This is a genomic window from Cellulosimicrobium sp. 72-3 (genome assembly GCF_013127315.1).
In the GTDB taxonomy this organism is placed as follows: domain Bacteria; phylum Actinomycetota; class Actinomycetes; order Actinomycetales; family Cellulomonadaceae; genus Cellulosimicrobium; species Cellulosimicrobium funkei.
This window is the reverse complement of record NZ_CP053419.1, coordinates 1,662,446-2,123,818: the sequence shown is the minus strand read 5'-3', so window position 1 is coordinate 2,123,818 and position 461,373 is coordinate 1,662,446. Positions and strand designations below refer to the sequence as shown.

Sequence of the window (461,373 nt, the reverse complement as noted above, 5' to 3'; positions counted from 1 at the left end):
CGACGACGCTACGTCACCCACCGGCCCGGACGCGGCGGGCGGCACGACCGCCGGCACCGGTACCAGCACCGGCGCCGCGTCCCGCTACCCGCGCCCCACCGTCACGCTCGACGAGGCCGAGTGGGTGTGGCGCCTGCTGGCGACGGAGGCGATGGTCGAGGCCGCGAAGCCGGAGACCGTGCGCCTCGCGGTGATCGCCGGCCTCACGCGCGCCACGGGCGCGCGCTACGGCGACCTGCTGCGCTGCACCGTCGACGCGATCGACCTCGGCCCGGCGACGGAGCGCGCGGGGGAGGGGAGGGTCGTGCTCACGCACGGCAAGCACCGCACGGTGCGCGAGCACGTGCTGAGCGCGAGCGTCGTCGTCGTGCTGCGTCGCTGGATGGCGGTGCGGGAGGTGCTCGCGGCGGACCTCGAGGGGTCGGTGCCGCGCGCGCTGCTGCTCACGGTCCACCACACGCACGACAACGGCGTCACGGTGTCCAGCGGCCTGCCCATCACGAAGCAGGGCCTCGTGCTGTCGTGGCGGCGGTTCGTGCACCGCACGAACGCGCGCTACGGGGCCGTGCGGGCGCCGCTCCCGACGCGCTTCGAGCAGGTCCGGCGGGCGTGGGTCGAGGCGTCAGCCCCGGCGGGGAGCGGGATCGTCGCCGGGCCCGGTCTCGGCGACGACGCCGGGCGGGACGCCCTCCTCGCCGCCGAGCTCCTGGAACAGCGTGAGGTGGAGGCCGGCGGGGGCGTCGAGGCGTGAGTTGAGCGACCCCCAGGGCGTGCGCGTCGGCGGGGCGACGAGCGACGCCCCGGCGGCGACGGCCCGGTCGGTCGCGCCCCCGGCGTCGTCCACCTCGAGCGCGACCCGGAGGTGCCCCGCGACGCGACGCCCGACCTCCAGGTCGTCGATCGCCCGCACGTGCCCGGGGGAGGCGATCTCGAGCGTCGCGCGCCCGACGTCGAGGATCGCCACCCGGTCGTCCTCGCCGTCCGCGTAGGCGATCTGCTGGGGGAGGCCCAGGACGTCGCGGTAGAACGCGAGGGCGGCGTCGTAGTCCTCCGCCTCGACGACGAGCCGGAGCTGGCGGACGGGCGGCGGTGCGGCGTGCGGATCGGTCATGCCGCGACCTTACGCTCCTCTCAAAATAAATAGTGTGCCAAGCGCATCAACACCACCAGCACCCCGAGCGAACAGCTCACCAACCAGCCCCGAAAAGCGAGGACCCCGCCACGACTCGCGTGGCGGGGCCCGGTCGCCGTCGGGACGACGGCGGTGGAGAGGGAGCGGGGTCAGGGCTGACCGGCCGCCGCCTCCTCGGCCTTGCGCGCGGCGCCGGCCTCGGTGCGCGCACCCTCGGTGGAGAGGTCGCCGCCCGTCGACTCGAGGTGCGCGCGGACGAACCAGTGGAAGAGCTCGAGGTCGTGCAGGTGCCCGATGAGCAGGTCGTTGGTGACGTCGTCGAGCTCCTCGGTCGCGGCCGCTGCCTCGCGGTGGTCCGTGATGACGCCGACGTACACCTCGTCGAGGGCGCCGAGGTGCGCGATCGTCGAGGCGCGACCCAGGGAGTAGTCCTCCCAGGTGCGGGCGGCGACGAGCGCGCCGGGCGTGCCCTGCGGGGAGACGCCGAGGGTCGCGATGCGCTCGGCGGTCGCGTCGACCATCGCGCGGACGGCGTCGACCTGGGGGTCGATCATCTCGTGGACCGCGATGAAGTGCGGGCCGACGACGTTCCAGTGGATGTGCTTGAGCGTGAGCTGCAGGTCGTTGAGCGCGTGCAGCCGCTCCTGGAGGATCCCGGCGACCTGGGCCCCTTCCTCAGGGGTGAGCGACGGGACCGTGTACTTCGGCAGGTCGGAACGAGCAGCCATGGGTTGCCTCCTCGGGGTCGGTGACGCGCGCCGGGACGGCGGCGGGACGACGGCGCGGGTGCCGTCTGCGTCCATCGTGGTGCCGGGGCGCGGTCCTCGCAGGACGAGTGCTCAGTCCCGCGGCCGCACGAGCAGGACGACGCCGAGCACGGCGAGGCCACCGAGCGCCGCCGCGACCGCGGACGAGACGTCGGCCAGCGCGACCGACCGCACGGCGAGCGCGACGACGAGCAGCGCGGCCTGGAGCACGACGACGCGGCGCAGGTCGGGTGCGAGGGCGCGCAGCTCGGCGCGCGCTCCGGGCGGCACGTGATCGCTCCACCATGCGGCGCGGAGCACGAGGTGCCCGAGCGGGAGGAGGGCGAGGACGGCGGGGTCGAAGGGCGCGGTGCCGTCCACGAGGAGCACGACGCCGCCGACGAGGACGAGGAGGTGGGGCACGGGCGGGGCAGGGAGGTACGCGGTGACGATGCCGAGGCCGACGGCGACGCCCCACACGAAGGACGGGGCGAGCCCGGTCGTCTGGAGGGCGGCGGCCCCGAACCCGGTCGCGAGGAGGAGCAGGGCGGCGCGCGCCGTCCACGCGGGGAATGTGGGGCCCGTCTCGACGACGAGCCGGGGCGGCGGCCCGGCGGTGACGGTCTCGCGGCGTGCGGGCATCCTCATGGCCGACCGCCCGGGGTCGCGCCCGCGGGGTGCCGGTCGAGGCGTCGTGCGGCGAGCTCGAGCGCGCCGCGGGCGCCGTCGGCGTCGGGGGTGCCGTCGTACCAGCGGACGACGGTGACGCCCCGGCGGCGCAGCTCGTGGATGCGGGCCTCGCGCTCGTGGTGGGTGATGCGCCAGGCGACGGCGACGTGCTCGTCGACGTCGGCGACGCTGACGGGCGGGAGGACGTCGACGACGACGACCACGTGGCCCGTGTCGTGCCACTGGTGGGCGAGGCGGGGCGCCTCGTCGTCGAGGAGGGTGGAGAAGAGGTAGACGGCGGCGCCGGCCGGGACCTGGGGCGGTCGGTGGCGCGCGGTGGGGTCGCCGACGGGCCGGGCCAGGGCGAGCCCGTGGAGGATGCGGCGCAGGTGGCGCCGTCCGCCGCCGGGGCGGACGGGCCGGGCGAGGCGACCGAGGTCGTCCAGGGCGACGCGGTCGCCGTCGGCGAGGACGGCGTGCGCGACGGACGCGGCGGCGTGCCGCGCCAGGTCGAGGGACGTGGGCTCGTCGGGGCGCTGCTCGCCGACACCGTTCCAGGTGGCGAGGTCGGGGGCGACGTCGTCCCGGGAGTCGACGACGAGGACGACGGTGGCCTCGGCGGTGCCGTAGGTGCGGCGGACGTGCAGGGTGTCGAGGTCGGGTGCGCGACGGGCCGTGGCGCGCCAGTCGATGCGGCGCAGACGGTCACCGGGGCGGTACGCGTCGACGTCGCGGAGCTCGGTGCCGTCTCCGGGCCGGCGGGAGGTGCGGGGACCGGAGAGCCCGCGCAGGCGGGAGGACAGGGGCGTGCGGCCGAGCGGCGTGGCGCGGGGCAGCACGAGGCGCCGCGGCCCGGCGGCGACGTGCGGAGGCTGCTCCTCGACGCCGTCGGGCCCGTAGGCGGCGAGGTCGACGCGCAGGGTGTCGGTCGGGCCGGTGCGGACCGACGGGGCGTGCCAGGCGAGGTCGCGCGAGCCACGCGTGACGTCGACGAGGCGTTCGGTGACGAGGCCGCCGGGGGCGACGCCGCGCAGGCGCAGCAGCTCGACGCCCGGAGGGACGTGAGCGTGCGTGCGCGCGGTGACGGTGCCGGGAGCAGCGGCGGGGTCGAGGGCGACGCGGAGCGTGACGGGCCGTCGCGGCCGGTGGGTCCAGACCCAGACCGCGGCGAGGAGGGGCGCGACGCCGAGGAGCGCCACGTCGGGTCGGCGCACGAGGACGCCGAGCGCGAGGAGCGTGGTGCCGAGGAGGACGCCGGCCCCGAGGTGGACGGTGGTGCGCCACGGCGGCGGCGCGTCGGGGTCCGGCGTCCCGGGGCCGGTCATGCGGCCCGGCCGACGGTGGCGGGTCCGGGGACGGTGCGCAGGAGGTCGTCGACGAGCGCCTCGGGGCGCAGGTCGGCGGCCCAGGCACCGGGCGTGAGGGTGAGGCGGTGCGCGAGGACGGGGACGGCGACGCGCTTGACGTCCTCGGGGAGCACGACGTCGCGCCCGTCGAGCACGGCGACGCCGCGCGCGAGGAGCGCGAGGTTCTGGGAGCCGCGGGGCGACGCGCCGACCTCGAGGTCGCGGTGGGTGCGGGTCGCGGCGGCGAGGTCGACGCAGTAGGCGAGGACGTCGGGGTGGACGTCGACCTGCTCGACGGCGGCCTGCATGGCGAGGACGGTGTCGCGGTCGACGACCTGGCGCACGACGGGGTCGTCGTGCCGGCGTGCGATGCGGCGGGCGAGGACCTCGCGCTCCTCGTCGCGGCCCGGGTACCCGACGGACAGCCGGACCATGAAGCGGTCGAGCTGGGCCTCCGGGAGCGGGTAGGTGCCCTCGTGCTCGACGGGGTTCGACGTCGCGACGACGTGGAAGGGCCGGGGCAGCGGGTAGGTGGTGCCCTCGACGGTGACCTGGCGCTCGGCCATGGACTCGAGCAGCGCGGACTGGGTCTTGGGCGCGGTGCGGTTGATCTCGTCGGCGAGCAGGAGCCCGGTGAACACGGGCCCGGGCCGGAACTCGAAGGTCCGGGTCCCGGGGTCGTACACGGAGGAGCCGGTGACGTCCGAGGGCAGCAGGTCGGGCGTGCACTGCAGGCGCGTGAAGTCGAGACCGAGGGCGCGCGCGAGGCTGCGTGCGGCGAGGGTCTTGCCGAGCCCCGGCACGTCCTCGAACAGGACGTGGCCCCCGGCGAGGACGGCCGCGAGCGCCAGGGTGAGGGGTTCGCGGGCTCCGACGACGGCGGTGGCGACCTCGTGGAGGACGGCGTGGCCGTGCGCGGCGACGGTGGGGACGTCGAGGGTCGCGGGCGGCGTGGTGTCGCGGTGGGGGGTCATCGGGGTGTCCCTTCGTCGGGGCGGTCCGGGGTGGTGGGGAGGCGGTCGAGGGCGGTGAGCCAGGCGCGCAGCTCGGCGGGGGTGGGGAGGCGTCCGGTGGTGGTGAGGTCGTGGGTGGTGCGGGCGACGCGGGGCCGAGGAGGCGGGCGATGTCGGGTGCTGCCGTGGGGTCGTGGAGGGGTCCGGTGCCGTGGCGGTGGAGGGTCTGGTCGGTGAGGTGGCGCATGCGGCGTGCTGCGGAGGGGGTGACGCGTCCGTCGCGTCCGAGGACGGACCAGCCGAGGTCGGAGACGTCGCGTCGGTTGCCGTCGCGTCGGAGGGTGGGGAGGTGGGGCCAGACGGTGTCGCCGGCATAACCGGTGCGGTGTCGGAGCAGGGTGGCGGCGATGCCGAGGGCGGTGAGGGTGAGGGTGTGGGCGGGGGAGGCGCCGAGGGTGGTGAGGAGGATGCCGAGCCCGACGACGGTGGCGGCGGTGCGCAGGGTGGTCCGGTCGGTGGGGCGGAGGCGGGCCTAGCGGGCGCGGGGGTTCACGGTCGTGCTCGGTGGTCGGTGCGGGCGGCGGTGTCGGGTGGGGCGCCGAGGTCGGTCGCGATCCGGGTGAGGGCGTGGCGGGCGGCGTCGAGGTCGGTGGTGCCGAGGGGGTTCTCGCCGAAGCGTGCGCGGTGGTAGAGGCGGCGCAGGGTGGCGACGGCGTGGGGGTCGGCGGGTGTGCTGGCGAGGACGGCGGTGGTGAACTCGGTGGGGGTCTGGGCGGGGTCGCGTCGGGTGCCGGCGCGGGCGGCGGCGTGCTCGAGGGCGACCCAGGCGGCGACGACGGCGTCGTGGGGGTCGGCGTCGGGGGTGCTCAGGTGGGCGCGGACGCGGTCGACGGCGTCGCGGAGCTCGGGGACGACCTGGTCCTGCGCGAGGTGTGCGGTGTCGCCGGGTGGGGCGAGGAGGAGGTCGCGGTGGCGTCGTCGGACGAGGAGCCGTGGGAGGTGGCGGCGTGCGAGGACGACGAGGACCACGAGGACGACGGCGCCGAGGAACCACAGGAGGTAGGTGTCGAAGGACATGCCGGTCGCGTCGACGGGGATCTCGATCCGTTGCGGTGCGGCGGCGGCTTCCTGGGGCACGTTCTCGGGCGGCGGGCCGGTGGGGTCGCGGGCGAGGCTGCTGAGCCAGGCGGGTGCGTCCCAGCTCCAGGGGGCGCTGGTCGCGGCAGCGAGGACGGCCGCGAGCGCCAGGGCGGTGACGGCGGTGAAGCGGGCCGGGCCGGCGGTGGTCGTGGTCCCCCTGCGTGGTGGTCATGCGGGTCTGAGGGACTCGGCGTGGGCGCCGGCGACGGCGGCGGTGAGGAAGGCGGCGGGGTCGGTGTCGAGTCCGCGGCCCATGGTGGACAGGCGGACGGGGGCGTCGTGCAGGGCGTGGAGGAGGTCGGGTCCGGCGGGGACGTGGACGGTGTGGTGGCGGCCGGTGGGGGCGGCGAGCGCGTGGGCCTGGTGGGTGATGCGGGCGGTGAGGTCGGGGCCCCAGCCGGGGAGGTTCTCGATGTCGGGGGTGGGGACGGGCAGGGGGAGGTCGCTGGGGGCGAGGGCGACGCGGCCGTAGGCGGTGAGGGAGTGGTGGGAGATGCCGAGGTGGCGGTCGCGGGGGTCGGCGCCGGAGACGCGCAGGGAGGCGACGGGTCGGCCGCGGAGGGTGGCGACGGCGTTGAGGGCTTCTCCGGCGGCGACGCCGGAGAAGCCCCAGCGGGTGCCGGTGCCGAGGTTGCCGGGTCCTTGGGCGACGACGACGAGGTCGGCGCCGGTGACGTGGTGGGCGGCGAGGAGGCCGGTGTGGACGGTGACGGCTTCGAGGTCGCCGCCGAAGGCTTGGCCGACGGTGATGCAGGTGTCGATCCAGCCGGTGTCGCGCAGGGTGGCGATGGTGCGGGAGAACGCGGCGGGCAGGGCGCCGCCGTCGGTCATGACGTAGGCGATGCGGGGGGTGGGGCGGCCTGCGAGCGCCGCGGCGTGGCGGGCGCCGGCGACGACGGCGGGCAGGGCGGAGTGGAGGTCGGCGACGACGACGGGGGTGTGGGCGAGGTCGTCGGCGTCGCGCAGGGTGTCGTGGTGGGGGGACTCCTGCTCGTCGACGCCGAGGACGAGGGCTTGCAGGGGGGTGTAGCGGGCCTTGACGAGGTGGCCGGGGCCGGGGGTGGGGTCGGGCGGGAGGGGGGTGGCGGGCTGGGCGGGGCCGACGACGAGGGCGTAGCCGCCGGTGCCGAGGCCGCGGGCGAGGGCGGAGACGTTGAGGAGGACGTGGTCGCCGGGGTGGGGGGTGCCGACGAGCTGGGTGTAGGCGAGGGCGCGCACGGTGGCGTGGGGGTCGTCGGGCCGTCCGGGCAGGGGTATGTGGAGCTTGACGTCGAGCTCTTGGGCTCCGGTCCAGGCCTTCGCGTGCGACACCACGGTCGCGGTCCGCCACGTGATCACGCGGCACACCCTATCGACCGACTAGCGTGGTGCCGATGTCCGAGCCCACTGCTGCCTCCGCGCCCTCCGTCGCGTCGTCGTCGGGGGGTTCGTCGACGAACCCTGCGGCGCGTCTGCTGAACCTGGTGATCGCGTTGGTGAACACGAACGCGTCGATGACGAAGCAGCAGATCCGGTCGAGCGTGGCGGGGTACGGGGACGCCCCCTCGCCCGACGCGTTCGAACGGATGTTCGAGCGGGACAAGGACACGTTGCGCGACCTCGGTATCCCGATCGTCACGGTGGACGCGGGCGGGCACGCGGACGAGGTGGGGTACCGGATCGACCAGGACGCGTACGCGCTGCCGGCGGTGGACCTCACGCCGGCGGAGCTCGGGGTGCTGGCGCTGGCGGCGCAGTTCTGGCAGGACAAGACGCTGCGGACGGACATCTCCCGGGCGTTGACGAAGCTGCGGGCGGCCGGCGCGGGGGAGACCGCGATGGACGTCGTGGCAGGTCTGGCGCCGCGGGTGCGGGCGGTGGGGGACGCGTACGCGACGCTCATGGACGCGATCTCGGCGCGGCGCGTGGTGTCGTTCACGTACCGGGCGGCGAGCACGGGCGAGGTGCGGCCGCGCCGGGTGCAGCCGTGGCGCATCGCAGCGCGGCGCGGCGGCTGGTACCTGGTGGGCCTGGACCTGGACCGGGGCGCGCCGCGGTCCTACCGGTTGAGCCGGGTGGAGGGGCGGGTGCGGGCGTCGGGGCCGCGGGACGCGTTCGAGGTGCCGGCGCACGTGGACGTGGACGCGGCGCTGGGCACGCGCGACGCGGGCGGGCTGGCGCGCCTCGCGGTGGTGCCCGAGCGCGCGGGGGCGCTGCGGGCGCGCGGCACGGTCGTGGGCTCGGTGCCGGACGCGCGCGCGGGCGACGGCGCGGGCCGCGACGTGATCGAGGTGGCGTACGACGTGCGGTACGCGATGGCGGACGAGGTCGTGGGGTACGGGGACGCGGTGCTGGTGCTGGGCCCGCCGGACCTGCGCGAGGCGGTCGTGCGGCGGCTGCGCGACGCGGCGGCGTTGGCGACGGGCCCGGCCGACGGCGCCGGACAGGCGGAGGTGGAGCGTGGCTGAGCGCGCGGACGACCGGCTGGTGCGCCTGCTGGGCATCGTGGCGTACCTCGACGGGGCGGGCCCGGTGCCGGTGGGCGAGCTCGCGCGGCACTTCGGCGTCAGCGAGCGCCAGGTCCTGGACGACGTCGACGCCCTGTGGGTGTCGGGCACGCCCGGGTACTGGCCCGACGACCTCATCGACTTCGACGCGGACTCGATCGAGCGCGGCGTCGTGCGCCTCACCGAGGCCCGCGGCATGACCCGTCCGCTGCGCCTCGGCACGCGCGAGGCGGTCGCGCTCATCGCGGCCCTGCGCGCGATGCGCGAGACGGCGGCGGTGCAGGCCGACCCGGAGCGTGCGGGCGTCGTGGAGTCGGTGCTGCGCAAGCTGACCGACGCGACCGGGGAGGCCGCGGCGGCGCTCGACGTGCAGCTCGCACCCGAGGGCGACCCGCGCGTGGTCGCGGCCATCACGAGCGCGCTCGTCGCGGGCCACCGGCTGCGCATCCGGTACGTCACCGCCGCGGACGAGGAGTCCGAGCGCGAGGTCGACCCCGTGTCCCTGCACACCCAGGACGAGCACGCCTACCTGCTCGCGTGGTGCCACCGGGCCCGCGGGCGGCGCACGTTCCGCGTCGACCGCATCCTGGCCGCGACCGAGCTCGACCAGCCCGTCGAGGGGCACGACGTCGACCCCGACGTGGACTTCACGCCCACCGGGGACGCGCCCCTCGCGACCATCACGTTCGCCAGCCCCGCGCGCGCCGTGGCCGAGCAGGTCCCCGTGGAGTCGGTGCGCAACCTGCCGGGCGGCGCGTTCGAGGTGCGGCTGCGCGTCACCAACCCGGTGTGGCTGCGCCAGCTCCTCACCGAGCGCGCCCGCCACGTCCTGGCCGTCGAGCCGGCCGCCGTCGCGCAGGACGTGCGCGAGGCCGCGAGCGCCGCCCTGGCCGCGTACGCCCACCTGCCCGGCGACGCCCCGGGTGAGGCACCGCACGAGGGGAGCGGGCGCTCGGGCGAGCGGCCCGCTGGCTAGGGTGGGCGGCATGTGGTTCTGGGTGTGGACGGTGCTCGTGGTGGGCACCCTGGTGGGCGCGTTCTTCCTCGCGCGGCGCCTGTGGCGCTCCGTCAAGGGCCTGGGGCGCGAGCTGTCGCGCGCGTCGCAGGTCGCGGCGGACCTCGGTGCGCGGGCGGACGAGCTGGCGCGCGCCCAGCAGGAGGCGCAGCCCTCCACCGCGCCGACGCTGTTCGACGACCCGGTCGAGCTGCGCGCCCGGGTGGACGTGCTGCGCGCGGACCGCGAGGAGCGGCGCGTGCTGCGGCGCCGCCGCGACGAGCAGGTGTGGTCGCGCTGGCGGCGGTTCAACGCCTGACGGGCACCCGTCGCGACCGTGCGCGGCGCTCGGGCGACGCCTCGGGGCGCAAGGACCGTGACCTATGATGGCGCGAAGAGCAACGTCGCCCCTGGCCGCCCACGAGTAGGTAGTAGGTTCCCGCCGTGAACATCCTTCGTCACCCCGCGACGATCGTCGTCCTCATCCTCCTGGTCCTGCTGCTCTTCGGGTCGAAGCGGCTCCCCGACATGGCGCGCTCCGTCGGCCAGTCGCTGAAGATCTTCAAGAAGGAGGTCAAGGACCTGCGCGAGGACGACGACACGACGACGACCACGACGCCGTCGGGCACCACCGCGACGACGAGCACCGGCACCACCACCGGCGCGACGGGCACGGGTGCGACGAGCGTGACGGGGGGCACGGCGTCGTCCACGCAGGAAGACACCCCCAAGGCGTAGTCGGTGTCCCGCACTCCCCGCGACCCCGAGGGGCGCATGCCCCTGCGCGAGCATCTCGTCGAGATCCGCAAGCGCCTCTTCCTCGCCGCGATCGGCATCGTCCTCGGCGCCGTCGTCGGGTGGATCGTGTACGAGCCGGTGCTGCAGGCCCTGCAGCAGCCGCTCGTCGACGCCGCCGAGCGCCGTAACGTCCTGACGGGCCTGAACTTCGAGGGCGTCGCCACGGCCATCGACATGAAGGTCAAGGTCTCCCTGTTCCTCGGCGTCCTGCTGTCGAGCCCGTGGTGGCTGTACCAGCTCTTCGCGTTCATCACGCCCGGCCTGACGTCCAAGGAGAAGCGGTACGCGTTCGGGTTCATCGGCGCCGCCGTCCCGCTGTTCCTCGCCGGCGTCGCGCTCGCGTGGGTCATGCTGCCGCGCGCGGTCGCGCTCCTCAACGAGTTCGTGCCCGACGGCAGCGCGAACCTCATCAACGCCCAGATGTACCTCGGGTTCGTCATGCGCCTCATGCTCGCGTTCGGCATCGCGTTCCTCGTGCCCGTGATCATGGTCGCGCTCAACACGATGGGCGTGGTGCGCGCCGCGACGTGGCTCGCCGGGTGGCGCTGGGCCGTGCTCATCTCGTTCCTGTTCGCCGCGATCATGACGCCCACGCCCGACGTGCTCACCATGTTCTGCGTCGCGCTGCCCATCTGCGCCCTGTACTTCCTCGCCTACGGGATCTCCGTCCTGCACGACCGGCGCGTCGACCAGCGCGACGCCGCACGGCTCGCCCTGTGAGCACCCCGCCCCGACCGCGCCCCACCGGGCGCGGGGGCCGCGCGTGAGCACGGTCGCGCTCGTCGTCAACCCGACGGCCGGGCGCGGGCGGGGCCGCACCGCAGGCGCACGCACCGCCGAGGCGCTCACCGCGGCCGGGCACGACGTCCTCGACCTCAGCGCCCCCAGCCTGCCCCTCGCCCAGGAGTCCGCCGACGCCGCCGTCCGCGGCACCGGCGCGACACCGGGCGTGGACGCGCTCGTCGTCGTCGGCGGCGACGGCATGGTGCACCTCGGCGTCAACGCCACCGCGGGCACCGGCGTGCCGCTCGGCATCGTCGCCGTGGGGACCGGCAACGACTTCGCGCACGCCCTCGACCTGCCCACCGGCCGCCCCGACCGCTGCGTCGACGCCCTCCTGGGCGCGCTCGGGCCCGCCGCGAGCGCCGGGGCGCGCGTGCGCGTGGTCGACGCCGCCCGGGTCGCGGGCGAGCACGTGCCCGCCGCGCGCTGGTACGCGGGCGTGCTGTCCGCCGGGATCGACGCCGCGGTGAACGCGCACGCCAACGCCGCGACCTGGCCGCGCGGACGGTCCCGGTACGCGCGCTCCGCCCTGACGGAGATCACCCGCTACCGGCCCTACGGGTACCGCGTCACGGTGCGCGGCGTGCCCGCGGGCGACGACGTGCCGGACGTCCTCGCCGGGGCGCCCCTGCTGCCCGCGCCCGACGCCGCGCAGCACCCCGACGCGGCCGGCGGCCCGGACGGGCGGGCGTTCGTGTGGGAGTCGCCGGGCGCGCTCGTCGCCGTCGCGAACAGCCCCCGCTTCGGCGGCGGGGTCCGCGTCGCGCCCGACGCCGCGCCCGACGACGGCCTGCTGGACGTCGTCGTCGCGGGCCCGCTCGGGCGGTGGGGCGCCGCGCGCGTCTTCCCCGGCATGTACGCGGGGCGCCACCTCGCCCACCGCGCGGTCGGGACCGTGCGCGCGACGTCGGTCACGGTGGAGCCGACCGCCGCGGGCGCCGCACCGCCGCACGCGTTCGCCGACGGGGAGCACCTCGGGCCGCTGCCGCTGCGCGTCGACGTCGTCCCCGGGGCGCTGCGCGTGCTCGACGCCGCCGCCCCTACCCGCTGAGCAGGGGGCTCCCGACCGGCGAGGTGGGCGGCGGACCGTAGGCTGACGGCATGACGGCCGACGAATCGCCCGCCGCCCGCTACGCCGCGTCCCGGGCCCGCCAGGCGGCGTCCCGCACGCGGCTCGCGGACTTCCGGCAGGTGCTCGACTTCCCCCTCGACGACTTCCAGGTGCGCGCGTGCGAGGCGCTCGAGGAGGGCCGCGGCGTGCTCGTCGCCGCGCCCACGGGCGCCGGGAAGACGGTCGTGGGCGAGTTCGCGGTCCACCTCGCCCTCGCGAGCGGGCGCAAGGCGTTCTACACCACCCCCATCAAGGCGCTGTCCAACCAGAAGTACGCCGACCTCGTGCGCCGCCACGGCGCCGACTCCGTGGGCCTGCTCACCGGTGACACGACGATCAACGGGGAGGCGCCCGTCGTCGTCATGACGACCGAGGTGCTGCGCAACATGCTCTACGCGGGGTCACGCACCCTGGACGGGCTCGCGTACGTCGTCATGGACGAGGTGCACTACCTCGCCGACCGGTTCCGCGGGCCCGTGTGGGAAGAGGTGATCATCCACCTGCCCGACGACGTGCAGCTCGTGTCCCTGTCCGCGACCGTGTCCAACGCGGAGGAGTTCGGCGACTGGCTGGAGATGGTGCGCGGCGACACGACCGTCGTCGTCAGCGAGCGCCGGCCCGTGCCGCTGTGGCAGCACGTCCTCGTCGCGTCCGCGAACCCCGCGGCCGGGGTCGCGCACGCGGGCGGCGGGCGCGCGCCCGGCGCGGACCTGCTCGACCTGTACGCCGGGACGGTGGACCCCACCGACCCGGGCGTGAACCCGCCCATCAACCCCGACCTGCTCGCCGCGTTCCGCACCGCGCCCCGCACCGGCGGCCCCGGGACGGGCGGACGGCGCGGGTCTGGCGACCGCGGGTACCGGGGCCGCGGCGGGCGCCGCCCGGGACCGGACCGGTCCGTCGTCGGGCGGCGCACCCCCGCCCGGTTCGCCGTCGTGGACGCGCTCGACGCGGACGGGCTGCTGCCCGCGATCTACTTCATCTTCTCCCGCGCCGGGTGCGAGGGCGCCGTGCAGCAGTGCCTCACCGCAGGCCTGCGTCTGACGTCGCCCGCGGAGGAGGCCGAGATCCGGCGCGTCGCGGAGGAACGCACCGCGACCATCCCCACCGAGGACCTGGAGGTCCTCGGGTACTGGACGTGGACGGAGTCCCTCGCGCGCGGCATCGCGGCCCACCACGCGGGCCTGCTGCCCGTGTTCAAGGAGACGGTCGAGGAGATGTTCAGCCGCGGCCTCATCAAGGTCGTGTTCGCCACCGAGACGCTCGCGCTCGGCATCAACATGCCCGCCCGGTCCGTCGCGCTGGAGAAGCTCGTCAAGTGGGACGGCACCGCGCACGTCGACGTCACCCCGGGGGAGTACACCCAGCTCACCGGGCGCGCCGGGCGGCGCGGCATCGACGTCGAGGGGCACGCCGTCGTCGTCGACCACGCCGGCCTGGACCCGGTGCACCTCGCGGGCCTGGCGTCCAAGCGCCTGTACCCGCTGCGCTCGAGCTTCCGGCCCACGTACAACATGGCGGTCAACCTCGTCGCGCAGGTCGGGCGCGACCGGGCGCGCGAGGTCCTGGAGACGTCGTTCGCGCAGTTCCAGGCCGACCGGGGCGTCGTCGGCCTGGCCAAGCAGGCGCAGGCGCACGCCGAGGCCCTCGACGGGTACGCGCAGGCGATGACGTGCGACCGCGGCGACTTCGCCGAGTACGCGGCGCTGCGGCGGCGCATCACCGCGCGCGAGGGCGACCTGTCGCGCGCCGCGAGCCGGTCGCGCCGCGCCGAGGTCGTCGCCGCGTTCGAGCGGCTGCGGCCCGGGGACGTCGTCGAGGTGCCGTCCGGGCGGCGCGCGGGCTACGTCGTCGTGCTCGACCCGGGGGAGGGCGCCGGGTTCGTCGGGCCGCGCCCCACCGTCCTCACGCAGGACCGCCAGGTGAAGAAGCTCACCGTCGCCGACGCGCCCGGCGGGATCCGCACCGTCGCGCGCGTGCGCATCCCCAAGACGTTCAACGCGCGCGTGCCCGCCCAGCGGCGCGACCTCGCCTCCACCCTGCGCAACGCGCTCGGCGCGCTCGACGAGCCGGGCACGCGCCCCGGCCGCACCACCCGTGCCCGGTCCGGCGCGGCCGACGACGCCCAGCTCGCGCGCCTGCGCGCCCAGCTGCGCGCCCACCCGTGCCACGACTGCCCCGACCGGGAGGACCACGCCCGCTGGGCGGAGCGGTGGGCGCGGCTGAAGAAGGAGCACGACCAGCTCGTACGACGCGTCGAGGGCCGCACCGGCTCCATCGCGCGCGTCTTCGACCGCATCTGCGACGTCCTCGTCACGCTCGGCTACCTCGCGCCCGCCGAGCCCGCGCAGGACCCGGCCGCACCGCTCGAGGACGCCCTCGACGAGGAAGAGGCCGAGACCCCTGGCGGCCCGCCCACCGGTCGCGCCGCCCGCGAGGCCGCGCGCACCGGGCTGCAGGTCACGCCCGACGGGCAGTGGCTGCGGCGCCTCTACGCCGAGAACGACCTGCTCCTGGCCGAGTGCCTGCGCCGCGGCGTGTGGGAGGACCTCGACGCCCCCGCCCTGGCCGCCGTCGTGTCCACGTGCGTGTACGCCGGGCGCCGCGAGGACCACGGCGAGCCCGACGTCCCCGGCGGCCCCCACGGCAGGCTGGCGCGCGCGCTCGAGGCCACCACGCGCGTGTGGTCCGAGGTCGACGACCTCGAGGACGAGCACGACATCGACGCGACCGGGCCGCTCGACGAGGGCCTCGTCACCGCCGTGCACCGCTGGGCCGTCGGGCGCAGCCTCGACGCCGTGCTGCGCGGCTCCGAGATCGCGGCCGGCGACTTCGTGCGCTGGTGCAAGCAGGTCATCGACGTCCTCGACCAGGTCGCGGGCGCCGCACCCACCCCCGAGGTGCGCCGCACCGCACGCCAGGCGATCGACCGCCTGCGCCGCGGCGTCGTCGCCTACTCCAGCGTCTGAGCGCACCCCGCCCCGGCGGCGCCCCCGTCCGCCAGCCTCGCGAGGCCGGCTCGGAGGGCCGGCGCAGGGACCGGCCGGCGTGACGTGCACGACACGCGCCCGGACCTGCACCGACGCCGCCACCGGGCGGTGAAGCACGGCGGGTTGTGGCGGTATCGTGAAGGACTGTGGCCTCAACCCTGTACCGCGGCGGCGTGATCCACTCCCCGGCCGACCCGTTCGCGGAAGCGCTCCTCGTCGACGACGGCGTCATCGCCTGGATCGGCGCCGACGACACGGCCGACGGGCTCGCCGCCCGCGCCGACCGCGTCATCGACCTCGACGGGGCGCTCGTCGCCCCCGGGTTCGTCGACGCCCACGTCCACCTGTTCGAGGTCGGGCTCGCCCTGGCCGGCGTCGACCTGTCCGCGAGCGCCGGCGTGACGTCGCTCGCGGCCGCGCTCGACGCCGTCGCGAAGGCGGCGGCCGGCGCGCACGCGGACGACGTCGTGCTCGCCTTCGGGTGGGACGAGCGGTCCTGGCCCGAGGGGCGGCCCCCGACGCGCGAGGAGCTCGACGCCGCGGCGGGCGGCCGCGCGGTGTACGCGGCGCGGGTCGACGTGCACTCCGCGGTGGTGTCCACGACGCTCGCGCGCCGCTGCGCGCTCGAGACGCGGCCCGGGTGGGACGAGTCGGGCTGGGTCGCGGGGGAGGCGCACCACGTCGCGCGCGACGTCGCCCGGGCGGTGTCCCCGGCGCGGCGCACGGACCTGTACCGCACGGCGCTGCGGGCCGCGGCCGAGCAGGGCGTGGTGTCGGTGCACGAGATGAGCGCCCCGCACATCGACACGCGCGCCGGGCTGCGGGAGATCCTCGCCCTCACGGCGGACGCGTCGTCGGGCCTGCCGCACGTCGTGGGGTACCGGGGCGAGCTGTGCGCCACGGCCGACGACGCCCGCGCGCTCCTCGCGGACGTGCCCGGCCTCGCGGGCATCGCGGGCGACCTCAACGTCGACGGGTCGATCGGGTCCCGCACGGCGGCGATGCGGCTGCCCTACCAGGACGGGCCGGACCGCGGCGACCGCGGGAACCTGTACCTCACGGCGGAGCAGATCGCGGCCCACCTGTCCGCGGTCGCGGCGGCCGGCACGCAGGGCGGGTTCCACGTCATCGGGGACCGTGCGATGGACGAGCTCGTCCTCGGGCTCGGCCTCGCGGCCGAGGCGCACGGGCAGGGCGCGGTGCGCGCGGCGCGGCACCGGGTCGAGCACGCGCTGTTCGTCGACGCGACCGCGCTCGCCACGCTCCTGCTGTACGGGGTGAGCCTGAGCATCCAGCCCGCGTTCGACGCCGCGTGGGGCGGCCCGGACGGCATGTACGCGGCGCGCGTGGGGGCGATGCGGGCGCAGGGCCTGAGCCCCTTCGCGGACCTCGCGGGTGCGGGCGTGCCGCTCGCGTTCGGGTCGGACGCGCCGGTGACGCGGATCGACCCGTGGGCGGGCGTGCTCGCCGCGATGTCGCACGTCGACCCGGACCAGCAGATCTCGGCCCGTGCCGCGTTCCGTGCGCACACGCGCGGCGGGTGGCGCATCGCCGGGCTCGACCACACCGGCGCCGGGCAGCTGCGCGTGGGGGCGCCCGCGCACCTCGCGGTGTGGCGCGGGGAGCACCTCGTGGTGCAGGGCGCGCTGGGCCGCACGACGTCGTCGTGGAGCACGGACGCGCGCGCGGGGCAGCCGCTGCTGCCCGAGCTCGGGCCGGACGTGCCGCGACCGCGGTGCCTGCAGACCGTGCGGGCCGGAGTGCCCCTGTTCGACACCTTCGTCTGATCGCTCCCGCTTGACAGGGCGGTGAGCCGGAGTAGTTTCGACAGGGTGTTCCGGCCCCCGTGGCCGCAGGGGGATCAGCCACCGACGACGACCCCTCGGCGTGCCGCGCCGGGTACCTGGCCGGGCTCGCGCGCTCAGTAGAAAACGTGCTCCGCCGGTGGCGGCGTCGTACGGGCCGAAGGGCGCGCGAGCCCGCACACACTCCTTTCCCGCCCCCGCCGACCCTCCGCGGACGGCGGCGGCCCGCCAGGTCTTCGTGCAGGTCCGTGGCGTAGGGTGCACCCGTGCACGCCCCCGAGCCCCCGGCCGCTCCCGCCGGGCGATCCCGCCCCGCAGGCACGGCCGCCCGTGCGCCCGAGACCGGCACGCCTCACGACCGGCAGCCCGACGCTGGGCCGGACGCCGGACCGAACGCACGGCCCGACGGCCGATCCGAGCGCGAGGTCCCCGCGGGTTCGTCGCCCGCCGTCCCGTCGCGGCCCCTGACGCTCCTGCTCGCCCTGGCGGGCGGCCTGCTCACCGACACCGCGTTCCCCGACCGCGGGTGGTGGCCGCTCGCGTTCGTCGGCGTGGCCGCCCTGTTCTGGGCGCTGCGCCGCGACGGCGCGCGCTGGGGCTTCCTCGTGGGCCTGGTGTGGGGCTTGGCGTTCTTCCTGCCGCACCTGTGGTGGGCGAACTACGCGACCGAGACCGTGCCGTGGCTCGCGCTGTCCGTCATGGAGGCGTGCTTCGTCGGGCTGCTCGGTGCCGCGTGGGTCTGGGCGCGCCGCTGGTCGTGGCTCGCGGGGCACCCCGGGCGGCAGGCCGTCGCGTTCGCGGTGCTGTTCGTCGGGGCCGAGCAGGCGCGCACCGAGGTGCCGTTCGGCGGGTTCCCCTGGGGCCGGCTCGCGTTCTCCCAGGCGGACTCCCCGCTGGGTCGCGCGGCGTGGCTCGGGGGAGAGGTCCTCGTGTCGCTGCTCGTCGCGCTCGCCGGGGCGCTGCTCGCGGTCGCGGTGCTCGCCGTGGTGCGCCGCCGCGCCGTCGTGACCGGCGCCGTCGTCCCCGTGGCCGTCGGGGCCGCGCTCGTGGTCGCACCGCTGCTCGTGCCGCTCGACGCGCGCGCCGAGGCGGGCACGCTCGCCGTCGGGGCCGTGCAGGGCAACGTGGGCGAGCCCGGCCTCGGGTCGTTCGCGAACCGGGCCGAGGTGCTGAACAACCACCTGCAGGGCACGCTCGCGCTCCTCGACGACGTGGAGCCGGGCGACCTCGACGTCGTGCTGTGGCCCGAGAACGGGTCCGATCTCGACCCGCAGACCACGCCCGAGGTGGCGCGCGCCATCGACGACGTCGCGCAGGAGGTCGGCGCGCCGATCCTCGTCGGCGCGCAGGAGTACCCCGAGACCGGCGGGCGGTACAACGTGTCGCTCCTGTGGGAGCCGGGCACCGGTGTCGTCGACCGCTACGCCAAGCAGCACCCGGCGCCGTTCGGCGAGTACATCCCGCTGCGCTCCCTGCTGCGCGTGTTCTCCGACCAGGTCGACCGCGTGAGCATCGACATGATCGCGGGCACCGAGACCGGCGTCGTCGACCTCGACGCGCCCCGCCTGGGGCGCACGGTGCCGCTCGGCGTCGTCATCTGCTTCGAGGTCGCCTACGACGGCCTCGTGAACGACGCGGTCGACGCGGGCGCCGAGCTGCTCGTCGTGCCGACCAACAACGCCTCGTTCGGGTACACCGCCGAGTCGACGCAGCAGCTCGCGATGTCGCGGCTGCGCGCCGTGTCGACGGGCCGCGCGACCGTGCAGGTCTCGACCGTCGGCGTGAGCGGCGTCATCGCCCCCGACGGCACGCTCCTGCAGAGCACGGGCCTGTTCACCGCCGACCAGATGGTCGCCGACCTGCCGCTGCGCACCAGCCTCACGCCCGCCGTGCGGGCCGGGGACTGGCCGGGCCGCTTCGTCGAGCTCCTCGCCCTCGGCCTCCTCGCCGCGGGCGTCGTCAGCGCCGTCCGCGAGCGCCGCACCCGGACCGCCGCGGCGCCGGCCGGGGACGAGGCGCCGTGAGCGGGCGCGCGGGGGAGGGCGTCCCGGGCGGGCGCGTGCTCGTCGTCGTGCCCACGTACGACGAGGCGCTGACACTGCCGGGCACGCTCGCGCGCCTGCGCGCCGCGGTCCCGGACGCGGACGTGCTCGTCGTGGACGACGCGAGCCCGGACGGGACGGGTGACCTCGCCGACGCCGCGGCCGCCGTCGACCCGGGCGTGCACGTGCTGCACCGGGCCGGGAAGGAGGGCCTGGGCGCCGCGTACGTCGCGGGGTTCGGGTGGGGCCTGGACGCCGGGTACGACGTGCTCGTGGAGATGGACGCCGACGGCTCCCACCAGCCGGAGCAGCTGCCGTCCCTGCTCGCCGCCCTCGGCCCCGCCACGGCGGACGGCGCGCACGACGGCGCGGACCTCGTCATCGGGTCACGCTGGGTCCCGGGCGGGCGCGTGGAGAACTGGCCGCGGCACCGCGAGGTGCTCTCACGAGCGGGCAACGCGTACGTGCGCCTCGCGCTGGGGCTGCACCTGGGCGACGCGACGGCGGGCTACCGCGCCTACCGCGCGTCCGCGCTGCGCGCCGTCGACCTCGCGAGCGTGGAGTCGCACGGGTACTGCTTCCAGGTCGACATGGCGTGGCGGGTCGTGCGGACCGGTGGCCGCGCGACGGAGGTGCCGATCACATTCGTCGAGCGCACGGCGGGGCGGTCGAAGATGAGCCGCGCGATCGTCACCGAGGCGCTGTGGAAGGTCACGGTCTGGGGTGCCCGACGGCGCGCGGCCCAGCTCGCGAGCCTCGCGCGGTCGGTCGCGGGGCGGCGCGGCACGCGCTGAGGCGTCCCCGCGGTGCTGGCCGCGACGCAGAGAGGCCCGGACCCCCGCGCGGGGGTCCGGGCCTCTCGTGCCGGGTGCGGCGAGGCGTCAGGCGCTGCGGCGCAGCTTGCCGGCGCGCAGCAGGCCGAGGCGCTCGTCGAGGAGCTCCTCGAGCTCGGAGATGGTGCGGCGCTCGAGCAGCATGTCCCAGTGGGTGCGGGCGGGCTTGCCGGCCTTGGGCTCGGGGCGCTCCGCGTCGCGCAGCAGCGCCTCGGCGCCGCAGCGGCACTCCCACACCGGGGGGACCTCGGCGTCGGTCGAGAACGGCAGGATGATGGTGTGCCCGTTGGGGCAGTCGTAGTGCGCCTGGAAGCGGGGGGCGAAGTCGACGCCCTCGTCCGACTCCATGCTCTTCGCACCGATGCTCATCCCGCGCAGCGAACGGTCGGCCATGGTGTCCTCCTGAGGGGTCTTCGGGGGTGGGTGGGCGCGCCCGGTGGGGGTGCGGGCAGCGGCCCGGTCTACGAGAGGCAACGCCTCACGTGCGGTCGGTGTTCCGACACGCCGTGAAGGTCCGGTGAACGTCGCGGGGCCTCACGACCTGGTGGCCCCCGCGGTGCGTCGTGCCGGCCCGCCTCGGCGCGCCGTCCCAGGCTCCCGGGTTTCGATGCCCCGCGCAACTCCGCGGCCCCCGCCCGGCCCCGGACGTGTGCACGCTCACACCTCGCGGCCCGGGGTGCGGGAACAAACCCGGGGGGAGCCCGGTTGAGCGGCATGTACATGCAAACGCATCGACCTAGGACTCAGCGGGAGCACACCATGCAGTTCGGCATCTTCACCGTCGGCGACGTCACGACGGACCCCACGACGGGCCGGACCCCCGACGACACCGAGCGCGTGCGGTCCATGCTGACGATCGCGAAGCACGCGGACGAGGCGGGGCTGGACGTCTTCGCCACGGGGGAGCACCACAACCCGCCGTTCGTCCCGTCCTCGCCGACGACCATGCTCGGCTACCTGACGGGCGTGACGAAGAACATCGTCCTGTCGACCTCGACCACGCTCATCACGACGAACGACCCGGTGCGCCTCGCGGAGGAGTACGCGATGCTCCAGGTCATCTCGGACGGCCGCATGGACCTCATGATGGGCCGCGGCAACACCGGCCCGGTGTACCCGTGGTTCGGGCAGGACATCCGGCAGGGCATCCCGCTCGCGATCGAGAACTACGCGCTGCTGCGCCGGCTGTGGACCGAGGACGTCGTGGACTGGGAGGGCAAGTTCCGCACCCCGCTGCAGGGCTTCACCTCGACGCCGCGGCCGCTGGACGGCGTCCCGCCGTTCGTGTGGCACGGGTCGATCCGCAGCCCCGAGATCGCCGAGCAGGCCGCCTACTACGGCGACGGGTTCTTCCACAACAACATCTTCTGGCCCATGAGCCACACCAAGCAGATGGTGCAGTTCTACCGTCAGCGGTGGGAGCACCACGGCCACGGACCCGCGGACACCGCGATCGTCGGGCTCGGCGGTCAGGTGTTCATGCGCAAGGACTCCCAGAAGGCGTGGGACGAGTTCCGCCCCTACTTCGACAACGCGCCCGTCTACGGGCACGGGCCCTCCATGGAGGACTTCACGCGCGAGACGCCGCTCACCGTCGGCTCGCCGCAGCAGGTCATCGACCGGTACGCCGCGATGCGCGACCACGTGGGCGACTACCAGCGCCAGCTGTTCCTCGTCGACCACGCGGGCCTGCCGCTCAAGACCGTGCTCGAGCAGATCGACCTCCTCGCGGGCGAGGTCGTGCCCGTGCTGCGCAAGGAGATGGAGGCCGTCCGCCCCGCGCACGTGCCGGCGAACCCGCCGAGCCACGCCGAGCGCGTCGCGGCCGCCCGCGCCGCCGGGACCGAGGGCGCCGCGCACGTCGGCGGCACCGAGGACCTCTGGACCGGGCGCACCGCCGAGGACGACACCCGCACCGCCACCGCCGGTGCCGCGTTCGGCCTGTGACACCGGCGACACCCGCGCCGTGACCACCCGCCCGACGGCGTACGGTCGAGGAGTGCCCCGCACCCGCGACCGGCCGCCGTCGGGCACGGCAGCACCCGGCCCGCGACGGGCCGCACCCCGCACCGCACGTCAGCACCTCAGGAGCACCGCATGACCGCCAGCACCCCCGCCCCGGACCGCCGCCTCGTCGTGGTGTCCGCCGGGCTGTCCAAGCCGTCCTCCACGCGCCTGCTCGCCGACCGGCTCGGCGAGGCCACGCTGCGCGAGCTGCAGGGCCTCGGCGTGAGCGCCGAGATCGAGACCGTCGAGCTGCGCGACCACGCGCACGCCGTCGTCGACGCCATGCTCACCGGCTTCCCGACCGGCGACCTCGCGGGCGTGCTCGAGCGCCTCACCGCCGCCGACGGGATCGTCGTGACCACCCCGCTGTTCACCACCACGTACTCCGGGCTGCTCAAGTCGTTCGTCGACGTCCTCGACAAGGACTCGCTCACCGGCACGCCCGTCCTGCTCGGCGCGACCGGCGGCACCGCCCGCCACTCGCTCGCGCTCGAGTACTCGCTGCGCCCCCTGTTCACCTACCTGCGGGCCGACGTCGCCACGACCTCCGTGTTCGCCGCCACCGACGACTGGGCGGCCGCCGAGGGCGACTCCGGGGGCGGCCTGCCCGCCCGCATCGCCCGCGCGGGCCGCGAGCTCGCGGAGAAGGTCGCGCTGCGCAAGAACACCGGCCCGGCCGACCCGTTCGCCGGCACGCCCGACTTCACCGCCCTGCTCGGCGGCCTGTGACCCCCTGACCGCGCGCCCCGGCCACCGGTGCTCCGGCCGGGGCGCGCACCCCTGCCCGACCTGCGACGACACCCCGCCCGCACCGCGACCCGCCTTGCCCCCGGCAGGCCCGTCGCGGCAGGATCGGGGGACCGACGACGACGGGGGAGCACCATGAGCCGCAGCACCACCGAGGACCAGGCCGCACGACCCGGCGACCCGGAACCGGCCGCGCGGCCCGCCGCCCCGCAGACCCTCGCCGTCCCCGTCGTCGAAGCCCTCGCCGACCACGCGCCCCGCCCCGACCAGGACGTCGCGGCCCCGCCCCGGCGCCGACCCGTCGGCATCGTCCGGGCACCGCAGCCCGCCCCCGACGCCGCCCGCTTCACCGCCGCACCCCGGTACCCCGCCATGTTCCACGTCGCCGGAGGCCGCCTCGTGTGGGACGGCACCCGCCTGCGCCTCGTGCGCGGCGACGACACCGTCCTGCAACCCGCCGGGCGACCCGTCGTCACCGTCACCGGCGACGGCCCCACCGTCGCCGTCACCTGGCGCGACGACCAGCACCCCACCGCCCGCGCCACGCGCGCCGTCCTGCTCGAAGGCTCCTCCGCACGGTTCGCGCGCTTCGCCCGCTCCCTCGCCGCCACCCGCCCCGGCGCCATCGAGCTCGACGACCGCACCGTGCCCTCCGCCCGCGTCCCGCACCTGCGCCCCGACCACGCCGGGACCACCCGCCGACCCGGCGTGTTCACCCGTGCCCTGTGGCGCGTCGTCGGGCGCGCCACCACCGACCCGGCACCCACCGGCAGGGGAGCTGACCTCGTCACCCGGCTCGAACGCCTCGCCGCCCTCCACCGCGCCGGAGACCTCACCGACACCGAGTACGCCCGCGCCAAGCAGGCCCTGCTCGACTGAGGGGACCGACCCGACGGAGTGCGTCAGTCCCCGGCCGGGCCCCACCCGGTCACGTCGACCTCCGTCATCACCGACCGGCCGTCACGGAAGTCCCCGTACCGCGCCCACGCCAGGGTCACCCGCAGCAGCACGATGCCGTCGTCCCGCAACGACCCCGCGAACTGCGGGAACGCCGCCGCGTACGCCGCGGCGCAGCGCCGCCGGTCCGCACCCGTCGGGACGTCCGCGACGCCCTCGCACTGCACGGTCGTCCCGTCCGTCCCGCCGACCGTCACGGCGACGCGCGGGTCCCGGGCCACGTTCGCCACCTTGCGCGACGACGCGCGCGCGTCGAACACCAGCTCACCCGCCTCCGTCGCCGCCACCGCGAGGAACGCCGCCTGCGGGCCGCCGTCGTCGCCGAGGGACGCCACGACCCCCCACCCCTGGGAACGGACGAAGCCGACGAACGCCGCACGATCCATGCCGCCACCGTAGCGCCCGGTGCCGCCCGAGCAGACACCGAGGACACCGAAGACTCCACGACACGAAATCGCTGGACCGCCGGGCACAGCGCCTGACACCGTCGCACGATGACGGACTCCCGCACCGACCACGCCGGCACCGACCAGGAACGCCTCTGGGACGCCGACGCCGCCGCGCGGTACGACACCCCCGGCGAGGGCATGTTCGCCCCCGACACCCTCGACCCCGCCGTCGACCGGCTCGCGGCGCTCGCGGGCCGGGGGAGCGCGGTCGAGCTCGCGGTCGGCACGGGCCGGGTCGCGATCCCGCTCGCCGCGCGCGGCGTGCCCGTGACCGGCATCGAGATCTCCCGGCACATGGTCGCCCGGCTGCGCGAGAAGGCCGACGAGAGGACCCTCCCCGTCGTCGTCGGCGACATGGCCACCGCGAGGGTGCCGGGGGAGCACACGCTCGTCTACCTCGTCTACAACACGATCTCCAACCTGCTCACCCAGGACGCCCAGGTCGAGTGCTTCCGCAACGCCGCACGTCATCTCGTCCCAGGAGGTCGGTTCGTCGTCGAGCTCTGGGTCCCCGAGCTGCGCGCCCTGCCGCCGGGGCGCACCGCGACCGTCTGGCGCGCCGAGCCAGGCCACCTCGGCGTCGACACCTACGACGTCCTGCACCAGCGCGTCGTGTCCCACCACGTCCGGTTCGACGACGACGGCCACGCCACCGTGGGCCGCACACCCCACCGGTACGTCTGGCCCCCCGAGCTCGACCTCATGGCCCGCCTCGCCGGCCTCGAGCTCGAGACCCGCCACGCCGGATGGGCGGGGGAGCCGTTCACTGCAGAGTCGCCCTCCCACGTGTCCGTGTACCGGCGCCCACCCCGACCAGCCCCCGCGACGTGATATCCATCCTCGATGGACCTGTCCCGCCGCCGGACCCGACCCGTCCTCCTCGTCGGCGCCGCGCTCCTCGTCCTCACCGCCTGCTCCGGGCCCGTGACACCCCAGGACCTCGTCACCCGCCTCGCCGACCCAGCCACCCCCGACGACGACCTCGCCGACACGATGACGCCCGACGAGATGGACCCCGGCACCGCACGACGCCTCGGCGAGCTCGACGGCGCCACCTTCTACGCCGGGTCGGGCACCCGCGACGGGCAGGACGTCGTCTGCCTCATCACCCTCGTCCACGGCGACACCCCGGGCGACGACGCCGGAGCCTCCACCTGCGGCCTCGTCACCGACCTCGACGACGGCCACCTCCGCGTGGAGTACGGAGACGCCCAGACCCTCGTCACCGCCACCCTCGTCCCCGACGGGCTCCCCACCGACCCCGACCTCACCCGGCTCACCCCCAACCTCGCCGCCCAGGTGACACGCACCACCTGACCCCACGCACCACAGCAGGAACGCCCGCGCTCACCCCGCCAGCGACGCCTCGACCACAGCCAGGTCCCGCACCGCGAACCGGTGGTGCTCCCACTCCTCCTCCAGGATCACGTGCACGCACGACAACGTCGTCTCCGGATACTCCGGCGACCACGGGTTGCGACGCACCACCCGCAACGACTCCGGCGTCACCCCCGCCAGGAACTCCCGCACCATCGCCACCCGGCCCGCCCGCGCCTCCAGCACCTCCCCGAACGACGGAGTCCCCACAGCGAACAGCGACAGGTCCAACCCGTCCTCCGCCGCCTGCGGGCCCGGCTGCCCCAGAGGATGGAACGGCTGCTCCACCCCCAGCACCGCACGCCCCAGCCACGCGTCCGTCGCCAGCACCAGGTGCCGCACCGTCTGCGCGAACGACCACTCACCGCCCACCGACACGTCCACGGCGCTCGCGGGCAACGCCGCCACCCGCTCAAGCGTCGCCGCCCACGTGGACTCCAGCGCCGCCCACGCCACCCGCAGACCCTCCGGATCCGCCGCCCGCCGCAGCTCCCGGCCCGGGAACCGCCGGTCCAGCTCCGCCTCCACGAACCCCCGCACGTCCACCCCGTTCACCAGCACCGGAGCATCGCCGTCCGACAACCAGGGCGCATCGACGTCCAGACCCTCCACCTGCGCACCCCGCACCACGACCCCGGACAGGTCCGGCTCCACGAACCGCGCACCCCGCAGATCCACACCCTCGAACGTCGCACCGCGCAGATCGTCAGAACGGGTGAACCGGACCATGAGCGCCTCCTCGAGAACGGCCCGCCCGACAGGACACGCCAGACCCGGGGGAGAGGACCCGTCGCGCCGACGACACGGCACGAGGGTCCCAGCCCGGGTGAGAGGCGCCAGCACCTCCCGGACGGACGACGAACGGGGACGTTCGCACCGTACGCCGCCCGGCCCTCGCCCCACTAGAGCACCCCCAGCCGCCAGCCCCGCGCGCTCCCAGGGCTGGTGCCCCGACACCGGGCCGGGGGAGCATCGCACCATGCCGATCCTGCCCACCGACCGAGACCCTCGCCTCGTCACCATCCGACGCGGAGGCACCCTCACCGACGAGCACCACCACCAGATCGCCCGGTGGGCCGTCGACTGCGCCGAGCACGTCCTGCCGATCTTCGAACGCGCACGACCCGACGACACCCGACCCCGGGACGCCCTCGACGTCGCCCGCGCCTGGATCCGCGGCGACGTCCCCATGAAGACCGCCCACACCACCGCCTTCGTCGCCAACGCCGCCGGCCGCGACCAGGCCGCACCCGTCAAGTACGCGGCGCTCGCGGCCGGTCAGGCCGTCGCCGTGGCGCACGTCGCCGCTCACGGGCTGGGCGCGGCGGCGTACGCGATCCGCGCGGCTGCCGCGGACGCCGCAGCACGGGGGGAGGACGCCGAGGCGGCGCGCCTCGCGGAACGGGACCGGCAGCGCGGGCGCATCCCGGCCGAGCTGCGCGAGCTCGTGCTCGACGACCAGCGGCGTCGCAGCGCGATCTGCTGGCACGTGTTCGACGACTGACCCCGGGCCCGGCTCGGACGGGGCGACCAGAAGGGCGCGGGACACGAGCGCCCGAGCACCTCAGCCCAGGAGGTCCTCGTACGCGACGAGGGGGATTCGGCCGTCCGCCGCGGCGGCGACCTGCTCGTCACCGGCCACGAGGACGTCGGCCTGGAGCGTCGCGACCGCGACGTACTCGGCGACCGCCGTGTCGTCGGCGTGGAGCTCGCGCGCGATGCGGAACGCCGTCGCGCGCGAGACCCGATCGCCGAGCAGACGGATCCGCAGCGAGGCGAGACCTTCGAGACGCTCGCGCGCTGTCTTCTCGTCGAGGGCGCCGCGCCGCACCTCCTGGTACAGCATCGACAGCGCGTGGCTGCGCAGGACGGACGGCCCGACGAGCGGGCGGCGCGCACCGAGGGTCACGTCGTCGAGCACGAGACGCAGCGCGGTGACCGCGTCGATCGCGCAGCGGGTGGACGGTTCCAGGCCGACGGATCCCATGCGGCCAGTACACACCCGAAGACCCGCGCGGGCAGTACGACGCGACAGGGTTCCATGCACCAGTCGACATGCTGGCAGACAGGCCTCGGGACGAACAGGCCGCGGTCGGCGGGGGAGAGGTCGCTGGGGGTCTCTGAGCGGAGGTGGAGGAGAGACCCGGGCGACGGAGGGGCGTGTCGTCGTGCAGCGCTCCACCAGGCAGCACGCGCGTCCTGGAAAGCAGGTCGACGTGCTGCTCGGAGGAGCAGGCCCGAACTCCGTGACTGGTTCCAGATCGGTCGCGGAGTCACCGGTGGACGGTACGTTCAGGCGCATGGACGGCGGCGGCAGCAGTGGGCGGCGAGTTCTCGGCAGTGCCTTGGAGTCGCAGCGCCTGTTCAACGAGGCAGCCATGGAACTGCTCGGCGAACTGGAATCTCGGGAGATCACGGTCGCGACCATCGACGACGTCCTCGTCGACAAGGAGAACGTCGAGGCGCTAGCGCCGTTGCTCCTCGCGCACATCTTTTCTGCTCGATATCCGCCACTCGTCCAGGTGCTGATCGACAAGGTTGCCGTGCCGCAGGCTGCGAACCATGCCGTTCCACAGTTCGCCTTCTTCATTCGCAGTGTTCCTGCCGACTACCGTGATCCCGTCGAGGCCGAGATGGTGCAGGAGGACGGCCCGACGTGGCAGGAGCGAATCCGCGATGATGTCGGCTCGGCTCTAGGTCGGCTGGTCACACCGAACTGGACCGACGTGTTCCTCGACCTCGCGGGCGACCACGAACTCGGAGGCTCTCGGTTCGAGATCATCCGCAACCTGTCAAAGCTGCGTGACGAAGGAGTGCCTGAGGTTCTGCTGAAGCTGCTCGGAGACCGGAGCGTCGGTGTTTTCGCTGCGGAAGCTCTTGGCGAGATGCGGTGCCGCCAGGCAAGGTCAGCGCTCAGCAAGTTGGCACTCACAGGGGACTGGGCCTCGCGGCGTGCGGCGGCGTCAGCGTTGTGGAGAATCTCGGTCCAGGGGCGTGGTGCTCGAGATCAACCTCCGAGGAATCGGGTCTGACCTCGTGGTGTCGAACTCCTGATGGCCGCAGCCGGGTACGGCGCGTCAGGCAAGGTCCAGGTTCACCACGTCCGTAGCCAGAAGCCGGCGTCAGCGTTGCGCGAGATCCCGGTCCAGGGAGATGGCGCTCGAGATCGACCTCCAAGGGATCCTGCGACGAGATGGCAGAGTCGCACGGCAACGGCAGACCCAGGACACCGGGGATGCGTTGTGCTGGGTGGCCGGGATGTGGATCGCGTCCACGCGCGGACTCCTACGGATACACCTCGTTGCGAGGCGCGCCGATAATGTATATTATGTCATTTCGCCGGAACGAAGCGCCCTCCAGCGCATCACGAGGCGCCCTGGTGGACTCCCCTTCGACATGAGCACGACGACGTACGCACCGCAGCGTCTCGCCCCCGCCAGCCGCGGCGCCGATCCCCGAGCGACTGACCGCGCGGCGCGATCCCTGCGGCGTGCGTCACGGACCGGCATCGACACGACGATCGCACCAGCGTCCTCGGGTTCCGTCTCGGCGGCTTTCGGCTCGGCGACGTCGGTGTTCGCGGCCCCCGCGCCGGACGCCCGTCGGTCTGGACGCGTCCTGACGACGTGCGCGACGCTCGTCTGGCTGCCGGCGCTCGTGCTCACCGTCCTGGTGTTCCTCCTGGTCGGCGCCATCGGCGGCCTCGCGGCGGCCGGCATGTGGACCTGGCGCACGGTGTCCCCCGTGCAGGCCCGGCCCACGGACCATGCCGACGAGCGAGCCGACCGACCGTTGTCCGCGAGCTCGCCGCGACCCGTCGTAGCGCCCCGCAGCCGACGGGTGGTTCGGGACCGCACCATCGGCTACGATGCATAGAATCGGACATAAGGCCCAAACCATTGTGTTCAGGTCAACACCATGGTGACGCACGAGTGCCCGCGGTGACCGCGCATCAGGTCGTCCGCCGCTTCTCGGGTCGCTCTCCCGCTGTCGGGTGCGCCGGGAGCCATCGGTCCCCGCTCCAGGCGAGGCTCCCCGTGCGCCGCGGTGCACACCCTCCACCACGACGCTCCCCTCGCCACCGCCGTCCTCCCGGAGTGTGTGCCACCCTGTCCCGGTGCCCGACGCTCCCCGACCACTCCTCCCTCCCCCGCTGCCCGACCTCGTCGGTGTGCGCGAGCGCACCGTGCACGTCGTGACCCACCCGGAGGCGACGCACCACGTCGACGGACTCGTCGGCGGCCAGCACGACTCCGACCTCACCCCCGCCGGGCTGCGGCAGGCGCACCTCGTCGCGGCGGCGCTGCGGGCACGTGTCCCGGCCGGTGCGAGCACGGACGTCGTCACGTCCGACCTCCTGCGCACGCGCCGCACCGCGACCGCGGTCGCCGACGCGCTCGGCGCGGCGGCGCGCCTCGACCCGCGGCTGCGCGAGGCGTCCTACGGCGAGGCCGGCGGTCGCCCCCAGACGTGGCTCGACGCACGGTTCGTCCCGCCGCCCGCGACGGGCGACCGCCTGCGGCACGACGTCGGTGTCGCCGGCGCCGAGACCCGCCTCGACGTCGCGCTGCGCGTGTACGCGGCGACGACGGACCTCCTGCGGCGGGACGTGGACCACCAGGTCGTCGTGACGCACGGCTTCGCCGCCACGTTCGTCGTCGCGGCCTGGATCGGCATGCCCGTCGACGCCGCGGGGCACGTCGCGTTCCCGGTGCCCTCGGGCAGCATCACGACGCTGCGCGAGGACGGCTACTTCCACAACCGCGCCGTCGTCGCCCTGGGCGACGTCGCGCACCTCGCCGCGGGCACGAGCACGCGAGGCTGACGACGACGAGCGCGTCGGTGCAGGTCAGCGCTGTGGGTGGCGCGTCCTAGGCTGACGGCGACCCGTCCCCCAGGAGGCCCGCATCATGGTCGCCCCGCCCCGCCTCGAGCGGATCACCGTCGCCGAGGCAGCCGACCGCTACCTCGCGTCCGTCGCCGCGCAGACCCTGCGCGGCATCCTGTCCCCCACGACGCGCCGCAGCTACGAGCGGGACGTCGCGGAGTTCGCGCGCCTCGCGGGACCCGCCCGCATCCTGGACGACGTCACGGGCGAGGACGTCGACGACGTGCTCCTGCGCTACCAGACCACGCCCGACGGCCGGTACGCCGACGCGTCGCGCAAGCCCGGCAGCACGGGCCGCTCGGCAGCGACGGTGAACCGGTTCCGGCAGTCGGTGACGCGCTTCTTCGGGCACGCCACGCGCGAGGGCTGGGTGCAGGCCGACCCGATGCAGTGGGCCGCTCCCCCGGCCCGCCTGCGCGACGGTCTGCGCGTCGCCCGCACCGCGCTGTCCGCGGGCTCGGCGGCGTCGCTGCTCGAGGTGTCCGCCGCCCGCGCACCCGGGGAGCCCGCCGTCTCGCGCCGCGACCAGGACCTCCAGCTCCGTGACCGCCTCGTCGTCGCGCTCCTCCTCGTCCTTGGCCCGCGCGTGTCCGAGCTCGAGCGGGCGAACCTCGACGACTTCTCCCGCGAACCGGACCAGACGCGGTGGCGCATCCAGGGCAAGGGCGGCCGCGTCCGCACCGTCACGCTCTCTCCCCCGCTCGCAGACGCGCTCGAGGAGTACCTCGCGCGCCTGCGCCCGACGCTCCTCGCCCGCCGGCCCGACGACCCGGACGCCCAGCGCGCCCTCCTGCTGTCGTGGCGAGGCCGCCGGATCGACGCCCAGGCCGTGCGCGGGCTGCTGCGGCGCTGCGTCGAACGCATGCCCGCGCAGTACCGTCGCGAGGCGACGCCGCACGCGCTGCGCCACACGACCGCGACACTCCTCGCCGCGGAGGGCTGGGACGTCAAGGTCGTCGCGGAGCTCCTCGGGCACGCGTCCATCGCGACCACCGGCGTCTACCTCGACCGCATCGAGGGCGAGCTCGCGGCCGCGATCCGGGCCCACCCGCTCTCCGCGGCGCTCGAACCCAGCGAGGCCTGACCAGCCCACCACGCGGGGGGTGACCTGAAGGGCGCTGACACCCGGCCCGGCGGAGCGTAGCGTCGCAGGCATGGCCCCGCTCCACCGGGTGGAGCTCGTCCCCGACGACGAGCCCGCGCCGGGCGGGCGCGGCACACCCGCGGAGGGGGCACCCGGGCGCGCGGCCCCTGCCCGACGACGCACCCTCCTCGCGCGCGTCGGGGCGCCTCTGCTAGCGCTCGCGGTCGCGCTCGGCGCGGTCGCCTCGTGGCGCTCGTCGACGGCGGAGCAGGCCCGCCTCGCCCGTCCCGGCGCCGTCCGCTCGCTCGCCGTGGCCCCGACCCCCGCCTGGTCCGCGGACGCCGCCACCCCGCGCGTCGCCGTCGTCGACGACGTGGTCGTCACGGTCACCGCCGCCGGGGTCGAGGGGCGCGACGCCGCCTCGGGCGCCCGGCGCTGGCTCGCTCTCGACGCCACCGCCACGTGCGGACCGGCCGCCGACGAGTCGGCAGGCCCGGTGACCGACGTGCTCGTGTGCCTCACGGGACCCGCGCTCGCCCCGGTCGCGCACGTCGTCGGCCCGGACGGCCCGGTCACCGGACCGGTGCCGCTGGGCGACACGCTCGGCCGCGCGGTCCCCGCGCCCGACGGGACCGTGCTGCGGTGGGCCCGCACCGGTGGGGTCGTGCACCTCGCGCTCCAGGACGCCCGCACGGCTCGCGTGCGCTGGCGGCACGACGTCCCGCCCGACGACGCGGAACGCACCCCGATGTGCCGGCCCCAGGTCGCCGGGCAGGCCGCCGCCACCGTCGAGGACGGCCTGCTCGTCCTGCGGGGATGTCGCGTCAGCGCCGTCCTCACCGCTGGGGGTACCCGCCTCGACGCGCCAGGCCCGGCCGTCACGACCGACGTCGTCCCGTTGCCCGACGGGACGTTCCTGCGCACCCGCGTGCTGCCGCCGGGGCGGGAGGCGACGACCGAGCGCGTCGCCCCGGACGCGGCGGTGCTCGCCGCCGTCGACGGTCGGCTCCTGCGGCAGCTCGTCGGCCCCGAGGACGACGCGGCCCCGTGGCTGGTCGCCACCGCCGACGGCGTGCGCGCCCTCGCGGCCGCGGACGGCACCGGCGACGGGCTGCGCGAGCGGTGGCGCCTCGCACAGCCCGTCGCCCAGGTCGTCGCGCTCGCCGCCGACCGCGCTGTCGTCGTCACCGGTGAGCGCGTCGTCGCCCTGGACGCGCGCTCGGGCGAGCCCGTGTGGTCGTGGCCGCGCAGCTCCCCCGCCGGTCGCCCTGCCGCGCCGGGCGTCGTCACGGCGCCCGGGAGCACCACCACGACGGCGGACGACGGCCCGGGCACCACGGGCGTCCGGGTCGATCTCACCCGGGGCGTCGCGGCCGCGTTCACCGACGGCGCCACGCTCGCCCTGGTCGTCTCCGACGGCTCGTCGCGGCGCTCGCGGACGGTCGCCCTCTCCCTCGAGGACGGGGACGTGCGCTGGGACGTCGTCGGCGACGGCGACCCGTCGGGGTTCACCGCCCTGGCGGGGCACGTGGGGCACGTGGACGCAGGGTCGTCGCGCGTCGTCGTGCTGGAGCGACGTCCGCGCGGTCGGAGGCGTCCGCGTGCGAGAGGGCGCCGAGGGCGAGAACCTGTCGGGAGACCGGCGCAGCCGTCCGGGCCGCCGGACCGAGGTGAAGGAGGCCGTCGTGCCGAAGCGTGACCCGGGTCCGAGCGTGAAGGACCCCGACCTGTACGAGAAGCTGCGGGACGAGGGCGACTCGAAGGAGAAGGCGGCCCGCATCGCGAACGCCGCGGCGGGCTCGTCGCGCACGAGCGTGGGCCGTAAGGGCGGCAAGGCCGGCGACTACGAGGACTGGACCGTCGAGAAGCTGCGCAAGCGCGCCGCGGAGATCGGCATCGAGGGGCGGTCCTCCATGCGCAAGGCGGAGCTGGTCCGCGCGCTGCGCTCGCACTGAGGACGCACCGAGGACAGCCCAGGGACGCACCGCGGACAGCCCAGGGACGCACCGAGGACAGCCCGGGGACGCGCCGGGGACGGCCCGTGCGGGATCTCACCCGCGGCGCGACCGTCTTCCGGTCGCGCCCGGGGTGCCGCCCGCTACGGTGAGTGCGTGCACCTGTCCGCCGACTCCGCCCTGCGCACCGCCCGCCGTCTGCTCTCCCGTGCGCTCGTGGTCGCCGTCGCGGCGCCCGTGACGGTCGCGGGCGTGCTCGTCACCGCGGACGCGATCCGCAAGCGCCGCAACGCCACCGAGGCGTCGTTCCCGCGCTCGGCCCCCGCCGACGTCGAGGTCGCGGGCACCACGACGACCGTCTTCACGTACGGCGAGGACGTGTACCGGGAGATGCTCGGCGCGATCCGCGGTGCGCGGCGCCGCATCCTGCTCGAGACGTACATCTGGAAGGCCGACGCGCTCGGTGAGGAGTTCAAGCAGGCGCTCGTCGAGGCGAGCGAGCGCGGCGTCGAGGTGTTCGTCGTGTACGACGGCTTCGCGAACCTCGTCGTCCCGCAGGCGTTCTTCGACCTGCCCGAGCCGATCCACGTCATCCGGTACCCGGTGTTCCGCCCGGGCGTGCTCATGCTCAACGTGCGCAAGTCCGGCCGCGACCACCGCAAGATCCTCGTCGTCGACGACGAGATCGCCTTCGTGGGCGGGTACAACATCGGCGCCCTGTACGCGACGCAGTGGCGCGACACGCACGTGCGCCTCGTGGGGCCGAGCGCGTGGGAGCTGCGCAACGCGTTCGTCGACTTCTGGAACGCGAACCGCGCGTCGGACCAGCCGCTGCTCGCCGACCCGGGGTCGGTGCACTGGGAGCCGCGGCTGCGCGCGGCCCGCAACGCGCCGGCGCACCTCGTGTTCCCGATCCGCGGGATCTACCTCGACGCGATCGACCGCGCGAGCTCGCACGTCTACATCACGCAGGCGTACTTCATCCCCGACCGGGAGATCCTTGCCGCGCTGCTCGCGGCCGCGGCGCGCGGCGTCGACGTGCGGGTCCTCGTGCCCGAGCGCTCGAACCACGTGCTCGCGGACTGGCTGTCGCGCGGCCTGTACACGGCGCTGCTCAAGGGCGGGGTCCGCATCCACCTGTACCGCAACGCCATGGTGCACGCGAAGACCGCGACCATCGACGGCGCGTGGACCACGATCGGCACGGCGAACATCGACCGGCTGTCCCTCACGGGGAACTACGAGGTGAACCTCGAGATCACGGACCCGGGGGTGGCCGAGCAGATGGAGAAGGTCTTCGAGGTCGACCTGTCGAACTCGCGCGAGCTGACCCTCGACGAGTGGGACTCGCGCTCGGTGGCGGCGAAGCTCAGCGAGATCGTCCTCACTCCCCTGCGCCCGCTGCTCTAGCAGCGCCACCGTCGTCGCCGTCCTTCGGGCGACGACGACGGCGGGCGGGGTCCGCGGCTCAGCGGGCCGGGTCGGAGCGCAGCACGTCGGCCGCCTCCTCCTCCGGCCGCGGCGGCACGGTCTCGTCGGTCTCGAGCAGCGCAACCTCCTCGAACTCAGGATGCTCGTCGCGCAGCTCGCGCGCGACGGCGTCCGCCGCGCCGTCCAGGGCGCCCGCGGCGACGTCGATCGACTCCCCGGTCGTCAACGGCCGGTACTCGTACGTGCCGCCGGTGCGCTGCTCGCCCAGGAGCCGGTTCACGAGGCCGTGCCCGACGTCCGACAGCAGCGCGTCGTGCACCGGCACCACGACCCGCGGGTCGAGGGCGCGCACGAAGTCGATCGTCTCGGCGAGCTTGAGCCACGGCGCCGAGACGGGCGCGAGCAGCACGTCGAGCCGCCGTCCGCCCAGCACGCCCGCGTCCGGGGCGTCGAACGAGTCGCCCGGGTGCAGGAGCGTCGCCCCGTCCCCGCGCACGAGGTACGTGACGTTCGCGATCCGCGGGACGTCCGGGTGGATCACCGCGTGCCGGCCGCCGCCCACCACGACCTCCAGGCCGCCGAGGTCCAGGCCGTCCCCCGGCGCGACGACGTGCACGCGCGACGCCGCGCCGTCGGGCAGCGCGGGACGCACCGCGGCGGCCACCTCCTCGGGCGCCCACACCGTGAGCTCCAGCCGGGCCGCGAGGGCGTCGCCGAGGGCGCCGGTGTCCACGTGGTCGGGGTGCTGGTGGGTGAGGAGCACCGTGCCGGCGTCCGCCAGCGCGGCCGCGGCGTCGCTGAACGTGCCCGGGTCGATGGCGACGACCTGACCGCCGTGGCGCACCGTGACGCACGCGTGCCCGTGGAACGTGACCTGCATGGAACCTCCTCGAGTCGTCCTTGCCCGCCCCGCCCGTGCGGGGCCCGGCCCCTCAGCCCACCACGAGGACGAGGTCGCCGCCCTCCAGCTGCTGCACCGCGCCGATCGCGACCCGCTGGACCGTGCCCGCGACGGGCGTCGTGATCGCCGCCTCCATCTTCATCGCCTCGACGGTCGCGACCGTCTGCCCCGCCTCGACGACGTCGCCCACGACGACGACCGGCGTCACCGCACCCGCGAACGGCGCCGCGACCTGGCCCGGCTGGGTCGGGTCCGCCTTCTCCGCGGTGCGCGCGTCCACGTCCACCGCGCGGTCGCGCACCTGGATCGGGCGCAGCTGGCCGTTGAGGGTGAACATCACCGTGCGCATCCCGCGCTCGTCGGGCGTGCCGATCGCCTCGAGGCCCACGAGCAGGCGCACGCCCTTGCCGAGCGCGACCGCGACCTCCTGGCCCGGCTCCAGCCCGTACAGGTACGTGGGGGTGTCGAGCACCGACACGTCCCCGTACGCCTGGCGCACCTGCTCGAACTCCTTCGTCGGCCCCGCGAAGAGCAGGTGGTTGAGCCGACGACGGCGCACCTCGCCCTCCTGCGCGAGCTCCGCCTCGTCCTCGGCCGAGAGCGGCGTGACCCCCGCGCGCGCCGCACGGCCGGCGAGCGCGCGCGACCGGAACGGCTCCGGCCAGCCACCGGGCGGGTCGCCCAGCTCGCCGCCCAGGAACCCGACCACGGAGTCCGGGATGTCGAACGACTGCGGGTCCGCCGCGAACTCCGCCGGGTCCGCGCCCGCCGCCACGAGGTGCAGCGCGAGGTCGCCCACGACCTTCGACGACGGCGTCACCTTCACCAGCCGCCCCAGGATCCGGTCCGCGGCCGCGTACATCGCCTCGATCTGCTCGAACCGGTCCCCCAGACCCAGCGCGATCGCCTGCTGACGCAGGTTCGACAGCTGACCGCCCGGGATCTCGTGCTCGTACACGCGCCCCGTCGGCCCGGGCAGACCCGACTCGAACGGCGCGTACACGCGGCGCACCGCCTCCCAGTACGGCTCGAGGTCCGCGACCGCCGGCAGCGACAGCCCGGTGTCGCGCTCGGTGTGCTCCAGCGCGGCGACCAGCGCCGACAGCGGCGGCTGGCTCGTCGTCCCCGCCATCGCGGCGCTCGCGGCGTCGACCGCGTCGACGCCCGCCGCGGCGGCGGCGAGCAGCGTGGCCATCTGACCGCCGGACGTGTCGTGGGTGTGCAGGTGCACCGGCAGGTCGAACCGTTCGCGCAGCGCGGTCACGAGCCGGCTCGCGGCGGCGGGGCGCAGCAGCCCGGCCATGTCCTTGATCGCGAGGACGTGCGCACCGGCGTCGACGATGCGGTCCGCGAGGCGCAGGTAGTAGTCGAGCGTGTACAGGTCCTCGGCCGGGTCGAGCAGGTTGCCCGTGTAGCACAGCGCGACCTCCGCGACCGTCGTGCCGGTCGCGCGCACGGCCTCGATCGCCGGACGCATCTGGTCGACGTCGTTGAGCGCGTCGAAGATGCGGAACACGTCGATGCCCGTCGCCGCGGCCTCCTCGACGAACGCCTCCGTGACGCGCGTCGGGTACGGCGTGTACCCAACCGTGTTGCGCCCGCGCAGGAGCATCTGGATCGCGAGGTTCGGCATCGCGGCACGCAGGGTCGCGAGCCGCTCCCACGGGTCCTCCCCGAGGAAGCGCAGCGCGACGTCGTACGTCGCCCCGCCCCACGCCTCGACCGACCACAGCTGCGGCGTCGCCCGCGCCACGTACGGAGCGACGGCCGCCAGGTCGTGCGTGCGCACGCGCGTCGCGAGCAGCGACTGGTGCGCGTCGCGGAACGTCGTGTCCGTGACGCGCAGCAGCTGCTCGCCCCGCAGCGCCCGCGCGAACCCCTCCGGGCCGAGCTCGAGGAGCTGCTGGCGCGACCCGGGCGGGGGCTCGACCGTCAGGTCGAACGGCGGCAGCTTCGCCGCCGGGTCGCTCGTGACCCGCGGCTCCCCGTGCGGCCGGTTGACGGTGGTGTCCCCCACGTACGCGAGCAGGCGCGTGCCCCGGTCCGCGCTCTCGCGCGCGGCGAGCAGCTCGGGCCGCTCGTCGATGAACGACGTCGCCACGTTGCCCGCGACGAACTCCGGGTCGGCGAGGACCGCCTGCAGGAACGGGATGTTCGTCCGGATGCCGCGGATGCGGAACTCCGCCAGCGCGCGACGCGCGCGCCGCACCGCCGTCGGGAAGTCCCGCCCCCGGCACGTGAGCTTCACCAGCATCGAGTCGAAGTGGCCCGACACGACCGACCCCGCCGTCGCCGTCGCCCCGTCGAGCCGGACGCCCGCCCCGCCCGGGGACCGGTAGGCGATGATCCGGCCCGTGTCGGGACGGAACCCGTTCGCCGGGTCCTCCGTCGTGATCCGGGTCTGCAGGGCCGCGCCGTTGACGCGCACGTCCTCCTGCCGGATGCCCAGGTCCCCCAGCGTCTCGCCCGCCGCGATCCGCATCTGCGCGGACACCAGGTCGACGTCCGTGACCTCCTCGGTCACCGTGTGCTCCACCTGGATGCGCGGGTTCATCTCGATGAACACGTGCTGCCCCGCACGCTCGCCCACCGTGTCGACGAGGAACTCGACCGTGCCCGCGTTCTGGTACCCGATGTGCCGCGCGAACCGCACCGCGTCCGCGCACAGCGCGTCCCGGACCGCCGGGTCGAGGTTCGGCGCCGGCGCGATCTCGATGACCTTCTGGTGACGACGCTGCAACGAGCAGTCCCGCTCGTACAGGTGCACGACGTTCCCCGCGCCGTCCGCCAGGATCTGCACCTCGATGTGCCGCGGCCGCAGCACCGCCTGCTCCAGGAACACCGTCGGGTCGCCGAACGCGCCGTCCGCCTCGCGCATCGCCGCCGCCAGCGCCTCGGGCAGGTCCTCGCGCACGTCGACGCGCCGCATCCCGCGACCGCCACCACCCGCGACCGCCTTGACGAACACCGGGAACCCGATCTCGTCCGCGGCCGCGACGAGCTCGTCGACGTCCGCCGACGGCTCGCTCGACGCGAGCACCGGCAGGCCCGCCTCGCGCGCCGCCTTGAGCGCCCGCACCTTGTTGCCCGCGAGCTCGAGCACCTCCGGCGGCGGCCCGACGAACGTCAGCCCCGCCTCCGCGCACGCCCGCGCCAGGTCGGGGTTCTCCGAGAGGAACCCGTACCCCGGGTAGACGGCGTCCGCGCCCGCCTCCCGGGCCACGCGCACGATCTCCTCGATGTCCAGGTACGCCCGCACCGGGTGACCGGGCTCCCCGATGAGGTACGCCTCGTCCGCCTTGAGCCGGTGCTCGGAGTTGCGGTCCTCCTGCGGGAACACCGCGACGGTGCGGGCCCCCAGCTCGTAGGCGGCGCGGAACGCCCTGACGGCGATCTCCGCGCGGTTGGCGACCAGGACCTTCGAGAACACCGGCACTCCATCCGTCGAGCGTGGCGGCGTCGTCGGGCCGGGGAGGGCGCCACGCACCGCGTACCGGGCGATCCTCCCACGGCGTCGCCGGACGGGTCACCGCACCCGCTGTGACGAGGTCCACACGCCTCGCGGGGGTGCCCCGGCGCTCGCGGACGGTCCGCCCGCGGTCGGGCCGGGCGAGGGGTCAGCCCGCGGTGCGGGCCTGACGGCGCTGGGCGAGCTCGTCCTGCGGGCTCGTCGCGGTGCCGTCCTCGTCCTCGAGGGACTCGGTCGGCAGCTCGGCGAGCGTGCCCTCGACCTCGCGCCACACGCGCCCGACGGCGATCCCGAACACGCCCTGGCCGCCCTGGACGAGGTCCACGACCTCGTCGGGCGAGGTGCACTCGTAGACGCTCGCGCCGTCGCTCATGAGGGTGATCTGCGCCAGGTCGTCCACGCCGCGCTCGCGCAGGTGCTCGACGGCCGTGCGGATCTGCTGGAGCGACACCCCGGTGTCGAGCAGGCGCTTGACGACCTTGAGCACGAGGATGTCGCGGAAGCTGTACAGACGGTGCGAGCCCGACCCGGACGCCGGGCGGACGGTGGGCTCGACCAGACCGGTGCGGGCCCAGTAGTCGAGCTGGCGGTACGTGATGCCTGCCGCGCGGCACGCCGTCGGGCCGCGGTAGCCGGTCGTGGTGTCCTGCTCGGTGATGTCCTCCCCGAAGAGGAGGCCCTGCGCGCCCTGCGGAACTGCCGCGCCGACACCGACGCTCGCCTCACCGCTGCTGTTCACTGTCGCCTCCTGGGGTGATGTCACGACCAAACTATGGGCGCCGTCGGGGGCCGTCAACGACCGACGCCTCGGGCGTGCGGGCGTGTCGCGCCCGCCACGTCGTCGCGTCGACCGCTGAACCCTCGACCTGAGGTCGAAGGTCTGTCTTGTCCGGTGTGTCCTGAAGCCTCGACCGCGACCCGAGGGTCGGGGTCGCCACGCACCGGGACCGCTCCTACTCGTCCACCGAGAAGTCCTCGGGCTGGACGTGGTCGAGGAAGTCGCGGAACTTCTCGACCTCCTCCTGCTGCGCGACGTCGACGACCTCGACGCCCGCCGTCGCCACGACCTCCGCGGAGCACAGCACCGGGCTCCCGGTGCGCACCGCGACGGCGATCGCGTCCGACGCGCGCGAGTCGAGCCGCACGCCGTTGCTGAGCACGAGCTCGGCGAAGAAGATGCCGCCGTCGAGGGCGACGATCTCCGCCCGCTCGAGCCGCACGCCCACCGCGTCGAGCAGGTCCCGCAGCAGGTCGTGCGTCATGGGCCGCGGCGTGGGCAGCCCTGCCTGCGCCATGGCGATCGCGCTCGCCTCCCGCGGGCCGATGACGATCGGCACCACGAGCTCGGACGCGTCGTCGAGCAGCAGCACTACGATCTCCTGGTCGCGCTGCTGCTGACGGACCCCCAGCACCTCCACCGGGACCATCGGGACGTCGTCGCTCACTCCACCACCGTACGACTCCGCCCGGCATCCGGCAGGGGGTGCGCACCGAGTGTGCGCGACGGGCGTCGGGCCGTCGCGCGAGGCACGGTGGGGGCCGGTGCGGGCGTCAGCGGGTGAGGTCGTCGACGCCCTGGCGCACGAACACGGTGTGCAGCTGCGCGCACAGCTCGCCGACCTCGGACGCGACGGTGCCGGCGTGGGCGCGCGCGGACGGGCTCTGCTGGCCGCGCCACGGCGAGACGACCTGCTGCACGAGGCTCACGTGGCGGTCGGCGGCGGTGCGCAGGGAGCGCAGGTGGCGGGGCTCGATGCCGTAGTCCGCGAGGCCGGCGGCGAGCACGACGACGTCGAGCGAGCGCGCGTCGAGCTGCCCGCCCGGCGCCTGGCGGAGCACGCCGGCCTCGATGAGGCCCTCGACGAGCTCGCGCTCGACCCCGGCGGCGGAGACGAGCGCGTCGACGGTGTAGCGCTGGCGGACGCCGGCCGACCCGGGCTCGCCGTCGGTGGTCGCGAGGCGGGGGGCGAGCGTCTCGGCGTCGGTCCCGGCGTCGAGCGCGGCGAGGCGGTCCTTGATGACCTTCAGCGGCAGGTAGCGGTCCCGCTGCTCGACGAGCACGAAGCGCAGGCGCTCGACGTCGGCGGGGCTGTACTGGCGGTAGCCCGACGCGGTCCGCACCGGCTCGATGAGGCCCTGCTCCTCGAGGAAGCGCAGCTTGGAGTGGCTGACGTGGGGGAACTCGGCCCGCAGCGCGCGCAGCACGTCGGAGATGCGCATGGTCGCGCGGCGCGAGATCCCCTGGGGCCACGGTTCGGGCCCGTCCGCGGGCTCCGGGGCCGTGGCGTGCGCGGCGCCGGTCGACATGTTCACGACGGGGAGGCCGCGCCGCCCGCCGACGCCGCCGCGTGCGGGCTGGCGTGGAACGTGAGCCGGTACTTGCCGATCTGGACCTCGTCGCCCGTGCCGAGCGCAACCGCGTCGATCCGGCTGCGGTTCACGTAAGTGCCGTTGAGGGACCCGACGTCACGCACGACGAAGTGCTCGCCCTCGCGCACGAACTCGGCGTGCTTGCGGGACACGGTGACGTCGTCGAGGAAGATGTCGGCGTGCTCGGAGCGCCCGGCGACGGTGCGCTCGGCGTCGAGGAGGAAGCGCGAGCCCTGGCCGGGGCCGCGCTGCATGATGAGCAGGGCCGAGTGGCGGGGCAGGGCGGCGACGGCGGCGTGCTCCTCGGGGCTCAGGCCCCCGGGCTGCACGCCCTCCTCGATCGGGGCCTCGATCCGGCCGAAGCTGACCGTCGTGTCGCTGGTCGCCCGGTTCGGCACCTCAGGACCGCCTGGGACACTCATCACGCCTCCTCGGGGCTCACGCACGTCGTGCTCGAGCTCGGAAACCGCACCGGGGGACGAGCCCCGGGGTGCGGGAAACTGGTGCTCGAAAACTACTACACCTGCAGGTCACGCGGTGCGTGCGACCCTCGGTCGTCCCAACCTACCCCGGCCCGTGGGCCTGCGGGAAGCCGGTTCACTCGTCGGCGGGGACGGGGGTCGCGTACCGGGGTGCGCGGGGCTCGACGGTCGCGGTGACCTCGGCCCGGTCCTGCTGGGTGACGGTGGTGCGCGCGCCGTCGGCGCGCAGGGAGGCCATGGCGCCGCCGGGGATCTCGAGCGCGGTCTCGAGCGTCGAGGGGTCGCCGATCGCGGTCCACCGGTACGGGGACGAGATCACCTGCCCGTCGACGACGACGCCGTCGGAGGTGTCCTCGAAGTAGCTGCTCGCGACGAGGCGGACGCCGTTGACCTCCATGGCCTCGGCGCCCGCGTTGCGCAGCTCCTCCAGCACGTTGAACAGGCCGAACGCCTTGAGCGGCTCGGCGCCCTCGACGACCTCGATCTCGACGCCCGGGCCCTCGGCGGGGAGCCGGCCCGAGAGGATGCCGAGCGTCTCGGCCTGCTGCTCGGCGAGCTCGAGCGCGGCGCGCTCGCGGCCGGAGCCGGACTGCAGCTCGTCGCGCGTGGCCTCGAGCGAGGACACCTGGTCCTCGAGCTCGCCGGAGCGCTGGGTGACGTCGTCGAGCAGGCGCACGAGGTCGCTCTGGCGCAGCGAGGACAGCTGGTCCTCCTGCGTCTGGCTCACCTGGACGACGAGCGCGAAGCCGAGGAGCGCGCACAGGACGCCGACCATGACCTGGGAGCGCGACGCGCGCGGTCGCATCGCCCGGCCGAGGCCGCGCAGCCCGCGCGGCTCGGGCTGGGTGGGGGTGCCGTGGCGCCCGACGGCGGCCGTGGCGCCGGTGACCGGGTCCGGCTCGGCGGTGGGCGAGGTCTCGGCGTCCTGCTCGCGCGCCGCGGCTGCCGGGGTGGTCGTCGCGTCCGACGTGGCGTCGGTCGTCGCGCCCGGCGTCGGGAGGTTCGGCGTGGTGGCGGCGGGACGCGCGTCGTCGAGCCGGTCGGCGCGGCCGTCGGGTGCGGGGCGCTCCCCCGCTGCTGCGGCGTCGCCCAGGGCGGTGGGGTCGCTCGACACCGGGGTGTCCGGGTCGCTGGTGCCCGGGTCGCTGGTGTCCGGGTCGCTGGTGTCCGGGTCGCTGGTGTCCGGGGCGCTCGGCGCGGGCGTGTCGGTCGGCGCGGCGCCGGTCGGGGTCGTGCGGGCCGCGGTGGTGCCGTCATCCTCGGGGTGGTCGGCGGTGACCGTGGTCTCGTCGCGGGCTGCCGGTGCGTCGCTCGGCGTCGTGGGGTCGCCGGGGACCGCTGCGGGGTCGACCGGGTCGTCGTGGGGCGTGCTCGACGGCGCACCCGGGCCCGGGTCGGTCTCGGCGGCGGTGGCCGCGTCCTCGTCGGAGTCGTCGGTGCGGGCCGGGGCGGCCTCGGCGTCGTGGGAGTCGTCGGTCCCGGGCTCGGTGCCGGGGACGGCGGGGGTGCCGACGGCGGCGTCGTCACCGTCCGCGGGCGTGGCGGGGTGCTCGGGCCGGTCGCCCGGAGCCTGGTCGCGGGGGTCGCGGCTCATGCTCACGCCTTGAAGATGTGGCGCCGGATCGCGGCGGCGTTGGAGAAGATGCGGATGCCGAGGACGACGACGACGGCGGTCGAGAGCTGGCTGCCGACCCCGAGCTGGTCGCCGAGGAACACGATGAGGGCGGCGACGACGACGTTCGACAGGAACGACACGAGGAAGACCTTGTCGTCGAACAGGCCGTCGAGCCGGGCGCGCAGGCCGCCGAACAGGGCGTCGAGGGCGGCGACGACGGCGATGGGGAGGTAGGGCTGCAGCGACACGGGCACGGTGGGTTGCAGGACGAGGCCCGCGACGATGCCCACCACCAGTCCGACGACTGCGATCATTCGACGATCTCCTGCCCTGTCTCGTGCGGTGCGGATGGGGTCCCGGACCCGTCGGTCGTACCCGGCGCGGGGCCGGTCTCCTCGGCGGGTGCGTCGGAGTCTACGGTCGTCTCCGGGGCGTGCGCGAAGAACAGCGTGGGCGCGGACCGGCCGGGCAGGTCGAGGCGGCTCTGCGTCGTCACGCCGGAGCGGATGCCGTACTGGGTGCCGAGGAGCTGGAGGAAGTCGGACGTGCCGGACCGCAGGAGCGAGGTGCGCATCGCGTCGGGGTCGCCGATCGCCTCGACGCGGTAGGGGCCGACGAGGGGCTGCAGGTCGACGAGCACGGCGTCGCCGGCGCTGCGGATCGCGGACAGGCCGGTCAGGCGCTGGTCGTTGATCGCGACGGCCTCGGCGCCGCCGGCCCACAGGGCGTTGACGACGCGCTGCAGGTCGGAGTCGTGCACGAGCGAGCTCGCGTCGGTGGCCCCGGAGGACAGGCCGCCGCCGGTGTCGTCGAGGGTGACGACGACGCCCTGGCCCTCGACGGGCTGCGTCCCGGTGAGCGCGCCCTCCTCCTGGAGGCTGTCGAGCACGTCGGCGCTCGCGCCGCTCAGGGCCGCGCCCTGGAGCTGCTCGATCTCGCCGGACAGCTCTGCGCCGCGCGCGGAGAGCTCCTCGGCGGTGGCCTGGCGTTCGAGGATCTCCTGCTCGAGGGTCTCGCGTGCGGCGATGACGCCGGGCTGGGGGGCGCGCAGCTGCACCGCGGCGGCGGTGGTGACGACGCCGAGGACGACGGCGAGGGCGACGAGCGCGACGGTGCCGGTGCGCCCGCGGTGCGGGGTCTGCCCGGCGGCGCGGCGCGCGGCCGCGGCGGCGTACCCGGGGTCGAGGGGGCGGTGCATGACCTCGTTGAGGAGGGTCATGGACGCGTCGACGGGTGCGCGGCGCGCGGCGGCGGGCTGGTCCGGTCGCGTGTCGGTCACGGCGTCTCCTTCGTCGCGGTCCCGGGCCGGTCGGTGCGGGCGGCGCGGTCGCGCAGGACGAGCGCCCGGGTCTGCAGCACGTACTGCGCGCCCGCGAGCCAGTACAGGCCCACGCCCCACCAGGTGAACGCCCACCCGGTGACGGCGGCGACGTCGCCGAGCCAGCCGGGCATCTCCGCGAGGAGCAGCAGCGGGAACGCGTACAGCAGGGCGAACGTGCCGGCCTTGCCCGCGAAGCTCACGGGCAGCGGCCCGTAGCCGTGGCGGGCGAGCAGCGGCAGCAGTCCCGCGAGCAGGACGTCGCGCGCGACGATCGCGACGACGAGCCACACGGGCACGACGTCGCGCCACGCGAGCCCGAGGAGGGTGACGAGGATGAAGAGTCGGTCGGCGGCGGGGTCGAGCATCTGCCCGAGGCGGCTCACCTGGTCCAGGCGGCGCGCGAGCACGCCGTCGAGCCAGTCCGACGCCCCGGACACGGCGAGGACGACCAGGGCCCACACGTCGTCGCCGCGCACGATGAGGACCGCGAACACGGGTACGAGGAGCAGCCGCAGGAGGCTGATGACGTTCGGGACGGTCAGGACGCGCGAGCTGACCTGCTGCCCTGCCGTCACACCCACCGCCCCGTGCTCGCGTCGCGCCGTCGCGGCGACCTGCCGCGCGCGACCATCCTACGTACCGGCCCCGGTGACCTGGGCCCTCATTTCGCGGCGCGGCGCCCCGCAGGGCCCGAAATCACCCGCTTCGCCCGGTGTCCGGGGCGGGCCGGGTGCCGGCGGGGCGGGTGCGGGTGAGGGACGTCACCGGGCCCGGCCCCGTGGCCCGCCCGCGCGCTCCGGTACGATGGGTGGACCTTTGGAGTTCGTCGCTCGTCCCGCGTGTGTCCGTGAGAGTGGCCGACCCCCCTGATCTCCCCGATCGTGGCGGTGGCCGGCCTGGTGTGTTCGGGAGTGCGACCTGCGAGAACCGACCCGGTGACCGCACGCCACTCCACACCCTGAAACGAACGGTCCTCACCCTTTCATGACTGCTGACGTCGTCGCGCCCTCGCACGCCCTCGACCACTCCACCGACGCCTCCCCCGCCGTCGCGGAGCAGACCGCTCCCGCCGGCCCCGTGTTCTCCGACCTCGGCCTGCCCGCGCCCCTCGAGCGCGCCGTCGCCGACCTCGGGTTCGTCACCCCGTCCGCGATCCAGGCCGAGGCTATCCCCGCGCTCCTCGCGGGCCGCGACATCACCGGCGTCGCGCAGACCGGCACCGGCAAGACCGCCGCGTTCGGCCTCCCGCTGCTCGCCGCGATCGACCCCACGCTGCGGCGCGTGCAGGCCGTCGTCCTCACCCCGACGCGCGAGCTCGCGATGCAGGTCGCCGACGCCGTCGAGTCGTTCGCGGCGCACCTGCCCAAGGTCGACGTCGTCGCCGTGTACGGCGGCTCGCCCTACCAGCCGCAGCAGCGGGCGCTCGCGGCCGGGGCGCAGGTCGTCGTCGGCACGCCCGGGCGCGTCATCGACCACATCGAGCGCGGCACCCTCGTGCTCGACGACGTGCGCTTCCTCGTGCTCGACGAGGCCGACGAGATGCTGCGCATGGGCTTCGCGGAGGACGTCGACACGATCTTCTCCCGCGCGCCACGCGAGCGTCAGGTCGCGCTGTTCTCCGCGACGATGCCCGCCCCGATCCGCCGCGTCGCGAACGAGCACCTCACCGACCCGGTCGAGATCGCCGTCGCCCGCCAGTCCTCCACGGTGACGAGCGTGCGCCAGACGTACGCGGTCGTGCCGTTCCGCCACAAGACCGGCTCCCTCGTGCGCGTCCTCGCCACGTCCGACGCCGAGGCCGCGATCGTGTTCACCCGCACGCGCGGCGCCGCGGAGGAGGTCGGGTCCGCGCTCGTCGAGCGCGGCATCTCGGCCGCGACCATCTCGGGCGACGTCGCGCAGAAGGAGCGCGAGCGGATCGTGGAGCGCCTGCGCTCCGGTGCGCTCGACGTCCTCGTCGCGACCGACGTCGCCGCGCGCGGCCTCGACGTGGATCGCATCGGTCTCGTCGTGAACTTCGACCTGCCGGGCGAGCCCGAGGCGTACGTGCACCGCATCGGCCGCACCGGCCGCGCGGGCCGCACCGGCGAGGCCCTGAGCTTCGTCACCCCGCACGAGCGCGGGCGCCTGCGCGCGATCGAGCGCACGACTCGCACCCCGCTGCAGGAGATCGAGATCCCCTCCCCCGCGGACGTGTCCGCGCACAAGGTGCGGGCCCTGCTCGGGCAGGTCCCCGCCCGCCAGGAGGCAGGCCGCCTGTCGATGTACGCCGACATGGTGCGCACCTTCCTCGCCGAGCACGACGTCGACCCGGTCGACCTCGCCGCGGCCATGGCGGCGCTCGCGGTCGGTGACGACGGGCCGCGTGCCCGTGAGGAGCAGGAGCGGTTCGAGGCGGAGCGGGCCGCGGCGCGCGAACAGTCGAAGGCGCGTCGCACGGAGCGTACGGGCGAGCGTCCGTCGCGCGGCGACCGTGCGTCGGGCCGGCGCGAGGGCGACGGTACGCGCGGCATCCGCCGCGACGCCGTCGGGACGCGCTACCGCCTGTCGGTGGGCCACAAGGACGGCGTGATGCCCGGCGGGATCGTGGGCGCGCTGACGAACGAGGCGGGTCTGGCCGGGTCGGACGTCGGCAAGATCGACATCTTCCCGTCGTTCTCGCTCGTGGACATCACCGCCCCGCTCGACGCGGACACGATGGACCGCATCTCGCGGGCACGGGTCGCGGGCAAGGCGCTGCGCATCCGTCTCGACGAGGGCGCGCCCGCGTCCCGGGGCCCGCGTGCCGGGCACGGCCCGTCGGGTCGTCGTGACGAGCGTCGTGACCGCTTCGACCGTGCCGACGACCGGGGCGAGCGCAAGCCGCGCCACCGCGCCGCGTTCTGACGGCTCCGCCGGCGCAGTCCTGCCGGCGCACGACGACGGCCCCCGGATCTCCTCGATCCGGGGGCCGTCGTCGTCGGTACGGGGTGACCCGTGGCGCGGGCACGGGAGCCCCGCGCCTGCGGTCCTTACTCGTGGGCCTCGCCGTGCGCCTTCACCAGGGCGGCGAGGCGACGCGCCTCCGCCTCGCCCCTCGCGCCGTCGGCCCGTTGGATGCCCATGACGGCGAGGGTGGACCCGTCCGCGAGGTCGAGACGCACCCACGCGTCGCCGGAGCCGAAGCGGACCGACACGATCTGGGGCCAGGCGAGGCGGCGCGTGTAGATGACGTTGCGCACCCGCAGGCCCTCGCGCGTCGGGACGGCGTGCACGCCGCCCAGGCGCCACAGCAGCCACGCCGCGAACAGCGCGAACGCCGCGATGGACAGCCGGTTCACCCACGACGTGCCGAGCGGCCCCGTCGCGGACAGCCCCACCACGACACACCCGCCGACGACGACCACGCCCGTCGCCCAGGCCGACACCAGGCCGAACCGGGGCCGGAACGTGCGGTACGGGTCGTCGTCGCGGTCGCCCGGCAGGCCGGGGTCGGGGAACGGGTCGGTGCTCATGCCGCCACCGTCTCACACCCGCCGACCACCCACCGGCGGCACGAGATCAGAGGCGCGAGGCGTGGATCCGGGTCACGAGGATCGCGCGCGCACCCACGTCGTACAGGGCGTCCATGACCTGGTTCGTGCGGTCGCGGCGCACCATCGCCCGCACCGCCGCCCAGTCCCGGTCGTGCAGCGGGGACACCGTGGGCGACTCCAGGCCCGGCGTGATCGCGACCGCACGGTCCACGAGCGACACCGGCACGTCGTAGTCCATGAGGACGTACTCGTGCGCCGTCAGCACCCCCTGCAGGCGACGGGACAGCACCTCCACCCCCGCCGGGACGTCCGCCTCCGCAACCTTGCGCGGCCGGATCAGCACCGCCTCCGACACCAGGATCGGGTCGCCGAACACCTCCAGGCCGGCGCCGCGCAGCGTCGTGCCCGTCGAGACCACGTCCGCGACGACGTCCGCCACCCCGAGCTGCACCGCCGACTCGACCGCACCGTCCAGGTGCACCACCGTCGCGTCCACCCCGTGCCCGCGCAGGTGCCCCTCCACGAGGACCTCGTACGACGTCGCGACCCGCAGCCCCTGCACCTGCTCCAACGACGTGATCGTCCCCGCCGGCGCCGCGTACCGGAACGTCGACCCCCCGAACCCGAGCTGCATGTGCTCCACCGCGTCCGCGCCCGAGTCCAGCAGCAGGTCCCGGCCCGTCACCCCGACGTCGACCGTGCCCGACCCCACGTACACCGCGATGTCGCGCGGGCGCAGGAAGAAGAACTCGGCGTCGTTGTCCGGGTCCGCCAGCACCAGCTCGCGCGGGTCACGACGCTGGCGGTACCCCGCCTCGCGCAGCATCTCGACGGCAGGCTCGGACAGGGACCCCTTGTTGGGGACGGCGATACGCAGCATGACAGGACCTTCGTTCAGGGGATCGGGCAGGGAGCGGGGAACAGCAGGGACGAGCGAGGGGCGAGCGGCGCTCGCGGCCGGGAGCGGGGACGCTCACCGGCGCGGCCGCTCACAGATGCTCGTACACGTCCTGCAGGCTCAGACCCTTCGCCAGCATGAGGACCTGCAGGTGGTAGAGGAGCTGGGAGATCTCCTCCGCCGTCTTCACGTCGCCCTCGTACTCGGCGGCCATCCACACCTCGGCGGCCTCCTCGACCACCTTCTTCCCGATCGCGTGCACGCCGGCGTCCAGCTCCGCGACCGTGCCGGAACCGGCAGGTCGCGTCATGGCCTTCTCGGACAGCTCCGCGAACAGGGACTCGAACGTCTTCACGGGCTCCAGGGTATCCGCCACCCGGACCCGGCCGGGGCGTGTCCGCCCAGCGGGCACGCCCCGACCGCCCCCGTCACAGGTCGCGCAGCGCCACGACCGTCGCGACCGCCGCCTCCGCGGCCTCCGCACCCTTGTCCTCGCGCGACCCCTCCAGCCCCGCCCGGTCCAGGGCCTGCTGCTCGTCGTCGCACGTCAGCACACCGAACCCCACCGGCACCCCCGTGCGCACGCTCACGTCCGTCAGGCCCGACGTCGCCGCCTGGCACACGTACTCGAAGTGCGGCGTCCCCCCACGGATCACCACCCCCAGCGCCACCACCGCGTCCGCACCGTGCTCCACCGCACGCGCCGCCGCCACCGGCAGCTCGAACGACCCCGGCACCCGCACCACGCTCACGTGCGACACGTTCGCCGCCGCCAACGCCCGCCGCGCGCCCGCCAGCAACCCGTCCATCACCTCCGTGTGCCAGCTCGCCGCGACCACCGTCACCCGCAGCCCCGACCCGTCCACGCGCACCGTCGGCGCACCCGCCCCGCTCATCCCTCGTCCTCCTTCGTCTCCTCGGCACCGGACCCGTCGCCCGGCCCTCCCAGCACGACCCCGTCCGGGACCGCCACCGTGTCCAGCAGATGACCCATCGCCACCTTCTTCGTCACCAGGTACGCCCGGTTGTGCTCCCCGTGACCCACCTCGATCCGCTCAGTCCCCACGACGTCGATGCCCGACGCCACCAGACCCGTCACCTTCGCCGGGTTGTTCGTCAGCAACCGCACCCGCGACAACCCCAGGTCCGCCAGGATCGCCGCCGCCGCCCCGTACTCCCGACGATCCACCGGCCACCCCAGCTCCAGGTTCGCCTGCACCGTGTCCAGACCCGCGTCCTGCAGCTCGTACGCCCCGATCTTCGCCAGCAGCCCGATCCCCCGACCCTCGTGCCCCCGCAGGTACACCACCGCACCCCCCTCCGCCGCGACCCGCCCCAACGCCGCCTCCAGCTGCGGACCGCAGTCGCACCGCAACGACCCGAACGCGTCCCCCGTCAAGCACTCCGAGTGCACCCGCACCACCGGCACCACCTCCGTCCCGACGGCGCTCGCGGCCTCCGCACCGGCCTCGCCCCGACCCGAGGCACCAGCAGGGGGGACCGCAGGGACCAGGGCCACGTGCTCCGCCCCCGTACGCAGGTCCCGGTACCCCACCACCCGGAACCGGCCGTGCACCGTCGGGAGCTCCGCCGACGACGTGCGGTGCACCCGCCGCACCAAAGCCTCCCGACCCGGCACCTCCGTGGCCACCGCAGGCGCAGGGTCGTGCACCCGCCGCCACGCCACCAGGTCCGCGATCGTGATCAGCACCAACCCGTCACGCTCCGCCAACGCCGCCGCGTCCCCCAGACGCATCATCGACCCGTCGTCGTGTACCAGCTCCGCGATACCCCCTACCTCACCCCTCCCCGCCAGACGCACCAGGTCCACCGCGGCCTCCGTGTGCCCCGCACGATGCAGCACACCCCCCGGCACCGCCCGCAACGGCAGCACGTGACCCGGCCGGATCAGGTCCCCCGCACCCGACCCCGGGTCCGCCAGCACCCGCAACGTCCGCGCCCGGTCCTCCGCCGAGATCCCCGTCGACACCCCCGTCGCCGCGTCCACCGTCACCGTGTACGCCGTCCGCCGCGGGTCCTGGCTGTGCGGCACCATCAACGGCAGCTCCAACGCGTCCGCCCGCACCGCCGGCATCGGCGCGCACAGGTACCCCGACGAGTGCCGGATCGTCCACGCCACCCACTCCGCCGACACCCCCTGCGCCGCGAACACCACGTCCGCCTCATTTTCCCGGTCCGGCGAGTCCGCCACCAGCACCGGACGCCCCGCCCGGATCGCCGCCAACGCCTCCTCGACCGACCCCGGCCGCACGCCCTCCGACCCCTCCGGCACCGCGGCGCTCGCGGACCCCGCGCCCGTCACGACGCGCTCCCGGGGACCACGCCGGACACCAGCAGGCGTTCGACGTACTTCGCGAGCACGTCCACCTCGAGGTTCACCCGGTCGCCCGGCACCAGGGCACCGAGGATCGTCGCCTCGAGCGTCGTCGGGATCAGCGAGACACCGAACGTCTCCTCGTCCACGTGCGTCACCGTCAACGACACCCCGCTCACCGCGATCGAACCCTTCTCCGCCACGTAGCGCGTCAGCCCCCCAGGCGCGGAGAGCACCAGGTCGTCCCACCGCTCCCCCGGCGCGCGGCTCACGAGCGTCCCGACGCCGTCCACGTGGCCCTGCACCACATGACCGCCCAGCCGCGCGTCCGCCCGGACGGCCCGCTCCAGGTTCACCGGCGACCCCGCCACGAGGTCACCCAGCGCAGTCCGACGCAACGACTCCGGCATCACGTCCGCCGTGAACGACCCGTCGCCCCCGAGGCTCGTGACCGTCAGGCACACCCCGTTCACCGCGATCGAGTCACCGAGCCCCGCGTCCGACGCCGCGAGCGGCCCCTCGACCGTGAGCACCGCGTCCTCCCCCACGCCGCCCGGGAACCCGATCCCCCGGACCCTGCCGATCTCCTCCACGATCCCCGTGAACATCAACCCACCCGTCCTTCCGTGCTCCTCCTGGACACCACCAGCGCGTCGTCCCCGACACGCCTCACCTCCACCGTGCGGAACCGGTGCGCGTCGGTGATCGTCGCCACACCCAACCCGTCCACCGCTCGCCGCCCGCTCCCCAGCAGCACCGGCGCCACGTACGCGTGCAGCTCGTCCACCGCGCCCGCGGCCAGGAACGCCGTCGCCAGCGTCGGACCGCCCTCCACCAGCACGTGCCGCACCTCGCGCTCCGCGAGCCGCTCCAGCACCTCACCGACGTCCCGCGTCAGCACGTGCACCAGCTCGCCACCCTCCCCGCGGACCCGCGCCGCCGGCGGGACACCCCGCAAACCCACGACCACGCGCAACGGCTGGTGCTCCGCCAGACGCACGGCGCTCGCGGCCTCGTGGGACGAGCCGCGGGCGGGCACCCGCGCGGTGAGCTCGGGGTCGTCGGCCAGGAGCGTGCCCGTGCCGACGGCGATCGCGTCCACCTCCGCGCGCACGCGGTGCGCGTGCTCGCGCGCCGCGGGCCCGGTGATCCACCGGCTCGTCCCGTCCTCCGCGGCGACGTAGCCGTCGAGCGTCGTGGCCGTCTTGAGCGTCACGTACGGCGTGCCGCGCCGGACGGCCGTGAGCCACACCCGCAGGAGCTCCTCGCCCTCGGCGGCGCGCAGGCCGCGCACGACGCGGACCCCCGCGGCCCGCAGCCGGTGCGCGCCGCCCGTGGCGACGGGGTTCGGATCGTCGACGGCGAGCACGACCTCCGCCACGCCCGCGGCGACGAGGGCGTCGGCGCACGGGCCGGTGCGACCGGTGTGGGCGCACGGCTCGAGCGTCACGACCGCCGTCGCGCCGGCCACGTCGACGCCGCGCGCCCGAGCGTCCGCGAGGGCCGCCGCCTCGGCGTGCGGCGTCCCCGCGCCACGGTGCCACCCCTCGGCGAGCACGGGCCGCGGGTGCGGGTCGAGCGAGTCCGGCGCCGCGCCGTCGGGCACGGGTGCGTCGGGCGGAGGGCCCAGCAGGACGCACCCGACGCGCGGGTTCGGCCCGTGTGCCGGCCCTCGGGCCGCCAGCTCGAGCGCGCGCGTCATCGCGGCGTCGACCGTCAGGGTGCGGGGGTGCTCGCCCATCGTCCTCCTCCCGGGCACGGGTGCTCCGGGGTGAGGGCGGGCGTCGGGTCGAGCCACGAGGGCTCGACGGCGTCGCTCACCACGGCGAGGCCGTCACCGTCCCGGACGAGTGCGCCGGCGGGTCGCCGGAGCACCACGCGCCGAGGCGTGGCCACGCCGCACGTGCTTCCTCCCATCCGGACTTTCACCGTCGGTCCTGGAGTTCCACCAGGTCAACCGCGCGTGGGCGCGGGTCGCGGACTGTCACCGCCGGCTCGGAATTGCACCGACCCCGGAGCACGTTCGTGCGTACTGCGTACTGCAACCGCCGATGTTACTCCGGGTACGCCCCGCGCGGGTGCGACCGGCACGGGTGCGACCGGCGGTCCGACGCGGCCTCGCCCGCCCCGTCGAGGTCGCCGCTCGCGAGCACCGCCTCCCCCTGAGCCGTCGAGCTTCGCCGCCCGACGGCTGGCTCCACCCTCTCCTCCTTGCTCGGTGGTGAGCTTCTCGCGGTCTCGTAGACGGAAGATACGCGCTTGGCACACTATTTTATGTGGAACGAAGAAAGGGCCCGAAGAGGGCCCTTTCTCGTCCTGGCGTCAGTGAGCGTGCGCCGACGCCTCCGCCAGCTCGCGCAGCGCCTGGATCTCCTCGGGCACGTTCTCCGCCCCGTAGACCGCCGACCCGGCGACGAAGACGTTCGCCCCCGCGTCCGCGGCCCGCTCGATCGTCGACCGCGACACTCCCCCGTCGACCTGGATCCACACGTCGAGACCCGACTCGCTCACGGCCTCGCGCGCCCGCCGGATCTTCGGCAGCGTCCCCTCGATGAAGGACTGCCCGCCGAAGCCCGGCTCGACCGTCATGACAAGGATCATGTCCACCTCGGTCAGCAGGTCCAGGAAGGGCTCCACCGGCGTCGCAGGGCGCAGCGCGACGCCTGCGCGGGCTCCCAGGCGGCGGAGCTCGCGAGCGAGCCGCACAGGGGCAGCAGCGGCCTCGGCGTGGAACGTGACCGACGCCGCGCCCGCCTCCGCGTAGGCCGGCGCCCAGCGGTCAGGGTCCTCGATCATGAGGTGGGCGTCGATCGGGACGGGCGACACCTGCGCCAGGCGCTCGAACACCGGCAGCCCGAGCGTGAGGTTCGGCACGAAGTGGTTGTCCATGACGTCGACGTGCGCGTAGTCCGCCGTGGCGATCGCGTTCAGGTCGCGCTCGAGGTTCGCGAAGTCGGCGGACAGGATGCTCGGTGCGATGAGGGCTGCCATGGGCCCAGCCTAGGGGCGCGTGCCGGAGCCCGGTGCTCGTACCCTCGTCGCGTGAGCGACCTCTCCTCCCCCTCCCCCGGCCCGGCCCCTGCCTCCGTTCCCGGCACGCCGCACCGCCCCGGGGACCCGCGCGCCTCCGCGCCCGCCGTGACGGTGCGCCCGGCCACGGTGCACGACCTGCCGCGGGTCGCGGAGATCGCCGCCCCGTTCGTGCGTGACACGTGCGTGACGTTCGAGGAGGAGGTCTGGGACGTCCCGGCGTGGCACCGCAAGCTCGACGACGTCGTCGCGCGCGGCCTGCCGTTCCTCGTCGCCGAGGTCGACGCCCCGGGCTCCCCGACCGGCGCCGTCGTCGCGGGCTACGCGTACGCGTCGGCCTGGCGCCCCAAGCCCGCCTACCGGCACACCGCCGAGGACACGATCTACCTCGACCCGGAGCACGCCGGGCGCGGGGTGGGCACCGCGCTGCTCGCCGCGCTCCTGGAGGCGCTGGCCGCCGCGGGGGTCCGCCAGGTCGTCTCCGTCGTCGCCGACGTCCCCGAGGCCGCCGGGTCGCTCCCGCTGCACCGCCGCTTCGGCTTCGTCGAGGCCGGCCGCCTCACCGCCGTCGGGTTCAAGCACGGCCGCTGGGTCGACACGATCCTGCTCCAGCGCACCCTCTGAGCACCCTGGTGCGCCCCGACCCACTCGGTCGAGCAGGCGGTCCTGGTGGGTGGGGGCACCCGGACCCGCCACGACCACCTGCTCGGCGGGAGAAGGGGGGCCGTTAGACGACCAGGGGTCGGCGGAGGTCGGTGGTGCGGCGCTCGACCGTGCGCCAGGCGTGACGGCTCACGCCGGGGTGGGCGTCGCGGTCGATGTCCGCGAGCGCCGCGAGGAGTCCGTCGAGGGTCTGGGCGACGGCGCGCTGGGCGCGGCGGCGGGGCAGTCCCCAGGTGGTGCCCTCGGTGACGAGGTGGTCGGCGGTGAGGCGGTCCATGTCGCGTTCGCCGGCGACGTCCATGGCGAAGACGCGGGAGGCGTGGTCGTGGTGGAGGTGCATGGCGATGTCGTAGGCGGGGGCGAGGCGGACGGTGCCGTCGGCGTGGCGCAGGACGGAGATGTTCTTGGCGTGGGCGTCGGTGTTGCCGAGAGCGAGGTTGAGGGTGGTGAGGGCGAGGAGGGGGTCGGGGCGGGTGCCGTCGTCGCGCAGGGTGCGGGCGATGGCGGCGAGGGAGGGGAAGCGGCGGCCGTGCTGGAACTTGCGTTCGGGGTCGCGGGTGTTGATGCCGAGGGCCTGGGCGGCGTCCTCCTGGTGGAGGCGTGCGGTGCCGGTGGGGTCGGTGGGGTCGGGGACGCGGTCGTAGCGGGTGACGACGATGGCGCGTTCGCCGTCGAACTCGGTGACGTGGGCGTCGACGGTGGTCAGGCCGATGCGGCGGGCGAGGTCGAGGGCGGCGGCCTCGGTGTTGACGAGGTCGGCGGTGGGTGAGTCGGAGGGGCGGGCGACCTTGAGGATGTGGGTGGTCGGTGCGGTGCCGTGGGGTCGGGCCCAGCCGTGCTCGTCGTGGAGGAGGGTGATCTTGGGTTCCATGCCGGGCAGGGAGCTGGTGAGGTGGTCGCTGCGGCCTTCTCCCCCGCTGCGTGCGACGGCGGCGCGCAGGAGTCGTGCGACGGCGGCGTCGTCGAGGCGTTCGGGGGTGCCGGGGGTGGGGAGGGGTCGTCCTTCGGGTGCGAGGAGGACGGCGCCGGCGGTGTCGTGGCCGTAGTGGACGAGGAAGGCGAGGGCGTCGTCGGGATCGATGCCGGCGTCGATGGCCATGGCGTCGCGGGTGCGGCCCTCGGGGAGGAGTCCGTCGAGCCAGGCGGCGACGCGCGCGGGGTGGGGCGGGGGTTCGTCGGGTGGGGTGATGGGGAGCAGGTGGGACAGGACGCGGGCGTCGTGCCCCCAGCGGTCGAGGGCGTCGGTGGTCCAGGTGAGGGTGACGCGGGGTGTGCCGTCGGTGGTGCGCAGGCCGGTGGGTGCGAGGGTGGCGACGGGGGTGCCGTAGAGCCAGGCGGTGAGGGTGGTCATCGGCGTTCCTGGAGTCGGAGGTCGACGTCGAGGGTGTCGAGGAGCTCGAAGAGGCGTTGGACCCAGAGGTTCTCGACGCCGTTCTCGAGCTCGGAGAGGTACTGGCGGGTGATGCCGAGCTCGTCGGCGACCTGGGCCTGGGTGAGTCCGCGGGTCCGGCGGACGCGGCTGAGGTAGGCGCCGAGGTCGCGGGGGCTGCGGGGGGTGGTCCAGGTGTCGGCCATGCTGGCTCTCCTGCCGTGGGGTGCGCTGACGTGCTGCCGTGTCGGGATTCCCTGACACGAGACGTTGTCAGGTTACTCTGACACTCCAGCGTTGTCGAGATATGACGACATCGCGACGCGTGGCGCGGCGCTCACACCGTGCGGCGCAGGAGCGTGAGGTGCATGGCGTCGGTGCCGTGGACGTGCGGCCAGAGCTGGACGTCCTGACGGTCGCCGAGCTCGACGGTGTCGCGCACCTCGGGGCGCACGACGTCGCGCACGACGGCCGGGGCGTCGAGGACCTCGACGTCGTCGCGGCGGCGCAGCACGTCGGCGACGACGACCTGGGTCTCGGCGAGGTGGGGCGAGCAGGTGACGTACCCGACCACTCCCCCGGGCCGGACGGCGTCGAGCGCGGAGTCGAGGAGCTCGCGCTGGAGCCCGGTGAGGGTCGCGAGGTCCGCCGGGGTGCGGCGCCACCGGGACTCGGGCCGGCGGCGCAGGGCCCCGAGGCCCGTGCAGGGGGCGTCGAGGAGCACGCGGTCGTACGCGCCCGGCTCGTCCTGCCCGGCGGCGCGCCCGTCACCCGTGCGCACGGCCTCCACGGCGTCCGCGGGCACGGCGGCGAGCGCCTTCTCCACGAGGCGTGCGCGGTGCGGCTGGACCTCGTTGGCGACGAGGCGCGCCCCTCGCTCGGCCGCGAGCGCCGCGAGGAGCGCGGCCTTGCCGCCGGGGCCGGCGCACAGGTCGAGCCAGCGCGCGTCGTCGCCGGTGGAGCCGGGCTGCGGTCCGGTGAGCGGTGCGGCGGCGAGCGCGAGGGCGACGAGCTGGCTGCCCTCGTCCTGGACGCCGGCGCGGCCGTCGCGCACGGCGCCGAACGCGGCGGGGTCGCCGCCGTCGAGGGTGAGCGCGGTGGGCGCCCAGCGGGCGGGGGTGACGCGGCCGTCGCCGTCGGCGAGCTCGTGGGGGTCGGCGAGGCCGGGACGCGCGACGAGCGTGACGCGGGGGGCGTCGTTGTCGGCGGCGAGGAGGGCGTCGAGCTCGTCCACGGGGCGTCCGTTGCCGGCGAGGGCGTCGCGCAGGGCGCGGGCGATCCACACGGGGTGGCTCTGGGTGGCCGCGAGCGCCGCGAGGGGGTCGGGGGCGTCGTCGGCGAGGGTCGTGAGCCAGTCGTCGAGGGGGGTGCGCGCGACGCGGCGCAGGACGGCGTTGACGAGCTGGGCGCTGCCGGCGCCGGTGCGTTCACGGGCGAGGCCGACGGTCTCGGAGACGGCGGCGTGCTGCGGGACGCGCATGGCGAGGAGCTGGTGGGTGCCGAGGCGCAGGACGTCGAGGACGGGCGGATCGAGGCGGTCGAGGGGACGGTCGAGGCAGTGCGCGAGGATCGCGTCGTAGCGGCCGCGCAGGCGCAGCGTGCCGTAGGCGAGCTCGGTCGCGAAGCCGGCGTCGCGCCCGCGGATGCCGCGCTCGCGCAGCAGGGGCGGCAGGACGAGGTTGGCGTAGGCGTCGGAGCCGTCGACCTGGCGCAGGACGTCGTACGCGACGGCCCGTGCGGGGTCGGTGCCCTTGCGGCGCTGGGAGGGTGCCGCGGAGCCGCGGTGCACCTCTCCGCGAGAGCGGGCGGCGCCGCGCTGGCGCCCCCGGGCGTCGCGGCGCTCGTCTCCCCCGCCGGCCGGCGCCGCTCCAGGATTCGAACGTGCGTTCGAGTTGTTGCCCCTACCCTGGCCGACACCGCTCGAACGCTTGTTCGACGCGGCGCTCTCCTGGCCCTGCGGTCGCCCGTTCTTGTTCGAACGCGCGTTCGAACCGCCGCGGTCGCGGCGCTCGGCGCTCATCGGGCGGCCTCCGCACCGAGGACCGCGGCGTCGTCGAGCCGGGCACCGCGCGCCCAGTCCGCGGCGGCCATGTGCTTCTTGCCCACGGGCGCCACCTCCCCCAGCTGGACGGCGTGGGTCGCGGTCCCGACGAGCACCTCCTTCTTCCCGGCGCGCACGCGCCCGGGGGCGAGGTCGACGACGTCGGGCCGCAGGGTGACCGGGCCGAGCCCCAGGCGCGCGGGCGTGCCGTCGGCGCCGGGCAGGGTCGTCCACGCCCCGGGTGCCGGGGTGCAGCCGCGCACGAGACGGTCGACCGCGAGCGCCGGGTGGTCCCAGCGGACCTCCGCGTCGGCGGTCGTGAGCTTGGCGGCGTGCGAGACGCCGTCGGCGGGCTGGGGCTGCGGGCGCAGGGTGCCGTCCTCGAGGGCGTCGAGGGTGGCGACGAGGAGGCCGGCACCGGAGACGGCGAGGCGGCCCAGGAGGTCGCCCGCGGTGTCCCGGGGGCGGATGGTCTCGGTCGTGGTGCCGAGCGTGGGGCCGGAGTCCAGCCCTTCCTCGATGAGGAACGTCGTCGCCCCGGTCACCTCGTCGCCCGCGATGATCGCGCGCTGCACGGGCGCCGCGCCGCGCCAGGCGGGCAGGACGGAGAAGTGCAGGTTGACCCACCCGTGCCGGGGCACGGCGAGCACGTCGGGGCGCAGGATCTCCCCGTACGCGACGACGGGTGCCGCGTCGACGTCGAGCGCGGCGAGGCGCGCGAGGAAGTCCTCGCCGCGGGGCCGGTCGGTGAGGACCGGGATCCCGGCCTCCTCGGCACGCACGCGGACGGGGCTGGGGGTCAGGCGCCGTCCGCGGCCCGACGGCGCGTCGGCGCGCGTGAGCACGGCGACCACCTCGTGGCGGGAGTCGAGGAGGGCGTCGAGGGACGGGACCGCGGTATCCGGGGTCCCCGCGAACAGCAGGCGCATGGGCCCGATTCTAGGTGGCCGGGCAGGGCGGCAGACCCGGGAGCGGCCCGGTGCACGGGTCATGCGCCGGCACGCACAGGCGCGCGGTCGGGCCCGGGGTCAGGTCGCCAGCGTGGCGACCGGCGGGAACGTGGGGAACGCCTCGTCGTCCACCGGGGCGAGCTCGAGGCAGCTCAGCCGGTCGTCGTCGACGAACAGCAGCAGGAGGAAGCGGTCCGTGCCCGCCTCCAGCACGACGCGCGGGCCCTGCGCGGGGACGGGACCGTCGTCGTCGCCCAGGTCGATCGTCGGGCAGGACCCGCACGCGCACGCGCCGTGCACGCGCACCGCCTCGACCTGGGCGAGCCAGCGCCGACGGTCGGCCGCGTCCCGGTCCGGCGCGACCGCCTCACCGCGGCACCCGTGGCGGAGCATCCAGACGAGCACGTCGCGCTCGAGGGCCGTGAGCGCGCGCGGCACCCCGGCACCCGTCACGACCCGGCGCCCGTCACGACCCGGCGCGCTCGGGGCCGACCGGCACGCCCAGGTCGCGCAGCGCCGCGCGCAGCCCCGCCGTGCCCTCGAACAGGTGGGTGCGCAGCCCGAGACGCGCCGCGGCGTCGACGTTGGCGGGACTGTCGTCGGTGAACAGCGTCCGGGCCGGGTCGAGACCGAACCGCTCGACCGCGAGCGCGAAGATCGCCGGGTCGGGCTTGGCCAGCCCCTCGCGCCCGGAGACCAGCACGTCCTCCATGAGGGCCGTGGCGGGAGCGGCCGGCGCGGCGTGCGCAAAGAGCTCCGCGGACCAGTTCGTCAGCCCGTACAGCCGCAGGCCCAGGTCGCGCAGCTCGCGCACGAGCACCTCGGAGCCCTCGACCGGGCCGGTGAGCGTCGCGGGGAACCGCTCGACGTACCGGTCGAGGAGGGCGACGTGGTGCGGGTGGGTCGCCGCCACGCGGTCGCGCGCGTCCTGCCACGTCGCACCCGCGTCCCGCTCGTGGTTGAGCACGCGGAAGTCCACGTCGGCGAAGAACGCGTCCACGTCCCGCCGGTCGACGCCGTCGTACGCGCCGTACGGGTCCCAGCCCACCAGGACGTTGCCGAAGTCGTACAGCACGGCGTCGATCTCGCGGGCGGCGGGTGCCGGATCCCGGTCGGGGGTCGCGTCGGCGGACGCCTCGGTGACGGGGGCGACGGTCGGGGCGGCGGGCACGGGGTGGTGCGTCACAGGGCGGTGCGTCACAGGATCTCCTTCGGGTCGAGCTCCACCCGCACGCTACCCGGCTCGCGGCGCGCGGACCGGACCGCGACGGACGCGCCGAGCTCGCGCGCCAGCCGGCGGCCGTCGCGCACCGGGACGCGCACCACCGCCCGCACGGGCGGGGCGTCCACCAGCCCGGGCGCCGCGCCGTCCGCCCCGTCGGCACCACGCCCGCGCGGCGACGCCGCCACCTCCACCGGACCCAGCACCGTCTCCGGGCCCGCGAGCGCCACCCGGCCCAGCACCGCCGCGACCGCGGGACGGTCGCCCGTCACCGCCGCGACCCGGACCGCCGGCGGCAGCGACAGCTCCACCCGCTCGTCCAGCTCGCGGTCCGCAAGGAGCGCCGGGTCCCAGCGCACGAGCGCGTTCGTCGGCGCGGGCGCGGCGTCGCCCACGAGCAGCACCTGCCCGCCCTCCGTCGCGGGCCGCACGAGCGCCGCCGCGGCGAGCCAGCGCGCGAGCGCGTCCTGCGCGACGTCCAGCCCGACGTGCGCCGTGCTCACCGCCGCGTCCAGCAGCAGCGCCGCCGCGTACCCGCCCTCGGCGACCGGCTCGGCGCCCGGCGTCGCGACCACGAGCGCGGGGCGCGCGGACACCGCCCCCAGCACCCCGCCCGCCGCCGCGGCACCCGACACCTGCACCGGGACCCCCGCGAACGCACGGCCCAGCTCCTCCGCGGTGCGCTGGGAGCCCACGCGCACCGACCGCAGCCCCGTCCAGTGGCACTCCGCGCACGACCACCCGCCCGCGAGCGCCCCGCACCACGCGCACTGCGGCGTCGCCTGCGGGCCGGACAGCGCGAGCGGCCCGTGGCACACCGTGCAGCGCGCGGGCGTGCGGCACCGGGCGCACGCCACCACGGGCACGTACCCCGACCGCGGCACCTGCACCAGCACCGGCCCCTGCTCCAGCGCCGCACGCGCCGCGCGCCACGCGGCCGTCGGGATGCGCGCCGCGGCGCCCGGTCCCTCCGCCGCCAGCTCGACCGAGGTCAGCGCCCGCACGCGCGGCGCCCGGGCCCGCACGACGTCGCGCGGCGCCGCGAGCTCGTGCGCCCAGCCCCGCACGACGAGCGCGTGCGCCGCGACCGTGCGCCCGTGCGACCCCAGCAGGAACGCCGCGCCCTCCTGGTCGCTGCGCAGCGCGAGCACCTCGCGCGCGTGCGGGTACGGGGCGCGCGGCTCCGCGAGGGTGTCCTCGCCGTCGTTCCAGCAGACCACCAGCCCGAGGTCGACCACGGGTGCGAACGCCGCCGCACGGGTCCCCACGACGACGCGCGCGTCACCGTGCAGGACGGCGAGGAACGCGCGGTAGCGCGGCGCGGGCCCTTCGTCGGCCGTCAGTCGCACCACCTCGCCCCCGGTCGCCGCGTCCCACGCGGGCAGCCCGGCGGCCGCGAGCGCGGCGCACACCTGGTCGACGTCGCGCGCGTCCGGCACGACGACGAGCGCGCCCCGCCCGCCCGACCGGACCGCGCGCACCGCCTCGGCGACCGCCGCCGCCCAGTGCGTGACGGGCAGCGCGTCGGGCTCCTTGCGCGAGCGGCCCGCGCCGCGCCGACCCTCGGACGCCGCCTCGGGCGCCGGGGGCGCGAGCCCGGGGAGCGCGGTCCACACGGCCCGGGGCGCCCCGCCGCCCGCGACGTGCGCGAGGAACGCGGCGCCGGCCCGGTACGGGGCCCACACGGACTCCTGGTGCGGCGCCCGCGCCGGGGCGGGCAGCGACCCGGGAACGGGCTCGGCAGGCGCGGGAACGGGCTCGTCGACGGGAGGACCCGCAGGAGCCGCCTCGGCGGCGACGGCGCCCTCGCTCGAGGCGACCGGGGCGTCCCCGGCCGGGGACGATCCCGGCGCGGGCACCGCGCCGGGGGCGGACCGTGCCGCGAAGGACTGCTCGGCGCGCGCGTGCCGCGGCGGCACGGCGAGGCGCAGCACGTCCGAGAGCGTGCCCGCGTAGTGGTCGGCGACCGTGCGCGCGAGCCGGGCGACGGCGGGTGCGAGCACGGGCTCGGCCGACACGACGCGCCGCAGCGGCAGCAGGCGCCCGTCGTGGTCCGAGCGGTCGACGCGCTCCAGCACGTACCCGTCGACGTCCCGGCCCGCGAACCGCACCTTGACCCGCACCCCCGGGCGCGCGTCGTCGGACATCGTGGCGGGCACGAGGTAGTCGAAGGGGCGGTCCAGGTGCGGGGGCGCGAGGTCGAGCGCGAGGCGCGCCACCGGCAGGTGCGCGGCGATCTGGTGCGACGCCGGCGGCGCGGGCCCCCGGCGGGGCGCGGCGGGCGCGACGGTGAGCAGGGTGTCCTGCACCGCCCGCGACGTGTCCTCCGGCTCGCTCACGACGCCATCGAACCACGCGCCGCCGTCACGACCGGCGCGCTCACGACCTCGCTCACGACGATGCACCGGGCAGTGCGCCCGGCACCCGCGGTGCCGGGCCGCCCGGGTACGAGGCCGTCGCCCGCGACCGGCGCGACGACGCTCCTCACACCTGGGACTGCAGGTCCGCGACGCGGTCCGTGCGCTCCCACGTGAACTGCTCGAGCTCGCGCCCGAAGTGCCCGTAGGCCGCCGTCGGGGCGTAGATGGGACGCAGCAGGTCCAGGTCGCGGATGATCGCCGCCGGGCGCAGGTCGAACACCTCGCGGATCGCGGCCGTGATGCGCTCGACCGGGACCTTCTCCGTGCCGAACGTCTCCACGTACAGGCCGACGGGGTGCGCCTTGCCGATCGCGTACGCGACCTGCACCTCGCAGCGCCGCGCCAGACCCGCCGCGACGACGTTCTTCGCGACCCAGCGCGTCGCGTACGCGGCCGAGCGGTCCACCTTCGACGGGTCCTTGCCGGAGAACGCGCCCCCGCCGTGGCGGGCCATGCCGCCGTACGTGTCGACGATGATCTTGCGGCCCGTGAGGCCCGCGTCACCCTGCGGGCCGCCCACGACGAACGTGCCGGTGGGGTTGACGAACAGGCGCGTCGCGCGCACGTCGAGGTCGAGGCCCGCGGCGTCCAGCACGGGGGCCACGACCTGCGCCGCGACCTGCCGGTGCAGCTCGTCCTGACGGACGTCCGGGTCGTGCTGCGTCGAGAGCACCACCGTGTCGAGGCTGACCGCGCGGTCGCCGTCGTACCCGACGGTGACCTGCGTCTTGCCGTCCGGGCGCAGTCCCGGCACCGTGCCGTCCCGGCGCACCGCCGCCAGGCGCTCGGCGAGACGGTGCGCGAGCCACACCGGCAGGGGCATGAGGCTCGGCGTGTCGTCGCTCGCGTACCCGAACATCAGGCCCTGGTCGCCCGCGCCCTGCGCGTCGAGGGGGTCGTGGTCGCCCTGGTCGTCGCGCTCCTCGAGGCTCTTGTCGACGCCCTGCGCGATGTCCGGCGACTGCTGGCCGATCGACACCGAGATGCCGCACGAGTCCGCGTCGAAGCCGATCACCGACGACGTGTACCCGATCCGGCGCACGACGTCGCGCACGATCTGCGGGATCTCGACGTACGCGTCGGTCGTCACCTCGCCGGCGACGTGCACCAGGCCCGTCGTGACCATCGTCTCCACCGCCACGCGGGACGTCGGGTCCTGCGCGAGGAGCGCGTCGAGGATCGCGTCGGAGATCTGGTCGCAGACCTTGTCCGGGTGCCCCTCGGTGACGGACTCGGACGTGAAGAGACGCAGCTCAGCCATGGCGCACAGCCTACTGTCCCGAAAGGTGGGCGAGCGTATCCGGCAGGCGAGACGAGACGCGGGTCACTCGCCCGCCCCGGCCCGCTCGACCGACGGCGCCACGCGCGGCACGACGACGTCCCACACCGCGTCCGCGACCTCGCCCTTCGACCCGCTCGCCGTCGCGACGACGTCCCCCGCGCCGTCGACCACGGTCACGTCGTTCGCGTCGACCGCGAACCCGCGCCCCTCGCCCACGGCGTTGACCACGAGCAGGTCCGCGCCCTTGCGCCGCGCCTTGGCCCGGCCGTGGTCGAGCACGGACCCGTGCGCGTCACCGGTCTCCGCCGCGAAGCCGACCACCACCTGGCCGGGGCGCAGCCGGTCGCGGGCGAGCTCGGCGAGCACGTCCGGGTTCTCCACGAGCGCGATCGGCTCGGGCCCCTGGCCCGGCACCTTCTTGATCTTCGCGTCGGGCGCGTGGGCCGGGCGGAAGTCCGCGACGGCCGCCGCCATGACGACGACGTCCGCCCCGGCCGCCGCCGACCGCACCGCGTCGCGCAGCTGCGCCGTCGTCTCGACCTCCACCACGGCGTCGGGCACGCCCCCGGGCGCGCGCACGAGCGCGGCCACGTCCGGGGACAGGTTCGCGGCCACGAGCGTGACGTGCGCGCCGCGCGCCGCCGCGGCCCGCGCGAGCTCGACGCCCTGGCGCCCGCTCGACCGGTTGCCGATGAACCGCACCGGGTCGATCGGCTCGCGCGTCCCGCCCGCCGACACCACGACGCGCCGGCCCGCGAGATCCTGCGCGAGCCCGTGGTCCGGCCCGTGGCCCGGCTCCGCGCCCGCGTCGGCGGCGGTCGCGCGGGACGCGTCCTCCACGACGGCGAGCGCGACGCGCGCGATCTCGTCCGGCTCGGGCAGGCGCCCCGGCCCGGTGTCCGCCCCCGTGAGGCGGCCGGACGCCGGATCGATCACGTGCACGCCCCGCGCCCGCAGCGTCGCCACGTTCGCGGCCGTCGCCGGGTGCTCCCACATCTCCGTGTGCATCGCGGGCGCCATGACCACCGGGCAGCGCGCGGTGAGCAGCGTCGAGGTCAGCAGGTCGTCCGCGCGCCCGGCCGCCGCGCGCGCCAGCAGGTCCGCCGTGGCAGGCGCCACGACCACGAGGTCGGCACCCTGGCCCAGCGCGACGTGCGGCACGTGCTCGACGTCCTCGAACACCTGGTCCGTGGCCGGCTCGCCCGACAGCGCCTCCCACGTGGGCGCGCCCACGAAGCGCAGGGCCGACGCCGTCGGCACCACCCGCACCCGATGGCCCTGCTCCCGCAGCAGCCGCAGCAGCAGCACGGCCTTGTACGCCGCGACCCCGCCGCTCACACCGAGCACGATCCGCATGTCGTTCCTCCTGGAGGTCCGGCTCAGACCCGCCGCCGACCGCGGCGGGGAAGGGGCCCGCGCACCCGGGCGCGGACGCACGAACGCCGCGCCCTCCGGTGGAGGTGCGCGGCGTGCGGGCTCAGGCCTCGGGGGCCTCGTCGGGCTCGGCCTCGATCGTCAGCAGGCCCGCGTTGATCTCGCGCATCGCGATCGAGAGCGGCTTCTCCTGGTTGCGCGTCTCGAGCAGCGGCCCGACGTTCTCCAGGAGGCCCTCGCTGAGCTGCGAGTAGTACGCGTTGATCTGGCGCGCGCGCTTGGCCGAGTAGATGACCAGCGCGTACTTCGAGTCGACGTGCTCGAGCAGATCGTCGATGGGCGGGTCGGTGATGCCCTCGGGGGCGGCGACGGTTCCGGACACAGTTCGCTCCGTGGGTTCAAGGGTCTGCAGCGGGCGCTGCAGCTGGTCGATAGCGGCGGCGCGCACGGCGCCCCCGTCCGGGACCGGGCGGCCGCGGCACCACGTCGCAGGACGGGCCGCCGACCGGGCCTCGGGCCCACGGGGGAACGCCCGCGCACGGGCACCGCAGGACAGTCTACTCGCTGTGCCCCTCGCCGTGCCCGGACGGCACGGGGGACGACGCCGGGGACGAGCCCTCCGCCGGGACGGGACGGGGCTCGAGCCCCATGACGCGCACCAGCTCGTCCGTCGCGCGGTGCACCTCGTCGTTGACGATGACGTGGTCGAACTCCGACTCCGCCGCGAGCTCGACCCGGGCCGTCGTCAGACGGCGCTCCCGCTCCTCCGCGTCCTCCGTGCCGCGGCCGACCAGGCGACGCACGAGCTCGTCCCAGCTCGGCGGCGCCAGGAACACGAACCGGGCCTCGGGCATCGACGCGCGGACCTGGCGCGCACCCTGGAGGTCGATCTCCAGGAGCGCCGGCACGCCCGCGGCGAGCTTCTCCTCGACCGCGCGCCGGGGCGTGCCGTAGCTGTTGCGCCCGTGCACGACGGCCCACTCCAGCAGCTCACGGTCCGCGACCATGCGCGCGAACTCGTCCGGGCCGACGAACAGGTAGTGCACGCCGTCCACCTCGCCCGGCCGCGGGTCGCGCGTCGTCGCCGACACGGACAACCACACCTCCGGGTAGCGGGCCCGGATGTCGGCCGACACCGTGCCCTTCCCGACGGCGGTCGGGCCGGCCAGGACGGTCAGGCGGGCGGGGCCGGGGACGACGGGCGGCGACGCCGGCCCCGTGGTCTCCCCGGCGGGGACGGACGGCGTCGGCTCGGACGGGTGCGCGGAAATGTCAGCCAAACCTCTCGATGAGGGCCGCGGACTGGTGGGGGCCGAGGCCGCGGACACGACGTGTCTCGGCGATCCCGATCTCCTCCATGATCGCCCGAGCCTTCACCTTACCCACGCCGGGCAGGGACTCCAGCAACGAGACGACCTTGAGCTTGCCGATCATGTCGTCCGTCTGGCCGCGCTCGATGACCTCCTTCAGGGAGCCCTGGGAGTACTTGAGCCGGTTCTTCACCTCGGCGCGCACGCGTCGTGCCTCCGCGGCCTTCTCGAGCGCCGCCGCGCGCTGTTCTGGGGTCAGGGGTGGAAGTGCCACGCAAGTCACCTACTCGTCGTCAGGCGGATGGGCCCACTCAGTCGTCCCGGCGTGCCCGCAGGTGGAGCCCCGACCGGGTGGATCACCCGGGCGACCTGCGCCGACGCACGGAGCCGACCCCTCGAAAGTAGCGAGCCTCGGGCGATCGGGCAACGACTGGGCATGGCGCGTCGTCCGCGGCCGTACGCGGGACGGTCTCCGCAACGGCCCCGGCGGCGGGCCCGGAACGACGGCGGAACGAGGGCGGAACGCGGATCGGGGGCGGCTCAGGACGCCACGAGGCGCGCCACGAGCGCGTCGCGCACCGCCGTCGTCACGCCGCACGCCACGAGGTAGTCGTCGATGCTCCCGTGCTCGCGCACCGCGAGCTCCCACGCGCCCTCCAGGTACGCGGGCTCGACGGTGAGGACCGGCGCCAGCGCCTCGGGCGACAGCCCCGGTAGCGGGGGCACGAGCGCGGCGAGCCCCTCGGCCGCCGCCGCGCTCGCGAGGTACTCGGCCATGCGCTCCTCCTCCGAGACCCCCGCGACGTACTGCACGAGGGCCACGACCCAGCCCGTGCGGTCCTTGCCCGCCGAGCAGTGCACGACGCTCGCGCCGTCGGCCGCGGCGACGTCCGCCAGGACGTGGCCGACCGTCTCCCGGATGCCCGGGTCCGTGACGAACGTCGCGTACACGCCGTGCATGAGGCGCCGCGCGACCGCGGCCGGGTCGTCGGCCGCGAGCAGGCCCGCGACGAGCGCCGCCGGGTCCGCCGAGGCGCCCGCGCCCGCTCCCCCGTCGACCAGGCCCGGCGTCGGGTCCATGCCCCGGCGCAGCACGCGTACGCCGCCCGGGACGGCGTCCGCGCCGTCGCGCGCGAGCTCGTCCCCGCCGCGCAGGTCCACGACCGTCCGCACGTCCAGGTCGACGAGCGCGGCCTGGCCCGCGGGGGTGAGCCGGGACAGGCTCGCCGTGCGCAGCAGCACGCCCGTCCGCAGCGGCTCGTCGTGACCGGCCGGCACCGCCCGACCGCCCACGTCGCGCGCGTTCCACGTGCCCGGCACGTCCAGGGCACCCGGCACGGCTCCCGGCGGGGGCAGCTCCGGAGGCGTGCCGGCAGCGGTCGGGGCGGGGTCGGTCGTCTCGTCGCGGGAGGTCATGGGCGCAGTCTGGCACGCGACCGCGGGGCACGACGGCGACCGGGCCGGCACCCGCGAGGGTGCCGGCCCGGTCCCGGGAGGTGCGGGGCTCAGCCGCGCAGGGCCTGCGCCGCCTCGTCCGTGGCGGCGCGGGCCGCCGCGCGCAGCGCGTCCGCGTCCGGCCCGGCGCGCAGCACCCCGCGCGACGACGACGCGAGCACCTGGCGCCGCGCGTCGCCGAACACCGCGGCGAGCTCGGCCGCGCCCGCGCCCTGCGCGCCCACGCCGGGCGCCAGGAGCGGCCCGCGCACGGCCGCGAGGTCCGTGCCGGTGCGCGCCGCGGCGTCCGCGATCGTCGCGCCCACCACGAGCCCGACCGGCCCGAGCGCGTCGCCCGCGGCGACGACCGGGGCGTTCACCTGGGCCGCCTCGCGCGCGACGTGCGCCGCGACGGACTCCACGCCCGCCCCGGCGCCCCGGCGCGCGTGCTGCACCTCGGCGCCCTCGGGGTTCGACGTCAGGCAGAGCACGAACAGGCCGCGCCCCGTCTCCAGCGCCGCGTCCACCGCGGGCTGCAGCGATCCGAACCCCAGGTACGGCGACACGGTCAGCGCGTCCGCCGCGAGCGGCGAGCCGTCGCGCAGGTACGCGTCGGCGTACGCGGCCATGGTCGAGCCGATGTCGCCGCGCTTGGCGTCCATGATCGTCAGCGTCCCGGCGGCACGGGCCGCCGCGAGGACCTCCTCGAGCGCCGCGACGCCGCGCGACCCGTGGCGCTCGAAGAACGCCGACTGCGGCTTGACCGCGGCCACGCGGCCCCCGACCGCCTCGACGACCCGCAGGCCGAACTCGCGCAGCCCGGAGGCGTCGTCGGGCAGGCCCCAGTCCGCGAGCAGGCCCGGGTGCGGGTCGATGCCCACGCACAGCGGCCCGTGGTCCGCCGTCGCCGCCGCGAGGCGCGCGCCGAAGCCCGCGCTCACGCACCCACCCGCTCCGCGGCGGGAGCGGGCAGCTCGACGCCGTCGGTCAGGCCCTCGCCCGCCATGTGCTCTTGGAGGCTCGCGACCGCGAACGGCCCCGCGAGGACCGCCTCGATGCCCTGCACCGCGGCGGCGAGCTGGTCGACCGTCGTCGCGATCGGCTTGTCGGCCGCCGTCGTGGCCGCGCGGATCTCGTAGCCGTCGGCGCGCGCGCCCTGCCCGGACGGCGTGTTGATGACCATGTCCACCTCGCCGGCCGTGATGAGGTCGACGATCGTCGGCTCGCCGTCCGCCCCGCGGCCCGCGGAGAACTTGCGCACCACGCGCGACGCGATGCCGTTGCGGCGCAGCACGCTCGACGTGCCGTCCGTCGCGAGGATCTCGAAGCCGAGCTCCGCGAGGCGCTTGACCGGGAAGACGATCGAGCGCTTGTCGCGGTCCGCGACCGAGACGAACACGCGGCCCGACGTCGGCAGCCCGCCGAACGCGGCGGCCTGCGACTTGGCGAACGCGTGCGGGAAGTCGCGGTCGAAGCCCATGACCTCGCCCGTCGAGCGCATCTCCGGGCCGAGCACCGTGTCGACCACGACGCCGTCCGCGGTGCGGAAGCGCTTGAACGGCAGGACCGCCTCCTTGACCGCGATCGGCGCGTCGAGCGGGAGCGTGCCGCCGTCGCCCTCGGCGGGCAGCACGCCCGCGGCGCGCAGCTCCGCGATCGACTCGCCCGCCATGACGCGCGCCGCGGCCTTCGCGAGCGACGTGCCCGTCGCCTTCGAGACGAACGGCACCGTGCGCGACGCGCGGGGGTTGGCCTCCAGGACGTAGAGCACGTCGGAGACGAGCGCGTACTGCACGTTGAGCAGGCCGCGCACGCCGACGCCCTTCGCGATGGCCTCGGTCGAGCGGCGGATGCGCTCGATCTCCTGCTCCGAGAGCGACACGGGCGGCAGGACGCACGCCGAGTCGCCCGAGTGGATGCCCGCCTCCTCGATGTGCTCCATCACGCCGCCGAGGAAGAGCTCGGTGCCGTCGTAGAGCGCGTCGACGTCGATCTCCATGGCGTCGTCGAGGAACCGGTCGATGAGCAGCGGCGCGGGCAGCGTCCCGGCCGTGCGGTCCTCCGCCGCGGCCGCCACGAGGGCGCGCTCGACGTAGCCCGTGAGTTGCTCGGCCGAGTACACGATCTCCATGCCGCGCCCGCCGAGCACGTAGGACGGGCGCACGAGCACCGGGTAGCCGATGCCGGCGGCGACGTCCTTCGCCTCGTCCAGCGAGCGCGCCGTGCCGAACGCCGGGGCGGGCAGGCCCGCCTCGACGAGCACGCGGCCGAACTCGCCGCGGTCCTCCGCGGCGTCGATCGCCTCGGGGCTCGTGCCGAGGATCGGCAGGCCGGCGTCCGCGAGGCGCTGCGCGAGCGCGAGCGGCGTCTGACCGCCGAGCTGGACGATGATGCCCTTGACCGGTCCCGCGGCGAGCTCCGCCTGGTAGACCTCGAGCACGTCCTCGAACGTCAGCGGCTCGAAGTAGAGGCGGTCGGACGTGTCGTAGTCGGTCGAGACCGTCTCCGGGTTGCAGTTGACCATGACCGTCTCGTAGCGCTCGCGCAGCGTGAGGGCCGCGTGCACGCACGAGTAGTCGAACTCGATGCCCTGGCCGATGCGGTTCGGGCCCGAGCCGAGAATGATCACGGCCTCGCGCTCGCGCGGGGCGACCTCGGTCTCCAGGTCGTACGACGAGTAGTGGTACGGCGTGCGGGCGGCGAACTCGGCCGCGCACGTGTCGACCGTCTTGTAGACGGGCCGGACGCCGAGCGCGTAGCGGACCTCGCGCACGGTCGCCTCGCCCGCCGGGCCCATGCCGCGCAGGCGCGCGACCTGCGCGTCGGACAGGCCGTGCTTCTTCGCCTCGCGCAGCACGTCCTCCGTGAGCGCGGGCGCGTCGGCGACGGCCGCCGCGACCTCGTTGACCAGCTGGATCTGGTCGAGGTACCACGGGTCGATCTTCGTGGCCTCGAACACCTGCTCCACGCTCGCCCCGGCGCGCAGCGCCTGCTGGACGCCGATGATCCGGTTCTCCGTGGGGCGCGCGATGCGCACGAGCAGCTCGTCGAGCTCCGCGCCGGAGACGGGCTCGCCGTCCCAGTGGAAGACCGAGCCGCCCTTGTCGATCGAGCGCAGCGCCTTGCCGAGCGCCTCGGTGAAGTTGCGCCCGAGCGCCATCGCCTCGCCGACCGACTTCATGGTCGTCGTGAGCGTCGGGTCCGCGGCCGGGAACTTCTCGAACGCGAACCGCGGCACCTTGACGACCACGTAGTCGAGCGTCGGCTCGAACGAGGCCGGCGTGACCTGCGTGATGTCGTTGGGGATCTCGTCGAGCGTGTAGCCGACGGCGAGCTTCGCCGCGATCTTCGCGATGGGGAACCCGGTCGCCTTGGACGCGAGCGCGGACGACCGCGAGACGCGCGGGTTCATCTCGATGACGATGACGCGGCCCGTGTCCGGGTCGACGGCGAACTGGATGTTGCAGCCGCCCGTGTCGACGCCGACCTCGCGGATGACGGCGATGCCGATGTCGCGCAGCTTCTGGTACTCGCGGTCGGTGAGCGTGAGCGCGGGCGCGACCGTGATCGAGTCGCCCGTGTGCACGCCGACGGGGTCGACGTTCTCGATCGAGCACACGACCACGACGTTGTCGTTCTTGTCGCGCATGAGCTCGAGCTCGTACTCCTTCCAGCCGAGGATCGACTCCTCGAGGAGCACCTCCGTCACCGGGGAGTAGTGCAGGCCCTGGCCGACGATGCGGCGCAGCTCGTCCTCGTCGTACGCGAAGCCCGAGCCGAGGCCGCCCATCGTGAACGACGGGCGCACGACCATCGGGTAGCCGAGGTCGCCCGCGGCCGCGATCGCCTCGTCGACCGTGTGGACGATGACCGAGCGCGCGGACTCGCCGCCGCACGTCTCGACGACGTCCTTGAACTGCTGACGGTCCTCGCCCTTCTGGATCGCCGCGATGTTCGCGCCGATGAGCTCGACACCGTACTCGGCGAGGACGCCCGCCTCGTCGAGCGCGATCGCCGCGTTGAGCGCCGTCTGACCGCCGAGCGTCGGCAGCAGCGCGTCGGGGCGTTCCTTGGCGATGATCGACGTGAGGACCTCGGTCGTGATCGGCTCGACGTAGGTCGCGTCGGCGAACTCGGGGTCGGTCATGATCGTCGCCGGGTTCGAGTTCACGAGGACGACCCGCAGGCCCTCCTCCTGGAGCACGCGACACGCCTGGGTGCCGGAGTAGTCGAACTCGCACGCCTGGCCGATGACGATCGGGCCGGACCCGATGACCAGGACGCTGGAGATGTCGGTTCTGCGAGGCACGGTCAGCTCTCCTTGGTGGTCTGCTCGACGGCGTCGGAGCCCGCGCCCGCCGCGCCGGCGGCGCGACGCGACGTCATGAGCTCGACGAAGCGGTCGAAGAGGTACGCGGCGTCGTGGGGGCCGGCCGCGGCCTCGGGGTGGTACTGGACGGAGAAGGCGGGCAGGTCGAGGCACTCGAGCCCCTCGACCACCTGGTCGTTGAGCCCGACGTGGGACACGACGACGCGCCCGTAGCGGCCGCCGTCGTGCGGGGCGACGGACTCGCCGTCGAGCGGCGCGTCGACCGCGAACCCGTGGTTGTGCGCCGTGACCTCCACCTTGCCGGTGCGGCGGTCCATGACGGGCTGGTTGATGCCGCGGTGGCCGTAGGCGAGCTTGTACGTGCCGTAGCCGAGCGCGCGCCCGAGGATCTGGTTGCCGAAGCAGATGCCGAAGAACGGCGTGCCGCGGTCCAGGACGTCGCGCAGCAGCTCGACCTCGTGGGTCGCGGCGCTCGGGTCGCCCGGGCCGTTGGAGAAGAAGACGCCGTCGGGCGCGTACGCCTCGATGTCCGCGATCGTCGAGGCCGCGGGCACCACGTGCACGCGCACGCCGCGCTGGGCGAGACGCTGGGGCGTCATCGACTTGATGCCGAGGTCCACGGCGACGACGGTAGCGACGGGCTCGCCGTCCGGCGTCGTGCCCTCGAAGGGCTCGACGACGTACGCCGTGTCGGTGCTCACCTCGCGGGCGAGGTCGGCGCCGGCCATCGCGGGCGCCGCCTTCACCTCGGCCACGAGGTCCTCCACGGTGCGCGGGTAGCCGTCGCGCACGAGCGCGTCGCCGGAAAAGATGCCCGCGCGCATCACGCCGAGCTCGCGCAGGTGGCGCGTGAGGGCGCGCGTGTCGACGTCGCTGATGCCGACGACGCCCTGGGCCGCGAGCTCCTCGTCGAGGGTGCGCTGCGCGCGCCAGCTCGACGCGCGACGGGCCGCGTCGCGCACGACGTACCCGGCGACCCAGATCTTGCCGGACTCCGGGTCCTCGTCGTTGACGCCCGTGTTCCCGATGTGGGGGGCCGTCATGACGACGATCTGCCGGTGGTAGGAGGGGTCGGTGAGGGTCTCCTGGTAGCCGGTCATGCCGGTGTTGAAGACGATCTCGCCGACGGTCGTGCCGCGCGCGCCGTACGCGCGGCCGGGCTGCACGGTGCCGTCCTCGAGGACGATCAGGGCCCGGTCGGGGGCGGGTGCGCCGGTCACCGAGGTGACTGCGGTCGGTGAGCTCACTGCGTTCGCTGAGGCGGTCAAGGTGCTTCCTCGTCGTTCTCGTCGGTGCCGGGTGCCGCGCTCTCGCGCGTCGGCGCCGGGCCGTCCTGGTCGGTGGGTGCGTCGGTGGCGCTGCTCGGCGCCCCGGTTCGTCGTTCGCGGGTGCCGTCGCCGCCCGCGTCCCGGGGGCGGCCGGCGAGGTCGCGCACGGCCTCCAGGAGACGCGGGACGTCGTGGTCGTGGCGCGGCATGAGGCCGGTGTCGAGCCGCACCTCGGGGTGCGGCGGGGCCTCGAGGGCGTCGGCCGGGACCGGCTCGGCGGGGACGGACCACGTCACCACGACGATGGCTTCCTTCCCGACGAACTTCCCCGCCATGCCCGGGGTGAGCGCCACGTCCTCGACGGCCGCGGCGGGGACCCACACGTCGTCGGCGCCGCGGCGCGCGACGTGCAGGCCGGCGTCGTGCACGGTGACCTGGGCCTGCGCCCGGTCGCCGAGGCCGTGGGCGCCGACGCGCGCGAGCCAGTCGCCCGCGAGCGTGCTCGACACGTACAGCGCGTCGAGCGGGCCGAGCACGACGCCGCCGCGCGCGGCCTCCGCCGGCACGGCGGGCGGCGTCGGGACGAAGCCCGCGGAGCGGCGCACGAGCCGGCGACGGCCGACGAGCACGAGCGTCAGCAGGACGACGCCGAGCACGATCCAGATCCCGGCCGCGACGGGCTGCGGCAGGTTCACGCCCCCACCCCCCGACCGGCCGCGACCGCCTCGACGGGCGCGCCGTCGAGCACGGTGGCCCGGCCCCGCAGGAACGTCGCGACGACCGCACCGGGCAGCTCGCGGCCCTGGAAGGGCGTGTTGGTGCTCGCGGTGGCCTGCCCGGCCCCGTCGACCACGCGCCGCGCGGCCGGGTCGACGAGCGTGACGTTGGCAGGCTCGCCGACCTCGAGCGGGCGGCCCTGGGCGCGCTCCCCCGTGTCGATGCGGCCGATGCGCGCGGGCGCGCTCGACAGCACGCGAGCGACGTCGGCCCACGTCATGCGGCCCGTGTCGACCATGGTCTGCTGCACGACGCTCAGCGCCGTCTCGAGGCCCGTCATGCCGAACGCGGCCGCGGCCCACTCGCAGTCCTTGTCCTCGCGCGCGTGCGGCGCGTGGTCGGTCGCGACGATGTCGATCGTGCCGTCGGCGAGGCCCTCGCGCACCGCCTCGACGTCCGCGGCCGTGCGCAGCGGCGGGTTGACCTTGAACGTCGGGTCGTAGCCGCGCGCCAGGTCGTCCGTGAGCACGAGGTGGTGCGGCGTGACCTCGGCCGTGACGTCGATCCCGCGGCCCTTGGCCCAGCGGACGATCTCGACCGAGCCGGCGGTCGAGAGGTGGCACACGTGCAGGCGCGAGCCCACGTGCTCCGCGAGGAGCACGTCGCGCGCGATGATCGCCTCCTCGGCGACCGCGGGCCAGCCCGCCAGGCCGAGCTCCGCCGACACGACGCCCTCGTTCATCTGGGCGCCCTCGGTGAGGCGAGGCTCCTGCGCGTGCTGGGCGACGACGCCGTCGAACGCCTTGACGTACTCGAGGGCGCGGCGCATGAGGATCGGGTCGTCGACGCACTTCCCGTCGTCCGAGAACACCCGCACGCGGGCCGCGGAGTCGGCCATCGCGCCGAGCTCGGCGAGCTGCTCGCCCGCGAGCCCGACGGAGACGGCGCCCACGGGGTGCACGTCGACCCAGCCCGCGTCGCGCCCGAGACGCCACACCTGCTCGACGACGCCCGCGGTGTCCGCGACCGGGGTCGTGTTCGCCATCGCGTGCACGGCCGTGAAGCCGCCCGCCGCCGCGGCGCGGGTGCCGGACGCGATCGTCTCGGCGTCCTCGCGCCCCGGCTCGCGCAGGTGGGTGTGCAGGTCGACCAGCCCGGGCAAGGCGACGAGGCCCGTCGCGTCGACGACGACGGTGCCGTCGTCGTCCGCGGCGCGCGCGGCGCCGACCGGGGCGAGCTCGGCGACCACGCCGTCCGCGAGGACGAGGTCGACGGGGTCGCCGCCCAGCGGGCGCGCGCCGCGCAGGACGTACGTGGTGGTTGCGGCGCTGCTCACGAGGCGGAGACCCTTTCGACGGCGGGGACGGGCTGGGCGGAGGGCAGGGGCGCGGCCGACGCCGCGGCGTCGGCCTCGTCGCTGCCCGCGAGGAGGAGGTAGAGCACGGCCATGCGCACGGCGACGCCGTTCGCGACCTGCTCGACGATCACCGCGCGCGGCGAGTCCGCCGCCTGCGCGGAGATCTCGAGGCCGCGGTTCATGGGGCCGGGGTGCAGGACGACGGCGTGCTCGGCGAGGAGCCCGAGGCGCCGAGCGTCGAGCCCGTACTTGCGGCTGTACTCGAGCGGGTTCGGGAAGAAGGCCCCGCCCCCCGCGCCGGCGCCGCTCATGCGCTCGCGCTGCACGCGCAGCATCATCACGGCGTCGGGGCCGCCGTGCGCCGTGTCTCCCGCGAGGGCCGCGTCCAGGTCGTAGGAGACCTCGCACGGCCACGTCTGGACGCCGACCGGCAGGAGCGTGGGCGGCGCGACGAGCGTCACGCGGGCCCCGAGCGTGTGCAGCAGGTGGACGTTCGAGCGCGCGACCCGCGAGTGCAGCACGTCGCCGACGATCGCGACGTGGCGCCCGTCGAGGCCCGCGCCGCGCGCCGCGGCGTCGTCGGGACCGCTCGCGCCCGGCGACGTCAGGCCCGTCCCGGTGAGGTGGCGGCGCAGCGTGTACGCGTCGAGGAGCGCCTGCGTCGGGTGCTGGTGCATGCCGTCGCCCGCGTTGACCACGGCCGCGTCGAGCCAGCCCGCGTGCGCGAGCAGGTGCGGGGCGCCCGACGCCTGGTGCCGCACGACGACCGCGTCCGCACCCATCGCCTGGAGCGTCAGCGCGGTGTCCTTGAGCGACTCGCCCTTGGACACGCTCGACCCCTTGGCCGAGAAGTTGATGACGTCCGCGGACAGCCGCTTCGCGGCGGTCTCGAAGGAGATGCGCGTGCGCGTGGAGTCCTCGTAGAAGAGATTGACGACCGTGCGACCGCGCAGCGTCGGGAGCTTCTTGATCTCGCGGGACTGCGTCGCGGCCATCTGGGCGGACGTGTCGAGGATGCGGATCGCGTCGGCACGCCCGAGGTCCTGGGTCGAGAGCAGGTGCCTCATGCGCGGGCCTCCCCGTCCTCGGAGGAGCCCGGCTGCGCAGCAGCGGGCCGGATGACCACCGCGTCGGCGGACGCGTCGCCCGCCGCGGGAGCGCCGTCGATCTCGGCGAGGCGCACGCTCACGCGCTCGGACGTCGACGTGGGCAGGTTCTTGCCCACGAAGTCGGGGCGGATCGGCAGCTCCCGGTGGCCGCGGTCGACGAGCGCCGCGAGCTGCACCGCGCGCGGGCGGCCGAGGTCGCTGATCGCGTCGAGCGCGGCCCGGATCGTGCGGCCGGAGTACAGGACGTCGTCGACGAGGACCACGACCTTGCCGTCGATCCCCGACGCGGGCAGGCGCGTCGCGCCGATCGTGCGCGTCGGGTGACGGTGCAGGTCGTCGCGGTACATCGTCACGTCGAGCTCGCCGACGATCGCGTGCGGGTCGGGCGCGCCGTCTGCCTCGATCGCGGCGAGACGCTCGGCGAGCCGGGCCGCGAGCGGGACGCCGCGCGTCGGGATGCCGAGGAGGACGAGGTCGTGGGCTCCCTTGTTGCGCTCCACGATCTCGTGGGCGATGCGCGTCAGCGCGCGGGAGATGTCCGCCGCCGTGAGGACGACGGTCCCGGCGGTCGGACCCGTCTCGGGGTCGGACCCCGGCCGGGGTGCGGATGGTGTGGGCACAGCAGCGCCAGAGCTCATGTCCGGCGACCTCCTTCCCCGCCTCACAGGACGGGCCTTAAAGGATGTCTGACGGTCACCCACCCTACCGCCGGTGGTCCGGCGGCCGGGTGCGCGTCCCGCCCGGTGGGACGCGGCGTCGGTCACACCCGTGACCGACGCCGCGCGAGGCGGCGCCCGGCCGCGGCCGGGCGCCGCGGTCAGGCCGTGATCGTCGGCTTCATCTCGACGATGCGCGCGAGCAGCCCGTTGACGAACGACGGCGAGTCGTCGGTCGACAGGGAGCGCGCGAGGTCGACGGCCTCGTCGATCGCGACGACGTCCGGGACGTCGTCGTTGAAGAGGATCTCCCAGCCGCCGATGCGCAGCAGCGCCCGGTCGACGGCGGGCATGCGCTCGAGCGTCCACCCGTGGGAGTACGTCTCGAGCAGCTCGTCGATGCGCTCGCGGTGGGCGAGCACGCCCTCGACGATGTCGACCGCGTACTGCGGCAGCGCGGTCTGCGCCGTCCCGGGGTCGGCGACGCGCTCCGCGAGGAGGGTCGTCGGGTCCACGTGACGCTGCTCCGCCTCGAAGAGGACGTCGAGCGCGCGCTTGCGCGCCTTGGTGCGTGCGGCCATGTCAGTCCGTCGTCTGTCCGTCGGTGCCGGCGGTCAGTCGTTCACGCGGCCGAGGTACGACCCGTCACGCGTGTCGACCTTGACCTTGGTGCCCTGCTCGAGGAAGAGCGGGACCTGGATCTGCGCGCCCGTCTCGAGCGTCGCGGGCTTGGTGCCGCCCGTCGAGCGGTCGCCCTGCAGGCCCGGCTCGGTGTACGTGATCTCGAGGACGACCGAGGCGGGCAGCTCGATGTAGAGCGGCTGGCCGTCGTTCGACGCGATGAGCACGTTCTGGTTCTCGAGCATGTAGTCCTTGGCGTCGCCCACGATCTCGGCACCGACCGTGATCTGGTCGTACGTCGAGGTGTCCATGAACACGTAGTCCGCGCCGTCCTGGTACAGGTACTGGAAGTCACGGCGGTCGACGTTGGCGGTCTCGATCTTGAGGCCGGCGTTGAACGTCTTGTCGATCGTCTTGCCCGTCATGACGTTCTTGATCTTGGTGCGGACGAACGCGCCACCCTTGCCGGGCTTGACGTGCTGGAACTCGATCACGGTCCACAGCTGGCCGTCGAGTCGCAGCACGGTGCCGTTCTTGATGTCGTTGGTGGTCGCCACGTTCGTCTTCCTGTCGGAGGGTCAGCGGTCCCGTCGACGCGCTGCCGCGTGCCGGGACGGCACGACGGGGCCACGAGAGCGGGATGCGGAAATGGGCCTTGACGATCTTACCGGAGCGCGGCGAGGACCGCGTTCGCCACGACGCCCAGGGTCGCCGCCCAGCACATCGAGGCGAGCGTCCCGATGACGAAGCGCTCCGACGCGACGGGGTGCTCACGCAGCTCGGGGTAGCGGCCCAGGCCCTTGATCGCGACGACGAAGGCGATGCCGCCCGGCTCGCCCGCGAGGAGGCAGCCGGTGATCGCGAACCGCTCGAGGATCCCGATCCACGTCCCGCCGCGCAGGGCCTTGACGGCCTCCGTCCCGATCGGCCCCGTCGTCGGAGGGGGCGGCGGGGGCACCGGGACGGCCGCCGGGTCCGCCGGGGCACCACGCCGCGGCCGGCCGGCGCGGCCCGGGGCGGCGGAGCCGCCCGCACGCGCCGCCGCGCGCAGGACCCCCTGGGTCACGGGGCCGCCGCCGAGGACGCTCGCGGCGAGCGCGACCACCCAGACGAGCACCACGAGCACGACCGTCACCGGGTCCGTCACGCCTTCTCCTCCTGCCGATCCGCCGGCGGCCCCTCGTGGAGCTCGCCCAGCAGCCTCGCGACCACGGGCCGCGCCGCCGCCTCCTCGGGCCACAGCGCGGTGCGCAGCCGCTGGCTGACCGCCTGCTCGGACACGCCGAGCGCGCGAGCCACATCCTTCTGGGTCCCACCCACACGCGCCAGCGCGTCGACGGCCTCCCACCCGGGCGCGGTGCGCCGGTCCACGACGGCCGCGAGGAGGCGCAGGAGCGCCTCGACCTCCGCGGCGCGCGCCGCGGGCTCCCCGCGAACGGCGACGGGCGCCGTGGCCGCGCGCGACTTCGCCTGCTCGACCGCCTCGCGGGCGCGCACGAACGCCGTGCCCGACGCCTCGCGCGAGACCGCGGGCAGCGGCTCGTCGACCGGCCCGACGCCGAGGCCGACGCTCCAGCCGCCGTCGCGCAGGAGGTCGAGCACGACCTCGACGACGGCCTCCGGGTCGTCGAGGACACCCTGGACCTCGTCGCCGACCGTCCGGGCGAACGGGACGACGACGCCGCGGCCCGCCAGCATCTCGTCGAGCCGCGCGAGCACCTCGGGGACGCGGTCGGGACGACCTGTGCTCCCCCGCTGGTCGACAGTCAGTACGTACATGACATCAAGGCTAGACCCTTGTTCGTCGACCATCAAGCCCTGAGGCTTGATCAGGGCAGATCAAGCCTGGCTCGCGCGCAGGCGCGCGGCGACGGCCTCGAGCGCGAGCCGGTAGGAGTCGAACCCGAAGCCCGCGACCGTGCCGGTCGCGACCGCCCCCACGACGGAGTGGCTGCGGAACGCCTCGCGCGCCGCCGGGTTGCTGAGGTGGACCTCGACCAGCAGCAGGCCGGACGTCGTGACCTGCGCGGCGGCGTCGCGCACCGCGTAGGAGTAGTGCGTGAACGCGGCCGGGTTGAGCACGACGTGGGCCCGCGCGTCGACGGCCTCGTGCAGCCAGCCGACGAGCTCGGACTCGCCGTCGGTCTGCCGCACGTCGACGGCGAGGTCGAGCGCGCTCCCCCACGTCGTCGCCGACTCGCGGAGGTCCGCCATCGAGGCCGAGCCGTAGATCTCCGGCTCGCGCACGCCGAGCCGGCCGAGGTTGGGTCCGTTGAGGACGAGCACGCGTTCCATGGCGCCCGAGCCTAGCCGTGCCGGAGCGAGCGACGGCGACACGTCCGGGGCCGCTCCCGACGGGCGACGGATCACGGCCTCGGGCAGGCTGGCGGGGTGACCCTCAGCGCTGCCCGCCCCCGACCTCCGGCACGGCACCCGCACCTGCGCTCCGCGCCCGTCCCCGCGCCGTCCGGCGCGCGTCCGCGGACAGCAGCATGAGCGCGACGCGCTACCTCGACGCCCCGTTCGCGGCGCTCGCGCACCGCGGCTTCTCGCGCGACGGCCTGGAGAACTCGATGGCGGCGTTCGCGGCGGCCCGCGAGCTGGGGCTCCGGTACGTCGAGACGGACGCCCACGCGACGTCGGACGGCGTCGCCGTGGCGCTCCACGACGCCTCGCTGGACCGGACGACCGACGCGCGCGGCCTGGTCGCCGACCTCCCGTGGCGCACGGTGCGCACCGCCCGGATCGGCGGTCGCGAGCCGGTACCGTCGCTGGAGGATGTCCTCGGGACGTGGCCGGACCTCCGCGTGAACGTCGACGTCAAGTCGGCCGCGGCGGCCGAGCCCGTCGCGCGCGCGATCGAGCGCACGCGCGCGCACGACCGCGTGTGCGTCGCGTCGTTCGCCGCGTCGCGGCGAGAGGCGACCGTGGCGCGGCTCTCGCGCCCCGTGACCGTGTCCGGCGCGCGAGGCGCGGTCGTGGGCATGCTGCTCGCGGGGCGCGCGCGGGCGGACGCGCTCGCTCGCCTCGCGGCCCGCTCGGTCGACTGCCTCCAGGTGCCGGTGCGCGAGGGCTGGGTCCGGGTCGTGGACTCGGCGTTCGTGCGGGCCGCGCACCGGGCCGGCGTCGCGGTGCACGCCTGGACGGTCAACGACGCGCCGACGATGCACCGGCTGCTCGACCTCGGGGTCGACGGGATCGTCACCGACCGCTCGGACGTGCTGCGCGACGTGCTCCGCGGCCGGGGGCTCTGGGCCTGACCCGCCGAGGATCCGTCAGAGGGCGATCGGCCCCCGGCCCACCGGCGCGTCCGCCGCGACCTCCGCGTAGGCCGCGGCGAGGAGCGTCGGGTCCGGGCCCTCGAGGCGCGTCGGGCGGGCGACGTCGTCGAGCACGACGAAGCGCAGGAGGTCGCCGCGCGACTTCTTGTCGCGGCGCATCGCGGACAGCAGCTGCTCCCACCGGTCGCCCCGGTAGGTGAGGGGCAGCCCGAGCGAGCCGAGGATCGCGCGGTGGCGATCGACGACCGCGTCGTCCAGCTTCCCGGCGAGGCGCGAGAGCTCGGCGGCGAACACCATGCCGACGGAGACGGCCGCGCCGTGGCGCCACTGGTAGCGCTCGGTGAGCTCGACGGCGTGGCCCAGCGTGTGGCCGTAGTTGAGGATCTCGCGCAGCCCGGCCTCCTTGAGGTCCTCCCCCACGACGCGCGCCTTGACCGCGACCGAGCGCTCGACGAGCTCGGCGACGACGGCCCAGGTCTCGTCTGCCGTCGGCCGGGTGCCCCATGCGGCGAGCGCGTCGGCGTGCGCCTCGACGAGATCGAGGATGCGCTCGTCCGCGATGAACCCCGTCTTGACGACCTCCGCGAGCCCCGCGACGAAGTCCCAGCGCCCGAGCGACTCCAGGGCCGCGAGGTCGCACAGGACGCCCGCCGGCGGGTGGAACGCGCCGACGAGGTTCTTGCCCTCGGCAGTGTTGATGCCGGTCTTGCCCCCGACCGCGGCGTCGACCATCGCGAGGAGCGTCGTCGGCACGTGCACCACGCGGATGCCGCGCAGCCACGTCGCGGCGACGAAGCCGCCGAGGTCCGTCGTCGCGCCGCCGCCGACCGTGACGACCGCGTCCGTGCGCGTGAAGTCCAGCTGCCCGAGCACGCCCCACAGGAATGCGGCCACCTGAGCGGTCTTGGCCTCCTCGGCGTCCGGCACCTCCGCGACGTATGCCTCGTAGCCCGACGCCTTGAGGTCCTCGTGGACGACCTCGGCCGTCGCGGCGAGGGCCGCGGGGTGCACGACGAGCACCCGGCGTACCGAGTCGCCGAGCATCGCGGGCAGCTCGCCGAGCAGGTGGCGCCCCACGACGACGTCGTACGGCTGCTCGCCCGCGACCCGCACGCGCGTCGGCGCGGCAGCGGCCGGGTCCTGGGCGGGGGTGGTGGCGTCGGGGGTCACGCGTTCTCCTGTTCGACCGGGGTGCCGGCGGGGTCGGCCGGCGCGGGTGCGGGCGTCGTGCGCCCCGGGGTGCCGGGCACGGCGTCGCCCGCGAGGTGCCCGCGGATCTCGCGCGCGACCTGGGCGGGCGTGCGCGCGTCGGTGACGACGTGCAGCGTCGAGACGCGCTCGTAGACGGGGCGACGCGCCTCCATGAGGGCGGCCCAGCGCGCCCGCGGGTTGCCGAGCAGGAGCGGGCGCGCCTGGTTGAGGCCGACGCGCGGCGCGGCGTGCGCGAGGCTCACGTCGAGGAACACGACCGTCCCGCCCGCGGCGACGTACGCCGCGAGCGCGGTCTGCGTGTGCTCGTCGAGCACCGCGCCGCCGCCCAGGGCGAGGACGCCGTCGTGCGTCGCGAGCGCGGTCGTCACGGCCTCACGCTCCAGCTCGCGGAAGTGCGGCTCGCCGTGGTCGACGAAGATGTCCGCGACCGGCTTCCCGGCCGTGGTCTCGACGTCGACGTCCGTGTCGCGCTGCGCGAGGCCGAGCAGCTCGGCCAGGTGGCGCGCGACGGTCGACTTCCCGCTGCCGGGCGGGCCGACCAGCACGACGACCGGGCGGGTCCCCGGGGCGACGGGCGTCATCAGCGCTGCAGCTCGGGGATCGCGGCGAGGTACGCCTCGGCGTTCCGGCGGACCTCCGCGACGGAGTCGCCGCCGAACTTCTCGAGCGCCTGCTCGGCGAGCACGAGCGCGACCATCGCCTCGGCGACGACCGCCGCGGGCGGGACCGCGCACACGTCGGAGCGCTGGTGCTGGGCCTTGGCGACGTCGCCGGTGACGACGTCGACCGTCGCGAGCGCGCGCGGCACCGTCGAGATCGGCTTCATGGCGGCGCGCACGCGCACCACCTCGCCGTTCGACATGCCGCCCTCGACGCCGCCGGCGCGGTTGCTGCGACGGTGGATGCGGCCGTCGGCGCCGCGCTCGATCTCGTCGTGCGCGGCGGACCCGCGGCGGCGCGCGGTGCGGAAGCCGTCGCCGACCTCGACGCCCTTGATCGCCTGGATCCCCATGAGGACGGCGGCGAGGCGCGCGTCGAGGCGACGGTCGCTCTGCGCGTAGGTGCCCAGTCCGGAGGGGACCCCGTACGCGAGCACCTCGACGACGCCGCCGAGGGTGTCTCCCGCCTTCTGGCACTCGTCGATCTCCGCGACCATGGCCGCGGCGGCGTCCGGGTCGAAGCAGCGCACCGGGTCGGCGTCGAGCGCGGCGACGTCGTCGGGGCCGGGCACCGGCGCGTCCTCGGGGACCTCGACCGGCCCGATCGCGACGACGTGCGACACGAGCCGGACGCCGAGCGCCTGCTCGAGGAACTTCGCCGCGGCCGTGCCGAGCGCGACGCGCGTCGCCGTCTCGCGCGCCGAGGCGCGCTCGAGCACGGGGCGCGCGTCCTCGAAGCCGTACTTGCGCATGCCGACGAGGTCGGCGTGCCCCGGGCGGGGCCGGGTGAGCGGGCGGTTGCGCGCGATCTCCCGGACGTCGCCCGTCCCGGCGTCGACGAGCAGGGCCTCGGGCGGCACCGGGTCGGACGACATGACGTCGACCCACTTGGGCCACTCGGAGTTCGCGATCTCGATGGCCAGCGGCCCGCCCTGGGTCACGCCGTGGCGCAGGCCGCCGAGGACGCGCAGCTCGTCCTGCTCGAACTTCTGCCGCGAACCGCGGCCGTACCCGAGGCGGCGGCGCGCGAGCGCGGCGCGCACGTCGTCCGTCGTGAGCTCGACGCCCGCGGGCAGCCCGTCGAGGATCCCGACCAGGGCCTCACCGTGCGACTCACCCGATGTCAACCAACGCAGCATGATCGCCATCCTCCCACGTCGGCGCGCCCGTCCCGGCGGGCGCCCGCAGTACGGACCGACGGCGGTCGAGGGCTGCTGAGCTGACGCCGCGGCCCGCGCCGTGCCCGCCGACGCGGCGGTCTGTGGACGACGACGTCCCACGTCGCCGCGCGCGCTACGGTGCCTCGCATGGTCCAGCAGGGGGACGGGACGAGGCACGCCGCGGCATCGCTCCGCGGGTCGGGTGACGACGAACCGGACGAGGCACGGGAGGCCGTGGTCACCGCGGGTGCGCCGAGGTCGTGGGGACGACGCCGTCGCGCCGACCTCGCTCGCGAGCTCCGGGTCGCGGGCCGGGCGGGTGGAGCGCTCGCGCTGCTCGCGGCGCTGGCCGCGGCGTGGTGGTCGGGCCCGTCGTGGGCGACGCCCGCCCTCGTGGTCGTTGCCGCGGCCGGTGCGCTGCTCGCCGTGGTCGACGCACGCACCTATCGCCTGCCGGACGTGATCGTGCTCCCGACGGGGGTCGCGGTCGTCGTGCTGCTCGCGGTCGCGTCGCTCGCGGCGGGCGACGGGGAGCCGCTCGTCCGCGCGCTCGCCGGGGGCGCCGTGGGCTTCTGCGCCTACGCCGCGCTGCGGCTCGCGCACCCGCCCGGGCTGGGGTTCGGCGACGTGAAGCTCGCCGGCACGCTCGGCACCCCGCTCGCGTGGCTGGGGTGGGCCGAGCTCGTCGCCGGGCTCCTCCTGCCGTTCCTGCTCGGCGGGGCGTGGGCGCTCGGGCTGGTGATCTCGCGGCGCGCTCGCCGCGACACCGCGGTGGCCTTCGGCCCCTTCATGGTGCTCGGCGCGGGCGTCGCTGCCGGCTGGGGGCAGACGACGACCGGCGCGGTCCTCGGCGGCTGAGCGCCCCGGCGGGCTCAGACCGGGGCGCCGAGCGCGGAGCCGAGCGCGCGGTCCATCGTCGCCAGCGGCGCCGTCCTGCCCGTCATGAGCCGCACCTGCTCGGCCGCCTGGTGCAGGAGCATGCGCTCGCCGCCGACGACGGTGCCGCCGCCCGCGGTCCAGGCGACGGACAGCGCGGTGGGCCGGGGGTCGTAGACGACGTCGAGGAGGACCCCGCCGGGCGTCGCCCCGGCCCGGGACAGCGCGTCCGCCACCGGGTCGGCGGCACGCGACGGCAGGGTCGCAACGACGGCGTCCGTGCCGGCGAGGCGGTCGAGGAGCGCGGGCGACGCCGGGTCCAGCACCTCGAACCGCGGCTCGACGCCCATCCGGTGCGCGGCGCGCTGGAGACTGCCCGTGCGCCCGAGCGAGCGCACGAGGACGGTCGGCGCCGCGCAGCCCAGCTGCGCGAGCGCGGCGAGCGTCGAGGCGGCGGTCGCCCCGGCGCCCAGCACGACGGCGGAGCGCACCTCCCGCTCCCCCAGTCCTTCGCGCAGCGCCGCCACGAGGCCGTGCACGTCGGTGTTCGTCCCGACGAACGTCGGTCGCGTCCCGCCCGTGGGCTGCACCACGAGCGTGTTGACCGCCCCGACGACGTTCGCGAGCGGGTCGACGTGGTCCAGCAGCGGGATCACGGCGTGCTTGAGCGGCATGGTGAGGCTCAGACCCGCCCACGAGGCGTCGAGGCCGTTGACGAAGGCCGGGAGCTGCTCCTCGGTCGTGTCGATCGCCTCGTACGACCACCCGTCCAGCCCGAGCGCGTCGTACGCGGCACGGTGCAGCACCGGGGACAGCGAGTGCGCGACGGGGTGACCGAGGACGGCCGCCCGTCGCGGCGGGCGCGTCGCGCTCACCCCTCGTTCTCCTCCAACCACTGCCGGTACTCCTGCTTGAACTGCTCGAACTCCGCGTACTTGTCGGTGAACTTCGTCTCTCCGGTGTCCAGGTTCACGGTGACGTACCAGAGCCACGGACCCTCCGGCGCGTTGAGGACGGCCTCGACGCTCTCCCGGCTCGGGCTCCCGATCGGGGTCGGGGGCAGCCCCTTGTGGACGCGCGACGCGTACGGGAGGTCGGGATTCTGGAACTCCTCGGTCGTGATCTGGCCGGCCGGCTTGCCCAGCCCGTAGACGTCGATCGCGTCCATGCCGAGCGGCATGCCGTCCTCGATGCGGTTGTAGATCACTCGAGCGACCTTCTGCCGCTGCTCCGCGTTCTTGCCCTCCCACTCGACGATCGACGCCATCGTGAGCACCTCTTGGAAGCGCTCGGGCGCGACGCCGAGCTCGGCGAGCTCGCTCGTGGTCTGGCTCACCATGCCCTGGATGATCCCCGTGGCGGTGACGTCGCCCGGCTCGAGGACGTACGTCGTCGGGTAGAGCCAGCCCTCGTAGTTGCCGTTCGCCTCGGCGGGCAGCCCCGTGGCGGCGGTGTCGGCCATGGCCGCCTCGAACTCCGCGACGGAGATTCCCGTGACGGAGGACGACCGCTCGAGGATCTGCTTGACGGTGTAGCCCTCGGGGATCGTGATCTTCGTCTCGACGCGCGAGTCGTTCGCCACGAGACGCGCGACGGCGTCCTTCGCGGACATCCCGAGGAGCAGCGTGTGCGTGCCCGGCTGGATCTTGCCGGCGTTCGGGTTCTCCTCGAACGCGCTGGCGAACGCCGCGGAGCTCGCGACGACGCCCGCCTCGGTGAGCACGGCCCCCATGTCGCGGCCCGTGGACCCGGGCTCGATCACGACGTCGACGGGCTCGGTCCCCGGGCCGTCGAAGTCCTTCGCCTCGAGCGGGTTCGCGAACCCGAAGAGGTCGGAGGCGTTGTTGAGCAGGAGGTAGCCCGCTCCGCCCACCACGAGGAGCGAGACGAGCAGGACCACGAGGGCCCGGCGGCGCCGGCGCTGGCGTCGCTTCTTCGCGGCCCGGCGCGCGCGCTGCTCGGCGCGCGAGGAGCGCGCGGGCTGCTGCTCGCCCTGGACTGCGGGCCGTTCGAACAGGTCGGTCACGGTCGGTGGTCTCCTGTCGGGTCTACAGGTTCTCCGGCGCGCACCCCCGCGCCCCGCTCGGCCTCGAGAGCGGATTGCAGAATGATAACGGCGGCGGCCTGGTCGACGACGCTCCGGTGCTTGCGCCCGGCGCGTCCCGACGCGTGCAGCGCCTGGTGGGCGCTGACGGTCGTCATCCGCTCGTCGACGAGGTGCACCGGCACCGGTGCGACGACGCGAGCCACCGCACCAGCGTACGCCCGCGCGCCCTGGGCGGCGGCGCCCTCCCCGCCCGAGAGGTGCCGCGGCAGGCCCACGTACACGACCTGGGCGTTGCGCTCGTCGACCTCGGCCGCGATGCGGGCGACGTCGGCGGGGACCGCCGCGCCGCCGCGGGTGTCGCGCGCGAGGGTCTCGACGGGGGTCGCGACGAGCCCGTCGGGGTCGCTCGCAGCCAGGCCGACGCGGACGCTGCCCACGTCGACGCCGAGGCGCGCCCCCCGCGGGAGGGGGGCGCGCCCGTCGTCGGCGGGCTGCACGGGCAGGCCGGTCACGCGCCGGCCGCGGCGCCGTCGCGCACGCCCCGGAGGGCGGCGGGCAGCGCGGACACGTCCGTGCCGCCGCCCTGGGCCATGTCGTCCTTGCCGCCGCCACCGCCGCCGAGCGTCTGGGCCGCGGCCTTGGCGAGCACGCCGGCGCGCAGCCCGGCCGCGCGCGCGGAGGCGTTCGTCACGACGACGACCTGCGGGCGGCCCTTGGCGACGCCGCCGACGGCCACGACCGCAGGCTCCGCCTCGCCGAGCCGGCCGCGCACGTCGAGCGCGAGCGCGCGCAGGTCGTCCGCGGACGCGACCTCGCCGGCGTCGTGCACGACGACGCGCGTGCCGCCCACGAGCTCCGCCCCGGTGGCGAGCGTGCCGGCCGCCGCGAGGAGCTGCGCCTGCCGGAGCTGGGCGAGCTCCTTCTCGGCGTCGCGCAGGCGCGACACGAGCGTGCTCACGCGGTCGGGCAGCTCCTCGGTCCGCACGTTGAGCAGGCCCGTGAGCTGGCCCACGAGCGCGTGCTCCTTCGCCTGGAAGCCGTACGCGCCGTCCCCGACGAGCGCGTCGACGCGCCGCACGCCCGAGCCGATCGACGACTCGCCGAGCAGCGTGACGAGGCCGAGCTGGCCCGTGCGCTGCACGTGCGTGCCCGCGCAGAGCTCGCGCGACCAGTCGCCGCCGATGGAGACGACACGCACGGTGTCGCCGTACTTCTCGCCGAACAGCGCCATCGCCCCCAGGGCGCGCGCCTCGGTGATCGGCATGAGCTGGTCGGTGACCTCGAGGTTCTCCTGGAGCTGGGTGTTGACCCGCTCCTCGATCTCCGAGAGCGCGCCCGAGGGCACGGCGGACGAGCGGCGGAAGTCGAAGCGGATGCGGCTGGGCGCGTTCTCCGACCCGGCCTGCGTCGCGTCCTTGCCGAGCGACTCCTGGAGCGCCTTGTGGATCATGTGCGTCGCCGAGTGGGCGCGGCTGATCGCCTTGCGGCGGTCGCGGTCGATCGTCGCGGTTCCGGGGTCGCCGAGCGCCGCGGTGCCCTCGACCAGGCGGCCGCGGTGCACCGACAGGCCCTTGATGGGGCGCTGCACGTCGTCGACCTCGATGGTCGCGCCGCCGTCGAGCACGATCGTGCCGTGGTCGGCGAGCTGGCCACCGGCCTCCGCGTAGAACGGGGTGCGGTCGAGCACGACCTCGACGTCCGCCGGGGCCGTCGCGGCCGGGGCGGGGACGCCGTCGACCAGCAGGCCGGCGACGCGCACCGCCGCGGACGACTCGGTGTACCCGAGGAACTCCACGGGCGCCGCGAGCTCGGACGCGAGCGACTCGTACGCGGCCGTGTCGACGCCGCCGGAGCGCTTCGCGAGCGCGTCGGCGCGCGCCCGCTGGCGCTGCTCGGTCATGAGCGCGCGGAACGCCTTCTCGTCGACCTGGACGCCCTGCTCGGCGGCCATCTCGAGCGTGAGGTCGATCGGGAAGCCGTAGGTGTCGTGCAGCGCGAACGCCTGGTCGCCGCCGAGCAGCGGCGTCCCGCCCGAGCCGGCCGCGGCCTTCGCCCGCGACACGGCGGTGTCGAGGATCGTCGTGCCGGCCGTGAGCGTGCGACGGAACGCGTCCTCCTCGGTGTAGGCGACGTCGGAGATGCGCGCGAAGTCCGTCGCGACCTCCGGGTACGACGGCGCCATCGCGTCGCGGCTCACCGGGAGCAGCGCGGGCATGGCGCGGTCCTCGACGCCGAGCAGGCGCATCGCGCGCACCGAGCGGCGCAGCAGACGGCGCAGCACGTAGCCGCGGCCCTCGTTGGACGGGCGCACGCCGTCGCTCATGATCATGAGCGCCGAGCGGACGTGGTCGGCCACGACGCGCATGCGGACGTCGTCCTCGTGGTTCGCGCCGTAGCGCTTGCCCGAGAGCGCCTCGGCCGCGGTGATGACGGGGAACACCTCGTCGATCTCGTAGAGGTTGTCCTTGCCCTGGAGCAGGTAGGCGACGCGCTCCAGGCCCATGCCCGTGTCGATGTTCTTGCGCGCGAGCTCCGAGACGATCCGGAACTCCTCCTTGGACTTCACGTCGTCGATCGCGTACTGCATGAAGACGAGGTTCCAGATCTCCAGGTAGCGGTCCTCGTCGACGACGGGGCCACCCTCCTGGCCGAACTCCGGACCGCGGTCGATGTAGATCTCCGAGCACGGGCCCGCGGGGCCGGGCTGGCCCGTGGACCAGTAGTTGTCCTTCTTGCCGCGGGCCTGGATGCGCTCGTCCGGCAGGCCGGCGATGCGCTTCCAGAGCTGCCGCGCCTCGTCGTCGTCGTGGTAGACGGTGACCCACACGCTCTCGGGGTCGAAGCCGTACTTCCCCTCCTCGCGCGCGCCCGTGACGAGGTCCCAGGCGTAGGTGATCGCGCCTTCCTTGAAGTAGTCCCCGAACGAGAAGTTGCCGTTCATCTGGAAGAACGTGCCGTGACGCGTCGTCTTGCCGACCTCGTCGATGTCGAGGGTGCGCACGCACTTCTGGACGCTCGTCGCGCGGTCCCACGGCGGGGTCTGCTCCCCCGTCATGTACGGGATGAACGGGACCATGCCCGCGATGGTGAACAGCGTGGACGGGTCCGGGGAGACGAGCGACGCCGACGGCACGACGGTGTGGTCGCGGTCGGCGAAGTAGTCGAGCCAGCGCTTGCGGATCTCGGCGGTGCGCATGATGTCCTTCGGAAAGAGGTCGGTGGTCGTGCGGGGTGGTGCGGTGGGCGCCGCGGGCTCGGCGTCCTAGAAGGAGTAACCGAGCAGGTCCTCGACGTCGTCCGTGTCGTCGAAGGCGTGCCGGTCGGCGCCGGCGGGGCGCGCGTGGCGTCCGGCCGCGCGACGCGCGCGGACGGCGTCCGGGTCCTCCTGGCCCTCGGCGAGCAGCGCCGCCATGAGCTCCTGCTCGCGGGCGTCGCGCGCGAGCGCGAACTCCGTGCGGAAGTCGCGGGCGATCTCGACGACCTTCTCGCCGAGGCCGTTCACCTGCTCCGTCGCCTGGTCCACGAGCGACGCCGGCGCGTAGCGCGCGAGGACCTTCTTGCCGCGCACGACGACCACGACCGTGATCGCGACCCCGACGCCGATCCAGAAGACCCGGCGCATCAGCGCGACCCCTCGGCGCGGCTCGCGGAGCTGCCCGACGACCGTCGGCCGCCGAACGAGCGCGCGGCAGCCTGGCGCACGCCGTACGTGAACGCGGCGACCTTGACCAGCGGCGCACCGAACGTGGCGGCGTACAGGCCCGTGAGCGCGGAGACGTTCTCGCTCACCTGGGCGGCCGACGTGGTGATGGTGTCGACCTTGACGAGCTGGCTGTTCGTCGTGGCGACGGTCGTCGCGGCCTCGTCGAGGATCGGCACCGAGTGGTCGGTGACCTCCTTGATGCTCGCGCGCGCCTCGTCGAGCACGCGGCCGAGCTTGAGGAGCGGCACCGCGAGCAGGCCGACGAGCAGCACGAACGCGACGGCTGCGATGAGGCCGGCCACATCTCCCAGGGACATTCTTCCTCCAGTGCCAGTCACGGTGCCGCGGGCGCGGCACCCGCGCGCCGTGCGCGCGGGACGGTCGTCGCCGCGGGCTCCTCGCGGACGTACCCACGGCTCCGCGAAACACTACCCGCACCAGGGCGGGGACCGTCGTCGGGCGCGGCACGACGGCGCCCTTGCGGGGGCGGGCCGAGGCACCGGCCCGGACGCACGAACGCCCCGCTCGCCGACGAAGCGGTGAGCGAGGCGTCCGGGGCAGAAATCAGCGAGCGTAGTACTCGACGACGAGCTGGACCTCGCACTGCACGGGGACCTCGGCGCGCTTCGGGCGACGCGTGAGCACCGCGCTGAGCTTCTCGAGCTGGACGTCCAGGTAGCCCGGGACGGCCGGCAGCACGTCGCGGTGCGCGCCCGCGGCCGCGACCTGGAACGGCGTCGTCGCCTGGCTCTTCGGCTTGACCTGGAGGGTCTGGCCGGGCTTCACGCGGAACGACGGGCGGTCCACGATCTTGCCGTCGACGAGGATGTGGCGGTGCGTGACCGCCTGGCGCGCCTGCAGGATGGTGCGGGCGAAGCCGGCGCGGAGCACGAGGGCGTCGAGACGCATCTCGAGGTTCTCGACGAGCGCCTCACCGGTCAAGCCCTTGTCCTTGCGGGCGTCCTCGTACGCACGCGCGAGCTGCTTCTCGCGGAGCATGTACTGGGCGCGCAGACGCTGCTTCTCGCGGAGACGGACCGCGTAGTCCGACTCGGTGCGGCGGCGGGCGCGGCCGTGCTCACCCGGGGGGTACGGGCGCTTCTCGAAGTGCTTGACGGCCTTCGGGGTGAGGGCGATGCCCAGGGCGCGGCTCAGGCGGACCTGGCGGCGCGAGCGCTTGACAGACGTCACAGCGGTATCTCATTCCTGTCGTTCGGGTTCTGACGTCACACCTGGTCCCGAGAACCGGGTCCGGGTGCGGGACCAGCCGATGGACCGCGCGCTCCACCGCGAGGAGGAGCGAGGGGTCGGGGCCGAGGTCCCAGGTGGTCGCCGCGAAGGCAACCTGAGAAGTCTACCGCACGTGGGGCGCCGTGGTCCCCGCCCCCGTCAGCGCGCGGGGCCGTCCTGGTCGAGGATGTCGCGGATGCGCCCGAGGCGCTCCGTGACCTGCCGCTCGTACCCGCGGTCCGTGGGCGTGTAGTACCGCGATCCGACGAGGGAGTCCGGCAGGTACTGCTGCGCCGCGACACCGTGCGGCGCGTCGTGCGCGTACCGGTAGCCCGCGCCGTGCCCCAGCTGCTTGGCACCAGGGTAGTGCGCGTCGCGCAGGTGCGGCGGGACGGAGCCCGCCCTCCCGGCCCGCACGTCCGCGAGCGCCGCGTCGATCCCGAGGTAGGCGGCGTTCGACTTGGGGGCGGTCGCGAGGTGCACGACGGCCTCGGCGAGGACGATGCGTCCCTCGGGCATGCCGATGAGCTGGACGGCCTGGGCGGCGGCGACGGCGGTCTGTAGTGCCGAGGGGTCGGCCATGCCGACGTCCTCCGCGGCGGCGATGACGATGCGGCGGGCGATGAAGCGCGGGTCCTCCCCCGCCGCGATCATGCGGGCGAGGTAGTGCAGCGAGGCGTCGACGTCGGAGCCCCGCATCGACTTGATGAACGCGGACACGACGTCGTAGTGCTGGTCGCCGTCGCGGTCGTACCGCACGGCGGCGACGTCGACGGCGCGCTCGACCGCGTCGAGGTCGACGGGCACCGGCGGGGGGCCGGCGTCGGGCGTGCCGCTCCCCGCACCCTCGGGGAGCGCGGCGTCGTCGTCGGCCGGGACGGCCGTCGCGGGCACGGGCACCGGGGCGTCGGACAGCGCGGCGCCGGCGGCGGCCTCGAGCACGGTGAGCGCCTTGCGCGCGTCGCCGCCAGCGAGGCGTACGAGGTGGTCCTCGGCCTCGTCGGTGAGCGCGACGAGGCCGCCCAACCCTCGCTCGTCGGCGACGGCGCGCCGCACGAGGGCGCGGACGTCGTCGTCCCCGAGGGGCTGGAGCGTGAGCAGGAGCGAGCGGGAGAGCAGGGGCGAGTTCACGGAGAGGCTCGGGTTCTCCGTGGTCGCCGCGACGAGCGTGACCCAGCGGTTCTCGACGCTGGGCAGGAGCGCGTCCTGCTGGGACTTGGAGAAGCGGTGCACCTCGTCGATGAAGAGGACGGTCTCCTCGCCGCCGGTGGCGAGGCGGCGCCGGGCGTCCTCGACGACGGTGCGCACGTCCTTGACGCCCGCGGTCACGGCGGAGAGCTCGACGAAGCGGCGGCCGGAGGCGGTCGCGATGAGGTAGGCGAGCGTCGTCTTCCCGGTGCCGGGCGGGCCCCAGAGGATGACGGAGCCGGGCGCGGCGCGGCCGCCGGACGCGTCGCTCTCGCTGCCGGACCGGATGAGCCGCCGCAGGGGCGAGCCGGGCACGAGGAGGTGGGACTGGCCCGCGACCTCGTCGAGGGTGGCGGGGCGCATGCGCACGGCGAGCGGGGCCCCCGGTCCGGGTCGCGGCGTGCCCTGCGCGCCGGACGTGGCGGCACCGAAGAGGTCGCCGCCGAAGAGATCACCGGTGGACATGGCTCGAGCCTACGCACCGCCGCCCACGCGGCGGTGCCGGGTCGAGGAGGTCGGGTGAACGTCCGGCCCCGGGGCGCGGGGGATCTGACACGCGGCGCGGGCGGGTGGGATGCTGGCGCTCGTGTTCTCGAGCCTCGGTCGTCGTGTCGCCCGCCACCCGCGTCTCACCGTCGTCGTGTGGGTCCTGCTGACAGCGCTCGGCTTCGCGCTGGCGCTGTTCGGCGTCCACGGGGAGAGCGTGTTCGACCGTGTGACGACGGGCGCGCCGACGATCCCGGGCTCGGACAGCGAGCGGGCGTCGCAGGTCCTCGCGGAGAACGACGAGGGCGGGACGGAGATCACGCTCCTGGTGTCCGGCGTCGACCCGGCGGACCCGCAGGTCGTGGAGGCGATGACGGGGGTCGATGCCGACCTCGTCGCCGTCGAGGGCGTGGACACGGTCATCGACCCGTACGTGATCCCGGGCGGCGTGGAGGACCCGGCGGCGCAGTCGCTCGTCGCGCAGGACGGGCGCGGCTTCCTCTCGGTCGTGACCCTGCGCACCGACCTCGACGCCGAGCGCACCGACGCGGTCGCGGACCGCGTCGTCGAGCAGCTCGAGGCCGTGCCGGGCGTGCTCGCGGACGCCGCCCCGGAGGCGGCGGGCGACGCGACGGGCCTCGTGGGGTCGAACGGGCTCATCGTCGAGGCGATCACGAGCCAGGTGAAGGAGGACCTCACGACGGGAGAGGCCGTCGCCCTCCCCGTGGCGCTGCTCATCATGGTGCTCGTCTTCGGCGGCTTCCTCGCCGCGGCCATGCCGATGGCCGGGGCCGTCGCGTCGATCGGTGCCGGTCTCGGGGTGCTGCTGGGCCTGACGTACGTGCTCGACGTCGACGCCTCCATCGTCAACGTCGTCACCCTCCTCGGCCTGGGCCTGTCCATCGACTACGGGCTGCTCGTGGTGTCGCGGTTCCGGGAGGAGCTGCACCGGCTGATCGAGGCGGGCGACGACCCGTCGCTGCGCCGGCGGCGCGGCGACGGCGTGGTGCACGCGGCGCTCGTGCGCACCATGGAGACCGCGGGCCGCACGGTCGCGTTCTCGGCGCTGACGGTCGCGATCTCCATCGCGGGGCTCATGGTGTTCCGCCCCGACATCCTGCGCGCGGTCGGCGCGGCCGGGCTCGGCGTCGTGCTCGTGGCCGTCGCGACGGCGCTCACCCTCGTCCCGGCGCTGCTCGCGTACTCGGGCCGTCGCCTCGCCCGCCCGGGGCTGCTCGGCCGGGTCCCGGGCCTGCGCCGCGTGCTCGCCCGGACTGCGGACGTGCAGTCGGACGAGGGCGCGTTCTCCCGTCTCGCGGGGCGCGTCCAGCGGCACCCGCTGTGGGTGCTGCTCACCACGGCGGCCCTCCTCGTGGTCCTCGCGCTGCCGGTGCTCGGGCTGCAGCTGCGGAACTCCGGGATCGAGCTGCTCCCCCAGGGCTCTCCCCAGCGCGAGTTCGTGGACGAGCTCGCCGCCCAGTACCCGTCGAGCGCGGGTGCCCAGGTCGTCGCCGTCGTGGACGCGAGCGTCGAGGACGCCCAGGCGTGGGCCGACGACGTGGCGGCGCTCGACGGGGTCGAGAGCGTCGACCCGGCGGCGCCGCTGGGGTCGTACGCCGTCGTGGGCGTGCACGTCGACGCGGACGACGCCGGCGGCCCGGAGGCCGTGTCGGTCGTGCGGGAGGTCCGTGCGACGGACCCGGGCTTCGACGTGTGGGTCACCGGTCAGGCGGCGGGGCAGGTCGACTTCCTCGAGGCGCTCGGCGAGCGCGTGTGGTGGGCCGTGGGGATCGTCGTCGGCGCGACGCTCGTGCTGCTGTTCCTCATGACCGGCTCCGTCGTGGTGCCGGTGAAGGCGCTCCTGACGAACGCGCTGTCGCTCGCCGCCTCGCTCGGGGTCCTCGTGTGGGTCTTCCAGGACGGCCACCTCGAAGGGCTGCTGAACTTCTCGTCCGTGGGCGGGATCGAGACGTACGTCGTCGCGCTCGTCGTCGCGTTCGCGTTCGGTCTCGCCATGGACTACGAGGTGTTCCTGCTCGCGCGCATCAAGGAGCTGTACGACGCCGGGCTCTCCAACGACGAGGCGGTCCGCCTCGGCCTGCAGCGCTCCGGGCGGATCATCACGTCGGCGGCGGCGATCATCGTCGTCGTGTTCGCAGGCTTCGTCTTCGGCGACCTGCTCGTCATCAAGGAGGTCGGGTTCGCGCTCGCCGTCGCCGTCCTCATCGACGCGACGATCGTGCGCCTCCTGCTGGTCCCCGCGACGATGACGCTGCTCGGGCGGTACAACTGGTGGGCACCCGGGCCGCTGCGCCGGGTGCACCGCCGGCTCGCGATCACCCACTGAGACGCCCCGACCGGCGGGGACGGTTCGTGCGCGGGCACTCCCGCGGGCGGCTACGGTAGGCGGCAGACTCAGTCGCACGGGGGGAGACGGATGGCGGACAACACGCGCACCGCAGTCATCGTCGAGGACGACGCGGAGATCCGTGATCTCCTGCGGACGGTGCTCGGTCAGGCAGGCTTCATCACGGAGGCGGCCGCGACCGGCGTCGAGGGCGTGGAGCTCGTCCGGCGGACCGACCCGGTCGTGACGACCCTCGACGTGAGCCTGCCCGACATCGACGGGTTCGAGGTGTGCCGGCGCATCCGTCAGATCTCCGACACCTACATCGTGATGCTCACCGCGCGCACCGACGAGATCGACACCCTCATGGGCCTGGACGCCGGTGCCGACGACTACCAGACGAAGCCGTTCCGCCCGCGCGAGCTGCGCGCCCGGATCGAGGCCCTCCTGCGGCGCCCACGACGCGGCCTGCCGTCGGACGGCGCCGACGCCGCACGGCCCGCCCCGGCGGACCACGAGCCGACCCTCGTGGGGTCGGACGGGCTCCTGCTGGACGTCCCGCGCCGCACCGCCACGGTCGACGGCGAGGCCGTCCACCTCACGCGCAGCGAGTACGACCTCCTGGGAGCGCTCGTCGAGGCGGCGGGTCGCGTCGTCAGCCGCAACGAGCTCGTCCGCGTCCTGTGGGGCGAGGAGTACGACGCCGGCACGTACGTCACGGACGCGGACCGGCGCAGCGTGGAGGTGCACATCGCGAACCTGCGCCGCAAGCTCGGCGACGGTCCGTCGTCGCCCCGGTGGATCCGCACCGTGCGCGGCGTCGGCTACCGGTTCGACCCCACGGGCTGACCGACGGCGGGCGGCGGGTCGCCGAGCAGCAGCGCCACCTCGTCGCACGCGCTGCGCGCGGCGGCCCGCAGCGTCGCGAGCGCGCGCGCCTCGTCCGCGGTCGTGCGGTGCCCGGCGCGGTGCCGGTCGAGCACCGCGGAGGCGGCGTCGCCGACCTCCGCGGCCCCGACCATGAGCGACGTCGACCGCACCGTGAGCAGCGTGCTGCGCGCCTCCTCGTCGTCGCCCCGGGCGAGCGCGACCGCCGCCGCGTCGACCCGCGGGACGACGAGGTCCCGGTACGCGACGAAGAAGCGCCGGACCGCCTGCACGTCGCCGTCCAGGTCGTCCGTGAGCGTCGTCCATGCCTGGCGCAGGTCCTCCCTCACGTGCGGGGGCCGTGGTGGCGGCCCGGGACGCCCCGGGTCTCGTCGGGCGTGCACCGATCACGGTCGAGCCGGGCGCCGTGGGGCGCAGGCTCGACGACGTCGACCGCGTCGCGGTCGGTGAGCAGGGCGGTCATGAGTGCCTCGTTCTCGTGGTGTCCGACGGGATCGATCCTGCGCGCCCTGGCGCGAGGGACCCGCCGCGTCGGCGCAGCGAAACCTCAGGATCTGCTCAAGATCCTGAGGTCGCGGCAGCGGGATCAACAGCTTCCGGACGCGCGGAGGGCGCGCCACCCGGCGGGGTGGCGCGCCCTCGGCGTCAAGCGTGCTGGGGTCAGGCGTCCGTGCGCCCGCTCTCGCCGGCTGCGCCGCCCTCAGCACCGCCCTCGCTGCCGCCGTCGCGCGACGGGGCGGCGGGCTTCGCGTCGACGCCCGCCTCCTTGCGCTGCTCGGGCGTGATCGGGGCGGGTGCCTGCGTCAGCGGGTCGTACCCGCCGCCCGACTTGGGGAACGCGATGACGTCGCGGATGGAGTCCGACTTCGTCAGCAGCGCGACGATGCGGTCCCAGCCGAACGCGATCCCGCCGTGCGGGGGCGCACCGAACTTGAAGGCGTCGAGCAGGAAGCCGAACTTCTCCTGCGCCTCCTCGGGCCCGATCCCCATGACGTCGAAGACGCGCTCCTGCACGTCCCGACGGTGGATACGGATGGACCCGCCGCCGATCTCGTTGCCGTTGCACACGATGTCGTAGGCGTAGGCGAGCGCCTCGCCCGGGTTCTGCTCGAACGTGTCGACCCAGTCCGGCGTGGGCGACGTGAACGCGTGGTGCACGGCGGTCCAGGCGGAGTGGCCCAGATCGACGTCGTCGTCCTCGCCGGTCGGCTTGAACAGCGGCGCGTCGACTATCCAGACGAACGCCCACGCGTCGTCGTCGATCTGACCCGTCCGCTTCGCGATCTCCTGGCGCGCGGCGCCGAGCAGGGCACGCGAGTCCGACGTCTTGCCCGCGGCGAAGAACACGGCGTCCCCCGGCTGCGCGCCGGTCGCGTCGCGCAGGCCCTCGCGCTCGGCGTCGGACAGGTTCTTCGCGACGGGGCCGCCGAGCGTGCCGTCCTCGCCGAACGTCACGTACGCGAGGCCGCGAGCGCCGCGCTGCTTGGCCCACTCCTGCCACGCGTCGAACTGGCGGCGCGGCTGCGAGGCCCCGCCCGCCATGACGACGGCGCCGACGTACTCGGCCTGGAACACGCGGAACGGGGTGTCCTGGAAGTAGTCCGTGAGCTCGACGAGGGGGTTGCCGAACCGGAGGTCGGGCTTGTCGGACCCGTACAGCCGCATGGCGTCGTGGAAGGTCATGCGCGGGATGGGCGTCGGGATCGTGTACCCGATGAGCTCCCACAGCGCGACGAGGATCTTCTCGGCGAGCGCGATGACGTCGTCCTGCTCGACGAAGCTCATCTCGACGTCGAGCTGCGTGAACTCCGGCTGGCGGTCCGCACGGAAGTCCTCGTCGCGGTAGCAGCGCGCGATCTGGTAGTAGCGCTCCATGCCCGCGACCATGAGGAGCTGCTTGAAAAGCTGGGGCGACTGCGGCAGCGCGTACCAGGACCCGGGCGCGAGGCGCGCGGGCACGAGGAAGTCGCGCGCGCCCTCGGGCGTCGAGCGGGTGAGCGTCGGCGTCTCGATCTCGACGAACTCCTCGGCGTCGAGCACGCGGCGTGCGGCCTGGTTCGCCTTGGCGCGCAGGCGCAGGGCGTGCGCGGGGGCGGGCCGGCGCAGGTCGAGGTAGCGGTGCTTGAGGCGCGCCTCCTCGCCGATCGTCTCGGTGTCCGCGAGCGCCGTCGAGACCTGGAACGGCAGGGCCTCGGAGGTGTTGAGCACGACGACGTCGGTCGCGACGACCTCGATCTCGCCCGTGGGCAGGGACGGGTTCTCGTTCCCGTCGGGGCGGCGCGAGACCTCGCCCGTGACCTGGAGGACGAACTCGTTGCGCAGCGGGTGCGCGACGGCCTCGTCGCGGATGACGACCTGGGCGATGCCGGAGGCGTCGCGCAGGTCGATGAAGGCGACGCCGCCGTGATCGCGCCGACGGTCGACCCAGCCCGTGAGGGTGACGGTCTGACCGGTGTGCTCGGCCCGCAGTGAGCCGGCCGTTCGGGTGCGCAGCACGGAGGGTTCCTTCCAGGTGGGCGGTGGGGGGGTCGCGCTCCCGGAGCGGGGGCGCGTCCGCTGAAGTCTAGTGCGGGCGGGCGGGCGGCTCGACCGGATACCTCCGACCGGAGGCGGCCGACGGTCCGCTCTCGACCGGCGGGGGCGACCGGATACCGTGGCGGTGCCGCCGCGACGTCCCGTGGCGGCACCGCCGGGACCGGCGCGGCGCCTGCGGGCGCGCACGGGCCGACCGGCCGCGGCAGGGCCGTCCGGCCCGCCGCCCGCACGAAGGAGGGTGACCCGTGGCACGCACCATCGCGACGAACCGGCGCGTCGAGCGCGACGAGCTCGAGGAGTTCCTGCGCTCCCGGCACGACGGCGTCCTCGTCACCACCCGCGCCGACGGCCGCCCCCAGCTCAGCCCGGTCACGTACGGCGTCGACGACGCGGGTCGGGTCGTCGTGTCGACGTACCCGGAGCGCGCCAAGGCGGTCAACGTGCGCCGCGACCCGCGCGCGTCGCTGCTGTCCCTGGGCGAGCGGTTCTCCGACCCGTGGGTGCAGGTCGACGGCGAGGCGGAGGTGATCGACCTGCCCGAGTCGGTCGAGCCGCTCGTCGACTACTACCGCGCCGTCGGCGGCGAGCACCCGGACTGGGACGAGTACCGCGCCGCCATGGTCACCCAGGGCAAGTCGCTCGTGCGGCTGACGATCACGCGCTGGGGACCGGTGGCGACGGGCGGCTTCCCGGCGCGCCTCGCCGACGCCTGACACAGGTCAGAACAGGACCTGCTCCACTCCCCCGCCGACGACGTCGAGCCCGCCGCCGTCCACGGGCATGCCCGCGAGCGCCCCGCCGTGGCCGTCGCGCGCGTCCTGCGGCGCCGGGTCGACGGCGAGGCTGCCGGCCGGGTAGGCACCGTCCGTCGGCGGTCCTGACCGGCGGTGCCGGTCGCCGGGCTCGCCGCGGCGGAACCGGCCCTCGACGCCCGCGGGGCCGCGGTGCCCCGCGACCCCGAACCCGCGCGCCTCGAGCATCGGCCGCACCCGGTCCCACAGCCAGGACCGGTACGCCGTCGAGGCGTACGTGCCGCGGGCGTACACGCGCTCGTACCCGGGGACGAGGCGCGGGTGCTCGCGCGCGAGCCAGCCCATGTACCACTCGCGTGTGCCGGGCTTGAGGTGCAGCGGCAGCACCGTGACGCCCGTCGCGCCCGCATCCTTGACGGCGTCGAGCAGCTCGGTGAGCGCGCGGGTCGAGTCGGTGAGCCACGGCAGCACGGGAGCGACCATGACGCCGCACGGCAGACCGGCCTCCCGGACCGTGCGGACGAGGTCGAGCCGCGCGCGCGGCGAGGGCGTGCCCGGCTCGACGCTCGCCTGGAGCTCGGGGTCCAGGAGCGCGAGGGACACGCCGATCCCGACCTCGACGCGCGAGGCGGCGTCGACGAGCAGGGGCAGGTCCCGGCGCAGGAGCGTGCCCTTGGTCAGCACGGACAGCGGCGTGCCCGACCCGGCGAGCGCGTCGATGATGCCGGGCATGAGGCGGTAGCGCCCCTCGGCGCGCTGGTACGGGTCGGTGTTGGTGCCGAGCGCGACGGCCTCGCGCGCCCAGGACGGGCGGGCGAGCTCGGCCCGCAGCACGTCGTCGACGTTGACCTTGACCACGACCTCCCGGTCGAAGTCCTCCCCCGCGTCGAGGTCGAGGTACTGGTGCGTGGGGCGGGCGAAGCAGTTGTGGCTCACGACCCCCGCGGCGACGAAGTCGCGCGTGCCGGTCGTGATGTCGACCAGCTCCGTCGTCTCCCCCGGCCCGTCGAGCGCTTCCAGGGAGTCGACGCGCAGCGCCTCGCCGCCGGTGACGTCCTGGCCGTCGAGGACGGGCCGCCCCTCCGCGAGCGCCGCGGCGCCCGGCCCGACGAGTACGTCGCCGAGCGCCAGGCGGGCACGGTGCCCGGCACCGCCGACGACGTGGCGCCACCCGCGCTCGGTGAGGAACCGGTGGTCGCCGCTCGCGACGAGGCGCGTGCCGTCGGCGAGGGTCACGCGGTAGGCGCGCTTGCGGGTGGTCCAGCGGTCGAGCACGCGGGTACGCACGTAGCGCCGGTACGCGCCGTGCGGGACGGTGCCGACGATCTCGTCGCCGACACGCAGCTCGCCGATCGGCCGTTGCGCGCCGTCGGCCAGCAGCACCGGGGTGGCGGGCGCGAGGCAGTAGGAGCACGCGTGGCTGCACCCGCGGTACGGGTTGACGGTCCACCGGAACGGCATGCGCGACATCGCCGGCACCTTGGACAGCGCGCTCTTGGCCGTGACCTCGTGGAACGTGATGCCCGCGAACTCGGGCGTGCGCACGCTGCGGACGAGGCCGACCCGCTCCAGCCCGGGGAGCGCGCCGTCGTCCGCGCCGAGCACCTGTCCGTCCCACCGCATCGCGCCATTCGAACAAACGTTCGAACGCGCTGTCAAGAGCGGGTCAGCCGTCGGCGGACCACGCCTTGAGCAGCGCCAGGTTCCCGAGGGGGATGTGGTGGCCGATGCGCGGGTGGTCCAGCGCGACACCGACGACCCCGGCCGCGCCGAAGGACGCGACGTAGTCGATCGCCGCCGGCACAGGTACCCCGAGCAGCGGCACGGAGCCTGTCTCGTCGTCCGCCAGACCGAGCGCCCGGGCCGCCTCGTCCGCGCGCGCGGCGCTGCTGTAGAGGCAGATCATGGGCCCCTGGTCCGCAGCGACGGCGTACGGACGGGGCTGGTCCTCGGACCCCCGCGCGATGAAGAACCACGTGCCGAGGCGCACCGTCTGCCGCCACAGCGCGATCTGCGCCGACGTGTCGCCCGCGGGCGCGCTCCGCACGGCCTCGTCGAGGCGGTCCAGCTCTGCGACCGCGGCGGAATCGTTGTCTCGGGTCATGCGCGCTGCCTCGTCCCTCGTGGTCGGAGCCCGTCCCCGGTCCGCGCGGGCTCCTCGTCGCCGTCACCTTCTCACGGCGGCCGGGCGTCCCGGTGGGTGAGACGCCGGGATTGTCCGGCGGGCGTCCAGGCCCTAGGGTCGGGCCGAACGCCCCCGGGGAGCGCATGAGCGCTGAGAGTGCAGGCCGGACACCCGTCCCCCCTGCAGACCCGTGGAACCTGATCTGGTTCGTACCAGCGAAGGGAGCAGGGCGGACGTCACCGTCCCCTGCGCGCTCGTGCCCGCGCCCCGCGCGTGCCGTCCGCTCGGGGCGCGGTGGCGCGCCGTCGTGCACCCCTCGCCCCGGGGGCCCGACGGAGGGAACCGCATGACCGAGCCCCGCACCACGCCGCCCCGGGCGACCCCGCCCACCGCCACGCCCGACGACCGACCCGACGGCGTGGGTCCCACGCCCGCCCCCCGGGACCGCGCCGTCGCCGCTCCCCCGAGCCGTGCCCGACGCCGCGGCCTCACCCTCCACGAGACGGTCCTCGTCGCCGTGCTGGGGGTCGTGTTCGGGTTCGTCTACTGGGCGTTCGTGCAGCTCTGGGCCCCGCTCCAGCTCGCGATGGGACCGCTCGCGGACCTCGCCGCCAACGTGCTCGCCGGCGCGTGGATCGTCGTCGGCCCGCTCGCGACGTACATCGTGCGCAAGCCGGGCGTCGGCATCCTCACCGAGACGCTCGCGGCGCTCGTCGAGGTGGTCTTCCTCGCGTCGCCCGCCGGCCCGCTGCTCGTCCTCGTGGGGCTCGTCCAGGGCGTGGGTGCCGAGATCCCCTTCGCCCTCACCCGGTACCGCCGCTACGGCTGGTGGGTCTTCGTCGCGTCGGGCGTCAGCGCGGCGCTCGTCACGTACGCGTTCAACGCGGTCCGCTTCGGCTGGCTCGGGCAGGACTACGCGATGCTCCGGCTCGGCGTGCAGGTCGTCTCGTGCGTCGTGCTGTGCGGGATCGCGGCGCGCCTCCTCGGCGACGCCCTCGCCCGCACCGGCGCGCTCGACGCCTTCGCGATCGGGGCTGACCGCCGTGGCTGAGGCACCGACCGCCGCACCGGACGTCACGCCGGACGCCGTGCCCGGCGACCTGCCCGACGCCGTCGCCGCCGCCGGCCTGACCGTCACCGTGGGCCACGACGGCACGCGCGTGCTCGACGACCTCACCCTCACCGTCCCCGCGGGCACCGGGCTGCTCGTGCTCGGCCCCTCGGGCTGCGGGAAGTCCACGCTGCTGCGTGCGCTCGTCGGCGTCGTGCCCCACACGCTGCCGGGCTCCGTCGCGGGGGACCTGCGCGTGACGGGCGTCGACCCGCGCGACACGACCCCGGCGGCGCTCGCCGCGCGCGTCGGCCTCGTCCAGCAGCGGCCGGGCGACCAGCTCTGCCTCGCCCGCGTCGACGACGAGCTGCGGTTCGCGCTCGAGAACCGGGCCGCGGACCCGCGCACGATGGACGCCCGCGCCGCCACCGCGCTCGCCGCCGTCGGTGCGGACCACCTGCACGACCGGCCGACCCACGCGCTGTCGGGGGGCGAGGCGCAGCGCGTCGCCCTCGCGGCGGCGCTCGTCGCCGACCCCGAGCTCGTGGTCCTCGACGAGCCGACGGCGTTCCTCGACCCGGCCGCGGCGCACGAGGTCGGGACGCTCGTGGGCGGGCTCGTCCGGGCGCCCGGACGGGACGCGCCCGACACCCCCGGCCGGTCGGTCGTGCTCGTCGAGCACCGCCTCGACGACGTCGGGACGCTCCCGGACGCGACGCTCGTGCTCGACGACACCGGCCGCGTCGTCGCGCACGGCCCCACGACCGCCGTCCTGCGCGCGCACGCCGCCACGCTCGCCGAGCTCGGGTGCTGGCTGCCGCTCGACGTCCGGCTCCGGCAGGCAGGAGCCCCGGGCCCGCTCGGCGCGCCCGCGACCGACGACTGGCTCGTCGACCTCGCGCGCACCGCCCCCCGCACCGTCGACCCCCGTGACGCGGACCCCCGTGACGCGGACCCCCGTGACGCGGACGCCGGCCCGGCGGCGCCCGGCCCGGTCGCCTTGCGTGCCCGTCGCCTCGCGGTGCACCGCGCCGCGACAGGCCGCCGGCGGCGCGGGCGGGACGAGACGCCGGTGGTGCGCGACGTCGACCTCGACATGCGCGCGGGCGAGGTGCTCGCAGTGGTGGGGCCGAACGGCGGCGGCAAGTCGACCCTCCTGCGCGGGCTGGCGGGACTCGAACGGACCACGGGCGAGGTCACGACGGCGCCCGGCGCGCCCGTCGCGATGGTGTTCCAGGACCCGGAGCACCAGCTCCTCGCGCGCACGGTCCGCGACGAGGTCGCCTGGTCGGCCCGGCTCGCGCGGCTCGACGACGTCGACGGACGCGTCGCGCGCACCCTCGACGCGTTCGCCCTCACGCACGTCGCCGACGCGAACCCGTACCGGCTCTCCGGCGGCGAGCAGCGGCGACTGTCCCTCGCGACGGCGACGGTGCTCGACCCGCCCGTCCTCCTCGCCGACGAGCCCACGTCGGGGCTCGACCGCGCCCAGGCGGACGGCGTCGCCAACGCGCTGCGCGAGCGCGCCGACGCGGGCGGCGCGGTGGTCGTCGTCACGCACGACCTCGCGCTCGTCGCGGCCCTCGCCGACCGCGTCGCCGTCGTCGTCGGTGGCCGGCTCGTGGCGCTCGGGCCGCCCGCGACCGTGCTGGCCGACGACGCGCTGTGCCGGCGCGCCCGCCTGCGCCGTCCTCCCCTGCTCGCGTGGTGGGCCCGCACGGGCCGCCGCCACGGCGTGGACCCGGGCGCGCTCGTCCGGGCGCTCGACGCAGCCTCGGGCACCGCCGTCGCGGCCGAACCCCCAGAGACCGCGCCCGCAGCCCTCGCGGAGGTCGCCCCGTGAGCGCGCCGCACAGCACGCCCCTCGGGCGCTGGAACCCGACGGTCAAGCTGGCGACCGTCCTCGTCGTGTCGACGGGTGCGCTGCTCGTCACCGACCCGTACACCCCCGCGATCGGGTGGGTGCTCACGGTCGTGGCGCTGCTGATCGCAGGACGCGTCCCCGTGCGCACGCTCGCCCTGGCGCACGTGCCCTTCCTGGTGTTCGCGACGAGCCTGCTGGTCGTCAACGTCGCCACCCGGCCCGGCGGCGACCCGGTCGACCTGGGCCCGGTCACCGTCGGCTCCGACGGCCTGACGATCGGCGCCGGGCTCGCGGTGCGCACGCTGCTCGTCGGCGCCCTCTCGCTCACGGTCGCGGTGACGACCGACCCGGTGCGCCTCATGACGAGCCTCCACCAGCACGGGCGGCTGCCCCTGACGTGGACGTACGCGGTGCTCGCGGCCCACCGGCTGCTCGTCGAGCTGCCCGACGCCTGGCACACCATCCGCTGTGCCCAGGCCGTGCGCGACCCGCGGCGGCGCCCCGGCACGCTCCCCCGGTCCCCCCGCGCGCTCGGCAGCGCCGCGTTCGCCCTTCTCGTCGGCGCCGTGCGCCGGTCCGAGCGCCTGACCGTGGCGCTCGAGTCGCGCGGCCTGGGCTCCGGTCCGCGCACCACGGCGCGGCCCGTCCCGCTCGGCGTGCCCGACGTCGTCGCCGTGGTCGTCGTGCTGGCCGTCGCCGCGGCGGTGGTCGTCGTCGGGGTCCGCGGGGGGTGGGTCACGGGGCTGGGCGCGCTCACGGCGTGAGGCTTGCCGGACCGCGGTCACGCGGGCTCGACGACCGCGCCCTCCGCCGGGACGCCGAGGTCCACGACGCGCGACGAGCCGTCGCGGGACCGCTCGCGGAAGCCCCGGAAGACGAGCGGCAGCCCGCGGGCGGCGAGCGCGTCCGGCGCGTCCATGGCCTGCACGTGCACGTGCGGCTGCGTCGAGTTCCCCGAGCTCCCGCACCGACCCAGCTCGTCGCCCGCCGCGACGCGTCGGCCCGGCTCGACGGCCACGGACCCGGCGCGCAGGTGCGCGAGGACGACGTACGTGCCGGGCGGGTCCAGGGCGAGCACCACGTGGTTGCCCGCGAGCGCCGCGGCACCGCGGCGCGCCCGCGCCGCCTGCGTGAGCGCGTAGCCGAGCAGCGCGGTGGGCGACCGGCGGGCCTCGTGGTCGGGCTCGCCGTCGTGCACCGCGACGACGGTGCCCGCCGCCGGGGCGAGCACGGGCCGCCCGAAGGCGACGAACCGTTCGGGCGGCTCGGTGCCCAGCGCGGTGCGCCAGTCGCGCACGGCGGCGGTGCGCCGCCCTCGGACGGCGACGAAGTCGATCGCGTACGTCGTCGCGAAGAGGTCGGTGCCGTGGCTCGGCACGCGGCGCGCCGGGCTGTTGCGGACGAGCCACGTCCCCTGGAAGGGCAGGGCGAGCTCGACGGGTCGCGTCACGTCGCCCTCCCCTCCCCCGTGCGGCGGGTCAGCCGTCCGCGGGCACGACGCGCGGGAAGCGGTCCTCGGCGGGCGGCTCCCACGTCGCCGCGTCGGCGTCGACCTGCTCCCCCGAGCGGATGTCCTTCACCTGGTCGGACGAGCGCGTGCCGTCGTCCTCGACGCGCGCGGGGAACCAGACGAACGGGATGCCGCGCCGGTCGGCGTAGCGGATCTGCTTGCCGAACTTCGCGGCGGCGGGCGCGACCTCGACCGGGACCCCGCGGGCGCGCAGCGCGTGCGCGACCGCGTCGGAGGCGTCGCGCGTCTCCTCGCTCGTGACGGCCACGACGACGGCGCTCGGCACGGACCGCGTCGCGCGCACCAGGCCCGCGGACAGCAGGCGCGACACGAGCCGGGACACGCCGATCGACAGACCGACGCCGGGGTAGGTGTTCGCACCGTCGGACGCGAGCGTGTCGTAGCGCCCGCCCGAGCAGATCGAGCCGAGCTGCTCGTGGCCCACGAGCACGGTCTCGTAGACGGACCCGGTGTAGTAGTCGAGGCCGCGCGCGATCTTGAGGTCGGCGACGACGACGCCCGGGGCGCGCACGCTCGCGGCCTCGATCAGCGCGCCGAGCTCGCCCAGCCCGGTCTCCAGCAGCTCGCTCTCCACGCCGTGCTCGGCGGCGAGCGCTCGCACGCGGTCGACCACGCCGGAGTCGCTCCCGCTGATGCCCGCGAGCGCGAGGCACGCCTGCGCCTGCTCGGGCGTCGTGCCGGCCTCGGACTCGAGCAGCGCGGCGACCGTCCCGGGGCCGACCTTGTCGAGCTTGTCGATCTGGCGCAGGACGTCGTCGACCGCGTCGATGCCGAGCCCGCGGTAGAACCCCTCGGCGACCCGGCGGTTGTTCACGAGGACGCGGACCTCGGGCACGCCGATGTCGCGCAGCGCGCCGAGGGCCTCGGCCATGACGAGCGGCAGCTCGACCTCGTAGTGGTAGGGCAGCTCGCCCGCGCCGACGACGTCGACGTCGGCCTGGGTGAACTCGCGGAAGCGCCCGTCCTGGGGGCGCTCGCCGCGCCACACCTTCTGGATCTGGTAGCGCTTGAAGGGGAACGCGAGGTGCCCGGCGTTCTCGAGCACGTAGCGCGCGAACGGGACGGTGAGGTCGAAGTGCAGGCCGAGCTGCTTGTCACCCTTCGCGGCCGACCCGGCCGCGGCGTCGTCCTGCGTCTCTTCCTGGAGCCTGCGCAGGACGTAGACCTCCTTCGACGTCTCCCCCTTGCGCAGGAGCTGGTCGAGCGGCTCGACCGCGCGCGTCTCGATCCCGGCGAACCCGTGCAGCTCGAACACCCGGCGCAGGGTGTCGAGGACGTGCTGCTCGACGATCCGACCGTCGGGGAGCCATTCGGGGAAACCGGAGAGGGGTGTGGGCCTGGCCATGGGTCAGATCTTCCCAGACGCCGGGACCGACGACCGCATCGTCCGGCCCCGGCCCGTCGCTCAGCGGGCGAGGAAGGGGTTCGTCGCCAGCTCGCGCGCGACCGTCGTCGCGGGGCCGTGCCCCGGGAGCACGTCCCAGGCCGGGTCGAGGTGCGCGACGACGTCGCGCAGGGTCCGGGCCATCGTCGCGTCGTCCCCGCCCGGCAGGTCGGTGCGGCCGACGGAGCCCGCGAAGAGGACGTCGCCGCTGAGCACGAGACCCGCTCCCGGCTCGCCCACGAGGTAGAGCGTGGAGCCCTCGGTGTGCCCGGGCGCGCCCACCGCGCGCAGCGCGACGCCGCCCCAGCGCAGCTCCTGCTCGCCGCCCGCAGGCACGTCGAACGTCTCGACGCGGCTCGGCTCGCGGTAGTCCTGCGGCCCGGCGCCGGCCGCCGCGAGCGCCGCGCCGAGCGGGCCGGACACGACGGCGCCCGGCCGGCTCGCGGCGGGCCCGCCGTGCTCCAGGCTCCCGAACGGGTCCGCGAGCCGGTACGCGTCGGCCGCGTGCAGCACGACGGGCACCCCGAAGCGGTCGACGAGCGCGGCGGCGTCCCACGTGTGGTCGACGTGGCCGTGCGTCGCGAGCACCGCGCGGGGCACGAGGCCCGCGGAGCGGACGTGCGCGACGACGGCGTCCGCGACCCCCGCCCCCGCGTCGATCACGACGCAGTCGCCGCCCGGAGCGCTCACCACCGTGCAGTTCGTGCCGAAGACGGGCGCCACCACCACGTGCACGGCCGGTCCGGGCGGGATCGGGCCGTGCTCGGCCGGGGGCGTCGGCGTCGTGCCACGAGGTCGGTCCACGAGGGCGAGGGTAGCCCGCGGCACGGGCGGCGGGGCGGCTCCGGGCGGGCGCAGCGCGGGTTGCGGGCGGCGCCGTCGATACCGGACCGTGACCTGCGCGCGGCAAATCCACCCGCCACCAGGGTTCTCGGTGCCTAGACTGTCCCGTACCGACCACGGCCGCACCGGGGTCGACCGTGCGCGCCGTCGCGGCGCCGGACGAAGGAGCTGGGGTGTCGACGAAGAGTCGCGAGCGCGAGCAGGCGCGTCGTCGTGAGGAGAAGTGGGACCGTCACGTGGCCCAGCTCCGGGCGAAGCGCCAGCGCACGTGGTCGATCGTGGGCGTCGTCGTCGCGCTCGTCGTGATCGGCGTCGCCGTCTGGTGGGCGCTCGCCGCCACCCAGGATCCCGGCACCGACCCGGGCGGCGACACGGGCGCGGCGCCCTCGGGCGAGCACACCCTGCCGCCCGCGTCCGCCGCCGAGGGCCGTGACTGGACCACCACGCTCACCACGAGCGCGGGCGACCTCACGCTCACGCTCGACGGCGCGGCCGCCCCGCAGGCGGTCGCGAGCTTCGTGTCCCTCGCCGAGTCCGGGTACTTCGACGGCACGTCGTGCCACCGCCTCACGACGTCGGGCATCTACGTGCTCCAGTGCGGCGACCCGACGGGCACCGGCACGGGCGACCCGGGCTACAAGTTCGGCCCCGTCGAGAACGCCCCCACCGACGACGTCTACCCCGCGGGGACCGTCGCCATGGCCCGCCAGGGCGGGGACGCCGACTCGATGGGCTCGCAGTTCTTCCTCGTCTACGAGGACTCGACCATCCCGTCCGACGCAGCGGGTGGTTACACGGTGTTCGGCACCATCACGTCCGGCCTGGACGTCGTCCAGGCAGTCGCTGACGCGGGGACGCAGGACGGATCCGGCGACGGGTCCCCCGCCACCCCGGTCACCATCGAAGGAGTTGAGACCCAGTGAGCGATCCCGCCCAGAACCAGGCGAGCGCACCGGCACCGGAGCCCGCGGAGGCGAGCGAGACCGGACGGGTCGACGCGACAGACGTGGAGCCGACGCCCGAGACCACCGAGGCCACCGAGGCCACCGAGGCCACCGAGGCCACCGAGGCCACCGAGGCCACCGAGGCCACCGAGGCCACCGAGGCCACCGAGGCCACCGAGGCCACCGAGGCCACCGACGAGGGTCCCACCTCCGCCGCGGCCGAGGAAGTCGCTCCGGCCGAGCAGGTGGAGGCCACGCCTGCCGCCGAGGCCGAGGCGACCGACGCACCGGCAGCGGAGGCCGAGACCGCCCCCGAGGCCGAGCAGACCGAGGCCCCCGCGGCCGACGACGCTCCCGCCGCCGAGGCCGAGACCGACGCGTCCGCTGACGCGGCACCGGAGGCGCCTGCCGCCGACGCAGCTGAGGCAGCCGAGGCAGCCGACGACACTCCCGCCGCCGAGGCTCCTGCCGCCGAGACGACGGCACCCGCCGGGGCGGCGCCCCGGCCCGCCGCCCCGCGTCCCGGGCCGCGGCCCAAGCCGTCGGCGCTCCCGCACCCGCCGCGCAAGCCGGCCGCCCCGGCCGCGGGCGCTCCCGCCGCAGCGGCCGTCGTGCCGGAGGTGCCCGCCGTCCCGGCGCTGGCCGACGACTCGGCCGCCGCCAAGGCCGCCGCCGCGTTCGGTCGGGTCGACGAGGACGGCACGGTGTACGTCCGCGAGAGCGCGGGCGAGCGCTCCGTCGGGCAGTTCCCGGGCGTCGGCGCCGACGAGGCGCTCACGCTGTACGTGCGCCGCTACCTCGACCTCCAGGCGAAGGTCGCGCTGTTCGAGGCGCGGCTGACGAGCACGGACCTGTCGGTCAAGGAGATCGACCAGACGATCGCCCGGCTCACCGAGGAGACGGCGGAGCCCTCCGCGGTCGGCGACCTCGACGGGCTCCGGGCGCAGGTCGAGTCGCTGCGCGGCGCCGCTGCCGAGCGTCGCGCGCAGCTCGAGGCGGAGCGCGCCGCGGCGAAGGCCGCGGCTCTCGAGGCCCGCACGGAGATCATCGAGGCCGCCGAGAAGATCGCCGCGACCGACCCGAGCCGCATGCAGTGGCGGCCCGCGGGCGAGGAGCTGCGCGGGCTGCTGGAGCGCTGGAAGGAGGCCCAGCGCTCGGGCCCGCGCATCGACCGCGCGAGCGAGGAGGCGCTGTGGAAGCGGTTCAGCCACGCGCGCACCGCGTTCGACCGCGAGCGCCGGCACTACTTCGCCGAGCTCGAGCAGCGCAACGCCTCCGCGAAGGCCGCGAAGGAGAAGCTGGTCGCGGAGGCCGAGGCGCTGTCGTCGAGCACGGACTGGGGCCCGACGGCGGGCGCGTACCGCGACCTCATGGCGCGCTGGAAGGCCGCGGGCCGGGCGAGCCGCAAGGACGACGACGCGCTGTGGGCCCGCTTCCGCGCCGCCCAGGACACGTTCTTCCAGGCGCGCGACGCGGTGAACTCCGCGACCGACGCCGAGTACGCGGCGAACCTCGAGGTCAAGGAGGCGCTGCTCACCGAGGCGGAGGCGCTCGTGCCCGTCAAGGACCTCGCCGCGGCCAAGGCGGCGCTGCGCGACCTCCAGGAGCGCTGGGAGGAGGCCGGCCGCGTGCCGCGTGGCGACCTGCAGCGCGTCGAGGGCCGCCTGCGTGCCGTCGAGAACGCGGTCCGCGACGCCGAGCAGGCGCAGTGGACGCGGAGCAACCCCGAGACGCGCGCCCGCGCGGAGGGTGCGGCGGCGCAGCTCGAGGCCGCGATCGAGGCGCTCGAGGCCGACCTCGCCGCCGCGCAGAGCCGCGGGGACGCGCGCGCGGTCAAGGAGGCCGAGACGGCGCTCGCCGCGCGGCGCTCCTGGCTCGAGCAGGTCGTCCGCGCGGCGGAGGACTCGCGCGGCTGACGCACGTCCCGCTCGTCGCAGGGCCGGCGCTCGTCCACAGACGGGTGCCGGCCCTTCCGCGTCCCCACGGCCGTGCGGCACGGTAGGGGCGTGCCCGCAGCCACGACCGCGCCCGACCACGCCGCATCCGCCCGCGCCACGGGGCACGTCCCCGCTGCCGCGCTCGCGCACCTGCTGGCTCCGCCGGGACCGGAGGTCGGCCTGCTCGTCGTCCCGGAGGACGTCGGCGGGCCGGCGGCCTTCCAGGAGCTCGTCCGCGCGGGCGCCCTGCGTCGGCTGTGGGGCGACGTCGCCGCTCCGGCGAGCGTGCCCGTCACCCCCACGCTCCGCGCGCTCGCCGTCCGCGACCAGGTGCCGCGCGGCACGGTGCTCGCTGGCGCGGCCGCCGCGTGGGTGCTGTGCGGCTCCGCGCCGCCCCGCGTGCTCGACGTCGTCCACCCGCCCGGGCGTCACCGTCCGCCGCCGCGGCAGGGCCGGGCCGCGCGGCAGGCGCACGTGCTGCGCGACGAGACGACCCTCGTCGCGGGCGTGCTCGTCACGTCGGTGCTGCGGACCGCGCTCGACGTCGCCACCCGGTGCGAGCCGGTGCAGGCGCTGAGCACCCTGCGCCGGCTGGACGCGGTGTGCGGGCTCGACGCCCGTGCGGCGGCACGGTCGCTCGAGCTGCGCCACCGGTGGGCCGGCCGGCCGCAGGCGCGACGCACCCTCGCGCTCCTGCTCGCCGGGACCGACGACCCGGTCTAGGTTGGTCGGCATGGCCGCAGCCACGACTCCCCCCGTGGAGCTCGACGTCCGAGGAAGGACCGTGCGCGTCACGAGCCCGGACCGCGTCGTCTTCCCCGCGCGCGGGCTCACCAAGCTCGACGTCGTGCAGTACTTCCTCGACGTGGGCGACGGCATCCTCGGCGCCCTGGTCGACCGCCCGACGACGCTCGAGCGCTGGCCCAAGGGCGTGTTCGAGGGCGCGCGCATGAGCACGCGCACGGACAACACCGGCGACGCGTTCTACCAGAAGCGCATCCCGAAGGGCGCGCCCGAGTGGGTGCAGACCGCGCGCATCGCGTTCCCGAGCGGGCGCACGGCCGACGAGGTGTGCCCCACGGAGCTCGCCGTCGTCGCCTGGGCGGCCAACCTCGGCACGCTGACGTTCCACCCGTGGCCCGTGCGCGGCGGGGACGTCGAGGCGGTGGACCAGCTCCGCATCGACCTCGACCCGCAGCCGGGCACCGACTTCGACGACGCCGTGCGCGTCGCACCGCACCTGCGCGAGATCCTCGACGAGCTCGGCCTCCCCGGCTACCCCAAGACGTCGGGCGGTCGCGGCATCCACGTGTTCGTCCCGGTCGCGCCCGAGTGGGACTTCGTGGCCGCGCGCCGCGCGACGATCGCGATCGGTCGTGAGCTCGAACGCCGCCTGCCGGACCAGGTGACCACGAAGTGGTGGAAGGAGGAGCGCGGCGCCAAGATCTTCGTCGACTACAACCAGATGGCGCGCGACCGCACGATCGCGTCGGCCTACTCGATCCGTTCCAACCAGCGCGCGACGGTGTCCGCTCCCCTGCGCTGGGAGGAGCTCGGCGACGTCCACCCGGACGACTTCGACGTGCTGTCGATGCCCGCGCGCTTCGCCGCGGTGGGCGACCTCTTCGCACCCCTGCGCGCCGACCGGAAGGACCCGGGCGCGTCGCTCGAGCCCGCCCTGGAGCTGTCCCGGCGCGACGAGGCCGAGCACGGGCTCGGGGACCTCCCCTACCCGCCCGAGTACCCGAAGATGCCCGGCGAGCCCAAGCGCGTCCAGCCGAGCAAGGACCGGGACCGCGCCCGGGACTGACGTGCCGCGACCACGCGGGTGCGGGCGGCGTCAGTCGACGCCGGGCGCCCCGGGGAGGATGCCCGTGAGGTCGTAGCGCACCGGCTCCTCGAGCTGCTCGTAGGTGCACGACTCCGGGTCCCGGTCGTCGCGCCAGCGCCGGAACTGCGCGGTGTGACGGAACCGGGAGCCCTCCATGTGGTCGTAGGCGACCTCGAGCACGCGCTCCGGGCGCAGCGGCGTGAACGACAGGTCCTTGCCCGAGCTCCAGCGCGACACCGCACCCGGCATCCGCTCCCCGGCCGGGTTCTCCCACCCGGACCACGGGTGCGCGTCCGCGTCCGGCGTGCCCGGCTCGACGACGAGCGGCGCGAGCTCCTCGACCAGCGCGGCGCGCCGCGCCGTCGGGAACGACGCGGCGACGCCGACGAACTGGAGCTGGCCCGCGTCGTCGTACAGGCCGAGCAGGAGCGAGCCGAGCAGCGGCTTCGCGAAGGTCGACGTCTTGTGCAGGCGGTACCCCGCGAGCACGACGTCCGCCTCGCGACCGTGCTTGATCTTGAGCATCGCGCGCTTGTTCGGCTGGTACGTGCCGTCGAGCGGCTTGGCGACGACGCCGTCCAGGCCCGCGCCCTCGAACGTGTCGAACCACTCCCGCGCCACGGCGACGTCGCGGGTGCGAGGCGTGGCGTGCACGGCCGGGCCGTCGAGGCCCAGGGAGTCGAGGACCTCCTGCCGCCGCGCGAGCGGCGCGCGCGTGAGGTCCTCGTCCCCGAGCGCGAGCACGTCGAACACGACGAGGGCCGCGGGGGTCTGCTCCGCGAGCAGGCGCACGCGCGACGCCGCCGGGTGGATGCGCTGCTGGAGCACCTCGAACTCGAGGCGACCGTCGCGCGCGACGACGATCTCGCCGTCGACCACGCACCGGGGCGGGAGCGCGGCCCGCACCGCCTCGACGACCTCGGGGAAGTAGCGGTCCATGGGCCGCGCGTTCCTGCTGTCGAGCCGCACCTCGTCGCCGTCGCGGTACACGATCGCGCGGAAGCCGTCCCACTTCGGCTCGTACACGTACCCGCCGTCGACGGCGTCGGGCTCGGGCACGGCGGGCACGGACTTCGCGAGCATGGGCAGCACGGGGGGCATGACGGGCAGGTCCATGTGCCGATGCTGCCACCGGGCCTGCCGCCCTGCGCGGCGTGGTGCCGCCGAGCCGCCTCCCGGCCCCGGCTCAGGCGGGGAGCTGCGCCGTCTCGGCGGCCTTCGTCCCCGTGATGCGGTAGACGTCGAACACGCCGTCGACCTTGCGGACCGCGCTGAGGACCTGCGCGAGGTGCGCGGGCTCCGCCATCTCGAAGACGAAGCGGGACATCGCCACGCGGTCGTTCGAGGTCGAGACGGTCGCCGAGAGGATGTTCACGTGGTTGTCCGACAGGACGCGCGTCACGTCGGAGAGCAGGCGCGCGCGGTCGAGCGCCTCGACCTGGATCTGCACGAGGAACATGGCGTTGCTGCCCGTGGTCCACGAGACGTCGACGATCCGCTCGGGCTGGTTGCGCAGCCCGACGACGTTCGCGCAGTCCGCGCGGTGCACGCTCACGCCCTGCCCGCGCGTGACGAACCCGATGATCTCGTCGCCCGGGACCGGGGTGCAGCACTTCGCGAGCTTGACCCAGATGTCGTCGACGCCCTTGACCATGACGCCCGGGTCGCCCGTGCGCACGCGGCGCGCGGTGTTCCCAGGGCGCGCGGTCTCGGCGACGTCCTCAACCGTGCCCTCCTCGCCGCCCATCGCCTGGACGAGCTTGGAGACGACGTTCGCCGCCGACACCTGGCCCTCGCCGATCGCCGCGTACAGCGCGGTGACGTCCGCGAAGCGGAGCTCGTTGGCGAGCGCGACGAGCGACTCGTGCGACAGCAGGCGCTGGATCGGCAGGTTCTGCTTGCGCATCGCCTTGGCGATCGCGTCCTTGCCGTGCTCGACGGCCTCCTCGCGGCGCTCCTTGGAGAACCACTGCCGGATCTTGTTGCGCGCCCGCGGGCTCTTGACGAAGGCGAGCCAGTCACGGCTCGGACCCGCGTTCTCGGACTTCGAGGTGAGGACGTCGACCGAGTCGCCGTTCTCGAGCGTCGAGTCGAGCGGGACGAGCCGGCCGTTGACGCGCGCGCCCATGGTCCGGTGCCCGACCTCGGTGTGCACCGCGTAGGCGAAGTCGACCGGCGTCGAGCCCGCCGGCAGCGCCATGACGTCGCCCTTGGGCGTGAAGACGTAGACCTCCGCGCCGCCGATCTCGAAGCGCAGCGAGTCGAGGAACTCGGCCGGGTCGGCCGTCTCGCGCTGCCAGTCCACGAGCTGGCGCAGCCACCGCATGTCGTTGGCCGCGGCGTCGTCCTTCGCCGTCTTGCCGCCCGACTTCGCGGTCTCCTTGTACTTCCAGTGCGCCGCGACGCCGTACTCCGCGCGCCGGTGCATCTCGTGCGTGCGGATCTGGATCTCGACCGGCTTCCCGCCCGGCCCGATGACCGTCGTGTGCAACGACTGGTACATGTTGAACTTCGGCATCGCGATGTAGTCCTTGAACCGCCCCGGCACGGGGTTCCACCGCGCGTGCAGCGCACCGAGCGCGGCGTAGCAGTCCCGGACGCTGTCCACCAGGACGCGCGCGCCGACGAGGTCGTAGATCTCCGCGAAGTCGTGGCCGCGCACGATCATCTTCTGGTAGATCGAGTAGTAGTGCTTCGGCCGGCCGGTGACGGTCGCCTTGATCTTCGCGCTGCGCAGGTCGGCCGTGACCTGCTCGCGCACGACGGCCAGGTACTCCTCGCGCGCCGGCGCGCGCTCGGCGACGAGGTGGACGATCTCGTCGTACACCTTGGGGTACAGGGCCTGGAACGACAGGTCCTCGAGCTCCCACTTGATCGTGTTCATGCCGAGGCGGTGGGCGAGCGGCGCGTAGATCTCGAGCGTCTCGCGCGCCTTGCGACCCGCCGACGACGACGACACGTACTTCCAGGTGCGCGCGTTGTGCAGGCGGTCGGCGAGCTTGATGACGAGCACGCGGATGTCCCGTGCCATGGCGACGACCATCTTGCGCACCGTCTCGGCCTGCGCCGCGTCGCCGTACGTGACCTTGTCGAGCTTGGTCACGCCGTCGACGAGCATGGCGATCTCCTCGCCGTACTCCTCGGTGAGCTGCGCGAGCGAGTAGTCGGTGTCCTCGACCGTGTCGTGCAGCAGCGCGGCGGCGAGCGTCGACCCGTCGAACCCGAGCTCGGCGAGGATCGTCGCGACCGCGACGGGGTGCGTGATGTACGGGTCGCCGCTCTTGCGCAGCTGGCCGCGGTGGGCGCGCTCTGCGGTCTCGTACGCGCGCTCGATGACGCTCAGGTCCGTGCGCGGGTGGTTGGTGCGGACGGCCTGGAGCACCGGCTCGAGCGCCGGGCTGCCCGCGTTGGGGCGCGCGCCGAAGCGGACGAGGCGCGAGCGCACACCGCGCCCGCCCGAGCCGCCGGTGCCGGAGGTCGGGGCGCCCGCGCGCTCAGGAGCGCGCGACGTCCGGGTGTTCTCGCTCATGCGCGCCTCCTTCCGCAGGGCGGCCGCCACCGGCACGATGCCGGCGACCAGCCGAGACGACCGGAGTGGCAATCCTACGACTCGACGTGGACCAGCGTGGCCACCTCGCGGCCCGCGAGCCGCTCGCGGCCTCCCAGGCCCTCGAGCTCGAGGAGGAACGCCAGGCCCACCACGACGCCTCCCCCGCGCTCGACGAGCTCGGCGCCCGCGGCCGCCGTGCCCCCGGTCGCGAGCACGTCGTCCACCACGAGAACACGCGCACCCGGGGGCAGTGTTCCCGACCGGAGCTCGATGGTCGCGGTGCCGTACTCGAGGTCGTACGTGACGGTGTCCGTGGGCGGCGGGAGCTTGCCCGCCTTGCGCAGCGGCACGAACCCGACGCCGAGGTGCGTGGCGAGCGGCGCCCCGATGAGGAACCCCCGCGCCTCCATGCCCGCGACGAGGTCGACCCCGCCCGCGGCGCGCGCGACGTCGCCGAGCGCCTCGACCACGTGGCCGAAGGCGTCGCCGTCGGCCAGCAGGCCGGTGATGTCCCGGAAGACGATCCCCGGTCCCGGGTAGTCCGGGACGGCACGGACGAGCTCGAGCACGCGCGAGGCGCGCTCCGGGCCGAGCCCGGCGAGGTGGACGGCGCGCAGGCCGCCCGCCTCGCCGGCCGGCACGTGACCGGGTGCCGTCATCGGGGACGACGGCGGCGCGGCTGCGCCTTGTTGCCCTGGTGCGCGCCCGGCTGGAGCTGGCGGTGCCCCGCCCCGACGCCGGCCGCCGCGAGCGCGGCGTCCTCCTCGTCGCCCGCGACCTCGGCCCGCTCCGCGCGCAGCGCGAGGACCTTGGCCGTGTGCTCCTGGATGGGCTTCTCCCGCTCGCGCAGCGCGACCTCGAGCGGCGTCGCGAGGTACACCGACGAGTACGCGCCGACGGCCATGCCGACGAAGAGCGCGAGCGCGATGTCGCGCAGCGTGCCCGCGCCCAGCAGGAACGCCCCGATGAAGAGGATGCCCGCGACGGGGAGCAGCGCGACGACGGACGTGTTGATCGAGCGCACGAGCGTCTGGTTGATCGCGAGGTTGGCCCGCTCGGCGTACGTGCTGCGCGTCTGGTCGAGGACGCCCGCGGTGTTCTCGCGGACCTTGTCGAAGACCACGACCGTGTCGTAGATCGAGTACGCGAGGATCGTCAGGAGGCCGATCACCGTCGCCGGCGTGATCTCCCAGCCGATCGCCGCGTAGATGCCCACCGTGACGATGAGGTCGTGGAACAGCGCGATGACCGCGGCGAGCGCCATGCGCCAGTTCCGGAAGTAGATCGTCATGACCAGGCTCACGAGGAGCAGGAAGACGACGAGGCCGACGATCGCCTTCTGGGAGACGTCCTTGCCCCAGGTGGGGCCGATGTACGAGCTCGTCACCTCCCCCTCGGACACGTCGTACGCGCTCGCGAGCTCGACGGCGACCTGCTCGACCTGCGCGTTGCTGAGCTCCGCCGTCTGCACCCGCACGGTGCTGGAGCCCACCGAGGTGACGCGCGGCACCTCCTCGGGGGCGACCGCCGCGACGGCGTCGAGCGCCGGCTGCTGCGAGGTGTCCGAGACGCCCGAGACGGTGAACTCCGACCCGCCGCGGAACTCGATGCCGAGGTTGAGCCCGTCACCGGCGATCCGGACCCCGATGATGCCGAGGGACAGGACGACCAGGACGAGCGCCACCACGAAGTAGGCGCGCCGCTTGGCGACGATGGCGTAGGACCGGCGGCCCGTGTACAGGTCGTTGCCCCACTGGGCGAAACCGCTGGCCATCAGTGCTTCTCCTCGTTCTCGTCGCCCGCCGCGTCAGCGGCCGGGGACCCCTCGTCGCCGTCCGCGGAGGCGGCGGCCCGCCGCTCGGCGGCACGGCGCTCGGCGATGGTCATGCGCGGGCCGTCGGACCGGCCGACGCCGGCACCGACCGTCTCCCGGACGGGCGCCGTGCGCTCGCGCGCCGGGGCGTCCTGCACCGGCGCGTCCTCGACGACGTCGCCGCCGTCCGCGGGTGCCGTCGAGGTCGCCCCGACGACGCGGCCGCGACCTGCGTACCGCGTGCCGCGCACCCCGAGGCGCCGCGGGTCGAGGCCCGACGCCGGGTGGCCGTTCGCGAAGAACTTGGTCCGGGCGAGGAGCTGCATGAGCGGGTGCGTGAAGAGGAACACCACGATCAGGTCGACCAGGGTGGTCAGGCCCAGCGTGAACGCGAAGCCGCGCACGCCGCCGACCGCCAGGTAGTACAGGACCACCGCGGCGACGAAGTTCACCGCGTCCGAGGCGAGGATCGTGCGGCGGGCACGCTGCCAGCCCTTCTCCACCGCGGAGTTCAGCGTCCGGCCGTCGCGCAGCTCGTCGCGGATGCGTTCGAAGTACACGATGAACGAGTCCGCGGTGATACCGATCGCGACGATGAGCCCCGCGACGCCGGCGAGCGACAGGCGGTACCCGATCGTCCACGAGAGCACCGAGATCACGCCGAACGTCACGACGGCCGCGATGCCGAGCGACGCGACGGTGACCAGGCCGAGCACGCGGTACTGGAAGAGCGAGTAGATGACGACCAGCAGCAGGCCGATCGCGCCCGCGAGCAGACCCTTCTCGAGCTGCTCGGAGCCGAGCGTCGCGGAGATCTGCTCCTGGCTCTGCACCTCGAAGGTCAGGGGCAGCGAGCCGAAGTTGAGCTGGTTCGCCAGCGTCGCCGCGCTGTCGCGCGTGAAGCTGCCCGAGATCTCGGCCTTGCCGTCGGGGATCGCGACCTGCGAGACGGGCGCCGAGATGACGAGGCCGTCGAGGACCATCGCGAACTGGTTCTGCGGCGACGGGAGCGTCGTGAGACGCGTCGTGACGTCACGGAAGGCCTTGGTGCCCTCGGAGTCGAACTCGATGTTGACGACCCACTCGTTGGTGACGACGCCGTTCTGCCCGACGCGCAGGCCGGAGCTCGCGTTCGAGATGTCGGTGCCCTCGATCTCGACCGGCCCGAGGATGTACTTGGCCGTGCCGTCGTCGGCGCACGAGACGAACGCGCTGTCGGTCGGGCCGCTGTCGCCGCCCACGAGGTTCTCGGGGAGCGTGCAGTCGAGCGCGTCGAACTGCGCCTGCAGCTCCGGCGTGATCTGCGCGAGGTCGCTCGGGTTCTCCGGGCGGGTCGTCTCCGGCGCCGGGTCCGTCGTGGCGTCCTCCGCCGGGGCGTCCGTCGCTGCGTCGGCCGCCGGGTCCGTGCCGTCCTCGGCCGCGGGGTCCGTCGCGCCGTCGGTGGCCGCGTCCGCGGACTCCGTCGCGTCCGGGGCGTCCTCGGCCGCGGCGTCGTCGCCCGCGGCCGGGTCGGTGGACTCGTCGTCGGCAGGCGTCGCCGTCGGCATGCCCACGGAGAGCACGGGGCGGAAGCGCATCTGGGCCGAGGTGCTGACGAGGTCGATGGTCTCCTGGGACGGCTGCCCCGGGATGCCGACGACGATGTTGTTACGGCCCTGGCTCGTGATCTCGGCCTCGGAGACACCCTGCGCGTCGATGCGCTGGCGGATGACGTTGATCGCCTGGTTGATGTCCTCGGCCGTCGGCTGCGAGCCGTCGGTGGTGACGGGCTCCAGGATGATCTGCGTGCCACCCTCGAGATCGAGCGCGAGGCCCGGGGTGAGGCTCGCCCCGCCCGGGTTGTCCTCGGTCTTCGGGTCGAGCTTCGTGCCCGCGAAGAGGGACCCGAAGAGGACGACGATGAGGATTCCCAGGGTGACGAGGGTCCGTACGGGCCTCGCTCGTGTGCTGCTGGTGGCCAACTGTCCGTCTCTTCTCGTGCGTGTGCGGTGGGCCTCGCGGCCCACCGCGTCAGGCCGGTCGCGGCAGCGACCGGCATAGGGTCACTTGATGTCGGTGCCGTCGTCCCGGCGTCCGCGGTCCTTCTCCGACCGGTCGTCGGTCAGACCGGAGAGGTCGTCGGGCACGACGAGGTCGTCGACGTCGCCCTTCGTGGTGGTCCCGGCGTCGGCACCGGCGCTGCCGTACTCGGCCACGCCCTCGGACGCGTCGTCCGCCGTCGTCTCCTCGGTCTCCTCGACCGGGGGCTCGACGAGCTTGGCGATCGCGGCGCGCAGCCACCGGGACTGGTTGCCCGGCGTCGACTCGATGGTGATGACGTCGGCCTCGTCGTCGACGTCGACGACCGTGCCGAACATGCCCGAGCCCGTCATCACCTCCTGCCCGGGGGCGAGGGTCGCCCGGAAGTTCTGGGCCTCGCGCTGCTGCTTGCGGGTGCGGCTGGTCATGAGGAACATCGCACCCGCCGCGAGGGCGAGGATGAGGATGAAGCTGATATCCATGACGGAGTCTCGTGTCCTGTTCTGTGCGGGATCTGCGCGCAGTCTAGGCGTGCGCGCACGGTTCACCAACGAGCCGTCTCGCCGCGGAGTTCCGCCCGCCCGGGTCCGACCATTCTAGGACCACCCGCGGAGCGCCTGTGACCGCCGTCACGGGACGCCCTCCCGGGCCCATGACCGCCGGCGTCGCCTCAGGCGTCGAAGAGCGTGCCGCCCTCGCGCGGCGGGGTGAGCCCGAGGTGCGCCCAGGCGGCCGGGGTCGCGACGCGGCCCCGCGGCGTCCGCCCGATCAGCCCCTCGCGCACGAGGTACGGCTCGGCGACGGTCTCGACCGTCTCCGCCTCCTCGCCCACCGTCACGGCGAGCGTCGTCAGGCCGACGGGACCGCCGTTGAAGCGCGTGCACAGCGCGGTGAGCACCGCGCGGTCGAGCCGGTCGAGGCCGATCGGGTCCACCTCGTAGACCTCAAGGGCCGCGCGCGCGGCCGCGAGGTCCATGGTCCCGTCGCCGCGCACCTGCGCCCAGTCGCGCACGCGCCGCAGCAGGCGGTTCGCGATGCGGGGCGTCCCCCGCGAGCGCCCCGCGATCTCGCGGGCGGCCTGGGGGTCGAGCGCGACGCCCAGCAGACCGGCCGAGCGCGTCAGCACGCGCTCGAGCTCGTCGCCCGAGTAGAAGTCCAGGTGCCCGGTGAAGCCGAACCGGTCGCGCAGCGGCGCGGGCAGGAGCCCGGCGCGCGTCGTCGCGCCGACCGCCGTGAACGGCGGCAGCGAGAGCGGGATGGCGCTCGCCCCGGCACCCTTGCCCACGACGACGTCGACGCGGAAGTCCTCCATCGCCATGTAGAGGAGCTCCTCGGCCGGTCGCGCGAGCCGGTGGATCTCGTCGATGAACAGGACCTCGCCCTCCTCGAGCGAGGACAGCACCGCCGCGAGGTCGCCGGCGTGCTGGATCGCGGGCCCGGACGTCACGCGCAGCGACGTGCCGAGCTCCGCGGCGATGATCATGGCGAGCGTCGTCTTGCCGAGCCCGGGCGGCCCCGACAGGAGCACGTGGTCGGGTGCGCTCCCCCGCGCGAGCGCGGCCTGGAGCACGAGCGACAGCTGGTCGCGCACGACGGCCTGGCCGACGAACTCCTCCAGCCGGCGCGGGCGGAGCGCGGCCTCGGCCGCACGCTCGAGGTCGTCCGCACCCGCAGCGACGATGCGCTCCGACGAGAACGTGCCGTCCCCGCCGAGGTCGTCGAGTCCCACCTGGTCGAAGGTCGCCATCGTCAGCTCCTCGGCCCGCCGAGCACCCGCAGCGCGGCACGCAGCGCGCCCGCCACGTCGGGTGCCTCGACGACGTCGACGCCCGCCTCGGCGAGCACGGTGGACACCGCGTCGTCCGCGGCCTTGAGGTTCCAGCCGAGCCCGACGAGCGCCTCGACCACCTGGTCGCGCCGGTCCTCCGGACGCGGCGCCGACGCCGAGGCGATCGATCCCGCCTCGGTGGCGTCGGCGCCCGTGGGCGGGCCGAGCTTGTCGCCGAGCTCGAGCGCGATCCGCTGCGCGCCCTTGTTGCCGATGCCCGGGACGCGCACGAGCGCGGCGATGTCGGCACCCGCGACCGCACGACGCAGGCCGTCGGGCGTGTGCACGGCGAGCATCGCGAGCGCGAGGCGCGGACCGACGCCGCTCACGGTCTGGACGGTCTCGAAGACGGCGCGCTCGTCGTCGTCGGCGAAGCCGTAGAGCGTGAACGAGTCCTCGCGCACGACGAGGCTCGTCGCGAGGCGCGCCGTCTCCCCGACGCGCAGGCCGGCGAGCGTGGCGGGCGTGGCGTGGACGAGGTAGCCCACTCCTCCGACCTCGAGCACGGCGCGGTCGAGCTGGACGCTCGCCACGACACCGCTCAGGGACGCGATCACGCAGGCTCCTCTCCCGGTCGGCAGCACCGACCTGGTCCGATGGTCCGCCGGCCCCGAGGACCGCCGTCGGGCCGCGCGCCGAGGGGCGCGTCGAACACCCGTACGACCGCGGTCACTCTAGCAAGGGCCGCCCACCCGCCGACCGACCGACACGGACCGCCGGCACCCCCACCGGCACGACCGGCGGAACCGGCGCCGCTAGCGCGGCGCGCGCCGTCCCTTCGCCGCGTGCTCGGCGGCCGCCCAGGCGCGCTGCGCGGCGGTGAGCTCGTGCCGCTCGCCGCCCTGGAGGGCGCCCGCGGGGCGCCAGAGGTGGCAGATCGCGAGCGCGAGCGCGTCGGCCGCGTCCGCGGGCTTCGGCGGCTCCGCGAGGCCGAGGATCCCCGCGACCATGCGCTGGACCTGCTCCTTGCCGGCGCGTCCGCTCCCCGTGACCGCGGCCTTGACCTCCGACGGCGTGTGCAGCGCGACGGGGACGCCCCGCTTCGCCGCCCCGACCATCGCGATGCCCGCGGCCTGCGCGGTGCCCATGACCGTCCCGACGTTGTGCTGCGCGAACACGCGCTCGACCGCCACGACGTCGGGCACGTGCTCGTCGAACCACGCGTCCAGCCGCTCCGCGATCCGCAGCAGCCGCAGGTCCACGCTCAGCTCCGGGTCCGTCCGGATCACCCCGACCGCGACGAGCTCGGCCCGCCGCCCCCGCGCGGAGTCCACCACCCCGACACCGCACCGGGTCAGCCCAGGATCCACTCCGAGAACGCGCACCCCTCGACCCTTTCACGTGAACGGCACGGACCGGCCGTGCCACGCGGTCCGGCGACGGACCAGCCAGCGGTGGGGCCGGGAGGTCGGTGCGCGGTCGTGGCGGGCCTGGCGGGAGCGGCGCGAGGCACGAGCGCCGCGGATGGTAGACCGCGCACCGACCTCCCGGCCGCGCCGCGACCCGACCATCAGGACGCGAGCTCCGCCGGATCAGTCGTCGTTATCGAGCTCCGCCATGACCTCGTCCGACGCGTCGAAGTTGGCGTAGACGTTCTGCACGTCGTCGCTGTCCTCGAGCGCGTCGATGAGGCGCAGGATCTTGCGCGCGCCCTCGGCGTCGACCTCGACCTCCATCGACGGGTGCCAGATCGAGTCGGCGGAGTCGTACTCGATCCCCGCCTCCTGGATCGCGCTGCGCACGGCGACGAGGTCGCTCGCCTCGGACAGCACCTCGATGACGTCGCCGGAGTCGGTGACCTCCTCGGCCCCCGCCTCGAGCGCGGCGAGCATGACGTCGTCCTCGGTCACGCCCTCGGCCTTCGGCACGACGACGAGGCCCTTGCGCGCGAAGAGGTAGGACACGGAGCCCGGGTCGGCGAGGTTGCCGCCGTTGCGGCTGAACGCGAGGCGGACCTCGGAGGCCGCACGGTTCTTGTTGTCGGTGAGGCACTCGACCAGGACGGCGATGCCGTTGGGGCCGTAGCCCTCGTACATGATCGTCTGGTAGTCGACGGCGTCGGCGCCGGTGCCCGAGCCGCGCTTGACGGCGCGGTCGATGTTGTCGTTGGGGACCGACGACTTCTTCGCCTTCTGGATGGCGTCGAACAGCGTCGGGTTGCCCGCGGGGTCACCGCCGCCCGTGCGCGCCGCGACCTCGATGTTCTTGATGAGCTTCGCGAAGAGCTTGCCGCGCTTGGCGTCGATGGCCGCCTTCTTGTGCTTGGTCGTGGCCCACTTGGAGTGCCCTGACATGCGTTCCTACCCCTTCGCGATTCTGACGAACAGCTCGTGCACGCGCGCGTCCCCGGAGATCTCCGGGTGGAACGAGGTGGCGAGCAGCGATCCCTGCTGGACTGCGACGATCCTACCGGCGGCGGCCGCGGGGATGCCGGGTGCGCCGTGCTCGGGGATCCGGGCGAGCACCTCGACCCCGGGCCCGGTCTCCTCGACCCAGGGCGCCCGGATGAACACGGCGTGCACCGCGTCCCCGTCCTGGCCCGGTCTCGGTGCGCCGTCGCGCCCGTCGTCCGCCGGCGCCAGACCCGCGAACGCGAGGTCGGTCTCGAACGAGTCGACCTGGCGGCCGAACGCGTTGCGGCGGACCGTCACGTCGAGCCCGCCGATGGTGCGCTGGTCGGCGGTGCCGCCCAGGATGCGGTCGGCGAGCAGGATCATGCCGGCGCACGAGCCGTAGACGGGCAGGCCCTCGGCGATGCGCGCGCGCAGCGGCTCGTCGAGCTCGAAGATGCGCAGGAGCTTGTCGATGGTCGTCGACTCGCCGCCCGGGAGCACGAGCCCGTCGACCCCGGCGAGCTCCTCGGGGCGGCGGACGCCGACCGTGCGGGCGCCCGCGGCCTCGAGCGCGGCGCGGTGCTCGCGCACGTCGCCCTGGAGGGCCAGGACACCGATCGTGATCGTCACGAAGGGGAATGATACGTCGGCGGCCCCCGCCGCCCGTCCCGCGGCGGGCCTCCGGCCGCGCCCACGGTTGCTAGCCTCGCCGTCGTGACCTACCCGCCCTCCCCTGGCCAGCCCTATCCCGCGCCCGGTCCGGCGCCGTACCCCGGGGCGGCGCCGCGGCCCCCGCGCAGCACGCGCGGCGCCACGACGATGATCGTGGTCGGCGCCGTCGTGCTCGTGCTCGCGCTCGTGGCGGGGGTCCTCGGCGTCACGACGTTCGTCCGGGCGCTGCCGACCGGCGTGATCGACGGCGCGGGCCGGCCCGGGTCGGCGGCGCTCGCGTCGGGCGACGTGCCGGGCGAGGCGGAGCTCGAGGTCACGGGCGGCCAGCCGTACAGCATCTGGGCGGTGGGCCGCGCGGGGTCCTCGGCCGGCGCGGGCCTCGACGTCGAGGACGTGACCGTGACCTGCGCCGACGGCGACCTCACCGTGAGCGCTCCGTCGGTGTCCGGCAGCTCCGGCCTGGGCTCCTCCCAGGCGACGACGGTGGCCGAGGTGACGTCGCCGGCGTCCGGGACGTGCACGGTGACCGTCGCGCAGGGCGCAGCGCCCGCGGGCACGACGTTCGTCGTCACCGAGGGCTGGCGCTTCGGCACGTTCTTCGCGACGCTCGGCGGCACGATCGTGCTGTGGTTCGTCGCGATCGGCGGCGGGCTGCTGGGCGCGGGGCTGCTCGTCGGCGGGATCGTGTGGCGGGTGATCGCCCGCCGGGCGTAGCGCCGGTCAGTCCGCGCGCGCCGTGCCGAGGTGCCGCGTCACGCCGTCCCACCCGCGCAGCAGCGGTGCGACGAGGTCGGGCAGCCCCTCGGGGAACACCTCGATCTGGACGCCGCGCAGGTCGTCGAGCGTCCACCAGCGCATCTCGTCGACGACGTCGAGCTCGACGTCGGTCCACCCGGCGCGGCTGAGCCCGCCGTCGCGGTCCGCCCCGGTGACGCGCGCGAGGAACAGCACCTCGTCCTGGCGGCAGTGCTGCCGGTAGAAGTCGAAGATCGCGCTGCGCGTGTACACCGGGCCGACGAGCGCGCCCGGGTCGAGGCGCAGGCCCGTCTCCTCGTGGACCTCGCGCAGCGCGGCGTCGACGTCGCTCTCGCCCGGGTCCACTCCCCCGCCGATCGTGAACCACCACGAACGCTCGGGCTGGTCGACGTCGTGCCCGCGCGCCAGGAGGATGCGATCGGCGTCGTCGAGGAGCAGCACGCGCGCGCCGCGACGGAAGTACAGGCCGTCGTCCCCGAGCACCCAGTCGGGGCCCAGGGACGACGGCGCTCCGGCGGCCTCGGCCACGACGGCTCAGCCGTCCGTCGTCGGCACGACGACGGACGGCTGCGACGCGCGGCGGTCGGTCACCAGCCGCGCTCGGCCAGACGGTGCGGGACGGGGATGTCGTCGACGTTGATGCCGACCATCGCCTCGCCGAGACCGCGCGAGACCTTGGCGATCACGTCGGGGTCGTCGTAGAACGTCGTCGCCTTGACGATGGCGGCCGCGCGCTGGGCGGGGTTGCCGGACTTGAAGATGCCCGATCCCACGAACACGCCCTCGGCGCCGAGCTGCATCATCATCGCGGCGTCGGCCGGGGTCGCGATCCCGCCGGCCGTGAACATGACGACCGGGAGCTTGCCGGTCGCGGCGACCTCCTTGACGAGCTCGTACGGCGCCTGGAGCTCCTTCGCGGCGACGAACAGCTCGTCCTCGGGGAGCGACGTGAGGCGGCGGATCTCCCCGCGGATGGTGCGCATGTGCGTGGTCGCGTTGGAGACGTCGCCCGTGCCGGCCTCGCCCTTGGAGCGGATCATCGCGGCGCCCTCGGTGATGCGGCGCAGCGCCTCGCCGAGGTTGGTCGCCCCGCACACGAACGGGACGGTGAACTGCCACTTGTCGATGTGGTTGGCGTAGTCCGCGGGCGTGAGGACCTCGGACTCGTCGACGTAGTCCACGCCGAGCGACTGGAGCACCTGCGCCTCGACGAAGTGGCCGATGCGCGCCTTGGCCATCACGGGGATGGAGACGGCCTCGATGATCCCGTCGATCATGTCCGGGTCGGACATGCGCGAGACGCCGCCCTGGGCGCGGATGTCGGCGGGCACGCGCTCGAGGGCCATGACCGCGACCGCCCCGGCGTCCTCGGCGATCTTCGCCTGCTCGGGCGTGACGACGTCCATGATGACGCCGCCCTTGAGCATCTCCGCCATCCCCCGCTTGACCTTCGCGGTGCCGACCGCGCCGGCACCCTCCGTGGTCGCGGCGCCCGGGGCGCTCTCGGCAGGGACGTTCTGGTCGGCCACGTTGGTCACCGGTACCTCACACCTTCAGGTCAGGGGAACGTCGCGCGCTCGCGCGCGGACGCCGTCGAACAGGCTCGACGGCACATGCTCCCACGCGCTCCCATCCTATCGCCGGGACGTCCACGGCCTCGGCGCCCGGACCGGCCGGGAGGGGGCCGCCGAGCCCGGTACCGCACGCGAGAGCCGACCCTCAGTCGGCCGTGGCCGCGGAGGCGACCGGCCGCACGAGGACGTCCGGCGCGGCGTCGTCGAGCTCGACCGTGACGGGCATCGGCGCGTGGCCCGCCAGGTGGAACAGGCGCACCCACCACTTGCTGCGCACGCGCAGCGCCTGCGCGACGGCCTCGTTGTGGAAGCGGCGCGCGAGCTGGGCGCGGTACCACGCGGCGGACAGCGTCGCGAGCAGCTCGTCGCCCGCCGGGACCGACCGCACCTCGGCGAGGTCGTCGGCGTCCTCCAGCGCGGAGCGCAGGGTCGCGGTGAGGTCGCTCTCGGCGAGCGCGCGCGACTCCGCCATGCCGCCCAGGAGACGCCGGGGCCGGGGGCCGTCCGGCGGCACGAGGCCGGGCACCTGCTCACGGAGCCGGCGCGCGTCGGCGTCGTCGTCGAGGACGGCGTGCGCGGCCTCGGCGACGAGGACGGAGCTCGCGGGGTCGAGCTCGCCGGACGCCGCGAGGTCCACGGCGGCCGACGCGCGGCGCACGAGCTGGGCGTCCAGCGCCAGCCGCGACGCCATGACCTTGCGGTGGAGGCGGTCGAGCCGCGACGCGGCGACCCACAGCAGCCACGCGGCCAGGGCCGCGACGACGAGGACGAGGACGGCGGTCTCGGACCAGGTCACGGGCGACCCACCTCCTCCTCGCGGACGCGGCCCAGCAGCCGCCCGCCGCGACGCGAGCGCGGGTCCTCGTGCACGGGGATGACCGCCTCGGACGCCGCGAGCACCATGTCGTACACCGCGGAGACCTGGTCGGTCACCGCGGACCAGTCGAACCGCCGCACGAACTCGGCCGCGCGCGCCCGGTGCGCCGCGCGGGCGTCGGGGTCCGCGAGGACGTCGACCACCGCGCGGGCCAGCGCCGCGGGGTCGCCGACGGGGAACAGCACGCCCGCGGCGCCGTCGTCGAGCACCCGGCGGAACGCGCCGAGGTCGCTCGCGACGACGCACGCCCCGGCGCTCATCGCCTCCACGAGGACGATCCCGAAGCTCTCGCCCCCGGTCTGCGGGGCGATGTAGAGGTCCACCGACGCGAGCAGGCTCGCCTTGTCCTCGTCGCTCACGCCCCCGAGGAACTCGACGGACGACGCGTGCGCGCCGAGCGCCTCGATCGCGGCGTCCCGGCCGTCGTCGCCGCGCCCGGCGACGAGGAACCGCGCGCCGGGGAGCTGCTCGAGGATCCGCGGGATCGCGGCCGTCAGGACGGGCAGGCCCTTGCGCGGCTCGTCGAGGCGCCCGAGGAACGCGACCGTCGGCGCCTCGGGCGTGCCCTGCCAGGCCGGGCTCGGCACGGCGTCGGCGAACGTGTCGACGTACACGCCGTTGGGGATGACGACGGCGTCGCCGCCCAGGTGGTCCACCAGCGTGCGCCGCGCGTCCTCCGAGACCGCGATGCGCGCGTCGATCTTCTCCAGGCTCTGCCGCACGAGCGGGTAGGCGACCTGGAGCGCGCGCGAGCGTACGAGCGACGTGTGGAACGTCGCGACGATCGGGCCCTGCGCGATCCAGAGCGCGAGCATGCTCAGCGAGGGCGTGACGGGCTCGTGCAGGTGCAGCACGTCGAACCGTCCGGCGTCGAGCCAGCGGCGCACGCGACCCGCCGTGCGCGGGCCGAACGTGAGCCGCGCGACGGAGCCGTTGTAGCGCACCGGCACCGCGCCGCCGGCGGAGGTGAGGTAGTCCGGGACGGGCGTGTCGTCGTCGGCCGGGGCGAGCACCGAGACCTCGTGGCCCCGCGCCATGAGCGCCTCGGCGAGGTCGCGGACGTGGAACTGCACGCCGCCGGGGGCGTCGAACGAGTAGGGGCACACGATGCCCACGCGCAGGCTCATGCGGCACGCTCCGCGTCCGGGGCCGGCTCGCCCGCCGCGGCGCGCGTGCGCGCGTAGCGCTCGGGGTCGAGGTCGTCGACGAACACCTTCTGGAGCATGTGCCAGTCCTGCGGGTGCTCGCGGATCGCGACGCTCAGCGCGTCGACCCAGGACTGGGTCGCCGCGGCCACCCGCTGGGCGCGCGGGACGTCCATGGCGATCTCGACGCGCGGGAAGAAGCGGATGACCAGGCCCCAGGGCGAGCCCGCGGCCCGGCGCCGCTCCCCGCGCAGGCGCTCGTAGAAGATGCCGGCCGGCACGAGCGGCGCGCCCGTGCTCACGGCGAGCGCCGCAGGCCCGGCCGCGACCCGCGCCCGCTCGCCGAAGAGGTCGACCTCGATGCCGCGGTGGGTGAGGTCGCGGTCGGCGAGCAGCGGGATGATCTTCCCCGGCCGGCTCGCGCCGCGCACGAGGTCGCGGAAGACGTCGCCGTCGCCGAGCGCGAGGATCTCGAGCCCGAGCCCGGTGCGGAACGCGAGGAACTCCTCGAACAGCTCGTCGGGCTTCAGCCGCTCCGCGACCGTGAGCACGGGCGCGATGTGCGGGGTCGCGTACGCGCCCGCGAGGTCCCAGTTGCCCTGGTGGGACAGCGCGAGCACCGGGCTCCGGTCGCCGTCGAGGTGCTCGGCCAGGTTCTCGTACCCGACGAGCCGCACGCGCGCCTCGACCTGCTCCGGCGTCCAGGCCGGGAGCGTGAAGGCCTCCCGGTAGTACCGCATGTACGACCGCATCCCCGCGCGCGACAGCCGGCGCAGGGCGCGCGGCGAGAGCCCGGGCCGGACGCGCGCGAGGTTGCGCTCGAGCTGGCGCACTCCCCCGCCGTGCACGAGCCACGTCACGTCGGCGATCGCGTCGAACAGCCCGCGCAGCAGCGGGTCAGGCACCTTGCGCGCGTTGCGCCAGGCGAACGTGAACGCCTTGCCGGCGTCGAGGGCCATCAGCGACCGTCCTCCGTGTCGTCGGTCCGGGAGGCGCTCGCGGAGAGGGCGAGCGCCTGGCGGCGCACCGTCGCGACGCGCTGCACGACCGTCACCGCGCTCGCGAGCGCGAGCAAGCCGAGCACGACGACGAGCACGACGGGCGGCAGGCCCAGGCCGACGAGCCCGGCGGCGACGAGGGCCGCGACGAGGCGGTCGGCGCGCTCGGCGATCCCGACCTGCGCGGTCATGCCGACGCTCTCGGCTCGTGCCCGTGCGTACGGCACGACGGCGCCGAGCGCGAGGCACGCGAGCGCGACGACGGTCCCCCACGCGGCGAGGTCGGGCGTGAGCCGCGGGTCGTCGGCGCGGACGAACCACAGCGTGAGCCCGACGAACACGGCGGCGTCGGCGAGCCGGTCGAGCGTCGAGTCGAGGAACGCGCCCCAGGGGCCCGACCGGCCGGCGCGGCGCGCCATGACGCCGTCGAGCACGTCGGCGAAGGCGCAGACCATGACGACCATGACCCCGGCGAACAGGTGGCCCGTGGGGAAGAGCCACAGCGCGCCGACGACGACGCCGAGCGTCCCCGTGACGGTCACCGCGTCCGGGCTCACCCCGACGCGCAGGAGGAACGCGGCGAGCGGCGTGAACAGGCGCGTGGTGAGCGCGCGCAGGCGACCGAACATCAGGCGTCGTCCCCCTCGCCGGTCGTCGGCCAGGCGGCCGCGAGCCGCGCCCGCGTGTCGGCGAGCAGCTCCGGCACGGCCTTCGTCTGCGCGACGATCGGCAGGAAGTTCGCGTCCCCCGCCCAGCGCGGCACGACGTGCTGGTGCAGGTGCGCGGCGATGCCCGCGCCCGCGACCGCGCCCTGGTTCATACCGAGGTTGAAGCCGTCGGGCGCGGACACCGCGCGCACGACCCGCATGGCGGTCTGCGTGAGGTGCGCGACCTCGACCGTCTCGGCCTCCGTGAGGTCCGTGTAGTCGGACACGTGCCGGTACGGCACGACCATGAGGTGGCCCGGGTTGTACGGGTAGAGGTTGAGCACGACGTACGCGGTCCGGCCGCGCGCGACGATCAGTCCGTCCTCGTCCGTGCGGTCCGGCACGCGGCAGAACGGGCACTGGCCGCGCGAGTCGTCCGCGGGCTTGTCCTGCCCGCCGATGTACACCATGCGGTGCGGCGTCCAGAGCCGGTCCAGGCCGTCGTCGAACCGTGGGTGCGCGTCCGGCGTCTCGACCGTCGCACCGGTCGCGGGGTCGGGTGCGGCGCCCGGCGCGGCCTCGTCGGCCGCGCCGGGCGCCCCCGTGCGCTCGTCGCTCACGCGCCGTCAGACCTGGACGCGGTCGCGCACGGCGGAGACGATCCGCTCGACGGCCTCGGCGACGGGCACGCCGTTGTCCTGGCGGCCGTCGCGGTAGCGGAACGACACGGCGCCCGCCTCGGCGTCCTCGCCGCCCGCGATGAGGACGAACGGGACCTTGCGCGTGCTCGCGTTGCGGATCTTCTTGCCGAACCGGTCGTCGGAGTAGTCGACCTCCGCGCGGATCCCCTGTGCCCTGAGCTGCGCGACGACGTCGGCCACGTAGTCGTTGAACGGCTCCGCGACGGGGACCGCCACGACCTGGACGGGCGCGAGCCACGCGGGGAACGCGCCGGCGTAGTGCTCGACGAGGATGCCGAAGAACCGCTCGATCGAGCCGAACAGCGCGCGGTGGATCATCACGGGACGCTGGCGCGTGCCGTCGGACGCCGTGTACTCGAGCTCGAACAGCTCCGGCTCGAAGAAGTCGAGCTGGATCGTCGAGAGCTGCCACGTGCGGCCGATCGCGTCCTTCGCCTGGACCGAGATCTTGGGGCCGTAGAACGCCGCGCCGCCCGGGTCGGCGACGAGCTCGAGGCCCGACTCCGTCGCGACCTGGCGCAGGACCTCGGTCGCCTCCTCCCACGTGGCGTCGTCGCCCACCGACTTCTCGGGGTCGCGCGTCGACAGCTCGAGGTAGAAGTCGTCGAGCCCGTAGTCGCGCAGGAGGTCCAGCACGAAGGAGAGCAGCGAGCCCAGCTCGTCGCGCATCTGCTCGCGCGTGGTGTAGATGTGCGCGTCGTCCTGCGTGAAGCCGCGCGCCCGCGTGAGCCCGTGCACGACGCCCGACTTCTCGTAGCGGTACACCGTGCCGAACTCGAACAGCCGCAGCGGCAGCTCGCGGTACGACCGCCCGCGCGAGCGGTACACGAGGTTGTGCATCGGGCAGTTCATCGGCTTGAGGTAGTAGTCCTGGCCCGCCCGCTTGACGTTGCCGTCGTCGTCGAGCTCCTCGTCCAGGTGCATCGGCGGGTACATGCCGTCGGCGTACCAGTCGAGGTGGCGCGACGTCTGGAACAGGTTCGCCTTGGTGATGTGCGGCGTGCTGACGAACGAGTAGCCGGCCTCGACGTGCCGCTTGCGCGAGTACTCCTCCATCTCCATGCGGATCGTCGCGCCGTTGGGGTGGAACACGGGCAGGCCCGAGCCGATCTCCTCCGGGAAGGAGAACAGGTCGAGCTCGTTGCCGAGCCGACGGTGGTCGCGCCGCTCCGCCTCCGCGAGCCGCTCGAGGTACGCCTTGAGCTCGTCCTTCGTCGGCCACGCCGTGCCGTAGATGCGCTGGAGCTGCGGGTTCTTCTCGCTGCCGCGCCAGTAGGCCGCGGCCGAGCGCATGAGCTGGTAGCCGTTGCCGATCAGGCGCGTGCTCGGCAGGTGCGGGCCACGGCACAGGTCCTTCCAGACCACCGTCTCGCTTTCGCGCCCGGCGCCGCGCACGTTGTCGTAGATCGTCAGCTCGCCGCCGCCGACCTCGACGTTCGCGCCCTCGGTGTCGTCCGCGGTGCCGGAGCCCTTGAGCCCGATGAGCTCGAGCTTGTACGGCTCGTGCGCGAGCTCGGCGCGCGCCTCGTCCTCGGTGACCACGCGGCGGCGGAAGGTCTGGCCCTCCTTGATGATGCGCGACATCGCCTTGTCGAGCGCCTTGAGGTCCTCGGGGGTGAACGGCGTCTCGACGTCGAAGTCGTAGTAGAACCCGTCCGTGATCGGCGGGCCGATGCCCAGCTTCGCGTCCGGGTTGACCTGCTGGACGGCCTGCGCGAGCACGTGCGCGGCCGAGTGCCGCAGCACCGCGAGGCCGTCGGGCGAGTCGATCGTCACGCCCTCGACCACGTCGCCGTCCGCGACGGGCGTGTCGAGGTCCTTGAGCTCCCCGTTCACGCGGATCACGACGACGTCGCGACGCGACGCGAACAGGTCCGTGCCCGTCGTGCCCGTCGTCACCGTGGTCTCCTCCGCATCGAGGGTGATGGTGAGTGGTGACGAGACGACGTCAGACACGTCCGTGCTCCGTTCTGTGGCGGGAGGCGCGCGCGGCGCCCGGTCAGGTCCCCCGGCGCCGGGGCGTCCCCGACAGCACGAAGGGCGCCGTCGTGGACGGCGCCCCTCGATCGTACCGACCCGCAGGTCAGTCGTTGGCCTTCTTCGCCTTCTCGGCGAGGGTGTCGACGTGCCGGTCGACGGAGTCCGGGGCGACCGACTTGATCTTTCCCGCGACCTCGTCGATGCGCTCGTCGGTCATGAACTCCTTGGCCTTGTCGATGCGCTCCTCGGTCATGAACTCCTTGGCCTTGCCGAGGAGGTCGCCGAGTCCGCCCCGGTCCTTCGGTGTCTGCTCGCTCATACCGGCTCCCTCGGGGGTCGTGGTGCGCGCGTCCCGCGCCGGGCGGCGGCCGTCCCGCGCCCGCACGAAACGCTACCCGGCGGCACCACGCCGCGCGACGGGGCACGGGCAGCGGCCACGACCCGCGTGACCCGCCGGCCCGGACCGGCGCACGCACGGTCCGGGCCTGCCAGAATCGGCCCATGGACGACGACGTGGCACCCGGGGAGCGCACCGCGCGCGTCTTCCGGCACCGGCTCAACGAGCTCTTCGCGCGCGGCCGCGGCGGGCGTCCCGTGACCAACAGGGAGGCCGCCCACTGGATGACGGAGCGCGGCTACTCCATCAACGAGGCGTACCTCAGCGCCCTGCGCGGCGGGCACCGCTCGTCGCCCAGCCTGCGCGTCGTCGAGGGCATCGCCGCCTTCTTCAACGTGAGCACGGGCAGCCTCGTCGACCCCGAGGAGAGCCCCGACGACCGCCTGCGCGCCGCGCTCGCCGACGAGGGCGTGGAGCAGTTCGCGCTGCGCGCCCAGGGGCTGTCCCCCGAGAACGTCCGCGCCATCATCGAGATCGTCGACCGCGTACGGAGCCTCGAGCACCTCCCACCCGTGGCACCGCCCGGCACGCCCCACGGGCACCCTCCTGCCCCGGAGGCCGACCATGGATGACCTCCTGCGCGCCGCAGGGCTCGACCGCGCCCGCAGCATCGAGGAGGCGTGCCGCCTCGTCGCCGCGGCCCGCGGCAAGCCGCTCGAGGTCGTCGAGGGCGACCTCGGCCCCGGCGTCACCGGCCTGTGGCTCGCGTTCCCCGAGCGCGACCTCGTCCTCGTCGACGCCCGCCAGACGCTCCCCGGACCCCACCGCGACCACGTCGTCGCGCACGAGCTCGTGCACGTGCTCGACGCGATCCGCCCCGGCCCCGCTCCGGGCCCGGTCCCCACCGGGTGCCGCGACGTGCACGACGACCCCGCCGAGCAGCGCGTCGAGCGCCTCGCGAGCGAGCTGATGATCTCCATCGCGTCGCACGGGAGCTCGGCCGCACGCCTCACGTCCCTCGAGCTCTACCGATGAGCCACGTGCTCGACCTCCTCGCCACGACCCTGTTCGTCACCGCCGCCACATGGACGGCGCTGCGCGCCCGCACAGGCACCGACGCGGCTCTCCCGCTCGGCCTCGCGTTCGTCGCGGTGGCGTCAGCGCTGCGGGTCCCGGCCGTCGCCGAGCTCCTCAAGACGCACGCCCCCGGCGGCACGCACGAGGTCGCCAAGCACGTCGCGCTCGTCGCCGGGTGCCTCTTCGTCGGCGTGTGGGCGTACAGCACGACGACCGGGCACGCGCCACGGACGCGGCACGTGGCGCTCGCGGCCGGTCTCGTCGGCGGAGCGATGGTCGCGCTCGCGGTCGCGAGCGGGCCGTGGACGACCCTCGACCTCGACGCCCAGAGCTCCGGCCGGCCGCTCATGTGGGTGTACCGCGCGCTGTACTACGGCGCGTTCGTGGCGGCGACCGCGACGTTCGCCGTGTCGTGCGTCCGCACGCGCTCGCGCCGCCCCGTGCGGCTGCGGTGGGGCATGGACGTCGCGGCGGCCGGGGCGGTCGTCGCCATGGTGTGGGCCGTCCTCAGCTTCGTGGCCGCGCTGCTGCACGAGCCCGGCAGCGCCGAGCCGTACCTCGTCCTCGGCGTGCGCACCCGGTACCTCGTGCTCGCGGCGAGCGTCCTGCTGACGGTCGGGATCGTGGGCCAGCTCGCGTCGTCGGCGGCGTTCGCCCGCGAGCGCCGTCGCGATCTCGGGCACCTGCACGCCTTCGTCGCGGCGACCGTGGGCGGCGGGGGCCTCCCCGGGTCCAGCGCGGCGGTGGACGAGTACCACCGGACCATCGAGATCTTCGACGGCCTCGCCGCGCTCGCGCTGCACTCACGTCGGGACGACGTCGACCACGTGCGCGTCGTCGTCCCCGGCAGCCCGCGCGAGGTGATCCTCGCCTACCAGCTCCAGCTCGCGGCGGCGCGGCGGGCCCGGGGTGACGCCCCGAGCGTCGACCCGGACGACTGGTCCGACCTGCTCGCGGACGACGACGCGCTGCGTCGGCTGGGCCGCGCGCTGCGCGACCGGACGAGCACGGAAGGGACGGCCCGCGTCCTCGCGGGCGTCTGAGCCCGCCGGGCCCGACGCCAAGCTCCCCCTGCGCGCTTGCCCCCGCGCCGGGCCTCGGCGGGCGGGCTCAACCTACAGACAGACGCACGGGGGCGCAACGTGCCTCACAGTTGAAATCTCAACGGTCCCGAGGTGTCCATGAAGGACGACTCGGAACGCGGATTGCTCGCGACGACACCGCCGGGGCGACGACGCCCGGGGCGGCGTCCACGACGACCGGCGACCCCTCCGTGCCCCCTGCGCACGGAGGAGGAGCGACGTCCGCACGACCCCTCGAGGACCGGCAGGACGACCACCGGGACCGTCACGGCAACGCTGCGGCGGGTGTGCCCGGTGGCGCGGACCGCCTTCACCGGTCCTGCGAGCACTGTGCCCGGCAGCGGGGCACCGTGCAGGCTGGGCGCTCGTCCAGGATCTGTCGCGCGCCGCCCGCCTCCCCCGGGACGAGGGCATCCGGGGGAGCACTTTGCCCCGTTTCGTCATGGACGATCCCCCCTGCACCGGGGTGCTCGGCGGTGCGGAGCGGCGTCAGATTTCACCCGCTCGACGTGCGCCGGCTCCCGGGTGTCACGTGCGCCACGGTTCACTACCGTCTTCCCATGACGGGAGCGGAACGCACCGAGCGGAAGGCGCTGCTCACCCAGGTCCTCGGGGGGCTCGCGCTCGCGGTCCTCGCCGGGTGCGCACCCGCCCAGCAGACCTGGGCGGAGACGATGGAGCAGGTCGACGGAGTCGCGTCGGTGGAGTACGAGTTCCGCGACAACCAGCTCGTCGGGCCCGACGACCACGAGGCGATCGTCCGGCTCGAGGACGACCTCGGCGCCGAGCAGGTGCGCCGCCTCGTCGAGACGAGCTGTGCGCGCGACGCGCCCCTCACGCGCCTCACGCTCACCACCGCGGCACCGGACACCGACGAGGCCGGGTCGGTGACCCTCCAGAACGCGGCGCCGTACGACAGCGCGTGCCTCGCCGAGGAGACGGTGGCCGGGTTCGCCGCCGCGAGCACCGCGATGGGTCGTCTGCTGCCGGGGTACGACGGCGACTTCTCCTCGCCGGGGTTCACCGCGGGAGCGGCGCCCTCCCCCGACGACCCCGACCGCGCGCTCGTCGTCGTGACGACGTCCGCCGAGCGCGCCCGCCTGCTCGACGCGCTCCGCGCGCTCCACGACGAGGGCACGGCGCTGCCGCTCCGTTACGTGGGGTGGTGGGACGAGGACCGCGACCCGGGCACCTCGGCGACGAGACCTCTGGTGGCAGACCTCTCGCCCGACGCGGACATGGCGGTCCTGGCACCGTTGATCCGCGGGGCGTTCGAGCTCGGCGTGGACGACGTCGAGGTCACGGACCGCGCGATCACCGTCGCCCCGCCGCCCGGCGCCGTCCCGGACGCCGCCGCGTGGCAGCACCTGGCCGACCAGGCCGCGGGAGCCGGCGTCGGGCTGGAGGTCAGGTCGCCGAGCGAGCCGGACGCCACGACCGGCTGACTCCTGACGACCGCCGACGGCCCGGGACACGAAAGAGGCCGCCTCCGCGGGTGCGGGGACGGCCTCTGCTCGGTGGGCGATACTGGGTTCGAACCAGTGACCTCTTCGGTGTGAACGAAGCGCGCTACCACTGCGCCAATCGCCCGAGTGCGTGGTCGATACTAGCCTGAAACGGACCGGATCGAAAAACCGGCCGCCCTCACGGGTCGAGACGCTCGCGACGACGCCGCTCGAACAGGTCTCGCGCCGCCACGGAGAGCTCCCCCGCGGCCACGTCCGCGCCGTCGAGCCAGGTCACCGGCTGGACGTTGCGCACGGAGCCCGTGAGCAGCAGCGCCGACTCCCCCGCGGTCACCTCGTCGAGCACGGCGAACGGGAGCTCGCCGGGACGCGCCTCGCGCGCGGGCAGACCGTCCTCCGCGGCCCACTCGAGCAGCAGCTCGCGCGTGATGCCCGCGAGGCAGCCCGAGGACAGGGGCGGGGTGACGAGCTCGCCCCCGCGCTCGACGAAGACGTTTGCCCCGGTGCCCTCGCACAGGTCGCCGGTCGTGTTCGCGAGGAGCGCCTCGTCGCCGCCCTTGCCCACGGCGTCGGCGAGCGCCACGACGTTCTCCGCGTACGACGTCGTCTTGAGCCCGGCGACGGCGGAGCGCTCGTTCCGGGTCCAGGGCGACCGCACCGCGCGGCCGGCGGGACGGATGACCGCGGGGCCGACCGCGACGACGACGGTCTGCTCGCCAGGGGTGCGCCCGGACCCGAGCGGCCCGACGCCGGCCGTCACCGTGATGCGCAGCCGGCCCACCGGCCCGGCGCCGGCACGCGTGCGCGCGTCCGCCTCGGCGAGCACCGCCTCGACGCCGTCGAGCACGCGGCGCTCGTCCGGCGCGTCGAGGCCGAGCCCGGCGGCGGACCGCGCGAGCCGGCGCAGGTGGCGCGTGAGTGCGAAGGCCCGGCCGTCGAACACGGCGCACGTCTCGAACACGCCGTCCCCGACGGTCACGCCGTGGTCGACCGCGCTGAGCGCGACCTCGCCGGGCGCCACGAGGCGCCCGTCGGCCCAGATCACGAGGTTCTCGGTCGTGCTCGCGGACGTCGGTGTCGTGGCGGCAGGGGTGCTCATGGCTCCAGTGTGCCCGAGGCGAGGCCGACGAGGCGGCGCGCCTTGAGCTCGGTCTCCTCCCACTCGCGCGCGGGGTCGCTCCCCCAGGTGATCCCGGCGCCCGTGCCGAAGCGCAGGACGCCGTCGGACCACCAGAAGGTGCGGATCCCGACGGCGAGCACGGCCTCGTCGCCGTCGACCCAGCCGACGGCGCCGCAGTAGGGGCCGCGCGGCACGGGCTCCAGCGCGTCGATGATCCGCAGCGCGGACGACTTGGGCGCCCCGGAGACCGACGCCGGCGGGAAGGTGGCCTCGAGCAGCGCGGGCCACAGCGCGGCCGACCCCGCGAGCCCGGCGCGCAGGCGTCCTGTCACCGTGCTCACGAGGTGCACGAGACCCGGGTGCTGCTCGACCGCGAGGAGGTCCGTGACCTCGACGGTCCCCGGGTCGCACACGCGCTGGAGGTCGTTGCGCACGAGGTCGGTGATCATGACGTTCTCGGCCCGGTCCTTGGCCGTGAGCCCCGCGGGGGTGGGCGCGGTGCCCTTGATGGGTCCGGACGTCACCGCGCCGCCCGCGACGCGGAGGTACAGCTCGGGCGAGGCGCTGACGACCCACACCGGGTCGACGCCGGACCCCGCCGGCACGTGGAGGACGCCCCCGTAGGGAGCGGGGTTGCCCCGGGCGAGACGACGCGCGAGGGCCCGGGCGTCGGGCTCGCCGTCGCCCGGCCCGACGAGCGGGGCCGCCAGCACGCGGCAGACGTTCGCCTGGTAGACCTCGCCCTCCCGGACCTCGTCGCGCACGTGCGCGACGGCGGCCTCGTAGCCGGCCCGGTCCAGGGAGCTGCGCCACGCGGTCGGTTCCGGCCCGCGCCACGGGGCGGCCCGGGCTCCCGCGGGCGTCGCCCCGTCCAGGTCCGACGGGGCGAGCCGCTCGGCGAACCGCCACGCGCGCGCCCGGCCGCCGCGGGCGTGGTCGTCGAAGTCGGCGACCACGAACCACGGCCCGTCGTCGGCCAGCCGCTCCGGCTCGCGCCGGAGGTCGACGCACTCGAGCACGCCGCTCGCGGCGCGCCCGGCGAAGCGAGCGAACCCCGGCGCGGGTGTTCTCCCAGGTCCTGGCACGGGACCACGCTACCCAGGGCACGCCCTCCGCCCGGACCCCGGCCCCCGAGCACCGACCGCGGGCTCGGCGGGGCCGGTTGGACGCCGGACGCGAACGTGGACTAATGTCTGGGACGCGCCGGAACGCCGGAGGGCCGGGGGAAACGCTCCCCGAAGCTCCAGGGTCCGGCCGCGCGGATGTGGCTCAGTTGGTAGAGCATCACCTTGCCAAGGTGAGGGTCGCGGGTTCGAGTCCCGTCATCCGCTCGGAGGCCCACCCTCCTGCCGCCCTCGTGGTGGCGGAGGGCAGGTCGCGGTGGAGTGGCCGAGAGGCGAGGCAGCGGCCTGCAAAGCCGTATACGTGGGTTCGAATCCCATCTCCACCTCGCAAACAGCACCACCCCTCTGGGGCGATTGGCGCAGCGGTAGCGCGCTTCCCTGACACGGAAGAGGTCACTGGTTCGATCCCAGTATCGCCCACGAGCACGACGTGAGAGGCCGCCCCGGCACCGTCCGGAGCGGCCTCTCTCGCGCCGACCATCGCCTGGACCGGATGCACGGGTCCGGGCGGAAGTCGGCTAGTATGTGCTTCGCGCCGATCACCACGGGGCTCGTGAGAGCCCTCGACGGATCGGCCGCGCGGATGTGGCTCAGTTGGTAGAGCATCACCTTGCCAAGGTGAGGGTCGCGGGTTCGAGTCCCGTCATCCGCTCGGAGGCCCACTCTCTGGCCCGCTCCCCCGGGAGCATGAGAGGACGCGTCTCAAGGTGGAGTGGCCGAGAGGCGAGGCAGCGGCCTGCAAAGCCGTATACGTGGGTTCGAATCCCATCTCCACCTCGTATGCAGCACCCGGGCGATTGGCGCAGCGGTAGCGCGCTTCCCTGACACGGAAGAGGTCACTGGTTCGATCCCAGTATCGCCCACCACTCGAAGGCCGTCCCGGCGCCGGGGCGGCCTTCGTCGTCTACTCTCGGCGCATGCCCGACCAGCGCCCCGCCCACGACGTCCTGCCGCTCGGCGCGGCCCCGCGTCCCACGACCGCCCCCGAGCTGCTCGCACGCCTGCGGCCGGCCGTCCTCGACGCGCTGGGCCCCGAGGTCGAGGGCACGGCGGCCGTCCGGCTCGACGCCGACCTCGAGGGCGCGGACGTCGCTCGCCTCGACGTCGACCTCACGGGTGTCCGGGTCCGCGTGGGGGCGGACCGGCCCGCCTCCTCGTCCGGGCGCAGCACCTCCCCGACGGTCGACGTCGAGCACGTCCGCTCGCGCGAGGACGCGGTGGTGCGCCGGCTCCGGGTCGACGCGCACCCGCTCCTGGTCGACGACGTCCCCGTGGACGTCACGGCCGAGATCGAAGGACTGCGCTTCCGCTGGGTCGAGGGCGCCGACGGGTCGCTCGCCGTCGAGGGCGTCGAGCCCGACGACGCCGCGCCCCTCGGCGGGCACGTCCGCGTCTCGGCCCCGCGCGAGGCGGTCCTCGCCACCGCCCGGAGGATCGTCGCCACCGAGCTGCAGAACATCGGTCTCACGCTGGCCTCGCTCGACGTCGACCTCGTCGCGACGGGGCCGCGCACGGTGTCGCTCCAGGCGTTCGCCCGCGTGCGCAAGGGGCTGCTCTCGGCGAGCGTGCGCGCGACCGGCACCGCCGAGGTCGACGCACGCATGGTGCTCACCGTCCGCGACCTCGAGCTGTCGAGCCGCAACCCCGTCGTCGCGGCGCTGCTCGTGGTGGCCCGCGGCGAGCTGGCGAAGGTCGAGGGGCGCCACGTCGACCTCGCGGCCGACCTGCCACCGGGGGTGCGGGTGGCGGACGTGCGGGTCGAGGCGGGCGAGCACCTCGCGGTGACGGCCCGGCTCGCCTGACCCCGGTCTCTTGTGGCGCTCCTCACACACACGTAGCGTCGAGGCATGTGCCGGAACATCACGACCCTGCGCGGCCTCGAACCGCCCGCGACCGACGAGGAGATCGAGGCGGCCGCGCGCCAGTTCGTCCGGAAGGTCACGGGCATCCAGCGCACGAGCGCCGCGACCGAGGAGCCGTTCGAGCGCGCGGTCGACGAGGTGACCGCGATCGTCGCGCGCCTGCTCGACGAGCTGCCCGAGCGCCGCAACCCGCCGACGACGGTCCCGCCCCTGCGGCGCGAGGAGGTCCGGGCGCGCATCGCCGCCCGCGAGGCCGCCGAGCGCGAGCACGAGCGGGCGCACGCGCTCGGGATCGCGCACACCCACTGAGACGGGCCGCGACGGCGGGTGCGGCGAGGTCCCGTCGGCGTCTAGGCTCGGAACCCGTGAACGACGCACCCGCCTCGCCCCCGCCCCAGGCCGACCGGCCCGAGCCCGTGAGCGCGACCATGCGCCGCGCCAAGGCGGACGCGCGGTCGGAGCACGTGACGATCGGGCAGGTCCGCGAGGACGCCGCCGGGCGGGTCACCATCGACTGCTCGTGCGGCATGCCGCTCACCAACGGTCCCGACTGGACCGTCGACGAGCACATCCGCCTGCACCGGGCCGAGGCGCGCTACCTCGCCCTCAGCGCCGTCGCCCCCGCGGGGATGCCGCGGCTCATCGCGGTCGACGCCGACCGCCTGCCGCGCGTCGACTGAGGGGCCGGGCGCGAAGTTCCTACAGCTCGTCCGGGTCGTCCCAGGACGTGCCCGACGACGCGCCGTCGATGGGCCGGCGCTCGTTCTCCGAGAGCGACTGCGGGGCCTTCGTCGCGTCTCCCCCGGTGAGCACGTCGCCGGACCCCTCTCCCTCGTCCTCGCGGCGCGGAGACAGCCGGGCGGACGCGATGTCGGACTGGTTGAGGTCGTCGCGGTGGTGTGCGTGGGTGCTCATGGCACGGGTCTACCAGGTCCGACCCCGCGATGCACGACCGTCCGCCTCCGGGCGGGTCGGTGCGTCGCACGGGCGGGGCGACCATCAGGGCGATCGCCGCTTGGCACACTATTCCTGTCCTGGTCGCGGGGGAGACCCCGGTCGAGATCGATCGCGTCACCGAGGGGCCTCCTGCGACGACAGCGAACAGGACCCCGTGACATCCTCAGGGACATGCAGACCTGGCCAGGCCACCCCTACCCCCTCGGCGCCACGTACGACGGCACGGGGACCAACTTCGCGCTCTTCTCCGAGATCGCCGAGCGCGTCGAGCTCTGCCTCTTCGACGACGACGGGAACGAGACCCGCGTCGACGTCGAGGAGATCGACGCGCACGTCTGGCACGTCTACCTCCCGGGCAAGGGCCCCGGCACGCGCTACGGCTACCGCGTGCACGGCCCCTACGACCCCGCGAACGGCCACCGCTGCAACCCGGCGAAGCTCCTGCTCGACCCGTACGCGAAGGCGATCGAGGGGCAGATCGACGGCGACGAGTCGCTGTTCTCCTACCGCTTCGCCGACGCGGACGAGGTCGCGCAGGCCGGCGAGCCCGCCGAGGGCGAGGAGGACGACGCGCCCCCGCCCGCTCCCCCGCTCAACGACGACGACTCGGCCGGGCACACGATGATGTCGGTCGTCATCAACCCGTTCTTCGACTGGGGCCACGACCGCCCGCCGAACCGGGACTACCACGACAGCGTCATCTACGAGGCGCACGTCAAGGGCATGACGATGCTCCACCCGGACGTCCCCGACGAGCTGCGCGGCACCTACGCGGGCATGGCGCACCCGGCCGTCGTCGAGCACCTCGTGACCCTGGGCGTCACGGCGGTCGAGCTCATGCCCGTGCACCAGTTCGTCAACGACCCCACGCTCGTCGAGAAGGGGCTGTCGAACTACTGGGGCTACAACACCATCGGGTTCTTCGCGCCCCACAACGGCTACGCGGCCCACGGGACGCGCGGGCAGCAGGTCATGGAGTTCAAGACCATGGTCAAGGCGCTGCACGAGGCCGGCATCGAGGTCATCCTCGACGTGGTCTACAACCACACCGCGGAGGGCAACCACCTCGGCCCGACGCTGAGCTTCCGCGGCATCGACAACAAGGCCTACTACCGGCTCGTGGACGGCGACGAGGCGCACTACTTCGACACGACCGGCACGGGCAACTCGCTGCTCATGCGCTCGCCGCACGTGCTCCAGCTCATCATGGACTCGCTGCGGTACTGGGTGACCGAGATGCACGTGGACGGGTTCCGCTTCGACCTCGCGGCCACGCTCGCGCGCCAGTTCCACGAGGTCGACCGCCTCTCGGCGTTCTTCGACATCGTGCAGCAGGACCCGGTCATCTCCCAGGTCAAGCTCATCGCCGAGCCGTGGGACCTCGGCGACGGCGGCTACCAGGTGGGCGGCTTCCCGCCCCTGTGGACCGAGTGGAACGGGCGCTACCGCGACACGGTGCGCGACTTCTGGCGCGGCGAGCCCTCGACGCTGCCCGAGCTCGCGAGCCGCCTCACGGGCTCGTCCGACCTCTACGAGCACGGCGGGCGCAAGCCCATCGCCTCGATCAACTTCGTCACCGCGCACGACGGCTTCACGCTCAACGACCTCGTGTCCTACAACGAGAAGCACAACGAGGCGAACGGCGAGGACAACAACGACGGCGAGAGCCACAACCGGTCCTGGAACTGCGGGGCCGAGGGCCCGACGGACGACCCCGACGTGCGGTCGCTGCGCGCGCGCCAGCGCCGGAACTTCTTCGCCACGCTGCTGCTGTCGCAGGGCGTGCCCATGCTCGCGCACGGCGACGAGATCGCGCGCACCCAGCGCGGCAACAACAACGGCTACTGCCAGGACAACGAGATCACCTGGATGGACTGGGGCGGCGAGGAGGGCCTCGACGACGAGCGGGCCGCGCTCCTCGACTTCGCGCGCCGGGTCGTCTGGCTGCGCCGCGACCACCCCGTGCTGCACCGGCGGCGCTTCTTCGTGGGCCGGCAGGACGGCGCGGAGCCGGGCACGCCCGAGGGTCCGGACGACCTCCCGGACATCGAGTGGCTCGACATCACCGGCTCGCGCATGGACCAGCAGGACTGGGACCACGCCTACGCGCGCACCGTCATGGTGTTCCTCAACGGCGACGCGATCCCCGAGCAGGACCGGCGCGGCGAGCCGATCGTCGACGACTCGTTCCTGCTGCTGCTCAACGCGCACTCCGAGGACCTGGACTTCACCGTGCCGCCGGCGGCGTACGGGGAGAGCTGGGACGTCGTGCTGGACACCGACGGCACGGTCGACGTCGGCGAGGTGCTGCAGCCCGGGGAGACCGTGTCCGTGACGGGCCGCAGCGTCATCGTCCTGACCCGCCCGCCGCTGCGATGACCGCCGTCTCCCCCGTCGGCACGCCGGGCGCGCCGCCCCGCGTCCCGGTCTCGACGTACCGGCTCCAGCTCGGTCCCGACCTCACGTTCGACGACGCCGCGCGCCAGGTGCCGTACCTCGCGACCCTCGGCGTCACGCACCTCTACCTCTCGCCGGTGCTCCAGGCAGCGCCCGGGTCGACCCACGGGTACGACGTCGTCGACCACACGCGGATCAGCGACGAGCTCGGCGGGCGCGAGGGCCTCGGCCGGCTCGCGGCCGCGGCCCGCGACGCGGGCCTGGGCATGGTGCTCGACGTCGTCCCGAACCACATGGCGGTCCCCACGCCCGCGTGGCACAACCGTGCGCTGTGGTCGGTCCTGGAGGAGGGCTCCGACTCCCCGTACGCCCGGTGGTTCGACGTCGACTGGTCGGCGGGCGAGGGGGCGGTCCTCATGCCCGTCCTCGGCGCGCGCCTCGGGGACGTGCTCGCGGCGGGCGAGCTCGTGCTGGACGAGGTCGAGGTCCCGGGCACGCCCGGGCCTCGGCGCGTGCTGCGCTACTACGACCACGTGTTCCCCGTGCGCGCCGGGACGGAGGACCTGCCGCTCGCGGAGCTCGTCGAGCGCCAGCACTACCGGCTGGCCTACTGGCGCGTGGGCGACGAGGAGCTCAACTACCGCCGGTTCTTCGACGTCGGGTCGCTCGTCGCGGTCCGGGTCGAGGACGAGGAGGTCTTCGACGCGACGCACGCGCTCGTGCTCGACCTCGTCACGTCCGGGGTCGTCGACGGCCTGCGCATCGACCACCCCGACGGCCTCGCGGACCCGGCACAGTACCTCCAGCGCCTCGCCGACCGCACCGACGGCGCGTGGGTCGTCGTCGAGAAGATCCTCGCGGGCGAGGAGCAGGTGCCGCCCGACTGGGCGACGGTCGGGACGACCGGCTACGACGTCGCGTGGCGCCTGCAGCAGCTCTTCGTCGACCCGGGCGGCCGGTCGGGCTTGGACGCGGTGATGACGCGCCTCACGGGCGCGCCGCCCGGCGGCCTCGGCGCGCTCGTCGAGGAGGCGAAGCGCGAGGTCGTCGCCGGGCCGCTCTACGCGGAGGTGCACCGGCTCACGGACCTGGCGGCCGCCGTCTGCCACGACGACCCGCGCCTGCGCGACCACACGTGGCGCGGCCTGCACCAGTGCCTGCGCGAGCTGCTCGTCGCGTTCGACCGCTACCGGGCGTACGTGGTGCCGGGCACCCCGCCGCGGCACGAGGCGGTCCGGGCCGTCGAGGAGGCGGCCGAGCGCGCCCGCGCGCACCTCGACCCGCAGCGCGCGGAGACGCTCGCCGTCGTCGTGGACCTCGTGCTCGGCCGCGAGGTCGGCAGCGCGGGACGACGGCGCGAGGCGCGCCGCGACGAGCTCGTCGTGCGCTTCCAGCAGGTGTGCGGCGCCGTGACGGCGAAGGGCGTCGAGGACACGGCGTTCTACCGCTGGACCGAGCTCGTGAGCCTGTGCGAGGTCGGGGGCGAGCCGGACCGGTTCAGCCTCGGCGTGCACGACTGGCACGCGTTCGCGCAGCGGTTCGCCGCGCTCACCCCGCACGCCCTCACGGCCGGGTCGACGCACGACACCAAGCGCGGCGAGGACACGCGCGCGGCCCTCGGCGTGCTGTCCGAGGACGCGGGCGCGTGGTCGCGGCTCGTCGACGAGGTGCGCGCGGCGACCGCCCCCTACCGCGGGGTCCTCGTCGACGGTCTCGCCGAGAACCTGCTGTGGCAGACCGTGGCCGGGACCTGGCTCCCCGACGCGACCACGCCGGACGACGCGCCCGACGGCACGTCCGAGGCCGCGATCTCTCCCGACCGGCTCGTCGACTACCTGCGCAAGGCGCTGCGCGAGGCGAAGGTCGCGACCTCGTGGACGAGCCCGGACGAGGCGTACGAGGAGGCCGTGGCCGAGCTCGCCCGCCGCGCGCTCGCCGACCCCGCCGTGACCGGGGCGTTCGCCCGGTGGGCGCGCGAGCACCGCGAGGAGCTGCGCGCCGCGAGCCTCGGGATCACGCTCACGCGGCTCACGGCCCCGGGCGTCGCGGACGTCTACCAGGGCGCCGAGTCGTACGCGCCCACGCTCGTCGACCCGGACAACCGCCGCCCCGTGGACGTCGACGACCTCACCGAGCGCCTCGCCCGGCTCGACGGCGGGGCGCCCGCGCGCACGCTCGCGGACGAGAAGCTGCTCGTCACGGCGCGCGCCCTGCGCGTGCGCCGCGCCCTCGCCGCCGCGTTCGTCGGCGACGGGGCCGGGTACGCGCCCGTCGCGTCGTCGACGCCGTGCGCGCTCGCGTTCGCTCGCACGGCCCCGGCCGCCGCCCCCGTCGGGACGCCCGCGACCGCCGACGCGTCGGGTGGCAACAGTCCGGACGACGCGGCCGACGCGCACGTCGTCACGGTGGCGACCCGCCTCGCCGGGACGGTCGACCGCCTCGGCGGATGGCGCGACCACGTCGTCGCGCTCCCCGCGGGCACGGGCACGTGGGTCGACGTGCTCACCGGGCGCGAGCACCCGGCCGGGAGCGTCCGCGTCGCGGACCTGCTCGCCGACCTGCCGGTCGCGCTGCTCGTCGCGCCGGGCTCCGCCGCGAGCGCCGCGGCGACGGGCGAGGTCGCCGCCGCGACCGGCGAGGGCGCACCATGACGGCGGGCACACCGGCCCCGCCCCCGCGCGTCCCCGCACCCCAGGCCACGCCCCTGCTCGCCGTGCCGGGGCCGCGGCCCGTGGTGTGGGCGCCGACGGCGCGCAGCGTCGAGCTCCTGCTTCCGGAGCAGGGCTCGGGCTCGTTCGAGGGCGCCGAGCGCCTCCCGCTGCGCCTCGTGGGCGCGCACGTGCCGGGCTGGTGGGGGTACGACCACGAGCTGCCGTGGGGCACGGACTACGGGTACTCCGTCGACGGCGGTCCGGGCCGGCCGGACCCGCGCAGCCCGTGGCAGCCGTACGGGGTGCACGGGCCGAGCCGCACGTTCGACCCGGCGTTCGCCTGGACGGACGCCGCGTGGCCGGGCCGCGACGTGCGCGGCGAGGTGCTCTACGAGCTGCACGTCGGGACGTTCACGCCGCAGGGCACGCTCGACGCAGCGATCGACCGGCTGGACCACCTGGTCGCGCTGGGCGTCGGCGCGGTCGAGCTCCTGCCGGTCGCGGCGTTCGGCGGCGAGCGGGGCTGGGGCTACGACGGCGTGCACCTGTACGCGGTGCACGAGCCGTACGGCGGCCCGCGCGCGCTCCAGCGGTTCGTGGACGCCGCGCACGCCCGGGGGCTCGCGGTGGTGCTCGACGTCGTCTACAACCACCTCGGCCCGTCGGGGAACTACCTGCCGGAGTTCGGCCCGTACTTCACGGACGCGCACACGACCCCGTGGGGCTCGGCCGTGAACCTCGACCGCCCGGGCAGCCGGGAGGTGCGCGAGTGGGTGATCGACAACGCCGAGCGGTGGTTCGTCGAGTTCCACGTGGACGCGCTGCGGCTCGACGCGGTGCACGCCCTCGTCGACGACTCCCCCACGCACCTCCTCGCGGAGCTCGCGCGGCGCGTGGACCGCGTGGAGCAGGAGCTCGGGCGGCCCTTGACGCTCGTCGCCGAGTCGGACGAGAACGACCCGGCGACCGTGACGGGCGTGGAGCAGGGCGGGCGCGGGATGCGCGCGCAGTGGGCGGACGACGTCCACCACGCCGTGCACGCGCTGCTCACCGGGGAGCGCCAGGGCTACTACGTCGACTTCGGCTCGGTCGCGGTGCTGCGCAAGGCGCTCACGGGCGTGTTCGTGCACGACGGCACGTTCTCGACGTTCCGCGGGCGCGACTGGGGTCACCCGGTCCCCGCCGGGACCGACGGCCACGCGTTCGTCGTGAGCGCGCAGAACCACGACCAGGTGGGCAACCGCGCGCACGGCGACCGGCCGTCGGCGACGCTCGACGGCGGCGGTCTCGCGACGGCCGCGGCGCTCGTGCTCGTGTCGCCGTTCACGCCGATGCTGTTCATGGGCGAGGAGTGGGGCGCGTCCACGCCGTGGCAGTTCTTCACGGACCACGCGGAGCCGGAGCTCGCGGAGGCGGTCCGCGCGGGCCGGGCGGCCGAGTTCGCCGACCACGGGTGGGGCGGCGGCGACCCCGTGCCCGACCCGCAGGCCCGCTCGACGCGGGACGCGAGCGTCCTCGACTGGTCCGAGCGGGAGCGCGGCGAGCACGCGCGCCTGCTCGCCTGGTACCGGGACCTGGTGGCACTGCGGTCGCGGCCCGACGTGCGCTCGGGCGACCTCTCGCTCGTGCGCGTCCACGGCCCGGGCGGCCCGGACGACGACGCGTCGGGCGAGGAGCCGACGACGGGCGCCGCCCCGCACGGCGGGCCCGCGTTCGTCGTGGACCGGCGCACCGTCGCGGTCGCGGTGAACCTCGGGGACGCCCCGCGGCGCCTGCGGCTCGCGCTCGGCGGCACGCCGCGCGTGCTCGCCGCCTGGGACCCGGCGACCCGGGCGGGCCGGCACCACGTCGACCTGCCCGCGCGTTCGGTCGCCGTCCTGGCGCGCGGGTGACTACGCTCGCGCCCATGGCGACGACGACGAAGACGAAGGCCACGCACGGCGGCGGCGCGGAGGGCGCCTGGGAGGTCCCGCCGGAGCGGGCGCTGCGGGTGCCGGAGGGCTTCGACCTCGCGGCGTTCGACCGCGCGTCGACCCCGGGGTTCACGGGCGACAAGGCCGCCGGGAAGGCCCTCGTCGCGCAGCACGCGGACGAGCTGTCCGAGCTGCAGGAGCGCCTCTTCGCGGAGGGCCGCTCGGGCGGGTCGCGGTCGGTGCTCCTCGTGCTGCAGGGCATGGACACCGCGGGCAAGGGCGGGATCGTGCGGCACGTCGTCGGGCTCGTCGACCCGCAGGGCGTCGCGCACCGGTCGTTCGGGGTGCCCACGCCCGAGGAGCGGCGGCACGACTACCTGTGGCGGATCCGCCGCGCGCTGCCCGAGCCGGGGTACATCGGCGTCTTCGACCGGTCGCACTACGAGGACGTGCTCGTCGCGCGCGTCGACGCGCTCGTGCCGCCCGAGGTCTGGGAGTCGCGCTACGACGAGATCAACCGCTTCGAGGCCGAGGTCGCCGCGGCGGGGACGACGATCGTCAAGGTCGCCCTGCTCGTCTCCTACGAGGAGCAGCGCGCGCGGCTCATGGAGCGGCTCGAGCGCCCGGACAAGTTCTGGAAGTACAACCCGAACGACGTCGACTCGCGCCAGAAGTGGCCCGCGTACCAGGAGGCGTACCAGGCCGTCCTCGACCGGACGAGCACCGACGTCGCGCCGTGGCACGTGGTGCCGGCCGACCGGAAGTGGTTCGCGCGCCTCGCGGTGAGCGAGCTCCTGCTCGACGCGCTGCGCGGCCTCGACCTCGGGTGGCCCCCGGCCGACTTCGACGTCGCGGTCGAGAAGGCGCGCCTCGCCGCGACGTGACGCTCAGGCCGCGCCGCGCGCGACCGTGCGGCCGTCCTCCGCGAGCGCGCCGAGGCGCGAGAGCGCGCGGTAGTACTTCTTGCGGTACCCGCCGCGCAGCATCTCCTCGGTGAACAGGCTCCGCTCCCCCGTGTACGCGTCGGTCCCGGCGAGGAGCACGGGCACGTCGCGGTCGTAGAGGCGGTCGACGAGCACGACGAGGCGCAGCGCCGCGGACTGCTCGGTGACGGGGTGCACGCCCGTGAGCGCGACGACCTCGACGCCGTCGAGCAGCGCCCGGTACCGGCTGGGGTGGACCTGCGACAGGTGCGCGAGCAGGTCGTCGAACACGTCGAGGGTCGCGCCGGGCCGGCCGGTGACGGCCGCCCGCACGTCGGCCTCGGGCAGCGGCGCGGAGTCCGTGACGACCGCGCGGTGCCGGTAGTCCTCGCCGTCGACGCGCAGCACCTCGAACCGGGCCGCGAGCGCCTGGATCTCGCGCAGGAAGTCCTCGGCGGCGAAGCGGCCCTCGCCGAGCGCCTCGGGGAGCGTGTTCGACGTCGCGGCCAGCGCCACGCCGCGGTCCGCGAGCTCGCGCAGGAGCCGGGACATGAGGACGGTGTCGCCCGGGTCGTCGAGCTCGAACTCGTCGATGCACACGAGCTTCTTCGTGGCGAGCGCGTCCACCGTCGCCCGGAAGCCGAGCGCGCCGACGAGGTTCGTGTACTCGACGAACGTGCCGTACGCGCTGACGTCGAGGCCCACGGCGTGCGCGAGGGACGTGAGCAGGTGGGTCTTGCCGACGCCGAACCCGCCGTCCATGTACACCGCGGGCGCGGTCTGCTTCCGGGCGCCGAACAGCCCCTTGCGCGCGGGCTTCACGACGGCGGTCGCGACCTCCTCGAGCCGCGCGACGGTTCGCGCCTGGCTGGGGTAGGCGGCGTTGGCGCGGTACGTCGAGAACCGCGCGTCGGCGAAGTGCCGCGGCGGCACGAGGTCGGCGAGGAGCCGGGCGGGAGGTACCGAGGGCCGGACGTCGGCGAGGGCGCGGACGGGCCCGCCGGGGGTCGGCGAGGAGGCCGACGCGCGGGCGGTGCCGGGGAGGGCTGCCGGGGCCGAGGAACCACCGGAGGCGGGCGCAGTCACGAGGATCCAGCCTACGCCTGCGGCTAGCCTGGCCGCTGTGACCTCGACCACCACCCCGCCCGGCGGGCCGGCCGCGCCCGGCGGGCGCACCGACCTCCCCGCGCTCGACGTGCTCCTGCCCGCCGCGGAGCACCTCCCGCCCGACCCGCGCGAGGACCGGCTCGCCGCGCTCTACGCCTACGGGACGCCGGTGCGCGGGGCGAGCGTCGTGCGCGCGAACATGGTCGCGAGCGTCGACGGGGCGGCGTGGGGCCCCGACGAGCGGTCGGGGTCGATCAACGACGACGCGGACTGGCGCGTGTTCCGCGTCCTGCGGGCGCTGGCGGACGTGGTGCTCGTCGGGGCGGGCACGGCGCGCGCCGAGGGCTACACCCCGCTCGGCCGGCCGCGCGGGCTGCGGCACCTGCACGACGCCCCGCTCGAGCTCGCCGTCGTCAGCCGCAGCGGCCGCGTGCCCCCGGCGCTCGCCGGGACGGACCGCCCGCCGTTCGTGCTGACCGGCCCGGCCGGGGCCGCCACCGCCCGGGGCGACGTGCCCGCTGACCGGGTGCTCGTCGTCGGGCAGGACGCGGCGGACGACGCGCTCGACCTCGCCGCGGGGCTCGCCGCGCTCGCCGGTCGCGGCCTCACGCGCGTGCTCACCGAGGGCGGCCCGTCGCTGCTGGCGGACCTCCTCGCCGCGGACCTCGTCGACGAGCTGTGCGTGACGACCACCCCGACGCTCGTAGGACCCGGGCCGGGCCGGATCGTCGGCGGCGCCGCGGCTCCCGGGACGACGACGGCGCTCCCCCGCGGGGCACGCCTCGCCCACCTGCTGCACGCCCCCGAGGACCGGCCCGGGTCGCCCGCCGGTACGACCGCCGCGCGCTGGCTCCTCCCGCTAGGCTGACCCGCGTGACCGACACGATCCTCGTCCTGACCGAAGACACGCTCAACCCGGCCGACGTGCAGCACATCCTGTCGCTGCACGAGGACGAGCAGCTCGCCTACCGGGTGCTGGTCCCGGCGGACACCGAGCGCAACGTCATCTCGGGGATCATCGACCACCTCAGCGTGGGCGAGCTCAAGGAGGCGTGGGACGAGGTCCTGGGCCGCGAGCCCTCGCCCACGGCGGCGAAGGCGGAGGCGAGCGAGCAGCTCGAGCGCAGCGTGGCCGAGCTCCGCGCGGCGGGTCGCGAGGCGGACGGCGTCGTCGTCGACGACGACCCGCTGCCGGCGCTGCGCACGGCCGTCGCGTCCGGCGGGGCGCGCGAGATCGTCGTCGTGACCTACCCGCACGCGGTCGAGGACACGTTCCACACCGACTGGGCCTCCCGCGCGCGCGAGGAGCTGCACGTCCCCGTGCTGCACCTCTACTCGGGCACGAGCGAGCTGGGCTGATCCTCCGCGCGTCCGGCCGACGAGCGCGCCGGCCGGCCCGGCGGTCGGCGGACCCGCGGGGTCACGTCCCGCGGACGCGGTGCCCGGCGCGGCGGATCGTCGCGCGGGCGAGCTGGTCGGTCGAGTCGAGGTAGAGCGGGTCGGCGAGCAGGTCGTGGTCGACGGCGACCACGGACAGCTCCGTGCAGCCCAGCACGATCACCTGGGCCCCGCGCTCGACGAGCCGCCCCGCGACGGCGCGGAACGTCTCGATGTCGACCGGCCGCCCCGCCTTCACCTGCTCGTAGATGATCTGCGACACGAGCGCCTGGTCGGCGTCGTCGGGCACGAGCGCCTCGACCCCGTGGCGCGCGAACGCGTCCTGGTACACGCCCGACGCCGCGGTCCCCGCCGTCGCGAGCAGGCCCACCGCCCGCAGGTCGTCGACCCGCGCCCGCGCCGCGTCGACCGTCGTGTCGATGATGGACACGAACGGGACGCTGATCGCGTCGAGCACCTGCTGCGTGAAGTAGTGCGCGGTGTTGCACGGCATGACGAGGAAGTCCGCGCCGAAGCGCTCGAGCCGCTCCGCGTCACGCGCGAGCACCGGGCCCGGGTCCGCGTCCGAACGCCCGAGGATGAAGTCCGTGCGGTCGGGGATCGTCGCGTGGTTGAGCACGACGGCGTCCACGTGGTCCTGGTCGCGCTCGGCCTCCGTGAGCGCGACGAGGAGCTGCAGGAAGTAGGCCGTGGCGAGCGGCCCGACACCTCCGAGCACTCCGACGAGGGGCTGGGCGTGGTCCTGGTCCGGTCGCGACGTCACCCGTGGATCCTACGGCGCCCGCGTCCCGGGGAGCGGGCGGCGCGGACCGTAGGATGGCGGACGCCCGCCGACCCGACAGAGAAACGGACGACCCTCCGCGATGACGTACGGCAACGCCGAGTTCCTCCCCATCGTCCTGGGGACCAACCTCAACACCTACAACATCGCGAGGTCGTTGCACGAGGCGTACGGCGTCCGCACGCTGGCCCTGGGCCGCTTCCCCCTGCGCGAGACGGCGGACTCCCGCATCGTCGACGTGCGCACCTACCGCGACTTCGACGACCCCGAGCGCATCGTCGCCGTCCTGCGGGAGCTCGCCGAGGAGTTCCCGGGCCGCAAGCGCCTGCTCATCGCGAACATCGAGTTCTACACGAACGTCGTCATCGCCCACCGGGCCGAGCTCGAGCACCTCTACGTCATCCCGCTCGTCGGCGAGGACCTGGCCGCGCGCCTCATGAACAAGACGGACTTCGCGCGCACGTGCGCGGAGCTCGGCGTGCCGCACCCGGAGACGGTGATCGCCACGGCGGCCGACGTCGACGACCCCGGCTTCGGCGAGGACCTGCCTTTCCCGTACCCGCTCATCCTCAAGCCGGCCGACACCGACACCTACCCGCGCCTGCGGTTCGAGGGCAAGAAGAAGGTGTACCTCGTCCAGGACGCGGCCGAGCTGCGCGACGTCGGCCGCCGCATCTACGCCGCCGGCTACACGGACGACCTCATCGTCCAGGAGTACCTCGCGGGCGACGAGTCGGTCATGCGCGTGGTCAACACGTACTCCGACCGCCACGGCCGCCTGCGGTTCCTGTCCGCGGCCCAGATCGTGCTCGGCGAGTACGACCCGAAGCTCGTCGGGAACTACAACGCCGTCGTGACGATGAAGGACGACCGGCTCACGGAGTCCGTCCGGCACCTGCTCGACAGCCTCGGCTACGTCGGCGCCGCGAACCTGGACGTCATGTACGACCGCCGCACCGGCACGAGCAAGATCCTCGAGGTCAACCTGCGCCAGGGCGCGGCGAGCTTCTACACGATGGCCGCCGGCGGCAACCTCGCGCGCTGCTACGTCGAGGACCTCGTGTACGGGCGCGAGCTGCCCGAGCAGGTCACGTCGGACGCGCGCCTGTGGGTCAACGTGCCCTACCCCGTCGTCCGGGCGCTCGTCCCGGTGTCGCTGCGCCACCGCGTGAAGAAGGCCCGCAAGCACGGCGTGTGGCACACCCTGCGGTACGCGCCCGACCGCAGCCTGCGCCGCCGCCTGGACGTGTGGCGCGTGGACCTGCGCCACACGCTCGACTACGTGAAGTTCGCGCGCTCGCGCCCGTCGGCCTAACCCTGGCCGGGTCCGGCGCCGACCAGGTGGTCCTGGCCCGTCCGGTGTCGCGGACGCGCCGGGATCACCTGGTCGGCCGATGTGGACCGCCTGGTCGTGGGGCTCAGGCGCCCAGGGCGGACCGGACGGCCTCGACGAGGCGGCGCGCCGTCGCGACGCCGACCGTGGTCGGGAGGTTCACGACGCGCGCGACGAGGTCCTCCGTCGTCGCGAGCGCGGGGTCGCCCGGCGTGTACCCGTAGACCGCGGGGTCGTCCGGGCCCGGGAACAGCGCCGGCCGGTACCACTTCCCGACGTAGAACCCGGCGGCCGTGAGCTCGGCGACCAGACGGTCGGCGGTCGCGGCGTCGGGCGCGAAGAACGGGAACCGCACGAGCGGCGCGCGCTCCCCGATCCCGGCCGGGACCTCGACGACGCCCGACAGCCCGCGCACGTACTCCGCGACCGTGTCGGCGCGGCGCGCCTCGGTGTCGCCGCTGGACCGCAGCGCGTCGACCATGCGGTCCACCACCCACGCGGACGGGCGCTGCGGCGGGTGCGCGAGCCCGCCCCGGTTCTCCACGGGAGCGATCGCAGGCTCGTACGCCCCGACGGCCGTGAGCGCACCGCGCACCTTGCCCGCCGCCGCGCCGGGCAGGCGGTTGAGCACGCGCACCTGGGTGCGGAAGCTGCGCGCGGCGAGGTCGAGCCGCGGCCCGACGACGGGCAGCGCGTCGAGCGCCGCCACCGTCGCGGCGCGCAGCGCCGGGTCGAGCGCGGGGCTCACCCACACCGCCCCGCCGAAACGCGTGGGCAGCAGCTTCTCGACGCCGAACGAGTGGAACGAGACGTCGGCGACGGGCGTGCCGTCGGCGTCGCGCGCGAGGCGCCCCACGCAGTGCGCGCTGTCCTCGACGAGCAGCGCCCCGACGGAGCGCGCGGCGTCGCGCAGGCGCCGCGCCGCCGCCTCGTCGACGATGCCGAACGTGTTCTGCAGCACGACCGCCCGCGTGTCCGGGCCGACGGCGAGCCGGTCGGGGTCGATCGCGACCGTCGCCGGGGACACCTCGGCGTAGACCGGCCGCAGCCCGGCCACGAGCACCGGGTCGACCGCCGTCGAGCACGTGAACACCTGCGTGACCACGTCGCCCGGGCCCCGGGCCTCGGCGAGCGCGCGGAACACGACCTCCATCCCGTAGCGGGCCTTGAAGACGAGGAACCAGTCGGCCGGGTCGGTGCCCGTCCGGTCGGCGAGCATCCTCGTCGCGGTCGCGTCCTGCGGGTGGCGGCTCATCGTTCTCCGTGTCGTCCGGCGTCAGGGGTCGGGGCCGACGCAGCGGCCCGCGCGCCTAGCCTGCCACGTCGGCGGGCCGCCCGGGCCGAGCCGCTCGTCACGCGCACGGGGACCGGCCGCGCGACGGGACGTGCGGGCGACAGGACGTGCGGGCCGGGACGCGCGACGGCGGCCGCCGCGCCGGAGCGCGACGACCGCCGTCGGGACGTCGGGGAAAACGTCAGGCGTCGGACTCGGTGCGGTCGCCCGACCACTCGGTGTGGAAGACACCCGGCTTGTCGACGCGGCGGTAGGTGTGCGCGCCGAAGAAGTCGCGCTGCGCCTGGATCAGCGCGGCGGGCAGGCGCTCGGCCCGCACGCCGTCGTAGTAGGCGAGCGACGACGAGAACGCGGGCGTCGGCACGCCGTTGAGGGCGGCCTGCGCCACCACGCGACGCCACGCCGCGAGGCCGTTGCCGACCGCGCCGGTGAAGTACTCGTCGGCGAGGAGCAGCGGGAGCTGCGCGTCGCGCTCGTACGCCTCGGTGATGCGGTTGAGGAAGCGCGCGCGGATGATGCAGCCGCCGCGCCAGATGCGGGCCATCGCGCCGCGGTCGATGTCCCAGCCGTACTCGGCCGACGCGGCCGCGATCTGGTCGAAGCCCTGGGAGTACGCGACGACCTTCGACGCGTAGAGCGCGAGGCGCACGTCCTCGACGAACGCGTCGCGGTCCTGCACGTCCCACGCCGCGGCGTCGGCGGGCAGCGCGGCGCGGCCGGCCTCGCGCTGCGGGACCGAGCCGGACAGCGCGCGCGCGAACGTCGCCTCGGCGATGCCCGTGATCGGCACGCCGAGGTCGAGGCCGTTCTGCACCGTCCAGCGGCCGGTGCCCTTCTGCTCCGCCTGGTCGAGCACGACGTCGACGAACGCCTTGCCGGTCTCCGCGTCGACGTGCTGGAGCACGTCCGCGGTGATCTCGATGAGGAACGACTCGAGGTCGCCCGTGTTCCACTGCGCGAAGATCTCGCCGATCTCCTGCGCGGACGCGCCGAGCCCCTGCTTGAGCAGGTCGTACGCCTCGGCGATGAGCTGCATGTCGGCGTACTCGATGCCGTTGTGCACCATCTTGACGAAGTGGCCGGCGCCGTCGGGCCCGACGTAGGTGCAGCACGGCACGCCGTCGACCTTCGCCGAGATGTCCTCGAGGATCGGGCCGAGGCTCTGGTACGACTCGCGCGTGCCGCCCGGCATGATCGACGGGCCGTTGAGCGCGCCCTCCTCGCCGCCCGAGACGCCGGTGCCCACGAAGTGCAGGCCCAGCGCCGCGAGCGCCTTCTCCCGGCGGATCGTGTCGGGGAAGTGCGCGTTGCCGGCGTCGACGACGATGTCGCCCTCCTCCAGCAGCGGCACGAGCTCGTCGATGACCGCGTCGGTCGCCGCGCCCGCCTTGACCATGACGACGACCTTGCGCGGGCGCTCGAGCGAGGCCACGAAGTCCGCCATCGACTCCGACGGCACGAAGTCGCCCTCGGTGCCCGCCTCGGCGATCAGGGACTCGGTCTTGGCGTACGAGCGGTTGTGCACCGCGACCGTGTAGCCGTGCCGGGCGAAGTTGCGGGCCAGGTTGCGACCCATGACGGCGAGTCCGGTCACACCGATCTGTGCGCGTGCTGACATCTGCTTCCCTGCTCCTCGAGGGTCGGTCCCGGCGCACGACGGCTGCGCGCGGGAAGGCGCGGAACCGGGCCGGGCGCGGGCGCGCGGCCGGGTGCACCGGGGATGGATACGCTGCCAGCCTAGTCCTCGGGCGCCGTCGCGCCCCGGCGGTGCCACGATCCGGTCACCCGCAGGGATCGTGACGAAGTCGGGGTCACGATTCGATGACACCCGCGCGGCGTGCGTCCGACCCGCCCCTCCCGCTCGTACTGTGCCGGGGTGACCACCCCTCACGGGACCGACGCTCCCCCGGAGTTCCGTGCCGTCCTCGACGCCCTCGGCGCGCGACGGCTGCGACCCGAGGTGACGCTGCGCGAAGTCCCCGCCCCGCGCCGGATCGCGCCGTGGTCGGTCGCGCTCACGGGCGAGGTCGAGGCGGCGCGCTCCGACGACCCCGAGCTCGCGTCGGGGCGCTTCATCGTCCTCTACGACCCGGCGGGCCAGGAGGCGTGGGAGGGCCGGTTCCGCGTCGTGACGCTCGTGCGCGCGACGCTGGAGCCGGAGATGGCGGCGGAGGACGTGCTCGCCGAGGTCGCGTGGACGTGGCTCGAGGACGCCTTGCACGACACGGGCGCCGTCGTGCGCGCGGAGGGCGGCACGGTCACGCGCGTGCTGTCGCAGAGCTTCGGGGCGCTGTCCGGCAAGCACAACGACGTCGAGCTCGAGATGCGCGCGTCGTGGACGCCCGTCGCGCCGGGCCCGGGCACGGCCGACCTCGGGGACCACCTCGCGGCGTGGGCGCAGCTCCTGTGCACGGCCGCCGGGCTGCCGCCGCTGCCCGAGGGCGTGACCCCCCTCGGTGCTCGACCCCCCGCGCGACGCAATACCGTGGGCTCATGAGCTCGACCGCAGCACCCGCTCCCCCTCCGCTCGACGCCGCACCCGGGGCGGAGCGCGCCCCGACCGTCGTCACCCCGCTGACGGAGCCGTCCGACGGCGTCGGCCCCGTCGTCGACACGCCCGCCGCGTTCGCGCGCGTCGTCGAGGCGTTCGCCGCCGCGAGCGGCCCCGTGGCCGCCGACGCCGAGCGCGCGTCCGGCTACCGGTACGGCCAGCGCACCTACCTCGTGCAGGTGCGCCGCGAGGGCGCGGGCACCGCGCTCGTCGACCCGGTCGCCGTGCCGGACCTGTCGCCGCTGCGCGAGGCGGTCGGGGACGCCGAGTGGGTCCTGCACGCCGCGTCCCAGGACCTGCCGGGGCTCGCGGAGCACGGGGTCGTCCCGGCGAGCGTCTTCGACACCGAGCTCGCCGCCCGCCTGCTGGGGATGGAGCGCGTCGGCCTCGCGGCGGTGGTCGCCGAGGTGCTCGGGCTCGGCCTCGCCAAGGAGCACTCGGCGGTGGACTGGTCGACGCGGCCCCTGCCCGAGGACTGGCTGCGGTACGCGGCGCTCGACGTCGAGGTGCTCGTCCCGCTGCGCCGGGCGCTCGGGGAGCGGCTCGACGAGGCGGGCAAGTCGGACTGGGCGGCGCAGGAGTTCGAGGCCGTCCGTACCGCGGGACCGCCGGCCCCGCGGCCCGAGCCGTGGCGTCGGACGTCCGGCACGCACACGCTGCGCGACCCGCGGCGCCTGGCCGTGGTCCGCAGCCTGTGGGAGGCCCGCGACGCGACGGCCCGGGCCCGCGACATCGCCCCGGGCCGGGTCCTGCCCGACCGCGCGATCGTCGCCGCGGCGGAGGCGCTGCCGCGCACGGCCGGCCAGCTCGTGGAGCTGCCGCCGTTCGCCGGCAAGGGCACGCGCCGTCGGGCGGCGTACTGGCAGCGGGCCGTCGACGCCGCGCTCGCGCTGCCCGCGAGCGCGCTGCCGACCACGCGCGGGCCGCGCACGGACGCCCCGCCCCCGCCGCGCGCGTGGGCGGACCGCGACCCGGGCGCCGCGGCACGCCTCGACGCGGCGCGCGGCGTCGTGCAGGAGCTCGCCGAGCGGTACGCACTGCCCGTCGAGAACGTGCTCCAGCCCGACGCCCTGCGACGCCTGTGCTGGACGCCGCCGGAGCCCGCCGACGCGGCGGGGATCGCCGCGTTCCTGCGCGGCCGCGGGGCGCGCGAGTGGCAGGTGGGGCTCGTCGCGGAGCCGCTCGCGGACGCGTTCGAGCGCTCCGGCGAGCGGTAGCGGGAGGGTAGGGTCGTCCGCGTGCACGACGCGAACCTGACGATCCGGACAGTCACCGACCGAGCCTCCTGGGACGCCCGGGTGAACGAGCTCGGCGGCCACCCCCTGCAGCTGTGGGGCTGGGGCGAGGTCAAGGCCACGGGCGCCTGGACCCCGCACCGCGTGGAGGCGGTGGACGGCGACGGCCGCGTCCGCGGCCTGGCGCAGGTTCTCGTGCGGTCCCTCCCGGCGCAGTTCAAGGCGCTGTGCCACGTGCCCCGTGGGCCCGTGATCGCGCCGGCGGGAGACGGCTGGGGCGCCGGCCCGGGCGTGGGCGACGACGCGACGCGCGACGCCGTGACCCGTGCGGTCGTCGCGTGGTGCAAGACGACGGTGGGCGGCGTCGGCGTCACGATCGAGCCCGACTGGCCGGTCGGGACGCACCTCGCGCTGCCCGACGCCCGCCCCGCGGCGAACCCGATCCTCTACCCGGTGACGCTGATCCTCGACCTCACCAAGTCCGAGGACGAGCTGACGAAGGCCATGGGCAAGTCGACGCGGTACGACATCCGCAAGGCGGCGCGCACCGGCCTCGAGGTGCGGCGCGTGACGGACGAGGCCGAGGTGCGCCAGGTGCTCGACGTCTACCACGAGACCGCCGAGCGAGCGGGCTTCGCGCTGCACGACGACGAGTACTACCTCGCGATCCACCGCGAGCTCGGCGAGCACTCGGTGCTCGTCGCCGCGTTCTCCGAGGGCGCCCCGGTGTCGTTCGTGTGGTGCGTGTCGTCGGCGACGACGTCGTTCGAACTCTACGGCGGCATCAACGACGCGGGCCGCAAGCTCCGCGCGAACGCGCCGGTGAAGTGGCACGCGATCACCCTCGCGCAGCAGGCCGGTCTGGTCCGGTACGACATGAACGGTCTGCTCAACGACGGGATCAGCGAGTTCAAGCGCAGCTTCGCCCAGCACGACGACGAGCTCGTGCACAGCGTCGACGTGCCGTTCTCGATGTGGTACTCCGCGTGGAACAAGGGCCTGCCGACCGCGAAGAAGGTCGTGCGCAAGCTCCGCGGGAGCCGCTGAGGCGGACTCCCGGCCACCCCGAACCTCGAAGAGACCCGGTATCGCGCGATGCGATACCGGGTCTCTTCATGTCGTAGCATCGGTCTCGTGCTTTCCCGATACCCGCGGTAGCGTGTATCGCACGTACGACCCCCGAGCGGTGCCGCTCCGGACACCGCCGTCCCGACCATCTGCATCGGATGGAGATGCCATGACCGTGGCCAACGAGGCCCCCTCTCCCACCTCGGCACCCACCCAGGCGGCTACCCAGCGCTCGCGCCGACGCCCCGTGCGCGACGTCGTCTTCGTCGAGGGCGTCCGCAGCCCGTTCGGCAAGGCTCGCCCCGACGGGATCTACGCCGAGACCCGCGCGGACGACCTCGCCGTGAAGACGGTCCGCGAGCTGCTGCGCCGCCGCCCCGAGCTGCCCGTGGAGCGGATCGACGAGCTCGCGCTCGCCGCGACGACGCAGACCGGCGACCAGGGCCTCACCCTCGGCCGCAGCGTCGCCGTGCTGGCCGGGCTGCCCAAGTCGGTGCCCGGCTTCGCGATCGACCGCATGTGCGCGGGCGCGATGACCGCGGTCACGACCACCGCGGCGAACGTCGCCGTGGGCGCGCAGGACGTCGTCGTCGCGGGCGGCGTCGAGCACATGGGCCACCACCCCATGGGCGAGGGGTCGGACCCGAACCCGCGGTTCGTCGCCGAGCGCCTCGTCGACTCCTCCGCGCTCGTCATGGGCGCGACGGCCGAGAACCTGCACGACCGGTACCCGCACCTCACCAAGGAGCGTGCCGACGCGTACGCCGTCGCGAGCCAGGCCAAGTACGCCAAGGCCCTCGCGAACGGTGACATCTCCCCCGACCTCGTGCCGGTCGCGACCCGGTCGACCGAGCTCGGGTGGGGTCTGGCCACGGCCGACGAGCTCCCCCGCCCCGGCACCACGGTCGACTCGATCCGCGACCTCAAGACCCCGTTCCGCCCCGGCGGGAAGGTCACCGCGGGCAACGCCTCGCCGCTGACCGACGGCGCCACGGCGTGCCTGCTCGCCGCGGGCGACGTCGCCGACGAGCTCGGGCTCCCGGCGCGCATGCGCCTCGTCGCGTTCGCGTACGCGGGCGTCGACCCGGAGGTCATGGGCATCGGGCCGGTCCCCGCGACCGAGCGCGCGCTCGCGTCCGCGGGCCTGACGATCGACGACATCGGCCTGTTCGAGATCAACGAGGCGTTCGCGGTCCAGGTGCTCGCGTTCCTCGACCACTTCGGCATCGCGGACGACGACGAGCGCGTCAACCAGTACGGCGGCGCCATCGCCATGGGCCACCCGCTCGCGTCGTCGGGCGTGCGCCTCATGACGCAGCTCGCGCGCCAGTTCGAGCAGCACCCCGAGGTGCGCTACGGCCTGACGACCATGTGCGTCGGCCTCGGCATGGGCGGCACCGTCATCTGGGAGAACCCGCACCACGCCGACTACTCCGGCCACACCTTCGAGACCGCGGAGAACTGACGATGAGCGCACCGACCGACACCACGCCCACCACCTCCGCGGACGCGACGAAGGACGCCGCGCGCGGGGAGCGCGTCACGCACTCGCTCGTGCGCGACGTCGCGCTCCCCGGCGGGACGGGCACGCTCGCCCTCGTCACGCTCGACAACGGGCTCGACCACACCAAGCCGACGACGCTCGGCCCCGAGGGCCTCGCGGAGCTGCACGCGGCCCTCGAGACGCTGCGGCGCCGGGCCGCGGACGGCGAGATCGTCGCCGTCGCGATCACGGGCAAGCCGTACTTCCTCGCCGCCGGCGCGGACCTCACGCAGGCCGCGGCCGTCCAGGTGCGCGACGACGCGCTCGCCCTCGGGCGCGCCGGGCACGCCGCGTACACGCTGCTCCAGGACATGGGCGTGCCGACGTTCGCGTTCGTCAACGGCGTCGCGCTCGGCGGCGGCCTCGAGGTCGCGCTGAACTGCACGTACCGCACCGTCGCGTCCGACGCCGGTGCGCTCGCGCTGCCCGAGGTCGGCCTGGGCCTGGTCCCCGGCTGGGGCGGCGCCTACCTCGTGCCGCGCCTGCTCGGCGTCGAGAAGGCGATGGACGTCATCCTCGCCCGCCCGGCTGCGAACAAGCCGTTCAAGGCGAAGGAGGCGTACGAGATCGGGCTCGTCGACGCGCTCTTCGAGGCGCCGGACTTCCTCGAGTCCTCGCTGCGCTGGGCCGAGGCCGTGCTGCGCGGCGAGATCGTCGTCGAGCGGCGCGAGCTCGACCCGCAGCCCGTGTGGGACGCCGTCGTCGCCGGGACGCGTCAGCGCCTCGACGCCGTGGTCGCGGGCTCCCGCCCGGCCCCGTACCGCGCGCTCGACCTCGTCGCCGCCGCGCGCACCGCGTCGCGCGAGGAGGCGTTCGCCGCCGAGGACGACGCCCTCGCGGACCTCATCATGAGCGACGAGATGCGCGCGAGCGTCTACGCGTTCCAGCTCGTCTCGAAGGGCAAGCGGCCCCAGGGCGCGCCCGACGCGAAGCTCGCCCGCCCCGTCACCCGCGTCGGGATCGTGGGCGCGGGGCTCATGGCCGCGCAGATCGCGCTGCTGTTCGCGCAGCGCCTCCAGGTGCCGGTCGTCATGCGCGACCTCGACCAGGAGCGCGTCGACAAGGGCCTCGGCTACGTCCGCTCCACCGTCGAGAAGCTCGTACGCTCGGGCCGCATGTCCGCGGACACCGGCGCGCGCATCGTCGGCTCCGTGCACGGCACGACCGAGCTCGGCGACTTCGCGGGCTGCGACGTCGTGATCGAGGCAGTCACGGAGATCCTCGGGCTCAAGAAGAAGGTCTTCGCCGAGCTCGAGGGCGTCCTGTCGCCCGAGGCCGTGCTGCTGACCAACACGTCCGCGCTGTCGATCACCGAGATGGCGGCCGACCTGCAGCACCCCGAGCGCGTCGTCGGGATGCACTTCTTCAACCCCGTCGCCCAGATGCCGCTCGTCGAGATCATCCAGGCGGCGAAGACCGACGACGCGGCCCTCGCGACGGCGTTCGCCATGACGAAGAAGCTCCGCAAGACGGCCGTGCTCGTCGCCGACCGCCCCGGGTTCGTCGTCAACCGCCTGCTCATCCTGCTCATGGGCAAGATCGTCGAGGCGGTCGAGAACGGCACGTCGGTCGAGGTCGCGGACCGCGCCGTCGCACCGCTCGGCCTGCCGATGCCGCCGTTCGCGCTGTTCGACCTCGTCGGCCCGGCCGTCGGCCTGCACGTCCTCACGTCGCTGCGCGAGGACCTGGGCGACCGGTTCCCCGAGTCCCCCGGCCTGCAGCGCATCGTGGACGAGCAGATCCCCGTCGTCCTCGACGCGCCGAAGGGCCTGCCCAAGCCTGTCGACCCGGCGATCCAGCGGGTCTTCGGCACGGGTGCGGCGGGCGGCGACGGAGCACTGGACGAGGCGGGCGTCCTCGACTCCGTGCTCACGGCGCTCACGCAGGAGATCGGGCTCATGCTCGACGAGGGCGTGGTCGCGAGCCCGTCGCAGATCGACCTGTGCATGATCCTCGGCGCGGGGTGGGGCTTCCACCTGGGCGGCATCACGCCGTACCTCGACCGCACGGGCTACAGCGAGAAGGTCCTGGGCCGCCGCTTCCTGCCCGACGGCGTCGCCAACGTCCCGGCGACATCGCGCGTCTGACGAAACCCCTCCCCCTCCGCCGAGCAGGTGGTTGTGGCCCGTCCCGAGTACAGGACGGGCCACGACCGCCTGCTCGGCGGCCAGCGAGGACCGACCTGAGTCAGTCCTCTCCACCCATGTGCAGGAGCTCGAACGCCACGGCGTGCTCCACGCCCATCCGCTCGCCCGTCGGGGCGCTCATCGACGCGAGGAACGCCGCCGGGTCGAAGTCCTCCCAGCCGAGGCCGTCGAGGTAGGCGGCGTGCGCGCGCAGGGACGCCACGCCCGCGTCGAAGGTCGCGCTGACGTCCACGCCGTGCCGGGCGTCGGGCGACGCGGCGACCCACACCTGGCGCACGCCGCCCCACGGCTCGATCCCGTCCGACTCGACCTGCTCGCGGAACACCCACCGGTTCCCCGCGTCGCGCACGGCGTCCACGACGGCCCGCCCCGTCGCGACGTGGTCCGCCTGGTTGAGCATCCCGCCCGGGAACGTCTCGCGGTAGTTCCCGGTGATCACGACGTCGGGCCGGTGACGCCGGATCGCCCCCGCGATCGCGCGCCGCAGCGGCAGGCCGTACTCGAGCACGCCGTCGGGCAGCCCGAGGAACTCGACCTCGTCGACGCCGACGATCCGTGCCGACTCGACCTCCTCCGCCTCCCGCACGCGGCGCGCCTCGTCCGGGTCCATCCCGTCGATCCCCGCCTCGCCGCTCGTGACCATGCAGTACACGACCCGCTTGCCCTGCGCGGTCCACCGCGCGACGGCGGCGGCCGCGCCGAACTCCATGTCGTCCGGGTGCGCGACGACTGCGAGCGCCGTCGACCAGTCCTCTCGCAGCGGGGTGAGTGGGGGCAAGGTGTCGGTCTCGGTCATGACGCCACGCTATGCCGCGTCCCGGCGCCGAGCGCGACGACGGCGCAGGCCCGGGCCCCGTCAGCGCTCGGCGGGCGCGTCCTCGGTCGCGTGACCGAGCGCCACGGCGGGAGGGACCCCGTCGGCGGGCGCGTCCTCGACGGGCGCGTCCTCGACGGGCGCGTCCTCGACCGACGTCACGGCCGGGTCGACGAACAGCCGGGCGCGCTCGGCGTCGACCACCGCGCGCGCGAGCGACGCCTCGGACACGTCGACCGCGCCCGCGACCTCCTCGGCGAGCGCGCTGCGGCGCGCATAGGCGTCGAACAGCCGGGCCTTGGTCCCGAGAAGGCGCACGAGGTGCTCGTCGACGCTGTCGACGGTGAGCAGGCGGTGCACCTGGACGGTCTCGACCTGCCCCATGCGGTGGGCGCGCGCGACGGCCTGCGCCTCGGTCGTGGGCTTGGTCTGCGGCTCGCACAGGACCACGACGGACGCCGCCTGGAGGTTGAGACCCACTCCCCCGACGTCGATCTGGCTGACGAGCACGCGCGGGTCCTCGGCCGCGGTGAAGTCGTCGACGATCGTCTGTCGCGTGCGGGCGGGCACGGAGCCGGTGAGGGGCGGGAGCGCGAGGTCGCCGAGGGCGCGCACGACCACGTCCACGACGTCCCGGAAGTACGAGAACACCACGACCTTGCGCCCGTTCTCGGCCGCCTCGCGCGCGATCTCGACGAGCCGGCGCAGCTTCGCCGAGTCCTCGGGGTGCTCGACGGCGAACGCCGCCCGCCGCATGGCCATGAACGACCCCGCCGCGACCGCCTCCCGGTACGCGGCGCCGTCGACCGGGCCGAGCCGCTCCCACTCGTCGACCTGCACGAGCTCGGGCAGCTCCTCGAGCACGTCTTCGGCGTTGCGGCGCAGGTACGCGGGCGCGACAGCGTGCCGGAACGCGTCGGGGCCCGCGGCGCCGTGCGCGGCGTCGAGGCGTGCCGCGAGCTCGGGCTGGAGGTAGCCCAGCAGGGTGCGGAACTCCTCGACCCGGTTCTCCATGGGCGTGCCCGTGAGCAGCAGCACGTGCTCGGTCGTCCGCGCGAGGGCCGCGACGGCCACGGACCGCTTCGCGAGCGGGTTCTTCACGTAGTGCGCCTCGTCCACGACGAGCACGGCCGGCGCCGCCGCCGCGAACGCCTCGGTCCCCGCGCGCCGCAGGCCCGCGAAGGTCACGACGGCGACGCCGCCCGCAGCGCGCCACGCGGCGGCTGCCTCCTCCCGGTCCTCGCCATGGACGGCGTGCACCGGGAGGCTCGCGTGCGCGCGCAGCTCGCGCACCCAGTTCTCCAGCACGCTCGCCGGGCACACGACGAGCGCGTGGGTCGCACCGCCGGCGACCAGGTGCGCGACGACGGCGACGGCCTGCACCGTCTTGCCCAGACCCATCTCGTCGCCCAGGACGACGCGGCGCTGGGCGAGCGCGAAGCGGGCCCCGAACGCCTGGTAGCCGCGCAGCGAGACGGTCAGCAGCGACTCGTCGAGCGCCTGCGTCTGCACGCGGTCCACCAGCTCGGCGGGCAGGTGCCCGGCCGCGGCGGCGACGTCGCGGCCCGTGGGGGCGACGCCGTCGAGCAGCGCGTAGTACGCCGCGGACCGCCGCCGGAAGTCCTCCCAGACGTCGTACGGGCGCGCGGGCTCGGCGAGCAGCCCGACGACGCGCCGCGCCTCCTCGGCGAGCCCGGTGGCCCGCGCCCGCTCGGCGACCGCAGCGAGCACCGTGACCGCCGCGGACGCCCGACGCCGCCGCTCGCCCCACGCGAGCAGGCGGCGCGGCCCGCTCGCGGCGACCAGCGCGTCGGCGCGCACGCGCTCGTGCTCCGCGAGCGCGGCCCGCACCTGGTCGCCGTAGCGGGCGACGGCGGCGTCGGCCTGGTCGAGCGTGTGCAGCGCCTGGACGAGCGCGGTCGCGACCGGGTCCGTCGGCGTGAGGTCGATCCGGAAGCGCAGGCTCTCACGCACGGCGCGCGCCACCTGCTCGGCGGCGGCGAGCAGGTGCGTCGCCGTCTGCGGGCCGATCTCGGGCAGCTTCTCCAGCCCGTCGCGCCCGAGCCGCGCGACCTCGCCCACCGTCCGCACGCCCGCGTCCGCGAGCGCCCCGAGCCGTAAGCGCTCGCGCGTGACGTCGCGCAGCGACGCGACGTCGACGGTGTCGAGGCGCGCCAGGACCTTCTCCTCGCGGCTGTCGCCGAACGCGGCGCGCACCTGGTCACGCGCCGTCCCGGGCGCGGCGGAGAGGGTCGCGAGCAGCGCGGCGAGGGCGTCCGCGTCCGCGACGACCGCCCGCGCGGTGGCGACGTCGGGCAGCGCCGCGCGCGGCGCGGTCACGCGTGCCAACGAGCGAGGCACTCGGCGACGTACGTCACGTCGTGCGTCGAGCCGTCGGCGATCGACATCGTCAGCTCGTACACGTCGTCGTGGGGGGCACGCAGCGCGACACCGTTCATGCCGTAGAACACGACGACGGCGACGAGACCGAGCCGCTTGTTGCCGTCGACGAGCGCGTGGTTCTGGACGACGGAGAGCATCAGCGCGGCCGCCTTCAGGTCGAGCGACGGGTACGCCTCCTCACCGAACATCGAGGCGCGAGGACGATGCACGGCCGAGTCGAGCGCACCCCAGTCGCGGACGACCGGCTCCGCCCGGAGCAGCGCGCGCGCCGCCGCGAGCAGGTCCCCGACCTCGAGGTACTCGACCTCTCGCGACGCGACCACCTCAGGCGAGCTTGTCGAGCACGGGTCCGTACTCGCGGATCGCGTCCGCGATCAGTCGATCACGGAGGGCGTCGCGCTCCGCGCCGTACCGTCGTACGGCCTCACGGACGATCTCGTTCTGCGAGCGCCCCTCGCGCTCCGCGGCCGCCTCGAGGACTCGCTTCTCGTCCTCGGTGAACCGCACGACCATCTGGTTGCCGCTCATCCCGCACCTCCCGACGTGGTATCACCACAGTATCGCTCCCGGCCGCAGGCACGCTCCGGCGCCCTCACGACGACCTGCCGGCCTCCGCCGTCCAGCGCTCCATCCGGGACTGCGCCGCGTCGAGGAACGCCGTCTTGTCGCGCGTGTAGTCGTCGTAGTCGTCGGCGTCCGCGTGGCGCGCGGCGAGGTCGCGCTTCGTCGCCTCGTACGCCGTGGCCTCGGCGGGGACGGCGCGCAGCCAGTCGCGGAACGCGACGACGTACGCGGCGAACGGCGAGTCGAGGCGGCGGACGTGGAGGATCACGGGCGGCTCGCCCTCGTCGCCGGGGCGGGTGAGCAGGCGCTTGGCGTAGAGCTCGGGGGCGGGGTCGGCGCCCGGACGCGGGACGTCACGGTACACGCCGGGCGAGTCGGGGCGCGCCCCGCGCTCGATCGAGAACCCGAGCGGCCCGAGCGCGGCGTTGAGCTCCGCCTCGGAGGGCAGCGGCGCGACGCGCACCTGGAGGTCGATGATCGGCTTCGCCGCGAGCCCGGGGACCGCCGTCGACCCGATGTGCTCGACCACGACCGGGCTCGTGCCGTCGGGGCTCGCGAGGTCGGCGAGCGCGGCGGCGACGCGTTCCGTCCACCGCCTCCCGGCGTCGGTCCATCGGGGGTCGTGGGCGTCGACGGTCGCTGCAGGCACCCGCGCACCATACGACCCGACCCCGCCCCGGGGGGCGCGCACCCGCCGAAAGGTGAGAAGTGGCCCCGGGAACACGGCGGTCCGGGGCCACTTCTCCCGTCTCGGCGAGCGGGCGCTCGTCGGCGGGTCGGGTCAGTACGTCGTCAGGCCGTGGGCGCGGAACTGGTCGCGCACGCGCTCGGTGAGCTCGGCCGACGGCGCGGGCGTGTCGTCGAGCTCGTAGGTGCGCCCGAGCGCGTCCCACTTGTCGCGGCCCATCTGGTGGAAGGGCAGCACCTCGACGCGCGTCACCGTGCCGGGGCGGATCGCGTTGAGCGACGCCGCGTACGCGGCGACCTTCTCGACGTTGTCCGGGTCGTCGGTGAGGCCCGGGACGAGCACGAAGCGCACCCAGACCTCGGGCGCGTGGCCGGTGAGCCCGCGCTCGGCGATCCGTCGCCCGAACCGCAGGGTCGGCTCGAGGTCGCGGCTCGTGACCTTCGTGTAGGTGTCCGGGTCGCCGGACTTCACGTCGAGCAGCACGAGGTCGGTGTCGTCGAGCATCGCGTCGGTCGCGTTCGCGCCGAGGAAGCCGGACGTGTCGAGCGCGGTGTGCACGCCCATCGCCTTCGCACCGCGCAGGACGCGCGCCGCGAACGCGGGCTGCATGAGCACCTCGCCGCCCGAGAGCGTGAGCCCCCCGTGCGTGGCCCGGAAGACGGGCAGGTAGCGCCGGACGCGCCCGAGGAGCTCGTCCGCCGTGACGGGCCTGCCGTCCTTCATGGCGAACGTGTCGGGGTTGTGGCAGTACAGGCACCGCAGCGGGCACCCGTTGAGGAACACGGTGAGCCGGGTCCCCGGCCCGTCCACGGCGGTGACGAGCTCCCAGGAGTGGACCGAGCCGAGCTCGCCCGCGCGCATCGCCGCGAGCTTGTCGGCCCGGTCCACGTCCGCGACCGTCAGCCCGTCCAGGCCCGCGCCGGCCCGGCGCGCGTGGCCCACGGGCGTGCCCGACGCCGCGGGCTCGGCCGCGGAGGTCGAGACGCCCGGGACGTCGAGGCGCGTGGCGTCGTCGGGCAGGGTGCCCCCGGCGACGCCGCACCCGCGCGACGGGCGGACGGCGGGGCCGGGAAGGGTGACGGTCATGGCTGGCTCCTCAGCGCTCGTCAGAGCGCGCCGTGGAAGGTGCGCGAGAGCACGTCCAGCTGCTGCTCGCGCGTGAGGCGGACGAAGTTCACCGCGTACCCGGACACGCGGATCGTCAGCTGCGGGTAGTTCTCCGGGTGGTCCATGGCGTCCAGGAGCGTCTCGCGGTTCAGCACGTTGACGTTCATGTGGTACCCCTCGGACCCGATGTAGGCGTCCAGAAGGCCGGCGAGGTTGGTGACCTGCTCCTCCTTGGTGCGCCCGAGGCCGCTCGGCACGACCGTGTTGGTCAGCGAGATCCCGTCCTGCGCCTCGTCGTACGGCAGCTTGGCCACCGACAGCGCCGAGGCGAGCATGCCGTGCGTGTCGCGCCCGTTCATCGGGTTGGCACCCGGGGCGAACGGCTCGCCGGCGCGGCGGCCGTCAGGCGTGTTGCCCGTCGCCTTCCCGTACACGACGTTCGACGTGATCGTCAGGACCGACTGCGTGGGCACCGCGTCACGGTACGTCGGGTGCGTGCGGACCTTCGCCATGAACCGCTCGACGAGGTCGACGGCGATCGCGTCGGCCCGGTCGTCGTCGTTGCCGAACGTCGGGTACTCGCCCTCGGTGACGTAGTCGACGACGAGGCCGCGCTCGTCGCGGACGACGGAGACCTTCGCGTGCTTGATCGCCGACAGCGAGTCCGCCGCGACGGACAGGCCCGCGATGCCGCACGCCATGGTCCGCAGCACGTCCTTGTCGTGCAGCGCCATCTCGATGCGCTCGTACGCGTACTTGTCGTGCGACCAGTGGATGCAGTTGAGCGCCTCGACGTACGTCGCGGCCAGCCAGTCCATCGTCGCGTCGAACTTCGCCATGACGTCGTCGAAGTCGAGCACGTCGCCCTCGACGGGCGCCGCCACGGGCGAGACCTGCTTGCCGGAGATCTCGTCGCGGCCGCCGTTGATCGCGTAGAGCAGCGTCTTGGCGAGGTTCACGCGAGCGCCGAAGAACTGCATCTGCTTGCCGACCCGCATCGGGGACACGCAGCACGCGATCGCCGCGTCGTCGCCCCAGTGCTGGCGGATGAGCTCGTCCGACTCGTACTGCACGGCCGAGGTGTCGATCGAGACCTGCGCGCAGTAGTCCTTGAAGCCCTGCGGCAGCTCCGGGCTCCAGAAGACCGTCATGTTCGGCTCGGGGGCCGGGCCGAGGTTGTAGAGCGTCTGGAGGAACCGGAACGAGTTCTTCGTGACGAGCGGGCGCCCGTCCTCGCCCATGCCGCCGATCGTCTCGGTGACCCACGTCGGGTCGCCGGAGAACAGGGCGTCGTACTCGGGCGTGCGCAGGAACCGCACGATGCGCAGCTTGATGACGAAGTCATCGATGATCTCCTGCGCCTCGGACTCCGTGATGCGGCCGGCCTCGAGGTCGCGGTCGATGAACACGTCGAGGAACGTCGACGTGCGGCCGAGCGACATGGCGGCGCCGTTCTGCTCCTTCACGGCGGCGAGGTAGGCGAAGTAGAGCCACTGCACGGCCTCGCGGGCCGTCGTCGCCGGGCCGGAGATGTCGTAGCCGTACGAGGCCGCCATCTCCTTGAGCTCGCCCAGCGCGCGGATCTGCTCCGCGTGCTCCTCGCGCTCGCGCACGACCTTCTCGCTGAAGGGCTGCGTGTCGAGACCGAGCTTGTCGAGCTTCTTCGCGGCGATCAGCGCGTCGACGCCGTAGAGCGCGACGCGGCGGTAGTCGCCGATGATCCGGCCGCGGCCGTAGGCGTCGGGCAGGCCCGTGATGATGTGCGAGCTGCGGGCCGCGCGCACGTTCGGCGGGTAGACGTCGAACACGCCCTGGTTGTGCGTCTTGCGGTACTCGGTGAAGACCTTCCGCAGGGTCTCGTCGACCTCGTAGCCGTACGTCTCCAGCGCGCCCTCGACCATGCGCCAGCCGCCGTTCGGCATGATCGCGCGCTTGAGCGGGGCGTCGGTCTGCAGACCGACGATCACCTCGTGCGCCTTGTCGATGTAGCCCGGCGCGTGCGCCGTGATGCCGGCGGGCGTGCGGGTGTCCACGTCGTAGATCCCCATCTCCCGCTCCTCCGGGAACATGGCGGACAGCGTGCTCCAGATGCCCGTCGTGCGCTCCGTGGGGCCGGCGAGGAACGACGCGTCGCCCGTGTACGGGCGGTAGTTGCGCTGGATGAAGTCGCGCACGTCGACCGTGTCGCGCCACGGGCCGTCGGTGAAGCCCTCCCACGCAGGGACGTGCGCGGTGTCGCGCTGCGGGTCGACGGCGCCCGCCCCCGTCGCGCGGCCGCCGCTCGTCGTGCCGGTTGCCTCGGAAACGCTGGTCATCTGGACCTCCCTCGTGCCTGACGCGCGGGTCCGCGCGCCGGCCGGACCCGCCGGCCTCGCGAGGTCCCGGGTGGGGCCCTCGGCCGAGGTTCCGACGGGCTCCTTCGCCACCTCCAGGCTAGGTTCCCGGAGCCCGCGGCGGAGGCGTTCGGGACCGCCCGGGGACCTAGGTCCCGAGGCGGGCGGGACCCCGCAGGAATGGCGGGATCCCGCGGTTCCTCGCCCCCTCAAGCCCCGTGTCGAGGACGTCTTGTGATGACCTTCACAAGACCCCGGCCCCTCCCGCCGGGGACCCCGCGCCGCCGTCGTGACGCACGACACGGGCGCCCGTCACACGCTCGCCGGACGTGCCGCGCGCATCCGTGTGAGACTGCCCGGGTGAAACGCACCGTAGGGGTCGAGGAAGAGTTCCTGCTCGTCGGCGACGACGGGCAGCCCGTCGCCCGCGCGGCCGAGGCCCTCGAGGCCTCCGGCACCGACGACAAGGGCGGAGGCACCGGCTCGCTGGAGTCGGAGTTCATGGAGGAGCAGCTCGAGACGGCGACGCACCCGCGCCGCGAGATCGACGAGCTCGCGACCGAGATCCGCGAGGGCCGGCGTCGCGCCCAGGAGGCCGCGGACCGCGTCGGGGCCCGGGTCGCCGCGCTCTCGACGTCTCCCCTGCCGTTCGAGGGCACGACCGTGTCGCGCCTGCGCTACCTCGAGGCGCGCGCCGCGTTCGGCCTCACCGCGCGCGAGCAGCTCACGAGCGGCTGCCACGTGCACGTCGCCGTCGCGGACGACACCGAGGGCGTCGCGGTGCTCGACCGGATCGGGCCGTGGCTCGCGACGCTCCTCGCGCTGAGCACGAACTCGCCCTTCTGGCAGGGCCAGGACAGCGGGTACGCGAGCTTCCGGTCGCAGGTCTGGTCGCGCTGGCCCACCTCGGGCCCGACACGCGCGTTCGGCTCGCCCGAGGCGTACCGCGCGGCGGTCGACGGCCTCGTCGCGACCGGGACGATCCTCGACGAGAACATGGTCTACTTCGACGCCCGCCTGTCGTCGCGCTACCCCACGGTCGAGATCCGCGTCGCGGACGTGTGCCTCGACCCGGACACCGCGACGCTGCTCGCGGCGCTCGCCCGCGGCCTCGTCGAGACGGCGGCCCGCGAGTCCGCCGACGGCGCGCCCGCGCCCGAGCTGCGGCCCGAGATCCTGCGCACCGCGTCCTGGCGCGCCGGCCGCTCGGGCCTCGAGGAGGACCTCGTCTCGCCCCTCACCTGGCGCCCGGCCCCCGCGCACGACGTCGTGGGCCAGCTCGTCGCGCACGTGCGCGACGCGCTCGTCGACGCCGGGGACCTGGACGCGGTGACCGAGCTGCTCGGGCGCCTGTGGTCCGGGGGCAACGGCGCCGCCCGGCAGCGCGCGTGGCACGCGGCGTCCGGCGGCGACCTGCGCGCCGTCGTCGAGCAGGCGGTCGAGGTCACCCACTCCTGACCGACGCGACGGCCCGCGGCGCACCTGCGCCGCGGGCCGTCCGCGTGTCCGGAGCCGCGCACCCGGGAGCCGGGTGCGCGGCAGGGGTCGTCAGCCGCGTGCGAGCGCCGCGAGCGCGTCCAGCACGTCGCGCGCGACGTCTGCCCCGGTGAGGCGGTACGCGGACACGACCTGATCGCGCGTGGCGTGGTCGAGGAACTGCGCCGGGAGGCCGATCGGGTGCACGGGCGTGCGCACGCCCGACTCCAGCGCCCGCTGGGCCAGCAGCGCGCCGACCCCGCCGTCCGCGACGCCGTCCTCCACCGTCACGACGAGGTCGTGCTCCCCGGCGAGCTTGACGAGCGCGCTCGGCATCGGGAGCACCCACGTGGGCGACGCGACCGTGACGTCGACGCCGTGCGCGGTGAGCGACTCCCCGGCGTCGAGCGCGACGCGGGCCATCGAGCCCAGGCCGACGAGCAGGACGCGGCGCGGACCACCCGGCGCCGCCGCGGCGGGAGCGGCCTCGTCGCCCGCGCCCGCAGGCACCGCGAGCAGGTCCACGCCGTCGACGGACTCGACGGCGGGCAGGGCGTCCGAGAGCGCGCCCTTCGGGTACCGCACGACCGTCGGGGCGTCGTCGACGTCCACGGCCTCGCGCAGCGCGGTCCGCAGGGTCTCCTCGTCGCGCGGCGCGGCCAGGCGCAGGCCCGGCACGATGCGCAGCATCGCCATGTCCCACATGCCGTTGTGGCTCGCGCCGTCGTCGCCCGTGATGCCCGCGCGGTCGAGCACGAACGTCACGCCGGCCTTGTGCAGCGCGACGTCCATGAGCACCTGGTCGAACGCGCGGTTGAGGAACGTCGCGTACACCGCGACCACCGGGTGCAGCCCGGCGAACGCCATGCCGGCCGCGGACGTCGCGGCGTGCTGCTCCGCGATCCCGACGTCGAACGTGCGCTCGGGGAACGCCTGCGAGAACGGCTTGAGACCGACCGGCTCGAGCATCGCCGCGGTGATCGCGACGACGTCGGACCGCCGGCGCCCGATCTGGACGATCTCGTCGGCGAAGACGCTCGTCCAGCCGAAGCGCGAGGGCGCGACCGGGAGCCCGGTCTCCGGGTGGATCTTGCCCACGGCGTGGAAGCGGTCGGCGACGTCCTGCTCGGCCGGCGTGTAGCCGCGGCCCTTCTCGGTGAGCGCGTGCACGATCACGGGCGCGCCGTACGCCTTCGCGCGGCGCAGCGCGTGCTCCATGGCCTCGACGTCGTGGCCGTCGACCGGCCCGACGTACTTGATGCCGAGGTCCTCGAACATGCCCTGGGGCGCGACGACGTCCTTGAGGCCCTTCTTCAGGCCGTGCAGCCACTCGTACGCGAACCGCCCGGGCGCCCCGGACCGGTTGAGGGTGCGCTTGCCCCACTGCAGGAAGCTCTCGTAGCCGTGCGTGGTGCGCAGCGTCGACAGGTGGTGCGCGAGGCCGCCGATCGTGGGCGAGTACGAGCGCCCGTTGTCGTTGACGACGACCACGAGCCGGCGGTCCTGGCTCTCCGCGATGTTGTTGAGCGCCTCCCAGGCCATGCCGCCGGTGAGCGCGCCGTCGCCGATGACCGCGACGACGTGCCGGTCGGTGAGGCCGCGCACGACGTTCGCCTTCGCGATGCCGTCGCCCCACGAGAGCGCGGTGGACGCGTGCGAGTTCTCGACGACGTCGTGCTCGGACTCGGCGCGCGACGGGTACCCGGACAGCCCGCCCTGCTTGCGCAGCGCGGAGAAGTCCTGGCGCCCCGTGAGGAGCTTGTGCACGTAGGACTGGTGGCCCGTGTCGAACACGAAGGTGTCCGTGGGCGAGGAGAACACGCGGTGCATCGCGATGGTCAGCTCCACGACCCCGAGGTTCGGGCCGAGGTGGCCGCCCGTGCGGGAGACGGAGTCGACGAGGAACGCCCGGATCTCCGCGGCGAGCTCGCGCGCCTGCCCCGGGGTCAGCCGTTGCACGTCCTCGGGCGAGGTGATCGTGCCAAGCAGGCTCATGCAGATGCTCCGTTCCGTTCCCGTGCGACCAGCCCGACAACTCTAGGCCGTCCGGGCCGATGACCTGCGCCGCGGTGCGCCGGGCGACGGGACCTTCACGTCATTGACGCACACTCGCGCCGCGGACGCACGGACGCGACGTTCGTGGAATTCTCCTTCCGCAGTGCGGACAACGGCGGGATGCGACCTCGTAGGATGGAGCCATGCGCTTCCTGCCCGGACAGTCCCCCGCGACCGACCTCACCTACGGCGACGTCTTCCTCGTCCCGTCGCGCTCCGAGGTCGCGTCGCGCTTCGACGTCGACCTCTCCTCCGCCGACGGCACGGGCACGACCATCCCCGTCGTCGTCGCCAACATGACGGCCGTCGCGGGGCGCCGCATGGCGGAGACCGTGTCGCGCCGCGGCGGGATCGCGATCATCCCGCAGGACGTGCCGACCGACGTCGTGGCGGACGTCGTCGCGGACGTGAAGTCCAAGGACCCCGTCATCGAGACGCCCGTCGTCGTCGGCCCGCACGACACCGTCCACACCGCCCTCACGCTCATCGGCAAGCGCGCGCACGGCGCCGCGGTCGTCGTGGACGGCGGGCGACCGGTCGGCGTGGTCACGGAGGCCGACTGCGCCGACGTCGACCGCTTCACCCAGGTCCACCAGGTGATGACCGACCACCCCCTCGTCCTCGACGCCTCCGTGCTCGACGGCGGTCGTGCCGGGCTCGAGGCGGCCTACGAGCAGCTCCACACCGCTCGCCTCAAGGTCGCGCCCGTGACGCGCGACGGCGCGCTCGTCGGCGTCCTCACGCGCAAGGGCGCGCTGCGCTCGTCGGTCTACGCGCCCGCGCTCGACGACGCCGGGCGCCTGCGGGTCGGCGCCGCCGTCGGGATCAACGGCGACGTCGCGGCGAAGGCGAAGGAGCTCCTCGCGGCCGGGGTGGACGTGCTCGTCGTGGACACGGCGCACGGCCACCAGGCCAAGATGCTCCAGGCGCTCGACGCCGTGCGCTCGGTGGGCCCGGACGTCCCCGTCGTGGCGGGCAACGTCGTCACCGCCGACGGCGTGCGCGACCTCGTCGCGGCGGGTGCGGACATCGTCAAGGTGGGCGTGGGGCCGGGCGCCATGTGCACCACGCGCATGATGACGGCCGTCGGCCGCCCGCAGTTCTCCGCGGTGCTGGAGTGCGCCGCCGCGGCGCGCGAGCTCGGCAAGCACGTCTGGGCCGACGGCGGCGTGCGCCACCCGCGCGACGTCGCCCTCGCGCTCGCCGCGGGCGCCTCGCAGGTGATGATCGGCTCGTGGTTCGCGGGCACCTACGAGTCCCCGGGCGACCTGCACGACGACGGCACGGGCCGCCTGTACAAGGAGAGCTTCGGCATGGCGTCGGCGCGCGCCGTCGCCGCCCGCACCGCGGGCGGCTCGCCGTTCGACCGCGCCCGCAAGGCGCTGTACGAGGAGGGCATCAGCTCGAGCCGCATGTTCCTCGACCCGCAGCGGCCCGGCGTCGAGGACCTGCTCGACCAGATCACGTCCGGGCTGCGCAGCTCCGCGACCTACGCCGGGGCGTCGAGCCTCGCCGAGTTCGCGGACCGCGCCGTCGTGGGCGTGCAGTCGGCCGCGGGCTACGAGGAGGGCCGCCCGCTCCCGGTGAGCTGGTGACGACCCCGCCCGAGGCTGCGCGCGCGTCGGCGCGCGCGCAGCTCGCGACCCTCGCCCGGGACGGCGGCGCCTGGCCCGAGCCGTGGCGCCACGCCGTCGGGACGCTGCGCCCGGACGCGCGCGACGCCGCCGTGCTGCTGCTCTTCGGCGTCCTCGACGGGGTGCCCGCGGAGCACCCGGCCGCGGCCGTCCCCGCCGACCTCGACGTGCTCCTGCTCGCGCGCGCGACGACGCTCGGCCACCACCCGGGCCAGGTCGCGTTCCCGGGCGGCCGGCTCGAGCCCGACGACGACGGCCCCGTGGGCGGCGCGCTGCGCGAGGCCGAGGAGGAGACGGGCCTCGACCCGGACGGCGTCGAGGTGCTCGGCACGCTCGGTCGGCTGCCCGTGCCGGTGAGCAACCACGTCGTCACGCCCGTGCTCGGGTGGTGGGCCCGGCCCACCCCGGTCCGCGCCGTCGACGCCGCCGAGTCGGCCCACGTGTTCCGGGTCCCCGTGGCCGACCTGCTCGACCCCGGCCGGCGCCGCACGGTGACGGTCCGCCGCGACCGCCGGGTGCACAAGAGCCCCGGCTTCCTCGTGGAGGCCGACGGGCGCGAGCACCTCGTCTGGGGCTTCACCGGCGGCATCCTCGACGCGCTGTTCGACCGGCTCGGCTGGACCGAGCCGTGGGACCGGACGCGCACGCTCGACGCCCCGCTCTGACGGCCCGCCCGGCCCTCGGTGCCCGTACCCCGCGTCAGCCGGGCGCGAGCGCGCGGGCGAGCAGGTCGACCAGCGCGCGGGCCGTCGCCGACCCGCCGTGGTCCGGGTTGAACTCGACCAGCGTGACCGCGACGAGGTCCGGGTCGGAGACGACCTCGCGCACGACGCGCTCCAGCTCGGCGGGGACGAGCCCGCGCCCGAAGACGGGCACGTCGGCGGCGGGCAGCGCGAAGAAGTCGAGGACGTCCACGTCCACGTGGAGCACGAACGGCCTGCTGCCCGCGCCGTCCACGGCACGACGGGCCGCCGCCTCCGGACCTGCGGAGACCTCGGCGGCGGGGACCCGGGTCGCGGCGACGCGGCCGTCCTCGTCCTCCTCGGCGTCGGAGAAGCCGAGGAACGCGAGCCGTCGCGCGTCCAGGAGCGGTCGTCGCGCCCCCACGGCGCTCAGCTCCGGGCTCGCGCCCGGGAGGTCGAGGAGGTGGGCGACGCCCGTCGCGTCGGCGATGGGCTCCTCGGGGTGCGACGCGACCGTGAAGAGGTCCTGCCCGCCGTCGACGTAGACCAGGCCGCAGTCGTCGTGCACGTCCACGGCCGCGGCGACGACCCCGAGCGTCACGGTGCACTCGCCGCCGAGCACGAGCGGCACACGACCCGCTCGGAGCTCGCGCCCCACCGCCTCGCGGACGCGACCGACGCCCACGGCGACACGCTCGACATCGTTCAGGCGCCCAGGTACGTGGTGCGCGCGCCAGCGGGCCGGCTCGACGTCGCCCTGGTCGGTGACCACGAGCCCGCGCGCCCGGAGCGCGTCCACGAGCCCGGCCGCACGCAGCGCCGCGGGCGCCTTCTCGAGACCGGGGCCGTGGGCGGCCGCGCTCGACGGGACGCCCAGGACCGACCACGACCGCTGTGTCATGCGACCGACGCTACGCCGGACTCCCGACACCCGCGCAGGGGCTGGTGGAGAACGGCGACGGCGCGCCCGCCCCGGCCGGGGTGGACGCGCCGTCGGGACGCGCGTGCGTGTCAGGCGACGAGGGAGCGCAGCACGTACTGCAGGATGCCGCCGTTGCGGTAGTAGTCCGCCTCGCCCGGGGTGTCGATGCGCACGACGGCGTCGAACTCGACGCTCGTGCCGTCGGGCTTGGTGGCCGTGACCTTGACGGTCGACGGCGTGGTGCCGTCGTTGAGCGCGGTGATGCCCTCGATGTCGAAGGTCTCCGTGCCCGCGAGGCCGAGCGACTCGGCGCTCTCCCCCGCCGGGAACTGCAGCGGCAGGACGCCCATGCCGATCAGGTTCGAGCGGTGGATGCGCTCGAAGCTCTCCGTGATGACGGCCTTGACGCCCAGGAGCGCCGTGCCCTTGGCCGCCCAGTCGCGCGACGAGCCGGAGCCGTACTCCTTGCCGCCCAGGATGACGAGCGGGGTGCCCTGCGCGGCGTAGTCCTGCGCGGCGTCGTAGATCGTGTCCTGCGCGTCCTTCACGAAGTTGAAGGTGTAGCCGCCCTCGACGTTGTCGAGGAGCTGGTTGCGCAGGCGGATGTTCGCGAACGTGCCGCGGATCATGACCTCGTGGTTCCCGCGGCGCGAGCCGTAGGAGTTGAAGTCGCGGCGCGCGACGCCGTGCTCCGCGAGGTACTTGCCGGCCGGCGAGTCCACCTTGATGGCACCGGCGGGGCTGATGTGGTCGGTCGTCACCGAGTCGCCGAGCTTCGCGAGCACGCGCGCGCCGGAGATGTCCGTGACGGGCGACGGCTCCATGCCCATGCCGTCGAAGTACGGGGGCTTGCGCACGTAGGTCGACTCGGTGTCCCACGCGAACGTGTCGCCCTCGGGCGTCTCCAGCGCGCGCCAGCGGTCGTCACCCGTGAAGACGTCCGCGTAGTCCTTCGTGAACATGTCGCGGTCGATCGACGCGTCGATCGTCGCCTGGACCTCCTCCGGGGAGGGCCAGATGTCCTTGAGGAAGACCGGCTCGCCGTGCGGGTCGGTGCCCAGGGGCTCGCCGTCGAAGTCGAAGTCCATCGTGCCGGCCAGCGCGTAGGCGATGACGAGAGGCGGCGACGCGAGGTAGTTCATCTTCACGTCGGGGTTGATGCGGCCCTCGAAGTTGCGGTTGCCCGAGAGGACCGAGACGACCGAGAGGTCGTGCTCGTTGACCGTCGCCGAGATCTCGTCGGCGAGCGGGCCCGAGTTGCCGATGCACGTGGCGCAGCCGTAGCCGACCAGGTGGAAGCCGAGCTTCTCGAGGTACGGCCACAGGCCGGCCTTCTCGTAGTAGTTCGTCACGACCTGCGAGCCGGGCGCCATCGACGTCTTGACCCACGGCTTCGACGCGAGACCGCGGTCGACCGCCTTCTTCGCGAGCAGGGCCGCCGCGAGCATGACCGAGGGGTTCGACGTGTTGGTGCACGACGTGATCGACGCGATGACGACGTGCCCGTGGTCGAGCTCGGTCGTCGTGCCGTCCTCGAGCGTGACCGGGACGACCTTGTGCGGGCGCTTCGCGCTGTCGGCGTGGCCCGGCGCGACCGGCTGGTCGGACGGGTCGTCGTGCGCGGCGGCGGCGATCGGGTCGGACGCCGGGAACGTCTCCTCGACGGACTCGTCGAGACCCGTGAACGGCGCCGCCTCCTGGGCGTCGACATAGTCGAGGATCGCGGACGCGAACGACTCCTTCGCCTCGCCCAGCTCGATGCGGTCCTGCGGGCGCTTCGGGCCGGCGATCGACGGGACGACCGTCGAGAGGTCCAGCTCGAGGTACTCCGAGAAGACGGGCTCGACGTAGCCGTCGGCCTCGGGGTCGAGCCACAGGCCCTGCTCCTTGGCGTACGCCTCGACGAGCGCGAGCTGCTCGTCGCTGCGGCCCGTGAGGCGCAGGTAGTCGATCGTCACGCCGTCGATCGGGAAGATCGCGGCGGTCGAGCCGAACTCGGGGCTCATGTTGCCGATGGTCGCGCGGTTCGCGAGCGGCACCTGGGCCACGCCCGCGCCGTAGAACTCGACGAACTTCCCGACGACGCCGTGCTGGCGCAGCATCTGCGTGATGGTGAGCACGACGTCCGTCGCGGTCACGCCCGCCGGGATGGAGCCGTTGAGCTTGAAGCCCACGACGCGCGGGATGAGCATCGAGACGGGCTGGCCGAGCATGGCCGCCTCGGCCTCGATGCCGCCGACGCCCCAGCCGAGCACGCCGAGGCCGTTGACCATCGTCGTGTGCGAGTCGGTGCCGACGCACGTGTCCGGGTAGGCGCGGAGCACGCCGCCGACCTCACGGGTCATGACGGTGCGCGCGAGGTACTCGATGTTGACCTGGTGCACGATGCCGGTGCCCGGGGGGACGACCTTGAAGTCGTCGAAGGCCGTCTGGCCCCAGCGCAGGAACTGGTAGCGCTCGTGGTTGCGCTGGTACTCGAACTCGACGTTGCGCTCGAACGCGTCCGAGCGGCCCGCGACGTCGATCTGGACCGAGTGGTCGATGACCATCTCGGCCGGCGCCAGCGGGTTGATGCGCGACGGGTCGCCGCCGAGCTCCGCGACGGCCTCGCGCATCGTCGCGAGGTCCACGACGCACGGGACACCGGTGAAGTCCTGCATGATCACGCGCGCCGGCGTGAACTGGATCTCGGTGTCCGGCTGCGCGTCCGGGTCCCAGGACGCGAGCGCGCGCACGTGGTCCGCGGTGATGTTGGCGCCGTCCTCCGTGCGCAGGAGGTTCTCGGCGAGGATCTTCAGGCTGTACGGGAGGCGCTCGACACCCTCGACGGCGGAGAGGCGGAAGATCTCGTACGAGTTCTCACCGACCTCCAGCGTTCCCTTCGACCCGAACGTGTCGACGCTGCTCACTCGTAGCTCCTTCGTGGCGAGACGGTGGCACGGATGCCATGGTTCAGGGGGCTTCGCCCAGACTACGCCGGGCCGGTGCGCCGCTCCGGCCGCGTCCCGGAGGACGGGCGGGGCGGTGGCCAGCGGCTCGTCCACGACCCGCTGCGACCTGCACCGCGACCAGCATACCCCATATATCTTGACGTCAAGATATATGGGATCGGCGCCGGCTCAGAGGTCGCAGTCGCACAGGACGTTGAGCTCGACGACCTGCTCCCCCTCCTCGGGCCGCGCCCACGCCTCCGCCTCGGCGCGCGACGCGAAGCTCCGGCCCACGAGCCGCCCGTTCGGCATCAGGACCCCCACGCCGACGACGTCCCGGACGTCGTCCGGACCGTCGCCGGTCCCGTCCTGGCTCGCCGCCCGGACGACCGTCCGGCTCCTCGTCGCCGCCGTGCTCGTCATGCGCGCCTCACCGTCCGTGCTCGTAGGGGCCTCCCCCTCATCATGCGCCCGTGGCGGGGCGCCCGCGCCGCCACGCGGTCAGCGTGTGAGGACCGCCACCGCCTCCAGGTGGTGGGTCATGGGGAAGAGGTCGAACGCACGCAGCGAGGTGAGCCCGTAGCCGTGCTCCGCGAGGTACGACACGTCGCGCGCGAGCGCGGCCGGGTCGCACGCGACGTAGACGACGCGCGACGGCTCGCGTCCCACGACGGCCTCGACGACGGCGCGCCCGGCACCGACGCGGGGCGGGTCGAGCACGACGACGTCCGCGCCGCTCCCGTCCTGGGCGAGCACCTGCTCGACCGGCCCGTGCCGCAGCTCGACCCGGTCGAGCCCGTGCGCGTTGCGCCGGGCGTCGCGCACGGCACGCTCGTCGCCCTCGACCGCGAGCACGGTGCCCGCGTCCCCGACGGCGGCCGCGAGCGGCGACGTGAACAGCCCGGCGCCCGAGTAGAGGTCGAGCACGCGCGCGCCGTCGACGTCACCGACGCCGTCGAGCACCGCGCGCGTCAGGGCGGCGGGCGCCTCGCGGTGGACCTGCCAGAACCCGTCCGCGGCGACCCGGAACGTGTGCTCGCGGTCGCCGAGCACGACGCGCTCGGTGACGCTGCGCCGCGCGTTGGGCCGGTGGTCGAGAGACCCCCCGCGCCAGGGCTCGCCGTCGACGAGCAGGACCGGCGCGGACCCGACGGGCGCGACGAGCTCGATCCGGGTGCCCGGGCGCCACGAGCGGGTGAAGACCTTCTCGTGCGCCGCGAGGTCGGCGACGTCCTCGCTCGCGAGCGGCATCGCGTCGAGCGGGAGGACGGTGTGCGAGCGGAAGCGGTGCATGCCGGCGCGGCCGCCGCCGTCGGCCACGAGGTCCACGCGCGTGCGATAGGCGAGGCCGCCGCGCTCGTCGTCCCCCGGCAGACCCTCGACCTCTACCTGAGGGTGAAGATCGTCGAGGTCGACGTGCGCGAGGCGGCGCAGCTGCTCGGTCAAGACGTCGCGCTTCCACCGCCGCTGCGCGCCGAGCGCGACGTGCGCGAGCTCCCCGCCGCCCACGCCGCCCGGTCCCGCCTCGGGCCACGCGGACGGCACGCGGTCGGGCGAGGCCTCGAGGACCTCGACCGCGTCGGCGCGCCAGAACTTCGCCGCGTCGCCGCCCTCGGTGACACGGGCGCGCACGCGCTCGCCCGGCAAGGCGTGCCGCACGAAGACGACCCGGCCCTCGTGCCGTGCCACGCAGTGACCGCCGTGCGCCACCGGGCCGACCTCGAGCTCGACCTCGACCTCAGGTCGAGGGAGCACGCGCGGCGACTGCCGGGTCTGCCGGCCGGGTCGGCGGCCGGACCGGCGGGGCGCGCGCTCGGGACGACCCGCGCCGGGGTCGGACGGTCGGTCGGAGGGCACGACAGGACCACGCGAGGAGGACGGCATGCCCCCCAGTATCCCGGACTCTCCCGCGCGCTCCCCCCGCACTCTCCCCCGGGCTGCCGCCGGCCCCCCGCCGCGGACGCGCGAAGGCCCGGCCCCGACGTCGGGACCGGGCCTCCTCCGGGAGTCGCGCCGGCGCGATCAGTACCCCGTGAAGCGCTGGCGGAAGCCCTCGCCCTCGAGCCCGGTCTGCCCCTCCGTCGACGAGAGCTGCCACGGCACCGACGCCACCACGACGCCCGGCGTGAAGAGGAGCCGGCCCTTGAGGCGCAGCGCGCTCTGGTTGTGCAACAGCTGCTCCCACCAGTGCCCGACGACGTACTCCGGGATGTAGACGACCACGAGGTCGCGCGGGGACTCGCGGCGGACCGACCGCACGTACGACAGCACGGGGCGCGTGATCTCGCGGAACGGCGAGTCCAGCACGCGCAGCGGCACCGGGAGGTCGAGGGCCTCCCACTGCCGCATGAGGTCCTCGACGTCCTCGGCGTCGACGCCGACGGTGACGGCCTCGAGCACCGACGGCCGCGACGCCCGCGCGTACGCGAGCGCCCGCATCGTCGGGCGGTGGATCTTCGAGACGAGCACGATCGCGTGCACGCGGCTCGGCAGCGCGCGGGCGGCCGCGGCGTCGTCGCCGAGCGCGAGCTCGTCGCGCACCGTGTCGTAGTGCTTGCGGATCGACTTCATGAGCACGAAGACGATCGCCATCGCGAGGATCGCGATCCACGCGCCGTGCGTGAACTTGGTGAGGAGCACGATCACGAGCACCGTGCCCGTCATGCCGAGGCCCACGGTGTTCACGACGCGCGAGCGGCGCATGCGGGACCGCTCGCGCGGCTGGTGCTCGGTGCGCAGCGCGCGCGTCCAGTGCCGCACCATGCCCAGCTGGGACAGCGTGAAGGACACGAACACGCCCACGATGTAGAGCTGGATCAGGCGCGTCACCTCGGCGTCGAAGGCCCAGATGAGCACGATCGCCGCGACCGCGAGCGTGATGATCCCGTTCGAGAACGCGAGACGGTCGCCGCGCGTGTGGAGCTGGCGCGGGAGGTAGCCGTCCTTGGCGAGGATCGAGCCGAGCACCGGGAACCCGTTGAACGCGGTGTTCGCCGCGAGCACGAGGATGAGCCCCGTCACGGCCGACACGACGTAGAACAGGATCGGCGCGCCGCTGAACACCGTCTCCGCGAGCTGCCCGATCACCGGGTGCTGCACGTAGTCGACCGGGAGCGGCTCGCCGTTCAGCGAGAGCTGCGCGTGCGGGTCCTCCGCGTAGTGCACGCCCGTCGCCCGGGCGAGGAAGAGGATGGAGAGCATCATCGCCGCCGAGATGCCGCCCAGCAGGGCGAGCGTCGTGGCCGCGTTGCGCGACTTGGGCTTGCGGAACGCGGGCACGCCGTTGCTGATGGCCTCGACGCCCGTGAGGGCGGCGCACCCGGACGCGAACGCGCGCGCCACGAGGAACGCGCCCGCGATGCCCATGAGCCCCTGGTCGAACCCGCTCTCCGCCGTGAGCTCGAACTCCGCGCTCTCCGCCGGGCCGAGGGTGCCGGTGACGTACTGGAAGAAGCCGACGACCGCCGTCGTGCCGATCGCGAGCATGAAGAGGTAGACGGGGATCGCGAAGAAGGTGCCCGACTCCTTCACCCCGCGCAGGTTGACGAGCGTGAGCAGCACGACGAGGCCGATCGCGAACGCCGCCTCGTGGTCGCGCAGCGCGGGGATCGCGCTCGCGGCGTACTGCGCGCCCGAGGAGATCGACACCGCGACCGTGAGCACGTAGTCGACCATGAGGGCCGAGGCGACGCCGACGCCCGCCGTCGGGCCGAGGTTGACCGTCGCGACCTCGTAGTCGCCACCGCCCGACGGGTACGCCCGCACGTTCTGGCGGTACGACGCGACGACCGTGAGCAGCACGACCACGACCGCGAGGCCGACCCACGGCGAGATCATCGTCGCGCTGAGGCCCGCGAGCGCGAGCGTCAGGAGGATCTCGTCCGGGGCGTACGCGACGGACGAGAGCGCGTCGGACGCGAACACGGGCAGCGCGACGCGCTTGGGGAGCAGCGTGTGCCCCAGGTGCTCGGAACGGACAGGCCGTCCGAGCAGCAGCCGCTTCGCGGCATCAGCGATCTCCGACACGAGGCCACATGCTATGCCCGACGGCGCCCGGTCGCGCTGGTGCGCGCCCGCGGGCCCGGCGGGCGGTAGCGTTCGGTGCGTGCACTTCGTGATCATGGGCTGCGGGCGCGTCGGTGCGACGCTCGCCCAGTCCCTCGAGTCGAGCGGCCACTCGGTCGCCGTCGTCGACCAGAACCCCGACGCGTTCCGGCGCCTGCCCGCGGAGTTCACGGGCAAGAAGGTGACCGGCGTCGGCTTCGACCGCGACACGCTCGTGCAGGCCGGGATCGAGGACGCGTACGCGTTCGCCGCCGTCTCCGACGGCGACAACTCGAACATCCTGTCCGCGCGCGTCGTCCGCGAGACGTTCGGCGTCGAGAAGGTCGTCGCGCGCATCTACGACCCGCAGCGCGCCGAGATCTACCAGCGGCTCGGCATCCCGACCGTGGCGACCGTGCGCTGGACCTCCGACCAGGTGCTGCGCCGCATGCTCCCGTTCGGCGCGACCGACGAGTACCGCGACCCGTCCGGGCGCGTGCGGCTCGCCCAGGTCGACTTCCACCCCGGCTGGATCGGCCGCACCGTGCGCGCCATCGAGGACGCGACCGAGGCGCGCGTCGCGTTCGTCAGCCGCTTCGGCGACGGCGTCCTCGTCACCGACCGCACCGTCCTGCAGGAGAACGACGTGCTGCACGTGCTCATGGACGACGAGCGGGCCGCCGTCGTCGAACGCAAGCTCACCCACGCACCGAAGGTCGAGGCCGAGTGATGCGCGTCGTCATCGCCGGGGCGGGCTCCGTCGGCCGCTCGATCGCCCGCGAGCTCCTCAGCCACGACCACGAGGTCATGCTCGTCGACAAGCAGCCCGCGGCGATGCGCGTCGCGCAGGTCGCGGACGCCGACTGGCTGCTCGCCGACGCGTGCGAGCTGTCGTCGCTCGCCGAGGCGAAGGTCGACGAGTGCGACGTCATCGTCGCCGCGACGGGCGACGACAAGGTGAACCTGGTCGTGTCGCTCCTCGCCAAGACCGAGTTCGGCGTGCCGCGCACGGTCGCGCGCGTCAACAACCCGAAGAACGAGTGGATGTTCGACGAGTCGTGGGGCGTCGACGTCGCCGTGTCCACGCCGCGCATCATGACGGCGATGGTCGAGGAGGCCGTCGCCGTGGGCGACCTCGTGCGCATCTTCACGTTCCACCAGTCCGGCGCGGACATCCTCGAGGTGACGCTGCCGCCGTCGTCGCCGCTCCTCGGTCGCCGCGTGGGCGAGGTGCGCTGGCCGGCGGACACCGTGCTCGCGGCGATCGTGCGCGGCACGCGCCCCATCGCGCCGAGCGCGGACGACACGCTCGAGGTCGGGGACGAGCTCTTGCTCGTCACGGGAAACGAGGCGGACGAGGGCGCGCTCGCGCGGCTGCTCGCCGGCGAGGGCGAGGACGGCCCGACGGCGCCGGACGCGCCCGTCGAGGCTCCCGAGCTCGGCGGCGACCTGCTCTGACGGCGCGGCCCGCGCGACGGCGCGGCCCGCGCGACGGGCGGCTACGCCGTGCGCCGCGGTCCGGCGGTCGCGGGGCGGCGCACCAGGATCCACGTGAGCCACAGCACGAGGGCCCACAACGGGATCCCCATGACGAGGCGCGCGGTGCCGAGCCAGCCGACGTCGCCGTCGAGGTACAGCGGCACCTGGACGGCGAGGCGCGCCCCGAAGAGCCCGATCCACAGCCACGTCGCGGCGGTGTAGCGGCGCACGAGCGCGCGGTCCGACCGCCACGCCCGCGCCCAGCGGGCGAACGCGCCGGGCTCTCCCGCGCTCCCGGCGGCCGGCTCGGCGGGCTGCGGCGCGGGAACGTCCGCGCCCTCGCGGGGCTCGCCGTCGGTCGCGTCCGCCGTCGTGCCGCCGGACGCCGTCCCCACGCCGAAGCCGCTGCGGAAGCCCTCCACGACGAGCCCGACGAGCGGCCAGCGGACCACCACGGACACCAGGAGCGCGACGAGGTACGCGGCGTTGGTCCACAGGCCCCACGCGAAGTAGTCCTGCGCCTCCCCCGAGCGCCACGCCCACAGGACGCCGATGCCGACGCCCAGAAGGCCACCGAACGCCTGCGTCACGGGCGTGCGCTGGACGAGGCGCGCGGCGACGGCCACGAGGGCCGCCGCGACGGACGTGACGAGCGCCCAGCGCAGGTTGGTCGTGGCGACGTAGACGACGACGAACACGAGCCCGGGCGCGACGGACTCCACGAGCCCGCGCACGCCGCCGATCGCGTCGGCCACCGAGAAGTCCTCGCCCGCGAGCGCGCGCACGCCGCGGGCGCGGCCGTCCTCGGGCGCCGCGACGTCGTCGACGACCGTCTCGACCACCTCGGCGTCGTGCGCGACGGGCTCGGGCGCGCGGCCCGGGTCGGGGCGCCCGCCCACGGGGCCGCCGGTCGCGTCGCTGCTGCTCGTCATGTCGTGGCGTCCTCGGGGCTCGGGTGGGCGGCGCCGGCGGGAGGGCCGGTGCGGCCGGGTCGGGTGCGCAGGATCGTACGGCACGGCCGTCCACGACGGCCGCCGGGCTCACTCCCCCGGCTTGGCCAGCAGCTCGTAGCGCGGGTTGAAGATGGTGCGGCGGCCGTCGACGTCGCACACGAGCCCCTCGACGAGCGCGCGGCGCCCGGGCTCGATGCCTGCGATCCGGCGGCGCCCGAGCCAGACGAGGTCGACGACGCCGGACCCGTCGAAGAGCTCGACCTCGACGGTCGGCACGCCCTCGCGCGGGCGGAGCACGACGGACCGCAGGACGCCGGAGATCTTCGCGCGGCGGCGGTTCGGCAGCTCTGCCACGGCACGGCAGCCCTTCTGCCGGGCCGCCTCGGTGCGCTCCTCGTCGGCCGCGAGCTCCTCCTGGGAGGCGAGCGCGGTGCGCCAGGCGTCACGCAGGGTGGGGACCATGTCAGCGGATCTCCGTGATCTCCGGCCCACGGGTCAGCGGGTCGAACGACGGCGTCTCGGGGGCACCGGCCGGGGTCGACGCCGGGGCGGCCTCCGGGCCCTTGCCCGGCAGGTGCAGGGTGAGCAGGTCGCGCGGCGGGCGCGGGTTCTGGTCACGCACGACGACGATGTTCGCGAACACGGTCTCGAGCAGACGCGCCTCGGCCGGGTCGACCGCGGCCTTGCCGGTGAGCACGCCGCGCAGGAACCAGCGGGGGCCGTCGACGCCCACGAAGCGCGCGGGCCGCACGCCCGGGCGGCCGTCCGGCGTCTGCGCGGGGATGCGCGCGAGCAGCTCGCGCCCGAACGGGCCCGGCAGGTCGTCGACCGTGCCGCCCTGCTTGGTGACGGACGCCGCGATCTCGCCGCGGATCTCGTCCCAGATGCCCTCGGTGCGCGGCGCGGCGAACGCCTGCACCTGGAGCCCGGAGCCGCCGACCGCGCACGCCACGCCCGTGATGCGCTGGGTCTTCTTGTCGACCTCCATGCGCAGCTCCATGCCCGGCACGCCGGGGAGCCACACCGCGCCGAGGTCGAGGCGCGGGCCGCGCTCGGGCACCTGGGCGGAGTCGTACGGGCCGCGCGCGGGGGCCTCGGCGGCCGCCTCCGGGGCGGGCGCGCCGTCGCCGACCTGCTCGGACGTCGTGCCCGACGGCTCGGGCGACTCGGCCGGCTCGGACGACCTGGAGCGACGGAACAGACCCACGGACGAACTCCTTCACCTGCCCGGCACTCGGCCGGGTCTCCTCACGGGGCGCTCGCCCCGCACTGATTCCACACTAGCCCGCGCAGCGGCGGCCCGGGTGCGCCGGTCAGGGTGCGGGCGTCCAGCCGCCGCTCGACCCGAACCCGCCCTCGCCGCGGTGCGAGCCGGGCAGGCGCTCGGCCTGCACGAACCGCGCCCGCTCGACCTTCTGGACGACGAGCTGCGCGACCCGGTCGCCGCGCCGCAGGACGACGGGCTCGCGCGCGTCGGTGTTGAGCAGCGTCACCTTGATCTCGCCGCGGTACCCGGCGTCCACGGTCCCCGGCGCGTTGACGACCGTGAGGCCGTGCTTCGCCGCGAGACCCGAGCGCGGGTGCACGAACGCCGCGTAGCCGTCGGGCAGCGCGATCGACACGCCCGTCGGGACCACGGCGCGCTCCCCCGGCGCCAGCTCGACGTCGACGGTCGTCACGAGGTCCGCACCCGCGTCGCCCGGGTGGGCGTAGGCGGGCAGGGGGACGTCGTCGAGGAGCGTGATGAGGACGTCGACGTCGCCGGTCGAGGGCTGCTGGTGGTTCGGCACCCGCAGAGCCTAGTGCGCGCGGCGCGCTGCGAGCACGTCGGCCGCGGTGCGCGGGGCTGGGATGATGGACCCATGACCGACGCCGCCGACCGCAGCACCCCGTCCTCGACCCGCGGAGCCGCCGGGACGCCCGGCACCGCGGGCACGGCCTCCTACCGCGAGCGCCTCGTCCCGGGCGTCGGCGGCTGGGCCGCGGCGCTCGGCTTCGCGCTCGTCCTCGGGATCGCCCTGTGGCCGGCGAGCCACGCCGTCGCCCTCGGGGTCGGCGGCCTGGCCGCCGTCGCGGGCGTCGTCGCGCTGTGGTGGACGTCGCCCGTCGTCGAGGTCGCCGACGGCGAGCTGCGCGCGGGGCGGGCCCACGTCCCGGCGTCGCTGCTCGGCCAGGTGACGACGCTCGACGCCGACGCGATGCGCGTCCAGCTCGGCCCCCGCCTCGACGCCCGCGCCTACGTGTGCCTGCGCGCGTGGGCGCGCACCGGGGTCCACGTCGTGCTCGAGGACCCGCAGGACCCGACGCCGTACTGGCTCGTCTCGACCCGGCACCCGCAGCGCCTGGCGGACGCGGTCCGCGCCGCGCACGCCGCCTGAGCGGGGGCGCTCGCACGCGGCGCGGCTGGACCGCTGGACCGCGCGTCCGCGCCCCGCTCGGTCTACAGGCCCCGCGGACGACGACGGCCGCCACCCCGGGGAGGGGGCGGCGGCCGTCGGCCGTGGTGCGCGGAGGGTCAGGCAGCGCACTCCGAGCAGATCTGCTGGCCGTTCTTCTCGTAGGCGAGCTGGCTGCGGTGGTGCACGAGGAAACAGCTCGCGCACGTGAACTCGTCCGCCTGACGGGGAAGGACCCGGACGGAGAGCTCCTCGCCGGACAGGTCGGCACCGGGCAGCTCGAAGCCTTCGGCCGCCTCGGTCTCGTCCTCGTCAACGACGCCCGAGCTCTTGTCGGAGCGACGAGCCTGGAGCTCCTGGAGCGAGTCCTCGCTGAGCTCCTCTTCACTCTTGCGGGGGGCGTCGTAGTCTGTTGCCATCTGTGGGGTCACTCTCCGGAATATCGTCGATCGCGACTGTGCGCGTCCGGACCACCGGCGACGGCCGGTCGTGCCGGGCGGCACGGGTGCGGGGTGCGGGGGCACCCCCTGACGTGTCGTGCCCCGAGGGGGTTCGTGGCACTGCACGCTCATCAATGCGCGGCGCACCGGAATTGTTCCCGGTGGGCCCCCGGATTCTGCACCATTTCCCTGAGTGATGCACCCTGTGGCCGGGCACCCGCCCGGGTGTCGTTGGTCACGGGTGCACGGCACCCCGTCAGGAGTCGGAGTCCGCTCCCGCGTCCTCGAGGATCCGGACGAGCCGGGCGACCGCCTCGGGCGGTCCCGCGACCGTCATCTCGCGGTCCGCGGCGCGACCCCGCAGGCCCGTCACGAGCGCCCCGGCCTCGTGCGCGACGAGCGCTCCCGCGGCCATGTCCCACGGGTTGAGACCACGCTCGTAGTAGAGGTCGAGCTCGCCCGTGGCGACGAGGCACAGGTCGATCGCGGCCGAGCCGAGGCGGCGGATGTCGCGCACCTGCGGCAGCACGTCGAGCAGCACGCGGGCCTGCGCGCGGCGACGGTCGGCGTCGTACCCGAAGCCCGTGCCCACGAGGCACTGGCCGAGGTCGGTCTCGGCGTTGACGTGCACGGGACGGCCGTCGAGGGTCGCCCCCGCTCCCAGCCCCGCCGTCCACGTGCGGTCGTCGACGACGGAGTGCACCGCCCCGGCGAGCACCGTCCACTCCAGCGGGTCGGGCGGGCCGACCACCGCGGCGACCGATACCGCGTACGACGCGACGCCGTAGAGGTAGTTCACCGTGCCGTCGACCGGGTCGATGACCCAGGTGACGCCCGACGTCCCGGCCGAGGCGCCCTCCTCCTCGCCGAGGATCGCGTCGTCGGGGCGGGCGGCGGCGATGCCGCGGCGCAGCAGCGCCTCGGAGTCGGCGTCCATCCGCGTCACGACGTCGGTCGCGGTCGACTTCGTCGCGGCCACCTCGACCCGGTCGGGACGGCCGGAGCGAACCAGCTCGCCGGCCTCGCGCGCGAGGCGCTCGGCCAGGTCGCGCAGGTCGGCCACGGTGACGTCGTCGGGCTGCCGGGGGTCGTCGATGAAGAGGCGCACGGCTCACATCCTGCCCGACCCGCGGCCTGCCCGGCGACCCTCCCACGGGCCGGGCGCGGACCAGCCGAGGCGCAGCGAGACGAGACGGAAGCCGAACACGAGCGCGAGGACCGCCGCCTGCGAGAACGGCCCGAGCAGGTCCGCCTCGGCGAGCGCCGCGGTGAGCGCGGCCCCCGCGAGCGCCGGGATGGCGTAGAGCTGCTTGTCCTGGAACAGCAGCGGCACCTCGTTGGTCAGCAGGTCGCGCAGGATGCCGCCCCCCACGCCCGTGAGCACGCCCGCGAAGACCGCGGCGAGCGGGCCGACGCCGTACTCCAGGGCCTTCATGGTCCCGGACAGCACGAAGAGCGCGAGGGCGCCGGCGTCGAGCACGATGATGCTGCGCCGCAGCCGCTCGAGCCGCGGGTGCCAGAAGAACGTGACGACGCCCGCGAGGGCGGCGACGGCCACGAGCCGCCAGTCGGAGATGCCGACGGGCGGGATGGCCCCGATGAGGACGTCGCGCAGGAGCCCGCCGCCCAGTCCCGCGGCCCACGCGAGCACGAGGACGCCGACGAGGTCGAACCGCTTGCGCACCGCGGCGAGCCCGCCGGACAGCGCCGCGAAGAACACGCCGCCGAGCTCGAGGGCGTCGCCGGGCACGAGGTCGAGGATCACCCCCGCATCATCCCAGCCACGGCCCGCTGGGGCCGGGGCCGGGCCGGGGCCGGGCCGGGCCGGTGCGAATGGGCGGCACACCGCGCGTGCTGCGCCGCTCGGGGATGGGACGATGGCACCCTCGAGGGAGCGGTGGCGCGGGCGTCGCGGTCCACGGCGCACGGCGGTCCGGCACGCGGCCGGGCGCCGGACGACCGGGGCGGCACCACGAGCGGCACACGAGCGGCACACGAGCGGCACCGCGAGCGCCACCGGGCGCGGCGACACGGGAGGGTCCATGGACGAGCTGGAGCTGGTGAGACTGCACGAGGACGGGGAGCACCTCGTCCTGCGCGCGACGGGTGGCGCGCAGTTCGTGCTGCCCATCACCGAGGCGCTGCGCGCGGCCGTACGGCGCGACCGCCCGCACCTGGAGCACCTGCGCGCGGAGGGCGAGCGCAACCTCGCCCCGCGCGAGATTCAGGCCCGGCTGCGGGCCGGGGACTCCGTGGAGGCGGTCGCCGAGGCCGCGGGGCTCGGGGTCGAGCACGTGCGCCGGTTCGCCGGCCCGGTCGTCGCCGAGCAGGAGTACGTCGTCGAGCGCGTGCGCGGGCTGCGCCCGGGGCACGACGAGGACTCCCCGACGGTGGGCGAGCTCGTCGCGCAGCGGCTCGCCGCGCGCGACGTCGACGCCGCGGCGGTCGCGTGGACCGCGGCGCGCGCGCACGGCTCCCCGTGGGTCGTGACGGCGACGTTCGAGGCCGGCACCGGCGAGCGGACGGCGCGCTGGACCTACGAGCCGGCGACGCGCGCGCTGCAGGCGCTCGACGACGAGGCCCGCTGGCTCTCCGGGACGGACGCCCCGCGCGACCCGGCGCCGGGGGCCGTGGCGGTGTTCGACGTGGACGCGACCGCGCGCGGCGCCCGCGGCCTGCGGGCCGCACCGCCCGCCGACGACGGGACGGCCGAGCTGCTCGACGACCTGAGCCAGCGGCGCGGCGTGCGCCCGCGCAAGGACCCGGCGCCCGCGGGCGCCAAGGACCCGGCGCCCGCGGGCGACGCCGTCGGGCAGGAGCCGTTCGAGGGCTTCGGTCCGCTCGCCCCGGGCAACCGTGAGCAGGACGAGGACGAGGGCGGGTTCTCCGGCGGCCTGCCCGCGGGCGCGACCGTGGTGCACCTGCCGACCATCCGGCCCCCGCAGGGTCCGGTCCTCGCCGACGCGTCCGAGGACGGCCCCGACGAGCCCGGGCGCCCGCAGACCGCGCCGTCGGGGGAGGCGGGCGCGGACGACGACGCCCCGTCGGCGTCCGACGCCGACGGCGCCTCGAGCACGGTGCGGCCCTCGGCCGCGCGCGAGGCCCGCAAGGGCAAGAACCGGTCGCGCGCGAAGGTCCCGAGCTGGGACGAGATCGTGTTCGGGGCCCGCCCCGAGTGACGCGCGCGGCGCGTCAGCGCGGCAGGTCGAGCGGCAGGCCGTCCTCCGTCGCGTGCCGGCGCGCGACCGCCGTCGTCATGCGTCGCATGTGGTGGCGCCGGCAGAGCACCTCGTAGCCGATCTCCCCCGAGCCGGCCCGGACGTCCCCGACGACGACCTGGTCGCCCTCGACGACCATGCGCCCGTCCACCGTGCGCGCGTTGTGGGTGGCGCGCCGCCCGCACCAGCACAGCGACTCGACCTGGAGGACCTCGACCCGGTCCGCGAGCTCGATGAGGCGTGCGGAGCCCGGGAACAGGCGCGTGCGGAAGTCGGCCGTGATGCCGAACGCGAAGACGTCGATCTCCGTCTCGTCGACGAGGCGCGCGAGCTGCTCGACCTGCGCCGGGGAGTAGAACTGCGCCTCGTCGCACACGAGGTAGTCCACGGGCACCGGCTCGGCGGTGACGAGCGACCAGAAGTCGGTGTCGTCGTGGACCTCGCGCGCGACGACCTCGAGCCCGAGGCGCGAGGAGAGCCGGTCGGACCCGGCGCGGTCGTCGCGCGAGAAGATCAGCCCGCGCCGGCCGCGCGCGGCGTGGTTGTGGTCGAGCTGGAGCGCCAGGGTGGACTTGCCGCAGTCCATGGTCCCGGAGAAGAAGACGAGCTCTGCCATCGGCGGTCCTCCGCGAGGTCGGTCGGTGCGTCCGCGCCGGGTGGCTCCGGCGCGACGGGACGCGGTCGGGTCAGGTGGCCGCGACGAGCAGCGGCACGCGCATCTCGCGCTCGGTGAGCGAGCCGTGCACGCCCACGAGCGTGAGCGACGCGGGCGTCTGGGTGCGCGAGTCGACGACGGTCGCCCGCCCCCGCAGCGCGACCATCACGTCGCCGGCGGAAGCGACGGCCTCGGGCCGGGGGTCGGGCCCGAGGAAGCCGCGGGCCAGCACCTCGTGCCGCTCCAGCACGAGCGCGTCGTCGCCGAGGACGTCGCGCCAGCGCGCGGCGACGGCCGCCGTCTGGCCGGGCTCGGTGTACACGTGGACGGCGCGCGGCTCGCCGCCGACGAGCTCGACGCCACGGGCGAGCGCGGGGTCGGTCGCGACGTCGCGGCGCAGCGCCGGGTCGACGTCGACCATGCCGTGGTCCGCGGTGACGAGCACGAGCGTGCCGCGCGGGACCGACCGCACGAGGCGCGCGAGCTCGCGGTCGAGCGCCTCGAGCTCGTCGCCCCACTGCCACGACGCGCTGCCGTGGTGGTGGCCCGCCTTGTCCACCTCGCCCCAGTAGAGGTAGACGAGACCGGGCCGGGACAGCGCGCGGACGGCCGCGTCGACGCGCCCCGCCAGCGGCTCGGCGGCCGCGTACGTGCCGCCCCGCAGCGCGGCGACCGTCATGCCCGACCCGGCGAACCGGGCGGGGCCGGTGGACGTCACCGCGACGCCCGCCCCGGCCAGGCGCGCGAGCACCGGCTCCTCGCGCTGGAGCTCGGCGGGCGCGGGCGCGCCCTCCCACGACACCATGTTGGCGAGGCCGCGCGTCACCGGGTTGCGCTGCGTGTACCCGAGCATGCCCGTGCGGCCCGGCGCGGTGCCCGTGCCGAACGCGCCGATCGCGGCGGCGGTCGTGCTGGGGAACGTCGAGGTGAGGGGCCGCGCGTCGGGCAGGAGCGAGCGCAGGAACGGGGCGTGCCCCGCGCGCTCGGCGAGGTTGACGTGGCCGAGGCCGTCGACCAGCACGACGCACACGCGCTCGGAGCGCGGCAGGTCGAGCGCGCCGCGCGCCGTCTCGCTCGCGAGCCCCGTGGCGGTCGTCAGGCCGACGCCGAGCGCGCCCGCGGCGGCGGGCAGGACGGCCGCGAGGCCGCGCGTCCCGTACTCCGGCACGAGCAGGCCCGGAGGGAGCGCCGGGTCGAAGACCGGGGCCGGCGCTCCCGCGGGTGCCTCGCTCACCGGGCGCTGTGCCGGGTGGTCGAGCGCGACAGGGCCCGCGCGAAGTCCACCGCGGCCCGGACGGCGTCGCGGCCCTCCGCCTCGGCGCTCACGCGGACGACGACGTCGTCGGGCGTGATCTGGCCGGTGAGCCCGTGGTCGGCGTCGCACGCGGGGTCGGGGCAGCCGGCGGGCTCGAGGTCGACGCGCGAGACCGCGCCCCAGCCGAGCGCGAGCGTGACCTCGAGCGGCGCGGCGCCCGCACGGTGCTCGTGCGGCTCCGCCACGACGTGGGTGAGCGAGACGGACCGCACCTCGGACAGGGGCACCGCCTCGGTCGTGGCGGCGGCCGAGGCCGACGGGTTCTCGCTGTCCGCCGGGTGGTCGTCGACGTGCGCCGTGACGAGCCGCGTGGGCGTGAGGACGAGCACCGTGAGGTGGCGGCGCACCTCGGTCGCGTCGAACGTCGTCTCCGGGAGCACGAGGTGCGAGACGATCTCCTCCCCCGCGACCGCGAGGTCGAGGACGTCCGCGACGAGCTCCGGGTAGTAGCCGGCGCGGTGGAGCTGGGTCGTCAGGTCGGTCCAGGCGTTGGAGGTAGCAGAGGGCACCCGCGCATTGTCCCATCCGGCGCCGGGCCGGGGCCACCCGCCGTCGGGGGCCCGGGCGGGTCGCGGTCGGCCCGTCAGCCCGGCAGGGCCCGCCGGAGCGCGTCGGCCCGCTGGGCGTCGGCGAGCGTGACGCGCGCGCTGAGGACCGCGGCCCCGTGCTCCGAGACGACGACGGGGTACAGCTCGAGGCTGCGGACCTCGGGCAGGTCGTCCGCGAGCACGGACACGCGCGCCAGGACGTCCTCGAGCGCGGCGGTGGCCACCACGTGCGTGCCCATGTAGCCGAACAGGCGCGGCGCGGCCCGCACCGAGCGGACCATCGCCGCGACGTCGACGTCGGTCAGGGGCGGCACGCCGTACGCGACGTCGCCGAGGAGGTCGACGGCGTCGCCCGCGAGCCCGAACGAGACGACGGGCCCGAAGAGCTGGTCCTCGGTCGAGCGGACCACGCACGCGACCCCGGCGTCGGCCATCGCCTGGACCTCGAACGGCTCGTCCGCGGCGCCCGGCAGCACGGCCGCGAGCGCCTCGCGCATCTGCGCGAAGTCCGTGCGCAGCTCGGTCTCGTCCGCGATGTCCAGCCGCACGCCGCCGAGGTCGGCCCGGTGCCGCAGGCCTGCCGCGGTGCTCTTGAGCACCACGGGCCAGCCGACCTCGCGCGCCGCCTCGACCGCCTCGTCGGCGGTCCGCACCCGGCGCGCGGGCCAGACCCGCACGCCGTAGCACGCGAGCAGCTCCGCCGTCGTCGTCGGGTCGAGGTCGACGGCGTCCTGACCGGCGAGCGCCTCCTCGACGAGCGCGCGCGCCCGCACCGGGTCGACGCCGGCCGGGCGCACGGGCGTGCCGTGGTCGGCCTCGCGCCAGCGCGCGTAGCGCACGACCGCGCCGAGCGCGGCGACGGCGTCCTCCGGCGTCGAGTAGGCGGGGACGCGCACGGGGGCCGCCCCGCTCTGCGCCCCCGGGGCCGGGGCCGAGAGCTCGTCGGTGAGGCCGTGCAGGCCGAGCATGCTCGCCACGGTCGTGCGGCCCGTGCGGGCGGCCGCGTCCGCGACGGCGCGCGAGACGTCCGCGCGCCGGGGCCCGACGACCGGGACCTGCACCACGACGACGACGTCGCACGCGTCGGGCGCGTAGAGCGCGCCGACCGTGGCGGCGAGCTCGTCGGCGGACGCGTCCTCGGGCAGGAAGTCCGAGCGCGCGACGACGAGGCCCGCCGAGGACGACGCCTCGGCGACGAGCGCGGCGAGCGACGCGGAGCTCGCGAGGATGCCGACGCGGCGCCCGGCCGGGAGCGGCTGGTGCGCGAGCAGCTGGGCGATGTCGATCATGTGGTGCGTGTTCTCGGCCCGGATGACGCCGGACTGCCGCAGCATCTCCTCGAGCGTCCGCCGCGGCGCGCGCGTCGAGCGGACCGCGTGCCCCGGCGGCACGACGTGCCCCGAGCGCCCCGCCGTCACCACGACCACGGGCTTGACCGACGCGAGGCGGCGCGCGATGCGCGAGAACTTGCGCGGGTTGCCGATGGACTCGAGGTAGAGGCACACGACCTGCGTCGCGGCGTCGTCCTGCCAGTACTGCATGAGGTCGTTGCCCGAGACGTCCGCGCGGTGCCCGGCGGACAGGAACGACGACACGCCCAGGCCGCGCCGCGCCGTCGTCGCGAGGAGCGTCACGGCCATGGGCGCGGACTGGCTGAACAGGCCCACCACGCCGGGGGCCGGCAGGTCGTGGGCGAGGGTCGCGGCGAGCGCCGGGCGGTCGGGCGCGTCGCCCGTGCGCAGCAGCCCGTAGCTCGCAGGCCCGACGACGCGCAGGCCCGCCGTGTGCGCGACGCGCAGGAGCTCGCGCTGCAGCGCGAGCCCGTCCGGACCCGTCTCGGCGAAGCCGGCCGACAGCACGACGACGCCGCGCACCTCGAGACGCGCGAGCCGGCGGACGGCGTCGATCGCCGCGGGCGGGGGCAGCGCGACGACGGCGAGGTCGACGGGACCGGGCACGTCGGCGAGGGTCGCGGACCACCGCTCCTCCCCCGGGCCGCGCGCGGCCCCCACGACGTGGACCGTCACGTCGCTGCGCTCGAGCGCGGCGAGCGCGCGCTGCGCGAGCAGGCGGTCGAGGGCCTCGCCGTCGTGCTCCGCGCGCGCGTCGGCCGGGGCGTCGGGGCCGACGAGCACGACGCTCGTGGCGCCCAGCAGCCCCTGCATGCTCCGGGCCTCCGCGCGGTGCTCGCGGTCGGCCATGACGGCCCGGGACCGCTCCGTGGGGTCGAGGTCGACGCTGACCTGGACGAAGCCGTCGTCCATCTGCTGGCGCACGTCGTACCCCGCCTCGCGGAACACCGCGAGCATCTTGCCGTTCTGGGGCAGCACCTCGGCCGTGAAGCGGCGCACGCCGCGCTCGCGCGCCGCCGCGGCGACGTGCTCCAGCAGCACGGAGCCCAGGCCCCGGCCCTGCGCGGAGTCGGCGATGTTGAAGGCGACCTCCGCCTCGGCGGGGCCGGTGCGGTCGAATCGTGCGACCCCGATGATGTCCTCGCCGCCGTCCCCGGGGGCGCCGTCGCGCGGGCGCACCGCGACGAGCGCGACGCGGTCCACGTGGTCGACGCGCGTGAAGCGCTCGAGGTCGCGCTCGGACAGCCGTTCCATGGGCGCGAAGAACCGCAGGTAGGTGGAGCGCTCGGACTGGCCGACGTGAAAGCGCTGGAGCGCGTCGGCGTCCTCGGGGCGGATGGGCCGCACGTGCGTGGTGGTCCCGTCGCGCAGCACGACGTCGGCCTCCCACTCCACCGGGTACCGGTCCGGGTCCCGCCCCGGCGCGCCGTCGTCCACGACCCCAGGCTATGCGGTCGCGCGCGCGGTGCGCCTGCGCCACCCCGGCCCGCGCCGGGAGGACAATGGTCCCGGCAGGCAGTCCCGGCACGTGCCACGGCAGGCGCCGTGGCACGGCGTGTCGGACGCGTGGCGTACCCTCGCGTGCGGCACGCAACCGCAGCACCCCGGCCGGCCCAGCACCGGCCACGACGGCACAGACCCCGCGCCACCGCGGCGCACCGAACGGCAGGAGCCCGCAGGCCCATGGCGCGCAAGTCCTCGACCCCCTCGATCGACCCGGCCGAGGTGAACGAGAAGATCGTCGACGTCGACGTCCAGGCGGAGATGGAGACGTCGTTCCTCGAGTACGCCTACTCCGTCATCTACTCGCGCGCCCTGCCCGACGCGCGGGACGGCCTCAAGCCCGTCCAGCGCCGCATCCTCTACATGATGGCCGACATGGGGCTGCGCCCCGACCGCGCCCACGTGAAGTCGGCGCGCGTCGTCGGCGAGGTCATGGGCAAGCTGCACCCGCACGGCGACGCCGCGATCTACGACGCACTGGTGCGCCTCTCCCAGGACTTCTCGCTCCGGCTGCCGCTGGTCGACGGGCACGGCAACTTCGGAACGCTCGACGACGGCCCCGCGGCCTCCCGGTACACCGAGGCCCGTCTCGCGCCGCCGTCGCTCGCGATGACGGCGGGGCTCGACGAGGACGTCGTCGACTTCGTGCCGAACTACGACAACAAGCTCCAGCAGCCCGAGGTCCTGCCCGCCGCGATCCCCAACCTGCTGGTCAACGGCGCGTCGGGCATCGCGGTCGGCATGGCGACCAACATGGCGCCGCACAACCTCGTCGAGGTCGTCGCCGCGGCACGCCACCTCGTCGCGCACCCGGACGCCGACCTCGAGGCGCTCATGCGGTTCGTGCCCGGCCCGGACCTGCCGACGGGCGGCAAGATCGTCGGCCTCGACGGCGTCCGGGACGCCTACCGCACGGGCCGCGGGACGTTCCGCACGCGCGCGACCGCACGCGTCGAGAGCCTCACGCCGCGCCGCAAGGGCATCGTCATCACCGAGCTGCCCTACCTCGTCGGGCCGGAGAAGGTGATCGAGAAGATCGCCGAGGGCGTCAAGACGAAGAAGATCCAGGGGATCACGGCCGCGACCGACCTCACGGACCGCGAGCACGGGCTGCGCATCGTCGTCGAGGTGAAGACGGGCTTCAACCCCGAGGCGGTGCTCGAGCAGCTCTACAAGTTCACGCCGCTCGAGGACTCGTTCGGCATGAACAACGTCGCGCTCGTCGACGGCCAGCCGCGCACGCTCGGCCTGCGGGAGATGCTGTCGGTGTGGGTCGACCACCGCATCGACGTGGTGCGCCGTCGTTCCGCGTACCGGCTGCGCAAGCGCTCCGAGCGGCTGCACCTCGTGGACGGCCTGCTCGTCGCGATCGTCGACATCGACGAGGTCATCCAGGTGATCCGGTCGTCCGACGACACGGCGACCGCCCGCGGCCGCCTGCAGACGGTGTTCGACCTGTCGGAGCCGCAGGCGGAGTACATCCTCGAGCTCCAGCTGCGCCGCCTCACCAAGTTCTCGCGCATCGAGCTCGAGAAGGAGCAGGAGACGCTGCGCCGCGAGATCGAGGAGCTCCAGGAGATCCTCGGCAGCGACGCACGGCTGCGCGCCGTGGTGTCGGGCGAGATGGCGGACGTCGCCAAGACGTACGGCACCCCGCGCCGCACGATCCTGCTGGAGTCCGCGGGCGCCGCACCGACGACGACCGCGGCCGTCCCGCTCGAGGTCGCCGACACCACGTGCTGGGCGCTGTTCTCCGCGACCGGGCTGCTCGCCCGCACGAGCGACGAGACGGAGCCCGCGCGCTCGGGGCCGCGCGCCGCGCACGACGTGCTGCGCGCCGCCGTCCGCACGACCGCGCGCGGCGAGGTCGGCCTCGTCACGAGCCGGGGCCGCATGCTGCGCGTCTCGGTGCTCGACCTGCCCGCCCTCCCGCCGACGGACAACGCGCCGAGCCTGTCCGGCGGCGTCCCGCTCAGCGAGGTCGTCGCGCTCGAGCCGGGCGAGGACGCGGTGACCATCGCGTCGCTCGACCCCGACGCTCCCCCGCTCGCGCTCGGCACCGCGCAGGGCGTCGTCAAGCGCGTCACCCCGGGCGACGTCCCGGGCAACCGCGACGAGTGGGAGGTCATCGGGCTCAAGGACGGCGACACCGTCGTGGGCGCGGCGCCCGCGACGGACGCCGACGAGCTCGTGTTCGTCTCCAGCGACGCGTCCCTGCTGCACTTCGACGCGTCCGCGGTCCGGCCCCAGGGCCGCCCGGCGGGCGGCATGGCCGGCATCCGGCTCGCCGACGGCCAGCGGGTCGCGTTCTTCGGCGTCGTCCCGGCCGACGTGCGCGACCTCGGCGTCGTCGTCACCGTCGCGGGGTCGTCCGACGCGCTCCCCGGGACGCAGACCGGCGCCGGCAAGGTGACGCCCTACGAGCTCTACCCCGGCAAGGGCCGCGGGACCGGCGGCGTCCGCGCGCACCGGTTCCTCAAGGGCGAGGACGCGCTCATCCTCGCGTGGGTCGGGCAGGGCCCGGCACGGGCCACGGGGTCCGGCGGGCAGTCGGTCGACCTGCCGCCGGTCGACCAGCGCCGCGACGGGTCGGGCACGCCGCTCGCGTCGCCGGTCACCGCCGTCGGCTAGCGCGGCCGCGCCGGCACCTCCGGCCGTCCGTCGGGAGACTTCGGGACCTTCGCTCGACCTGCGAGCCCCCGGGATTGGGTCATTCTCGGAGTGTGGCAGGAAACCAGGGGGGTGCCGTCCGCACGCCGCCGGAGCCGGACGGGACCGCCGGCCCCGTCGACTACCACGCCGTCTTCTCGGTCCTCACGGCCCCCAAGGCGGTCCTCGCGCCGGACCTCACGATCCTCGACGCGAACGAGTCGCTCCTGCGGACGATCGACGCGCCCGCGAGCGCCGTCGTCGGGCGCCACTACCTCGACGTCTTCCCGGCCCAGGGACCGGACCAGGGCGCCGTCGACCGGGTCGTGCTGTCGCTCGAGCGGGTCGCGCGCACGGGGCAGATCGAGATGATCGGCCCCCACCGGTACGACCTGCGCGGGACTGCCGGCGGGTGGGTCGAACGCTGGTGGCTCACGACGAACCTCCCGGTGCTCGACGCCGCGGGCCGGGTCACGGCCGTCGTGCACCGCGCGGAGGACGTGACGTCGGTCGTGCTGGCCGGCGGGGTCGCTATCCCGGACGTGGGGCGCACCACCGGCCCCGCCGACGCCACCGCGCTCTCGGTCGTCGACCAGGCTCTGCTGCTCGGGTCGTCCGTCGACCGGTACGCGGACGTCATCACGCGCGAGCGCAGCGCGTCGCTCGCTCTCCAGGACTCCGTGCTCACGCCTCCCCCGCGCATCCCCGGTCTGACGATCGACGTGCGGTACCGCCCGGCGGTGCCGGAGGTCCACGTCGGCGGGGACTGGTACGACGCGTTCGTGCACCCCGACGGCGAGACGACGGTCGTGGTCGGCGACGTCACCGGGCACGACGTCGCCGCCGCGGCTCACATGGGGCACCTGCGCGGGGTGCTGCGCTCGGTCGCGTTCGCGACGGACGCCGGTCCTGCCGAGGCGCTCGACGCCGCCGAGCGCACCGCGGAGGGTCTCGGGCTGCAGGCGCTGTCGACCGTCGCCGTCGCGCGCGTCGGCATCCCCGGCCCGGCAGGGAGGCGCGCGGTGTGCTGGGCGAGCGCCGGGCACGTGCCGCCCGTCGTGCGTCGCGCGGACGGGACCGCCCACCTGCTCACGGCACGCCCGTCACCGATGCTCGGCGTCGGGCTCGGGGGCCCGCGCGCCGAGCACGCGATGTCACTCGGCCCGGGTGACACGCTCCTGCTCTACACCGACGGGCTCGTCGAGCGCCGGGACCGGTCCCTGCGGGACGTGCTCGACGAGCTGCCGGGCCGCGTCGAGGCGCTCGGCGACGTCGCGCCGGACCAGCTGCTCGACGCGCTCCTCGCGGAGTTCGTGCCGCTCGGCTCCCAGGACGACGTCGCTCTCGTCATGGTGCACGTCGACGGCGAGGGCACGGCCGCGGGCGCCTAGCCAGGTACTGCCAGAACCCTGCTGGAGCGGGACTCCCACGCGGCCCCGGGGCAGGTGTCGAATGGTGCGCGTACCCCACAGCGAGGAGAGCTCCATGAAGGCCACCGTCATCTACGGCGCGGGCGACGTCTGCGTCGAGACCCGTCCCGACCCGACGATCCTCGAGCCGACCGACGCGATCGTCCGCGCGGTGCGCGCGTGCGTCTGCAGCTCGGACCTGCACCCGTACCGGTCGATGGGTCGCACCGACGAGGGCGTCCCGATCGGCCACGAGCTCCTCGGCGTCGTCGAGGAGGCCGGGTCTGCCGTCACGACGGTCCGCCCCGGCGACCTCGTGATCGCGCCGTTCGCCTGGTCGGACAACACGTGCGACGTGTGCCGCGACGGGTTCCAGACCGCGTGCCCCCACGGGGGCTTCTACGGCAACCCCGGCGACGTCGGCGGCCAGCAGGCCGAGCTCGCGCGCATCCCGCTCGCGGACGGCAGCCTCGTCGCCGTGCCCGACGTCGACGAGTCGAGCCCGCTCCTGCCCTCACTGCTCACGCTCTCGGACGTGTACCTCACGGGGTACCACACCGCGCACATGGCGCGCGTGTCCCCGGGCCAGACCGTGGCGGTCGTCGGCGACGGCGCGGTCGGGCTGTCCGCCGTGCTCGCCGCACGCCAGATGGGCGCCGAGCGCATCATCCTCATGGGCCGTCACGAGGCCCGGACCGACCTGGGGCGCGAGTGGGGCGCGACCGACGTCGTCGCCGAGCGCGGCGCCGAGGGCGTGCAGCGGGTCCTCGACCTCACGGACGGCCTGGGCAGCCACGTCGTCGTGGAGGCCGTCGGGCACCTGCCCGCCTACGAGCAGTCCTACGGCGTCGTGCGCGCCGGAGGCGTGATCAGCCGCGTGGGGGTCCCGCAGTACGACGACGCCCCTGTCGGCTTCGCCTCGCTGTTCGGCCGCAACATCACGCTCACCGGCGGGCCTGCCCCCGTCCGCGCCTACCTTGAGGACGCGATCCCGCAGGTGCTGAGCGGCGCGATCGACCCCGGCCGCGTTTTCGACAAGGCCGTCGCGCTCGACGACATCGCCGACGGCTACGCCGCGATGGACCGCCGCGAGTCCCTCAAGACGATCGTCACGTTCTGACCGGCGGGACGCTCGGACCGGGCGGGCGCGGCGTGGGGGTGCCGCCCGCCCGCCCCGCGCGCCGTCGTCCCGCACTACCGTGAAGGACGTGGAGGCCATGGACAACCGTTCCGAGGTGCGGGAGTTCCTCATGAGCCGTCGAGCGCGGGTGACGCCCGAGCAGGCGGGCATCGAGACGTACGGCGGCCGTCGACGCGTCGACGGGCTGCGCCGCGACGAGGTCGCCCGTCTCGCCGGGGTGAGCGTCGACTACCACACGCGACTCGAGCGCGGGAACCTGCGGGGCGTGTCCGACGCCGTGCTCGAGTCCGTCGCGCGGGCGCTCCTCCTCGACGCGGCCGAGCGGGAGCACCTGCTCGACCTCGCGCGCACCGCCAACCCCGTCGGCGCGCGCCCGCCGCGCGGCCACGGCGACACGCCGGTGCGCCCGGAGCTGCAGTACCTGCTCGACGCGATCACCACCGCGCCGGCGTTCATCCAGAACAACCGCATGGACCTCGTCGCCGCCAACGCGCTCGGGTCCGCGATGTACGCGCCCATGATCGCGGGCTCCGCGGGACCGGCGAACTTCTCGCGCCACATCTTCCTCGACCCCGCGTCCCACGACTTCTACCCCGACTGGGACCGGGCGGCCTGGACGAACGTCACGATCCTGCGCCGCGAGGCGGGCCGCAGCCCGCACGACAAGCGGCTCCAGGCCCTCGTCGGCGAGCTGTCGACGCGCAGCGAGCGGTTCCGCGAGTTGTGGGCGTCCCACGACGTGCGGCGGCACTACGCCGGGCAGAAGACGTTCCGGCACCCCGTCGTGGGGGACCTCGAGCTGCACTACCAGACGCTCGAGCTCCACGGCGACCCCGGGCTCGGCATGACCGTGTACACCGCGACGCCGGGCTCCCCGACGGAGGAGTCGCTGCGCCTGCTCGCGTCATGGGCGGCCACCGCGGCCTCGACCACCGCGACCTTCACCGACTGAGAGGAACCCATGGACCTGGACGACCTGCTGGCCGAGCTCGACGCCGGGCGGACGATCCCTGGCGGCTCGCCGCTGCACGCCGTCATGCACCGCACGAGCCAGGAGGCGCTGCGCATCGCCGGTGAGCTCAACGGCGCATACCGCTCGCCCGAACGGGTCCGCGAGCTCCTCGCGGAGCTGACGGGCAAGCCCGTGCACGAGTCCGTGAACCTCTTCCCGCCCTTCATCGCCGACTTCGGCAAGAACATCACCCTGGGGCGTGACGTGTTCGTCAACTCCGGCTGCCGGTTCCAGGACCAGGGCGGCATCGTCGTCGGGGACGGGTGCCTCATCGGGCACAACGCCGTCCTCACGACCCTCAACCACGACCTCGACCCGGCCCGCCGCGCCGACATGCACCCGGCGCGCGTCGTCCTCGGCCGCAACGTCTGGCTCGGGGCGAACGTGACCGTCCTCCCGGGCGTGACGATCGGGGACGACGCCGTCGTGGGGGCCGGTTCCGTCGTCACCCGGGACGTGCCGCCGCGCACGGTCGTCGTCGGCTCACCCGCTCGCGTCGTCCGCTCGCTCGACGCCTGAGGCCTCAGTCGCCCTCGAACCGCAGCTCTGACCCGAGCTCCCGACGACACCGTTCGGCGAGCACGACGACCGCGCCCAGGACGACGGCGTCAGGAGGGGACGAGCGGTCCATGAGGATGTGCAGCTCGTCGAGGAGCTGTTCCATCTCGGAGCCGCTGAGCACGACGTCACCGTACGGATCGACCCGCGCGAGCATCGGCAAGCCGCTCGCCGGGAGCAGCCGGGCCAGCACGTCACCGTCGTCGGGCACCACGTCGACAGACGTCGTGGAACGACGCCGGGGACTCGTCCCCTGCTGAACGACCCTCGCGAGCGTCACGTCGACGCCCATGCGGCTCCTCCCTTCTCCGCGACGGGGACCACCGCCGCACGCTCTCGACGGAGCACACCGAGCGCGAGCAGCACCTGGCCGACGACGTAGGTGAGCATGACCCAGAAGCCGTGCCCGGGCAGGTCGTACCACGGGGCGAAGGCGTTCAGCGCGATGAGCGCGTCGGACAGGAGGAAGACCGCACCACCGACCGCGGCGAGCCGGTCGACGCCCGTCGCGACCACGGCCATCGTCACGAGGCACACGCCGTAGACGACGACGGGGACGAGCAGCGACCCGGCGTCCGGCGCGCACGCGACGACGAGGGCGAGCAACGCGAGGCCGTACGGCACGAGCGCGAGCGGGCGGCGCAGGACGGAGCCCGCGCGGTAGGGCCAGAACGCGATCGTGTACGTGATCTGGGCGCAGAGGAAGAACCCGACCATGACCAGGAAGGCGGTGTCGCCGTCGGCGAGGTCGGGCGCGGTGTCGCCGAGCCACGAGAAGCCCAGCGCGACGAGCGTGAGCCGGACGAGCCGCGAGCGCCGGCCCGGGCCGTGGGCGGCGTGGCGCCGCGTGGCGAGCCAGAGGCAGCCCGCCAGGACCGGCATGAGGAACCACTGCGACGTGTCGGCGAGGGTCTCGGCACCGAGGAGGTGGGCGGCGAGGTGGACGAGGGTGAGCAGGGCGAGCACGCCCCACGCGACGATCATGGGCGAGGAGACTCCTTCGGTCGTGCACCGGCTTCCTTGCCGGCGGTGGCCGATCCTAGCGCCTGGGACCGGGGCGAATGACCTTGTGGGGCACCCCGGTGCGCGCGAGCATGGGGTGATGACCGAGCCCGTGCGGTGGACCCGCGCAGCCGTCTACCCGGACATGTGGGTGGACCCGGACGAGGACCCGCGCAACACCGACGGCGTGAGCCCGGACGGCGAGCTCGCGACGCTGCTCGACTACACGGCGAGCTACCGGACGACGCTGCTCATGAAGTGCGAGGGACTCGACCCCGAGCAGCTCGCACGGCGCTCCGTGCCGCCGTCGACGATGTCGTTGCTCGGCCTTGTCCGCCATCTCGCGGAGGTCGAGCGGGAGTGGCGCGGGTGGGTCTCCGACGACGACGGCGAGCCGGCGCTGTACGGGGGGCACGACGCGGACTTCGACGGCGCGGTCGCCGACCAGCGCGTGGTCGACGAGGCGTACGCGAACCTGGCGCGCGAGCAGGCCGCGACCGACGCGGTGCTGGCCCGGCACCCGGACCTCGGGGAGCGGCTCGGCGCGGACCGGGTCGCGGTCCGCGAGGTCCTGGTCCACCGGATCGAGGAGTACGCCCGGCACTGCGGGCACGCCGACCTCCTGCGCGAGCGGATCGACGGCAGGACCGGACAGTAGGGCCTCAGCCGACGACGGCCCTGCCGCTCACGTCGTCGCGCCTCCCGCCGTCCCCGGTGTCGAGGTCGCGGCGTCCGCGACGAGGACGCGCCCGTCGCGCACCTCGGCCGCGAAGACCGCCAGGGGTCTGCGGTCCTTGCCCCCGGCGTCGAGCACGTCGCCGGTGTCGACGTCCCAGACCTGCTTGAGCATCGGGGTGGTCACGGTGTCGACGTCGCGCTCCGTGCCGTCGTCGAGCGTGACGCGGTGCGTGCCGACGAGGCCGCGCGACATGACGTTGGCGCCGGAGTAGGGGTCCCGCTGCTGGACAGCGCGCACGGTGCCGTCGGCGAGCCGGAAGACGGCGATCTGGGTCCCGCCCAGGAGGGCCCCGACCCCGCGCTCGGGCTCGAGGTCGTCGAGCGCGCAGATGTCGACGAACGTGCTCATCGGATGTCCTCCAGCACGGCGCGGGCGGCGACGAGCGCGACGTCGCGCGCCGCGCGGGGGTCCGGGTAGGCGACGGCGTCGGTCTCGTCGGCGGGACGGACCTGCCCGCGTTCGGGGACGAACGCGAGGTCGCCGTCGACCGCCTCCGGCGCGTTGACGAACGGCGTGAACTTGCGCAGCTTCGCCGGGTCCGCGAGCGTCGCGCTCCACTCGTCCTCGTAGTCGCGCACGTGCTCGGCCATCGCCGCCTCGAGCTCGTCGGCGATCCCGAGCGAGTCCTCGACGACGACGCGGTGCAGCTCCTCGAGCCCGCCCGCGCGCTCCGCGACCCAGGGCGCCGTGCGCTGGAGACGGTCGGCCTCCTGGACGTAGAGCATGAGGAACCGGTCGACGTAGCGGACCAGGGTCTCGTCGTCGAGGTCCTCGGCGAGGAGCTGGGCGTGGGCCGGCTGGGCTCCGCCGTTCCCGCCGACGTAGAGGTTCCACCCCTTGTGGGTCGCGATGATGCCGACGTCCTTGCCACGAGCCTCGGCGCACTCGCGCGCGCACCCGGAGACGCCGAACTTGATCTTGTGCGGCGAGCGCAGGCCGCGGTAGCGCAGCTCGAGCCGCACCGCCATGGCCGACGAGTCCTGCACGCCGAACCGGCACCACGTACGCCCGACGCACGTCTTCACGGTGCGCAGCGACTTCCCGTACGCGTGCCCGGACTCGAAACCCACGGCCGTCAGGCGCCGCCAGATCTCCGGGAGCTGGTCGAGGCGCGCGCCGAACATCGCGAGCCGCTGGCCGCCGGTGACACGCACGTAGAGCCCGAAGTCGTCGGCGACCTTCGCGAACTCCAGGAGCTGGTCCGCACGCACCTCGCCCCCGGGCATCCGCGGGATCACCGAGTAGGTGCCGTTCTTCTGCAGGTTCGCCATGACGTGGTCGTTGGTGTCCTGGAGCGCGGCCTGCTCGCCCTCGAGGACGTGCCCGCGGCGCAGCGTCGAGAGGATCGACGCGACGGTCGGGCGGCAGACCGCGCAGCCGCGGCCCGTCCCGTGCGCCGCGACGATCTCGGAGAACGTGCGCAGCCCTTCCTCCCGCACGATCCGGTACAGGGTCGCCCGGGACATCGCGAAGTGCTCGCACAGCGCGTCCGAGACGGTGACCCCTGCCCGGGACAGCTCGCCGTTCAGCAGCTTGGTGAGCGCCGGGACGCACGACCCGCACACCGTGCCCGCCGTCGTGCAGTCCTTGACCTGCCCGATCGTCCGGCAGCCGTGCTCGGTCACCGCGGCCCGGACCGTCCCCGCGTCGACGTTGTTGCACGAGCACACGACGGCCTCGTCGGGCAGCTCGGTCTCGGCCAGGCCCTCGCCGTCGGGCGCGATCACGGCCGCGGGGTCGGCGCCGAGCGGGCGGCCCAGGAGCGGACGCAGCGCCGAGTAGAGCTCGATGTCGCCGACGAACACGCCGCCCAGCAGCGTCGTCGCGTCGTCCGAGAGCACGAGCTTGCGGTACCGGCGGTGGATCGGGTCGACGAACGAGACCTCGAGCGCGCCCGCGCTCACCGCGTTGACGTCGCCGAACGACGCCGCCTCGACGCCCACGCCCTTGAGCTTGGTGCCGTCGTCGGTGCGCCGGTGCACGCGCTCGCCGCCGAGGAAGCGGTCGACGACGACGTCGGCCATGTCGTTCCCGGGCGCGACCAGGCCCGCGCACGCGCCGTCGACCGACGCGCACTCGCCGATCGCCCACACGCCCGGGTCGGAGGTCTGGCACGCCTCGCCGACGACGACGCCGCCGCGTTCGCCGATCGCCAGGCCCGCCTCGCGCGCCACCCTGTCGCGCGGACGGATGCCCACGGAGAAGACGACGACGTCGGTCGCCAGCTCGGAGCCGTCCGTGAGCTCGACCGAGCCCACGGACCCGTCGCCCGCAGGCAGGAACCGGTGCGCGCCCGCACCGGTGCGGACCGTGACGCCGAGGTCCTCGATGAGCAGGCGCAGCATCTCGCCGCCGCCCTGGTCGAGTTGGACGCTCATGAGCCGGTCGGCGAACTCCACGACCGTGGCCTCCGCGCCGAGCCGCTGGAGCGCCGCCGCCGCCTCGAGGCCTAGCACGCCACCGCCGACGACGACGCCGCGCACCGCCCGCCCCAGCGCCCGCTCGCGCAGGCGCACCCACTCGGCGAGCCGCTCGACGTCGTCCAGCGTGCGGTAGGTGAACAGTCCCGGCAGGTCCGTGCCCTCCGCGCGCGGCGTCCACGCCCACGAGCCGGTCGCGAGCACCGCGCGGTCGTAGTGGACCTGGCGCCCCGACCGTGTCGTCACGACGCTCGCCGTGCGGTCGAGCGACGCGACCGCGTCCCCGGTGACGAGCGTGACGCGCGGGTCGTCCCACACCGCGCGGTCCAGGGTGAGGGCGTCCACGTCGCGGGCGTCGAACCACTCGGACAGGTGCACGCGGTCGTACGGCTCGTGCGGCTCGTCGCCGATCACGGTGACGGACCAGGTGCCCTCGGGGTCGCGCGTGCGCAGGCCCGCGACGAGGCGGTGGGCCGTCATGCCGGCGCCGACGACGACGATCCGGTCGCCGTCCAGGGGGCCGTCGGGGGACGGGGGCTGAGAGGGGGAGGGCACGGGGAGCACTTTCGAGAGGCGGGGGCTGTGTCGAGGCCCCGACCCGGGTGCGACCGGTGCCTGCCCCGACCCTAGGCGACGCGGTCCGACCACAGCCGCCCTCGGGGACCAAGGTCCTCGGTTCCCACGGCGAAAGCCACCCGCCCGGCCATGCGTGCGGTGGCGACGGCACGACGCCGCGTCCCCTCCGGGGCGCGGCGTCGTGCCGCCGAGCGCTCGGCGGCGCGTCAGGCGTTCGCGAGCTCGCGGGCCTCGTCGGCCAGCTGGTCCTCGTAGCGACGCACGACGCGGCTCACGGTCGACCGCGACGCCGAGACCCGCTGGGCGATCTCGCGCTGGTTGAGGCCCTCGCGCGCGAGCTCGACGATGCGGCGGTCGCGCTCGGCCATCGGGTCCTCACCGAGCGTCGTCCCGGCGTCGTCCGCCGGCGTCGGCTCCACGTCCTGGGGCCGCGGGAGGTCGAAGACCTCGACGCGGCGCGTGTGCCCCGTCACGGCCGGCGGCTCGGGGGCCGACGGCGTCTCCGCCTCCTCGGGGGCGGGCTGCTCCCACGGGAGCGGCCGCGTGCGACCGAAGATCTCCTTGACTCGTGCCTCGAGGTCCGGCAGGGCCTCGAACGCGGGCTCGGCGGCGGGCGCGTCCTCCGCAGTCTCCGCGTCGGTCGCCTCGGCCGTCGCCTCGGCGGCGGGCAGGTCGCGGGTCACCTCGCGCACCGGGAGGTCGGCCGACGGCGCACCGTCCGTCGGGACCTCGTCGCGCAGCGCGGCGTCGGTCGTCACGGCGTCGGTCGTCACGACGTCGACCGGTTCGGGAGTCGGGGAAGTCTCGACCGCGCCGGTGTCGTCGTGGCGCGCGGGCTCCGGCGCGAGCAGCGCCGGGCCGCTCGCCCCGGCGGCCACGGCGGCCACGCCCATGGGCGCCTCGGCGGGCGCGGGAGCCTCGGACACCGCGGCCCCCGCCTTGCCACGCGCGGTGCCGCGCTTCGCGGAGCTCGCCCCGATGAGGTCGAGCCGGTTGCCGTGCCGCTCGGCGGCCTCCAGACGGTCGACCCAGACCTGCATGCGGCGCTCGAAGTCCTCGACGGTCAGCAGCTTGAGCGCGGCGTCCCGGGCGGCGCGCTGGCGCTCGTGCGCGGCGCGGACCTTGCGCAGGTCCGCCGGCGAGCCAGCGCTGTCGGCGCGCGCGTCGCGCCACTGCTCCAGCGCGGACACGTACCCGTGGACGCGCAGCTCACGACGGCGCTCCTCGAGCGTGTGGCCCGTGACCATGTGCCGCTCCCCCACGAGGGCGAGGTGCCACATGAGCGCGGCGACCAGCGGCGGCACGAACCGGAACACCACCATGTACGGGGTGCTCGCCGTCGGGACGGCGATCTCGTGGAGAGCGGCGAACAGGCCCGACGTCCCCGAGAGCACCCACGTGAGCGCGAGGAGCACACCGTAGGGCCGCCCCTCGAGCGCCGCGTTGCGCGCCATGAGCGCCACGGCGACGAGGCTGATCTCGAGGAAGCCCGCCAGCCCGTACGCCTCGAGCGGCGACATGTGCGCCACCTCGAGACCGAACAGGACCATGCCGCTGTACGCCAGGGCGGTGGCGATCGTCGCCGCGATGACCACCGCCACCATCGGGAGATGCCTGCCGCGGTAGCGCACCCGCCGCGCTGAGCCGCCCGCGGCGGTCTGGTCCTGCTGTGTCACGTCGTCCTCCGAAAAGTGGTGTGGGCGCACATATCCCAACACTCAGGACGATCCGCGTCAACGTACCGGAAGGGGCGAACCGTGGCCGGGCGCGAACGGCACCGCGCGACCTGCCGGGAACAGCACGACGCCGCGCCCCCGGACGGGGACGCGGCGTCGGTCGCAGCGGTGGTCTCAGACGTTGAAGCCGAGCGCGCGGAGCTGCTCCTTGCCGTCGTCGGTGATCTTCTCCGGGCCCCACGGCGGCATCCAGACCCAGTTGACGCGGAAGCCGTCCACGAGGCCTTCGAGCGCCTGCGCGGACTGGTCCTCGATGACGTCGGTCAGCGGGCACGCCGCGGACGTGAGCGTCATGTCGATGACGGCGTGGTTGTTCTGGTCGATCTGGATGCCGTAGACGAGGCCGAGGTCGACGACGTTGATGCCGAGCTCGGGGTCGATGACGTCGCGCATCGCCTCCTCGACGTCCGCGACGTTCGGCGGGCTCGGCGTGGCACCCTCGGCGGGCGCGCCGGTCTCGGTGGTCATCGGTTCTCCTCCGTCGTTCCCCGCGCGGCGAGCGCCGCGTCGGAAGCCATTGCGGTCGATGCGTCGCCCGGCGCGCTCAGGGCGCCCGAGGTGACGAGCGAGTCGCGCAGCGCGGCCCAGCCGAGCAGGGCGCACTTGATCCGTGCAGGGTAGCGCGAGACGCCCGTGAACACCGTGGCGTCACCGAGCTCGTCCTCCGCGGCGTCGTCGAGGCCCTTGCCCCGCGAGCCCATGAGCTCGCGGAACACGTCGCCGAGGTGCTCGGCCTCCGCGGCGGGGCGCCCCGTCACGAGGTCGGTGAGGACGGACAGGGACGCCTGCGAGATGCTGCAGCCCTGCCCCTCCCAGCTCACGCGGTCGATGGTGCCGTCGGCGAGCTCGACGCGGAGCGTCACCTCGTCGCCGCACGTGGGGTTCACCTGGTGCGACTGGCCGCTCGCCGCGCCGTCCGCCACCTCGACCAGGCCCCGGCCGTGCGGGGTCTTCGCGTGGTCGAGGATGACCTGCTGGTACATCTGCTCGATCGAGCTCATCGGGTCCTCTCTCAGTCCACCGAGAAGAACGCGCGGACCCCGGCCAATGCTTCCCGGAACGCGTCGACGTCCTCGCGCGTGGTGTACACCGACGCGGACGCGCGCGCGGTCGCGGCGATCCCGAAGCGGCGGTGCAGGGGCTGGGCGCAGTGGTGACCGACGCGCACGGCGATGCCCGCGTCGTCGAGCACCTGGCCGACGTCGTGCGCGTGCACGCCGTCCACGACGAACGACACGACGGCGAGCCGGTCGGCCGGCTCGCGCGGGCCGATGATGCGCACGCCGGGGATCTCCCCGATGCGCAGCAGCTCCGCGGCGAGCTCGTGCTCGTGCGCGGCGACGCCGTCCATGCCGAGCTCGTGCAGGTACTTCGCGGCGGCGCCGAACCCGACGACCTGCGCGACGGGCTGGGTGCCCGCCTCGAACCGCTGCGGCGGCGCCATGTACGACGACTCGGTCATCGTGACGACCTCGATCATCGACCCGCCGGTCGTCACGGGCGGCAGCGCCTCGAGCAGCTCGCGCCGCCCGTACAGCACGCCCACGCCCGTGGGCCCGAGCATCTTGTGCGCCGAGAACGCGGCGAAGTCGACGCCGAGCGCGGGCAGGTCCACCGGCAGGTGCGGCACGGACTGGCACGCGTCGAGCACCGTGAGCGCCCCGACCTCGCGCGCCCGGGCCACGATCGGCTCGACCGGCGTGACCGCACCCGTCACGTTCGACACGTGCGTGAAGGCTACGACGCGCGTGCGCTCGGTGATGACGGTCGCCGCGTCCTCGACGCGCACGCGACCGTCGTCGTCCGCCTCGAACCAGCGCAGGACGGCCCCGGTGCGGGCCGCGAGCTCCTGCCACGGCACGATGTTCGCGTGGTGCTCCGCCTCCGTGATGACGATCTCGTCGCCTGGCGCGAGCGCGAAGCGGCGGGCCGCCTCTCCCCCGCGACCGAGCGTCGCGTTCGAGATCCCGTACGCGACAAGGTTGATCGCGGCCGTCGCGCCCGACGTCCAGACGATCTCGCCCGGGCGCGCGCCGACGAACGCCGCGACGTCGGCCCGGGCGTCCTCGAACGCCTCGGTCGCCTCCTCGGCGAGCTGGTGCGCGCCGCGGTGCACCGCCGCGTTGCGCTCCTCGTAGAAGTCGACCTCGGTGTCGAGGACGACCTGCGGCTTCTGCGCGGTGGCCGCGGAGTCGAGGTAGACGAGCGGACGACCACCGCGCACGGTGCGCTCGAGCAGCGGGAAGTCCGCCCGCACGGCGGCGAGCTCCACGTCGGTCAGGCGCGCCGGACCGGCGTGCTGCCCTGCGGGGTGCGCGGTGGTCGTCATGGTCGTCTCCTCAGGTGGTGCGAGCGCTCAGGCCGAGGCGGCCGAGGCGGACTCGACGGCGCCACCGAGGTAGCGGTCGTAGCCCTCCTCCTCCAGACGCTCGGCGAGCTCCGGGCCGCCCTCCTCCGCGACCTTGCCGTCGACGAAGACGTGGACGAAGTCCGGCTTGATGTAGCGCAGGATGCGCGTGTAGTGCGTGATGAGCAGGACGCCCGCCTGGGTCGCCTCGTGGACGCGGTTCACGCCCTCGGAGACGATGCGCAGCGCGTCGACGTCGAGGCCCGAGTCGGTCTCGTCGAGGACGGCGAACTTCGGCTGCAGGAGCTCCATCTGGAGGATCTCGTGGCGCTTCTTCTCACCGCCGGAGAAGCCCTCGTTGACCGAGCGCTCGGCGAAGGAGTCGTCCATGCGCAGGCGCTCCATGGCGCCCTTGACGTCCTTGACCCAGTGGCGCAGCGCGGGGGCCTCGCCGTCGATCGCGGTCTTCGCGGTGCGCAGGAAGTTGGACACGGAGACGCCGGGGACCTCGACCGGGTACTGCATGGCGAGGAACAGGCCCGCGCGGGCGCGCTCGTCGACGCTCATGGCGAGGACGTCCTCGCCGTCGAGCGTCACGGTGCCGCCGGTGACCTGGTACTTGGGGTGGCCGGCGATCGAGTAGGCGAGCGTGGACTTGCCCGAGCCGTTCGGGCCCATGATGGCGTGGACCTCGCCGCTGGCGATCGTCAGGTCGACGCCGCGCAGGATCGGCTTCGGCCCTTCCTTGGTCTCGACGCTGACGTGCAGGTCGCGGATCTCGAGAGTGGACATCAGTGGTTCTCCAAGAGGTTCTTGAGCTGGGGGCGCGCGCGGCGCGCCGGGTCAGAGGAGGTCGGGTCAGGTGGGAGCGACGACGCGGTCGACGTCGACGAGCACCTGCTCGCCGTCGACCGTCACCGGGTAGACCGGCACGGGCCGCATCGCGGGCAGCGCGGTCGGCATGCCGGTCCGCAGGTCGAACTGCGAGCCGTGCAGCCAGCACTCGACGAAGCAGCCCTCGACCTCCCCGTCGGACAGGGACACGGCCCCGTGCGAGCAGATGTCGGAGATCGCGTGCCACCCGCCGTCGCCGTCGCGCACGACCGCGACCTCGACGACGCGCCCGTCCTCGGCCGGGAGCTCGACGCGGAGCGCCTCCTCCGGGCCGAGGTCGGACGTCGTGCAGGCGGGCTGTGCGGTCACGCCGTCGCCTCGGCGGGCTCGGCGCTCCCGTCGATGATCGACATGGACTTGCTCAGCTCGCGCTCGATCGCCTCGAGCAGGCGCTCCTCGACCGACGCGACGCCGATCTCCTGGATGAGCTCGGCGAAGAAGCCGCGGACGACGAGACGGCGCGCCTCGACCTCCGGGATGCCGCGAGCCTGCAGGTAGAAGAGCTGCTCGTCGTCGAAGCGGCCGGTCGCGGACGCGTGCCCCGCGCCCTCGATCTCGCCCGTCTCGATCTCGAGGTTCGGCACCGAGTCCGCGCGCGCGCCGTCCGTGAGGACGAGGTTGCGGTTGAGCTCGTAGGTGTCGGTGCCCTCGGCCTCGGCCCGGATGAGCACGTCCCCGACCCACACGGCGTGCGCGCCCTCGCCCTGCAGCGCGCCCTTGTACGTCACGCGGGACTTGCAGCGCGGGACGGCGTGGTCGACGAACAGGCGGTGCTCCTGGTGCTGGTCCGCGTCCGCGAAGTAGAGGCCCACCATCTCGACCTCGCCGCCCTCGGCGGTGAACTCCGCGTCCGGGGTGACGCGCACGACGTCGCCGCCGAGCGTGACGACCACGTGCTTGAGGCGCGCGTCGCGCCCGATCCGCGCGCGGTGCGACGACGCGTGCACGGCGCCGTCGGCCCAGTCCTGGACGGACACGACGGTGAGGTGCGCGCCGTCCTCGACGACGATCTCGACCGTCTCGTTGAGCGTCGCGGCGCCCACGTGGTCGAGCACGACGACGGCCTCGGAGTGCCGCTCGGCGCGCACGAGGACGTGGCTCGCCGTCGGCGTGGAGCCGTGGCCCTCGATGCGGACCGAGGTGACGTCGGAGGCGACGGCCTCCTTCGGCACCGTGACGACCGTGGCCTGCTCGAAGGCGTTCCACGCCGTCACGGCCGTGCGGTCGCCGGGCTTGCCGGCGGTGCCGAGACGCTCGTCGTCGCGGCCGACGATCGTGACCTCGACCTCGGGCGCCTCGACGACCGTGACGCGCACGTCGCCGCCGCCGCTCTGCCCGACGATCTTGTCGTCGAACAGGGGCGCGAGGCGCGCCACGGGCGAGAAGCGCCACTCCTCCTCGCGCCCGGAGGGCACGGGGATGTCGGCGAGGTCGAACGACGTGAGCCGCTCGGCGCGCGAGCCCTGGGGCACGACGACGCCGTGGGAGTGCGCCCCGTCGGCCTGCGCGCGCGAGTGGTCGGTGGTCAGACCGGCCTCTTCGGGAACGGTGGTGGTGGTCATATCAGCCGACGGACCCTTCCATCTGCAGCTCGATGAGGCGGTTGAGCTCGAGCGCGTACTCCATGGGCAGCTCGCGCGCGATGGGCTCGACGAACCCGCGCACGATCATGGCCATCGCCTCGGTCTCCTCCATGCCTCGGGACATGAGGTAGAACAGCTGGTCCTCGCTCACCCGCGAGACCGTCGCCTCGTGCCCCATGGACACGTCGTCCTCGCGGACGTCGACGTACGGGTAGGTGTCGGACCGGGAGATCTGGTCGACGAGCAGCGCGTCGCACAGCACGGTCGAGGCCGAGTGCGAGGCGCCCTCGAGCACCTGGACCAGGCCGCGGTAGGACGTGCGGCCACCGCCGCGCGCGACCGACTTCGAGACGATCGACGACGACGTGTGGGGCGCCGCGTGGACCATCTTGGCCCCGGCGTCCTGGTGCTGGCCCTCGCCCGCGAACGCGATCGACAGCGTCTCGCCGCGGGCATGCTCGCCGAGCAGGTAGATCGCCGGGTACTTCATGGTGACCTTGGAGCCGATGTTGCCGTCGACCCACTCCATCGTCGCGCCCTCGGCCGCGGTCGCCCGCTTGGTCACGAGGTTGTAGACGTTGTTCGACCAGTTCTGGATCGTCGTGTAGCGCACGCGGGCGTTCTTCTTCACGACGATCTCGACGACCGCGGAGTGCAGCGAGTCCGACGAGTAGATCGGCGCGGTGCAGCCCTCGACGTAGTGCACGTACGAGCCCTCGTCCGCGATGATCAGCGTCCGCTCGAACTGGCCCATGTTCTCCGTGTTGATGCGGAAGTAGGCCTGCAGCGGGATCTCGACGTGCACGCCCGGCGGCACGTAGACGAACGACCCGCCCGACCACACGGCCGAGTTGAGCGCGGCGAACTTGTTGTCGCCCGACGGGATGACGGTGCCGAAGTACTCCTGGAAGATCTCCGGGTGCTCGCGCAGCGCGGTGTCCGTGTCGAGGAAGATGACGCCCTGGCGCTCGAGCTCCTCGTTGATCTGGTGGTAGACGACCTCGGACTCGTACTGCGCGGCGACGCCCGCGACGAGGCGCTGCTTCTCCGCCTCGGGGATGCCGAGCTTGTCGTACGTCTCCTTGATGTCCTCGGGCAGGTCGTCCCACGTGGCGGCCTGCTTCTCCGTGGACCGCACGAAGTACTTGATGTTGTCGAAGTCGATGCCGGTGAGGTCGGAGCCCCAGCTCGGCATGGGCTTCTTGCCGAACAGGCGCAGCGCCTTGAGGCGCTGGTTCAGCATCCACTCGGGCTCGTTCTTGAGCCGGGAGATGTTGCGCACGACGTCCTCGTCGAGGCCGCGCTGCGCGATCTGGCCCGCCTCGTCGGAGTCGTGCCAGCCGTACTCGTAGGCGCCGATCGAGGCGATGATCTCGTCGTCGGTCTGCTTCTCACCGGTCGGCAGGGCCGTGCCGGCGGCGTCCTGGGTGGGAGCGCTCATGGTCGTCCTTCCACTGTCCGTCGTTGCGGGCGGGGGCAGTCGGTACAGGTTCTTCGGGGGAGGTCGTGCGGGCGGGGCGGGGCGCCCCTCGGGGTCAGGTCTCGCCCGACGACGGGCGCCCCCGCGCCCGGACGTCGTGGGCCAGGGCGGCTCGCGCCACCCGCGGTGCGGGGGCCGGGACGGAGATCCCGACCGGCACGTTCGTGGTGCACGCGTGCGCGCCCGTCGCGAGGGTTGCGAGGCGCTGCACGTGCGAGCCGAGGAGCTTGGCGAAGACCTGGGCCTCCGCCTCGCACAGCTGGGGGAACTCCTCGGCGACGTGCTGCACCGGGCAGTGCCCCTGGCACAGCTGGACGGCAGAGGTGCCCGGCACGGGGCGCACGCTCGCGGCGTAGCCGTCGTCCGCCAGAGCGGCGGCGAGCTGGGCCGCGCGGCCCTCGACGTCCGGCGCGTCGAGCCGGTCCGCGTAGCGGTCGGCGAGCTCGGACAGCCGGTCCTGGGCGAAGCGCTCGACGGCGCCCGGTCCCGCGACGTCGCGCAGGTAGCGCAGCGCCTGCGCGGCGAGGTCGGCGTAGGTGCCGCTGAGCTCGCCCTGGCCGGCCGACGTCGTCACGTACCGACGCGCGGGGCGGCCGCGCATCCCGGTGGGGTGCCCGGCGTCGTGCACGGCGACGAGGTCGTCCTCCTCGAGGAGGGCGAGGTGGCGGCGCACCGCGGCGGGCGTGAGGCCCAGCGTCGCGGCGAGGTCGGCCGCGCTGACGGGGCCCGCGCTCGCGACGAGCTCGAGCACGCGCTCGCGCGTGCGCCGGTCGACGTCGGCAGCGGGCGCGCCGGAGGGGGCGACGGTACGCAGCGCGTCCGGTCGGACCGCTCCTGCTCCCATGCTCACCTCCGTGGTCGGTCGGGGGCACGCCTGCGCGCGCAGCGCCCTCGATATAGACAACATGGTTGTTCCCTAATTGTTCCGGCGCAAGCAAGGCGACCCTCAGACGGGGCCCTGACGCGGCGGATGTGGCGTACGCGACACCCCGCGCGACCTGGGCGGGCGCGGGTCGGCGGGCGCGCGCGCTCCGCCTAGAATCGGCCGGGTGCCCGCCCCCGCCGTGCTCGTGCACGACCTCGTCAAGCGCTACGACGGTCGTGCCGTCGTCGACGGCGTGTCCCTCACCGCCGAGCGCGGCGCGATCACCGCGGTGCTCGGCCCCAACGGCGCCGGCAAGACGACGACCGTCGAGTGCTGCGAGGGCCTGCGCTCTCCCGACGCCGGGCGCGTCGAGGTGCTCGGGCTGCACCCGCTGACCGACGCGCGCGACCTGCGTCCCCGCGTGGGCGTCATGCTCCAGGACGGCGGCCTGCCGACGGGCGTGCGCGCGCTGGAGATGCTGCGGCACGTCGCGTCGATGTACGCCCGGCCGCGCGACGTCGGCGAGCTCACCGAGCGCCTCGGGCTGGAGAGCTTCGCGCGCACGACCGTCCGGCGCCTGTCCGGCGGCCAGCGGCAGCGCCTCGCGCTCGCCGCGGCGATCGTCGGGCGGCCCGAGGTCGTCTTCCTCGACGAGCCGAGCGCGGGCATGGACCCGCAGAGCCGGCACGCCGTGTGGGAGCTCGTGCGCGAGCTGCGCGCCGAGGGCGTCGGGATCGTCCTCACGACGCACCTCATGGACGAGGCGGAGGACCTCGCGGACCAGGTGTACGTCGTCGACCACGGGAGGGTCATCGCGGCAGGCGCGACGCGCGAGCTCCTCGAGTCCGGGGACGACGGGGAGACGGACCGCACGGTCCGCGTCGAGGCGACGCCCGGCCTCGACCTCGGCGGCCTGCGCGACGCGCTCGCCGCGCCCGACGGCGCCCCCGGCCCCGCGTCGTGGACCGTCGCCGAGCCGCAGCCCGGCTCGTACACCCTCACCGGCCCGGCCGACCCGGCGACGCTCGTCGCGCTGACGACGTGGCTCGCCGCGCGCGGCGTCCTCGCGTCGCGCGTCACGGTGGGCCGCCGCACGCTCGAGGACGTGTTCCTCGACCTCACGGGACGGCACCTGCGATGACCGCGAACGAGACGCCGTCGGCCACCGCCGCGGCCCGAGGGCCGGCCGGGACCGAGCTCGCCGCGCCCGCGTGGCGCCGCGTCGCCGCCCAGACGGCGTTCGAGACCCGGATGATCCTGCGCAACGGCGAGCAGCTGCTCGTGACGATCATCCTGCCCGTCATGCTCCTGCTCGGCCTCGTGCTCACGTCCTTCGTCGACCTCGACACCGGCGGTGCGTCGCGCGTCGACTTCGTGACGCCGGGCGTGCTCGCGCTCGCCGTGATGTCGACGGCGTTCACGTCCCAGGCCATCGCGACCGCGTTCGACCGCCGCAACGGCGTGCTGCGCCTCATGTCGACGACCCCCCTCGGCCGGGGCGGCCTGCTCGCGGGCAAGGTGCTGGGCGTGCTCGCGGTCGAGGTCGTGCAGGTCGTCGTCATCACCGCCGTCGCGCTCGCGCTCGGCTGGCAGCCCGACGTCGCGGGGATCCCGGCCGCGCTCCTCGCCGTCCTGCTCGGCACGGCGGCGTTCACGTCGCTCGCGATGCTGCTCGCCGGCACGCTGCGCGCCGAGGGCGTGCTCGCGGTCGCGAACCTCGTGCTCGTGCTCCTCACGGTCGGCGGCGGCGTGCTCGTCCCGGCGGACCAGCTGCCCGGGCCGCTCGCGCACGTCGCCCTGCTGCTGCCGTCGGGCGCGCTCGGCGAGGCGATGCGCGGCGCCCTGCTCGACGGCTCCGTCCCGCCGTTCTCGGTCGTCGTGCTGCTGGGCTGGACCGCCGCGCTCGGTTGGGGCGCGGGCAAGCTCTTCCGCTGGACCTGACCCGCCCCGGGCACATCTCACACCCGCAGGATTCCGGGGCTGCCCGCGCGTCCCGATACCGTGGGACCGTGAGCACCCCGCCCCCCGCGCTCGACCCCGGCACGACCGCCCGCCCCGCCGGCGACGGCGTCGCCCGTCCGGACCGGCTCGCGCCGCTGCGCCGCTGGACCCGGCCGGTGCTCGTCGCCAACCTCGTGGCGCAGATCGGCATCATCGTCACCGGCGGCGCCGTCCGGCTGACCGGCTCGGGCCTCGGGTGCTCCACGTGGCCGCAGTGCGAGCCCGGGCAGTTCGCGGCGCGCTTCCACCCGGAGACGACGTACCACCAGTTCGTCGAGTACGGGAACCGCACGCTCACCGGGGTGCTGAGCGTCATCGCGATCGCGGCCCTCGTGCTCGTGTGGACCGACCGCTCGCGCGTCCTGTCCTACCGGCTCCTGGGCGCCGTGCCGCTCCTCGGCGTCGCCGCGCAGGCGATCATCGGCGGCGTCATCGTGCTGCTGCACCTGCACCCGGGCTGGGTGTCGCTCCACTTCGTGGTCTCGGCGGCGCTCGTGTCCGTCTCGCTGCTGCTGCTGCACCGCTCCGGGGAGGGCGACGGCCCGCCCGTCCCGACGGTCGCGCCGCGCTCGCGCGCGCTCGCGTGGGCGCTGTACGGGCTCACCGCGGTCGTCGTGGTCCTCGGCGTGATCGTCACGGGCGCGGGCCCGCACAGCGGTGACGAGGAGGTCGGGTACCGGTTCGCCGTCGACCCGGCGCTCATGAGCAAGGTCCACGCGTGGGCGGTGTGGGTCTTCGTCGCCGTCCTCGTCGCCTACCTCGTGAGCGTCCGTCGCGGGCCGCAGGAGGTGCGCCGCGCCGGGTGGATCCTCCTCGCCATCACGCTCGCCCAGGGCGCGATCGGCTACGTCCAGTACTTCACGGGCCTGCCGGTACTGCTCGTGGGCCTGCACATGCTCGGCTCGGCGCTGCTCGTCGCCGGGTCCACGCGCGTCGTCCTCACGACCCGCACGCGCGCCTGACACCGGGGTCCGGCGCGTCGACGGACGACGCGCCAGACCGGGCCCGCGCTCAGCGCCAGAGGCGCGCGACGCGGTCGGCGGCCTCCACGCCCCGGGCGTGTCCCGCGCGGGCGGCGGCCGGGCGCAGCGTCAGGTCCATCGCCCGCGGTCCCACGAGCCCCTCGGCGGACCCGTCGGGGACGAGCGTCTCGACCGCGCTGCCCTGCGCGCGCAGCTCCGCGACCTGCACGTCGAGCTGCATGCCCCACTCCCGCGGCGTGCGCGTCCTGCCGCCCAGCGGCGACAGCACGAGCACGCGGCGGCAGCCCGCCGCGAGATCGGCGTTCTCGTTGCGGCGGTACCCGCCGTCGATGAACCGGTCCGGCCCGACGCCGTACGCGAACCCGCCCGCGCAGCTCGCCGCGACCGCGTCCACCAGGTCGACCCCGCTGTGCGCGCCGAGGACGACCGGCGCGCCGGTCCGCGCGTCGACCGCGGTGAGGAGCAGCGCGCGGCGCGGCCACGACGTGCTCGGCAGGCGTGCCGCGACCGTCGCCCGCCAGCGCGCCTGCGCGGACGCGTCCGAGGCCGCCGGGAGGTCGAGCGCCGCGGCGCCGAGCCGGCGCCGCATGTCCGCAGCGTCGCGCGACGCGGCGATGAGCGCGGCCGTGCGGGCCATCTGGTCCGCCGCCTGGCGCGTGCGCTCGCGGCGGTCGTCCCGCCCGGGATCCGGTGCGCGCCGCGGCGGGGCTCCGGCGACGACGGCGGCGTAGAGCTCGGCGGGCGTCGCGCCGGCGAGCTGGGCCGCGGTGGTGGCGCCCGCCGACGTCCCCACGGTGAGGTCCGCCGTCGTGACGTCGACCCCGGCGTCGGCGAGACCGGCGACGACGCCGATCAGCCACGCGTTGCCGGTGGACCCGCCGCCCCCGAGCACGAGGGCGCGCTCGCCCGTCGTCAGGGCCGGGGTCTGGACCGGGACCGGGACCGGGACCGGGACCGGGACCGGGACCGGGACCGACGCTGCCGCCGGGCCGGGGACCGCGGCGCCTGCTGAGGAGCCCGGTGCAGACGAAGGTGTGGTGGTGCTCATGGGAGTCGCCTCTCGCGATGGTGCGGCGAGCGCTCCCGGGACGGCTACGGCCGTCGCGCGATCGTGGGCAGCGAGGGAGCGCCCGGTACGGACACAGCGTTCACGGGGCTCACCTCCTCGGCTCGGTGCACGACCGACTCGACGCTAGCACGCCCGCCTCGGCGGACCCGGGGCGGGACGGCAAGGGACCGCGGCTGTGGCCGGCCGCCGGCGTCGGGCCACGCCGGGGACGAGAAGCCCGCGGCATGGCTCACGACGCCGCCCGCGGTCGGACCGTCACGGACCGCGGACCGGCCCCCGTCGCCGTCAGCCCCCGCGGCGCTCGGGCCACGGCGCGTCGGCAGGGCGCAGGGAGGCCCAGCCGCCCGCGCGCGACGTGGCGGCCGCGAGGATCCCGACGACCGCCGACGGGTTGTGCAGCGCGCCCCCGAGGACGGCGGGCACCGCCTCGTCGAGCGGGACCCAGCGCAGCTCGATGTCGAGCTCCTCGGCCTCGCGCGCGAACCGCTCGTCGTCCGGCACGGGCGACAGGTCGCGCGCCAGGAACACGCGCAGCGCCTCGTTGGACCCGCCGGGCGTCGTGAAGTAGTCCACGAGCACGTCCCACCGGGCCGCCCGCAGGTCCGCCTCCTCGGCGAGCTCGCGGGCCGCGGCGACACGCCCGTCCTCGCCCACGACGTCGAGCAGGCCCGCGGGCACCTCCCACAGCTCGCGCCGCACCGGGTGGCGGTACTGGCGCAGCAGCAGGACACGCTCGTCCGCGTCGAGGGCGACGATCGCGACCGCACCGGGGTGGTCGAGGTACTCGCGCGTGACGCGGCCGCCGTCGCCGAGGTCGACGACGTCGGACCGCAGGTCGAACACGCGACCCTCGTGCACGACCGTCGTCTCGACGACCGGCCGGGGCGCGAGCGCGTCCACGACCGGGTGCTCGCCGGCCACTCAGTCCGCCTGGTTCTCGAGCGCGGCGCGGACGAGGCCGCTGAACAGCGGGTGCGAACGCGTGGGGCGCGACTTGAACTCCGGGTGCGCCTGCGTGCTCACGTAGTACGGGTGGACGTCCGCGGGGAGCTCGACGAACTCGACGAGCGACGAGTCGGGCGACGTCCCGCTGATGACGAGCCCCGCCTCCTCGAGCTGCTTGCGGTAGGTGTTGTTCACCTCGTAGCGGTGGCGGTGGCGCTCCGTGACGCGCTCCGCGCCGTAGGTCTTCGCGACGACCGAGCCCGGGGTGAGCGCAGCCTCGTAGGAGCCGAGGCGCATCGTGCCGCCGAGGTCGCCGTCGCCGCCGACGATCGCGAGCTGCTCCTCCATGGTCGCGATGACGGGGTGGGACGTGCCCGGGTCGAACTCGGTCGAGGACGCGTCGTCGATGCCGAGCACGTTGCGCGCGTACTCGATGACCATCGACTGCAGGCCGAGGCAGATGCCGAGGGTCGGCACCCTGTTCTCGCGCGCCCAGCGCAGCGCGCCGAGCTTGCCCTCGATGCCCCGCACGCCGAACCCGCCGGGCACGAGGACGGCGTCCACGCCGTGCAGCGCGTCGTCCGCGCCCTCGGGCGTCTGGCACTCGTCGGACGCGACCCAGCGGATCGTGACCTTGGCGTCGTTCGCGAAACCGCCGGCGCGCAGCGCCTCCGTGACGGAGAGGTAGGCGTCCGGGAGGTCGATGTACTTGCCGACGAGCGCGACCTCGACGCGGTGGGCGGGCTGGTGCACGCGCTCGAGGAGCTGGCTCCAGCCGTCCCAGTCGACGTCGTGGAACGGCAGGCCGAGGCGGCGCACGACGTAGGCGTCGAGGCCCTCCGCGTGCAGCACGCGCGGGATGTCGTAGATGCTCGGCGCGTCGATCGCGTTGACGACGGCCTCGTTGTCGACGTCGCACATGAGGGCGATCTTGCGCTTCACCGGCTCGGGCACCACGCGGTCCGCGCGCAGCACGATCGCGTCGGGCTGGATGCCGATGGACCGCAGCGCCGCGACGGAGTGCTGCGTGGGCTTCGTCTTGAGCTCGCCCGACGGGCCGATGTACGGCACGAGCGACACGTGGAGGAAGAAGACGTCGTCCCGGCCCAGCTCGTGGCGAACCTGGCGGGCCGCCTCGAGGAAGGGCTGCGACTCGATGTCGCCGACGGTGCCGCCGATCTCGGTGATGATGACGTCGACGTCCTCACCGGCCTGGGCGCGCATGCGCGTCTTGATCTCGTCGGTGATGTGCGGGATGACCTGGACCGTGTCGCCCAGGTACTCGCCGCGCCGCTCGCGCGCGATGACCTGGGAGTACACCTGGCCGGTCGTGACGTTCGCCGACGCCTCGAGGTCGACGTCGAGGAAGCGCTCGTAGTGGCCGATGTCGAGGTCCGTCTCGGCGCCGTCCTCGGTGACGAACACCTCGCCGTGCTGGAACGGGTTCATCGTCCCGGGATCGACGTTGAGGTACGGGTCGAGCTTCTGCATGGTGACGCGCAGGCCGCGCGAGCGGAGCAGACGACCGAGGCTGGACGCCGTGAGGCCCTTGCCGAGCGAGGAGGCGACGCCGCCGGTGACGAAGACGTGCGCGGTGCGGTGCTCGGTACGAGCGCCCGAGGCGTTGAGGCGGGAGGAGGGCCGGTTCAGGTGATCTGCCACGGAACTCCATCCTAACAGCGTGCCCGACGACGGCACGCGGACCCGAGGGTCGGTCCGCTCACACCGGGCGGCACGGCGAGGTCCCCCTCGCCTCGACGCGCGACCCGGCGCGCGTCCGGGCGCGCGTCACGGGCGCGTCACCTCGGCGACGTGTCGCCGGGTGCCTTCGTCGTGGGTTCGTCCCCCGCAGGCGCGTCCGTCGTGGGCCCGACGGCGTCGCCCGCCCCGGGAGCGGCCGGGTCGCCGGTGCTCGGCGTCCCGCGCCGCAGGACGCCCAGGAGGGCCGCGCGGTCGCCGACGAGCGAGACGCCGACCACGACCACGCCCGCGACCAGGGCCGCGAGGGCGCCGACGCCGACGGCGGGCAGCCAGCCCGCGTCGTCGGGCAGCAGGACGCTCGACAGCGCCGAGCCCGCGAGCGCGCCCAGCGCCACGCCGACCGCGACGACGACGAGCGTGCGCGGGACGCCGCGCGTCGCGTCCGGGCCGGCGTGGCGCCGCGTCGCGAGGAGCAGCCCCGCGCCCGCGACCGACATCCCGACCGCGGTCGCGAGGCCGAGCTGCAGGAGCACCCCGGCCTGGTCGCGGGCGCCCGTGAGGGCGGGGAGCACGTAGGCGGCCGCCGCGACGACGAGCCAGCCCGCGGCGGTCACGACGACCGCGATCCGCTGGCGGTCGATCGTGTACAGCGCGCGCGACAGGTGCAGGATCAGCGAGAACCCGACGATGCCCACCGCCATCGCGGCGACCGCTCCACCGAGCCCGTCGACCGAGCCCGTCGCGATGCGGGCGAAGACCGCCTCGACGGCCGCCGACGCGGCGATCAGGGCCGCGACGCCGAGCCCCGCCACGACGAGCAGCGTGCGCGTCGTGGTCGCGAGCAGGCGCCGGTAGGCGTCGTGCCGGGCGTGCGCGACGTGCTCCGCGAGGCGCGGGAACGTGCTCGTCGCGAGCGGGAACGCCAGCACCGCGTACGGGAGCAGGTAGACCTGCTGGGCGTACCAGTACGTCGGGAAGGTCTGCTCCGGTCCGAACCGGTAGGCGGCGCCCATGATCGCGAGCACCGAGAGCTGCTGCGCGACGAGCGCCCCCACGCCCGCGAACGCGAGGTTGCGCGCCCGGACCGCCTCGCCGCCCGGGAAGCGCAGCGTGGGCCGCAGGCGGACGCCCAGCCGGTGCACGGGGAGCACGAGGGGCAGCGCGAGGACGGCGACGCCCGCCGTCGTGCCCCAGCCGAGCCACGCGATGGCCTGGCCCGACAACGCGGCGACGTCCTTCTGGTCGCCCCCCGCCAGACCCGCGAACACGAGGAAGACGACGATGACCGCGAGGCTCGACAGGAGCGGCGAGAACGCCTGCCAGAAGAACCGCTTGTGCGCCTGGAGGATGCTCCCGAGCACGACCGCGAGCCCGTAGAGCGGCACCTGGAGGGCGAACACACGCACGAAGGTCGCCGTGACGTCGACGAGCTCGGGATGCTTCGGCAGCATGAGGAGGGACGCGATCGGCTCCGCGAGGAGCGCGAGCAGCGCCCCGAGCGGGACGAGCACGACGAGCGTCCACCCGAGCAGCGCCGAGGCGATGCGCGAGACCTCGGTGCCCGCGCGCCGGGCGATGGGCCCGGCGAGGAGCGGGACCACCGAACCGGCGAGCGCACCGCCCGCGGCGACCTCGAACAGCACGTTCGGCAGGAGGTTCGCCGCCGTGAACGCCGACCCGACGCCCTCGGTGCCGACGGCGAAGGACTGCACGAGCGACCTTGCGAACCCGACGAGGCGGCTCGCGATCGTCACGAGCGTGATCATCGCGGCGGCGCCCGCCAGGGTGCCCGTGGCGGCGCGCAGCCGCCCCGCCCCCGCGCTCACGCCGGGCGCCGGCCCCACGCGTCCACGCGCCGCAGCGCGTCGTTGCCCTCGATGACCTTCGAGAAGCTCACCTTCTCGCTCGCGAGGGTGAGCCCCACGACGCCCGCCAGAGCGAGCCAGCGCACCGGGCGAGGCGCGGTGAACGCGACCTGGGAGCCCAGCGCGGCACCGAGCGCGTTCGCGCCGCAGTCGCCGAGCATGTCGCGCTCGCCGAGGTCCCCCGGGGCCGCGGCGACGGCGGCACCCAGGACGGCCCCCGTCGTCGGCGCGGCGGCGGTGCCGAGGTACGGGAGCGACGCCGCGCCGGCGGCCTTGAGGGCGCGCCCCGGCCGCAGGTCGAGGAGGTTGAGCAGGTTCGCGGTGCCGGCCATGAGCGCGCCGTTCACGCCCACGTCCACGAGGTGCCCGAAGGCACCGCCCGTGCGTCGCGTGCCGATCGCCGCCGCGACGAGCGAGACGCCGCTGATCCCGAGGATCTTCAGCGCACCCGTCGTGACCCGACCCTGCGCGAGCGCGCCGAGGTGGCCGCGCAGACCCTTGGTGCGGCTCGTCGTGTCCTCCGCGAGGTCGTCGACGAGGCCGAACGTGCCCGCGCTCGCCGTCGCGAGGGCGACCGCCGCGCGCGTGCGGGCGTCGCCTCCCGCCGCGAGCGTGCCGGCGACGAGGCCGGCGGCCACGGCCGGACCCTCGAGCAGGCTGATCGGCTCGCCCCGGTGGTTGGTCCGGGTCCATCGCTCCGCGCCCCCGGGCGCACGCGACCCGGCCGTGCGGCGTGCCGCGGCCGTCACCGTCGCGGCGACGCCGGCGGCCGCGAGCGTGCGCAGCGCGCGCCCCACGTCAGCCCTCCCCCGCGCCGTCGCCGGCCTGCTCGACGTCGGCCCCGTCACCGGCCGGTTCGCCCGTGGTGTCGCCCGCCGCGGCGTCCTGCGCGCCGGCGGGGGACGCCGTCGTGCGCGTCACCGGCGGGAGCTCGACCGCGGGCGGGAGGACGGCCGTCGCGCTCTCCTCGAACCCGAACTGCCCCACCTGGTCCGCGAGCCGCGCGGCGAGCGCGAGCGGGACGTTGATCCGGCCCGGCTCGGCCTCGATGCCGCTGACGGTCGAGACGGTCGAGGAAAGGTCCTCGTTCGCGCGGATCGTCGAGACGATGTCGCCCGAGACCGCCGTCGGGCCGGCGACCAGCGCGGCTCCGGCGACCTCCTGCGCGGCGACGGCCACCTGGACCTCGATGTCGACCGCGTAGGTGTCGGGTGCGGGCGGCTCCTCACCCTCCGCGGCGGGGGTGGCCGGCGAGGGCGCGGAGCCCCCGAGCAGCAGGACCACGTCCGCGGGCAGCGTCTGCTCGGAGACCACGTCGACGAGCGCGAAGCGCTCGAGCAGCGCCTCGAGCTCGAGCGCCTCGGGGCTGCGCTCCTCCGTGCTCGACGGCGCCGCCCCCGTGAGCGACAGCGCGAGCGCGCGCGACAGCCGCTGCTCGGGGGTCGCGTCCTGCGGGACGTCGCCCAGCTTGTCGCCGAGACCCTCGGCCACCGTCTGCCGCGCGCTCTCCTCGTCCTGGCTCGTCCACGAGTCCGTGAGGCGCACGTGCCCGACGACGGACGCACCCGCCGTCTCGAGCTGCGCGGTCACCGCGTCGTCGCGCTCGTCGTCCGCCCCGTCCAGGTCGACGACGGCCACGCGACGGTCCTGGAGGGAGCCCGCGACGAGCTGCGGGCCCGCGGCCTCGATGTACCGTGCGTCGTCGCCGAGCGTCACGTTCGCCTGGTCGAGCTGGTCGCGCAGCTCGTTGCGCTCGGTGCGCAGCTGCTCCACCTGCCCGGTGAGCTGGTCGCCGATCGCGCCCTGGAGCGGGCCCGCGCCGAGGATGATCCCCACGGCGAGCGCCAGGAAGACCGAGATCAACGAGACGATGTGGTACCTGAAGTCGATCACTGTGCGGTGGTGTCCTTCGGTTCGAGCTGCTGCGTGCTGGCAAGGGTCAGGGTCGGCGCTGGCCGCCGGAGGGCACGGGCCGCAGGCACGTGCGCGGGCCGTCGACCACGACGGCCCGGCGGGATCAGCCGCCGCCCGAGAAGAGCGTCCCGATCCACGACCAGAGGTCGTCGAACCGGGCGCCCACGATCCCGAAGAACGTCTGGCCCGCCGCCGTCGACCACAGCGCCGCGACGACGGCGAGGAGCCCGGCGATCGACAGGAGCCAGAGCTGGAGGTTGGAGATCCGGTGCCGGTACAGGCGCGACACGCCCTTGGCGTCGACGAGCTTGCCGCCGACCCGGAGCCGGGTGAGGAACGTGCTCGCCATGCCCGCACGACCCTTGTCGAGGAACTCGACGAGCGTCGCGTGCGTGCCGACGGCGACGATGACCTCGGCGCCCTTGTCGTCGGCGAGGAGCATCGCGATGTCCTCGCTCGTGCCGGTCGCCGGGAAGACGACGGGCTCGACGCCGAGCTCCTGCACGCGCTCGAGGCCGGGCGCCTTGCCGTCGCGGTAGGCGTGCACGACGATCTCCGCGCCGCTGCTCAGCGCGCGGTCGGAGACCGAGTCCATGTCGCCGACGATCATGTCGGGCTTCCACCCCGCGTCGAGGATCGCGTCCGCGCCGCCGTCCACGCCGATGAGCACCGGGCGGTACTCGGTGATGTAGGGGCGCAGCGTCGCGAGGTCCTCGCGGTAGTGGTAGCCGCGCACGACGATGAGGACCTGACGCCCCTCGATGGACGTACGGATGTCCGGGACGCCGACGCCGTCGAGCAGGAGGTCCCGCTCGCGGCGCAGGTAGTTCATCGTGTTCTCGGCGAACGACTCGATCTCGACCGAGAGGTTGGCGCGCGCCTCCTCGAGGCTGCGCGCGACCGTCTCCTCGCTCTGCAGCACGCCCTCGGCGACGAGGTCGTCGCCCAGGTAGACCTTGCCGCCGTCGAGCCGCACCACGCGTCCCTCGGGGATCGCCATGATCGCGGGGCCGAGGTCGTCGACGAGCACGATGCCGGCCTCGACGAGGACGTCGGGGCCGAGGTTCGGGTAACGGCCCGAGACCGACTTGGCCGCGTTGAGCACGGCGGACGGCTTCGCGGCGACGAGCGCGTCGGCGGCGACCCGGTCGATGTCGACGTGGTCGATCACCGCGACGTCGCCCGGGTTGAGTCGCTTCGTGAGCGCCTTCGTGCGCGCGTCGACCTTGGCCGGGCCGAGCGTGCCGGACCCGGCCTCCGGCAGGGAGGCTTTGCGCAGAGTGAGTCTCATCGTGCCCTATCGTCCCACGACCGACGACTCCAGAAGCTCCACCGCGTGGCGGCGGGCCGCGTCGGAGTCCTCCTGGCCCGAGAGCATCCGCGCGAGCTCGCGGACGCGCTCCTCCCCCGTGACCTCGCGCACACCGGTGACCGTGACCGCGGTCGACGGGTCGCCCTCGCCCGACGCCTTCGTGACGACGAGCTGCACGTCCGCGAACGCCGCGACCTGCGCGAGGTGGGTGACGACGACGACCTGGGTGCGCCGCGCGAGCGACGCGAGCCGGCGCCCCACCTCCACGGCCGCCTTGCCCCCGACCCCGGCGTCGACCTCGTCGAACACGAACGTGGGCAGCACCTGGCCGGTGCCGTCGACGGCGGCCGTCGCGAGCGCGACCTCGATCGCGAGCATGACGCGCGACAGCTCGCCGCCCGACGCCCCCTTGCCCAGCGGGCGGGCGGGAGCGCCCGCGTGCGCGACGAGCGAGAACGTCACCGCGTCGACGCCCCACGGGCCGGGCTCCTCTGCCCGCTCGACGTCCACGACGAGGCTCGCCCCGCCCATCGCGAGCCCGCGCAGCTCGTCGGTCACGGCCGCGGCGAGCTCGGCGGCGGCCCGCTCGCGCGAGGCCGTGATCGCCGTGCCGAGCCGGTCCAGCTCCGCGTCGAGCTCGTCGCGGCGCGCCGTCGCGGCCTGGAGCCGCTCGCCGCCGTCGTCCAGGTCCAGGAGCCGCAGCCCCGCGTCGCTCGCCCAGGCGAGGACGTCGTCGACCGTCTCCCCGTAGCTGCGCGTGAGCGTCCCCAGCTCGGCGAGGCGCGCGTGCGCGGACTCGAGACCCGCCGGGTCCGCGGCTAGGTCCTCGACGTAGCCCGAGATCTCCGTGGCCACGTCGGCCAGCACGTACCCCACCTCGGCGAGCCGCTCGGCGAGGCGGGCGAGCGCGGGGTCCGTCCCGGCCACCGACTCGAGCGCGCGGCGCGCGCGGTCGACCGACACGACGGCGTTCTCCTGCGGCTCCGCGGCCTCGTCGCCCGCGACGGCGTCGTGCGCGAGCTGCGCGGCGACCCGGAGCTCCTCGACGTTCCCGAGCCGCGCGACGAGCGCGGTGAGCTCGACGTCCTCGCCCGGCTGGGGCGCGACCCGCTCGACCTCGGCGAGCCCGAGGCGCAGCAGCTCCGCCTCGCGGGCGCGCTCACCGGCGCGCGTCTCGATGTCGTCGATCTGCGCCTGCAGCGCCGACCGCTCGGCCCACGCCTCGCGGTACTGCCCGAGGAGCTCGGCGTGCTGCGGCCCGGCGAACGCGTCGAGCGCTGTGCGCTGTCTGCTCGCGGTGCGCAGCCGGAGCTGGTCCGACTGGCCGTGCACCGTGACGAGGTCGTCGGCGATCTCGGCGAGGACACCCTGCGGGACGCTGCGCCCGCCGAGGTGCGCGCGCGAGCGGCCCTCCGCGGCGACCGTGCGCAGGATGACGACCGAGCCGTCGTCGTCGACCTGCCCGCCCGCGTCGTCGACGCGCTGCGCGACCGCCGGGCGGTCCGCGACGCGCACCCGGCCCTCCACGACGGCGCTCGCCGCGCCCGGGCGCACCGTCGCCGGGTCCGCCTTGCCGCCCATGAGCAGGCCGAGGCCGGTGAGGACCATCGTCTTGCCGGCACCCGTCTCGCCCGTGATCACCGTCAGCCCGGCGCCGACCGGGACGCGCGCCGACCGGATGACCCCGAGGTTCTCGATCGCGATCTCCTCGAGCACGCTCACTCCTCCTCGTCCGTGGTGCCCCCGTCGCCCGGGAGCCTGGCCGTCTCGCCCGCGCCGCCCGGAGCGGCGGCGGCGCGCTCCGCGGTGGTGCCCGCCGTCGCGGCGACGCTCGCCGCGCGCTCGCGCCACCCGACCACCGGCAGCGAGAACTTCGACACCAGCCGGTCCGTGAACGGCGCCGTGCTCAGGCGCGCGAGGCGCAGCGGCGTGTCGGAGCGCCGCACCTCGACGCGCGAGCCGTTCGGCAGGTCGATGCGGCGGCGGCCGTCGCACGTGAGGACGCCCGACGACGCCGAGTCCGGCAGGACGTCGACCGTGATCGTCGAGCGGGGACCGACGACGAGCGGGCGCGCGAACAGCGCGTGCGCCGCGAGCGGCACGACGAGCACCGCGTCGACCTCGGGCCACATCACGGGCCCGCCGGCCGAGAACGCGTGCGCCGTCGACCCCGTCGCGGTGGCGGTGATGACGCCGTCGCACCCGAACGACGAGAGCGGGCGGCCGTCGACGCCGAGCACGACCTCGATCATGCGTTCGCGCTGCGCCTTCTCCACCGTCGCCTCGTTGAGGGCCCAGCCGACGAGCGGCTCCGGCTCTCCCGGCAGGTAGGCACGGACCTCGACGATCGTGCGCTCCTCGACCGTGTAGTCGAACGCCGCGAGGCGGCCGACCGCGGCGCGCAGGTCCTCGCGCTCGCTCTCCGCGAGGAACCCGACGTGGCCCAGGTTCACGCCCAGGAGCGGCACGCCCGTGCCGTGGGTGAGCTCCGCGGCCCGCAGGATGGTGCCGTCGCCGCCGAGCACGATGACGACCTCGGACTCCGCGACGCCCTCGCGCGCCCGCGTGCGCGCCATGTGGTCACCGAACGACTCCGCGAGGTCGTCGTCGTGCAGCGTCACCTCGAATCCGGCGCGCTCGAGCTCGCTCACCGCCTCGTGCAGCGCGACGACCGCCTCCGGGCGGCCGCCGTGGGTGACGATCAGGACGCGTCGCGTCACGCTGCTCCTCCGGTCAGGGGTCGGTCGGTGGTCTCGGTCGCACCCGGTGCGGCGTGCGGTGCCGGTGGCGGGACGGCCCCGGCGGGAGGTCGGGCGGACAGCTCGGCGGGCGGCTCGGCGGACAGCTCGACGGACGCAGCCACGGCGCGGGCGACCGCGACGACCGGGGGCGGGCCGCCGTCAGGCCCCGGCTGCCAGGCGACGGCCTGCGCCGCGGCGCCCTCGAGCGCCTCGTCCTCGAACGCCGCGCCGTCGGCCCGGCCCGGGTCGCCCGCGCGCAGCCACCAGAAGTACTCGCGGTTGCCGCTCGGACCAGGGAGCGGGCTCGGCACGACGGCGAGCGGCCGCAGGCCGACCAGCGCGGCGTGCCGCGCGACCGCGGCGACGACCTCGACGTGCAGCGCCGGGTCGCGCACGACCCCGCCGCTGCCGAGGCGCTCCCGGCCGACCTCGAACTGGGGCTTCACGAGCAGCAGGAGGTCCGTCCCGGGCCCGACGACGCCGGCCACCGCGGGCAGGACCATCGCCAGCGAGATGAACGAGAGGTCGCCGACCACGACGTCGGGCACGACCCCCACGTGCTCGGGCGACAGGTCGCGCACGTTGAGCCCCTCGTGCACGACGACGCGCGGGTCGGCGCGCAGCGCGGGCACGAGCTGGTCGTGGCCCACGTCGACCGCGACGACCTCGCGCGCGCCGCGCCGCAGCAGCACGTCGGTGAAACCCCCGGTCGACGCGCCGAGGTCGAGGCACCGCGCGCCGGCGACGACCGGGCCCCGGGGCAGCGGCCCAGCCTCCGCCGAGCCCTCGCCCGCGGCCGCGTCCAGCGCGTCGAGGACGCCCGCGAGCTTGAACGCGGCCCGGGACGCGTAGCCCGGGTCGTGGGGGTCGGGGGCCACCTCGACGACGTCCTCCGGGCCGACGCCGGTCGACGGCTTGGTCAGCACCGTCCCGGCACGCGTCACCCGGCCCGCCGCGACGAGCTCGGCCGCGTGCCGACGCGACCGCGCGAGCCCGCGCCGGACGAGCTCGCCGTCCAGCCGGGCGCCGTCCCGCTCCCCCACGCTCAGTCCTCCGCGCGGGCCAGCTCGGCGACCAGCGCGTCGTGCACGGCCTCCAGCACCCCCACGTGGTCGGTGGTCGCGAGGCCGTCCAGCTCGGCGAGACGGGCGAGCACGGGCTCGAGCGACCCCTCGGCGTCGCCGGCGCCCGGGTCGGCCGCGCGGCCCGGAGGCGGACCGGGCACGGGTCGCTGCGGACCGTCCGACATGTCCTGCCTCCTGTCTGGTCGCTCGTCGCCCGGGGTCGCCCCGGGACCGCGGACCACGCTACCGGTAGCGTCCCACGGACGACCGTGCGCGGTGCCGGAAGCGCGCCGCGCGCCGCGCGTCGCCGCCGTGGTCCGCCCCGCGTGCCGTCAGTGCGTCCCCACCGGGAGGTCGGGGACGCTCGCCGGGTCGACGGGCAGGCCCTCGTCGACCGCCGCCCAGGCGGCCGACGCCGCGGCCCGCACCGTGTCGATCGTCGCCGCGCCACGCACGTCCAGCCGGAGCACGCCGTCGTCGACGCGCGCCGCGGTGTCACCGCACGTCCACCAGCCCTCGGCGCCGCGCTCGGGCGCGGGGTGCGGCTCCAGGAGGCTGCGCAGGTCCGCGCCCAGGTAGTGCGGCCGCAGCCCGGGCTCCGCGAGGATCGCGTCCCGCGCGGTGCTCACGCCCGTGAGCACGTGCAGACCGGGGTAGCCCCCGGCACGCGCTCCGGCGAGGTCGGTGTCCAGGCGGTCGCCGACGACGAGCGGCGCCCGCGCGCCCGCCCGGTCGATCGCGAGGCCGTACATCGTGGGCGACGGCTTGCCCGCGCTGTCGGGCGTCACGCCCGTGGCGGCCCGCACCGCCCCGACGAGCGCCCCGTTGCCCGGCGCGAACCCGCGGGCCGTCGGGAGGGACAGGTCGAGGTTGCTCGCCACGTGCCACGCACCGCGCTGGACGGCGTAGGCGGCCTCGGCGAGCTGGGTCCAGCCGAGCTCGGGCGCGAACCCCTGCGCGACGGCGTCCGGCTCGTCGTCCGCGCTCGCCACGACGACGAAGCCCGCCTCGCGCACCGCCGTCAGCAGACCCGCGCCACCGACGACGAGGACGCGCGCACCCGGCTCGAGCCGGGTCCGCAGGAGGGCCGCTGCGGCCTGCGCCGCGGTCATCACCTCGTCCGGCGTGGTCGGGATGTCGAGACCGGTGAGCTGCTCCGCGACCGACTCGGGCTCGCGGGACGCGTTGTTCGTCACGAAGACGAGCCGCATCCCGCACCCCCGCGCGGCCGTGAGCCCCTCGGACGCGTGCTCGATCGGTTCGTGCCCGCGGTACGCGACCCCGTCGAGGTCGACGAGCGCGAGGTCGTAGCGGTCCGCGAGGGCGACGTCGCTCGCGAGCAGGCCCGCGCTCACCGGTCGCCCCCGTCCGTCTCGCCCTCGTCCGTCTCGCGCTCGTCCGAGCCGGACGTCGCCGGCCCGGCCTCGTCCGCGTCGGGAGCACCGCCGGGCTCGGCGGTCGTGGCGTCGGGCTCTTCCGAGCCGTCCGCGTCCTCGTCCGCCTCCTCGAGCTCCTCGCTCAGGTCGTAGACGACGACGTCCTCGTCCTCCTCGCCGAGCGCGGCCGCCAGCAGGCGCGCGTCGATGCCGGCGAGGATCTCGGCGGCCTCCTCCGTGCGGCCGGCGAGCTCCAGGACGGACGCGCGCGCCTGGAGCACGCGGGCGCCGAGCTCGCCGCCGTGGCCGACCGGCGGCACGTTGTCGAGCGCCGCGAGCGCGGCGTCGAGCTCGCCGAGATCGACGCGCGCGCCGCTCACGACGATCGCCAGCTCGGTCCGGCCGACGTCGTCCAAGGTCGCGGCCTCGTCCGACGACGCGAGGGCGAGCGCGCGCTCCGGCCGCCCCAGGCCGCGCTCGCAGTCGGCCATGATCGGCAGGTGCTCCGAGGACCCGTTGAGACGGCGCACCGTGCGCAGCTCACGCAGCGCTTCGGCGTACCGTCCGGTCCGGTAGGCGGTCAGGCCCGCGGCCTCGCGCGCCACGTCGACGCGACCCGCACGACGCACCGCGGCCTGCGCGTGCTCGTACGCGAGCTCCGGGTCGGTGTCGATGAGGCGGCCCGCCATGACGAGGTGACGCCCGACGACCTCCGCGGTGTCCTTGCTCAGCGTCCGGAGCCTGCCGCGCGCCGCGCGGTCGAGCTGGGAGATCTGCACGTCCTCGGGCAGGTCCGGGCCGGCAGGGTGCCGGGGCTCGGGACGGCGGTCGAAGCCCTCGCGGTCGCGACCCGCCCCGGCGCGCGGGGCGTGACCCCGGCGCTCACCGCCGGGACGGTCACCGCCGCGGCGATCGTCGCGCGGTCCCCCCGGTCCCCGGCGCCCGCCCGCGGAGTCGCGGTCGAAGCGACCCCGACCCTCGTCGCCACCCCGTGCCGGACGGTCCGCACCGTCACGCCACGGGCGCGACCCGCTGTCACCGTCGCGAGGACGAGAGCGGTCGTCACAGCCTGCGCCGTACTCCCGCCGGGGACCACGCGACGCGTCGCCACGCTCGCCCCAGGCACCCCGACGCTCGGAGCGGTCGCCGCTCCGGGCGTCACCGGTGCCGCGAGGCCCGTCGCGACGGTCGCGGTCCGGGCGTCCGCCGGTACCGCGGCTCGCCCCGTCCCGCGCGGGCCGGTCACCGCCCGGGCGGCCACGGTCGTCGTCGCGCCGACCGCGGTATCCGCCCTCGCCCCGGCCCCGCTGGTCCCCGGCGCCTCGGCCCGCTCCCCGGGCGGGCCCGCCACGGCGGTCGCCCTGCCGGCCACGTCCCTCACGGGGAGGATCCTGCCGGCCGTCACGGTCGCGGCGACCGCCGCGGTCGTCGCCCACGGACGGACGATCCGGCTCGGGCTCACGGGGGGTGTCGTTCACCGGGGTTCCCTCTCGTTCTGAAGTTTGCGCAGGCCATCCTCCCACGACGGGACGACGAGGCTCCTGCCGTGCCACCGGCGACCCGCTGACGATGCGGCAACCCGGCGTCCCTCAGGGCAGCGGATGCGCGGTGGCGTCCGGTCCGGTCGGCGGCTCTCGCACGCGCTCTGCACGGCGTGCTGCGGCACCAGCGAGTCGGCGTGCTGGGCGCGGAAATGCCGAAGGCCCACCCCGTGTGGGGTGGGCCTTCGGTGAAGGGTTGTCCGGCGGCGTCCTACTCTCCCACCCCGTCTCCAGGGCAGTACCATCGGCGCTGAAGGGCTTAGCTTCCGGGTTCGGTATGGGACCGGGCGTTTCCCCTTCGCTGTGACCGCCGTAACTCTGTTGAACCTCCTCGACACCGGGGCACCCCGTGTGGGGTGTGGTGTTGGTGGTTCGGGAACCGCACAGTGGACGCGTAGCAAAGTGTTTGGTGTTGAAGTTGTCGGCTGATTAGTACCGGTCAGCTGCACGGGTCTTTCGTCCCCGCTTCCACGTCCGGCCTATCGACCCAGTGTTCTGCTGGGTGCCTCTCACCCCGTAGGGTATGGAAACCTCATCTTGAAGCAGGCTTCCCGCTTAGATGCTTTCAGCGGTTATCCCTTCCGAACGTAGCCAACCAGCGGTGCTCCTGGCGGAACAACTGGCACACCAGAGGTTCGTCCGTCCCGGTCCTCTCGTACTAGGGACAGCCCTTCTCAAGTTTCCTGCGCGCGCAGCGGATAGGGACCGAACTGTCTCACGACGTTCTAAACCCAGCTCGCGTACCGCTTTAATGGGCGAACAGCCCAACCCTTGGGACCTACTCCAGCCCCAGGATGCGACGAGCCGACATCGAGGTGCCAAACCATGCCGTCGATATGGACTCTTGGGCAAGATCAGCCTGTTATCCCCGGGGTACCTTTTATCCGTTGAGCGACGGCGCTTCCACAAGCCACCGCCGGATCACTAGTTCCGACTTTCGTCCCTGCTCGACCTGTCAGTCTCACAGTCAAGCTCCCTTGTGCACTTGCACTCGACACCTGATTGCCAACCAGGCTGAGGGAACCTTTGAGCGCCTCCGTTACATTTTAGGAGGCAACCGCCCCAGTTAAACTACCCACCAGGCACTGTCCCTGGTCCGGATCACGGACCGAGGTTAGACATCCGAAGCGGCCAGAGTGGTATTTCAACGTTGACTCCACCCGCACTGGCGTACGGGCTTCACAGTCTCCCACCTATCCTACACAAGCCGCACCGAACACCAATACCAAGCTATAGTAAAGGTCCCGGGGTCTTTCCGTCCTGCTGCGCGTAACGAGCATCTTTACTCGTAGTGCAATTTCGCCGAGTTCGCGGTTGAGACAGCGGAGAAGTCGTTACGCCATTCGTGCAGGTCGGAACTTACCCGACAAGGAATTTCGCTACCTTAGGATGGTTATAGTTACCACCGCCGTTTACTGGGGCTTAAATTCTGAGCTTCACCCCGAAGGGTTGACCCGTCCTCTTAACCTTCCAGCACCGGGCAGGCGTCAGTCCGTATACATCGTCTTGCGACTTCGCACGGACCTGTGTTTTTAGTAAACAGTCGCTTCTCCCTGGTCTCTGCGGCCGTCCACGCTCCCACCGCGAGGGTGTTCACGCTTCGGGCCCCCCTTCTCCCGAAGTTACGGGGGCATTTTGCCGAGTTCCTTAACCACGATTCTCTCGATCGCCTTAGTATTCTCTACCTGACCACCTGAGTCGGTTTGGGGTACGGGCGGCTAGAACCTCGCGCCGAGGCTTTTCTTGGCAGCATAGGATCACCCAGTTCGCGCTTGTGCGCTCACCGTCAGCTCTCAACCTTCATGTCGGGCGGATTTGCCTACCCGACGGCCTACAGCCTTGGACGTGGTCTACCATCGCCACGCCGGGCTACCTTCCTGCGTCACCCCTGTTAATACGCTTACCTACTACCGGATTGGGTCCCGCGCGCCCCTGCCCGGTGACCCCGAAGGGTCGATGGGCAGGTTTGGGCGGTCAGCATCACCGGGCTCGGTATGGGCGGTTCTTCGCCGGTAGGAGAATATCAACTCCTTGTCCATCGACTACGCCTGTCGGCCTCGCCTTAGGTCCCGACTTACCCAGGGCGGATTAACCTGGCCCTGGAACCCTTGGTCATTCGGCGGACGGGTTTCTCACCCGTCTTTCGCTACTCATGCCTGCATTCTCACTCGTGTGGGCTCCACCGCTGGGTTCCCCCGCGGCTTCACCGCCCACACGACGCTCCCCTACCCACCTGCGCCTCTGGACCACGAAGGCCTGAGTTGAGCGCAGATGCCACGGCTTCGGCGGTGTACTTGAGCCCCGCTACATTGTCGGCGCGGAATCACTTGACCAGTGAGCTATTACGCACTCTTTCAAGGGTGGCTGCTTCTAAGCCAACCTCCTGGTTGTCTGTGCAACTCCACATCCTTTCCCACTTAGCACACGCTTAGGGGCCTTAGCCGGTGGTCTGGGCTGTTTCCCTCTCGACTACGGAGCTTATCCCCCGCAGTCTCACTGCCACGCTTTCACTTACCGGCATTCGGAGTTTGGCTGACGTCAGTAACCTTGTAGGGCCCATCGGCCATCCAGTAGCTCTACCTCCGGCAAGAAACACGTGACGCTGCACCTAAATGCATTTCGGGGAGAACCAGCTATCACGAAGTTTGATTGGCCTTTCACCCCTAACCACAGGTCATCCCCCAGGTTTTCAACCCTGGTGGGTTCGGTCCTCCACGCGGTCTTACCCGCGCTTCAACCTGCCCATGGCTAGATCACTTCGCTTCGGGTCTAGACCCAGCGACTATGGGCGCCCTGTTCGGACTCGCTTTCGCTACGGCTTCCCCACACGGGTTAACCTCGCCACTGAGCACTAACTCGCAGGCTCATTCTTCAAAAGGCACGCTGTCACCCCAGCCAAGGAGGCTCCAACGGATTGTAGGCACACGGTTTCAGGTACTATTTCACTCCCCTCCCGGGGTACTTTTCACCTTTCCCTCACGGTACTGGTCCGCTATCGGTCACTAGGTAGTATTTAGGCTTAGCAAGTGGTCTTGCCAGATTCACACGAGATTTCTCGGGCCCCGTGCTACTTGGGATCCCCTTCGGGAGGCCGCACCATTTCGTCTACCGGACTCGCACCGTCTGTGGTCCGCCTTTCAATGCGGTTCGACTATGACACGGCTTTCTTACTCCCCGGTGGACTGTCAGATCCACCAGAAGGGTCCCACAACCCCGAACACGCAACGCCTGACAGCTTGAACACGCGCCCGGTTTGGCCTCATCCGCTTTCGCTCGCCACTACTCACGGAATATCTCTTCCTGTCGGTACTGAGATGTTTCACTTCCCGACGTTCCCTCCACACACCCTATATATTCAGGTGCGGGTCACACGACATGACTCGTGCGGGGTTCCCCCATTCGGAAACCCTCGGATCACAGCTCGTTTGCCAGCTCCCCGAGGCTTATCGCAGGCTACCACGTCCTTCTTCGGCTCCTAGTGCCAAGGCATCCACCCTGTGCCCTTAAAAACTTCAACAAAAACAACAAAACTGCAGAGAACCAAGAACCACACCCCCAAAAGGGTGCGTCTTGATCTTTACAAAGATGCTCGCGTCCACTGTGCAGTTCTCAAACAACCAACGACCCCGACCCCACCAGACCCGCCTACCCCAGCCACACCCTCATACAGGAGCGCAGACGAAGCGGTTCGTGGTCCAAGGACCGGCCCGTACCAGGCACCCCACCAACCGGTGGCCGGTGACCTGAGGACCCAACAGTGTGCTCGACAAGCCCCCCAGTCCCACCCGCGATGTTCCACCACCACCCACACGCACCCCGAGAGGATCGTGCGAGCCGGCAGGTACTGACACCAGCAAGACCAAGAAGACTCTTTCGTCAATGTTCCACCCATGAGCAACCACCCACCACACGGACGGCGATGGCGTGGCACCTGAACCACCCACCCACCAGCAAACACCAGCGGACGAGGGTTGGTAGCTCCTTAGAAAGGAGGTGATCCAGCCGCACCTTCCGGTACGGCTACCTTGTTACGACTTAGTCCCAATCGCCAGTCCCACCTTCGACCACTCCCCCCGCGAACGGTTGGGCCATGGGCTTCGGGTGTTACCGACTTTCGTGACTTGACGGGCGGTGTGTACAAGGCCCGGGAACGTATTCACCGCAGCGTTGCTGATCTGCGATTACTAGCGACTCCGACTTCATGGGGTCGAGTTGCAGACCCCAATCCGAACTGAGACCGGCTTTTTGGGATTCGCTCCACCTTACGGTATCGCAGCCCTTTGTACCGGCCATTGTAGCATGCGTGAAGCCCAAGACATAAGGGGCATGATGATTTGACGTCATCCCCACCTTCCTCCGAGTTGACCCCGGCAGTCTCCCATGAGTCCCCGGCATAACCCGCTGGCAACATGGGACGAGGGTTGCGCTCGTTGCGGGACTTAACCCAACATCTCACGACACGAGCTGACGACAACCATGCACCACCTGTGCACGAGTGTCCAAAGAGACCACCATCTCTGGTGGCTTCTCGTGCATGTCAAGCCTTGGTAAGGTTCTTCGCGTTGCATCGAATTAATCCGCATGCTCCGCCGCTTGTGCGGGCCCCCGTCAATTCCTTTGAGTTTTAGCCTTGCGGCCGTACTCCCCAGGCGGGGCACTTAATGCGTTTGCTGCGGCACGGAACTCGTGGAATGAGCCCCACACCTAGTGCCCAACGTTTACGGCATGGACTACCAGGGTATCTAATCCTGTTCGCTCCCCATGCTTTCGCTCCTCAGCGTCAGTTGCGGCCCAGAGACCTGCCTTCGCCATCGGTGTTCCTCCTGATATCTGCGCATTCCACCGCTACACCAGGAATTCCAGTCTCCCCTACCGCACTCTAGTCTGCCCGTACCCGATGCAAGCTCGAGGTTGAGCCTCGAGTTTTCACACCAGACGCGACAAACCGCCTACGAGCTCTTTACGCCCAATAATTCCGGACAACGCTTGCGCCCTACGTATTACCGCGGCTGCTGGCACGTAGTTAGCCGGCGCTTCTTCTGCAGGTACCGTCACTTGCGCTTCTTCCCTGCTGAAAGAGGTTTACAACCCGAAGGCCTTCATCCCTCACGCGGCGTCGCTGCATCAGGCTTTCGCCCATTGTGCAATATTCCCCACTGCTGCCTCCCGTAGGAGTCTGGGCCGTGTCTCAGTCCCAGTGTGGCCGGTCGCCCTCTCAGGCCGGCTACCCGTCGTCGCCTTGGTAGGCCATCACCCCACCAACAAGCTGATAGGCCGCGAGCCCATCCCTGACCGAAAAACTTTCCAACCACCCCCATGCGAGGACGGCTCATATCCGGTATTAGCCCCGGTTTCCCGGGGTTATCCCGAAGTCAAGGGCAGGTTACTCACGTGTTACTCACCCGTTCGCCACTAATCCGCCCAGCAAGCTGGGCATCATCGTTCGACTTGCATGTGTTAAGCACGCCGCCAGCGTTCGTCCTGAGCCAGGATCAAACTCTCCGTAAATGAACAACGCCCACCACCAGGACAAAACCCGGCAGTGAACAATCCATACGAAGCGAACCCCAACAGGGTTCACAAAACTGGCATCAACACGAAAGATGACATCATCTTCCGAAATCAACCAAAGGAATCCCAGACACAACCAACCCAACCACCCGACGGGCAACCAGGCCAGCCATGCCACAGGGACAAAAAATTTGGCATTGACTAACAAGCACACTGTTGAGTTCTCAAACAACCGACACACACCAACTCAGCACCACCCGACCGGGCAGAACCTCGCTTGGGGCAACTTCTCTAATCTACCAGATCCTCGGTGTCCCTTCCAACTCGGCGTTCCGAGCTCGGAGGGCCGGTCGTGGAGCCAGCAGCCTCGAACATCCTCAGGGCGCGCGAAGCACCCTGTCGATCTTCGAGGGGACCGCCCGGGGGACCAGCCACCGTCTCGGATGATCGAGACCCGGTGTCCGTTCCTCCCTGCCGGGCGAACGTCGAGAACACTACACGCGCTCCGCGGGAGTGCCAAATCCGCTCCGTGCCGCCCTCGCGGGACCCGACGCAGGAGGGGCCGGCACCGCTCGACGCGGCCCGGCCCCTCCTGTCCCTCGCCCTCCGGATCAGCCGGCGACGGCGACCCCGAGGGTCTTCTTGCCCCGGCGCAGCAGCGCGAACCGTCCGTGCAGCAGGTCGTCGGCCCCGAGCGTCGTGTCCTCACCGGTGACCTTGACGTTGTTGACGTACGCGCCGCCCTCCGCGACCGCGCGGCGTGCCGCCCCCTTCGACGCGACGAGGCCCGCCGCCACCAGGAGGTCGACGACCGGGTCGCCGACCTGCGCCGTCGCGCGCGGCAGCTCGGCGACCGCCGCCTCGAGCGTGCGCTCGTCGAGGGCGTCGAGCTCGCCACGCCCGAAGAGCGCCTGGCTCGCCGCGATGACCGCGTCGGTCGCCGCCGCCCCGTGCACGAGCGTCGTCACGTCGGCGGCGAGCGTGCGCTGCGCCTCCCGTGCCCCCGGCCGCTCCCGGACCGCGGCCTCGAGCTCCGCGATCTCCTCGCGCGAGCGGAAGGTGAAGATCTTCAGGAACCGCACGACGTCGTCGTCCGCCGCGTTGAGCCAGAACTGGTAGAACGCGTACGGGCTCATCATGTCGGCGTCGAGCCAGACCGCGCCGCCCTCGGTCTTGCCGAACTTCGTGCCGTCGGCCTTCGTGATGAGCGGCGTCGTCATGACGTGCACCGACGCGCCCTCCGTCCGACGGATGAGGTCGACGCCCGAGAGCAGGTTGCCCCACTGGTCGTTCCCGCCCGTCTGCAGCGTGACCCCGTGGCGCAGGTACAGCTCGTGGAAGTCGATGCCCTGGAGGATCTGGTAGCTGAACTCCGTGAAGCTGATGCCCTCGTCCGAGCTCAGGCGGCGCGCCACCGTGTCCTTGGCGAGCATCGTGCCGAGGCGGTAGTGCTTGCCCACGTCGCGCAGGAAGTCGATCGCCGACATCTCCGAGATCCAGTCGAGGTTGTTGACGACGCGCGCCGCGTTCTCCCCCTCGAAGTCCAGGAAGCGCGAGACCTGGCCGCGCAGACGCTCGGTCCAGTCGGCGACCGTCTCCTTCGAGTTGAGCACCCGCTCCCCCGACTGGCGCGGGTCGCCGATCATGCCCGTCGCGCCGCCCACGAGCGCGATCGGCCGGTGGCCGGCGAGCTGGAGGTGGCGCAGCAGGAGGAGCTGGACCAGGTGGCCGTGGTGCAGGCTCGGCGCCGTCGGGTCGAAGCCGCAGTAATAGGTGATCGGGCCCTCGGCCAGCGCGGCGCGCAGCGCGGCCTCGTCGGTGGACTGCGCCACCAGGCCTCGCCATTGCAGCTCGTCGAGAACGTCGCTCACTTCTGCTCCTTCGTCGAGTGCCCGCCGTGCGGGCACGAGGGTGCGGCCCCGTCCGGGCCGCGGGTCCTAGTCTGCCGTGCCGGACGCCGTCGCCCGGCCACCGCCCACCTCGCGGGCGGCGCCGGACCGTGGTGCCGCGGGTCGACGGCCCCGGCTCAGCGGGAGCGCGCGCTCACGCGGCGGTAGGCGGACACCGTCGGGTCCCCGGCGAGCCAGTAGCGCCAGGGGAACAGCTCGCCGTCCCCGCCGTCGCCCGACACGCCCACGCGCGGTCCCGTGGCGATCGGCGGCCGGTGCAGCCCGTCCGTCGCCCGGTGCAGCACGAGCTCGCCGGCCGGGTCCGTCAGCTCCGCGCCGTAGTGGCGCAGGTCGAGGTCGAGCGCGACCGCGAGGCGCGCCGGGCCGCGCGCGATCTGACGGTCCGAGTCGCACCGGCCCGCGGCCACCCGGCGAGACCGGGCGAGCCCGACGCCGTCGGTCACCTCCCCGGCCCTCAGCAGGACGGCGGACGCGCGGCCCACCGGCCCGCACACGACGTTGACGCAGTGGTGCAGACCCAGGTGGCGGTAGACGTAGAGGCGGCCCGGCTCGCCGAACATGGCGCGGTTGCGCTCCGTGCGCCCGCGGAACGCGTGGGAGCCCGGGTCGCGCTCGCCGTCGTACGCCTCGACCTCGGTGATCCGCAGCGTGACGTCGCCCGCGGCGCTGCGCCGCGTGAGCAGGGCACCCAGGAGGTCGCGCGCGACCTCGTGCACGTCGCGCGCGTACCAGCCGCGCGCCGGGGCGTCCCACGGCCCGACGACGCGCGCGCCCCCGGCCCCGATCGTCCCCGTCGGCGCGTCCGCCGCAGCGTCCGTCGCAGTGCTCGTCACCATGTCTGCCGCACTGTCCGTCCAGGCCTCCGCCGGCATGCCACCACCTCCCGTCCCGGGCAATCTACGCCTCGCCGCCCACGCCCGTGCGGGGCGCGATCGGGTCCGGGCCGGGCGCCGTCCGCCCGGTGCGCACGAGCCGACCCCACCCGTCGAGGACGACGTCCGCGCGCTCGCGCGTGGCGTTGCGGCGGTAGTGCTCGCGCTCCGCGACCATCCATGCGAGCCAGTGGTCACGCTGGTCCTCGCCGTCCCGGTCGAGGCCGCGCCGGAGCCGGACGTCGTCCGGCGCCTCCACCCACACGCGCAGCGCCGCGACCTCGTCGGCCGCGCGCCGCCCCGCCCCGCAGCCCTCGACCACGAGGTACGGCGCGGCCGGGACGTCGTGCCACTCGGCGAAGCGGTCGAGGTGCCAGTCGTACCGGCGGTACCGCCCGGCCCGGCCCGCGGCGAGCGGCGTCAGCACCCACGCGTGGAGCCGTGCCCAGGCGGGCTCGAGCCCGCGCCAGCCCTCGTAGAGGTCGTCCATGTGGAGCACCTGGGCGGGCAGCGCGGCCTCGAGCTGGGCGGCGAGCGTCGTCTTGCCCGAGCCCGCGGGCCCGTCCACCACGACGAGGCGCGTGCCCGACGCCGTCCACTCCCCCGCGGCGACCGCGCCCGGGCCGGGCGGGCCGAGGCGCGGGACGGCGTCGCGCACCCGGCGGACGAGCTCGGCGAGGACGTCCGGACCGACGCTCACACCCGCACCGCCGGGCACGCCTGCCGCACCGCGAGCCGGGGCACCGTCAGTCCTGGGCCCAGAAGCGGTACTCGGCCGAGCGCTCCTTCGCGGCCTCGAGCTGCTCGGCGACCCGCACCGGGGCGGTGCCGCCCACGGCGTCGCGCGACGCGAGCGAGCCCTCCACGCTCAGCACGTCGCGCACACCCGGCGTGAGGTGCTCGGAGATCGACGCGAGGTCGTCGTCCGAGAGGTCCCACAGCTCGATGCCGCGCTCCTCGCACGCGCGCACGCACGCGCCCGCGACCTCGTGCGCGACGCGGAACGGCACGCCCTCGCGCACGAGCCACTCGGCGACGTCCGTCGCGAGCGAGAACCCCTGCGGCGCGAGCGACGCCATGCGGTCGGTGTCGAACTCGAGGGTCGCGACCATGCCGGAGAACGCGGGCAGGAGCACCTCGAGCGTGTCGACCTGGTCGAACACCGGCTCCTTGTCCTCCTGGAGGTCGCGGTTGTACGCGAGCGGCAGGCCCTTGAGCGTCGCGAGCAGGCCCGTCAGGTCGCCGATGAGGCGGCCCGCCTTGCCGCGCGCGAGCTCGGCGACGTCGGGGTTCTTCTTCTGCGGCATGATGCTCGACCCCGTGGAGTAGGAGTCGTGCAGGCGCACGAAGCCGAACTCCTTCGTCGCCCAGAGGATGACCTCCTCCGCGAGGCGCGAGAGGTCGACCCCGAGCATCGCGGCGACGAACGCGAACTCCGCGACGACGTCGCGCGACGCGGTGCCGTCGATCGAGTTCTCGACCGGGCCGTCGAACCCGAGCTCCGCAGCGACCGCGGCCGGGTCCAGGCCCAGCGACGAGCCCGCGAGCGCCCCCGACCCGTACGGCGAGCGCGCGGCGCGCACGTCCCAGTCGATGAGCCGGTCGACGTCGCGCAGCAGCGGCCACGCGTGGGCGAGCAGGTGGTGCGCGAGGAGCACCGGCTGGGCGTGCTGGAGGTGCGTGCGGCCGGGCATGGCCGCGCCCGGGTGCGCGGCGGCCTGCTCGATGAGCGCGTCGACGACGTCGAGCACGAGTCGCGCGATCGTGCGCGCCTCGTCGCGCAGGTACATGCGCGTGAGCGTCGCGATCTGGTCGTTGCGCGACCGGCCCGCGCGCAGCTTGCCGCCGAGCTCGGGCCCGGCCCGCTCGATGAGCCCGCGCTCCAGCGCGGTGTGCACGTCCTCGTCGTCGTCGGCCGCGACGAACGCGCCCGACGCGACGTCCTCGCGCAGGCGCTCGAGCGCGGCGAGCATGCCGTCGAGCTCGTCGTCGTCGAGCAGGCCGGCCGCGTGCAGGACCTTCGCGTGGGCCTTCGAGCCCGCGACGTCCTGGCCCGCGAGGCGCCAGTCGAAGTGCGTGGACTTGCTCAGCGCGGCCAGCGCGTCGGCGGGGCCGCCCGCGAACCGGCCGCCCCACAGGCTGACGCGCGCCGTCTCGGTCGGCTCGACGGCGGTGCCGTCCTGGTCGTCGTGCGTGCTCACAGCGCTCCCGTCCCGAGGTCCACACCGTTGCCGAACTTCTCGTCGCGCGCGGCGGCGAGCTTCGCGGTGAGACCGTAGATCTCGATGAATCCCTTGGCCTGCGACTGGTCGAACGAGTCGCCCTCGTCGTACGTCGCGAGGTTGAAGTCGTAGAGGCTCGCGTCCGAGCGCCGGCCCGTGACGGTCGCGCGCCCGCCGTGCAGCACGAGGCGCACGTCGCCGGACACGTAGCGCTGGGTGTCGTCGACGAACACGTCGAGCGAGCGCTTGAGCGGGCTGAACCACATGCCGTCGTAGACGAGCTCGGTCCAGCGCTGCTCGACGCCGCGCTTGAAGCGGGCCTGCTCGCGCTCGAGGGTGACGTTCTCGAGCTCCTGGTGCGCGGCGATGAGGGCGATCGCGCCCGGCGCCTCGTAGACCTCGCGCGACTTGATGCCCACCAGCCGGTCCTCGACGATGTCGATCCGCCCGACGCCCTGGGCGCCCGCGCGGCGGTTCATCTCCTGGATCGCCTGCAGCGGGGTCACCGCGACGCCGTCGAGCGCGACCGGGACGCCCTGCTCGAACGTGACGACGACCTCGTCCGCGACGGGCGGGAACGTGGGGTCGTCGGTGTAGTTGTAGACGTCCTTGGTCGGCGCGTTCCAGATGTCCTCGAGGAAGCCGGTCTCCACCGCGCGCCCCCACACGTTCTGGTCGATCGAGAACGGGTTGTGCTTCGTCGTGGCGATGGGCAGCGCGTGCTTCTCCGCGTACTCGATGGCCTTCTCGCGCGTCAGCGCGAGGTCGCGCACGGGCGCGATCGTCTTGAGCTCGGGCGCGAGGGACGTCGTCGCGACCTCGAAGCGCACCTGGTCGTTGCCCTTGCCCGTGCAGCCGTGCGCGACGGTCGTCGCGCCGAACTGGCGCGCCGCGCGCACGAGGTGCTTGACGATGACCGGGCGCGACAGCGCCGAGACGAGCGGGTACCGGTCGAGGTACAGGGCGTTCGCGCGCAGCGCGGGCATGCAGTACTCCGCCGCGAACTCGTCGCGCGCGTCGGCGACGTACGCCTCGACGGCGCCGCAGTCCAGGGCACGCTGCCGGATGACCTCGAGGTCCTCCCCACCCTGGCCGACGTCGACCGCGACGGCGACGACCTCGGCGCCCGTGGCCTCGGCGATCCAGCCGATGGCCACCGACGTGTCCAGGCCGCCCGAGTAGGCGAGCACGACGCGTTCAGTCATGACGGTCTCTTTCTGTGACGTGCGGGTGGGGTCGGGGTCCAGTCTCGCAGGGCGCTGCGGCCGCGCGGGGCGTGGTCCGACGGCGGTCAGTCCGGCGTGCCGGGGACGGTCCCGCCGTGGGGTCCGGAGAGCTCGAGGAAGCGCCGCGCGAGGTCCGCGCCGCCGTCGGGGTCGCGCGCGATGACGAGGATCGTGTCGTCGCCCGCGATGCAGCCGAGCACGTGCGGGAGCACGGAGTGGTCGATCGCCGACGCGAGGTAGTTCGCAGCACCGGGGGGCGTGCGCAGCACGACGAGGTTCGCGGACGCCTCGGCGGACACGAGCATCTCCGAGCACAGGCGCGCGAGCCGGGCCGCGAGGTACTCGGGCGACTCCGCCGTCTGCACGCTGCGGTCCCCGCCCTCCCCCGGCACCGCGTACACGAGCGCGCCCGAGGCGCCGCGCACCTTCTCCGCGCGCAGCTCGATGAGGTCGCGCGACAGCGTCGCCTGGGTCACCGACAGGCCCTCGCGCTCGAGCTCGCGCGCGAGCTCCGCCTGGGAGTGGATCTCGGTGCGGCGCACGATCTCGGCGATGCGCGCGTGGCGCGCCGTCTTCGTCGTCGCCGTGCGGGCCTCGGTCACGACCGCTCCAGGAGGAACGTGAGCAGCGCCTTCTGCGCGTGCAGCCGGTTCTCCGCCTCGTCCCACACCGCCGAGCGGGGGCCGTCGATCACCTCGGCGGTGATCTCCTTGCCCCGGTAGGCGGGCAGGCAGTGCAGCACGATCGCGTCGGGCTTGGCGTGCGCGAGGAGCTCGTCGTTCACCTGGTACGGCACGAACGGCAGGGCGCGGTCCTCGGCCTCCGCCTCGTCGCCCATGGACACCCACGTGTCGGTCGCGACGACGTCCGCCCCCGCGACGGCCTCGACGGGGTCGGCCGTGACGAGCACCGAGCCGCCGGTCTCGGCCGCGATCCGCTCGGCGTCGGCGACGAAGACCGGGTGCGGCGGGTACCCGTCCGGCGTGCCGACCCGCACGTGCAGGCCCGCGGTCGCGCCGCCGAGCAGGTAGGAGTGCGCCATGTTGTTCGCGCCGTCGCCGACGTACGCGAGCGTCTGGCCCGCGAGCGCGCCCGTCCCGCCGCGGAGCTGGGCGATCGTCAGGAGGTCCGCGAGGATCTGGCACGGGTGGAAGTCGTCGGTGAGCGCGTTGACGACCGGGACCCGGCTGATCGCCGCCATCTCCTCGATCCGGTCCTGGCCGAACGTGCGCCACACGATGGCGGACGCCTGCCGGTCGAGGACGCGCGTGACGTCCGCGACGGACTCGCGCACCCCGACCTGGGCGAGCCGGCCGTCCACGACGACCGGGAAGCCGCCGAGCTCGGCGATGCCCGTCGCGAACGAGAGCTGCGTGCGCAGCGTCGGCTTGTCGAACAGGACGGCCACGCCCTGCGGCCCGGCGAGCGGCTGGCGGAACGTGCGGTCGTCGCGGAACGCGAGGCCGATCTCGAGGACCTGACGCTGCTCGGCGGGCGTGAGGTCGTCGTCGCGCAGGAAGTGCCGGGGGGCCATCAGGAGCTCCTCGTCGTGGGGTCGGTCGTGGGGGTGGTGGGTGCGCCGGCCGGGGCGGCGGGGTCCTCGGGGACCGCGACCGCGGCGAAGAACGCGACGACGTCGCGCGCCTGGTCGGGCGTGAGGACGAGAGGCGGCGCGAGCCGGATCGCGTCGGGCGCGACGGCGTTGACGACGAAGCCCGCGTCGAGCGCCGTGCGCGCGACGTCGGCCGCGACGGGCCGCGTGAGCTGCACGGCGAGCAGGAGCCCGCGGCCGCGCACGCCCGCGACGAGCGGGTTCCCCGCACGGGCGATGCCGTCGCGCAGGAGCGCCCCGACGGCCCGCACGTTCTCGAGCAGCCCGTCGCGCTCGATCACCCCGAGCGTCGCGAGCGCCGCCGCCGCCGCCACGGGGTTGCCGCCGAACGTCGTCCCGTGCTGGCCGCGGCCGAGCAGCGTCGCCGCCCGCTCGCCGTACGCGACCACCGCGCCGACGGGGAACCCACCGCCGAGGCCCTTGGCGAGCGTGACGACGTCGGGCACGACGCCGCCGCCCACCTCCCGCTGCTGGTAGGCGAACCACGAGCCGGTGCGCCCGACGCCGGTCTGGACCTCGTCGAGGACGAGCAGCGCGCCGTGGCGCGCGGTGAGCTCGCGCGCGGCGACGAGGTAGCCCGGCGAGAGCGCGCGCACGCCGGCCTCGCCCTGCACGGGCTCGACGACGAGCGCCGCGACCTCGCCGCGGGCCGCCACGGCCGCGGGCGAGAAGGCCTCCTCGAGCGCGGCGACGTCGTCGAACGCGACGAACTCGACACCACCCGGGAGCGGCTCGAACGGCTCGCGGTACGCGGCCTTCGACGTCAGCGCGAGGGCCCCCATGGTCCGCCCGTGGAAGCCGCCCTGGAGCGCGAGGACCCGCGTGCGGCCCGTGCGGCGCGTCATCTTGAACGCCGCCTCGTTGGCCTCCGTGCCCGAGTTCGTGAAGAACACGCGCGACCCCTCGGGCGCCTCCGCGAGCGCGAGCAGGCGCTCGGCGAGCGCGATCTGCGTCGGGGTGCCGAAGAAGTTCGAGACGTGCCCGAGCGTGCCGAGCTGGGCCGAGACCGCCGCCGTGAGCGTCGGGTGGGCGTGGCCGAGCGCGTTGACCGCGATGCCCGCGAGCAGGTCGAGGTACCGCTTCCCGTCGGCGTCCCACACGTACGCGCCCTCGCCGCGCACGAGGACGCGCTGCGGCGGGCCGAACGTGTCCATGACCGCGTGGGTGTAGCGGTCGGTCCACTGCGCGACGGAGCCGTCGGCCGGGGCCGTCACGGTGGTCGTCGGTGCGGGCGCGGGCGCGCCCGTCGGGTGGTCGAGCGCGTTCACGCGGCCCCTCCGGCGGTCGTGGTGAGCGCGGGCGCCGGCGCGCCCGCGGCGTCGGGGACGACCATCGTCCCGTTGCCCTGGGTGGTGAAGACCTCGAGCAGCGTCGAGTGCGGCACGCGGCCGTCGATGACCGTCGCCGCGGGGACCCCGCCCTCGACGGCGCGCAAGCACGCCTCCATCTTGGGGACCATGCCCGCCGAGAGCGACGGCAGGAGCGCCGCGAGCTCCGAGCGCGTGATCTGCGCGACGAGCGAGCCGCGGTCCGGCCACGACGTGTACAGGCCCTCGACGTCGGTCAGGACGACGAGCTTCTTCGCGCCGAGCGCGACCGCGAGCGCCGCGGCGGCGGTGTCCGCGTTGACGTTGAGCACCTGGGTCGGGTCCTCGAGGTCGGGGGCGATGGTCGACACGACGGGGATGCGGCCGGCGTCGAGCAGGTCCTGGACCGCGGACGGGTGCACCTCGACGACGTCGCCGACGAGCCCGACGTCGACCGGCTCGCCGTCGACGGTCGCGTGCCGGCGCTGGGCCTGCAGCAGGCCGCCGTCCTCGCCCGAGAGCCCGACGGCGTACGGGCCGTGCGCGTTGATGAGGCCGACGAGCTCGCGCGAGACCTGGCCGGTGAGGACCATGCGCACGACGTCCATCGCCTCCGGCGTCGTGACGCGCAGGCCCCCGCGGAACTCGGACTCGATGCCGAGCCGGTCGAGCATCGCGGAGATCTGCGGGCCCCCGCCGTGCACGACGACCGGGCGCAGCCCGACGCGGCGCAGGAACACCATGTCCTCGGCGAACGCGGCCTTGAGCGTGTCGTCGACCATGGCGTTGCCGCCGTACTTGACGACGACGAGCGCGCCGGCGAACTCCTCGAGCCACGGCAGGGCCTCGACGAGCACCTCGGCCTTCTGCTCGGGGCGCAGGTCGGTGCGGGTGTCGAACGCGGCGTCGTCCGGGTGGGGCGTGGGCGTGGTGGGGGCGCTCATGAGGAGTACGCGCTGTTCTCGTGGACGTAGTCGTGCGTGAGGTCGTTGGTCCAGACGGTCGCGCTCGCGGAGCCGGCGTGCAGGTCGATCTCGACGCGCACCTCCCGCTCGGCGGCGAGGTCGACGAGCTCGCGGGGCTCGCCCACTCCCCCGGCCCGGCAGACCTGGACGCCGTTGACCGTCACGTCGAGCAGGAGCGCGTCGAACGGCGCGACGTCCTCGGGGACGGTCCCGACGGCGGACACGATGCGGCCCCAGTTCGGGTCGTTGCCGAAGATCGCGGCCTTGAACAGGTTGGACCGCGTCACGGCGCGCGCGACGGCGACCGCGGCGTCCTCGCTGGACGCACCCACCACCGTGACGGCGACGTCGTGGCTCGCGCCCTCCGCGTCGGCGACGAGCTGGCGCGCGAGCGACCCGCACGCCTCCGTGACGGCGTCGGTGAGCGCGTCGAGACCGACCTCGACCCCGGACGCGCCCGACGCGAGCAGGATCACGGTGTCGTTCGTCGACATGCAGCCGTCGGAGTCGACGCGGTCGAACGTCGTGCGGGTCGCGGCGCGCAGCGCGGCGTCGGCCGTCGCGGCGTCGACGACGGCGTCCGTCGTCAGCACGCACAGCATGGTCGCGAGGCCCGGCGCGAGCATGCCCGCGCCCTTCGCCATGCCGCCCACGGACCACGTCGCGGCACCGTCCGTCGCGGTGGCGTCCGTGACCTCGCGGACCACCGCCACCGTCTTCGGCACGGTGTCCGTCGTCATGATGGCGAGCGCGGCGTCGCCGCCGCCGTCGACCGCGGCGACCGGGTCCGCGAGCGCCGCCGCGGCGGCGTCGACGCCCGCGAGGAGCGTGTCCATGGGCAGCCGCACGCCGATGAGGCCCGTCGAGCAGACGAGCACGTCGCCCGCCGACGTCGCAAGCACGTCGGCGACGTGCTCCGCCGTGCGGTGCGTGTCGGCGAAGCCCTCCGGCCCGGTGCACGCGTTCGCGCCGCCCGAGTTGAGCACGACGGCCGTCGCGCGCCCGTCGCGCACGGCCTGGCGCGTCCAGGCGACCGGCGCGGCGAACACCCGGTTCGTCGTGAGGACGGCCGCGGCGACGTCGAGCGGCCCGTCGTTGACGACGAGCGCGACGTCGCGAGCGCCGGTGGACTTGAGCCCGGCGGCGACGCCGGCGGCCCGGAAGCCCTGCGGGGTGGTGACGGTCACGGGGCGACCCCCTCGGTCGTGAGGCCCGCCGTCTGCGGCAGGCCGAGCGCGATGTTCATGGACTGCACCGCGGCGCCCGCGGTGCCCTTGACGAGGTTGTCGATCGCCGTGACGGTGACGACGCGGCCCGCCGCGTGGTCGACCGCGACCTGGACGAGCGCGATGTTCGCGCCGAGGGTCATCGCCGTCGTCGGCCACTGGCCCGCAGGCAGCACGCGGACGAACGGCTCGCCGACGTACGCGTCCTCCCAGGCCTGGCGGACGCGCGCGTCGAGCGCCGCGGGGTCGAGGCGCGCGGCGTCGTCGGACAGGCGCGCCGTCACCGTGGCGAGGATGCCGCGCGACATGGGCACGAGCGTGGGCGTGAAGGAGATGCTCACGGCCGGGGCCCCCGCGGCCCGCAGGTTCTGCGCGATCTCCGGGATGTGCCGGTGCGACCCGCCGACGGCGTACGGCTGCGCCGACCCGAGCGCCTCGGACGCGAGCAGGTGCGGCTTGAGCGACTTCCCCGCGCCCGAGTACCCGTTGGCGAGCACCGCGACGAGGTCCGTGCCCTCGACGAGCCCGGCGGCGACGCCCGGCTGGATGCCGAGCGTGACGGCCGTGACGTTGCACCCGGGGACGGCCACGCGCCGCGCACCGGCGAGCCGCTCACGCTGCCGGGTCTCGGTCGCCGCGGCACCCGGCACGTTCGTCAGCAGGAGCTCCGGCAGCCCGTACGGCCACGTGCCCGCGTGCTCGGAGCCGTAGAACGCCGACCAGTCCGCGGCGGACTCGAGCCGGTGGTCCGCGCCGAGGTCGAGCACGAGCACGTCGTCGGGGAGCTGCGCCGCGATCTCGCCCGAGGCACCGTGCGGCAGCGCGAGCACGACGACGTCGTGCCCCACGAGGTGCTCGACCGCCGTCGGCAGGAGCACGCGGTCGGCCAGGGATCGCAGGTGCGGCTGGTGCTCGCCGAGGAGCGTGCCCGCGTTGCTGTGCGCCGTCACGGCGCCGATCTCCACCTCGGGGTGCCCGGCGAGCAGGCGGAGCGTCTCCCCGCCCGCGTACCCGGACGCACCCGCGACCGCGACTCTGATCGTCATATGCATCACTATACATACTTATGCAACGGTCGGACCGGAGGTCCCGCCCCACGGTACGCGGGGTCGAGCTGGTGGGGTCAACGGTCCGCGGGTCACGTCCGCGGATCGGCATCGGCCTCCAGCCCTGCGGCCGGTCCGCCGGACTCGTCCGAGCCGACATGCGGTGACGACAAGCGAGAAGCAGCCCCACGAGCGGGGCTCGGAGGGGCAACTTCTCGCTTCTCAGCGGAACGTCCGGGACCGAGGCGACGGGCCGAGCCTGACCGAACCGCCGGGCCTGACCACGGTCGTGCGGTGCGGGACAGGACGAGCGGTGGGTCGGACCGTGCGCGAAGGACGTCAAGGCGCACTCCTTCGACCTCCGCCCGGAAGACCAGGGCGACGGTGCGCCAGTCCGAGCGCACGGTCCGACCCCACCGCGGACCCGACCCTGCGGGCCGTAGATCCCTGCAGACCCGCGGAGCCGGCCCCGCGGGCCGTAGACCGATGCAGACCCGCGGACCCGACCCCGCGGGCCGTAGACCGATGCAGACCCGCGAACCCGGCCTCAGTCCGCCGCCGCGCAGACCGCACGGACGGCCGCTCCCAGGACGGACGCGTCACGACCCACGGTCCAGCGCGGGCCGCCGTCGGGGCCGCGGTGCTCGAGGTAGGTCACCGCGGTCGCGTCGCTCCCGCTGCCGACGGACTGCTGGGTGAGCGAGAGGACCTCGACCGGGCGGCCGAGGCGGGCCAGCGCGTCGACGAGGGCGTCGACCGCGCCGGTGCCCGTCCCGGACGCGGCGACGCGCTCGCCGTCGACCGTGACCTCGAGGTCGAGGCGCTCCGTCCCGTCGTCGGCGCGCCGGCTCGTCCACGCGACGGGTGCGACGGCACCCGGGCGCGCGTAGGCCGCGTCGAACAGCGTGAGGAGGACGTCGGGCGTCACCTCGGCACCGGTGGCGTCGGCGTGCTCCTGGACGCGGCGCGCGAGGTCCACCTGGAGGCCCCGGGGCAGGTCCAGGCCGTGGACCGACTGCAGCACGTACGCGACGCCGCCCTTCCCGGACTGGCTGTTCACGCGCACGAGGGCCTCGTACGACCTCCCGAGGTCCGCGGGGTCGACCGGCAGGTACGGCACGCGCCACGGCGCGGCCGCGGGGTCGAGGCCGGCCGCCGCGGCGTCGGCCCGGTGCCGCGCCATCCCCTTGCGGATCGCGTCCTGGTGCGTGCCGGAGTAGGCGGTGTGCACCAGGTCGCCCACGTACGGGTGGCGCGGGTGGACGTCGATCCGGTTGCACGCCACGACGACGTCGCGGATCGCGTCGAGGTCGGAGAAGTCGACCATCGGGTCGACGCCCTGCGCGTGCAGGTTGAGGCCCAGCGTCACGAGGTCGACGTTCCCGGTGCGCTCGCCGTTGCCGAACAGGCACCCCTCGACGCGCTGCGCGCCCGCGAGGACCGCGAGCTCGGCGCACGCGACGCCGGTGCCCCGGTCGTTGTGCGGGTGGACCGAGAGGATCACGCCCTCGCGCCGCGCGAGGTTCCGGTCCATGTACTCGATCTGGTCGGCGTAGACGTTGGGCGTCGCGACCTCGACCGTGGCGGGGAGGTTGAGGACGACGGGCCGCTCGGGCGTCGCGTCCCAGAGCGTCGTCATGCGGTCGCACACGTCGAGCACGTAGTCGGGCTCGGTGAGGTTGAACACCTCGGGCGAGAACTCGAACCGGACGCGCGGGTCGTCGCCGGCGTGGCGCAGCACCTCGGTCCCGGCGTCGGTGATCAGCCGGGCGAGCTCCTCGCGGTCGCGGCCAAGCACCACGTCGCGCCAGACGGGCGCCGTCGCGGCGTACACGTGGACGACGACCGGGTTGCGCAGCCCGCGCACCGACTCGACCGTGCGCGCGATGAGGTCGGCGCGCGCGGCGGTGAACACGACGACGGTCACGTGCTCGGGCGCGAGGTCGGTCTCGGCGAGCAGGCGCACGAAGTCGAGGTCGGTCTGCGACGCCGACGGGTAGCCCACCTCGATCTCGGTGTACCCCATCGCGACGAGCAGCTCGAAGAAGCGGCGCTTGCGCGCCGGGTCCATCGGTTCCGCGAGCGCCTGGTTGCCGTCGCGCAGGTCGACGGGGACCCACAGCGGCGCCTGGGTGAGCCGGCGGTTCGGCCAGCGGCGGTCGGGCAGGTCGGGCACGTCGACACGGGCGTGGACGTCGGCGTAGCGGGACGACGGCATGGGCGACGGGCGCTGCCGGTTCCACGACGGCGTGGTCCTGGCGGCGGGGCGGTCCGTGCGGGCGGGCGTGGCGGAGACGGTCATGGCGGTCCTTCGGCTGGAGCCCCGGGGTGGCGGGGCGCGGGACGACCGGCGCACGACGGACCCCCACGGCGGGGGGCCGGTCCGGTCAGACCCCGCCGTGGCGCCGAAGGAGGAGCGCCGTCCAGGACATGCGGGGTACGCTAGCGCCGATCAAGTCCTCAGACAACCTGAGAGGTTTCCATGACCGCGCTGCAGCGACGCCCCCTGGCCGACCAGGCCGCCGAGCTCCTGCTCGAACGCGTGCGCTCCGGTGCCTGGCCCCTCGACCACCGGCTGCCCGGGGAGCAGGCGCTCGCCGCCGAGCTCGGCGTGGGCCGATCGACCGTCCGCGAGGCGATCCGCCAGCTCGCGGGCCGCGGCGTCCTCGACAGCAGGCAGGGCTCGGGCGTGTACGTCGTCTCGACGGACACCACCGACGACTGGGACGAGGTGCTGCGCCGCGGCGAGATCGTCGACGTGCTCGAGGTGCGCGCCGCGCTGGAGGCGGAGGCCGCGGGGCTCGCCGCCGCGCGCCGCACGCCCGCGGACCTGCGCACCATGACGACGGCGCTCGCCCGCCGCGGGCAGGTCGCGGCGACGGCGTCGCCCGCCGAGTACGTGGACGCGGACCTCGCGTTCCACCGGGCGGTCGTCGACGCCGCGCACAACGCGGTGCTCGCCGAGCTCTTCGCGACCTTCGTCCCGCGCCTGCGTCGCGCGATGGTCGCCATGGTCGACCTCGACCGGACGGGCACGACGCACCGGGACGACCAGGACGCGCACGAGGCGATCCTCGACGCCGTCCGCGACCGGGACACCGGCCGCGCCGCGGCGGCGGCGCGCGAGCACCTCGCGTCCGTGCACGCGAAGGTCGCCGACCGAGGGCGACCGTGACCGCCGCGCGACCCTAGGCTGAGGCCATGCACGCGATCGTGGCCCGCGCGGCGGGCGGTCCCGAGGTCCTCGAGTACACCGAGCTGCCCGACCCGTCGCCGGGCCCGGGGCAGCTCCTCGTCCGCTCCGCGGTGGCGGGCGTGAACTTCATCGACACGTACAAGCGCTCCGGCGTGTACGCGATGGAGTACCCGCACGTCGTCGGGAGCGAGGGGGCCGGGGTCGTCGCCGAGGTGGGCGAGGGGGTCGAGGGGTTCGCCGTCGGCGACCGCGTCGTGTGGACCGAGGCGCCGGGGTCGTACGCGGAGCTCGTCGTGGTGGACGCCGGGCAGGCGCTGCACGTGCCGGACGCCGTCTCGCTCGAGGGCGCGACCGCCGTCGCGCTCCAGGGGCTCACGGCGCACTACCTGTGCACGTCGTCGTACCCCGTGCGTCCGGGCGACCGTGTGCTCGTGCACGCGGGCGCGGGCGGCGTCGGGCTGCTCCTGACCCAGATGCTCGTGGCGCGGGGCGCGCACGTGATCTCCACGGTCTCGACCCCCGAGAAGGCGGAGCTGTCCCGCGGCGCGGGCGCCGAGCACGCGATCCAGTACACGGCGTTCGCCGACCTCACCGCCGAGCTGCCGGAGGTCGTGCGCGGGCTCACGGGCGGCGAGGGCGTCGCGGCGGTGTACGACTCGGTCGGCAAGGACACGTTCGACGCGTCGCTCGCGTCGCTGCGCCGCCGCGGCACGCTCGTCCTCTACGGCGGCTCCTCCGGGCAGGTCCCGCCGTTCGACCCGCAGCGCCTCAACGCGGGCGGCTCGCTCTTCCTCACGCGGCCCAAGCTCGCCGACCACACGGCGACGCGCGCCGAGCTCGTCGAGCGCGCGACCGAGGTGCTCGGCGCCGTCGCGGGCGGCACGCTGCACGCGCGCGTCGGCGCGACGTTCCCGCTCGCCGACGCCGCCGACGCCCACCGCGCGCTCGAGGGACGGGCGACCACCGGCAAGGTGCTGCTCCGTCCCGCCGGGGCGGACGACGCTCACGCCACCACGACCGGGACCACGACCGGCACGACGACCGGGACCGCGTGAGCTGGGACTGGGTGCCGCCGCGCCCGGGCGAGGAGGACGGCTCCGACGGCGGCCCCTCCCCCGCGCTGCGCCGCACCGTGACGGTGCTCGCCGTGCTGCTCACCGCGGTGTTCATCGTCTACTACGTGACCGTGGCGGTGCGCCAGCAGGCCGACGCGTGCGTCGCCGACCGGCCCGCGGGCGTCGCGGTGCAGGACGTCGAGGCACGGTGGCGCTGGGTGCCGCCGGGCTACGCGTGCGAGTACGCCACCGCCGACCAGGACGTCGCCCGCGCCTGACCCGCCCGGCATCCCCCACCACCACCGACGAGGACCGATGACCGACCTGCACGACCGCCCCCTGACCCTGCTCGGCGCCTATGCCCTCGCCGGCGTCCCCGACCCGGGCGGCTGGTACGCCGCCCTCGACGAGGACGGCCTCGGCGGCCTCGAGCACCCCGTCGACCCGGACGACACGGATGCGCTCGCGACGACCGCGGCCGCGCTCCCGGCGCACTGGGCGCTGCTGCCGACGACGGTCGCCGCGACGGCCCGCCGCGCCACGGCCGACCGCTCCTACGGCCTCGCGTCCGACGACGAGGAGGGTCGGTGCGAGGCGGTCGACGGCGTCGCGCGCGTCCTCGCGGCCGTGACGCGGCTCGCCGAGGCGGAGGGTCGACGACGCGTCGTCGCGGTCGAGCTCCAGTCCGCGCCCGGTCCCGGCCGCGGGTCCGGCGCGGCGCTCGCGCGCAGCCTCACCGAGCTGGCCGCCGTCGCGCCCGCCGGGCTGCCGCTCGTGGTGGAGCACTGCGACGCGCCCCGCCCGTGGGGCGTCGCGGAGAAGGGCTTCCTCGCGCTCGACGACGAGATCGCCGCCGTCGCGCGCGCGGCCCGGGACACGGGCCACCCCCTGCACGTCGGGCTCAACTGGGGTCGGTCCGCCATCGAGGGGCGCAGCGCCGCGACGCCCGTCGAGCACGCGCGGGCGGCCGCCGGCGCGGGCCTCCTCGCGAGCGCGATGCTCTCCGGTGCCGCCGGCCGGCCCGGCCGGTGGGGCGCGCCGTGGGCGGACGCGCACGTGCCGCCCCACGGCCCGGACCCCGCGCTCCCCGGCCCGGACGAGTCGATGCTCGGCCCGGCCGAGGTGCGCGAGTTCCTCGCCGCGGCGGGGCCCGTCCCGCTCGTCGGCGCCAAGGTGACCACGCGGCCCGCGGACGCCCCGCCCGCGCAGCGCCTCGCCGTCGCGCGCGCGACGCTCGCCGTGCTCCGCGACGCGCTGGCCGATCTCGACACCGACCGCGGAGTCGGCCGCAGGGCCGACCACGCACCGAGCCGCCCCACGGCCTGAGCGCGTCCCGCGGGCCGGGGCCAGGCACGTCGCAGCAGCCCGGGCTCGGCCGGTCGGCCCAGGCTCAGCCCCGCCGCACGGGCGCCGAGCGGTGCAGGTGGTCCACGGGCCCCCGGCCCGTCCCCACCCGCAGCGCGGCGCCGGCACGCAGCGCGCCCGTGAGCCACTCCTTCGCCTCGCGCGCGGACTCCTCCCAGCTCGCGCGCTGCGGCCGCAGCGCCGCGAGCGCCGCCGAGAGCGAGCACCCCGTGCCGTGGGTGTGGGGCGTGTCGACGCGCTCGGCGTCGAACGTCGTGACGGTGACCGCCCCCGGCGCGCGGCCCGTCGTCGGCCCGGGCGCGGGGACGACGAGCGCGTCGGGCGACGTGCGTCCGGTGAGGTGACCGCCCTTGAGCAGCACGACGGCGTCGCTCGCGGTCGCGTACGACGTCGCCTGGTGCAGGGCGTCGTCCCACGTCGTCGCGGGCTCCTGCCCGCCGAGGACGGCGAGCTCGGGCAGGTTCGGCGTGACGACGTCGGCGCGCGCCGCGAGGTCGCGCACGGCCTGCTCGGCACCCGCGTCGAGCAGGCGGTGGCCGGACGTCGCGACCATCACCGGGTCCAGGACGACCCAGGGCCGCGGAGCACCCGTGGCGGCGCGCGCCGCGGCGAGGTCGTCGAGCCACTCCCCGACGGCGCGGGCGTTCGCCTCGTCCGCGACCATGCCGATCTTCACGGCATCGACGTCGACGTCGTCGGACACGGCGTCGAGCTGCGCGCGCAGGAACGCCGGCCCGGGGACGTGCACCGACCGCACGCCGTGGGTGTTCTGCGCGACGAGCGCCGTGGTGACGGCCATGCCGTAGGCGCCGTGCGCGCAGAACGCCTTGAGGTCGGCCTGGATCCCGGCGCCGCCGGTCGGGTCGGTCCCCGCGACGGAGAGCACGCGGGGGCGGGACGGTGCCGGGTCGGGCCCACGGCCCGGGTCGGGTCGGTGATCACGGTCCGCGGGGGCGGGGACCGGGTCGGAGGTGTGCCGAGGCAGGGCGAGCGTCATCGCGCGGACATCCCTTCGCTGGTACGAGCCAGATCAGGTTCGACGGGTCTCATCTCAGCCCCGGTGCGGGGCACCCCGTGTCGCGGGCCATGCTACGCGGCGACCCGTGCGCTTTTCACCCGCCCCGACGCGTGAGACGACGCGCGTGCGCGCGTCTTTCCGGGTATGACGCAGCACGTCGCCCCCGCGACCCGCCCCTTCCTGCCGGACGCGCCCGTCCCGGTCCAGGTGCCCGCCCTCTGCACGACGTTCGACCGCGACGGCCGGCGGGTCGTGCTCACGGGCGTCGTCACGCACGACGCAGGCGGGCTCGTGGCGTTCGAGTACGAGCACCCCGAGCGGGGCCTGTGGCACGTGTGGGTCGACCGGGACACGTGCGTCCCGCTGTGACCCGGTGCCCGGACGCACGGACGCCGCCCGACCGGGGGGTCGGGCGGCGTCGGCCGTGCGGGGTGCGTGCGCTCAGCGGGCGGGGAGCTCTCCCGGCATCGGGTCGTCGGCGCCCCAGCGCGTGACGCGCAGCCGACGGCCGTCCGGCCCGGGCAGCGCGACGCCCGCGCGGGCGGCCTCCTGGGCGGCCGCGCGGAGCGACCCGGGCGAGTCGTGCGTCACGCGCACGAACGCCCCCGAGAACGCGTCGAGCTCGCCGCGGGCGATCGCGACGACCATCTCGACCGTGCGCTCGACGGGCGTCCACTCCGTGCGACCCTCGTGCATGACCATGGACGCCGTCATGTCGGTCTGCACGACGCCCGGCGACACCTCGAAGGTCCGCAGCCCGAGCGCGTGGCCCGAGCGGTGGAGGTTCGCCCCGAGGCGCAGCAGCGCCGTCTTGCTCGCGTTGTACGCGCTCGCGCCCTCCATGTCGTGAGAGCCCGCGCCGCTGTTGAGGTCGACGACGCGGCCGCCGCCGCGCGCGAGCATCCCGGGGACGACCGCGCGCGCGAGCAGGAACGGCCCGCGCACGTTGGTCTCCAGGACGGCCCACCACTCGTCGGGGTCCGCCTCCCAGAGCGGCACCTCGGCGTCGACCCGGCCCGCGTTGTTGACGAGCAGGTCCACGCTCCCGAGCGCGGCCTCGACCTCGCGGACGGCCGCGGCCACCGCCGCCGCGTCGGTCACGTCCGCCGTGACGACGACGGCCCGGCCCGCGCCGGCGAGCGCGGCGATCTCGTCGGCCACCCCGGCGAGCCGGCCCGCGTCGCGCGCGAGGAGCGCGACGTCGAGACCGGCCGCGGCGAGCCCGACGGCGACCGCGCGGCCGATGCCGCGCGACGCCCCGGTGACGAGCGCGGTGCGCGCGGGCACCACGTCCGGCGTCGTGCCCTCCCCCGGTGCGTCGCTCATGCGCGCAGCTCCGCCCCGACGCGCTCGCGCGCGGCGGCCACGGCGCCCTGCCGGACCCGCGCGACGTCGTCGGCGGTGAGGGTGCGGTCCGCGGCGCGCAGCCGCAGCGAGAACGCGAGCGACTTGCGCCCGGCGCCCACCTGCTCGCCCGTGAAGACGTCGAACAGCACGACCTCCTCGGCGAGCTCGCCGGCGCCCTCGACGACCGCGGCGCGCAGCGCCTCGGCCGGCACGTCGGCGGCGACGACGAACGCGAGGTCCTCCTTCGCCGCCGGGAACCCGGAGACCGGGGTCGCCTGGACGGGCTCGTCGGACGCACCTGCGACGAGCGCCGACAGGTCGAGCTCGAACGCTACGGAGCGGGCGGGCAGGCCGACGTTCTCGAGCACCTTGGGGTGCAGCTCGCCCGCGTGCCCGACGACCGTCCCGTCGGCGAGCTCGAGGCGCGCGCAGCGCCCGGGGTGGAACGGGGCCCGCGCGGTGTCGGCGACCACGCGCACGGCGTCGTCCCCCCGCAGGCCGGCGCGGTCCGCGACCAGGCGCGCCGCGTCGAGCGCGTCCGTCCAGTCCGCCGGCCGGCCGGGGCCCCACCAGCCCGCCCGCTCGCGACGACCGACCAGGACGCCCGCGACGTGGCGCGGCTGCGCCGGGAGCGCGGCCTCGATCGCGGCGAGGTCGTCGTCGGAGGGACGCACCCCGCCGGGCAGCGACGGCGCGGCCGGGGCGCCCGGGCGCGGGTGCGTCACGAGCCCGACCTCGAACACGGCGACGTCCCCGAGCCCGCGGCCCACGTTGCGGCGCGTGGTCTCCAGGAGCGTGCTCAGCACGTCCGTGCGCATCAGGGGACGGTCGTCGGCCAGCGGGTTGAGCAGGCGCAGCGCCCGGCGGCGCTCGTCGTCCGCGGGGATCCGCAGCGCGTCGAGCTCGCCCTCGCCGACGAACGGGTAGCTCAGCGTCTCGACGAAGCCGTGCTCGGCGAGCGCGCGAGCGACCGAGCGGCGCACGCGCTGCTCGCGCGTGAGCCCGCGGCCGCCGGGCGCCGCGGGGAGCACCGACGGGATCTCGTCGTACCCGACGAGGCGCGCGACCTCCTCGACCAGCTCGGCCGGCTCGGTGAGGTCGGGGCGCCACGACGGCGGGGTCACGACGACGACGCCCGTCGCGGCGGCGTCGTCCGCGTCGACCGTGCACCCGATCGCCCCGAGCGTCCCGACGACCTGCTCGAGCGTGTACGGCACGCCGACGAGACGCTCGGCCTCGCCGACGGGCAGGTGGATCGGCGTGGGCGCGGTCACGCGGTCGAGGTCGCTGACGGCCGGGTCGGCGGTCCCGCCGCCGAGCTCGACGAGCAGGTCGACGACGCGCTGCGCCGCGACCGCGGGCAGCAGCGGGTCCACCCCGCGCTCGAACCGCTTCGCGGCCTCGCTCGACAGCTTGTGGCGGCGCGACGTGCGCGCGACCGTCACGGGGTCGAAGTGGGCGGCCTCGACGAGCACCGCCGTCGTCTCCGGCCCGACCTCCGAGGAGGCACCGCCCATGACGCCGGCGAGACCCAGCACGCGCGCGCCGCGCGCACCGTCGGGGCTGTCGGTGATGAGCAGGTCCTCCGGGTCGAGCGCGCGGTCCACGTCGTCGAGCGTCGTGAGCCGCTCGCCCGGAGCGGCGCGCCGCACCACGACGGGGGCCGCGACCTTCTCGAGGTCGTACGCGTGCAGCGGCTGCCCGAGGTCGAGCATGACGTAGTTCGTCACGTCGACCGCGAGCGAGATGGGCCGCATGCCCGACGCCGTGAGGCGGCGCTGCATCCACGCCGGCGTCTGCGCCGCGGGGTCGAGCCCGCGCACGACGCGCGTGACGAACCGGTCGCACCCGACGACGCCGTGGACCGGCGCCGCGTCGTCGACCTCGACGGGGAAGCCGTCGGGCGTCGCCGCGGGCGGGGGCGTGGGCAGGGAGCCGGGCAGGCCCGGGTCCGTGAAGCGCGCGCCCGTCGAGTGCGAGAACTCGCGCGCGACGCCGCGGTAGGAGAACGCGTACCCGCGGTCGGGCGTCACGTTGATCTCGAGCACCTCGTCGCCGAGCCCGAGCAGCGCGACCGCGTCCTGCCCCGGGGTGAGGTCCTCGGCCGCGTACCCGAGCCGCGGCAGCACGATGATGCCGTCGTGGTCCTCGCCGAGGCCGAGCTCGCGCTGCGAGCAGATCATGCCGTCGGACACGTGCCCGTACGTCTTGCGGCTCGCGATGGGGAACGGACCGGGCAGGACGGAGCCCGGCAGCGCGACGACGACGAGGTCGCCCGGCGCGAAGTTGTGCGCGCCGCACACGATGCCGCGCGCACCACCCGCCGGCATGTCGGCCGGCTCGACGCCCTTGATCTCGGCGGCGTTGTGCTCCGGCCCGACGTCGACCAGGCACCAGTTGATCGTCTTGCCGTTCTTCTGCGGCTCGGGCGTCATCTCGAGGACGCGCCCGACGACGAGGGGACCCGTCACGGCCGCGCCGTGGATCGCCTCCTCCTCCAGGCCGACGCGGACGAGGTCGGCGGCGAGCCGCTCGGCGGTGAGCCCCGCGGGCAGCTCGACGTGGTCGCCCAGCCAGTCGATGGCGACGTACGGCATCAGATCTCCGTTCCGAACTGGGCGGAGAAGCGCACGTCGCCCTCCACCATGTCGTGCATGTCCGCGATCCCGTGGCGCAGCATGAGCGTGCGCTCGATGCCCATGCCGAACGCGAAGCCCGAGTACTCGTCGGGGTCGACCCCGACGGACCGCAGCACGTTCGGGTTGACCATGCCGCAGCCGCCCCACTCGATCCAGCCCGGCCCGCCCTTCTTCTGGGGGAACCACAGGTCCATCTCGGCGCTCGGCTCGGTGAACGGGAAGTACGCGGGCCGCAGGCGCGTGCGCGCGTCCGGGCCGAACATCGCGCGCGCGAACGCGTCGAGCGTGCCGAGCAGGTGCGCCATGGTCAGGCCCTTGTCGATCGCCAGGCCCTCGACCTGGTGGAAGACGGGCGTGTGCGTCGCGTCGAGCGCGTCCGTGCGGAACGTCTTGCCCGGGCACGCCACGTACAGCGGCACGCCGCGCTCGAGCAGCGAGCGGGCCTGGACCGGCGACGTGTGGGTGCGCAGCACGAGGTTCGACGGCTCCGCGCCGTCCTCGCCGTCGGGGCCGGCGACGTAGAACGTGTCCTGCATCTGGCGCGCGGGGTGGTCCACGCCGAAGTTCAGGGCGTCGAAGTTGAACCACTCCGCCTCGACCTCGGGGCCCTCCGCGATCTCCCAGCCCATACCGACGAAGAAGTCCGCGACGCGCTCCTGCAGCGTCTCGAGCGGGTGCCGCGCGCCCGCGGGGACGCGGTCCACGGGCAGCGTGACGTCCACGGCCTCCTCGACGAGGACGCGCTCGTCGCGCTCGGCCTCGAGCTCGGCCTGGCGCGCGGCGAGGGCCTGGTTGAGCCGGCCGCGCAGCGGGCCGAGGAGCTTGCCCGCGGTCTTCTTGTCCGCGGGGGCGAGCGAACCGATCTGGCGGTTCGCGAGCGCGAGCGGGCTGCGGTCGCCCGCGTGCTCGGTGCGCACGCGCTTGAGCGCGTCGAGGTCGCCGGCCGCGGCGACGGCGGCGAGCGCGGCGTCGAGCGCGCGCTGCAGCGCGTCGGCGTCGAGCGGGGAGGGTCCGGTGGTGGTGTCCGGTCCGCCGTCGCCCGCGTGGGGGGTGACGACGTCGGCGTCAGGGCTGGACATGCGTGCCTTCCTGGCGAGGGCGGGACTGCGGGGAGCGGACGACGGCCGGCGTCGACCCGCGGCACGCGCCGCTCGGGGCGGGGCGTGCGGGGCGCGCACGTGCGCGCGTCGCCGTCATTCTAGGGCGCCCGTCCGGGCCAGGACCCGTCCCGCCACGAGGCGGGCGGGGAGCACGCGTCAGTCGCGCGGGCCCGTGACGGGCCCGGGAAATCGACGACCACCGCTCAGGCTCATGCGGCCCATCCTCGCACAGGCGTCTCCGGGCGCGGCCGGAGGGTGGTCCCGCTCAGCGCGCGGCGGGCCCGAGCGGCAGGGTCCGCAGCGTCCGGTGCACCGGGTGCCCCGAGGCGTCGCCGAGGTCGGACTCGACGAGGTGCAGCGCGTCGGTCGTCCACCCCGGGCCGGCGTACACGGCGAGGGCCGCGGCGGGCGCGGCGAGCGGGTCGCCCGCGGTGCGGTCGGGACGGGTCGCGCCGCGACCGCGCGCCCGGCGGTTCGCCTGGCGCGCCCCGGCCGCGGCCCGCGCGACCGTGAGGTGCGCGCGCTGCCGGGGACGGCGGTCCACCCGCACGCCCGCGTCGCCCGCCGCCTCGGCGACCGCGGCGCTCAGCGCCCGCAGGGCGTCGGCACCGTCCCCGCCGACGCCCACCCACAGGACGCGGCGGTCGAACACGCCCGCGCCCCGGAGCCGGAGGTCGAGCGGCGCGGCGTCGTGCGCGACCGGCTCGAGCGCCGCCGCGAGGTCGGGGACGGCCCCCTCGGGCACGTCGCCGAAGAACGACACCGTGAGGTGCCACAGCTCGGGGGACGTCCAGCGGACGAGCGGTGCGCCGTCGGGCCGGCGCGCCTCCTGGGCGTGCGCGTCCGCGAGGGCGAGCGCGAGGTGGTCGAGCGCCGTGGCGCTCGGGTAGAGCGCGGCGAACAGCCTCACGCGCCGCCCTCCGGGTCGGCGCCCGGGCCTCGGGCGGGCCGGTGCGCGCGGCTGGAGGCGTAGAGGCAGACCGTCGCCGCCGTCGCGAGGTTCAGGGACTCGGCCCGGCCGCGGATCGGCACGCGCACGACGGCGTCGGCCAGCGCGCGGTCCTCCGGGGGCAGCCCCCACGCCTCGTTCCCGAAGACCCATGCGGTCGGCGCGGCGAGGTCGACCGGGCGCTCCGTACCGGCGCCCGCGGCGCCGGCCACGTCGAGCAGGTCGTCGAGGTCGAGGTCCCCCGCGCCGTCGGCGGCGAGGACCGCGAGCCCCGCGCCGCGCAGCGCGGCGACGGCCTCGGCCAGGCTCACGCCCGTGACGACCGGGAGGTGGAAGAGCGACCCGGCCGTCGAGCGCACGACCTTCGGGTTGTGCACGTCGACGCTCTCGCCGGCGAGCACGACGGCGTCGGCCCCGGCGGCGTCCGCCGCGCGGACCACGGTCCCCGCGTTGCCCGGGTCCCGGACCGTCGCGAGCACCGCGACGAGCGCCGGGCGGTCGCGCCGCGCGAGCGTCGCGACGACGTCCTCCAGCCGCGGCGCGTCCGCACGCACGACGGCGAGCACGCCCTGCGCGTCGGCGCTCATCGCCGCCAGCACCTCGGGCGTCGCGCCGTGCACGTGCAGCCCGGCCGCGCGCGCGTCGGCGACGATCTCCGGGTGCCGCTCCGCCGCAGCGGGCGTGACGTAGACGTCACGGACCTGGTCGGGGGCGTGCCGGACCGCCTCGCGGACGCCCTGCGGGCCCTCCACGAGGAGCTGTCCGTGCCGTGAACGCGCCGGACGCCCGGCCAGCGCACGGACCGCCTTGACCCGGTCGCTGCGAGGATTCGTCAGCGTGGGGTCGAGCGGGCCGGGCGCCGGACGGGCGTCCGTGGCCGACGGGCGGCCGGGCGAGGCGCTGGTCAGGCTGCGGCCTTGGGCGCGTTGACGTCCTCGGGGAGCGCGTCCTTCGCGACCTGGACGAGCGCGTTGAACGCCGCCACGTCGTTGACCGCGAGCTCCGCGAGCAGGCGACGGTCGACCTCGACACCCGCGGCCTTGAGGCCCTGGATGAGGCGGTTGTACGTCAGGCCCTGGGCGCGCGACGCAGCGTTGATGCGCTGGATCCACAGCTTGCGGAAGTCGCCCTTGCGCGCCTTGCGGTCACGGTAGGAGTAGACGAGGGAGTGGGTGACCTGCTCCTTCGCCTTGCGGTAGAGGCGCGAGCGCTGGCCGCGGTAGCCGCTGGCGCGCTCGAGGGTCGTACGGCGCTTCTTCTGGGCGTTGACCGCCCGCTTCACGCGTGCCACGTGATGCTCCTTGCAGTTCGGGGCTCAGGGGTGAGCCGGTCGGTGGCGGGTCCCGCCACCTGCCGGGTCACTTGCCGAGCAGCTTCTTGATGGACTTGACGTCGGCGGGGGAGACCACCTGGTCGGCAGCGAGGCGGCGCTTGCGCTTGGTCGCCTTGTGCTCGAGGTAGTGACGGGCGTTGGTCTGCTCGCGCATGACCTTCCCGGAACCCGTGATGCGGAAGCGCTTCTTGGCACCCGAGTGCGTCTTGTTCTTCGGCATGACTGCCGTCTCTCCTTGTGTCCGGTCAGCCACCTCGCGGTGGCCGACGTGTTCGGGTCCGGGCCGGTGGGCCCGGACCCCGAGCAGGGTCCGTCCGTGGTGCCGGTGTCAGCCGGCCTTGCCGCGCGGCGTCGGCTTGGGTGCCGGCTTGGGCGCGGGGCGCGGGGCGCCCGGCTTCGGCGCGGCGGGCCGGGGTGCTGCGGGCTTCGCGCCGTCCGACGACGCGGGCGAGGCCGCGGGCGTCGGGCGCGGCGCCGCCGGCTTCGAGTCCGCGGCCGGTCGAGCCGCCGGACGCGGGGCAGGCGCCGAGCGCGGAGCCGGAGCCGACCGCGGGGCCGGAGCCGACCGCGGGGCCGGAGCGGAGCGCGGGGCCGGAGCGGCCTGCGCCGGAGCCTCGGCCGGGGCGGGCTCCTCGGCCGGGGCGGCAGCCTCGACCGCGTCCGTGGTCTCCGTCGCCTCGACCGCGTCGGTGGCCTCGACGGTCTGCGTCTCGACCGCCTCGGTCTCGTCCGCGTCGTCGCCCGAGCGCGCCGCGGCGCGCTGGGCGGACTTGGTGAGACGCGGCTCGGCCTCCTGCGCGCGCTTGCGCTGCTCGCTCTTGGCGTCGGCCTTCTTCTTCACCGGACCGAGCACCATGGTCATGTTGCGCCCGTCCTGCTTCGGCATGGACTCCACGAAGCCGAGCTCCGCGACGTCGTCCGCGAGGCGCTGGAGCAGGCGGACACCCATCTCGGGGCGCGACTGCTCACGGCCGCGGAACATGATCATGACCTTGACCTTGTCGCCCGCCGCGAGGAAGCGCTCGACGTGGCCCTTCTTGGTGCCGTAGTCGTGCGGGTCGATCTTCAGGCGGAAACGGATCTCCTTGAGGACCGTGTTCGCCTGGTTGCGCCGCGCCTCACGCGCCTTCATGTCGGACTCGTACTTGAACTTGCCGAAGTCCATGAGCTTGGCGACGGGGGGCCGGGCGTCCGGGGCGACCTCGACGAGGTCGAGGTCCGCGTCCTGGGCAAGGCTCAGGGCAACCTCGGTGCGGACGACGCCGACCTGCTCCCCGCCGGGACCGATGAGTCGGACCTCGGGGACGCGGATCCGATCGTTGATGCGAGGCTCGCTGATGTGATGCTCCTAGGAAGTCGTCGGTAGACCGCCCGGACACGAAGAAGGCCTCCGTCCCTGGCGCAGGGCGGAGGCCATCAGGTCGGGACGTCACGCGAACGCGACGACCACGGCGGAACGGTCCCCGAGGGGCTCGCTCCGGACCAGGACCCGGCCTCTGTCGCGACGTGAGTCGGCGGTCGAAGCCCGGGTGGGATGTCATCCACTTGCGCACCCGCACGTCTTCCGCACCACCCGGAACCGGGAGGTGCGGACACGAACGGGTCGGTCAGTTGTCAAGGATAGCAGAGCGGGCGTGCAGGGCGAGCCGACCGCACGCGCAGACATCTGATCCGATCCATCAATGGAACTCTTCCAGAATAGGGGGGTACAGTGGGAGCCATGACCACAGGAGCGACGTCGACCGCAGGCACCGGCCTCGAGGACGGGCCCCGCCGCGCACGCCACGAGAGCGAGCTGCGCGACCACGGCCTGCGCGTCACCGCCGCACGCCTCGCCGTGCTCGACGCCGTCGAGGTGCAGCAGCACGCGGACGCCGACGACGTGCTGCGCGCCGCGCGCACCGCGCTGGGCTCCGTCTCGGTCCAGGCGGTCTACGACGTCCTGCACACGCTCACCGACAAGGGGCTCGTGCGCCGCATCGAGCCGGCCGGGCACCCGGCCCGCTACGAGCGCCGGCTCGGTGACAACCACCACCACGTGGTGTGCCGGGGCTGCGGCGCCGTCGCCGACGTGGACTGCACCGTGGGCCACGCCCCGTGCCTCACCCCCAGCAGCACCGCGGGGTTCCGGATCGACACCGCCGAGGTGACGTTCTGGGGACTCTGCCCGGACTGCGCCGACTGACCCCGCACCACCCGCTCCGGGGCCTCGTGCACCCGGAGCGCGTCCGTTTCCTCACGGATGCACTGTTTGAGAACGCCAGACGAGCCGTACCCGCGGCTCACGGAAGGAGACCCATGACCGCCCCCTTCACCACGACGAACGCCGGCGCGCCCGTCGCCTCGGACGCCCACTCGCAGTCCGTCGGCGCCGACGGCCCGATCGTCCTGCACGACCACTACCTCGTCGAGAAGCTCGCCCAGTTCAACCGCGAGCGCGTCCCGGAGCGCGTCGTGCACGCCAAGGGCGGCGGTGCGTTCGGCACGTTCACCGTGACCCAGGACGTCAGCGCGTACACCCGCGCGGCGCTGTTCCAGCCCGGCACGACGACCGAGATGCTCGCGCGCTTCTCCTCCGTCGCCGGCGAGCAGGGCTCGCCCGACACCTGGCGCGACCCTCGCGGCTTCGCGCTGAAGTTCTACACGACCGAGGGCAACTACGACCTCGTCGGCAACAACACGCCCGTGTTCTTCCTGCGCGACGGCATCAAGTTCCCCGACTTCATCCGGTCGCAGAAGCGCCTGCCCGGCTCGAACCTGCGCGACAACGACATGCAGTGGGACTTCTGGTCCCTCTCCCCCGAGTCGGCGCACCAGGTGACCTGGCTGATGGGTGACCGCGGCCTCCCGTCGAGCTGGCGCCACATGGACGGGTTCGGCTCGCACACCTACCAGTGGATCAACGCGGCGGGCGAGCGGTTCTGGGTCAAGTACCACTTCAAGACCCAGCAGGGCATCAAGAACCTCACGGCGGACGAGGCCTCGCAGCTCGCCGGGTCGGACTCTGACCACCACATCCGCGACCTGTACGAGCACATCGAGGGGGGCGACTTCCCGCGCTGGACGCTCTCGGTCCAGGTCATGCCGTACGAGGACGCCAAGACCTACCGGTTCAACCCGTTCGACCTCACGAAGGTGTGGCCGCACGCCGACTACCCGCTGATCGAGGTGGGCGTCATGGAGCTGAACCGCAACCCGGAGAACTACTTCGCGCAGATCGAGCAGGCGACGTTCGCGCCGAGCAACTTCGTCCCGGGCATCGCGACGAGCCCGGACAAGATGCTCCTCGCGCGCATCTTCTCCTACGCCGACGCCCACCGGTACCGCGTGGGCACGAACCACGCCCAGCTCCCGGTGAACGCGCCCCACGCGGCCGCCGAGGCCGGTCACTCGTACGCGAAGGACGGGTCGATGCGCTACTCGTTCTCGTCGGCGACCACGCCGGTGTACGCGCCGAACAGCCAGGGCGGCGCACACGCCGACCCGGCCCGCGCCGCGGAGTCCGCCGGCTGGGAGGCCGACGGCGAGCTGACGCGCAGCGCCGCGACGCTGCACCCGGAGGACGACGACTTCGGCCAGGCGGGCACGCTCTACCGCGAGGTCTTCGACGACGCCGCCCGCGCGCGCTTCCTCGAGACGATCACGGGCCACGTCGGCGCCGTGCGCAGCGAGGACATCCGCGAGCGCGCCGTGCAGTACTGGACGTACGTCGACGCGAACCTCGGTCGCGACCTGCGCGCGGCCCTCGCCGCCGCGGACGCCCCGCTCGAGGGTGGCCAGCCCGGGACGGCCGCGGAGCCGGTCCGCGTCTGACCCGTCGTGGTCGCCCTGCGGGGCGGTCGCACCCGTCGGCCGTCGCCCCTCGCCCCCCGCCCCCCGCGGGGGGGGCGCCCCCCAACTTCGTCCCCGGCCCGGGGCGCGTCGGCCGTCCTTCCCGCGCACCGGGCCACCGCTCCCCCCGCCGGATGGAAAGATGGTCGCCATGAGTATCGAGAACGCCGCCGTGCCCGACCCCACTACCGACGCGGTGCGCGACATCGCCGACGTGGCCGCCGTGGAGGTCATCACGTCCGCGGCCGTCCACCTCATGAGCGCCGCCGCCGTCAAGTGCGGGCTCGCGGAGGACGCGCAGGAGCAGGGCCACCTCGACCTGGACGAGGCGCGCAAGCTCATCAACGCGCTCGCCGCGCTCGTCACGGCGAGCGCCCCCGACATCGGCAACCAGCACGCCCGCTCGCTCCGCGACGGGCTGCGCTCGCTCCAGCTGGCCTTCCGCGAGGCGTCGGTCTACCCGGACGCCCCGGGCGAGGGGCCGGGCGAGAAGTACACGGGCGCCGTGAGTTGAGCACGCCCCCGGTCCCGCCCCCGCACGGCGGTCCCGTGGGCCCACCGCAGCCGCCCGAGAGCGTGCCGCGGGGCACCCCGGCCGACGCGGTCCCGACGGCCCGACCGGGCGCCGTCGGGCCGCCGTCGTTCGCGCCGGCGACGGCCGGCCCCGGGGGTGCCGCACCCGGCGCGGCGTCCGCCACGGCCACCGCGCCGGGCGACGGCGCACCGGCGAGCGACGACGCCGCGGCGGCCCGGCCTCGACGGCGTCGCGGGGCCGCGGTCGCGATCGTCGTGCTCGCGCTGGCCCTCGCCGCGGCGCTGGGCGTCGGCGCGTACCTCTGGCTCACCACGACGCGCTGGCAGGAGACGAGCGCCGGGTGGGAGGCGCAGGCGCGCGGGCTCGGGCAGGACGTCGCGCAGCTGCGCACCGAGCTCGACGGCGCGAACGCGGAGCTCGAGTCCGCGCGCACCCAGCTCACCGCCGCCCAGGACCGCATCAGCGACCTCGCCAACGAGAAGGCCCAGCTGGGCGACGAGAACGAGGCGTCCCAGCAGTACCTGGACTACCAGAGCCGGGTCTCGGACGCAGCGGGCAAGGTCGCGGCCGCGCTCGGGCAGTGCACGACGGCGCAGACGCAGCTCATCGGGTACCTCAACAACCGGGACGCCTACGACCCCGCCGACATCGACCGGTTCGCCGACCAGGTCGGGGTGCTCTGCCAGGAGGCCACCGACGCGAACGCCCAGCTCCAGCAGGAGCTCGCCGGATGACGGGCCGCCCGTCCCGGCGCGCGGCGGTGCGCGTCCTCGGCTCGCTGCTCGGGCTGTCGCTCGCGGGCGGCTCGCTCGGCGCGTGCGGCGTCCTGCCGGAGCTTCCCGAGCCGGTGCCGGGCTCGGTCGTGCCGTCGCTCGTGGCGCCCGACGACCCGGCCGGCTCGGAGAACCTCTCCCCCGACGGGTTCGACGCCGTCCAGCGCATGGCCGTGCGCATCCGCAACGTCCGGTGCGACGGCCTGTCCACCGGCTCGGGGTTCGCCGTCGACTCCCGGACCCTCATCACCAACAAGCACGTGGTCGACTCGTCGCGCTCGCTCCAGCTCCTCACCTACGACGGGCGCGACATCGCCGCCCAGACGGCGAGCGTGGCCGGTCTGGCGGACCTCGCGATCGTCCGGACCGCGGAGGACCTCCCGTCCGCCCCGACCCTGGCCGCCGCCGACCCGGCGCCCGGCGACGCGGTGACGGTCGTCGGGTACCCCGAGGGCGGGCGGCTCACCGTGACGCAGGGGTCGGTCATCGGCACGACGACGGACCCGCTGCACGAGAACCTCGGCGAGGTGCTCGTCACCGACGCCCCCGTCGAGCCCGGCAGCTCCGGGTCCGCCGCGCTCAACGAGGCGGGCGAGGTGATCGGCGTGGTCTACGCGAAGACGTCGACGGAGAAGTCGCTCCTCGTGCCCGTGAGCACCCTCCAGACGATGCTCGGCGACGAGTCCGCGTTCACGGGCCTCCCGGAGTGCGACGCCTGACCCGTCCCGGCGTCCGCGCACCGACGGCCTCGACGGCGAGGCGGTGCGCGCGGTTCCCGCGCGCACCGGGGGCCCCAGGTCTACCCTTCGTGCCATGAGCACACACGCGAGCTCGGACACGCCCCCCGTCGACCCGGCGCACATCACCCACGCGGCACGCGACACGCTCACCGTGCGTCGCGTCTTCGGGGAGTCGTACGAGCGGGACGGCACGCTCGTCATCCCCGTCGCGACGGTCTGGGGCGGCACGGGCTCGGGCTGGGGGTCCGGCACCGGCGAGCTCTCCGGCAAGGGAGCCGCGGACTGGCGGCGTCGCGTCGGTGCGGCGGCACGCGGGGCGGACGCCGGTCCCGGCGACGGCACCGCGGACGGTGGCTCGTCGTCCGACCCGGGCTCCGGCAACGCCGGGGGCGAGGCGGGCGGCGAGGGCTCGGGCGGTGGCGGCGGGTTCGGGGTGCGCGTCGTCGCGAAGGGCGTCTACGTCGTCGACGACGCGGGCGTGCGCTGGCAGCCCGCCCTCGACCTCAACCGCGTGATCCTGGGCGGCCAGGCCCTGGGCGCGGTCGTGGCGTTCTCGGCCGCGCTCGCGTGGGGCCTCAGCCGCCTGCGCCGGCGCTGAGCCCGGGCAGCGCTGCCCGCCGATCCGTTTCGGCCGGCGCGTCCGCGCGGGCGGTCCGGGTCGGAGGGCCGCCTCAGTCGGCCCGGCCGACGCGGAGCTCGAGCCCGTCGACGCGCTCGGACACCACCGCGTCCGTCGCGAGCGCGGCGTTGACCTGCCCGAGCACGGCGTCGAGACCGGCGCGGTCGAGGCCGGCGTCGATGCGCAGGACCACCGCGACCTCGGCCCGGCGGCCCGGCTCGGCCCAGACGCGCGCGACGTGCGGCACGCCCGCGAGCGACCCCTGCACGGCGGCGAGCACCTCCGGCACGACGACTCCGTCGACGACCGCGGGCGACCAGTCCTTGCCCTGCGCGAGCGCCCACACGGCCGGGCGCGGCACGAGCGCCGTGACCGGTCCAGCCGGGTCGAGCACGAGCAGCGACCAGTCCTCGCTCACGGCGGACAGCGCCGCGCGGCGCGCGTCCACCGGCACCGGCCGCGCGCTCGCGCGCCACGCCGCCATCGCCGCGACGGACGTGAACACGGGCAGCGCGCGGCGCCCGTCCGGCGCCTCGATGGCGACGACCCCGGCCGACGCCTCCTTGTCGACCGTGTGCCCGTGCTCGCCCTCGCCCGCGCTCTCGAGCTCGGCGAGGATCGGCACGAGCACGCGCGTCTCGCCGAGGCGCGCGACGACGTCGGACAGCGAGGCCGAGCCCGCGGCGTAGGCGTCGAGGAGCGCGGCGAGCGCGGGGTCGGCCGATCCGTCGTCGCCCGCGAAGCCGGAGGACGGCGGGAGCGCCTTGCCCGGGCCCGCGGGCTCGTGGTCGCTCGTCACGGCCGACCCGCGACGTCGAGCGCCTGCGGTAGCGTGAACGCGCCCGCGTAGAGGGCCTTGCCCACGATCGCGCCCTCGACGCCGGCCGGCACGAGCGAGCGCAGCGCCTCGAGGTCCTCGAGGCTGGAGATGCCGCCGGACGCGACGACAGGCGCGTCGGTGCGCGCCGCGACGTCGCGCAGCAGGTCGAGGTTCGGGCCGCGCAGCGTCCCGTCCTTGGTCACGTCGGTGACGACGTACCGCGCGCACCCGGCCGCCTCCAGGCGGTCGAGGACCTCCCAGAGGTCGCCGCCCTCCTGCGTCCACCCGCGCGCGGCGAGCGTGGTGCCGCGCACGTCGAGCCCGACCGCGATCGCGTCGCCGTGCTCCGCGATGACCTTCGCCGTCCACTCGGGGTTCTCGAGCGCCGCGGTGCCGAGGTTGACGCGGCGCGCGCCGGTGGCGAGCGCGCGCTCGAGCGACGCGTCGTCCCGGATGCCCCCGGACAGCTCGACCTGCACGTCGAGGCGCGCGACGACGTCGGCGAGCAGCTCCGCGTTGGAGCCGCGGCCGAACGCGGCGTCGAGGTCGACGAGGTGGATCCACTCCGCGCCGCCGGACTGCCAGTCGAGCGCGGCGGCGAGCGGGTCGCCGTACGAGGTCTCGGAGCCCGCCTCGCCCTGGACGAGGCGGACGGCCTGGCCGTCGGCGACGTCGACGGCGGGGAGCAGCACGAGGCGGTCGGTCACGAGGGTCTCCATCGGTGTAGGCGGTGGCGCGTCGCTCGCGCCGGGTGGTGCGCGCCGGGCGTGTGCCGCGTGCGCAGACGGTCAGAGCGAGCGGACCCAGTTCTCCAGCAGGGTCGCGCCGGCGTCGCCCGACTTCTCGGGGTGGAACTGCGTCGCGGACAGCGGGCCGTTCTCGACGGCCGCGACGAAGCGGCCACCGTGCTCGGACCACGTGACGAGCGGTCGGCGGACGGGCGAGTCCGCCGGGAGGTCCTGGCCGGTCGTGAACGACCGGGCCGCGTAGGAGTGCACGAAGTAGAAGCGCTCGCGCTCGACCCCGCGGAACAGCACGCTGCCCTCGGGCACGTCGACCGTGTCCCAGCCCATGTGCGGCACGACGTCGGCCTCCAGACGGTCGACGAGGCCCGCCCACTCCCCCAGACCGTCGGTGAGCGTCCCGTGCTCGTCGCCCTGCTCGAACATGACCTGCATGCCCACGCAGATCCCGAGGACGGGCCGCCCGCCGGCGAGCCGCCGACCGACGATCTCGTCGCCCCGCACGCCGCGCAGACCGGTCATGACCGCGGCGAACGCGCCGACGCCCGGGACGACGAGCCCGTCCGCGTCCTGCGCGCGCGCCCGGTCCGCCGTCAGCTCGACGTCCGCGCCGACGCGCTCGAGCGCGCGCACGGCCGAGCGGACGTTGCCGAACCCGTAGTCGAGCACGACGACGGACGGGCGGCGGGCGGTAGACGCCGCCGCGGTGGGCTCGGTCATGCGCCGTCCTTCCGTGCGCGCCGCGCCGCCGACGTGAGCAGGCGCATCGCCTTCCAGCGGGAGATCGACGAGCTCGCCACGACGCCGTCCTGGTCGGCGAGCGTCGTCGTGCCGGTGAGCAGGTCCTCGAGCGACTCGGGCGCACCGCCGAGCACGAGGCCCGGCGCGAGGGTGTCGCCCTGCACGCCGTCCGCCCAGCGCGTCATCGTGAGCTGCTCGCCGCTGCGCTCGACGAGCACGAGCGGCACGCCCTTGACGAGGGTCGTCAGGGCGGCGGCCGCGTGCGCGGGTGCGTCGCCCGCGGGCTCGCGCAGCACCGCCACGGCACCGACGTCGGTCGGCACGACGTCCGCCTCGACCTGCGCGAGCGAGCACGCCGCCGCGAGCGGCTCCGCGCCCGCGATCTGCGTGATGAGCGCCACGAGGTCGGGGACCGCCGAGGCCGTCAGCGACGAGAGGTCGTCGGGGATCTCGACGCCGTCCAGCGCGTCGTCGTCGTGCGTGCTCACAGGGCTCCCTTCGTGGACGGGACGCCCTCGACGCGCGGGTCCGGCGCGACGGCGGCGCGCAGCGCCCGGGCGAGCGCCTTGAACTGCGCCTCGACGATGTGGTGCGGGTCGCGGCCCGCGAGGACGCGCACGTGGATGCAGATGCCCGCGTGGTGGGCGATCGACTCGAGCACGTGCCGCGTGAGCGACCCCGTGAAGTGCCCGCCGATGAGGTGGTACTCCTGCCCCTCCGGCTCGCCCGAGTGCACGAGGTACGGCCGCCCGGACACGTCGACGACGGCGAGCGCGAGGGCCTCGTCCAGCGGGACCGTCGCGTCGCCGAAGCGCCCGATGCCCACCTTGTCGCCGAGCGCGACGCGCAGCGCCTCGCCGATCGTGATCGCGACGTCCTCCACCGTGTGGTGCGCGTCGATGTGGGTGTCCCCCGTCGCGACGACCTTGAGGTCGATGAGCGAGTGCTTGCCCAGCGCCGTGAGCATGTGGTCGTAGAACGGGACGGTCGTCGAGATCTCGGTCCGTCCGGTCCCGTCGAGGTCGAGCTCGACGAGCACGCTCGACTCGGACGTCGCGCGCTCGATGCGCGCGGTGCGCTTCACAGTCCTGCCACCTCCACGAGGGCCTGACGGAAGGCCCTCATCTCGTCGCCGGTGCCGATCGACACCCGCAGCCAGCCGTCGGGACCAGTCTCCCGGATGAGCACGCCCCGCTCCAACAACGCCGCCCAGACCGCGTGCCGGTCCGCGAACGTGCCGAACAGGACGAAGTTGGCGTCGGACTCCGCGACCTCGACCGGACGACCGTCCGGGTGCCGCAGCGAGCGCAGCCACGCGACGGTCTCGTCGCGGCGCTCGCGCAGCGCGGAGACCTGCGCGAGCAGCTCGCCCGAGTGCGCGAGGGCCGCGCGCGCGACCGCCTGCGTCACGGCCGACAGGTGGTACGGCAGGCGCACGACGCGCAGCGCGTCGACGAGCTCGCGCGACGCCGCGAGGTACCCGACGCGGGCGCCCGCGAGCGCGAACGCCTTGGACATCGTGCGCGTCACCGCGAGGTTCGGGTAGCGCTCGAGCAGCTCGAGCGCCGACGGCGTCCCGGCGCGCCGGAACTCGCCGTACGCCTCGTCGACGACGACGACGGCGGGCGCCTCCTGCCCGCCGGGGAGCGGGACGCGCACCGCGAGCGCCGCCTCGCACACCGCCTCGACGGTCGCGGCAGGCAGCGCCGTGCCGGTCGGGTTGTTCGGGCTCGCGAGCAGGACGACGGACGGCTGCTCGCGCGCGATCACCTCGCGGGCGTGCTCCGGGTCGAGCGTGAAGTCCTCCGCGCGGCGCCCGACGACCCAGGCCGTGTGCGTGTCGCGCGCGTACTCCGGGTACATCGAGTACGTCGGCGCGAAGGAGACGGCCGTGCGCCCCGGGCCGCCGAAGGCCTGCAGCACGTGGAGCATGATCTCGTTCGAGCCGTTCGCCGCCCAGAGCTGCTCCGCCCCCAGCACGACGCCCGCCTCCGTCCCGAGGTAGGCGGCGAGGTCGGTGCGCAGGCCGAGGAAGTCGCGGTCGGGGTAGCGGTTCAGCCCGGTGGCGGCGTCGTGCACCGCGCGCGTGATGGTCGCGACGACGGCCTCGCTCGGCGCGTGCGGGTTCTCGTTGACGTTGAGCAGGACCGGGACGTCGAGCTGCGGCGCACCGTACGGCTCGACGCCGGCGAGCTCGGGGCGCAGCGGGAGCAGGGGTCGTCCCGCGACGGAGGGTGGGGTCACCCCGACAGTCTACGAAGCGTGGGCGCGCGGCCGCCCGTGACGTCCGGCACGCGGGCACCCCGGGGCGACCTTCTGACGGCGGCCGCCCGGGACGGTCGGCGCGGTCGGCGCGCGGTCGACCGGGACGGTCGGCCTCGCCGACGAGAGGCGGAGGTCCCGACCTGGACGGACGTCGGTCGCCGGTCCGGCCGTCCGGGGCGCCGGAGCGGCGGCGCACGCGTAGCGTCGAGAGGGAAGGGAGGACCGTCGGCACGGTCCCCCGGCCCCTCTCCCCGAGAAAACGAGGTGATCTCCGTGCCCGCCATGCGTGCCGCCGTCGTCCGCTCGTTCACCGACCCGCTGGTCGTCGAGGAGCTCGACGTCCCGTCGCCCGGGCCCCACGAGGCCCTGGTCAAGGTCGACTACACCGGCGTGTGCCACACGGACCTGCACGCCGCGCACGGCGACTGGCCGGTCAAGCCCGCTCCCCCGTTCGTGCCGGGCCACGAGGGCGTCGGCACGGTCGTCGCGGTCGGTGACCAGGTCACGCGCGTGCGCGTGGGCGACACGGTCGGCAACGCCTGGCTCTGGAGCGCGTGCGGCGAGTGCGAGTACTGCGAGACGGGCTGGGAGACGCTGTGCCCGCAGCAGAAGAACGGCGGCTACTCGGTCGACGGCTCGTTCGGCCAGTACATGCTCGTCGACTCGAGGTACTGCCCGGTGATCCCGGACGGGGTCGACCTCTCCGCCGTCGGGCCGATCCTGTGCGCCGGCGTCACCGTCTACAAGGGGCTCAAGGTCACGGACACCCAGCCCGGCGAGTGGGTGCTGGTCTCGGGGATCGGCGGGCTCGGGCACATCGCGGTGCAGTACGCGGTCGCGATGGGCCGCCGCGTCGCCGCGGTGGACGTCGACGACGAGAAGCTCGCGCTCGCGCGCAAGCACGGCGCGGAGGTGACGGTGAACGCGGCGACGTCGCCCGACGCGGCGGCCGAGATCCGCGAGCAGACGGGCGGCGGCGTCCACGGCGCGCTCGTCACCGCCGTCAACGCGCACGCGTTCCCGCAGGCCGTGGGGGCGCTGCGCCGCGGTGGCACGGTCTCGCTCGTCGGCCTGCCGCCGGAGAAGTTCCCGCTCGACATCTTCACGACCGTCCTCTTCGGCCTGACCGTGCGCGGGTCGATCGTCGGCACGCGCAAGGACATGGCCGAGGCGCTCGACTTCTTCGCGCGCGGCAAGATCACCCCGACGTACACCGTGCGTCCGCTCGACGACATCAACGCGATCTTCGCCGAGATGGAGGAGGGCCGGATCGACGGGCGCGTCGTCATGGACATGCGCTCCTGACGTCGCGCCGCTGCCGCTCGCGTCGTCCCGGCCCGTGACCCCCGACCGGGTCGCGGGCCGGGGCTGTGCACGACGGCCCGAGGGTCGGCGGGTGCGCCTACGATCGTGCGGGTGAGCCCCACCGACCCGTACGCCGACCTGCCCTTCGATCCGGCCGACGAGCCGCCGCTCGACGAGCCCGCCGACCCGTTCGGCGACCCGTGGGCGGGGACGGCGCCGGAGGCACCGGCGACCGCGGCTCCCGCCGCGCGCACGGCCGGCGGCGCGGGCGCGGACGCTCGCGGCGGCGACCCCGCGCCCGACCCCGCGCCCGTTCCGGCGGCCGGCGGCGGCGAGGCCGCCAAGCGCGCCAAGCTCGCCATGCTGCGCGGCCTCCTCGACGGGCAGTCGCTGCGCGAGGACGCCGAGACCGCGCTGCGCGCCCTCGTGGGGCGCGACGACGCGAAGCTGCGCGAGGACCAGTGGCGCGCGATCGAGGCGCTCGTGGCGTTCCGCCGTCGTGCGCTCGTCGTGCAGCGCACCGGGTGGGGCAAGTCGGCCGTGTACTTCGTCGCGACCCGGCTGCTGCGCGACCGCGGCGCCGGCCCGACGGTGATCGTGTCCCCGCTCCTCGCGCTCATGCGGGACCAGATCTCGGCCGCCGCGCGCGCCGGGATCAAGGCGGTGACGATCAACTCCGCGAACGTCACCGAGTGGGACGACGTCCACCGCGCGATCGCGGACGGCGAGGTCGACGTGCTCCTGTGCTCGCCGGAGCGGCTCAACAACCCCGGCTTCCGCGACGAGGTCCTCCCCCGGCTCGCGGCGGACGCGGGCCTCGTCGTCATCGACGAGGCGCACTGCATCTCGGACTGGGGCCACGACTTCCGGCCGGACTACCGGCGCATCCGCACCCTGCTCGCCGACCTGCCGCCCGGCATCCCGGTGCTCGCGACGACCGCGACGGCGAACGAGCGCGTGACCGCCGACGTCGCGGAGCAGCTCGGTGTCACGGCGGCGCACGCCGCGGGCCGGGCCGCGGGCGATGTCGCGGGCGGGACGGCCCACGAGGACGTGCTCGTCCTGCGCGGCGGCCTCGACCGCGAGTCGCTGCACCTCGCCGTGCTGCGCCTGCCCGACCAGCCGACGCGCGTCGCGTGGCTCGTCGAGGCGCTCCAGGACGTCGACGGCTCGGGGATCGTGTACTGCCTCACCGTCTCCGCCGCCGAGCAGGTCGCGAGCCAGCTCCGCGCCGCCGGTCTCGCCGTGGCGTCGTACACGGGCCAGACGGACCCCGCCGAGCGCGAGCGGCTCGAGGAGGACCTCAAGGAGAACCGCGTCAAGGCGCTCGTCGCGACCTCCGCGCTCGGGATGGGCTTCGACAAGCCGGACCTGGCCTTCGTCGTCCACCTCGGGGCGCCGAGCTCGCCGATCGCGTACTACCAGCAGGTCGGGCGCGCGGGCCGTGGCGTGGACTCGGCCGTCGTGGTGCTCCTGCCGGGCGAGGAGGACCGCCGCATCTGGGAGTGGTTCGCGTCCACCGCGTTCCCGCCGCAGGATCAGGTGCGCGCGACCCTCGACGCCCTCGGCGCGGGCGGCACGCAGTCCGTCGCGCAGCTCGAGACGCAGGTCGACCTCAAGCGGTCACGCCTCGAGGGGATGCTCAAGGTGCTCGACGTCGACGGCGCGGTCCGGCGCGTCAAGGGCGGCTGGGAGGCCACGGGCGAGCCTTGGACGTACGACGCCGAGCGCTATGCGCGCGTCGACGCCACGCGCTCGGCCGAGCAGCAGGCGATGCTCGACTACGAGGCCACCGACGGGTGCCGCATGGCGTTCCTGCGCGCCGCGCTCGACGACCCGGAGCTCGAGGACGGGTGGCGGTGCGGCCGCTGCGACACGTGCGGCGGCGTGACGCTGCCCGCACTCCCCGACGCGGAGGCCGTCGCCGCCGCGCGCGCCGACATGGACCGCCCCGGCGTCGAGGTCGTGGCCCGTCGGCAGTGGCCGAGCGGCATGGACCGTCTGGGGCTCGACCTGCGCGGGCGCCTGGGTGCGGACGAGCTCGCCGAGACCGGGCGCGCGGTCGCGCGCCTCGACGGGCTCGGCTGGTCCGCGCCGCTGCGCGAGCTCTTCGCGGCCACGACGCCCGACGGCGACACCCCCGTCGCGCTCCGGCGCGCCGCCGCGCGCGTCCTCGACGACTGGGCGGAGCTCTACGAGTCCGCCCCGCAGCCGGACCCGGAGACCGGGGTCGATGACAACTCTCCTGACGGCACAGCCCCGGCCGAACGGTGGCTCCTCGTGGACGGCGTCGTCGCGGTCCGCTCCGCGACGCGCCCGCGGCTCACGTTCCACCTGGCGAACGGGCTCGCGAGCTATCTCGGCAAGCCGCTCATCGGCGCGGTCGGCCCGGTCCCGGGCCGCGAGGAGCCGGGCCGGCACGACGTGAACTCCGCGACGCGCCTCGCGGGCGTCGCGAGCCGCCTCCAGCTCGAACTGTCGGACGCCGCGCGCGCGGGGCTCGCCGGCCGCCGCGTGCTGCTCGTCGACGACTACACCGAGTCGGGCTGGACCCTCACGGTCGCGGCACGCCTGCTGCGCCGCGCCGGGGCGGCGGCGGTGCACCCGTTCGTGCTCGGGGTGCGCTGACGCGGACGCGCCAGACACCGGGCCGCGTCACCAGCGCAGGCGCAGCTCGGTGTACGTCGTGTCCACAAAGCCGAGCGAGCGGTAGAGCGGCTCGCCCTCCGGCGTCGCGTGCAGGGACACGGAGTCCGCGCCCGCCGTGCGGGCCCAGTCGAGCGCCGCTCCGACGCACGCGCGCCCGAACCCCCGGCCGCGGTCCGTCGGGTGCGTGCAGACGTTCGACAGGTGCGCCGTCGTGCCGCGGGGATTGCGCGCCGACGGCGCGGAGCGGTGCAGCTCGACGAGCGCGCACGCCGCGAGGCGTCCCGGTGCGTCGACGACGAACGCGACGACGTCGGGCGTCGCGAGACCTGCGGCGAACCACGCGCGTGCCCGGCCCTGCCACGTCGGGTCCTCCGCGCCGGGTTCGCCCATCGCGCGCATGAGGTGCACGCGTAACGACACGAGGTCGGCCGCGTCACGCGGGACGGCACGCCGCACCGGCACGACGGCGTCCCGCGCGGAGACCCCGTGCGGGCCGCCGTCGAGCGGTGCCTGGTCGCGCGAGGCGCCGTCGTGCGGGGCCTCGTCGTGCAGGGCCTCGTCGTGCGGGCCGCCGTCGTGCCGCCGTGCTGGGTCGTTCGGGCCGCCGTCGTGCGGCGCGCCGGACCGACCGGCGGTCACAGGAACCGCGCCCGCACCGCCTCGCCGTGCGCCGGGAGGTCCTCGTCGTTCGCCACGGCGACGATCCGGTCTGCGAGGTCCTCGAGGGCGTCGCGGTCGTACTCGACCACCTGGACGGCCTTGACGTAGCTGTGCACGCCGAGCCCGCTGGAGAAGTGCGCGCAGCCGCCCGTCGGCAGGACGTGGTTCGATCCGGCCATGTAGTCGCCGAGCGAGACCGGCGACCAGGGCCCGACGAAGATCGCCCCCGCGCTCGTGACGCGCTCGGCGAGCTCGGCCGCCCCCGCGGCCTGGATCTCCAGGTGCTCCGCGCCGTAGGCGTCCACCACCTGCAGCCCGTGCTCGAGGTCGTCGACGAGCACGATCGCGGACTGCGGGCCCGCGAGCGACTGCGCGACGCGCTGCGCGTGCTTCGTCGCGGTCACGAGGTCCGCGAGGCGCGCCTCGACCGCGGCGGCGAGCTCGACCGACGGGGTCACGAGCACCGCGGCGGCCAGCGGGTCGTGCTCCGCCTGGCTGATGAGGTCGGCCGCGACGTGCCCCGGGTCCGCGGAGGCGTCGGCGAGGACCGCGATCTCGGTGGGGCCCGCCTCCGCGTCGATGCCCACGACGCCTCGCACGAGCCGCTTGGCCGCCGCGACGAAGACGTTGCCGGGGCCCGTCACCACGTCGACCGGCTCGCACAGCACGTCGCCGTCCTGCGGCTCGCTGCCGGCCGCGCCGTACGCGAACATCGCGACCGCCTGCGCCCCGCCGACGGCGTACACCTCGTCGACGCCGAGCAGCGCGCACGCGGCGAGGATCGTCGGGTGCGGCAGGCCGCCGCTGTCCCGCTGCGGCGGTGATGCCACGGCGAGGCTCGGCACGCCCGCCTCCTGCGCCGCGACGACGTTCATCACGACGGACGACGGGTAGACGGCCAGGCCACCGGGCGCGTAGAGCCCGACGCGGCGCACGGGCACCCACCGCTGGCGGACCTGGGCGCCCGGCGCGACCTGGACCGTGAAGTCCTGCGGGCGCTGCGCCGCGTGCACGAGCCGGACCCGGCGGATCGACTCCTCGAGCCCTGCCCGGACCTGCGGGTCGAGCGCCGCGAGCGCCGCGGCGATCTCGTCGGCCGGGACCCGCAGGTGCTCCGGCCGCACGCCGTCGAAGCGCTCGGCGTACTCGCGCAGGGCCTCGGCCCCGCGCGTCCGCACCGCCTCGAGGATCGGCGCGACCCGATGCGCCGCGTCCTCCACGCCGACCTCTGCGCGCGGCAGGGCCTCGGCGAGCTCGCGTGCGGACAGGGAACGCCCTCGGAGATCGATGCGGGAGATCATGCGACGAGTCTAGGAGCCCGGGAGGTCCGCGACGAGCGCGTTTCGCCCACCGGTCGTCCTGGCGGCCGCCCTGCGCCGGCGCGTACTCGTCGGGAGTCGTGTCGTCGCGGCACGCGGCGCCGGGGAGAATGGCGTCATGAACGCCTCCGACGACGCCCGCCCGGTCGAGATCTCCGACGACGTCATCCGCCTCGGCCAGTTCCTCAAGCTCGCCGGGCTCGCCGAGTCCGGCGCGGAGGCGCGCGAGCTCGTCACCGAGGGCGAGGTGCGCGTGAACGGCGAGGTGGACACGCGCCGGGGACGCCAGCTGCACCGGGGCGACGTCGTCACGGTGGACCGGCCGCAGGGCGGGGAGAGCGCGACCGTCGCCTGAGCGGCGGGTACCACTCGTCGGGCACGGTCAGGCCATGTACGTCGAGGCCATCACCTTGTCCGGCGTGAGGCGCAGCACCACGCGCTCCGGCTTGGGCGTCAGCGGGCGGTACCGGCGGGCGTAGCGCGCGACGGCGTCCGCCACCTCCTCCGCGTCCTCGACGACCTCGATCGTCCCCTCGAGCGTGAGCCACCGCCCGCCGTCGACCTGGCACACCGCGGCGCGCGGGTGCGCCCCGTCCTGGCCGGTCCGGCGGGCGTTGCGCGCCTTTACCGACCCACGGTTCGTCGTGATCCGCACGACACCCGCGTCCGGGTCCCAGGTGAACGCCACCGGGACGACGTGCGGGCTCCCGTCCTCGCGCAGGGTCGTGAGCGTAGCCAGGTGCCGCTCGGTGACGAAGACGCGCTGCTCGGGGTTGAGTCGGATCACGCTCGCGAGTCTAGGCGCGGCCGCCCGGCACCGGCCGGAGCCGCCTCGTGCCGGTCGTCACAGGCCGCCGCCGACGAGCCGCCGCGGGTGCGCCGTCCTGCGTGCGCCGCAGCGCGGGCAGGACGGCACCGCCCGGGCGGTGGCACCGTCTGCGCGGCGGGACCGTCTGCGCGGCGGGACCGTGCGCAGTGCCGGACCGACGGCGTCGGCGTGTCAGAGCAGGCAGGACGGCCCGAGCAGCGCCTTGAGGTCGCCGAACAGCGCCGGCGACTTCTCGACCCGCAACCCGTCGCCCGCGCGCACGACCGTGGTCTTGCCGGGCTCGAGGACCTGGACGTGCACCTCGGCCGAGCCGGGGTGCGTCGCGAGGACCTCGCGCAGGCGCAGGATGATCGGCTCGACGCAGCGCGTGTGCGAGACCTTCACGGCGAGCGGCGACTCCGCGCCCACGGTGATGTCCGGGAGCGAGACCTCCATCGCCTGGAGCTGCATCGTGTCGTCACGCCGACGCACGCGCCCGCGCAGGACCACGACCTGGTCCTCGGCGAGGACGGTCGAGTACGCGAGGTACGTCTCGCCGAAGAACATGACCTCGACGGCGCCCTCGAGGTCCTCGATGGTCACCGCCGCCCACGGGTTGCCGTTCTTGCTCATCTTGCGCTGGAGCGACGTCACGAGTCCGGCGATCGTCACGGTGGAGCCGTCGGGCCGGCCCTCGTCGGCGAGGAGGTTCGCGATCCCGGTGTCCGCCGCGCGCGTCAGCACGTGCTCGAGCCCGGACAGCGGGTGGTCGGAGACGTACAGGCCGAGCATCTCGCGCTCGAACGCGAGGCGCTGCTTCTTGTCCCAGTCCGGGAGGTCGGGCACGTCGACGGAGAACGACATGCCGTCCTCGGCGTCGGCGCCCCCGAAGTCGGCGAAGAGGTCGAACTGGCCCTCCGCCTCCTTGCGCTTGACGCTGATCACCGAGTCGACGGCCTGCTCGTGCACGACGAGCAGGGCGCGCCGCGCGTGACCGAGCGAGTCGAACGCACCTGCCTTGATGAGCGACTCGATGGTGCGCTTGTTGCACACCACGGCCGGCACCTTGTCGAGGAAGTCGGTGAACGACGTGAACGCGCCCTTCTCCTCGCGCGTGCGGATGATCGCGTCGACGACGTTCGCGCCGACGTTGCGCACGCCCGTGAGACCGAAGCGGATGTCGCCGCCCACCGCGGTGAACTTCGCCGCCGAGTCGTTCACGTCCGGCGGGAGCACGGTGATGTGCATGCGCCGGCACTCGTTGAGGTAGAGGGCCAGCTTGTCCTTGTCGTCGCGCACGCTCTGCAGGAGCGCCGCCATGTACTCCGTCGGGTAGTTCGCCTTGAGGAACGCCGTCCAGTACGCCACGAGGCCGTACCCGGCGGAGTGCGCCTTGTTGAAGGCGTAGCCCGCGAACGGGACCAGCGTGTCCCAGACCGCCTGGATCGCGGCGTCGGAGTACCCGCGCTCCCGGCAGCCCGCCTGGAACGGCACGAACTCCTTGTCGAGGATCTCCTTCTTCTTCTTGCCCATCGCGCGCCGCAGCAGGTCGGCCTGTCCGAGCGAGTACCCGGCGAGGATCTGCGCGGCCCTCTGGACCTGCTCCTGGTAGACGATGAGGCCGTAGGTCTCGTCGAGGATCTCCGCGAGGGGCTGCTCGAGCTCCGGGTGGATGGGCTCGATCTTCTGCAGCCCGTTCTTGCGCAGCGCGTAGTTCGTGTGCGAGTTCATGCCCATCGGGCCCGGGCGGTACAGCGCGATGACGGCCGAGAGGTCGTCGAACTTGTCCGGCTTCATCTGGCGCAGGAGCGCGCGCATGGGGCCGCCGTCGAGCTGGAACACGCCGAGCGTGTCTCCGCGCGCGAGCAGCTCGTACGACGCCTTGTCGTCGAGCGTGAGCGACTCGATCTCGATCGGCTCCTTGCCGTTCATCTCGATGTTCTCGAGCGCGTCGTCGAGGATCGTGAGGTTCCGCAGCCCGAGGAAGTCCATCTTGATGAGGCCGAGGCCCTCGGACGTCGGGTAGTCGAACTGCGTGATGACCGCGCCGTCCTGAGGACGGCGCATGATCGGGATGATGTCGATGAGCGGGTCGCTCGACATGATGACGCCCGCCGCGTGCACGCCCCACTGCCGCTTCAGCCCCTCGATACCCCGCGCGAGCTCGACGACGCGCTGCGCCTCCGGGTCGGTGTCGTGGAGCTGGCGGAACTCCGCCGCCTCGGAGTACCGCTCGTGCTTGGGGTCGAAGATCCCCGACAGGGGGATGTCCTTGCCCATCACGGCCGGCGGCATCGCCTTGGTGAGCTTCTCCCCCATCGCGAAGGGGAAGCCGAGGAGCCGCGCCGAGTCCTTGAGCGCCTGCTTGGCCTTGATGGTGCCGTAGGTGACGATCTGGGCGACGCGGTCGTCGCCGTACTTCTCCGTGACGTACCGGATGACCTCCCCGCGCCGACGCTCGTCGAAGTCGACGTCGACGTCGGGCATCGACACACGCTCGGGGTTGAGGAACCGCTCGAAGATCAGCCCGTGCTCCAGCGGGTCGAGCTCGGTGATGCCCATGAGGTAGGAGGCCATGGAGCCCGCCGCCGAACCACGGCCCGGGCCGACGCGGATGCCCTGGTCCTTGGCCCAGTTGATGAAGTCGGCGACCACGAGGAAGTACCCCGGGAAGCCCATCTGGATGATGACCTCGGTCTCGTACTGCGCCTGCTTGCGCGCCGCGTCCGGGATGCCGTTCGGGTACCGGCGGTGCAGCCCGCGCTCCACCTCCTTGACGAACCAGCTCGTCTCGTCCTCGCCCTCGGGGACGGGGAACCGCGGCATGTAGTTCGCCTTCGTGTTGAACGACACCTCGCACTGCTCGGCGATGAGCAGCGTGTTGTCGCACGCCTCGGGGAGCTCCGCGAAGACCCGGCGCATCTCGGCCGCCGACTTCACGTAGTAGCCGGTGCCGTCGAACTTGAACCGGTCCGGGTCGTCGAGCGTCGAGCCGGAGTTGATCGCGAGCAGCGCCTCCTGGCTGGAGGCGTCCTCCTCGCGCACGTAGTGGAGGTCGTTCGTCGCGACGAGGCGCGCGCCGATGGTCTCCGCGAGGCGCAGGAGGTCCTTCGTGACCCGCGTCTCGATATCGATCCCGTGGTCCATGAGCTCGACGAAGAAGTTCTCGCGGCCGAAGATGTCCTGGAGCTCGCCCGCCGTCCGCACCGCCTCGTCCCACTGGCCGAGGCGCAGGCGCGTCTGGATCTCGCCCGACGGGCACCCGCTCGTCGCGACGAGGCCCTTGCCGTAGCGCTGGAGGAGGTCGCGGTCCATGCGCGGCCACTTGCCCATCTGCCCCTCGAGCGACGCGAGCGACGACGCCCGGAACAGGTTGTGCAGACCCTCGTTGTCCTTCGCGAGCAGCGTCATGTGCGTGTACGCACCGCGCGCCGAGACGTCGTCGGACTCCTGCCCCTGCTGCCCGAACCGCACGCGGGTCTGGTCGAACCGGCTCGTGCCCGGCGTGACGTACGCCTCGACGCCGATGATCGGCTTGATGCCCTTCGCCTGCGCCCGCGACCAGAACTCGAACGCCCCGAACACGTAGCCGTGGTCCGTCGTCGCGATGGCTTTCTGCCCCAGGCGCTCGACCTCGTCGAACAGGTCCCCGATCCGGGCCGCGCCGTCCAGCATCGAGTACTCGGTGTGGACGTGGAGGTGGACGAAGTCCTCAGTCGCGGTGGGCATGCCCCGATCTTAGGCGTGCCCCACCCACACCCTGGCGAGGTGGCGGCGGGTCGTGCGGCACGTCACGCGGACGGCCCGCGGCGCCCCGCCGAGAGGGGTCAGGCGTCGGTCGTCAGGGTCTTGGCGGCGTCGCGGTGGTCGATGCCCGCGTCGAGGTAGACGGGCCCGGACACGGCGTACCCGAGCCGCTCGTAGAAGCCGATCGCCTGGACCTGGGCGGAGAGGAGCACGCGCACGGCGCGGCGTCCGTCCGGTCCGGGGACCGCGTGCTCGGCGAGCGCGACCCCCTCCAGCGCGCGCATCACCGTGGCGCCCGCGCCGGTGCCGCGCGCGACCGCGGCGACCGCGACCCGGCCGACGTGCACCTCGCCCGGGCGCCCGGGGTCCGTGAGGAGCCGGCCCGTGCCGACGACCTCCCCGCCCCGCTCGCGGTCCCGCACGAGCACGTGCGTGGTCGTCTCCGCGGTGTCCAGGTCGTCGATCTCCTCCTCGACCGGGACGCCCTGCTCGTCGACGAACACCGCGAGCCGCAGCGCGTGCGCCGCGGCCAGCCCGGCGTCGTCGGACACGCGCTCCACGGCGAGCCGGGCGTCGCCCGGCCCCGAGGCGGCGACGGTCACGCGTACGCCCCGCGCAGCACCTCGAGCGCGTGCGCGAGGTCGTCCGGGTACTCGCTCGTCAGCTCGAGCCACTGCCCGGTCGTGGGGTGCTCGAACCCGAGGCGCATCGCGTGCAGCCACTGGCGCGTCAGGGACACGCGCGAGGCCAGCACCGGGTCGGCACCGTACGTGAGGTCGCCGACGCACGGGTGCCGCAGCGCGGAGAAGTGCACCCGGATCTGGTGCGTGCGTCCCGTCTCGAGGTGCACCTCGACGAGGGACGCGGCGGGCAGCATCTCGAGGACCTCGTAGTGCGTGACCGAGGGCTTGCCCTCCGCCGTGACGGCGAACTTCCAGTCCGCGCTGGGGTGCCGCCCGATCGGCGCGTCGATCGTCCCGGTCGTGGGCTCGGGGTGGCCCTGGACGAGCGCGTGGTAGACCTTCTCGACCGTGCGCTCCTTGAAGGCGCGCTTGAGCGCGGTGTACGCGACCTCGCTCTTCGCGACGACCATGAGCCCCGACGTCCCGGCGTCGAGGCGGTGCACGATGCCCTGACGCTCCGCGGCGCCCGACGTCGAGATCCGGTACCCCGCGGCCGCGAGGGCGCCGACGACGGTCGGGCCCGTCCAGCCCGGCGACGGGTGGGCCGCGACGCCGACGGGCTTGTCGACGACCACCAGGTCGTCGTCGTCGTGCACGATGCCCATGCCCGGCACGGGTTCCGCGACGACCTCGACGGCGGGCGCGGCGTCGGGCACGTCGACCTCGAGCCACCCGCCCGGGACGAGCCGGTCGGACTTGCCGACCTCGCGTCCGTCGAGGCGGACGGCGCCGCCCGCGGCGAGCTCGGCGGCCCGCGTCCGCGAGAGGCCGAGGAGCCGGGACAGCCCGGCGTCGACCCGCTCGCCGGCGAGGCCGTCGGGCACCGGGAGCGACCGGAGGCTCACCGCGCCCCCTCGTCGTCGGTCCGCGTGGCGGTCGGCTCGGGTGCGGGCCCGGACGTCGGCTCGATGGCGTCGTCGGCGCTCGTCCCGGGGTCCGCGTCGTCGCCGCCGTGGCGCGTCCCGTCCAGCCCGATGCCGAGCACCGACAGGACGGCGATCATCACGGCCGCGGCCACGATCGCGATGTCCGCGACGTTGCCCACGAACCAGTTCGCGTAGGCGATGAAGTCGACGACGTGCCCGCGCGCGAAGCCGGGCTCGCGGAAGAAGCGGTCGACGAGGTTGCCGAGCGCGCCGCCCAGCAGGAGGCCCAGCGCGACGGCCCACGCGCGCGAGCCGATGCGGCTCACCATGCGCACGATGACGACCACGACCGCGACCACGACGATGGTCAGGAGCCACGTCATGCCCGTCGCGATGGAGAGCGCCGCGCCCGGGTTGTAGATGAGCCGCAGGCCGAGCAGGGACCCCACGAGCGGGATCGTGTCGTCGCCCAGCGTGAGGCTCGACTCCGCCCACCACTTGGTGAGCTGGTCGAGCACGAGGACGAGGACGGCGAGGACGACGGTCCACACGACCAGGACGCGTCGCGGACCGCGCCGGACGGCTCCTGCGGAGGGGTCGGCGGGCGCCTGCGGGGAGGCGTCGGCGGGGTCGGTGGGCTCGGGGCGCGCAGAGGTGGACATCGGCGGCAAGTCTGCCACGTCGTCGCCCCGGTCGACGCGGCCCCGCGACGGCCCGGTGCTCAGCGCCGCTCGGCGCGCTGCTTGGCCTCGACGGAGAGGTTCGCGCGCGGGAACGCCTGCAGGCGCGCCTTGCCGATCGGCAGCCCGGTCTCCTCGCACGTCGCGTACGTGCCGGCCGCGATGCGGTCGAGCGCGTGCGACGTCTGCGCGAGGAGGTCGCGCACGTTGTTGACGAGCGTCAGCTCCTGCTCGCGCTCGAGGGCGCTGGACCCGGAGTCTGCCTGGTCGTCGCCGGCACCGTCACCGGAGTGCCGCAGGAGGTTCGACAGCTCCTCGTCCGCGACGGCGAGCTCCCCCTCCAGCCGCTCCTTCTCGGCCAGCAGCTCCGCGGCGAGCTCCTCGGCCTCCCGCAGGGTCCAGGGCTCCTCCCCGTCGCGCACGGGGAAGGACTTGACGTCCTTCGCGAGGTTCGGGAAACGGTCGCGCACGGCCGAACGGGCCGCGGTGGTGAGCTTGGTCATGTCGCCCCTCCAAGTTCGAGTCACGCGAGAGTAGACGCAGCGGCCGGTACGCACAACACACCACGCCGGTCCGCCGAGGCGGGAGAGAAGGCGCAGGTGCGTGGCGTACCGGCCGCTGCCGGACGGTCGACGCAGGTGCTAGATGCCGGGAGCCAGGTCGCTCGTGCGGCTCGCCCCGCCGACGTTGCTGCGCGGCGGGAGGGCGCTGCCCCGGTTGTCCAGGTCGCCCAGCAGGTTCTGCAGGTAGCTCTTGAGACGCGTGCGGTAGTCGCGCTCGAAGATCCGCAGCTCGTCGATCTTGCGCTCGAGGAGCGAACGCTCCTGCTCGAGCTGCGAGAGCGTACGGTGCGAGGTCTCCTCGGCCTCGCGCACGATGCGCGAGCCCTCCTCCTTGGCCTCCGCGATGAGGCGGTCGCCCTCCTCCTGGCCGGAGCGCACGTAGTCGTCGTGCAGCTTCTGGGCCAGCTGGAGCATGCCCGTCGCCGACTCGGGCTCCGCCGCGTTCTTCGTGACGACGGCCTGCGAGATCGGGGCGGGGCGCACGGGCTCCGGCTCCGGCTCGGGCGCCTTCGGCGTCTCGACGACGGGGGGCTGCACCGCAGCGCTGGACGCGTCGGCCCGGCTGAGCTCGGCGAGACGACGCTCCGCCGCAGCGAGCTTCGACTTGAGGTCCTCGTTCTCCTCCTGCACGGAGTTGAGGGTCCTCACCACCTCGTCCAAGAAGTCGTCGACCTCTTCGACGTCGTAGCCCTCGCGGAACTTCGTCGCCGAGAACTTCTTGTTCAGGATGTCCTCTGCAGTGAGCAGTGCCATCGGTTCACCTCATAGCGTTTGCGTGTCGGTCCGGGCGACCTCGCGATCACCAGACTCCAAAGTAGCGGACATTGCCCTCAGGGGCGGGTGCAGCCGCGCCGTCGCGCGCCGTCGGAACCGTGCCGACGGCGTGCAGCGTGCGCGGGCGTGCGGTGGGGGTCGGGGCGAACCGGACGTAGCGGCCCGGTACGGGCCGTCCGGACACCCTGGTCGGGTGACGTGCGTCTCAGAGCGAGGACACGATCTGCGCCGCGATCGTCACCGCGAAGAACAGGATGATGAACGCGAGGTCGAGGCGCACCTGACCCAGCGAGAGCGGCGGGATGAGCCGGCGCAGCGCGCGCAGGGGCGGGTCCGTCGCCGAGTAGATCACCTCGGCGAGCACCAGCAGGACCCCCCGGGGCCTCCAGTCGCGCGCGAAGAACTGCACCCAGTCGAACACGAGCCGACCGATGAGCAGCAGCAGGTAGAGCCAGAGCAGGAATCCGACGATGCCTGTGATGAGGTCCCAGATCACGGGTCAACTGTGCCAGACGCACCGCCCCCGGCCCCGCCGGGGACACGCGCTACGCCCAGGGCGGACGCGCAGGAGGGACGGGCGCGTCACCGCGCCCGTCCCTCCGTGCGTGCGGCGCGTGCTCGGCGGGTGCACCGCGCCGCGCGCACGCTCAGCTCTGGTTGTAGAAGCCCGCGCGACCGGGGGCCGGCGCGGCGGCCTGCTCCTCGCCGGTGATCTCGACGTGCTCGGGCGAGAGCAGGAACACCTTGTTGGTGACGCGCTCGATGGCCCCGTGCAGCCCGAAGATGAGGCCCGCGGAGAAGTCGACGAGGCGCTTCGCGTCCGCGTCGTCCATGTCCGAGAGGTTCATGATCACGGGGGTGCCGCCGCGGAACGCCTCGCCGATCACGCGCGCGTCGTTGTACGACCGCGGGTGCACCGTCGTGATCCGCCGCAGCTCGGCCGCCGACATGCTCGTCTGCGGCACCTCGCGCGGCCCGAGCGCGCGGTGCAGCGGCGTCACCGGTGCCTGGTAGTCGTGCGCCACGTCCGCCCCCGTCTCGTCGAGCTCGTCGACGTACTCGTCCTGCTCGTCCTCGCCGCGATCATCAGCGAGGCCCAGATACAGCATGGTCTTGCGCAGCGCTCCCGCCATGGGCCTTGCTCCGTCCTCGATCGATCCTCGGTCCACCGGCCGTCGGACCGGTGCGTTCACGCTAACCGAGGGTGCGCGGCGAGCCCCGGACGACACGCCCGGCGTGCGCAACCTCGTGCGGAGGTCGGACCGAGCCCGCTCAGGTGCCGGTGAGCGTCACGAGCCCGGCGAACCGGCCGGTCGTCGTGCCACGACGCGCCGCCCGACGGTGCGAGAAGAACCGCTCGTCCTCGATCGTGCACGCCGGGACGCGCACGACGTCCGCCACGCCCGCCGCGACGAGGTCCGCGACGACCCCGGCGGGCAGGTCGAGCGCCGGCGTCCCCCAGGACGTCGTCGACCACGTGGCCGGACGCGCGAGCGCGACGTCGTCGCGCATCCACGCGGGCACCTCGTAGCACCGCCCGCACGCGCTCGGCCCGACGGCGGCCCGCACCCGGTCGACCCGCGCACCGGCGGCGACCAGGGCGCCCAGCGCCGCGTCGACCACCCCGTGCGCGAGGCCGCGGCGCCCGGCGTGCGCGACGCCGACGACGCCCGCCTCGGCGTCCGCGAGGAGGACGGGCACGCAGTCGGCCACGAGGACGCCCAGGCCCGCGCCGCGGGACGGGGCGACGAGGGCGTCCGCCTCCCCCACCGTGTCGACGGGGTCCGCACCGCGCGGCACAGGCTCCACCGTCGCGACGCGGGTGCCGTGCACCTGCGTCGCGAAGGACGCCGGGACGCCGAGCCACGCGGCCGCGCGCGCACGGTTGGCGCGCACCCGATCGGCGTCGTCGGTCACGTTCAGCCCGAGGTTGAGCGTGTCCCACGGCGCCGGCGAGAGCCCGCCGTCGCGCGTCGTGAAGCCGGCGCGCACCCCCGGCCCGAGGTCCACCTCGAGCACGACGGGAGGGGCGGCGCCGTCGGCACCGCCCCTCCCGTCCTGCACGGCCCCGGCGCTCACGCGGCCCCGCACCGCGCCACGCGGTCGCGCACCGTCACTTGAGGAAGTCGGGCACGTCGAGCTCCTCGACCTTGCGGCGCGGGGGCTCCTCGTCGAAGATCCGCGGGGGCACGTCGACGCCCTCGTTCTGCCCGCCCGGCACGGCCTCCGCGTTGTGGTTCCCGGCGTCGCCGGAACCGACCACGGTGAACGGGGCGGGGGCGACCGGCTGCACCGGCACCGGGCCCTGACCGCCGTCGAGCGTGACGGGCACGTCGTCGGCCTCCGGCTGGATCGGCACGACCGGCCGCGGCAGCGTGTGCGCACCCGTCGTCGGTGCCGGCGGCACGGCCCGCGCGGCGGGCACGACCGGGATCGCGCTCGTCGCGGGGCGCTGGGCACCTGCCACCTGGCCGAGCGCCCGCGCGTCGCCCCGCACCTGCGGGGCACCGCCGTCGAAGCCGGCCGCGATGACGGTGACACGGACCTCGTCGCCCAGCGCGTCGTCGATCACGGCGCCGAAGATGATGTTCGCCTCGGTGTGCGCGGCCTCGTGGACCAGACGCGCCGCCTCGTTGATCTCGAACAGGCCGAGGTCGGAACCACCCTGGATGGAGAGCAGCACGCCGTGGGCGCCGTCGATGCTCGCCTCGAGGAGCGGCGACGAGATCGCCATCTCGGCGGCCTGCACCGCGCGGTCGTCGCCCCGCGCGTTGCCGATGCCCATGAGGGCGCTGCCCGCACCCTGCATGACGGACTTGACGTCCGCGAAGTCGAGGTTGATGAGACCGGGGGTCGTGATGAGGTCGGTGATGCCCTGGACACCGGAAAGCAGCACCTGGTCGGCCTGGTGGAACGCCTGCAGCGCGCTGACGTTGCGGTCCGACATCGACAGGAGGCGGTCGTTCGGGATGACGATGAGGGTGTCGACCTCGTTGCGCAGGTTCTCGATGCCCTGGTCCGCCTGGACCGAGCGGCGGCGGCCCTCGAACGTGAAGGGCCGCGTCACGACGCCGACGGTCAGCGCGCCGAGCGAGCGCGCGATGCGGGCGACGACCGGTGCGCCGCCCGTGCCGGTGCCGCCGCCCTCGCCCGCCGTGACGAAGACCATGTCCGCGCCGCGCAGCACGTCCTCGATCTCCTCGGCGTGGTCCTCGGCCGCCTTCTTGCCGACCTCCGGGTCGGCGCCGGCGCCGAGACCGCGCGTGAGCTCGCGGCCGACGTCGAGCTTGACGTCCGCGTCGGACATGAGGAGCGCCTGCGCGTCCGTGTTGATGGCGATGAACTCGACACCCTTGAGGCCGACCTCGATCATCCGGTTGACGGCGTTCACGCCCCCACCGCCGATGCCGACCACCTTGATCACTGCTAGGTAGTTCTGCGGAGTTGCCACGTCAATGCCTCTCGATCGGTCAGCCCTGAACCTTCACCCTCAAGTAGAGGGTTATAGTTATGTCAGGTCGTTCATGGGTCGACCGTAGGTGTCGACGTGCCCATCATCAACGACCGTCTCGCGCGTGTCGGGGATCGCCACGCGCGCATTCACCGCGTCACCGGGAGCCGCGGGGCCGAGACGTCGTACACGGTGACCCCCGCGTTCTCCGGGACGGCCCGAAGCGTCTGCAGGACGCGCACCTTCAGCGCCGCCTCCTCGGAGCTCCCCCACTCGACGACGACCCCGTCCCGCAGCATCATGCGGACCGCGTCTCGCGTCGGCGCCGAGACCTCCGCGACCTGCGCGTGGAGGTCCGCCGGGAGCGCGTTGAGCAGCACGAGCGCGGCGTCGAGCGCCCGCGCTCCCTGGTCGTCGAGCGGCGCGTCGATCTCCGGCAGCCCCTCGGGCACCACCGGGTCGGTACGCACGCGGACACCGTCGGCGTCGAGCAGCGCGAAGCCGTCGTCCACGGGCACCGCCACGACGGGCTCGCGCGACTCGAGGAGCACGGAGAGCCCCGAGGGCCACGCACGCCGGATCTCGACGTCGCGCACGCCGTTGAGGTCGAGCACCTGCTCGCGCAGCACGACCGTGTCGAGCCGCGGCAGCGGCACGCCGTCCGCGGCGGCGACGACGTCGCGCACCTGCTGCGGGTCGATCACCGTGCCCTCGCCGGAGACCGTGACCTCGTCGAGGTCGAGGCCGAGCACGGGCGAGAAGAACGCCACCCACGCGAGACCGGCGACGACGAGGAGCCCCGCGACCCAGCCGAGGACGCGCGTGCGCACGCGGTGGCGGCGCATCGCGTCGCGCTCGGCGAGCCGCTCGGCCATGCCGTGCGAGACGACCCCGATCGGGGCGGCCGACGCGCCGCGCGGGACCGACGTCGTCGGGCCCGCGCCCCGGCTGCCGCCACCGCGCGCGGCCGGAGGACGACCGGTGCCGGGTCGGCCGCCCGACGAGCGCACGAGCTCGGAGCCCGGCGCCGCGACGCGGCGCACCGGTCGCGTCGGCGTGTCCTCGACCGGCGCCCGGCGCGCGCCCGGGGGCGGGGCCGGCTTCGCGGAGCTCGGGGCCTGCTTTGCGGGGCCCGGGGCCGCGGACCGTCCGGCCCGCTCGCCCGCGCCCGACCGGCCCGGCCGCGGCGCGGCGGGACGAGGCTGGGGCGGCGGACGCATCAGGCCTCGCCTCCTCCGGGCGCCGGGGCACCGTCGCGACGCGCGCGGAGGCGCTCGAGGACGACGGCGCCCAGCTCCGTGACGTCGCCCGCCCCGACGGTGAGCACGAGGTCTCCCGGGCGGGCGGCGTCCGCGACGCGGTGGGCCGCCTCGACGCGGTCCTCGACCGCGTCGACGACCACGCCGGGAGCGTCGACCAGGTCGGTGATCGTGCGCGCGCTCACGGCCGGGTCCGGCTCCTCGCGCGCCGCGTAGACGCCCGTGACCACGACCTCGTCCGCTCCGGCGAGCGCCTGCGCGAACTCGCGCGCGAACGTCGCGGTGCGCGAGAACAGGTGCGGCTGGAACAGCACGAGCACCCGGCCACCGGCCGCGACGGGCCGGGCGGCGGCGAGCAGCGCGGCCACCTCGGTCGGGTGGTGCGCGTAGTCGTCGACGACGCGCACGCCGCCCGCCTCGCCGCGGGCCTCGAAACGGCGGCCGGTGCCGAGGAAGCCGTGCGCGGCCGCGACCGCCGCCGCCGGGTCGACGCCGAGCACGACCGCCGTCACGACGGCCGCGGTCGCGTTGAGCGCGTTGTGGTGCCCCGGCACGCGCAGCAGCAGCTCGAGCCCGTCGAGGCGCGCCGCACCGACCGTTCCGGTGAGCGACGCCCGCACCCCGGGTCGGCCCACCTCGTCGGTGGGGGCCACGTCCGCGACGCGCACGTCGGCGTCCGCGGACGTGCCGTACGTGACCACCGCTCCCCCGGCCCGGGCGTGGGACGACGCGAGAGCGCGCGCCCCCGCGTCGTCGGCGCACGCGACGAGCGTCCCGCCCGGGACGATCCGCGCGGCGAAGTCGACGAACGCCTGCTCGAACGCGGCACGCGACCCGTAGTGGTCGAGGTGGTCCGGCTCCACGTTGGTGACGACGGCGACGTCGGGCGCGTAGTTGAGGAACGACCCGTCCGACTCGTCGGCCTCGGCGACGAGGACGTCCGACCCGAGGTGGCCGCCCGCGACGGGGCCGTCCTCGGTGAGCACCGTGCCGCCGATCGCGAACGACGGGTCGAGGCCCGCGCCGCGCAGGACGGTCGCGATCATCGCGGACGTCGTGGTCTTGCCGTGCGCGCCCGCCACGGCGACGGACCGGCCGCGCGCCATGAGCGAGGCCAGCGCCTGCGAGCGGTGCAGCACGCGCAGCCCGGCCGCGCGCGCCGCCGCGAGCTCGGGGTTCGTCTCGCGCACCGCGCTCGACACCACGACGGTGTCCGCGCCGGCGACGTGCGCGGCGTCGTGCCCCACCCACACCCGGACGCCGTCGGAGCGCAGCGCGGCGAGCGCGTCGCCCTCGCGCGCGTCCGAGCCCTGGACGGGGACGCCGTGCGCGGCGAGGAGACGGGCGACGACGGACATGCCCGCCCCGCCGACGCCGACGAGGTGGACCGTGCCGAGCGCCTCGAGCGCGAGCGGGCCCTCGCCCGACGCCGCCGTCACGCCCGTGCCCCCGACGCACCGGCGACGGCCTCGGCGACGAGGTCCGCGACGCGGGCGGCGCCGTCGCGCACGCCCGCTCCCGCGGCGGCCGCTGCCATCGCGTCGAGCCGGCCCGGGTCACCGAGCAGCGCCGGGACCTCGCGCGCGACCCACGCCGCGTCGAGCTGTGCGTCGTCGACGAGCAGGCCGCCACCCGCCGCGACGACGGGGCCGGCGTTGAGCCGCTGCTCCCCGTTGCCGATGGGCAGCGGCACGTAGACGGCCGGGATGCCCAGCGCCGCGAGCTCGCCCACCGTGCCCGCGCCCGCGCGGCACACGACGAGGTCCGCGACCGCGAGCGCGAGCTGCATCTCGGCGAGGTACTCGCGCACGTCGTAGCGCGCGCCGGGGTGGCCCGCGACGGCACCGGCCGCCGCCTCGCGCACCGCGCCGTCCTTGCCCTTGCCCGTCAGGTGGAGGATCTGCGTGCCCGCCCCCAGGAGCGCGCCGGCGGCACCGGAGACCGCCTCGTTGAGGCTCTGCGCCCCCAGCGAGCCGCCGGTGACCACGAGCGTGCGCGCGCGGGGGTCGAGGCCGAGGCGCGCCGCGGCGTCCGCGCGCACCCCGGCGGCGTCCGCCGCCCGCGCGGCCACGAGGTCCTGGATCTCGCGGCGCAGCGGCAGCCCGGTGACGACGCCGCCCTTGAGCGGCGTGCCCTCGAACGTCACGCCGACGCGCGCGGCCCACCGGGCACCGAGGCGGTTCGCCAGGCCGGGGCGCGCGTTCTGCTCGTGGATCACGACCGGGACGTCGCGACGGCGCGCGGCGAGGTACGCGGGCGTGGAGACGTAACCCCCGAAGCCGACGACGACGCGCGCGCCGGTCTCGTCGATGACGGCGCCCGCCGCGTCCACGGCGGACTTGAGGCGTCCCGGGAGGTTGACCCACTCCGCGCTGGGGCGGCGCGGGAGCGGGACGCGCGGCACGTGCCGCAGCGGGTAGCCCCGGGCGGGGACCAGGTCGTCCTCCAGGCCGCCCGCGACCCCGAGCGCGGTCACCACCACGCCGGGCTCACGCGCCCGGAGCTCGTCCGCCACCGCGAGGAGCGGGTTCACGTGCCCCGCCGTCCCGCCGCCTGCGAGCACCACCGAACCGATCGTCGTCACGTACCTCGTCGTCCTTCCCTGCGGCAGGTGCCGCGTCCTGTCCGTCGTGCGGAGGTCTGTCGTGCGGGGCGCGGGGCGCCCCACGGGTCCGGCGTCGCGGCCGGAGCGGCAACGACGGCCGGAGAGGTCATCGCGCGGTCCGGCGCCGGGGGCGCGCCGCCCGGCCGACGACGGCGAGCGAGCGCCGCACGACGCTCCCCCGCGCGGCGAGCGCCTCGGCCGCGCCCGGTTCCGAGCGCGCGAACGAGATGAGCACGCCGAGCGCGGCCATCGTCATGATGAGCGCGGAGCCGCCCGCCGAGACGAGCGGCAGCGGGACGCCGATCACGGGCAGGAGCCCGATGACGACGCCGATGTTGATGAACGCCTGGCCGACGATCCAGCACGCGATTCCGGCCGTCGTGATCTTCACGAAGGGGTCGGGGTGGCGACGCACGATCCGGCTCGTGGCGACGCCGACGATGACGAACAGCCCCAGCACCAGGAGCGTGCCGAGCAGCCCGAGCTCCTCGCCGATCACGGCGAAGATGAAGTCGTTGTGCGCCTCCGGCAGGTACGACCACTTCTCGCGGCTCGCCCCGAGGCCGACGCCCGTGAGCCCGCCCGTGCCGAGCGCGTACAGGCCGTGCATCGACTGGTAGCACTCGCCGAGGGTGTCGGTGCACTCGCGGTACGTCGCCATGATGCGCGAGAGCCGGTCGCCGCCCGACTGGTTGAGGATGAAGACGTACCCGACGACGAACGCGGCACCGCCCGCCCCGAGGGCGAGCAGGCGCCCGTCGGCCCCCGAGACGAAGAACGCCCCCGCGATGATCGCCATGACGACGAGCGCCGTGCCGAGGTCGTGACCCGCGAGCACGAGGCCCACGACCGCGACCGCGACGGGGACCGCGGGGATCAGCACGTGCCGCCACTGACCGAGCATCCGCTGCTTGCGCCCGAGCACGACACCGAGCCACAGCGCGAGCGCGAGCTTCGCGACCTCGGCCGGCTGGAACGTGAAGAGCTTCAGGTCGATCCAGCCGGTGTTGCCGTTGACGTTCTTCGCGAGCGGCGTGAACACGAGCATCTGCAGCCCGAGCGCCACGAGGAGCGCGGGCCACGCGAGCCGCTTGTACCAGTCGACCGGCACGCGCGTGGCGACGAGCAGGACGGGCAGGCCCATGAGGGCGAACTTCGCCTGCTCGAGGAACGCCCCGAAGGGTGACTTGCCCGCGGCGATCTGCGTGACCGCCGAGCTGGAAAACACCATGACGAGACCGATGATCGCGAGCAGCGCCGTCGCGCCGACGAGCAGGTAGTAGCTCGTCACCGTGCTGTTCCACTGGCCGAGCCACGGGCGCTCGGCGGGCTCGGGCCGCGGGCGTCGCGGCTCGCGGGTCGTCGCCCGGCCCCGCGGCACCGTCCGGCTCGTGCCGGCCCGGGGGACGGTGCGCGTCGAGGGCGCGCCTCGCCCGTTCGCGGTCTGGGTCATGGGCTGCCCGGCCTACCCGTGGTCGGGGCGCAGGGCGCGCGCCGCCTCGGCGAACGCGTCGCCGCGCGCGGCGTACGAGCGGAACTGGTCCATCGACGCGCCGGCGGGCGCGAGCAGCACCGTGTCGCCGGCCTGCGCGAGGCGGCGGGCGGAGTCGACGGCGCGGGGCATCACGGTCCCAGTGTCGCCAGGATCCACGCGCACGACGGGGATATCGGGCGCGTGTCGGGCGAGCGCACCGGCGAACGGCTCCGCGTCGACGCCGATCAGCACGACGGCACGCAGCCGGTCGGCGCGCGCCGCGACGAGCTCGTCGAACGACGCCCCCTTCGCGAGGCCGCCCGCGACCCACACGACGGTCCCGGGCGCGAACGCGGCGAGGGACGCGGACGCGGCGTGCGCGTTGGTCGCCTTGGAGTCGTCGACGTAGGCGACGCCGTCGACCGAGGCGACCTGCTCGATGCGGTGCGACCCCGTGCGGAACGCGCGCAGCCCGTCGCGGACGGCGACGGCCGGGACGCCGTGCGCCCGTGCCAGGGCGGCCGCCGCGAGCGCGTTCGCCACGACGTGGGCGGGCACGACGCCGTCGGCGCCCGCGAGGTGCGACAGGTCGCCGAGCGTCGCGAGCTCGGCGGCGTGCGTGTGCCGGTCCGGAGCGTCCGCGGGCGCGTGGAACGCGCGGTCGACGAGCACGTCCTCGATGACGCCGAGCTGCCCGCGCGCCGGGGCGCCGAGCGTGAAGCCGACGGCCCGGGCCCCCTCGACGACGTCCGCCTCGCGCACGAGCGCCTCGGTGCGAGGGTCCGCGACGTTGTAGACGCACGCGACCCGGGCGTCCTCGAAGACGCGGCCCTTGTCGGCCGCGTAGGCGTCGATCCCGCCGTGCCAGTCGAGGTGGTCGGGGGCGACGTTGAGGACGGCGCCCGCCTCGGGGGACGTGGTGTGCGTGAAGTGGAGCTGGAAGCTCGACAGCTCGACCGCGAGCACCTCGAGCGTCGGGTCGAGCGCGGCCTCGACGACGGGCGTCCCGACGTTGCCGACCGCCGCCGTCCGCAGGCCCGCGGTCCGCAGGATCGTCTCGAGCATCTCGACCGTCGTCGTCTTGCCGTTCGTCCCGGTGACGGCGAGCCAGGGCGCGGGCCGCCCCGACGGGCCGGCGACGCGCAGGCGCCACGCGAGCTCGACCTCGCTCCATACCGGCACGCCGCGCTCCGCGGCGGCCACGAGCAGCGGGTGGCTCGGGCGCCAGCCCGGCGAGACGACGACGAGGTCGGTCGCCGCGAGGTCCACGTCCGCCGCGTCGTGCAGGTCGGCGTCGGCGGCGCCGTCGTCGAGCGTGACGACCGACGTCGCGCGCGGGTGGAGCGCCGCCGCGGCGGCGCGCCCGGACACCCCGAGGCCGGCGACGACGACGCGCGCACGCTCGAGCGGGACGGCGAGGTCGTGGGGGTCGCGTGCCACTAGCCGACCACCCACTCGGCGTAGAAGATCCCGATGCCCAGCGCCGCGAACAGCCCGGCGATGAGCCAGAAGCGGATCACGATCGTGACCTCGCCCCACCCGGACAGCTCGAAGTGGTGGTGCAGCGGCGCCATCTTGAACACGCGCCGCCCGGTCATCTTGAAGAACCCGATCTGGATGACGTCGGAGAGCACGATGATGACGAAGAGGCCGCCGATGATGAGCGCGAGGAACTCGGTGCGCGTGAGGATCGACAGGCCGGCGAGCGCGCCGCCGAGCGCGAGCGAGCCCGTGTCGCCCATGAAGATCTTCGCGGGGCTCGCGTTCCACCACAGGAACCCGAAGCACGCGCCGACGATCGCGGCGGCCACGATCGCGAGGTCCTGCGGGTCGCGCGTCTCGTAGCAGCTCGGCCCGGCCGACGCGAGGCGCTGGCAGGTCTGGTTGAGCTGCCAGATGCCTACGAGCACGTACGAGCCGAACACGATGAGCGAGACGCCCGTCGCGAGCCCGTCGAGACCGTCGGTGAGGTTGACCGCGTTCGACCACGCGGTGATGAGGAAGTTGGCCCAGAGCACGAAGAGGATCAGCCCGACCGTGACGCCCGCGAACGCGAGGTCGAGGTTCGTGTCGCGCAGGAAGGAGATGCGCGTCGACGCCGGCGTGCGGCCGTGCTCGTTGGGGAACTGCAGCGCGAGCACCGCGAACGCGATGCCGACCGCGCCCTGGCCGATGATCTTCGCGCGGGCCGTGAGCCCGAGGCTGCGCTGCTTGCGGATCTTCGTGAAGTCGTCGAGAAAGCCGACGATCCCGAGCCCCGTCATGAGGAACAGGACGAGCAGGGCGGAGACGCTCGGGAACCGCCCCGAGACGACGTACGACATCGCCCAGCCGAGCAGCGTCGCGCCGATGATGACGACCCCGCCCATCGTGGGCGTCCCGCGCTTGGTGAAGTGCGCCGTCGGGCCGTCCTGGCGGACGAACTGCCCGTAGTTGCGGTGCACGAGGAACCGGATGAACAGCGGCGTCCCGAAGAGCGCGACGAGCAGGGAGACGCCCGCCGCGACGATGATCGCGATCACGCGCGTTCACCTCCTGTCGCACCGGCACCTGCGGCCGCCAGCTCGTCGCCGAGCCGCCACAGCCCGGACCCGTTCGAGGCCTTCACGAGCACGACGTCCCCCTCCTGCAGCTCGTCGCGCAGCAGCGCGGACGCCGCCTCGACGTCGGGGACGAAGCGCGTCTCGTCGCCCCACGACCCCTCCTGGGTCGCGCCGTCGTGGATCCCGCCGGCGCCCTCGCCGACCACGACGAGCAGCTTGACGTTCAATCGGACCACGAGCCGGCCGATGTCGTCGTGCGCGACGCGCGAGTCCTCGCCGAGCTCCAGCATCTCGCCGAGCACGGCGACGGACCGCCGGTCGCGCCCCGCCATGACGGCGAGCGCCTTGAGCGCGGCGCGCATCGAGTCCGGGTTGGCGTTGTAGGAGTCGTCGATCACCGTGATGCCGTCGGGACGCTCGGTGACCTGCATCCGGTGCGGGCTCAGGGCGCGCGCGTCGGACAGCCGGTCCACGACGTCGGGCAGCGCGACGCCGAGGCGCAGCGCGGCCGTCGCGGCCGCGAGCGCGTTCGTCAGGTGGTGCTCGCCGACGAGGCCGAGGGTCACGCGCGCGCTCGTGCCCTCGCCGCGCGCCGCGTCGCCCGACGCGCCGGGGCGCACGCGCAGCGTGAAGGACGCCCGGCCCGTGCGGTCGATGCCCAGGTCCTCCGCGCGCACGTCCGCCGCGGGGATCGTCCCGAAGGTGACGACCTCCCCCGGCGCGACGTCGGCCATCGCCGCGACCCGCAGGTCGTCGGCGTTGAGCACGGCGACGCCGCCGGGCGCGAGGCCCGTGACGATCTCGGACTTGGCGCGCGCCACGGCCTCGATCCCGCCGAACTCGCCCAGGTGGGCGCTGCCCACGACGAGCACGACCGAGACGTCCGGGGGCGCGATGCGCGTGAGGTAGGTGAGGTGACCCACGCCGCTCGCGCCCATCTCGAGCACGAGGAAGCGCGTGGACTCGTCGGCCTCCAGCACCGTGAGCGGCAGGCCGATCTCGTTGTTGAACGACCCGCGCGGGACCACGGTGGGGCCCTCGGGGCGCAGGAGCTGGCCGAGCAGGTCCTTCGTCGTGGTCTTGCCCACGGAGCCCGTGACACCGACCACGCGCAGGTCGCCGCGCTCGCGCAGCGTCGCGAGCACGTGGCGGGCCAGCTCGCCCAGCGCGGCCTGGACGTCGTCCACGACGACGCACGGCACGTCGAGCTCGCGCGCGGCGAGGACGAGCGTCGCGCCCGCCTCGACGGCACCGGCGGCGTAGTCGTGACCGTCGACGTGCTCGCCCGGCAGCGCCACGAAGAGCGACCCCGGCGCGACCCGGCGCGAGTCGACGACGACGGGCCCCCCGACCCGGACCTCCGGGTCGGCGGACAGGCGTCCGCCGGTCGCTGCGGCCACCTGCGCCGCAGTGAGCTCGATCATGCGTGGTGCTCCTTCAGGTCGGGGGTGTCGTGGGGCGGCGTCGTCGCGGGGCGCTCCTCGAGCGCGGCCCGCGCCTCGACGCGGTCGTCCAGGGGGTGGTCGACGCCGGCGATCTCCTGCCACACCTCGTGGCCGCGGCCCGCGACGAGCACCGTGTCGTCCGGGCCCGCGGCGAGGATCGCCTCGCGGATCGCCCGGGCGCGGGGCGCGACCTCGAGCACGACGACGTCGCGCGGCTCGGGTGCGGCGGCCGCGGCCTCGCGCGCCGCGTGGGCTCCGGGCAGCACCTCCGCGCGGATCGCGGCCGGGTCCTCGCCGTGCGGGTCGTCGTCGGTCACGACCACGACGTCGGCGCCCTCGACCGCGACGCCGCCCATCGTGGGCCGCTTGCCGCGGTCCCGGTCGCCGGTCGCGCCGAACACGACGACGAGCCGGCCCGGCGTGGTGGGCCGCAGCGCGTCGAGCGCGAGGGCGAGAGCGTCCGGGTTGTGGGCGAAGTCGACGACGACGCGCGGGCGGTGGGGCGGCTCCGAGACGACCTCCATGCGGCCCGGGACCGCCGGGTCGAGCCCACCGGCCGCCGCGAGCGCCGTCTCGAGGTCGCGCGCGTCCGTGCCCGCCTCGAGCACGAGGGCCAGGGCGAGGGCGGCGTTGGCGACGTTGAAGTGCCCGGGCAGCGACGTCGTCGTGCGCACGCTGCGGCCGTCGCGGTGCCGCAGCGTGAACGCCGAGCCGCCCGCCTCCGACGGCTCGACGTCGTGCACGGTCCAGTCCGCCGCGGGCTGCTCGTCGCCTGCCGTGGTCGGGCTCACGCGCAGCGTGGCGACCGGGACGCGCGCGGCCGAGACCATGCGCTCGCCCCACGCGTCGTCGACCACGACGACGCCGCGGCGCGCGTGCTCGGGCGTGAACAGCAGCGCCTTGGCCTCGAAGTACTCCTGGAGGTCGCCGTGGAAGTCGAGGTGGTCCTGGCTGAGGTTCGTGAAGCCCACGACGTCGTAGACGAGCCCGTCGACGCGGTGGAGCGCGAGCGCGTGCGACGAGACCTCCATCGCGAGCGTGCGTACGCCGTCCTCGCGCATCGCCGCGAGCAGGGCCTGGAGGTCGGCCGCCTCCGGGGTCGTGAGGCGGCTCGGCAGCACCCGGTCGCCGGAGCGCATCTCCACGGTGCCGATGAGCCCGCCCGTCCAGCCGAGCGCGCGCAGCGCGTGGTCGACGAGGTACGTCGTCGTGGTCTTGCCGTTCGTGCCCGTCACGCCGAACGTCGTGAGGTCCTGCGCGGGGGCGCCGTACACCCAGGCCGCGACGGGGCCGAGGAGCGCGCGGGGGTCGGGGGCGACGAGCACCGGCACGTCGAGGCCGGCGTCCGCGAGCAGGTCGGCGCCCTCGGCGTCCGTGAGGACGGCACGGGCGCCGCGGCCCACGGCGGCGGGCGCGAACCGCGCCCCGTGCGCCCGGGCGCCGGGCAGCGCCACGAAGAGGTCGCCCGCGTCGGCGGTGCGGTCGTCCGACGCCACCGACCACACCTCGGCGGAGCCCGGTGCGGCGTCCGCGCCACCCGCGCGGACGTCGAGCCCGAACCGTGCTGCCAGGTCCGCCACCGACCGACGGGTGGTCGTGGCAGGGCGAAGACGGTCGATCGGGGATGTCACGTGTAGAACCTACCGTGCCGGGACGGGCCGCCCCGCAAGCCCGCGGGCCGCTGCACCCGGGCCGGGGCGCGCTTCACGGGACCTTCACCGGCGACCGGGAGAGGGGCGGTGAGGTTCACCACGTCGTCGGGAGCGGCACGTAGGGCTCGGTGCTCGGCTGGACGCCCTCGTGCTCGAGGGTGAAGCCCATGATCTCGCTGAACACCGGCGCCGCGACGACGCCGCCGAAGATCGACGAGTGCGGGTTCTTGAGGAAGACCGACACGGTGTACCGGGGGTCGTCCGCGGGCGCGACGCCGATGAACGACGCCATGATCCCGGACAGCCGCCCGTCCTCGCCCGCCGCCTCCGCGGTGCCGGTCTTGCCCGCGACGCGGTAGCCGGGGACCGAGGCGCTCGATCCGGTGCCCTCCTCCACGACGGACTCCATCATGTGCAGCACCGTGTCCGCCGTCTCCTGCGACACGACGCGCTCCGGCGCCGGGCGCTCCGCGGGCACGAGCTCGCCGCGCTCGTCCGTCGTCCCGGCGACGATGCTGGGCGTCGTGCGGACCCCGCCGTTCGCGATCGTCGAGAAGACGCTCGTCGCCTGGATGGCGTTGACCGACACGCTCTGGCCGAAGAGCACGGCGTACTCCGTGCGGCCGTCCCACGAGTCCGCCGGGTGCAGGATGCCCGCCGACTCGCCGGGCAGCCCGAGGCCGGACTTCTGACCGAAGCCGAACTTGCGCAGGTAGTCGTAGCGGACCTGCTTGGGGATCTTCTCGCCGACCTGGACCGTGCCCGTGTTCGACGACTCCGCGAGGATGCCCGCGAGCGTCAGGCGCTCGACGGGGTGGTCGTGCGAGTCCTTGAACGTCTGACCGTTCGGGGTCGTGTAGCGGTCGGGCACCTCGAACCGCGACCCGGCGTCCGCGTGGCCGCCCTCGATGGCCGCCGCCATCGTGATGACCTTGCCCGTCGACCCGGGGTCGAACACGTTCGCGACGGCACGGCTCGGGCGGGCGACGGCGTCCGTCGAGCGGTCGTTCGGGTTCACCGTGCCCGAGTCCGCGAGCGCGAGCACCTCGCCCGTGCGGACGTCCTGCACGACGGCGATCGCGTACTCCGCGCCGGTCTCGCTCACCGCCCGGTCGATCGCGTCCTGCGCCTTCCACTGCACGTCGCGCACGGTCGTGAGGCGCACGTTCAGGCCGGGCACCGCCTCGACGACGTCGCACCGTCCCGTCGGGATGAGCTGTCCGCCGAGCCCTGCCTCGCACCGGCGCGAGCCCGGCGTCCCGGCCAGGACGTCGTCGTACGACGCCTCGATGCCGCCCCCGCCCGTCTGCTCGTCGTTGACGAAGCCCACGAGGTTGCCGGCGACCGTGCCCGCCGGGTACGTGCGCTCGCTCGTCATCGTCGTGCTGACGAACGCGGACAGGCGCAGGTCGGCGATCTGGCGCTGCACCTCGGGCGTGACGTCTTTCTCCAGGACGAGGTACCGCGACGTGCCGACGAGGTCGGCCGCCAGCTCGACCGCGGACCGGTCGAGGATCGGGGCGAGCAGCTTCGCGACGCCGACCGCGCCGCCCTCCTCGAGCGGCTCGCCGTTGACGAGGTCCCCGGAACGGGGCTCGAAGCTCGCGATCGCCTGGAGGTCGGCCGCGACGGTGTACCGGTCCACCGAGGTCGCGAGCACCACGCCGTCGGCGTCCGTGATGTCGCCGCGGTGCGCGATCGTCGTCGAGCTGCGCGTGCGGTCGTTCTGGGCCTCGGCCGCGAGCGCGGGCCCGCGGAGCACCTGGACGTTGACGAGCTGCGCGATGAACACCGCGGTGATCACGCCCGCCACGACGATGAGCCAGCGCTGCCGACGCTCGGGCCGGCCCGGCTCGCGGGTCCCCCGGGCCGGACGGGACGGCGGGCGGCCGGCGCCGCGCGGCGCGCGCGACACCGGGGCGCGCCCCGACGTGCTGCGCGTGGTCGACGTGCGACCAGACGTGGTGCGCGCCGTCGAGGCACGACCGGACGTGGCGCGCGCCGAGGTGGTGCCCGTCGAGGCGGCGCGCGCGGGCGCGGGACCACCGGAGCGAGCACCCGCGGCCCGACCGGCGGACGCAGCACGGCCTCCCGAGGAGGCCCGGGAGGCCGCGGTGGCGGGACGGGGACGCGGGGTGCCCGCCGCCGGTCGTGACCGGCCGGTGCGCCCAGCGCCCGTGCCCTGCGTCACTCCCCCGCCCCCTCCTGCGCCACGCCGAGCACCGTGCCGTCGGACAGCCGGACCATCGCCGGGTCCTGCGCCTCGACCATGCCGAGCCCGCGTGCGGTCTCCGGCAGCGCCGTCTTCTGCTCGGCGACCTGCAGCTGCAGGCTCTGCGTGTCCTGGGCCACGCGGCTCACCTCCCGGCGCAGCTCCGACATCTCGTAGGAGTTGCGCGCCATCGTCGTGTTCACCAGGAGAGCACACAGGAGCGCGGCGCCGAGGATCGACATGCAGACGACGAGGAACGGGACCTTGGAGCGCGCCTGCAGCGGCGCCCGGACGAGCTCGAGACGCGAGCGCAGCGCCCGCTCGGACGCGCCGCCCGGCAGGGCGGTCAGCGACGGGCGCGGTGCGGGCGCCGGCCGGGCCGGGCGCGGGAGCGGGCGGGCGGCGGTCGACCTCTGTGCGCTCATCGTGTCGTCTCCCCCGGGTCGTGCGGTCGGTCGGTCGGTCGGTGGCCGGGCGCTGGCGAGCGGCGAGCGGCGGACGGGCGGCGGTGCGGCGGTGTCGGGCGGGTGCGCTCGGCGGCACGCAGGCGCACGGACGCGGACCGCGGGTTCGTCTCGCGCTCCCCGGCCGGCGCCTCCTCGGCCCCCCGGGTCAGCAGCCGCAGGTACGGCTCGTCCTGCTCGGGCACGACCGGCAGGCCAGCGGGCGCGCTGATCGTCGCGCCGGCGGCGAGCACGCGCTTGACGATGCGGTCCTCGAGCGAGTGGTACGACTCGACGACGATGCGCCCGCCCACGGCGAGCACGTCCACCGCGGCGGGGACCGCGCGCTCGAGGACCTCGAGCTCGCCGTTCACCTCGATGCGCAGCGCCTGGAACGTGCGCTTGGCGGGATTGCCGCCCGTCGTGCGGGTGGCCGCCGGGATCGACGCGCGGACGAGGTCGACGAGGTCCGCGCTGCGCTCCCACGGCTGCTGCTCGCGCCGGCGCACCACGGCCCGCGCGATCCGCTGGGCGAACCGCTCCTCGCCGTAGTCGCGCAGGATCCGGGTGAGCGCGCGCTCGTCGTACGTGTTGAGCACGTCCGCGGCCGTGAGACCCACGGTCGGGTCCATGCGCATGTCGAGCGGGGCGTCCTGCGCGTAGGAGAACCCGCGCTCCGTCTCGTCGATCTGGAGCGAGGAGACGCCGAGGTCCATGAGCACGCCCTGGACCGGTGCGCCGACCACGTCCGCGACGACGTCCTCGATCTCGTCGTACACGGCGTGCACGGCGCGGAAGCGGTCGCCGAACCGGGCGAGCCGGCGCGACGCGCGGTCGATCGCCTCGGGGTCGCGGTCGATGCCGACCACGCGCGCCGTCGGCACCTGCTCCAGGACGGCCTCCGTGTGGCCGCCCATGCCGAGCGTGCAGTCGACGAGCACGGAGCCCGGCTCGCCGAGCGCGGGCGCGAGCAGGTCGACGCAGCGCTGGAGGAGGACCGGGACGTGCCGCTCGGCGGCGTCGTCGGGGGTGCTCGTCACGTCCTCCTCCTCTCCGTGCTGGTCGTCGTGCTCCGGTGCTGCTGCTGGTCGTGCTGTGCTGCGGGCCCCGTACGGTCAGGTCTCCCTCCGCGTCCTTTCTGGCGCCGGGGAAGTGCGCCAGACCGGGCGGGAGGAGGCCTCACCGTGCGGAGCCGGGGGTGCTCGGCCCTAGAAGCGCAGGTCCGGGAACACCTCCTCCGCGGTGTCGGAGTACGCCGACTCCTGCTCCGCGAGGTACGTCTCCCACGCCTGCGCGTCCCAGATCTCGACGCGCGTGCCGGCGCCGATCACGGCGACGTCGCGGTCGAGCCCCGCGTACGCCCGCAGGGGCGCGGGGATCGAGACACGTCCCTGCTTGTCCGGGATCTCGTCGCTCGCCCCCGAGAGGAAGACGCGCAGGTAGTCCCGGGCCTGCTTGCTCGTCACCGGCGCCTGCCGGATCTGGTCGTACATGCGCCGGAACTCGTCCATCGGCAGCAGGAACAGACAGCGCTCCTGCCCCCGCGTCATGACGAGACCCGGTGCGAGCCGCGACCGGAACTTCGCGGGGAGGATGAGCCTCCCCTTGTCGTCCAGACGCGGCGTGAAGGTGCCCAGGAGCAGGCCGGAGGAACCGCCGAGCACGTCGTCCACGAAGCCGGACATGCACCTGGCACCTCCCCTCTTGCTCCCTTCTGCTCCACGGTACTCCACTTCCCTCCACCGCTCTCGGCGAAACTCACGGGTTTCACCCGTCTTCGCAGGATCTCCGCAGGTCAGACGGGCTGGAGCGCGGTGGAGGGGAGGACTCCCCAGGGCGCGTCGCGGCCGCGTCCGGCGGGGCCGCCGTCGGGCGGCGACCGCTTCCGGGAGCCGTCCGGCGGGTCCTGGGCGGCGGCGCCCGGTGCCCGTGGAGGGAGAGGGAGGGGCACGGGCCGGTCGGGACGGCCCGCGCCACCGGGCCGGGGTCGGCGGACCTCCCACCGTCTACTAGGCTCTTCCCACCCGCGGTCTCGCCGGTCCGCGGCCCTGCGCCACCGACGACGGAGGTCCCCGTGCTCCCCGACATCGCCCCTGTCGCGCCCTCCGACGAGCCCGGGTCAGGTCGCCTCGCCGGTCTCGACGAGCTGGTCGAGACCACCGGACGGATCCGCTCCGGCATCGAGTCCGTGGTCACCGGGCGGCCGGACCTCGTGACCGTCACCGTCGCCGTCCTCCTGGCGCAGGGTCACCTCCTCGTCGAGGACGTCCCCGGCGTCGGCAAGACGACGCTCGCCAAGGCGCTGGCCCGCACGATCGACTGCAAGGTCGGCCGCATCCAGTTCACGCCCGACCTCCTGCCGAGCGACCTCACCGGCGTCAACATCTACCGCGCCGCGAACCACGAGTTCGAGTTCCGGCCCGGCCCCGTCTTCTCCAACATCGTCATCGGCGACGAGATCAACCGCGCCTCCCCCAAGACGCAGTCGGCGCTCCTGGAGTGCATGGAGGAGGGCCAGACGACGGTCGACGGCACGACCCACATGCTCCCGAGCCCGTTCCTCGTCGTCGCGACCCAGAACCCGGTCGAGATGGAGGGCACCTACCCGCTCCCCGAGGCCCAGCGCGACCGCTTCATGGCACGGCTCACCGTGGGGTACCCCGACGTCGACGCCGAGCTGCGGATGCTCGACCGCCAGGAGACGGACAACCCGCTCGCGCACCTGCGGCCGGTGACCACCGGGGCGGACGTGCTGCGGTTCGCCGAGGTCGCGCGCTCGGTCCACGCGTCCACGGCCGTCAAGCGCTACGTGCTGGCGCTCGTCACCGGGACGCGCGAGCACCCGGGCCTGCGCCTCGGAGCCTCCCCCCGCACGACGCTCCAGCTCCTGCGCGCGGCGAAGGCCCTGGCCGCGATGGCGGGGCGCGACCACGTCCTCCCCGACGACGTGCAGTACCTCGCGGTGCCCGTGCTCGCGCACCGGCTCGTCGTCACCACCGAGGCACGGCTCTCGGGCCAGGACGCCGAGGCCGTCGTCGCGTCCCTCGTGGCGCAGACGCCGATCCCCGCGCTGGACGCGACCGAGCGACGCTGACGTGCGCGGCCCGTCGTTCCTCGCGCGGCTCCGACGCAGGACCAGGAGCCTCGCCAGCGCGCGCCCGACCCGCCGCGGCACCGTGGTCCTCGGTGCGGGCGCCGCGCTCGTGGTACTCGGCGTCACGCTCGGCCTGCCGGACCTCGTCGGGCTCGGCGCGGCGGGGCTCCTCGCCGTGGGGGCCGCGTGGTGCTGGATGGCGGCCCGGCGCATCGACCGGGGGCGCGGCGCGCTGCACGTGACGCGCCGGGTGCAGCCCAACCCCGCCGTGCGCGGCCAGCTCACGACCGCGCGCCTGACCGTCGCGGCGGCGCGCACGACGTCGTCGACGGCCTCCACGCTCGCGCGCCTGCGCATCAGCGAGCAGGCCGCGCACGAGCTGTCCGACCAGGGCTCGTTGCGCGCGCAGGTCGCGACGGTCGGCAACCACATCGCCGTGCGGTACCGCCTGCGGCCGCTGCGCCGCGGCCGGTGGCCGCTCGGCCCGCTCCTCACGACGCGGACCGACCTGTTCGGCCTCGTCAGCGCGACGCAGGAGCTCGGCGACCCGACGGCCGTGGCCGTCTGGCCGCGCACCGTCGAGCTGCCCGTGCGCGGGAGCCGCGCGTTCGGCGAGCACGAGCGCTCGGCCTCCGGCGCCCGGCTCGCGTCGAGCGACGACTCGGTCCTGCGCGACTACGTCGCCGGTGACGACCCCCGCCGCGTGCACTGGGTCAGCGCCGCGCGCCGCGGCCAGCTCATGGTGCGCTCCGACGAGAGCGCGGGCCTGCCGCCCGTGACGGTGCTCCTCGACCGCGGCCTCCTGCCCCACCCGGAGCTCGCCGCGTCGAGCCCGCGCGCGCTGGCCGACGGCGAGTGGGCCGTCGAGTGCGCGGCGTCGATCGGGGTGTCCCTGCTCCAGGCGGGGCACCCCGTCCGCCTCGTCCCCACCTCGCTCGCCGCGGTGGTCCCCGGCACCGGCTTCCGGGTCAACCGGTCCGGCGAGGGCCCGGCCGACCTGCTCGACGCCACGGTCGACCTGCACGGGCACCAGGTCGTGGCGGACGCCGACCGCTCCGTCGTCACGACCTCCGAGGCGCTGCGCCGCGACCGCCGCCCGGGCGAGATCACCGTCGCCGTGCTCGGACCGCTCGGCTCCGTGGCCCGGCACACCGTCGCCGCGATGGCCGGGGACGGCGTCCACCGCGCGCTCGTGGTGAGCACCCGGCCCTGGGCGCCCGAGCACGCCGACGCCGTCGAGACCGTCGCCGCGCTCCGCTCGACGGGGTGGCACGCCGCGCTCGTCGACCCGTCCGCGTCGCTCGAGCACGCCTGGACCCTGCTCGCGGAAGGCTCACGATGACCGCACCCCGACCGGGAACCTCAGGCTCCGCGGGCCTGCGCGTGCTCGCGACGAGCGCGCTCGTCGCCACCGCGGTCGTCGCGTCGGCGTACGCGCTGGGGAGCGTCGTCGGGCCGGGCGGCTGGACGGGCACGGTCGTGCGCGTCGTCGTCGTCCTCGCGCTCGTCACCGGCCTCAGCCGCTGGGCGCTCGAGCGGAGCCACGCGGCGCGCGGCGAGGTGCTCGCCCCGCCGGCGGCGCTCCTGCCGTCGCTCGCCGGGCTCGTCGTCGGGCTGTGGGCCCTGCTCGGGCTGTACGGCGGGCCGACGGACCGGTTCTCGCTCCTCATCGGCCTGTCCAACGTCGACCGCGTCCTGTCCCGCCTGGGCACCGCGCGCGACCTCACGCTCGCGGAGGTCGCCCCGATCGACCCCAGCCTGCCCATCGCGCTCCTGGCGGTCGGCGGCGCGGTCGTGGTGTTCGTCGTCGCCGACCTCATGGCCGGCGGGCTGCGGCTCGGCGCGGGGGTCGCGCTGCCCCTCCTCGCCCTGTGGGTGCCCGGGCTCGTCATCGTCGGCGAGGTCCCGCCGCTCGCGTTCGTCGTGACCGTCACCGCGCTCGTGCTGCTCCTCGCCGTGGACAACCCGCACCGCGCCGTCCGCCGCGGGGCGTCCGCGCGACGCCCGGAGGACCGCGCCGCCGGAGGCCTGCGTGCCGCGGGCGCGCTCGTCGTGGCCGTCGCCGTCGCGGTCACCGCACTCGGGCTCGGGTCGGCGAGCGCCTCGCTCCCCGAGGTGGCGTCGGCGTCGTGGTCGCGCCTGTTCTCCTCGACCGGCCAGACGGTCCGGCTCTCCGACGACCTGGACATGCGGCGCGACCTCGCCGAGCGGTCCGCCGAGGTCGTCCTGCGCTACCGGACCGACGGCGAGAACGTCGGTCCCCTGCGCGTCTTCACGCTCACGGGGTTCGACGGCACCAACTGGCGCCGCGGCGCCGACCGCGACGGCACCCCCATCGACGGCGGCGAGCAGGTCCTGTGGCCCGACGACCCGGGCGCCACCGGGGACCCGACGTCGCTGCGCGTCACGCTCGAGTCGCTGCGCGACACCAAGCTGCCGCTCCCGACCGAGCCGCGCGCCGTCGGCATCGACGGCGACTGGGCGTACGACGACGTGCGCGACGAGGTGCTCGGCGAGCAGCCGACGGGCGCGGGCACGTCCTACGAGGTCACGGTCTTCCCGCGGCCGCTCGACGCCGACGCGTTGCGCGGCGCCAGCGGCGCGGACCCCGACGACCCCAACTACCTCGACGTGCCCGCGACGGAGCACGAGCAGGACATCCGCGACCTCGCGACGTCCGTCGTCGACGGCGCGACGACGCGCTACGACCAGGCGCTCGCGCTGCAGACCTACTTCCGCGACATCTCGCAGTTCACGTACTCCACCGAGGTGCCGCCGGGCGCCTCGGGCGACGCCGTCTGGGACTTCCTCCAGGACCGGACGGGCTACTGCGTCCAGTTCGCGACGTCGATGACGATGATGGCCCGCACGCTCGGCATCCCCGCACGGCTGGGCGTCGGGTTCCTCCCGGGCGAGCGCGTCGACGACTCCAGCTACAAGGTCACGGGCCGCGACTCCCACGCGTGGCCCGAGCTGTACTTCCCGGGGCAGGGCTGGGTCCGGTTCGAGCCGACGCCCGCGCAGCAGACCGGCCCGACGCCGCGGTGGGCGACCCCGGTCGCCGTCACGCCCGGCGGCCCGGCGGACCCGGGGAACGTCCCGACGCCGGACGCCAGCGCGGCCGCGCCGTCGGCGCCGGTGACGCCGGCACCCACCGCCCCGGGGGCCGGCGGCACGACGGGCGGCACGCAGGAGGACTCCACCTCGTGGCCGCTGGTCGTGGGCGTGGCGCTGCTCGTCGCGGCGGCGCTCGCCGCAGGGCTGTGGTTCGTGCTGCGCCGACGCACCGAGGCGGAGAGCCTGCGGGACGCCGAGGACGCGTGGGCCGAGCTCGTGGCACGGCTCGGTGCGCTGGAGGTGCGGTGGCCGTCGTCCACGACGCCGCGCCGCGTGCCCGCCGTCGTCGTCGCGACCCTGCAGGCGCGACGCGGGGCGGATGCCGGGGACGAGGACCTGGCCGAGACGCTCACGGCCCTCGCGTCGGCGCTCGAGGCGGAGCGCTACGCCCCGCGTCCGCGCGAGACGGTCACCCCGGAGCGCCTCCAGGCACTCGTCGACGCCGCCGTCGAGGGGACCGAGAGGTCGCTCAGCGACCGTCCTGCTCGCGCCGACGGTCCCAGCGCTCTTCGAGCCGGCTGAGGAACGGCTTCCGCGACGTCCTGCTCGCTGCGGCCGGCCGGACGGTGCCGTCGGCCTCGACGGTGCCGACCGGTCCCTTGCGGGAGGCGCGCGGTGCCTGGAAGACCAGCACGACGCCGGCGAACATGAGGACGAAGCCGATGACGCCGAGCCAGGTCTGCGAGAGCGCGGCGCCCAGCACCAGCAGGAGCAGCCCTACCACGACGCCGACACCGGCCAGGACGTAGCGCAGCGCAGAGCGACGTCGAGGGGCCTGGAGCGTGTTCGCCAACCGCGGATCGTCCGAGGTGAGCGCGCGCTCCATCTGCTCCAAGACCCGCTGCTCGTACTCAGACAGAGGCATGAGCACCCCGATTCTCCACGGTGGTCGTGTGACACCCTCAGGATAGATCGACATCCGCGGGGGTGGTAGTCGAGCGGGCCCGGGCGGGCCCCATCGCGATGGATCTCACCCCGAAACGGCCGCGGACGGCGTCGACGGCCTCCTCCGCGCGCCGTCGGACGGCGTTCGTCTCCACCACGGCCTCCTCGAGCGTGGGCTGGACGACGGCCTCCGCGCGCGGCTCGAGACCTTCCGCACGCACCCCCACGAGCCGGACCGCGAGCCCTCGCAGGTCCACCCCCGCGACGAGCTCACGCGCGACGAGGTAGATCTCGCGCGCGACGTCCGTCGGGGCGCCGAGCGTGCGGGCGCGCGTGACGGTCCGGAAGTCGCTCGTGCGGACCTTCACGCTCACCGTGCGGGCGACGAGGCCCTGGTGCCGGAGCCGCCCGGCGCACCGGTCGGCGAGCTCGAGCACGCGCGCCTGCACGGCGGCGAGGTCGCGCAGGTCGTGCTCGAACGTCGTCTCCGCGCCGATGCTCCGCTCCGAGCGCTCCGGCTGGACGGGGCGCGGGTCGCGACCCCACGCGAGGTCGTGCAGGTGCGCCCCGGAGACCTTGCCGACCGCCGCCTGCAGGGACGCCACGTCGGTGTCGGCGAGCTCGGCGACCGTCCGGATGCCCCACTGCGCGAGGACGGCCTCCATGCGCTCGCCCACACCCCACAGCGCCCCGACCGGCAGGGTGCGCAGGAACGGCACCGTCGCCGCGGCGGGCACGAGCAGCATGCCGTCGGGCTTGGCGTGCGTGGACGCGAGCTTCGCGACGAACTTCGTGGTCGCGATCCCGACCGAGCACGTGATCCCGTGGTCCGCCTGGACCCGACGCCGCAGCGCGGCCGCGATCCGTGTGGGCGGCCCGAGACGGCGCCGCGCGCCGCTCACGTCGAGGAACGCCTCGTCGACGCTCACCTGCTCCACGAGCGCGGTGATCTCCCCGAGCGCGGCCATGACCGAGCGCGAGACCTCGTGGTACCGCGCGTGGTCCGGCGGCACGACGACCGCCTGCGGGCACAGCCGGCGGGCGGTCGTCATGGGCATCGCCGAGTGGACGCCGAACGCGCGCGCCTCGTAGGTGGCCGCCAGGACGACGCCCCGCTCGGCACCGCCGACGATGACCGGTCGCCCGACGAACTGGGGACGCCGCGCGAGCTCGACCGAGGCGAAGAACGCGTCCATGTCGACGTGCAGGATCGAGCAGCCGCTCTCGTCGTCCCCCCAGTCCCGGCGGACGACGGCACGAGGACCCCGGCTCATCGGGTGCTCACCGTGCCCGCGGGCCGACCGGCCGGGTCGTCACGACGCCACCGTCCGCAGCCCGGGCAGCCGGACGAAGCCGGCGTCCGGGTCGACGAGCATCGCGACCTCGTCGCGGAAGTCCTCGGCGCACGCGACGAGCTCGTCGGCGCGACGCGGGTCGACCTCGTCGAACCGCCCGGCGTCCACGGCCGCACGGACGCGCGCGCCGCTCGCGAAGTACACCGACCACGCGGCGAGCGCGGGCTCGGCGTCCGCGAGCTGCTCCCACACCGAGCGGGCGCGCCCGCGCCGCACGGGGCGCGCACGGAGCGCGACGACCGCGGCGGCTGCCCGCAGCGCGCCGAGGTGGGCGTGGACGAACCGCTCCCCCGCGTCCTGCGCGAGCGCCGCAGCGACGAGCTCCGCGTCCGCGCGGGCGAGCAGCCGCCGGACCTCGGCGGGAACCACGACCTGCGCCCTCGCGCCTGCTTCGTTCGACATCGCGCACCTCCTGCTCCACTATCGAACACCTGTTCGATCCTGTCAACGTGCCGGACGCCGACAGCCCGTACCGTGGGGCACATGGCTCGCCGTACCTCCCGACGCCCTCCAGGGTCCCCCGCACCACCCACACCGCCCCGGCGTCGGGGCCCCGCGCGCGGCGGGCCCGCGGCGTCCGACCTCCCGGACGAGCCCGTCGCGACCACGACGGGCACCGCGCGCGTCGAGCGCGACCCCGACCGCCCGTCCGCGGTCACCCTCTACGTCAACGGGGTGCCGAGCTCGTACCTCGACCTGGACGACCCCGGGATGCTCGCGTTCGAGTACATGCAGCAGATGGCCGCGGTGGTCGACGAGCTGCACCCCGGGCCCGTGCGTGCGCTGCACCTCGGGGCCGCCGGGTGCAGCCTGCCGCGCTGGGTCGAGCACACCCGGCCCGGCTCGACGCAGCTCGGGGTCGACCTCGACGCACGCCTCCTGGAGCTCGTGCGCACCTGGTTCGACCTGCCGCGCTCCCCGCGGCTGCGGCTGCGGCCCGACGACGCCCGGCACGCGGTGGAGGGGCTCGCCGACGCGTCGTTCGACGTCGTGGTCCGGGACGTCTTCCACGGCGACCGCACGCCCGACCACCTCGTGACCCTCGGCATGGCCGAGGAGGTGCGGCGCGTCCTGCGACCGGGGGGCGTCTACCTGGTCAACTGCGCGGACCGGCCGCCCCTCGCGTCGGTGCGGCGCGAGCTGACGACGCTCGCGGCCGCGTTCGGGGAGGGCACGGGCGCCGGCGCCCTGGAGGAGGGGCGCGTCGCGGCGATCGCCGAGCCCGCACAGCTCAAGGGCCGCCGGTACGGGAACGTGGTGCTCGCCGCGGTCGCGCCGGGAGGCGCCGGCCCCGGCCTGGCCGGCCCGGGCCTCGCGCGCGCCGTGCGCTCGCTGGCCGTGCCGGCGCGCGTCCTCGTGGGGGGCGAGCTGCGGACCTTCGTCGGCCCGGCGGCGCCCCTCCTGGACCCCACGCCCGCGGACCCCGGGTCCGCCGACCCCACGTTCGAGGGACCCGCTCCCGGGGACGCCACGACCGCGCGGCCGGCGACCGACGAGCACGCGCGGGCGCCGCGCGAGGGCTGACACGCCAGGAGCCGCGCCCCCGGGAGGGGACGCGGCTCCTGCGCTGCTGCTACGACCGGGCGACCCGACCGCAGGACGTCGTGGACGTCAGAGCGGGCGGACCTTCTCCGCCTGCGGGCCCTTCGGCCCCTGGGTGATCTCGAACTCGACCCGCTGCGCCTCGTCGAGCGTGCGGTACCCGTTCGACTCGATCGCCGAGTAGTGCACGAAGACGTCGGCACCGCCGCCGTCCTGCGCGATGAAGCCGTAGCCCTTCTCGGCGTTGAACCACTTCACAGAACCCTGCGCCATGCTGTTCCTCTGACCTTCTGTCCATCCGGGGACATCAGCAGGCGGACCCTTCGTCCACCCCCGTGCGCCGCAATGCCATGTCCCACGTCCTTCGCCGGCATCCCGGCCGTGTGCGGCCGGCGAGGCCCGACGTCGGACCGCCCCGCCGGGCGGACCCACGTTCCGGCCCTGTACCGGGTCGTGCGCAAGTACGTCACTGCAACGGGTCACAGTGTGGCATGGACCACGTCAGGTCCGCCATGGAGAACGGGCCCTCTCGTGCCGATTTTTCGGCACATAGTCCCCGGCTCTGCAGCGGGCGCGGTCACTCCCCCGACTGCTGCGCGAGGAAGCGCTCGAACTCCGCGCCGAGCTCGTCGGCCGTGGGGATCGGCGCCGACTCGGCGAGCAGGCTCGTGCGCCCGACCGAGCGGGCGAAGGCGTCGTACTGCTCCTCGAGCGCCCGGACCACCGCCGCGACCTCCTCGGAGTCGCGCACCTGGCGCTCGACCTCGGTCTTCGCGTCCTGGACCGCCTCCGCGAGGCCGCCCGTGGCGAGGTCGAGACCCGTCACGCGCTGGACGTGCTCGAGCGCGACGACCGCCGCGGGCGGGTACGACGCTTGGGCGAGGTAGTGCGGCACGTGCACGGTGTAGCCGACGGCGTCGTGGCCCGCGCGCCCGAGCCGCAGCTCGAGCAGCGCGGCGAGGCTCGCCGGGACCTTGACCGTCCCGAACCACGACGTGTGCTCGCCGAGCAGCTCAGGGCGCGTGGCGTGCGCCGTCACCGAGAGCGGCCGCGTGTGCGGGATGCCCATCGGGATGCCGTGGAAGCCCACGACGAGCGAGACGCCCAGGCGCTCGACGACGTCGCGCACCGCGGCGACCACGCGCTCCCACTGGACGTCCGGCTCGGCGCCGTGCAGCAGCAGGAAGCCGGTGCCCTCGGCGTCGCGCACGTGGTCGACGACGAGGTACGGCTCGTCGTAGTCGGACCAGCGGTCCGTGCTGAAGGTCATCGTGGCCCGCTTCGAGCGGTAGTCGATGAGCTGGTCGGCGTCGAACGTCACCAGGCGGGTGACCTCACCGATCTCCAGCAGGTGGTCGACGGCCACCTCTCCCGCGCTGCCCGCGTCGACGAACCCCGCGACCGCGTGCAGCAGCACCGGCCCGGAGCCCGCCTCGGGCGGCGTGGGCCACAGGCGCGCCACGGCCTGCTCGTCGAGCTCGTAGATCCCGCGAGGGTCCAGCATGCATCCTCCTCGTCACGTCCTTCGCCCGTGCGCCGCCGGTGGCGCGCTGCGGGCCTGACGAGGTAACGCGACCCGGGCCGGGGATCATTCCCGGCCGGGCGGTGGCGGCGGTCAGCGACCGGGGAGCCGCACCACGGAGACGAAGAAGTCGTCGATCTGCCGGACGACGTCGATGAAGCGGTCGAAGTCGACGGGCTTGGTCACGTAGGCGTTGGCGTGCAGCGAGTAGCTGCGCACCACGTCCTCCTCGGCCTCCGACGTCGTGAGCACGACGACGGGGATCTTGCGCAGCGCGTCGTCGGCCTTGAGCTCGGCCAGGACCTCGCGCCCGTCCATCCGGGGCAGGTTGAGGTCGAGGAGGATGAGGTCGGGCGTCGGGGCGCCCGCGTGCTCGCCCTCCTTGCGCAGGAACTGCAGCGCGCTCACGCCGTCGGACACCACCGAGAGGCGGTTGGTGACCTTGTGGTCCTCGAACGCCTCACGGGTCATGAGCACGTCGCCCGGGTCGTCCTCCACCAGGAGGACGTCGATCGGCTTGCTGCCGTGGCTCATGCGGGGCTCTCCTCGTCGTCGGGGCGCGCGGGGGCCGGAGCGTCCGGACCGGCGCCGCCGGGGTCGGAGCGAGCGTAGCCGACCTGCGCCTGCACGTAGGCGTGGGCGAGCGTGAAGCGGATGGTCGTCCCGCCCTCGCGCGGCTCGATCCAGATGCGTCCGCCGTGGTACTCGACGATGCGCTTGCACAACGCGAGGCCGATGCCCGTGCCCTCGTACACGTCCTTGGCGTGCAGGCGCTGGAAGATGACGAACACGCGGTCGGCGTACTGCGCGTCGATGCCGATCCCGTTGTCCTCGACCGACAGCTCCCAGTGGGTGTCGCGCGCGAGCACGCCCACGTGCACGGCGGGCGCCCGGTCCGGGTGGCGGAACTTCAGCGCGTTGCCGACGAGGTTCGCGAGGAGCTGGCGCAGGAGCGCCTGCTCCCCCACGACGACGGGGAGCGGGTCGTGCGTGACGCGCGCCCCGGACTCCGCGATCTTGTCGGAGAAGTCCTCGAGCACGCCCCGGAGCTCGTCCTCGAGGTCGACGTCGACGCGCTCGGTGCCCGTCCGGCCGACGCGGGAGAACCCGAGCAGGTCCTGGATGAGGCGCTGCATGCGCTTCGCGCCGTCGACCGCGAAGTCGATGTACTGGTCGGCGCGGTCGTCGAGCTCGCCCCCGTAGCGCTTCTTGAGGAGCTGCGTGAAGCTCGCGACCTTGCGCAGCGGCTCCTGGAGGTCGTGCGAGGCGACGTACGCGAACTGCTCCAGGTCGCGGTTCGAGCGCTCCAGCTCGCGCGCCTGCTCGGCGAGCAGCTCGTGCGAGCGCGCCGCGTCCTCGTGCGACGCCTTGATCTCCGCGACCTGGCTGACGAGCTCGACGCGCATGTGCTCGACGTCCTGCGCGAGGTCCGCGATCTCGGCGGGCCCGGACGTGACGACCGGCTCGTCGAGGCTCCCGGAGCTCACGCGCCGCACGCGATGCGCGAGCTCGGCCATGGGTTCGGTGACCCAGCGCTTGAGGCAGACCCACAGGATGATGCCGACCGCGAGCGCCGAGCCGACGAGGACGAGGACGCTCCCGAACAGGGCGCGGCTCCACCGGTCGAGCGCGTCGAGGCGTTCGACGCGCTCGTCGCGCAGCTCGTCGACGTACTGCGCGGTGTCGGCGCGCGCCGCCGCGAAGAGCTCGGCGCCGCGCGCCTGGTCGACGGCGCGCACGCGCCCCGGGCCCTGGGCCTCGGTGGTCGCGATGGCGGGCTCGGCCGCCTCGGAGACCCAGGCGCGCACCGAGGACTCGGCCTGGGCGAGCGTCCCGGCGAGCTCGTCGTCGAGGCCGAGACGGTCGACGAGCGCGGCGTCGGGGACGACGCCCTCGGCGTCGACGCCCACCGCGCGCGTGTAGGCCTCGAGCGCGGTCGCGTCGCCCGTGGCGACGTACGCGCGCACCGCGACCTCGGCGTCGAGCAGGCCGACGTACGCGCCGTCCGCCTCGCTCACCGCGTCGAAGAACGGCCCGGTCACGTCGGTCTGGAGGGTGAGGACGCGCGACAGCGCGATCGCGGAGGTCGCGAGCACGCCGAGGAGGATCACCCCGGCGACGACGAGCGCCCAGCCGAGGCGCCGACGCAGCGTCGGGGCGCGACGCTCGCCCGCGCGCCTGCGGTCGCCGGCGGCGCTCACCGGGCCCACTCGTCCGAGTCCGCGAGGGTGGCCGACCGCTCGCCCGGCGAGGTGCCGTCGCCGTCCCACCCGAGCACGAGGAGGGCCGCGTCGTCCGCGAGGGGGCCGCCGTGGAGGTCGCGCACGCGACGGAAGACCCGCTCGACGACGCCCTCGACGCCCTGCTCCAGCGCGCTGTCGACGGCGCGGCGCAGGCCGTCGACCCCGACGCGCTCGGGGCGGGTCCGTGCGTCGCCCGCCCCGGCTCCCGCGACGGTCGCCTCGACGAGGCCGTCGGTGTAGAGCATGAGGGCCCAGCGCTCGCCGAGCTCGACCGGCTGCGACGTCCAGCCGCCCGCGACCGGGATGCCCAGGGCGCGGCCGCGCGACGTCGGCGTGATCTCCGACGCCGTGTCGCGCAGCAGCAGCGGCGCGAGGTGGCCCGCGAGGTAGACCTCGGCGCTGCGTCGGTCCGCGGAGACGACGACCTGGCACAGCGTGACGAAGACCTCCGGGCGCGCGCGCTCGGGCACGAGCACACGCTCGAGCAGCGGCAGGATCGCCTCCGGCTGGGTCTCGCTGAGGACGATGGTGCGCCAGGCCGTGCGCAGCGTCGCGCCGAGCGCGGCCTCGTCCGGGCCGTGCCCCGCGACGTCCCCGATGACGCACAGGACCGTCCCGTCCGGGCGCTCGACCGCGTCGAAGAAGTCGCCGCCGAGCAGGCCGTTGCCGCCCGGCACGTAGCCGACCATGACGTCGAGGCGGTCGTCCTGCACGAGCGGGGTCGGCAGGAGCGCACGCTCGAGGCGCGCCGTCTCTGCCGCGCGGACCTCGCTGCGGTACAGCGCGCGCTGCTGCTCGACGGACATGCGGCGCTGGACCGCGTAGCGCACGGACCGCCCGAGCAGGTCGCCGTCGACCTCCCCCTTGACGAGGTAGTCGTCGGCGCCCGCGGCGACCGCCTGCACGCCGAGGTCGATGCCCGAGTGGCCGGTCAGGACGACGAGCGCCGGCGGCCGCGACCCCGCGCGCACGCGCTCGACGGCGGACAGGCCCACGGAGTCGGGCAGGCCCAGGTCCAGCAGCACGCAGTCGACGTCGTGGGAGACGACCATCTCGAGGGCACCGTCCAGGGTCGTCGCACGGTGCAGCTCGACCTTGAGGTTGCCGTCGGCCAGCAGCTCCTCGACGAGGATCGCGTCCCCGTCGTCGTCCTCCACGAGCAGGATCCGGAGCTCGTCCGTCGGGGCCAGCACGGCGCGCCCCGGGCGCGCCTGGTCCGGTCCGGCGGCGTCGTCGCCGCGCGCGGAGGGTCGGCCCGGGGCTCGACGCTCGCTCCCGGTCACGACGCCCGCTCCCCTCTGGTCGCCATGGGCCACGATCCTAGCCGCAGGCGCGCGTCCGGCCCGGTCACGGCGCCGGGACGCGCCGGTCGTCGGTCCCCGGGACGGTCGTCGTACGCCATAATGGACGGCCGCGCGGGCGGCGCGGCGCCGGTCGAGGAAGGGACAGCGTGGGACGCAACGACGAGCTCCGGCTCGAGCAGGAGGTCGTGGACACCCTCTACGCGCGCCTCGACGAGCTGCGGGCGGCCGCCCGGGCACGCCTCGACGAGGTCCGGCGGTCCGGCCCGTCGGGCTCGCCGCAGAACCGCAGCGAGCGCGACGCGTTCGCGACGCTGTACGAGGACCGTGTCGCGCAGCTCGACGCGGTCGAGGACCGCCTCGCGTTCGGCCGCCTCGACCTCGACGACGGCACCCTGCGCTACGTCGGGCGCATCGGCCTCACCGACGAAGAGCACTCGAGCCTCCTCACGGACTGGCGCGCGCCCGCCGCCCAGGCGTTCTACCGCGCGACGGCGGCCCACCCGGACGGCGTCGTGCGCCGTCGGCACCTCGTGACGCGCGGTCGTGCCGTGACGGGGCTCGAGGACGAGCTCCTCGACCTCGACGCCCCCGAGGCCGTGACGGGCACGACGCTCTCGGGCGAGGGCGCGCTGCTCGCCGCGATGGCCGCGGGCCGCACGGGACGCATGGGCGACATCGTCGCCACGATCCAGTCGGAGCAGGACGCGATCATCCGCTCCGAGCTCGCGGGGGCGCTCGTCGTCCAGGGCGGGCCCGGCACGGGGAAGACGGCGGTCGCGCTGCACCGCGCGGCCTACCTGCTGTACGCGCACCGGCGGCTGCTGGAGCGCTCGGGCGTGCTGCTCGTCGGCCCCAGCCTCTCCTTCCTGCGCTACATCGACCAGGTGCTGCCGTCGCTCGGCGAGACCGGCGTCGTGAGCACGACCATCGCCGACCTCCTGCCCGGCGTCGTCGCCGACGGCGAGGAGGACCCGCGCGTCGCGCGGGTCAAGGGCCGGGCGGTCATGGCCCGTGCGGTGCGCCGGGCCGTGCGCGCCCGCGAGCGCGTGCCCGCGGCCGACGTGCCGGTCCGGCTCGACGGCCACGACCTCGTCATCCGCCGCCGCGACGTGCGCGACGCCATCGCGAAGGCGCGACGCACCCACAAGCCGCACAACCTCGCGCGCGTCACGTTCGTCCGCGAGATGCTCTCGCGCCTCGTCGAGCAGTACGGGCGCCAGCTCGGCGAGCCCCTCGTCGGCGAGGACCGCGCGCTCGCGCTGGAGGACCTGCGCTCCCACCGCGACGTGCGGGTCGCGCTCAACCTGGCCTGGCTGCCGCTCACGCCCGAGCGCCTCCTCGAGGACCTGTGGACCAAGCCGCACCGGCTCGCCGAGGCCGCGCCCGAGCTCTCCGCCGAGGAGCGACGGCTCCTCGAGCGGGCGAAAGGTGCGCCGTGGACCCCCGCGGACGTGCCGCTCCTCGACGAGGCGGCGGAGCTCCTCGGCGAGGACGACCAGGCGGAGCGGGCCGAGGCCGCCGCACGCGCGGCGCAGCGCGCGCAGGACCTCGAGTACGCGCGGCAGGTGCTCGAGTCGTCCGGTGCGGGCGGCGGGATCGTCGGCGCCGACGTGCTCGCCGAGCGGTTCGCCGCGAGCGGCCCGCGCCTGACCACCGCCGAGCGCGCCGCGCAGGACCGCACGTGGACCTACGGCCACGTCGTGGTCGACGAGGCGCAGGAGCTGTCCGCCATGGCGTGGCGCATGCTCGTGCGCCGGTGCCCGACGCGGTCGTTCACGGTGGTCGGCGACGTCGCCCAGACGTCCTCGCTCGCGGGCGCCCGGTCGTGGAAGGGCATGCTCGACCCGGTCTTCCGCGACGCGTGGCGGCTCGCCGAGCTCACGGTCAACTACCGCACCCCGGCCTCCGTCGCGGACGCGGCCCGACGCGCGGCCGTCGCGGCCGGCCTCCCGGTCTCGCCGCTCACGTCCGCGCGCGACGTCGAGGACGCCCTGCGCGTGGTCGAGGTGGCACCGGGCGCGCTGGAGGCACGCGTCCGGGCCGAGGCCGAGGCCGCGCGCGCCGAGTTCGTCGCCGCGGAGTCCGGTCGCGTCGCCGTCGTCGCGGCCGCGCCCGCGGTCCCTGCGCTGCGGGCCGCGCTCGGGCTCGCCGACGCGGGCGGCGAGGACCCGGTCGTCGTGCTCGACCCGGTGCAGGTCAAGGGGCTGGAGTTCGACGCCGTCGTGCTGGTCGAGCCCGCCGACGTCGCGACCGGGCCCTCGGGCCCGTCCGACCTGTACGTCGCCATGACACGGCCGACCCAGCGCCTCGTCGTCGTGCACGCGCGCCCGCTGCCCGCCGGGGTCGCCCCCGCGCCGTCGGACGACGCACGGGGCGCCGGAGCCTGACAGCGGTGGTGTCCGGGCGCGGGTTCACCTCGTCCCGAGGGTCAAGACCCGTTTGGTCCGGACCGCGGGACGGGCGCACCATGGGGGCGTGCTACGCGCCCTCCTCCTCGAAAACCTGCACCCCCTCGCCGCCTCGAACCTCGAGGCCGCGGGCATCGACGTCACCGTCCGCACCGGGGCCCTCGACGAGTCCGAGCTGATCGAGGCGCTCGACGGCGTCCACCTGCTCGGCATCCGGTCCAAGACGAACGTCACGGCGAACGTGCTCGAGAACGCCCCCGACCTGGTGGCGCTCGGCGCGTTCTGCATCGGCACGAACCAGATCGACCTGCGCTCGGCCGCGACGCAGGGCGTCGCCGTGTTCAACGCGCCGTTCCAGAACACGCGCTCCGTCGTCGAGCTCGCGCTCGCCGAGATCATCGCGCTCACGCGCCGCCTCACCGAGCGCGACCGCGCGCTGCACGAGGGCCGCTGGGACAAGTCGGCGGAGGGTGCGCACGAGGTCCGTGGCCGCACGCTCGGCATCGTCGGCTACGGCAACATCGGCACGCAGCTCTCCGTGGTCGCCGAGAACCTCGGCATGTCGGTCGTGTTCTACGACACGGCGGAGAAGCTCGCGCTCGGCAACGCGCGCCGCATGGACACGCTCGACGAGCTGCTCGAGCAGGCCGACGTCGTCACGCTCCACGTCGACGGGCGCCAGGGCAACGCCGGGCTCTTCGGCGCCAAGCAGTTCGCCCGCATGCGCCCGGGCTCGATCTTCCTCAACCTGTCGCGCGGCTTCGTGGTGGACTACGGCGCGCTGCGCGAGGCGATCGTCGAGGGCCGTGTGGCCGGCGCCGCGGTCGACGTCTTCCCGCACGAGCCCAAGCGCAAGGGCGACGCGTTCGACTCCGAGCTGCGCGGCCTGCCGAACGTCATCCTCACGCCGCACATCGGCGGGTCGACGGAGGAGGCGCAGGAGGCGATCGGGCAGTTCGTGTCCGCCAAGCTGCGCGACTACCTCACCACCGGCTCCACGACGCTCAGCGTCAACGTGCCGAACCTCGCGCTCGAGCAGACGACGGGCATCACGCGCATCACGCACCTGCACCGCAACACCCCCGGTGTCCTCGCCGCCGTCAACGCGACCCTCGCCGAGCACGGGACGAACATCGAGGGCCAGCTCCTCGCCACCCGCGGCGAGATCGGCTACGTCGTCACCGACGTCGGCTCGCGCGTGGAGCCCGCCGTCATCGAGGCGCTGGCCGCGATGGAGCAGACGATCGCCCTGCGCATCCTCGACTGACGCAGCCCGGGAACCTTCGCCGCGCGCGGCCCGTCCGCACGCGGCGAAGGTCCTCGGCGGCCGTGACCTTCGCCGCTGAGCGCCTCTCGCGCGCCGGTGCCACGATGAGGCATGACCGGATACACGCACGACGCGCCGCAGATCCTCGACGCCGACGCGTCGTGGGACCTCGTGGAGGGGACCCACGTCGCACGCCTCGCCGTGAGCGTGCGGGGCGAGCCGGACATCTACCCCGTGACCGTGCGGGCGCACGAGCGCACGCTCGCGTTCCGCACGGTCCCCGGCACGAAGCTCGCGACGCTCGCCATCAACGAGCGGGTCGCCCTGGAGTGGGACCACGTCGACGACGACGGGGCGTGGAGCGTCGTCGCGCGCGGCACCGCTCACCGTCTGCGCACCGAGCACGAGGTGGATCCCGTCCGGGAGGGTGCGGACCCGCTCGTCCCCACCGTCGACGTCCCGACCGAGGAGTGGGTCGTGGTCGAGGCCCACGAGCTCACCGGACGACGCTTCGCGCGCGCGGAGCCCTAGTCCCCCGGACGCACGACGTCCGGCCGCCCCGCAGGGGACGACCGGACGTCGGGGGTGCTGCTCAGCCGGACTTGCGGCGGAAGGTGCGCTGGACCGGTCCGACGGTCTCCGAGCCGTGCACGGAGCCCGTGTTCGACTCGCCGTCCGCCGTGCGGTGGCGCGCGGCGTTCTTCCGGTCGAGCGCCTCCCGGAACTTCGCCTTGGCCTCCTCGGTCGGTGCGGTCTCTGCAGCGGGTCGCTGCTGGTCGGACGCCATGGCGGTCTCCTCGTCGACGGGGAACTCGGTGGGGGCACTGCGGTCGGCCCGACGCTGCGGGCACCCCGCCAGCCTCCCCCACCGGGCGGCCCGACGCCACCTCATTTGTCCGCTCGGACCGGCCGTCCCGGCCTTGCGGGCGCCGGCGCTGGGGACCGCGCCGCGAGCGCCGACGACCGCGCGGCGAACGCCGTCGGGTAGCGTCGGGACGTGTCGCCCGATCCCACGCCGCAGGCCTCCCCCGCTCCTCCCCACGCCACAGGCGGTCCCGCGCCGGCGCGTGCCGCGCTCCCGCACCGTGCGCTCGGCCGGAGCGGCCTGCGCCTGCCGGAGGTCGCGCTCGGGCTCTGGCAGAACTTCGGCGTCGCCGACCCCTTCTCGACGCAGCGCGAGATCGTGCTGCGCGCCGTCGACCGTGGCGTGACGCACCTCGACCTCGCGAACAACTACGGGCCGCCCGGCGGCGCCGCGGAGGAGTCGCTGGGCCGGCTGCTCGCGCGCGAGCTCCGGCCCGTGCGCGACGAGCTCGTCGTGACCACCAAGGCGGGCTACCGCATGGGCCCCGGCCCCTACGGCGAGGGCGGGTCCCGGAAGTACCTGCTCTCGTCCCTCGACGCGTCGCTGCGCCGGCTCGGGCTCGACCACGTCGACATCTTCTACTCGCACCGCTACGACCCCTCCACCCCGCTCGAGGAGACCATCGGTGCGCTGGCGACGGCGGTCCGGTCGGGGCGCGCCCGCTACGCCGGCATCTCGTCGTACTCGGCGCGGCGGACGCGCGAGGCCCTGCGGGTCGCGGCCGACGCCGGGGTCGAGCTCGTCGTCACCCAGGTCTCCTACTCCATGCTCAACCGGTGGATCGAGGCGCCCGACCCGCACGACGAGGCGGGGGCCACCGTGCTCGACGTCGCGGGCGACGAAGGGCTCGGCGTCGTCGCGTTCTCCCCGCTCGCCCAGGGCATGCTCACGGACCGCTACCTCCACGGGGTCCCGGACGGGTCGCGCGCAGCGCGCGGCGGGCCCCTGCGCCCGGCGTTCCTCTCGGAGGAGAACATCGACCGCGTGCGCCACCTGGACGAGCTCGCACGCGCCCACGGACGGACGCTCGCGTCCACGGCGATCCGCTGGGCGCTGCGCGACCAGCGCGTCACGTCGGTCCTGCTCGGCGCGAGCTCGACGCGCCAGCTCGACGACAACCTCGCGGCCCTCGACGCCCCCGACCTCTCCCCGGAGGAGATCGCGGCCGTCGACGCCCTCCCCGTGGACACGGGCATCAACATCTGGGCGTCGCGGTCCAGCGACCTGTAGCGCCGCGGCCGCGCGCAGCCGTGTCCGGCTGTGCGGACCGAACCTCGGACCGGAGGCGCGAGGCGCGGGACCGTCGCGTGACTGTCAGGGCTGGGGTGCAGCCTCGCGGTCGGTCGCGACGTCGTCGGTGGCCTCGGCCGCCGCACGGCCCGCCGCCGCCTCGCGCTCCTCCCGGTCGACGCGCAGCGACGTGATGGCGCTCTCGAAGTCCTCGAGCGAGTCGAACGCCTGGTAGACGCTCGCGAAGCGCAGGTAGGCGACCTCGTCGAGCTCACGCAGCGGCCCGAGGATCGCGAGACCGATCTCGTAGGCGTCGAGCTCGGCGCTCCCGCTCGCGCGGATGGTCTCCTCGACGCGCTGCGCGAGGACGGCGAGGTCGTCCTCATTCACCGGGCGCCCCTGGCAGGCCTTGCGGACGCCGTTGACGATCTTCTCGCGCGAGAAGGGCTCGGTCACGCCGGACCGCTTGACCACGGACAGGCTGGCGGTCTCGATCGTGGTGAAGCGGCGGTTGCACTCCGGGCACTGGCGTCGCCGGCGGATGGAGGCACCGTCGTCGGACGTGCGGGAGTCGACGACGCGGGAGTCCGCGTGACGGCAGAACGGGCAGTGCATGGCGGGCTCCTCCGCGGGTCGCGCCGACAGGTCGGCGCGACGAACGTATGTCGTCGCGGGCGCGCGGTGCAACACGCCGACGACGCGCCCGGCCCTGGGCAGCAGAACGGGGGCGGTCGAAGTCGACCGCCCCCGTCGGGACGCCCCCGTCCCCATCTCGCGCGCGACTCGCCTCGCGCGCGGCGACGTGCACAGGAGTCGCGGTGGTCCGCACACTCCTCGCCTCGTCCGCCCAGCCCCCCAGCCGGCGTGTGAGGTGACTAACTTAGGCGGACCTAAGGCGCCGGCGCAACCCTCGGCCGCAACCTGTCGCGCGTCGGCGCCGTGTGCTGCGTCACAGGACCTGGACCGCCGCCCGCGCGTCGCGTCACCGCTCGGCGACCGGGAGCAGGATGGTCTGGCCGGCCTGCACGCCGGACGAGGACAGGCCGTTCAGCTCCACGAGCCCGCTGACCACCTCACGGAGGTCTTCCCCCGGGGTCGCGACGCCCTGGGCGAGCTCCCACAGCGTCTCCCCCGCGCTCACGACGTGGACGCGGACCTCGACCGGCTCCCCGGGCCCGCTCGCGACGGCCAGCCCGACCCGCGCCGCGAGGACGAGCACGACGGCCACGAGGAGCACGAGGACCGCACGGCCGCGTCGCGTGAGCCGCAGCGGAGCCTCCGGGCGGGCGCCTCGCTCCGCTGCGCCGCCCCGCCCGAGCGCGGACGGCGCTGCCGTCGCCATCGCCACCGTGTCCATGTCCCCTCCGTCCCGGCCCGCGAGCCCGATCGCCTTCCCCGGTCGATCGGACCCGCGCGCCCGTCTCATCTCCACGCCGACCCGTTGCGGTCGAACACCTGTACGTAGAACATCTGTACGAAGGTCTATCACGAACGGCCGACAGAGTCGAGACATGCTCGAACAGGTGTTTGATTCGTGTCGCATCCTCCCCTAGCCTGGGGTCAGGTCGGTTCGCCGGACATGTCCGCTCGGACCCGGAGGGGCGACCGAGGTCCCGGGGCACACGCCCCGGGGAGGGGAGGCCGCAGGCCCGGCTGGCGCCGGCGGCACGCGACGGACGAGGGCGGAGCGACCATGGCGGGACGAGGCACGGACAGGGCACGGGGGCTCGCCGAGGTGCGCGAGCTGCCGGACGGGTCGGCAGGGGGTGACGGGCTCACCCCGCGCCAGCGGCTCGTGCTCGAGACCATCCGCGCGTGCGTCGAGCAGCGCGGCTACCCGCCGAGCATGCGCGAGATCGGCGAGGCCGTCGGGCTCACGAGCCCGTCCTCCGTCAAGCACCAGCTCACCACGCTCGAGCGCAAGGGGTTCCTGCGGCGCGACCCGAACCGTCCGCGCGCCATCGAGGTGGTCCAGCCCGACGACGCCCGCCGCGCCACCCCGCTCGCGCCGGCCGGGACGGCCCCCGAGCCCGCGTACGACGAGGCCCACCCCGCGCCGTCGTACGTCCCCGTCGTCGGCCGCATCGCCGCCGGTGGCCCCATCCTCGCGGAGCAGGTCGTGGAGGACGTCTTCCCGCTGCCGCGCCAGCTCGTGGGCGAGGGAGAACTCTTCCTCCTGCGCGTCCAGGGCGACTCAATGATCGACGCCGCGATCTGCGACGGCGACTGGGTCGTCGTGCGGCGCCAGCCGGTCGCGGAGAACGGCGAGATCGTGGCCGCCATGATCGACGGCGAGGCCACCGTGAAGAGCCTGCGGCGCGCCGACGGCCACGTGTGGCTCATGCCGCACAACGCCGCGTACGACCCGATCCCCGGCGACGACGCCCAGGTGCTGGGGCGCGTCGTCTCCGTCCTGCGCAGCCTCTGAACGGTCCCCGAGCGGCTCCGGGCGCCCCTCCGGGCAGGCTTGGGACACGACGAGAGCCGGGCGGTCCCTCGACCGCCCGGCTCTCGTCGTGCCGGGCCCGACGGGCCCGTGGCTCAGAGCCCGAAGCGTCGCGCGACCGCGCGCAGCGACTCCGCGGACGAGCGCAGGCCTGCGAGCTCGTCGTCCGCCAGCGGGACCTCGACGCGCTCCGTCGCGCCCCGGCGGTCGACGAGCGTCGGGAGCGACAGGCAGACGTCCTCGAGCCCGTAGATGCCGTCGAGGAGCGTCGACACGGGCAGCACCCGGTGCTCGTCGGCGAGCACCGCCTCGATGATCCGGGTGCCCGCGAGCCCGACCGCGTAGTTGGTCGCGCCCTTGCCCTCGATGATCCGGTAGGCCGACTGCACGACCTCGCGCGCGATCTCGTCGCGCACGTCGCCCGTGAGCGGTCCCCGACCGCCGATGCCCTGCCACTCGAGCAGCGGCGCGCCGCCGATCGTCGCGGAGCTCCAGAGCGGGATCTCGCTGTCGCCGTGCTCCCCCGCGATGTACGCGTGCACGTTCTGCACCGCGACACCGCAGTGCTGCGCCACGAGGAACCGCAGCCGCGAGGAGTCGAGCACGGTGCCGCTGCCGAAGAGCTGCGTCGGGGGCAGCCCCGAGAACTTGAGCGCCGCGTACGTGACGATGTCGACGGGGTTGGTCACCATGACGTAGACGGCGTCCGGGGCCACCTCCACGAGGCCCGGCAGGATAGTCCGCATGAGCCCGATCGTGCCCTCGGCGAGGTCGAGGCGCGTCTGACCCGGCTTCTGCTTGGCGCCGGCCGTGACCACGACGACGTCGGCCCCCGCGCACACCGCGACGTCGTCGGACCCCTCGACGCGCGCCATGGGCATGAACTGGATGCCGTGCTGGAGGTCGAGGACCTCGGCCTCGACCTTCGCGCGGTTGACGTCGAGGAGCGCCACCGTGCGCGCCGCGCCCCGCATGAGCGCGGCGTAGGCGAGCGTCGAGCCGACGGCACCGGCGCCGACGATCGCGAGCTTCGTCGTCCGCGCTCCCCCTCCCGGACCGCCCGCGGTCGCGTCGCCGGTGCCCTGCGGTGACGTGCTCGTCATGTCGCCTCCGTGAAGTCGCTGGAAAGGGCTCAGCCTAGGGCCGCGAGGCGGCGGAGCGCAGCGGTGGCCACGTCGCGGTCGGTCGTCTGCCAGAACCCCGGCATGGACCGCGTGAGGAACGACCCGTAGCGCGCCGTCACGAGCCGCGGGTCCAGGACCGCGACGACCCCGCGGTCGGCCGTGGACCGCACGAGCCGCCCGGCACCCTGGGCGAGCAGGAGGGCCGCGTGCGTTGCGGAGACCTGCATGAACCCGTTGCCGCCCGCGGCCTCGACGGCGCGAGCCCGCGCCGACCTCACCGGGTCGTCCGGGCGCGGGAACGGGATGCGATCGATGAGCACGAGCTGGCACGACGGCCCGGGCACGTCCACGCCCTGCCACAGCGACAGCGTGCCGAACAGGCACGTCGCCGGGTCCTCGGCGAACTCCCGCACGAGCGTCGGCAGCTGGTCGTCGCCCTGGCACAGGACCGGCACGTCCAGCCGCTCGCGCATCGCCTCCGCCGCGGCCACCGCGGCGCGCCGCGAGGAGAACAGGCCGAGGGTCCGACCGCCGGCAGCCTCGACGAGCGCCGCGATCTCGTCGAGCTGGTGCTCGGTCGACGCCTCGCGGCCGGGCGTCGGCAGGCGCTTCGCGACGTAGAGGATGCCCTGGCGCGGGTAGTCGAACGGGCTCCCGACGTCGAGCCCGCGCCAGCGCGGCGCGTCGCCGTCGCCCACGTCCGCGGCTCCGCCCGTCGCCGCGGGGCCGAGCCCGAAGGTGCGCGCGACGGCGTCGAAGCTCCCGCCGAGCGCGAGCGTCGCGGACGTGAAGACGCCGGTGCGCTCCGCCAGCAGGTGGGTGCGGATGAGGCCCGCCACACCGAGCGGGGCGGCGTGCAGGCGGCTCGCGCCGTCGCCGAAGCGGTCGCCGGACCAGCCGCCCTCCCCCGGCCGCGAGCACCACAGCACGTCGTGGCCCGTGGGGTCGGCCGCCATGCGCTCGGCGACCTCGAAGAGCTGCAGCATCGTCGACTGCGCCATCTTCAGGCCCGTGTCCGGCTGGGCCGGCTTGGTCACGCCGGTCTCGGGCTTGAGCGTGGAGAGCACCTCGCGCGCGGCGTCCCGCACCGCCGCGACGGCGGAGCGCGCGGCGTCGGGCAGGCCGTCGGGGAAGCGCTCGGCGGGCAGCGACCCGACGACCGTGCCGAACACGGCGGACGCGGCGTCGAGCGCGTCCGTCGTGACCCCGCCGTGGCGGCGGGCGAGGCGCGCCGCGCTCTCGATCGCCGGGACCGAGAGGTCCACCGTCGCGGCGGCCGTGACGCGGTCGGCGAGCTCGTGCGCCTCGTCGACGACGAGGACGTCGTGCTCGGGCAGCACCCCGGGCGACCCCATGGCCGCGATGCCGAGCATCGCGTGGTTCGTCACGACGACGTCGGCCTCGCGCGCCGCGGCGCGCGCCCGCTCGGGGAAGCACTCGGCGAGCAGCGGGCAGCGCTGGCCCAGGCACTCGAGCGCCGTGACGGAGACCTGCCGCCACGCCTTGTCGCTCACGCCGGGGACGAGGTCGTCCCGGTCGCCCGTGGGCGTCTCGTCGGCCCACTCCCGCAGGCGCACGACCTGCTCCCCGAGGGCCGCCATGCTCGTCCCGCCACGCGCGGCGGGGTGGTCGGCGGCGCCCGCCGCCTCGCCGGGGAGGTCGAAGAGCGTGGGCTCGTCCGCGGGGTAGCCGCCCGCGATCTTGTGCACGCACAGGTAGTTGTGCCAGCCCTTGAGGAGCGCGATCGACGCGGGCCGCGGGAGGCGGTCCGCAACGGCGTCGGCCACGAGCGGGAGGTCCCGCGTGATGACCTGGCGCTGGAGGGCGAGGGTCGCCGTCGAGACGACGACGCGCTCGTCGGTCGCGACCGCGTGACGCACGGCCGGCACGAGGTACCCGAGCGACTTCCCCGTCCCGGTCCCGGCCTGGACCACGAGGTGCTCGGAGCCCTCGATGGCGTCCGTGACGGCACGCGCCATGGTCCGCTGGCCGTCGCGCCGCGCGCCGCCCAGGCGCGTGACCGCGAGGTCGAGGAGCTCCTCGACGGCGGGCACGTCACCGGCCGCCTGCCCGGGCGCCTCCGTGTCCGGACGGTCGGGCACGGGAGCGGTACGGGTGGAGGGGGGCACTTGCCGATTCTACGGTCGGGCACCCACGCGGCGGGGGCCCTGTGGACCGGCCCGGGACGCACGCGACCCCGCGCAGCCGTGGCCGCGCGGGGTCGTGCGTGGGGCCGACGCCGGGTCCAGCGGGCGGGCCCGCCGCGCCGCCGGGAGGCCCGGGGGGGCGGCTCAGCTCCCGGCGGAGGCGCCCACGAGCTCCGTCGCGAGGGCCTGGGCGACACGGCCGCGCAGGAGCGTGCCCTCGGGCGTGTGCTCCTCGTGGTCGATCTCGCCCTCGGTGTGCACGCGGTGCACGAGGTCGCCCCGGTGGTACGGCACGACGACGTCGATCTCGACGTCCGGGCGCGGGAGCTCGTGCGCGATGAGCTCGCGCAGGTGCTCGATCCCCTCGCCCGTGTGCGCCGACACGACGACCGTGCGGCGCTCGCGCAGCCGGATGCGCGCGATCGTCTCCGGGTCGGCGAGGTCCGCCTTGTTGAGCACGATCACCTCGGGCACGTCCTCCACGCCCGGGATGTCGGCCAGGACGTGGCGCACCGCCGCGATCTGGCCCTCCGGGTCGGGGTGCGACGCGTCCACCACGTGCAGCAGCAGGTCGGCGTCGCCGACCTCCTCGAGCGTCGAGCGGAACGCCTCGACGAGCTGGTGCGGCAGCGCGCGCACGAACCCGACGGTGTCGGCGAGCGTGTAGACCCGGCCGTCCTCGGTGCGCGTGCGGCGCACCGTGGGGTCGAGCGTCGCGAACAGCGCGTTCTCGACGAGCACGCCCGCGCCGGTGATGGCGTTGAGCAGGCTCGACTTGCCCGCGTTCGTGTAGCCCGCGATCGCGACGGACGGCACGGCGTGCCGCTTGCGCGACGCGCGCTTCGTCTCGCGCCCCGGGGCCATCGCCTGGATCTCGCGGCGCAGCTTGGCCATGCGGTTGCGGATGCGCCGGCGGTCCAGCTCGATCTTCGTCTCACCGGGACCGCGCGACCCCATGCCCGCGCCGGCGCCGCCGACCTGGCCACCGGCCTGGCGGGACATCGACTCGCCCCAGCCGCGCAGGCGCGGGAGGAGGTACTCGAGCTGGGCGAGCTCGACCTGCGCCTTGCCCTCCCGCGACTTGGCGTGCTGGGCGAAGATGTCGAGGATCAGCGCGGTCCGGTCGATGACCTTGACCTTGACGATGTCCTCGAGCGCGCGCCGCTGGGAGGGCGCGAGCTCGCCGTCGATCACGACCGTGTCCGCGCCGCTGGCGGCGACGACGTCGGCGAGCTGCGCGGCCTTGCCGGAGCCCAGGTACGTGCCCGGGTCGGGCTTCGCGCGGCGCTGGATCACGCCGTCGAGCACCTGCGAGCCCGCGGTCTCCGCGAGGGCGGCGAGCTCGCGCAGCGAGATCTCGGCCTCCTCGGCGGACGTGGGCGCGCCGTCCTCGCGCGGGTCGGAGCCGGGGCTCCAGAGCCCGACGAGCACGACCTTCTCGAGGCGCAGCTGCCGGTACTCGACCTCGGTGACGTCCTCGAGCTCGGTCGACAGGCCGACGACACGGCGCAGCGCGCTGCGCTCCTCGAGCTCGAGCTGCTCGCCGTCGTGCTCCGTGTGGACCGTGCCGCCCTCGGCGCGTGCCGTCCCGGCCCGAGCGAGCACCCGCGCCACGACGTCGCTCGCGATGTCCCGCGTCGCGCCGGTCGGCTCGTCCTGAGCCGAGGTGGGGTTCGGAGTGTTCGCAGGGGTTGGGCTCATGTGCCGCCTTCCGTCGGTGGTGGGCGCTCGTGCGTCCGGGTGTGACAACAAGCGTGGCACGCGAAATCGTCCCGAGGCCAGTGGTTAAGCCCACGACGGGCGGCCCGGACGCGCCGCGCCGCCTCCTGACGTGGGCGCGCCCGCGTAGGATCGGCCGACGTGACCGAGGACCAGGACCCCGCCGTCGACGCCGCGCCCGACGGCGCGGCGGACCACTACTTCACCGCCCGGCCCGCGTCCGCCGCCGAGCGCCGCACGATCTCCGTGCGGCTCGCGGGCCGCGACGTCGAGGTCGAGGTCGCCTCGGGCGTCTTCTCCCCCGGCCGCCTGGACCTCGGCACGCAGGTGCTCCTGCGCACCACCCCGCCGCTCGACGACGTCCTCGCGGCCCGGCCCGACGACGGCCCCGCCCATGTCCTCGACCTCGGCTGCGGCTGGGGCCCGGTCGCCCTGACGATGGCCCTGGAGGCGCCGGAGGCGACCGTGTGGGCCGTCGACGTCAACGAGCGCGCGCTCGACCTCGTGCGCCGCAACGCGCAGCGTCTCGGGCTGGACAACGTCCAGGCCGTGCTCCCGGACGACGTGCCCGACGACGTCGCGCTCGCCGCGCTGTGGTCGAACCCGCCGATCCGGGTCGGCAAGGACGTCCTGCACGGGATGCTCCTGCACTGGCTGCCCCGGCTCGCGCCGGGCGCGAGCGCGCACCTCGTGGTGCAGCGCAACCTGGGCTCGGACTCGCTCCAGCGCTGGCTCGCCGAGGCGCTGCCCCCGCTCCTGCCGGGCGCGGTCGTCGAGCGCGCCGCGAGCGCGAAGGGGTTCCGCGTCCTCGAGGTCGTCGCGCCCCGCTGAGCCGGCGGTCAGACCGGCGCGCGGTCGCCCTCGGACGCCGCCGCGACCGGCTCGGCGGGCGGGGCGGTCACGTGGCCGTCCGCGCCCTCGTGCGCGTCCTCCTCCGGCGGGACCGGCGTCCCCGGGACGAGCGCGGCGAGGTCGATCTCCCCCGCGTGGACGAGCACCGCGGGACCGGCGAGTTCGACGCGGCCGCCCGGGAGCGCCCGCACGCGCACCGTGCCGCCCGGGACGTCGACGAGGTAGGTGTCCGGCGCGTCGGGACCGCCCCACACGCGGACCGCGAGCGCCGCCGCGCACGCGCCCGTGCCGCACGACGGCGTCTCCCCGACGCCGCGCTCGTGCACGCGCATGCGCACGTGCCCGACGACGGTGCCGTCGTCCGCGGTCGTCTCGCCGAGGGGCACCACGAGCTCGACGTTCGTCCCGTGGGACGGGTGCGGCTCGACGACGGGCGCCTCGGTGAGGTCGGCGCGCTCGAGCACGTCCTCGCGCGCGACGGCGAGGACGGTGTGGGGGTTGCCGAGGTCGACGCTGAGCGCCGGACGCGGGACCTCCCAGCCCCGCACGACGACGGTCGCGTCGTAGCCGTCCTGGAGCGCGGGGCGGCCGCCGGGGAGGAACCACGGGCCCATGTCGACGGCGAACCAGCCGTCGTCCTCCTTGCGCACGCGCTTGACGCCCGCGCGGGTGCCGACCGGGACCTCGGTGCCGCCCGCGAAGCTCACCAGCCCGAGGCGCTCGGCGAAGGCCGCGAAGACGCGGACCCCGTTGCCGCACATCTCGGCGACCGAGCCGTCGGCGTTGCGGTAGTCCATGAACCAGATGGCGTGCGGGTCCTCCGCGAGCACGTCGCGCGACTCCGGGACGAGCGCGGTCGGCACGAGGCGGATGACGCCGTCGCCCCCGACGCCGCCGCGGCGGTCGGCGAGCGCGCGCACGAGCTCGGGCGTGAGGTCGAGCTCGCCCTTCGTGTCGGCGAGGAGCACGAAGTCGTTGCGGGTCCCGTGGCCCTTGGTGAAGCGGGTGCGCGTCATGAGCCCAGACTACGGCGCACGGGCGCGCCGCTGTCCGCCTCGTCCGGCCCGACGGCGGTGCCCGGCACGGTCGCGGGGTCGTGCCCGTCCGTGCCCTGCGCGGCAGCGCGCTCGTCCGCCGCGGCGACGAGCGCGAGAGCGTCCTCGACGCGCGTCGGCGACTGCGCGTCGAGCCACCCGACGCGCGGGTCCCGGCCGAACCAGCCCATCTGCTTGCGCGCGAGGCGCCGCGTGTTCGCGGTGACGGCCTCGCGCGCGGCGTCCTGCGTGGTCTCGCCGTGGAGCGCGGCGAGCACCTCCGCGTAGCCGACGGCGCGCCGGGCCGTGCGGCCCATGCCGTGCGCCTCGACGCGGCGCACCTCGGCCACCAGGCCCTGCTCCCACATGCGCTCGACGCGGCCGGCGACCCGCGCGTCGAGCACGGCCCGGTCGCAGTCGAGGCCGATCTGCACGGTCGGGCGGACGTAGACCTGGCGCGGGAGGTTCGCCGTGAACGGCTCGCCGGTGAGCTCCATGACCTCGAGCGCCCGGACGAGCCGGCGGGTGTTGGCCGGGCCGATGCTCGCGGCGGCCGCGGGGTCGCGCCGGAGGAGCTCGTCGTGCAGCGCGCGCGGGCCCTGCTCCTCGGCGCGCGCCTCGAGCGCCGCCCGCACGGCGGGGTCCGTGCCCGGGAACCGCATGTCGTCGAGGAGGGCGCGGACGTACAGCCCGCTGCCGCCCACGACGACGGCGCGCGCCCCCCGGGCGGCGATCTCGTCGAGCACGCGGCGGGCCTCGGTCTGGTACCGGGCCACGGACGCGTCCTCGGCGGGGTCGAGCACGTCGAGGAGATGGTGGCGCACACCGCGGCGCTCGGCGACGGGGACCTTCGCGGTCCCGACGTCCATGCCGCGGTAGAGCTGGTAGGCGTCGGCGTTGACGATCTCCGCGGGCGCCCCGGGGACGGACAGGCGCTCGGCGAGGTCGAGGGCGAGGTTGGACTTCCCCGTGGCCGTCGGGCCGACGACGGCGACGACGACGCCTGGGCCTGCGGGGTCGTGCTCGGTCTTCACCCGCGCAACGGTACCGTCCGGGCGGCCGGCGGCCCGAGGCGTGTGGGCGAGGATGCGTAGGGTGTCCGGTGGTCGGTCCGCCAGCGCGCACCGACGCGTACGACCTCAGCACGACGACCTCGCACGACCTCTCAGACGACAAGGACTCGAGAACATGGGTTTCTTCACCAAGCCGGACGCCGCACCGACGAGCCAGAACGCGCCGCTGACGCGCGAGCGCGTCGAGGCGTTCCTCACGAGCCGCGAGTGGCGGTACTTCGTCGACTCGGACGGGGACCTGGGCGGCAACTGGGACGGCAAGGTGTTCTTCTTCTTCCTCATGGGTGAGAAGCAGGAGATCCTGCAGGTCCGCGGCCGGTGGAACCGGACGCTCCCGGCGTCGGCCGAGGCGCAGGTCGCGCTCGTCGCCAACGAGTTCAACCGCGACAAGATCTGGCCGAAGGTCTACGCGCGCGTCGAGGACGACCAGCTCGCGGTCTACACCGAGGTCGCGACGGACCTGGAGTTCGGCGTCGCGGACGACCAGCTCGGCCAGCTCATCGAGTGCGGCCTGTTCACGGGACTGCAGTTCTTCGACGCGCTCGACGCCCGCTTCCCCGACACGGCCGCGCAGACCGTGGCCGAGGGCGGCGCCGACGTCGACGCGCGGTGACCGGCACGCACGAGACCACCGCGGGCCGCAGCGCTCCGGACGGCGCCCCGGGCGAGGAGGCGACGACGGCCTTCCAGGTCGACCTGCGGGGCGTCGTCGACCTTCTGGCCCGGCACCTGTACTCGAGCCCGCGCGTCTACCTGCGCGAGCTGCTGCAGAACGGCGTCGACGCGATCACCGCGCGCGCCGGGCTCGAGGGACCGCAGGCGCCGGCGCGGATCCTGCTCCGTCCGCTGCCCGACGGCGGCCTGGAGGTGCACGACTCGGGCGTCGGCCTCACGCGGGACGAGGCGCAGGAGCTGCTCGCGACCATCGGGCGCAGCTCCAAGCGCGACGTCGAGCTCGGGACGGGTCGCGAGGAGTTCCTCGGTCAGTTCGGCATCGGGCTCCTGTCCGCGTTCATGGTCGCCGACGAGATCGAGCTCGTCTCGCGCTCCGCGCGCCCCACGGCGGCGGGCGACGCGCCCGTCCCTGTGCGCTGGCGCGGCCGCGCCGACGGCCGGTACGAGCTCGTCGAGCTCGCGCCGGACGACCCGGCGGCACCCGGCGAGCCCGGGAGCGTCGTCCGGCTGCACCCGCGGCGGGACACCGAGCACTGGCTCGCCCCGGAGTCGGTGGTCGCGCTCGCCCAGGACTTCGGCTCGCTCCTGCCGGTCGAGCTGCTCGCCGAGACGCGTCTCGACGGCGGCCCCGGCGAGGACCGTGACGGCGGAGCGGGCGGCGACGCCCCGCTCGCGGTGCGCCGGCTCAGCGGGGAGGACCTGCCGTGGCGCGCTGCGCACCCGACGCCCGCGGCCCGCGACGCCGCGCTCGCCGGCTACGCCGAGCGCACGCTCGGCTTCACCCCGCTCGCACGGATCGACCTCGACCTGCCGCTCGCCGGCCTGACGGGCGTCGCGTACGTGCTCCCGGCCGCGGTCGCGCCGACCACGACGTCGCGGCACCGGGTCTACCTCAAGCGGATGCTCCTGGGCAGCGCGGTCGACGACCTGCTGCCCCCGTGGGCGTTCTTCGTGCGGTGCGTCCTCGACGCGTCCGTGCTGCGCCCGACGGCGTCGCGCGAGGGGCTGTACGAGGACGAGGTGCTGCTCGCGACCCGCGACGCGCTCGGGGCGCAGGTGCGCCGGTGGCTGCTGGAGACGCTCGCGACGGACTCGGTCCTCGCGCGGCGCTTCCTCGAGACCCACCACCTCGCCGTGCGCGCGCTCGCGCTCACCGACGACGAGATGCTCGACGTCGCCGCGCGCGTGCTGCCCTTCGAGACGACGGCCGGGTCCACGACCCTGGCGGACCTCGCGACGGACCACCCCGACGGGCGCCTGCTGTACACGGCGAGCGTCGAGGAGTTCCGGCGCATCGCGCCCGTCGCGGCGGCGCAGGGGCTCGCGGTCGTCAACGGGGGCTACGTCTACGACGCCGACCTGCTCGAGCGCGTCGCGGCGCGGTTCCCGCAGTGGCGGCTGTCGCCCGTCTCGGCCGCAGACGTCGCGCACGTCCTCACGGAGGTCGAGCCGCTGCGCGAGCTCGAGGTCGCCGACGCGCTCGCGTCGCTCGACGCCGCGCTCGCCGAGCAGGACTGCGACGTCGTGCTGCGCCGGTACGAGCCGGACGCCCTCCCGGCCATGCTCCTGCACGACCGCGAGGGCGATCACGCGCGCGAGGCCGCACGCGTCGCGGAGACGGACGACCTCTGGGGCGAGATCCTCGCGGGCCTCAGCGCCCCGGCCCGCCCCCGCCGCCTGGTCCTCAACGACGCCAACGCCACGGTGCGCGACCTGCTCGCGAGCCCCGACGCGCAGGTGCGCGCCGCGGGTGCCCGCTCCCTCTACGTCACGGCGGTGCTCGCGTCCGGCAAGGCGCTCCAGCCCGTCGAGGCGACTCTCATGAACGACTCCCTGTCGCTCCTGCTCGCCCGCGCCCTCGCGGCCGGGCAGGACCCCGCCACGGAACCCGACCCCCCTGCCGACGAGGAGAACCGATGACCCGGTCCGTGGACCAGGTGAACGCCGCCCTGTACGACGTCCGCCGCATGCCCTACGGCCTCGCGCGCTCCACGGCCGCCGCGGCCGAGCTCGAGCGCGTCGAGGCCGAGGGCCCCGACGCCGCGCGCGCCTACGCGCAGTTCGTCCTCGTCGAGTCGTACGTGTGGGGCGGCGAGGTGACCAAGGCGTACCTGCCGTTCACCAAGATGCTGCGCTGGTGGGACGAGCACCCCGAGCACTTCGACGCCGAGGACACGCACTCGCTGTTCTGGTCGTTCAAGTGGATGGTCGGGCACCTTATGGAGTTCCCCGACGTCCCCGCCGCGCAGATCGAGCGCACGCTCGACGACATGGCGCGCCGGTACGCGCTCGCGGGCAACGGCACGAACGCGGTCGCCCTGGAGCGCTTCGAGTGGGCGCGCGAACGTGGCGGCGCGGACGTCGAGGACGCGTACCGCGCGTGGGTCGCGACCCCGCGCGACGACTACTCGCAGTGCGAGGCGTGCGAGCCGGGCGACCGCGCGGCGTACCTCTTCGAGACGGGCCGGCACGACGAGGGCATCCGCCTGCTCGAGGGCGTGCTCCAGGGATCGCCGTCGTGCGCCACCGAGCCCGGCGACATGCTGTCCCACCTCCAGCTCGCGTACGTGGAGGTCGGCGACGCCGAGGCGGCGGCTCGGACGCACCGCCGCGGGCTGCGCCACCTCGACACCGGGGTGACGATGACGGGCCCGAAGGGTCGTCACGTGGAGTTCCTCGCCCGGACGGGCAACGCGTCGCGCGCGCTGCGCCTGCTCGTGGAGCACCAGGCGTTCCTCACGGAGGCGGACTCGCCGGGCGACCGGCTCGGCTTCCTCACGAGCGTGAGCGTCGCGACGGGCGTCCTGCGGGCCGACCACGGCGACACCGCGCTCGCGCTGCGCGACGTGCCCGCCACGACGCTCGCCGAGCTCGACGCGTGGGTGCGCGGCGAGGCGGCCGCCCTCGCGCAGTCCTTCGACGCACGCAACGGCACGACGGCGGCGTCCGAACGGCTGCGCGCGGCGTGGGAGCGGGGCGCGCGCACACTCCCCGTCGACCTGGCGGTGCTCTCCCTGGACGCCCCGCCTGCGTCGCCACGGCCCGTCGCCGTGGCCGAGGGCGCGACGAGCGGTCCGTCGGACCTCCCCGCCGGGCTCGCGCCGGAGGAGTCCGCGGTCACCGGCGGAGCCCCGGCGGAGGGCGCCGACGAGCCCACCGACGCGCCCACCGACGCAGACGGCCTGCTCGCGCTCGCCGACGACGTCGCGGGTGACGACCCGGTCCGGGCGGCACGCCTCCTGCGTCGCGCGTCGTCGCACCTGGAGAGCTCCGGCCACCTCGACCGCGCCGGCTTCGCGCTCGCCGAGGCGGCGCAGCTCGCCGCGCTCGAGGGCGACGACGAGGGCGCCGCGCCCGCGTTCCTGCACGCGCTCGCGCTCCTGCGGGCCGGTGGCGTCGCGCCCCGGTTCGTCGGGCAGGTCGTGCGCGCCTACGCGCGGCTCGAGGCCGGGCGGGGCGACGTGACCGCCGCCCTGGCCCAGGTCGAGCGCACGCTCGACGACCTGGCCGCAGCGGGCGAGGGCACCGACGTCGCACCGGCGCCGCAGGCCGCCGAGCTCGTCGAGCGGGACGCGGCGGCCGACGCTCGCGAGCGCCGCGACCTCGACGACACGCGCGCCCGTCTGCTCGCCACCGCGGGCGAGCTCGACGCGGCGGCGACGCTCGCGGAGTCCGTCGCCGAGGAGTTCGCCCGCGCCGGGGACGTCCGCGACGCGGCGCACGCCTTCTGGCTCGCGGGGCGCTCGCGCTGCGCGGCGGGGAAGGACACGGACGCGGTGGAGCTGCTCGAGTCGGCCATGGAGGGCTTCGCGATCGTCCACGACGCGGAGTCGCGCGCGATGGTGGGCAACGAGATGGTCGCGGCGCTGCGCCGGCTCGGGCGCGACGACGAGGCGGCCGCCGTCGGGACGGGCCTCAGCGGCTGACGACGGGCCCGGCCGGGCGGGCGGCGGGCCCCGCCGGGCGGGCGGCGGCTGCGGGGGCGCGGACCTCGTACCGCCGGACCGCCGCGACAGGGTCCGGCTCGTCGGCCGGCGCGGCCTCGGCGCCCGCCGCGGCGACGAACCCGTCGAGCACGGCCTGCGGCAGGGGCGCACGCGGGTCGTGCACGACGACGAGCCGCGCCCCCTCCCGGGCGAGCCCCGCACCGAGCTCTCGGGCGGCGTCCAGGACGGTCTCCGTCGCCGCACCCGCCTCCGTGCTCGTCCCCGAGCTCGTCTCCGTACTCGTCTCCAAGCTCGTTTCCGTGATCGCACCTGCCGCCGTCCGCGTCGCCGCGCCACCGAGCTCCACGACGTCGACGGGACCGGTCCAGCCCGCACCGGCGAGCGCGAGGAGCGCCACGGAGGCGGCCGTCCCGGCGACGGGTCGGTCGAGCGGTCGCGTGGCGGCGGCCCACGCGGGGTCGATCCACCGGTCCGCGACACCCGCCGCGGCGAGCGAGGCCCGGGCGGCGCCGCGGGCGCGCGCGGCTCCCGGGGCGACCACGACCACGGCCGACGCACCCGCCTCACCGGGCGGGCCCGCCACGAGGTCGGCGAGCGCCGCGAGCGCGGCGTCGCGCACCGGCCCGAGGACCGAGGCGGCACCGGCCGCCCCCGGGACGAGCAGGGCGGTTCCGGGGAGCACGACGGCGCGGACGGTCACCGTCCCACCGTAGTGGTGCCCGCTCCACCACCCTCGCCGCGCCTCCCCGGACGGCCCGCGATGCGGCGTCCGCGGGCGCGCGCGAGTACGGTAGGGAGGTGAGGTTCTTCGGGGCGCGGGACGACGACGACCGGCGGGACGGGAATCCCGGCGGAGCGCAGGACGGGGGCCGGTCGGGCGCGGCCCGGCCGGCGGACGACCTGCAGTCGCAGGTCGAGGACCTGCTGGCACGCGAGCTGGGTCAGGTCGCGACCGACGTCCTGCGGCCTCCCACACCGCTCACGCTCTCGCGGGTCGTCGAGTGGATCACCGACAGCGGGTACAGCTACTTCGTCGACTCCGACGGCGATGTCGGCGGGCTGTGGCACGGCCGCCTGTTCTACTTCCTGCTCTTCGGCAACGACGACGAGATCCTCCAGGTGCGCGGCCAGTGGAACCGCGACCTCGCGCTCGAGCGCCTCGAGGAGATCCTCGAGTTCTGCAACGAGTGGAACGCCGACCGGATCTGGCCCAAGACCTACACGCGCGTCCGCGACAACGGGATGATCCAGGTCTTCACCGAGGTCACGGTCGACCTCGAGCACGGCGTGACGGACGACCAGCTCGACCAGCTCCTCCAGTGCGGTCTGAGCACGGGGTCGATGTTCTTCGACGCGCTCGACGAGTTCTACCCCGACCCCGCGAGGCAGGCGCCATGACGCAGGCCCGCACCAACTGGTTCACGCGCCTGTTCGGCAACCGCCGGCCCAAGGCGCCGGACTCGCTGCCCCGCGAGGAGGAACTGCCGCGCGCGCTGTCGATGGCGCGCATCGGCGACCACCTGACGCGCCGCGGCTACCACTTCCGCGTCGACGACGACGGCGACATCACAGGTACGTGGGACGGGCACCGCTTCTGGTTCCTGCTGCTCGGCGACCGGTCGGAGATCCTCCAGGTCCGCGGCCGCTGGTCGACGACGCTCCCCGTCGAGTCGCGCCTCGTCACGCTTCAGACCGTCAACGACTGGAACCGCGAGCGCATCTGGCCCAAGGTCTACGTGCGCGAGGAGGGCGGCCGGCTCGCGCTCTACGCCGAGGTCTCCGTCGACCTCGAGCACGGCGCGACCGACGACCAGCTCGCCCAGACCGTCTCGTGCGGGCTCGGCACGGCCGTGCAGCTCTTCCACGCCATCGGCGCCCAGCTCCCGCCGGGGACCCTGGACGACTGACGTCCTGGCGCCGTCGTGCGCGCCCGCCGTCGGGTCCTGGACCCCGCCGTTCAGGCGCGGAGCGTGGGGAGCCCCAGAACGACCGGGCCCGACGGCGCGCCGCCGCCGTGGCCGTGGTCGTCGTCGCCACCGCCCAGGCGGGCGCGCTCGCGCTTCGCCCACGCGTCACCCGAGCGGGTCCGGCGCACGGCGAACGTGCCGCCCGCGAGCGCCGAGTCCGCGATGAGGTGGTGCGGCGCCGAGCGGGTGACCTCGACGGTGACGACGTCGCCGGGACGCGGCAGGCGGACGTCGAGGTCGTCCGCGAGGCGCGGGTCCACGGACCCGGGCGTGCCGGTCCCCTCGGACGGGGCGTCGTCGGGCGCGCCTGCCACGACGGCCGCGGGGAGCGCGAGGTGCACGAGGCGGTTGTCGGGGGCGCGGCCCGTCACGCGGTGCGTCGCGCCGTCCTTGCGCCCTGCGCCCTCGCCGACGAGGACGTCGATCGTCCGGCCCACCTGGCGTGCGGACTCCTCGCCGGCGATCCGCTCCTGGAGCGCCTGGAGCCGCTCGAAGCGCTCCTGGACGACCTCCTTGGGGAGCTGGCCGTCCATCGTCGCGGCCGGCGTCCCGGGGCGCGGAGAGTACTGGAAGATGAACGCGGAGGAGAAGCGCGACGCCTCGACGACCCGCATCGTCTCCGCGAAGTCCTCCTCGGTCTCGCCGGGAAAGCCCACGATGATGTCGGTGGTGATCGCGGCGTCGGGCATGACGGCCCGGACGCGGTCGAGGATCCCGAGGAACCGCTCGGAGCGGTAGGAGCGGCGCATCGCGCGCAGCACCCGGTCGGAGCCCGACTGGAGCGGCATGTGGAGCTGGGGCATGACGTTCGGCGTCTCGGCCATGGCCGCGATGACGTCGTCGGTGAACGCCGCCGGGTGCGGGGACGTGAACCGCACGCGCTCGAGCCCGTCGATCGTCCCGCACGCGCGCAGGAGCTTGGCGAAGGCGCCGCGGTCGCCGAACTCGACGCCGTAGCTGTTGACGTTCTGGCCGAGCAGCGTCACCTCGATGGCACCGGCCTCGACGAGCGCGCCCACCTCGGCGAGGACCTCACCCGGACGGCGGTCGCGCTCCTTGCCGCGCAGGTGCGGCACGATGCAGAACGTGCACGTGTTGTTGCAGCCGACGCTGATGGACACCCACCCCGCGTAGACGGACTCGCGCTTCGTCGGCAGCGTGGACGGGAACACCTGCAGCGACTCGGCGATCTCGACCTGCGCCGCCTCGTTGTGCCGCGCGCGCTCGAGCAGGACGGGCAGGGCGTCGAGGTTGTGGGTGCCGAACACGACGTCGACCCAGGGGGCCTTCTCGACGATGGTGCCGCGGTCCTTCTGGGCGAGGCAGCCGCCGACGGCGATCTGCATGCCGGGTCGCGCGGCCTTCACCGAGGCGAGCTGGCCGAGGTTGCCGTACAGGCGCGTCGCGGCGTTCTCGCGCACGGCGCACGTGTTGATGACGACGACGTCGGCGCGGTTCGCGGCCTCGTCCTGCGCGCTCGCACGCGTGTAGCCCGCCTGCTCGAGCATCCCCGCCATGTGCTCGGAGTCGTGGACGTTCATCTGGCACCCGAGGGTGCGCACGACGTAGGTGCGGGGGTGCGCGTCGTCGGCCGGCGCAGCGGCGGTGGCGTGCGGTGCGGGTGCGGCCGGGACGGGGGCAGGGGCGATCGTGGACATCACCGTCCAGGGTACGGCTCCGGGTGCCGTGTTACTGAACTGTTGCCCGGTTGTTGCCGGATGAGGTGGCACCGTGCAACAGAAGGGACATAGTGTCCAGGAATGGCCGACGAAACCCCTTCGCCGTCCGACGCGCAGCGCAGCGCTCAGGACGCTCAGCCCCTCCCCGCCGAGCAGATCCTCGGTGAGCCGCTCGTCGAGCTGCGCGACGTGAACAAGCACTTCGGCGAGCTCCACGTGCTGCGCGACATCAACCTCACGGTCCGGCGCGGCGAGGTGCTCGTCGTCATCGGGCCCTCCGGCTCGGGCAAGTCGACCCTGTGCCGGGCGATCAACCGGCTCGAGACGATCGACTCGGGCGAGATCCTCGTCGACGGCGAGCCGCTCCCCCAGGAGGGCAAGGCGCTCGCGCGGCTGCGCTCCGACGTCGGCATGGTCTTCCAGTCCTTCAACCTCTTCGCGCACAAGACGATCCTCGACAACGTGACGCTCGGGCCCGTCAAGGTGCGGCGCGAGCGGAGCAAGGACGCGAAGGAGCGCGCCCTCGCCCTCCTCGACCGGGTCGGCGTGAAGAACCAGGCGCAGAAGATGCCGGCGCAGCTCTCGGGCGGCCAGCAGCAGCGCGTCGCCATCGCCCGGGCCCTCGCGATGAAGCCCAAGGTCATGCTGTTCGACGAGCCCACGTCGGCGCTCGACCCCGAGATGATCAACGAGGTCCTGGACGTCATGGTCTCCCTCGCCCGGGAGGGCATGACGATGATCGTCGTCACCCACGAGATGGGCTTCGCCCGGAAGGCCGCGAACCGCGTGGTGTTCATGGCGGACGGCCAGATCGTCGAGGAGGCGCAGCCCGAGGAGTTCTTCACCGCGCCGAAGAGCGAGCGGGCCAAGGACTTCCTCTCCAAGATCCTCACGCACTGAGGTCCCGCACCCTCACCACGCACCGACCACCACGGACCGGGCCGCCCGGCCCCCCACACCCGGCCGACCGACGAGGCACACCGTCGTCGGACGACCACCACTCACGAAGGGTAGGAACGATGCGCACACGACACGCAGGTGCTGCCGTGCTGGCCGCTCTCACCGCGCTCACGCTCGCAGCGTGCAGCAGCGGCGACGTCGGCGACGACAGCACGACCACGGACCCCGAGCAGTCCGCCGGAGGCAGCGGCGACGGCGGCGGCGAGACGGTCAAGATCGGCATCAAGTTCGACCAGCCCGGCCTGGGGTTCCAGGACGGGTCGTCGTACACGGGATTCGACGTCGACGTCGCCACCTACGTGGCGGGCGAGCTCGGCTTCTCCGAGGACCAGATCGAGTGGGTCGAGGCGCCGTCCGCCCAGCGCGAGACGATGCTGCAGACCGGGCAGGTCGACATGATCTTCGCGACGTACTCCATCACGGACACGCGCAAGGAGACCGTCGCGTTCGCCGGGCCGTACTTCGTCGCCGGTCAGGACCTGCTCGTCGCCGAGGACAACACCGACATCACCGGCCCCGAGTCGCTCGAGGGCAAGAACCTCTGCTCCGTCACGGGCTCGACGTCGGCGCAGCGCATCAAGGACGAGTACGCCGCGGGCGTGCAGCTCCTCGAGCGCCCCGGGTACGCCGAGTGCGTCACCGCGCTCACGGCGGGCCAGGTCGACGCCGTCACGACCGACGACATCATCCTCGCGGGCCTCGCGGCGCAGCCGCAGAACCAGGGCAAGGTGAAGGTGGTCGGGGCGCCGTTCTCCACCGAGCGCTACGGCGTCGGCCTGCCCCAGGACAACGAAGTCTGCGAGGACGTCAACGCCGCGATCGAGAAGATGATCGAGGACGGTTCCTGGGAGGAGTTCGTCAGCAAGAACACCGAGGGCACCGGGTACACGCCGAACGCGAGCGAGAACCCGCCGACGGTCGACCCCTGCGCCTGACCTCTCTGCCGGGGAGCGGAGCGCGGCGTGCCGCGCTCCGCTCCCCGGCCTCGTCCGGTCGGTCCACGACCACGCCCTCCCGGAGGATGACCAACCGTGGGTGACTACCTCTCCCAGTTCACCGAGCTCCTCAGCACCTACGACGTGCTCGGCGCGTTCTGGGTGAACATCCAGCTGACGTTCTGGGCTGCGATCTTCTCCCTGATCCTCGGCACGGCGCTCGCGCTCATGCGGATCTCCCCCGTCTCGAGCCTGCGGTGGGCCGGCTCGACCTACGTGAACCTCCTGCGCAACACGCCGCTGACGATCATCATGACGTTCATGGTCCTCGCGGTGTGGACCCAGCTGCAGATCAGCCTGTCCCCCGACTTCCCGACGAACTTCTTCCGGTTCGCGGTCATCGGCCTGACCGTCTACCACGCCGCCTTCGTGTGCGAGGCGATCCGCTCGGGCGTCAACACGGTGCCGATCGGCCAGGCCGAGGCGGCGCGGGCGATCGGCCTCTCCTTCGCTCCCGCCGCGCGCCTCGTCATCCTCCCGCAGGCGTTCCGCGGCGCCATCGCCCCCCTCGGCAACACCCTCATCGCGCTGCTGAAGAACTCCACCGTCGCGGCCGCCGCGAGCGTCACGACGGAGACGTCGAGCCTCATGCGCACGATGATCGAGTTCAACTCGAACTACATCTACGCGATCTTCCTCACCTTCGCGATCGGCTACGTGATCCTCGTCATCCCGATCGGCCTGCTCACCACCTCGCTCTCGACCCGATTGGCGGTCCGCCGATGAGCGCCCCGCGTCAGTCCGTCCTCTTCGACGCCCCCGGGCCCCGGGCCCGGCGCGCGATCGCCGTCGGCAACGTGATCGGCGCCGTGATCGTGATCGGGATCGCCGTGCTCGTGCTGCTGGAGCTCGGACGCAAGGGCCAGCTCTCGTGGGAGCAGTGGGGTCCCGTCTTCACCGCCAACGCGTGGGAGAACTTCTTCCTGCCGGGTCTCCAGAACACGCTGCGCGCCGCCGGGTTCGCGATCGTCGGTGCCGTGATCTTCGGGCTGGTCTTCGGCTCCGGCCGGCTCTCGCACGTGCGCGCGCTGCGCTGGGCGTGCGGTGTCGTCGTCGAGTTCTTCCGCGCCGTGCCGGTGCTCCTCATGATGATCTTCTTCTGGCTCCTGCTGGGGCTGCAGAAGGTCCCGGACGCCCCGTTCCTCGCGGTCGTGATCTCGCTCGTGCTCTACAACGGCTCGGTGATCGCCGAGCTCGTGCGGTCCGGCGTCGGCAACCTGCCGAAGGGCCAGGGAGAGGCCGGCGTGGCGATCGGCCTGACGCGCGGGCAGACCCTCCGGTCGATCCAGCTCCCGCAGGCGCTCATCGCGATGCTGCCCGCGCTCGTGTCGCAGCTCGTCGTCGTGCTCAAGGACACCGCGCTCGGGCAGATCATCACGTACCCCGAGCTGCTGCGGGCCGCGCAGATCCTCGGCACGGCCTTCGGCAACACCCTGCAGACCCTCACGGTCGCCGCGGTCATCTTCATCGTCATCAACTACGCCCTGACCGCCCTCGCCCAGTGGCTCTCACGCTTCCTCAGCGGGCGCACCGCGGGCGCCACGGCTGCGGGACCGGGCATCGGCAACCCGACGGCGGTCGCGGGCGGCCCCACGGAGGACGCCCCGGCCACCTCCACCGTGCGCTGACGCACCCGTCGCCCGCCCGTGCTCGGGCGGGCGACGGGCCGCTCTGCCGCGGGGTGGGCCGCCCGCGCTCGTCCGGGCCGGTCGAGCGGTCACTCCTCCGCGTCGAGCTCGCGCTGCACGATCTCGAAGGCCAGCCCGGGACTGTAGCCCTTGCGGGCGAGCGCGCCGACCGTCCGTCGCACGCGCACGTCGCGGTCGAGGCCGCGGGTCCTGGCGAGACGTGCCCGCGCGAGGGCGAGGGCGGCGTCCGCCTCGGAGTCGTCGTCCACCTGCTCGAGCGCGGCCGCGCCGACCTCGCCGTCGATCCCCCGCCGGCGCAGCTCGGTCGAGATCGCGCGGCGGGACAGCCCTCGCTCGGCGTGCCGCGTGCGGACGATCATCTCCGCGTACTGCGCGTCGTCGACGAGCCCGACCTCCTCGAAGCGGTCGAGGATGGGCAGCACGACGTGCTCCGGGTATCCCTTGCGCGCGAGCGACTGCGTGAGCTCCGCGCGGCTCTTCGGTGCCGCGGTGAGGATGCGCAGGACGGTCTCGCGGGCACGCTCGGCGAGATCGGCGTCGCTGATCGCGCCGCGCTCCACGAGCTCGTGCAGCGACGGGCGCGGGCGCCGCCCGGCCTTGCGGCCCGAGCGGCGCCCGTCGTCCTCCGCGGACGGGTCGACGGGCTCGGCGCCCTCGACCCCGTCCTGCTCGCCGATCAGAACGGCGACTTCTTCCCCTTGCCGGCCGCGGCGGTCGCCTTGGCCGGAGCGGCCACGGCGGCGTCGGCCGCGACGGTCACGCCGGCGGCCGGGTCGGCCGGTGCGTCGACCTTGGCCCCGACGCCGAGCTTCTCCTTGATCTTCTTCTCGAGCTCGTTCGCGAGGTCGGGGTTGTCGCGCAGGAACGAGCGCGCGTTCTCCTTGCCCTGCCCGAGCTGGTCGCCGCCGTAGGTGAACCACGACCCGGACTTGCGCACGAACCCGTGCTCCACGCCCATGTCGATGAGGCCACCCTCGCGGGAGATGCCGACCCCGTAGAGGATGTCGAACTCGGCCTGCTTGAACGGCGGCGCCATCTTGTTCTTGACGACCTTCACGCGGGTCCGGTTGCCGACAGCGTCGGTGCCCTCCTTGAGGGTCTCGATGCGGCGGATGTCGAGACGGACCGAGGCGTAGAACTTCAGCGCCTTGCCACCGGTCGTCGTCTCGGGAGAACCGAAGAACACGCCGATCTTCTCGCGGAGCTGGTTGATGAAGATGGCGGTCGTGCCGGACGCGCTGAGCGCACCGGTGATCTTGCGCAGCGCCTGCGACATGAGGCGGGCCTGGAGACCGACGTGGCTGTCGCCCATCTCGCCCTCGATCTCCGCCTTCGGCACGAGGGCCGCGACGGAGTCGATGACGATGATGTCGAGCGCGCCCGAGCGGATCAGCATGTCCGTGATCTCGAGCGCCTGCTCCCCCGTGTCCGGCTGGGAGACGAGCAGGGCGTCGGTGTCGACGCCGAGCTTCTTGGCGTACTCCGGGTCGAGGGCGTGCTCGGCGTCGATGAACGCCGCGATGCCGCCGGCGCGCTGGGCGCTGGCCACGGCGTGGAGCGCCACGGTCGTCTTTCCGGAGGACTCCGGGCCGTACACCTCGATGACGCGCCCGCGCGGCAGGCCGCCGATGCCGAGCGCGATGTCCAGCGCGATGGAGCCCGTGGGGATGACCTCGACGGGGGCACGGCCCTCTTCGCCGAGGCGCATGACGGAGCCCTTGCCGAAGCTCCGGTCGATCTGGGCGAGGGCTGCCTCGAGCGCCTTCTCGCGGTCTGCGGGTGCGGGCATGTCAGTCCACCTTCGGTTCGACGTCCATCTGTTCGTTGTGGCCCGACGTTACGGGCAGCCACCGACACGCGGTTCCGACGAGCCCCGGACCTGGGGACCGTCGTGCCGGACCGGCGTCCCGGGCCCGCCGGAGCGCGCCCTGTGCACAACTCTAGCCGAACACGTGTTCGATCACGGAACGCGCCCCGGCGTGTCCGCGGCTCGCGGGCTACCCGTCGTCGTCCGCGGACCACGACTCGCCGGGCCGCAGCACGACGACCCGCGTCCCGGGCGCCTCGCGCTGCACGGCCGCCTCGAACGCCGCGCCCGCGTGGTCCATCCAGCCGCGCGGCAGGTGCTGGCCGCCCGGCGCGTGCAGCGTCCCCCAGTGCACCGGCACCGCGACCCGCACCCCGACCTCGGCGCACACCCGCGCGGCCTGCACCGGGCCCAGGTGCCCGCCCGAGAGCCGCGGCCCCCACCCGCCGACCGGCACGAGGGCCACGTCCACCGGACCGCCCGCGAGCGCCGGGAGGTGCACCATCCCGGGGTGGTGCTGGGTGTCGCCCGCCACCCACACGCGCCGGCCGTCGGGACCGGTGGTCCGCACGAGGTGACCGTTCGCGGCGTTGGGCCGGTGCGGCATCGGCCGGTGCCCGTGCACCGCGGTGACGAGCCGCGTCTCGACCCCGGCCCCCGCCGGCCCCACGGCGTGCCACTCGTCGCCCAGCCCGACGCCGCGCAGCCCTTTGCCACGCAGCCACCGCGCGTTGGCGGGTGCCGTGAGGACCGGCACGTCGCCGAGGAGCCGCAGCGACCGCAGCTCGGCGTGGTCGTGGTGGAGGTGGGACAGCAGGACGGCGTCGCCGTCCCGCCACACCGGGGCCGGCTGCCCGCCGCGCCGGCGCAGCATCCCCGCGTGCCGGTGCAGGAGCGGGTCGGTCACGAGCCGCACCGTCGGCCCGCCGGGGGTCGCGGCGAGGTCGAGGACCGCGCTCGAGTGGCCGAGCCACGTCACGGTGACGCTCACGCGCCGCTTCCCCGGCCCGGCGCGTCCTCGGCCACCGGCCGCCGTACCCCCAGGTCGGTGAGCCACGCGACGAGCCGGCGGTGCACCGCCTCCGCCCCGACGAGCATCGGCGTGCCGTCGACGTCCTCGAGCTCGTCGTCGGGCACCGCGAGGTGCGCGGGGTGCAGCAGCACCGCCTGGTTCTGCGCCCCCCCGAGGCCGCCGTGCGACCCGACCAGACCCTCGAACGCGTGCACCATCCCGACCTCGTCGACGCTCGAGACGAGCACGAGGTCCCCGGCGTCCTCCAGCCCGGCGACGCGCACGAGGTCCGCCGCCGCACGCGACCCGAACGACGCGAGCGGGTCGGCGCCCAGGACCTCGCCCGTCAGCAGGTCGCGCGACCCGCCCCGGCCGTGCGCCCGGACCTCCCCGCGCGGGCCTCGTTCGACGACGACGCCGACCGCGGGGTTCGCGACGAGCCCCGGGAGCAGCGCGGGCCACCGGGCGCGGACCTCGTCGCCCGTGAGGCGCCGCGGTTCGCGCGGGAACCACACCATCCCGAGGTTGCCCGACCCGACGACCGCGACCTCGGGCAGCTCGGGCAGGGCGGGTGCGGCGTCGGCGCGGCGCTCGGAGCGGTCCGGGCCCACGAGCATGCGGCCCGCCTGCGCGTCCGGCTGCCCGGGCCGCAGCGCGTTGAGGGCCGTGTTGGCAGGGCCCCACGCCTCACTGTCCGGGGCCGTCGCCCGACGTCGTCCCTCACCCCGGGCGGGCGCGGCGCCGTCCCGCGCGCGGCCGTCGTCGTCCGCACGAGCGCCGTCGACAGGCGGGTCGAGCGCCATGAGGCGTCGCACCTCGTCGAGGAAGGACCGCCCGGTGACCTGCTCGAACGTCGGGCCGAGCGACTGCCCGTGGTCCGAGAGCACGACGACGTCGTAGCGCCGGGGCGCGACGGCCGCGACCTGCTCCCAGAGCCCGACGACGCGGTCCAGGCCCTCGAGCGCGCGCAGCGACTCCGGCCGCAGCGGCCCGGCGTGGTGCGCGATCTCGTCGTAGTCCACGAGGTCGACGCACACGACGGGCGCCCCGCGCACGAGCTGCTCCGCGACGAGCGTCGTGTTGAGGTCGCGGAGCACGACGTTCGTCACGGCGCGCAGCACCGGGTACCAGCCGAGGCGCGAGACGCGCGGCTCGACGCCGCGCACGGCCTGCTGCCAGCCCTGGTAGAGCTCCTTGAGCAGCTCGCCGAGCGCGACGACCACGGCGCGCACGAGGACGAACGGGCTCGCGAAGAAGTGCACGAACACCTGCCCGGGCCCCAGGCCCTCGCGCGCCCGGCTCATGACGAGCAGGCTCGTCGCCGCGTCCCCGGAGAACATCGTCGAGACGGCCACGCCGCCCCCCGCGAGCAGTCCGGCGCCGTCGCTCGTGCGCGCCTCGACCGCCGCCGCGTCGGCGGGCCGGTTCGTCACGACGAGCCTCCCCAGCGCGCGCGACCACCACCGGAAGGCGGGGACGTGCTCGGTCGACCCGTGCAGGAGCCCGACGGTCGAGGCCGGCGTCGTCGCGGGCACGCGGGCCCACCACGTCGCGAGGTGGTGGCTGCCGTCGCCCAGCCACCGCGCGAGCGTCGGGGCCAGGCCGGCCTGGAGGGCGTAGTCGAGCGTGGGGCGCGCGACGCCGTCGAGCAGGACGACGAGCAGGCCCGCCGGGCGCTCCGCCGCGGCGCCCGCGGCGGCTCCCCGGGGCACGCCCGCCTGGCGTCGCGCGCGCCGGAGCAGGTCCCCGATCACGTACTCGTTGTCGCTCGCCCCGACGACCCAGCGCCCGAGCGCCATGAGCACGGCCGCGATGACGAGGACGGCGAGGACGTCGGTCCACGTCCCGCTGCGGAACCCCGGGAGGTAGGTGAGCGCCGCCCACGCGACCGCGACCTGGGCGACCACGCCCGAGACGAGCGCGCCGACGACGCCGGCCCGGCGCGCGACCCCGCGCAGCACCGGCCGCAGCAGCGCGTCGCCCACCGCCACCGCGAGCGCCGCGAGGACGAGCGACCACGGGTTGGTCACCTCGACCCCGGGGACGACCCAGATCGCGAGCCCCAGCCCGGCCGCCGTCGAGACGAGCGACCAGGCCGCGCCGCGCACGTCGGCGGCGGTGAGGCGCAGCGTGGCGAGGCGGCCGCGGGCGGGAACGCTCATGCCGCCATCATCGCGGGGCGCGGCAGGGTGCGCCCCTCGGGCGTCCCCGGGTTCCGGGCAGGTCGGGGCCGGGCAGGTCGGGGCCGGGCAGGTCAGCGGCGCGGCGGCGCCTGGCGGTGGTCGTCGTTCCCCCAGCGCCGCGCGTCGGGCACGTCGAGCGCGTCGCACAGCGCGTGCCAGACGACGCGCGGCTCGACCCCGTCCTCGAGCGCCTGGGCGGCGGTCCGGTCGTCGAGCACGGACAGCACCTGCTCGCGCACGTAGGCGCGGCCCAGGGCCGCACCGAACACCTCGTCGACCAGCTCGGAGAACTCGCGGTAGCGCACGGACCAAGCCTTGCACGGATCCGCGGCCGCCCGGTCGCGCGCCGGGACGCGCGGGGCCGCACCGCGTCGCCCAAGGTCGCACCGAAGTCGCCCGGGGTCGCACCAGGTCGCGCCGAGGGCGCACGGGCAGGCCGCCGGGGCGCCGGCACGCTGCGGCGGGCGCGTGTGGGTGGGCAGCCCCAGAATGGGCGCGTGACCTCGGACCCGCTCGCCCGCTTCGCCGCGCCCACGCGCGCGTGGTTCTCGGGCGCGTTCGACGCGCCGACCGCCGCCCAGGCCGGTGCGTGGGAGGCCGTGTCGAGCGACCGGCACGCCCTCGTGGTCGCCCCGACGGGCTCGGGCAAGACGCTCGCCGCGTTCCTCTGGTCGCTCGACCGGATCCTCGCCGCGCCCCCGGACGAGGCCCCGGCTCGCGAGGCGCGCTGTCGCGTCCTCTACGTCTCCCCGCTCAAGGCGCTCGCCGCGGACGTCGAGCGGAACCTGCGCTCGCCGCTCGCGGGCATCCGCCAGGCCGCGGTGCGGCTCGGGCTCGACGTGCCGGACGTCGTCGTCGGCACCCGCACCGGGGACACCCCCACGAGCGAGCGCCGCCGGCTCGCGACCCACCCGCCCGACATCCTCATCACGACGCCCGAGTCGCTGTTCCTCGTGCTGACGTCGCAGGCGCGCGCGGGGCTCGTGGGCGTCGAGACGGTGATCGTCGACGAGATCCACGCGGTGGCGGGCACCAAGCGGGGCGCTCACCTGGCCGTGTCGCTCGAGCGCCTGGACGCGCTGCTCGAGGCGCACGAGCGGCCCCCGGCGCAGCGCGTCGGGCTCTCGGCCACGGTCCGCCCCGTCGAGGCGGTCGCGACCTTCCTCGGCGGGCACCGGCCCGAGGCCGAGGGCGGGCGCGAGGTCGTCGTCGTGCAGCCGCCGTCGAGCAAGCGCATCGAGGTCGACGTCGTCGTGCCCGTCCCGGACCTCTCGGACCTCGGGACGGCGGCACTCGTGCCGGACGCCGGGTCGCGGTCGGACGGCGGCCTGCCACCTCTGCCCCCCGGCGAGCGCGACCTCACGGGCCCTGCGACGTCGCGCCCGACGGGCGCGCCCGACGTCCGGCCACCGCGCCCGTCGGTCTGGCCGCACGTCGAGGAGCGGGTCGTCGACCTCGTCACCGACCACCGCTCCACGCTGGTCTTCACGAACTCGCGCCGCGGGGCGGAGCGCCTCACGGCGCGCATGAACGAGCTGTGGGCCGAGCGCCAGGGCGAGGACGTGCTCGACCCGGGCACGGTCACCGCGGCGCAGGTGCAGGCGCAGTCGGGCGCGAGCTCGGGCGTCGAGCCCGTCATCGCCCGCGCGCACCACGGGTCGATGAGCCGGGCCGAGCGCACGCGCACGGAGACCGAGCTCAAGGACGGCCGGCTGCCCGCGGTGGTCGCGACGTCGAGCCTCGAGCTCGGCATCGACATGGGCGCGGTGGACCTCGTGGTCCAGGTCGGGGCGCCGCCCTCGGTCGCGTCGGGCCTGCAGCGGATCGGGCGCGCGGGCCACCAGGTGGGGGCCGTGTCGCACGGCGTGGTGTTCCCCACGCACCGGGGCGACCTCGTGCCGTCGGCGGTCGTCGCCGAGCGCATGCGCTCCGGAGGTATCGAGGAGCTCCACGTGCTCGCCAACCCGCTCGACGTCCTCGCCCAGCAGGTCGTCGCGATGGTCGCGGTCGACGAGTGGACGGTCGCGGAGCTCGCGACGCTCGTGCGGCGCAGCGAGCCCTACGCGCACCTCGGCGACGCGTCGCTGCACGCCGTCCTCGACATGCTCGCAGGCCGCTACCCGAGCGAGGACTTCGGCGAGCTGCGCGCGCGGATCGTGTGGGACCGCGCGTCGGGCCGGCTGACCGGGCGGCCGGGCGCGCTGCGGCTCGCCGCGACGAGCGGCGGCACGATCCCCGACCGCGGGATGTACGGCGTGTTCCTCGCGACGGACGCCGGCACCGGGACCGTCGCGGGCGACCCGGACACCGCGGGCGGCCGCGCCCCGCGCGGCGGCAAGCGCGTCGGCGAGCTCGACGAGGAGATGGTCTACGAGTCGCGCGTCGGCGACACGTTCACGCTCGGTTCGAGCACGTGGCGCATCGAGGACATCACGCCCGACCGCGTGCTCGTCACGCCCGCGCCGGGCATCCCCGGGCGGCTGCCGTTCTGGAAGGGTGACTCCCCCGGCCGACCCGCCGAGCTCGGCCGTGCGCTCGGCGCGTGGGTGCGCGAGACGGACGCGCTCGCCGCCACCGACCCCGACGCGGCGGCCGACCGGCTCCGCACGGCAGGCCTCGACGCGTGGGCGAGCGACAACCTGCTGGCCTACCTGCGCGAGCAGCGCGACGCGACCGGACGCGTCCCCGACGACCGCACGGTCGTCGTCGAGCGCTTCCGCGACGAGCTCGGCGACTGGCGCGTCGTCGTGCACTCGCCGTACGGCGCGAAGGTGCACGCGCCGTGGGCGCTCGTGCTCGCCGCGCGCCTGCGCGAGCGCTACGGGGTCGACGCCGCCGCGATGCACGCCGACGACGGCATCGTCCTGCGGCTCCCGGACACCGGGGACTCGTGGCTCGAGGGAGCGACCGACGGCTCGGGCGGCCTCGGCGGGGACGCGCCCGTCGTCGGCGTCGAGGACCTGCTCCTCGACCCGGACGACGTGCTCGACGCGGTGCGCGACGAGCTCGGCGGGTCGGTGATGTTCGCGTCGCGGTTCCGCGAGGCCGCCGCCCGCGCGCTCCTGCTGCCCCGGCGTCGTCCGGACCGGCGCCAGCCGCTGTGGCAGCAGCGGCAGCGCTCGGCGCAGCTCCTGTCGGTGGCGTCGGAGTACCCGGAGTTCCCGATCGTCCTCGAGGCGGCGCGCGAGTGCCTGCAGGACGACTTCGACGTCGCGGCGCTCACCGACCTCATGCGCGACCTCGCCGCCGGGCGCGTGCGCCTCGTCGAGGTGACGACCCCGACGCCGTCGCCCTTCGCGCAGTCCCTCCTCTTCGGGTACACGGCGCAGTTCCTCTACGACGGCGACGCCCCGCTCGCGGAGCGCCGCGCCGCCGCGCTGTCGCTGGACCCCACCCTCCTCGCCGAGCTGCTGGGCGGCGACGGCGTCGCGGCCCAGCTCGCCGACCTGCTCGACCCCGCCCAGATCGAGCGGACCGAGGCCGAGCTCGGCGCGCTCGCGCCCGAGCGGCAGGCGCGCCACGCCGAGGACGTGTGGGACGTCCTGCGCCGGCTGGGCCCGCTCACCGAGGCCGAGGTCGCGGCGCGGACCCGCGAGGACGTGCGCGCCGACGTCGCGGCCTGGCTGCGCGAGCTCGAGGCCGCGCGCCGCATCATGCCCGTGCGGCTCGCGGGGGTCGCGCCCGAGCGCGCGCAGCAGTGGGCGGTCGTGGAGGACGCCGGCCGCCTGCGCGACGCGCTCGGCGTCGCGCTGCCCGTCGGCATCCCCGAGGTGTTCACCGAGCCCGTCCCCGACCCGCTCGGCGACCTCGTGCGCCGCCACGCCCGCACGCACGGCCCGTTCACCGCCGCCGACCTCGCCGCACGCCTCGGGCTTGGCGTCGCCGTCGTCGTGCAGACGCTCGAGCGGCTCGAGGCGGCCCGGCTCGTCGTGCGCGGGCGGCTGCGGCCGGAGGCGATCGGCGGCACGGGCGACGACTGGTGCGACGCCGAGGTGCTGCGCGTCCTGCGCCGGCGCTCGCTCGCCGCGCTGCGCGCCGAGGTGGAGCCCGTCCCCGCCGAGACGCTGGGCGTCTTCCTCCCGCGCTGGCAGGGGCTCGGCGCGCTGCGCGGCGTCGACGGGCTGCTGCGCGTCGTCGAGCAGCTCTCCGGCGCGGCCGTCCCCGCCTCGGCGCTCGAGACCCTCGTGCTCCCGGCGCGCGTCAGCGACTACACCCCGACGATGCTCGACGAGCTGACGACGACCGGCGAGGTCGTGTGGTGCGGGCACGCCCCGCTGCCCGGTTCCGGCGGCGGCGACGGTCTCGTCAGCCTCCACCTCGCGGAGTGGGCGCCGCTCACGCTGCCCGACCCGGGCCCGGCGCCCGAGACCGGCCTCCATGCCACGCTGCTCGACCTGCTGGAGGGCTCGGGCGGGTACTTCCTCCCGCGGCTGGCCCAGCGCGCCGGCGCGGAGACCGTCCCGACGCTCGAGGCGCTGTGGGACCTCGTGTGGTCGGGCCACGTGACGAACGACGGCCTCGGGTCGCTGCGCGCACGGCTCGGTGCCGCCGGGGGGACCCACCGCGCGCCGCGCGCCCCGGCGCGGGCCCGGCCGCTCGCGCGCGGCCGGTTCGCGGGCCTGCGGCCGCCGACGTCGCCCGAGACGGCCCTGCGCGGCGGCGCCGGTCGGTGGTCGGCGCTGCCCCCGCGCGAGCCCGACCCCACCCGCCGGGCGCACGCGCTCGCCCGCGTCCTGCTCGACCGCCACGGCGTGCTCACGCGCGCCGTCGCGCCCGCCGAGGGCGTCGCGGGGTCGTTCCGCGCGGTGTACCGCGTGCTGAGCGAGCTGGAGGCCACGGGCGCCGCGCGGCGCGGGTACTTCGTCGAGCACCTCGGCGGCTCGCAGTTCGCGCTCCCCGGCGCGGTCGACCAGCTCCGGACCGACGCGCAGGACCGTGAGCGCGCGCTCGAGGCCGACGCCGCGGCGGCCGCGACCGACCCGTTCGCCCCGCTCCCCGACGCGCGGACGTCGCGCGGCGGTCCGCGTCCCGGCGCCGTGCTGCTCGCCGCGACGGACCCGGCGAACCCCTACGGCGCGGCGCTGCCGTGGCCCACCCGCCCGACGACCGGACCCGGCGCGCCCGGCGCGCCCGGCACGGACGGCACGACCGGGGAGGGCTCGCGCGGTCACCGCCCGGGCCGCAAGGCGGGCGCCGTCGTCGTGCTGAGCGACGGCGACCTCGCGCTCTACGTCGAGCGCGGCGGGCGGTCCGTGCTGTCCTTCGTGGACGGCCCGCGGCTCGCCGAGGCGAGCGCGGCGCTGGTCCGCGCGGTGCGGGCGGGCACGCTCGGGAAGATCGTGGTGCAGCGCGTCGACGGCGTCGAGGCCCTGGCGGGTGCCGGCACGGCACGGACCCCGGCGGACGACGCGGTGCGCGCGCTGCTCGACGCCGGCTTCCGCGCGACGCCGCGCGGCCTGCGGGCGGCCTGACGTGCGGCGGTCGTCGCGCGCCCCCGGCCACGGGGGGCGGTCGCGTGCCCGAGGGTGACATCCTGCGTCTCGTGTCGGCCCGCCTCGACGAGGCGCTCAAGGACCGGGTGCTGGTCCGCTCGGACCTGCGGTGGCCGAGCGCCGCGGAGATCGACCTGGTCGGGCGGACGGTCGTCGGGAACCAGGCCTACGGGAAGCACCTGTTCACGCGGTTCGACGACGGCCGGTCCCTGCACACGCACCTGCGCATGGAGGGGTCGTGGCGGCTCGCCCGGACGGGCACGCACGACGCTCGAGGGGCGGAGCCGAACGTGCGCGTCGTCCTCGCGAACGAGTGGTGGACGGCGGTCGGGAACCGGATCGGGATGCTGCACGTGCTGCGCACCGCGGACGAGCGCGTGATCGTCGGTCCGCTCGGTCCCGACGTGCTCGGCGACGACTTCCCGGAGACCGGGCTGCCCGAGGCGGCCGCGCGGATGCGGGCCGACGACGCGGCGGGCGGGAGCGGCCCCCGGTACCGGCCGGAGCGGGCCGCAACGGGTGTGCCCGTCGCGGAGGCCCTGCTCGACCAGCACCTCGTCGCCGGCATCGGCACGATCTACACGGCCGAGTCGCTCTTCGCCGAGCACGTCTACCCGTGGACGCCCGTCCGCGACGTCGAGGACCTCGAGGGCCTCCTGCTCACGGCACGCACGCTCATGCAGCGCACGGTGCGGCACGGGTTCGACCCGCGCGCCGGCGTCGTGCGGCACGTGCACGGGCGCACACGAAAGGCGTGCCACGTGTGCGGCACGCCTGTCGCGGAAGGTACGGCGAACGAGCCCCCGTACGACCGTCCGATCTTCTGGTGTCCGACCTGCCAGGCACCGCCCGCAGCAGGATGACGGCCGGCGTCGCTGCCCCCGCTCCCGGTGCGGCCGGTGCCGGCCCGACCGTCAGCCGACGGGCTGCAGGTCCTCGCGGCGTGCCGTGCCCTCGGGATGCTGGCGACCCAGCACGGCCGTCGCGAAGTCGGCCGGGATGGTGTCGGGGATCAGCAGACCCTCGGCGACGGCGACCCGGTCGCTGACCTCGCGCAGCACCAACGACATCGGGATGTCGAGCGCCTCGCAGATCGAGCCGAGGAGCTCCGACGACGCTTCCTTCTGACCGCGCTCGACCTCGCTGAGGTAGCCCAGCGAGACCCGTGCGGCGGAGGACACCTCTCGCAGGGTGCGCCCCTGTCGCTGGCGAGCGTCTCGCAGCACGTCCCCGATCTCTCGTCGAAGAACAATCATCTGGCGACCCCCTTCCGTGTCCCGTGCGCCCCCGGGAGCCGGAGAGGCCCCCACCTGGGTGCGCGAACTGCTCGTGCCGGTCTTCCTGTTCACTGCCCCGCGTGACGGGGTCGTCCTACCGTACCCCGCCCGCGGTCCGCTCACGTCGCCGGTGCCCCGTGCGGGACGGGGCGCGGGCGCGTTGTCCGTGCGTCCCACCGGTCGGTTGACGGTCCTGTTGGCGATCACGTGCTGTGCAACGTCGCGACGTGGGGTGTTGTTCCCGCGCCGGGCCTCCCGGCCGCTCCCCCGCGGCACGTTCACGACGTCTCCACGACGCCTCCGGCCCGGTCCACGCCCGGCCGGGCGGCCGACGCTCCCGCCGACGATTTCACCCAGCACGGGGCATCGTCACGCCGTCGGTGGCCGGGGCCCGACCGTCGCGCGCGCGAGCGCCACCGCGGCGGCCACGGTGGCGGCGCGGACGGCCGTACGGTCGCCCGCCAGGTGCAGCTCTCGCACCTCCGTGCCCCCCGGTCCGCTCGCGGCGACGAAGACGGTCCCCGGGGCCCGGCCGTCCTGCGGGTCGGGGCCCGCGACGCCCGTGGTCGCGACCCCGACGTCTGCCCTCAGCACGTCGCGCACGCGCTCGGCCATCTGGCGTGCGACCTCCGGGTGCACGGCCCCGTGCGCGGCGAGCAGGCCGCAGTCGACGCCGAGGACCGACTTTTTGACGTCGGTCGCGTACGCGACGACGGCGCCCCGGAGCACGCGCGAGGCGCCGGGCACGTCGACGATCGTCGCGCTGAGCAGGCCGCCCGTGAGCGACTCGGCCGTCGCGAGGGTCCACCCGCGGGCCTCCAGAGCGCCGAGCAGCTCGACGACGTCGGGCCGCACGTCCGGGCCGGTGACCGACGAGCTCCCCGGCGGGACCGGAGCGTCGGTCACGAGACGGGCGCGCCGTCCGTGCTCGGACCCCGCTCGACGACCCGGGCTGCGCGCACCGCGTCGCGGCGCAGGCGCCAGCCCTGATACGCGTACTCCAGGCCGGTCACGACGGTGACGAGGATGGCCGCGGCGAGCACGATCCAGGCGACGACGCCGACGAACGCCGGCAGGTGCGCGAGCGGCAGCACGAAGAGCGTGATCGCGACGGTCTGCAGCACGGTCTTGAGCTTCCCGCCGCGGGACGCAGGCATGACCGCGTACTTGAGGACGGCGAACCGCAGGAGCGTGACGCCCAGCTCGCGCGCGAGCACGACGACGGGGACCCACCAGGGCAGCTCGCCGAGCGGCCACGCGAGCAGCACGAGGGCGGTGCCCACGAGCAGCTTGTCCGCGATGGGGTCGAGGAGCTTGCCCAGGTCCGTGACGAGGTCGTAGCGCCGCGCGAGGTAGCCGTCGAGGCGGTCCGACGTGGCGGCGAGGACGAAGATGCCCGTCGCGACGAGGCGCCACGTGACGGACTCCCCGCCGTCGACGAGGAGCGCCCACGCGAAGAACGGGACGAGCAGGATCCTCGCCATGGTGACGAGGTTCGCGGAGTTCCACGGCGAGGGGACGGCGTTGACCACGTCACCAGCCTAGGGGGTCGTCCGGGGTGCGCCGACCGTCGGCAGCACCACCGGCCGCTCGGGTCACCGCCAGCCCGACTCCACGTCGGCGTCGTCGTGGTACTCCGTCGCGACCGGGGGCATGTGCCCGTCGGTGCCCTCGCCGTAGTCGTGGCCGCCCCCTGCGCCCTGGGGCGCGAGGGCCGCGGCGGGCGCCTGGCCGTCGAAGACGTCCTGCGCGGGCTCGCCCCGGATGAGGGCGAGCGCCGACGGCAGCTCCTCGGGCGTCACGAGCACCTCGCGGGCCTTGGACCCCTCGGACGGCCCGACGATCTCGCGCGACTCCAGGAGGTCCATGAGGCGACCCGCCTTGGCGAACCCGACGCGCAGCTTGCGCTGGAGCATCGACGTCGAGCCGAACTGCGACGTCACGACGAGCTCGGCCGCCTGGAGCAGCAGGTCGAGGTCGTCACCGATGTCCTCGTCGATCTGCTTCTTCGTGGCCGCCTGCGTGACGTCCTCGCGATAGACGGGCTTGAGCTGGCTCTTCACGTGCTCGACGACGGCGTGCACCTCGGACTCCGAGACCCACGCGCCCTGCACGCGCATGGGCTTGGCCGCACCCATGGGCAGGAACAGGGCGTCGCCCTGGCCGATGAGCTTCTCCGCGCCGGGCTGGTCGAGCACGACGCGCGAGTCCGCGAGGGACGACGTCGCGAACGCGAGCCGCGACGGCACGTTCGCCTTGATGAGGCCCGTCACGACGTCGACCGACGGGCGTTGCGTCGCGAGCACCAGGTGGATGCCCGCCGCGCGCGCGAGCTGCGTGATGCGCTGGATCGAGGCCTCGACGTCGCGCGGGGCGACCATCATGAGGTCGGCGAGCTCGTCGACGACGACCAGCAGGTACGGGTACGTCGCGATCTTGCGCTCGGAGCCGGGCAGCGGCTTGACCTTGCCGGCGCGGACGGCGGCGTTGAAGTCGTCGATGTGCTTGAACCCGAACGCGGCGAGGTCGTCGTAGCGGGCGTCCATCTCGCGGACGACCCAGTCGAGGGCCTCCGCGGCCTTCTTCGGGTTCGTGATGATGGGCGTGATGAGGTGCGGGATGCCCTCGTAGATCGTCAGCTCGACGCGCTTGGGGTCCACGAGCACGAGCCGCACCTGCTCGGGCGTCGAGCGCATGAGGATCGACGTGATCATGGAGTTGATGAAGCTCGACTTGCCCGCGCCCGTCGCGCCCGCGACGAGGATGTGCGGCATCTTCGCGAGGTTCGCGACGACGTAGCCGCCCTCGACGTCCTTGCCCACGCCCATGACCATGGGGTGCTCGGTGCGCCGCGCGGCCGACGACCGCAGGACGTCGCCGAGCACGACCGTCTCGCGGTCCGTGTTGGGGATCTCGATGCCGATGGCCGACTTGCCGGGGATCGGCGCGAGGATGCGCACGTCGGCGCTGGCCACCGCGTACGCGATGTTGTTGGACAGCGACGTGATGCGCTCGACCTTGACCTTGGGCCCGACCTCGACCTCGTAGCGCGTGACCGTCGGGCCGCGCGTGAACCCGGTGACCTTCGCGTCGACCTCGAACTGCTCGAACGTCTGCGTGAGCGCCTCGACCACGCGGTCGTTCGCGGCTGAGCGCACCTTGTGCGGCGCGCCCTTGACGAGCGCGTCCTCGTCCGGGAGCAGGTAGACCGTGTCGCCCTCGAGCATGGGCTGCACGCCCCGGGGCATCGGGCCGGGCGGGGGCGGCGGCACGCTGCCGACGCCGTCCTCCGGGGAGGGCGCGACCGCGCCCATCGCGGCCGCCGCCGTGTCCTGCGCGGCCCCCTGCCCGACGGCGGGGACCACCTCCGTGGCGGCCGTGCCGGCGGCCGGCTCCTCCGCGCGACGCTTCTTCCCCCGGCCGCGCGGCGCGTCGTCCTCGTAGTCGAGGAACGCGGCCGTCTCGAAGGCCTCGTCGCCCGAGAAGCCGCCCTCGGGCTTCTCGATCTCGGCCGCCTCCGCCGCGCGCTGCGCCTTGGTGCGCCGCGGCTTGCGCGGTCGGCGACCCGTCGGCGGCTCGCTGCCGTCGTGGCGCGAGACGCCCTCCGCGAGCGGGAGCCCGTCGGCGTCGAGCGCGTCGTCCTCGGTGCGGTGGTTGCCGGTGAGCACGTCGTAGAGGCCACGCAGCCGGCTCGGGATGCGGTGCACGGGCGTCGCGGTGACGACGAGCAGCCCGAAGAACCCGAGGAGCAGGAAGATGGGGACGGCGAACCACGGCGTCAGCCCGGCGGTCACGGGCGTGGCCGCCAGATAGCCGACGATGCCCCCCGCGTCCTGCACCGCCGCGAAGCCGTCGCGCGGCGCGGGCAGGTCCTCCGAGATGTGCACGAGGGAGCACACGGACACGACGATGAGCGTGAGCCCGATCGCGACGCGCGAGTTCGCCTGGGCGCGCTCGGGGTGCCGCATGATGCGCACCGCGAGCCAGAGCAGCAGGACCGGGACCGCGACGCCGGCGAGACCGAACGTCCCCGCGACGACGCCGTGGACGACCTTGCCGAACGTGCCCTGGATGCCCCACCACTCGCGGGCCGCGACGACGACCGCGAGGGCGATGAGGGTGAACGCGACGCCGTCGCGCCGGTGTGCCGGGTCCAGCTCTCTTGCTCCTCTTCCGATGGTGCGCACGAGCGATCCCACGCCGTGCGCGGCGCCGAGCCAGACCCCCCGCACCGCCCGGACGGGCCACGGCGGCCCTGCCGCCGGGCGACGCGCCGGGCGGCGCGCGCTGGACGAGGAGGACCGTCCGCGACCGGTTCCGGCGCGCGACGTGCCGCGGGCCGTGGACGAACCGCCGCGCGCCGCGGTGCGGGGCGCTGGTGTGCGGTTGCTCGCGGTCCGACGTGCCTGCGGGGACGTGCGGGTCGCCATAGTGGTCCTAACCTACCTGCGAGGGACGACGGCGCCCGGGACCCCGGGGCGCGTGTCCCCCGCGGACCGGGGTTCGGGCACGTGCCCGCGACCCGGTCCCGCGAGGACGAGCGGAGGACCGATGGACGATCACGCGGGCGTGCGGCGCAGCACCGCCGACGCGACCACGGACGGCGAGCAGGCGCACGCGCGCGACCTCGTGGAGGTCCGCCCGGGGGTCTGGGTGGCGACCGCGACGATCTGGGCGACGACGTCGACGGTCGTGGTCGCGCCCGACGGCGAGGCGCTCGTCGTCGACCCCGCGGTCACGGTCGAGGAGGTCGAGGCGCTGGCCGCCGCCGTCCACGGTCGCGGCTGGCGCGTGACGGCCGGGTTCGCGACCCACCCGCACTGGGACCACGTGCTGTGGTCCCGCTCCTTGGGCGACGCCCCGCGCTACGCCACGGCCCGCGGCGCCGACGCCGTCCGGTCGCGGGGGGCGGACCTGGTCGCCGCGACCGACGCCGCAGCGCCCGGCCACGACCCGACGCTCGTCGGCGCGCTCACGCCGCTCCCCCGCGGCGCACGACGCCTGCCGTGGCCGACCGCACCGACCCCCGGTCAGGCCGAGGAGCGGCCCGGCGCGCAGGCCGACGGGAAGACCGACGTCGTCGTGGTCGAGCACGACGCCCACGCGCCGGGCCACGCGGCGCTCGTCGTGCGGGGCGTGCTGCTCGCGGGCGACATGCTCTCGGACGTGGAGGTGCCGCTCGTCGACACCGGGTCGCGCGACCCGGTGCGCACGTACCGCGGGGCGCTCGACGCGCTCGAGCTCGCGGCGCGCGACGTCGACGCGCTCGTCCCGGGCCACGGGAGCCCGGCCGTCGGCCGTGCCGCCGTCGCCGCGCGCTTCGCGGCCGACCGCGCCTACCTCGACGCGCTGGAGCACGCGGTCGTGCACACGGACGCCGTGGTGGCCGACGACCGGCTCACCGGCTACGTCGCGACGTGGCACGACGAGCAGCTCGCCGCGCTGCGCGCGCGCTGAGGCCGCCCGAGCGGTCGTGCCCGGATCGCGGAGCCGCGGTCCGACGACACGAGGCCTCCTGGACCCGCCGCGCTCCGCGCTCAGTCGTCGAGCCCGAGCTCGACCGACCGGGCGAGCGCCGCGTCGAGGGCCCGCTCGTCGGTGACGAGGCGGTGCAGGTGCCGCGCCGCGACGTGCAGGGCGTCGAGGTCGGAGCCGTAGACGCTCACCATGCCGCCCTCGGGGTCGAACCCGACGGCCCCCAGCACGTCCGGCTCGTGGTCGGTCAGCGTGGCCTGGAGCGCGCCGGAGAAGTCGTAGCCCGAGCCCTCGACGCCGTGCCGCTCGAGCGCACCCTGGTGGTGGTGCCACTCCGGCCCGCCGGGCGAGTAGATGATGCTCCACCCCTGCGCCAGCGTGACGAGACGGACGGGGTCGAGCGGGACGAAGTCCTCGGCGGTGGTCATGCCGGAACCGTAGCGAGAGCCACCCACGTCGGGCTCCCGGGGTCGGTCAGCCGAGGAACAGTCCGACGGCGAGCGTCACGACGCCCGCCGCGAGGACGACGGCCCCCGCGGGCAGCAGCGCGACGGCCCGGTTCGGCGTCTCGCGACCGGGGCCGACGGCCGACAGGAAGAAGCCGGCCGGGAGCAGGATCGCCGCGACGAGCACGCCGGTCGCCGCGAGCCAGCGCCAGGGGCCGGCGAGGCCGGTGGCCTCCGTGAGCAGCAGGCAGACGAGGCCGAGGATCACGAGCACCCCCGCGTGCGCGTGCCCGGCACGGAAGAACGACGTCTGGAACCCGGTGGCCGGGACCCGCCGCGTCACCACGCGCACGAGGAACGCCCCGCCGGACTCGATGCCGACGACGGTGAGGAGGACGATGCCGGCGGTGAGGCGGGCGGCGTCGGTGAGCTCGAGCACGGGGACCTCCAGGGGGCGGCGCGAGAGCTCGCGCACCGGTTTGCGAACACTGTTATAGAACATCGTTCGCGAACGCTCGTCAAGGCCCCTAGACTCGGCGCGTGGCACGACCCCGACTGCACGACGACGCCCTGCGCGACCGCCTCCTCGACGTGGCGTCGCGCGTCGTCTCCACGCACGGGGAGGCCGCGGTGACGGTCCGGTCGGTCGCGACCGAGGCCGGGACGAGCGCGTCGGCGGTGTACGCGCTCTTCGGCAGCCGCGACGAGCTCGTCGCCGCCGTCTCCGCGGAGGGCTTCCGGCGCTTCGCCGCACGCCTCGCGACGGTCCCCCGCACCGACGACCCCGCTGCCGACCTGGCGGCCCTCGGTCGCGCGTACCGCGACTTCGCGCTGGCCGACCCGCACTTCTACGCCGTGATGTTCGCGCGCGGCGTCCCGCCGGGACCGGGCCGGCACGAGGCGGTCGAGGAGCCCACGTTCCGCGTGCTGCGCGACGCCGCCGCGCGCCTCGTCCCCGAGGACGCGGGTGCCGCCGACGTCGCGCTCGGCCTCTGGGGGCTCGTGCACGGCCTGGTCTCGCTCGAGCTCGCGGGCCTCGTGCCCGGCGGGGACGACGCCCGGGCGGCGCGCTACGCCGCGACGCTCGCCGCCGTCGGTCCGGGGCTCGTGCGACGCGACGCCGACAGCTAGGCCGGGAGCAGCAGGCCCGTCCGCCTGCCCACGGCGAGCGGACGCGCGGTCACCGGGCGTCGACTCCCGTGGCGGCACGCTGGCCCGCGGTGATCTCGCGGACGGTGCGCACCCACAGGACGAGCGCGAGGACGACGCCCGCGGTGCCCACCGTCTCCGCGACGGGCAGCAGCGCGAAGGTCCCGGCCGCACCGGCCGAGGAGAGCGTCGTCAGCTGCGTGGCGACGTTCGTCGCGACGCTCCACAGGATCCACCCGGCCCACCACCACCCGAGGCCGCGGCGCGGGGCGACGACGGTCGCGGCGCGCACGTCGCGCACGACCTGGTACGGGAACCACAACGCGACGACCGGCACGATCCACCCGAGCCAGACCCACACCCGGCTGCGCGCGTGCCCGTGCGCGGGCGACACGGCCTCGGCGAGCACGCGGCTCTGCCACAGCCACAGGCACGTCACGATCGCCGCGGCGAGCTGGACGGGAAGGAGCAGCAGGCCCACGGCGTCGTACCCGGTGAGGACCTCGGCGCTCGGGGTGCCGGCGCGGGCGGCGCGCTCGAACTCTTCGGCCGCACCGAACGACGTGACCCAGGCCAGCACCTGCACGGCGGTGACCGCGACCGCGAGCGCGATCGTCCCCGTCGCGAGGCCCCCGGGGACGGGCGGTCGCGGGACGTAGCCGTACCCGCCGCCGTACGCGCCGTACACCGGGGCCGTCGGCTGCCCGTACGCGGGCGCGGAGAGCGGCGTCGGTCCGGTGGAGCCGAAGGGCGGGGGCGCAGCCTGCCCGTACGCGGGCACGGGCGCGGCGCCGTACGCGCCGTACTGCGGTACCGGCCGGCCGGGCGCCGAAGGCTGTCCGGGGACGGGGCCGCCGGGCTGTCCGTAGGGCGGGACCCCGGAGGGGTCGTGGTGCGTCAAAGGGTGCCTCCTGCGCTGGTCGGAGACCGGTCCGACGCCGGTCGCGGAGGCTACGCCTCGACGACGACCGGGACGATCATCGGACGACGGCGCAGGCGGTTGGAGACCCACCGGCCGATGACGCGGCGCATGACCTGCTGGAGCTGGTGCGTGTCCGTCGCGCCGCCGGCGATCGCGTCCTCGAGCGCCTTGACGACCTCGGGCTGGATGTCCTGGAACACCTTGTCGTCCTCGGCGAACCCGCGCGCGAGGATCTGCGGCCCCGCGAGGACCTTGCCCGTCGCGGAGTCGACGACGGCGAACACGGAGACGAAGCCCTCCTCGCCGAGGATGCGGCGGTCCTTGAGCTCGGCGTCCGTGATCTCGCCGACGCTCGACCCGTCGACGTACACGTACCCGCACGGCACGGCACCCACGACGGACGCGCGCCCGTCGACGAGGTCGACGACGACGCCGTCCTCGGCGAGCACGACGCGGTCGGCCGGCACGCCCGTGCGGACCGCGAGCGCCCCGTTGGCGACGAGGTGGCGGACCTCGCCGTGCACCGGCATGACGTTCTTGGGCTTGAGCACGTTGTAGCAGTAGAGGAGCTCGCCCGCGCTCGCGTGGCCGGACACGTGCACCTTGGCGTTGCCGCCGTGCACGACGCGCGCGCCGAGGCGCGTGAGGCCGTTGATGATGCGGAAGACGGCGTTCTCGTTGCCCGGAATGAGCGACGACGCGAGGATGACGGTGTCGCCGTGGCCGACCTGGACCTTGTGGTCGCCGTTCGCCATGCGCGACAGGGCGGCCATGGGCTCGCCCTGCGACCCCGTGCACATGAGCACGATCTCGTCGTCGCGCAGCGAGTCGACCTTCTTGAGGTCGATGAGCACGCCCTCGGGCACGTGGAGGTACCCGAGCTCGGACGCGATCGTCATGTTGCGGACCATCGAGCGCCCGACGAGCGCGACGCGGCGGCCGTGGTGGTGCGCGGCGTTGAGGACCTGCTGCACGCGGTGCACGTGCGACGAGAACGACGCGACGATGATGCGCTTCTCGGAGGCGGCGAAGACGTTGTCGAGCACCGGGCCGATCTCGACCTCGGGCGTGACGAACCCGGGCACCTCGGCGTTGGTCGAGTCGACCATGAACAGGTCGACGCCCTGCTCGCCCAGGCGCGCGAACGCGCGCAGGTCGGTGATGCGCCCGTCGAGCGGGAGCTGGTCCATCTTGAAGTCGCCCGTGTGCAGCACGGTCCCGGCGCCGGTCGTCACCGCGACCGCGAGCGCGTCGGGGATCGAGTGGTTCACGGCGACGAACTCGCAGCGGAACACGCCGAGCTGCTCGACCTGCCCCTCCTTGACCGCGAGGGTCACGGGCGAGATGCGGTGCTCCTTGAGCTTCGCCTCGACGAACGCGAGCGTGAGCTGCGACCCGACGAGCGGGATGTCGCGGCGCAGGCGCAGCAGGTACGGCACGGCGCCGATGTGGTCCTCGTGGCCGTGCGTGAGGACGATCGCCTCGATGTCGTCCAGCCGGTCCGCGATGTAGTCGAAGTCCGGGAGGATGAGGTCGACGCCGGGCTGGTTGTCCTCGGGGAAGAGGACGCCGCAGTCGATGACGAGCAGGCGCCCGTCGTACTCGAGGACGGCCATGTTGCGGCCGACCTCACCGAGACCGCCGAGGGCGACGATGCGCAGCCCTCCGGCGGGGAGCTCGGGAGGCAGGGAGAGTTCGGGGTGGGGATGGCTCACGGGGCCTCCTGTCGTGGCTGAGCCGAGGGTTTCGAGGGCTCCTGCCCTCGCTAGTTCGTGGGTGCGGCAGCGCCTGCCGCGGTGGTCGCGCCCGCGAGCACGCCCGCGGCGGCGAGGGCGTCGCGCACGAGCGCGACGTCGTCCTCGGTCGCCGCGACGTTCGGCAGGCGCAGGAAACGGTTGTCGGTGACGCCGAGCAGCTCGACGGCGGCCTTGGCCATGACGGCCTGGAAGCCGGCACCGTTGAGCGCGTCGATGACGGGCGTCGTGGTGAGGAAGACCTCGAGCGCGCCCGCCGGGTCGCCGGCGTCGAAGCGGCGCACGACCTCCGCGAACTGCGGCGCGACGGCGTGCGCCGACACGGAGACGATACCCGCGGCGCCGTGCGCGAGGAACGGTAGCAGCAGCCCGTCGTCGCCGCTGTAGAAGGCGAGGCCCGTCGAGGCGGCGAGCTTCGCGGCGGCGTAGACGTCGCCCGTCGCGTCCTTGGTCGCCACGACCCGCTCGTGCGCCGCGAGGCGCGCGTACGTGTCGGGGGCGATGCGCACCCCGGTGCGGCCGGGGACGTCGTACAGCATGACGGGGAGGTCGGCCGCCTCGGCGATCGCGACGACGTGGCGGTAGACGCCCTCCTGGCCGGGGCGCGAGTAGTACGGGGTGACGACGAGGAGCCCGTCCGCCCCCGCCTCGGCGGCCTGCTCGGCCATGCGCAGCGCGTGGTCGGTGTCGTTGGACCCGGCGCCCGCGAGGACCGCCGCGCGGTCGCCGACCGCCTCGACGACGGCGCGCACGAGGTCCTGCTTCTCGGGAGCGTGGGTCGTGGGCGACTCGCCCGTCGTGCCGCTCAGCACGAGGCCGTCGTTCCCGTCGTCCACCAGGCGCTTCGCGAGCCGGGCCGACGCCTCGAGGTCGACGGCGCCGTCGGGCGTCATCGGGGTGACCATGGCCGTGAGGACGGCACCGAACGGGCGCGCGGGGGTGGCGGGAAGGACCATGTGCACAAACTACCGTGCGGCGGGTCGTCGCACCGCGCCCGTCCGGCAGGGACCGGGCGGCGCCCGGGGCGCGGGCCCGACGCCCCGCACCGCTCGCCCGGGTGCGTCCCCGCGACCCCCAGGGCGATACTCGGAGCATGTCCCGCCCCGCCTCGACGTCGAACCTCTCCCCCGCGCTCGTCGCCCACGTGCCCACCGGGCTGCTCGTGGACGGCCACTGGGGTCCTGCCGAGGGCGGGCGGACCTTCGAGGTCGAGGACCCGGCGACCGAGGAGTCGCTGTTCGACGTCGCGGACGCGAGCCCGGCGGACGCGCTGCGCGCGCTCGACGCCGCGCACCGTGCGGCGCCCGCGTGGCGCGCGACGCCCCCGCGCGAGCGGGGCGAGGTGCTGCGCGCCGTCTACGACCGGGTCGTCGCGCGGGCCGACGACGTGGCCGCGCTCATCACGGCCGAGTGCGGCAAGCCGCTCGCCGAGGCGCGCGCCGAGGTGCTCTACGGCGCCGACTTCCTGCGCTGGTACGCGGAGCAGGCGGTCCGCGCCGACGGGCTCGCGCGGACCGCGCCCGCGGGCGGCAACCGCCAGCTCGTCTTCCGCCGGCCCGTGGGCCCCGCCCTGCTCGTCACGCCGTGGAACTTCCCGATCGCCATGGCGACGCGCAAGATCGGCCCGGCGCTGGCCGCCGGGTGCACGGTCGTCGTCAAGCCCGCGCGGCTCACCCCGCTCACGACCGCGCTCGTGGCCGAGGTGATCCGCTCCGAGCTCGCCGACCGCGGGCTGCCGACCGGCGTGGTCAACGTCGTCCCGTCGTCGCGCGCCGCCGACGTCACCGAGCCGCTCCTCGCCGACGAGCGCCTGCGCAAGCTGTCGTTCACCGGCTCGACGCCCGTCGGGCGCACGCTCCTCGAGAAGGCGTCCGCCCAGGTGCTGCGCACCTCGATGGAGCTCGGCGGCAACGCCCCGTTCCTCGTGTTCGCGGACGCCGACCTCGACGCGGCGGTCGAGGGCGCCGTCGTCGCGAAGCTCCGCAACGCGGGGCAGTCCTGCGTGGCGGCGAACCGCTTCCTCGTGCACGACGCCGTCGCGCGGGAGTTCTCCCAGCGCCTCGCCGCCGCGTTCGCGGAGCTGCGGGTCGGGCCGGGCGCCCAGGACGGGACGCAGGTCGGCCCGCTCATCGAGGCGAAGGCCGTCGACAAGGTCGCCGAGCTCGTCGACGCGGCCGTCGACGGCGGGGCCCAGGTGCTCACCGGCGCGGAGCGGCCCCGCTCCCCCGGGTACTTCTACTCCCCCACCGTCCTGTCGGGCGTCGACCCGGACGCGCGCGTCGTCACCGAGGAGATCTTCGGCCCGGTGGCCCCCGTCGTCGCGTTCGGCGACGACGACGAGGGCATCGCGCTCGCGAACGCGACCGAGTACGGGCTCGCCGCCTACGCGTACACGACGTCGCTCGACCGGGCCGTGCGCGTCTCCGAGGAGGTCGAGGCCGGCATGATCGGCGTCAACCGCGGCCTCGTGTCCGACGCGAGCGCCCCGTTCGGCGGGCTCAAGCAGTCCGGCCTCGGTCGCGAGGGCGGCGAGGCCGGCCTCGAGGAGTACCTGGAGACGGTCTACGTCGCCCTCTGACGTCGCCCCCTCTCTCCGCCGCCGCCGCCGAGCACGGGGTCACGGACCGGGATCCGACGATCCCGGTCGCCGTCCCCGTGCTCGACGGGCGGCTAAGCCACTCTCGCCACCGGCAGGGCGGGCGGGCCTGCTGAGCCCTCACGCGGCGTTGGTACCCTGACGCCCCGGTGACGACCGGTGACAGGTGCCCCGCGCCGGACGGTCGTCGCCGTCCGCCGTCACCGACTCCCGGAGAGCCCACGCCCGTGCCCTCGACGCCCGCGTTGACCACCAGCCCGAACGTCCCCTCGCCCAGCGCCCGCGTCACCACCGTCGGGTACATGATCTTCGCGTCGCGCTGGCTCCAGGCGCCGCTGTACTTCGGCCTCATCGTGGCCCAGGTGGTCTACGTGTGGCAGTTCCTCAAGGAGCTGTGGCTGCTCGTCGTGGGCGGCTTCACGGGCCGCGCGACGGATCACGCGACGCACGAGGTGGTCAGTTTCGGCGCCGAGGAGATCATGCTCGCGGTGCTCGGGCTCGTGGACGTCGTCATGATCTCCAACCTGCTCATCATGGTCATCGTGGGCGGCTACGAGACGTTCGTCTCGCGCATCCGGCTCGAGGGCCACCCCGACCAGCCCGAGTGGCTGAGCCACGTCAACGCGAACGTGCTCAAGACGAAGCTCGCGATGTCCATCGTCGGGATCTCGTCGATCCACCTGCTGCGCACGTTCATCGACAGCAGCCGGTACACGCCGACGCAGCTCATGTGGCAGACGCTCATCCACCTCGCGTTCGTCCTCTCGGCGCTCGCCCTCGCGCTCATCGACCGCATGTCCCTCACCGCGCACCAGCGCGCGGCGAACGCCGCCGCCGCGGGCGAGGGCCCGGCCGACCCGCACGCATGAGCCGGCCCGACGACGTCCCCCGCCCCCGCGCCGACCCCGCGCCCGAGGTGGCGCGGGCGGCCGCCGCGGACGTGCCGGACGTCGTCGGCGTGCCGGACGTCGAAGAGGTGCCGGACGCCGTCGAGCACGTGGCCGAGCAGGCCGTCGAGGACGAGGTCCGCGCCGCGGTCCGCCAGGCCGTGTCCGTGTCCGTCGCGACGGGCCTGTACGGCATCTCGTTCGGCGCGCTGTCGGTCGTCGCGGGCCTCGACGTCGCGCAGACCATGGCGCTGAGCCTGCTCATGTTCTCGGGCGGCTCGCAGTTCGCGCTCATCGGCGTGGTGGGCGCCGGGGGCGCGCCGGTCGCGGCGATCACCACGGCGGGCTTCCTGGGCGTCCGCAACGCGCTCTACGGCGCGCAGCTCGGCCCGCTGCTCGCGCTGCGCTCGTGGCACAAGGTCGTCGCGGCGCAGTTCACGATCGACGAGTCGACCGCCGTCGCGACCGCGCAACGGTCCCGGCGCGCCGTCCGGGCCGGGTTCTGGTGGACGGGCGTCGGCATCTTCGTCCTCTGGAACGCGATGACGCTCGTCGGGGCGCTCGCGGGCGACGCGCTGGGCGACCCCCGCGCGTGGGGGCTCGACGCCGCCGCGGCGGCCGCGTTCCTCGGCCTGCTGTGGCCGCGGCTCGCGACGCGCGCGATGCAGCTCACCGCGGCCGCGGCGGTGGTCGTCGCGGCGGCGCTCGTCCCGGTCGCACCGGGCGGCGTGCCGGTGCTCGCGGCGGCCGCGGTCGCCGTCGTCATCGGTCAGGTCGACGCGCGGCGCCGCCGGGCCGCCGACCGTGCGGGGACCGCGGCCGGTCCCCGCGGAGAGGAGCCCTCGTGACCTCAGCGACCGTCTGGGTCGTCGTGCTCACCGCGTCCGCGGTGTGCTTCGCCCTCAAGCTCGCCGGTCACCTCGTGCCCGAGCACTGGCTCGCCGACGAGCGCGTCGCGCGCACCGCCGCGCTCGTGACCGCCGCGCTCCTCGCGGCGCTCGTCACGGTGCAGACCGTCGGCGACGGGCAGGCCCTCGTCGTCGACGCGCGCCTGCCCGCGCTGGGCGTCGCGGCCGTCGCGCTCGCGCTGCGCACGCCGTTCATCGTCGTCGTGGTCCTCGCCGCGGTCACGGCCGCGGGCCTGCGAGCGCTCGGCTGGGGCTGAGTCCGTCCCGGCGCCCGGCCGGGTCTCGTAGGGTGAACCCGTGAGCCTCTTCCGCGAGACCGCCGACGTCTCCGTCCGCCCTGCCGTGCCCGGCGACGACGTCGCGATGACCGCGATCCAGGTCGGGGCGTGGCGCTCCTCGCACGCCGACGTGCTCGGCGACGACGTGCTCGACGCGCTCGACACCGTGCGGATGCGCGAGCAGTGGGCCGCCGCGATCTCCTCGCCGCCCGGTCCCGGCTTCGCGGTGCTCGTCGCGTGCGCGAGGGCCGACGTCGTGGGGTTCGCCGCGGTCGCGCCCGGCCAGGTCCTCGCGCTCGAGGTCGAGCCGCGCCACCAGCGCGGCGGGCATGGGTCGCGCCTGCTGGCGGCGGCGGTCGACCGGCTGCGGCGCGACGGCGCGGACGAGGTCGTCACGTGGGTCCTCGACGGCGACGCCGCGCGCGAGGCGTTCCTCGCCGGGTCCGGGCTCGGTCCCGACGGGCGCACCCGGACGCTCGCGACCGGGCTGCGGGACGTCGTCGAGCGGCGCTGGACGGCCGAGATCTGACGACCGCCGGACCTGCGTCACGCAGCCGTGACACGCCCGTGACCCGCCCGTCCGCGTGACCTGCGAGGATCGTCCGCCATGGGCATCCTCACCGACTACTTCGCCGCACCGGACGACGCACGGGCCGCGCTCGCCGCGCAGGCGGGACCGGCGTCCCCCGACCCGCTGACGACGCAGCCGGGCTTCGCGACCGTGGAGCTCCGGGGCATCGACCCGTTCGTCGTCCTCGGCACCCTGGCGAGCCTGCTCACCGACCGCCCGTACGCCGAGGTCACGGCGGACGCCCGCCACGGCTCGCTCGTCGCGACCGGAGGTGACGAGGGGCCGTGGGTGGTCTCCGTGACGGACGTGCTCGTGGGGGCGCTCGCCTCCGCGACGCCCGCCGCGCTCGACGAGGTCGCCGCGCGGTGGGCAGCGACGGAGGAGCTCGAGGGGTCGGACCCCGCGGGCCTCGCCGACGCGCTGCACCGGCTCGCGGCGCTGTGCGTCCGCGCCGACGACGCGGGGCACCGGCTCTACTGCTGGACGAGCCTGTGACGCGCGTGCCCGGGCGCCGTCAGGCCCGGCGACGCGCGCGGTAGAGCGCCGCGGCCTTGCGCAGCGCCTCCCGGGCCCGACGGCGGTCGCGCGCCGCGTCGTAGGCGAACGCGAGGTGGTACCACGCCTCCCAGCTCGTCGGGTCGGCGTCGACCGCGTCCCGGTACGGGCCGAAGGCCGCGTCGGCGGCGTCCCGGTCGATCCGGCCGCCCGGCGAGCGCGGCAGGTCGTCGACGGGCAGGCGGCCGCGGTCCGCGAGGTCGTCGGCCATGCGCTGCACGGTGCCGGCGAGCAGGAACTCGCGCCCGACGAGGCCGACCACGAGCAGCGGCAGCACGAGCACGCCGGCTCCGATCGCCATGGCCACGGGCTCGCCCGTGCGGATGAGGGCCGCGGACCGCCCCGCGACCTGCCACACGTAGAGCGCGAGCAGGAGCGTGACGAGGACCGCCCCGACGATCGCCTTCCACGGGCGCCCGGCGTGCGACCGCGCGCGCGAGCCGCCGTCCCCGGGCCCGGGGCCGTCCGGGCCGGTCGACCCGCCGGGCACGCTCACGCGAGGTCCAGCACGTTCTCGAGGCCGACGGTCAGCCCGGGCCGGCCCACGACCTCGCGCACCGCGAGCAGGACGCCCGGCATGAACGAGACCCGGTCGAACGAGTCCTGCCGGATGACGAGCTGCTCGCCCGTGTTGCCGAACAGGATCTCCTCGTGCGCGACGAGGCCGCGCAGCCGGACGGCGTGCACGCGCACGCCGTCGACGTCGGCGCCGCGCGCCTCCCAGCCCGTCTCGGTCGCGTCCGGGCCCGTCCCGAGACCGGCGTCGGCGCGCGCGGCGGCGATCGCCGCGGCGGTGTGCCGCGCGGTGCCGGACGGCGCGTCGACCTTGTCCGGGTGGTGGAGCTCGATCACCTCGGCCGACTCGAAGTACCGCGCGGCCTTGGCGGCGAACGTCATCGCGAGGACGGCGGACAGCCCGAAGTTGGGCGCGATGAGCACGCCGAGCCCCGGCGCGCCGGCCGCGGCGGCACGACCGAGGTGCGCGACGACGCGACCGCGGCTCTCCTCCGTCCAGCCCGTGGTCCCGACGACGGCGTGCACGCCCACGTCGATCAGCGCGTGGACGTTCGCCTCGGTCGCGGCCGGGACCGTGAAGTCGACGGCGACGTCCGCGCCGCCGAGCGTCGCGGCGGCGACCTCGTCGCCCGCGTCGAGGCGCGCGACGAGCTCGAGGTCCGCTGCGCCCTCGACGGCGGCGCAGACCGTCGCGCCCATGCGTCCGGCGGCGCCCAGGACGGCGACCCGCAGCGGGCGACCGGGCTCCCTGCCGGGGGCGGTCGGTGCGGGATCGGGCGCGGGGGTGCTCTGCTCGCTCACGCCCGTCACCCTATCGCCGCAGCGCGCGCCGACCGGTGCCGCGTCCGCCGCACCGAGCAGTGGGTCTGCCCACAGCACGACGGCGGCCGCTCTCCGCGAGGAGGACGGCCGCCGCGAGACGCCGTGGAGGCGGGGTCAGCCGCCGAACGGCCCGACGCGCACCACGGAGCGCGGGCGCGACGCGAGGTCGTCGGCGAGCTTCTGCACGTCGTCGGCCGTGACGGAGCGGATCGCGTCGAGCGACTCCTCGACGCTCAGGAGCTCGCCGTAGACGAGCTCGGCCTTGCCGAGCCGGCTCATGCGCGAGCCGGAGTCCTCGAGGCCGAGGACCATGCCGCCCGAGAGCTGGCCGATGCTGCGGTCGAGCTCCGCGCCGGTGATGCCGTCGGCCGCGAGGCGGTCGAGCTCGCTGTGCAGCAGCGCGGTCACCTCGTCGACCTTCGACGGCGCGCACCCGGCGTAGAGGCCGAACGTGCCGATGCCGCCGTGGCCGGACGCGAACGAGTAGGTCGAGTACGCGAGGCCGCGCCGCTCGCGGATCTCCTGGAAGAGCCGCGAGCTCATGCCGCCGCCGAGGACGGCGCTGAGCACGGAGAGCGTGAAGCGGCGGTCGTCCGTCGCGGCCAGACCGGTGCCGCCGATGACGACGTTCGCCTGCTCGACCGCGCGGTGGACCGACAGCTCGACGCTCGCGGCCCCGACGCCCGCCAGGGCGGGGTCCGCGGGGTCGCGCCGCGCGCGGGGTGCGCCCGACGCGTCGAGCGTCCAGCCGCCGTCGCGCAGCGCCGTGCCCACCTGGTCGACGAGCGTGTCGTGGTCGACGCCGCCCGCCGCCGCGACGACGAGCGTCTCGGGGCGGTAGTGCCAGCGGTAGTGCTCCCACACGGCGTCCCGGGGCACGGCGTTGATCGTGTCCGGGGTGCCGCCGATGGGCCGCCCGAGCGGGTGGCCGGCGAGGACCGCCGCGGCGAACTCCTCGTGCACGACGTCCGAGGGGTCGTCGTCGTTCATCGCGAGCTCCTCGAGGATCACGCCGCGCTCGGTCTCGAGCTCGTCGGGGTCCAGGCGCGCGGAGGTCACCATGTCGGTGATGACGTCGACCGCCATGGGGAGGTCGGCGTCGAGCACGCGCGCGTAATAGCACGTGTGCTCCTTGCCCGTCGCCGCGTTGGCCTCGCCGCCGACGGCGTCGAACGCCTCGGCGATGTCCATCGCGGAGCGGCGGGCCGTGCCCTTGAACAGCAGGTGCTCGAGGAAGTGCGTCGACCCGAAGTGGCCGTCGGTCTCGTCGCGCGAGCCGACGCCGACCCACGCGCCCACCGTCGCCGAGCGCAGGCCCGGCATCGACTCGGTGAGCACGCGGACCCCGCCGGGCAGGACGGAGCGACGGATCGTCGCGCCGTCCTGCCCGGCGGTCAACTCGGCCCCGGCGTCACCCGCCGGGACGAGCGGAAGGTCCCACGGCACGTCAGGCGTCCGCGTCCTCGGTCGCGGGAGCGTCGGCCGGAGCCTCGTCCTCGACCACGGCGTGCAGCGAGAGCTTGCCGCGCGGGTCGATCTCGCCGATCTCGACCTGGACCTTCTGGCCGATGGACAGCACGTCCTCGACGTTCTCGACGCGCTTGCCGCCCACGAGCTTGCGGATCTGGCTGATGTGCAGCAGACCGTCCTTGCCCGGGGAGAGCGAGATGAACGCGCCGAACGACGTCGTCTTGACGACGGTGCCGACGAAGCGCTCGCCGATCTCCGGGACGTGCGGGTTGGCGATCGCGTTGATCGCCGCGCGGGCGGCCTCGGCCGACGGGCCGTCGACGGCGCCGATGTACACGGTGCCGTCGTCCTCGATGGAGATGTCCGCGCCCGTCTCCTCCTGGATCTGGTTGATCATCTTGCCCTTGGGGCCGATGACCTCGCCGATCTTGTCGACCGGCACCTTCACGGAGATGACGCGCGGGGCGTTCGGGGACATCTCGTCGGGCACGTCGATGGCCTCGGCGAGCACGTCGAGGATCGTCAGGCGCGCGTCGCGCGCCTGGGTCAGCGCACCGGCGAGCACCGAGGCGGGGATGCCGTCGAGCTTGGTGTCGAGCTGGATGGCCGTGACGAACTCGCGCGTGCCGGCGACCTTGAAGTCCATGTCGCCGAACGCGTCCTCGGCACCGAGGATGTCGGTGAGCGCCGCGTAGCGGGTCTCACCGTCCACCGTGTCGGAGATGAGGCCCATCGCGATGCCCGCGACGGGGGCGCGCAGCGGCACGCCCGCGTTGAGGAGCGAGAGCGTCGAGGCGCACACGGAGCCCATGGACGTCGAGCCGTTGGAGCCGAGGGCCTCGGACACCTGGCGGATCGCGTAGGGGAACTCCTCGCGGCTCGGCAGCACCGGCACGAGCGCACGCTCGGCGAGCGCGCCGTGGCCGATCTCGCGGCGCTTCGGGCTGCCCACGCGGCCGGTCTCGCCGGTCGAGTAGGGCGGGAAGTTGTAGTTGTGCATGTAGCGCTTGCGCGTCTCCGGACCGAGCGAGTCGATCTGCTGCTCCATGCGGAGCATGTTCAGCGTGGTGACGCCCATGATCTGCGTCTCGCCACGCTCGAAGAGCGCGGAGCCGTGCACGCGCGGCAGCACCTCGACCTCGGCCGACAGGGTGCGGATGTCCGCGAGCCCACGACCGTCGATGCGCACGCCGTCGGTGAGCACGCGCTGGCGCACGAGCTTCTTCTGGAGCGCGCGGTACGCGGCGGAGAGCTCCTTCTCGCGGCCGTCGAACCCGGCCTGGAGCTTGCCCACCATCTCGTTCTTGATCTCGTCGAGACGGTTCTCGCGGTCCTGCTTGTCCGCGATGGCGAGCGCCTCGCGCAGGTCCGTCGCGACCTCGGCCTCGACCGCGGCGAACGCGTCGTCCTGGTAGTCCAGGAAGACCGGGTACTCCTTGACGGGCTTCGCGGCCTGCGCGGCGAGCGCCGACTGCGCGTCGCACAGCGCCTTGATGAACGGCTTGGCCGCCTCGATGCCCTCGGCGACGACCTCCTCGGTCGGCGCCGCCACGCCCTCGTCCTTGACGAGGCCCCAGGCGCCGTCGGTCGCCTCGGCCTCGATCATCGCGATCGCGACGTCGTCGCCGACGACGCGGCCGGCCACGACCATGTCGAAGACCGCGCGCTCCTTGTCGGAGTACTTGGGGAACGCGACCCACTGGCCGTCGACCAGCGCGATGCGGACCGCGCCGACCGGGCCGGAGAACGGCAGGCCGGAGATCTGGGTCGACGCCGAGGCGGCGTTGATCGCGAGCGTGTCGTACGCGTCGTCCGGGTGGAGCGCGAGGACCGTGATGACGACCTGGACCTCGTTGCGCAGGCCCTTGACGAAGAGCGGGCGCAGCGGGCGGTCGATGAGGCGGCACGCGAGGATCGCGTCCGTCGAGGGACGGCCCTCGCGGCGGAAGAACGAGCCGGGGATGCGGCCCGCGGCGTACATGCGCTCCTCGACGTCCACCGTCAGCGGGAAGAAGTCGAACTGCTCCTTGGGGTGCTTGCCGGCCGTCGTGGCCGACAGGAGCATGGTCTCGTCGTCGAGGTACGCGGCGACGGAGCCGGCGGCCTGACGGGCGAGGCGCCCGGTCTCGAACCGGACGGTGCGGGTGCCGAAGCGACCGTTGTCGATCGTGGCCTCGGCGAACTGGATCTCGGGACCCTCCACGGGTGCCCTCCCTTTCTCGAAGCGCCGCCCGGGTAGCCCTGTCGAGGGTTCCGGTCCGCGCCCCGGCGCGTGGCGCAGGGGCTCCGGTCGCACTCGACGCTCGGCGGTCTTCGATCGAGGTCCACGGCAATTCCCGCACCGCTCCGTCCGAGGACGGTGCCGTGGGGGTCCGTGAGCCACTACCGAGGACCGAACGAGAGGCCGGCGGCGCGGTGGGTGGTGTGCGGCTGGGTGGTGCTCAGCCGGGGTGTGACGGGTACATCACACCAGACCAGCCCGGTCCCCGCAGGGACCGGGCTGGCGGTGTCGTGTCAGCGACGCAGACCGAGGCGCTCGATGAGGCTCCGGTAGCGGTTGATGTCGACCTTCTGCAGGTAGCCGAGCAGGCGACGGCGCTGGCCGACGAGGAGGAGCAGACCACGACGGCTGTGGTGGTCGTGCTTGTGCTCCTTGAGGTGCTCGGTGAGGTCCTTGATGCGCTGCGTGAGGAGCGCGACCTGGACCTCGGGCGAACCGGTGTCGCCCTCGCTCGTCGCGTACTCGGTCATGATGCGCTGCTTCGTGGCAGTGTCGAGCGGCACGGTTCTCCTTCGGGTTCGTTGCGCGGTGCGCCGGGACGGATCTCCCGGGCTCTCTCTGTCCGCGGCCGGTCAGACGGCGCATCCACCCTACCAAACGGACGCGCCGTCGCCGGCCGCGGCCCCGCCCGCCCGGCCGGACCACGCGTCGTGTCTCAGGGGGCGCCGTCGTGCCCGGCCGTGCCGTCACCGCGGAACCGGCCCGCGGCGTCGGGCAGCACCCCGGCGAACCGGAGCAGGTCCGGCAGCGTGAGGACGAGCGACCCGTCCTCGAAATGCACGCCCTGCGCGGGCGTCCAGTGGTTGCTCGTGCGCACGTACGACGTGTCGTCCTGCCGCAGCAGGTACACGAACGTCTCCGCGAGCACGCGGCTGCCGACCTCGCCGAGGAAGCTGCCGTCGCCCTGGAGCTCGGCCTCCTTGAGGACGTAGTACCACAGCGGGGTGCCGCCGTGGTCGCCGTCCCGCAGGGCCGCGAGCGCCTGCTTCACGTCGTCGCTCGCCCGGTCCTCGAGCTGGGCCGGGGTGAGCGGGACGACCCCGAAGGCCGCCGCGACGGCCTCGCCCGTGGGCAGCGCGAGCATGTAGCCGCGCAGCAGGTTGCGCTGCGCGAGCTGCTTCTGGAGCGCGCTCGCGACGAGCTGGGCCGGCGTGTGCGCGGGCGGCTCGGGCGGCAGGTTCCCCTCCTTGACCATCGTGCCCAGGCTCGGCGCGAGGAACGTGTCGATCTTCTCGGCCGCGCGGAACGTCCGCGGGTCGCCCTTGTCGACGAACCGCGCCCACTCGATCGGCCAGTTGGACGGCAGGACGGGGGTGCCCTGCGGTCCCGGGCGCAGGCTGCCGCCGTTCCCCGTGAACTGGAAGAGCTGCGTCAGGCTCGCGTTCGCGGGCGGCGGGCCCGTGAAGTTGACGTTGAAGTCGTAGGAGTCGCGGATCATCGAGTGCCCGAACCGGAACGCCGCGACCGCGAACTCGAGCGGCATGGAGATCGGGTACCGGGGCCGGAAGAACGACGTGTCGCGCAGGAGCGTCGCGTCGAGCACGCCCGGCTTGGTGAGGGTGCGCAGGTAGTCGTTGACCACGAGCCACTGGTAGTGCCACCGCACGAGCTGGCTCGCGCGCTCGAACACGCCGCGCTCCCCGCCCGTGAGCCGGGTCCAGGGCTCGGCGTCGTCCACCCAGTCCACGACGGCGTTGTGGAACCGGATCATCGCGAGGTGGAGCTGGGCGACCACGAGGTTCTCGTCGTTGCGCCCGTCCGGGATCAGCGGCGCGCCGCCGTCGTCGCGCGGCAGGTCGCGCTGCGCGTCGTCGCCGGGCGCCACGAGCGAGAACGAGGGCCCGCCCGGGACGACGAGCGGCTCGGTGGAGATGCGGCCGAGCCGCAGCTTCGCCGAGCCCGGCACGTACGACGCCTCGCTGCGCGTCGTGCGGTACCCGCGCTCGCCCTCGAACCGCGGCCCGCTGCCGTACAGGGAGTCGAGGTTGAGCGCCGGGTGGCGCCCGTTGTGGAGCGAGCGCACCACGACCCACGGCGCGAACACCTGGAAGGGCACCGCGTCGACGTCGCCGAGCGCCTGGTCCCCGTCCCGGCCCGTCGTCGTGTCGGGGCCGTTGGTGTTGAGCGTGATGTCGTGGTCGATGAACTGGCCCCAGTACGTGTACACGGCCGGCACGTGGGAGTCGAGGCTGCGCGGCGGCTGCCCGGGCGGGGTGACGGGCCGGGCGACCATCGCCGCCCCGAGCGTCTTCAGCGCGGCGACGGTCGCGGCCGTCGCGCCGTTCCCGACCGGGAGGTGGAACCGCGGGAAGCGCTCCGCGAGCTGCGGGAACAGGTAGTCGAACGCGGTCGTGGAGTCGTACCGGTGGTGCTCGAGGTCTCGCGCCACCGCGGCCTCGGCCGCGGGCAGGAGCGGTGCGTCCGACTCCGCCGGGTCCACGTCCGCGTCGGTCGCGACCTCGTCGGGGACGACGGCCGACCCGTGCCCGACGCTGCGGACGGTCCGGCCGACCGGGGTGGACGCCTGGTCGACGGCGTCGGGTGCGACGTCGTCGACGACGGTCTCGGCGACGGGAGCCGCCGGTTGCTGCTGAGCCTCCATGGCTCTGCCCTCTCTGTCGGAGGTCTTCGTGCGGCCCGCGCGGCGGGCCGCCGGCGCCCCCGCGGGCGTGCGCGCGCGGGGACGGGTGCGACCGCCCCCGGGCCGCAGCCCGAGGCCCGCGCGGCCGCCTGGGCGCCGTGCACGACGGCGCCGCTCACCCGGAGGGAGGGCCCGGCGCCGGTGTCGTGACACGACCGGGCAGCGCCCGCAGGACGGTGCGGTGACGGTCTCGAGGACGGTCCCGACGACGCCCGCACGACGTCTCGGGCGAGGACCCCGCGGACACGCCGCGACGGCCCGGCCGGGCTCAGCCCCGCAGGAGGCCGCGGCGCCGGGCCTCGGCGACGGCGGCCGTGCGCGACGGCGCGCCGAGCTTGTCGTAGACGTGCACGAGGTGCGTCTTCACGGTCGCGCGCGAGAGGAACAGCTCGTGCGCGATCTCGTCGTTCGTGCGCCCCTCGGCGACGAGCGCGAGGACCTCGAGCTCGCGCGCCGTGAGCGCCGTGCCCGGGCTGCGCAGCCGGCCGAGCAGCCGCCGCTGCACCGCCGGGCCGAGGGCGACCTCGCCCGCCGCGGCCGCGCGCACGGCGGCGACGAGCTCGTCGGTCGGCGCGTCCTTGAGCAGGTAGCCGCGAGCGCCCGCCTCGACCGCGGCGAGGATGTCGGCGTCCGCGTCGTAGGTCGTGACGACGAGCACGGGCGGACCGTCCGTCGCGACGATCTCGCGGACCGCGTCCACGCCCCCGAGGTGGTCGGGGCCGAACTGCAGGTCGAGCAGCACGACGTCGGCCCGCAGCCCGGCGCGCAGCCGGGCGAGCAGCTCCTCGGCGGAGCCGACCTCGGCGACGACCCGCAGGTCCGGCTCGGCCTCCAGGACGGCGCGCAGGCCGGTCCGCACGACGGGGTGGTCGTCCGCGAGGACGACGTCCACGGCGGGCCCGGTCATCGCTCCTCCTCGGTGCCGGCGTCGGTCTCGGTCCGGGTCTCGGCCGTCCCGTCGGCGGGTCGGTCGGCCGCACGGTCGGCCGGGTCGTCGGTCCGGTGGTCGGCACCCGCGCCCGACCGGGTCCCGGTCGTCGCCGCGAGCGGCACCCAGGCGGCCACCGCCGTGCCCGCCCCCGGCGCGGACTCCACGGACAGCGTGCCCCCGAGGTCCGCGACCCGCGCGCGCATGGCGCCGAGGCCGAAGCCACCGGTCCGGTCCGCCGCCGGCGCGGGGACGGCGTCCGGGTCGAAGCCGCGCCCGTCGTCGACCACGTCGAGCGCGACCGCGTCGTCCCCCGGCCCGGTGCCCGCGAGGAAGCTCACGGTGACGGCGGCGCGGGTCGCACCGGCGTGCCGCTCGACGTTGGCGAGCGCGGACTGCGCCACGCGCAGCAGGGCGGCCTCGACCTCGGTCGGCAGCGGGACCGGCTCGCCGCTCACCCGCACGACGACGCGCGGCCCGCCCTCGGCGGCGCGTCCGGACGCCCGGTCCGCGACGCGGCGCAGGGCCCCGACGAGGTTCGACGACGCGAGGTCGGCCGGCGCCAGCGCGCGCACGACGCGGCGCGCCTCGGCGAGGTTGTGCCGGGCGACCTCGCGCGTCTGCTCGACGTACCCGCGCGCGGTCTCCGCGTCGCCGGCGTCGAGCGCGGTCCGGGCCGCGCGCAGGAGCAGCTCGGCGGACGAGAACCCCTGGGCGAGCGTGTCGTGGATCTCGCGCGCCAGGCGCTCGCGCTCGGCCGCCACCGCCCGCTCTCGCTCCGACGCCGCGAGCTCGTCCCGGGTGCGCACGAGCTCGTCGAGCGTGCGCTGGCGCTCCTGGGACTCCCGCACGACCGCCTCCAGCGCGAGGACGACGACGACCGCGACGGCCCCGCCGATGGCCGGCCCGAGCACGAACGGCAGCGCGACGCGCGCGGTCCACGTGGCCATGACGCCCACGACGAGCACGACGACCACCGCGACCGCGACCGGGCCCCGGCGCGGGCCGAGGACGTGCATCGCCACGAACATCAGGGGGAACGCGACCCAGACGGCGGTCGTCGTGACGAGCGACAGCCCGACCCAGAGGGCCACGAGACCGGTCACCCACGCCCCCGCGGGCCACCACGCACCGCGCGGCGCGCGCACGTCGACGGGCACGGGGACCCGACGACGGCCCACCACGTACAGCGCGAGCAGGGCCGCGCCGAGCAGCACGGCGCCCGCGCCCCGCGCCGTCGACGTGACGAGCGCGCCCGCCACCGCGAGCGCGACCAGCCCGACGAGCAGCACGTCCAGGCCGCGCCGCAGCCACCGCGTCGCGGCCGGCACGACCGGCGCGACGCGACCCGCCGCCGACGTCGCACGGTCGACCGATGCATGGCCCGACGACGCACGGCCCGACGGCGCAGCACGGCCCGCGAGCGCGGCAGGCTCGGCGGGCTCGGGTCCGGGCGGGATCACGCCGTCACCCTAGCCACGGCGCCGCGACCCGGCATCGTCCGAACGGTCGATCCCGGGCTCGTCCCTGCGGCGCCCCAGGACCGATCGGGCCGGTGATCCGGGGCGCGCGCGGACGCGGGACGGTGGACGGGACGTCGGGACGGGTCCTGCGACGCACGACCGCTCGTGCTCGCCGGAGCGCGTCCCCGCCCCCGCACTCTGTCCCACTCGCTGCCCTCGAACCCCGGAGGTCTCCCCGTGTTCCTCGCCCTGCGCGACCTGCGTCACGCGCGCGGTCGCTTCGCGCTCATGACGGTCGTCGTCGCGCTCATCACGTTCCTCGTCGCCTTCCTCGCGGCGCTCACCGCGGGCCTCGGCCGCGCGAGCACCTCCGCGGTGACCGACCTGCCGGTCGATCGCGTCGCCTTCGCGCCCCCGGCCGAGGGCGCGTCCCCCACCTTCACGGAGTCCGAGGTGACAGCGGCACAGACGGACGCCTGGGCCGCCGTCCCCGGGGTCGACGCCGCGGAGCCGCTCGGCGTCGCGACCGTGCGCGCGTCCGGCGACGCGACGGCCGCCGTCACCGCGTTCGGGGTGCGGCCCGGCTCGGGGCTCGTGCCCGGCACCGACGACGGCGGTGCCGACGTCTCTCCCGGCACCGCCGTGCTCTCCCGCGGCGCGGCCGACGCGCTCGGCGCCGACGTGGGCGACCAGGTGGACGCCGGGCCGCTCGACCTGACGGTCTCCGCCGTCGCGGACGGCGAGGCGGACTACGCGCACACGCCGGTCGTCTGGGTGGCCCTCGACGACTGGCAGGCCGTCGGCGCCCGGGGCGGCGCCTCGCCCGTCGGCACCACGTCCGACGGCACGCCTGCCGACAGCGCCTCGACCGACGACGCGGCAGCCGGGCAGGTGGCCACCGTCGTCACCCTGCGGTTCGGCGACGACCCCCCGACCGCGGACGTGCTCGCCGCCACGGACGCCCGCGTCGGCACCGTGACCGCGACGCCGCGCGAGGCGCGCTCGGCCATCTCGTCGTTCACCGCCGAGAACCTCTCCCTGACCCTCATGCAGGTCTTCCTCCTCGCGATCTCCGCGCTCGTCGTCGGTGCGTTCTTCACCGTCTGGACCATCCAGCGCGCGGGCGACGTCGCGGTGCTGCGCGCGCTCGGCGCCTCGACGCGCTACCTGCTGCGCGACGCGATCGGCCAGGCCGGCGTCGTGCTGGGCGTGGGCGTCGGCGTCGGCACGGCCCTCGCGGCCGGCGCGGGACTGCTCGCGTCCCAGGTCATGCCGGTCGTCGTCGACCTCTCGACGACCCTCGTGCCCGCCGTCGTGCTCGTCGTGCTCGGCGGCCTCGGCGCGGTCCTCGCCGTGACGCGGGTCGCGCGCGTCGACCCGCACGCGGCGCTCGCGGCCCGCTGACCTACTCCCTCTCGTCCGTACCGACCCTCAGGAGCTCCTGGTGGACCTCGTCCTCGACCGTGTCCGACTCACCTACCCCGACGGCGACGGCGTCCTCGTCGCCGTCGACGACGTCTCCCTCACCGTGCCCTCGGGCACCACGACGGCGCTGCTCGGCCCGTCCGGCGCCGGCAAGTCCAGCCTGCTCGCCGTCGCGGCGACGCTCACGCCGCCGACGTCGGGCGTCGTGCGGGTGGGGCCCGACGTCGTCAGCGCACCGCTCGACCCCGGCACCGAGCCCAGGGACGCGGCCGGACGGCGCGACCGACGGCGCGCGCGGCGTGCGGCCGACCGGGCGGCGGCGCTGCGCCGCGAGCGCATCGGGCTCGTGTTCCAGCAGCCGCAGCTCGTCGCGTCGCTCACCGTGCTCGAGCAGCTCGAGCTCATGAGCCACCTCCGGGGCCGCTCCCCCGCGTCGCGCCGCGCGCACGCCCTCGCGCTGCTCGACGCCGTCGGGGTCGCCGACCGCGCGGACCGCCGGCCCGAGCACCTCTCCGGCGGGCAGCGCCAGCGCGTCGCGATCGCCCGCGCGCTCATGAACGACCCCGAGGTGCTGCTCGTGGACGAGCCGACGTCGGCGCTCGACCACGAGCGCGGCGTGCAGGTGGTGGAGCTGGTCGTGCGGCTCGCGCGCGAGCTCGACGCGGCGACGCTGCTCGTCTCGCACGACGAGGCGACGCTCGACCCGGTCGACGCGCGGGTCCACCTCGCGGACGGCCGCCTCGTCCCGGCGCCCGCGGCGGCCTGACGACGCACGGCGCGCTCGGGCCGCCGTCGGGTCAGCGGACCGCGCGCACGTGGGTCGCGACCGCGACCGCCACGACGGCGGCCAGCGCCTGGGCCACCACGACGCCCCACCCGGGCGTACCGACGAGCAGGGCGACCCCGAGCGGGACCGCGCCGAGCACCGCGACGTCGGGCCCCTTGCGCAGCACGGCCGCGGCGCCCGTCGGCAGACCGCCCGAGGGCGTCGCGAGCAGCGGCCCGCCCCAGTCCGGCGGCTCGCGGTACGCGCTGCGCACGGCGGCGGCGCCCTGGACGACCGCAGCGAGCACCGCGACCCCGAGCCAGCGCGCGTCCCCCGTCCCGAGCGCGAGCGGGGCCGTGCCCGCGACGAGGCAGGCCGTCGCCGTGAGCGTCGGGACGACGCCGCGCGCGAGCCGCGTCCAGCGCGCGCGGAGGGGCACGAGCGCGTCGACGACCGGGGCCATCTCTGCCGTGCGCGCCCCCTCCGCGCCGAGCACCGCCGCCCCGAGGCCCGCCGCGACGAGCAGGGCGAAGAGACCGAAGCCGGAGCCCAGGCCGGGCACCTGCTGCGCGACGACCGTGAGGGCGGCGAGACCGACGAGCTGGGCGAGCGCCGACGGGCTGCGACCCAGCAGCACGAGGTCGGCCGCGACCACCGCGCCGACGGGACCGTGCACCGCGGCGAACCGGTGGGGCCGGCGGACCCGGACCCGGGCGGCGCCGGCCCGGCGCAGGGCCCGGCCCAGGTCCCGCGTGTCGAAGGACAGCACGGCGCCACCCACCTGGTCCGCGACCGCGCTCTGCGCGCGCAGCACCGTCGCGCCGAGGGACTCCAGCCCGCGCCACCACCGCAGCACGAGCAGCGCCGCGACGGCGAGCAGACCGAGCACGACGACGAGCGGCGCACCGAGCGGCGGGAGACCGGGGCGCCCGGCGACGACGAGCGCGAGACCCGCGACCGGTACGGCCGCGACCGCGACGTCGCTCGCCCGCGCGAGCAGCCCGGCGGCACGGGCCGACGGCTGGGCGAGTCCCGCGACCGCGACGAGGAGCAGGCCGAGGGCGCCGCCGGTCGCGCCGGCCCGCAGCGCGGGCACCGCGTCCAGGCCGGCCGCGACCGCGACGACGGCGCTCCCCAGCGCTCCGAGCCCGGCACCCAGCACGACGGCGCGCGCGAACGACGGCGACACGAGACCCCGCCGGTCGGCGGGCGTCGGCACCCACCACCGCACCCCGCCCCCGCCGGCGCCGACCGGGCCCAGGCGCACGGCGGTGCCTGTGAGGAACGCGAGCAGCGCCGTCGTGCCGAGCGCCTGGACGGCCCCCGGTCCTAGCACGGGCGGCCCGCCCGCCGGCGCGGCGGTCGCGAGCGTCGAGCGCAGCATCGAGGCGAGCCCGACGACCCAGCCCGTCGCCAGCGCGACGGACACCACGGCGTAGGCGACGTCGACGACGATCTCGCCCGGCCCGGCGTCGGCCCGCGCGGCCGCGGCACGGGCGGTGAGACGGCGCAGCTCGCGACCCGTCAGCAGCTCGTCCGGGTCGGAGCGCAGCGCGCTCGCTCCGTGCGGCACGGTCAGCGCACCGCCAGGAGCGCCGCGTGGACGTCGGCCGGGGCGAGCGGGACGCACCGGTCGTCGCCGACGAGCAGGCCGCGCGCGCCCGTGCGCTCGACGAGCTCGGGGTCGTGCGTGGCGAGGACCACGGCCACGCCGCTGCGCGCGTCCTCGACGAGCAGCGCCGCGAGGCGCTCCCGCATCCCCGGGTCGAGCCGCTGCTCGGGCTCGTCGAGGACGAGCAGCTCACGGGGCCGCACGAAGCCCGAGGCGAGCAGGAAGCGTCGCCGCTGGCCGGAGGAGAGCGCCGACGGGAGCGACCGACCCTGCTCCGCGATCCCGAACCGGTCGAGCAGCTCGTCCACGACGGCCCCGGCCCCCGGCACGCCGTGCCCTCGCGCGACGAGGACGAGGTGCTCGCGGACCGTGAGCGCCGGGAAGAACGCGTCGTCGTCGAGCACGCCCGCGACGCGCGCCCGGAAGTCGCGCTCGCGCTCGTCCACGTCGCGCCCGAACGCGCGCACCGCACCGCCGAGCGGCGCCTGGAGACCGAGCAGCGTGCGCAGGAGCGTCGACTTGCCGCTCCCGTTGGCGCCGATCACCACGACCAGCTCGCCCGGCACCACGGCGAGGTCGACGGGCGCGCACACCGCGACGTCCGCGTAGCCGACGCGCAGCGCGCGCGCCTCGAGCACGGGTGCCGGGGCGGCCACGGTCAGGCGCCCGGCGTCGTCGCGGCCGGCTCCCCGCCCGGGGCGGCGAGGATCTCCCGGGCGCGCGCGACGTCGTCGTGCATCTGCGCCACGAGCGGCTCGATGCCGTCGAAGCGCAGCGTCGGGCGCAGCCGCTCGACGAGCTCGAGGACCACGTCCTCGTCGTACAGGTCGAGGTCCGCGCGGTCCAGGACGTACGCCTCGACCCGGCGCTCGACGCCGTCGAACGTCGGGTTGGTGCCGATCGAGATCGCCGCCGGCAGGCGCACGTCCGCGTGGCGGGGATCGGCGCCCGCGAGCTGCGGTCGCTCGAGCCAGCCCGCGTAGACGCCGTCGGCCGGGACCATGCCGCTGATCGAGCCGAGGTTGGCCGTCGGGAAGCCGAGCTCACGCCCCCGCGCGTCGCCGTGCACGACGGTGCCGCGCACGCGGTGGGACCGGCCGAGGATGCGGGCCGCCTCGCGCACGTCGCCCGCCGCGAGCAGCGCGCGCACGCCCGTCGAGGACCAGCGCACCTGCGAGTCGCCCGGCGTCTCCTCGTCGGTGACCGGCACGCCCTGGTGCTGGCCGACGTCGTCGATCGCCACCACGTCGAAGCCGTACCGCGCGCCGAGCGCGACCATCGTCTCCATGGTGCCTGCGTTGTCGCGGCCGAAGCGGACGTCGTGCCCGACGACGACCGCGCCCGCGTGCAGGCCGTCGACGAGGTAGGTGCGCACGAACTCCTCCGGCGTCTGCCGCGCGAACTCGAGCGTGTACTCCACGAGCAGGACCGCGTCCAGGCCCGTCGCGGCGAGCAGCTCGACCCGGTCCGCGATGCCCGTGATGAGCTCGGGCGCGCTCTGGGGGCGGTGCACGGCCGACGGGTGCGGGTGGAACGTCACGGCCACGGCGCGCGCGTCGCGCTCGCGCGCCAGGTCGACGATGCGCCCGAGCACCTGGGCGTGCCCGCGGTGGACGCCGTCGAAGTTGCCGATCGTCACGACCGACGGGCCGAAACCCGGGGGAACCTGGCTCAGGTCCGTCCACAGGTGCACGCGAGAACTCCTCAGGTGAGCAGGAAGGCCGCGGGTGCCGCCCGGGGCGGCCGCCCGTGCCGACGGGGGGCGGCGGACCGGACGGGGAGGCACCGGGACCGCGCTGGACAAGACTGCCACGCCCCGGGCACGACGCCGAACCGGACGCGTCAGGCGGGAGCGAGCACGAGGACCGGCCGGGCGAGGTCCTTGCCGCCGCGGCGGGTGTCCTCCACGAGCGCCACGAGCTCGCCCGTCGGGGACATCGCCGCCGTCGTGCCGGGCGTCCCGGTCGCGTCGACCCACTGCCCGTACGACAGCGCGGTCGCCTGCTCCGGGGTCAGCTCGCGCACGGGGAACGTCGCACGGGCCGCCTGCGCGAGCGGCAGGGTCGCGAGCACGCCGTCGCGGTCCGCCTGGGCCTCGAGCTCCTCGAGCGTCGAGGCGACGTCGAGCCCGTACCCGCCCACCCGCGTGCGCCGCAGCGCCGTGAGGTGGCCGCCGACGCCGAGCGCCGACCCGAGGTCGCGCGCGAGCGCGCGCACGTACGTCCCCGACGACACGGTCACGGTGACGTCGACGTCGAGCGCGGGCGGCGCGTCGTCGGGGACGCCCTGCTCCCCCGGCGCCACGGGCCGCACCGCGAGCACGTCGAAGCGCGAGACGACGACGGGCCGCGCCGCCAGCGCGACCTCCTCGCCCGCGCGGGCCCGCGCGTACGCGCGCTGCCCGTCGACCTTGATCGCGCTCACCGTGCTCGGCACCTGGAGGATCTCGCCGGTGAGGCCGGCGATCCCCGCCTCGAGGTCGGCCCGCACGACGGCGGACGCGTCCGCCCGCGAGAGCACCTCGCCCTCCGCGTCGTCGGTCGTGGTCGCCGCACCGAGGCGGATCGTCGCGTCGTAGTCCTTGTCGGCGCCGACGACGTACGTCAGCAGCTTCGTCGCGCGCCCGACGCCGAGCACGAGCACGCCCGTGGCCATGGGGTCGAGCGTGCCCGCGTGGCCGACCTTGCGCGTGCCGGCGAGGCGTCGGCCACGGCCGACGACGTCGTGGCTCGTCCAGCCGGCGGGCTTGTCGACGACGACGAGACCGTCGGGAGCGACGGGGCGTCGCTCCCGACGGTCGGTCGCGGACGGGCGTGCGCCCACGCGGTCAGGCCCGGTCGTCGTCGGCGACGGCGTCCGCGTCCTCCGACGTGCGGTACGGGTCGGCGTCCCCGGCGAACGGCTTGCCCTCGCGCAGGGCGGCGAGCTCGGCGTCGCGCCGGCGGGCCTCCACGAGCGCGGCGTCGAGGTGCGCCGCCGTCTCGGGCACCGCGTCGAGGTGGAACTCGATCGCCGGAGTGAGGCGGATGCCGGTCTGCTTGCCGACCTCCGACCGGATGAGGCCCTTCGCGCTCTCCAGCGCGGCGGCCGTCCCGGCCCGCTCCTCGTCCGTCCCGTAGACGGTGTAGAACACCGAGGCGTTCTGCAGGTCACCGGTGACACGGACGTCCGTGACCGTGACGAACCCGAGGCGCGGGTCCTTGATCCGCGTGTCGAGCATCTGCGCGACGATCTCCTTGATGCGGTCGGCGAGCTTCCTCGCCCGGGGGTGGTCGACCATGTCTTCTTCCTTTCGTGCCGAGCCTTCCGGCGACGGTCCCGACGACCGTACGTCGAACGGCGCCCACCGGCCGGGTGGGTGACCGCGGTGGGGTGCTGACTGACGACTGCGGGTGATGACGACCGCGGGGTGACGAACGCCCGGGGGCGGCCACGATGACCGTGACCGCCCCCGGGCGTGACGAGCGTCAGGAGCGCGGCTTCTCGCGCATCTCGAACGTCTCGATGGTGTCGCCGACCTGGAGGTCGTTGAACGAGCCCAGACCGATACCGCACTCGAAGCCCTCGCGGACCTCGGTGGCGTCGTCCTTGAACCGCTTGAGCGACTCGACCGTGAGGTTGTCCCCCACGACCTTGCCGTCGCGCAGGACGCGCGCCTTGGCGTTGCGGCGGATCTCGCCCGACCGGACGATCGAGCCGGCGATGTTGCCGAACTTGGAGGAGCGGAAGATCTCGCGGATCTCCGCCGTGCCCAGCTGGGCCTCCTCGTACTCCGGCTTGAGCATGCCCTTGAGCGCGGCCTCCACGTCCTCGATCGCCTGGTAGATGATCGAGTAGAAGCGGACGTCGACGCCCTCGCGCTCGGCCAGGTCCTCGACGCGCTCGCCGTACTTCACGTTGAAGCCGATGATGATCGCGTTGTCGACCGTCGCGAGGTTGACGTCGTTCTGCGTGATCGCACCGACACCGCGGTGGATGACGCGCAGCTCGACCTCGTCGCCCACGTCGATCTTGAGCAGCGCGTCCTCGAGGGCCTCGACGGCACCGGACACGTCGCCCTTGAGGACGAGGTTGAGGGTCTCGACCTTGCCCTGCTGGAGAGCCTGCGTGAAGTCCTCGAGGCTGATGCGCTTGCGGCGCTTGGCCAGGAGGGCGGCGCGCTCGGCAGCCTCGCGCTTCTCGGCGATCTGGCGGGCCGTGCGCTCGTCGGGCGCCACGAGGAACGTGTCGCCCGCGCTCGGCACGGACGCGAGACCCAGCACGAGGACCGGACGGGCGGGGCCCGCCTCGGTCACGGCGTTGCCGTGCTCGTCGAACATCGCCCGGACACGGCCGTGGGCCGTGCCGGCGACGATCGCGTCACCGACGTGCAGCGTGCCGGACTGGACGAGGACGGTCGCGACGGCGCCGCGGCCCTTGTCCAGGTTCGCCTCGATGGCGACGCCGCGCGCGTCCTTGTCGGGGTTCGCACGCAGGTCGAGCGAGGCGTCGGCCGTGAGCAGGACGGCCTCGAGGAGGTCGTCGATGCCCATGTTCTGCTTCGCGGACACGTCGACGAACATCGTGTCGCCGCCGTACTCCTCGGCCACCAGGTTGTACTCGGTGAGCTGCTGGCGGATCTTGGCCGGGTTCGCCGACTCCTTGTCCACCTTGTTCACCGCGACCACGATCGGCACGTTCGCCGCCTGGGCGTGGTTGAGCGCCTCGATGGTCTGCGGCATCACGCCGTCGTCCGCGGCCACGACGAGGATCGCGATGTCCGTCACCTGGGCACCACGGGCACGCATGGCGGTGAACGCCTCGTGACCCGGGGTGTCGATGAAGGTGATGGCGCGGTCGACGCCCTCGTGCTCGTGGCGCACCTGGTACGCACCGATGTGCTGGGTGATGCCGCCGGCCTCGCCCGCGACGACGTCCGTCTGGCGGATGGCGTCGAGGAGCTTGGTCTTTCCGTGGTCGACGTGACCCATGACGGTGACGACCGGCGGGCGGGCGGCGAGCTCGTCGTCGCCCTCGGCCTCGAGCTCCGCGTCCAGGTCGATGTCGAACGACCCGAGCAGCTCGCGGTCCTCCTCCTCGGCCGAGACCATCTCGATGACGTAGCCGAGCTCGGACGCGAGGGCACCGAACGTGTCCTCGTCGAGCGACTGCGTCGCCGTGGCCATCTCACCGAGGTGGAACAGCACGGTCACGAGGCTCGCGGGGTTCGCGTCGATCTTGTCGGCGAAGTCGTTGAGCGACGAGCCGTGACGCAGCCGCACGACGGTCGAGCCGTTCCCGCGGGGAACCTGCACGCCGCCGAGCGACGGCGCCTGCATCTGCTCGAACTCCTGGCGCTTCGCGCGCTTCGACTTCCGCCCACGGACCGGACGACCGCCGGCGCGCCCGAAGGCGCCCTGCGTCGAGCCACGACCGGCGCCACCGCGGCCACCGCCACCGGGACGGCCGGCGAAGCCGCCGCCACCGCCGGGAGCGCCGCCACCACCGGGACGACCGCCGAAGCCGCCGCCACGACCGCCGCCACCGCCACCGGGACGACCACCGGGAGCAGGACGCTCACCGGGACGGCCGATCGAGGTGCGGCCGGGCATCATGCCCGGGTTGGGGCGCGGGCCGCCGGGACGCGGCGCCGGACGCGGGCCGCCCGGGCGAGGACCGCCCGAGCGCTCGCCGGATGCCGCCGCCGCACCCTCGGTGCGCTCGGGGCGCGACCCGGGCCGGGGCATGCCCTGGCTCGGGGCGAACGGGTTGTTGCCCGGGCGCGGGGCGCCCGGACGCGGGCCACCCTGCCGGGGCATGCCCTGGCTGGTCGCGAACGGGTTGTTCCCCGGACGCGGTGCGCCGGGACGTCCGCCCGAGCCACCGGGGCGCGGGGCGGGCGCGTTCGTGCCGCCGCCCGGCTTGGGCGAGGCGGTGGGCTTCTGCGCGGGCGCGGGCGTCGGACGCTGCGCCGCGGGAGCCTGAGGTGCCGGAGCCTTCGGGGCCGGCGCCGCGGGCGCGGCGGGTGCCGGAGCCTTCGGGGCCGGCGCGGCCGGCTCGGCGGGGGCCGCGGCCTGCGGGGCCTGCGGAGCCGGCGCGGCCGGCTCGGCCTTGACCTCCGGCTTCGGGGCCGGCTTCGGCGCGGCCGGACGCGCGGCGGGTGCCGCGGGCTTGCTCGCGCCGCCACCCCCGGCGGGGAAGGCGTCGCGCAGCTTGCGGACCACCGGTGGCTCGATGGTCGAGGATGCCGAGCGGACGAACTCACCGAGCTCCGTCAGCTTGGTCATGATGGTCTTGCTTTCCACCCCGAGCTCCTTCGCGAGCTCGTAGACGCGGACCTTTGCCACAACTCTCCTGTCTCGGCCCGCCCCGGACAGGGAGGACCGTCGTTAGTGCTGGGTGCTCATCGCTGGGTACTCATCGGGTGCCCATCGGCTTCTAACCCGCTTCCTTGTCGACGTGTCGTGCTGGCGGCCCCGTACGGACGGGGCCGTGACGCATGGCTCAGAGGTGCTCTCCCGGACGGGCCTCGATCACGGCGCGGACCGCGGCGAGGTCGAGGGGCCCGGCGACATGCAGGGCCCGCGGGACGGCCCGCCGGCGTTCCGCCGTCTCGAGGCACCGGGTCGACGCGTGGAGCCACGCACCGCGACCCGGCAGCGACCGCCCGGCGTCCACCACGAGCCGTGGCTCGTCGGTGCCCGCGCCGGACCGGTCGAGGACCAGACGGAGAAGAGCTGACCGCAGGTCGCGCTGCCTGCACCCGACGCACGTGCGGACCGGACCCGATCCCGTCGGAACGGGAAGGGTCGTGGAGTCCGGGGGCATGGTCGAGGTGCGGGCTCGCGGCCCGGTCGATGACAGTCTACCGCGCCGGTCCGTCATCCGTGACCGTCCCACGCTCCGCGGCTACCGGTCGGCAGCGCGAGGACCTGCGGGAGCGGCACCGTCCGACCCCTCGGCCGGGGCGCCGCCCTCGTCCGAGCGGATGTCGATGCGCCACCCCGTGAGCTTCGCGGCCAGGCGGGCGTTCTGCCCCTCCTTGCCGATCGCGAGGGAGAGCTGGAAGTCCGGGACGACGACGCGCGCGGCGCGCGCCACCTCGTCGACCACCGTGACCGACGACACACGCGCCGGGGACAGCGCGTTGGCCACGAACTGGGCCGGGTCGTCGCTGTGGTCGACGATGTCGATCTTCTCGCCGTGGAGCTCCGCCATGACCGCGCGCACGCGCGAGCCCATGGGCCCGATGCACGCGCCCTTGGCTCCGAGCCCCGGGACGCGCGAGCGGACGGCGACCTTGGTGCGGTGCCCCGCCTCGCGCGCGATGGCGGTGATCTCCACCGAGCCGTCGGCGACCTCGGGGACCTCGAGCTCGAAGAGCTTGCGGACGAGGTTCGGGTGCGTGCGGCTCAACGTGATCTGCGCGCCCTTCATTCCCCGGGCGACCTCGAGCACGTAGGCGCGCAGGCGCTCGCCGTGCACGTACTCCTCCGTGGGGACCTGCTCGTGCGGCGGGAGCACGGCCTCCGTGCCGCCCACGTCCACGAGCACGACGCGCGGGTCGCGGCCCTGCTGGATGACGCCCGCGAGGACCTCGCCCTCCTTCCCGCGGAACGTGCCGAGGATCTGGTCGTCCTCCGCGTCGCGCAGGCGCTGGACGATGACCTGGCGTGCGGTCGAGGTCGCGATGCGCCCGAAGTCGGCGGGCGTGTGGTCGAACTCGGGACCGTACTCGACGGGGCCGCGCGGGGCGTCCTCGTCGTCGGTCGCGGGGGCCGGCAGCTCCTCGCGCGCCCACACCGTCACGTGGCCCGTCTTGCGGTCGAGCTCGACGCGCGCACGGGTGTACGCGTCGGGGGTGCGGTGGTACGCCGAGAGCAGGGCCTGCTCGATCGCCGCGACGAGCACGTCGAGGCTGATGTCCCGCTCGCGCTCCAGCAGGCGCAGCGCGCTCATGTCCACGTCCATCGTCAGGCCTCCTCGTCGTGGTCGGTCGTCTCGTCGGCGGAGCCGTCGAGCTCGGGCAGGTCCGCCTCGAGGGCGCGCTTGAGCTCGACCTGCACCTCGCCGCGCACGACGTCGGCGAGCGGCACCACGCGCTCGGTCACCGCGCCGCGCGCGCCGGGGACGTCGAGGACCAGCTCGGTCTCGACCGCCGAACCGGAGCGCAGCCGGCCCTCGAGCGTGCCGCCGTCGGTCAGGACGAGCCGCACGAGACGGCCGCGGGCGCGCCGGAAGTGGCGCGGCTCGGTGAGCGGACGGTCCGTGCCCGGCGTCGAGACCTCGAGCGTGTACGCGCCGTGGAGCGGGTCCACCGTGTCCAGCGCCGCGGAGATCGGGCGCGTGGCCTCGGCCACCGCGTCCAGGTCGAGGCTGCCCTCGACGTCGTCGGGGAGGTCCAGCACGACGCGCACCACCGAACGGGCACCCGCGCGCGACACCGTGACGTCCTCGAGGTGGAGCCCGGCGTCGCGGACCGCGGGCTCGACCGCCTCGCGGACGCTCTCCCGGAGCGCGTGCGCCGCCGCGTCGCCTCCGGACCCTCTGCCGGACTGACCGCCCGCCTGCCCTGCCATGACTCAGCTCCTGTCCGTGTCCCACGCCGGGTACGCCAGACGACCGGTGTGTTGTTGTCTCGGGTGCTCCGACCCCCGCTCGCGGGACGTCGGAACGGGGACCAGCCTAACGACTCGCGGGCCCCGGACGTGACATCATCGCCCCCGATGACTCCCCACGCGACCGCGGCCGACGCCGCCCCCCGAGCCCGGCGGACCCGTCCCGCGGCCCGTGCCGGCCGTCTGCTCGCGGTCGTCACGGTGCTCGCGACGGGCGTCCTGGCGGCCGGGTGCGGCGTCCGGCTGGACACGCCGCCGCCCACGGAGCCCTCCCCCGACACGGTCGAGGTGCTCCGCTCCGGGGCCGTCGACGACGCGCTCACGGTCGCCGCGCTGGTGGCGGACGTCACGCCCCGCGTGACCGACCCGGCCGCGCTCGCGGTGCTCGGCGAGGCCGCCGCGTTCGCCGAGGAGCACGTCGACGCGCTCGGCGGGGTCTACGACTCCGGCCTCGAGGACCCCACGGAGCCCGAGGACGACGTCGCGGGCGAGGCCGGAACCGACGCCCCGGGGACCGGTACCGCCGCCCCGGGCGCGGACGGGACGACGTCCGACCCCGGGACCACGGGGACGAGCACGGACGCGGCGGGCACGCCCGCCCCCGGCACCGCGACGACGGACGACGTCGTCACCGCGCTCGTGGGCGCGGCCGAGCGGACGGGCGCCGCGGCGGACGCCTCGCCGGACGCCCGGCTCGCGCGGCTCCTCGCGTCGGTCGCCGCCTCGGAGCACGTCTCGGCGCAGCGGCTCGCCGCGGCCACGGGCTCGACGGCCGCGGCAGGCCTCGCCGATCCGCTGCCCGTCGACGAGGCGCCCGGCGGGGTCGGCGCCGCGGACCTCGCGACGCTCGTCGAGGCGGAGGACGCGGCCGGGTACGGCTACGAGGTGCGCGCCGCGCAGTCGGAGGGCGACGTGCGCACCGCCGCGGTCGCGCGCGCCGCCCAGCACCGCGCCCGCGCGCAGGGCTGGGCCCTCGCCGCGGGCACCGACGGGACGCCGCAGGACCCGCGTCGCGTCGCCTACGCGCTGCCCGACGGCACGGACGCGGCCGCGCTCGCGCGCCAGGTCGAGTCGGGGCTCGCGCAGACGTACGCGAGCCTCGTCGCCGCGGCGGCGCCGACGTCCCGGGCCGAGGCCGTCGCGCTCCTCGCGGACGCGTGGGCGAGCGCCGTCGCGTGGGGCGAGGCGCCCGTCGCGTTCCCGGGCCTGCCGGAGCAGACGGCAGGCTGAACGCGCCCGGCTCGCACGCACGGGCGCGACGCCGACTCCCGCGGGCACCCTGGTGCACCGACGACCCCGCGCAGCGCGCACCCGGAGCGCCACGCCGCACGGCCGTGAGCGCAGCAGAGCGCCCCGGCCCGGAGGTCCGGACCGGGGCGCCCCGAGGCTGCGCGGACGGTCAGCCGAGGAGCTCGGCGACCCGGCCCGCGACGTGCTCGACGGCGTCCTCGACGGCGACCTGCGCCGCCTCGCCCGCGCGCGGGCGGACCTCGACGACGCCGTCGGCCAGGCCGCGGCCCACGACGAGCAGGAGGGGCACGCCGAGGAGCTCGGCGTCCTTGAACTTCACGCCGGGCGAGACCTTGGGCCGGTCGTCGTAGATCACCTCGACGCCGCGGCCGGCGAGCTCGGTCGCGAGGCGCTCGGCCTCCTCGAACACGCTCGCGTCCTTGCCCGTGGCGACGACGTGCACCTGCGCGGGCGCGACGTGCGCGGGCCACGCGAGCCCCGCGTCGTCGTGGTTCGCCTCCGCGAGCGCCGCGAGGACGCGCGTGACGCCGATCCCGTAGGAGCCCATCGTCACGACGACCTGCTTGCCGTTCTCGTCGAGCACCGTGAGGCCGAGGGCCTGGGCGTACTTGCGGCCGAGCGCGAAGATGTGGCCGATCTCGATGCCGCGCGCGAGCTCGAGCGGGCCCGAGCCGTCGGGCGCGAGGTCGCCCGCGCGCACCTCCGCGGCCTCGACCGTGCCGTCGGCGGCGAAGTCGCGCTCGGCGACGAGGTCGAACACGTGGCGGCCGGGCGCGTTCGCGCCGGTGATCCAGCGCGTGCCGGCGACGACGCGCGGGTCGAGCAGGTAGCGCACCGAGTGCCGCTCGGGGGTCTCCCCCGCCGACGCGTCGGACGCGTCGCCGTCCGCGGGTGCCTCGCGACGCGCGTTCGGGCCGAGCACCTGCGGGCCGATGTAGCCCTTGACGAGCTCGGGGTGGGCGGCGAAGTCGGCGTCAGTGGCCGGCTCGACCTCGGCGGGCTCGAACGCCGCGCCCACGCGCTTGAGGTCGACCTCGCGGTCGCCCGGCAGCCCGACGACGACGACCTCGCGGCGGCCGTCCGGGTGCGTCAGGGCGAGCACGACGTTCTTCAGCGTGTCGGCCGCCGTCCACGCGCGGTCCTCGCGGGGGTAGCGCGCGTTCGCGAGCTCGACGAGCGAGGCGATGGTCGGGGTGTCGGGCGTGTCCTCGACGTGCGCGGCCGGGGCGTCGGCGTAGTCGACCGCCTCGGGCACCGGCGTGACGACGGCCTCGACGTTCGCGGCGTAGCCCCCGGGCGAGCGCACGAACGTGTCCTCGCCGATCGCGGTCGGGGTGAGGAACTCCTCGGAGCGCGACCCGCCCATCGCGCCGGACGTGGCCGCGACGATGACGTACTCGAGCCCGAGCCGGTCGAAGATGCGCCGGTAGGCCGCGCGCTGCGCCTCGTACGAGCGCTCGAGGCCCTCGTCCGTCGTGTCGAACGAGTATGCGTCCTTCATGACGAACTCGCGCCCGCGGATGAGGCCCGCGCGGGGACGCGCCTCGTCGCGGTACTTCGTCTGGATCTGGTAGATCGTCAGCGGCAGGTCCTTGTACGACGAGTACAGGTCCTTGACGAGGAGCGTGAACATCTCCTCGTGGGTGGGCGCGAGGAGGTAGTCGCCGTCCTTGCGGTCCTTGAGGCGGAAGATGTTCGGCCCGTACTCCGTCCAGCGGCCCGTCGCCTCGTACGGCTCCTTGGGCAGCAGCGCCGGGAAGTGCACCTCCTGCGCGCCCGCGGCCGCCATCTCCTCGCGGACCACGTCCTCGACCTTGCGCAGCACGCGCAGGCCGAGCGGGAGCCAGGTGTAGATGCCGGGGGCGGCGCGACGGATGTAGCCCGCCCGCACGAGGAGCCGGTGGCTCGCGACCTCGGCGTCGGCCGGGTCCTCGCGCAGCGTCCGGACGAACAGGGTGGACAGGCGCAGGAGGTCGGCGCCCCGGACGCGGGTGGAGGCCGCGGCGGGCGCGCCGGACGTGACGGAAGACATGCGCCCCACCCTACCGGCGGGGAGGATGTCCCCATGCCCGAACTGCCCGAGGTCGAGGCCCTCGTCCGGTTCCTCGACGACCGCGCGACCGGCCGCACCGTCGTGGCCGCGGACGTCGCGCAGATCGCCGCGCTCAAGACGTTCGACCCGCCGGTCTCGGCCCTGGTGGGGCGGGTCGTCACGGGCGCCCGACGGCACGGCAAGTGGCTCGACCTCGTGCTCGCCGAGACCGGCGTCGGGACCGGCGTGCCCGGGCCCGACGCCGAGGTCCACCTCGTGTTCCACCTCGCCCGGGGCGGGTGGCTGCGCTGGTCCGAGAAGGCCCCGACGACGCCCGTCCGCCCGCGCCTCGGCGGCAGCGGTGGCGGGAAGGCCGCGGTGCTCGCGCTGCGCGTGCGGTTCGACGACGGCTCCGGGTTCGACCTCACGGAGGCCGGGACGCGCAAGCGGCTCGCGGTGCACGTCGTGCGGCACCCGGAGGAGGTCCGGGCGATCGAGACGCTGGGCGTGGAGCCGCTCGACCCGGCCTTCACGCCCGAGGCGCTCGGGGCGCTCATGGCGGCGCGCAACCAGCAGGTGAAGGGGCTGCTGCGCGACCAGTCGTCGATCGCCGGGATCGGGAACGCCTACTCCGACGACATCCTGCACGCGGCGCGCACGAGCCCGTTCAAGCTCACGCGCTCGTTCACGCCCGATGAGGTCGCGCGCGTGCACGCCGCCGTGGGCGAGGTGCTCGCCGAGGCCGTGGCGGCGGCGTCGGGCAAGCCGGCCGCCGAGCTCAAGGACGCGAAGCGCGCGGGGATGCGCGTGCACGGGCGCACGGGTCTGCCCTGTCCCGTGTGCGGCGACACCGTGCGCGAGGTCAGCTTCGCCGACCGCAGCCTCCAGTACTGCCCGACGTGCCAGACCGGGGGCCAGGTCCTCGCCGACCGGCGGATGTCGCGCCTGCTCAAGTGAGGACCCGCCGGGCGGGGCGCGCCCTGCGGGGCGGCGCCGTCAGAACAGCACGGTCGCGTAGGTCCCGACCTGCTCGAACCCGACCCGGCGGTACGTCGCGAGCGCGGCCGCGTTGTAGTCATTGACGTACAGCGAGACCACGGGAGGCGCCGCACCGCGCGCCGCGTCCGCGGGCCCGGGCTCGCGCGCGAGACGCACGACGGCGGCCATCCCCGGAGCGGCGATCCCCTGCCCGCGGTACCGCGGGTCGACCCACACGCCCTGCACCTGCGCGACGCGCGGCGTCACCGCGCCGAGCTCCGCCTTGAAGACCACGTGCGGCGAGCGGCCGGGCTCCGCGGCCATGCGGACGAAGGACCGGCCCGCGAGCACGAGCGAGCGGACGCGCTCCTCGTACGCGCGGCCCCCGCCCTCGACCGGCGAGTAGCCGACCTCCTCGGTGAACATGCGCACGCACGCGGGCAGCACCACGGGGACCTCCGCCGGGACGGAGCGGCGCACGTGCGGGTCGGGCTCGACGTCCGGGTCGCGGTCGATCGCGAGCGACGGCTGGTTCGCCCGGATCTCGCGCGGCGCCGGCCAGTGCGGGGCGAGCAGGTCCCACAGCGCCAGGACGGCGTCGCGCTCGCCCACGACCGACGACGACCGCCGCCCCGCGTGCCGCGCGAGCGCGGCGAACGCCGCGACCGCCGTGCGGGCGCGGTCGGCGTCGAGCGACGCCGGGACGACCGGCACGAGGTTCGCCCCGGCCCAGCACACCGCCTCGAGCGGACCGACGGCGGGGAAGCCCCACGCCTGGCCGCCCGCGGCGTGCAGGCCGGCGTGCTGCGCGACGGCGAGCCGCGCCGCCGCGAGCGTCGACGCGACCGGGTCGCCCGCGCACACCGCGAGCGCCTCGGGGACGTCCGCGTCGGAGAGCACGCGGGCCCGCTCGGCCGCGTCGTCGCCCGACCCGGCGCGCGCCCGTGGCCGCAGTGCCGGGACGGACGGGCGCCAGCGGCTCACGAGGGCGTCAGCCGACCGTGACGACCGGCGGGCCGGCCTGCGCGTCGTTCTCCGGCGTCATGGTCTCCGCGATGCGCAGCGCCTCCTCGATGAGGGTCTCGACGATGAGCGACTCGGGGACCGTCTTGACGACCTCGCCCTTGACGAAGATCTGCCCCTTGCCGTTGCCCGACGCGACGCCGAGGTCCGCCTCGCGCGCCTCGCCCGGGCCGTTGACGACGCAGCCCATGACGGCGACGCGCAGGGGCACCTCCATGCCCTCGAGCCCGGCCGTGACCTTCTCCGCGAGCGTGTACACGTCCACCTGGGCGCGGCCGCACGACGGGCAGGAGACGATCTCGAGCTTGCGGGGGCGCAGGTTGAGCGCCTGGAGGATCTGGTTGCCGACCTTGACCTCCTCGACCGGGGGCGCGGACAGCGAGACGCGGATCGTGTCGCCGATGCCCTTGCTCAGCAGCGCGCCGAACGCGGTGGCCGACTTGATCGTGCCCTGGAACGCGGGGCCGGCCTCGGTCACGCCGAGGTGCAGCGGCCAGTCGCCCGCCTCGGCGAGCAGCTCGTACGCGCGCACCATGACGACCGGGTCGTTGTGCTTCACGGAGATCTTGAAGTCGTGGAAGCCGTGCTCCTCGAACAGCGACGCCTCCCACACGGCCGACTCGACCAGCGCCTCGGGCGTCGCCTTGCCGTACTTCGCGAGCAGGCGGGGGTCGAGGGAGCCGGCGTTCACGCCGATGCGCAGGGACACGCCCGCGTCGGACGCCGCCTTCGCGATCTCCTTGACCTGGTCGTCGAACTTGCGGATGTTGCCCGGGTTCACGCGCACCGCGGCGCACCCCGCGTCGATCGCGGCGAACACGTACTTGGGCTGGAAGTGGATGTCGGCGATCACCGGGATCTGCGACTTCTTCGCGATCGCCGGCAGGGCGAGCGCGTCGTCCGCGCTCGGCACCGCGACGCGCACGATGTCGCAGCCCGACGCCGTGAGCTCCGCGATCTGCTGGAGGGTGGCGTTGATGTCCGTCGTCGGCGTCGTCGTCATGGACTGGACGCTGATCGGCGCGTCGCCGCCGACGTCCACCTTGCCGACCTTGATCTTGCGGCTCTTGCGGCGCGGCGCGAGGACCGGCGGCGGCGCGGCAGGCATTCCGAGACTGATGGGTACGCTCACGCCCCTAGTATCCCCCGGCGAGCGTCGAACGGGGCACCGCCGGGTGTCCGGGACGTCACCTTCCCGCGCGGTCCCGCACATCTTCGCGGCACCTCCACGCACGACTACCGGTGGAGCAGAGGCCTCGGACGACGCGCCGGGCTACGTGAGGCGGACGGGGTCGATGATGTCGGCGAGGATCAGCAGGGCACCGACGCCGACGAGGACCACGAACATCACGTACGCGACCGGCATCATGCGCGCCAGGTCGGCCGGTCCCGGGCGCGGGCGACCGCGGACGCGCGCGACGGTGCGCTTGGCTCCCTCGTAGAGCGCGTTGACCACGTGCCCGCCGTCGAGCGGCAGGAGCGGGATGAGGTTGAAGACGAACAGCGCGACGTTCAGCGCGGCGAGCAGCAGGAGCATGGTCACCACGCGGTCGAGCACCGGGCTCTCCGCGCCCGCGACGTCCACCGCGACCCGGCCGACCCCGACGACGCTCATCACGGAGTCCTGCCCGCGGGGCGCGTCGGTGAACGCGGCCTGGGCGGCCTCGTAGACCTTGACCGGCAGGGTGACGATGATGCCCGCCGTGCCGCTCACCTGCTGCCACGTGGCCTCCGCGGCCACGCCGATCCCGGCGGGCGTGCGCTCGACGGTCGGCGCGAACCCGACGAACCCGGCGGGCTTCGTGACGGGCTCGCCGTCGTCGTCGACGACAGGCGTGCCGTCCTCGGCGACGACCTGGCGCTCCACGTCGACCGGCGTGATGGTGAGGTCGACCTGCTCGCCGTCGCGCTCGACGACGACCGGCGTGGCCTGCCCGGCGGCGCCCCGGATCATGCCGGAGAGCTGGTCCCACGAGGTGACGTCCTCGCCGTCGAACGCCACGATCGTGTCGCCCGGCTGGAGCCCCGCGGCGGCGGCCGGCGAGGGGTCGGCGTCGGCGGCGCACTCCTGCTCCTCGTCCGTCACGGCGGACGGGACGCACGCGTTCACCGAGCCGACCGTGGTGGTGACCGCGGGCAGGCCGATGCCGACGCACACGATCGCCATGAGGACGAACGCGATGAGGAGGTTCATGAAGGGGCCGCCGAGCATGACGACGACCTTCTTGGGCGCGGAGAGGTTGTAGAACGCGCGGTGCTCCTCGCCCGGCCGGATCTCCTCCGTGCTGGCGTCCCGCGCGTCGGCCACGACCTGGGAGAAGAACCCGCTGCCGCGGGGGCGGGCGCCCGCGGGCGCGGGCGGGTACATGCCCACGAGGCGCACGTAGCCGCCGAGCGGGATCGCCTTGAGGCCGTACTCGGTCTCGCCCTTGGTGCGCGACCACAGGGTCGGGCCGAAGCCGACCATGTACTGGCTCACGCGGACGCCGAACTTCTTCGCGGGCACCATGTGCCCGACCTCGTGCAGCGCGATCGAGACGACGATCCCGACCACGATCACCAGGATGCCGATCAACGTGGCCATCGTTCCCTCTGCTCCCTCTCGACGTCCAGGGCGGTCGTCCCGCCCCGACGGTTGCTCGTCACCGGCGGTCCAGCAGCTCGTGGGCTCGCGCGCGCGCCCAGGTCTCCGCCTCCGCCACGTGCTCCAACGTCAGCGCGTCCGCGGGGGTTCCGTCGTGCGCCGCGAGCACGCGCTCGACCGTCGCCACGATGTCACCGAAACCTGCGCGTCCGCTGAGGAACGCCGCGACGGCCTCCTCGTTCGCCGCGTTGTACACCGCCGGGTGCGTGGCGCTCGCCGCCACGGCCGCACGCGCGAGGTTCACCGCGGGGAACGCCGCGTCGTCGAGCGGCTCGAACGTCCACGACGTCGCGGCGGACCAGTCGCACGGCGGCGTCACGGGGTCGAGCCGGTCGGGCCACGACAGCCCGAGCGCGATGGGCAGGCGCATGTCCGGCGGCGACGCCTGCGCGATCGTCGAGCCGTCGACGAACTCGACCATGGAGTGCACGACGGACTGCGGGTGCACGACGACCGTGATGTCGTCGGCCGGGACGTCGAAGAGCAGGTGCGCCTCGATGAGCTCGAGGCCCTTGTTCATGAGGCTCGCGGAGTTCACGGTGACGACCGGACCCATGGCCCAGGTGGGGTGCGCGAGCGCCTGGTCGACGGTCGCGGCCTTGACCGCGTCGGCCTCCCAGCCGCGGAACGGGCCGCCCGAGGCGGTGAGGATCAGCCGGCGCACCTCCGGTCGCGTCCCCGACCGCAGGCACTGGGCGATGGCCGAGTGCTCGGAGTCCACCGGGACGATCTGGTCCGGGCGCTGCTGGGCCGCGCGGACGAGCGCTCCCCCGGCGACGAGCGACTCCTTGTTCGCGAGGGCGAGCGTCGACCCGGCGCGCAGCGCGGCGAGCGTCGGGCCGAGGCCCACCGACCCCGTGACCCCGTTGAGGACGACGTCGCTCCCCCGCGCCGCGAGCTCGGCCGCGGCCTCGGGTCCGGCGAGCACCTCGGGGACGTCCCCGCGGCCGGCGCAGGCCGCCGACAGCGCCTCGGCCAGGTCCGCCGCGCGGGTCGCGTCCGCCACTCCGACCGCGCGCACGCCCAGGTCGGCGGCCTGGCGCGCCAGCAGGTCCACGTCGCCCCCGCCCGCCGAGAGCGCCTCGACCCGGAACCGGTCGGGGTGGGACCGGACGACGTCGATCGCCTGCGTGCCGATCGACCCGGTCGAGCCGAGGATCGTCACGGTGCGCGGGGTGGGTGCAGGTCCGTCGGGCATGGTTCCCATCCTTCCAGGCCGCGGGCGGTGCGTGGCACCGCACCGGGTCGTCGTCCGGTCAGCGCGGTGCCGTCCACTCGAGCGTGTACCGGAAGAACAGCCGACGGCGCACGCGCGCTCCCGGCAGCAGCGCCCGGGCCGCGCGGGCGACCTCGTCCACGGTGTGCCGCGGGTCCCGGACGGGCATGCCCGGGGCGTCGGGGCCAGAGTCCTCGGGCCGGGCGCGGCGGGGGTGCTTCACGAGGCCCACGAGCGGGTTGAGCAGCGCGGACGCGACGTCGACGGCGAGGTCCCGGGGCGTGGCGACCCGGGCGAGCCCCACGACCAGCAGACGGCCGCCCGGTGCGAGGAGGCCCCGCGCGTGCCGGAGCGCCTCGTCGAGCTCGAGGTGGTGCAGCACCGCGACCATCGTCACCGCGTCGTACCCGCGGTGCCACAGGGAACCGGCCCCCGGCCCGGGCGTCCCGCCCGGCGAGCGGACGTCGTCGGGCGAGCGGACGTCGTCGGGCGAGCGGACGTCGTCGGGCGAGCGGACGTCGTCGAACCGGAGCCGGCACACCGTCACGGCGGGGTCCGCAGCGTGCCGTGCCCGGGCCTGGGCGACCATGCCCGCGTCGGCGTCGATCCCGTGCACCTCGGCGACCCGGGCCCGCAGCCGGCCCAGGAGCACGCCGGCGCCGCAGCCGACGTCCAGCACGACGCGGGCGTCGTGCGGCACGCGCCGCACGACCCAGCCGTGGAAGTGCTCGTTGTGGTTCCAGGGGTGGCGGGCGTTGAACGCCGCGAGCGACGCGACCGCGCGGCGCAGCGGACGGATCGACGTCGCCCGGGGATCGAGGCTCACGCGGTGGGGCGTCGTCACTCGACGCCGAGCAGCACCTCGATGGCGCGCGCGAAGAACGCGTCGACCGGACCCTCCGCGTAGCCGTCGCGCCCGCGCGCCCGGCCGAACGTCGCGGACCGGATCTCGGCCGCCGTGATCGGGACCTGGCGGTCGAAGTAGGCGACGAGCCGGTCGCACAGGTCGTCGACGTCGTCGATGTCGTAGGCCGGCTTGCCGCGCTCCGCGAGCGCGAACTTCTCGCCGTCGGGGCGACCGAGGCGCCCGTAGAGCGTCCGCGCGCGCTCGGCGAGCGCGTTCATCCACGCCTGCTGCCCGTGCGCCGCGACGTACTCGGCCCGCTGGCGCGCGATGAACGCGCCCTCGAGCCTGTCGAGGGCGGCGTCGACCTCGTGCGTGTCGTAGCCGCCACGGACCAGGTCGAAGACCGACGCCTGGATCTCCGTGCTCGTGAGCCGCTCCGACACCCGGCCCTCGTAGACGTCACGAGCGTGCTCGAAGAAGTCGTCGACCTCCTCGGGGTCGTACCCGTTCCGGGTCTTCGACACCGTGGTGAACAGCGAACTCACTCGTCCTCCTCTGCAGCGAGCTGCCCGCAGGCGCCGTCGATGTCGCTGCCGCGGGTGTCACGGATCGTCGTCGGGATCCCGTGACCGCGCAATCGTGCCACGAACTCCGCCTCGACGGCAGGGTCGCTGGCCGTCCAGATCGATCCGGGCGTCGGGTTGAGCGGGATCGGGTTGACGTGGACCCAGCCGCGGCCGCGCGCGTTGAGCTTCTCGCCCAGGAGGTCGGCGCGCCACGCGTGGTCGTTCATGTCCTTGATGAGCGCGTACTCGATGCTCACGCGGCGGCCCGTGACCTCGAAGTAGTGCCGGGCCGCGTCGAGCGTCTCGTCGACGCTCCACCGGGTGTTGATCGGCACGAGCTCGCTGCGCAGGTCGTCGTCCGGGGCGTGCAGCGACAGCGCGAGGGTCACCGGGATCCCCTCGTCGGCGAGCTTGCGCATCGCAGGCACGAGCCCGACCGTCGACACCGTGATGTTGCGGGCGGACATCCCGAGCCCGTCGGGCGCGGGGGCGACCAGACGGCGCACCGTGCCCATGACGGCCTTGTAGTTCGCGAGCGGCTCGCCCATGCCCATGAACACGAGGTTGTTGAGGCGCGTCGGGCCGCCGGGGATCTCGCCGTCCGCGAGCGACCGGGCCGCGGAGCGCACCTGCTCGACGATCTCCGCGACCGAGAGGTTGCGCGTCAGGCCGAGCTGCCCCGTCGCGCAGAACGGGCACGCCATGCCGCAGCCCGCCTGGCTCGACACGCACAGGGTCGAGCGCTGCGGGTAGCGCATGAGGACCGACTCGACCTTGGCGCCGTCGAAGAGGTGCCACAGCGTCTTCACGGTCGTGCCGCCGTCGGCCTCCATGCGCCGCGCCGCCGTGAGGAGCGGCGGGAAGAGCGCCTCGGCGAGCACGTCGCGCGTCGCCTTCGGCAGGTCCGTCATCGCCTCGGGGTCGCGCGTGAGGTGCGCGTAGTAGTGCGTCGCGAGCTGCTTGGCGCGGAACGGCTTCTCGCCGAGCTCGACGACGACTTCCCGCACCTCCTCGGGCGCGAGGTCGGCGAAGTGGCGCGGCGGCTTGCCGCGGCGCGGGGCCGACATGACGAGCGGCAGCGGCTTCGACTCCGCGGACGGGCGGACGGAACGGACGGTCATGAGGAGGTCCAAGCGTGGGGGGCGGTGCGGACGGGTGCGCCGCGCCGTGAGCCGGGCCGTCAGACGGCCAGGGCGAGCAGCACGTACACGAACGGGGCGGTGAGGAGCATGGAGTCGAGCCGGTCGAGGATGCCTCCGTGGCCGGGCAGGAGCGACCCCATGTCCTTCAATTCTAGGTCCCGCTTGATCATGGACTCGGCGAGATCGCCGATCGTCGCCGTGAGCGGGGCCAGGACACCCAGCGCGACGCCGAGCAGCGGGCTCGCGCCGAGCCCCACCACCGCGCCGACGACCCCGACGGCGGTGGCCAGGACGAACGACCCGGCGAGCCCCTCCCACGACTTCTTGGGGCTGACGGACGGGGCGAGCGGGTGCCGTCCGAACAGGACGCCCGCGACGTACCCGCCGACGTCGTTCGCCACCGCGAGCAGGATGAAGAGGAGGACGCGCACACGCCCGTCCGGCGCGGCGAGCATGAGCATGACGAAGCCCGCCATGAACGGCAGGTACGCCGCCGCGAAGGTCGCGGCGGCGGCGTCGCGCACGGCGGCCGTGCCCGACCCGTCGATCACGCGCCACACCACCGCCCCCGCCACGGTGAGCATGAAGGAGACGAGCAGCGCCTCGGGCCCCGAGTAGTACGAGGAGACGAGGATGCCGACCGTGCCCACGAGGAGCGGGAGCAGCGGGAGGTGCAGGTCGCGGCGCCGGAACGCCTGGGCGAGCTCCCACAGCGCCGCGCCCACCGCGACGGTCGCGAGCAGCACGAAGAGCTCGGGCCGGAAGGCGAGGCTGACCGCGACGAGCGCGAGCAGGCCGAGGCCCACCGCGATCGCCACGGGGAGGTTGCGGCCCGCCTTGGGTGCGCGCGCCGCGGTCGTGCCTTCGCCTGCGGCCGTCGAGGAGGTGTCGGTCATCGGTGCGTGGAGGAGCTCGCCGGACGAGGTGCTCAGACCTCGAGCAGCTCGCTCTCCTTGCCCGCGAGCAGCGCGTCGACCTGGTCGACGTGCGCCTTCGTGAGGACCTCGAGCTCCTTCTCGGCGCGCGCGACCTCGTCCTCGCCGGCCTCGCCGTCGCGCGCGATGCGGTCCAGCTCCTCCTTCGCCCGACGGCGGACGTTGCGGATCGCGACGCGCGAGTCCTCCGCCTTCGACTTCGCGAGCTTCACGAAGTCACGACGGCGCTCCTCCGTGAGGGCGGGCAGCACGACCCGGACGACGTTGCCGTCGTTCGAGGGGTTCACCCCGAGGTCGGAGTCGCGCAGCGCCTTCTCGACCGCGGTCATCGAGCTCTTGTCGAACGGCGAGACGAGGATCGTGCGCGCCTCGGTCACCGTGAACGACGCGAGCTGCTGCAGCGGGGTCGGGGCGCCGTAGTAGTCGACCGTGATCTTGTTGAACATCGCGGCGTTCGCACGGCCCGTGCGGATCGCGGCGAAGTCCTCCTTGGCCACCTCGACGGCCTTGTCCATCTTCTCCTCGGCCTCGAGGAGGGTCTCGTCGATCACCAGTGCTCCTTCGTCGTTCGTCGTGGGTCGGTCCGTGCGGTCGTGGCCGGGGTCACCGGCCTGGTCGCACCGGTGTCAGTCGGTCGTGACCAGTGTGCCAATATTCTCGCCGACCAGGGCGCGCGTGACGTTCCCCGGCTCGCTCATGCCGAACACCCGCATGCGCACGTCGTTGTCCCGGCACAGGCTCAGCGCCGTCGCGTCCATGACCCCGAGGTCGTTGACGAGCGCGTCGGTGTACGTCAGGTGGTCGAGCTTGGTGGCCGACGGGTCCGTGCGCGGGTCCGCCGTGTAGACGCCGTCCACGCCGTTCTTGCCCATGAGGACCTCCTGGCAGTGCGTCTCGAGGGCGCGCTGCACGGAGACCGTGTCGGTCGAGAAGTACGGCATCCCGGCGCCGGCGCCGAAGATGACGACGCGGCCCTTCTCGAGGTGCCGGATCGCGCGCAGCGGGATGTACGGCTCGGCGACCTGGCCCATCGCGATGGCGGTCTGCACGCGCGTCTTCACCCCCGCCTGCTCGAGGAAGTCCTGGAGCGCGAGGCAGTTCATGACCGTGCCCAGCATGCCCATGTAGTCGGCACGTGCGCGGTCGAGCCCGCGCTGGGAGAGCTCCGCCCCGCGGAAGAAGTTGCCGCCACCGACCACGATGGCGACCTGGACGCCCTGCTCGACCGCGGCCGCGATCTCCTGGGCGACGCGCTGGACGACGTCGGGCGCGAGGCCGATCTGCCCGCCGCCGAACGTCTCGCCCGACAGCTTGAGGAGCACCCGCCGGTGCTCGGTCCCCGTCCGGGGCTCGGTCTGCTCGCCTGCCGTCACTGTCGACACCTGTCCTTCGTCCTGGCCCGGTGGGGCGGGGTGGTCCTGCTCCGCCGTCGTCCACCTGATGGTGCGGCACGTCGGCGGTCGTCGCGCGCCCGGGCCGGGCCCGGGTGCGCGGTCGGCCCGGACCCGCCGTCCACGAGACGACGGGTCCGGGCCGACGGGGGCGTCAGGCGCCGACGCGGTAGCGCACGAACTCCGTGATGGTGCCGCCGGCCTCGGAGACGACCTGGCCGACCGTCTTCTTCGGGTCCTTCGCGAGCGGCTGGTCGACGAGGACGACGTCCTTGAAGAAGCCGTTGAGGCGACCCTCGACGATCTTCGGCAGCGCGGCCTCGGGCTTGCCCTCGTTGCGCGAGGTCTCCTCGGCGATGCGGCGCTCGTTCTCGACCGTCTCGGCCGGGACCTCGTCGCGCGAGAGGTACGTCGGGGACATCGCGGCGACGTGCTGCGCGACGTCCTTCGCGACGGCCTCGCCCGCGGCGTCCGTGGCGACGACGACGCCGATCGACGGCGGCAGGTCGCGCGCGGTGCGGTGGAGGTACGCGGTGACGCGCTCGCCCGCGACGCGGGTCACGCGGCGCAGGACGATCTTCTCGCCGAGCGTCGCGGCCTGGTTGTCGATGACCTGCTGGACGGTCTCGCCGTCCGCGTCCGCGGCGAGCGCCGCGTCCGCGTCGCGCGCGCCGGCCTCGGCCGCGGCCTTGAGCACGCGGTCCGCGAGGGAGATGAACGTGTCGTTCTTCGCGACGAAGTCCGTCTCGGAGTTGAGCTCGATGAGCGTCGCGACCTGGCCACCCTCGGTGTCGCGGATGTCGACGGCGACGAGGCCCTCGGAGGTCGAGCGGCCTTCGCGCTTGGCAACGCCCTTCAGACCCTTCACACGGATGATCTCGAGCGCCTTGTCCGCGTCGCCGCCCGCCTCGTCGAGAGCCTTCTTGACGTCGAGCATGCCGGCGCCGGTGCGCTCGCGCAGGGCCTTGATGTCAGCGGCGGTGTAGTTCGCCATGGTGGTTCCTCACTCGTGGTTCGTCACGGGTACTTCGTCACAAGCGACGTGCTGGCGGCACCGCGTGGGTGCCCGGTACGCCGGTGGTACGGCACGGGGTGCGCGACGGTCGCCCGTCGCGCACCCCGGGACGTCACTTGGTCTCGTCGGCCTCGGCGTCGGCGACCACGGCCTCGGCGTCCGCGACGACGGCAGCCTCGGCGGCGGCCTCCTCGACGACCTCGGCGGTGGCGTCACCCGGCTCCTCGGCGACGACCTCGGCGGCAGCCTCGGCCACGCCCTCGGCCGCGGCGGCCTCGACGTTCGCCTCGGCGGCCTTCTCGTCCGCCTCGAGCTGCTGCTCGGCGCCGGCGAGGAGCTCGCGCTCCCACTCGGCCAGCGGCTCGGCGGAGGCGCCCGCCTCGGCCTCGGCGCCCGAACGGCCCGAGTGACGCTGGAGCAGACCCTCGGCGACGGCGTCCGCGATGACCCGCGTGAGCAGCGTCACGGAGCGGATCGCGTCGTCGTTGCCCGGGATCTTGTAGTCCACGACGTCCGGGTCGCAGTTCGTGTCGAGGATCGCGACGATCGGGATGTGGAGCTTGCGCGCCTCGTCGACCGCGAGGTGCTCCTTGTTCGTGTCGACGATCCACACGGCGGAGGGGACCTTCGCCATGTCGCGGATGCCGCCGAGCGTGCGGGCGAGCTTGTCCTTCTCGCGACGCAGGACGAGGAGCTCCTTCTTCGTGAGCGCCGAGCCGGCGACGTCGTCGAAGTCGATCTCCTCGAGCTCCTTGAGGCGCTGGAGACGCTTGTGCACCGTGGTGAAGTTGGTGAGCATGCCGCCGAGCCAGCGGTGGTTCACGTAGGGCATCCCGACGCGCGCGGCCTGCTCGGCCACGGGCTCCTGGGCCTGCTTCTTGGTGCCGACGAAGAGGATGGAGCCGCCGTGCGCGACGGTCTCCTTGACGAACTCGTACGCGCGGTCGATGTACGACAGCGACTGCTGGAGGTCGACGATGTAGATGCCGTTGCGCTCGGTGAAGATGAAGCGCTTCATCTTCGGGTTCCAACGGCGGGTCTGGTGCCCGAAGTGGACACCGCTCTCGAGGAGCTGGCGCATGGTCACGACGGCCATGACACGTCCTTTCGCCGTGCGGCCCGGGATCCACCCGGTGCGCGCACGCTTCTGGCGGCCCCTCCCGTGGGACGGACCGCGGTGCGGTTGTCGGTGACGACCCTGGTGGTCGCACCCCTGGCGCCACCCGTGCCGACGCCTGCGACGCACCGTGGACGGTGCGAGCAGGACCGACGCCGGACGCGGCCCCACCCCGACCCGGACGGACCGGGAGACGAGGGCGAGGACGTGACGCGCGAAGTCGACCGGCTCCGTCCTCGGCCGAGGTGGTCCCTCGGGCCGGGCACGGCGAACGCGCCGGTCGCAGCGGCAAGTCTACCCGACGGCAGGGCCGACCACAGCCGCCGTCGTGCGCCGTCGTGCGGGCCGCTCGTCCACAGCCGAGCCCGCCGCGTCCGCGCCCGTCGACGTGACTCCGGCACCCTGACCCCGTGACCCTCGACCGCGCTCGTCTCCCGTCCGCTCACCCGCCCGCCCGCCGTGCGGTCCGTCTCGCCGACGGGCCGTCCGGCCGCACGACCGACCACCTGCCCGAGCATCCGGCCGTCGGGCCGTCCGGCGGCACGACCACGCGTCGTGCCCGGGTCCGCGGCGCCGCCCTCGTGCTCGGCGCGCTCGTGGTCCTCGCCGCACCCGTGGCAGGAGCGGCGTCGGCTCCCGGGCCCGGGCAGGGAGCCGCATCGAGCGGGTGGGTTCCCCCGCTCGACCGGGACGTCGCCGACCTGGGCATGCTCGCGCCGTTCGACCCGCCCGAGCACGACTGGCTCCCGGGGCACCGCGGCGTCGACCTCGCGGCCGCCCCTGCGGAGACCGTCCGCTCCCCCGCCCCCGGCGTGGTGTCGTTCACCGGGCCCGTCGCAGGGCGCGACGTGGTCGTCATCTTGCACGACGACGGGCTGCGCACCTCCCTCGAGCCCGTGACGGCGTCGGTCGGGCGCGGCGAGCGCGTGACGTCCGGGTCCGTGCTCGGCACGGTGCAGGCCGCGGAGAGCGCCGCGGGGAGCCACTGCGCCGCCACGTGCGTGCACTGGGGCGTGCGGCGCGGCGAGCGCTACCTCGACCCGCTGGCTCTCCTCGGCGACCGGCCGCCGATTGTGCTGCTGCCGCTCGGGGAGCGCTGACCGCGCGGGCTGCGGCGGTTCACGGCGGATCGCGCCAGATCAGGGCGGATCGCGCGTCCCGTCAGGCGCGCGGGAACGCCTGCTCGAACGAGGTGCGCAGCCGCTCCGCGGTCACGTGCGTGTAGCGCTGCGTCGTCGCGAGCGAGGAGTGCCCGAGGATCTCCTGCACGCTGCGCAGGTCCGAGCCCCCGGCGAGGAGGTGCGTCGCGGCGCTGTGCCGCAGGTCGTGAGGGGCGACGTCGTCGACGCCCGCCGCCGCGGCGAGGCGGTGCACCGCCTCGCGGACCTGCCGCTGCCCCCAGCGTCCCCCGCGGTCGCCCAGCAGGAGCGCGGGGCCCGAGCGCGCGGTGACGAGGGCGGGCCGGCCCACGTCGAGCCAGCGGGTCACCGCGCGCGCCGCCGGCACGCCGAACGGCACGACGCGCTCCTTGTCGCCCTTCCCGAGCACCCGGACCACGCGCTGCGCGAGGTCCACGTCGTCGACGTCGACCCCCGCGAGCTCGCCGACGCGGATCCCGGCCCCGTAGAGGAGCTCGACGGCGGCCCACTCGCGCAACCGGGCCGGCTCACCCTCGACGGCGGCCTCGCGTGCGTCGTCGAGCAGGCGCGCCGCCGCGTCGACCGCGAGGACGGTCGGCAGGGTGCGGGGCACGCGCGGGCTCGCGAGCCGCGCCGCCGGGTCGGAGTCGACACGCCCCGTGCGCCGCGCCCAGTCGAAGAACGCGCGCGCCGCCGCGCCGCGTCGGGCGAGGGTCGCCCGGGCCAGCCCGCGCTCCGACTGCGTCGTGAGCCACGCACGCAGCGCGGCGAGGTCGACGTCGCGCGGGGCCGCCGCGCCGTGGCGGACGGCGTGCCGCAGCAACGACTCGACGTCGCCGGTGTAGGCGCGGACCGTGTGCGCCGACGTCCCCTGCGCCACCTCGAGGTGCACCGCGAAGTCCGCGAGCGCCGCACGCATCGCCTCGGGCAGCGCGACGGCGGGTTCGGCGACGCGCTCGTCCGCGGGGTGCTCCTCGGAGGTGTCTGCTCGTGTCACGCCCCCAGTCTCGCGCGCGACGAGCCCTGGCTCGGGGAGGCGCTCCGCTCTGCTCGCAGCTCAGGGCCCACGCACGCTCAGCGCGCCTCGCACGTCCCATGACTCATGGCTCACGCCGGCTCGGCACACCTCGCACGGCTCGTGACTCAGGGCTCACGCACGCGCCGCCAACCGCCGGGCACGCGCTCGGCGAGCCCCCGGGCCTCGAGCCTCCCCAGCGCACCGACCACGTCCGCCACGGCAAGACCTGCGGCCCGGGCCATCGCCTCGGTCGAGGCTCCCGCACGCAGCGGGAGCGCGTCCCACGTGCGCGTCTCGACGGGGTCCAGGTCGTCGTACGGGGCGTCGTGGGGTGCGCGCCACGAGGTCGCGGCGGGCGCGGCGGGTGCCGCGTCCCGCGCGAGGTCGCCCGCGAGCTCGACGACCTCGTCCGCGTCGGTGACGCACACCGCCACGCCGTCGCGCAGCAGCCGGTGGCACCCGGTCGACGCCATCGACGTCACGGGGCCCGGCACGGCACCGACCGGCCGGGAGAGCTCCGCGGCGCGCGACGCCGTGCTCAGCGAGCCCGAGCGCCAGGCCGCCTCGACGACGACCGTCGCCCGCGCGAACGCAGCGATGAGCCGGTTGCGAAGCAGGAACCGCACCCGGCTCGGGACGGACCCGGGCGGGACCTCCGAGACGACCGCGCCGCCCGACTCGACGACCGAGCGGAGCAGCTCGACGTTCCCGGCCGGGTAGAACCGGTCCACGCCCCCCGCGAGGAACGCGACCGTCGGTCCGCCCGAGAGGATCGCGGCCCGGTGCGCCGCCGCGTCGATCCCGTACGCGCCCCCGGACACGACGGTGAACCCTCGCGCCGCGAGGCCCGCCGCGATCTCGCCCGTCACGTGGCGGCCGTAGTCGGTGCAGGCGCGGGCGCCGACCACCGCGACCGAGCGCGCCGCGAGGTCCTGCACCGCTGCGCTCCCCCGCACCCACAGTGCGAGCGGGCGCACGGGCCCGAGGTCGTCGAGGCCGGACGGCCACCGGTCGTCGCCCGGCACGACGAGGGTGCCGCCGAGGCGCTCGAGCACACGCAGCTCGCGGCGCGGGTCCAGCCCGTCGAGGCGGGGAGCCCAGCGCCCGACGGCCCGCAGGAGCCGCGCCACAGACCGGGCGCGCGGGTCGTGGTCCGCCACGCGTGCGTCGGTTGACCGTCCCACCGCGTCGTGCTCAGCCGCGCGCCGGCCGGTCGACCGTGCCGCCGGGTCGGGCGCGTCCTCGCGGGCGCCGGGAGCGGGACCGACCACGGGGACGCCCGTCGGTCCTTCCCGTGCCGGAGCGGCACCGCCCGGCGCGCCGTCGTCGGCGAGCCGGACCAGCGCGCGGCGCGCGCCGGCCGGGTCACGGGCCGCCTCGTGGAGCCACTCGAGCGCCGGACCGGCGCCGAGCTGGTCGACGAGCGCGACCGCGACCTGGTCCCCCGGTTCCGCGACGCGCGACCACGCCGCGCGCGCGAGGCGTTCGTCGAGGACGTCGAACACGGGACGCCCGTCCCCGGACCCGCGTTCAGGCACGGTAGCCCCGCGTGCGCAGCGCGAGCCCGGTCCCGACGTCCGCCCTCGTGGGCGCGGCGCGCCCGGCGAGGTCGGCGACGGTCCAGGCGAGGCGCAGGACGCGGTCCGCGCCGCGCAGGCTGAGCGTGCCGCGGTCGAGCGCGCGGTCCACGTCGGCCAGGAGGCCCGCGTCGGGGCCGAGCTGCTCGCGCAGCCACGTGCCGGGCACCTCGCCGTTCGTGCGCCACGGCGTGCCGGCGAGCCGGGACGCGGCCGCCTCCCGGGCCGCGGCGACCCTGGCCGCGACGACCGCGCTCGGCTCGGGGGCGGCGGCTCGCGCGCGCTCGACCCGCGTCACCGGCCGGACCTCGACCTGCACGTCCACGCGGTCGAGGAGCGGGCCGGAGAGCCGACCGAAGTACCGTCGCTGCGCCACCGACGAGCACGTGCACCCGAGCCCCTTGCCGACGCCCTGGCCGCACGGGCACGGGTTGGCGGCGAGCACGAGCTGGAAGCGGGCGGGGTAGCGCGCCGTCCCGCCCGCCCGGTGGATGACGAGCTCGCCGTGCTCGAGCGGCTGGCGCAGCGTCTGGAGCACGCGCGCGCCGAACTCGGGCGCCTCGTCGAGGAAGAGCACCCCCCGGTGCGCCCGCGACGCGGCCCCGGGTCGGGGCAGGCCGCTGCCCCCGCCGACGATGGCGGCGGGCGTCGCGGTGTGGTGCGGGTCCTCGTAGGGCGGGCGGTGGACCAGCCCCGCGCCCGGGTCGAACACCCCGGCCACCGAGTGGACGGCGGTGACCTCGACCGCCTCGCTCTCCGTGAGGTCCGGCAGGATCCCGGGAAGCCGTGACGCGAGCATCGTCTTGCCCGCGCCCGGCGCCCCGACGAGGAGCAGGTGGTGGCCGCCCGCGGCCGCCACCTCGAGCGCGTGCCGCGCCTCGTCCTGGCCGACGACCTCCGAGAGATCCCCCGGACGGGCCACCGGCACGACGGGGCGCGGGACCACGACCGGCGCGGCCGACTCGTCCGCGCCCTCGAGCGACGCGCCGTGGAGCCGCGCGACGTCCGCGAGGCTCGCCGCCCCGACCACCCGGGCCCCGGGCACGAGGCGCGCCTCCGCCACGTCGGCCGCCGGCACCACGACGTCCGGGAACCCGGCCGCGACCGCGGCCGCCACGGCGGGCAGGACGCCGCGCACGGGCTGGAGCCGGCCGTCGAGGCCCAGCTCGCCGAGGTGCACGACGCCGTCCGCCGCGCCCGCGGGCAGCACCTGGGCACCGGCGAGCAGCGCGACGGCGATCGCGACGTCGAAGCCCGTCCCGGACTTCGGCAGCGCCGCCGGCGACAGGTTGATCGTGACCTTGCGCTGGGGCCACGCGATGCCCGACGACGTCACGGCCGCGCGCACGCGGTCGCGCGACTCGCTCAGCGCGGTGTCCGGCAGCCCGACGAGGACGAAGCCGGGGACGGACGCCGCGAGGTGGGCCTGCACCTCGACGACGTGGCCGGAGAGCCCCACGAGCGCGACCGCGCGCGTGGTCCCGAGCCCCATCAGGCGCTCACCCCGACGAGGTGCTCGACCCGTGCCGCGCCGGCGCGCGCCACGAGGACCGCGACGACGTCGATCCGGACCGACCGGGCGCGGACGTCGTGCGTCGCGAGCCACTCCCCCGTGAGCCGGCGCAGACGGCCGAGCTTCGCGGGCGTGACGGCCTGCGCCGGGTGCCCGAACCCCGTGCCGCGCCGGGTCTTGACCTCGACGGCCACGAGCACGTCGCCGTCGAGCGCGACGACGTCGAGCTCGCCGCGCGTCCCGCGCCAGTTGCGGTCGAGGAGCGTCCAGCCCGCCTCGACCAGGTGGGCCGCGGCCACCTTCTCCCCGTACCGCCCGACGGCGTCGTTCGCTCCCATGGGCTCACCTCCGCGGCCCACCGTGGGGCACGGCGCGGGAGCGGCGCCAGGGGCGCCGGGCGGCCTGTGGGACCGCCGTCAGCCAGTGGTCCTGTGCACGGCCACAAACGGCGTCAGAGCTGGAGCTCGGCCTTCGCGAGCTCCTCGACGTTGACGTCCTTGAACGTCACGACGCGCACGGACTTCACGAACCGCGCGGAGCGGTACACGTCCCAGACCCACGCGTCGGCGAGCCGCAGCTCGAAGTAGACCTCACCGGCGGCGGAACGCACCTGCAGGTCGACCTGGTTCGCCAGGTAGAAGCGGCGTTCGGTCTCCACCACGTACGAGAACAGGCCCACCACGTCGCGGTACTCGCGGTACAGCGCGAGCTCCATCTCGGTCTCGTAGTTCTCCAGGTCTTCGGCGCTCACGGCTCCATCATGGACCATCGGCGGCCACCGGACCGGACGGAGGGCACCGGTCAGCTCGTCGGCAGACCGGCCTCGGGGTCGAGCTCGAGCACGTCGACCGGGTCGCCGTACGCCGGGACGCCGATGCCCTCGTCACCGCGCTCGGGCAGGCGCCAGGACCGCCGGTGCTGCGGCGTCGGGCCGTGCTCGCGCAGGGCCTCGACGTGCGCCGCCGCCCCGTAGCCCTTGTTCTGGTCCCACCCGAAGGCGGGGTACTGGCGCGCCAGGCTCGTCATGAGGCCGTCGCGCTCGGTCTTCGCGAGCACGCTCGCGGCGGCGACCGACGCGCACTGCAGGTCCGCCTTGACGAGCGTGCGCACGCGCGGGTCGACGAGCCGGACGTCGTCGTGCGGGTCGAGGTCGAACGCCTCGAAGAGGTCCACCGCCGAGGGGCGGCTCAGCCAGTCGTGCTTGCCGTCGAGCAGGACCGCATCGACGTCGCCGACCGTCCGGCGCACCTGGGCGAGCGCACGGCGGCCCGCGAGCCGCAGCGCGCCCACGATCCCGTGCGCGTCGATCTCGGCCGGGCCGGCGTGGCCCACCGCCCACGCGACGCACCACGACCGCGCGAGGGGCACGAGCGCCTCGCGCGCCGCCGCGGTGAGGAGCTTCGAGTCCGTGAGCCCGGGCGGGCACGGCTTCGTCGCGAGGTCGACGACCACGACCCCGACCGACACCGGCCCGGCGAGCGCGCCGCGACCGACCTCGTCCATCCCGGCGACGAGCCGCGCGCCGTCGCGCAGCATGGCGCGCTCCTGGCGCAGGTCCGGCCGACGACGCGCGGGTGCCCGGCGCGCCGGTGCCCGCGCGGGCTCCGGACGCGCGACGGCGTCGAGCGTCACGGCTCCACCTCGGGGACGTCGGCGAACACGTCGCCGGGGTTACGCAGCAGACCGACGTGCGACAGCGGCCACACCTTGACGAACGCCGTCCCCACGACGTTGCTCATCGGCACGAACCCGCCTCCGGGCTTGCCCGTGTTGTAGCGCGAGTCCAGGGAGTTCTGCCGGTTGTCGCCCATGACGAACAGCATGTCGGCGGGGACCGTGCGGTCGAACGCGTCCTGGCTGGGGATCGACCCCGGCTTGATGTACGTCTCGTCGATCGGCACGTCGTTGACGCTCACGCGGCCCTCGGCGTCGCAGCACACGACGTGGTCGCCCGGCACGCCGATGACGCGTTTGATGAGGTGCTCCCCCGTGTCCTGCGGCAGGAGGCCGACAAACGTCAGCGCCGCACGGACGGCCTCGGACACCGCGCTCTGGTCCTGAGGCTCCTGCGGCGGCAGCCAGCCGCCCGGGTCCTTGAACACGACGACGTCGCCCCGGTGCACGTCGAACGCGCCGGGCACGAGGCGGGACACCATCACGCGGTCGCCCTCGACGAGCGTGTCCTCCATCGAGGCGCTCGGGATGAAGAACGCCTGGACGAGGAACGTCTTGATGAGCAGGGACAGCACCAGCGCGCTGACCACGATGATCGCGGTCTCGCGCAGCAGCGACGACCTGCGCGGGCGCTCGCGCGGGGCGACCTCGTCCCCTTCGGCCGCGAGGTGCTGGCCGTGCGGGGGGCGCCCGTCGTCCTCGGGGCCGAGCGCCGCGCGCTCGGTGCCGGCGTCGGGGTGCGGGCCGCGGGGCGGGGCGCTGTCGGTCACGCGTTCACAATGCCACCTCGGGGGCGATCCGGGAAACGGAACCGGCCCGCGGACAGCGGAGCGGCGGTGTCGCCGACAGCCGATCAGCGGTTGGGCGCGGTCTCGCGCTTCTCCTTGATCTTCGCCTTCTTGCCGCGCAGCGCGCGCAGGTAGTACAGCTTGGCGCGACGCACGTCACCGCGCGTCACGACCTCGACGGACTCGATGGACGGCGAGTGCACGGGGAACGTGCGCTCGACACCCACGCCGAAGCTGATCTTGCGGACCGTGAACGTCTCGCGGACGCCGCTGCCCTGACGGGCGATGACGACACCCTGGAACGCCTGGACGCGGGAGCGGGTGCCCTCGACGACCTTGACGTTGACCTTGAGCGTGTCACCGGGGCGGAACTCCGGGACGTCGCTGCGCAGCGATGCTGCGTCGACGCTGTCCAGCGTGTGCATGGTGCTTCTCCTCGCCCGCCACAGGTCGGACGCGTGCTCGTGGCCCGGGCAGACCGGGCCGTCGTCGTATCGGTGGGGTGTGCCGTGCTGCGCGTGGACGGTCGTCGACCTCGCGGTCGTCGGGTCCGTCGTGCCAGTCCGCCCGAGGATCGGGCGCGGGCTCCCCTGTGGCAGAGGTCCGGGGCGGCACACACCGATCGACCATTCTGCCACACCCGTCGGCCCGGGCGGCAGTCCTCGCGGGCCGCGGGCGCGCGCCGGGAGGGTCCCCGCTCAGCCGTCGGCCGGGGCGGTGCGCTCCAGGTGGCCGTCGACGACGCCCCAGCCGGCCCCCGCGAGGACCTCCAGGTCGTGCCGGTCGAGCGCTGCGACGTCGAGCGCACGCACCATGTCCGGGCGGCGGCGGGCGGTACGACGCAGGGCCTGGTCCCGGCGCCAGCGCCGGATCCGGGCGTGGTGCCCGGACAGCAGGACGTCGGGCACCTCGAGGTCGCCCCACACGGGCGGCTTCGTGTAGACCGGGTACTCCAGGAGCCCCGCGGCCCCGTGCGACTCCTCGACGAGCGACTCCGGGTTGCCCACGACGCCCGGCAGCAGGCGCCCGACGGCCTCGATCATCACGAGCGCCGCGACCTCGCCGCCGTTGAGCACGTAGTCACCGATCGAGAGCTCGCTGACGCGCATCCCGGCGGCACGGTAGTGCTCCGCCACGCGTGCGTCGATGCCCTCGTAGCGTCCGCAGGCGACGACGAGGTGCTCCTCCGTCGCGAGCTCCTCGGCGGTGCGCTGGGTGAAGGTCGTGCCCGACGGCGTCGGCACGACCAGGTGCACCGCGCTCGCCTCTCCCGCGACCGCGCCGGTCGACAGGCCGGACACGTCGTCGATCGCCCGCCCCCAGACGTCGGGGCGCATGACCATGCCCGCGCCGCCGCCGAACGGCGTGTCGTCGACCGTGCGGTGCCGGTCCGTCGTCCAGTCGCGCAGGTCGTGGACGCGCAGGTCGAGGATCCCGGCAGTGCGGGCCTTGCCGACGAGCGACAGGTCCAGCGCGGCGAGGTAGTCGGGAAAGATCGTGACGACGTCGATCCGCACGTCAGGCCTCGCCGTCGGTGGAGGCGTCCTGCAGCCCGGGCCCGCCCGCCGCGTCGCCGGCGCTCGGCGCCGCGACCTCCAGGTGCTCCGCGTCCGACGCGAGCAGCCCGCCGGGCGGGTCGAGCACGACCCGGCCGCCGGCCACGTCGACGACCGGCACGATCTGCCGGACGAAGGGCACGAGCGTGCGGGCGCCGTCCGGCTCGCGCAGCACGAGGACGTCGTGCGCGGGCAGGTGCTCGAGGCCCTCGACGCGGCCCAGCACGCGGCCGTCCGTCCCCTCGGCGCGCAGCCCGGCGAGCTCGTGCGGGTACCACGCGTCCTCCTCGTCGGACGCCTCGGCCTCGACGACGAGCTCGACGCCGCGCAGCGCCTCGGCGCCCGTGCGGTCGCGCACGCCCTCGAACCCGACGAGCCAGCGGCCCTGGTGGACGCGCACGGTGGCGACGGTCAGGGGGCCGGCGTCGGCGGGCCGCGTCTCCAGACGCTCACCCACCGCGAGGCGTTCCTCGGGGTCGTCGGTGCGCAGGTCGAGGGCTACCTCGCCCCGCAGCCCGTGCGCCTTGCCGACGCGCGCGACGGTCAGCTCCATCGTCGTGACTCCTCGTGTGGTGCTGGATGGGACGGTGCACGCCGGTCCTCCGGCGACGGACGCAGGAAGGCCCGGCCCGCCGGTGGCGGGCCGGGCCTTGCCCGTCGCCCCTCGCGGGGCGTCGTCGGTGCGGGCCTCAGCGGCGGTCGACGTCCACGACGTCGACACGGACCGGCCCGTCGGTCGCGAGCGCGCCGACGACCGTGCGCAGGGCACGGGCGGTGCGCCCGCCGCGACCGATGACGCGGCCGAGGTCCTCCGGGTGCACCCGGACCTCGAGCAGGTCACCGCGACGCAGCGTCTTCGTGGCCACGCGGACGTCGTCCGGGTTGTCCACGATGCCGCGCACGAGGTGCTCGAGGGCCTCGGCGATCATCAGGCCTGCTCGTCGGCAGCGGCCTCGTCGGCCGCGTCGGCGGTCTCCTCGGCCGGAGCCTCGGTCTTCTTCTCGGCAGCCTTGGCCTTGACCTTCTCGGCGTCCGCGGCGGCGGCCTCGATGGCGGCGGTCGGGTCGACCTTCTCGCCCTTGACCTTGAGCGTGCCCTCGGCGCCGGGCAGGCCCTTGAACTTCTGCCAGTCGCCGGTGACCTTGAGGAGCGCGAGCACCTGCTCCGTCGGCTGCGCGCCGACGCCGAGCCAGTACTGGGCGCGGTCCGAGGTGATCTCGATGAACGAGGGCTCCTCGGTGGGGTGGTACTTGCCGATCTCCTCGATCACACGACCGTCGCGCTTGGTGCGCGAGTCGGCGACGACGACACGGTAGTACGGCGCACGGATCTTGCCGAGACGCTTCAGACGAATCTTGACGGCCACAGTGGTGGTCTCTCCTGGTTCTGGTTCGGGCGAACCCGCGATCGTCCCGTGGGGACAGGACGAGGAAGGGGTTCAGGACACGGCACGCGCCGGAGAGAGGGGCCGGGGCACGCCGAGTACCGGGACATTGTGCCAGACGGCGAGGGCATCGACCAACCTGCGGGCGGCGCCGGACCGCGTCAGGCGGCGGGCGCGACGATCTCGCCGCGCAGCACGACGGCGGTGGGGGCGCGCAGGACGCCGACATCCTTGCGCGGGTCCTGCGGGTAGACGACGAAGTCGGCCGACGCGCCCTCGACGAGCGACGTGTAGCCGAGGTACTCGCGGCCCTGCCAGCTCGCGGCCGCGACGACGGCGGCGTCGGGGATGCCCGCGGCGACGAGCTCGGCGCACTCGTCGGCGAGGCGGCCGTGCCCGATCGTCCCGCCCGCGTCGGTGCCGACGAGGATCTGGATGCCGGACTCGTACAGCGCCCGGGCCTGCTCGTACCGGCGCTCGTGCAGGCGCCGCATGCGCGCCGCGAACACCGGGTACCGGGCGTCCGCCTGGCGCGCGATGTTCTCGAACTGCCCGATCTGGAGCAGCGTCGGGGTGACCGCGACGCCGCGCTCGGAGATCTCGTACATGAGGTCGGGGTGGATCCCCGTCCCGTGCTCGATGCCGTCGACGCCCGCGGCGAGGAGCGACGGGATCACCTCGTCGGAGAACGCGTGAACGGTCACACGGGCGGCCTCGGCGTGCGCGGCCGCGACCGCCTCGGCGAGGACGTCGTCGGGCCACAGCGGCCGCAGGTCGCCCTGCGCACCGAGGTCGCGGTCGATCCAGTCCCCCACGATCTTGACCCACCCGTCGCCCTGGCGTGCCTCGCGGCGCACGGCCTCGGGGAGCTGGGCGACGTCGTCGAGCTCGAGCCCGTAGTGGCGCAGGTAGCGCTTGGGCCGGGCGAGGTGGCGCCCCGCCCGCACGAGGCGCGGCAGGTCGCGACGGCCGTGCACCCACCGGGTGTCGAGCGGCGAGCCGGCGTCGCGCACCAGGAGCACCCCGCTGTCCCGGTCCGTCAGCGCCTGCTCCTGCGCGGTCGTCGCGTCGACGGCGCCCTGGGCGCCCAGCCCGACGTGGCAGTGCACGTCGACGAGGCCGGGCAGGGCCCAGCCCTCGAGCTCGACCATGTTGGTGCCCTGCGCCGACGGCCGGGTGAGGCTGATCCGCCCGTCCTTGACCCACAGGTCGCCCACCTCGCGGTCGTCGCCGACGATGACGTGGCCGCGGACGTGCAGCGTGGGGCCTTCCAGCGCGGACATGCGGCTCCTGGGTGAGGACGGACGGGACGGGGAGACGGCCCGGTCGGGGGCGCGGTGCGGCACCGGGCGGTGCCACGGACATAACCTAGCGCCCGGGCGGCTGCGGGTCGCACCCGGGCTCGAGGACGGCCGTCCGGGACGGCCGCGGCTCAGCGGCCGCCGAGCAGCTTCTCGAAGCCGGGCGGGAGCTGGAGGTCGTCCGGCGTCGGAGTGGACGGCGCGTCCGTGCCCCCCACGCCGAACGCGGAGCCCGACGGCGCCGCGGGACCGGTGAGCTCCCCCGCCGCGCGCGCGGCGGCCGCGCGCTCCTGCGCGGCCCGCTTCGCCGGGTTGCCCGACTTGCCCTTGACCTTGCGCTGCGGCGCCTGGCGGCCCCGCGCCTTCTTGCCGCCCATGCCCGGGAGGCTGCCCATGCCCGGCATCCCCGGCATGCCGCCGCCACGGCTCATCTGCCGCATCATCTTCTGCGCGCCCGCGAAGCGCTCGAGGAGCTGGTTCACGTCGCTCGTCGTCACGCCGGAGCCGCGGGCGATGCGCGCGCGCCGCGAGCCGTTGATGATCTTCGGGTTGTCCCGCTCCGCGGGGGTCATCGACCGGATGATGGCCTCGATGCGGTCGACCTCGCGCTCGTCGAAGTTCTCGATGGCCTCGCGCATCTGGCCCATGCCGGGCAGCATGCCGAGCATCTTCTTCATCGAGCCCATGTTCTTCATCTGCTGCATCTGCACCAGGAAGTCCGCGAGCGTGAAGTCCTGCCCCGTGGCGACCTTCTCGGCCATCTTCGCGGCCTGCTCGGCGTCGAACGCCTTCTCGGCCTGCTCGATGAGCGTGAGGACGTCACCCATGTCGAGGATGCGCGACGCCATGCGGTCCGGGTGGAACGCCTCGAAGTCGGTGAGCTTCTCGCCCGTGGACGCGAAGAGGATCGGGCGACCGGTGACCCCGCGGACGGAGAGCGCGGCACCGCCGCGCGCGTCGCCGTCGAGCTTGGTGAGCACGACGCCGGTGAAGTCGACGCCCTCCTCGAAGGCCTTCGCGGTCGCGACGGCGTCCTGACCGATCATCGCGTCGATGACGAACAGGACCTCGTCGGGCTGCACGGCGTCGCGGATGTCCGACGCCTGCTGCATGAGGACGGCGTCCAGGCCGAGGCGGCCCGCGGTGTCGACGATGACGACGTCGTGCTGGCGCTGCCGCGCCGTCTCCACGCCCTCGCGCGCGACGGCGACCGGGTCGCCGATCACGTCGTCGACCTCGACGCCGCTCTGGTTGCCGGGGTGCGGCGCGAACACGGGGACGCCGGCGCGCTCCGCGACGACCGAGAGCTGGGTGACGGCGTTCGGGCGCTGCAGGTCGGCGGCGACGAGGAGCGGCGTGTGCCCCTGCTCGCGCAGGTGCAGGGCGAGCTTGCCCGCGAGCGTCGTCTTGCCCGCGCCCTGGAGGCCCGCGAGCATGATGACGGTCGGGGGCGTCTTGGAGAAGCGCAGCCCGCGGCTCTCGCCGCCGAGGATGCCGACGAGCTCCTCGTTGACGATCTTGACGACCTGCTGCGCCGGGTTGAGCGCCCCCGAGACCTCGGCCGAGAGCGCGCGCTCGCGCACGGTCGCGCTGAACTCGCGCACGACGGGCACCGCGACGTCGGCGTCGAGCAGCGCGCGCCGGATCTCCCGGATCGTCGCGTCGATGTCCGCCTCGGACAGCCGGCCCTTCGCACGCAGGTTCTTGAAGGTCGAAGTCAGTCGGTCCGACAGCGTGTTGAACACCGCGTCATCCTCACCAGTCGTCGGAAGTCTCGTGCGCGTCGGCCCTCCGTCGTCCCCGCTCCCCGGCAGACGTGGAGCGGGCACGGGACGGGCCGTCCGCGAGGGTCCAGCCTACCCGGCGGCGCCCGGTCCCCCCGGCACGGCGCCCAGCGCGCGGAGCGTCTCGCCCACGAGGTCGTCCACGAGGCGCGCGCGCCACGCCGTCCACGCGCTCGGGCCGAGCGACGACGCGTCCGCCTCCGTGAGCGCGCGCAGCACCACGAGCAGGTCGGCGCGGTGGTCGACGGCGTCCGCGAGCTCCGCGACCGTCGCCGGGTCGTCGGGGTCCTCGCTCACGGCGAGGCGCGAGAGGGTGAGGTGGTGGCGCACGAGGCGCTCGACGTCGGCCACGACGTCCGGCTCGAAGCCCATGCGGCCGAGGATCGCGGGCACGAGCCGTGCGCCCTCGACGGAGTGGTCGGCGGCGCCGGCCCGCTTGCCGATGTCGTGCAGCACCGCGGAGAGCAGCAGCAGGTCGCTGCGCTCGACCTCCTTGCGGGCGCGCGCGGCACGCGCCACGACCTCGACGAGGTGCCGGTCGACGGTGTGCCGGTGCACGGCCGCGCGCTGCGGCCGGTTGCGCACGCCCGCCCACTCGGGGATCCACGTCGTGACGACGCCCGCGAGGTCGAGCGCCTCCCACACCGCGACCTGCGCCTGGCCGGACCCGAGCAGGGCGAGGAACGCGGCCCGCGCGGCGCGCGGCCACGGCTCCGGCAGGGCGGGGCAGCGCGCGAGGCTGGCGACGGACACGGGCGAGAGCGTCAGGCCCGTGCGCGCCGCGGTCGCCGCGGCGCGCAGCGACAGGAGCGGGTCGGACTCGGGGTGGGCGTCCACGGCGAGCACGAGCTCGCCGTCGTGCTCGACGAGGCCGTCGCCGACCGGCCGCAGCCGTGGCGCCGCGCGGCGTCCCCGCACGAGCACCGGGCGCCGGGCGACCGACGGCCGCTGGAGCGCCTGCCGGGCCCGGCGGACCGTGGTGTCGAGCGCGTAGGAGATCTCGCGACCCGCCGCCGCGAGGCTCGCGAGCAGCTCGTCGGGGTCGTCGTACCCGGACAGCGCGGCGACCTCGTCGAGGTCGGCGAGCAGGAGGCGGCTCGTGTGCCGGCCCGTGACGACCTGGAGCGTGTCGCGGACGTCGAGCAGGTGGGCGTGCGCGCGGTCGACCGACCCGTGCGGGCGGTCGGTGAGCCACGTCGCCGCGAGCGCCGAGAGCACGACCGCGTCCCGGATGCCGCCGCGCGACTCCTTGAGGTCGGGCTCGATGAGGTAGGCGAGCTCGCCGGACCGCTCGGCGCGCTCGCGCGTCGAGGAGAGCAGGTCCGGCAGGCGGCGGCGCGACGCGGAGCGCCAGTCGGTGAGCACCGCGGACGAGGCGCGGTGCACGACGAGCGCGTCCCCCGCGACCGCGCGCACGTCGAGCCACCCGACGGCGGCGGGGACGTCCTTCGACGCCACCTGGCGGCACTGCGAGAGGGAGCGCACCGCGTGGTCGAGGTCGACGCCCGCGTCCCACAGCGGGTACCAGAGCCGCTCGGCGACGCGCGCGACGTCGCCGGCGGTGTGGGTGCGGCCGTCGTGGACGAGGACGAGGTCGAGGTCGCTCGCGGGGCCCATGTCGCCCCGCCCGAGGCTGCCGACCGCGGCGAGCGCGAGCCCCTCCGGTGCGACGCCGTCGGTCGCCTCGAGCCAGAGGCCCGCGAGCGAGGACGTGACGAGGTCGACGACGGCGGCGCGGCGCGCGACCCCGCTGCGGCCCGGTCCGCTCATGGACCGCGCGACGTCGAGCATCCGCGCACGCAGGTCCCGCACCCCGTCGGGGTGCGGGACCTGCGTGCCGTGCTCTCCCGGCCCTGCCGGGCGCCCCGCCGATCCCCCTGCGACCCCGCCCGTGGTCGGGGTGTCGGCGTGGTGGGTCATCCGAGGGTCCGTCTCCTCACAGGGCGCCGGGGCCGTGCTCGCCCGTGCGCACCCGGGCGACGTCGTCCACGGTCACCGTCCAGACCTTGCCGTCGCCGATCTTGCCGGTCTGCGCCGCCTTGACGATCACCTCGGTGACCGCGGTGGCGTCGGCGTCGTCGACGAGGACCTCGATGCGGACCTTGGGGACCAGGTCCACCGTGTACTCGGCACCGCGGTAGACCTCGGTGTGGCCCTTCTGGCGGCCGTACCCGCTGGCCTCGCTGACCGTCATGCCCCGCACGCCCGCGGCCTCGAGCGCCGACTTCACGTCGTCGAGCCGGTGCGGCTGGATGATTCCCGTGACGAGCTTCATGCCCGCACCTCCCTGATGACGCTGCCCTGCTGGATGGACTCGTACGCCGTCTCGCCGTGGACCGCGAGGTCGATGCCGCCGACCTCCGCGTCCTCGCTCACGCGCCAGCCCATCGTGACCTTGAGGATCAGGCCGATGACCGTCGTCGTGATCGTGGTGAAGACGATCGCGACCAGCGCGATGAGCACCTGGACGACGAGCTGCTGCGCGCCGCCCCCGAAGAAGAGGCCCGTGTCGGTCGCGAGGAAGCCGATCGCGACGGTACCCCAGAGGCCGGAGACGAGGTGGACGCCGACGACGTCGAGCGAGTCGTCGTAGCCGAAGCGGTACTTCAGGCCGACCGCGAGCGCGGAGAGCGCGCCGGCGACGAGGCCCAGGACGATCGACGTGACCGGGTTGAGCGCGCCGGCGGCGGGCGTGATCGCCACGAGGCCCGCGACGACGCCGGACGCGGCGCCGAGCGACGTGGCGTGACCGTCGCGGATCTTCTCCGTGACGAGCCAGCCGATGATGCCGGCCGCCGTGGCGCTCGTGGTGTTGATCCAGGCGAGGCCGGCCGTCTCGTTCGCGCCGAACGCGGAGCCCGCGTTGAAGCCGAACCAGCCGAACCACAGCAGCGCCGCGCCCAGCATGACGAACGGCAGGTTGTGCGGGCGCATCGGCTCGGTGCCGAAGCCCTTGCGCTTGCCGATGAGGAGCGCGAGCACGAGCGCCGCGACACCGGCGTTGATGTGGACGACGGTGCCGCCCGCGAAGTCGATCGGCGCGACCGTGGCGGCGCCGTCGGTCACCCCGAACACCTTCGCGGCGAGACCGTTCTCGTTGGCCGAGAGGAAGCCGCCGCCCCACACCATGTGGGCGAGCGGGAAGTACGTGACCGTGACCCAGATCGCCGTGAACGTCAGCCACGTGCCGAACTTGACGCGGTCGGCGAGCGCACCCGAGATGAGCGCGACCGTGATGATCGCGAACGTCACCTGGAACGCGATGTCGACCACGTTCGGGTAGTTGCCGAGCGTGCTCGCGACGGCGCTGCCGTCGGCGTCCGTGATCGCCCCCGAGAGACCGAACTGCGCGAACGGGTTGGCGAACAGGCCACCCGTGCCGGCCTCGCCGTAGGACATGGACCAGCCCCACAGCACGTAGACGACGCCCACGACGGCCATCGCGCCGAAGGACATCATCATCATGTTCAGCACGGACTTGGCGCGGACCATGCCGCCGTAGAAGAACGCCAGTCCGGGCGTCATCAGGAGCACGAGGGATGCTGAGGTCAGCATCCACGCGGTCGCCCCGGTGTCCCACTCCATCGGATCATCTCCCCTCGCCGGCCGGGCGGCCGGTCGGGGACTACGGTGGTGCGGGCGGGTTTCCCCGGCGGTGTCGCCGCGTTACGCCGGCGTGACAAGGGCGGCCCGGACGTAAACGTTCGGTTTCGCCGCACCGCGCGGGCGCCCGGAGCCCGGCGCCGCGACCGGGCCGTGATCGCGCCGTGACACGACCGTGACCCGCCGGGCGACCCGGACCGGCACCCGGCCGGGCACTATGGCCGGGCGTTGCGGCCGGGCGTCGCGCCCGGCCGCGCCCGCGCCTCAGGCGCCGAGGAGCCCGTCGACGAACTGCTCCGGGTCGAACGGGGCGAGGTCGTCGGGCCCCTCTCCCAGGCCGACGAGCTTGACGGGCACGCCCAGCTCGCGCTGGACCGCGACGACGATGCCGCCGCGCGCGGTGCCGTCGAGCTTCGTCAGGACGATGCCCGTGACGCCCGCGACCTCGCCGAAGACGCGTGCCTGGTTGAGGCCGTTCTGCCCCGTCGTCGCGTCGAGCACGAGGAGCACCTCCGACAGCGGGGCCTCCTTGGTGATGACGCGCCGGATCTTGCCCAGCTCGTCCATGAGGCCCTGCTTGTTCTGCAGGCGCCCGGCCGTGTCGACGAGCACGACGTCCGCACCCTCGGTGCGGCCGCGGCGCACCGCGTCGAACGCGACCGCCGCCGGGTCGGCGCCGTCACGGTCGGACCGCACGGTCGGGACCCCGACGCGCGAGCCCCAGGTCTCGAGCTGGTCGGCGGCCGCGGCGCGGAACGTGTCGGCAGCGCCCAGCACGACGCTGCGGTCCTCGGCGACGAGCACGCGCGCGAGCTTGCCGACGGTCGTCGTCTTGCCGGTGCCGTTCACGCCCACGACCAGCACGACGGCGGGCACGGTGGACCCGTCCTCGGCGGTGCGCGGGGACGTCGCGAGCGAGCGGTCGAGCGTCGGGTCGACGAGCGCGACGAGCTCGGTGCGCAGGAGGTCGCGCACGCTCGCGGCGTCGCGCACCCCGAGGACGCGGACCTTGGTGCGCAGCGCGTCGATGAGCTCGCCGGCCGGCCCGGCGCCGACGTCCGCGAGGAGGAGGGTCTCCTCGAGCTCGTCCCAGTCGTCCTCGGTGAGGTGGTCCCGCGAGAGGACGGACAGCAGGCGGGCGCCGAGCGGCGACCCGGAGCGCGCGAGGCGCTCGCGCAGCCGGACGAGCCGACCACCGACCGGCTCCGGGCGCTCGAGCGCGGGCGGGGCGGCGACGTCGGGCTCCGGCGGCGCCTCCACGGTCGCCGTGCCGGGCGGTGCCTCCACGGCGTCCGGCGCGGTCGCGGGGGGCGCGGCAGGGGCCGTGGGCGGGGGTTCGACGAGGTCGCGGCGACCGCGGCGACGGACCGACACGGTCCCGGCGGTGACGAGGCCGACGACCAGGAGGACGCCGAGGACGATCCAGAGCGGGAGGAGGTCGTTCACCCCGGAAGTCTCTCAGACCGATGCGGTGCTCACGCCTCGGGAGGGCGCTCCCCCGGGTGCAGCGGGCGCACGCGCTCGCGCGCGCGGTGCAGGACGTCGGTGAGCTCCTCGGCGTCGACGTACGCGTTGGACGACACCTGCGTGGCCGTGAAGAAGTCGTCGATGCTCGTGTCCACCGGCCGCGGCATGCGCACGGTCGCGACGTGCTGGCCCGGGTTGTCGCCCCGGCGGCGACGCCGCCGCAGCCCCGAGCGGAAGTCGCGCCAGAAGGCGCGCATCCCCTGCTCGCCGTCCCGTCGGTCACCCGTCGCACCGGTCGACTGCGCCTCGGCGCGCGCGACGACGCTCGCGAACAGGAACACGACGGCGGCGACGCCGAGCGTGAGCCCCAGCCACACGAACATCCAGACCATGCCCTCCAGTATCCGGGCGCCGGAATGCGTCGCGACCGCAGCCACGCCGGGGCTCGGCGATCAGCACCACATCTTCACAAGGCCCGGAATTGCAACGATCCTGGAGGTTCCGCCCAGGTGCGGACGAGGCGGACGGACCGCCCCGCGCCGGTCAGGCGGAGACCTCCTCGCGCGCCTCGGACATGCGCTGGCTGATGACCGTCGTGACGCCGTCGCCGCGCATCGTCACGCCGTAGAGCGCGTCGGCGATCTCCATGGTGCGCTTCTGGTGCGTGATGACGATGAGCTGCGAGTCCTCCTGGAGCTCGCGGAAGATCTCGAGCAGGCGACCGAGGTTCACGTCGTCCAGGGCGGCCTCGACCTCGTCCATGACGTAGAACGGCGAGGGCCGCGCCTTGAAGATCGCGACGAGGAGCGCGACCGCCGTGAGCGAGCGCTCGCCGCCGGACAGCAGGGACAGGCGCTTGACCTTCTTGCCCGCGGGACGGGCCTCGACCTCGATGCCCGTGGTCAGCATGTCGTCCGGGTCGGTGAGGACCAGGCGCCCCTCGCCGCCCGGGAACATGCGGGCGAACACGCGCTCGAACTGCTCGGCGGTGTCGCGGTACGCGTCCGAGAACACCCGCTCGACGCGCTCGTCGATCTCCTTGACGATCTCCAGCAGGTCGGCGCGCGACTTCTTGAGGTCGGCCAGCTGGTCGGCGAGGAACTTGTGCCGCTCCTCGAGCGCGGCGAACTCCTCGAGCGCGAGCGGGTTCACCTTGCCGAGGCGGCCGAGGTCACGCTCCGCGGCACGCAGGCGCTTCTCCTGCTGGGCGCGGTCGTACGGGACCGTGCGGGGCTCGCCGTCGTCGGAGGGGACGGGGACCTCGCGGTGCGGGCCGAGCTCCTCGACCAGGACGGCCGGGTCGAGCCCGAGCTCGTCGACGCTGCGTGCCTGGAGCTGCTCGATGCGCAGCTGCTGCTGCGCGCGCGCCACCTCGTCGCGGTGCGCGACGTCCGTCAGCTCGCGCAGGCGCGCCGCCAGGTCGTCGACCTCGCGGCGCGCGGCGGTCACCGCGGTGTCGCGCTCGGCCCGTGCCGCCTCCGCGGCGTCCCGCTCCGCGCCCGCCCGGCCCAGCGACCGGTCGATCGCGGCGAGGGCGAGCGTCGCGCCGTCGCGCACCGCGGACGCTCGGCCCGCCTGCCGCACCCGCGCCGCCTCGCGCCGCGCGGCCCGCTCGCGCGCGTCGCGCTCCGCGGCGGCCGCCCGGGCCAGCGACTGGGCCCGGCCCGAGACCGCCCGCGAGCGCTCCTCGCTCGTGCGCAGGGCGAGCCGCGCCTCGGTCTCGGCCGTGCGCGCCGCCGAAGCACGTGCGAGGAGTCGGTCGCGCTCGGCGCTCGCCTCCGCCACCGCGTCCTCGGACTGCTCCGGCGCCGCCTCCGCGACCTCGAGCCGCTCGACGAGCCCCGCGAGCGTCTCGCGTGCGTCGTCGAGACCCTGGGACGCCCGCTCCAGCGACGTGCGCACGCGCTCGGCCTCCGCGGCGGCCGAGCGTGCGGTCGCCCCCAGGTGCCCGAGCTGCTCCGCGACCGCGGCGAGCTGCGCGTCGGACTCGTTGAGCCGGTCGAGCGTGTCCTCGTACCGGGCGCGCGCCTCCTGCGCCGCCTCGCGCGCGCCCACGAGCGCGAACCGGGCCCGCTCGGCGCGGGCCGTCGCGTCGGCGTGCGCGGTGCGCGCCTCGTCGAGCGCCGACTGCAGGTGCAGCACGCTCGGCGCCGACGCCGACCCGCCCCACGCGCGCGTCGTCGCGAGGAGGTCCCCGCCCCGCGTCACGACGGCGACGCCCGGGTGCCGCGCCACGAGCGCGCGCGCCTGGCCCAGGTCGTCGACGACGGCCACCCCCGCCAGCAGGGACCGCACCGCCTCGCCGACGCCGCCGGCGGCGGTGACGACGTCGACGGCCCAGCGTGCGCCGTCGGGCAGGTCGACGGCGGCAGGGCCAGGGCCGGGCTCCGCGGTCGCCACGACGAGGCCAGCACGCCCGGCGTCCTCCGTGCGCAGGTAGCGCAGCGCGTCGACCGCGGCGTCGACCGACTCGACCGCGACCGCGTCGGCGGCCGGGCCCAGCGCCGCGGCCACCGCGTCCTCGTATCCCGCCTCGACGCCGAGCAGGGCCGCGAGCGACCCCACGACGCCGACGCCGTCCGCCGCGAGCAGCGCGCCCGCGCCGTCCTTGCGGTCGAGGCTCAGCTCGAGGGCCTCGATGCGTGCGCTCCACGTCGCGCGCTCCTGGTCCGCGGCGGACGCGTCCGCCTCCAGGCCCGTCACGGCGGCGGTCGTGCGCTCGACCGCGTCTGCCGCGGCCTCGTGCTCGGCGTCGAGGCCCTCCTCGCCCTCCTCGGCGCCGACCACCTGGGTCTCGAGCACCGCGAACTCGGTGCGCGCCTGCGTGCCCCGGTGCTCGGCCTCCGCGAGCGACTCGCGCAGCCGCCCGATCTCGGCCTCCGCCGCCTCGACGCGCGTGCGCTGCGCCGCGACCTGCCCGGCGAGCCGCGCGAGACCCTCGCGGCGGTCCGCGGCACCGCGGAGCAGCGTCGCGACGGCGCGCTCCGCCTCCCCCGCGGCCTGCTCGGCGTCCTCCCGGTCGGTGACCGCGGCGGCGAGCGCGTCGCGCGCGCGGGCGACCTCCGCCTCGAGCTCCGCCTCGGTCGCGCGCACGCGCTCGGCCTGCGCCTCGAGCTCGTCCGGGTCCTGCCCGCGGGGCGCCGCCTCGGGGCGCCCGAGGAGACGCACGCGCTCCTCGGCGAGCGTGCGCGTGCCGCGCAGCCGCTCGCGCAGTGACGAGAGCCGGAACCAGACGTCCGTCGCGGCCCCGAGGGCGGGCGCGGCCTCCGCGGCCTCGCGCTCGAGCCGGCCGAGCGTGTCGCGCGCCGTCGCGAGCGCGCGCTCGACCTCCGCCTGCTGCGTGCGCAGGGCCGCCTCGTCGGCCATCTCCTGCTCGAGCGTCGCGGTGAGCTGGGCCAGGTCGTCGGCGAGGAGCCGGGCCCGCGCGTCGCGCAGGTCGGCCTGGATCGTCGCGGCCTTGCGCGCGATCTCCGCCTGCCGCCCCAGCGGGCCGAGCTGGCGCCGGATCTCCGTCGTGAGGTCCGCGAGCCGCGTGAGGTTGGCCTGCATCGCGTCGAGCTTGCGGAGCGCCTTCTCCTTGCGCTTGCGGTGCTTGAGGACGCCCGCGGCCTCCTCGACGAAGCCGCGGCGGTCCTCGGGCGTCGCGCGCAGGACGGCGTCGAGCTGCCCCTGGCCGACGATCACGTGCATCTCCCGGCCGAGGCCCGAGTCGGAGAGGAGGTCCTGGATGTCGAGCAGGCGGCACGCGCTGCCGTTGATCGCGTACTCGGACCCGCCGCTGCGGAACAGCGTGCGGGAGATCGTCACCTCGGTGTAGTCGATCGGCAGGGCGCCGTCGGTGTTGTCGATCGTCAGGGACACCTCGGCGCGCCCGAGCGGGGGCCGGCCCGACGTGCCGGCGAAGATGACGTCCTCCATCTTGCCGCCGCGCAGGGTCTTGGCGCCCTGCTCCCCCATCACCCACGCGAGCGCGTCGACGACGTTCGACTTGCCCGAGCCGTTCGGCCCGACGACGCACGTCACGCCGGGCTCGAAGCTCAGCGTCGTCGCGGACGCGAACGACTTGAAGCCGCGCAGCGTCAGGGTCTTGAGGTGCACGAACCCGAGCCTAGTGCGGCGCTCCCACGATCCTGCGGACGTCCGCGACCGGCCGTGGCGGACCGCGGACACCGCGGCGGGCACGCGAACGCCCCGCCCCGGAGGCCCGGGACGGGGCGGACGTGCGTGTGCGGGTCAGCCGAGCTCGGGGAACCAGAGCGCGATCTCGCGCGCGGCGGACTCGGGCGAGTCCGACCCGTGCACGAGGTTCTGCTGGACCTTGAGGCCCCAGTCGCGGCCGAGGTCTCCGCGGATCGTGCCGGGCAGCGCCTCGGTCGGGTTGGTCGCGCCGGCGAGCGAGCGGAAGCCGGGGACGACGCCCTGGCCCTCGGCCACGACCGCGAGGATCTTGCCCGAGAGCATGAAGTCGACGAGCGGCTGGAAGAACGGCTTGCCCTCGTGCTCGGCGTAGTGGGCGGCGAGCAGCTCGGGCGTCGCGTCGAGCAGGCGCACGGCGGCGAGCGTGTAGCCCTTGGCCTCGACGCGCCGGAGGATCTCGCCGGACAGGCCGCGGCGGACGCCGTCGGGCTTGACGAGGATGAGGGTGCGCTCGATGGTCTCGGTCAGTGCGGGTGCGACGTCGGTCATGGTCGCCGAGCCTACCGGCCGCGGGCCCGTGCGCCGCGCCCGGCGGGCGGCCGCCCGGCCGCGTGCGCGCCGCGCCGTCAGCCGGCGTTGGGCGCGGTCTCGGGGTGCTCGGCGTCGTAGGCCGCGCGCTCGCGGTCGATGCGCCCGCCGAGGCGGATCGAGACGATCCACAGGACGACGAAGAGGCCGCCCACGAGGAACATCATGGGCACCACCAGCCCGAGCGCGAGCACGGGCACCTGGACCACGGACCCGGCGACGTACCCGCCGGGCGTGCCCACCATGCGCGACAGCACGACGAGCACGACGGCGAGCACCCCGCCCACGACCCAGATCGACGTCGCGGAGGGCAGCTCAAGCGGGCCGCGCGAGTACGGCACGTCGCGCAGGCCGTAGGCCACGAGCGTCGCGAACACGACGAGGAACGCCTCGAGCAGGAGCGTGGTCGACGCGAACTGGACCTTCGCGGGCTTCTTGGGCTTGATGCGGTCGCCCGGGGACGGGCGCACCGGGCCCGCCGCGCGGCCGTGGCGGGACGGCTGCGCGGCGGGCTGCGACGGCGAGGTGCTCACCCGGTCAGGATACCGGCGCGCCGTCGCGGTCCCGGCTCCCGGGGCGCTCGTCGTCCGGTCCCCGGCCGCCCGCGGGCACGACGACCGCGGCGCCCTCAGCCTCGCCCGTCGCGGGGGCGTCCTCGCGCAGGTCGCCGTGGTCGGCGACGGCCTCGCCGCGCGCGACCATCCCGGCGACGTCGGAGAGCTTGACCTCGCGCAGGAACAGCGCGAGCACGAACCCGACGAGGACGAGCGGGACCAGGTACCAGAACGCGGGCGCGAGCGCGTCGGTGAACGCGTCGACGACGCCCGTGTGGATCGGCTCCGGGAGCTGCTGCACCATCTCGGGCGTGAGCGAGGAGCCCTCCGCGCCGGCGGGGGCCGCACCTCCGGGCACGCCCGCGAAGACGCCCTCGAGGTTGTCGGCGAGCCGCGACGTGAAGATGGTGCTGAACAGCGCCGTCCCGACGGCCGCGCCGATCTCGCGGAAGAAGTTGTTCGCGCTCGTGGCGGTCCCGATCTCGTGCGGGTCGACCGAGTTCTGCACGGCGAGCACGATGGTCTGCATGACGAGGCCCATCCCGGCGCCCATGACGAAGATCATCGCGCCGAAGAGCCACATCGACATGTCGCCCGTGATGCGCGTGAGCCAGACCATCCCCGCCGCGGTGATCGCGAGACCCACCACCGGGTAGATCTTGTACCGCCCGGTCTTGGTGATGGCGATACCGGACCCGATGGCCGTGATCATGACGCCGACCATCATCGGGAGCATGAGGAACCCGGACTCGGTGACCCCGGCACCCGTGGACATCTGCAGGAACGTCGGCAGGAACGCGAGCGCCGAGAACATGCCCATGCCGAGCACGAGACCGATCAGCGTCGCGATGGTGAAGGTCCGGTTCTTGAACAGGTGCAGCGGGAGCAGCGGCTCCTCGGCGCGGTTCTCGACGAGGACGAACGCGACGACCGACACCACGACGGCCGCGACGAGGCCGAGCAGCCACGGGTCGGACCAGTCGTAGCCGGACGACGTCGTCAGCGACTCCCAGCTCGTGACCAGGACGATTCCGGACGTCGCGACGACGAGGAAGAAGATGCCCGCGACGTCGATCTTGCGGCCCGCGCGGTGCGAGGGGAGCTTGAGCGCGACCCACGCCACGACGAACGCGGCGACGCCGATGGGCACGTTGATCCAGAACGCCCAGCGCCAGCCCGGGCCCTCGGTGAACCAGCCGCCGAGGAGCGGCCCGATGACCGCGGCGATGCCGAAGAGCGCGCCCATGGGGCCCATGTACTTGCCGCGGTCCTTGGCGGGGACGATGTCGGCGATGATCGCCTGCGACAGGATCATCAGGCCGCCGCCGCCGAGGCCCTGCACGCCGCGCCAGGCGACGAGCTCGGGGAACGACTGCGCGAACCCGGCGCCGGCCGACGCGACCGTGAAGAGGCCGATCGCGACGAGGAACGGCCAGCGGCGGCCCCAGAGGTCGCCGAACTTGCCGTAGAGCGGCATGACGATGGCGATCGCCAGGATGTAGGCCGTGATGACCCAGCCCTGGTGCTCGACGCCGTGGAGCTCGCCGACGATCGTCGGCATCGCGGTGCCGACGATCGACTGGTCGAGCGAGGACAGGAACATCGACGCCATGAGCGCGCCGAAGATCACCCACACGGTGCGCGGGGTGAGCACGACGAGCGGCTTGCCGCCGTCGACGGGCGGTGCTGCGGTGGAGGAGGCCATGAGGATCCGGTTCGGTCGGGACGGGCGGGCGCGCGCCGACGGGCGCGGCCCGTCGTCGGGTGGAGGCTGGAGGTGCGGCCGGTCGGGTGGGAGGCCCGAGCCGGTGGAGTCCTCGCGCGGGGCGAGGGGTGCGGTCAGGGGGCCGCGGGATCGGGGGCGCGCGTGTCGCGGAGCAGCGCGCGGAGCTGGTCGACGACGCCCGGCAGGTGGTCCACCGGCTCGCCCTCGCGGCCCCGCTGCTGCCACTCGACCGTGCTCGCCCGCAGGAGGCTCATGACGACGAGCGCCAGGAGCTCGGGGTCCGGGACGAACGGCCGGACCGCGCGGCGTGCGACGAGCATCTCGACGAGCTCCGCACGGTGGCCCTCGACCCACGCGACGTGACGCGCGACGAGGTGCGGCTCGCGCTGCACGAGCTCGAGCGTGCGCGCCATGCGCTCGGGGGTGACGACCTCGTGCGCGAGCACGTCGGCCACGACGACCTCGAGGTCGTCGAGGAGCGCGCCCGTCGGGCCGCCGGCGACGAAGGCGGCGACGACGTCGGCTCGGACCGAGAAGTCCTCGAGGCCGAGCACGGCGTCGTCCTTCGCGGGGAAGTAGTTGAAGAACGTGCGGGGCGAGACGCCGACGGCCGCGCAGATGTCCTCGACCGTCACGGCGTCGAGGCCGCGGTCGAGGACGAGGGTCTGCGCGGCGTCGACGAGGGCCTCGCGGCGCGCGCGCTTCTTGCGCTCCCGCAGCCCGCCGGGCGACAGCGCGACGCACGCCGCGGCCCGCTCGGCCACGGAGGGGCGAGCGGGCACGTCAGGCGGAGTCGTCGGCACGAGGACCATTCTTGCATCCTCTGCAATTTTGCATCAACTGCAATATCGGGTTACGGAGGTCACACCCCCGCGTCGTCAGACCTCGCCGAACCCGCCCTCGACGGCCTCGACCACCGCGCGCACCGCGTCCGCGGCCTGCGGCCCCTCCCCCGTGACCGTGAGCTCCTGCCCGCCGGTCGCGCCGAGCTTCATGAGCTCGAGGACGCTCGCCCCGTTGACGCCGTCGATCGCGACGCTCGCGTCGAACCCCGCGACCAGGCGCGCGAGCACCGCGGCGGGCCGGGCGTGCAGGCCGAGCGGGTTGCGCAGCGTCACGACGGCGCGGGCCTCCCCCGCCGGCGTGGCGCCGTCCGCAGCGTGCTCCTCCCCGGCCTCCGGTGCCGCGGCGGGGACGGCGAACGTGCCGCCCGCGTGCTCCGCGGACGCGAGGACCTCGGCCACGTCGCCGCCGCCGTGCGCGGTGACGGCCGCCGCGACGGCACCCTCGACGAACGGCGCGTCCGCGAGCAGCACGCGCCCGTCGAAGCCGTCCTCCAGGTCCAGCACCGACTCGACCGTCATCACGGCCGAGCCCAGGTCCGCGAGCACGACGACGCCGTCCGCGACGCGCAGCGCCTCCTCGATCGCCCCGGAGACGCGGTCGTAGCTCGTGCCGAGACCGCCGTCGTCCGTGCCGCCCGCCGCGAGCAGCAGGACGCCGGGCGCCATCTGCGCGGACAGCTCGACGGCCCCCTGCGCGAGGCGCTGCGAGTGCGAGACGAGGACGAGCGCGACCCGGGCCCGCGTGCCGACCGGTCCGGCCACGCCGCTCACGCCGCCGCCGCGTCGCGCGCGGCCTCGAGCAGGATCGCGGTCGACGTCGCGCCCGGGTCCTGGTGGCCCGCGCTGCGCTCGCCGAGGTAGCTCGCCCGGCCCTTCGTCGCCACGAGCGGCACGGTCGCCTCGGCGCCCTCGCGCGCGGCCCGGGCGGCGGCCGCGAGGACGTCGGCCGTCGAGCCGCCCGCGTCGGCCGCGGCCTCCGCCGCGTCGACCGCGGGCTGCCAGGCGTCGACCATGGTCTTCTCGCCGACCTGCGCCTTGCCGCGCGCGGAGATGCCCTCGAGCGCGCCCTCGAGCAGCGCCACGACGCCGTGCGCGTCGAGCTCCGCGAGACCGGTCACCTTCGCGGCACGGAGGTACGCGGTCCCGTAGAGCGGGCCCGAGGCGCCGCCGACGGACGACATGAGCGTCGTGGCCACGAGCTTGAGCACGTCGCCGATCTGACCGGGCGGCTGCTCCCCGGCGGCCGCCCCGTCGAGCTTGGCGACCACCGCGCGGAAACCCCGGTCGAGGTTCTCGCCGTGGTCGCCGTCACCGATCTGGCGGTCCAGCTCCGTCAGCTCGTCCCGTGCCGCCGCGATCCGCTCCGCGCTCAGCCGGGTCCATCGCTCGGCCCAGGCCACGTCCAGCGTCATGCCCCACCTCTCCTCGCCGTCGAGCCGGCGGTGCGCCGGCTCCCGGAGACTGCACGAAAGGGCACCCGCTCACCAGCGCAGCGCGGCCGTGTGGACGGGAGCGTCCCACAGGGCGGTGAGCTCGTCGTCCAGGCGCAGCACGGTGACCGACGCACCCTGCATCTCCAGCGACGTGGCGTAGTTGCCGACGAGCGAGCGCGTCACGCGTACGCCGCGCCCTTCGAGCAGCCTCCTCGCCTGACGATAGACGACGTACAGCTCGGACAGCGGGGTACCGCCCATTCCGTTAACGAACAGCAACACGTCCTCGCCGTCGGCGAGGCCCAGGTCGTCGGCCACGGGATCGACCAGCCGCTGCGTGATCTCGTCCGCCGACGCGAGCGGGATCCGGTGCCGCCCGGGCTCGCCGTGGATCCCGATGCCGATCTCGACCTCGTCGTCGCCGAGGTCGAAGCTCGGCCGGCCCACGTGCGGCACGGTGCACGCCGTGAGGGCGACGCCCATTGAGCGCACGTTCGCCACGACGCGCCCGGCGATCTCCGTCACGGTCCCGAGGTCGTCACCGCGCTCGGCCGCCGCGCCCGCGATCTTCTCGACCGCGACCGTCCCCGCCACGCCGCGCCGGCCCGCGGTGTAGAGCGAGTCCTCGACCGCGACGTCGTCGTTGACGAGGATGCTCGTGACCTGGGTGCCCTCGGCCTCGACGAGCTCGACCGCCGTCTCGAAGTTCAGCACGTCGCCCGTGTAGTTCTTGACGATCGCGAGCACGCCGGCGCCCGAGTCGGCGCCGAGGATCGCCGGGACGATCTGGTCGGGCGTCGGCGAGGTGAACACGGCGCCCGGCACCGCGGCGTCGAGCATCCCCGGCCCGACAAAGCCGGCGTGCAGCGGCTCGTGGCCCGAGCCGCCGCCCGAGACCAGCCCGACCTTGCCGGCCACCGCGCCGCCGGCACGCGACACGTACGGGGGCGCGAGGTGCACCTGCACGAGGTCGGCGTGCGCCTGGCCGAAGCCCTCGAGGGACTCCGTCACCGCGTCCTGGGGATCGTTGAGCAGCTTCTTCACCGGTCATCCCTCCATCGGTCCGTGCGCCCGGTGCTCCGGGCGCCGACAGCCCCCGCGACGTCGGCAGGCCGCGCCCGGCGCGCCCGCCGCCGTCGTCGCCTCCATCAAACACCCGGCCGCCGCGCGCCGCGCGGCGTCCGGGCGTCAGCCGCGACCGAGCAGGACGCGCGCGTCGGCCACCGTCACGACCGAGCCCGTGACCAGGACGCCCGTGCCCGTGCCGACGCCCACGGCGTCGTCGCGCTCGACGAGGTCGACCGCCACCTGGAGCGCCTCGTCGAGGCGCTCGGTGCTGTGCACGCGGTCCTCGCCGAAGACGTCGGCGGCGAGCTCGGCGAGCTCCGTCGGGTCGGCCGAGCGCTCCGAGCTGTTGCGCGTCACGACGATCTCCGCGAGCACCGGCTCGAGCGCCGCGAAGAGCGGCTCGGCGTCCTTGTCGGCCATGATCGCGACGACGCCGACGAGGTGGCGCAGGTCGAACGCCTCGCCGAGCGCCGTCGCGAGCGCCTCGGCCCCCGCGGCGTTGTGCGCCGCGTCGACGAGGACGGTCGGGCTGGACCGCACGACCTCGAGCCGGCCCGGCGACGTGACGTCCGCGAACGCCGCCTCGACGAGCGTGCCGTCGAGCGCCCGGCCGCCGAGCAACGCCTCCACCGCGCCGAGCGCGAGCAGCGCGTTGTGCGCCTGGTGCTCGCCGTGCAGCGGGAGGAACACCTCGGTGTAGAGCGCCGCGGGCGTGCGCAGGTCGAGGAGCTGGCCGCCGACCGCGACCTGGCGCGCGGCGACGTCGAGGTCGACGCCCTCGCGCAGCAGGCGCGCGCCGACGCGCTCCGCCCGCGCCCGCAGCACCTCCTCGACCTCGGGGCGCTGCGCGGCCGAGACGACGGTCGCGCCCTCCTTGACGATGCCCGACTTGACCGTCGCGATCTCCTCGAGCGTGCTCCCGAGCCACCGCTCGTGGTCGAGCGCGACGGGCGTCACGACGGCGACCTCCGCGTCGACCACGTTGGTCGAGTCCCACTCGCCGCCCATGCCGACCTCGACGATCGCGACGTCGACGGGCGTGTCCGCGAACGCGGCGAACGCCACGCCCGTGAGGACCTCGAAGAAGCTCAGCTGCGACTGCCCGGTCTCCGCGAGCTCCGCGTCGACGACCTGCACGTAGGGGTAGACGTCCTCCCACACCTCGACGAACCGGCGCGGCGAGAGCGGCTCGCCGTCGACGACGATCCGCTCGGTGACGCTCGTCAGGTGCGGGCTCGTGAACAGGCCGGTGCGCAGGCCGTGCTCGCGCACGAGCCGCTCGGCGACGCGCGCGGTGCTCGTCTTGCCGTTGGTCCCGGTGAGGTGGATCGTCCGGAACGCGTGCTGCGGGTCGCCCAGCAGCTCGAACAGGCGCCGCACCCGGTCGATCGTCGGGTCGAAGTCGTGCTCGGGAGCACGGGACACGATGTGCTGGTAGACGCGCTCGAGGTCCGCCTGCGCGGCGGCGTCCTCCGCCGCCGCGCGGGCGTCCTTCGCGCTCTGCCGGCGTGCGGCGCCGGGGTCCTTGCGCGGGGCGCTCACAGGATCACCGCCGTGTCCGGGACGGTGCCGTCGGCCTTCTCGACGCGCACGGAGCGCACGTCGGTCGGCGACGTCTCGACGACGACCTCGACCGCGAGCGTCTCGCGCGCGACGAGGTCGCGGTGCTCCTCGACGGCCGCGAGCCACTCGCCCGGCACGTCGAGCGAGAGCCGGATGCGGTCGGCGACGTCGAGCCCGGCGGCCTTGCGCGCGTCCTGCACGTCGCGGATCACGTCGCGTGCGTAGCCCTCGGCGAGCAGCGCGTCGTCGAGCGCGAGGTCGAGGACGGCGAACCCGCCGCTCGCGAGCACCGCGGCGGCGACGCTCGGCGCCTCGCCCTCGGCGACGCCGCGGTCGGCGACCACCGTCGTCAGCTCGTACTCCGCGGGCAGGAGCGCGACGTCGCCGTCGTCCGTCGTCACGACGACCGCCCCGGCCTCGTCCACGCGCCACGCACCGGCCTTCGCGGCCTTGATGACGGCCTGGACCCCGCGGCCCAGGCGCGGGCCCGCGGCGCGGGCGTTGACCGCGAGGCGCTGCGTGATGCCGAAGCGCTCCGCGGCGTCCGAGTCGGTCGACTCGAGCTCGACGGCCTTGACGTTGAGCTCGCGCGCGAGCAGGTCCGTGTACGGCGCGAGCGCCCCCGGGTCGTCCACGACGACCGTGAGCCGCGCGAGCGGCTGGCGCACCCGGAGCTGGTGCGCCTTGCGCAGGCCGAGCGCGGCCGACGCGACGGCGCGGACCTCGTCCATCGCGGCGACGAGCGCCGGGTCGGCGACGAGGGACGCGTCCGGGACGTGACGCACGGCCACGGCGGACGAGCCGTCCTCGCCGACGAACCGCTCGCCGACCTCCTCGGTGGACGCCGGCCAGTCGGTGAGGTGGACCGAGCGCCCGCCGGTCAGGCCGCGCCACACCTCCTCCGCGAGCAGCGGGGCGAGCGGCGCCATGACGCGCGTGAGCGTCTCGAGCGCCGTGTACAGCGTGTCGAACGCGTCGGCGTCCTCCGCCCAGAACCGGTCGCGCTGGGTGCGCACGTACCAGTTGGTGAGGACGTCGAGGTGCTCGCGCACGGTCTCGCACGCGCCGGCGATGTCGTACGCGTCGAGCTGCCCCGTGACGCGCACGACGAGGTCGTGGGTCCGGGCGAGCAGGTAGCGGTCGAGGGCCGGGAGCCCGGCCACGCGCTCGGGGGCCACCTTCTGCGCGACGTACCCGGCGGGCTCGACGGGCTCGCCCGCCCGCGCCTGGGCCTTGGACGTGTTCGCGTACAGGGTGAAGAAGTAGTACGTGCTCCACAGCGGCAGCAGCACCTGGCGCACCGCGTCGCGGATCCCGTCCTCGGTGACGACGAGGTTGCCGCCGCGCAGGATGGGCGAGCTCATGAGGAACCAGCGCATCGCGTCGGAGCCGTCGCGGTCGAAGACCTCGTTGACGTCCGGGTAGTTGCGCAGCGACTTGCTCATCTTGCGGCCGTCGGAACCCAGCACGATGCCGTGCGAGACGGCCGAGCGGAACGCCGGGCGGTCGAACAGCGCGGTCGCGAGCACGTGCAGCGTGTAGAACCAGCCGCGCGTCTGGCCGATGTACTCGACGATGAAGTCGCCGGGGTTGTGGTGCTCGAACCAGTCGGTGTTCTCGAACGGGTAGTGCACCTGCGCGTAGGGCATGGACCCCGAGTCGAACCAGACGTCCATGACGTCCTCGACGCGGCGCATGGTCGAGCGGCCCGTGGGGTCGTCCGGGTTGGGGCGCGTGAGGCGGTCGACGAACGGCCGGTGCAGGTCCGGCTCGCCCTTCTCGTTGCGCGGGAGGGTGCCGAAGTCCCGCTCGATCTCGGCGAACGAGCCGTACACGTCGACGCGCGGGTGCTGCGGGTCGTCCGAGCGCCACACCGGCACCGGGCTGCCCCAGAACCGGTTGCGCGTGATCGACCAGTCGCGCGCGTTCTCCAGCCACTTGCCGAACTGGCCGTGCTGGATGTGGTCGGGCGTCCACGAGATCTGCTCGTTGAGCTCGACCATGCGGTCCTTGAACTTCGACACCGCGACGAACCACGACGACACGCCCATGTAGATGAGCGGCTTGCGGCAGCGCCAGCAGTGCGGGTAGGAGTGCGCGTACGACTCACGGCGCAGCAGCACCGTGCCGGGGCTCGTCGCGCCGAGCGGGAGGTCCGGCGTCTCCTCCCCCTGTGCGGCCGCGGCGTCGTGGCGCGTGCGGCCCTTGAGGTGGTCGATGATGAGCGCGTTCGCGTCGAAGACCTGGAGGCTCTCGTAGTCGACGACGGGGAAGACGAACTTGCCGTCGGACGCGACCGGCAGCACCGGCTCGACGCCCTCGCGGTCGGAGACGACCTTGTCCTCCTCGCCGAACGCGCCGGCGTTGTGCACGAGCCCGGTGCCGTCCGTGGTCGTGACGAAGTCGGCCTCGACGACCCGGTGCGCACCGGCGTGCCCGGCGAAGTACGAGAACGGCGGCGTGTACGACCGCCCGACGAGGTCGGCGCCCGTGAGCCGCTCGACGACCTGCGTCGTCACGTCCTCGACGCCCTCGTCGGCGAGCTCGCGCGCGTACGCCTCGAGGCGCTCCGCGGCGATCACGTAGCGCTCCTTGACGCCCGTGAACGACGACTCCACGACGACGTACTCGACGTCGGGGCCGACCATGACGAACAGGTTCGACGGCAGCGTCCAGGGCGTCGTCGTCCAGATGAGCGCGAGCTCGCCCGTCTCGAGCCGGAAGCCGACGGTGACCGCCGGGTCCTGGCGGACCTGGTACACGTCCTCGTCCATGCGCAGCTCGTGGTTGGACAGCGGCGTCTGGTCGTTCCAGCAGTAGGGCAGCACGCGGAAGCCCTCGTAGACGAGGCCCTTGTCGTAGAGCTGCTTGAACGCCCACAGGACCGACTCCATGAACGTCGGGTCGAGCGTCTTGTAGTCGTGCTCGAAGTCGACCCAGCGCGCCTGGCGGGTCACGTAGTCCTGCCACTCGCTCGTGTACTTGAGCACCGACGCGCGGCACGCGTCGTTGAACCGCTCGATCCCCAGCTCGAGGATCTCCTCCTTGGTCTTGATCCCGAGCTGGTCCATCGCCTCGAGCTCGGCGGGCAGGCCGTGCGTGTCCCAGCCGAAGCGACGCTCGACGTGCTTGCCGCGCATCGTCTGGTAGCGCGGCACGACGTCCTTCGCGTAGCCCGTGAGCAGGTGCCCGTAGTGGGGCAGGCCGTTGGCGAACGGCGGGCCGTCGTAGAAGACGAACTCGTTGCTGCCGTTCTCCCCGGCGGGGTTGCGCTCGACCGAGGCGCGGAACGTGTCGTCCGCCTCCCAGTAGGCGAGGACCTCGCGCTCGATCGCGGGCAGGTCCGGGGAGGCGGGGACGCCGAACGCGGCTCCGGGGTGCGCGTCGGCGGCGGACGAGGGTGCGCGGTGCAGCGGGTAGGCCATGGTCTCGAGGACTCCGGTGAGGTAGCGGTCGGCGGGGTGTCCGCCGTGGTGGTACGGGTCGGTCGTGCTCTCCTGCGAGGACGACTCCCCCACCTGGGGCGGGCTCGCCGCGGTACCACCTCGCTTGCCGGCGCCGTCCCCGCAGGTGCCCGACGTCGTCGGGCACCACGGGCGGTCGCCGACCGCTCGTCGCAGGCTGTGACGGGCCCACCCGTCCGGGTCTAGTGAGGACCTGTCGCGGGCCGTCAGGCCTGCCCCGCGGCGCGGGTCCCGTTCTTCCGGAGGCTCGCCGGTGATGGCCGGGTCGACGCCTGTGCCTCCATGGTAGCCGCCGCCCGGCGGCGCGCGGTGTAGGCGTCGATGTCGCGCGCGACGAGCCACTCGAGCGTGAGCGGCGGCGCGTCCGCGGGCGGCGCGGCGAGGGCGGGTGCCGACGACGGCACCGTGGTCGGGCGGTAGCGGGGGAAGTGCGGGGGAACGTACATGGTGGTCTCGCGTCCTGTGCTCGGCTGGCGTCCGTGGGTGCAGACCCGGTCGTGGCGTCGGACTCATCGCTGAGCCGTGGCGCGGGACCGGCGACCGTCACGCCCCGTCGCAGGGAGGGAGGGGCGGGAGGCTGCTCGCGGACACCAGGTCGAGGCTGCGCAGGGCGCCGCGAGCCCTCAACAACAGGTGGCGGCGCGGACCAGCGGGCGCGCGAGGACGAGCGTGCTGCTCGTGGGGCGCGCGGAGGTCACCCGCACATGGTGCCAGCACGCCCGTCGCGGGACAACCTCCGGTCCACCCGGGACCCGGGACCCGGGCCCCTCGCCTGCCCCCCGGTCTCAGGCACGGGCCGGGCCGGTCACCGGACGCGGACGGCGACCTCGTGCCAGCCCGACGCTCCGTCGGGCGCGGGCGGGGCGACGTCGGCCGTCTGGGTGCGCCCGTGGGCGTCGGTCGCCCGGACCGTCAGCCGGTGCTCCCCCGGCGTCGCGTCCCACGCGTACGACCACTGCCGCCACGTGTCCGGGCCGACCGTGGCGGCGAGCGTCGCGGCGCGCCACGGGCCGTCGTCCACGCGCACCTCGACGCCCTCGACGCCCGTGTGCTGGGCCCAGGCCACGCCCGCGACGACGACGTCCCCCGCGTCCACGGCCGCGCCGTCGCGCGGGGTGTCGACGCGCGACGCGAGCTTGATCGGTCCCCGCTCCGACCACCCGCGCGTGGACCAGTAGGCGACGTCGTCGGCGAAGGTCGTGACCTTGAGCTCGGTGACCCACTTCGTCGCGGACACGTAGCCGTACAGCCCGGGCACGACGAGCCGGGCGGGGAACCCGTGCTCGGCCGGCAGCGCCTCGCCGTTCATCCCGACGGCGAGCAGGCTCGCCCGGTCGGGGTCGGTGAGGGCGTCGAGCGGCGTGCTCGCCGTCCACCCGTCGGCGCTCGTGGAGAGCACCATGTCGGCGCCGTCCTGCACGCCCGCGCGCGCGAGCAGCTCGCGCACCGGGTACCCGAGCCACCGCGCGTTGCCCACGAGGTCCCCGCCGACCTCGTTGGACACGCACGTGAGCGTGAGGTCGTGCTCGACGAGCGGGAGCGCGAGCAGCTCGTCGAGCGTGATCTCGAACGGGTCGTCGACGAGCCCCGAGACGCGCAGCGTCCACGACGCCGGGTCGACCTGCGGCACGCGCAGCGCCGTGTCGATGCGGTAGAAGTCCGCGTTCGGGGTGACGTACGGCGCGAGCCCGGGGACGCGCAGGTCCGCCCCGGCGGGGACGGCGGGGGCCGGGGTCGCGGGGGCGGGCAGCCGTAGCGCGTCGCGCGCTGCCGTCACGGCGCGCGAGCCGGCGGACACCGCGCGCGACGTCGCGAGCGCGACGACGCCCGCCGCCGCGGCGAGTCCCGTGACGAGGAGGAACCGGCGGCGGTCGAGGCCGCCGGGCGTCGTCGTCGCGTCGTCGGAGCCGGAGGATACGGCCGGGCCGCGCAGCGTCCGGAGCGTCGCGCGCAGCAGCAGCACGGCGACCCCCACGCCGACCAGGCTCGGCAGCGCCCAGGCCACGTCCCCGCCCGGCCGGGTGGCGGCGACGAGCGCCCCGACCGACCCGACGGCGGCGAGGAGCAGCGCGCCGGCTGGCGGGCGGCGGAGCTCGAGCCAGCCGCTGACGGCCGCGCCCGCGGCGAGCACGACGCCCATGACCCCGAGCAGCACCGCCTTGTCCGCGGTGCCGAAGGTCGCGACGGCCCAGTCCTTGAGGGGCCCCGGCACCGCGTCGACGACCCCCGCCCCGGCGGCGAACAACGGGCTCGACCCGGGCGCGACGACGGCCGCGACGAGCTCGGCGACGGCGAACCCGGCGGCCGCCGCGACGACGCCCGCGAGCGCCGCCCGTGCACCCGCGTTCCCGGCTGCCTGTCGCTGCCCCGTCATGCGCGTCCTCCCGTGGTCCAGTAGACGCCGGGCCGACCCCGGGCGCCATCCTCGGTTCGGAGCGGCGCCGCTCCCGGACGGGTCGGGGTCAGCGGGCGGACGCGTCGGCGTCGGGCGCGGGCTCCACGCCCTTCGGGACGAGCGGCGCGCGCCACAGGGAGTACGTGGAGGCCTGCGCGACGGGCCGCAGGATCAGCGAGTCGATGTTCACGTGGTGCGGGCGCGTGACGGCGAACGTCACGACGTCGGCGACGTCGTCGGCGGTGAGCGGGTC

At 74.9% G+C, this 461,373-nt stretch carries 418 protein-coding genes, 7 tRNA genes, 3 rRNA genes and 3 riboswitches (1 of these 431 running past the window's edge); of the genes, 127 read left to right on the top strand and 301 right to left on the bottom strand.

Annotation, left to right across the window (positions count from 1 at the left end; translation table 11 throughout):
• Positions 1-622 precede the first annotated feature (622 nt).
• The 7 genes from HKK73_RS09645 to HKK73_RS09615 all read right to left on the bottom strand — a co-directional run bounded on the left by HKK73_RS09645 (position 623) and on the right by HKK73_RS09615 (position 7,324).
• Positions 623-1,111, bottom strand: a complete 489-nt coding sequence (locus HKK73_RS09645) for a VOC family protein (RefSeq protein WP_081600015.1) — start codon at positions 1,109-1,111, stop codon at positions 623-625.
• A 170-nt stretch (positions 1,112-1,281) separates the two neighbouring features.
• Positions 1,282-1,860: a Dps family protein gene (locus HKK73_RS09640; protein WP_043654965.1), complete on the bottom strand. Its 579-nt coding sequence runs from the start codon at positions 1,858-1,860 to the stop codon at positions 1,282-1,284.
• Between the two features lie 111 nt (positions 1,861-1,971).
• The gene (locus HKK73_RS09635) at positions 1,972-2,526 is read right to left on the bottom strand and encodes a hypothetical protein (protein ID WP_170963628.1); all 555 of its coding nucleotides are present in this window, start codon (positions 2,524-2,526) and stop codon (positions 1,972-1,974) included.
• The gene (locus tag HKK73_RS09630) at positions 2,523-3,872 is read right to left on the bottom strand and encodes a DUF58 domain-containing protein (protein WP_171467882.1); all 1,350 of its coding nucleotides are present in this window, start codon (positions 3,870-3,872) and stop codon (positions 2,523-2,525) included. The genes HKK73_RS09635 and HKK73_RS09630 overlap by 4 nt, the downstream gene beginning before the upstream one ends.
• Positions 3,869-4,867, bottom strand: a complete 999-nt coding sequence (locus HKK73_RS09625; RefSeq protein ID WP_171467881.1) for a MoxR family ATPase — start codon at positions 4,865-4,867, stop codon at positions 3,869-3,871. Before HKK73_RS09625 ends, HKK73_RS09630 begins: the two co-directional genes overlap by 4 nt.
• A 528-nt stretch (positions 4,868-5,395) precedes the next feature.
• Complete coding sequence (locus HKK73_RS09620; RefSeq protein WP_216607978.1) at positions 5,396-5,983, bottom strand: DUF4129 domain-containing protein; 588 nt, start codon at positions 5,981-5,983, stop codon at positions 5,396-5,398.
• A 171-nt stretch (positions 5,984-6,154) separates the two neighbouring features.
• Positions 6,155-7,324: a DUF3866 family protein gene (locus HKK73_RS09615; protein ID WP_171467879.1), complete on the bottom strand. Its 1,170-nt coding sequence runs from the start codon at positions 7,322-7,324 to the stop codon at positions 6,155-6,157.
• Between the two features lie 35 nt (positions 7,325-7,359).
• On the opposite strand from HKK73_RS09615, the gene HKK73_RS09610 reads away from it, so the two are divergent.
• The 10 genes from HKK73_RS09610 to HKK73_RS09565 all read left to right on the top strand — a co-directional run bounded on the left by HKK73_RS09610 (position 7,360) and on the right by HKK73_RS09565 (position 19,789).
• Positions 7,360-8,433, top strand: a complete 1,074-nt coding sequence (locus HKK73_RS09610) for a YafY family protein (protein ID WP_171467878.1) — start codon at positions 7,360-7,362, stop codon at positions 8,431-8,433.
• Complete coding sequence (locus HKK73_RS09605; protein WP_034651630.1) at positions 8,426-9,448, top strand: YafY family protein; 1,023 nt, start codon at positions 8,426-8,428, stop codon at positions 9,446-9,448. The genes HKK73_RS09610 and HKK73_RS09605 overlap by 8 nt, the downstream gene beginning before the upstream one ends.
• A 10-nt stretch (positions 9,449-9,458) precedes the next feature.
• Entirely contained in the window at positions 9,459-9,785 is a 327-nt protein-coding gene (locus tag HKK73_RS09600; protein ID WP_043660077.1) for a hypothetical protein, read from the top strand.
• A gap of 125 nt (positions 9,786-9,910) precedes the next feature.
• A complete protein-coding gene (gene tatA, locus HKK73_RS09595; RefSeq protein WP_171467877.1) occupies positions 9,911-10,204 on the top strand; it encodes a Sec-independent protein translocase subunit TatA in 294 nt (97 codons plus the stop codon).
• Between the two features lie 36 nt (positions 10,205-10,240).
• Complete coding sequence (tatC, locus tag HKK73_RS09590; RefSeq protein ID WP_043660075.1) at positions 10,241-10,984, top strand: twin-arginine translocase subunit TatC; 744 nt, start codon at positions 10,241-10,243, stop codon at positions 10,982-10,984.
• Positions 10,985-11,027: 43 nt separating this feature from the next.
• Entirely contained in the window at positions 11,028-12,098 is a 1,071-nt protein-coding gene (locus tag HKK73_RS09585; RefSeq protein WP_171467876.1) for a diacylglycerol kinase family protein, read from the top strand.
• Between the two features lie 50 nt (positions 12,099-12,148).
• On the top strand, positions 12,149-15,127 hold the full coding sequence (locus HKK73_RS09580; RefSeq protein WP_171467875.1) for an RNA helicase: 2,979 nt from the start codon (positions 12,149-12,151) through the stop codon (positions 15,125-15,127).
• A 167-nt stretch (positions 15,128-15,294) separates the two neighbouring features.
• Positions 15,295-16,935, top strand: coding sequence for an amidohydrolase (locus HKK73_RS09575; RefSeq protein WP_171467874.1), 1,641 nt, complete (start codon positions 15,295-15,297; stop codon positions 16,933-16,935).
• 284 nt (positions 16,936-17,219) lie between these two features.
• On the top strand, positions 17,220-18,977 hold the full coding sequence (lnt, locus tag HKK73_RS09570; protein WP_371810613.1) for an apolipoprotein N-acyltransferase: 1,758 nt from the start codon (positions 17,220-17,222) through the stop codon (positions 18,975-18,977).
• A complete protein-coding gene (locus HKK73_RS09565) occupies positions 18,974-19,789 on the top strand; it encodes a polyprenol monophosphomannose synthase (RefSeq protein WP_171467873.1) in 816 nt (271 codons plus the stop codon). The genes lnt and HKK73_RS09565 overlap by 4 nt, the downstream gene beginning before the upstream one ends.
• Positions 19,790-19,876: 87 nt before the next feature.
• On the opposite strand, the gene HKK73_RS09560 is transcribed toward HKK73_RS09565, so the two are convergent.
• A complete protein-coding gene (locus HKK73_RS09560) occupies positions 19,877-20,221 on the bottom strand; it encodes an RNA polymerase-binding protein RbpA (protein ID WP_021483180.1) in 345 nt (114 codons plus the stop codon).
• A gap of 366 nt (positions 20,222-20,587) precedes the next feature.
• Here HKK73_RS09560 and HKK73_RS09555 point away from each other — a divergent pair, with 366 nt between their 5' ends.
• From HKK73_RS09555 to HKK73_RS09545, 3 genes are all read left to right on the top strand, one after another.
• Positions 20,588-21,775, top strand: a complete 1,188-nt coding sequence (locus tag HKK73_RS09555; protein WP_034656123.1) for an LLM class flavin-dependent oxidoreductase — start codon at positions 20,588-20,590, stop codon at positions 21,773-21,775.
• A 150-nt stretch (positions 21,776-21,925) separates the two neighbouring features.
• Entirely contained in the window at positions 21,926-22,564 is a 639-nt protein-coding gene (locus tag HKK73_RS09550; protein WP_034656126.1) for an FMN reductase, read from the top strand.
• A 153-nt stretch (positions 22,565-22,717) separates the two neighbouring features.
• Complete coding sequence (locus tag HKK73_RS09545; protein ID WP_085387957.1) at positions 22,718-23,461, top strand: SHOCT domain-containing protein; 744 nt, start codon at positions 22,718-22,720, stop codon at positions 23,459-23,461.
• Positions 23,462-23,484: 23 nt separating this feature from the next.
• Here HKK73_RS09545 and HKK73_RS09540 read toward each other — a convergent pair whose 3' ends face one another.
• Positions 23,485-23,925, bottom strand: coding sequence for a pyridoxamine 5'-phosphate oxidase family protein (locus HKK73_RS09540; RefSeq protein WP_171467872.1), 441 nt, complete (start codon positions 23,923-23,925; stop codon positions 23,485-23,487).
• A gap of 108 nt (positions 23,926-24,033) precedes the next feature.
• Here HKK73_RS09540 and HKK73_RS09535 point away from each other — a divergent pair, with 108 nt between their 5' ends.
• Together HKK73_RS09535 and HKK73_RS09530 are read left to right on the top strand one after the other, a co-directional pair.
• Complete coding sequence (locus tag HKK73_RS09535; RefSeq protein ID WP_171467871.1) at positions 24,034-24,819, top strand: class I SAM-dependent methyltransferase; 786 nt, start codon at positions 24,034-24,036, stop codon at positions 24,817-24,819.
• A 12-nt stretch (positions 24,820-24,831) separates the two neighbouring features.
• On the top strand, positions 24,832-25,305 hold the full coding sequence (locus HKK73_RS09530) for a hypothetical protein (RefSeq protein ID WP_171467870.1): 474 nt from the start codon (positions 24,832-24,834) through the stop codon (positions 25,303-25,305).
• A gap of 30 nt (positions 25,306-25,335) precedes the next feature.
• On the opposite strand, the gene HKK73_RS09525 is transcribed toward HKK73_RS09530, so the two are convergent.
• Positions 25,336-26,094, bottom strand: a complete 759-nt coding sequence (locus HKK73_RS09525) for a DinB family protein (RefSeq protein ID WP_171467869.1) — start codon at positions 26,092-26,094, stop codon at positions 25,336-25,338.
• Between the two features lie 250 nt (positions 26,095-26,344).
• Here HKK73_RS09525 and HKK73_RS09520 point away from each other — a divergent pair, with 250 nt between their 5' ends.
• Positions 26,345-26,869 (top strand): putative immunity protein, encoded by a 525-nt coding sequence (locus HKK73_RS09520; protein ID WP_034656138.1) that lies wholly within the window; start codon positions 26,345-26,347, stop codon positions 26,867-26,869.
• Between the two features lie 60 nt (positions 26,870-26,929).
• Here the strand turns inward: HKK73_RS09520 and HKK73_RS09515 are convergent, their stop codons facing one another.
• Positions 26,930-27,352 carry a hypothetical protein gene (locus HKK73_RS09515; protein WP_171467868.1) on the bottom strand — a complete coding sequence of 141 codons (423 nt, stop codon included), beginning with the start codon at positions 27,350-27,352 and terminating at the stop codon, positions 26,930-26,932.
• Between the two features lie 292 nt (positions 27,353-27,644).
• Between HKK73_RS09515 and HKK73_RS09510 the strand changes: the two genes are divergently transcribed.
• The 7 genes from HKK73_RS09510 to HKK73_RS09480 all read left to right on the top strand — a co-directional run bounded on the left by HKK73_RS09510 (position 27,645) and on the right by HKK73_RS09480 (position 34,702).
• Positions 27,645-28,397 carry a HEAT repeat domain-containing protein gene (locus tag HKK73_RS09510; protein ID WP_171467867.1) on the top strand — a complete coding sequence of 251 codons (753 nt, stop codon included), beginning with the start codon at positions 27,645-27,647 and terminating at the stop codon, positions 28,395-28,397.
• Between the two features lie 364 nt (positions 28,398-28,761).
• The gene (locus tag HKK73_RS09505) at positions 28,762-29,241 is read left to right on the top strand and encodes a hypothetical protein (RefSeq protein WP_171467866.1); all 480 of its coding nucleotides are present in this window, start codon (positions 28,762-28,764) and stop codon (positions 29,239-29,241) included.
• A gap of 241 nt (positions 29,242-29,482) precedes the next feature.
• Positions 29,483-30,190: a histidine phosphatase family protein gene (locus tag HKK73_RS09500; RefSeq protein ID WP_216608062.1), complete on the top strand. Its 708-nt coding sequence runs from the start codon at positions 29,483-29,485 to the stop codon at positions 30,188-30,190.
• Positions 30,191-30,275: 85 nt separating this feature from the next.
• The gene (locus tag HKK73_RS09495) at positions 30,276-31,337 is read left to right on the top strand and encodes a tyrosine-type recombinase/integrase (protein WP_171467865.1); all 1,062 of its coding nucleotides are present in this window, start codon (positions 30,276-30,278) and stop codon (positions 31,335-31,337) included.
• 70 nt (positions 31,338-31,407) lie between these two features.
• A complete protein-coding gene (locus tag HKK73_RS09490; RefSeq protein WP_171467864.1) occupies positions 31,408-33,036 on the top strand; it encodes a hypothetical protein in 1,629 nt (542 codons plus the stop codon).
• On the top strand, positions 33,023-33,292 hold the full coding sequence (locus HKK73_RS09485) for a Rho termination factor N-terminal domain-containing protein (protein ID WP_021482649.1): 270 nt from the start codon (positions 33,023-33,025) through the stop codon (positions 33,290-33,292). The genes HKK73_RS09490 and HKK73_RS09485 overlap by 14 nt, the downstream gene beginning before the upstream one ends.
• Positions 33,293-33,454: 162 nt before the next feature.
• Positions 33,455-34,702, top strand: coding sequence for a phosphatidylserine/phosphatidylglycerophosphate/cardiolipin synthase family protein (locus HKK73_RS09480; RefSeq protein WP_369824973.1), 1,248 nt, complete (start codon positions 33,455-33,457; stop codon positions 34,700-34,702).
• A 58-nt stretch (positions 34,703-34,760) separates the two neighbouring features.
• Here HKK73_RS09480 and HKK73_RS09475 read toward each other — a convergent pair whose 3' ends face one another.
• The 10 genes from HKK73_RS09475 to HKK73_RS09430 form a co-directional block, all read right to left on the bottom strand.
• Positions 34,761-35,603: an MBL fold metallo-hydrolase gene (locus HKK73_RS09475; protein WP_171467863.1), complete on the bottom strand. Its 843-nt coding sequence runs from the start codon at positions 35,601-35,603 to the stop codon at positions 34,761-34,763.
• A gap of 52 nt (positions 35,604-35,655) precedes the next feature.
• Positions 35,656-39,054, bottom strand: a complete 3,399-nt coding sequence (locus HKK73_RS09470; protein WP_171467862.1) for a pyruvate carboxylase — start codon at positions 39,052-39,054, stop codon at positions 35,656-35,658.
• Between the two features lie 187 nt (positions 39,055-39,241).
• Positions 39,242-39,832: a MerR family transcriptional regulator gene (locus HKK73_RS09465; RefSeq protein WP_021482353.1), complete on the bottom strand. Its 591-nt coding sequence runs from the start codon at positions 39,830-39,832 to the stop codon at positions 39,242-39,244.
• 214 nt (positions 39,833-40,046) lie between these two features.
• Complete coding sequence (locus tag HKK73_RS09460) at positions 40,047-40,520, bottom strand: bifunctional nuclease family protein (protein ID WP_024839673.1); 474 nt, start codon at positions 40,518-40,520, stop codon at positions 40,047-40,049.
• 124 nt (positions 40,521-40,644) lie between these two features.
• The gene (locus HKK73_RS09455; protein WP_043651632.1) at positions 40,645-41,400 is read right to left on the bottom strand and encodes a MerR family transcriptional regulator; all 756 of its coding nucleotides are present in this window, start codon (positions 41,398-41,400) and stop codon (positions 40,645-40,647) included.
• A gap of 2 nt (positions 41,401-41,402) precedes the next feature.
• Positions 41,403-41,885 carry an FHA domain-containing protein gene (locus HKK73_RS09450; protein WP_021483194.1) on the bottom strand — a complete coding sequence of 161 codons (483 nt, stop codon included), beginning with the start codon at positions 41,883-41,885 and terminating at the stop codon, positions 41,403-41,405.
• Between the two features lie 175 nt (positions 41,886-42,060).
• Positions 42,061-43,539, bottom strand: coding sequence for a DUF881 domain-containing protein (locus HKK73_RS09445; protein ID WP_171467861.1), 1,479 nt, complete (start codon positions 43,537-43,539; stop codon positions 42,061-42,063).
• Positions 43,540-43,541: 2 nt separating this feature from the next.
• The gene (locus HKK73_RS09440; RefSeq protein WP_021483549.1) at positions 43,542-43,874 is read right to left on the bottom strand and encodes a small basic family protein; all 333 of its coding nucleotides are present in this window, start codon (positions 43,872-43,874) and stop codon (positions 43,542-43,544) included.
• Complete coding sequence (locus HKK73_RS09435) at positions 43,871-44,839, bottom strand: DUF881 domain-containing protein (protein WP_232422894.1); 969 nt, start codon at positions 44,837-44,839, stop codon at positions 43,871-43,873. Before HKK73_RS09435 ends, HKK73_RS09440 begins: the two co-directional genes overlap by 4 nt.
• Positions 44,836-45,456 carry a CDP-alcohol phosphatidyltransferase family protein gene (locus HKK73_RS09430; protein WP_034656174.1) on the bottom strand — a complete coding sequence of 207 codons (621 nt, stop codon included), beginning with the start codon at positions 45,454-45,456 and terminating at the stop codon, positions 44,836-44,838. The genes HKK73_RS09435 and HKK73_RS09430 overlap by 4 nt, the downstream gene beginning before the upstream one ends.
• A 409-nt stretch (positions 45,457-45,865) precedes the next feature.
• Here HKK73_RS09430 and HKK73_RS09425 point away from each other — a divergent pair, with 409 nt between their 5' ends.
• Positions 45,866-47,767: a DEAD/DEAH box helicase gene (locus HKK73_RS09425; RefSeq protein ID WP_171467860.1), complete on the top strand. Its 1,902-nt coding sequence runs from the start codon at positions 45,866-45,868 to the stop codon at positions 47,765-47,767.
• 125 nt (positions 47,768-47,892) lie between these two features.
• On the opposite strand, the gene HKK73_RS09420 is transcribed toward HKK73_RS09425, so the two are convergent.
• The 8 genes from HKK73_RS09420 to rpe all read right to left on the bottom strand — a co-directional run bounded on the left by HKK73_RS09420 (position 47,893) and on the right by rpe (position 54,620).
• Complete coding sequence (locus HKK73_RS09420; RefSeq protein ID WP_009865158.1) at positions 47,893-48,375, bottom strand: PH domain-containing protein; 483 nt, start codon at positions 48,373-48,375, stop codon at positions 47,893-47,895.
• 46 nt (positions 48,376-48,421) lie between these two features.
• The gene (hisG, locus tag HKK73_RS09415; protein ID WP_171467859.1) at positions 48,422-49,276 is read right to left on the bottom strand and encodes an ATP phosphoribosyltransferase; all 855 of its coding nucleotides are present in this window, start codon (positions 49,274-49,276) and stop codon (positions 48,422-48,424) included.
• Between the two features lie 109 nt (positions 49,277-49,385).
• Positions 49,386-49,649: a phosphoribosyl-ATP diphosphatase gene (locus tag HKK73_RS09410; protein WP_043651626.1), complete on the bottom strand. Its 264-nt coding sequence runs from the start codon at positions 49,647-49,649 to the stop codon at positions 49,386-49,388.
• 73 nt (positions 49,650-49,722) lie between these two features.
• Entirely contained in the window at positions 49,723-50,190 is a 468-nt protein-coding gene (gene ribH / locus HKK73_RS09405; RefSeq protein ID WP_043651624.1) for a 6,7-dimethyl-8-ribityllumazine synthase, read from the bottom strand.
• A complete protein-coding gene (ribB, locus tag HKK73_RS09400) occupies positions 50,187-51,617 on the bottom strand; it encodes a 3,4-dihydroxy-2-butanone-4-phosphate synthase (RefSeq protein WP_171467858.1) in 1,431 nt (476 codons plus the stop codon). The genes ribH and ribB overlap by 4 nt, the downstream gene beginning before the upstream one ends.
• Positions 51,614-52,237 carry a riboflavin synthase gene (locus HKK73_RS09395; RefSeq protein ID WP_171467857.1) on the bottom strand — a complete coding sequence of 208 codons (624 nt, stop codon included), beginning with the start codon at positions 52,235-52,237 and terminating at the stop codon, positions 51,614-51,616. The genes ribB and HKK73_RS09395 overlap by 4 nt, the downstream gene beginning before the upstream one ends.
• Positions 52,237-53,370 carry a bifunctional diaminohydroxyphosphoribosylaminopyrimidine deaminase/5-amino-6-(5-phosphoribosylamino)uracil reductase RibD gene (ribD, locus tag HKK73_RS09390; protein WP_253705873.1) on the bottom strand — a complete coding sequence of 378 codons (1,134 nt, stop codon included), beginning with the start codon at positions 53,368-53,370 and terminating at the stop codon, positions 52,237-52,239. The genes HKK73_RS09395 and ribD overlap by 1 nt, the downstream gene beginning before the upstream one ends.
• 158 nt (positions 53,371-53,528) lie before the next feature.
• A riboswitch (FMN riboswitch) is annotated at positions 53,529-53,654 on the bottom strand.
• A gap of 297 nt (positions 53,655-53,951) precedes the next feature.
• The gene (rpe, locus tag HKK73_RS09385) at positions 53,952-54,620 is read right to left on the bottom strand and encodes a ribulose-phosphate 3-epimerase (protein WP_009863278.1); all 669 of its coding nucleotides are present in this window, start codon (positions 54,618-54,620) and stop codon (positions 53,952-53,954) included.
• A gap of 51 nt (positions 54,621-54,671) precedes the next feature.
• Between rpe and HKK73_RS09380 the strand changes: the two genes are divergently transcribed.
• Complete coding sequence (locus HKK73_RS09380; protein WP_253705871.1) at positions 54,672-55,283, top strand: GNAT family N-acetyltransferase; 612 nt, start codon at positions 54,672-54,674, stop codon at positions 55,281-55,283.
• A gap of 103 nt (positions 55,284-55,386) precedes the next feature.
• Here HKK73_RS09380 and HKK73_RS09375 read toward each other — a convergent pair whose 3' ends face one another.
• The 25 genes from HKK73_RS09375 to HKK73_RS09255 all read right to left on the bottom strand — a co-directional run bounded on the left by HKK73_RS09375 (position 55,387) and on the right by HKK73_RS09255 (position 81,077).
• Positions 55,387-56,673: a type II toxin-antitoxin system HipA family toxin gene (locus HKK73_RS09375; RefSeq protein WP_171467856.1), complete on the bottom strand. Its 1,287-nt coding sequence runs from the start codon at positions 56,671-56,673 to the stop codon at positions 55,387-55,389.
• Positions 56,670-56,897 carry a helix-turn-helix domain-containing protein gene (locus tag HKK73_RS09370; RefSeq protein ID WP_031316417.1) on the bottom strand — a complete coding sequence of 76 codons (228 nt, stop codon included), beginning with the start codon at positions 56,895-56,897 and terminating at the stop codon, positions 56,670-56,672. Before HKK73_RS09370 ends, HKK73_RS09375 begins: the two co-directional genes overlap by 4 nt.
• A 131-nt stretch (positions 56,898-57,028) precedes the next feature.
• Entirely contained in the window at positions 57,029-58,711 is a 1,683-nt protein-coding gene (locus tag HKK73_RS09365) for an RsmB/NOP family class I SAM-dependent RNA methyltransferase (RefSeq protein ID WP_171467855.1), read from the bottom strand.
• Positions 58,708-59,661, bottom strand: coding sequence for a methionyl-tRNA formyltransferase (gene fmt / locus HKK73_RS09360; protein ID WP_171467854.1), 954 nt, complete (start codon positions 59,659-59,661; stop codon positions 58,708-58,710). The genes HKK73_RS09365 and fmt overlap by 4 nt, the downstream gene beginning before the upstream one ends.
• A gap of 99 nt (positions 59,662-59,760) precedes the next feature.
• On the bottom strand, positions 59,761-60,120 hold the full coding sequence (locus tag HKK73_RS09355; RefSeq protein ID WP_216608061.1) for a hypothetical protein: 360 nt from the start codon (positions 60,118-60,120) through the stop codon (positions 59,761-59,763).
• Between the two features lie 28 nt (positions 60,121-60,148).
• A complete protein-coding gene (locus HKK73_RS09350) occupies positions 60,149-60,883 on the bottom strand; it encodes an HAD family phosphatase (protein WP_253705869.1) in 735 nt (244 codons plus the stop codon).
• A complete protein-coding gene (locus HKK73_RS09345) occupies positions 60,880-63,243 on the bottom strand; it encodes a primosomal protein N' (protein WP_171467852.1) in 2,364 nt (787 codons plus the stop codon). The genes HKK73_RS09350 and HKK73_RS09345 overlap by 4 nt, the downstream gene beginning before the upstream one ends.
• Before the next feature lie 145 nt (positions 63,244-63,388).
• Complete coding sequence (metK, locus tag HKK73_RS09340; RefSeq protein ID WP_034653075.1) at positions 63,389-64,585, bottom strand: methionine adenosyltransferase; 1,197 nt, start codon at positions 64,583-64,585, stop codon at positions 63,389-63,391.
• 63 nt (positions 64,586-64,648) lie between these two features.
• Positions 64,649-65,962, bottom strand: coding sequence for a phosphopantothenate--cysteine ligase family flavoprotein (locus HKK73_RS09335; protein WP_051876655.1), 1,314 nt, complete (start codon positions 65,960-65,962; stop codon positions 64,649-64,651).
• 121 nt (positions 65,963-66,083) lie between these two features.
• Positions 66,084-66,362 (bottom strand): DNA-directed RNA polymerase subunit omega, encoded by a 279-nt coding sequence (gene rpoZ, locus HKK73_RS09330; protein WP_031316460.1) that lies wholly within the window; start codon positions 66,360-66,362, stop codon positions 66,084-66,086.
• A gap of 175 nt (positions 66,363-66,537) precedes the next feature.
• Positions 66,538-67,149 (bottom strand): guanylate kinase, encoded by a 612-nt coding sequence (gmk, locus tag HKK73_RS09325; protein WP_198163233.1) that lies wholly within the window; start codon positions 67,147-67,149, stop codon positions 66,538-66,540.
• Positions 67,150-67,252: 103 nt separating this feature from the next.
• Positions 67,253-67,564, bottom strand: a complete 312-nt coding sequence (gene mihF, locus HKK73_RS09320; RefSeq protein ID WP_021482878.1) for an integration host factor, actinobacterial type — start codon at positions 67,562-67,564, stop codon at positions 67,253-67,255.
• 266 nt (positions 67,565-67,830) lie between these two features.
• Positions 67,831-68,706 (bottom strand): tyrosine-protein phosphatase, encoded by an 876-nt coding sequence (locus tag HKK73_RS09315; protein WP_034653072.1) that lies wholly within the window; start codon positions 68,704-68,706, stop codon positions 67,831-67,833.
• An 89-nt stretch (positions 68,707-68,795) separates the two neighbouring features.
• Complete coding sequence (gene pyrF, locus HKK73_RS09310; protein ID WP_085387981.1) at positions 68,796-69,665, bottom strand: orotidine-5'-phosphate decarboxylase; 870 nt, start codon at positions 69,663-69,665, stop codon at positions 68,796-68,798.
• Positions 69,662-73,033 carry a carbamoyl-phosphate synthase large subunit gene (gene carB, locus HKK73_RS09305; RefSeq protein WP_034656344.1) on the bottom strand — a complete coding sequence of 1,124 codons (3,372 nt, stop codon included), beginning with the start codon at positions 73,031-73,033 and terminating at the stop codon, positions 69,662-69,664. The genes pyrF and carB overlap by 4 nt, the downstream gene beginning before the upstream one ends.
• Positions 73,034-73,035: 2 nt before the next feature.
• Positions 73,036-74,274, bottom strand: a complete 1,239-nt coding sequence (gene carA, locus HKK73_RS09300; protein ID WP_076404893.1) for a glutamine-hydrolyzing carbamoyl-phosphate synthase small subunit — start codon at positions 74,272-74,274, stop codon at positions 73,036-73,038.
• Positions 74,275-74,318: 44 nt separating this feature from the next.
• Positions 74,319-75,017, bottom strand: coding sequence for a hypothetical protein (locus HKK73_RS09295; RefSeq protein WP_171467851.1), 699 nt, complete (start codon positions 75,015-75,017; stop codon positions 74,319-74,321).
• Positions 75,014-76,375: a dihydroorotase gene (locus tag HKK73_RS09290; RefSeq protein WP_051028381.1), complete on the bottom strand. Its 1,362-nt coding sequence runs from the start codon at positions 76,373-76,375 to the stop codon at positions 75,014-75,016. Before HKK73_RS09290 ends, HKK73_RS09295 begins: the two co-directional genes overlap by 4 nt.
• Positions 76,372-77,463 carry an aspartate carbamoyltransferase catalytic subunit gene (locus tag HKK73_RS09285; protein ID WP_061267283.1) on the bottom strand — a complete coding sequence of 364 codons (1,092 nt, stop codon included), beginning with the start codon at positions 77,461-77,463 and terminating at the stop codon, positions 76,372-76,374. Before HKK73_RS09285 ends, HKK73_RS09290 begins: the two co-directional genes overlap by 4 nt.
• A complete protein-coding gene (gene pyrR, locus HKK73_RS09280; RefSeq protein WP_085387982.1) occupies positions 77,460-78,143 on the bottom strand; it encodes a bifunctional pyr operon transcriptional regulator/uracil phosphoribosyltransferase PyrR in 684 nt (227 codons plus the stop codon). The genes HKK73_RS09285 and pyrR overlap by 4 nt, the downstream gene beginning before the upstream one ends.
• Positions 78,144-78,322: 179 nt before the next feature.
• Positions 78,323-78,742: a transcription antitermination factor NusB gene (gene nusB, locus HKK73_RS09275; RefSeq protein WP_021482611.1), complete on the bottom strand. Its 420-nt coding sequence runs from the start codon at positions 78,740-78,742 to the stop codon at positions 78,323-78,325.
• 33 nt (positions 78,743-78,775) lie between these two features.
• Positions 78,776-79,339, bottom strand: a complete 564-nt coding sequence (efp, locus tag HKK73_RS09270) for an elongation factor P (protein ID WP_021482610.1) — start codon at positions 79,337-79,339, stop codon at positions 78,776-78,778.
• Between the two features lie 107 nt (positions 79,340-79,446).
• Positions 79,447-79,929 carry a hypothetical protein gene (locus HKK73_RS09265; RefSeq protein ID WP_206153989.1) on the bottom strand — a complete coding sequence of 161 codons (483 nt, stop codon included), beginning with the start codon at positions 79,927-79,929 and terminating at the stop codon, positions 79,447-79,449.
• Positions 79,926-80,561, bottom strand: a complete 636-nt coding sequence (locus HKK73_RS09260) for a hypothetical protein (protein WP_085387983.1) — start codon at positions 80,559-80,561, stop codon at positions 79,926-79,928. The genes HKK73_RS09265 and HKK73_RS09260 overlap by 4 nt, the downstream gene beginning before the upstream one ends.
• A gap of 60 nt (positions 80,562-80,621) precedes the next feature.
• On the bottom strand, positions 80,622-81,077 hold the full coding sequence (locus HKK73_RS09255; RefSeq protein WP_034654984.1) for a type II 3-dehydroquinate dehydratase: 456 nt from the start codon (positions 81,075-81,077) through the stop codon (positions 80,622-80,624).
• A 197-nt stretch (positions 81,078-81,274) separates the two neighbouring features.
• Here HKK73_RS09255 and HKK73_RS09250 point away from each other — a divergent pair, with 197 nt between their 5' ends.
• Positions 81,275-82,042, top strand: coding sequence for a glycerophosphodiester phosphodiesterase family protein (locus HKK73_RS09250; protein ID WP_061267279.1), 768 nt, complete (start codon positions 81,275-81,277; stop codon positions 82,040-82,042).
• 15 nt (positions 82,043-82,057) lie between these two features.
• On the opposite strand, the gene aroB is transcribed toward HKK73_RS09250, so the two are convergent.
• From aroB to aroC, 3 genes are read right to left on the bottom strand one after another with little or no spacing between them, the layout of a single operon-like run.
• Entirely contained in the window at positions 82,058-83,233 is a 1,176-nt protein-coding gene (aroB, locus tag HKK73_RS09245; protein ID WP_198163071.1) for a 3-dehydroquinate synthase, read from the bottom strand.
• Positions 83,230-83,856, bottom strand: a complete 627-nt coding sequence (locus HKK73_RS09240) for a shikimate kinase (RefSeq protein WP_137280464.1) — start codon at positions 83,854-83,856, stop codon at positions 83,230-83,232. The genes aroB and HKK73_RS09240 overlap by 4 nt, the downstream gene beginning before the upstream one ends.
• Positions 83,856-85,073, bottom strand: a complete 1,218-nt coding sequence (aroC, locus tag HKK73_RS09235) for a chorismate synthase (protein ID WP_085388771.1) — start codon at positions 85,071-85,073, stop codon at positions 83,856-83,858. The genes HKK73_RS09240 and aroC overlap by 1 nt, the downstream gene beginning before the upstream one ends.
• A 168-nt stretch (positions 85,074-85,241) precedes the next feature.
• On the opposite strand from aroC, the gene HKK73_RS09230 reads away from it, so the two are divergent.
• Entirely contained in the window at positions 85,242-85,952 is a 711-nt protein-coding gene (locus HKK73_RS09230) for an A24 family peptidase (protein ID WP_051028470.1), read from the top strand.
• Positions 85,953-85,966: 14 nt separating this feature from the next.
• On the opposite strand, the gene HKK73_RS09225 is transcribed toward HKK73_RS09230, so the two are convergent.
• The 8 genes from HKK73_RS09225 to HKK73_RS09190 form a co-directional block, all read right to left on the bottom strand.
• Positions 85,967-86,845, bottom strand: coding sequence for a shikimate dehydrogenase (locus tag HKK73_RS09225; RefSeq protein WP_034654987.1), 879 nt, complete (start codon positions 86,843-86,845; stop codon positions 85,967-85,969).
• The gene (gene mltG, locus HKK73_RS09220; protein ID WP_034654989.1) at positions 86,842-87,996 is read right to left on the bottom strand and encodes an endolytic transglycosylase MltG; all 1,155 of its coding nucleotides are present in this window, start codon (positions 87,994-87,996) and stop codon (positions 86,842-86,844) included. The genes HKK73_RS09225 and mltG overlap by 4 nt, the downstream gene beginning before the upstream one ends.
• A complete protein-coding gene (gene ruvX, locus HKK73_RS09215) occupies positions 87,993-88,529 on the bottom strand; it encodes a Holliday junction resolvase RuvX (RefSeq protein WP_232322572.1) in 537 nt (178 codons plus the stop codon). The genes mltG and ruvX overlap by 4 nt, the downstream gene beginning before the upstream one ends.
• Positions 88,526-91,213, bottom strand: coding sequence for an alanine--tRNA ligase (alaS, locus tag HKK73_RS09210; RefSeq protein ID WP_085387986.1), 2,688 nt, complete (start codon positions 91,211-91,213; stop codon positions 88,526-88,528). Before alaS ends, ruvX begins: the two co-directional genes overlap by 4 nt.
• Before the next feature lie 66 nt (positions 91,214-91,279).
• Complete coding sequence (locus HKK73_RS09205; protein ID WP_043657021.1) at positions 91,280-91,639, bottom strand: hypothetical protein; 360 nt, start codon at positions 91,637-91,639, stop codon at positions 91,280-91,282.
• Positions 91,639-92,037, bottom strand: a complete 399-nt coding sequence (locus HKK73_RS09200) for a DUF948 domain-containing protein (RefSeq protein ID WP_034650677.1) — start codon at positions 92,035-92,037, stop codon at positions 91,639-91,641. Before HKK73_RS09200 ends, HKK73_RS09205 begins: the two co-directional genes overlap by 1 nt.
• A 247-nt stretch (positions 92,038-92,284) precedes the next feature.
• The gene (gene rpsD / locus HKK73_RS09195; RefSeq protein WP_021483439.1) at positions 92,285-92,911 is read right to left on the bottom strand and encodes a 30S ribosomal protein S4; all 627 of its coding nucleotides are present in this window, start codon (positions 92,909-92,911) and stop codon (positions 92,285-92,287) included.
• Positions 92,912-93,109: 198 nt separating this feature from the next.
• The gene (locus HKK73_RS09190) at positions 93,110-94,603 is read right to left on the bottom strand and encodes a replication-associated recombination protein A (protein ID WP_171467850.1); all 1,494 of its coding nucleotides are present in this window, start codon (positions 94,601-94,603) and stop codon (positions 93,110-93,112) included.
• Positions 94,604-94,724: 121 nt separating this feature from the next.
• Between HKK73_RS09190 and HKK73_RS09185 the strand changes: the two genes are divergently transcribed.
• Positions 94,725-96,971: an MMPL family transporter gene (locus HKK73_RS09185; protein WP_338074498.1), complete on the top strand. Its 2,247-nt coding sequence runs from the start codon at positions 94,725-94,727 to the stop codon at positions 96,969-96,971.
• Between the two features lie 90 nt (positions 96,972-97,061).
• Positions 97,062-97,820 (top strand): response regulator transcription factor, encoded by a 759-nt coding sequence (locus HKK73_RS09180; protein WP_021483102.1) that lies wholly within the window; start codon positions 97,062-97,064, stop codon positions 97,818-97,820.
• On the opposite strand, the gene HKK73_RS09175 is transcribed toward HKK73_RS09180, so the two are convergent.
• The 3 genes from HKK73_RS09175 to aspS all read right to left on the bottom strand — a co-directional run bounded on the left by HKK73_RS09175 (position 97,796) and on the right by aspS (position 100,355).
• Positions 97,796-98,188, bottom strand: coding sequence for a hypothetical protein (locus HKK73_RS09175; RefSeq protein WP_137280462.1), 393 nt, complete (start codon positions 98,186-98,188; stop codon positions 97,796-97,798). The two genes, HKK73_RS09180 and HKK73_RS09175, sit on opposite strands and share 25 nt — an antisense overlap.
• Positions 98,185-98,322: a hypothetical protein gene (locus HKK73_RS09170; protein ID WP_158097192.1), complete on the bottom strand. Its 138-nt coding sequence runs from the start codon at positions 98,320-98,322 to the stop codon at positions 98,185-98,187. Before HKK73_RS09170 ends, HKK73_RS09175 begins: the two co-directional genes overlap by 4 nt.
• A 197-nt stretch (positions 98,323-98,519) precedes the next feature.
• Positions 98,520-100,355: an aspartate--tRNA ligase gene (aspS, locus tag HKK73_RS09165; RefSeq protein WP_137280461.1), complete on the bottom strand. Its 1,836-nt coding sequence runs from the start codon at positions 100,353-100,355 to the stop codon at positions 98,520-98,522.
• Between the two features lie 284 nt (positions 100,356-100,639).
• Here aspS and HKK73_RS09160 point away from each other — a divergent pair, with 284 nt between their 5' ends.
• A complete protein-coding gene (locus HKK73_RS09160) occupies positions 100,640-101,107 on the top strand; it encodes a PPOX class F420-dependent oxidoreductase (RefSeq protein ID WP_043660852.1) in 468 nt (155 codons plus the stop codon).
• Between the two features lie 6 nt (positions 101,108-101,113).
• Here the strand turns inward: HKK73_RS09160 and HKK73_RS09155 are convergent, their stop codons facing one another.
• Together HKK73_RS09155 and HKK73_RS09150 are read right to left on the bottom strand one after the other, a co-directional pair.
• The gene (locus HKK73_RS09155) at positions 101,114-102,769 is read right to left on the bottom strand and encodes an Rv2578c family radical SAM protein (RefSeq protein ID WP_034650694.1); all 1,656 of its coding nucleotides are present in this window, start codon (positions 102,767-102,769) and stop codon (positions 101,114-101,116) included.
• Positions 102,770-102,812: 43 nt separating this feature from the next.
• Positions 102,813-103,250 (bottom strand): hypothetical protein, encoded by a 438-nt coding sequence (locus HKK73_RS09150; protein WP_034650696.1) that lies wholly within the window; start codon positions 103,248-103,250, stop codon positions 102,813-102,815.
• 144 nt (positions 103,251-103,394) lie between these two features.
• A riboswitch (TPP riboswitch) is annotated at positions 103,395-103,514 on the top strand.
• A 103-nt stretch (positions 103,515-103,617) separates the two neighbouring features.
• On the opposite strand from HKK73_RS09150, the gene HKK73_RS09145 reads away from it, so the two are divergent.
• Genes HKK73_RS09145 through HKK73_RS09135 form a run of 3 tightly spaced genes read left to right on the top strand, consistent with a single transcriptional unit; the run spans position 103,618 to position 106,950 of the window.
• Complete coding sequence (locus HKK73_RS09145) at positions 103,618-104,322, top strand: ECF transporter S component (RefSeq protein ID WP_081600204.1); 705 nt, start codon at positions 103,618-103,620, stop codon at positions 104,320-104,322.
• Positions 104,315-106,165: an ABC transporter ATP-binding protein gene (locus HKK73_RS09140; RefSeq protein WP_171467849.1), complete on the top strand. Its 1,851-nt coding sequence runs from the start codon at positions 104,315-104,317 to the stop codon at positions 106,163-106,165. Before HKK73_RS09145 ends, HKK73_RS09140 begins: the two co-directional genes overlap by 8 nt.
• Positions 106,162-106,950: an energy-coupling factor transporter transmembrane protein EcfT gene (locus tag HKK73_RS09135; protein WP_137280459.1), complete on the top strand. Its 789-nt coding sequence runs from the start codon at positions 106,162-106,164 to the stop codon at positions 106,948-106,950. The genes HKK73_RS09140 and HKK73_RS09135 overlap by 4 nt, the downstream gene beginning before the upstream one ends.
• Before the next feature lie 17 nt (positions 106,951-106,967).
• On the opposite strand, the gene HKK73_RS09130 is transcribed toward HKK73_RS09135, so the two are convergent.
• Genes HKK73_RS09130 through HKK73_RS09120 form a run of 3 tightly spaced genes read right to left on the bottom strand, consistent with a single transcriptional unit; the run spans position 106,968 to position 109,905 of the window.
• The gene (locus tag HKK73_RS09130; RefSeq protein ID WP_137280458.1) at positions 106,968-107,636 is read right to left on the bottom strand and encodes a M23 family metallopeptidase; all 669 of its coding nucleotides are present in this window, start codon (positions 107,634-107,636) and stop codon (positions 106,968-106,970) included.
• Positions 107,637-107,664: 28 nt separating this feature from the next.
• Positions 107,665-109,062, bottom strand: coding sequence for a histidine--tRNA ligase (gene hisS, locus HKK73_RS09125; protein WP_137280457.1), 1,398 nt, complete (start codon positions 109,060-109,062; stop codon positions 107,665-107,667).
• A 60-nt stretch (positions 109,063-109,122) separates the two neighbouring features.
• On the bottom strand, positions 109,123-109,905 hold the full coding sequence (locus HKK73_RS09120) for an MBL fold metallo-hydrolase (RefSeq protein WP_371810612.1): 783 nt from the start codon (positions 109,903-109,905) through the stop codon (positions 109,123-109,125).
• Positions 109,906-110,117: 212 nt separating this feature from the next.
• Between HKK73_RS09120 and HKK73_RS09115 the strand changes: the two genes are divergently transcribed.
• The 4 genes from HKK73_RS09115 (at position 110,118) to ligD (ending at position 114,635) form a co-directional block, all read left to right on the top strand.
• On the top strand, positions 110,118-110,867 hold the full coding sequence (locus tag HKK73_RS09115) for a peptidylprolyl isomerase (protein WP_144682666.1): 750 nt from the start codon (positions 110,118-110,120) through the stop codon (positions 110,865-110,867).
• Positions 110,864-112,804 (top strand): DUF349 domain-containing protein, encoded by a 1,941-nt coding sequence (locus tag HKK73_RS09110; protein ID WP_253705867.1) that lies wholly within the window; start codon positions 110,864-110,866, stop codon positions 112,802-112,804. The genes HKK73_RS09115 and HKK73_RS09110 overlap by 4 nt, the downstream gene beginning before the upstream one ends.
• 90 nt (positions 112,805-112,894) lie before the next feature.
• Positions 112,895-113,548: a hypothetical protein gene (locus HKK73_RS09105; RefSeq protein WP_171467848.1), complete on the top strand. Its 654-nt coding sequence runs from the start codon at positions 112,895-112,897 to the stop codon at positions 113,546-113,548.
• Between the two features lie 10 nt (positions 113,549-113,558).
• Complete coding sequence (ligD, locus tag HKK73_RS09100; RefSeq protein ID WP_171467847.1) at positions 113,559-114,635, top strand: non-homologous end-joining DNA ligase; 1,077 nt, start codon at positions 113,559-113,561, stop codon at positions 114,633-114,635.
• A gap of 30 nt (positions 114,636-114,665) precedes the next feature.
• Here ligD and HKK73_RS09095 read toward each other — a convergent pair whose 3' ends face one another.
• From HKK73_RS09095 to pdxT, 11 genes are all read right to left on the bottom strand, one after another.
• Positions 114,666-115,772 carry an ATP-dependent DNA ligase gene (locus HKK73_RS09095; protein ID WP_171467846.1) on the bottom strand — a complete coding sequence of 369 codons (1,107 nt, stop codon included), beginning with the start codon at positions 115,770-115,772 and terminating at the stop codon, positions 114,666-114,668.
• Between the two features lie 70 nt (positions 115,773-115,842).
• Complete coding sequence (locus HKK73_RS09090; RefSeq protein WP_043651895.1) at positions 115,843-118,185, bottom strand: bifunctional (p)ppGpp synthetase/guanosine-3',5'-bis(diphosphate) 3'-pyrophosphohydrolase; 2,343 nt, start codon at positions 118,183-118,185, stop codon at positions 115,843-115,845.
• A gap of 74 nt (positions 118,186-118,259) precedes the next feature.
• On the bottom strand, positions 118,260-118,865 hold the full coding sequence (locus HKK73_RS09085; RefSeq protein ID WP_081895974.1) for an adenine phosphoribosyltransferase: 606 nt from the start codon (positions 118,863-118,865) through the stop codon (positions 118,260-118,262).
• Complete coding sequence (gene secF / locus HKK73_RS09080; protein WP_043651870.1) at positions 118,862-119,980, bottom strand: protein translocase subunit SecF; 1,119 nt, start codon at positions 119,978-119,980, stop codon at positions 118,862-118,864. The genes HKK73_RS09085 and secF overlap by 4 nt, the downstream gene beginning before the upstream one ends.
• Positions 119,980-121,980 (bottom strand): protein translocase subunit SecD, encoded by a 2,001-nt coding sequence (gene secD / locus HKK73_RS09075; RefSeq protein ID WP_253705865.1) that lies wholly within the window; start codon positions 121,978-121,980, stop codon positions 119,980-119,982. The genes secF and secD overlap by 1 nt, the downstream gene beginning before the upstream one ends.
• 81 nt (positions 121,981-122,061) lie before the next feature.
• A complete protein-coding gene (gene yajC / locus HKK73_RS09070) occupies positions 122,062-122,520 on the bottom strand; it encodes a preprotein translocase subunit YajC (RefSeq protein WP_171467845.1) in 459 nt (152 codons plus the stop codon).
• A 188-nt stretch (positions 122,521-122,708) separates the two neighbouring features.
• A complete protein-coding gene (gene ruvB, locus HKK73_RS09065) occupies positions 122,709-123,785 on the bottom strand; it encodes a Holliday junction branch migration DNA helicase RuvB (protein WP_061267253.1) in 1,077 nt (358 codons plus the stop codon).
• A gap of 2 nt (positions 123,786-123,787) precedes the next feature.
• On the bottom strand, positions 123,788-124,423 hold the full coding sequence (gene ruvA, locus HKK73_RS09060; RefSeq protein WP_171467844.1) for a Holliday junction branch migration protein RuvA: 636 nt from the start codon (positions 124,421-124,423) through the stop codon (positions 123,788-123,790).
• Positions 124,424-124,621: 198 nt separating this feature from the next.
• Positions 124,622-125,191 carry a crossover junction endodeoxyribonuclease RuvC gene (ruvC, locus tag HKK73_RS09055; RefSeq protein ID WP_034654762.1) on the bottom strand — a complete coding sequence of 190 codons (570 nt, stop codon included), beginning with the start codon at positions 125,189-125,191 and terminating at the stop codon, positions 124,622-124,624.
• 207 nt (positions 125,192-125,398) lie between these two features.
• Positions 125,399-126,160 carry a YebC/PmpR family DNA-binding transcriptional regulator gene (locus HKK73_RS09050; protein WP_171467843.1) on the bottom strand — a complete coding sequence of 254 codons (762 nt, stop codon included), beginning with the start codon at positions 126,158-126,160 and terminating at the stop codon, positions 125,399-125,401.
• 6 nt (positions 126,161-126,166) lie between these two features.
• The gene (gene pdxT, locus HKK73_RS09045; protein ID WP_171467842.1) at positions 126,167-126,829 is read right to left on the bottom strand and encodes a pyridoxal 5'-phosphate synthase glutaminase subunit PdxT; all 663 of its coding nucleotides are present in this window, start codon (positions 126,827-126,829) and stop codon (positions 126,167-126,169) included.
• Positions 126,830-126,913: 84 nt separating this feature from the next.
• Here pdxT and HKK73_RS09040 point away from each other — a divergent pair, with 84 nt between their 5' ends.
• Entirely contained in the window at positions 126,914-127,585 is a 672-nt protein-coding gene (locus HKK73_RS09040; RefSeq protein ID WP_171467841.1) for a hypothetical protein, read from the top strand.
• 6 nt (positions 127,586-127,591) lie between these two features.
• Here the strand turns inward: HKK73_RS09040 and HKK73_RS09035 are convergent, their stop codons facing one another.
• The 9 genes from HKK73_RS09035 to HKK73_RS08995 all read right to left on the bottom strand — a co-directional run bounded on the left by HKK73_RS09035 (position 127,592) and on the right by HKK73_RS08995 (position 135,868).
• Complete coding sequence (locus tag HKK73_RS09035; protein ID WP_085388003.1) at positions 127,592-128,155, bottom strand: NUDIX hydrolase; 564 nt, start codon at positions 128,153-128,155, stop codon at positions 127,592-127,594.
• A 59-nt stretch (positions 128,156-128,214) separates the two neighbouring features.
• A complete protein-coding gene (pdxS, locus tag HKK73_RS09030; RefSeq protein ID WP_034652135.1) occupies positions 128,215-129,156 on the bottom strand; it encodes a pyridoxal 5'-phosphate synthase lyase subunit PdxS in 942 nt (313 codons plus the stop codon).
• A gap of 190 nt (positions 129,157-129,346) precedes the next feature.
• Positions 129,347-129,997, bottom strand: a complete 651-nt coding sequence (locus HKK73_RS09025; protein ID WP_171467840.1) for a hypothetical protein — start codon at positions 129,995-129,997, stop codon at positions 129,347-129,349.
• Positions 129,994-131,199, bottom strand: a complete 1,206-nt coding sequence (locus HKK73_RS09020) for a glycosyltransferase family 4 protein (protein WP_171468723.1) — start codon at positions 131,197-131,199, stop codon at positions 129,994-129,996. The genes HKK73_RS09025 and HKK73_RS09020 overlap by 4 nt, the downstream gene beginning before the upstream one ends.
• 2 nt (positions 131,200-131,201) lie before the next feature.
• Positions 131,202-132,182 (bottom strand): phosphatidylinositol mannoside acyltransferase, encoded by a 981-nt coding sequence (locus HKK73_RS09015; protein WP_171467839.1) that lies wholly within the window; start codon positions 132,180-132,182, stop codon positions 131,202-131,204.
• Positions 132,182-132,850, bottom strand: a complete 669-nt coding sequence (gene pgsA / locus HKK73_RS09010; RefSeq protein WP_061267246.1) for a phosphatidylinositol phosphate synthase — start codon at positions 132,848-132,850, stop codon at positions 132,182-132,184. Before pgsA (HKK73_RS09010) ends, HKK73_RS09015 begins: the two co-directional genes overlap by 1 nt.
• A complete protein-coding gene (locus HKK73_RS09005; protein ID WP_371810610.1) occupies positions 132,850-133,488 on the bottom strand; it encodes an HIT domain-containing protein in 639 nt (212 codons plus the stop codon). The genes pgsA (HKK73_RS09010) and HKK73_RS09005 overlap by 1 nt, the downstream gene beginning before the upstream one ends.
• Before the next feature lie 6 nt (positions 133,489-133,494).
• Positions 133,495-135,525: a threonine--tRNA ligase gene (thrS, locus tag HKK73_RS09000; protein ID WP_081599789.1), complete on the bottom strand. Its 2,031-nt coding sequence runs from the start codon at positions 135,523-135,525 to the stop codon at positions 133,495-133,497.
• 127 nt (positions 135,526-135,652) lie between these two features.
• Positions 135,653-135,868, bottom strand: coding sequence for a hypothetical protein (locus HKK73_RS08995; protein ID WP_031316353.1), 216 nt, complete (start codon positions 135,866-135,868; stop codon positions 135,653-135,655).
• Positions 135,869-136,050: 182 nt separating this feature from the next.
• Here HKK73_RS08995 and HKK73_RS08990 point away from each other — a divergent pair, with 182 nt between their 5' ends.
• From HKK73_RS08990 to HKK73_RS08975, 4 genes are all read left to right on the top strand, one after another.
• The gene (locus tag HKK73_RS08990) at positions 136,051-136,518 is read left to right on the top strand and encodes an XRE family transcriptional regulator (RefSeq protein ID WP_171467838.1); all 468 of its coding nucleotides are present in this window, start codon (positions 136,051-136,053) and stop codon (positions 136,516-136,518) included.
• On the top strand, positions 136,511-136,921 hold the full coding sequence (locus HKK73_RS08985; protein ID WP_085388009.1) for a hypothetical protein: 411 nt from the start codon (positions 136,511-136,513) through the stop codon (positions 136,919-136,921). The genes HKK73_RS08990 and HKK73_RS08985 overlap by 8 nt, the downstream gene beginning before the upstream one ends.
• A complete protein-coding gene (locus tag HKK73_RS08980) occupies positions 136,918-138,006 on the top strand; it encodes a hypothetical protein (protein WP_171467837.1) in 1,089 nt (362 codons plus the stop codon). The genes HKK73_RS08985 and HKK73_RS08980 overlap by 4 nt, the downstream gene beginning before the upstream one ends.
• A 599-nt stretch (positions 138,007-138,605) precedes the next feature.
• Positions 138,606-139,490 (top strand): hypothetical protein, encoded by an 885-nt coding sequence (locus HKK73_RS08975; protein WP_171467836.1) that lies wholly within the window; start codon positions 138,606-138,608, stop codon positions 139,488-139,490.
• Between the two features lie 73 nt (positions 139,491-139,563).
• On the opposite strand, the gene HKK73_RS08970 is transcribed toward HKK73_RS08975, so the two are convergent.
• The 3 genes from HKK73_RS08970 to HKK73_RS08960 all read right to left on the bottom strand — a co-directional run bounded on the left by HKK73_RS08970 (position 139,564) and on the right by HKK73_RS08960 (position 141,650).
• A tRNA-Val gene (locus tag HKK73_RS08970) sits at positions 139,564-139,635 on the bottom strand.
• A 54-nt stretch (positions 139,636-139,689) separates the two neighbouring features.
• Positions 139,690-140,610: an aminotransferase class IV gene (locus HKK73_RS08965; RefSeq protein WP_171467835.1), complete on the bottom strand. Its 921-nt coding sequence runs from the start codon at positions 140,608-140,610 to the stop codon at positions 139,690-139,692.
• Positions 140,607-141,650, bottom strand: coding sequence for a chorismate-binding protein (locus HKK73_RS08960; RefSeq protein ID WP_371810609.1), 1,044 nt, complete (start codon positions 141,648-141,650; stop codon positions 140,607-140,609). Before HKK73_RS08960 ends, HKK73_RS08965 begins: the two co-directional genes overlap by 4 nt.
• A gap of 239 nt (positions 141,651-141,889) precedes the next feature.
• On the opposite strand from HKK73_RS08960, the gene HKK73_RS08955 reads away from it, so the two are divergent.
• From HKK73_RS08955 to HKK73_RS08915, 9 genes are all read left to right on the top strand, one after another.
• A tRNA-Gly gene (locus HKK73_RS08955) sits at positions 141,890-141,962 on the top strand.
• 48 nt (positions 141,963-142,010) lie between these two features.
• A tRNA-Cys gene (locus HKK73_RS08950) sits at positions 142,011-142,081 on the top strand.
• 22 nt (positions 142,082-142,103) lie between these two features.
• Positions 142,104-142,175 (top strand) — tRNA-Val (locus HKK73_RS08945).
• A gap of 159 nt (positions 142,176-142,334) precedes the next feature.
• Positions 142,335-142,407, top strand: a tRNA-Gly gene (locus HKK73_RS08940).
• Positions 142,408-142,461: 54 nt separating this feature from the next.
• A tRNA-Cys gene (locus HKK73_RS08935) sits at positions 142,462-142,532 on the top strand.
• Positions 142,533-142,546: 14 nt separating this feature from the next.
• Positions 142,547-142,621 (top strand) — tRNA-Val (locus HKK73_RS08930).
• A gap of 51 nt (positions 142,622-142,672) precedes the next feature.
• Complete coding sequence (locus HKK73_RS08925; protein WP_144723152.1) at positions 142,673-143,557, top strand: hypothetical protein; 885 nt, start codon at positions 142,673-142,675, stop codon at positions 143,555-143,557.
• 45 nt (positions 143,558-143,602) lie between these two features.
• Positions 143,603-143,926 (top strand): DUF2277 domain-containing protein, encoded by a 324-nt coding sequence (locus tag HKK73_RS08920; protein ID WP_034653086.1) that lies wholly within the window; start codon positions 143,603-143,605, stop codon positions 143,924-143,926.
• 56 nt (positions 143,927-143,982) lie between these two features.
• Positions 143,983-144,297, top strand: a complete 315-nt coding sequence (locus HKK73_RS08915) for a hypothetical protein (protein WP_332306497.1) — start codon at positions 143,983-143,985, stop codon at positions 144,295-144,297.
• A 19-nt stretch (positions 144,298-144,316) separates the two neighbouring features.
• On the opposite strand, the gene HKK73_RS08910 is transcribed toward HKK73_RS08915, so the two are convergent.
• On the bottom strand, positions 144,317-144,532 hold the full coding sequence (locus HKK73_RS08910) for a hypothetical protein (RefSeq protein ID WP_021482368.1): 216 nt from the start codon (positions 144,530-144,532) through the stop codon (positions 144,317-144,319).
• 213 nt (positions 144,533-144,745) lie between these two features.
• Here HKK73_RS08910 and glgX point away from each other — a divergent pair, with 213 nt between their 5' ends.
• Genes glgX through HKK73_RS08890 form a run of 4 tightly spaced genes read left to right on the top strand, consistent with a single transcriptional unit; the run spans position 144,746 to position 152,419 of the window.
• Positions 144,746-146,953 carry a glycogen debranching protein GlgX gene (glgX, locus tag HKK73_RS08905; RefSeq protein ID WP_171467833.1) on the top strand — a complete coding sequence of 736 codons (2,208 nt, stop codon included), beginning with the start codon at positions 144,746-144,748 and terminating at the stop codon, positions 146,951-146,953.
• Positions 146,950-149,622 carry a malto-oligosyltrehalose synthase gene (gene treY / locus HKK73_RS08900; RefSeq protein ID WP_171467832.1) on the top strand — a complete coding sequence of 891 codons (2,673 nt, stop codon included), beginning with the start codon at positions 146,950-146,952 and terminating at the stop codon, positions 149,620-149,622. Before glgX ends, treY begins: the two co-directional genes overlap by 4 nt.
• Positions 149,619-151,514 carry a malto-oligosyltrehalose trehalohydrolase gene (treZ, locus tag HKK73_RS08895; protein ID WP_051028335.1) on the top strand — a complete coding sequence of 632 codons (1,896 nt, stop codon included), beginning with the start codon at positions 149,619-149,621 and terminating at the stop codon, positions 151,512-151,514. The genes treY and treZ overlap by 4 nt, the downstream gene beginning before the upstream one ends.
• 14 nt (positions 151,515-151,528) lie before the next feature.
• Positions 151,529-152,419: a polyphosphate kinase 2 family protein gene (locus HKK73_RS08890; protein WP_051028334.1), complete on the top strand. Its 891-nt coding sequence runs from the start codon at positions 151,529-151,531 to the stop codon at positions 152,417-152,419.
• Between the two features lie 3 nt (positions 152,420-152,422).
• Here the strand turns inward: HKK73_RS08890 and zapE are convergent, their stop codons facing one another.
• Positions 152,423-153,544: a cell division protein ZapE gene (zapE, locus tag HKK73_RS08885; RefSeq protein WP_043656975.1), complete on the bottom strand. Its 1,122-nt coding sequence runs from the start codon at positions 153,542-153,544 to the stop codon at positions 152,423-152,425.
• Between the two features lie 37 nt (positions 153,545-153,581).
• On the opposite strand from zapE, the gene HKK73_RS08880 reads away from it, so the two are divergent.
• Together HKK73_RS08880 and HKK73_RS08875 are read left to right on the top strand one after the other, a co-directional pair.
• Positions 153,582-154,433: a dihydrofolate reductase family protein gene (locus HKK73_RS08880; RefSeq protein WP_171467831.1), complete on the top strand. Its 852-nt coding sequence runs from the start codon at positions 153,582-153,584 to the stop codon at positions 154,431-154,433.
• Between the two features lie 5 nt (positions 154,434-154,438).
• Entirely contained in the window at positions 154,439-154,924 is a 486-nt protein-coding gene (locus tag HKK73_RS08875) for a hypothetical protein (RefSeq protein ID WP_085388019.1), read from the top strand.
• A gap of 61 nt (positions 154,925-154,985) precedes the next feature.
• On the opposite strand, the gene HKK73_RS08870 is transcribed toward HKK73_RS08875, so the two are convergent.
• Positions 154,986-155,726: an aspartate/glutamate racemase family protein gene (locus HKK73_RS08870; protein ID WP_051028332.1), complete on the bottom strand. Its 741-nt coding sequence runs from the start codon at positions 155,724-155,726 to the stop codon at positions 154,986-154,988.
• Between the two features lie 100 nt (positions 155,727-155,826).
• Here HKK73_RS08870 and HKK73_RS08865 point away from each other — a divergent pair, with 100 nt between their 5' ends.
• Positions 155,827-157,059: an ATP-grasp domain-containing protein gene (locus HKK73_RS08865; RefSeq protein WP_137280438.1), complete on the top strand. Its 1,233-nt coding sequence runs from the start codon at positions 155,827-155,829 to the stop codon at positions 157,057-157,059.
• A gap of 103 nt (positions 157,060-157,162) precedes the next feature.
• Here HKK73_RS08865 and HKK73_RS08860 read toward each other — a convergent pair whose 3' ends face one another.
• The gene (locus tag HKK73_RS08860; RefSeq protein ID WP_051028331.1) at positions 157,163-158,332 is read right to left on the bottom strand and encodes a DegT/DnrJ/EryC1/StrS family aminotransferase; all 1,170 of its coding nucleotides are present in this window, start codon (positions 158,330-158,332) and stop codon (positions 157,163-157,165) included.
• A gap of 220 nt (positions 158,333-158,552) precedes the next feature.
• Positions 158,553-159,989, bottom strand: coding sequence for an NADP-dependent phosphogluconate dehydrogenase (gene gndA, locus HKK73_RS08855; RefSeq protein WP_085388022.1), 1,437 nt, complete (start codon positions 159,987-159,989; stop codon positions 158,553-158,555).
• A gap of 258 nt (positions 159,990-160,247) precedes the next feature.
• Here gndA and HKK73_RS08850 point away from each other — a divergent pair, with 258 nt between their 5' ends.
• The 5 genes from HKK73_RS08850 to HKK73_RS08830 all read left to right on the top strand — a co-directional run bounded on the left by HKK73_RS08850 (position 160,248) and on the right by HKK73_RS08830 (position 166,855).
• Positions 160,248-160,868: a DUF3000 domain-containing protein gene (locus HKK73_RS08850; RefSeq protein WP_171467830.1), complete on the top strand. Its 621-nt coding sequence runs from the start codon at positions 160,248-160,250 to the stop codon at positions 160,866-160,868.
• Entirely contained in the window at positions 160,865-162,139 is a 1,275-nt protein-coding gene (locus HKK73_RS08845) for a ribonuclease D (RefSeq protein WP_137280436.1), read from the top strand. The genes HKK73_RS08850 and HKK73_RS08845 overlap by 4 nt, the downstream gene beginning before the upstream one ends.
• 21 nt (positions 162,140-162,160) lie before the next feature.
• Positions 162,161-163,204 carry a peptidoglycan bridge formation glycyltransferase FemA/FemB family protein gene (locus HKK73_RS08840; RefSeq protein WP_228485323.1) on the top strand — a complete coding sequence of 348 codons (1,044 nt, stop codon included), beginning with the start codon at positions 162,161-162,163 and terminating at the stop codon, positions 163,202-163,204.
• Positions 163,205-163,394: 190 nt separating this feature from the next.
• A complete protein-coding gene (locus HKK73_RS08835; protein ID WP_085388024.1) occupies positions 163,395-164,690 on the top strand; it encodes a thiolase family protein in 1,296 nt (431 codons plus the stop codon).
• A 2-nt stretch (positions 164,691-164,692) separates the two neighbouring features.
• A complete protein-coding gene (locus tag HKK73_RS08830) occupies positions 164,693-166,855 on the top strand; it encodes a 3-hydroxyacyl-CoA dehydrogenase NAD-binding domain-containing protein (protein WP_085388025.1) in 2,163 nt (720 codons plus the stop codon).
• Between the two features lie 100 nt (positions 166,856-166,955).
• On the opposite strand, the gene HKK73_RS08825 is transcribed toward HKK73_RS08830, so the two are convergent.
• The 7 genes from HKK73_RS08825 to pflB form a co-directional block, all read right to left on the bottom strand.
• Entirely contained in the window at positions 166,956-167,711 is a 756-nt protein-coding gene (locus HKK73_RS08825; RefSeq protein WP_086150308.1) for a PIG-L deacetylase family protein, read from the bottom strand.
• Between the two features lie 60 nt (positions 167,712-167,771).
• Complete coding sequence (locus HKK73_RS08820; RefSeq protein ID WP_216608060.1) at positions 167,772-170,069, bottom strand: DEAD/DEAH box helicase; 2,298 nt, start codon at positions 170,067-170,069, stop codon at positions 167,772-167,774.
• Positions 170,066-170,455: a type II toxin-antitoxin system death-on-curing family toxin gene (locus HKK73_RS08815; protein ID WP_085388028.1), complete on the bottom strand. Its 390-nt coding sequence runs from the start codon at positions 170,453-170,455 to the stop codon at positions 170,066-170,068. The genes HKK73_RS08820 and HKK73_RS08815 overlap by 4 nt, the downstream gene beginning before the upstream one ends.
• A 1-nt stretch (position 170,456) precedes the next feature.
• Positions 170,457-170,660: a ribbon-helix-helix protein, CopG family gene (locus HKK73_RS08810; protein WP_085388029.1), complete on the bottom strand. Its 204-nt coding sequence runs from the start codon at positions 170,658-170,660 to the stop codon at positions 170,457-170,459.
• 64 nt (positions 170,661-170,724) lie between these two features.
• Entirely contained in the window at positions 170,725-171,345 is a 621-nt protein-coding gene (locus HKK73_RS08805) for a GrpB family protein (protein ID WP_171467829.1), read from the bottom strand.
• 132 nt (positions 171,346-171,477) lie between these two features.
• Positions 171,478-172,470 (bottom strand): pyruvate formate-lyase-activating protein, encoded by a 993-nt coding sequence (gene pflA, locus HKK73_RS08800; RefSeq protein WP_171467828.1) that lies wholly within the window; start codon positions 172,468-172,470, stop codon positions 171,478-171,480.
• Positions 172,471-172,490: 20 nt separating this feature from the next.
• Complete coding sequence (gene pflB, locus HKK73_RS08795; RefSeq protein WP_061268197.1) at positions 172,491-174,806, bottom strand: formate C-acetyltransferase; 2,316 nt, start codon at positions 174,804-174,806, stop codon at positions 172,491-172,493.
• Positions 174,807-175,184: 378 nt separating this feature from the next.
• Here pflB and HKK73_RS08790 point away from each other — a divergent pair, with 378 nt between their 5' ends.
• Positions 175,185-176,282 (top strand): glutamate--cysteine ligase, encoded by a 1,098-nt coding sequence (locus HKK73_RS08790; protein ID WP_232322574.1) that lies wholly within the window; start codon positions 175,185-175,187, stop codon positions 176,280-176,282.
• Between the two features lie 90 nt (positions 176,283-176,372).
• Here HKK73_RS08790 and dxs read toward each other — a convergent pair whose 3' ends face one another.
• Positions 176,373-178,295, bottom strand: coding sequence for a 1-deoxy-D-xylulose-5-phosphate synthase (gene dxs / locus HKK73_RS08785; protein WP_085388033.1), 1,923 nt, complete (start codon positions 178,293-178,295; stop codon positions 176,373-176,375).
• A 203-nt stretch (positions 178,296-178,498) separates the two neighbouring features.
• Here dxs and HKK73_RS08780 point away from each other — a divergent pair, with 203 nt between their 5' ends.
• Both HKK73_RS08780 and HKK73_RS08775 read left to right on the top strand, forming a co-directional pair.
• Complete coding sequence (locus HKK73_RS08780; RefSeq protein WP_043654636.1) at positions 178,499-179,950, top strand: GuaB1 family IMP dehydrogenase-related protein; 1,452 nt, start codon at positions 178,499-178,501, stop codon at positions 179,948-179,950.
• Positions 179,947-180,654, top strand: a complete 708-nt coding sequence (locus HKK73_RS08775; RefSeq protein ID WP_144682611.1) for a CoA pyrophosphatase — start codon at positions 179,947-179,949, stop codon at positions 180,652-180,654. Before HKK73_RS08780 ends, HKK73_RS08775 begins: the two co-directional genes overlap by 4 nt.
• Before the next feature lie 34 nt (positions 180,655-180,688).
• Here HKK73_RS08775 and HKK73_RS08770 read toward each other — a convergent pair whose 3' ends face one another.
• The 5 genes from HKK73_RS08770 to HKK73_RS08750 all read right to left on the bottom strand — a co-directional run bounded on the left by HKK73_RS08770 (position 180,689) and on the right by HKK73_RS08750 (position 188,550).
• Positions 180,689-181,573 (bottom strand): arginase family protein, encoded by an 885-nt coding sequence (locus tag HKK73_RS08770; protein ID WP_171467826.1) that lies wholly within the window; start codon positions 181,571-181,573, stop codon positions 180,689-180,691.
• Positions 181,574-181,683: 110 nt separating this feature from the next.
• Positions 181,684-184,503 (bottom strand): aconitate hydratase, encoded by a 2,820-nt coding sequence (locus tag HKK73_RS08765; protein WP_076404955.1) that lies wholly within the window; start codon positions 184,501-184,503, stop codon positions 181,684-181,686.
• Positions 184,504-184,713: 210 nt separating this feature from the next.
• A complete protein-coding gene (locus tag HKK73_RS08760) occupies positions 184,714-184,947 on the bottom strand; it encodes a hypothetical protein (RefSeq protein ID WP_171467139.1) in 234 nt (77 codons plus the stop codon).
• 78 nt (positions 184,948-185,025) lie between these two features.
• A complete protein-coding gene (locus HKK73_RS08755) occupies positions 185,026-186,279 on the bottom strand; it encodes a class I SAM-dependent RNA methyltransferase (RefSeq protein WP_253705863.1) in 1,254 nt (417 codons plus the stop codon).
• Positions 186,280-186,546: 267 nt separating this feature from the next.
• A complete protein-coding gene (locus tag HKK73_RS08750; protein ID WP_171467824.1) occupies positions 186,547-188,550 on the bottom strand; it encodes an APC family permease in 2,004 nt (667 codons plus the stop codon).
• A gap of 94 nt (positions 188,551-188,644) precedes the next feature.
• Here HKK73_RS08750 and HKK73_RS08745 point away from each other — a divergent pair, with 94 nt between their 5' ends.
• A complete protein-coding gene (locus HKK73_RS08745; protein WP_031316042.1) occupies positions 188,645-189,298 on the top strand; it encodes a TrkA family potassium uptake protein in 654 nt (217 codons plus the stop codon).
• Positions 189,298-190,026: a TrkA family potassium uptake protein gene (locus HKK73_RS08740; protein WP_051028145.1), complete on the top strand. Its 729-nt coding sequence runs from the start codon at positions 189,298-189,300 to the stop codon at positions 190,024-190,026. The genes HKK73_RS08745 and HKK73_RS08740 overlap by 1 nt, the downstream gene beginning before the upstream one ends.
• 41 nt (positions 190,027-190,067) lie before the next feature.
• On the opposite strand, the gene HKK73_RS08735 is transcribed toward HKK73_RS08740, so the two are convergent.
• The 4 genes from HKK73_RS08735 to dut form a co-directional block, all read right to left on the bottom strand.
• Positions 190,068-190,979: a DUF3159 domain-containing protein gene (locus tag HKK73_RS08735; RefSeq protein WP_081895825.1), complete on the bottom strand. Its 912-nt coding sequence runs from the start codon at positions 190,977-190,979 to the stop codon at positions 190,068-190,070.
• Positions 190,980-191,087: 108 nt separating this feature from the next.
• A complete protein-coding gene (locus tag HKK73_RS08730) occupies positions 191,088-191,462 on the bottom strand; it encodes an OB-fold nucleic acid binding domain-containing protein (RefSeq protein ID WP_034652381.1) in 375 nt (124 codons plus the stop codon).
• A gap of 1 nt (position 191,463) precedes the next feature.
• Complete coding sequence (locus HKK73_RS08725; protein WP_171467823.1) at positions 191,464-192,207, bottom strand: DUF3710 domain-containing protein; 744 nt, start codon at positions 192,205-192,207, stop codon at positions 191,464-191,466.
• Between the two features lie 106 nt (positions 192,208-192,313).
• A complete protein-coding gene (gene dut, locus HKK73_RS08720; protein WP_034652386.1) occupies positions 192,314-192,790 on the bottom strand; it encodes a dUTP diphosphatase in 477 nt (158 codons plus the stop codon).
• Between the two features lie 72 nt (positions 192,791-192,862).
• On the opposite strand from dut, the gene HKK73_RS08715 reads away from it, so the two are divergent.
• Positions 192,863-193,378, top strand: a complete 516-nt coding sequence (locus tag HKK73_RS08715; RefSeq protein WP_034652389.1) for a DUF3093 domain-containing protein — start codon at positions 192,863-192,865, stop codon at positions 193,376-193,378.
• Between the two features lie 137 nt (positions 193,379-193,515).
• On the opposite strand, the gene HKK73_RS08710 is transcribed toward HKK73_RS08715, so the two are convergent.
• The 3 genes from HKK73_RS08710 to HKK73_RS08700 form a co-directional block, all read right to left on the bottom strand.
• Positions 193,516-193,815: a DUF4193 domain-containing protein gene (locus HKK73_RS08710; RefSeq protein ID WP_021483601.1), complete on the bottom strand. Its 300-nt coding sequence runs from the start codon at positions 193,813-193,815 to the stop codon at positions 193,516-193,518.
• Positions 193,816-194,092: 277 nt separating this feature from the next.
• Positions 194,093-194,944 (bottom strand): inositol monophosphatase family protein, encoded by an 852-nt coding sequence (locus tag HKK73_RS08705; RefSeq protein ID WP_232422900.1) that lies wholly within the window; start codon positions 194,942-194,944, stop codon positions 194,093-194,095.
• Positions 194,945-194,947: 3 nt separating this feature from the next.
• Positions 194,948-195,601: a trimeric intracellular cation channel family protein gene (locus tag HKK73_RS08700; RefSeq protein WP_085388037.1), complete on the bottom strand. Its 654-nt coding sequence runs from the start codon at positions 195,599-195,601 to the stop codon at positions 194,948-194,950.
• A 277-nt stretch (positions 195,602-195,878) separates the two neighbouring features.
• On the opposite strand from HKK73_RS08700, the gene sepH reads away from it, so the two are divergent.
• On the top strand, positions 195,879-197,015 hold the full coding sequence (sepH, locus tag HKK73_RS08695; RefSeq protein ID WP_171467821.1) for a septation protein SepH: 1,137 nt from the start codon (positions 195,879-195,881) through the stop codon (positions 197,013-197,015).
• 13 nt (positions 197,016-197,028) lie between these two features.
• On the opposite strand, the gene HKK73_RS08690 is transcribed toward sepH, so the two are convergent.
• From HKK73_RS08690 to HKK73_RS08675, 4 genes are all read right to left on the bottom strand, one after another.
• Positions 197,029-197,670 (bottom strand): thymidine kinase, encoded by a 642-nt coding sequence (locus tag HKK73_RS08690; RefSeq protein ID WP_021482148.1) that lies wholly within the window; start codon positions 197,668-197,670, stop codon positions 197,029-197,031.
• A gap of 70 nt (positions 197,671-197,740) precedes the next feature.
• A complete protein-coding gene (locus tag HKK73_RS08685) occupies positions 197,741-198,943 on the bottom strand; it encodes an alkaline phosphatase family protein (protein WP_171467820.1) in 1,203 nt (400 codons plus the stop codon).
• Complete coding sequence (locus HKK73_RS08680; protein ID WP_043652060.1) at positions 198,940-199,533, bottom strand: DUF5998 family protein; 594 nt, start codon at positions 199,531-199,533, stop codon at positions 198,940-198,942. The genes HKK73_RS08685 and HKK73_RS08680 overlap by 4 nt, the downstream gene beginning before the upstream one ends.
• A 74-nt stretch (positions 199,534-199,607) precedes the next feature.
• The gene (locus HKK73_RS08675) at positions 199,608-202,361 is read right to left on the bottom strand and encodes a GNAT family N-acetyltransferase (RefSeq protein WP_171467819.1); all 2,754 of its coding nucleotides are present in this window, start codon (positions 202,359-202,361) and stop codon (positions 199,608-199,610) included.
• Positions 202,362-202,607: 246 nt separating this feature from the next.
• Here HKK73_RS08675 and HKK73_RS08670 point away from each other — a divergent pair, with 246 nt between their 5' ends.
• The 5 genes from HKK73_RS08670 (at position 202,608) to HKK73_RS08650 (ending at position 209,157) form a co-directional block, all read left to right on the top strand.
• Complete coding sequence (locus HKK73_RS08670; RefSeq protein WP_171467818.1) at positions 202,608-205,058, top strand: DNA topoisomerase (ATP-hydrolyzing) subunit A; 2,451 nt, start codon at positions 202,608-202,610, stop codon at positions 205,056-205,058.
• A 92-nt stretch (positions 205,059-205,150) separates the two neighbouring features.
• Positions 205,151-206,467: a PP2C family protein-serine/threonine phosphatase gene (locus tag HKK73_RS08665; protein ID WP_171467817.1), complete on the top strand. Its 1,317-nt coding sequence runs from the start codon at positions 205,151-205,153 to the stop codon at positions 206,465-206,467.
• A 94-nt stretch (positions 206,468-206,561) separates the two neighbouring features.
• Complete coding sequence (locus HKK73_RS08660; RefSeq protein ID WP_171467816.1) at positions 206,562-207,605, top strand: zinc-binding dehydrogenase; 1,044 nt, start codon at positions 206,562-206,564, stop codon at positions 207,603-207,605.
• Between the two features lie 97 nt (positions 207,606-207,702).
• Positions 207,703-208,578 (top strand): helix-turn-helix transcriptional regulator, encoded by an 876-nt coding sequence (locus HKK73_RS08655; protein WP_085388044.1) that lies wholly within the window; start codon positions 207,703-207,705, stop codon positions 208,576-208,578.
• Between the two features lie 9 nt (positions 208,579-208,587).
• Positions 208,588-209,157 (top strand): DapH/DapD/GlmU-related protein, encoded by a 570-nt coding sequence (locus tag HKK73_RS08650; protein WP_171467815.1) that lies wholly within the window; start codon positions 208,588-208,590, stop codon positions 209,155-209,157.
• 4 nt (positions 209,158-209,161) lie between these two features.
• On the opposite strand, the gene HKK73_RS08645 is transcribed toward HKK73_RS08650, so the two are convergent.
• Positions 209,162-209,410: a hypothetical protein gene (locus tag HKK73_RS08645; protein WP_144723176.1), complete on the bottom strand. Its 249-nt coding sequence runs from the start codon at positions 209,408-209,410 to the stop codon at positions 209,162-209,164.
• Positions 209,411-209,472: 62 nt separating this feature from the next.
• Positions 209,473-210,180, bottom strand: a complete 708-nt coding sequence (locus HKK73_RS08640) for a lysoplasmalogenase (RefSeq protein ID WP_171467814.1) — start codon at positions 210,178-210,180, stop codon at positions 209,473-209,475.
• 118 nt (positions 210,181-210,298) lie between these two features.
• Here HKK73_RS08640 and HKK73_RS08635 point away from each other — a divergent pair, with 118 nt between their 5' ends.
• Positions 210,299-210,856: a DinB family protein gene (locus HKK73_RS08635; RefSeq protein WP_034656065.1), complete on the top strand. Its 558-nt coding sequence runs from the start codon at positions 210,299-210,301 to the stop codon at positions 210,854-210,856.
• Positions 210,857-210,883: 27 nt separating this feature from the next.
• Here HKK73_RS08635 and HKK73_RS08630 read toward each other — a convergent pair whose 3' ends face one another.
• From HKK73_RS08630 to HKK73_RS08580, 11 genes are all read right to left on the bottom strand, one after another.
• A complete protein-coding gene (locus tag HKK73_RS08630; protein ID WP_034656068.1) occupies positions 210,884-211,285 on the bottom strand; it encodes a nitrite reductase (NAD(P)H) small subunit in 402 nt (133 codons plus the stop codon).
• Positions 211,282-213,837 carry a nitrite reductase large subunit NirB gene (nirB, locus tag HKK73_RS08625; protein WP_171468721.1) on the bottom strand — a complete coding sequence of 852 codons (2,556 nt, stop codon included), beginning with the start codon at positions 213,835-213,837 and terminating at the stop codon, positions 211,282-211,284. Before nirB ends, HKK73_RS08630 begins: the two co-directional genes overlap by 4 nt.
• Before the next feature lie 302 nt (positions 213,838-214,139).
• Positions 214,140-215,609 (bottom strand): helix-turn-helix domain-containing protein, encoded by a 1,470-nt coding sequence (locus tag HKK73_RS08620; protein WP_144723178.1) that lies wholly within the window; start codon positions 215,607-215,609, stop codon positions 214,140-214,142.
• 174 nt (positions 215,610-215,783) lie between these two features.
• Positions 215,784-216,137, bottom strand: a complete 354-nt coding sequence (locus HKK73_RS08615) for a metal-sulfur cluster assembly factor (protein WP_021480871.1) — start codon at positions 216,135-216,137, stop codon at positions 215,784-215,786.
• Positions 216,134-216,670, bottom strand: a complete 537-nt coding sequence (gene sufU / locus HKK73_RS08610) for a Fe-S cluster assembly sulfur transfer protein SufU (protein ID WP_051027606.1) — start codon at positions 216,668-216,670, stop codon at positions 216,134-216,136. Before sufU ends, HKK73_RS08615 begins: the two co-directional genes overlap by 4 nt.
• Positions 216,671-216,681: 11 nt before the next feature.
• Entirely contained in the window at positions 216,682-217,998 is a 1,317-nt protein-coding gene (locus HKK73_RS08605; protein WP_034656073.1) for a cysteine desulfurase, read from the bottom strand.
• A gap of 27 nt (positions 217,999-218,025) precedes the next feature.
• Positions 218,026-218,808, bottom strand: a complete 783-nt coding sequence (gene sufC, locus HKK73_RS08600) for a Fe-S cluster assembly ATPase SufC (RefSeq protein ID WP_021480874.1) — start codon at positions 218,806-218,808, stop codon at positions 218,026-218,028.
• A gap of 66 nt (positions 218,809-218,874) precedes the next feature.
• Positions 218,875-219,219, bottom strand: a complete 345-nt coding sequence (locus HKK73_RS08595; RefSeq protein ID WP_021480875.1) for a non-heme iron oxygenase ferredoxin subunit — start codon at positions 219,217-219,219, stop codon at positions 218,875-218,877.
• Positions 219,216-220,472 carry a Fe-S cluster assembly protein SufD gene (gene sufD / locus HKK73_RS08590; protein WP_114552665.1) on the bottom strand — a complete coding sequence of 419 codons (1,257 nt, stop codon included), beginning with the start codon at positions 220,470-220,472 and terminating at the stop codon, positions 219,216-219,218. Before sufD ends, HKK73_RS08595 begins: the two co-directional genes overlap by 4 nt.
• Position 220,473: 1 nt before the next feature.
• A complete protein-coding gene (gene sufB / locus HKK73_RS08585; protein WP_021480877.1) occupies positions 220,474-221,934 on the bottom strand; it encodes a Fe-S cluster assembly protein SufB in 1,461 nt (486 codons plus the stop codon).
• A 94-nt stretch (positions 221,935-222,028) separates the two neighbouring features.
• On the bottom strand, positions 222,029-222,817 hold the full coding sequence (locus HKK73_RS08580) for a metalloregulator ArsR/SmtB family transcription factor (RefSeq protein WP_076404969.1): 789 nt from the start codon (positions 222,815-222,817) through the stop codon (positions 222,029-222,031).
• Between the two features lie 205 nt (positions 222,818-223,022).
• On the opposite strand from HKK73_RS08580, the gene HKK73_RS08575 reads away from it, so the two are divergent.
• The 3 genes from HKK73_RS08575 (at position 223,023) to HKK73_RS08565 (ending at position 225,801) form a co-directional block, all read left to right on the top strand.
• The gene (locus tag HKK73_RS08575; RefSeq protein ID WP_043652037.1) at positions 223,023-223,979 is read left to right on the top strand and encodes an ABC transporter ATP-binding protein; all 957 of its coding nucleotides are present in this window, start codon (positions 223,023-223,025) and stop codon (positions 223,977-223,979) included.
• Positions 223,976-224,779, top strand: a complete 804-nt coding sequence (locus HKK73_RS08570) for an ABC transporter permease (protein WP_034656080.1) — start codon at positions 223,976-223,978, stop codon at positions 224,777-224,779. Before HKK73_RS08575 ends, HKK73_RS08570 begins: the two co-directional genes overlap by 4 nt.
• A 68-nt stretch (positions 224,780-224,847) precedes the next feature.
• The gene (locus HKK73_RS08565; RefSeq protein ID WP_144723180.1) at positions 224,848-225,801 is read left to right on the top strand and encodes a COX15/CtaA family protein; all 954 of its coding nucleotides are present in this window, start codon (positions 224,848-224,850) and stop codon (positions 225,799-225,801) included.
• Positions 225,802-225,850: 49 nt separating this feature from the next.
• Here HKK73_RS08565 and HKK73_RS08560 read toward each other — a convergent pair whose 3' ends face one another.
• The 28 genes from HKK73_RS08560 to HKK73_RS08425 all read right to left on the bottom strand — a co-directional run bounded on the left by HKK73_RS08560 (position 225,851) and on the right by HKK73_RS08425 (position 261,549).
• Positions 225,851-226,870: a patatin-like phospholipase family protein gene (locus HKK73_RS08560; RefSeq protein ID WP_253705860.1), complete on the bottom strand. Its 1,020-nt coding sequence runs from the start codon at positions 226,868-226,870 to the stop codon at positions 225,851-225,853.
• Positions 226,871-227,176: 306 nt separating this feature from the next.
• Complete coding sequence (locus HKK73_RS08555) at positions 227,177-227,812, bottom strand: NUDIX hydrolase (protein WP_085388056.1); 636 nt, start codon at positions 227,810-227,812, stop codon at positions 227,177-227,179.
• Complete coding sequence (locus HKK73_RS08550) at positions 227,813-229,498, bottom strand: CTP synthase (protein WP_085388057.1); 1,686 nt, start codon at positions 229,496-229,498, stop codon at positions 227,813-227,815.
• Positions 229,499-229,635: 137 nt separating this feature from the next.
• Positions 229,636-231,363 (bottom strand): murein biosynthesis integral membrane protein MurJ, encoded by a 1,728-nt coding sequence (gene murJ / locus HKK73_RS08545; RefSeq protein ID WP_253705858.1) that lies wholly within the window; start codon positions 231,361-231,363, stop codon positions 229,636-229,638.
• Entirely contained in the window at positions 231,360-232,199 is an 840-nt protein-coding gene (locus tag HKK73_RS08540; RefSeq protein WP_085388058.1) for a hypothetical protein, read from the bottom strand. Before HKK73_RS08540 ends, murJ begins: the two co-directional genes overlap by 4 nt.
• Position 232,200: 1 nt before the next feature.
• On the bottom strand, positions 232,201-233,295 hold the full coding sequence (locus HKK73_RS08535; protein WP_171467813.1) for a copper transporter: 1,095 nt from the start codon (positions 233,293-233,295) through the stop codon (positions 232,201-232,203).
• A 124-nt stretch (positions 233,296-233,419) separates the two neighbouring features.
• Positions 233,420-234,607, bottom strand: a complete 1,188-nt coding sequence (gene steA, locus HKK73_RS08530) for a putative cytokinetic ring protein SteA (protein ID WP_021482582.1) — start codon at positions 234,605-234,607, stop codon at positions 233,420-233,422.
• A 6-nt stretch (positions 234,608-234,613) separates the two neighbouring features.
• Positions 234,614-236,344 carry a DNA repair protein RecN gene (recN, locus tag HKK73_RS08525; protein ID WP_043658037.1) on the bottom strand — a complete coding sequence of 577 codons (1,731 nt, stop codon included), beginning with the start codon at positions 236,342-236,344 and terminating at the stop codon, positions 234,614-234,616.
• Between the two features lie 2 nt (positions 236,345-236,346).
• On the bottom strand, positions 236,347-237,348 hold the full coding sequence (locus tag HKK73_RS08520) for an NAD kinase (protein ID WP_034650767.1): 1,002 nt from the start codon (positions 237,346-237,348) through the stop codon (positions 236,347-236,349).
• Positions 237,345-238,412: a TlyA family RNA methyltransferase gene (locus HKK73_RS08515; RefSeq protein WP_371810607.1), complete on the bottom strand. Its 1,068-nt coding sequence runs from the start codon at positions 238,410-238,412 to the stop codon at positions 237,345-237,347. The genes HKK73_RS08520 and HKK73_RS08515 overlap by 4 nt, the downstream gene beginning before the upstream one ends.
• Positions 238,413-238,414: 2 nt before the next feature.
• On the bottom strand, positions 238,415-238,618 hold the full coding sequence (locus HKK73_RS08510) for a hypothetical protein (protein ID WP_086150273.1): 204 nt from the start codon (positions 238,616-238,618) through the stop codon (positions 238,415-238,417).
• Between the two features lie 147 nt (positions 238,619-238,765).
• Positions 238,766-239,788 carry an HAD-IIA family hydrolase gene (locus tag HKK73_RS08505; protein WP_171467812.1) on the bottom strand — a complete coding sequence of 341 codons (1,023 nt, stop codon included), beginning with the start codon at positions 239,786-239,788 and terminating at the stop codon, positions 238,766-238,768.
• On the bottom strand, positions 239,785-240,588 hold the full coding sequence (locus HKK73_RS08500; protein ID WP_253705856.1) for a hypothetical protein: 804 nt from the start codon (positions 240,586-240,588) through the stop codon (positions 239,785-239,787). Before HKK73_RS08500 ends, HKK73_RS08505 begins: the two co-directional genes overlap by 4 nt.
• Before the next feature lie 960 nt (positions 240,589-241,548).
• Positions 241,549-241,665, bottom strand: a 5S ribosomal RNA gene (gene rrf, locus HKK73_RS08495).
• Positions 241,666-241,759: 94 nt separating this feature from the next.
• Positions 241,760-244,867: ribosomal RNA gene (locus tag HKK73_RS08490) — 23S ribosomal RNA — on the bottom strand.
• Between the two features lie 469 nt (positions 244,868-245,336).
• A 16S ribosomal RNA gene (locus HKK73_RS08485) occupies positions 245,337-246,858 on the bottom strand.
• The 16S, 23S and 5S rRNA genes sit together here, the layout of an rRNA operon.
• 614 nt (positions 246,859-247,472) lie before the next feature.
• Positions 247,473-248,732, bottom strand: a complete 1,260-nt coding sequence (tyrS, locus tag HKK73_RS08480; protein WP_171467811.1) for a tyrosine--tRNA ligase — start codon at positions 248,730-248,732, stop codon at positions 247,473-247,475.
• Between the two features lie 155 nt (positions 248,733-248,887).
• Positions 248,888-249,607: a DNA-3-methyladenine glycosylase gene (locus tag HKK73_RS08475; RefSeq protein WP_144722864.1), complete on the bottom strand. Its 720-nt coding sequence runs from the start codon at positions 249,605-249,607 to the stop codon at positions 248,888-248,890.
• Positions 249,608-249,668: 61 nt separating this feature from the next.
• Entirely contained in the window at positions 249,669-250,343 is a 675-nt protein-coding gene (locus HKK73_RS08470; RefSeq protein ID WP_137280356.1) for a uridine kinase, read from the bottom strand.
• Positions 250,344-250,389: 46 nt separating this feature from the next.
• Positions 250,390-251,844, bottom strand: a complete 1,455-nt coding sequence (argH, locus tag HKK73_RS08465; RefSeq protein ID WP_171467810.1) for an argininosuccinate lyase — start codon at positions 251,842-251,844, stop codon at positions 250,390-250,392.
• Positions 251,841-253,070, bottom strand: coding sequence for an argininosuccinate synthase (locus HKK73_RS08460; RefSeq protein ID WP_043655541.1), 1,230 nt, complete (start codon positions 253,068-253,070; stop codon positions 251,841-251,843). Before HKK73_RS08460 ends, argH begins: the two co-directional genes overlap by 4 nt.
• An 86-nt stretch (positions 253,071-253,156) precedes the next feature.
• A complete protein-coding gene (locus HKK73_RS08455) occupies positions 253,157-253,693 on the bottom strand; it encodes an arginine repressor (protein ID WP_171467809.1) in 537 nt (178 codons plus the stop codon).
• Complete coding sequence (gene argF, locus HKK73_RS08450) at positions 253,690-254,625, bottom strand: ornithine carbamoyltransferase (RefSeq protein WP_114553706.1); 936 nt, start codon at positions 254,623-254,625, stop codon at positions 253,690-253,692. Before argF ends, HKK73_RS08455 begins: the two co-directional genes overlap by 4 nt.
• On the bottom strand, positions 254,625-255,857 hold the full coding sequence (locus HKK73_RS08445; protein WP_171468717.1) for an acetylornithine transaminase: 1,233 nt from the start codon (positions 255,855-255,857) through the stop codon (positions 254,625-254,627). Before HKK73_RS08445 ends, argF begins: the two co-directional genes overlap by 1 nt.
• Before the next feature lie 110 nt (positions 255,858-255,967).
• Entirely contained in the window at positions 255,968-256,954 is a 987-nt protein-coding gene (argB, locus tag HKK73_RS08440) for an acetylglutamate kinase (RefSeq protein ID WP_114553398.1), read from the bottom strand.
• Positions 256,951-258,162, bottom strand: coding sequence for a bifunctional glutamate N-acetyltransferase/amino-acid acetyltransferase ArgJ (gene argJ, locus HKK73_RS08435; RefSeq protein WP_085388065.1), 1,212 nt, complete (start codon positions 258,160-258,162; stop codon positions 256,951-256,953). Before argJ ends, argB begins: the two co-directional genes overlap by 4 nt.
• Positions 258,159-259,253 carry an N-acetyl-gamma-glutamyl-phosphate reductase gene (argC, locus tag HKK73_RS08430; RefSeq protein ID WP_171467808.1) on the bottom strand — a complete coding sequence of 365 codons (1,095 nt, stop codon included), beginning with the start codon at positions 259,251-259,253 and terminating at the stop codon, positions 258,159-258,161. The genes argJ and argC overlap by 4 nt, the downstream gene beginning before the upstream one ends.
• Positions 259,254-259,794: 541 nt before the next feature.
• On the bottom strand, positions 259,795-261,549 hold the full coding sequence (locus tag HKK73_RS08425) for a 2-isopropylmalate synthase (RefSeq protein ID WP_305792573.1): 1,755 nt from the start codon (positions 261,547-261,549) through the stop codon (positions 259,795-259,797).
• Between the two features lie 180 nt (positions 261,550-261,729).
• On the opposite strand from HKK73_RS08425, the gene HKK73_RS08420 reads away from it, so the two are divergent.
• From HKK73_RS08420 to HKK73_RS08405, 4 genes are read left to right on the top strand one after another with little or no spacing between them, the layout of a single operon-like run.
• Positions 261,730-262,422, top strand: coding sequence for a FadR/GntR family transcriptional regulator (locus HKK73_RS08420; protein WP_171467807.1), 693 nt, complete (start codon positions 261,730-261,732; stop codon positions 262,420-262,422).
• 26 nt (positions 262,423-262,448) lie between these two features.
• Positions 262,449-263,498 carry a quinone oxidoreductase gene (locus HKK73_RS08415; protein WP_171467806.1) on the top strand — a complete coding sequence of 350 codons (1,050 nt, stop codon included), beginning with the start codon at positions 262,449-262,451 and terminating at the stop codon, positions 263,496-263,498.
• Positions 263,495-263,776, top strand: a complete 282-nt coding sequence (locus tag HKK73_RS08410; protein WP_171467805.1) for a hypothetical protein — start codon at positions 263,495-263,497, stop codon at positions 263,774-263,776. Before HKK73_RS08415 ends, HKK73_RS08410 begins: the two co-directional genes overlap by 4 nt.
• 37 nt (positions 263,777-263,813) lie before the next feature.
• A complete protein-coding gene (locus tag HKK73_RS08405) occupies positions 263,814-264,824 on the top strand; it encodes a DUF4862 family protein (RefSeq protein ID WP_085388070.1) in 1,011 nt (336 codons plus the stop codon).
• Between the two features lie 64 nt (positions 264,825-264,888).
• On the opposite strand, the gene thiD is transcribed toward HKK73_RS08405, so the two are convergent.
• On the bottom strand, positions 264,889-265,749 hold the full coding sequence (thiD, locus tag HKK73_RS08400) for a bifunctional hydroxymethylpyrimidine kinase/phosphomethylpyrimidine kinase (RefSeq protein WP_253705854.1): 861 nt from the start codon (positions 265,747-265,749) through the stop codon (positions 264,889-264,891).
• 104 nt (positions 265,750-265,853) lie between these two features.
• Positions 265,854-265,948, bottom strand: a riboswitch (TPP riboswitch).
• A 77-nt stretch (positions 265,949-266,025) separates the two neighbouring features.
• Between thiD and HKK73_RS08395 the strand changes: the two genes are divergently transcribed.
• Positions 266,026-266,250, top strand: a complete 225-nt coding sequence (locus tag HKK73_RS08395) for a hypothetical protein (protein WP_034651423.1) — start codon at positions 266,026-266,028, stop codon at positions 266,248-266,250.
• Positions 266,251-266,322: 72 nt separating this feature from the next.
• Here HKK73_RS08395 and HKK73_RS08390 read toward each other — a convergent pair whose 3' ends face one another.
• From HKK73_RS08390 to infC, 8 genes are all read right to left on the bottom strand, one after another.
• Positions 266,323-267,207 (bottom strand): SDR family oxidoreductase, encoded by an 885-nt coding sequence (locus HKK73_RS08390; RefSeq protein ID WP_171467803.1) that lies wholly within the window; start codon positions 267,205-267,207, stop codon positions 266,323-266,325.
• Positions 267,204-269,825 carry a phenylalanine--tRNA ligase subunit beta gene (gene pheT / locus HKK73_RS08385; protein ID WP_171467802.1) on the bottom strand — a complete coding sequence of 874 codons (2,622 nt, stop codon included), beginning with the start codon at positions 269,823-269,825 and terminating at the stop codon, positions 267,204-267,206. The genes HKK73_RS08390 and pheT overlap by 4 nt, the downstream gene beginning before the upstream one ends.
• Positions 269,825-270,946 (bottom strand): phenylalanine--tRNA ligase subunit alpha, encoded by a 1,122-nt coding sequence (gene pheS / locus HKK73_RS08380; RefSeq protein WP_083712017.1) that lies wholly within the window; start codon positions 270,944-270,946, stop codon positions 269,825-269,827. The genes pheT and pheS overlap by 1 nt, the downstream gene beginning before the upstream one ends.
• Before the next feature lie 286 nt (positions 270,947-271,232).
• Positions 271,233-271,877 (bottom strand): RNA 2',3'-cyclic phosphodiesterase, encoded by a 645-nt coding sequence (gene thpR / locus HKK73_RS08375; protein ID WP_171467801.1) that lies wholly within the window; start codon positions 271,875-271,877, stop codon positions 271,233-271,235.
• Positions 271,874-272,752 carry an RNA methyltransferase gene (locus HKK73_RS08370; RefSeq protein ID WP_076406622.1) on the bottom strand — a complete coding sequence of 293 codons (879 nt, stop codon included), beginning with the start codon at positions 272,750-272,752 and terminating at the stop codon, positions 271,874-271,876. The genes thpR and HKK73_RS08370 overlap by 4 nt, the downstream gene beginning before the upstream one ends.
• 68 nt (positions 272,753-272,820) lie before the next feature.
• Positions 272,821-273,207, bottom strand: coding sequence for a 50S ribosomal protein L20 (rplT, locus tag HKK73_RS08365; RefSeq protein ID WP_024840664.1), 387 nt, complete (start codon positions 273,205-273,207; stop codon positions 272,821-272,823).
• Positions 273,208-273,274: 67 nt separating this feature from the next.
• Positions 273,275-273,469, bottom strand: a complete 195-nt coding sequence (rpmI, locus tag HKK73_RS08360) for a 50S ribosomal protein L35 (protein ID WP_034653792.1) — start codon at positions 273,467-273,469, stop codon at positions 273,275-273,277.
• Positions 273,470-273,577: 108 nt separating this feature from the next.
• Positions 273,578-274,537, bottom strand: a complete 960-nt coding sequence (gene infC, locus HKK73_RS08355) for a translation initiation factor IF-3 (protein WP_249355884.1) — start codon at positions 274,535-274,537, stop codon at positions 273,578-273,580.
• A gap of 432 nt (positions 274,538-274,969) precedes the next feature.
• Between infC and HKK73_RS08350 the strand changes: the two genes are divergently transcribed.
• From HKK73_RS08350 to HKK73_RS08325, 6 genes are all read left to right on the top strand, one after another.
• Positions 274,970-275,434 (top strand): Fur family transcriptional regulator, encoded by a 465-nt coding sequence (locus HKK73_RS08350; protein WP_081600341.1) that lies wholly within the window; start codon positions 274,970-274,972, stop codon positions 275,432-275,434.
• 113 nt (positions 275,435-275,547) lie between these two features.
• Positions 275,548-277,062, top strand: a complete 1,515-nt coding sequence (locus tag HKK73_RS08345; protein WP_085388075.1) for a catalase — start codon at positions 275,548-275,550, stop codon at positions 277,060-277,062.
• Positions 277,063-277,231: 169 nt separating this feature from the next.
• The gene (locus tag HKK73_RS08340; protein WP_171467799.1) at positions 277,232-277,594 is read left to right on the top strand and encodes a DUF1844 domain-containing protein; all 363 of its coding nucleotides are present in this window, start codon (positions 277,232-277,234) and stop codon (positions 277,592-277,594) included.
• Positions 277,595-277,629: 35 nt separating this feature from the next.
• The gene (locus HKK73_RS08335; protein ID WP_253705852.1) at positions 277,630-278,349 is read left to right on the top strand and encodes a hypothetical protein; all 720 of its coding nucleotides are present in this window, start codon (positions 277,630-277,632) and stop codon (positions 278,347-278,349) included.
• Complete coding sequence (locus tag HKK73_RS08330) at positions 278,346-279,107, top strand: serine protease (RefSeq protein ID WP_085388076.1); 762 nt, start codon at positions 278,346-278,348, stop codon at positions 279,105-279,107. Before HKK73_RS08335 ends, HKK73_RS08330 begins: the two co-directional genes overlap by 4 nt.
• Positions 279,108-279,201: 94 nt before the next feature.
• On the top strand, positions 279,202-279,726 hold the full coding sequence (locus HKK73_RS08325; RefSeq protein ID WP_085388077.1) for a hypothetical protein: 525 nt from the start codon (positions 279,202-279,204) through the stop codon (positions 279,724-279,726).
• Positions 279,727-279,799: 73 nt separating this feature from the next.
• On the opposite strand, the gene HKK73_RS08320 is transcribed toward HKK73_RS08325, so the two are convergent.
• From HKK73_RS08320 to HKK73_RS08295, 6 genes are all read right to left on the bottom strand, one after another.
• Positions 279,800-280,546, bottom strand: coding sequence for an SseB family protein (locus tag HKK73_RS08320; RefSeq protein ID WP_085388078.1), 747 nt, complete (start codon positions 280,544-280,546; stop codon positions 279,800-279,802).
• Positions 280,543-281,274, bottom strand: a complete 732-nt coding sequence (gene priA, locus HKK73_RS08315) for a bifunctional 1-(5-phosphoribosyl)-5-((5-phosphoribosylamino)methylideneamino)imidazole-4-carboxamide isomerase/phosphoribosylanthranilate isomerase PriA (protein ID WP_034654096.1) — start codon at positions 281,272-281,274, stop codon at positions 280,543-280,545. Before priA ends, HKK73_RS08320 begins: the two co-directional genes overlap by 4 nt.
• Before the next feature lie 81 nt (positions 281,275-281,355).
• A complete protein-coding gene (gene hisH / locus HKK73_RS08310) occupies positions 281,356-282,030 on the bottom strand; it encodes an imidazole glycerol phosphate synthase subunit HisH (protein ID WP_085388079.1) in 675 nt (224 codons plus the stop codon).
• Positions 282,027-282,539, bottom strand: a complete 513-nt coding sequence (locus HKK73_RS08305; RefSeq protein ID WP_171467798.1) for a hypothetical protein — start codon at positions 282,537-282,539, stop codon at positions 282,027-282,029. The genes hisH and HKK73_RS08305 overlap by 4 nt, the downstream gene beginning before the upstream one ends.
• Complete coding sequence (hisB, locus tag HKK73_RS08300) at positions 282,536-283,135, bottom strand: imidazoleglycerol-phosphate dehydratase HisB (protein ID WP_021482124.1); 600 nt, start codon at positions 283,133-283,135, stop codon at positions 282,536-282,538. The genes HKK73_RS08305 and hisB overlap by 4 nt, the downstream gene beginning before the upstream one ends.
• Positions 283,132-284,295, bottom strand: a complete 1,164-nt coding sequence (locus HKK73_RS08295; RefSeq protein ID WP_085388080.1) for a histidinol-phosphate transaminase — start codon at positions 284,293-284,295, stop codon at positions 283,132-283,134. Before HKK73_RS08295 ends, hisB begins: the two co-directional genes overlap by 4 nt.
• 303 nt (positions 284,296-284,598) lie before the next feature.
• Between HKK73_RS08295 and adhP the strand changes: the two genes are divergently transcribed.
• On the top strand, positions 284,599-285,621 hold the full coding sequence (adhP, locus tag HKK73_RS08290; protein WP_114553564.1) for an alcohol dehydrogenase AdhP: 1,023 nt from the start codon (positions 284,599-284,601) through the stop codon (positions 285,619-285,621).
• Positions 285,622-285,981: 360 nt separating this feature from the next.
• Positions 285,982-288,249 carry a RecQ family ATP-dependent DNA helicase gene (locus HKK73_RS08285; protein ID WP_114554033.1) on the top strand — a complete coding sequence of 756 codons (2,268 nt, stop codon included), beginning with the start codon at positions 285,982-285,984 and terminating at the stop codon, positions 288,247-288,249.
• Between the two features lie 27 nt (positions 288,250-288,276).
• On the opposite strand, the gene HKK73_RS08280 is transcribed toward HKK73_RS08285, so the two are convergent.
• Both HKK73_RS08280 and hisD read right to left on the bottom strand, forming a co-directional pair.
• Complete coding sequence (locus HKK73_RS08280) at positions 288,277-288,909, bottom strand: GNAT family N-acetyltransferase (protein ID WP_171467797.1); 633 nt, start codon at positions 288,907-288,909, stop codon at positions 288,277-288,279.
• On the bottom strand, positions 288,906-290,231 hold the full coding sequence (gene hisD, locus HKK73_RS08275; protein ID WP_034652906.1) for a histidinol dehydrogenase: 1,326 nt from the start codon (positions 290,229-290,231) through the stop codon (positions 288,906-288,908). Before hisD ends, HKK73_RS08280 begins: the two co-directional genes overlap by 4 nt.
• A gap of 136 nt (positions 290,232-290,367) precedes the next feature.
• Here hisD and HKK73_RS08270 point away from each other — a divergent pair, with 136 nt between their 5' ends.
• Complete coding sequence (locus tag HKK73_RS08270; protein ID WP_034652908.1) at positions 290,368-290,604, top strand: RNA-binding S4 domain-containing protein; 237 nt, start codon at positions 290,368-290,370, stop codon at positions 290,602-290,604.
• A gap of 27 nt (positions 290,605-290,631) precedes the next feature.
• Here HKK73_RS08270 and HKK73_RS08265 read toward each other — a convergent pair whose 3' ends face one another.
• The 24 genes from HKK73_RS08265 to mraZ all read right to left on the bottom strand — a co-directional run bounded on the left by HKK73_RS08265 (position 290,632) and on the right by mraZ (position 317,097).
• On the bottom strand, positions 290,632-291,036 hold the full coding sequence (locus HKK73_RS08265) for a pyridoxamine 5'-phosphate oxidase family protein (RefSeq protein WP_086151280.1): 405 nt from the start codon (positions 291,034-291,036) through the stop codon (positions 290,632-290,634).
• Positions 291,037-291,093: 57 nt separating this feature from the next.
• Entirely contained in the window at positions 291,094-291,225 is a 132-nt protein-coding gene (locus HKK73_RS19425; protein ID WP_171468714.1) for a hypothetical protein, read from the bottom strand.
• A gap of 24 nt (positions 291,226-291,249) precedes the next feature.
• Complete coding sequence (gene dnaE, locus HKK73_RS08255; protein ID WP_021481777.1) at positions 291,250-294,786, bottom strand: DNA polymerase III subunit alpha; 3,537 nt, start codon at positions 294,784-294,786, stop codon at positions 291,250-291,252.
• 98 nt (positions 294,787-294,884) lie between these two features.
• Complete coding sequence (locus HKK73_RS08250; RefSeq protein ID WP_051028218.1) at positions 294,885-295,406, bottom strand: GNAT family N-acetyltransferase; 522 nt, start codon at positions 295,404-295,406, stop codon at positions 294,885-294,887.
• Entirely contained in the window at positions 295,403-296,332 is a 930-nt protein-coding gene (locus HKK73_RS08245) for an RluA family pseudouridine synthase (protein ID WP_043655591.1), read from the bottom strand. The genes HKK73_RS08250 and HKK73_RS08245 overlap by 4 nt, the downstream gene beginning before the upstream one ends.
• A complete protein-coding gene (locus HKK73_RS08240) occupies positions 296,329-297,015 on the bottom strand; it encodes a signal peptidase II (RefSeq protein WP_081600060.1) in 687 nt (228 codons plus the stop codon). The genes HKK73_RS08245 and HKK73_RS08240 overlap by 4 nt, the downstream gene beginning before the upstream one ends.
• Positions 297,016-297,074: 59 nt before the next feature.
• Entirely contained in the window at positions 297,075-297,536 is a 462-nt protein-coding gene (locus HKK73_RS08235; RefSeq protein WP_021482712.1) for a TraR/DksA C4-type zinc finger protein, read from the bottom strand.
• A 138-nt stretch (positions 297,537-297,674) separates the two neighbouring features.
• Entirely contained in the window at positions 297,675-298,349 is a 675-nt protein-coding gene (locus tag HKK73_RS08230) for a DivIVA domain-containing protein (protein WP_034652912.1), read from the bottom strand.
• A 226-nt stretch (positions 298,350-298,575) separates the two neighbouring features.
• A complete protein-coding gene (locus HKK73_RS08225; RefSeq protein ID WP_021482710.1) occupies positions 298,576-298,866 on the bottom strand; it encodes a YggT family protein in 291 nt (96 codons plus the stop codon).
• 151 nt (positions 298,867-299,017) lie between these two features.
• Positions 299,018-299,503 (bottom strand): cell division protein SepF, encoded by a 486-nt coding sequence (locus HKK73_RS08220; protein WP_034652914.1) that lies wholly within the window; start codon positions 299,501-299,503, stop codon positions 299,018-299,020.
• A gap of 139 nt (positions 299,504-299,642) precedes the next feature.
• Positions 299,643-300,449 carry a polyphenol oxidase family protein gene (locus tag HKK73_RS08215; protein WP_232322580.1) on the bottom strand — a complete coding sequence of 269 codons (807 nt, stop codon included), beginning with the start codon at positions 300,447-300,449 and terminating at the stop codon, positions 299,643-299,645.
• A gap of 34 nt (positions 300,450-300,483) precedes the next feature.
• Positions 300,484-301,821, bottom strand: coding sequence for a cell division protein FtsZ (ftsZ, locus tag HKK73_RS08210; protein WP_034652916.1), 1,338 nt, complete (start codon positions 301,819-301,821; stop codon positions 300,484-300,486).
• 149 nt (positions 301,822-301,970) lie between these two features.
• Positions 301,971-303,041, bottom strand: a complete 1,071-nt coding sequence (locus tag HKK73_RS08205) for a cell division protein FtsQ/DivIB (protein WP_171467796.1) — start codon at positions 303,039-303,041, stop codon at positions 301,971-301,973.
• Positions 303,041-304,519 (bottom strand): UDP-N-acetylmuramate--L-alanine ligase, encoded by a 1,479-nt coding sequence (gene murC / locus HKK73_RS08200; RefSeq protein ID WP_371810605.1) that lies wholly within the window; start codon positions 304,517-304,519, stop codon positions 303,041-303,043. Before murC ends, HKK73_RS08205 begins: the two co-directional genes overlap by 1 nt.
• Positions 304,516-305,664, bottom strand: a complete 1,149-nt coding sequence (gene murG, locus HKK73_RS08195) for an undecaprenyldiphospho-muramoylpentapeptide beta-N-acetylglucosaminyltransferase (protein ID WP_144682984.1) — start codon at positions 305,662-305,664, stop codon at positions 304,516-304,518. The genes murC and murG overlap by 4 nt, the downstream gene beginning before the upstream one ends.
• A 127-nt stretch (positions 305,665-305,791) precedes the next feature.
• Positions 305,792-307,138: a putative lipid II flippase FtsW gene (gene ftsW, locus HKK73_RS08190; protein ID WP_043657972.1), complete on the bottom strand. Its 1,347-nt coding sequence runs from the start codon at positions 307,136-307,138 to the stop codon at positions 305,792-305,794.
• A 12-nt stretch (positions 307,139-307,150) separates the two neighbouring features.
• Positions 307,151-308,599, bottom strand: coding sequence for a UDP-N-acetylmuramoyl-L-alanine--D-glutamate ligase (gene murD, locus HKK73_RS08185; RefSeq protein ID WP_043657977.1), 1,449 nt, complete (start codon positions 308,597-308,599; stop codon positions 307,151-307,153).
• On the bottom strand, positions 308,599-309,681 hold the full coding sequence (gene mraY / locus HKK73_RS08180; protein WP_021483305.1) for a phospho-N-acetylmuramoyl-pentapeptide-transferase: 1,083 nt from the start codon (positions 309,679-309,681) through the stop codon (positions 308,599-308,601). Before mraY ends, murD begins: the two co-directional genes overlap by 1 nt.
• Positions 309,678-311,126: a UDP-N-acetylmuramoyl-tripeptide--D-alanyl-D-alanine ligase gene (gene murF, locus HKK73_RS08175; RefSeq protein WP_171467795.1), complete on the bottom strand. Its 1,449-nt coding sequence runs from the start codon at positions 311,124-311,126 to the stop codon at positions 309,678-309,680. Before murF ends, mraY begins: the two co-directional genes overlap by 4 nt.
• Positions 311,123-312,778, bottom strand: a complete 1,656-nt coding sequence (locus HKK73_RS08170; RefSeq protein WP_051028430.1) for a UDP-N-acetylmuramoyl-L-alanyl-D-glutamate--2,6-diaminopimelate ligase — start codon at positions 312,776-312,778, stop codon at positions 311,123-311,125. Before HKK73_RS08170 ends, murF begins: the two co-directional genes overlap by 4 nt.
• 115 nt (positions 312,779-312,893) lie before the next feature.
• The gene (locus HKK73_RS08165; protein ID WP_253705850.1) at positions 312,894-314,603 is read right to left on the bottom strand and encodes a penicillin-binding protein 2; all 1,710 of its coding nucleotides are present in this window, start codon (positions 314,601-314,603) and stop codon (positions 312,894-312,896) included.
• A 383-nt stretch (positions 314,604-314,986) separates the two neighbouring features.
• Entirely contained in the window at positions 314,987-315,436 is a 450-nt protein-coding gene (locus HKK73_RS08160) for a hypothetical protein (protein ID WP_074810049.1), read from the bottom strand.
• A complete protein-coding gene (gene rsmH / locus HKK73_RS08155) occupies positions 315,433-316,494 on the bottom strand; it encodes a 16S rRNA (cytosine(1402)-N(4))-methyltransferase RsmH (protein ID WP_051028216.1) in 1,062 nt (353 codons plus the stop codon). The genes HKK73_RS08160 and rsmH overlap by 4 nt, the downstream gene beginning before the upstream one ends.
• A gap of 168 nt (positions 316,495-316,662) precedes the next feature.
• Positions 316,663-317,097: a division/cell wall cluster transcriptional repressor MraZ gene (gene mraZ, locus HKK73_RS08150; protein WP_031316739.1), complete on the bottom strand. Its 435-nt coding sequence runs from the start codon at positions 317,095-317,097 to the stop codon at positions 316,663-316,665.
• A gap of 443 nt (positions 317,098-317,540) precedes the next feature.
• Here mraZ and HKK73_RS08145 point away from each other — a divergent pair, with 443 nt between their 5' ends.
• Genes HKK73_RS08145 through HKK73_RS08135 form a run of 3 tightly spaced genes read left to right on the top strand, consistent with a single transcriptional unit; the run spans position 317,541 to position 322,187 of the window.
• Positions 317,541-318,548 (top strand): MoxR family ATPase, encoded by a 1,008-nt coding sequence (locus HKK73_RS08145; RefSeq protein WP_198947338.1) that lies wholly within the window; start codon positions 317,541-317,543, stop codon positions 318,546-318,548.
• A 1-nt stretch (position 318,549) separates the two neighbouring features.
• Positions 318,550-319,890, top strand: coding sequence for a DUF58 domain-containing protein (locus tag HKK73_RS08140; RefSeq protein ID WP_171467793.1), 1,341 nt, complete (start codon positions 318,550-318,552; stop codon positions 319,888-319,890).
• Entirely contained in the window at positions 319,887-322,187 is a 2,301-nt protein-coding gene (locus HKK73_RS08135; protein ID WP_171467792.1) for a DUF3488 and transglutaminase-like domain-containing protein, read from the top strand. Before HKK73_RS08140 ends, HKK73_RS08135 begins: the two co-directional genes overlap by 4 nt.
• On the opposite strand, the gene HKK73_RS08130 is transcribed toward HKK73_RS08135, so the two are convergent.
• Genes HKK73_RS08130 through HKK73_RS08120 form a run of 3 tightly spaced genes read right to left on the bottom strand, consistent with a single transcriptional unit; the run spans position 322,135 to position 324,307 of the window.
• On the bottom strand, positions 322,135-322,530 hold the full coding sequence (locus HKK73_RS08130) for a DUF3040 domain-containing protein (RefSeq protein WP_171467791.1): 396 nt from the start codon (positions 322,528-322,530) through the stop codon (positions 322,135-322,137). The genes HKK73_RS08135 and HKK73_RS08130 overlap by 53 nt on opposite strands.
• A gap of 37 nt (positions 322,531-322,567) precedes the next feature.
• Positions 322,568-323,824 carry a DNA polymerase IV gene (locus HKK73_RS08125; RefSeq protein WP_171467790.1) on the bottom strand — a complete coding sequence of 419 codons (1,257 nt, stop codon included), beginning with the start codon at positions 323,822-323,824 and terminating at the stop codon, positions 322,568-322,570.
• A gap of 39 nt (positions 323,825-323,863) precedes the next feature.
• The gene (locus tag HKK73_RS08120) at positions 323,864-324,307 is read right to left on the bottom strand and encodes an SAV_6107 family HEPN domain-containing protein (RefSeq protein WP_034655077.1); all 444 of its coding nucleotides are present in this window, start codon (positions 324,305-324,307) and stop codon (positions 323,864-323,866) included.
• A gap of 81 nt (positions 324,308-324,388) precedes the next feature.
• On the opposite strand from HKK73_RS08120, the gene HKK73_RS08115 reads away from it, so the two are divergent.
• On the top strand, positions 324,389-325,429 hold the full coding sequence (locus HKK73_RS08115) for a spermidine synthase (RefSeq protein WP_171467789.1): 1,041 nt from the start codon (positions 324,389-324,391) through the stop codon (positions 325,427-325,429).
• Between the two features lie 87 nt (positions 325,430-325,516).
• On the opposite strand, the gene HKK73_RS08110 is transcribed toward HKK73_RS08115, so the two are convergent.
• The 5 genes from HKK73_RS08110 to HKK73_RS08090 all read right to left on the bottom strand — a co-directional run bounded on the left by HKK73_RS08110 (position 325,517) and on the right by HKK73_RS08090 (position 330,495).
• Positions 325,517-325,720, bottom strand: a complete 204-nt coding sequence (locus HKK73_RS08110; protein WP_034655075.1) for a cold-shock protein — start codon at positions 325,718-325,720, stop codon at positions 325,517-325,519.
• 304 nt (positions 325,721-326,024) lie between these two features.
• On the bottom strand, positions 326,025-326,951 hold the full coding sequence (locus HKK73_RS08105; RefSeq protein WP_171467788.1) for a proteasome assembly chaperone family protein: 927 nt from the start codon (positions 326,949-326,951) through the stop codon (positions 326,025-326,027).
• Positions 326,952-327,062: 111 nt separating this feature from the next.
• A complete protein-coding gene (locus HKK73_RS08100) occupies positions 327,063-327,503 on the bottom strand; it encodes a response regulator (RefSeq protein ID WP_021482350.1) in 441 nt (146 codons plus the stop codon).
• Positions 327,500-329,170 carry an ATP-binding protein gene (locus tag HKK73_RS08095; RefSeq protein ID WP_171467787.1) on the bottom strand — a complete coding sequence of 557 codons (1,671 nt, stop codon included), beginning with the start codon at positions 329,168-329,170 and terminating at the stop codon, positions 327,500-327,502. The genes HKK73_RS08100 and HKK73_RS08095 overlap by 4 nt, the downstream gene beginning before the upstream one ends.
• Positions 329,167-330,495, bottom strand: a complete 1,329-nt coding sequence (locus tag HKK73_RS08090) for a PP2C family protein-serine/threonine phosphatase (protein WP_371810604.1) — start codon at positions 330,493-330,495, stop codon at positions 329,167-329,169. The genes HKK73_RS08095 and HKK73_RS08090 overlap by 4 nt, the downstream gene beginning before the upstream one ends.
• 167 nt (positions 330,496-330,662) lie before the next feature.
• Here HKK73_RS08090 and HKK73_RS08085 point away from each other — a divergent pair, with 167 nt between their 5' ends.
• From HKK73_RS08085 to HKK73_RS08075, 3 genes are all read left to right on the top strand, one after another.
• Entirely contained in the window at positions 330,663-332,903 is a 2,241-nt protein-coding gene (locus tag HKK73_RS08085) for an AAA family ATPase (protein WP_171467786.1), read from the top strand.
• 88 nt (positions 332,904-332,991) lie between these two features.
• Positions 332,992-334,191 (top strand): phosphoglycerate dehydrogenase, encoded by a 1,200-nt coding sequence (gene serA / locus HKK73_RS08080; RefSeq protein ID WP_021482809.1) that lies wholly within the window; start codon positions 332,992-332,994, stop codon positions 334,189-334,191.
• A 111-nt stretch (positions 334,192-334,302) separates the two neighbouring features.
• Entirely contained in the window at positions 334,303-334,722 is a 420-nt protein-coding gene (locus HKK73_RS08075) for a pyridoxamine 5'-phosphate oxidase family protein (RefSeq protein ID WP_034655066.1), read from the top strand.
• A 61-nt stretch (positions 334,723-334,783) separates the two neighbouring features.
• Here the strand turns inward: HKK73_RS08075 and HKK73_RS08070 are convergent, their stop codons facing one another.
• Complete coding sequence (locus HKK73_RS08070) at positions 334,784-334,978, bottom strand: DUF5302 domain-containing protein (RefSeq protein ID WP_031316400.1); 195 nt, start codon at positions 334,976-334,978, stop codon at positions 334,784-334,786.
• Between the two features lie 210 nt (positions 334,979-335,188).
• Here HKK73_RS08070 and HKK73_RS08065 point away from each other — a divergent pair, with 210 nt between their 5' ends.
• Positions 335,189-336,286 (top strand): aldo/keto reductase, encoded by a 1,098-nt coding sequence (locus HKK73_RS08065; RefSeq protein WP_171467785.1) that lies wholly within the window; start codon positions 335,189-335,191, stop codon positions 336,284-336,286.
• Between the two features lie 84 nt (positions 336,287-336,370).
• On the opposite strand, the gene nrdR is transcribed toward HKK73_RS08065, so the two are convergent.
• On the bottom strand, positions 336,371-336,901 hold the full coding sequence (gene nrdR, locus HKK73_RS08060; protein ID WP_043654539.1) for a transcriptional regulator NrdR: 531 nt from the start codon (positions 336,899-336,901) through the stop codon (positions 336,371-336,373).
• Positions 336,902-337,268: 367 nt separating this feature from the next.
• Positions 337,269-337,643, bottom strand: coding sequence for a LysM peptidoglycan-binding domain-containing protein (locus tag HKK73_RS08055; RefSeq protein ID WP_051028136.1), 375 nt, complete (start codon positions 337,641-337,643; stop codon positions 337,269-337,271).
• 336 nt (positions 337,644-337,979) lie between these two features.
• Between HKK73_RS08055 and lexA the strand changes: the two genes are divergently transcribed.
• Entirely contained in the window at positions 337,980-338,714 is a 735-nt protein-coding gene (lexA, locus tag HKK73_RS08050; RefSeq protein WP_031315073.1) for a transcriptional repressor LexA, read from the top strand.
• Positions 338,715-338,827: 113 nt separating this feature from the next.
• Here lexA and HKK73_RS08045 read toward each other — a convergent pair whose 3' ends face one another.
• The 3 genes from HKK73_RS08045 to hflX form a co-directional block, all read right to left on the bottom strand.
• Positions 338,828-339,835, bottom strand: coding sequence for an L-lactate dehydrogenase (locus HKK73_RS08045; RefSeq protein ID WP_043654543.1), 1,008 nt, complete (start codon positions 339,833-339,835; stop codon positions 338,828-338,830).
• Positions 339,836-339,864: 29 nt separating this feature from the next.
• The gene (locus HKK73_RS08040) at positions 339,865-341,958 is read right to left on the bottom strand and encodes an ATP-dependent DNA helicase (RefSeq protein ID WP_371810624.1); all 2,094 of its coding nucleotides are present in this window, start codon (positions 341,956-341,958) and stop codon (positions 339,865-339,867) included.
• Positions 341,959-342,147: 189 nt separating this feature from the next.
• The gene (gene hflX / locus HKK73_RS08035; protein ID WP_085388090.1) at positions 342,148-343,704 is read right to left on the bottom strand and encodes a GTPase HflX; all 1,557 of its coding nucleotides are present in this window, start codon (positions 343,702-343,704) and stop codon (positions 342,148-342,150) included.
• A 159-nt stretch (positions 343,705-343,863) separates the two neighbouring features.
• Here hflX and HKK73_RS08030 point away from each other — a divergent pair, with 159 nt between their 5' ends.
• Positions 343,864-344,553: a class I SAM-dependent methyltransferase gene (locus tag HKK73_RS08030; protein WP_171467784.1), complete on the top strand. Its 690-nt coding sequence runs from the start codon at positions 343,864-343,866 to the stop codon at positions 344,551-344,553.
• Between the two features lie 8 nt (positions 344,554-344,561).
• On the opposite strand, the gene dapF is transcribed toward HKK73_RS08030, so the two are convergent.
• Positions 344,562-345,590 (bottom strand): diaminopimelate epimerase, encoded by a 1,029-nt coding sequence (gene dapF / locus HKK73_RS08025; protein ID WP_144722832.1) that lies wholly within the window; start codon positions 345,588-345,590, stop codon positions 344,562-344,564.
• Positions 345,587-346,642 carry a tRNA (adenosine(37)-N6)-dimethylallyltransferase MiaA gene (miaA, locus tag HKK73_RS08020; protein ID WP_171467783.1) on the bottom strand — a complete coding sequence of 352 codons (1,056 nt, stop codon included), beginning with the start codon at positions 346,640-346,642 and terminating at the stop codon, positions 345,587-345,589. Before miaA ends, dapF begins: the two co-directional genes overlap by 4 nt.
• Before the next feature lie 154 nt (positions 346,643-346,796).
• Here miaA and HKK73_RS08015 point away from each other — a divergent pair, with 154 nt between their 5' ends.
• Genes HKK73_RS08015 through HKK73_RS08005 form a run of 3 tightly spaced genes read left to right on the top strand, consistent with a single transcriptional unit; the run spans position 346,797 to position 351,282 of the window.
• Positions 346,797-347,294, top strand: coding sequence for a YbjN domain-containing protein (locus HKK73_RS08015; RefSeq protein ID WP_021483506.1), 498 nt, complete (start codon positions 346,797-346,799; stop codon positions 347,292-347,294).
• On the top strand, positions 347,291-349,276 hold the full coding sequence (locus HKK73_RS08010; RefSeq protein ID WP_171467782.1) for an HSP90 family protein: 1,986 nt from the start codon (positions 347,291-347,293) through the stop codon (positions 349,274-349,276). The genes HKK73_RS08015 and HKK73_RS08010 overlap by 4 nt, the downstream gene beginning before the upstream one ends.
• Entirely contained in the window at positions 349,273-351,282 is a 2,010-nt protein-coding gene (locus HKK73_RS08005; protein WP_171467781.1) for a hypothetical protein, read from the top strand. Before HKK73_RS08010 ends, HKK73_RS08005 begins: the two co-directional genes overlap by 4 nt.
• Here HKK73_RS08005 and HKK73_RS08000 read toward each other — a convergent pair.
• Positions 351,272-352,003 (bottom strand): hypothetical protein, encoded by a 732-nt coding sequence (locus HKK73_RS08000; RefSeq protein WP_171467780.1) that lies wholly within the window; start codon positions 352,001-352,003, stop codon positions 351,272-351,274. The two genes, HKK73_RS08005 and HKK73_RS08000, sit on opposite strands and share 11 nt — an antisense overlap.
• Positions 352,004-352,101: 98 nt before the next feature.
• Here HKK73_RS08000 and HKK73_RS07995 point away from each other — a divergent pair, with 98 nt between their 5' ends.
• The gene (locus HKK73_RS07995) at positions 352,102-352,701 is read left to right on the top strand and encodes a YbjN domain-containing protein (protein ID WP_081599986.1); all 600 of its coding nucleotides are present in this window, start codon (positions 352,102-352,104) and stop codon (positions 352,699-352,701) included.
• Positions 352,698-353,210, top strand: coding sequence for a YbjN domain-containing protein (locus HKK73_RS07990; protein ID WP_021483660.1), 513 nt, complete (start codon positions 352,698-352,700; stop codon positions 353,208-353,210). Before HKK73_RS07995 ends, HKK73_RS07990 begins: the two co-directional genes overlap by 4 nt.
• Positions 353,211-353,260: 50 nt before the next feature.
• Here the strand turns inward: HKK73_RS07990 and miaB are convergent, their stop codons facing one another.
• Complete coding sequence (gene miaB, locus HKK73_RS07985) at positions 353,261-354,928, bottom strand: tRNA (N6-isopentenyl adenosine(37)-C2)-methylthiotransferase MiaB (protein WP_171467779.1); 1,668 nt, start codon at positions 354,926-354,928, stop codon at positions 353,261-353,263.
• Between the two features lie 102 nt (positions 354,929-355,030).
• On the opposite strand from miaB, the gene HKK73_RS07980 reads away from it, so the two are divergent.
• The 4 genes from HKK73_RS07980 (at position 355,031) to HKK73_RS07965 (ending at position 358,532) form a co-directional block, all read left to right on the top strand.
• Complete coding sequence (locus HKK73_RS07980) at positions 355,031-355,849, top strand: amino acid ABC transporter ATP-binding protein (protein WP_171467778.1); 819 nt, start codon at positions 355,031-355,033, stop codon at positions 355,847-355,849.
• A 119-nt stretch (positions 355,850-355,968) separates the two neighbouring features.
• Positions 355,969-356,844, top strand: a complete 876-nt coding sequence (locus HKK73_RS07975) for a glutamate ABC transporter substrate-binding protein (protein WP_171467777.1) — start codon at positions 355,969-355,971, stop codon at positions 356,842-356,844.
• Positions 356,845-356,940: 96 nt separating this feature from the next.
• Complete coding sequence (locus HKK73_RS07970; RefSeq protein ID WP_021482422.1) at positions 356,941-357,630, top strand: amino acid ABC transporter permease; 690 nt, start codon at positions 356,941-356,943, stop codon at positions 357,628-357,630.
• Positions 357,627-358,532: an amino acid ABC transporter permease gene (locus HKK73_RS07965; RefSeq protein ID WP_021482421.1), complete on the top strand. Its 906-nt coding sequence runs from the start codon at positions 357,627-357,629 to the stop codon at positions 358,530-358,532. Before HKK73_RS07970 ends, HKK73_RS07965 begins: the two co-directional genes overlap by 4 nt.
• 89 nt (positions 358,533-358,621) lie before the next feature.
• On the opposite strand, the gene HKK73_RS07960 is transcribed toward HKK73_RS07965, so the two are convergent.
• The 5 genes from HKK73_RS07960 to HKK73_RS07940 form a co-directional block, all read right to left on the bottom strand.
• Positions 358,622-359,113 (bottom strand): regulatory protein RecX, encoded by a 492-nt coding sequence (locus HKK73_RS07960; protein ID WP_253705848.1) that lies wholly within the window; start codon positions 359,111-359,113, stop codon positions 358,622-358,624.
• Between the two features lie 116 nt (positions 359,114-359,229).
• Positions 359,230-360,342, bottom strand: a complete 1,113-nt coding sequence (recA, locus tag HKK73_RS07955) for a recombinase RecA (RefSeq protein WP_034655657.1) — start codon at positions 360,340-360,342, stop codon at positions 359,230-359,232.
• A gap of 208 nt (positions 360,343-360,550) precedes the next feature.
• Positions 360,551-361,351, bottom strand: a complete 801-nt coding sequence (locus HKK73_RS07950; protein WP_171467776.1) for an MBL fold metallo-hydrolase — start codon at positions 361,349-361,351, stop codon at positions 360,551-360,553.
• Positions 361,348-363,534, bottom strand: coding sequence for an alkaline phosphatase family protein (locus HKK73_RS07945; RefSeq protein WP_171467775.1), 2,187 nt, complete (start codon positions 363,532-363,534; stop codon positions 361,348-361,350). The genes HKK73_RS07950 and HKK73_RS07945 overlap by 4 nt, the downstream gene beginning before the upstream one ends.
• A 92-nt stretch (positions 363,535-363,626) precedes the next feature.
• Positions 363,627-363,860 (bottom strand): DUF3046 domain-containing protein, encoded by a 234-nt coding sequence (locus HKK73_RS07940; protein WP_085388098.1) that lies wholly within the window; start codon positions 363,858-363,860, stop codon positions 363,627-363,629.
• Positions 363,861-364,052: 192 nt separating this feature from the next.
• Between HKK73_RS07940 and HKK73_RS07935 the strand changes: the two genes are divergently transcribed.
• Positions 364,053-369,026, top strand: a complete 4,974-nt coding sequence (locus HKK73_RS07935; RefSeq protein ID WP_171467774.1) for a DEAD/DEAH box helicase — start codon at positions 364,053-364,055, stop codon at positions 369,024-369,026.
• Between the two features lie 44 nt (positions 369,027-369,070).
• Positions 369,071-369,910, top strand: coding sequence for a DNA-formamidopyrimidine glycosylase family protein (locus HKK73_RS07930; protein ID WP_061267560.1), 840 nt, complete (start codon positions 369,071-369,073; stop codon positions 369,908-369,910).
• Positions 369,911-369,961: 51 nt separating this feature from the next.
• Here the strand turns inward: HKK73_RS07930 and HKK73_RS07925 are convergent, their stop codons facing one another.
• The 4 genes from HKK73_RS07925 to HKK73_RS07910 form a co-directional block, all read right to left on the bottom strand.
• Positions 369,962-370,303: a helix-turn-helix domain-containing protein gene (locus HKK73_RS07925; protein WP_021483863.1), complete on the bottom strand. Its 342-nt coding sequence runs from the start codon at positions 370,301-370,303 to the stop codon at positions 369,962-369,964.
• Between the two features lie 390 nt (positions 370,304-370,693).
• On the bottom strand, positions 370,694-371,230 hold the full coding sequence (locus tag HKK73_RS07920; RefSeq protein ID WP_369824900.1) for a CinA family protein: 537 nt from the start codon (positions 371,228-371,230) through the stop codon (positions 370,694-370,696).
• Positions 371,227-371,856, bottom strand: a complete 630-nt coding sequence (pgsA, locus tag HKK73_RS07915) for a CDP-diacylglycerol--glycerol-3-phosphate 3-phosphatidyltransferase (RefSeq protein WP_021483781.1) — start codon at positions 371,854-371,856, stop codon at positions 371,227-371,229. The genes HKK73_RS07920 and pgsA (HKK73_RS07915) overlap by 4 nt, the downstream gene beginning before the upstream one ends.
• Before the next feature lie 63 nt (positions 371,857-371,919).
• Positions 371,920-374,754 carry a DNA translocase FtsK gene (locus HKK73_RS07910; protein ID WP_232322581.1) on the bottom strand — a complete coding sequence of 945 codons (2,835 nt, stop codon included), beginning with the start codon at positions 374,752-374,754 and terminating at the stop codon, positions 371,920-371,922.
• 121 nt (positions 374,755-374,875) lie between these two features.
• On the opposite strand from HKK73_RS07910, the gene HKK73_RS07905 reads away from it, so the two are divergent.
• A complete protein-coding gene (locus HKK73_RS07905; protein ID WP_085388101.1) occupies positions 374,876-375,781 on the top strand; it encodes an MBL fold metallo-hydrolase in 906 nt (301 codons plus the stop codon).
• A gap of 80 nt (positions 375,782-375,861) precedes the next feature.
• Here HKK73_RS07905 and HKK73_RS07900 read toward each other — a convergent pair whose 3' ends face one another.
• Positions 375,862-376,227: an Imm51 family immunity protein gene (locus HKK73_RS07900; RefSeq protein ID WP_061267556.1), complete on the bottom strand. Its 366-nt coding sequence runs from the start codon at positions 376,225-376,227 to the stop codon at positions 375,862-375,864.
• A 46-nt stretch (positions 376,228-376,273) separates the two neighbouring features.
• Positions 376,274-376,720: a hypothetical protein gene (locus HKK73_RS07895; protein WP_332306522.1), complete on the bottom strand. Its 447-nt coding sequence runs from the start codon at positions 376,718-376,720 to the stop codon at positions 376,274-376,276.
• A 65-nt stretch (positions 376,721-376,785) separates the two neighbouring features.
• Here HKK73_RS07895 and HKK73_RS07890 point away from each other — a divergent pair, with 65 nt between their 5' ends.
• Complete coding sequence (locus tag HKK73_RS07890) at positions 376,786-377,376, top strand: TetR/AcrR family transcriptional regulator (RefSeq protein WP_171467773.1); 591 nt, start codon at positions 376,786-376,788, stop codon at positions 377,374-377,376.
• Between the two features lie 49 nt (positions 377,377-377,425).
• On the opposite strand, the gene HKK73_RS07885 is transcribed toward HKK73_RS07890, so the two are convergent.
• From HKK73_RS07885 to dapA, 3 genes are read right to left on the bottom strand one after another with little or no spacing between them, the layout of a single operon-like run.
• Complete coding sequence (locus tag HKK73_RS07885) at positions 377,426-378,295, bottom strand: DUF4328 domain-containing protein (protein WP_171467772.1); 870 nt, start codon at positions 378,293-378,295, stop codon at positions 377,426-377,428.
• A 50-nt stretch (positions 378,296-378,345) separates the two neighbouring features.
• Positions 378,346-380,031: a ribonuclease J gene (locus tag HKK73_RS07880; RefSeq protein ID WP_034655491.1), complete on the bottom strand. Its 1,686-nt coding sequence runs from the start codon at positions 380,029-380,031 to the stop codon at positions 378,346-378,348.
• A 50-nt stretch (positions 380,032-380,081) separates the two neighbouring features.
• A complete protein-coding gene (gene dapA, locus HKK73_RS07875; protein ID WP_171467771.1) occupies positions 380,082-381,026 on the bottom strand; it encodes a 4-hydroxy-tetrahydrodipicolinate synthase in 945 nt (314 codons plus the stop codon).
• A 137-nt stretch (positions 381,027-381,163) separates the two neighbouring features.
• Between dapA and HKK73_RS07870 the strand changes: the two genes are divergently transcribed.
• The 6 genes from HKK73_RS07870 (at position 381,164) to HKK73_RS07845 (ending at position 385,805) form a co-directional block, all read left to right on the top strand.
• Positions 381,164-382,648, top strand: a complete 1,485-nt coding sequence (locus tag HKK73_RS07870) for an NAD-dependent succinate-semialdehyde dehydrogenase (RefSeq protein ID WP_171467770.1) — start codon at positions 381,164-381,166, stop codon at positions 382,646-382,648.
• 245 nt (positions 382,649-382,893) lie between these two features.
• A complete protein-coding gene (locus HKK73_RS07865) occupies positions 382,894-383,535 on the top strand; it encodes a TIGR00645 family protein (protein WP_021483162.1) in 642 nt (213 codons plus the stop codon).
• The gene (locus HKK73_RS07860) at positions 383,532-384,401 is read left to right on the top strand and encodes an AzlC family ABC transporter permease (RefSeq protein WP_171467769.1); all 870 of its coding nucleotides are present in this window, start codon (positions 383,532-383,534) and stop codon (positions 384,399-384,401) included. Before HKK73_RS07865 ends, HKK73_RS07860 begins: the two co-directional genes overlap by 4 nt.
• Positions 384,398-384,718, top strand: a complete 321-nt coding sequence (locus tag HKK73_RS07855) for an AzlD domain-containing protein (protein WP_171467768.1) — start codon at positions 384,398-384,400, stop codon at positions 384,716-384,718. Before HKK73_RS07860 ends, HKK73_RS07855 begins: the two co-directional genes overlap by 4 nt.
• Positions 384,719-384,758: 40 nt before the next feature.
• A complete protein-coding gene (locus tag HKK73_RS07850) occupies positions 384,759-385,268 on the top strand; it encodes a GNAT family N-acetyltransferase (protein ID WP_171467767.1) in 510 nt (169 codons plus the stop codon).
• 78 nt (positions 385,269-385,346) lie between these two features.
• On the top strand, positions 385,347-385,805 hold the full coding sequence (locus HKK73_RS07845; protein ID WP_171467766.1) for a hypothetical protein: 459 nt from the start codon (positions 385,347-385,349) through the stop codon (positions 385,803-385,805).
• A gap of 19 nt (positions 385,806-385,824) precedes the next feature.
• Here the strand turns inward: HKK73_RS07845 and HKK73_RS07840 are convergent, their stop codons facing one another.
• From HKK73_RS07840 to HKK73_RS07805, 8 genes are all read right to left on the bottom strand, one after another.
• Positions 385,825-386,265, bottom strand: a complete 441-nt coding sequence (locus tag HKK73_RS07840; RefSeq protein WP_043658092.1) for a hypothetical protein — start codon at positions 386,263-386,265, stop codon at positions 385,825-385,827.
• Between the two features lie 92 nt (positions 386,266-386,357).
• On the bottom strand, positions 386,358-387,113 hold the full coding sequence (dapB, locus tag HKK73_RS07835; RefSeq protein WP_256380373.1) for a 4-hydroxy-tetrahydrodipicolinate reductase: 756 nt from the start codon (positions 387,111-387,113) through the stop codon (positions 386,358-386,360).
• A 204-nt stretch (positions 387,114-387,317) separates the two neighbouring features.
• Positions 387,318-388,649 carry a pitrilysin family protein gene (locus HKK73_RS07830; RefSeq protein ID WP_171467764.1) on the bottom strand — a complete coding sequence of 444 codons (1,332 nt, stop codon included), beginning with the start codon at positions 388,647-388,649 and terminating at the stop codon, positions 387,318-387,320.
• Between the two features lies 1 nt (position 388,650).
• Entirely contained in the window at positions 388,651-390,876 is a 2,226-nt protein-coding gene (locus HKK73_RS07825; protein WP_021479898.1) for a polyribonucleotide nucleotidyltransferase, read from the bottom strand.
• A 311-nt stretch (positions 390,877-391,187) separates the two neighbouring features.
• Complete coding sequence (gene rpsO, locus HKK73_RS07820) at positions 391,188-391,457, bottom strand: 30S ribosomal protein S15 (protein ID WP_021479897.1); 270 nt, start codon at positions 391,455-391,457, stop codon at positions 391,188-391,190.
• Between the two features lie 152 nt (positions 391,458-391,609).
• Positions 391,610-393,556, bottom strand: a complete 1,947-nt coding sequence (locus HKK73_RS07815) for a heme peroxidase family protein (protein WP_171467763.1) — start codon at positions 393,554-393,556, stop codon at positions 391,610-391,612.
• Between the two features lie 307 nt (positions 393,557-393,863).
• Positions 393,864-394,502, bottom strand: coding sequence for a response regulator (locus tag HKK73_RS07810; RefSeq protein ID WP_171467762.1), 639 nt, complete (start codon positions 394,500-394,502; stop codon positions 393,864-393,866).
• A complete protein-coding gene (locus tag HKK73_RS07805) occupies positions 394,499-395,986 on the bottom strand; it encodes a sensor histidine kinase (RefSeq protein WP_253705846.1) in 1,488 nt (495 codons plus the stop codon). Before HKK73_RS07805 ends, HKK73_RS07810 begins: the two co-directional genes overlap by 4 nt.
• 237 nt (positions 395,987-396,223) lie before the next feature.
• Here HKK73_RS07805 and HKK73_RS07800 point away from each other — a divergent pair, with 237 nt between their 5' ends.
• Positions 396,224-397,390 carry an FtsX-like permease family protein gene (locus tag HKK73_RS07800; protein WP_171467761.1) on the top strand — a complete coding sequence of 389 codons (1,167 nt, stop codon included), beginning with the start codon at positions 396,224-396,226 and terminating at the stop codon, positions 397,388-397,390.
• A 40-nt stretch (positions 397,391-397,430) separates the two neighbouring features.
• Positions 397,431-398,177, top strand: coding sequence for an ATP-binding cassette domain-containing protein (locus HKK73_RS07795; protein WP_171467760.1), 747 nt, complete (start codon positions 397,431-397,433; stop codon positions 398,175-398,177).
• Positions 398,178-398,208: 31 nt separating this feature from the next.
• Here the strand turns inward: HKK73_RS07795 and HKK73_RS07790 are convergent, their stop codons facing one another.
• The 9 genes from HKK73_RS07790 to rimP form a co-directional block, all read right to left on the bottom strand.
• Positions 398,209-399,750, bottom strand: coding sequence for a DUF6297 family protein (locus HKK73_RS07790; RefSeq protein ID WP_171467759.1), 1,542 nt, complete (start codon positions 399,748-399,750; stop codon positions 398,209-398,211).
• 2 nt (positions 399,751-399,752) lie between these two features.
• Complete coding sequence (locus HKK73_RS07785; protein WP_171467758.1) at positions 399,753-400,445, bottom strand: ABC transporter ATP-binding protein; 693 nt, start codon at positions 400,443-400,445, stop codon at positions 399,753-399,755.
• Between the two features lie 2 nt (positions 400,446-400,447).
• Complete coding sequence (locus HKK73_RS07780) at positions 400,448-401,482, bottom strand: bifunctional riboflavin kinase/FAD synthetase (protein ID WP_085388112.1); 1,035 nt, start codon at positions 401,480-401,482, stop codon at positions 400,448-400,450.
• Between the two features lie 149 nt (positions 401,483-401,631).
• The gene (gene truB / locus HKK73_RS07775; RefSeq protein ID WP_085388113.1) at positions 401,632-402,612 is read right to left on the bottom strand and encodes a tRNA pseudouridine(55) synthase TruB; all 981 of its coding nucleotides are present in this window, start codon (positions 402,610-402,612) and stop codon (positions 401,632-401,634) included.
• Between the two features lie 4 nt (positions 402,613-402,616).
• A complete protein-coding gene (gene rbfA, locus HKK73_RS07770) occupies positions 402,617-403,069 on the bottom strand; it encodes a 30S ribosome-binding factor RbfA (protein ID WP_043659091.1) in 453 nt (150 codons plus the stop codon).
• Between the two features lie 187 nt (positions 403,070-403,256).
• The gene (gene infB, locus HKK73_RS07765) at positions 403,257-406,115 is read right to left on the bottom strand and encodes a translation initiation factor IF-2 (protein ID WP_085388114.1); all 2,859 of its coding nucleotides are present in this window, start codon (positions 406,113-406,115) and stop codon (positions 403,257-403,259) included.
• A gap of 157 nt (positions 406,116-406,272) precedes the next feature.
• Positions 406,273-406,596 carry a YlxR family protein gene (locus HKK73_RS07760; RefSeq protein WP_228485300.1) on the bottom strand — a complete coding sequence of 108 codons (324 nt, stop codon included), beginning with the start codon at positions 406,594-406,596 and terminating at the stop codon, positions 406,273-406,275.
• 81 nt (positions 406,597-406,677) lie between these two features.
• On the bottom strand, positions 406,678-407,739 hold the full coding sequence (gene nusA / locus HKK73_RS07755; RefSeq protein ID WP_034653111.1) for a transcription termination factor NusA: 1,062 nt from the start codon (positions 407,737-407,739) through the stop codon (positions 406,678-406,680).
• A gap of 2 nt (positions 407,740-407,741) precedes the next feature.
• Positions 407,742-408,347 (bottom strand): ribosome maturation factor RimP, encoded by a 606-nt coding sequence (gene rimP, locus HKK73_RS07750; protein ID WP_086151333.1) that lies wholly within the window; start codon positions 408,345-408,347, stop codon positions 407,742-407,744.
• A gap of 147 nt (positions 408,348-408,494) precedes the next feature.
• Between rimP and HKK73_RS07745 the strand changes: the two genes are divergently transcribed.
• Positions 408,495-409,616, top strand: a complete 1,122-nt coding sequence (locus HKK73_RS07745; RefSeq protein ID WP_171467757.1) for a DUF4439 domain-containing protein — start codon at positions 408,495-408,497, stop codon at positions 409,614-409,616.
• A gap of 169 nt (positions 409,617-409,785) precedes the next feature.
• Here HKK73_RS07745 and HKK73_RS07740 read toward each other — a convergent pair whose 3' ends face one another.
• The gene (locus HKK73_RS07740) at positions 409,786-411,669 is read right to left on the bottom strand and encodes a proline--tRNA ligase (RefSeq protein ID WP_051876593.1); all 1,884 of its coding nucleotides are present in this window, start codon (positions 411,667-411,669) and stop codon (positions 409,786-409,788) included.
• 33 nt (positions 411,670-411,702) lie between these two features.
• On the opposite strand from HKK73_RS07740, the gene HKK73_RS07735 reads away from it, so the two are divergent.
• Complete coding sequence (locus HKK73_RS07735) at positions 411,703-412,626, top strand: Fpg/Nei family DNA glycosylase (protein WP_171467756.1); 924 nt, start codon at positions 411,703-411,705, stop codon at positions 412,624-412,626.
• 39 nt (positions 412,627-412,665) lie between these two features.
• Here the strand turns inward: HKK73_RS07735 and HKK73_RS07730 are convergent, their stop codons facing one another.
• The 12 genes from HKK73_RS07730 to rpsB all read right to left on the bottom strand — a co-directional run bounded on the left by HKK73_RS07730 (position 412,666) and on the right by rpsB (position 424,522).
• The gene (locus HKK73_RS07730) at positions 412,666-413,631 is read right to left on the bottom strand and encodes a DUF4081 domain-containing GNAT family N-acetyltransferase (protein WP_083712006.1); all 966 of its coding nucleotides are present in this window, start codon (positions 413,629-413,631) and stop codon (positions 412,666-412,668) included.
• A 7-nt stretch (positions 413,632-413,638) separates the two neighbouring features.
• A complete protein-coding gene (gene ispG, locus HKK73_RS07725; protein ID WP_021482273.1) occupies positions 413,639-414,778 on the bottom strand; it encodes a flavodoxin-dependent (E)-4-hydroxy-3-methylbut-2-enyl-diphosphate synthase in 1,140 nt (379 codons plus the stop codon).
• Between the two features lie 165 nt (positions 414,779-414,943).
• On the bottom strand, positions 414,944-416,254 hold the full coding sequence (locus HKK73_RS07720; RefSeq protein WP_034652469.1) for an RIP metalloprotease: 1,311 nt from the start codon (positions 416,252-416,254) through the stop codon (positions 414,944-414,946).
• A gap of 58 nt (positions 416,255-416,312) precedes the next feature.
• Entirely contained in the window at positions 416,313-417,512 is a 1,200-nt protein-coding gene (dxr, locus tag HKK73_RS07715; RefSeq protein WP_171467755.1) for a 1-deoxy-D-xylulose-5-phosphate reductoisomerase, read from the bottom strand.
• 58 nt (positions 417,513-417,570) lie between these two features.
• Positions 417,571-418,356 (bottom strand): bifunctional 2-polyprenyl-6-hydroxyphenol methylase/3-demethylubiquinol 3-O-methyltransferase UbiG, encoded by a 786-nt coding sequence (locus HKK73_RS07710; RefSeq protein WP_198285597.1) that lies wholly within the window; start codon positions 418,354-418,356, stop codon positions 417,571-417,573.
• A 14-nt stretch (positions 418,357-418,370) separates the two neighbouring features.
• Positions 418,371-418,922 carry a DivIVA domain-containing protein gene (locus HKK73_RS07705; RefSeq protein ID WP_021482018.1) on the bottom strand — a complete coding sequence of 184 codons (552 nt, stop codon included), beginning with the start codon at positions 418,920-418,922 and terminating at the stop codon, positions 418,371-418,373.
• The gene (gene rlmN / locus HKK73_RS07700; protein ID WP_043653265.1) at positions 418,919-420,010 is read right to left on the bottom strand and encodes a 23S rRNA (adenine(2503)-C(2))-methyltransferase RlmN; all 1,092 of its coding nucleotides are present in this window, start codon (positions 420,008-420,010) and stop codon (positions 418,919-418,921) included. The genes HKK73_RS07705 and rlmN overlap by 4 nt, the downstream gene beginning before the upstream one ends.
• Positions 420,011-420,123: 113 nt before the next feature.
• The gene (locus tag HKK73_RS07695; RefSeq protein ID WP_021482016.1) at positions 420,124-420,981 is read right to left on the bottom strand and encodes a phosphatidate cytidylyltransferase; all 858 of its coding nucleotides are present in this window, start codon (positions 420,979-420,981) and stop codon (positions 420,124-420,126) included.
• Positions 420,982-421,013: 32 nt separating this feature from the next.
• On the bottom strand, positions 421,014-421,571 hold the full coding sequence (frr, locus tag HKK73_RS07690; RefSeq protein ID WP_021482015.1) for a ribosome recycling factor: 558 nt from the start codon (positions 421,569-421,571) through the stop codon (positions 421,014-421,016).
• 75 nt (positions 421,572-421,646) lie between these two features.
• On the bottom strand, positions 421,647-422,402 hold the full coding sequence (pyrH, locus tag HKK73_RS07685; protein WP_031315725.1) for a UMP kinase: 756 nt from the start codon (positions 422,400-422,402) through the stop codon (positions 421,647-421,649).
• A gap of 163 nt (positions 422,403-422,565) precedes the next feature.
• Positions 422,566-423,405, bottom strand: coding sequence for a translation elongation factor Ts (gene tsf, locus HKK73_RS07680; protein ID WP_034652463.1), 840 nt, complete (start codon positions 423,403-423,405; stop codon positions 422,566-422,568).
• A 133-nt stretch (positions 423,406-423,538) separates the two neighbouring features.
• Positions 423,539-424,522, bottom strand: a complete 984-nt coding sequence (gene rpsB / locus HKK73_RS07675; RefSeq protein WP_114553052.1) for a 30S ribosomal protein S2 — start codon at positions 424,520-424,522, stop codon at positions 423,539-423,541.
• A 431-nt stretch (positions 424,523-424,953) separates the two neighbouring features.
• Here rpsB and HKK73_RS19095 point away from each other — a divergent pair, with 431 nt between their 5' ends.
• On the top strand, positions 424,954-425,643 hold the full coding sequence (locus tag HKK73_RS19095; RefSeq protein WP_253705844.1) for a murein hydrolase activator EnvC: 690 nt from the start codon (positions 424,954-424,956) through the stop codon (positions 425,641-425,643).
• A gap of 61 nt (positions 425,644-425,704) precedes the next feature.
• On the opposite strand, the gene HKK73_RS07665 is transcribed toward HKK73_RS19095, so the two are convergent.
• The 32 genes from HKK73_RS07665 to HKK73_RS07510 form a co-directional block, all read right to left on the bottom strand.
• Positions 425,705-426,601, bottom strand: coding sequence for a tyrosine recombinase XerC (locus HKK73_RS07665; RefSeq protein ID WP_061268943.1), 897 nt, complete (start codon positions 426,599-426,601; stop codon positions 425,705-425,707).
• Positions 426,602-426,825: 224 nt separating this feature from the next.
• Positions 426,826-428,205 carry a DNA-processing protein DprA gene (gene dprA, locus HKK73_RS07660; RefSeq protein WP_171467754.1) on the bottom strand — a complete coding sequence of 460 codons (1,380 nt, stop codon included), beginning with the start codon at positions 428,203-428,205 and terminating at the stop codon, positions 426,826-426,828.
• Between the two features lie 25 nt (positions 428,206-428,230).
• A complete protein-coding gene (locus HKK73_RS07655) occupies positions 428,231-429,769 on the bottom strand; it encodes a YifB family Mg chelatase-like AAA ATPase (RefSeq protein ID WP_171467753.1) in 1,539 nt (512 codons plus the stop codon).
• Positions 429,769-430,128 (bottom strand): YraN family protein, encoded by a 360-nt coding sequence (locus HKK73_RS07650; protein ID WP_021483325.1) that lies wholly within the window; start codon positions 430,126-430,128, stop codon positions 429,769-429,771. Before HKK73_RS07650 ends, HKK73_RS07655 begins: the two co-directional genes overlap by 1 nt.
• Before the next feature lie 113 nt (positions 430,129-430,241).
• Positions 430,242-430,541 carry a DUF2469 domain-containing protein gene (locus HKK73_RS07645; protein ID WP_024840525.1) on the bottom strand — a complete coding sequence of 100 codons (300 nt, stop codon included), beginning with the start codon at positions 430,539-430,541 and terminating at the stop codon, positions 430,242-430,244.
• Between the two features lie 50 nt (positions 430,542-430,591).
• Complete coding sequence (locus HKK73_RS07640; protein WP_369824901.1) at positions 430,592-431,422, bottom strand: ribonuclease HII; 831 nt, start codon at positions 431,420-431,422, stop codon at positions 430,592-430,594.
• Positions 431,419-432,234 carry a signal peptidase I gene (lepB, locus tag HKK73_RS07635; RefSeq protein WP_170982093.1) on the bottom strand — a complete coding sequence of 272 codons (816 nt, stop codon included), beginning with the start codon at positions 432,232-432,234 and terminating at the stop codon, positions 431,419-431,421. The genes HKK73_RS07640 and lepB overlap by 4 nt, the downstream gene beginning before the upstream one ends.
• Positions 432,235-432,317: 83 nt before the next feature.
• Positions 432,318-432,677 carry a 50S ribosomal protein L19 gene (gene rplS, locus HKK73_RS07630; RefSeq protein ID WP_021483307.1) on the bottom strand — a complete coding sequence of 120 codons (360 nt, stop codon included), beginning with the start codon at positions 432,675-432,677 and terminating at the stop codon, positions 432,318-432,320.
• Between the two features lie 273 nt (positions 432,678-432,950).
• Positions 432,951-433,769, bottom strand: coding sequence for a tRNA (guanosine(37)-N1)-methyltransferase TrmD (gene trmD / locus HKK73_RS07625; RefSeq protein ID WP_043653249.1), 819 nt, complete (start codon positions 433,767-433,769; stop codon positions 432,951-432,953).
• A gap of 1 nt (position 433,770) precedes the next feature.
• On the bottom strand, positions 433,771-434,361 hold the full coding sequence (rimM, locus tag HKK73_RS07620; RefSeq protein WP_085388125.1) for a ribosome maturation factor RimM: 591 nt from the start codon (positions 434,359-434,361) through the stop codon (positions 433,771-433,773).
• A gap of 136 nt (positions 434,362-434,497) precedes the next feature.
• Positions 434,498-434,737 (bottom strand): RNA-binding protein, encoded by a 240-nt coding sequence (locus HKK73_RS07615; RefSeq protein ID WP_021482889.1) that lies wholly within the window; start codon positions 434,735-434,737, stop codon positions 434,498-434,500.
• Positions 434,737-435,174, bottom strand: a complete 438-nt coding sequence (gene rpsP / locus HKK73_RS07610) for a 30S ribosomal protein S16 (RefSeq protein WP_021482888.1) — start codon at positions 435,172-435,174, stop codon at positions 434,737-434,739. Before rpsP ends, HKK73_RS07615 begins: the two co-directional genes overlap by 1 nt.
• A 179-nt stretch (positions 435,175-435,353) precedes the next feature.
• Complete coding sequence (locus HKK73_RS07605) at positions 435,354-436,475, bottom strand: amidohydrolase family protein (RefSeq protein ID WP_043653254.1); 1,122 nt, start codon at positions 436,473-436,475, stop codon at positions 435,354-435,356.
• A gap of 149 nt (positions 436,476-436,624) precedes the next feature.
• On the bottom strand, positions 436,625-438,238 hold the full coding sequence (gene ffh / locus HKK73_RS07600) for a signal recognition particle protein (protein ID WP_034652454.1): 1,614 nt from the start codon (positions 438,236-438,238) through the stop codon (positions 436,625-436,627).
• A 111-nt stretch (positions 438,239-438,349) separates the two neighbouring features.
• Positions 438,350-440,197: a [protein-PII] uridylyltransferase gene (locus tag HKK73_RS07595; RefSeq protein ID WP_171467752.1), complete on the bottom strand. Its 1,848-nt coding sequence runs from the start codon at positions 440,195-440,197 to the stop codon at positions 438,350-438,352.
• 16 nt (positions 440,198-440,213) lie between these two features.
• Entirely contained in the window at positions 440,214-440,552 is a 339-nt protein-coding gene (locus HKK73_RS07590) for a P-II family nitrogen regulator (RefSeq protein WP_021483028.1), read from the bottom strand.
• Positions 440,549-441,862: an ammonium transporter gene (locus tag HKK73_RS07585; RefSeq protein ID WP_171467751.1), complete on the bottom strand. Its 1,314-nt coding sequence runs from the start codon at positions 441,860-441,862 to the stop codon at positions 440,549-440,551. The genes HKK73_RS07590 and HKK73_RS07585 overlap by 4 nt, the downstream gene beginning before the upstream one ends.
• Before the next feature lie 282 nt (positions 441,863-442,144).
• Positions 442,145-443,326 carry a signal recognition particle-docking protein FtsY gene (gene ftsY, locus HKK73_RS07580; RefSeq protein WP_144722805.1) on the bottom strand — a complete coding sequence of 394 codons (1,182 nt, stop codon included), beginning with the start codon at positions 443,324-443,326 and terminating at the stop codon, positions 442,145-442,147.
• Positions 443,327-443,355: 29 nt separating this feature from the next.
• On the bottom strand, positions 443,356-443,739 hold the full coding sequence (locus HKK73_RS07575) for a hypothetical protein (protein WP_043660617.1): 384 nt from the start codon (positions 443,737-443,739) through the stop codon (positions 443,356-443,358).
• 151 nt (positions 443,740-443,890) lie between these two features.
• Positions 443,891-447,445, bottom strand: coding sequence for a chromosome segregation protein SMC (gene smc / locus HKK73_RS07570; protein WP_171467750.1), 3,555 nt, complete (start codon positions 447,443-447,445; stop codon positions 443,891-443,893).
• A gap of 135 nt (positions 447,446-447,580) precedes the next feature.
• Positions 447,581-448,033 (bottom strand): nucleoside-diphosphate kinase, encoded by a 453-nt coding sequence (ndk, locus tag HKK73_RS07565; protein WP_031317103.1) that lies wholly within the window; start codon positions 448,031-448,033, stop codon positions 447,581-447,583.
• A gap of 77 nt (positions 448,034-448,110) precedes the next feature.
• Positions 448,111-448,605, bottom strand: coding sequence for a DUF4233 domain-containing protein (locus HKK73_RS07560; RefSeq protein ID WP_306303334.1), 495 nt, complete (start codon positions 448,603-448,605; stop codon positions 448,111-448,113).
• A gap of 4 nt (positions 448,606-448,609) precedes the next feature.
• Positions 448,610-450,331, bottom strand: a complete 1,722-nt coding sequence (locus HKK73_RS07555) for an MDR family MFS transporter (RefSeq protein WP_085388130.1) — start codon at positions 450,329-450,331, stop codon at positions 448,610-448,612.
• A 134-nt stretch (positions 450,332-450,465) separates the two neighbouring features.
• The gene (locus tag HKK73_RS07550) at positions 450,466-451,164 is read right to left on the bottom strand and encodes a TetR family transcriptional regulator (RefSeq protein WP_171467749.1); all 699 of its coding nucleotides are present in this window, start codon (positions 451,162-451,164) and stop codon (positions 450,466-450,468) included.
• Positions 451,165-451,230: 66 nt separating this feature from the next.
• Positions 451,231-451,959, bottom strand: coding sequence for a dihydroxyacetone kinase phosphoryl donor subunit DhaM (gene dhaM / locus HKK73_RS07545; protein WP_371810597.1), 729 nt, complete (start codon positions 451,957-451,959; stop codon positions 451,231-451,233).
• Positions 451,960-451,964: 5 nt separating this feature from the next.
• On the bottom strand, positions 451,965-452,609 hold the full coding sequence (gene dhaL, locus HKK73_RS07540; protein WP_061269007.1) for a dihydroxyacetone kinase subunit DhaL: 645 nt from the start codon (positions 452,607-452,609) through the stop codon (positions 451,965-451,967).
• 69 nt (positions 452,610-452,678) lie between these two features.
• Positions 452,679-453,674, bottom strand: coding sequence for a dihydroxyacetone kinase subunit DhaK (gene dhaK / locus HKK73_RS07535; RefSeq protein WP_171467747.1), 996 nt, complete (start codon positions 453,672-453,674; stop codon positions 452,679-452,681).
• A gap of 144 nt (positions 453,675-453,818) precedes the next feature.
• Entirely contained in the window at positions 453,819-455,240 is a 1,422-nt protein-coding gene (locus HKK73_RS07530; RefSeq protein ID WP_171467746.1) for a folylpolyglutamate synthase/dihydrofolate synthase family protein, read from the bottom strand.
• Positions 455,237-458,686: an isoleucine--tRNA ligase gene (ileS, locus tag HKK73_RS07525; protein ID WP_171468708.1), complete on the bottom strand. Its 3,450-nt coding sequence runs from the start codon at positions 458,684-458,686 to the stop codon at positions 455,237-455,239. Before ileS ends, HKK73_RS07530 begins: the two co-directional genes overlap by 4 nt.
• A gap of 245 nt (positions 458,687-458,931) precedes the next feature.
• A complete protein-coding gene (locus tag HKK73_RS07520) occupies positions 458,932-459,171 on the bottom strand; it encodes a hypothetical protein (protein ID WP_114553416.1) in 240 nt (79 codons plus the stop codon).
• A gap of 359 nt (positions 459,172-459,530) precedes the next feature.
• On the bottom strand, positions 459,531-461,099 hold the full coding sequence (locus tag HKK73_RS07515; protein WP_171467745.1) for a molybdopterin-dependent oxidoreductase: 1,569 nt from the start codon (positions 461,097-461,099) through the stop codon (positions 459,531-459,533).
• Positions 461,100-461,187: 88 nt separating this feature from the next.
• Positions 461,188-461,373 carry the end of an SDR family oxidoreductase gene (locus tag HKK73_RS07510; RefSeq protein ID WP_253705840.1) on the bottom strand. The gene runs 654 nt beyond the window's last position, so only the last 186 of its 840 coding nucleotides appear in the window; its start codon lies off the right edge, out of view — the gene reads right to left on this strand; its stop codon occupies positions 461,188-461,190.

Bases quoted from the DNA above. Each gene is read 5' to 3' on its own strand.
- HKK73_RS09200 (WP_034650677.1), bottom strand. From the start codon at position 92,037: ATGTCCCTGGGAGATGTGGCCGGCCTCATCGCAGCCGTCGCGTTCGTG.
- treZ (WP_051028335.1), top strand. From the start codon at position 149,619: ATGACGGCGGGCACACCGGCCCCGCCCCCGCGCGTCCCCGCACCCCAG.
- HKK73_RS08730 (WP_034652381.1), bottom strand. From the start codon at position 191,462: ATGGTCCCCACCCTGCGTGACGCCTGGCGCACCGCGCTCGCCTCCCAG.
- HKK73_RS08990 (WP_171467838.1), top strand. From the start codon at position 136,051: ATGGACGACGACGTGGCACCCGGGGAGCGCACCGCGCGCGTCTTCCGG.
- HKK73_RS08330 (WP_085388076.1), top strand. From the start codon at position 278,346: ATGACGGGCCGCCCGTCCCGGCGCGCGGCGGTGCGCGTCCTCGGCTCG.
- HKK73_RS08980 (WP_171467837.1), top strand. From the start codon at position 136,918: ATGAGCCACGTGCTCGACCTCCTCGCCACGACCCTGTTCGTCACCGCC.
- HKK73_RS07900 (WP_061267556.1), bottom strand. From the start codon at position 376,227: ATGACCACCGCCGAGGACTTCGTCCCGCTCGACCCCGTCCGTCTCGTC.
- HKK73_RS09630 (WP_171467882.1), bottom strand. From the start codon at position 3,872: ATGACCGGCCCCGGGACGCCGGACCCCGACGCGCCGCCGCCGTGGCGC.
- HKK73_RS07735 (WP_171467756.1), top strand. From the start codon at position 411,703: ATGCCCGAACTGCCCGAGGTCGAGGCCCTCGTCCGGTTCCTCGACGAC.
- HKK73_RS09535 (WP_171467871.1), top strand. From the start codon at position 24,034: ATGACGGACTCCCGCACCGACCACGCCGGCACCGACCAGGAACGCCTC.
- HKK73_RS08445 (WP_171468717.1), bottom strand. From the start codon at position 255,857: ATGGACACGTTCGGCCCGCCGCAGCGCGTCCTCGTGCGCGGCGAGGGC.
- pheS (WP_083712017.1), bottom strand. From the start codon at position 270,946: ATGTCCAGCCCTGACGCCGACGTCGTCACCCCCCACGCGGGCGACGGC.
- HKK73_RS08405 (WP_085388070.1), top strand. From the start codon at position 263,814: ATGACCGACCTGCACGACCGCCCCCTGACCCTGCTCGGCGCCTATGCC.
- HKK73_RS07860 (WP_171467769.1), top strand. From the start codon at position 383,532: ATGAGCCGGCCCGACGACGTCCCCCGCCCCCGCGCCGACCCCGCGCCC.
- miaB (WP_171467779.1), bottom strand. From the start codon at position 354,928: ATGTCCACGATCGCCCCTGCCCCCGTCCCGGCCGCACCCGCACCGCAC.
- dhaL (WP_061269007.1), bottom strand. From the start codon at position 452,609: ATGACGCTGGACGTGGCCTGGGCCGAGCGATGGACCCGGCTGAGCGCG.
- HKK73_RS08740 (WP_051028145.1), top strand. From the start codon at position 189,298: ATGCGCGTCGTCATCGCCGGGGCGGGCTCCGTCGGCCGCTCGATCGCC.
- HKK73_RS07665 (WP_061268943.1), bottom strand. From the start codon at position 426,601: ATGCGTGCGGCGCTCGCGGACTTCGCGGTGCACCTCGAGGTGGCGCAG.
- metK (WP_034653075.1), bottom strand. From the start codon at position 64,585: ATGGCTGAGCTGCGTCTCTTCACGTCCGAGTCCGTCACCGAGGGGCAC.
- hflX (WP_085388090.1), bottom strand. From the start codon at position 343,704: ATGAGCCCAACCCCTGCGAACACTCCGAACCCCACCTCGGCTCAGGAC.
- HKK73_RS09190 (WP_171467850.1), bottom strand. From the start codon at position 94,603: ATGTCCACCGGTGATCTCTTCGGCGGCGACCTCTTCGGTGCCGCCACG.
- lexA (WP_031315073.1), top strand. From the start codon at position 337,980: ATGGCGGGACGAGGCACGGACAGGGCACGGGGGCTCGCCGAGGTGCGC.
- HKK73_RS08350 (WP_081600341.1), top strand. From the start codon at position 274,970: ATGACCACAGGAGCGACGTCGACCGCAGGCACCGGCCTCGAGGACGGG.
- HKK73_RS08745 (WP_031316042.1), top strand. From the start codon at position 188,645: ATGGGCTGCGGGCGCGTCGGTGCGACGCTCGCCCAGTCCCTCGAGTCG.
- HKK73_RS08420 (WP_171467807.1), top strand. From the start codon at position 261,730: ATGACCGCGCTGCAGCGACGCCCCCTGGCCGACCAGGCCGCCGAGCTC.
- HKK73_RS08390 (WP_171467803.1), bottom strand. From the start codon at position 267,207: ATGAGCGACGCACCGGGGGAGGGCACGACGCCGGACGTGGTGCCCGCG.
- hisS (WP_137280457.1), bottom strand. From the start codon at position 109,062: ATGGCCAGGCCCACACCCCTCTCCGGTTTCCCCGAATGGCTCCCCGAC.
- HKK73_RS07550 (WP_171467749.1), bottom strand. From the start codon at position 451,164: ATGGTCCTCGTGCCGACGACTCCGCCTGACGTGCCCGCTCGCCCCTCC.
- HKK73_RS08835 (WP_085388024.1), top strand. From the start codon at position 163,395: ATGACCGTGGCCAACGAGGCCCCCTCTCCCACCTCGGCACCCACCCAG.
- HKK73_RS08110 (WP_034655075.1), bottom strand. From the start codon at position 325,720: ATGGCGCAGGGTTCTGTGAAGTGGTTCAACGCCGAGAAGGGCTACGGC.
- HKK73_RS09230 (WP_051028470.1), top strand. From the start codon at position 85,242: ATGGTCCAGCAGGGGGACGGGACGAGGCACGCCGCGGCATCGCTCCGC.
- HKK73_RS07745 (WP_171467757.1), top strand. From the start codon at position 408,495: ATGACTCCCCACGCGACCGCGGCCGACGCCGCCCCCCGAGCCCGGCGG.
- HKK73_RS09520 (WP_034656138.1), top strand. From the start codon at position 26,345: ATGCCGATCCTGCCCACCGACCGAGACCCTCGCCTCGTCACCATCCGA.
- ribD (WP_253705873.1), bottom strand. From the start codon at position 53,370: ATGGGCGAGCACCCCCGCACCCTGACGGTCGACGCCGCGATGACGCGC.
- HKK73_RS09205 (WP_043657021.1), bottom strand. From the start codon at position 91,639: ATGCGCCGGGTCTTCTGGATCGGCGTCGGGGTCGCGATCACGGTCGTG.
- fmt (WP_171467854.1), bottom strand. From the start codon at position 59,661: ATGCGCCTGCTGTTCGCGGGGACCCCGGATACCGCGGTCCCGTCCCTC.
- HKK73_RS07575 (WP_043660617.1), bottom strand. From the start codon at position 443,739: ATGGTCTGGATGTTCGTGTGGCTGGGGCTCACGCTCGGCGTCGCCGCC.
- HKK73_RS09145 (WP_081600204.1), top strand. From the start codon at position 103,618: ATGACCGAGCCCCGCACCACGCCGCCCCGGGCGACCCCGCCCACCGCC.
- HKK73_RS08015 (WP_021483506.1), top strand. From the start codon at position 346,797: ATGGGTTTCTTCACCAAGCCGGACGCCGCACCGACGAGCCAGAACGCG.
- HKK73_RS09530 (WP_171467870.1), top strand. From the start codon at position 24,832: ATGGACCTGTCCCGCCGCCGGACCCGACCCGTCCTCCTCGTCGGCGCC.
- HKK73_RS07720 (WP_034652469.1), bottom strand. From the start codon at position 416,254: ATGGCCACGTTGATCGGCATCCTGGTGATCGTGGTCGGGATCGTCGTC.
- HKK73_RS09580 (WP_171467875.1), top strand. From the start codon at position 12,149: ATGACGGCCGACGAATCGCCCGCCGCCCGCTACGCCGCGTCCCGGGCC.
- HKK73_RS09180 (WP_021483102.1), top strand. From the start codon at position 97,062: ATGGCGGACAACACGCGCACCGCAGTCATCGTCGAGGACGACGCGGAG.
- HKK73_RS07975 (WP_171467777.1), top strand. From the start codon at position 355,969: ATGCGCACACGACACGCAGGTGCTGCCGTGCTGGCCGCTCTCACCGCG.
- HKK73_RS08635 (WP_034656065.1), top strand. From the start codon at position 210,299: ATGACCGAGCCCGTGCGGTGGACCCGCGCAGCCGTCTACCCGGACATG.
- HKK73_RS09240 (WP_137280464.1), bottom strand. From the start codon at position 83,856: ATGACGCCCGTCGCCCCGGGGACCCGCCCGGTCGTCGTGCTGGTCGGC.
- recA (WP_034655657.1), bottom strand. From the start codon at position 360,342: ATGCCCGCACCCGCAGACCGCGAGAAGGCGCTCGAGGCAGCCCTCGCC.
- dapA (WP_171467771.1), bottom strand. From the start codon at position 381,026: ATGGTCCTTCCCGCCACCCCCGCGCGCCCGTTCGGTGCCGTCCTCACG.
- HKK73_RS08925 (WP_144723152.1), top strand. From the start codon at position 142,673: ATGCCCGACCAGCGCCCCGCCCACGACGTCCTGCCGCTCGGCGCGGCC.
- sufU (WP_051027606.1), bottom strand. From the start codon at position 216,670: ATGAGCTCGATCGAGCAGATGTACCAGCAGGTCATCCTCGACCACGCG.
- HKK73_RS08770 (WP_171467826.1), bottom strand. From the start codon at position 181,573: ATGACACAGCGGTCGTGGTCGGTCCTGGGCGTCCCGTCGAGCGCGGCC.
- HKK73_RS08345 (WP_085388075.1), top strand. From the start codon at position 275,548: ATGACCGCCCCCTTCACCACGACGAACGCCGGCGCGCCCGTCGCCTCG.
- HKK73_RS08920 (WP_034653086.1), top strand. From the start codon at position 143,603: ATGTGCCGGAACATCACGACCCTGCGCGGCCTCGAACCGCCCGCGACC.
- HKK73_RS08735 (WP_081895825.1), bottom strand. From the start codon at position 190,979: ATGACGAGCAGCAGCGACGCGACCGGCGGCCCCGTGGGCGGGCGCCCC.
- hisD (WP_034652906.1), bottom strand. From the start codon at position 290,231: ATGATCTCCCGCATCGATCTCCGAGGGCGTTCCCTGTCCGCACGCGAG.
- HKK73_RS07555 (WP_085388130.1), bottom strand. From the start codon at position 450,331: ATGGCCTCCTCCACCGCAGCACCGCCCGTCGACGGCGGCAAGCCGCTC.
- HKK73_RS08605 (WP_034656073.1), bottom strand. From the start codon at position 217,998: ATGACGACCACCGCGCACCCCGCAGGGCAGCACGCCGGTCCGGCGCGC.
- HKK73_RS09475 (WP_171467863.1), bottom strand. From the start codon at position 35,603: ATGCAGGTCACGTTCCACGGGCACGCGTGCGTCACGGTGCGCCACGGC.
- rimM (WP_085388125.1), bottom strand. From the start codon at position 434,361: ATGGAGCTGACCGTCGCGCGCGTCGGCAAGGCGCACGGGCTGCGGGGC.
- treY (WP_171467832.1), top strand. From the start codon at position 146,950: ATGACCGCCGTCTCCCCCGTCGGCACGCCGGGCGCGCCGCCCCGCGTC.
- HKK73_RS08865 (WP_137280438.1), top strand. From the start codon at position 155,827: ATGACGTACGGCAACGCCGAGTTCCTCCCCATCGTCCTGGGGACCAAC.
- HKK73_RS09050 (WP_171467843.1), bottom strand. From the start codon at position 126,160: ATGTCAGGGCACTCCAAGTGGGCCACGACCAAGCACAAGAAGGCGGCC.
- HKK73_RS09525 (WP_171467869.1), bottom strand. From the start codon at position 26,094: ATGGTCCGGTTCACCCGTTCTGACGATCTGCGCGGTGCGACGTTCGAG.
- HKK73_RS09260 (WP_085387983.1), bottom strand. From the start codon at position 80,561: ATGTACGTACTGACTGTCGACCAGCGGGGGAGCACAGGTCGTCCCGAC.
- HKK73_RS08460 (WP_043655541.1), bottom strand. From the start codon at position 253,070: ATGACTGAACGCGTCGTGCTCGCCTACTCGGGCGGCCTGGACACGTCG.
- HKK73_RS09370 (WP_031316417.1), bottom strand. From the start codon at position 56,897: ATGGCCGACACCTGGACCACCCCCCGCAGCCCCCGCGACCTCGGCGCC.
- aroC (WP_085388771.1), bottom strand. From the start codon at position 85,073: ATGCTGCGTTGGTTGACATCGGGTGAGTCGCACGGTGAGGCCCTGGTC.
- HKK73_RS07965 (WP_021482421.1), top strand. From the start codon at position 357,627: ATGAGCGCCCCGCGTCAGTCCGTCCTCTTCGACGCCCCCGGGCCCCGG.
- nirB (WP_171468721.1), bottom strand. From the start codon at position 213,837: ATGACGGCCCACCGCCTCGTCGCGGGCCTGCGCACGCGCGACCCCGAG.
- rpe (WP_009863278.1), bottom strand. From the start codon at position 54,620: ATGGCAGCCCTCATCGCACCGAGCATCCTGTCCGCCGACTTCGCGAAC.
- HKK73_RS09250 (WP_061267279.1), top strand. From the start codon at position 81,275: ATGAGCGCGACGCGCTACCTCGACGCCCCGTTCGCGGCGCTCGCGCAC.
- HKK73_RS09495 (WP_171467865.1), top strand. From the start codon at position 30,276: ATGGTCGCCCCGCCCCGCCTCGAGCGGATCACCGTCGCCGAGGCAGCC.
- HKK73_RS09635 (WP_170963628.1), bottom strand. From the start codon at position 2,526: ATGAGGATGCCCGCACGCCGCGAGACCGTCACCGCCGGGCCGCCGCCC.
- HKK73_RS08650 (WP_171467815.1), top strand. From the start codon at position 208,588: ATGGACCTGGACGACCTGCTGGCCGAGCTCGACGCCGGGCGGACGATC.
- HKK73_RS08860 (WP_051028331.1), bottom strand. From the start codon at position 158,332: ATGAGCCGCCACCCGCAGGACGCGACCGCGACGAGGATGCTCGCCGAC.
- HKK73_RS08105 (WP_171467788.1), bottom strand. From the start codon at position 326,951: ATGCTGGACCCTCGCGGGATCTACGAGCTCGACGAGCAGGCCGTGGCG.
- HKK73_RS08760 (WP_171467139.1), bottom strand. From the start codon at position 184,947: ATGACGAGCACGGCGGCGACGAGGAGCCGGACGGTCGTCCGGGCGGCG.
- HKK73_RS08075 (WP_034655066.1), top strand. From the start codon at position 334,303: ATGACCGGATACACGCACGACGCGCCGCAGATCCTCGACGCCGACGCG.
- hisG (WP_171467859.1), bottom strand. From the start codon at position 49,276: ATGCTGCGTATCGCCGTCCCCAACAAGGGGTCCCTGTCCGAGCCTGCC.
- tsf (WP_034652463.1), bottom strand. From the start codon at position 423,405: ATGGCGAACTACACCGCCGCTGACATCAAGGCCCTGCGCGAGCGCACC.
- dxr (WP_171467755.1), bottom strand. From the start codon at position 417,512: ATGCCCGACGGACCTGCACCCACCCCGCGCACCGTGACGATCCTCGGC.
- HKK73_RS08325 (WP_085388077.1), top strand. From the start codon at position 279,202: ATGAGCACACACGCGAGCTCGGACACGCCCCCCGTCGACCCGGCGCAC.
- HKK73_RS07870 (WP_171467770.1), top strand. From the start codon at position 381,164: ATGTCCCGCCCCGCCTCGACGTCGAACCTCTCCCCCGCGCTCGTCGCC.
- HKK73_RS08845 (WP_137280436.1), top strand. From the start codon at position 160,865: ATGAGCTCGACCGCAGCACCCGCTCCCCCTCCGCTCGACGCCGCACCC.
- HKK73_RS08715 (WP_034652389.1), top strand. From the start codon at position 192,863: ATGACCGACGCCGCCGACCGCAGCACCCCGTCCTCGACCCGCGGAGCC.
- HKK73_RS08475 (WP_144722864.1), bottom strand. From the start codon at position 249,607: ATGGTGACGAGCACTGCGACGGACGCTGCGGCGGACGCGCCGACGGGG.
- sufD (WP_114552665.1), bottom strand. From the start codon at position 220,472: ATGACCACCACCACCGTTCCCGAAGAGGCCGGTCTGACCACCGACCAC.
- HKK73_RS07590 (WP_021483028.1), bottom strand. From the start codon at position 440,552: ATGAAGCTCGTCACGGGAATCATCCAGCCGCACCGGCTCGACGACGTG.
- rplS (WP_021483307.1), bottom strand. From the start codon at position 432,677: ATGCACACGCTGGACAGCGTCGACGCAGCATCGCTGCGCAGCGACGTC.
- sufB (WP_021480877.1), bottom strand. From the start codon at position 221,934: ATGAGCGCTCCCACCCAGGACGCCGCCGGCACGGCCCTGCCGACCGGT.
- argB (WP_114553398.1), bottom strand. From the start codon at position 256,954: ATGAGCGCCCCCACCACGCCCACGCCCCACCCGGACGACGCCGCGTTC.
- HKK73_RS09015 (WP_171467839.1), bottom strand. From the start codon at position 132,182: ATGGCCCTCGACGCCGGCAAGGCGTTCACGTTCGCCTGGCGCAACGCG.
- HKK73_RS08115 (WP_171467789.1), top strand. From the start codon at position 324,389: ATGGCTCGCCGTACCTCCCGACGCCCTCCAGGGTCCCCCGCACCACCC.
- HKK73_RS07740 (WP_051876593.1), bottom strand. From the start codon at position 411,669: ATGTCTTCCGTCACGTCCGGCGCGCCCGCCGCGGCCTCCACCCGCGTC.
- nusB (WP_021482611.1), bottom strand. From the start codon at position 78,742: ATGGCCGCACGCACCAAGGCGCGCAAGCGCGCGCTCGACGTCCTCTTC.
- HKK73_RS09640 (WP_043654965.1), bottom strand. From the start codon at position 1,860: ATGGCTGCTCGTTCCGACCTGCCGAAGTACACGGTCCCGTCGCTCACC.
- HKK73_RS07595 (WP_171467752.1), bottom strand. From the start codon at position 440,197: ATGACCCACCACGCCGACACCCCGACCACGGGCGGGGTCGCAGGGGGA.
- HKK73_RS07650 (WP_021483325.1), bottom strand. From the start codon at position 430,128: ATGGGAGCGAACGACGCCGTCGGGCGGTACGGGGAGAAGGTGGCCGCG.
- HKK73_RS07925 (WP_021483863.1), bottom strand. From the start codon at position 370,303: ATGATTGTTCTTCGACGAGAGATCGGGGACGTGCTGCGAGACGCTCGC.
- HKK73_RS07615 (WP_021482889.1), bottom strand. From the start codon at position 434,737: ATGATCGCCGAGGCCCTCGAGCACCTCGTGCGCGGCATCGTGGACAAC.
- HKK73_RS08825 (WP_086150308.1), bottom strand. From the start codon at position 167,711: ATGACCGAGACCGACACCTTGCCCCCACTCACCCCGCTGCGAGAGGAC.
- HKK73_RS08045 (WP_043654543.1), bottom strand. From the start codon at position 339,835: ATGACGAGCACGTCACCGCAGGGCACCGGCGACGCGACCGCGGGCGGT.
- HKK73_RS08710 (WP_021483601.1), bottom strand. From the start codon at position 193,815: ATGGCAACAGACTACGACGCCCCCCGCAAGAGTGAAGAGGAGCTCAGC.
- HKK73_RS08130 (WP_171467791.1), bottom strand. From the start codon at position 322,530: ATGCCTCTGTCTGAGTACGAGCAGCGGGTCTTGGAGCAGATGGAGCGC.
- HKK73_RS08810 (WP_085388029.1), bottom strand. From the start codon at position 170,660: ATGAGCGGCAACCAGATGGTCGTGCGGTTCACCGAGGACGAGAAGCGA.
- HKK73_RS07845 (WP_171467766.1), top strand. From the start codon at position 385,347: ATGGGCATCCTCACCGACTACTTCGCCGCACCGGACGACGCACGGGCC.
- HKK73_RS07695 (WP_021482016.1), bottom strand. From the start codon at position 420,981: ATGACCGACACCTCCTCGACGGCCGCAGGCGAAGGCACGACCGCGGCG.
- HKK73_RS08890 (WP_051028334.1), top strand. From the start codon at position 151,529: ATGGCGACGACGACGAAGACGAAGGCCACGCACGGCGGCGGCGCGGAG.
- HKK73_RS08135 (WP_171467792.1), top strand. From the start codon at position 319,887: ATGACCGCACCCCGACCGGGAACCTCAGGCTCCGCGGGCCTGCGCGTG.
- HKK73_RS09420 (WP_009865158.1), bottom strand. From the start codon at position 48,375: ATGAGCACCGACCCGTTCCCCGACCCCGGCCTGCCGGGCGACCGCGAC.
- HKK73_RS08220 (WP_034652914.1), bottom strand. From the start codon at position 299,503: ATGGCGGGAGCGCTGCGCAAGACCATGCTGTATCTGGGCCTCGCTGAT.
- HKK73_RS08995 (WP_031316353.1), bottom strand. From the start codon at position 135,868: ATGAGCGAGCAGACACCGAAGGACCGGGGCGGACTCGGCGACCTCCTC.
- secF (WP_043651870.1), bottom strand. From the start codon at position 119,980: ATGGCCAGCGGTTTCGCCCAGTGGGGCAACGACCTGTACACGGGCCGC.
- adhP (WP_114553564.1), top strand. From the start codon at position 284,599: ATGCGTGCCGCCGTCGTCCGCTCGTTCACCGACCCGCTGGTCGTCGAG.
- HKK73_RS09375 (WP_171467856.1), bottom strand. From the start codon at position 56,673: ATGACCACCCTCACCGCCTGGCTCTACGGCACCCCCGTCGCCACCCTC.
- HKK73_RS09150 (WP_034650696.1), bottom strand. From the start codon at position 103,250: ATGACCCGAGACAACGATTCCGCCGCGGTCGCAGAGCTGGACCGCCTC.
- HKK73_RS09445 (WP_171467861.1), bottom strand. From the start codon at position 43,539: ATGAGCCGCGACCCCCGCGACCAGGCTCCGGGCGACCGGCCCGAGCAC.
- yajC (WP_171467845.1), bottom strand. From the start codon at position 122,520: ATGGATATCAGCTTCATCCTCATCCTCGCCCTCGCGGCGGGTGCGATG.
- HKK73_RS08965 (WP_171467835.1), bottom strand. From the start codon at position 140,610: ATGAGCACCCCTGCCGCCACGACACCGACGTCCGCGAGCACGACCGAG.
- HKK73_RS09315 (WP_034653072.1), bottom strand. From the start codon at position 68,706: ATGACCTCCCGCGACGAGACGACCGACCCCGCCCCGACCGCTGCCGGC.
- HKK73_RS09285 (WP_061267283.1), bottom strand. From the start codon at position 77,463: ATGAGGCACCTGCTCTCGACCCAGGACCTCGGGCGTGCCGACGCGATC.
- HKK73_RS07655 (WP_171467753.1), bottom strand. From the start codon at position 429,769: ATGGGGCTCGGGACCACGCGCGCGGTCGCGCTCGTGGGGCTCTCCGGC.
- HKK73_RS09365 (WP_171467855.1), bottom strand. From the start codon at position 58,711: ATGAGCGCCGAGCGCCGCGACCGCGGCGGTTCGAACGCGCGTTCGAAC.
- HKK73_RS08055 (WP_051028136.1), bottom strand. From the start codon at position 337,643: ATGGACACGGTGGCGATGGCGACGGCAGCGCCGTCCGCGCTCGGGCGG.
- HKK73_RS09550 (WP_034656126.1), top strand. From the start codon at position 21,926: ATGACCGCCAGCACCCCCGCCCCGGACCGCCGCCTCGTCGTGGTGTCC.
- HKK73_RS08340 (WP_171467799.1), top strand. From the start codon at position 277,232: ATGAGTATCGAGAACGCCGCCGTGCCCGACCCCACTACCGACGCGGTG.
- murF (WP_171467795.1), bottom strand. From the start codon at position 311,126: ATGATCGAGCTCACTGCGGCGCAGGTGGCCGCAGCGACCGGCGGACGC.
- HKK73_RS08160 (WP_074810049.1), bottom strand. From the start codon at position 315,436: ATGAGCGCACAGAGGTCGACCGCCGCCCGCCCGCTCCCGCGCCCGGCC.
- HKK73_RS09600 (WP_043660077.1), top strand. From the start codon at position 9,459: ATGTGGTTCTGGGTGTGGACGGTGCTCGTGGTGGGCACCCTGGTGGGC.
- HKK73_RS07990 (WP_021483660.1), top strand. From the start codon at position 352,698: ATGACGCAGGCCCGCACCAACTGGTTCACGCGCCTGTTCGGCAACCGC.
- pflB (WP_061268197.1), bottom strand. From the start codon at position 174,806: ATGACCAGCGTTTCCGAGGCAACCGGCACGACGAGCGGCGGCCGCGCG.
- HKK73_RS07905 (WP_085388101.1), top strand. From the start codon at position 374,876: ATGGACGATCACGCGGGCGTGCGGCGCAGCACCGCCGACGCGACCACG.
- HKK73_RS09090 (WP_043651895.1), bottom strand. From the start codon at position 118,185: ATGAGCGAGAACACCCGGACGTCGCGCGCTCCTGAGCGCGCGGGCGCC.
- HKK73_RS09490 (WP_171467864.1), top strand. From the start codon at position 31,408: ATGGCCCCGCTCCACCGGGTGGAGCTCGTCCCCGACGACGAGCCCGCG.
- rpsB (WP_114553052.1), bottom strand. From the start codon at position 424,522: ATGGCCGTCGTGACCATGCGCCAGCTCCTCGAGAGCGGTGTCCACTTC.
- HKK73_RS09170 (WP_158097192.1), bottom strand. From the start codon at position 98,322: ATGACCGCCCTGCTCACCGACCGCGACGCGGTCGACGTCGTCGAGCCT.
- HKK73_RS08240 (WP_081600060.1), bottom strand. From the start codon at position 297,015: ATGTCCACCTCTGCGCGCCCCGAGCCCACCGACCCCGCCGACGCCTCC.
- HKK73_RS08415 (WP_171467806.1), top strand. From the start codon at position 262,449: ATGCACGCGATCGTGGCCCGCGCGGCGGGCGGTCCCGAGGTCCTCGAG.
- HKK73_RS07810 (WP_171467762.1), bottom strand. From the start codon at position 394,502: ATGACCGGGCCCGCCGTGGACGTCGTCCTCGCGGACGACCACCCCGTC.
- HKK73_RS09085 (WP_081895974.1), bottom strand. From the start codon at position 118,865: ATGACGGCACCCGGTCACGTGCCGGCCGGCGAGGCGGGCGGCCTGCGC.
- sepH (WP_171467821.1), top strand. From the start codon at position 195,879: ATGGACGAGCTGGAGCTGGTGAGACTGCACGAGGACGGGGAGCACCTC.
- steA (WP_021482582.1), bottom strand. From the start codon at position 234,607: ATGAGACTCACTCTGCGCAAAGCCTCCCTGCCGGAGGCCGGGTCCGGC.
- HKK73_RS09610 (WP_171467878.1), top strand. From the start codon at position 7,360: ATGTCCGAGCCCACTGCTGCCTCCGCGCCCTCCGTCGCGTCGTCGTCG.
- HKK73_RS09645 (WP_081600015.1), bottom strand. From the start codon at position 1,111: ATGACCGATCCGCACGCCGCACCGCCGCCCGTCCGCCAGCTCCGGCTC.
- rlmN (WP_043653265.1), bottom strand. From the start codon at position 420,010: ATGTCGGCCCCGCGCCGCGGCAAGCCGCCGCGCCACTTCGCCGACCTC.
- pheT (WP_171467802.1), bottom strand. From the start codon at position 269,825: ATGCCGTACGTCGCCATCGACTGGCTGGGCGACCACGTCGAGCTGCCC.
- HKK73_RS09505 (WP_171467866.1), top strand. From the start codon at position 28,762: ATGAGCACGACGACGTACGCACCGCAGCGTCTCGCCCCCGCCAGCCGC.
- pflA (WP_171467828.1), bottom strand. From the start codon at position 172,470: ATGACCGTCACCCTTCCCGGCCCCGCCGTCCGCCCGTCGCGCGGGTGC.
- HKK73_RS08975 (WP_171467836.1), top strand. From the start codon at position 138,606: ATGACGGGAGCGGAACGCACCGAGCGGAAGGCGCTGCTCACCCAGGTC.
- HKK73_RS09095 (WP_171467846.1), bottom strand. From the start codon at position 115,772: ATGGACCTGCCCGTCATGCCCCCCGTGCTGCCCATGCTCGCGAAGTCC.
- HKK73_RS08510 (WP_086150273.1), bottom strand. From the start codon at position 238,618: ATGTCGGACGGTCCGCAGCGACCCGTGCCCGGTCCGCCTCCGGGCCGC.
- ligD (WP_171467847.1), top strand. From the start codon at position 113,559: ATGGCCGCAGCCACGACTCCCCCCGTGGAGCTCGACGTCCGAGGAAGG.
- HKK73_RS08070 (WP_031316400.1), bottom strand. From the start codon at position 334,978: ATGGCGTCCGACCAGCAGCGACCCGCTGCAGAGACCGCACCGACCGAG.
- HKK73_RS08570 (WP_034656080.1), top strand. From the start codon at position 223,976: ATGACCGCGAACGAGACGCCGTCGGCCACCGCCGCGGCCCGAGGGCCG.
- rbfA (WP_043659091.1), bottom strand. From the start codon at position 403,069: ATGGTCGACCACCCCCGGGCGAGGAAGCTCGCCGACCGCATCAAGGAG.
- HKK73_RS08125 (WP_171467790.1), bottom strand. From the start codon at position 323,824: ATGAGCCGGGGTCCTCGTGCCGTCGTCCGCCGGGACTGGGGGGACGAC.
- ribH (WP_043651624.1), bottom strand. From the start codon at position 50,190: ATGAGCGGGGCGGGTGCGCCGACGGTGCGCGTGGACGGGTCGGGGCTG.
- nrdR (WP_043654539.1), bottom strand. From the start codon at position 336,901: ATGCACTGCCCGTTCTGCCGTCACGCGGACTCCCGCGTCGTCGACTCC.
- HKK73_RS07980 (WP_171467778.1), top strand. From the start codon at position 355,031: ATGGCCGACGAAACCCCTTCGCCGTCCGACGCGCAGCGCAGCGCTCAG.
- dnaE (WP_021481777.1), bottom strand. From the start codon at position 294,786: ATGCCCACCGCGACTGAGGACTTCGTCCACCTCCACGTCCACACCGAG.
- HKK73_RS07605 (WP_043653254.1), bottom strand. From the start codon at position 436,475: ATGTCCGCGCTGGAAGGCCCCACGCTGCACGTCCGCGGCCACGTCATC.
- HKK73_RS08640 (WP_171467814.1), bottom strand. From the start codon at position 210,180: ATGATCGTCGCGTGGGGCGTGCTCGCCCTGCTCACCCTCGTCCACCTC.
- argF (WP_114553706.1), bottom strand. From the start codon at position 254,625: ATGGCCCCCCGGCACTTCCTGCGCGACGACGACCTCACGCCCGCCGAG.
- HKK73_RS07760 (WP_228485300.1), bottom strand. From the start codon at position 406,596: ATGCCCCCGGACTCCACGACCCTTCCCGTTCCGACGGGATCGGGTCCG.
- HKK73_RS08660 (WP_171467816.1), top strand. From the start codon at position 206,562: ATGAAGGCCACCGTCATCTACGGCGCGGGCGACGTCTGCGTCGAGACC.
- HKK73_RS09440 (WP_021483549.1), bottom strand. From the start codon at position 43,874: ATGATCGCAGTCGTCGGACTGGTGGTGGGCATCGTCGCGGGCCTCGTC.
- HKK73_RS09255 (WP_034654984.1), bottom strand. From the start codon at position 81,077: ATGGAACGCGTGCTCGTCCTCAACGGACCCAACCTCGGCCGGCTCGGC.
- HKK73_RS07585 (WP_171467751.1), bottom strand. From the start codon at position 441,862: ATGGAGTGGGACACCGGGGCGACCGCGTGGATGCTGACCTCAGCATCC.
- HKK73_RS08285 (WP_114554033.1), top strand. From the start codon at position 285,982: ATGCTGCGCGGCCTCCTCGACGGGCAGTCGCTGCGCGAGGACGCCGAG.
- ispG (WP_021482273.1), bottom strand. From the start codon at position 414,778: ATGCCTGCCGCGCCGCCGCCGGTCCTCGCGCCGCGCCGCAAGAGCCGC.
- HKK73_RS09425 (WP_171467860.1), top strand. From the start codon at position 45,866: ATGACTGCTGACGTCGTCGCGCCCTCGCACGCCCTCGACCACTCCACC.
- HKK73_RS08120 (WP_034655077.1), bottom strand. From the start codon at position 324,307: ATGTCGAACGAAGCAGGCGCGAGGGCGCAGGTCGTGGTTCCCGCCGAG.
- HKK73_RS07945 (WP_171467775.1), bottom strand. From the start codon at position 363,534: ATGAGCGTTCCCGCCCGCGGCCGCCTCGCCACGCTGCGCCTCACCGCC.
- HKK73_RS08560 (WP_253705860.1), bottom strand. From the start codon at position 226,870: ATGAGCACCACCACACCTTCGTCTGCACCGGGCTCCTCAGCAGGCGCC.
- HKK73_RS09460 (WP_024839673.1), bottom strand. From the start codon at position 40,520: ATGGTCCCGGTGGAGGTGCTGGGGGTCCGTCAGCAGCAGCGCGACCAG.
- rpmI (WP_034653792.1), bottom strand. From the start codon at position 273,469: ATGCCGAAGAACAAGACGCACTCGGGTGCCAAGAAGCGCTTCCGCATC.
- ileS (WP_171468708.1), bottom strand. From the start codon at position 458,686: ATGGCCTACCCGCTGCACCGCGCACCCTCGTCCGCCGCCGACGCGCAC.
- HKK73_RS08235 (WP_021482712.1), bottom strand. From the start codon at position 297,536: ATGACCAAGCTCACCACCGCGGCCCGTTCGGCCGTGCGCGACCGTTTC.
- HKK73_RS08580 (WP_076404969.1), bottom strand. From the start codon at position 222,817: ATGGGAGCAGGAGCGGTCCGACCGGACGCGCTGCGTACCGTCGCCCCC.
- HKK73_RS08100 (WP_021482350.1), bottom strand. From the start codon at position 327,503: ATGAGCCACGGCAGCAAGCCGATCGACGTCCTCCTGGTGGAGGACGAC.
- HKK73_RS07815 (WP_171467763.1), bottom strand. From the start codon at position 393,556: ATGGAGGCTCAGCAGCAACCGGCGGCTCCCGTCGCCGAGACCGTCGTC.
- gndA (WP_085388022.1), bottom strand. From the start codon at position 159,989: ATGTCAGCACGCGCACAGATCGGTGTGACCGGACTCGCCGTCATGGGT.
- HKK73_RS09540 (WP_171467872.1), bottom strand. From the start codon at position 23,925: ATGGATCGTGCGGCGTTCGTCGGCTTCGTCCGTTCCCAGGGGTGGGGG.
- HKK73_RS09335 (WP_051876655.1), bottom strand. From the start codon at position 65,962: ATGCGGATCGTGCTCGGTGTGAGCGGCGGGGTCGCGGCGTACAAGGCC.
- HKK73_RS09555 (WP_034656123.1), top strand. From the start codon at position 20,588: ATGCAGTTCGGCATCTTCACCGTCGGCGACGTCACGACGGACCCCACG.
- HKK73_RS08395 (WP_034651423.1), top strand. From the start codon at position 266,026: ATGACGCAGCACGTCGCCCCCGCGACCCGCCCCTTCCTGCCGGACGCG.
- HKK73_RS09625 (WP_171467881.1), bottom strand. From the start codon at position 4,867: ATGACCCCCCACCGCGACACCACGCCGCCCGCGACCCTCGACGTCCCC.
- ndk (WP_031317103.1), bottom strand. From the start codon at position 448,033: ATGACCGACGTCGCACCCGCACTGACCGAGACCATCGAGCGCACCCTC.
- glgX (WP_171467833.1), top strand. From the start codon at position 144,746: ATGCAGACCTGGCCAGGCCACCCCTACCCCCTCGGCGCCACGTACGAC.
- ftsW (WP_043657972.1), bottom strand. From the start codon at position 307,138: ATGACCCAGACCGCGAACGGGCGAGGCGCGCCCTCGACGCGCACCGTC.
- HKK73_RS08670 (WP_171467818.1), top strand. From the start codon at position 202,608: ATGGCGCGCAAGTCCTCGACCCCCTCGATCGACCCGGCCGAGGTGAAC.
- HKK73_RS07910 (WP_232322581.1), bottom strand. From the start codon at position 374,754: ATGGCGACCCGCACGTCCCCGCAGGCACGTCGGACCGCGAGCAACCGC.
- HKK73_RS08270 (WP_034652908.1), top strand. From the start codon at position 290,368: ATGAACGCCTCCGACGACGCCCGCCCGGTCGAGATCTCCGACGACGTC.
- dxs (WP_085388033.1), bottom strand. From the start codon at position 178,295: ATGAGCCTGCTTGGCACGATCACCTCGCCCGAGGACGTGCAACGGCTG.
- HKK73_RS08830 (WP_085388025.1), top strand. From the start codon at position 164,693: ATGAGCGCACCGACCGACACCACGCCCACCACCTCCGCGGACGCGACG.
- HKK73_RS09155 (WP_034650694.1), bottom strand. From the start codon at position 102,769: ATGCGGTGGGACGGACAGGTGCTCGGCGCGGACGACGGCGCGCTCCCC.
- HKK73_RS09515 (WP_171467868.1), bottom strand. From the start codon at position 27,352: ATGGGATCCGTCGGCCTGGAACCGTCCACCCGCTGCGCGATCGACGCG.
- tatC (WP_043660075.1), top strand. From the start codon at position 10,241: ATGCCCCTGCGCGAGCATCTCGTCGAGATCCGCAAGCGCCTCTTCCTC.
- HKK73_RS08985 (WP_085388009.1), top strand. From the start codon at position 136,511: ATGGATGACCTCCTGCGCGCCGCAGGGCTCGACCGCGCCCGCAGCATC.
- hisH (WP_085388079.1), bottom strand. From the start codon at position 282,030: ATGACCGAGCCCACCGCGGCGGCGTCTACCGCCCGCCGCCCGTCCGTC.
- HKK73_RS08690 (WP_021482148.1), bottom strand. From the start codon at position 197,670: ATGGCAGAGCTCGTCTTCTTCTCCGGGACCATGGACTGCGGCAAGTCC.
- nusA (WP_034653111.1), bottom strand. From the start codon at position 407,739: ATGGACGTGGACATGAGCGCGCTGCGCCTGCTGGAGCGCGAGCGGGAC.
- HKK73_RS08425 (WP_305792573.1), bottom strand. From the start codon at position 261,549: ATGACCGTCTCCGCCACGCCCGCCCGCACGGACCGCCCCGCCGCCAGG.
- argC (WP_171467808.1), bottom strand. From the start codon at position 259,253: ATGCATATGACGATCAGAGTCGCGGTCGCGGGTGCGTCCGGGTACGCG.
- HKK73_RS08615 (WP_021480871.1), bottom strand. From the start codon at position 216,137: ATGACCACCGAGACCGGCGCGCCCGCCGAGGGTGCCACGCCGAGCCCG.
- HKK73_RS09545 (WP_085387957.1), top strand. From the start codon at position 22,718: ATGAGCCGCAGCACCACCGAGGACCAGGCCGCACGACCCGGCGACCCG.
- HKK73_RS08630 (WP_034656068.1), bottom strand. From the start codon at position 211,285: ATGAGCACGTTCGTCGACATCTGCGCGCTCGACGACCTCGAGCCCGAG.
- HKK73_RS07520 (WP_114553416.1), bottom strand. From the start codon at position 459,171: ATGTACGTTCCCCCGCACTTCCCCCGCTACCGCCCGACCACGGTGCCG.
- pgsA (WP_061267246.1), bottom strand. From the start codon at position 132,850: ATGTTCGGTCGCCTGCGCGCGCTCACCACGCGCCTGTTCACGCCGCTC.
- sufC (WP_021480874.1), bottom strand. From the start codon at position 218,808: ATGTCCACTCTCGAGATCCGCGACCTGCACGTCAGCGTCGAGACCAAG.
- HKK73_RS08655 (WP_085388044.1), top strand. From the start codon at position 207,703: ATGGACAACCGTTCCGAGGTGCGGGAGTTCCTCATGAGCCGTCGAGCG.
- HKK73_RS08205 (WP_171467796.1), bottom strand. From the start codon at position 303,041: ATGCGTCCGCCGCCCCAGCCTCGTCCCGCCGCGCCGCGGCCGGGCCGG.
- HKK73_RS08230 (WP_034652912.1), bottom strand. From the start codon at position 298,349: ATGGCACTGCTCACTGCAGAGGACATCCTGAACAAGAAGTTCTCGGCG.
- HKK73_RS08005 (WP_171467781.1), top strand. From the start codon at position 349,273: ATGACCCGGTCCGTGGACCAGGTGAACGCCGCCCTGTACGACGTCCGC.
- rimP (WP_086151333.1), bottom strand. From the start codon at position 408,347: ATGGCAGGGCAGGCGGGCGGTCAGTCCGGCAGAGGGTCCGGAGGCGAC.
- HKK73_RS09395 (WP_171467857.1), bottom strand. From the start codon at position 52,237: ATGTTCACGGGGATCGTGGAGGAGATCGGCAGGGTCCGGGGGATCGGG.
- alaS (WP_085387986.1), bottom strand. From the start codon at position 91,213: ATGCGCACCGCCGAGATCCGCAAGCGCTGGCTCGACTACTTCGCCGAC.
- HKK73_RS07515 (WP_171467745.1), bottom strand. From the start codon at position 461,099: ATGACGGGGCAGCGACAGGCAGCCGGGAACGCGGGTGCACGGGCGGCG.
- HKK73_RS09455 (WP_043651632.1), bottom strand. From the start codon at position 41,400: ATGTCGACCGGCGCCGCGCACGCCACGGCCCCGGAGCCCGCGGACGGG.
- pyrR (WP_085387982.1), bottom strand. From the start codon at position 78,143: ATGAGCTCTGGCGCTGCTGTGCCCACACCATCCGCACCCCGGCCGGGG.
- ruvB (WP_061267253.1), bottom strand. From the start codon at position 123,785: ATGGCGACCTTCGACCAGGTGGGACTCGACGACCTCGGCGGGGACGGC.
- HKK73_RS08780 (WP_043654636.1), top strand. From the start codon at position 178,499: ATGCGCTTCCTGCCCGGACAGTCCCCCGCGACCGACCTCACCTACGGC.
- HKK73_RS08910 (WP_021482368.1), bottom strand. From the start codon at position 144,532: ATGAGCACCCACGCACACCACCGCGACGACCTCAACCAGTCCGACATC.
- dapF (WP_144722832.1), bottom strand. From the start codon at position 345,590: ATGACGCGCACCCGCTTCACCAAGGGCCACGGGACCCGCAACGACTTC.
- HKK73_RS09560 (WP_021483180.1), bottom strand. From the start codon at position 20,221: ATGGCCGACCGTTCGCTGCGCGGGATGAGCATCGGTGCGAAGAGCATG.
- HKK73_RS09450 (WP_021483194.1), bottom strand. From the start codon at position 41,885: ATGAGTGTCCCAGGCGGTCCTGAGGTGCCGAACCGGGCGACCAGCGAC.